Genomic DNA, 453201 nt, shown 5'->3' on the forward strand with positions numbered 1-453201 from the left:
CGTTCGCCCTATGTTGTTAGATGGAACGGTCGATGAACGTCGTGCGTCACTTTGTTCTCGCCGCCGGTGGCACCGGCGGCCATATGATTCCCGCCCATGCGCTCGCGGCCGAACTCATGGCGCGCGGGCACCGTGTCGCGTTGATCACGGATGAACGCGGCGCACGCATTCCCGGGCTGTTCGACGGTGTTCAAACGCATGTGCTTCCCGCTGGGCGGCTGACTGGCGGTCCGCTTGGCTGGTTGAAGGCGGGGCGCTCGATCATGGCCGGGCGTGCCATGGCGTTGCGGCTTTACGAAACCTTCGAGCCAAGCGCGGTGATCGGTTTCGGCGGCTATCCGGCACTGCCCGCGCTGCTCGGCGCGATGAAGGCGGGAATTCCGACCGCGATCCACGAACAGAATGCGGTACTCGGCCGGGTGAACCGGCTGCTCGCGCGCAAGGCCGATGCGATCGTCACCGCCTATCCCGATGTCCAGCGGCTGAAACCCGGCTGGATGGACAAGGTCCACGTCCTCGGCAATCCCGTGCGCGACGAGGTGCTTGCGCTGCGCGAACAGCCTTTCCCGCCGCTCACCGAAGACGGGATCTTCCGTCTGCTCGTCACCGGCGGCAGCCAGGGCGCCACCGTGCTCTCGGATATCGTGCCCGAAGGGCTGGGGCTCCTTCCGCTCAACTTCCGCCGTCGCCTGCAGGTGACGCAGCAATGCCGGATCGAGGATATCGACCGCGTGCGCGCAACCTATGCCGAGCTTGAAATCCCCGCCGATCTCGCCACCTATCTGCCGGATCTCCCCGAACGCCTCGGCTGGGCGCATCTGGTGATCGCGCGTGCGGGTGCATCGACCATCGCGGAATTGACCGCCGCGGGCCGGCCGGCCATTCTCGTTCCGCTGCCCTCGGCCACCGACAATCATCAGACGTTCAACGTCCGTGAGATGGTGGAGGCGGGCGGCGCACGTTCAATCCCGCAATCCAGCTTTACCTCCGTGGAACTTGCCAAACAGATGCAGAAACTTGCCCTTGAGCCGGGCGCACTCGCCAATGCCGCAAAGCGTGCCTGGAATTGCGGCCGTCCCAATGCCACGCGTGACCTTGCCGATCTGGTCGAAAGCTTCGGGCCCCAGCCCATTGGTGGCGAGACGATCCGCATGAGCAAGCCGCTGCCGCGCATGGGCGGGCAGGAGGCGCTGGCATGAAGGGCGTGCACACCGATATCGGCACCATCCATTTCGTGGGCATCGGCGGCATCGGCATGTCGGGCATCGCGCGGGTGATGAACAATCTGGGCTATAAGGTTCAGGGGTCGGACGTCGCCGAAAGCGCGGTGGTTCAGGCGCTGCGCGATCGCGGCATCAACGTGATGATCGGCCACAAGGCGGAAAACCTCGGCGATGCACGTGTGGTCGTCACCTCGACCGCTATCCGCCGCGGCAATCCCGAGGTCGATCTGGCGCTCGAACGCCGCGTCCCCGTGGTGCGCCGCGCCGAAATGCTCGCCGAACTGATGCGTCTCAAGTCGACCGTCGCGGTCGCGGGCACGCACGGCAAGACGACGACCACCTCGATGGTCGCCGCGCTGCTTGATGTTGGCGGGTTCGATCCCACGGTGATCAACGGCGGCATCATCAACGCCTATGGCTCGAACGCGCGCGTCGGTGCGGGCGAATGGATGGTGGTCGAGGCGGACGAGAGCGATGGCAGCTTCCTGCGGCTCGACGGCACGATCGCGGTCGTCACCAATATCGACCCCGAGCATCTCGATCATTATGGCAGCTTCGATGCGGTGAAGGATGCGTTTGTCGAGTTCGTCTCGAACGTGCCCTTTTACGGTGCGGCGCTGCTCTGCCTCGACCATCCCGAAGTGCAGGCGATCCTGCCGCGCGTCGCCGATCGCAAGATCGTCACTTACGGCTTCTCGGCGCAGGCCGATATCCGCGCTGAACAGGTCACCCCCATCCCGGGCGGCAACCGTTTCGACGCCGTGATCCGCGATTATGACGGCAATGTCCGCCGCATCGAGGGGATCGAGCTTCCGATGCCCGGTCGCCACAATGTCCAGAATGCGCTGGCCGCGATCGGTGTGGCGCTGGAAATGGGCATGGCGGACGAAACCATCGTCGGCGGCTTCCGCAAGTTCGGCGGGGTCAAGCGCCGCTTCACCCATGTCGGCGAAGTCGACGGCGTCACGGTGATCGACGATTACGGCCATCACCCCGTCGAGGTCCGCGCCGCATTGTCGGCCGCGCGCGAGGGGGTGAGCGGCCGCGTGATCGCGGTTGCGCAGCCGCACCGCTTTACCCGCCTGCGCGATCTGATGGATGATTTCCAGCAGGCGTTCAACGATGCCGATATCGTCTATGTCGCTCCCGTCTATCCGGCGGGCGAACAGCCGATCGAGGGGGTCGATGCGCAGGCGCTGGTCGACGGGCTCAAGCGTCGTGGCCACCGTGCGGCGGCCACCATTGCCGATGCCGATGCACTGGCGAAGACGCTGGCCGATGTCGTCCATCAAGGCGACATGGTCGTCTGCCTCGGCGCTGGCGACATTACCAAATGGGCCGCCGGGCTGGCCGATGCGATCGGCGCGGTGCGCAAGGGCCTTGCGGCATGATGCAAAAAGCTGCCCTGCCGGACGTTCGCGGCAGGCTGACACCGCATGCGCCGCTTGCTCCCCTTGTCTGGTTCAAATCGGGTGGTGCGGCCGAATGGCTGTTCGAGCCCAAGGATATCGATGATCTGCGCGCCTTTCTCGCCGATCTCGATCCCGCCGTGCCCGTCATGGGGCTTGGCCTTGGATCGAACATGATCGTGCGCGACGGCGGCGTTCCGGGTGTCGTCGTGCGTCTGGGCAAGCCCTTCGCCAAGGTCGAGGCGTTGGACGCGACGACGCTTTGCTGCGGTGGCGGGGCGAGCGGCATTCTCGTTTCCTCCACCGCGCGCGATGCAGGGGTGGGCGGGCTCGAATTCCTTCGCTCGATCCCCGGCACGGTCGGCGGTTTCGTGCGCATGAACGGCGGCGCTTATGGCCGCGAGGTGAAGGACGTTCTCGTCGAGTGCCAAGTCGTGCTGCGCACCGGCGAGCTGAAGACGCTCCCTGTCGCGGCGGTCGGCTACAGCTATCGTCACAGCGCCTTGCCCGAAGGCTGCATCGTCGTCGGCGCTACCTTTCGCGGACATGGCGAGGATCCCGAGGCGATCCAGCGCGAGATGGACCGGATCGCGGCCGAGCGCGAAGCCTCGCAGCCGCTCCGCTCGAAGACCGGCGGATCGACCTTCAAGAACCCCGATGGCGACAAGGCCTGGCGTCTTGTCGACGAGGCGGGGTGCCGCGGCCTGCGCATCGGCGATGCCCAGGTTTCGGAAAAACACTGCAATTTCCTGCTCAACCTTGGCGAGGCGCGTTCGGCCGAGATTGAGGCCCTGGGCGAGGAAGTCCGCCGCCGCGTCAAGGCGAAGTCGGGCGTGACACTGGAATGGGAAATCCAGCGCATCGGCGTCCCCGCCGCAGGCGCGGATGACAGCGTAGGAGTAGAAGCGTGAGCGAGACCTTGCACATTGTTGTTCTGATGGGCGGCTGGTCTTCCGAACGCGAAGTTTCACTGATGAGCGGCAACGGCGTGGCCGATGCGCTCGAAAGCCGTGGCCACAAGGTGACGCGCGTCGATATGGACCGCAATGTCGCGCAGGTGCTGGCCGAGCTGCGCCCCGATGTTGTCTTCAACGCGCTGCACGGCGCACCGGGTGAAGATGGCACGGTGCAGGGCATGCTCGATCTGATGCAGATCCCTTATACCCATTCGGGGCTGACGACCTCGGTCATCGCGATCGACAAGGAACTCACCAAGCAGGCGCTGGTGCCGCACGGTATCCGTATGCCCGAAGGCCGCATCGTCGAGAGCGAAACGCTGTATGCGGGCGATCCGATCGCGCGCCCCTATGTGCTGAAGCCCGTCAACGAAGGCTCGTCGGTCGGCGTCGCCATCGTGATGGACGGGGGCAATTACGGCAATCCCATCGGCCGCGAGGCCAAGGGGCCGTGGCAGGAATTTGAACGGCTTCTGGCCGAACCCTTCATCCGTGGCCGCGAACTCACCGTCGCCGTGATGGGGGACCGCGCACTCGCCGTCACCGAGCTCAAGCCCAAAAGCGGCTTTTACGATTACGACGCCAAATATACCGATGGCCTGACCACCCATGTCTGCCCCGCCGAAATCCCCGCGGATATCGCGGCGGTGGCGATGGACATGGCGCTGCGCGCACACCAACTGCTGGGCTGCCGTGGCACGTCGCGCTCGGATTTCCGCTGGGACGATGAACGCGGTGTTGAGGGGCTCTACCTGCTCGAGGTGAATACCCAGCCGGGCATGACTCCGCTCAGCCTCGTTCCCGAACAAGCGAAATATTGCGGCATTTCCTATGCCGAGCTGTGCGAGCAGATCGTGCGAGACGCCCTATGAGATCAGCCACGATCAAACGTGGCAAGAATGCGGGCGGGCGCCCCAATGTGGGCGCGCGCCGCAAGGTCGCGCCCAAGAAAAAGGGTCTGCTGGCCAAGGCGGTCGAGCATCTGCCCATCAGTGAAGAAGCGCTCGAGACATATTTGAAGCGCGGCACGATCGGGCTCGGCGCGGCACTGGTGATCGGTGTCGCCACCTTCGCGGGCCTGCCGCAAATGGCCTATGTCGAAGCGGCCGAGCTTGTCGGGCGCGCCGGTTTCGAGGTGAAGCGCGTCGAAGTGACGGGGATCGACCGGATGGACCGGCTCACCGTCTATGCCGTCGCGCTCGATCAGGAATCGATGGCGATGCCGCTCGTCGATCTCGAAAAGGTGCGCGGCGATCTCTTGGGCTATGGCTGGATTCGCGATGCGCGCGTTTCGCGCCGCCTGCCCGATACGCTGATGGTCGACATTATCGAGCGTCAGCCCGCCGCGATCTGGCAGAATGCCCGGCAACTGAGCCTCATCGACCGCGACGGCGTGGTGCTCGAGCCGGTAAAGCTCGACGCGATGCCCGATCTGCCGCTGGTGATCGGTCCCGAAGCCAACCGCCAGGCAACCGCGCTCGCCGCGCTGATGGAGGCCGCGCCCTCGCTCAAGCCGCTGATGGCGGGGGCAACCTGGGTCGGCAATCGGCGCTGGGATCTGCGCTTCCAGTCGGGCGAGACGCTGGCGCTGCCCGAAGGCGAAAAGGAATCGGCGGCCGCGCTGGTCAAATTCGCGCGGATGGACGGTATGGAAAGGCTGCTGGGGCGCGGCTTCCTGCGCTTCGACATGCGCCTGCCCGACAAGTTCGTGGTGCGCGTGCCGCCGCAGGGCACGGCGAAAAAGGATGTGCCGGGGGCTGCTCCCGGCACGGCAGCTACTGCAGGCGCGGCCGCAGCGACAGGCGCCGCACCGGCCAATGCGGTGGCGGCCAGCGATGGCGATGCGGGCGAGGTGAAGGGAGACGGGAATGGCACAAACACGGGGTGACGGGCTGATCACTGCGGTGGACATCGGCTCTTCCAAGGTTTCCGCCTTGATCGCGGAACGGACCGAGGGGGGCGAGCTTCAGGTGCTGGCCACCGGGCAGCGCGAGAGCCAGGGCGTCAAGCGCGGCTATATCGCCGACATGCCCGCCACCGAAAAGGCGGTGCGCGAGGCGGTGGAGCAGGCCGAACGGATCGCCGGCACCAATATCGAGGATGTCTGGGTCAGCTTTTCGGCCGGTGGGCTGGTGAGCGACATCGCCTCGGTCGAGGTGGAGCTTGGCGGCCACCGGATCGAGCAGGACGATATCAACGAACTGCTGGCGGCCGGCCGCAATTCGATCGATCCCGATGGCCGCATGGTGCTCCATGCCCAACCGACGCTCTACACGCTCGACGGGCTGCGCGGGGTCAAGAAGCCGCTGGGGCTGCATGCTGATCGTCTGGGTGTCGATATTCATGTCGTCGCCGCCGATGGCTCGCCCGTGCGCAATCTCGACCTATGCGTGCGCTCGGCGCACCTTGAAGTGAAGTCGATCGTCGCGGCGCCCGTGGCGACCGGGGCGGCCTGCTTGTCCGACGAGGAACGCGAACTGGGTGTCGCGCTGGTCGAACTCGGCGCGGGCGTCACCAACGTGTCGCTCTTTGCGGGCGGCATGCTTGTCGGCCTTGCCTCGATCCCGATCGGCGCGGCCGATATCACCGATGACATCGCCTCCGCCTTCGGCACGCGCCGCATGCATGCCGAGCGGATGAAGTGTTTCTATGGCTGCGCCACCGCCACCCCGCGCGACAATCACGACATGGTCGAGGTGGCGCCGATTTCAGCCGATGACGACAGCGGTGAGGCGGCGCGCATCACGCGGGCGCAGCTGATCGCGGTGATTCGCCAGCGGCTCGAGCATCTGATGGGCGAAATCGGCAAGGCGCTGAACGAACTGGGCTTCACCGGCCCGGTCGGTCGTCAGGTCGTGCTCACCGGCGGGGGCGCTGAACTCAAGGGAATTGCGGACTATGCACAGGGTGCGCTGGGCCGCGCTGTGCGTGTTGGTCGTCCTCGGGGGTTGATTGGTTTGCCGGATGCGCATAGCGGTCCTGCCTTCTGTACCCTTGCCGGGCTGGCCCAATATGCGGCGAGCAACCCCACCGATCTGCGGACTATCGTATTGAACCATCAGATGGTCCATCGTCCTGCCGGATCGGGGTTGATCCAAAGGCTGCTGACCGCTTTCAAGGCTGGGTACTGATGACAAAATCGATTCCAGAATTTTGTCGAGTCGCCGTTTTTTCTGGTGATTCGGCGAATCTATTAGTGCACAAGAGTCAAGTGACATTCGCTTCGCCCGTAACGGAGCTTGGGGAGATAGGTAAATGAGCATCGAATTCATGCCGCCCGAGGTCGATGAACTGCGCCCTCGCATCAGCGTTATTGGCGTAGGCGGCGCGGGCGGGAACGCCATCGCCAACATGATGGCAAGTCAGGTTCAGGGCGTCGATTTCATCGTCGCCAACACCGACGCGCAGGCGCTCAACGCGTCGGTCGCGGAACGTCGTATCCAGCTGGGTCTCAAGATCACCCAGGGTCTGGGCGCAGGCTCGCGTCCCGAAATCGGCCGTGCGGCCGCCGAAGAAACGCTCGAGCAGATCGAGCGCGCGCTTGACGGTGCACATATGTGCTTCGTTGCGGCGGGCATGGGCGGTGGTACCGGCACGGGGGCGGCGCCGGTGATCGCCAAGGCCGCGCGCGATCGCGGCATCCTGACCGTGGGCGTCGTTACCAAGCCGTTCAGCTTCGAAGGCGCGCGCCGCATGAAGTCGGCGGAAGCGGGCATTGCCGAGCTGCAAAAGCATGTCGACACGCTGATCGTCATCCCCAACCAGAATCTGTTCCTGATCGCCAATGCGAACACGACCTTCAAGGAAGCGTTCCAGATGGCGGACGAGGTTCTGCAACAGGGCGTGCGCGGGATCACCGACCTCATGGTCATGCCTGGCCTCATCAACCTCGACTTTGCCGACGTCCGTTCGGTGATGAGCGAGATGGGCAAGGCGATGATGGGCACCGGCGAAGCCGAAGGCGATGGCCGTGCGATCGAGGCCGCCGAAAAGGCGATTGCCAACCCGCTGCTCGACGGCGTGTCGATGAAGGGCGCCAAGGGCGTCATCATCTCGATCACCGGCGGCGAAGACATGCGCCTGATGGAAGTCGACGAAGCGGCGAACCACATCAAGGAACTCGTCGATCCCGATGCGAACATCATCTGGGGTTCGGCGTTCAACAACAATCTCGACGGCAAGATTCGCGTCTCGGTCGTGGCCACCGGTATCGAGGCCGAAACCTCGAACCAGCCCGAACCCGCTCGCGTCTTCGCCTTCCCCAACGCGCGCAGCACCGCGCAGCCCGAAAAGGCAGCACCTGCACCGGCACCCGAACCGACCCCCGTGGTCGAGGCGCCCGAGCCTGTTGCCAAGGCACCCGAGCCGGTGCTCGAAGCACCGCGCGTCGAGGAACCCGCAGCCGAGGCCGACGAGCTTCTGCTCGACAGCGCCCGGATCGTCGAGCCGGCCGAAGAACCGCTGGAACTTAAGGTCGAGGCGCCCGAACCCGCCGCCAAGCCCGGCTGGTCGCTCGGTGGCCAGCCCGAGGAACGCGCTCCGCGCGTGTCGACCGGTGGCGGCACGCTGTTCGAACGCATGTCGAACATCGCGCGCGGCGCGGCCAAGGCACCTGAAGATCAGGCCGCCGGTCGTACCGATCCGCTCGATATTCCGCGCTTCCTCAATCGCCAGAACAACCAGTAAGGTGTGATGCGATTTCGGGACGGTGCCGCCGGCTCAGCCCCGGTTGGCACCGTCTCGGCGTTTTCAGGGGGCGCCGTTCAGGTGCGGTTGCCTTGGTGAGGGGATATAGCTGCCCGCGATGACCTATTCCCGATTTTGCCGTTTGCGGGTGCTGCTTCCCGTTCTTCTGATCAGCGCTGCCCCCGTGGCGCTCCCGGCCCAGACCACGACGCCGGAGATGGCGGGGCGGGCGCTTTCCGATCATCTCAACACATTGTCGACCAGTCCGCAGAATCTGCGGGCGCTGCTGGGCGCGGGCGAGGCGGCGCTCGAGCTTGACGATCCCAATGGCGCGATCGGCTTTTTCGGCCGGGTCGAGGAAATCGATCCGCGCAATCCGCGCGCCAAGGCCGGGTTCGGCCGGGCGCTGCTGATGCTCGAAAAGCCGCGTGATGCGCTGCGCCTGTTCGATCTGGCGGTGGATTACGGCATGTCCGAAGCCAGGATCGCGGGCGATCGCGGGCTGGCCTATGATCTGCGCGGCGATCAGCGCCGCGCCCAGCGCGATTATGCGCTGGCGCTCAAGCAGGAAAACGACCCCGAAGTCGTCCGTCGGCTTGCGCTGTCGCACGCGATTTCGGGCGAGCGTGATCAGGCGCTCAAGCTGATCGAGCCGCTGCTCTACAAGCAGGACAAGGCCGCTTGGCGCGTCCGCGCGTTCATCCTCGCGCTGTCGGGCGATACCGAACAGGCGAACAACGTCGCGCGGCAGGTGATGCCCGGCAATCTCGCGCGTCCGATGGCGCCCTTCTTTGCCAAACTGCCCGGGCTCACCCCCGCGCAAAAGGCGGCGGCCGTGCATTTCGGCCATATGCCCTCCGATGGCCGCTCGGGCGGATTGCTCTACGCGCAGAACGATGCCGCGCCGACCTCGCCCGCGCCGCCGGCACGAACCACCGCACCCGCCGCCGCGCAGACGCGCGTCACCGGGCGCGAACGCACGTCGCGTGGCCGGGGCAGCCTCGCCTCGGTCACGGCGGCGCAGCAAAATGCACGGCTGGCGGCGTCGGAAACGCCGAGCGGCGCACCACCCGCGCCCGTGCTCAAGGCCGATACGCAGGGCGTGCTGATGGCACGTCCGGGTGCAAAGCCTTCGCCCGCCGCCACCGCCGCCGCGTCGAGCCGCCTTGCCGCGATCGTCGGCTCGCTGGAGCTGGAAACGCCGGTGATCGTCGCGCCGCCGCGCCCCGCTTCGGCGCGCGAGGCCAATGCCGTCGCCGCCGCGCAGGAAGCGCGGCCTGCCGCCGTCCCGCCCAAGCCGGTCGAGGCCAAGCCCGCGCCGAAACCGGCCGCCAAGCCGGCAGCCAAACCCACCGACCCCAAGCCCGACGCGAAGAAGCCACCGGTCAAGAAGGCGCCCGAAAAGCCTGCCGAGAAGAAACCCAAGGTCGACCCCAAAAAGGCCGAGCCTGCGCGCCTCTGGGCGCAGATCCTGACCGGGGCGGACAAGGCCGCGCTCGCGCGTGATTATGATCGGCTGGTGAAAAAGGCACCGGTCGCGTTCAAGGGCAAGGGCGTATGGACCGCCGATTATGGCAAGTCGAACCGCCTGCTGATCGGGCCGTTCGCCACCGCCAAGGCGGCGCGCGATTTCCTCGACAATGCCAAGGTCGACGGCTTCGTCTGGTCGAGTGCGGCGGGTGAGGCCGTGGAAAAGTTCCCGGCGAAATGACGCTTGCGCCCTATGCCTGTCATCCGGCGCAGAGCCGCGGCCGGTTGCATGCCGAACCGGGCGGCGCGGCCCGTGGACCGCGCGATGCGTTCCAGCGTGATCGTGATCGGATCATCCACTCGATCGCCTTTCGCCGACTGCGCCACAAGACGCAGGTCTTCCTCGCGCCCGATGGCGATCATTTCCGTGTCCGGCTGACGCACAGCCTTGAAGTGGCGCAGATCGGCCGCGCGATTGCGCGTGCGCTGGGCGTCAACGAGGATCTGACCGAGGCGCTGTGCCTGGCGCACGATATCGGTCATCCGCCCTTCGGTCATGCGGGCGAGGATGCGCTCGAAGCCGCGCTCGCGGGGGCGGGGGGCTTCGATCACAATGCGCAGACGCTGCGCACGCTGATGCGCCTCGAAATGCCCTATCCGCATTGGGATGGCCTCAATCTCAGCTGGGAAACGCTCGAAGGTCTCGCCAAGCATAACGGCCCGATCTACGAACCCGGCTGGGCGATGCGCGAGGCTGATGCCGAATTCCCGCTCGATCTCACCAGCCATGCCTCGATCGAGGCGCAGATCGCCGCGCTCGCCGACGATATCGCCTATGATAATCACGATATCGACGACGGGATACGCGCGGGGCTGTTGACGCTTGATCAACTGATGGCGGTGCCGATGGTGGCCGAGGGTTGGGCCGATGTGCAGGCGCGCTGCGGCGGCCGTGCGCCCGATCGGTTGCGGTCCGAGCTTGTCCGCTCGCAGATCGGCCGGATGGTCAATGATCTGCTCGACGAAACCCGGCGCTGCATCGCCGAATCGGCTGTCGAGACGGTCGAGGATGTGCGTGCCGCAGGGCGCGCGCTGGTGCGTTTTTCCGACGCGATGCGCGAGGCCGAACGCGGGCTGAAGGCGTTCATGTACGCCAATCTCTATCACCATCCCGCCCAACTGGCCGCCGCCGATTTCGCGCGCCGGATCGTCGCCGGGGTGTTCGCTGCCTATGCCGATGATCCCCGCCTGCTGCCCGAGGATTGGCGCGCGGCGCTGCCCGAGGCGGAGCCCGCGCGCAGCCGCCATATCGCCGATTTCATCGCGGGCATGACCGATCGTTATGCGGTCGCCCGCTACCGCGAACTGGTGGGCGAAGTGGCGCTGCCCGAGGGGTTCTGAGGCGCTGAAAATCTGAAAGCGCTAAAGCCAGATACAGGCAGGCCCATCCCGGCGTATGCCGGAATGGGCCTTTGAATGTTGGGGCGCCTGCTCGGGCGGCGGGCCTCAGGCCGTGCCGCCTGAAGGATCAGTCCGCAGCAACAACCTGCTTGTCGACGCCGACAAGGCGTTCGACCTGGGCGGTGCGGAACGAGACCGGCACGCCGTTCGAGGTGCCGCTGACCTTGTCGCCACGCACGACGAGGCGGAAGGGCGCGTTGCCGGGAAAGCGGCGGCCCGAAACAACCTGGCGATCGCCCTTGGCTTCGGCCTTGTAGACATAGGTGTAGCCGTCATGCTCGAAACGGGTTTCGGCGGCGGCGGGAGCAGAAGCCGCAACAGCGGCGGCGGCGGTGGCGATAAGCAGCGTGCGCATCGATAGTCTCCATTGCTGGAATGTCGATCCGCGAACCCGGCTGTCGACATCCTTCATCGACGTCATTTATGTTGCTCTGCACCATTATCTCGCAAACGCAAAAAATGCAGCGCCAGTTGCAAGATTCTCAATCGTTTTGCGTAGTGTTCCAACGCCTATTTTCCGAGATCATTGGGTGTTTCTAAATTTCCTTTGCCCTTTCATCGTCTTGTGTGCGGTGCAGCGACGCAGCGAGGCGTATGCGCAAGAGACAGGCGGCGCGGTGCCCCTTGGAGATAAAGCGACGCGCGCTCCTTCAAATCCCGCGAGCGATGCTCTAAAGCCGCAGCTTTCCCGATTTTGAAACCGGATAGCAGACGTGACCCTTTACGCCCGTTTCGCCGCGCACATCGACGCGGTGCTCGACACACTTGTTGCCGCAGGCGAACTGCCGGCCGGTCTCGATCGCAAGAATGTGACGGTTGAACCGCCGCGCGATGCCTCGCACGGCGATCTGGCGACCAACGCCGCGATGGTGCTGGCAAAGCCTGCCAAGACCAATCCGCGCGCGCTCGCCGAAAAGCTCGTTAAGGGCCTTGGCGCGCTTCCCGAAGTGGCCAGCGCCGAGATTGCCGGGCCGGGCTTCATCAACCTGCGTCTGACCGAAGACACCTGGCGCGACGAATTGCGCGCGATCGACAAGGACGGCGATGATTATGGCCGCTCGGCGTTGGGGCAGGGCGTTACCGTCAATGTCGAATATGTCTCGGCCAACCCCACCGGCCCGATGCACATGGGCCATTGCCGGGGTGCGGTGGTGGGCGATGCGCTGTCGTCGCTGCTCGAATATGCCGGCCACAAGGTCATCCGCGAATATTATGTCAACGATGCCGGCGGCCAGGTCGATGTGCTCGCGCGCTCGACCCATCTGCGCTACCGCGAGGCACTGGGCGAGGATGTCGGGGCGATCCCCGAGGGGCTTTATCCGGGCGAATATCTGGTGCCCGTTGGCAAGGCGCTCGCCGCGGAATTTGGCGATCGCTATGTAAGCGCGCCGGAGGCCGATTGGCTCGCGCTGTTCCGTACCCGCGCCGTTGCCGCGATGATCGTGATGATCAAGGACGATCTCGCGCTGCTTGGCATCCATCACGATCTCTTCTCGTCCGAGGCCGAGCTTCAGGCCGCAGGCAAGCCCGAGGCGGCCGAGGCGTGGCTGCGCGAACGCGGTCTTGTCTATGACGGCGTGCTCGAAGCGCCCAAGGGCGAAACGCCCGAGGATTGGGAGCCGGTCGAACTGCCGCTCTTCCGCTCGACCCAGTTTGGCGACGATCAGGATCGCCCGATCAAGAAGTCGACCGGCCAGTGGACCTATTTCGGCGCCGATCTCGCCTATCACTTCCAGAAGGCGCAGAACGCCGATCAGCTGATCGACATCTGGGGCGCCGATCATGCCGGCACCGTGAAGCGCATTCAGGCCGCTGTCGCCGCGCTTACCGAGGGCAAGACGCGCTTCGACGTGAAGCTCGTTCAGATGGTCCGCCTGCTGCGCGCGGGCGAACCGGTGAAGATGTCGAAGCGCTCGGGCAATTTTGTGACATTGGCCGATGTCGTGCGCGAAGTGGGCAAGGATGTGGTGCGCTTCACCATGCTCACCCGCAAGGCGGATGCGCAGATGGATTTCGACTTCGCCAAGGTGGTCGAGGCGTCGAAGGACAATCCCGTCTTCTACGTCCAATATGCGCATGCGCGTATCCGTTCGGTGAACCGCAAGGCCGCCGAGGCGGGGATCACCTGCACCAGCGCCGATCTCGATCTGCTCGACGCCGATGAACTCGCGGTGGTGAAGCTCGCGGCGCAGTTCCCGCGCATCGTGGAAAGCGCCGCGCTCGCTCGCGAACCGCACCGCGTCGCCTTCTACCTGTTCGATCTGGCGGCCGCATTCCACTCGCTGTGGAATATGGGCAATGATCGGCCCGAACGCCGCTTCCTCGTCGCAGACAATGCGCCGATCACCTGTGCGAGGCTTTTCCTCGCCAACGCGATCGGGCAGGTTATCCGCAACGGCCTGGCGATCATGGGGGTGGCCGCCGTCGAGGAGATGCAGTGATGGGCAATATGCAGCGGGGCGGGCTGGATCTCAGGGACGAGGACCGCTTGCCCTGGCTCGAGGCTGTTGGTGAATTCGAGGCCGATCGCGGTGGATCGACGATGAAGATGGCGGGCGGCGTAATTGCCGCCCTCGTCGCGCTGGGCGTCGTGATTGCCGGTGTCTGGTGGGTGAAGAATCGTGCCGTCGGCACCGGCGGCGATGGCTCGCTCATTCAGGCGCAGCCGGGCCCGTACAAAGTAAAGCCCGAGGAACCGGGCGGCATGGATGTCGAGGGGCGCGGCGATGCTGCCTTTGCCACCAGCGCCGGTGCCGAGGCAACCGGTCTGATCGACACCAGCGCGCTGCCCGAAGCGCCCGTGCAGGGCACTGTGATCAAGGGTGCGGTTGAAACGACCGAGGCTGCCCCGGTGGCAACCGCGCGCGTGGCCGAAGGGGGGCGTCTGCCCAAGCCTGCAAGCGCCTCGGCTGCTGCATCGATGCCCCGTCCGGTGGGCGCGCGTCAGGGCGGCTCGCTGATCCAGCTCGGCGCCTATGCCAATGAATCGAGCGCCAATGCCGCGTGGAACCGGATGATCAAGCGCTTCCAGTTCCTGGCCCCGCTCGAAAAGTCGATCGTCGCGGTAAAGCTTGAGGACAAGACGCTCTATCGCCTGCGCGCCAATGCCGGCACCGATGCGCAGGCTGCCGATCTGTGCGGCCGCTTGAAGGTGGCGGGCGAAAGCTGCCTGATCGCCACCAATTGACGGCGCGGCCTGATTCCGGCCCATGAATATGAAGGTTTAGGATTGCGATGAAGCCGGTTATCTACGGTCTTGAGGGCCTCGAACTCAGCGCCAATGAACGCAGCTTCTTCGCGGAAGCCCGGCCCGCCGGCTATATCCTGTTCAAACGCAACTGCGCCGATCGCGCACAGTTGCGCCGTCTCACCGATTCGCTGCGCGCCATCGACGGGCGCGCCGATCTGCCGATCCTGATCGATCAGGAAGGCGGCCGGGTCGCACGGATGCGCCCGCCCGAATGGCCCGAATTTCCTGCCGCCGGGGCGCCCTTCGGCGCGCTCTATGATGTGGCGCCCGTCTCCGCGATCGAGGCCGCCCGCGCCAATGCGCAGGCGCTTGCGCTGACGCTGGCGGAGGTCGGGGTCACCGTTGATTGCCTGCCATTGCTCGATGTCCGGCAGGAAGGCGCCTCGGACGTGATCGGGGATCGTTCCTTCGGCTCCGATCCGATGCGTGTCGCGGCGCTTGGCCGCGCCGTGCTTGACGGGTTGCGCCGCGGGGGCTGTGTCGGGGTGGTCAAGCACATGCCGGGCCATGGCCGCGCGCTGGTCGACAGCCATCTGAAGCTCCCGGTGGTGGATGCCGATGCCGAGGCGCTCGAGGCTGATCTTGCGCCCTTCATTGCGCTCAAGGACGCGCCGATGGCGATGAGCGCGCACATTATCTACAAGGCATGGGATCCGGATCGTCCCGCTACCATCTCGCCGATCGTGATCAACGACATTATCCGCGATCGGATCGGGTTCGATGGTCTGCTAATGACTGACGATATCGATATGAAGGCGCTGGCGGGCACCGCGGGCGAAAAGGCGGCCGCTGCGGTTGCGGCGGGCTGCGATCTTGCGCTCGATTGCTGGGCGCGGATGGACGAGATGATCGATATCGCCAACAGCCTTGACGATATCCGCCCCGAATCGCGCGCGCGGCTCGATCGGGCGATGGCCAGCCTCACTCCCGATCCGCAGGGCGATCTCGCCGCGCTGGTCGCCCGACGCGACGCGCTGCTGTCCTACGCATGAACGGCGAACTCTTTTCAGAAGAGGAACTGCCGCAAGCCGGGCCCGAACGGCTCAACCTGAGACTGCACAGCTGGGAAGGCCCGCTCGACCTTCTGCTCACGCTCGCGCGCGTTCAGAAGGTCGATCTGCGCGAAATCTCGATCCTCGCGCTCGTCGAACAATATCTCGATTTCCTGAACGAGGCGAAGGCGCTCAAGCTCGAGATCGCCGCCGATTATCTCGTGATGGCCGCCTGGCTCGCCTATCTCAAATCCTGCTTGCTCCTACCGCGCGATCCAACGGTCGATCCCAGCCCGGAAGAACTCGCGCTCCGCCTGCAATTGCGCCTCCAGCGGCTCAACGCGATGCGCGAGGCGGGCGCGCGGCTGGTCGGGCGCGATCGGCTGGGACGCGACGTCTTTGTCCGCGCCGCGCCCGAAGGGCTGCGCACGGTCCGCACCCATTTGTGGCAGGCGAACCTCTATGATCTGATTTCGGCCTATGGCGCGGTGAAGGCGCGTAGTGTGCCGGTGTTCCATCACGTCCAGCGCCGCGCGGTGATGACGCTGGAGGAAGCACTCGAGCGTGTCGAACGTCTGCTCGGCGAACGGATCGACTGGATCGCGATCGAACAGTTCCTGCCGGACGGGGCCGATCCGCAACTGCGGCGCTCGGCACTGGCATCGAGTTTTCTGGCGGCGCTTGAACTGGCCAAGCAAGGGCGGGTCGCGCTGCGGCAGGACGGGGTGTTCGCGCCCTTATATGTGAGGGGAACCGCATGAACCCGCCCGACGATATCCTGCGCGCGGTCGAAGCGGTGTTGTTCGCTTCGGAGCAGCCGCTCGCGCTTTCCGAGATTCAGCTCTTTGTCGGGCAGGGGAACGAGGTTAAGCGCGCGCTTGGTCGCCTGCAACAGGACTATGCCGGACGGGGCATTGAGCTGGTCGAACGCGGCGGGCGCTGGCATTTTCAGACCGCAGCCGACATGTCGCATTTGTTGCGGCGTTCGCGCGAGGAGCCGCGAAAGCTGAGCCGCGCGGCGATCGAGACACTGGCGATCATCGTTTATCACGAGCCGGTCAGCCGCGCCGAGATAGAGGCCATTCGCGGTGTCCAGATATCAAAAGGGACGCTTGATGTGCTGATGGAGGCGGGCTGGGTGAAGCCGGCGGGACGGCGCGAGGTGCCGGGCCGTCCGCTCATCTATGCCACGACCGCCGATTTTCTCAGCCATTTTGGGCTCGCCAGTCGGCGCGATCTGCCGGGAATCGATGATTTGCGTGCCGCAGGGTTGCTAGATCCCGTCGATCTCGCCATGGCTGAGCTTGATCTGGAAAGCTCGGACGATACCGATTAAATAGATGGTCTGTCATCAATTCTGCACGAAACCGTAGCAAAGGCGCACCTGAACAAGGTTTTGTGAATTGGGAGAAATTTTATGGGTGGTCTGAGCCTGTGGCATTGGCTCGTTGTCGGCATCGTCGTGCTGTTGCTCTTTGGAAAGGGCCGCTTCTCCGACATGATGGGCGACGTGGCAAAGGGCATTAAAAGCTTCAAGAAGGGCATGGCTGAGGAAGACGAGGCCGCTCGTCCGCAATCGCGGATTGAAAACCAGACGCCGATCGACGTCACGCCGGAACGCGAAAAGCGCCCTGCGGGTGATGATCGCCCTGCGAACTGATCGCCATTGCCTTTTAAAGCCTTGAACCATCAGGACTAGCAGTACGGCATGTTCGACATCGCTCCGACCGAATTGTTGTTGTGCGCGATCGTCGCGCTGCTGGTGATTGGCCCCAAGGATCTGCCCAAGGCGATGCGCACGGTGGGTTATTGGGTTGGCCGGGTGCGCGGTATGGCCCGCCATTTCCGAACCGGTTTCGACGCGATGGTGCGCGAAGCCGAGCTCGAGGAAATGGAAAAGAAATGGGCCAAGGAAAATGAGCGGATCATGCGCGAGCATCCCGTTCAGCCCGAAGGCCCGGTGGTGGAAGGCACTGCAGGCCAGTCCGCTGCTCCGAATGCATCGATATTGCCCGAGCCGGGACCGCGTCCCTCGACGTCGGGCACGGCGGCGGGCGAGGATACGCCTCCGCCTCCGACATTGACCGAGAAGCCGGAGATCAAGCCGGAACCTTCTTCGGCAGGGCAATTGGATTTCGGACTTGAACCGGATGCGCCCGGCAACGACCAGGAAAAGGCGCGATGAAGGATATCGACGACAGCCGCGCGCCCCTGCTCGAGCATCTGATCGAATTGCGTCAGCGCCTGCTCTGGTCGGTCGCGGCTCTGCTTCTCGGCTTTTTCGTCTGCTTCTATTTCGCGCGCGAGATATTTTCTTTCCTCGTCCAGCCGCTGGTGGCGGCGGGGCAGGGCAAGATCATCTACACGCAGGTGTTCGAGGCTTTCTTCGTCCAAGTGAAGGTCGCATTCTTTGCGGCTGCGATGCTCGCCTTTCCCGTGATCGCGTCGCAGCTTTGGCAGTTCGTTGCACCCGGTTTGTACCGTCAGGAAAAGCGGGCGTTGTTACCGTTCCTGCTGGCGACGCCGCTATTATTCTGTGCCGGTGCGGCGCTTGCCTATTATTTCGCGGTGCCGGTGGCGCTGCGTTTCCTGCTCGGCTTCCAGGGGGATCTGGGCGGTATCCAGCAAGAGGCCTTGCCTGCAGTCGGCAACTATCTGTCATTCATCATGCAGTTCGTGATGGCGTTCGGGATCGCCTTTCTCACGCCCGTTCTGCTGATGTTGATGGAGCGTGCCGGCGTCGTTACGCGCAGCCAGCTTGTTGGTGCCCGGCGTTACATGATCGTCGTGGCGTTCATTATCGCGGCGGTATTCACCCCGCCTGATGTCGTGTCGCAACTGATGCTCGCGATCCCGCTGATCCTGCTTTACGAAATGACGCTGGTCGCGATCTGGTTCACCGAAAAACGGCGAAAACGCGCGATCGTGGCCGTCGAGGACTGAGCAAAAAGAAAAGGGCGGGGTTCCCCCCGCCCTGTCGCGACCGTAGAAATACAGCCGATTGGTCAGTTGACAGCGCGTTCGCCCGCGCGACCCACCGACTTGATGTCGTCACCAACGCCCTGCACGGTATTGCAGGCCGAAACCATCAGCGTCCCTGCGATAAGCGCCAAGGCCAGGCATTTGCGAACCATGAATTATCTCCGGATCAAATATGTGCTGCGCAGCCTAGGACTGCGGGCATCGGCCACGCAAGTCCCCGGCGAAGGATGCGGACCGAAATGATCCACCTCCCCAGAATCAATGAGGCCCGAACATGCCACCGGGGGGGAGGGGGTTGGCATGTCCGGGCCCTTGTCTTGGATAGCGAGAGCGGGGGGGCAAAAGGTCACTATCCGAATAACAGAACACTGCGTGCAGGCCTTGGTTCCGCAACTCGTCGAAATTTTTTTGGAGAGTAGGAAACGCCCGCGCAGATGTGGAGAAATTGCTCAGTAAGCGGTGCTGAGTAGCTTCACGGGTAGCTCAATCGCGAACCGACCAATCTGTTGATCATGATCGAGCGGGGAACGCAGCTGCCGGGACAAACCTTGAAGAATCCGCCCGAACCTGCCGTTGAGCCGCGCTTCGAGCGCTTCGCACATAACAAACGCTTCTGATATGATGCCAAGCTGGGCGATCTCGCCTTCGCCGATCTGCAGATTGATTGTGATGGGCGCCCCGGGCATGCACTCCATCGCGATCTCGATCAATTCGGTAAGCAGGAAGGCGACAGGGACAGCGATGTCCTGTGACGCGTAGCACGGGATCACATCGATACTGATCGCGGGCACGATCTCGCCATCGGGCACCGATCCGCGCAAGTTCTGCGCCAGTTCGCCGATCAGCTTGCGTAGCTCGACGCCGTGATTTTCCTCGAGTTCGGCAAAGTGATTGCGGTGCACCACCGAAAGCGCATCGACACGCCGCTGGATGGATGCGTAAGCGCGCGATACAGCCATGCTCTCCGCGCTGCGTGCGTGCAGGTTGATAAGGCTGGCAATCACCTGAAGATTGTTCTTCACGCGGTGATGAACCTCGCGGGTCAGCTTGGTCTGCTTTTCCAGGCCGTCGGCAAGTGCAGCTTCGTGGCTGGCAATCATCTGGGTGATCGTATGAAAGGTCTCGCCGAGTTGGCGAAGCTCCTCTGCCGAATCGGCATCGCTGTGCGGGTCGAGGATGGTGCCGGGCTGATAGGCGGAAACCTGTCGTTCCAGATCCCGCAAAGGCCGGATCAGCACACGGTCCACCACCAGCCAGCCGATTGCGGCGGCTGCCGCCCACATCAGAACGGGAAGCAGGATCGCCACGAGTTCGGCGGTGCTGAACGGATCGCGCAACAGCGTCATTTCCAGCGACAAGCCGGTGATTCCCACGGGAGTTGCCAGTGTCTCATAACCTGACAGCGTCGGCCGATGACGCAGATCGGCGATCTCGAGCCTTCCCGTGTCCCCAATTAGCGTCAACGCGAAATCATGCCCAAAATCGCCAGGTGATGCGATGTTGGCGAGTGTGCGGCGGCTGTAGATCAGCTTGCCAACCTGAAGGCTGGTGCTGCCCGGCACGGTGACGTTCAGGTGGTCTTCGGTTAATTCGGTTTCTGGGGCGCTGCTTTCACGCAGGCCGAAGGCGCTCGGCCGGGTGCCCGAAAAATCCAGCGCCGCGCAGACAGGCTGGGTGCCCGATCCAAAGATCGCAAAGGGTGCGGCGGATCCCCCTTGTGCCGCCATGATGCTCGATAGCCGCATGCAGATCGAAGGATCTTCGGGGTCGACCTCGATCGCTTCCATCGCGACACGGATTGCCGAAATGTCCGAGGCGATTGTCGCCGATAATTTGCGGGAGCTTTCGTTGAGCGCAATGCGCATTTGCGCCTGTTTTTCGAGATCGGCGGTTCGGCTGGATTGCAGCGTTGCAAAAAAGGCAATCATTGCCAGCGGCAACAGCGCGAGGCTGAGTGCAGTGAACAGCTTGAACCCCGTCGAAAGGCGGGAAATTCTGAACAGGCGGAGGAAATTTATACGCGGCGTACGTCGCGTGCCGCTCGCTTTCGCTGCGGCCATGCGGGGTCAGCCAAGCTTGCTGAGAAGATCGAGCATTTCGGACGGAATCGCTTCGTCAACGGTCTTTTGATAAACCGTACGCAACGCCTTGCCGAGGTCGCGTTCACCGCCTGCGGCCGCATTTGTCGCGCCTTTTGCGGCCGCGCGCTGCGGCTTTTCATCACCCTGTGGTTTCTTCGTGGTTGACGGCACCGGCGGTGGATCCCCCTGAACGCGCAATTTGCTAAGCTTGGTCTGCACTGTCTCTCTGGCCGAAAAATGTCAGATGATCAAATATAAGACGGAAGCGGAACAAAATCCCGCTTGGGATGAAACCAAAAACTTGATGGTTGGTTCCATCGGGTAATCCATTGTCGGGTGCCATCATCGGTTATGGCAAGGCGGGGTTGCCAAGTCGCGGACGACCGCCCACACATATGTCATTTGAAGGAGCTTTTCATCGATGTCGCTTGGTCAGCAACTGGCGCCGCACCTTCCCTTTCTCCGTCGTTATGCGCGCGCCCTGACAGGCAGCCAGTCTCACGGGGATGCTTATGTACGCGCTGCGCTGGAAGCCATTGTCGGTGCGCCCGATCAGTTTCCCCGTGATGTTGATCCCCGTCTTGGGCTCTACCGAACTTTCCAGGCGATCTGGAATTCGGCGCAGGTCGAGGTGGATGATGCCGCTGCTGCTGCAGCCGGTGAGGCGGTTGCGCAGGCGCGTCTGGCGAAGATCCCGTCGATTGCGCGCCAGGCCCTGTTGCTGACAGCGATGGAAGGCTTCACGACCGAGGATGCAAGCTATCTGATCGGTGAGGCACCCGACCAGGTTGAGGCATTGGTGGCTGAGGCGCTGACCGAGATCGAACGGCAGACACGTACTGAGGTTTTGATCATCGAGGATGAACCCATCATCGCGATGGATATTGAGACGATCGTGCGCGATCTGGGGCATGAGGTAACCGGGGTTGCGGTGACCCGCGATGAAGCCGTGGCACAGGCAATGGCGCGCCGCCCCGGTCTTGTCCTTGCCGATATCCAGCTGGCTGACGACAGCAGTGGCATCGATGCGGTGAAGGATATTCTCGAAAAATTCTCGGTGCCGGTGATCTTCATCACTGCCTTCCCCGAGCGTCTGTTGACCGGCGAGCGGCCAGAGCCGACCTTCCTGATCACCAAGCCTTTCCAGCGTTCAACAGTAAAGGCAGCGATTGCCCAAGCCTTGTTCTTTGACGAGGCGACGGTTCCTGCCTGAATGGGTTCCATTCATGACAGGCGCGGAACTGTCTCGGAATTGCAGCGTTAATTTGCTGACATGCCTAAAACAGCACCGGGAATTTGTGTGAGGGGACCAAGCCAAAAACTTATGCTATCCTGCTGGGCAGCGGGATTTTGAGGCCACTAGGTGGACCCGTGTCGCGTGATGGCGCGGGCCCTGTTTATGGTAACGCGCGCAGTGCTTCCGGGCCGGGGACGCGCGCTGGGGACATGATGGAAAATACCTCGATGTCGTTGAATAAGTCGTCTGCCAAGGCCGATATGGACAATGACGGGGCGACCGAACCGGTGGCGCACGAGGCGCTGAGTGACGATGCGTTCAAGACCGAACTTGCAGGGGTCATCCCGCATCTGCGCGCCTTTGGGCGCTCGTTGTCTGGCAATGCCGATGTGGCGGACGATCTGGTTCAGGAAACGCTGATGAAAGCTTGGGCGGCGCGTCAGCGTTTTCAGGCCGGAACCAATATGCGTGCCTGGACCTTCATCATTCTGCGCAATCTCTATCTGTCCCAGATGCGGCGCGCCCGTTTCAAGGGCGAATGGGACGATCTGGCTGCGGACAAGATCCTTGCGGCTCCCGCCAGCCAGGATCGACATGTCGAACTCGCTGACCTTCAGCGGGCCCTGATGCTGCTGCCCCAACCCCAGCGCGAAGCCCTGATTCTCGTCGGCGCCGGTGGTTTCGCCTATGAGGAGGCGGCCGATATATGCGGCGTGGCGGTCGGCACGATCAAGAGCCGCGTCGCGCGTGGGCGCGTCGCGCTTGAGCAGATCATGACTGATAATGTGCTTCAACCACGCAGCACCGATGGTACCGATAATGGCGGGCGCAGCGCGCTTGAGACAATCATGGAGCAGGTGGACCAGTTAAGCCGCGACCGCTGATCCGCTTGTTGATAGCGGCCAGCGGTAAAATGCGGCTAGAGCAGTTTGTCTAAAAGCTTCTGCATGTCCTGCGGGGTGCCGTTAACGCCGCCCCGAAAAGCCTTACGCAACGCCTGGCCAATACCATCGGCCTTGTGCGGGCGTGCAACCAAGGTCTGGCCGCCCGTCATCATTGATCGTGATCCTTTTGTTTCTACCATGAAGGAATAACGTCGCGCGGGGCTGCGAGTTGCGTGGCGATTGTCTTTTGTGCGCGACTGCCTTTAAGGCAGAGGCATGGATGTCACAGCCGCCATCGACGATGCGCTGAAACGCGCCGAGGCCCATGCGCCTTTCCTCCGCCACTTGATGGAGCGGAACCCCGAATTGGTTGATTGCCTGCGCAGCGAAGGCGTCGGCGCTGCCATGGAGGTCGCGCGTCGAAGGGCCGCCGAGGAAGAGCAGGTTGGCCGCTCGCTCCGGCTTGAGCGGCAGGGGCTCGCGCTTGTGCTGGCGGTCGGCGATCTGGCCGGGCTGTTGCCGTTCGAGGAGGTCGTGCACGCCCTTTCCGACCTCGCAGACAGCGCGCTCGACCGTGCCATTCGGGCCGCCATTGCCGAGCGCACGCCGGATGCCGAACCGCGCGGCTTTGCCGTTCTGGCGCTGGGAAAACATGGCAGCCGCGAACTCAACTATTCGTCGGACATCGACCCCATCCTGATCTTCGATCCCGAAACGCTTCCGCGCCGGGGAAAAGAAGAGCCGGTGGAGGCGGCCGTCCGCATTGGTCGTCGCGTGGTGGAATTGTTGCAGACGCGCGATGCCGATGGTTATGTTTTCCGCGTAGACCTTCGTTTGCGCCCGTCGCCAGAGGCGACGCCCATCGCCCTGCCGCTGAATGCCGCGATTTCCTATTATGAATCGAGCGCATTACCCTGGGAGCGTGCGGCATTCATCCGCTCGCGTGCCTGTGCAGGTGATATCGCGCTTGGCACTGAATTCCTGGACGCCATTCGGCCCTTTGTGTGGCGGCGTGGGCTTGATTACGGTGCGATTGGTGAGATTCGCGGTATTTCGCGGCGTATCCGCGACCATCACGCGCAGGGACAGGCATTTGGCCCGGGGTTCGATCTGAAACGTGGTCGGGGCGGCATTCGGGAAATCGAGTTTTTCGCGCAAATTCATCAGCTTATTTATGGTGGCCGTGAAACGTCACTCCGCGTGCCGGCGACGCTCGATGCGCTGAAGGCACTGGCGGATGCCGGCCGGATCGAGGCTGACGTCGAGGACGTGCTCAGCCACAGTTATCGGCTCTACCGAACGATCGAACACCGGCTGCAGATGGTGGACGATCAGCAGACGCACAGCCTGCCGCGGGATCTGACGGCGCTGGATGGGGTCGCACGCTTGCATGGCCTTGCCGACGGCGCCGAACTCCAGACGCTTCTGGCCGGGCCGGTGGAAACCGTCGGGCGGATTTATGACAGCCTCGATGACGAGGCCGAAGATGGGCAGGCGCTGCCCGCCGATGCCGATCGGCTCGAAGCCCGGCTGGCGGAAGCTGGATTTCCTGATGCGAAAGCCGCGCTTGCACGCGTACAGCGCTGGCGGGATGGGTCGGTGCGGGCGCTGCGAACAGACGCCGCGCGCTCTGCGCTGGAAAGTGTATTGCCGCATCTGATCAACGCCATTGGCCAGTCGCCCGATCCGAATGGAGCCCTTAATCGGTTCGATGATGTCATCGGTCGTTTGCCGAGCGCGCTCAACCTGTTCCGCTTGCTTGAGGCACGACCGGCACTGGGCAGGCTTTTGGCCGACATTCTGAGCCACGCGCCGACGCTTGCCGAGCAACTGGGGCGCCGTCCCGAACTGCTCGATGGCCTGATCGATGCAAGCGCGCTTGATCCGGCGCCGTCGGTCGCCGCGTTGGAGGCGGAATTCATACGTTGCGAACGCGGTGCGGACTATCAGCAGATGCTAGATCTCGTTCGCCAGAAGGTGAACGAGCGCCGTTTTGCCCTGGGCGCCCAGATCATCGAGGGGGCGAGCGATCCGATCCAGGTTGCCGAAGGCTATGCGCGTGTCGCCGAAGCGGCGATCAATGTGCTTGCAGCGGCCGCCACGCGCGAATTCGAAAGCGCGCATGGCCGTGTGCCAGACAGTGAAATGGCAATCATCGGGCTTGGCCGTCTTGGCGGCGGAGCGCTCACCCATGCCTCAGATCTAGACCTCGTCTATGTCTTTACCGGCGGGCATGAGGCCGAATCGGACGGGCGCAAGCCGCTGGGCGCGGTGCAATATTACAACCGCCTCGGCCAGCGCATCACCGCTGCGCTGTCGGTGCCGACGGCGTCTGGCCCGCTTTACGAGGTGGATACCCGGTTGCGTCCTTCTGGCGCGCAAGGGCCGCTGGCGGTTTCGCAGTCCGGTTTCGAACGCTATCAGCGCGAAAGCGCGTGGACCTGGGAGCATATGGCGCTGTGCCGGGCACGCGTCGTCTTTGGCTCAGAAGCTGCACGCAGTTCGCTGTCGGCCAGCATTGCCGGGATTTTGTACGAGCCGCGCGACGTTCCCAAGCTGCTTGCCGATGCCGTGAAGATGCGGACGGATATGGCAGCGCACAAGCCGCCTGCCGGGCCGTTCGACGTCAAGCTGATCGAGGGCGGGCTCGTCGATCTTGAATTCTGTGTCCATGTTGCGCAATTGCGTCACCGCATGGCCTTCAACCCGCGCCTGGCCCGGGCCGTGGCTGAGCTTGTGGAAGCAGGGCATATGCCTGCCGGGGTGATCGGGGCGCATGCCTTGCTTGCACGCCTGCTCGTCACGCTCCGGCTCGTTTCGCCGGCATGCGAAGCACCGCCGCCCGCAACCCAGCGTCTCGTTGCACGCGCCTGTCGCACCGAAAATTGGGAAGAACTGGTCGCAGCGTATGACGCGGCGCGCATGGCGATCAAGCAATGCTGGCAACAGGTGGTTGCCGAAGTGGAGGAACTGCAATGACCCTGAACATCGGCGATAGCGCACCCGATCCGGTTGTGACGCTGCCTGATGGCAGCGAAAGCCCTATCTCCGCATGGCGGGGCAAACCGCTCGTGCTGTATTTCTACCCCAAGGATGACACGCCCGGCTGCACCACCGAGGCCAAGGACTTCACCGCGCTGGCGGACGAGTTTGCGGCGGCTGGCACGCAGATTTTGGGCATCTCCAAGGACACGCCCGCCAAGCACACCAAGTTCATTGCCAAGCATGAACTGAAGGTCGAACTCGCCAGCGATGTCGATGGCAGCGTGTGCGAAGCCTTCGGCACCTGGGTGGAAAAGAGCCTTTATGGCCGTAAATATATGGGCATAGACCGCGCCACCTTCCTGATCGACGCCGAGGGCAAGATCGCTCAGATCTGGCGCAAGGTGAAGGTGAAGGGGCATGCCGAGGCAGTGCTCAAGGAAGCGCAGGCGCTCGGCTGATCTGACCATGGTGGAATTGGGACAGGCGATCCGCGAGGCGCTACTCACGGCGTCTCCGGCGGAGAAGGTGCGTCGCGCGCGCGCATTGGCCCGGCATTGGCGCATGGGGATGCTCGATCACCGCTTTTCGGCGGTGATGCCCGATCGCCCGGCGCGCCCGGCTCGGCCCGAACTGTTGCCACCCAACCAGATGCCCAAGCGTGGCAAGGGCGGAAGCGAGCGGGGAAGGATCGCGCTCCTCCATGCGCTGGCCCATATCGAATTCGTCGCGATTGATCTGGCGCTCGACATTGTCGGTCGGTTCGGTCGTGATTTCCCGCAGAGTTTTGCCGATGACTGGCTGCGCGTGGCGGGCGACGAGGCCATACACTTCGCTCTGCTCGACCGGCGCCTCAAGGCGCTCGGCAGTCATTACGGGGCCTTGCCCGCGCATATCGGATTGTGGGAGTCGGCAACTGAAACCGCGTTCGATGCCCGTGCCCGGTTGGCGATCGTGCCGATGGTGCTGGAAGCGCGCGGACTGGATATCACCCCGATGACGATCGAGCGCTTCCGCAATGCCGGCGACGAGGCGTCGGCGCGCATATTAACACGTATTATGACGGACGAGATTCGCCATGTCGGCGCTGGGACGAAATGGTTCCTCTGGTCGTGCAGCCGCGACGATTCGAACGCCGTCGAAACGTGGAAAGTGCTGGTAAAGCGCCATTTTCGCGGCGAGCTTAAGCCTCCATTCAACGACTCAGCGCGGGCGTCAGCCGGTTTAACGCAGGAATTCTATAAATGACTTGTGGAAAGCCCCCGGCCTTTTCACAACGCTGACAGCACTAAGGGCGGGGCAAACAGCCCAGTGTAAATAAGTAATAGCACGCTGGTCGCGATCGGCGTTTTCGAATGGCCGAGCTGGGGGTCGTATGAGCGTGAACATGTATATCAATAACGTCCTTGCCCGATCCGGGTTCCGCACCAAGATCATGGCTGTGGCAATCGCCGCTGCACCGCTGCTGAGCGCGAATGCCGCGCACGCTGCTGGAAGCACCGATGGCACCGCGGTTGCGGCCGCCGCAGCTGCCGCGCCCGCCGCCGGTGGAATTTTCGAACGCGCTGCCCCGTCCAACGAAAACGCTGATCCTCAATATCGTTCGCTCTTCCTGTCGTGGAAGAAGCTTGACCAAGTTGGCGCGCAGGGCGGGGTATCGATCCCGTCGCAACGCCCCGTCTCGGATCTGAATTTCTCCAGCAATTTCGGTTTTCGTTCGGATCCGTTCCGTGGCAGCCGCGCAATGCACGCTGGCGTCGACATCCCCGGTCCGGTGGGCACTGCAATCTATGCCACCGCCGACGGTGTTGTCGGGCGCGCCCAGCGCCTGGGTGGCTATGGCAACTATATTGAAATCGAACATGGTCAGGGCATCCAGACCCGTTACGGTCACCTTTCCGCCATCCTCGTTGCGCCTAACACCCGCGTTAAGCGTGGTCAGCTGATCGGCCGCATGGGTTCGACCGGTCGTTCGACCGGCAGCCATCTTCATTACGAAGTCCGCCTGGACGGCCGTGCGGTCAATCCGCTGCCCTTCCTCCAGTCGTCGGACTATCTGCTGGCGCTGCAGCAGACGGAAACGGGCGCCACGCGCATCGCCATGGGCGGCCCGGACAAGGAATAAGGAGAGGAACGGGGCCGGTGCGGTTGTCGCCGGTCCCCAACCGCACTATCTCCTGCTCTATGAGCGAACCTCTTCCTATTGAACTGACCCAAGCCGCTGCAACCCGCGTTGCAGCCATTGCCGCACGCCAGGGCAAGCCCGCGATCCTGCGTCTCGCGGTCGACGGCGGCGGATGTTCCGGTTTCCAATATCGCTTTGAACTGGCTGAAGGTGTTGAGGAAGACGATGTCACCGTTTCGCGTGACGGCGTCAGCCTTATCGTCGATTCGATCAGCCTTGATCTCGTGCGTGGATCAGCCGTGGACTTTGTCGAATCACTGGGCGGTTCGGCCTTCCGCGTGACCAACCCCAATGCGGCCTCGGGCTGCGGTTGCGGGTCTAGCTTCGCAATCTGAGGGCATTCTGTCGGCGGCGGAATGAAAGCGCGGGCTGACAGGTGCCTGCGCTTACGCTACCCCGAGCGTCATGAAAATCGTCACCTACAATGTGAACGGGATCAAGGCCCGGCTGCCGCGTCTTCTTGAATGGCTGGAGGAAACCGGCCCGGACATCGTCTGCCTTCAGGAATTGAAGAGTTCCGACGAAACCTTCCCCGAAAAGGATATTCGATCCGCCGGCTACGGTGCTGTCTGGCACGGGCAAAAGGGCTTCAACGGCGTGGCGATCCTTGCGCGCGGCGTCGACCCGGTTGAGGTGCAGCGCGGGCTGGAGGGGGAGCCGGAGGACGAACATAGCCGTTATATCGAGGCCGATGTCATGGGGCTGCGCGTCGCCTCCATCTATCTCCCCAACGGCAATCCGCAGCCGGGGCCGAAATTCGATTACAAGCTGCGCTGGATGAAGCGGCTGCACGACCGGGCACGCCAGATACTCAGCGAAGAAGTGCCTGCCGTGTTGGCCGGTGATTACAACGTGATCCCCACCGATTCCGACGTGTTCTCCGTCCAGGCGATGCAGGATGATGCCCTGATGCAGCCGGAAAGTCGCGCAGCCTATCGTGCGTTGTGTTTCCAGGGCTGGACCGATGCACTACGGACGCGCCATCCCAATGGCGGCGTATGGACCTTCTGGGATTATCAGGCGGGCTGCTGGCAGCGTGATGCCGGGTTCCGCATCGACCATCTGCTGCTCAGCCCGCAGGTTGCCGACCGTCTGGTCGATGCCAATGTCGACCGGGAATATCGTGGGCGTGAAAAGGCGAGCGATCACGCACCGACCTGGGCAACACTGCGCGATTGATATATTACCCGGGTAATATTGACTCTATTTTACCCGGGTAATAATTCGGTGTCCGAGAGGATATGCCGATGGAATCGACCTGTACTGCCTTTGCCGGAGAACTTTGGATCGCGACGGGGCCTGCTGCCGATGTGCGTGAGGCGCTCCGCGTGTTCGACGATCCTGCCGCTGGCCCCGTGCTGGTCTTCGATGATCGTACGGGGCGCCAGATCGATCTCGACATGCGCGTGGACGAACCGGCACGCGGCAGGGGACGGCCGAAGCTCGGCGTCATCGCGGGGGAAGTCACGCTTCTCCCGGAACATTGGGAATGGTTACGCGCACAGCGGGGCGGCGCGTCGATCACGCTCAGGCGCCTGATTGATGAAGCTGCCAAGGCCCGGCCGCTGGATGCCGCCCGGCAGGCTCGTGACGCGACCTATCATTTCCTCACCGCCATCGCCGGTGACCGGCCGCATTTCGAGGACGCGATTCGTGCGCTTTATGCGGGCCAGAAGGATCGTTTTGATGCGTTGACGGCGGATTGGGCGGTGGGAATCCGTGATCATGCGACATCGCTCGCACAAGCTGCATGGGCCGCCGAATGATGCTTTTGAGAATCTCGTCCAGGGGCTAACAGGACCGCCATGACCTATGATCTGTTTGCGGACCTTCCGATCAGCGGGCGCAAGCTCGACCGTTTTGCGCTTGAACAACTGCACGCCGAAAAATCACCACGCAACCTGATCGAATGCGATCTGGAAGAGGTGGATCTTTCGCGGATCGAACTCGTTGGCTGGACGTTCGAGCGCTGCAATTTTCGACGCGCGACGTTGAAGGGGGCATCGCTGGAGCGGACGACCTGGCGTTCGTGTCGCCTTGCAGGCGCGGATCTGATGGGCGCCGATCTCGCCGAGGCGCGATTCATCGGAACGGATCTGAACAATGCGACGCTGCGTCGGTCGATCCTGCGCAGCGCGTCCTTTGCCGGTTGCAAGCTGACGGGCGCCGATCTGTCGGAAGCGGGCATGCTCGACGCGTGCTTCCTCGAAACATTGATGGTCGCCGCCAAGTTGCCCGGCGTGTCCTTCCGCAACCAGCGGCTCGAAAAGCTCGACCTTGAACAGGCCGATCTTCGCAAATGTGATTTCCGCGAGGCGGTTTTCAACCAGTGCAGCCTGCGCGATGCCAATCTTGATGGCGCGCGTTTCGAGGGCGCAGACCTGCGCGGTGCCGATCTCGGAGGTCTGCGGCTGATGCAGGCGACCGCGTTTCGCGGTGCCACGATCTCGGCGATGCAGGCTGAACAACTCCTGGGAGAGCTTGGTCTCAACGTCCGCTGAGGCCAGAGGTGCGGATATGAAAAGGGCGCTGTGGATGAAGTCCACCGCGCCTTTTTCTTTGGCTCTGACGCCGCGCTCAGAGCGGCTTTTCGTAGATCACATATTCGCGGTTCAAGCTGCTGTTGATCGTCTCGGCAATCGCGCGCATCCCCTGATTGTCATCGAGAACCCAGCCGATCTCGCCGCGCGTCGCGCCATATTTCGTGATCGCCTCGCGCCGGATATATTCGATCATCATGAAGGCCAACTGGCTGGCCAGGCGCGAGGCCTGCAACTTCTTCACCACGCCCATCAGGGGCACGCGCATCGTGCGCACCTTGGGCGCGCGCAGCCACCAGAGCAGCTTGGCCCAGCCGAACGGGAAGAGTGAGCCCTTCAGCGGCTTCAGCGGCTCGTTCAGGTCGGGCAGGGTGATCATGAAGGCCACGGGCTCGCCCTCGACTTCCGCGACCATGATCAGGTCTTCGAAGACGATGGGTTTCAGCTTCTTGCCGACATGCGCGATTTCGGAATCGCTGAGCGGAACGAACCCCCAATTGTCCGACCATGCGTCGTTCAGAATGTTGAGGATGAGCGCCGCTTCTTCGGCGAAGCGGCTCTTGTCGACCTTGCGGATGACGATGCGGCTGTTCTTTTCACCCGATTGGATGATGCGCTGTACGAGCGGCGGGAATTCGTGGGTGATGTCGAGATCATAGGTCAGCAGCGACTTGGCGGGCAGATAGCCGGCGCGCCCGATCCAGCCCGGATAGGCGGGGCTGTTATGGCCCATCATCACCGTCGGTGAATGATCGAAACCCTGCGTCAGAAGGCCGGGTTCGTCCCAGACCGACAGGCTGATCGGGCCAAGCGAACGGTGCATGCCCTTGCTGCGAAGCCATTCCTCGGCGTGTGCGATGAGCGCCTGAAAGACGGTTTCGTCCTCTGCTTCCATCAGGCCCCAATTGCCGGTACCCGGGCCCATGCCCTGTTCGACGGGCTGGGTGAGCGCCAGATGATCGAGATGCGCGGAGATTCTGCCCACCATGCGGCCACCGCGTTCGGCGAGGAAAAGCTGGGCCTCGCCATGCTCGAACCAGGGGTTCTTTCTTGGATCGAGAAGCGCCTTCACCTCGTCGCGCAGCGGCGCGACCCAGTTGGGGTCGGTCGCATTGAGGCGATAGCCGAGATCGATGAACGCCTTTTTGTCCGCGGCGGTTTCCACCGGCCTTACGGTTATGGTGTTGCTCATATTGTCAGAATTCCCGCGGCTTGTGATGGACGGCGATATTGCGTGGCTTGTACCCCGCAAGGAGGGCGCGTCCATAGTCCTTGCCAAAAAAATGCCCCGGCGAACCGGGGCATCTTTGATCACTTTTTCATGCTGGCCCGGATCCGGTCCACCGGGTGGCCGGTGGCGACGCCGCCGGAAAGATCGGCGACATAGGGATAGACCTTCGCCACTTCGGGCGTGTAGCCGAGGTTGAACACCGTCGGGCTTTTCTTGCGATCCGAAACCCGGTCGTAAAGCGTGTTGAACAGGCGATCCCAGAAATAGTTGGTGATCCCGAAATTGCCCGTTTCATCGTGGAAGTGATGCGCCATGTGGCGCGTCTTCATCATGACGATGAATTTCGCCTTGGGCTTGTACGCCAGGTGCTGGATGCAGTGGAAGAATTCATAGACGCAGGTGGTGATCAGCCCGGTTGCGGTGGCGATGGCTGCGCCGCCGAACCCGCCGATCAGCCAGCCGATCGGCGCGGTGGCGATCAGGATGGTGGGCAGCGTGGTGTGCAGCGCACCGAACAGGATGCCCAGATGATTGGGGTCCTGATGGTGATCATAATGGATGCGCTTCCAGGTGGCGGCGAGCCATTTGTGCTTCCACATCCACTGGCTGTGCAGGACCCAGCGGTGCAGGCAGTACCAGACAAGCGGATAGACGAGGATGGCGACGGCGATCGCCGCAAGCGATTGGGCAAGCGGCGCGGGGCGCCACATCCAGAGGCCGATCGAAACTATCGACAGCGCAATATAGGTCAGGATCGCGGGATACTGGAAATAGGCGATCCACAGATCCTTGAGGTTCATCCGATCGAGATGATGCGCCTTCTTCCAGATGCTCGTTGACGCTGCTGCAGCGGTTTTCACGTGCGTTTCCTTCAAGATTCAGGGGCTGGCCGATCCGCGCAGGGATACAGGCTCAGCAATACATTGTATGGCTTTGGGCTGGCAATGCGGCATAAATAGGGCCACCGGACGGCCTTATTCCTCCGTCCGGATCAGCACAGTCTCGCCAATCAGCAGGAACAGGAAGAAGGGGCCCCAAGCCGCCAGCAAGGGCGGATAGGCGCCTAGATTGCCCATGGCGAGGCCGAAATTGTCCGCAACGAAATAGGTGAAGCCCAGCGCCATGCCGATCACCGCGCGCAGGAAGAGCTGTCCCGACCGCGCAAGCCCGAACGCGGCAACCGCGCCCAGCAGCGGCATCAGCAGTGACGACATCGGACCGGAAATCTTGTGCCACAAATTGGCTTCAAGCGCGGATGTCGGGCGGCCGGCAGCCTTCAGGTCGGCAATGGCGCTACGCAGGTCCATGAACGACAGACCATCGGGATCGACGGTGGCAAGCGTGAATTGATCAGGGCGGACTTCGGGGCCAACCTTCAATGTACCAATGGGCGTGGTTCTTCCCGTGGCGACGTCGAAGCGCGTGGCGTTGTCCAGCGTCCAGCCATTGTCCTGAAAACGGCCCTCCGGCGATTTCAGGATCGTGAGCAGCGTATCATTTTCACGGTCATAGACGGTGATGTCGCGCAGTCGGATATTGGCGCCGCGGCCATGCACCTCGGCTGCGTGTATGAGGTTGTTCCCCTCTCGCACCCAGACATTGGTCTGTGTGGCGCGAACCTTGGGCAGCGGCCCATATTCGGCCTTTTGCCAGCGGTCGAGCGTGTCGGTGGCGCGGGCAACGACACGGTCGTTGAAAGCGAAGGACAGGCCGGCCACCAAAAGGCTTGCAAGGATCAGCGGTGCCAGAACCTGATGCGCCGATAGCCCTGCGGATTTCATCGCAATGACTTCGCTGTTCTGGTTGAGTGTCGCGAGCGTGATCAATGTGCCGAGCAGAACTGAAAAGGGCAGGAAGCGGGCGATGATCTGAGGCACGCGAAGCGAGATATAGGTCCACAGTTCGGCATTGCCGTTACCGGGATAGGCCATGATCTTGCCCGATTCCCCCAGCAGGTCGAGTGCCTGAAGCACGAGCACGAGTGCTGCCAGCACTGCAAAGCTGCGGAGCAGGAACATCTTGGCCATGTAGAACGACATGGTCCGCGACGGAAAAAACTGCGTCAGCATCAGGCGCGGACCTCCAGCTTGCGGCGTCCGAGCCGGAACATCGCCTTGATTTTCTTGCCGACCAGCGCTGCGCCGCGCTCCAGCACGCCGATCGGCTGGCCGCCGGGCACATAGGCCAGGGTATGGTACATCCACAGGATGATCCCACCAAAGATCAGGAAGGGCACCCAGAGTCCGATCAGCGGATCGAGTTTGCCCAGCGCGCCCAGCGCTTCGCCATATTCGTTCACCTTGTGATAGGTGACGACCATCACGATCGAAATGAACACGCCCAGCGCCGAGGCCGTGCGTTTCGGTGGAACTGCAAGGGCCAGCGCGAGCAGCGGCAGCAACATCATCATCGCCACTTCGACCAGACGGAAATGGAAATTGGCGCGGGTCTCGTTGCGGACCTCTGGCGGGGTCGAGCTATCACGGCCGACGCGCACAAGCTCGGGAATCGTCAGCTCGCGGTCCGCCCCGCCGCGTCCCCGAAACGCCTCGATCTTGGGCAGGTCGATCGGCAGGTCGTGGCTTGAGAAGCTGAGCACGCGCGGAGTCTGGAATTTAGGCGAATCGTGGATCAACACGCCGTTCGTAAGCCGCAGGATGATCGTGTCGGGATCATCGGTCGCCAGAAACTGCCCCGCCTTTGCGGTGGCCGCGACCGACTGGCCATCACGATTTTCGGCGCGAACGAAAATGCCCGTCAAATTGCGGCCTTCGTTGCGGCTTTGCTCGATCCGCAGCGTGATCTTCGAACCCAGATTGGTGAACTCACCAACCTTGATCGACGCGCCCAGCGCGCCCGAGCGTAGCTCGAAACGGAGCCCTTCATAGGCATAGCGGGCATAGGGCTGGACGAAGCCGACAATTGCGAGATTCACCAGCGCCAGCGCAATCGCGTACATATAGGGCACGCGCAAAAGACGGCCGTAGCTCAAGCCAACCGCCCGAAAAACATCGAGTTCCGAAGACATTGCCAGCTTGCGGAACGCCAGCAGGATGCCGAGCATCAACCCGATAGGGATGCCGAGCGACAGATATTCCGGGATGAGATTGGCGAGCATCCGCCACACCACGCTGACCGGCCCGCCTTCGGATGCGACGAAATCGAACAGCCGCAGCATCTTGTCGAGAACGAGGAGCATGGCCGCGATCACCAGCGTTCCGAACAGCGGAAGGGCGATCAGCCGGGCGAGGTATCGGTCGGTGGCAGTTAGCATTTTCAGAATTCAGACGCCCCATGACCATGATTTGGCCGCAAACGCAGCCGATCTTCAGGAGGACACGGGGGCTAACAGGGCCATCCATGTCCGGCAACGGGGATGGATATAGCGTCCAGGAGTAACGAGGTCATGTTGAAACTTACCGGTGTTGCAGCACTTTGCCTGACCGCAGCCGCGGTTTCGTTTGCTGCACCCGATCGTGCAGTGGCGGCCCCGATCGGCCCGCATGCCGAGTCGTGCGAAAATGGCGGTCCGGCTGTTATCGCGCGGGTAAGCGGCTTGAAGTCGCATGGTGGGACTGTGCGCGTCCAGCTTTATGCCGAGAATGAAAAGACGTTTCTGGAGAAGCGGCAATATCTTCAGCGAGTCGATGTGCCGGTGAAGGCAGGTGCGATGGATATCTGCGTTCCCGTGCCCAAGCCGGGGCGCTATGCGCTGTCGGTCCGCCATGATGTCGATGGCAACGGCAAGACCAGCCGCTCGGACGGCGGCGGCTTTTCCGGAAACCCCAAGGTGTCGCTGGGCGATCTGATCGCCAAGCGCAAACCCGATCTGCACGATGTTGCCTTTACCGTTGGGAGCCAGCCGCGCGTCGTCCCCGTGACGCTGCGTTACGTGCAGGGCCTCTCGTTCAAGCCAATCGGCGCCTAGGAGAATCATGAGCTGCGTCGCGCTTCTTTCCAATCCCCGGTCGACCGGCAACCGGTCGCTGCTCCCGCGCGTACGCAGTTTCTGCGCGGGGCGTCCGGATATCTTTCACTATGAGGTGGAAGAGGTCGGCCAGATTGGTGAGGCGCTGCGCACGATTGCGCGCGTAAAGCCCAAGATTCTCGTCATCAATGGTGGGGACGGTACGGTTCAGGCTTCGCTGACCGAACTCTATCATGGCGGCCATTTCGGCGATAACCCGCCGCCTGTTGCCGTGCTTCCCAACGGCAAGACCAATCTGATCGCGCTTGATCTGGGTGCGGTGGGCGACCCGCTCGTTGCGCTCGAGAAGATTATCGAACTCAGCAAGTCGGATCTGTCCGACCATATCGTCGCGCGCGAGCTGATCGCACTGTCCGATGGCGTGGCCGGTAGCCGGCCGACGCTCGGCATGTTCCTCGGCGGGGCCGGGCTGGCCGACACGATCCTTTATTGCCGCGACAAGATCTATCCGCTCGGCCTGCCGAACGGGATCAGCCATGTGCTCACGGCGTTCGCGCTGCTTTTCTCGATGCTGTTCGGCATTCGCAGCCGCTACCTGCCGCCGCGGCCCAATCCGGTGCGGGTTTCGCTTGTGCGCGACGGCCAGTTCAACGGCTATTTCTCGGTGCTCATCGTCACCACGCTCGACAAGTTGCTGCTTGCCAGCCGGACCGACGGCATGGTGCCCGGCCGGATGAAGTTCATGGCGGTCGAACTCGGCTTTCCGTCGCTGATCCGCGCCTTGTTCGCGGCGATCTTTGGCCGTCTTGGGCGCGATCAGGTGTCGGGCGTCCATTTTGAGCGCGGCGATGTCGTCCGGATCGAAGGTGAGGGCTCGAGCGTCATCCTCGATGGGGAAACTTTCCGTGCCGAGCGCAACCACCCGATCGTGCTGACCTCCACCCCGCCGGTACCGTTCTTGCGGCTCGCCGCCTGAGAGGGCGTTGATGCGGGTGCTTCTGGTGCCCTGAATAACGGATATGCACAGTGGTTAAGCCTGCCGATAATCTGGAAACGCTCGTTGCGGCGGAGTTGGCCATTCCGGTTGACCCGCGCATTGCGGCGATGGCGGAGGCGATTGCGGCACAATATGGCGCGGCGTCCCGTGCAGTGCTCTTCTACGGGTCGTGCCTTCGTACACGCGAGCTTGAAGGGCAGATGCTCGATTTCTACCTGATCGTGTCCGATTACCGTGCTGCTTACGGCAAAAAATGGCTGGCGACCGCCAACAGGCTGATCCCGCCCAATGTCTTTCCCTTCGCGCATGGCGGGCTTGCCGCAAAATATGCGGTGTTGAGCGAGGACGATCTCACCGCGCTCTGCGGGCCTGAGGCAAGCGCGGTATCGGTCTGGGCACGCTTTGCCCAACCGTCGCGACTGGTGTGGAGCAGGGATGCGCAGGCTGCCGCGCGTGTCGTAGCCTCGGTTGCCGAGGCTCCCCGCACGTTGGTGGCATTGACGCCTGCTCGGCCGGACGATGATGCGTTGGCCATATGGCACCGGGGCTTCGCGCTGACCTATTCGGCGGAACTTCGCGCGGAGCGGGCGGGGCGGTCGGGATCTATCGTCGATTTCGCTCCCGATTATTATGGCCGCCTGTCGGTCGCGATGGAGGCCGATCCGCCCCAGCGTTTGCCGGGGCTTGATCAACGCTGGCGCCGATTGCGTCGTAACGGCAAGGCATTGACGCTCGTGCGGCTCGCCAAGGCCAGCCTCACCTTTGCCGGCGGGATCGATTATCTGGCCTGGAAGATCAATCGCCACGCCGGAACCCAGTTGGTGATCCGCCCGTGGCAACGGCGCTTTCCGATATTGGGGGCGATTACTCTGCTGCCTCGGCTTTTCGCACGGGGGGCGGTTCGCTAGGCTTGGCGATCGCCGTGGTAACCGCATTTTCGAGCGCGGCGATCGTGAACGGCTTGCGCAAGACCGAATGACCGCAAAAGGCGTTGGCATCGTTCACATCGGCATAGCCGGTGACGAACAATATCGCGACATGAGGATAGAGCGGGCCGATCTGGGCGATGAACTCGGGCCCGGTCATGCCGGGCATCACGACATCGGTGACGATGATGTCGATCCTGCTATCGCGCGCGAGATGCTCGATCGCCGCTTCCGCCGAGGAGCAGCCGATCACCGTCATGCCCAGTTCGGTAAGCGCGCCTGTGGTTGATGCCAGCACGCGCGGATCATCCTCGACGACCAGTGCCACACGCGCCTTTATCAACTGTGCAGGAGCCGTCGCCATCGGGGTCGTCACGGGAGCGTCCGGTAGGGCGATGGGCTGGAGCTCGACTTCCTCATCGGCGTGATGGCGCGGTAGGAACAGCGAGACGGTGGTGCCGATACCTTCGGCGGATGTGATGCTGATCTCGCCGCCAGACTGGCGGACGAAACCGAAAATCTGGCTGAGCCCAAGCCCGGTGCCCTTGCCAACGGCCTTGGTCGTGAAAAAGGGTTCGAACACGCGGTCGAGAACCTGCTTGGACATGCCGCAACCAGTGTCTGAAACCTCGATGCGGACGTAATCTCCCCCGGCAGATTCGCCGATCTCGCCGGGCATCAGATGCGTCTGGGAGGTGCGGATGGTGAGCTTTCCGCCGCTTGCCTCCATCGCATCGCGGGCGTTGACGGCGAGGTTCAGGATCGCATTTTCCAGCTGATGGCGGTCGACCCAGATCCGCCACGGATCGGCGTCGCCCTCGATTGCCAGATGGATGCGTTCGCCAAGCGTTCGGTCCATCAGGTCCTTCATCCCGACCACCAGCTTGTCGGGCGCCGCCGCTTGGGGCAGCAGCGGTTCCGCGCGGGCAAAGGCCAGCAGGCGCCGGGTGAGTGCAGCGGCGCGGTTGGCCCCTTCCATCGCATTGTCGATATGGCGCTCGGCATCGGCGGATCCGCCTGGCAGCTTGAGCTTGGCAAGCTCGAGCCCGCCGACGACAACTGCCAGCATATTGTTGAAGTCGTGCGCGATCCCGCCTGTCAGCTGGCCAACTGCCTCCATCTTCTGGATCTGGCGCAATTGTGCCTCGGCGTGCGCGCGTTCGCTGGCTTCAGCGAGCAGGCGTTGGTTGGCCAGTTGAAGCTCGCTGGTGCGTTCGGTCACCGCCGTTTCGAGCAGTTCGGCGCGGTTGGTTTCGAACTCCGCCGCGCGGCGGGCGCGGTGGCGCTGCGCCATGGCGTCGATCGCGGTCCAGCCGAGCCCGATTGCGCCCATGACGAGCAGCAGGCCGAGCACCGAAAGCGTGGCTGCCAGTTTGTTGGTGCGGGAGATGAACCCCTTCACCTCGTCGCTATGTGATCGGATGCCGGCCTGTTCGTTGGTGATTATCTCGCGGAAAATCGCCTTGATCCGGCTCAGTGTTTCGGTCTTGCCCGCGCCGTAATAGGCGCTGATTGCCTTGACCTTCTGGTCGTAATTGAGGTGCAGCGCGGCTTCATTCAGTTCGTCGCTGCGCACCTGATAAAGGCGTTGCAGTTCTGTCAGGAGTGCTGCCTGGGTGGGGCTGGTATGCGTTAGCCGTTGGAGGCGGGTGATCAACTGTCCCGCCCGGCGCCACTCATCATAATATTGGATAGCCAGGCTCTTGTTCGACGCAACCACTGATCGGCCGAGCGTCGCTTCGGATTGCGCCATTTGGCCTTCGATCGCTCGAACGGCGATCATCACCTCGAAACTGCGCTGTTGCCATTCGAGCGCCTTGTCGCGCTGCCGCGATGAAAGCGACAGCATTACGACAAGTGAAATCAGGATTGCGAATAGCGCGCCTGCGCTGGCCCAACCGAGCCAACGTTGCCAACTGGGTCGTGGGCTCTCAATGCCCCCGAAGTCGCTGTCTTCGACCGCCATCATGAAGGACTAACAAATCGTGATGGCGGTGGGAAGACGGGCGTTTGGGTCAGGAAATGGCGCCTACTGCGCGGCCGGCCGCGGCGAACATGCCCAGAATCGTCTCGACCTGGTCGCTGCTGTGTTCGGCGCACAGCGAGCAGCGCAGCAGAGTCATGTTGGCGGGGGTCGCTGGCGGACGCGCAAGGTTCACATAGAGGCCTTCGCGCAGCAGCGCTTCCCACATCGCTGCACCGCGTTCGAGATCGGGCATGATGACCGCGATGATCGCTGATTGCGGTTCTTCGGTACCCAGCTGGAAGCCGAGATCCTGCAGCCCCTTGTGCAGACGCTTCGAATTTTCCCAGAGATGCGCGCGCTTGTCGCCGCCGCTCATCAGCTTGCGGATCGAGGTGGCGGCGGTGGCGACCACGCTCGGCGGTAGCGATGCGGTGAATACATAGGGACGGCAGACAAGGCGCATGATCTCGAACTTCGGGTGGTTCGAGACGCAGAAACCGCCGACCGTGCCGACACTTTTCGAGAAGGTGCCGATGACAAAGTCGACATCAGAAAGCACACCCTGTTCCTCGGCTACGCCGCGCCCATTGGGGCCGATAAAGCCCATCGAATGGGCTTCGTCGACCAGCACCATCGCGCCATATTTCTTGGCGACGGCGATCATTTCCTTGAGCGGTGCGATATCGCCGAGCATCGAATAGACGCCCTCGAGCACGACCAGCTTGCCCGCGTCTTCGGGCAGGCGCTTGAGGCGCTTTTCGAGCGCGTCGAGATCATTGTGGCGGAAGGGCACGATCTGCGCGTTGCCGAGCGAACAGCCGTCCCAGATGCTGGCATGGCTGTCGATATCGAGGATGATATAATCATCCTTGCCCGCGATGGTGGAGATGATGCCGAGATTGGCCTGATAGCCGGTCGAGAACACCATGGCATGATCCATGGCGTAAAATTCCTTCAGCGCGTCCTCGACTTCCTTGTGCCCCTGGAAGGTGCCGTTGAGCACGCGGCTGCCCGTGGTGCCAGCGCCGAATTCGTCGAGCGCCTTCTTGCCTGCGGCGATCACGTCCGGATCGAACGTCATGCCCATATAGTTGTACGTGCCGAGAAGGATGGTCTCTTTGCCGTTGCACACGGCAACGGTTGGTGACTTCACTTCATCCATGACGAGGGAGAAGGGGTCCTGCACGCCGGTGGCGAGCAGATCCTCGCGCTGCTTGATCAGCGGATCGAATTTGGAAAAAAGATCGGTCATCGGCTTACCCTGTCATGTCCGCACGTGCGGGCATATCGTGTCTGGAAACGGGGAGAGGGGTGGTCTCAGCCCTTGAGCTTGGCCACCGCGTCGACGAGCTGGCCGATATTTTCGATCTCGGCCTGCATGTTCATCGTGATGATGATGTCGAACTCGTCCTCGATCGCCGCGACGAAATCCATCACGGTGAGGCTGTCCCATTCGAGGTCGCCGGCAAAGGTCGTGGCTTCGCTGAGCGCGACGCCCTTCTTGTTGAAGGGCTCGATCTGCGCGGAGACGGTGTCGAAAATCTGCTGTCTGTCGGTCATGGCCCGTCCTTAATGCTGTGCATGCCCCATTGCCAAGCGATTGCGGCACAAACGCGGCACAACTTGTCGGCCGGCATTCGCATGTGCAATCTTTCAATAGAGGGGGAGTGCATGCATCAACCACCATCCATCGACGCGCAGCGCCCATATTCGGCCGATGCGATCCATCTTGTCCGCACCGTCGAACAGATCAATGTCCAGTTGAGCCAGATGGCCGATCAGAAGGCGAGCATCCTGATGGGGGCGACCTTTGTCGTTTTCACGATTTCGATCGGTCAGGCGCGCACGGGTGAGGTTTCGGTCGCGCTGCTGCTGCTCGCGATTTCATCGTTCATATCGGCATTGCTTGCAGTGATGGCGGTGCTGCCTTCGGTCCGCCCTTCGGGTAAGGCGCAGGCCAATTTGCTGTTCTTTGGCAACTTCACGCAGTTGAGTGAAGAAGAGTTCACCGATCAGGTGCTGGGTCTGCTGCACGACCAGAAGGCCATTTTTCGCGCGATGCTGCGCGACGTCTATCAGAACGGTCAGGTGCTCCAGAACAAGAAATACCGCTATCTGGCGCTGGCCTACCGCGTATTCCTGACCGGGCTGGTGCTGACCTTTATAAGCTTTGTGGCGGAATTCCTGATCTGAAAAAGAGCCGCGCGGCACGAGGCCGCGCGGCCAGCAGGATCAGTTGCTGCGATACTGGGCGACGAGCGCCTCGATCGCGCGCTTCACGTCATTCCGGCGATAGCCGAGCAGCGCAGTTTCCTGTGCGTCGGGTTCGTACGACACATAGTTGCCGCGACCGGTGAAGATCGCCACGTCGGGGAGCATCGGGTGTTCCTGATCGAGTTCCTCGACCTTCGCATCGCTGCCTGCAGCGGTGAAGAAGTGCGCGAAATATTCGGCAAAGCTGAGATTTTCGTCGCCGACGAGATAGGCCTTGCCGCCTTCGCCGCGCTGCACCGCGCCCCATACCGCTTCGGCGAGCGACAGGGTCGAGATGAAGTTGGTGCCGCCCTTGGGGCCGAATGCCGGCATCGGGGCGAACTTGCCCTCGGCATATTGGGTATAGGCTTCGAACATCGGGACGCTGAGGCCGCTGGGCGCGCCAACGACGAAGGGCGCATCGACGCTGCATACCGTGAAGCCGGCATCGTTGAGCGTGCAGAGCGCGGCGACCGTTTCATGGCGCGAACGGACATAGGCGTTGGTCTGGATCAGTTCGGGCGCGATGTGCGAATAGAAGCTGCCGACATTGACGAAACGGGGCACGCCGGCTTCCTTGGCAAGCGCCGCGAAGCGCGGGATCGCCTGCGTGTTGGCGCGTTCCCAATAGGCGTCGCCTTCGCCTTCGGGGATGTGGCGGACGTCATTGCCGGCGGCGAAGACAACCGCGTCGAACCCGACAAGATCGTCCTTCTTGTAGGTGCCGGCAACATAATCGCCCTGGATGAAGGGCATGTCGGCCATCGGGGTGCCGGTCTGGGGCGCCTTGCGCGCGCCGACGGTGACGGCGTTGCCCTGTTCGGCAAGATAGCTGGCGATATGACCACCGATCATGCCGGTGCCGCCTACGACGAGAATTTTCATAAAGATGGTCCTTGGGGTCAGAAGTTGAAGCCGTTGCCGGTGACGACCGGCACGTTGGTCCAGAATTGATTGGGATCGCGGTACCAGCCAGCGGCTGCCAGCGCGCCGCCATCGAGGTTGATGGTGGTGCCCGTCACCCAGCCGGAGAGATCCGACGCGAGGAACAGCGCGCAGCCAGCGGCGTCCTCAGGCTCACCGAAGCGGCCCAGCGGGATCCAGCGATCGACATGATGGCGGTGTTCTTCGGCGATCAGCACGCTTGGGCGGACCTGTTCGGTTTCGGTGGTTTCCGGGGCGATCGCGTTCACGCGGATGCCTTCGGGCCCGAGTTCGAGCGAAAGGCTGCGGGTGAAGCCGGTGATTGCGTGCTTGAACGCCGAATAGACGGTGCAGACCGGAATCGCGCGGAAGGCTTCGATCGACGAGATGTTGATGATGCTGCCGCCCGGGCCGCGCTTGCGGATGAGCGGGATCGCCGCACGGGTGACGAGGAACATCGAGCGCAGATTGGTGGCATAGAGCCCGTCAAGCTGTTCGTCGCTGTTGAATTCGAACGGGCCGTGAATGCCCAGCGAATCGCCGACATTGTTGACGAGGATGTCGAGCCCGCCAAAGCGTGCCTCGATCTTGGGCATCAGCGCATCGACGGCGGCGCGGTCGCGGACATCAGCCTCGATCACCAGCGCATCGACGCCCTTTTCTTTGAGCGCGGCATCGACCGCAGCGCAGCGATCGGCATCGATCTCGGCGATCGCAACCTTCGCGCCGTTTGCACCAAAGGCTTCGGCAATCGCCCGGCCGATCCCGGCGCCACCGCCGGTGACCAGTACGGTCTTGCCAGTGAAGTCCAGACTACGCATCATGACATCCTTTCCTGTCTCGCCTGCGGCTCCGCGCAGTTGAGGTGACTTGCAATATCGAACTATAGTATGGTTACGCTATCTGGTATCGTATCGCTACCAGGCACCTTTTCGATGCGAGGTTACTTTTGGGAAACCATGACCTGTCCGCGCTGCACGACGATGCGAACTCCCCCGCGGCACTGCTGAGCCGGGAGATCATCGCGCGTATCGGCGACAAATGGACGCTGCTCATTATCCACATCCTCGGCAATGGGCCGATGCGCTTTTCCGTGCTCAAGCGCAGCGTGGGCGGGATCAGCCAGAAGATGCTGTCGCAAACGCTGCGCGCGCTTGAGCGCGACGGCATTGTCCGCCGCACCGTGCTGCCCACCATGCCGCCCGCGGTGGAATATGCGCTCGAGCCGCTTGGCTACAGCCTGCAGAAAACCGTCTCGCAGATCTGCATCTGGGCTGATGCCAATGTAGCACAGGTGGCCGCCGCCCGCGCGGCGTTCGACAGCGAGGATCGCGAGGGCTGAGCTTGCCCCCGCCGGGCGGCCTGCCTAGCCTTTGGCGCTTAACGACCGGGAGAAGGCGTGATGCACAGCGGCGCGTGTCTTTGCGGGGCGGTGCGGTTTGCGGTGCAGGGCGATCTTGCCCCGCCCGATGCGTGCCATTGCAGCCAGTGCCGCAAAAGTGCGGGCCATTACTGGGTATCCACCGACCTGCCCGAATCGCGTGTCAGCATCGCTGGCGCCGACAAGGTCGGCTGGTACCAGTCGTCCGAAAAGGTGAAGCGCGGTTTTTGCAGTGTCTGCGGATCGACGCTGTTCTGGAAGCCGATCTTCAAGGACATGATCGCGATATCGATGGGCGCGTTCGATGCACCCACCGGCGTGCAGATCGAGAAACACATATTCGTGGCGGATAAGGGCGATTATTACACGATCGCCGATGGTGTGCCGCAGGAGTGATGGCCGCACCGGTCATGGCATGACGGCCTGCGCCAGATTCAGGAAACGCTGGCGCACATCGGCTGAAAAGGGATTGTCCCGCGCAATCGCCGCGCCAATTTCGGGGGCGTCGTGGCGCACCATATCGACGGCTTCCATCAGCAAGCTGAAGCTGCGGGTCGTGATCTCGCTGGGAAGCGGCCCCATGCCGAGGATCATTTGCGCGATGAGGTGTGTGAGCCCTTGGCTGAGCGCGGTTTCCCGGTCGTGCGCCTCCGGCGTGGTCAGGATCACCTCCAGCCCGAGATGATGACGCAGGAATGCGATTGTGCGGCGCGTCCGTTCGCCGCGCAGCGGACAGAGCACGATTTTCAGGCCAGCCAGCCCGTTTCTAGCGCTTTGCGGGCCAAAGAGCGGGTGGGTGGCGATGATGTCGACATGATCCGGCAGGCGCTGGGCGAGGATTTGGGCGGGCATCATTTTTACCGAGCCGACGTCGAAGATGAGGGCGCCGGGTTTGACGTGCGGTGCGATCCTATCGATGGCATCGGCCAGACGATCGACCGGAACCGCTAGGATTACGAACGGGCAGGCGGCGGCTTCGGCAATCCCGACCAAATCGACGCCGTCCATCGGCGGGCCATCCGCCGCCGGGTCATGCGCTAAAATCCTGAAGTGATGGCGCAAATGGCGGGCGATGAGCTGACCAAAGGCGCCGAACCCGATCAGGCCGAGGCGGGGAAGGCCGGAGGCGCAAATATGGTGTTCCACGAACGATAACTCCACAATGTGCTGCGGAGCCGTGCTGTTTGCTGTGGAATACAACCGCTGGGCCACGCAGCGGTTGAAAGGTGAACATAGTGCCCCGGCCGCTAATGACGCGGCGCGTAATACATCCCGGAAAGCGTGAGGGCGGTGTTCATGCGGCCGGGCTAGTCCTGGTGCAGGGCGCTGTCAACCGAGGGGTGGCCTCAGCGCAGCCAGCCGCTTTCGAGATACCAGTCGGCAGTGGCGCGGATGCCGCTTTCGGTTTCGATCTGCGGTTGCCAGAGGGTTGCCGGCGGGCGGTTGGCGGGATTGATCACCCAGTCGGGGTGGCAGAAATACCGAACCCGGTCGTCGGTCAGCTTGGCCTTGGAGCGGCGGACGGTGCGATCGAAGCGCGAGGCGATGTTGAGCAGCCGTTCGGGCGCGGCATAGGTGCGCACCCGGCGGTCGAACGCGGCGCCGAGTAGCTGGGCGAATTCCTGATGGCTCCAGCCGGCGTCGGTGCCGTCATCGGCCTCATAGATCGCGCAGGTCGACTGGCGATCGGGCACCAGCGCAAGGAGCAGCCGGGCAAGGTCGCTCACCTCGATCACCGACAGCCGCCCGCCGGGGGGCAGCAGCACCAGCCCGCGCCGCGCCATGCGGAACAGTTCGAACATCTCGGTATCTTCGGGGCCGTAAATGGCGGGGGGGCGGACCATCGTCCAATCGAGCCCGCTGGCCGCCACCACCTGTTCGGCGCGGCGTTTCGACCAGCCATAGTCGGACAGGCCAGGCTCGCGCGCGGAGAGCGAGGAGATGTGGACGAAGCGCGGGACGCCGGTTTTGAGCGCGGCTTCGACGACGGAAAGCGTGCCGCGCACATTGCCGTCCTCGAACCCGGCACGGTCGGGCGCGTTCACGACGCCCGCAATATGCATCACCGCCTCGCAGCCGTGCAGCAGGGTGCGGAGCGATTCGGGGCGATCGAGCGCGCCGTCGACCCAGGTGACGCCTGCGCGCGGCGGCTGGGGACGCCGGGTAAGCGCGCGGATTTCAAACCCCTGCGCCAGCGCCTGCGCGATCACCGTCTTGCCGACAAAGCCCGTCGCCCCGGTCAGCGCCAGAAGCGGGCGGCCGTTGGTCACAACAGCACCAGATGATCGCGGTGGATGAAGGCGGTGCGCGGCGCATAGCCGAGGATCGCAGCAAGCTCGTCCTTGCGGCGCCCGATGATCCGCGCGGCATCGCCATTGTCATATTCGGCGAGCCCACGCGCGACGCGCTGGCCTTCGGGGCCGACAATATCGATCACGTCGCCGCGCTCGAAAGCGCCCTCGATCGCGGTCGTGCCGGCGGCGAGCAGGCTTTTGCCCTGCGCGAGCGCGTCGGCGGCGCCGGCATCGATATGGACGCGGCCGGTGACGCGCATCCGGCCGGCGAGCCATGCCTTGCGCGCGCGACTGCCGCGTTCGGGCAGGAAGATCGTGCCGTGCGCGGTGTCCAGATAGTGCGCCAGCGGGTGGGGGCGCTTGCCCGATGCAATGACGAGCGCCGCGCCCGCGCTGTTCGCGATGCGCGCGGCCTCAAGCTTCGAAATCATGCCGCCCGATCCCATGCCCGATGCGGTGCGCCCATCGGCCATCGCCAGGATCGCGGGATCGAGCTTTTCGACGCGCGGAATGAGCGTGGCGGAGGGATCGTCCATCGGGTTGGCGGTATAGAGCCCGTCGACGTCGGAGAGCAGGATCACGCCCTGCGCGCCCGCTGCCTGGCCGACGCGCGCGCCCAGCCGGTCATTGTCGCCAAAGCGGATTTCGGCGGTGGCGACGCTGTCATTTTCGTTGATGATCGGGATGACGCCCAGCGTGAGCAGCCGATCGAGCGTGGCGCTGGCGTTGAGATAGCGGCGGCGATCCTCGAGATCGTCGAGCGTGAGCAGCATCTGCGCGGCGACGATGCCGTGCGCGGCGAGCAGATCGGCCCAGATTTGCGACAGCGCGATCTGGCCGGTGGCGGCGGCGGCCTGCGCATCTTCAAGGCTGGCGCGGCCGCCCTTGGGCAGTTTCAACCGACGCGCGCCGAGCGCGATCGCGCCCGACGAGACGATCGCGATCTGCTGGCCCGCCTTGTGCTGCGCGGCAATGTCGGCGACGAGCGTCGCCAGCCATTCGGCACGGATCGCGCCCGCCGGATCGACCAGCAATGACGATCCGACCTTGACGATCAACCTGGGGCAGTGTGGGGCCGCAAAGCGCGCGCCGTCATGCGTCAGATCGGCGACCATTCACCCGTTCCTGCCTCGTCATCATCCTCTACCTCGTCATCGGGGTCGGGAAGGTCGATGGCGGCGGCCAGCCTGTCGAGCACCGCATCCAGCCCCTGTCCGCTTACCCCCGAAAGCGGAAGCACCTCGGCGCCGCTTTCGGCTGCCAGTTCTTTCGAAAGCGCGGCGATCAGCTCGTCATCGAGCGTATCGACCTTGTTGAGCGCGACGATCTCGACCTTGTCGGTCAGCCCCGCGCCGTAATTTTCAAGCTCGCCGCGCACGGTGCGATAGGCCCCGGCCGGATCTTCGCCATTGGCGTCGACCAGATGGAGCAGCACCTTGCAGCGTTCGATATGGCCGAGGAACCGGTCGCCGATGCCGGCGCCCTCGGCTGCGCCCTCGATCAGGCCGGGAATGTCGGCCACCACGAATTCGCGGTCGCGGTGCCGCACGACGCCCAGCTGCGGGCGGACGGTGGTGAACGGATAATCGCCCACCTTCGCCTTGGCGTTGGTCACGGCGTTGATGAAGGTCGACTTGCCGGCATTGGGGAGGCCGACAAGGCCGGCATCGGCCAGCAGCTTGAGGCGCAGCCAGACCCATGCCTCATCGCCGGGCCAGCCGGTGCCGTGCTGGCGCGGCGCGCGGTTGGTGGAGGTCTTGTAGCTGGCGTTGCCGCGGCCACCATCGCCGCCGCGCAGGAAGACCACGCGCTCACCCGCCTTGGTGAAGTCGAGGAGCACCTGTTCCTTGTCTTCGGACAGCACCTGCGTACCGACGGGAACGCGGATGATGAGATCCTTGCCGCCCGCGCCCGTCTTGTTCGAACCCGCGCCGCCCTTGCCGCGCGGGGCCTTGAAGTGCTGGGTGTAGCGGAAGTCGATCAGCGTGTTCAGGCCGGGTACGGCCTCGAAGATGATATCGCCGCCCTTGCCGCCATAGCCGCCGTCGGGGCCGCCATATTCGATGAACTTTTCGCGGCGAAAGCTGACTGCACCGGGGCCACCGGTGCCGGACCGCACATAAATCTTGGCTTGATCGAGAAAATGCATGGGGCTGCCCTTAGAGCATCATTGCCGAAACGGCTATGCCTGTGTTCGCCGCAAAGCGGCTTATTCGGGGCCGGCGCCCGATAAATGGGGGTCAGCCCGCCGGATCGGCGCGATTCGCGATCGAATTGTGGAGCAGGGCGGTGGCCAGTTCGCGCGCCTTGTCGCGCGGAAGCCCCAGCGCATTGGCCATCGGCCCGCCGAGCAGCGCATCGCCCAGCGCCATCAGCACCAGCGTGAGCGTTTCCTGATGGAGCAGGCTGCTGTCGACCGTGCTGTCGTCGGCGAGTTCGTCGACCAGCCGGTGCACGGCTTCCAGAATCGGATCGAGAGCATCCTCGTTGCCCGACAGGATCATCCAGCTGGCGAGCGCGCCGGCGCCTTCCTTGTCGAAGGCGTCGAAGGTGAGGTCGACCACTTCGCGCGGGTCGCCGTCCTCGGCGCGGATCTTGAGCACCGCCGCGCCGATCTTGGCGGTGATGGTATCCGCCATCATCGCGGCCAGCGCCTTTTGCAGCCCGGCGGCCGACCCGAAATGATGGAGCAGGTTGGCGTGGGTACGCCCGATCCGGGTGGCGACGGCCTTCAGCGTCACCGCCTGCGGCCCGGCCTCGATCAACAGGTCGCGCGCGGCGGCGAGGGCAGCAGCGCGGCTATGTTCGGGGCTCAGTCTTCTCTTTGCTATTGACATAAGTGTAAGCAACGTGCATCCGGTCCATGGACGAGGAAGTTTGCCATGACCAACGAGAAGACGCCCGCTGATCTGACAATTACCCCGCGCGACCGCCGCTTTGGCAGGGGCAGTGCGCAAGATCGTTGGTGGCTTGGTGGGGATCCCATTGCAACGGCTTTTTACAATGCGCTGTCGATTACCTTTCCGCGCGGCGAGGCCTTTTTCATCGACAGCGTGCGCGCGCACCGCGACGGCGTTCCCCCCAAGCTGGAGAAGGAAATCAACGCCTTCATCAAGCAGGAGGTGATCCACAGCCGCGAGCATATTGCGTTCAACAAGCGGGTCGAGGAGGCGGGCTATGAAACCCGCGCGCTGGAGCAGAGCGTGATCGAATCGCTCGAGATGACGAAGGGGCGGCCGCAGATCCTGAACCTCATCGCGACCATGGCGCTGGAGCATTTCACCGCGATCATCGCGCACGAACTGCTGGCCAATCCGCGCCATCTGGAGCGTGCGGACGCGGAATCGCGGCATCTGTGGCGCTGGCATGCGACCGAGGAGATCGAGCATAAGGGCGTCGCCTATGACACCTGGCTGTATGTGACGCGCGACTGGGGGCGCTTTCGCCGCTGGCGCGCCAAGAGCCTGATGATGCTTGTCGTCACCAAGAATTTCATGCGCGAACGCACCCGGGCAATGCTCGAACTGCTGCGGCAGGACGGGCTTTCGGGCCCGCGCATCTGGTGGGGGATATTCGCCTTTGCCTTCGGCAATCCGGGTATGATCCGGCGGATCGCCGGGGCCTGGGCCACCTTCTTCCTGCCGGGGTTCCACCCCTGGAACCATGATGATCGCAAGCTCATCGCGCTTGCCGAAAGCGAATATGCGGCGGCGCTTCTGCCCAAGGCGGCCGCGGCCGTTTGATTTTTCCCGAAAAGGCGCTTTCCGCGCGGCGGTGGATGTGATCATCTGCCGCCATGAACACTGGCTTTGTCACCGCGCCTGTCCTCGATCTGGGGCGCGTCATCCTGCGGCCCGATGTGCTGACCGATTTCGAACATTTCGTCGAAATCTGGGCCGATCCCGGCGTCACCCGCTTTATTGGTGGGCGGCCGTTCACCCGTTCGGAAAGCTGGTCGCGCTTCCTGCGCAATGCGGGGCTGTGGCCGATGCTCGGCTATGGCTATTGGGCGGTGATCGATAAGGAGGGCGGCGCCTATTGGGGCAATGCCGGCTTTGCCGATTTCGAGCGGGGGATCGATGCGATCGCCGCGATTCCCGAGGCGGGCTGGGCCTTGGCGCCCGAGGCGCAGGGCAAGGGGCTGGCGTCGCTGATTGTCGGGGCGCTGGTGGGGTGGGCCGATGCCCATCTGCCGCATGCCGCAACCTGCTGCATCATCGATCCGGATAATGTGGCCTCGATCCGCGTGGCCGAGAAAAATGGCTTCCGGCCCGGCATGGTCGCCGATTATGCCGGAAGCCAGGTCAGGGTGTTCAACCGCCCGCGCACTCAGGCCGCAGCACTGGTGGGCTGAGCGCGGCCGGCACGGCGGCTGCCGCGGCTATTTCGCCACTGGACGCCCGCAGGCATGATCGGGCGGCCATCGTCTTCTTCACCCCGCGTGTAGAGCGCGGCAGGCGCGTCGGTGCCGCGCGCGGTGCTGTGGTGCTGGACGATGCGGCCGGTGGGACGGAAGCCAAGCTTGCGCAGCACGCGGCCCGATGCCGGGTTGTCGATGAAGTGGCTGGCCGCCAGTTCCCGGATGCCAAGCGCCTGCGCGACATCGAGCACGCCGCGCGCGGCCTCGGTCGCATAGCCCAGGCCCCAATGCGGACGGCTGATCCAATAGCCCAGTTCCACGGCGTCGCTGGCGGGCAGCCGTGCCAGGCCGCAGCCGCCGACCAGACGCGGCGCGCCCTGGGTGCGGGCGAAGATCAGGAAGCCGGGGAGGAACGGATCGCGTTCCATTTCCAGAAAGGCGCGGGCTTCGCGCTCGTCATAGGGCCAGGGGGCGGTTGCCAGGTTGCGCACGATCGCTTCCTCGCCGATCGCATGGGCGAGTGCGGGCGCATCCTCGGCCCAGCCGGGCCGCAGCAGCAATCTCGAAGTCCGCACAAACATTTATAGTCTCCTCTCTTGCCGCCCCCATCGCGCAAACAGGTTACGCGATGGAGACATTTGCTTCGAAAATCCGCGCCTTTGCGCCGCATCGCGGCGGGGTTGGGACGGATCGCGCATGAGGGAGACAATAAAAAAGGGAGCGGGGGTGGCCCGTCTCCCTCTTTTAACCTGTCGAAACAGGTTTCTGGGGCCACCCCGTGGGCGGCCCGTACTCGGAACGCCCGAAATTATTCGGCGGCTTGCGCCATCATGTCTACCGAGCAGAATTTGCGGCCGAGCTTGCCGTCGTGGAAGGTCACGCGACCGTCGACGAGTGCGAACAGGGTGTGATCCTTGCCGATGCCGACATTGCGGCCCGGGTAGAACTTGGTGCCGCGCTGACGCACGAGAATGTTGCCGGCGATCACTTCCTGACCACCGAACTTCTTAACACCAAGGCGGCGACCGGCTGAGTCGCGACCGTTGCGGGAGGAACCGCCAGCTTTTTTATGTGCCATTTCTCAAAACTCCTTTCGCGCGCTCAGGCTTACTTGGAAGCGCCGATCGCGGTGATCTTCAGGATCGTGTGCTGCTGACGGTGGCCGTTCTTGCGGCGATAGTTGTGCCGACGGCGCTTCTTGAAGACAATGACCTTTTCGCCCTTCGCCTGTGCGACGATTTCGGCCGAAACGGTGAGGCCCTTGGTGGCCTTGAGTTCGCTGCCCTCGCCGGCCAGCAGGACGTCGTCCAGCGCAATGCTGTCGCCGGCGTTGCCCGCCAGCTTTTCGACTACGATCTTGTCTCCTGCGGCAACGCGATACTGCTTGCCGCCCGTGCGCACGATAGCGAACATGGCTTGTCTCTTCATCTTCAAAGCGGTTCACACGAGTGATCGGCCACGGCCAAGCCCCCGCGCGGGAAAGTGGCGCTGTTAGCTTCCGATCAGGGTGCTGTCAACGCCGAATCCCGACGCATCACCGTCGGTTCCGTAGAGAATCACCTGCCGATCGGGGCCATCACCCCACGACTCGGGCAGGCTGATAAGCTGAAATCGCAGAGGAGTCAGCAGGCATTGCGACGATTATGTGAATTAAAGCGCTGGGGGGCGGGCTTGTGCAGGATTTGACAGCTTGTCCGGGGGGCTGGCGAAGACCCGCGCCCGAATTCGTAAATGAAATGGTAAGTTATTTAGGTTAACGCCGCAGTTTCCATAACGGCGCGCCTGTCTCGGGTGCGCGCGGGGGCAATAACAAACCGGTTTAGACGTAAAAGGGGTCGAAAATGCTCGGAAAACGGGCGCTGCTATGCGTATCCGCGGCGCTGGTGCCGCAAGCGGCTCTGGCTGCGGACGATATCCAGTCGGGCCTCGACGAGATCGTGGTCACTGCGCAAAAGCGCGAACAGAATCTGAACGACGTTCCGATTTCGATCAGCGTCGTCGGCAGCGCGGCGATTGAAGCGGCACGCGCGCAGGACCTGCGCGATATCTCGCGCCTCGTCTCGAACTTTTCGGTTCAGCGCCAGGGCGGGCTTGATACCGTATTCATTCGCGGTATTGGCGGCGGCGGGCGCAATATCGGCATGTCGGGCCGGGCGGGCGTTTATGTCGACGGCGTCTATGCGGGGCAGTTCGCGTCGATCAACCAGGATACGCTGTCGGTTGACCGGATCGAGGTGCTGCGCGGGCCGCAGGGCCAGCTTTTCGGGCGCAATACCGTGTCGGGCGCGGTCAACATCGTCACGCAAAAGCCGGGCGATGCGTTTTCCGGCCATGTCGAGGCCGGCTATGGCAATATGGACCTGTTCGAAATCAGCGGTGCGCTGAACCTGCCGCTGGCGGACGGTGTTGCCGTACGGATCGCCGGGGCGCACCGCGAACGCGACGGCTTTGTCCGCAACGACGTGACCGGCACCGATATCGACAATGTGAATCGCGACAGCCTGCGCGGCCAGTTGCATGCGCGGCTGGGCGATCGGCTGACCTTCGATCTTGCGGCGGACTATAGTCGCGACAAGGCCAACAAGTTGCTGGGCGAACCGCTCAACGATGTGTTCGGGCTCAACCCGCCCTCGCTGGGTACGGATTATGACGTGTCGTTCAACGACGATCCGTTCCAGGATATCAGGGTGGGTGGCGTTTCGGGAACGTTCACCCATGAACTGTCGGACAGCGCCGAACTGGTTTCGATCTCGGGCTATCGCGAGACGCGCTGGAAGCGGCGCAACGACCTCGATTACATCCCGCTCGACCTGTTCGTTTTCGACTTCAGCGATCGCTTCAGCCAGTTCAGCCAGGAAGTGCGCGTGAGCTTCGGCAAGGGCGGGCCGCTGAGCGGTGTGGCGGGTGTCTATTATTTCGACGAGACCGCGAAGACGCATCGCGGGGTGACCGCGGGCTCGCAGGTCGAGATTTTGCCTTACGGTTTCGTCCCCGGCGATCAGGCCTGGGTGAAGGCCGAGATTCATTCGCAGTCGATCGCCGGCTTTGCCTCGGTCGACTGGGCGGCCGCCGAGCGCCTGACGGTCAATCTCGGCGCGCGCTATACCCATGAGCGGCGCAAGCTTGTGGATTATTCCTCGCTGGGGCAGGCGGTGATCAACGTCGCGACCATCCCCGGCTATTCCGACAAGCGGTCGAGCGACAGCCTCGATCCGACGATCGGCATCACCTATGCCGTGTCGGATCAGGCCAATCTCTACGCCAAATATGCGCGCGGGTTCAAAACCGGCGGGTGGAATATCGATTTCATCAGCCCGCAGGTGTTCACCGATGCGCTGCGCTTCGGTGACGAGACGGTCAACGCCTTCGAAGCCGGGGTGAAGGGCGAAAGCGCGGACAAGCGCGTCCGTTATGCACTGGCGGGTTTCTACGCGATCTACGACGATTACCAGATCGATCAGTTCGTCGATCTGGGGGGCGGGCAGGTTTCGATCCAGCTGCGCAACGCAGCGAAGGTATCAAGCTGGGGCGCCGAGGCCAGCGTCGAGGCGGCGCCGGTGACCGGCCTGCTGCTGAATGCCGGGCTGGGCTATGCCAATGCCAGCTTCGATCGTTTCCGCAATGGCGGCGGGCCGGGCATCGATCTGGACGGCAACCGGGCACCCTATGCGCCCCGTCTCACCGCCACGGCCGGCGCGCGTTACGAGGTGCCCGCCGATTTCGTGGGCGGGACGCTCGGCTTCGGCCTGAATTGGAATTACCGGTCGAAAAGCTATCGCGGGCCCGAAAACACCGCCGACCAGCTGATCGATGCGCGCCATCTGGTCGATGCGCGGATCGAACTGGCGGGGCAGGATCGGCGCTGGTCGGTCGCGCTTTGGGGACGCAACCTGTTCAACGACCGCTATGTCGACAACCGCATCTTCGATTTCTTCGCGACCCAGGCGGTCGAATATGGCGAACCGCGAACCTATGGGGTGAGCGCGCGCATCGGCCTTTGATGCGCGGCGGGGCTGGTCGTGCAATCCCTGCGGTCAGCGGGGATTCACGATCGATCCGTAAACTGGCAGAATTGGTGCCGGGCAAAAGAAGGCAGAGCGGGATATGATGAATTGGGGTTTGGGCGGCGTTTCCACGGCATGGAAGCGGACAGCGGCGGCATTGACGACGCTTTCGGTGCTGTCGGCATGCAGCACGGTGGTGCCGCCATCGGCCAACGCCCCGTCGCGTTCGACGCGGACCGCCGAGCAGCCGCGTGTTCAGCCCCGCCCGCAGCCGCAACAACAGCAACAGGCGCGCACCCAGCCGCGCCCTCAGCCACAGCAGCGCCAGCCGCAGGCACGGCCTCAACCGCCGCGTCAGCAGCAGCAAGCACGCGTCCAGCCCCGCCCCGCGGCGCAGGGGGCGACGCCGCGCCCGCCGGTGAGCACGCCCGCCGCGCGGCCCGCCGAACGCGTGGCGCAGGCGCCCCAGTCGCTTCAGCAGGCGATCCGCATGCTCGGTTCGGGCTTTGACGGGCAGGTGGGCATTGCGGTGCGCGACGTGCATGCGGGCTGGGTGGTCGAGTGGAACGGCACGACGCCGATGCCCCAGCAGAGCGTGAGCAAGCTGTGGGTGGCCTCGACATTGCTTGATCAGGTCGATCAGGGGCGGCGTTCGCTGTCCGACACAACGCTCATCACGCCGGGGGATCTGACGCTCTTTCACCAGCCGATCCGCCAGTTTGTGGGCAAGGACGGCTATCGTGCCTCGCTCTCGTCACTGCTCGAACGCGCGATGACGCAAAGCGACAATACCGCCAACGACACGCTGCTGCGCACCGTTGGCGGGCCGACCGCGGTGCGCGATTTCTTCGCGCGCAAGCAGATCAACGGCATCCGTTTCGGCCCCGGCGAACGGCTGTTGCAGAGCGGGATTGCCGGGATGAGCTGGAAACAGGAATATTCGGTCGGCAACGCCTTTTACACCGCGCGCGCCAATCTGCCGATGACGACGCGTCAGGCCGCGCTCGACCGTTATCTGGCCGATCCGATGGACGGTGCCACTGCAATCGGGATGGTCGAGGCGCTCGCCAAGCTGAAGCGCGGCGAACTGCTTTCGCCCCGGTCCACCGATTATCTCATCACCACGATGCAAGCATCGCGCACCGGCCCGCGCCGCCTGCGCGGCGGCGTCGCGCCCGGCTGGATGTTCGGGCACAAGACGGGGACGGGGCAGGAGCTTTCGGGGCGCGCGACGGGCTATAACGATGTCGGTTTGCTCACCGCGCCCGATGGCCGCACCTATGCGGTGGCGGTGCTGATCGGCGCCACCCGCCGCCCGATCATCGAACGCATGCAACTGATGCAGGCGGTGAGCCGTGCGGTGGTTGCCAGCCATCAGGTGCCGGGCATGGTTGCCGACTGACCGCATAGTTTACTGAGGGAAAAAGAAACGCCCGGTCTTTGGAGTAAGGCCGGGCGTTTTTTCTTGGTCGCTCAGGCGGGTGCTCAGAGGATGGCGGGGAGGTCCAGCCCCTGTTCGCGGGCGCAGTCCTTCGCGATGTCGTAACCCGCATCGGCGTGGCGCATCACGCCGGTGGCGGGATCGTTCCACAGCACGCGTTCGAGGCGGCGATCGGCATCCTCGCTGCCGTCGCACACGATGACCATGCCGCTATGCTGCGAATAGCCCATGCCGACGCCGCCCCCATGATGCAGCGAGACCCAGGTCGCCCCGCTGGCGGTGTTGAGCAGCGCGTTGAGGAGCGGCCAGTCGGACACGGCGTCCGATCCGTCCATCATCGCTTCGGTTTCGCGATTGGGGCTGGCGACTGAACCGGAATCGAGATGGTCGCGGCCGATGACGATCGGCGCCTTCAGTTCGCCGTTGCGGACCATTTCGTTGAAGGCGAGGCCAAGCCGGTGGCGATCGCCGAGCCCGACCCAGCAGATGCGCGCGGGCAGGCCCTGGAAATGGATACGCTCGGCCGCCATGTCGAGCCAGTTGTGCAGATGCGCGTTATCGGGAAGCAGTTCCTTCACCTTGGCATCGGTCTTTGCGATGTCCTCGGGATCGCCCGACAGCGCCGCCCAGCGGAACGGACCGATGCCCCGGCAGAAGAGCGGGCGGATATAGGCGGGCACAAAACCGGGGAAATCGAAGGCGTTCTCGACGCCCTCGTCCTTGGCGACCTGACGGATATTATTGCCGTAATCGACGGTCGGGATGCCCTGATTCCAGAAATCGAGCATCGCGCGGACATGCACCGCCATCGAGGCACGCGCGGCCTTTTCCACCGAGGCGGGATCGTTTTCGCGCGCCGCCATCCACTGGTCGAGCGTCCAGCCGGCGGGGAGATAGCCGTTGATCGGATCATGCGCCGATGTCTGGTCGGTCACCGCATCGGGGCGCACGCCGCGCCGGACCAGTTCGGGATAAACCTCGGCCGCATTGCCGAGAAGACCGACCGAAACCGGGGTCTTTGCGTTCATCATGATGTCGAGCGCTTCGTCGAGGCTGTCGGTCTGGCGATCGAGATAGCCTGTGCGCAGGCGCATTTCGATGCGGCTGGGCTGGCATTCGACGGCAAGGCATGAGGCGCCCGCCATCGTTGCGGCCAGCGGCTGGGCCCCGCCCATGCCGCCAAGCCCGGCGGTGAGGATCCATTTGCCCGAAAGATCGCCGCCGAAATGCTGGCGCCCCATTTCGACAAAGGTTTCATAGGTACCCTGAACGATGCCCTGCGTGCCGATATAGATCCAGCTGCCCGCGGTCATCTGCCCGTACATCATCAACCCGGCGCGATCGAGTTCGTGGAAATGATCCCAGTTCGCCCATTGCGGGACGAGGTTGGAATTGGCGATTAGCACGCGCGGGGCATCCTTGTGGGTGCGGAACACGCCCACCGGCTTGCCCGACTGGACGAGCAGCGTCTGATCATCGTCCAGACGCTTCAGCGTCTCGACGATCTTGTCGAAGCTGGCCCAATCGCGCGCGGCGCGGCCGATGCCACCATAGACCACCAGTTCCTGCGGGTTTTCGGCCACATCGGGATCGAGATTGTTCATCAGCATCCGCAGCGGCGCTTCGGTGAGCCAGCTTTTGGCGCTGATCTCGGCGCCCTTGGGGCTGCGGATCACGCGGCTATTGTCGAGACGGTTCATGGATGGTCCTTCGCGAAGATGAGGCAGGCCGCCAGCGCGGCCTGAAGAATGGTCTGGAGAGGGGCGGCGCGCGCTGGATCCCAGGGCGCGGGGAAGGGACTGGCTTCATCGAGATAGCCGCGCATCGCGAGTTCCATCTGGATCGCGTGAACCCCCGTGTCCGGCGCGCCGTAATGGCGGGTGATCCAGCCGCCGCGAAAGCGACCATTGGTGACGCGGCCAAGCCCGGACGCGTCACAGGCGGCCTCAACGGCGCTTGTCAGCAAGGCGGCACAGCTGGTGCCGCCATTGGTGCCGATATTGAATTGCGGCAATTCGCCCGCGAACAGGCGCGGCACATGGCTGCGGATCGAATGGGCATCGTAGAGCACGATATGCGGGTGAAGCGCCCTGAGTCGCACGATCTCATTAGAAATCGCGTAGTGATAGGGAGCAAACCAGCGCGCGCGCCGCCGGGCGATCTCTTCGGCCCCCGGCTGGCGGCCGGGCGCATAGAGCGCGGTGCCGTCGAAGCTGGTGGTGGGGCAGAGTTCGGTGGTCGCCTGCCCCGGATAGAGGGAGGCGCCCGATGGATCGCGGTTCATGTCGATCGCGCTGCGCGAAATATCGGTGCGGATCACCGTTGCGCCCATGTCTGCGGCGAAAGCGTAGAGCCGCTCGACATGCAGGTCGGCATCGCCCTGCGCGAGGGCGGGCGAGACGAAATCGTCCGCGATCTCGGGCGGGATACGCGTCCCGGCATGGGGGATGCTCACGATGAGGGGCATCTCCCCCCGGCTGATGTGCAGCCAGTCGTTCATGCGCGGTCGGACACGGCGGGCAGCTGGGTGAGGTCGCTCAGCTTGCCGTCCGAAATCAGCGCGGTCGCGGCGAGGATATCGGGGTGGAAATGGCGATCATCCTCAAGATGCGGAACATCGGCGCGCAGCAGGCCGCGTGCAGCCTCGAGGCTGGTGCTCGAGGTCAGCGGTGCATGGAAATCGCAGCCCTGAACGGCCGCCAGATATTCGATCGCAAGCACACCGGCCAGATTGTCCGCCATGCCCATCAGGCGGCGCGCGCCGTGCGCGGCCATCGAGACATGATCTTCCTGATTGGCCGAGGTCGGGATCGAATCGACGCTTGCGGGATAGGCCTTTTGCTTGTTTTCCGAAACCAGCGCGGCGGCGGTTACCTGCGGGATCATGAAGCCCGAATTGAGGCCCGGCTTGGGGGTGAGGAAGGCAGGCAGGCCCGAAAGCGCGGGATCGACGAGCATCGCGATGCGGCGTTCGGAAATCGAGCCGATCTCGCACAGCGCCATCGCGATCATGTCTGCCGCAAAGGCCACCGGCTCGGCATGGAAATTGCCGCCCGAAAGCGCTTCGTCGGCCTCGGCGAAGATGAGAGGATTGTCCGACACGCCGTTCGCTTCGGTGCCGAGCGTGTCTGCCGCCTGGCGCAGCAGATCGAGCACCGCGCCCATCACCTGCGGCTGGCAGCGCAGGCAATAGGGATCCTGCACGCGCGGATCTTCGGTCTGGTGCGACGCGCGGATCGCGGAACCGGCCATCAGGGTGCGCAGCGCGGCTGCGGTTTCCATCTGCCCCTTGTGGCGGCGCACCTGATGGATGCGCGGATCGAACGGCGTGTCCGAACCCTTGGCGGCTTCGGTCGACAGCGCGCCGGTGATCAGCGCGGTACGGAACAGCTTTTCCGCCTCGAACAGCCCGGCCAGCGCATTGGCGCACGAGAATTGCGTGCCGTTCAGCAGCGCGAGGCCTTCCTTGGGGCCCAGCGTCAGCGGTGCAAGCCCGGCGTCTGCGAGCGCTTGAACCGCGTCCACGCGCGTATCGCCGACATAGATATCACCGACGCCGATCATGGCGGCGGCCATGTGCGACAGCGGCGCCAGATCGCCCGAGGCGCCGACCGAGCCTTGCGCCGGGATCACCGGGGTCAGGCCCTTGGCGAGCATTGCCTCAAGCAGCGCGATCGTTGCCGGGCGGACGCCCGATACACCCTGCGCGAGGCTGGCGAGCTTCAACGCCATCATCAGGCGCGCGACGGGAATGGGCATCGGCTCGCCCACGCCGGCGGCATGGCTCAGCACGATATTGCGCTGAAGCGTTTCGAGGTCGGCATCGCCGATCCGCACGCTTGCCAGCTTACCGAAACCGGTGTTGATCCCGTAAACGGGGGCGCCCTTGGCCAGAATGCGTTCCACCGCCGCTGCGCTTTCGGCGATCAGCGGATGCGCGGAGGCATCCAGCACCGGCGTTGCGCCGCGATAGATGGCGCGCCAGTCGGCAAGCGGCACATGGCCGGGGCGGATCGTGATGTTGCTCATAGTCCCTTCCACACACGTGCATGGAGCGGGTTCGCCCCCATGCGGTACACAAGTTCGGCGGGGCGCTCGACGTCCCAGATCGCAAGATCGCAGGACTTGCCGGGTTCGAGCGTCCCGATTTCGGAAGACAGCCCCAGCGCGCGCGCGGCTTCGCGCGTCACGCCGGCAAGGCATTCGTCCACGGTGAGGCGGAACAGCGTTGCGCCCATGTTCATCGCCAGCAGGATCGAAGTGAGCGGCGAGGTGCCTGGATTGCAATCGGTTGCGATCGCGATCGGCACGCCCGCCGCGCGCAGCGCCGCGACCGGGGGCAGTTGATGTTCGCGCGTGAAATAATAGGCGCCGGGCAGCAGCGTCGCGACAGTGCCCGAACGCGCCATCGCGGCGATCCCGTCGGCATCCAGATATTCGAGATGATCGGCCGACAAGGCATCATGGCGCGCGGCCAGCGCCGCGCCGCCAAGGTTCGACAACTGTTCGGCGTGCAGCTTTACCGCAAGGCCGTTTGCGCGGGCGGCCGCGAACACGCGCGCGATCTGCGCGGGCGAAAATCCGATCCCCTCGCAAAAGCCGTCCACGGCATCGGCGAGCCCCTCGGCGGCGGCGGCCGGGATCATCTCGCGACAGATCAGATCGATATAGCCATCGGCATCCCCTGCGAATTCGGGGGGAAGGGCATGCGCGCCGAGCAATGTCGTCACCACGCGGACACCGCGTTCCTGCCCCAGCCTGCGCGCGACGCGCAGCATCTTCAGCTCGCTTTCGGTCGACAGCCCGTAACCGGACTTGATCTCGATCGTCGTCAGCCCCTCGGCGATCAGCCGATCGAGCCGGATGCGTGCGCTGGCAAGAAGCGCGTCCTCCTCCGCCGCGCGCGTCGCCTTCATCGTCGAGACGATACCGCCGCCTGCGCGGGCGATCTCTTCATAGCTTGCGCCCGTCAGACGCAGCTCGAATTCGTGCGCGCGGTTGCCGCCATGGACGAGGTGGGTGTGGCAATCGATCAGCCCGGGGGTGATCCAGCGCCCCGCGCAATCGACGATCTCGGCCGCATCCAGCGCGGGATCATCGGCGCCGACATAGGCGATTCGGCCCGCGCGCGCGCCGATGGCACCGGTTTCGATAACGCCATCAGCGCTCATCGTGGCGATGCGCGCGTTGCGCCAGAGGCGATCGAACATGAGGTTTGCCGGAGAGGTCATGCACATAGACTTGAACATATTTTTTAATATGTCTAGTCATATTGAATGACTGATGCATCAACCGCTCTTTGGTTCGAAAACGCCCTGCTGCCTGACGGGTGGGCAAAAAATGTCCGCGTCGGGATGGCGGGTGGCTGTGTAACTTATGTCACCCTGGGCGATCCCCAGCCGGGCGACGAGCGCCATGCCATCGGCGTTCCGGGCATGTGCAACGTCCATAGCCACGGCTTTCAGCGGGCGATGGCGGGGCTCACCGAATATCGCGGCGAAGGCGGCGCGCGCGACGATTTCTGGAGCTGGCGCGCGCTGATGTACCGGTTTCTCGACCGGCTCGACCCCGACGATGTCGAGGCGATCACCGCGCAGGCCTATGTCGAGATGCTCGAGACCGGCTACACCCGTGTCGGCGAATTTCACTATCTTCACAATGACCCGGCGGGGGCCCGCTATGCCGATCCCGCCGAAATGGCGGGGCGGATCGTCGCGGCATCGGACCAGTCGGGCATCGGGCTGACCCTGCTTCCGGTCTTTTACGCGCATTCCAATTTCGGCGGCGTGGCGCCTACCCATGGGCAGCGGCGCTTCATCAGCGATGTCGAGGGCTTTGCCCTGCTCCGCGAAAAGAGCGCAGCGCTGCTTTCGGGCGACGCCAATATCGGGATTGCGCCGCACAGCCTGCGCGCGGTGACCGAAGGGGAACTGAGCGACCTGCTCGCACTCGCCCCCGATGGCCCCGTCCATATGCATGCTGCCGAGCAGGTCGGCGAGGTCGAGGCGAGCGTGGCGTTCAGCGGGCTGCGCCCGGTGGAATGGTTGCTGCGCCATGCCGGGCTCGACGCGCGCTGGTGCCTTGTCCATGCAACGCATCTGACCGAGGCCGAATGCGATGCGCTGGCCGCGAGCGGGGCGGTTGCGGGGCTGTGTCCGATCACCGAGGCCAATCTGGGCGACGGGATCTTTCCCGCCGCGCGCTATCTGGCCGCAGGCGGTGCGATCGGCACCGGCACGGATTCGAACATCCTGATCGACATGGCGGGCGAGGTGCGCATGATCGAATATGCGCAGCGCCTGCAACACCGCGCGCGCAATGTGCTGGCGACCGACGACCGGACGACGGGCACGCGCCTGTTCCTAGAAACGCTGGCGGGTGGCGCGCAGGCGCTGGGCGTGCGGCATGGAATCGCGCCCGGCGTTGCGGCGGATATCGTCTCGCTTGCCCCCGATCACCGCGCGCTGGTTGGCCGCGGGGCGGAGCAGTTGCTCGACAGCTGGCTGTTCGCCGCGCGGACGAGCCCCATTGACTGTGTTTGGCGTGCGGGCAAACGGGTGGTAACGGGCGGGCGACATCACGCCGCCGAAACGATCGGCGCGCGGTTCGAACGGATAATGAGGAAGCTGCTTGCCTGATGGCTGAAGAGATGACCCTCGACGCGCGCATCCGCGGCGATATCGAAAACGGTATCCGGCAGGGAACGCTGAAGCCGGGGGATCGGATTCCTTTCGAGCATGAACTGGCGGTTCAATATGGCTGCGCGCGCGCCACCGTCAGCAAGGCGCTGACCGCGCTGAGCCGGGCAGGGTTGATCGAGCGGCGCCGGCGGGCGGGATCATTCGTCGCCTATCCGCATGTGCAGTCGGCGGTGCTCGACGTGCCCGATATCGGATCGGTGATCGCGGCGCGCGGGGACAGCTATCATTATGCGCTTCTGGCGCGCGAGGAATTTTCGGGGCACGGCGAACAGCCCCTGGGTGTCAAAGGCCCGGTGATCCGGCTGGAGGGGGTGCATCACGCGGCGAGCCACCCCTTTGGCTATGAAGAGCGCCTGATCAATCTGTCGGCGGTGCCCGAAGCGCGTGAGTTGAGCTTTGCCGATGAAGCGCCCGGTTCCTGGCTGCTTGGCCATGTGCCGTGGAGCGACGCGCGCCACCGGATTGCGGCGGTGACGGCGGATGCGCGCATCGCCAGACTGCTCGGCATCGCGTCAGGCACGGCGTGCCTTCAGCTTGAACGCTGGACGTGGAAGATGGGGACGCCGATCACCTGGGTCCTGCAGGTTTTCCCCGGCGACCGTTACGATCTGGTCGCTGAATTTACGCCGCAATCGACGGGATAGCCGACAGTACGCCGCGTTCGGTGACGTACCCCGTCACCAGCCGTGCGGGGGTGATGTCGAACGCCGGGTTGAACGCGTTGGAATTGGTGACGCGCACCGTCTCGATGCCATTGGCTGTCGGCCCGGTCAGCAGTGTCACTTCTTCGGCCGCGCGCTCCTCGATCTCGACCGCATCGCCGCTGGGCGTGTTTGGATCGAAGGTGGTGTAGGGCAGCGCGACATAGAAGGGCACGCCATTATCATGCGCGGCCAGTGCTTTCAGATAGGTCCCGATCTTGTTGCAGACATCGCCATTGGCGGTGACGCGGTCGGTGCCGACGATCACGAGATCGACCTGCCCGCGCTGCATGAGCAGTCCGCCGGTATTGTCGGCGATCACGGTATGCGGCACGCCGTGCCCCGCCAGTTCGAACGCGGTCAGCAGCGCGCCCTGATTGCGCGGGCGCGTTTCATCGACCCAGACATGGACAGGAATGCCTTCGTCCTGCGCCAGATAAATGGGGGCGGTGGCGGTGCCGTAATCGACCGTCGCGAGCCAACCGGCGTTGCAATGGGTGAGGATGTTGACCGGCCGGCCGGGATTGCGGGCGTGGAGCGTGCGAAGCAGCGCCAGGCCATGTTCGCCGATCGCGCGGTTGAGCGCGACGTCTTCGTCACAGATCGCATCCGCGCGGGCAAAGGCGGCTTCGGCGCGCTCGGCCGGGGGCAGCGGGCCAACCGCATTGGCGATCACGTCGATCGCCCAGCGCAGGTTGATCGCGGTCGGGCGGGTGGCGACGAGCATGGCGTGATGCGCGTCGAGCGCGGCATCGGAGGGATCGCGCGCAAGCGCCATGGCAAGGCCATAAGCGGCGGTGGCGCCGATCAGCGGCGCGCCGCGTGTCCACATTTCGCGGATGGCGCGCGCTGCGTCTTCGGCGCTGCGCAGTTCGACCCAGACGATTTCCCAGGGCAGCCGACGCTGATCCATGATCCGGACGCCCGCGCCATCGGCGGTGCGTTCGATCGAGCGGCGGTGAACCCCCTCCAGCTTCACAGTTCGATACCTGCAAAGGACGCGATGTCGCCGCTGCCGCCATCGCGGTCGATATGCAGCACCTGCATCCCGGCCGCCCGCGCGGCGGCAATTTCCTGTGCATTGTCGGACAGGAACAGGATCTCGGCGGCGGGCAGGCCGATCTCGCCCGCGATATGGCGATAGGATTGCGCGTCGCGCTTGGGGCCGGAGCTGGTGTCGAAATAGCCCGAGAAAAGCGGCGTCAGATCGCCCGCATTGCTGTAGCCGAAAATGAGTTTCTGCGCGGCGATCGAGCCCGACGAATAGACATAGAGCGCCAGACCCTGGGCGTGCCAGCGGCGCAGCGCATCGACGGCATCGGGATAGACATGGCCTTTCAACGTGCCGTCGGCATAGCCTTCCGCCCAGATCAGGCCCTGCAGCGTCTTGAGCGGGGTGGCCTTGCGGTCCTCGTCGATCCAGCGGAGCAGCGTCTCGACGGGATCGCCGGCTTCCTCTGCCCGAACCGCATCCAGCAACGGGGCGGTTTCGGCCGGATGCGCGGCGACATAATCGGCCAGCCGCGTACGGGCATAGGGAAAGAGCGTATCGGTGACGAAGGCGATGCTGCTGGTCGTACCCTCGATATCGGTGAGGACGGCTTTTACCGGGCCGGGCATCATGCGGCTCCCTTTTCGAAACGCGGAAAGCGATCGGCAATCGCATCGCCGGTCATGTGCGCAACCCAGCCATCCGGGTTGACGAAGAGGCGGATGGCGGTGAAACGCGGCTCCGCCCCCATATCGAACCAGTGGCGCATATTGGCGGGCACGGCGATGAGATCGCCTCTGGTGCACAGCAGGTTGAAGACGCGGCCATCCTCGTGCAGCGTGAACAGCCCTTCGCCTTCGACGAAGAAGCGGACCTCATCCTCCGCGTGACGATGTTCGGAGAGGAATTTCTGGCGCAGGGCCGCACGATCGGGATGATCGGGCGCCATCGCAATGACGTCGACCGACTGATAGCCACCCGATTTCTTGAGGCGCGCGATCTCTTCGGCATAAACGCCAAGCGCATCGTCGGCTGCGCAATCCTGCACCGGCCAGCGTTCGAAGCGGACGCCGATGGGCGCGAGCGCGGCCGCGATCTGGAGGGGATCGTCGGTCGTCTCCAGCGGCGTGCCGGGATCGGCCTCATGATAGATGGCAAGCTGGCTCATGCGGGCAATTCCTGTCTGAAGAGGCGCTCGGCGCGCTCGGCTTCGATCAGCCATTCGGTCGCCTCGATCACGCGTTCGGCCTCGGCCATGTCGCGGCCCCAGCCATACAGCCCGTGGCTGCGGATAAGATAGGCCGGGGGAACTGCTGCCTCAATCAGGCGCGGGGCGATCGCATCTTCGATCACCTGCATGTCCTGACTGTTATCGACAATGGGAAGGGTGATCTCGGTGTCGTGCGTGGTGATGCCGGGATAGGCCTTGAGCAGTTCCTGACCACGGATCGTCCAGCCATCCCGGCCGCTGAGTGCGCGGGTTAGCCCTACGGCGGAGGGGGAGTGGCTGTGGAGCACCGCGCCGATATCGGGAAACAGGCGATAGATTTGCAGGTGCAGGGCGGTTTCGGCCGAGGGACGCTTGCCGTCGAGCGAGCGGCCATCGGCACCCACGACCATCACGTCCTCCTCGGTCAGCCTGCCCTTGTGCTTGCCCGACACGGTGACCGCGAAATTCCCGTCGTCGAGGCGCACCGAATAATTGCCCGCCGTGGCGGGCGCCCAGCCGCGACCGTCGAGCCAGCGGCCCACCGCGACGATGGCCGGACGGGCCGCCTGCAAGGAAATGCTTACCATGACAATGCCATAGCCACTGCGCGCCACATGTCCCAAGCCCTTTCATGCTATCTGGCTGACAAGAGAATATTTCATTCGCGGCGACGCGTAACCGGCGCGCTTTGTGGTAATCAGCCTTGCATGAACCCGCTTTATGCCCAGATGCCCGCCACGATCTTTGAGAAGATGTCGGCGCTTGCCCGTGAAACGGGCGCGATCAATCTGGGGCAGGGCTTTCCGGATTCGAACGGGCCCGAGGATGTGGTGGCGGCGGCCGCGCGCGCGCTGTCCGAACAGTCGAACCAATATCCGCCAATGGCGGGCTTGCCGGTGCTGCGCCAGGCGATTGCCGATCATTACCGTGTGCATCAGGCGATCGACCTCGACTGGCAGAGCGAGGTGACGGTGACCTCTGGCGCGACCGAGGCGCTGGCGGCGGCGATCTTCGCGCTTGTTTCGCCGGGCGATGAGGTGGTGCTGATCCAGCCGATGTATGACGCCTATCTGCCGCTGGTGCTGCGCGCGGGCGGCGTGCCCAAGCTGGTGAAGCTGCAACCGCCCGAATGGCGGCTGACCGAAGCGGCGCTGGCGGCGGCCTTTTCACCGCGTACGCGGCTGGCGATCCTCAACAACCCGCTCAACCCCACGGCGACGGTCTTTTCGCGCGCCGAGCTGGAGCTTTTGGCCCACTACATCGTCGCGCATGATGCGTTGCTGATCAGCGACGAGGTGTGGGAGCATATCGTTTTCGACGGGCAGGCACATATCCCGGTGATGGCGATGCCGGGCATGCGCGACCGGACGGTGAAGATCGGATCGGGCGGCAAGATATTCTCGCTGACCGGCTGGAAGGTGGGCTGGATGTGTGCGGCACCCGCGCTCACCCATGCGATTTCACGCGCGCACCAGTTCCTCACCTTCACCACGCCGCCCAATTTGCAGGCGGCGGTGGCGCATGGGCTGGGCAAGAACATGGATTATTTCGTGACCATGCGCGCAGAGTTTGCGCGGGCACGCGACCGGCTGTCGGCGGGCTTGAGCGCGGCGGGCTGGGCGGTGTTGCCGAGTGCGGGCACCTATTTCCTGTCGATCGACCTGGCGTCTTCGGGCGTGACGCTGCCCGATGATCAGTTCTGCGAGCAACTGGTGCGCGAAGCGGGCGTGGCCGCAATCCCGGTTTCGGCCTTTTATGCCGACGATCCGGTACGCTCGGTCGTGCGCCTGTGCTTTGCCAAGAAGGACGACACGCTGGACGGCGCGATCGAACGGCTGCGCGCGGTGCGCCAGCGCTGAACGTCTTTAGCGCGAGGTGCGGCTGACCACCGTTGCCAGACCGTTGGGGTTGACGGTGATCAGATGCCAGTTCCCGTCATCGCATTTGGCGCGCCATGTCGTGTCGCCGGCATGTTCGGATTCGACCACGTCCTGACAGGATAGCCCGGCATCGCGGATGGCGCGGAACAAAACGGCCTCGCGCGCGGACTTGGGCAGCTTGGCCACCTCGGCGGCGGCGTTGGGCGCGGTGGCATTTTGTGCGTTGGCCGCTTCCGCAGGCGCTTGCGCATTGTCTGCCGGTTTGCCGCAGGCGGCGAGCATGAGGGCGGGCAGCAGGGTCGGCAGGGCAACCAGAAAGACGTGCTTCATAATGCCTCCTTTTCCTGATGACGGAGGATCATGGTTTCGAGCGTCTTCGGCTATGCGTAAATTAACGCACGGGGTGCGGCCCTTGGGCGGCGGGGTTCGCGGCCACCGCCCAAGCATAGTGTCAGCGGAAAACGACCGTACGGTGGCCGTTCATCAGGACGCGGCGCTCGGCGTGCCAGCTGACCGCGCGGGCAAGCACGACATTTTCGACGTCGCGACCGGCGGCGACCATTTCATCGGCGCTGGTTGCGTGATCGACGCGGATCACTTCCTGTTCGATGATCGGGCCTTCGTCGAGATCAGGCGTAACATAATGCGCGGTGGCCCCGATCAGCTTGACGCCGCGGCGGTGCGCCTGGTGATAGGGCTTGGCGCCCTTGAAGCTGGGGAGGAAGCTGTGGTGGATGTTGATCGCCCGGCCGGCCAGCGCGCGGCACAGATCGTTCGACAGCACCTGCATGTAGCGCGCGAGCACCAGCAGTTCGCAGCCCTCGGCATCGAACAGCTCAAGCAGGCGCGCCTCGGCCGCGGGCTTGGTTTCGGGGGTTACCGGGATGAGGTGAAACGGGATGTTCCGCTGTGCGGCCACCGTTTCGAAATCATTGTGGTTCGACACGATCCCCGCAATCTCGATCGGCAGCGCGCCGATTTCGTGGCGATAGAGGAGATCGTTCAGGCAATGGCCGAAGCGCGAGACCATGAGGATGGTGCGCGGGCGGTGGCTGGCGTCGCTGATCTGCCAATCCATGTTGTAGCGCCGCGCGGTGGCCGCAAAACCGGCGCGCAGCGTATCGCCCGACACGCCCGTTTCGCTGGCGAACAACATGCGCAGGAAGAAGCGATTGCTTTCTAGATCGTCATACTGCGCCGATTCAAGGATGTTGCAATCCTGCGTCGCGAGGAAACCGGCGACGGCGGCGACGATGCCGCGCTCGTCGGGACAACTCAGGGTAAGGATATGACGCTCGGACACAAAATTTCCTGTCAGCTGAATGGATCTTTCCGGGAAATCGCGTAATGCGCCATGGCCATGGTGGTCAATTGCGCATTCACCCGAATGCAGCTTGGAAAGACGCTGGCGTCGGTGACGAGCACATTGGCGGTGCCGTGGACCCTGAACTCCATGTCGATCACGCTTGTGCTCGGATCGGTGCCGATCGCGTTGCCGCCCTGCGGGTGCGAACTCGACAAGGTGACGTCGTCGGCCTCCTGAATGCTGTCGCGGTAGAAGGCGTCGATTTCGGCGTCCGTCATCCCCGCCTGCAGCGTCTGGCCGCGCGCGAGCGCGGGATACACCTCCAGCGCGCCGGCGGCGAAGTGTACCTTGGTGAGCGTGGCGAGCGCATCGCGCATCAGGTCCATTTCGCGGGTGCCCAGCTTGAAGCTGAGCTTGCCGCCCTTCATCCGGCCGCAGCGGTCGGCGGGAAAGAGGATGCCCGCCGAGGCAAGACGGTTGTAATTGTGCATCCGGCCGAAATGTTCGCCGAACCAGCCGGGAACCAGCGTCGCCATGCTCATCGGCGGCTGAAAATGGGATTCGAGCAGAAAATCGCCGCGGTCGACATAGGTGGTCATCTGATCCTCGTCCCAGGCGCGCTGGGGGGCGTCTTTGGGCATCAGCGCCACGACCGGGCAGGCGATGTTGAGCGAGATGTTGTCGCCGGCATTGTCGATGCCGCTGTCACCAAGCAGCCGGCTGGAGGCGAGCGCGCCGCCCGCGACGACGACGCCCTTGCGCGCTTGGACAACCTTGCGTGCTCCCGATGGCGTACGGATCTCGACGCCCGAGGCGACGCGCTTGCCGTCGACCTTGTCCTTTTTCCACAGGATGCGGCGCGCCGTTGTGTTGCACAGGATGCGCGCACCACGTTCGCTCGCCTCGCGCAGGCGGGATTGGGGCATTGCATCCTTGCGGCCATAGGCGCAGCCGGTGTTGCAATAGCCGCAATAATTGCAGGCGCGCGGATCGTCCTTGGCGCCGCCCCAGTTCTTGCGGAACCAGCGGGCCGGGGAACGCTTGTCGCGCGCGCTGGTCGATCGTGCGGCAAAGGCGGCCCAGCCGCGCAGCATGTGCGGGCCGTTATGCCGCCCCGACAGGGGATCCGCCTCGATCACATGAAGCGCGGATTCAACCTGCTCATAGCTGGCGTCGAGCGCCGCGCGCGGGACCGGCGCGCCGAGCGCATGCCACTGGCCGAGCACGTCGTCCGCTTCGGGATGACTATAGCCGTCATGCCGGACACGCAGGCAGATGCCATTGTTGATGACGGTGGAGCCGCCGACGACGCGGCCCTGAAAGACGATGATGTCATTGTCGCGCGTCGTCTGGATGCCGCCGTCGACGAACATGCGCGCGGCCATGCGCTTTTCCTCATGCGTGATGGCCGAGGACGGAAAATTGGGCCCGGCTTCTAGGATGAGGACAGTGTGGCCATATCTGGTGAGTTCGGCAGCCGCAGTGGCGCCGCCCGCGCCCGACCCGATCACGATGACATCGGCTTCGTCAGGAATGGCGGCGGGATCGACAAAGGCCGATGCCGGCAGATCGCGGTTAGGATCGGGCGCGGTGACCGGCACGTCTTCGGATCCGCGCGTGCGGTGACCGGGCAGTTCGAAGCCGAGCGCGTTCAGCACGGGATTGGCGCGGTTGGCGTCCTCGCCCCCGTCCAGCCAGTGGCCGTAATAGCCCGCATAGATAAGCCCGCGAATGCGCGCGAGATCCTGCAGCAGATCGACCTTGGTGCGCTGCAGCCGTTTTTCGATGCGCCGGATGCGGAAGGCAGGGCTGCCCCAGATGAAGAACGGCCCGCCCAGCACGAGCGCAAGCACGAGGAGCGTCCAGCCGATTTCGCGCGGCTTCTTGCCCTCAATCTGGCCGAAAAGATCCTGCATGTTCTCGACGACCTGCGCCGGCGTGATCGCCATTGGCTGGCCATGGAACAGAGCCTCGGTCATCCTGCGCAGGATCAGCGCATGAAGCCGGTTGAACGGGCGGCGCCGCATCGAAATTTCCCCCCAATGTTTCGCTGCGACCCGAAACATAAGGGCTGCTTAGCAGAGCGGGGTCGCGGGCAAAAGCCGCAACCCCCTTCGGCAGTGGACCGGGCGTCAGCCCGCGCTTTGGCTGACGATGGCCGATGACGCGGCGAGCGTGTCGTCCGCCGGTTCGGCGCGGCCGCCAAGGCAGGTGGCCAGAAAATCCTCGGCAATCGCGTTGAAGGCGATGTTGTTTTCGGGGCGCGCAAAGCCGTGCCCTTCATCGGGGAAGAGGACATAGGTCACCGGAATGCCCTTTGCCCGCATCGCGCCGACGATCTGGTCCGATTCCGCCTGATTGACGCGCGGATCGTTCGCGCCCTGACCGATCAGCAGCGGGCGGATGATCCGATCCGCCTTGTAGAGCGGCGAGCGATCCTTGAGCATCTGAAGCCCCTCTGCATGGCGCGGATCGCCCATACGCTGGTGGAACTGCTCGCGCGCGGCTTCCCAATAAGGCGGGATGGTTTCGAGCAGCGTTTCGAGGTTGGACGGCCCGACGATGTCGACGCCGCAGGCAAAGAGCTCGGGCGTGAAGGTAAGGCCGACAAGCGTGGCGTAGCCGCCGTACGATCCACCCATAATCGCGACCTTTTCGGGCTGGGCGATGCCTTCATCCACTGCCCAGCGCACCGCATCGACAAGATCGTCGTGCATGGCGGCGCCCCATTGCAGATCGGCGGCCGAGATGAAGGCCTTGCCGAAGCCGGTCGAGCCCCGGAAATTGACCGAGAGCACGGCATAGCCGCGATTGGCGAGCCACTGGTGATAGGCGTTGAAGGCGAAATTGTCGCGCGCCCAGGGCCCGCCATGGACGAGCAACACCATCGGCAGCGTGTGATCGGGACGCGCAGCGCCTGCCGATGCGGTACCGTGGGGCAGGGTGAGGTAGGAGGGGAGGACGAGCCCGTCGCGCGCGGCGATTTCCACCGGGTGCATGGGGACCAGGGGCGCACCGGCCAGTTCAGGGCGCGTATCGTAAAGCCGGGTGAGCTGGCGGCCGCCGCGATCATAGAGCCAGGCGACGGGCGGGCCAGTGACCGGATCGTTCGAGATCGTCCATTTGTCGTCGGCATCGGTGCGCGAGGTGACGGTGACCGTTCCGTCCAGCTGATCGTGGAGAAAGGCGAGATCGTCGGCCACCGCAGGATCGACTGCGATCCATTCGGGGGTGAGATAGGTGGCCGAATAGGCCTCCACCCGGCCCGTTTTGGGGTTGGCGAGCACCGCGCCGATATCCGCGCGGTCATCTTGGGCGACGATGCTTGTTTCGCCGGTCGCCACGTCCTGCGCGATGAGCGCGGCGGTGTTCCGGCCGCGGCTGTCGATCCAGTAGAGCGTGGTGCCGTCGACCGTGAAGCCGGCGGGCTGGGTGGTGAGCGCGTCGTCGAGCGTGGTGGTGGCAAAGGCTTCGGGTTCGACCGCATTGTCAAGGATGCGGAAGAAATCATAGCCGCCCGCGACATTGGGGCTGAGCGCCATGCGCAGCGTGAGATTGTCGTCGGCGAGAAAGCCCGCAAACCCGTCGCCGCGCAGCACTTCGGTGAGCGCGCCGCTGTTCAGATCGAGGCTATGGATATCGTGCCAGTGCGGATCGCGGTTGTTGAGACCGACGAGAATACGGTCCTTGATCGCGACCGAGGTGCCGATGATCTGGACCACAGTGTTTTCGAACGGGGTGAGGCAGCGTTCGTGCCGCGTGGCGACATCGACGCCGTAGAGCAGGAAATTCTCGTCACCGCTCTTGTCCTGCACGAACAGGAGCGAGCGGCTGTCGGGTGCCCAGATATATTCGCGGATGGGACGGACGGTTTCATGGGTGACCGCGATGGCGTCGCTGAGCGCGTCGATGGGTGCGAGCCAGATGTTCATTACGCCCTGATGCGGTGCGATCCAGCTGAGCCAGCGGCCATCGGGGCTGATGCGTCCGCCCGAACGGCTGGGATTGCCGAAGAGCTTGGCGCGTTCGATCAGGGGCGGGGCAGGGCGGTCGGTGGCCGGGCCGGAGGCGATATCTGTCATAGACCTAGGGAGATAGGCGCAGGCGGCGGCACCGCAAGAGGAAAGCCATATGCGAAAACGCCGGCCACACAGAGTGACCGGCGTCGGCGCGCGCAGGCGGGACTTACGAGAAGTCGAGCGCGGGGCTGGTGGCGATCGTGCCGTTGATCTTGCAGTCGCCAAGGCCCGAGGTGCGGGGGAGCGTGGCATTGACGAACTGGATCTGGCCGCCGCCGAGATAGGTGCCCTCGAGATCGCCCTTGCAATTGCCGGTGATGCCGGTGACGCCGAGATTCTTGATCTTCACCTTTTTGGGCGAACCGGGAACACCTTCGACCGCCCAGGGACCGCCCGTGAAGGTGATCGAGGTGCAGGTGCTGTCGCCAGCGGTGAGCGCAAGGCTCGTCAGTGAGGCGTTGCCCGATCCTGCCGGGGTGGTGATGCTGCCGCTGACGCCGCAGTTGAACGGGCCGAGGAGCTTGGACACCTGCAGCGCGCCGGACAGGGATGAAGTGGTGCTGGCCGGGGTCCAGGTTTCGGCGGTGGCGGCGGTCGTCATACCCATGGTGGCGAATGCGCCCATGGCAATCATCGCGATCTTGTTCATGTCGATCCTCTTCCTTGCACCGGGTGTTGCCCCGGTCTGTCGCGGCGGAACGACTGTCCCGCCCGATTATGAGGACGCGCAGCCCTGTTGCCAGGGGGGAGGGTTTAAGCATTCATTTCGGATTGAAAGCGTACGACTTTATCCGTTTCGGGCGGACCAAGGCGACATGACGTCGCGATCGGTGTCGCGCGGTGCCCGCCGGTCAATAGGCCATCGCGCAGCCATCGGCGCGCATTTCGCTGGCCGCCGCATAGACCCGGCGATCGCCGTCCATCCGGTGTTCGATGCACTGATAGCGGCCAAAGCCGCCATCGGGCTCGCCGATCTTCCAGCCCATATCGGCGAGCGCGCGGCGCGTGGTGTCGGGCACCCCGCTTTCGAGCCGAAGCAGCCCGGTGGGGCCGAGGCCCTCGGCATCCTCGCCCATTGCTTCCGACGAGCCCTCATGGTGCCAGCGCGGGGCATCGCCCGCCGACTGGATATCGAGCCCGTAATCGACCGTGTTGATGATGATCTGCGCCTGTCCCTGAGGTTGCATGTCGCCGCCCATCACGCCGAAGGAGAGCCAGGGGGCGTCGCCCTTGGTCGCGAAGCCGGGAATGATCGTCTGGAAGGGGCGTTTGCCCGGCGCATAGATATTGGGGTGGCCTTGCTGGAGCGAGAAGAGCTGGCCGCGATCCTGGAACATGAAGCCCAGCCCGTCACCGATCAGCCCCGACCCAAGCCCGCGGAAATTGGACTGGATGAGCGAGACCATCATGCCGTCCTTGTCGGCGGCGGTGAGATAGGTGGTGTCGCCGTGGCTGGGCGCCTGGCCCGGCTGTACGCCCGGCATCATCCGATCCGGCCGGATCAGCCTTGCGCGCGCGGCGGCATAGTCCTTGGAGACGAGCCAATCCATCGGCACCTTGGCAAAGTGCGGATCGGCGTAATAGCGGGCGCGGTCTTCATAGGCGAGGCGCTTGGCCTCCGCCTGAAGATGGATCGAGCGCGCGGACTGGAAGCCTGCGCCGCGCATGTCGAAATGTTCGAGCATGTTGAGCATCTGGAGCGTGGCGAGCCCCTGAGTGTTCGCGCCGAGCGCATGGACGCGCACGCCGCGATAGTCGGCACTGTGCGGCGTGATCCATTCGCCCTTGTGCGCGGCCAGATCCTCGCGCCGGAGCCAGCCGCCGATGCGGCGGAAATAGGCGTCGATCCGCGCGGCGACCTCACCCGAATAAAAGACGTCGCGCCCGCCTTTGGCGATCAGCCGCAGCGTGGCGGCGAGATCGGGGTTGCGGAAGATCTGCCCCGCGCGCGGCGCCTCGCCGCCGGGTGCGAAGGTTTTGAAGGCGTTGTCGAGTTCCTCGATCTGGCCGGCATGGCGGCGGAAATTCTGGAGCCCGCGCCGCATATAATAAGCGATGATATCGGGAACAGGAGCGCCGTTTTGGGCAAGCTCGATCGCGGGCTGGAGGATCTCGGCCCATGTGAGCCTGCCATAGCGCTGGTGGAGCATCCACCACGCATCGACCGTGCCGGGGACCGATACGGTGATCGCACCATAAGGCGGCAGCGCGCCGTTCTTTGCGCGCTGGCGCACGGTTTCGAGGCTGAGCCCGCGCGGCGAGGCGCCCGATCCGGCGAGCCCCACCACCTTTTTCGCGGCCGGATCCCAGACCATTGCATAGCAATCGCCGCCAATGCCGTTGCCGGTGGGCTCGAGAAAGCCGAGACAAGCGTTGATCGCGATTGCGGCATCGACCGCCGAGCCGCCTTTTTTGAGGATGTCGAGCCCCACCATGGTGGCGAGCGGATGCGCGCTGCCCGCCGCGCCCGAGGTGCCGTAGACCGCGGTGCGCGAGGCGAAGCTGGCGCCCACCGGCCGATTACCGGCATGAACGTCGGGGCGCAGGAACCGGTCTTCCCCCGGCGCCCAATAGCCGCTGTCACCGGGCTGTGTGGCGGGGGCGGCGGCGGGCTTTTCTACCGGCGCGGCTGCCGGCTGGCGCGCGAGCAGCGGGGCGCTCACCGAAAGGGCGGGCAGGGCGGCGATGAAGGTTCTGCGGTCCATGGGCGATCCGTTGCTGGAGCTGTTGGCCAATGGCTAGACCAGCGTCGGCGGCGCTGTCCATCGGCACGGAAGAGGAGGCAGAAAAAGGCCGCCGGTCTGCAAGGAGCAAAGACCGGCGGCATGCGATCGAGAAGGGAAGATTTCCCGAATAGGCGAGGAGAGGTGAGGGAAGCCGCGCCTATGCGAACCTTAGACCATAAATGATAATGGTTCGCAAGAGCGTTTGTGCGCAGCCTGCCAAAAAGGGAACAGGCAGCAGCGCCGGGCGTTTCCTGTCAGTGCTACCCCTTTGATTTTGCTGGCGCGATATGACCGCATCGTGCCCGATGGAGAGAGATATGCTCTGGACGATCGCCATCATCCTGTTGGTGCTGTGGCTGCTGGGATTCGCCTTTAACGTCGCGGGTGGGATCATCCACATCCTGCTCGTGATCGCAGTGATCGTGGGGCTGGTCCAACTGTTCAGCGGGCGGCGCTGAGCCGGATAAACAAAAGGCCCGCACGCGCGGGTGCGCATGCGAGCCGTTCGTGAAATGCACTGTGGCGCCGGAGCGCATGGACGCGCGCCCCGGCCTGTCCGGCGGGTTCAGAGCATGTGGATGTTCGTGGGGCCCCAATAGGCGTCCATCGAGGTGATCAGCCCGTCATCGTTGAAGACCATGACGTCGAGCGTGTTGCTCTGGAACGGCGCGCTGTCGGCACCGGCCATGACGACGAAGGTGGCGGCGCCGTGGCGGCCAGCGATGCGGACTTCGCCTTCGACCTTCATGTCCATATGGCCGGCGGCGTCGAACGCGCCCTGATACCAGGCGCGGATCGCGGCGTGCCCCTGCACCGCCGGCGCGGTGACGGGATCGCGGACGATGGCGTCGGCGGCATAAAGCTGGGTGATGCCCTCGGCATCGGCGGCGGTGAACAGTTCGGCGTAACGGTGGAAAACCGCCGAGATATGGTCGGCGCCCGGGCCGCTCAGATCCTGCGCGTCGACCATCGACTGGGTGACATCGGGCAGGCTTTGGGTATCGCTCATCGCACTCTCTCCATGGTTCGGATCGGGGCGTTTTCGCCCCGCGCCGTCGATCGTTCTAATTGGCTATACATGATGTATGGTCAAATACGCAAGTATTTGCAATTCAATACGCAGGCGTGACGGTCGTCACGCGCGCTGCGCCGCCGGCGTGGTACAAAGCTGCCATGATGACCAGTTACTCCGATCACGCAGGCGCCGCCGCCGGCCATATGGCCGAGCCCGTACGCGTCGCCTGTCGTTATTGTCTGGGGGAGGGGCGTGTAACGCCACGCAGCTGGGGGCAAGGTCCGGAAATCTGCCCGTCCTGCCAGGGGACGGGCGAGGAATGGATCTATGCCGCCCAGCTGCAATCGGTGGACCGGCTGGTGCCGTTCCCCAAGGTCGAACGCCCGAGCTGAGGGGATTGCGGAGACTGGCGAGAGGCGGAGAAACGCAATCTTTCTAGTCTACCAATATTAGGCTAGAAGCTTAAAATCCAAGTTGAAATTCTGACAGACAGCTCCCCTTTCAAGACAAGGATACTGCTTTGGGCTTCCGCCATCTGGCCCTACTGATCGCTCTGTTTGCGCCTTTCGGATCCGCGAAGGCTCAGCACCCGTTGATCCTGAATAGACTTAACGGATGGAATCAAGCGGCACCTGCGCCGAGCGATTTGGTCCTGACGGCCGAGGTGCGGCGCAAAGCGAGCGAGATCTATGGCGCGAGTAGTGCTTGCACTAATTCAGATATCACACTTGCAAAGGTCGAGCCGGCAAGCGCCGATCGATACGCATTCAACGCCCTTGTGCGGGGGGCGATAAAGAATGCGTGGTTCGTAACCGCGCGAATGGTTGGCTGTGACCCAGCGCCGGTGCGTTACATGGTTACACAGAACCTGGACGACAGCTTGAAGACAATTCGCGTGAACCGTGGAGTATCCCACACTTGGGAATCGCTTTTGGGCGATACGCTGCCCTCTGTTCAGCTTGCCGCGAATGCTGCTCTTCAACGCAAAGGTTTGAGCTGCAGCGCTGACGATAAGTCTTCTTTGGGAGTGTTGCGAATAGCATTCGAGGAGCCTGATCTCGGTAGCAACACCTTCGGCATTCGGTACGCGGGCAGTTGGACGGAAGTCTGGCCGATTGAAGCCTGTAAGCAAACTGTTGAGGTGTCGATCAGGTTCACGGCTGATGGGGATGGCGGCGCCTATACGCACATTCCTGGAGATAAAACTCGAATTTTACCGTAGCAATACGGGGCTAATCAGGCTTGGCGGCTGTTGTGAAAACCCAGTCGGTAACTGACCCACGCTCGCCTGCAATCTGCAAAATATGCTCAATTCCCGCGCGCGAATTCATTTCGCGAAACATTGTCGTCCGATTCTGCCTATAGCGGTCTCCACAGGGTGAAGCCATCGGGCTGGAAACCATCACTTAAAGGAGCATGACCATGTTGGAGGCGATCCTCGGCAATCTCATCAATCTCGATGATCTGGCGGCGAAGACGGGGCTGCCCGCCGATCAGTTGCAGGGGCTGGTGACCGGGCTCAAGGACAAGGCAGCAGCGGGCGAGCTCAACCTGTCTTCGGTCATGGAAGCGGCGCAGGCCAGCGGGATTTCGATGGACCAGATCCAGTCGATGCTGGGCGCGGTTGGCGGCGCGGCGGGCGTGCAGGAAGCGCTTTCGGGCTTTCTCGACAAGGATGGCGACGGCAATCCGCTGAACGATCTGGGCGGGTTGGCGAAGGGCCTGTTCGGCTAAACACGGACCCCGTTTCAAAAACTTCGAGCGGGCGCGCGGTGATGTCTTTCGGGACATGGCCGGGCGCCCGCTGTTCGTTTGGACCCGTGCTGGGCCCTACGCATATTTGCGCATTGGCCGTGCGCGGGGCGGCTGGCTAGGCCGGGGGCATGGACAAAGCGACCGAAACCGCGCTGCGCGCGATCTTGAATGGCCTGCATCTGAGCGGCGGCCTTAGCGAGGATCAGATGGCGAGCGTGGTTCGGGAACTGGAAGACGCCGCCGCCACATGCGCGGCGGAGGATTATCCGGTGGAGGCGGCCGAACTGCGCCGCCTTGCGCGCGGGATCACGCAGGATGCGCTGGAAGCGCACTGACGGGGAGCTGCGATCCCTGGGCGCATCTGGCCAAGCGCCCAAAAATGCGTCACAAGAACAAAATGGGATTGTCTCAGGAACAGATCAGGGGCTCGCTCGACGCGTTGGTCGCGATCGAGCCCGGTTTTGCAGCGGCGCTGGAGCGGGTGGGCTATCCCGAACCGAGGATACGCCCGCGCGGGTACCAGACATTGCTGCGCACCATCGTCGGCCAGCAGGTGAGCGTTCATGCCGCCAATGCGGTGTGGACCCGGCTGGAGGCGCGGCTGGGTGCGGACTGCCCCGCCGAAGCGCTGCTCGCCGAGGAGGACGAGGCACTGCGCGCCTGCGGCCTCAGCCGCCAGAAAATGGGCTATGCGCGCAGCCTCGCCGATGAGGTGCTGTCCGGCCGGCTCGACCTTGCGGCGCTGTCGGGCGACGACGAGGAGGCGATCACCGCGCTCACGCGGATCAAGGGCATCGGCCGCTGGTCTGCCGAGATCTACCTGCTGTTCGCCGAGGGGCGGCCCGATATCTGGCCGGCGGGCGATCTGGCGGTGCAGATCGAGATCGGGCGGATCCTCGGCCTGCCCGAACGCCCGAGCGAGAAGGAAACCCGCGCACTGGCCGAGGGCTGGCGCCCGCACCGCGGCGCGGCGGCGATCATGACCTGGCACCATTACGGCGCAAACATGACGGTGATCTGATTCGGCAGATACAAAATGGCCATCTGCACCCCCCGTGCAGATGGCCAGTGGTCCACCGAGAGGCTGGTGGACGGGTTCCGGTCAGAAGCGCTTGGTGATGCTGAACCCGAAGATGCGCGGATCGAGCGTGAAGACGTTCGCGGTCAGCCCGGTATCGTCGCTGTTGGTGAACGCATCGGTGATCGGCGTGTCGTGGAACAGGTTCTTCACATAGAATTGGAAGGCGATATCGCGGTCGGCATTGTCGAGCGTGACCGCGAGATTGGCATTGTCCCACCCTTTTAGCCGATCGAACGTCGTGTTGTAGACGCGCGAGAAGCTTTTTGACTGGCGGTAATAATCGCCGCGGAAGGTGAGGTTCCAGTCGTTGAGGAAGAAGGTGTACTGCGCCCCGACATTGAAGGTGAAATGCGGGGAGTTGGGCAGTTCATTGCCTTCGAGATCGGCCTCGAACCCGCGCCCGCCATTGGGCGCTTCGGTCAGAGGATCATAGGTGAAGCCGTAGATCGCATACCAGGGCAGCGAGGTCGGGATATCGGGATTGAAGCTGCCCGTGCGCGCCGAGCCATTGCACAGCGAGGCGAGCGCAAGCTGGGTATAATCGCCGAACACGCTGGAAAGCCCGAGGATCGTCTCGACATGCTCGCGCGGGGCGACGCAGTTGGAGGGCACCTGCAGCCACGGGCGGAGCACGACCCAGTCTTCATTGCCCTGGGTGCGGTTCATCACGTCGATCGAGCGCGCGCCCTTTTTGAGGCGGGTGTCGAGATAGCCGAAATTGGCATCCATCCGGAAATTGCGGCTGGGCCGCCACGCGGCTTCAAGCTCGATCCCCCAGCTTTCGGCGTCGAAATTCTCGTTGAGCGAGATGCGGTCGACGATCTGCGAGACCTGATAATCCTTGTAGTCATAATAAAAGGCCGTCGCGTTGAGCGAGAATTTTCCGCCCGCGAAGCTGTTCTTCGTCCCGATCTCGAAGGCGTTCACATATTCGGGTTTGAACGTCTCGGCGAGCGGGAGATACTGGACGACAGCCGGGTTGATATCGACCCGGGGCGGATTGGCGCCGCCGCCCTTATAGCCATGGGCGAACGAGCCATAGACCAGCGTATCATCGGAAAAGCTGGTTTCCGGTTTCCAGTCCGCCACGATGCGGCCCGTGACGCGGCCCCATTTCTGCTTGATATCGGGAAGTGCCGGATAGCCCTGGTTCACATTGCCGCCCGAATTGGGCCCGTTGCCGAGCAGAAGCTGGCTGGGATAGGGCGTCGAGGTCTTGCGATCCTGCGTGAAGCGCAGACCGCCGGTCAGCTTGACCGTGTCGGACACCTGCCAATAGGTTTCGCCGAATAGCGCCCAGCTTTCGGTTTTCACCCGGTTCTTGCTGCGGAAATAATTATGGCCTTCGCCGTCGATGCGATCGATCGGATTGGGATCGACATAGACGCATTCGATGCGCGGATCGTTGGGGGCGCAGTTCAGCGTCTCGATATATTGGTTGCCGAGGCTCTGATCGCGATTGTAGAAATATTCGGCGAGCAGCGAGAACAGGTTGTTGAAGACGTAATAATCGTCTTTCGATTTGAAATTGAGATAATTGGCGCCGACGTTGAAGTTCAGCGGGCCGGAAAAATCCGATTGCAGGCGAAATTCCTGCGACCATTGCCGGTTGCGCGACTGGCTGAGATCGACCGCCGCCATCCGATCCGACGGGCCCAGCTGCGGATCGGTATAGACGCCGTTGGGCGTCGGGCCGACCGAGAGCATCGGCTGTCCGAGCACGTCGACCAGCCCCTGGTTCGAGGCGTTGAAGATCGGGTTCGAGACGAACCGGTTGTAATCCTGCGACGAATAATAGCGATCCCGCGCATAGGCGGTTTGCGAGACGAGCTGGAGATCGTCGCGCAGGCCGAGTTCCAGGTTGAGCTGGAAGACATCATTTTTCGCGCGAAAGACCGGATCATAGGCGGTCGCGATCTCGCGCAGGTTGCGCGACTGGGTGACGCCCGCGAACGGATCGACATGTTTGGTGATCGCGTTGACCGCCGAATTGATGTCGGGGAAAGGCCCGGTAAAGGGCGGGAAGCCATAGCCGATCTGGTTGGCCTGGCGGACAAAGGCGAAGATCAGGCCATTGGGCGTGCCATAGGCGGCATCGTCGTAGAGCGAGCCGGGCAAGCAGCCCTGGCTGAGCAGCGGGCGATCATGTTCGAGCACGGGCGTGTCGCCCACCATCGTCGGCCCGGGATCGCGCGTGCAGAGCTGCTTGCCGGTGCGCGAACGCTGATCGTCTTCCTCGAAATGCTGCCAGATGAAATTGGCCTTGAAAGTCTCGGTCGGCGTCCACTGGGCGGTGACGCGCGTCGACCAGAGATCGCGATCGTTGACATGGCGCTTGGTGAAGCTGTTGTAATCGAAGCCGTCGCGCTTGGTCATCGATCCCGCCGCGCGTAGCGCGAAGCTGTCGGTGATCGGGACGTTGACGATCGCGCTCAGCCGCTTTGTATCGAAGCTGCCGACCTCTCCCTTGATCTCACCCTCGAAAATGTCGGTGGGGAGCGCGGTGATGATGTTGACCACCCCGCCGGTGGCGTTGCGGCCATAAAGCGTGCCCTGCGGGCCGCGCAGCACCTCGACCCGCTCGACATCGAAGAATTCCTGTTCGAACAGGCGGTTGCGCAGCAGCGGCGTGTTGTTGAAGCTGACCGCCACCGCCGGATCGGTGGAGGCGGAAACCGCTTTGGTGCCGATGCCGCGGATCGAGAAGTTATAGCCCGAGAAATTCGCCTTGGAGAAGGTGACGTTGGGCACCGCGCGCAGCAGTTCGGCGCCGCTTTCGATCTTTTGATCGTTCAGGGACTGGGCGGAGAAGGCCGACACCGCGATCGGCACGTCGAGGATGCTTTCTTCGCGCTTCTGCGCGGTGACGATGATGTCCTCGACGGTGAGCGCGCCATCGGTCTGGAGCGGGCCGCCCTGCGCGATCGCGCCCGCCGTTACCACGAAGACGTTGCCGTCGCGCTTGAAGCCGAGACCCGTGCCATTGAGCAGCGCGCGCAATGCGGTTTCCGGATCGGCATTGGCGCTGAAACCGGGTGAGCGCTTGCCCCGCGTGATCGCGGCGTCGACCATGATCGTAATGCCGCTTTGCACGCCGAAATCGCGCAGCGCATTGGCCAGCGGCTGGGCGGGGATCCGGTAGCTGGCGGTGGCGGCTGCGCCCTGCGCCTGAGCGGGCACGACGAGCAGCGCGAGACAGGCAAGGCCGGCCCCGGAAAGAAGCGATTTGCGGACAGTAGCGACGCATGCACGCATCGTTGATCCTCCCCTATGTTGAGGGACTTAAGGCCCCTTCATTGGCGGGATCGGCAGATATCGATCCCGTTTGGATAAGACGCGCAAGTGCGGCGGCCGGGGGGATGCTGCGCAACAAGAATCCATCATGCTGCACAATGAACTGATCCCAGTGGCTGAAATAATGGTGGTAATCGACGATCAATAAAAGCGGTCTGGCCTGCAAGAAACATCCCTTTTGGAACGATCCGTTGACCGAGGTCGATTATGTGTCAGCTTTGCCGGAGTGTGGGAGCCGAAGTCGAAGATGTGGGCAAGATGACAGGGCGCCACATCATCAGGCGGGAGAAGGGGGCATGCGGAAAATTCTGACGGGGCATCCCCCCTGGTCCGGCTGCGGCGCGTCTGAAGAAAGGACAGCCGGAATCGTTGCCGGGCAGGATCATCCCGCCCGGTGGACGGCCGGCACGACGGAAACGGGGTGGAATTCGGCGCGATGGCCAGATCACCGGACCATTTCATGACGGAAAGAGCTCCCGACAGCGGGCGTGACCTTGCCGCATGGATGGCATCCTATGGTCCTGGCCTGCGCCGCTTTTTCAGCCGCCGGGCAAATGATGCCGATGTCGACGATCTGATCCAGGATGTTTTCATGCGGCTGCAATCGGCGCGGCACAATGCGCCGATCGACAATGTCGAGCGCTATCTCTTCACCGTCGCGCGCAATGTGCTCGTCAGCCGGCACCGCAGCCAGATGGCGCGCGGCGGCACGTTGCACGACCGGCTGGACGATGGGTTCGAGATTGCTGACGATATCTCGCCCGAACGCATCGCGATCGGGCGCGAGGAATATGGCCGCGCGATCCAGGCCATTTTGAACCTGCCGCCGCGTGCGCGGGCGGCGTTCCAGTTCCACCGTTTCGAGAATATGACATATCAGGCCATCGCAATCCGCATGGGGATTTCCAAGGAATCGGTGAAGGAACTGATGCACCGCGCCATCGTCCGGATTTCGCAAGAGATGGACGCATGCCCGTGAACGATCCCGATCCCTTGACCGGGGAGCTGCGCGAAATAGCGGCCTATTGGCTGAGCCTGCGCCGTTCGGGCGATATGACGACGCTCGATGAGGGCGCGTTTCGCGCCTGGCTGGAGGAAGATGCGGCGCACCTTGCGCTGTACCGCCATCTGGAGCGGCAATGGGCGTTTCTGGGGATGCTGGCCGAAGAGCCCGCGATCATGGCGGCGCGCGAGGAGGATGCCGCGCTGTTCGATCGCCCGCGCACGATCCGCCGCATGACGGCGGTGGCCGCCGCCTGCGTGCTGGCTGTCACGACAAGCTGGGCGCTTGTCGATTCCGGATTGGTGGGCGTTGGTGGCGTAGGGGCGGAAGCGGAGCTGCCCGTTTACCGGACGGCGCATGGCGAGCGCAGCGATTTCCGGCTGACCGATGGATCGCGCGTGATGCTCGATACCGACAGCGAGATCCGCGTGCGTGAGATGGATCGGTTGAGATCGGTTGAACTGGTGCGTGGCCGCGCCTTTTTCGACGTGGCGAAGGATGCTGCGCGCCCGTTCAGCGTGGCGGCAGGGGACAAGCGGGTCCGCGCGCTCGGCACCAGTTTCGATGTCCGGCTGGGCGGAGGCGATTCCGAGGATGTCGTGGTGACGCTGGTCGAAGGCCGGGTGCGGATCGATCAGCGCAGCCTCTTGCCGTGGAAACGACACAGCACCGAGATGCAGGCCGGGCGCCAGCTGGTGGCGGCCGACACCGCGCAATGGGCGCAAAAGCCCGTGGATATCGCCAAGGAAACGAGCTGGGTTTCGGGGCAGCTGACCTTTCTGGGCGATCCGCTGGCGCACGCGCTGGCGGAGGTGAACCGTTATGCCCCGCAAAAGGTGGTGTTTCGCGGCGGCGCCGTTCCGGAGCGCAATATCGTCGGGGTGTTTCGGGCAGGCGATGTCGACGGGTTTGTCACGGCGATCGAGCTCAACGGGCTGGGCCATGTCGTGTCGCGGACCGATCAGCAGATCGAGCTTGCCGCCGACTGAGCGGGCCTGAGAAAGCGTCTTCCATTATCCTTTCGCATCCGCGCCGAATTTTACGGATGATGCCCGAAGAAGCCGTTGAAAGACGGTTTTCTTTTGCGCGGAAACGGCGCACATCGGGGGGGTGAGTGCGAACAGGACCCAGCCCGGTGCCAAGAGGCGGAAACGCCGCCCCGACGAGGCGATGGAAGAAGCGCTGACGGCCGCGCGGCAATTGTTGCTGGCCCATGGCCCGGCGGCGGTGACGCTGGCCAATGTCGGCCGCGAAATCGGCATGTCGCACACCAATGTCATCCACCATTTCGGATCGGCGGCGGGGCTGCAATCGGCGCTGATGGGATCGATGATCCGCGACCTGACCGCCGCGCTCGATACCGCTGTCAGCCAGTTGCAGGACGATGCGGGCGCGATCCAGCCGGTGATCGAGCGGGTGTTCGCGGCGTTTGACGAGGGCGGGGCGGGGCAGCTGGCGGCGTGGATCGCGCTGTCGCGCGATTTCGAGCATCTGAACCCGGTGCGCCAGGCGGTGCTCGATCTGGTGGCTGCGGTGCAGGAAAAGATGGGCGACGCGGCGGCCGCGCGGATCCGCGCCGTCGTCTATCTGATCGCGATCTGCGCGTTCGGCGATGCGGTGATCGGGCCACCGCTGCGCGAGATGCTGGAGCAGCCCGGTGAAACGGGCCGCGCGCTGGTGGCGCAGCTCGTTCCCGCGCTCGTCATGCAGCCCGGCTGATCAGCGCGCGCGCGTCCATGTCTGGGTGCGGCAGAGCAGTGGCGCGATGCACCCCTTGATCCGCAGCGTGTTCGCATCGCTGAGCGTCAGAGTCGCGGTGCGCGCGCGGTCTCCGCTATTGGGATCATAGACCGGGCCGCCCGTCCAGCGATCGCCATCAAGTTCGAGATTCTCGAGCACGCGCAGATGCATCAGCCTGCGTGTGCGCAAGGCGGGATCGCCATTGCGGACATCGCGCTGGTCGGGATTGGCGCGGAGTGGTTGGCCGTCGACCACGCGCCCGCACAATTTTTGCCCGCAGCGATGGATTTCGACCACGCCGCCGCGCGTTCCGGTGTTCCACCGGCCAAGCGGGCCGGGATCGGGCGCGGTCGCAAGCGCAGGCGCTGCCAGACAGAGTGGCAGCGCGGCGAGAAGCAGCGCGGGGCGGATCACGCGGTTGCCGCCCCGAACTGGGCATGGACGGCGGGCAGAAGCGCGCGGTCGTCATGCTGCCAGGGGTGAAACCGGGGTTTGAAATAGGTGAGATAGGCGGGGAAGATCCGCCGCAGGCTGCCCGGATGGACGAACAGATATTTGAGGGTTCTGCCCCAGATGCGCCGGTTGGAAATGCCATCGGCGCGGTACAGATCGCGCATGTTCGCGCCGACCGTCGAATAGAGGATGAGCGTGGCGACGATCATCGCGCGGATGCGGATGCGGTACCGGCGCAAGGCCGACCAGCCACGCGTGACGTGGAGATAGGTGTCGAAGGCGACCGCCTTGTGCTCGATCTCTTCCATCGCGTGCCATGTCCACAGGCGGCGCGCTTCCTCGGGCGCGTCGTTCATGTCGAGCCCTTTGTTTGCGAGCAGCGCATGGGCGAGGATCGCGGTGAAATGTTCGAGCGCGCAGGTGGCGGCCAGTTGTTCTTCGGCGCTGCGCGTCCGCGCGAAATCGAGCCGCCTTTTAATCCGCGCCTCAAGCGCCGCGATGTCATAGCCCGCATCGGCCGCCGCCTTGTTGAAGGCCATATGCTCGCGGCTGTGCACCGCCTCCTGCGCCAGAAAGTCGCCGATCTGCGAGGCCAGCGGTTCGGGTGTTCGGCCGCGAAACGCGCGCACCGAATCCATGAAGAATTTCTCGCCAAGCGGGAAGGTGCATGACAGCGCGTTGAAGAAGGCCGTGGGCACCGGATCGCCGCCATGCCACCAGCGCGGATGCGTGGCGGCATCGTGGCTGAAACGAAGGTTGCGCACGGGGATCGGCATGTCGTTCGGGGTGCGGTGAAGCGTGGCCATGATTGCCTCCGACTCATATTGACATTGATGTTCATATTGGATTGTGAACATTGATGTCAATATTGCGATAACGATCATGCGAAAGGATCGTTGCATTCGTCACGAAGCAGGTTCATGGCATGGGCTATGCTATCGCAACGGACCCGCTATACGATCCGCGCTCTCCAGCATCTTGCCGATCATTACGGCAAAGGACCGATCCAGCTTTCGCAGATCGCCGAGGCGCAGAATATCCCGGCAAAGTTCCTGACGGTGATCCTTTCGGAAATGAGCCGGGCGGGGCTTGTGGCGACGATGCGTGGCAAGGATGGCGGCTATTGGCTGGCGCTGGCGCCCGTCGATATCAGCTATGGCGATATCGTGCGGCTGACGCGCGGGTCGCTGGCGCTGGTGCCGTGTGCCAGCCGCTATGCGCATGAAACCTGCAAGAATTGCCTCGACGAGGCGAAGTGCCGGCTGCGCCGCCTGATGCTGCGCGTGCGCGACGAAACCGCGCATGTGCTCGACGGCATCACGCTCGCCGACCCCGTTCCGCTGGCCGAGGAATGGGGAACGGACCCCATTGACAAGAATCGGGAATCCCACGATGAGGACGCCTCACGCGGGTATAGCTCAATGGTAGAGCACTAGCCTTCCAAGCTTGTGATACGGGTTCGATCCCCGTTACCCGCTCCAGCCTCCCAGAAATATCTTGAGTATAGCAGCGCGCGCCTTTGAGCCTTCTGGCGCAGCGAAGCTTGCGTTTGCGCCGATTTGCGCACAGATAAGCACGACGATGCACGCGCAAAACAGCTATGGTTGCGTGTTTTCGTTGTGCTTCAATTAGTTGGTCGCAAAATCAAAATAAGAGGGCCTCTCTGAAAAAGGGGGGAGCGGGCTTTGGAACCACGAATTGCTCTGGCGTGCGGTTTGATCGCGCTGATGATAATTGTTGCGGCAGTTGCCGGCTATCGCTGGCATGTCCGCACGAGCGACCGGAAATACCGCATGCGGACCGGTTACGATCGCAAGCGCTGATTGCGCGCGACAATTTGCGACAATTTTCCGAATATAAGACAAAGTTCCGCGACAGTTTTATTCGATAAGCTGGATCCAGACGGGCATCTGCCCTGACAGTGATGGAGTTCAGATGATGAAGAAGCTGATGATCGGTACGGGCCTGATGGCGATGCTGATGGCGGGTGGCGTTGCGATTGCCGCGCCCGGTGGCATGGCGCGCGGCCCGATGGGCGGCGACGCCAACCAGGACGGCACGTTGACCAAGGCGGAACTGACCGCGCATCTGGAACAGCGCTTTGCCGAGCGCGACGCCAACAAGGATGGCAAGATCACGCAGGAAGACCGTGCGCTGCAGCGTCAGGCGCGGCAGGACGCGCGCTTCAAGCAGCTCGACGCCGATGGCAATGGCCAGGTCAGCCGCGCCGAATTCGACGCCGCGAACGCCAAGCGTGAAGCCGCCCGCGAAGAGTTTCGCGGCAAGATGGCCGACCGCGCCGACGCACGGGCTGGCGAGCGCGGCGAACACCGGATGCACCGCAGGGGCGGCATGCACCGGGGCATGGGCCAGCACGGCGGCATGGGCCCGATGATGGATGCCGACAAGGACGGCACCATCACCAAGGCCGAGTTCATGGCGCCCGCGCTTGCCCGGTTCGAGCGGATGGACGCGAACAAGGACGGGCAGGTGACCAAGGAAGAACGCCAGGCCGCACGCGCCGAGATGCGGACCAAGCCGGCCCCGCAAAAGCCCTGATCTGCGATTTTGTGACCCGGAATGGGGGCGGGCGGTATTTGCATCCCGCCCGCCCCTTGTTCATGACGAGTATGCTATGACCGACCGCCCCCATTTGTTGCTCGTGGATGACGAGCGCTCGATCCGCGAACCGCTGGCCGCCTATCTCCAGAAGAACGGATTCCGCGTGACGGCGGTGGGCGATGCCGCCGCTGCGCGCCAGCGGCTGGCGGGTTATGCGATCGATCTTGTCGTGCTCGACATCATGATGCCGGGCGAGGATGGGCTGAGCCTGTGCCGCCATATTCGCGAGAATAGCGAGACGCCGGTCATCCTGCTCACCGCGCGCACCGAAGAGACCGACCGGATCGTCGGGCTTGAAATGGGCGCGGACGATTATGTGCTGAAACCTTTTTCACCGCGCGAACTGGTGGCGCGGATCAAGGTGATCCTGCGCCGTGCGGGGCGGGGCACCACGCATCAGAGCGCGCCCGAAAGCATGAGTTACGGCTTTGCCGACTGGGTGCTGAAGGCGGGCGAGCGTACGCTTGTCGACAAGGACGGCGTTTCGGTGCCGCTGTCGACGGGCGAATATAACCTTCTGCTCGCGCTCGTCTCGCGCCCCAATCAGGTGCTGAGCCGCGACCAGTTGCTCGATATCACGCAAGGGCGCGAGGCCAATGCATTCGACCGCGCGATCGACAATCAGGTGAGCCGCCTGCGTCGCAAGATCGAGGACGATCCGAAGAACCCGCTCCTGATCAAGACCGTCTGGGGCGGCGGCTATACGCTTGCGGCCGAGGTGACCCGGCTGTGAAGGCGCTGATCGGGCGGCTCTGGCCGCAAAGCTTGTCGGGACAGATCGCGCTGCTCGTCGCCATCGCGCTTTTGGTGGCGCAGTCGATCAATTTCGGGCTGATGCTGCGCGAACGCAACCGGCAGGATCTGATGCAGGTGAGCGCGCCCGCGATCGCGCGGCTGATCGATGCGGTGGAGCGCGAACGCGCCGGACGCCCGGGGCATCGTCACGGCCACGGCGATGCGTGGCGCGGCATTCGTGTGACGGCGCAGAGCCTGGTCAAAGCCGATATGAAACCACGCCCGGATGTGGTGCAGCGCGCCGCCGCCGCCTTTGCCGATGTCGGCCTGAAACCTGTCCGGATCGCAGCGGCGGAAACCGAGGTCAGCCGGCTCCGCCGGCTCAACCGCGTCGACGAATTGCGCAGTGCGCTGACCCCGCCCGATCGCCGCGCGCGCCCCGCGCTGGTGGTGACAGCGCAGGTGGGACCCGACCGCTGGATATCGTCATCGGCGCGGATGCCCCCGCGCGACAACCGCGTGATCGGCTGGCTGTTTGCGCAGACGATGATCCTGTACGGCGTCATCCTCATCCCCGTAATCTGGATCGGACGACGGATCGTGCGGCCTTTGCGCGAGTTGACCGGGGCGGTCGAATCCTTCCGCAGCGCCGAGAACAGCGTCGCGGTGCCCGAAAGCGGGCCGGGTGACGTCCGCCGGCTGATCGCCGCCTATAACGGGATGCGCGCGCGCATCACCGGGCTGCTCGATGAAAAGGACCGGATGCTGGGCGCGATCGGGCATGATCTGCGCACCCCGCTGGCCTCGCTGCGCGTGCGCGCCGAGGGGATGGACGATCCCGCCGAGCGCGACCGCATGGCCGCGACGATCGAGGAAATGAACCAGACGTTGGACGATATCTTGTCGCTGGCGCGGCTGGGGCGTCCGCATGAGGCCGAGACACGCGTCGATCTGGCGGCGCTGCTCGATTCGGTGGTCGATGATTTCGATGCGCTGGGTGCCGATGTTTCGCTGGAGGAGGCGCCGCGCACGACGGTGGTGATCCGCCCGACGCTGATCACCCGCGTGATGCGCAACCTGATCGACAATGCGATCAAATATGGCGGCAGCGCGCGCGTTTCGATCGAGACGGCGGCGGACGGCGTGACGACGATCATCGACGATGACGGGCCGGGCATTCCAGCGGACCGGGTGGAAGAGATGTTCCAGCCCTTTACCCGGATGGAGGAATCGCGCAGCCGGCAGACCGGCGGAACCGGGCTTGGCCTGGCGCTGGCGCGCGCGATCGTCGAGCAGCATGGCGGCCGGCTGACGCTGGCGAACCGGCGCGAAGGGGGCCTGCGCGCCTCGGTCTGGTTGCCCGCGCGGGCCGCCGGCTGATACCGGTGCCCGCGCGAGGCGGAGGTCAGAAGCTCATATCGGCATAGATGCGGCTGAGATCGCCGCCCCATTCGCCGTGATATTTGTCGAGCAGCCGCTGCGCGGGCACCTTGCCCGATGCCACGATCTCGCGCAGCGGATCGAGGAAGCCGCTTTCATTGTCGCCCGAGGCGTTAAGCCGCGCGCGCGCGGTGAGCCCGGCGGTGGCGATGTCGAGCACGGTGGGGGCGATGTCGCGCAGCGTGCGGCCATCGGGCAGCGGCGCATCGAGCGCGAGCCGGGGCACCGAATCGCGCAGCGTCTGGCGCGCATCCATCGACCAGTCCTTGACCAGATCCCACGCCGCGTCGAGCGCGGTCTGATCGTAGAGCAGCCCGACCCAGAATGCGGGGAGCGCGCAGATCTTGTTCCAGCGGCCGCCATCGGCGCCGCGCATTTCCAGAAAGCTCTTCAGTCGCACTTCGGGGAAGGCGGTGGAGAGATGATCGGTCCAGTCGGATTCGGTCGGCAGTTCGCCGGGCATTGCAGGCAGCTTGCCCTGTAGGAAGTCGCGGAAGCTCTGGCCGGCCGCATCGATATATTTGCCGTCGCGGTAGACGAAGTACATCGGCACATCGAGCGCATAGTCGGCATAGCGTTCATAGCCGAAGCCGTCTTCGAAGACGAAGGGCAGCATCCCCGTGCGCGCCGGATCGGTATCCGACCAGATATGGCTGCGATAGGAAAGGAAGCCATTGGGCTTGCCATCGGTGAAGGGCGAATTGGCGAACAGCGCGGTGGCAAGCGGCTGAAGCGCGAGGCCGACGCGGAACTTCTTCACCATGTCCGCCTCGGTCGCATAGTCGAGGTTCACCTGGATGGTGCAGGTGCGCAGCATCATGTCGAGCCCGAGGCTGCCGACGCGCGGCATGTGGCGCAGCATGATGCCGTAGCGCCCCTTGGGCATGATCGGCAGTTCTTCGCGGCTCTTGTCGGGCCACATGCCGACGCCGAGGAAGCCCTTGGCGGTTTCGGCACCGATCGCCTTGATCTGTTCGAGGTGGCGGCCGGTTTCGGCGCAGGTCTGGTGCAGGTTTTCGAGCGGCGCGCCCGACAATTCGAGCTGGCCCGCCGGTTCGAGGCTGACCGTGCCGTCGGGGCCGGAGAGCGCAATGACATGGCCGTTTTCTTCGATCGGTTGCCAGCCATAACGGGTGAGCGCCATCAAGAGATCGCGGATGCCGCCGGGTTCGTCATAGGACGGGGCATGGTGATCGCCGGTGCAATAGACGAACTTTTCATGCTCGGTGCCGATGCGCCATTTCTCGGAGGTTTTTTCGCCCTTGGCGAATGCCGCGATCAGCTGATCACGGCTTTCGATGACCGGGTCTGCCCCCTGTGAAACCGTCTTTGTGCTCATGTCCCGCCCTTAGTCACGCTTTCCCCGATTGGCAAAGCGCCATCGCACGGATTGAAGCGGGTGCAGAATTGGGAGTTGGCGGACGAATTTGCAAGCAGGCTTATATTACCAGTCGCCAGCCGCTGCCATCCACAGGCTGATCGCGGCGGCCGCCGCCGTCTCTGCGCGCAGGATACGGGGGCCGAGCGTGATGCCATGCGCCTGTGGCAGCGCGCGAATCTGTTCGCGCTCGTCGGAATCGAAACCGCCTTCGGGGCCGACAAGGATCGCGGCGGGCCCCTTGTGCGCGCGCATCGTCTCGAGCGCGGGCGCGCCGCCCTGTTCGTCGGCGAAGAAAAGCGCACGCTCTTTGGGCCAGTCGCGCAGCAGGGCGGGCAGCTTCACCGCGTCTGCCATGTGCGGCACGGCGGTGCGCCCGCATTGCTCGGATGCCTCGATCATGTGCGCGCGCAGCCGATCGGTGTTGACGCGGTCGATCACCGTGCGCCGGGTGATGACGGGAACCAGCCGGTCGACGCCCAGTTCGCACGCCTTTTCGGCCACCCAGTCGACCCGCCCCTTTTTGATGGGGGCCGCGCACAGCCACAGATCGGGCACGGATTCGCGTGGGCGAAGCAGGCCGGTGATCTTCACCGTCAGGTCGCGCTTGCCGACCGAGATCGCCTCGGCCAGCCATTCGCCGCTGATATCGTCGAACAGCTTGACCGGGCTGCCCGGTTTCATCCGCATCACCGCCACCAGATAATGCGCCTGCGGCCCATCGATCCGCAGTTCCTGCAGATTGCCGAGCGGCTGCTCGACATACAGGCGCGGCGTGCTTTCGGGCGGCCAGGCGGGCGTGGCGGGCATGGGGGAGTACCTTGTTGTTCGAACGACGTCCCTCCATTGGATGAGGGGCGGGCCGAAGGAAAGCCCTTCGACAAAAACCCCTTCGACACGGAGGAGCGAGGGGCTATGGCAACCGCATGGCTGGCACGACCCCTGACACCGAAATCGTCCCCGACAGCGAATATAAGGGCCTGATGGCGCATCTCCCGCCGCAGCTGCGCAACTTTGCGCTGGTGACGCGGCTGGACCGGCCGATCGGCTGGTGGCTGCTCTTTTGGCCTTGCGCCTGGGGCGTCGCGCTTGCGGGCGGGATGGCCGATCACTGGCACCTCATCTTCTGGATGCTGCTTGGTGCGATCGCGATGCGCGGCGCGGGCTGCGTGATCAACGACATTGTCGACCGCGATCTCGATCGGCAGGTGGAACGCACGCGCAACCGCCCGCTCGCCAGCGGTGCGGTGTCGCTGACGCGGGCCTGGATCTGGCTGGCGCTGCTGATGCTCGTCGGGCTGGTCGTGCTGTTGCAGCTCAATCTGACGGCGCAGATCGTGGCGCTGATCAGCATCGCGCCGGTGGCGGCCTATCCCTTTATGAAGCGCATCACCTGGTGGCCGCAGGCCTGGCTGGGCATGGTCTTTTCCTGGGGCGCGCTGGTTGGCTGGGCGGCGGTGCAGGGCGCGCTGAACCTGCCCATCCTTCTGGTCTATGCGGGCGCGATTAGCTGGGTGATCGGTTACGACACGCTTTATGCGTTGCAGGACCGCGAGGACGATGCGCTGGTCGGCATCAAATCATCGGCGCGGGCGATGGGCGCGCATGTGCGCGGCGGTGTGGCGCTCTGCTATGCGGTTGCGGTGGCGCTGTGGGGTGCCGGTTTCTGGATGGTGCGTCCCGATCCGCTGGCGCTTTTGGCGCTCGTTCCGGTGGCGCTGCATCTGTGCTGGCAGATCGCGACGCTCAAGCCCGATGACGGGCTGGACGGGCTGATCAAGTTCCGCGCGAACCGGTTTGCCGGGTTTTTGATGTTCCTCGCCTGCGCGGCGGTGGGGTCTGCGGGTTGAACCGGGGCGCATGTGCGCTTAAGCGCGGCTGATGCTCAGCACCGCACAAGCCGAAACCCATGTCGCCGATCTTGTCCAGCGCGCGCGCAAGGCAGGGGCCGACGCCGCTGACGCGCTTTATGCGGGGGGCGCTTCCACCAATGTCCAGGTGCGGCTTGGCGCGCTTGAGGATGTGGAGCGTTCCGAAGGCGAGGAGATTGGCCTGCGCGTGTTCGTGGGCCAGCGGTCTGCCTCGGCATCGACGTCGGACCTGTCGGGCGAGTCGTTCGATGCGCTGGTAGAACGCGTCGTCGCGATGGCGCGCGAGGCACCCGAAGATCCCTATGCCGGGCTGGCGCCGGAAGACCGGCTGATGACGGGCGATCTGCCCGCGCTCGACATCGACGATGGTGGCGATGCCGATCCCGCTGCGCTCAAGCTGCGCGCGCTGGCCGCCGAGGATGCCGCGCGCGCGGTGGCGGGCGTCACCAACAGCGAGGGCGCGGGTGCGGGCGCGAGCCGCAGCACCTTTGCGCTGGCGACCAGCACGGGCTTCACGCGCGGCTATGCGGGCACGGGGCACAGCCTTTCGGCGAGCGTGCTGGCGGGCACGGGCAGCGGGATGCAGCGCGATTACGGCTATCATTCGGTGCGGCACCTTTCCGATCTCGACGCGCCCGAGGCGCTTGGCCGGGTGGCGGGCGAACGCGCGGTGGCCAAGCTCGATCCGGTGCGTCCGGCCAGCGGGCCGATGCCCGTCGTGTTCGATCCGCGTGTGGGCAACGGGCTGCTCAGCCACCTGATCGGCGCGATCACCGGTGGGGCGATCGCGCGCAAGACGAGCTTCCTGCTCGACCGGCTGGGGGAGGAAGTTTTTGCACCCGGCATCACCGTGGTCGACGACCCGCTGCGGCTGCGCGGCCTGCGCTCGCGCCCGTTCGACGGCGAAGGGCTGCCCACTGCTGAAACGGTGATGATCGACAAGGGCGTGCTCACCAGCTGGATCATGGCGGTTGCCGCTGCCAACCAGCTGGGGCTGCAGCCCACCGGCCATGCTTCGCGCGGGACGGGCGGCGCCCCGGGGGCGAGTGCGACGAACCTTCATATGGAGCCGGGCAGCGTCACCCCCGCCGAGCTGATCGCCGACATCCGCGAGGGCATCTATGTCACCGAACTGATCGGCATGGGCGTGAACGGCGTGACGGGCGATTACAGCCGCGGCGCGGCAGGCTTCCTGATCGAAAATGGCGAGATCACGCGCCCGGTGGCGGAGGTGACGGTGGCCGGCAATCTCAAGGACATGTACCGCGCGCTCATCCCCGCCAACGACCTCGAATTCCGCTATGCGATCAACGTTCCCACGCTTAGGGTGGATGGCATGACGGTGGCCGGTGGCTGAAGCCCTGATCGACAAAGTGGCGGCTGCGGTACGCGAGGCCGCAGACATGGCGCATGGCCGCTGGCGCGGCGAATTTGCGCAGTGGGAAAAGGCGCCGGGCAATCCGGTGTGCGAGATTGATCTGGCCGCCAACGATATTTTGCGCCGCCGCCTTGGCGAAATCGATCCCGATGCGGGCTGGCTGTCCGAAGAAAATGCCGATCACCCCGATCGGCTGCTCGGCCCCCGCGTCTGGGTGGTCGACCCGATTGACGGGACGCGCGACTATATTCGCGGGCGGCCCGGCTGGTCGGTCTCGGTGGCGCTGGTCGAGGGCGGTCAGCCGATCTTGGGCGTACTCGATGCGCCAGCGCGCGGCGAACATTGGCGGGCAGAGGCAGGCAAGGGCGCATGGCGTAACGGCGTGCGCCTCAAATCCAGCCAGCGCATGGAATTTTCGGGCGCGCGCGTGCCCACCGATGCGCTGCCGCGGATCGACGGCGATCTCCAGATGGTGGAAAAGCCCAATTCGATCGCGCTGCGCATCGCGATGATCGCGGCGGACGAGGCCGATCTGGTCGCCACCATCCGTTGGGGTCATGAATGGGATATCGCCGCCGCCGTGCTGATCGCGCGCGAAGCCGGCGCGGTGGTGACCGACGCGCTGGGCGGCGCGTTGCGCTTCAACAGCACCAAGGGACGCGCCTTTGGCGTCATCGCGGCGGCGCCCGGCATCCATGATGCCGCCGTCGCCCGGCTGCGCGACCGCGCCGAAGCCGGCATCCAGCGGTAAGACCGGGCAGCGATCTTGGACCTTTCGCTTTCGGTTGAAGCCATTGCCTTTCTGGTCGCGGTTGCGGCGGCCGCCGGGTTCATCGACGCGATTGCCGGTGGTGGCGGGCTGCTGACCGTGCCTGCACTGCTGAGTGCGGGGATCCCGCCGGTGATGGCGCTGGGCACCAACAAGGTGCAATCCTGTTTCGGGACCGCGATCGCCACCTGGTCCTATGCCCGCGCCGGGCAGATCCGGTTCCGGCAGATGCTCATCCCGATCATTGGCGCCTTTATCGGATCTTTGGGTGGCGCGGCGGCGATGCAGCGGGTGGAGCCGAGCCTGCTCGCCGGGCTGGTGCCGGGGCTGCTGATCCTGATCGCGCTCTATTTCCTGTTTTCGCGCAGCATGGGGGATGTCGACAGCCATCAGCGCATGACGCCCTATGCGTACGGCACGGTGGCGCTGGCGCTGGGGTTTTACGACGGGTTTTTCGGGCCGGGGGCGGGGGCCTTTTACACCGCCGGGCTGATCTCGCTGCTCGGCTTCGGGATGCTGAAGGCGACCGCGAACACCAAGGCGATGAACCTTGCCAGCAATATCGGCTCGATCATCGTGCTTGGGACGGCGGGGCAGGTTTATTGGCAGGTCGGGCTGACCATGGCGGTGGCGGCGATGATTGGCGCGCGGATCGGCTCGAAAACCGCGATGCGCTTTGGCAGCCGGCTGATCCGCCCGCTGCTCGTTGTGATCTCGATCGCGATGACGATCCGGCTGTTGCTCGATCCGAACAACCCGGTGGCGCAGCTGCTCTGGGCGGGCTGAACGTCCTCAGCCGACCGGCGGCAGTCCGAGCCGCGGGATTTCCATCTTGGGGCAGCGATCCATCACCACCTTGAGCCCGGCGGCCTCGGCGCGCGCGGCGGCTTCCTCGTTGATCACGCCGATCTGCAGCCACACCGATTTGGCACCCGCGGCAATCGCCTGATCGACCGCATCGCCCGCCGCCTCGGAACGGCGGAAGATGTCGACCATGTCGATCGGCACGCCGATCTGCGACAGATCGCGCCAGATGAATTCGCCGTGGACATGCTCGCCGGTGATCTGCGGATTGACCGGAATGACGCGGTATCCGCGCGACTGGAGATAGGCCATCACCTCATAGCTCGGCCGGTCGGGCCGGTCCGACGCGCCGATCAGCGCGATGGTGCGGGTGCTGCCGAGCAGTTCTGCAATATCCTCGTCGCGCGTCAGCGGCATGGCTGTCTCCCGTTATGGCCCCTGAAAACGAACTATTCGGCGGCGCTTTGGTTCAACCAGTCCTTCAGCCGCGCCGCGATCTGGTGGAAGGCCACGCCTTCCTGCGCGTCGGTGGCCGCCGGCGGGGTGCCTGCGTCGGACGCGGTACGGATCGCGATGTCGAGCGGGATGCGCCCCAGAAAATCATGGCCCATGGTGCGCGCCGCCGCCTCGGCCCCGCCCGCGCCGAAGGGATCGGAAACCTCGCCGCAATGCGGGCAGGCATAGCCGGCCATGTTCTCGACCAGCCCGATCACCGGCACGCCCGCCTGATTGAACAGGTCGATCGCGCGGGTCGCGTCGATCAGCGCCAGATCCTGCGGGGTGGAGACGATGACTGCGCCTGCGGGCTTTTGCTTCTGGAGCATCGAAAGCTGGACGTCGCCCGTGCCCGGCGGCAGATCGGCGATCAGCACCTCGGCATCGGCCCAGTCGGCATCGATCAGCTGGCCCAGCGCATTGCCCGCCATCGGCCCGCGCCACGCGATCGCCTGACCCGGCTTTACGAGATGGCCGAGCGACAACATGGGGACGCCGTAGGGGCTTTGGATCGGGATCATCTTCTGATCCACGGCATGCGGCTTTTCATTTTCGGTGGCCATCAGGCGCGGCTGCGACGGACCGTAAATATCGGCGTCGATCAGCCCGACCTTCACGCCCAGTTTCGCCAGCGCAATGGCAAGGTTGGCCGAAACGGTCGACTTGCCGACGCCGCCCTTGCCGCTGCCGACCACAATGAGCTTGCGGCCGATCTTTTCGCTCGTCATCGCGATGCGCACTTCGGAAACGCCGGGAAGCGCGGTGAGCGCGGCCTTGATATCAGCCTCCATCGCGGCGCGCGCATCGCCCGAAAGGCCCGTCACGTCGAGGATCAGGCTGACGCGGCCATCGGCAATCCGCGGGCCGCTCGCGCGCTTTCCGGCAATGGGGGCAAGGGCGGCGATCACATGGTCGAGCTGGGTCATGCGCGTGGACATAAGCGTAGTTTCCGCCAATGCCACTGTTTTTCCGGCAACCGCTTCTTATAATGGTCGGCATGAAGCAAAAATCGGGGTGGTTCGCGTCCGGAATCGCGATGATGAGTGAAGGCGGCCCATGGGGCGGCAAAGGTGGCGGCGGCGCGGGCGGGGGCGGCGGCGACCGCCCACCCAGCCCGTGGAACCGTCCGCCCGAAGGGGATCGTCCCCGTGGGCGGGGCCAGCCCGGCCCGTCCGCCGCCGACCAGATATCCGCCAAGTTGCGCGAAATGTTCGGCACGGGCGGACCCGGCGGCAGTGGTGGCCTGTCGGGCCCCAATGGCAAGCCGATCTGGCCGTTTGTCGCGGTGGCCTTTGTGCTTGTGTGGATCGCGCTCACCAGCATCCACCGCATCGGCCCCGAACAGGCGGGGGTGATCACCCAGTTCGGCCGCTATTCGCGCACGATCCAGCCCGGTATCGGCTTCTCGCTGCCCGCGCCGATCGAAAGCGTCGAAAAGGTCGATATTCAGGCGATCCGCACGATCAATATCGGCCAGGCCGGCGGCAATCAGGACAATCTGGTGCTGACCGGCGACCAGAATCTGATCGACCTTGCCTATTCGGTGCGCTGGAACATCAAGCGCGGCGCGGCGGAACAGTTCCTGTTCCAGCTGGCCGATCCCGAACAGACGATCAGCGAAGTCGCCGAAAGCGCGATGCGTTCGGTGGTCGCCAATTTCACGCTGACCCAGGCGATTGGCCCCGGCCGTACCGATATGGAACAGCAGGTGGCGGCGACGATGCAGAACATCCTCGACGATTATAAGGCCGGCGTGCAGATCCAGGGTGTCTCGATCAGCCAGGCAGACCCGCCGGGCGCGGTGAACGAGGCGTTCAAGCGCGTCACCGCCGCGCAGCAGGAGGTGGAATCGAACCTCAACGGCGCGCGCGCCTATGCGCAGCAGATCACCGCCCGCGCCCAGGGTGAATCCGCCGCGTTCGAAAAGGTGTACGAGGAATATCGCCTCGCCCCCGACGTGACGCGTCGCCGCATGTATTACGAGACGATGGAAAAGGTTCTTTCCAAGGTGGACAAGACGGTAGTCGAAGCGCCGGGCGTGACGCCCTATCTGGCGCTCCCCGAAGTCAAGAAGCGTGCCGCGCAGTCGGCCGGGGAGGTGGCGCAGTGAGCCTGATCGAACGCATTTCTCGCTACCCGATCCACACGGCGCTCATCGTCATCGGGCTTCTGGTGCTGCTCACCAGCACCTTTTCGGTCGTCCCCGAAACCAAGCAGGGCGTGGTCCAGCGGTTCGGCAAGCCCGTCCGCATCATCAACCGCTATGATCCCAAGCAAAGCTTTGGCGGCGACGGCGCGGGCCTGATTGCGCAGATTCCGTTCGCGGAAAACATCACCTGGATCGACAAGCGCATCCTGTCGATCCCGATGGATCGACAGCAGGTTCTGTCGACCGATCAGCTGCGCCTGCAGGTTGACGCCTTTGCGCGGTTCCGCATCGTCGATCCGCTGCGCATGGTGATCACCGCGAAGAATACCGACAATGTCGCGGCGGCGCTGCGGCCGATCCTCGGTTCGGCGCTGCGCAACGAACTGGGCAAGCGGCCCTTTGCCGCACTGCTCAGCCCCGAGCGCGGGCAGGTGATGGACAATATCCAGGCCGGCCTCAACCGCGTTGCGCGCCAGTACGGCGCCGAGATTGTCGACGTGCGGATCAAGCGCGCCGACCTTCCCGAAGGCGCGCCGCTGGAAAGCGCGCTGGAACGCATGCGCACCGCGCGCCAGCAGGAAGCGCTGACCATCCAGGCACAGGGCTTGAAGCAGGCGCAGATCATCCGCGCTGAGGCCGATGCCGATGCCGCGCGCACCTATGCCGAGGCATTTGGCCGCGATCCGGGCTTTTATGATTTCTACCGCGCGATGCAGTCCTATGAGCGGACCTTCGGCACCGACGGCTCGAAGCCCGAGGGGCAGTCGACGATCATTCTGTCGCCCGACAATGAATATCTCAGGGAGTTCCGGGGTCGGCGTTGAACCCGACCCATTCAATCTGCGTTAAGCCGGACGACGACAGCCTCGCCCGCGACGCGTTAGCGCCCCGTGGGGGCCGTTGAGAAGGAATTGGAGGATTATGAAAGTGCGCTACGCCTATGCCATCACCACCGCCTTGCTGGTTGGCGGGGCGGCAATCACGATGGGGACGAATGCGCCCCTTGGTGCTCAGACCGCCCAGAATGATGCGCAGGCCATCGCAACCGTGCCGCGCGGTGGGGCGCCGGCAAGCTTTGCCGACCTGACCGCGCGCCTGCAGCCGGCCGTGGTCAACATCTCGACCAAGCAGACCGTCCAGGTTCAGAACGCCAACCCCTTTGCGGGCACGCCCTTTGCCGATTTCTTCGGCCAGTTCGGCGGCCAGCAGGGGCGCCCGGTTACCCGTCAGGCGCAGTCGCTGGGTTCGGGCTTCATCATTTCGGACGATGGCTATATCGTTACCAACAACCATGTGATCTCGCCCGGCCAGCGCAATGCGGTGGTGGATTCGATCACGGTGACGCTGCCCGACCGCAAGGAATATGAGGCCAAGCTGATCGGCCGCGATCCGGCATCGGACCTTGCGCTGCTCAAGATCACCGCCAAGGGCCTGCCCTTCGTCAAGTTCGGCGATTCGACGCAGACGCGCGTGGGCGACTGGGTGGTCGCGATCGGCAACCCCTTCGGGCTTGGCGGTACGGTGACTGCGGGGATCGTCTCGGCGCTCCACCGCAACACCGGCTCGGGCCCCTATGATCGCTATATCCAGACCGATGCGTCGATCAATTTCGGCAATTCGGGCGGCCCGATGTTCGACATGGCGGGCAATGTGATCGGGATCAATTCGGCGATCTTCTCGCCCACCGGCGGCAATGTCGGCATCGGCTTTGCGATTCCGGCCGAACAGGCCAAGCCGATCATCGACACGCTGAAATCGGGCGCGCAGGTGCAGCGCGGCTATCTGGGCGTCCAGATCCAGCCGATCGACGAGAATATCGCCGCATCGCTTGGCCTGCCCAAGAACACCGGCGAGCTGATCGCCCGCGTTGAACCCGGCGAAGGCGCCGCCAAGGCGGGCATCCAGCAGGGCGACGTGGTGACCAAGGTGAACGGGGTTCCCGTCACGCCCGACAACACGCTGTCCTATCTTGTCGCCAATCTGAAGCCCGGCGCGCGCGTGCCGGTCGAGCTGATCCGCAACAACAAGACGATGACCGTCACGGCCACCGTCGGCCAGCGTCCGCCCGAAGACCAGCTTGCCGGTTTTGCAACGGGTGAGGACGAGGATAGCGGCGCCGACAACCAGTCGACCGAACAGGCCAACCAGGCCTCGCTCGGGGTTTCGGTACAGGCGCTCACCCCGCAGATCGCGCGTCAGCTTGGGCTGGCGGCGACCGTCAAGGGCGTGGTGGTTGCGGCGGTTGATCCGTCGAGCGACGCGGCGCAGTCGAACATCCGTCGCGGCGATGTGATCGTCAGCGCCAACCAGCGTCCGGTTGCCACCCCGCAGGATCTGGCCGCCGCGGTGCGCGCCTCGCAGGCGAGCGATCGCCCGGTCCTGCTGCTCGTCCAGCGCGGCAACGGCCCGGCGCGCTATATCGGCGTGCGCGTCCGCCAAAAGTAAGCGCTTTTCCGCTTACGGCATTGCTTGTCGATCCATGTGCCGCAGCGCTAAGACGTTGTGGCACATGGAGACGGCGATGACGGATACTCAAGGGCTTTTCATCGGTTCGGGCGGGGGTAACCCGCTCTCTCTCAATTTCAAGCGCGCCAACCGCCACGGGCTGATCGCAGGCGCCACCGGCACCGGCAAGACGGTGACACTGCAGGGTATTGCCGAGGGCTTTTCGCAGGCCGGCGTCCCGGTGTTCGTCGCCGATGTGAAGGGCGATTTGTCGGGCCTTGCCATGGCTGGCTCTCCCACCGCCAAGATCCACGAAAGCTTCGCCGCGCGCGCCGCTGAGATCGGCATGGCGGACTGGAGCTATCACGACAATCCCGTCCAGTTCTGGGACCTGTTCGGCGAACAGGGCCATCCCATCCGCACCACCGTGTCGGAAATGGGGCCGCTTCTGCTCGGGCGCCTGCTCGATCTCAACGATGTTCAGGAAGGCGTGCTCAACATCGCCTTCCACGTTGCCGATAGCGAGGGGCTGCTCCTCCTCGACCTCGACGATCTTCAGTCGATGCTCGTCAATTGCGGCGAGCGGGCGGATGAACTGACCACCACCTATGGCAATGTGTCCAAGCAGAGCGTGGGCGCGATCCAGCGCGCGCTGCTCCAGCTGCGGTCGCAGGGCGGCGACAAGTTTTTCGGCGAACCCGCGCTCGACATCGACGATTTCCTGACGACCGACGATCAGGGCCGGGGGATCGTCAACATCCTCGCGGCGGACAAGCTGATGGCTGCGCCCAAGCTCTACGCCACCTTCCTGCTCTGGCTGTTGTCGGAAATGTTCGAGACGCTGCCCGAGGTGGGCGATCCCGACAAACCCAAGCTCGTCTTCTTCTTCGACGAGGCGCATCTGCTGTTCGACGACGCGCCCAAGGCGCTGCTCGACAAGATCGAACAGGTCGTCCGCCTGATCCGGTCGAAGGGCGTCGGCGTCTATTTCGTGACGCAGAACCCGATCGATATTCCCGAGGATGTCGCGGCGCAGCTGGGCAACCGCGTGCAGCACGCGCTGCGCGCCTTCACCCCGCGCGATGAAAAGGCGATCCGCGCGGCGGCCGAAACCTTCCGCGCCAATCCCGGTGTCGACGTGAAGACCGCGATCACCGAACTGAAGGTGGGCGAGGCGCTGGTGTCGCTGCTGCAGGCCGATGGCGCGCCCTCGCCCGTCGAACGGACGCTGATCAAGCCCGTGGCCTCGCGTGTTGGCCCGGTGACGCCGGTGGAGCGCGGCGTGCTGATCCAGACCGATGCGATCGGCAGCAAATATGATGCGCTGGTGAACCGCGACTCGGCGCATGAGATTCTGGCGTCCAAGACCCGCGAAGCGCAGGCCGCCGCCGCCGAAGCCAAGGCGCAGGCCGAGCAGGCCAAGCTCGATGCCGTTCAGGCAAAGGCGGATGAAAAGGCGCGTGTGGCCGCCGAACGCGAGGCGGCGCGCCAGGCCAAGGAAGCCGAACGCGCGCGCGTGGCGGCGGAACGCGAAGCCGCGCGTCAGGCGCGCGAGGCGGCCAAGCCGAGCTTTACCGACAAGATGGTGCAATCGGCCGCGCGCTCGGCGGCGACGTCGCTGGGCCGTCAGATGGCGGGCAGCTTTGGCCAGAAGCTGGTGCGTGGGCTGCTCGGCGGATTGTTCAAGGGACGCTGAGGGTCAGTCGGGACGACCGAGAAAGTGGTCGATGATCGCTTTCTCGATTCGTGCGGGACGCAGCGTTTTCGCGTCGACGCAGCACCAGCTGGATTTGACCTCGGCCAGCACCTCTTCGCCCCGGCGGATCAGCGTTGCGTAAAAGGCGCGCGCGCCCTGCACATTTTCGAGCACGACGCTGGCGACCACCGAATCGTTGAGAAAGGCGGGCTTGCGATAGGTGATCTCATGCCGGAGCGCGACCCAGAGGTGGCGCGCCACGGCATCGGGCGGGGCAAGCTGGCGCCAGTGCTCGAGCACGGCTTCCTGCACCCATTTCAGATAGTTGGCGTTGTTCACATGCCCCATGAAATCGATATCGTCGGGGACGATGGCGATCGGGTGCTGATGCCGGGGGGCGGCGGTGTCGGCCATGGGCTTACACTAATATATGCAAGCCCAACTGGCCAGCGCGAACGCGTGGTGGCGCGGGCTCAGCCGCGCCCGCGATAGGTGGGCACGCCCTGATCGGGCAGCCAGAGCCCTTCGGGCACCGGGCCCGATTGCCAGAACACGTCGATCGGAATGCCGCCGCGCGGATACCAATATCCGCCGATGCGCAGCCAGATCGGCTTCATCTCGGTGAACAGCCGTTCGCCGATGCCGACGGTGCAATCCTCGTGGAACCCCGCATGGTTGCGGAACGAGCCGAGGAAAAGCTTCAGCGCCTTGGATTCGACGATGGTTTCGTCCGGAACATAATCGATCACCAGATGCGCGAAATCGGGCTGGCCGGTGACCGGGCAGAGCGAGGTGAATTCGGGCGCGGTGAAGCGCACCAGATAGGGGCGGCCGCGGCGGGGGTTGGGGACATAATCGAGCACCGCCGCTTCGGGCGAATTGGGAAGGGCGGAGGTCTGTCCGAGATGGGTGGTCTGCATGGCGCCCCTTTACTGGAAAAAGCGCGGGCTGAGAACCTTTGCGAAAGGGGCGGGCGGGGGGAAGGGCGCTGCGCCCTTGTGGCCTTCGATTGGTTGCAATAGCACCCTAATTTGTCACGACTTTCGGGGAGGCAGATTTGAAACCGTGGAACAGGATGCTGCTGGGTGCGGCGGGCGCGGCGCTCGCCATCGCCGCGCCGGCAATCGCGCAGGACAAGGAAAAGGACGCGCCGGCCGTCGGGGCGGAGAAAAAGGCCGGCGAGATCGCCGCGCCGCAGCGTTCGGTGACGCGGCACAGCGGTCGTTTCGGCGGGCAGCAGGTCAGTTACACCGCGATTGCGGGGGAGACCCATCTGAAGGCGGAAGACGGCACGCCGCGTGCCGCGATCTTTTCGGTTTCCTATCTGAAGGACGGTAAGGACCCCAACCGTCCCGTCACCTTCCTGTTCAACGGCGGGCCGGGTTCGGGATCGGTGTGGCTGCACATGGGCGCCTTTGGCCCCAAGCGCGTCGCCATCCCGTCCGACGCGCGCGACGACGGCGCGCCGCCCTATCCGATCGTCGACAATCCCGACAGCCTTCTGGACGTGACCGACATCGTCTTCATCGATCCGGTGGGCACCGGCTTTAGCCATGCGCTGGGCAAGACCGATCCCAAGGATTTTTACGGCGTCACCGCCGACGCGAAGTCGGTGGCGGAGTTCATCCGTCTCTGGCTCAACGAACATGGCCGCTGGAACGCGCCCAAATATCTGGGCGGCGAAAGCTATGGCACAACGCGCGCGGCGGCCGTGCTCAACCAGCTCGAAGGCAGCTATAACGATGTTTCGCTGAACGGCGTTCTGCTCATCTCCACCGTGCTCGATTTCGGCGCCGGGGCCGATACGCCGGGCAACGAGATGACGCATGTGCTGAACATACCCACCATGGCGGCCACCGCGCTTTACCATGGCAAGGCGCAAGCCGCGTCGGTGGCGGGCTTTGTCGAGGAGGCGCGCCAGTTCGCGATCGGCCCCTATGCCGCAGCGCTGCTCAAGGGCAATCATCTGGGCACCGAGGAACGGGCGCAGGTGCGCGCGCAGCTGGCGCGGTTCACCGGCCTGTCCGAGGCGTTTCTGGACCGCGCGGACCTGCGCGTCGAACCGAGCCGTTTCTACAAGGAGCTGCTGCGTGATCGCGGGCTTACCGTCGGTCGGCTCGACAGCCGCTACACCGGGGTGGATTATGACAGCGCGGGCGAGCGCCCCGACAATGACCCCAGCTTCTACGGCATCGACGGCGGTTATACCGCCGCGATCAACAGCTATGCGCGCGAGACGCTGAAATATGCGACCGACCGGAAATATGTGACGATCGGCGGCGTCGGCCCCTGGGATTGGCGCATCGGCGGCGGCCGCGACAACGACGTCTATGTCAATGTCGCGCCCTATATCGGCAAAGGCTTACGTGAGAATAGCGGGCTGCGCATCTTTGTGGGGCAGGGCTATTATGATTTCGCCACGCCCTTTTTCGCGGCCGAATATGCGCTCAGCCGCACGGGCATGCCCAAGGACCGGATCGAATATCAATATTATGATTCCGGCCACATGATGTACGTGCGCGACGAGGATCGCGCCAAGCTCAGCCGCGATATCCGCAATTTTATCCGCAAGCGCTGACGCTACGTCTTGGCGATGCCGGGTGGGTGGAATGCGACAGCCCGCCCGGCTTACTCCGCCAAGCGTCTCGACGCGGAAAAATGCGGGGTCTAAGCATAGGAGGAATCGAGGAAGAAGGAGGCCTTCCATGGACATGCTCGTTTCAACCGAATGGCTTGCAGGGGAACTGGGCGCGACCGATCTTCGCGTGGTCGACGCCACATTGCTTGCCGCGGATAGCGGACGGAACGCATTGGCCGAATATGAGGCGGGGCATATTCCGGGTGCCGTGTTCATGGACTTGGAAAATCTGGTGGACAGCACCAGCAGCCTGCCCAACACCTTGCCCCAGCCGGAAAAATTCGCCAGCCGCATGCAATCGCTGGGGCTGGGCGATGGCAGCCGCATCGTGATCTATGACGATTCCCCGTGGAAGACCGCGGCGCGCGCCTGGTGGATGCTCCGCCTGTTCGGCGCGCACGACGTTGCGATCCTCGACGGTGGCATCGCCAAGTGGAAGGCGGAGGGGCGCGATCTCGCCACCGGCAAGGAAGTGTTGCGCCACCGCCATTTCACCGTGTGGAAGGATGACAGCTCGCTGCGCAGCTTCGATCAGATGCGCGCCAATGTGGACAGCGGCGCCGAGCAGGTGCTCGATGCGCGCAGCGCCGCGCGCTTCACCGGCGAAGAGGCTGATCCGCGCCCGCGCACCCACGCCGGCCATATTCCGGGGTCGAAGAACCTGCCTCACGGCATGGTCTTCAACGAGGATGGCACGTGGAAGCGCGGCGAGGCGCTGAAAAAGGCCTTTGCCGATGCGGGGATAGACCTTTCCCAGCCGCTCACCACCACCTGTGGTTCGGGCATCACCGCTGCGGTTCTGCTCTTCGGCGCCGAACTGGCGGGGGCGAAGAAAGTCGCGCTTTATGATGGTTCGTGGAGCGAATGGGGTGGCGATCCCGCCACGCCCAAGGCTATGGGAGCCGCATGAGTGATGATAGCGGTCGTATAAAGCGCGGAAATTCAACGCGCATCGTTCATGCCGGACGGCGCAAGGAGTGGACGGGCGCGCTCGTCAATCCGCCCGTCTGGCGTGGTTCCACCGTGCTGTACGACAGCGTGGCCGAAATGCGCGAGCGCCAGCGCGACACGCATCACCGCTTTTATTATGGCCGTCGCGGCACGCCGACCCAGTGGTCGCTCGCCGATGCGCTGACCGAGATGGAACCGGGGGCGGCGGGGACGCTGCTCTATCCGTCGGGCGTGGCGGCGGTCACCACCGCGCTGATGGCGGTGCTCAACCCGGGCGACGAGCTGTTGATGGTCGACAGCGCCTATGAGCCGACGCGCGCCTTTTGCGATGGAATCCTGAAGCGCTACGGCATCACCACGCGCTATTATGATCCGCTGATCGGCGCGGGCATTGCCGATATGCTGAGCGATCGCACCCGCGCGATCTTCCTTGAAAGCCCCGGCAGCCTGACCTTCGAGGTGCAGGATATCCCCGCGATCACCGCGATTGCGCGCGAACGCGGCATCGTGACGCTGCTCGACAATACCTGGGCGACCTCGTTGTTTTTCCCCGCGATCCCCAACGGGATCGACCTCACCATCCTGGCCTGCACCAAATATATCGTCGGCCATAGCGATGTGATGCTGGGTTCGGTGACCGCCAATGACGCGCATTGGGACGCGCTGCGCCGCGCCACCTATGCGCTTGGCCAGCATGTGTCGCCCGACGACGCCTGGCTCGGCAGCCGCGGCCTGCGCACGCTTTCGGTGCGGCTGAAGCAGCATGAGGCAAATGCGCTGGCGATCGCGCGCTGGCTGGAAACCCGGCCCGAGGTGGCGCGCGTGCTGCACCCGGCGCTCGAAAGCTGCCCGGGGCACGACTTGTGGAAGCGCGATTTCGCGGGGTCGAGCGGGCTCTTCGCCTTTGTGCTGAACGGCGGCGACGATGCCGCGCGCACCGCGCTGATCGACGGGCTCGAACTGTTCGGCATCGGTTTCAGCTGGGGTGGTTATGAAAGCCTCGTCATCCCCGCCGATCCGCCGCGCAGCGCGGTGAAGTGGGTGGCCGAGGGGTCGCTTGTGCGCCTGCAGATCGGCCTCGAAGACGCCGAAGACCTGATCGCCGATCTTGCCGCCGGGCTCGACCGGTTCGCCGAGGCCAGGGGATGACCGCCAAGCCGCGTGCGGGCATCGGCGCCGTCCTGCGCTGGACGGTGACCGCGCTTGTGCTGGCGGCGCTGTTCGTCCTCCTGTCCGACGAGATCGCGGCGCTCCGCCCGGTCACGGCGTTCATGGATCAGTTCGGCTTTCAGGCCGGGCGCTTCCGGATCTCGCTCTATTCGGTCTTGCAACTGCTCGTCACCGGGCTCGTGCTTTACGGCGGCGTGCGGCTGCTCAACCGGATCACGCGCCGCTATATCCGCCGCGTCGACGGGATCGATGCCACCCAGCGGCTGCTCGCGGAAAAGCTCGTCGGCATCGCGCTGGTGGTTGTCGCCTTCTTCATCGGCGTCGACCTGCTGGGGATCGATCTTACCGCGCTTGCCGTCTTTTCCGGCGCGCTGGGCCTTGCGGTCGGCTTCGGGCTGCAAAAGACCTTTGGCAACCTCATCGCCGGGATCATCCTGCTCATGGATCGCTCGATCAAGCCGGGCGATGTGATCGTCGTCGGCGACAGCTTCGGCTGGGTCAACAAGATCGGCATCCGCGCCGTTTCGGTCATCACGCGCGACGGCAAGGAACATCTGATTCCCAACGAGAATCTGATGACGCAGGAGGTGGAGAACTGGTCCTTTTCCAACCGCGACGTGCGCATCCATATCCCGGTGCGCGTGTCGTTCGATTCGGACCAGAAACGCGCCCAGGCGCTGATGCAGCAGGCCGCGCAGGAAACCGCGCGGGTGCTTGAGGAACCGGCGATTGCCGTCTGGCTGATGGCGTTTGGCGAAAATGGTCTGGAATATGAAATCCGCGCCTGGATCAGCGATCCCGAAAGCGGCGTGAACAATGTGAAGTCGGACGTGCTCAACCGCGTGTGGGAGCTGTTCGCCGAAAACGGCATTCGTGTGCCCTATCCGCAGCGCGATCTGCGCTTTCCAGCGGGGTTGCCACAGCTGGCGCAAGCGCCTGTGGCGGATGGCAACTGAGAGGTCGGCGCCGGAGATGCTCCGGCGCCGTTCCCTATCTTAGTCGAGCTTGGGCGCGCCGGGGACCGCCATGTAATAATGGCCGGCATTGAGCCCGCCATCGACCGAAAGCTCGGTGCCGATGCAGTAGCGCGCGTCGTCAGAGGCGAGGAACGCCGCCGCTGCGCCGATATCCGCCGGATCGCCCGCACGCTGCGCGGGATAGATGCGGAAGCCCTGATCGAACATTTCGCGCGTGACGCCCGCCTGGTTGGCAAGCGGGGTGTAGATGCCGCCGGGATGGATGGTGTTCACGCGAATGCCGCGCGGGCCGAGTTCCAGCGCAACCGACTGGCTGAAGCCGCGCACGCCGAACTTCGACGCGCAGTAAGGGCTGAGGCCGTTGGCGGCCGAGATGCCGTCTGCCGAGCTCATGTTGATGATCGTGCCGCCGCCGGCGCGCTCGATGGCGGGGACGATCGCCTGGGTGCCGATCATCGTGCCGAGCAGGTTGACCTCGATGATCCGGCGCATTTCGTCTTCGCTCAGATCGTCGAGCTTCTTGAAGATCAGGATGCCGGCATTGTTCACAAGGCTGTCGACCTTGCCGAAATGCGTTTCGGTGGCGGCGATCACGCGGTCCCATTCGGCGCGCGAGGTGACGTTCAGTCGTTCGAAGACGGTGACATTGCCCAGTTCGGCGGCCAGTGCGCGGCCTTCGGCTTCGAGCACATCGGCGATGACGACACGCGCGCCTTCTTCGACGAAGCGGCGGACGATGCCCTCGCCAATGCCGCGTGCGCCGCCGGTGACGATCGCCACCTTGTTTTCAAGACGCCGCATCTTTCTCTCCCTTTATGTACAAAAGCATAAGCCTAGCTTGAGCGGGCAGGGCTTGGCACGTCCATTTGGAGGAGAAGGCGCGATTTGCGCCGGGCTTAGCGCAGGATCCGTTCCATCGTGCCGATCGCGCGGTCCATTTCCTTCACCAGCAGCGAGGCCGCCGCGTGGCCGCCATGCCCGTGGCGCCGCCCGGCGATGAGCGCGGACAGCCCGGCGGCTGCGATGGCGGCGGTTTCGTTGGCGAGCGCGTCGAACCGGTCACGCACCAGCGGCGAGGCGGCGGTGTAGCGCGAATCGAGCGGTGCATGCGGGGCTTCGGAATCGAGCTCTGCGCTCAGCCCGCCCAGTTCTTGCACCAGCGAACGGATGGCGCGCAATTCGGTCATCTGCTGCTCGGGCAGGGCATGCGGCACATGGGCCGTCCGAATCGATATCTGGCTCATGCCGCCATTATGTCGATGGAATGGATAATAAAATCTTGCCGGAGGCAGTGTTGCGTCCGCGCAACAAATGCGGCCCTTCCGCTACGCATTTGCGCAAGGCTCTTGTGCGACGCAGCAATTCTCGTCATCTTTTCTGTGTTCGCGGTAATTCGGCCCGTCCGCCAGACGGATAAACAGAGGCTGAAGCTGCAACGCAGGTGGGACGAACGCATTGAACCAGAAAGGAAAATCATGCGCACGTCCATCAAGGGGTTCTCGGCCCTTTTTCTTGTCGCGCTTTCGACTCCGGCTTTTGCGCAGGAGGAAGCGGACAGCAGCGGCATTTCGGTCAGCGGCAGCGCAACCATCGTTTCCGATTATCGCTTTCGCGGCGTAAGCCAGAGCAGCGAAGAGGCGGCCATCCAGGGTGGCTTCACCGTCAATCACGACAGCGGGCTATATGCGGGGACGTGGGGCTCCAGCATCAGCTTTTCGGGCGGCACCGAAATCGACTTTTTCGGCGGTTATGCCACCGAGGTGACGCCGGGCGTCACGCTTGATGTCGGCGCGACCTATTACTGGTATCCCGGTGGCACCGGCGCGACCGACGTGATCGAACCCTATGTCGCGGTGTCGGGCGATCTTGGCCCGGTTTCGACCAAGGTCGGCTTTGCCTATGCGCCCGATCAGAAATCGCTGGGCGATGCCAGCGCGGTCTATCTCTACACCGATATGAGCACCGCGATCCCGAGCACCCCGCTCAAGCTCAACGGCCATATCGGCTTTGCCAAGAGCGACAGCTTCCTCGGCGGGCCCGACGGCAACGCGATCGACTATTCGATCGGCGTGTCGGCTTCGTACAAGGCGCTCACGCTCGGCGTGTCCTATGTCAACACCGACTACACCAACCGGGGCGGCGCGAAGGAAGCGCTGGGTGCGGACGGTGCGGTCTTGTTCAGCCTCGGCGCCAGTTTCTGAGCCCGAGGCGCGCGCCCGCTTCGGGGGAGGCGGGCGCGCCCTTCACCCCGGCATCGATACAAAAAAGGGGCCGGAAACGGCCCCTTTTTCATCTGTTCGGTTGCTCGGCTTATTGCGGCGTCGAGGTGCGCGCGTCCTGGCCGTCACCTTCGGGGGCCGACAGGATGTCGCGGGTGACCGCGCCCTTGTCGACGACGACGGTGTTCGGATCACCCACGCCCGAACGGATGCCGGGTTCGGCGGCGTTCGCGCCAGCCTGGCCGATCACCGTGCCTTCGCTCGCGCTGCGCTGTGCAGGGCCGCCGAACATCGCCTGAAGCGCCTGGGTGCTCGAATCGGCTTCCTGCGGGCGCGGGGCGCCGGGCTTGGGCGGAACGAGCGCGAAATCGGGGGGAATCACCAGCGGCGCCTTGCGCGACACGGCGAATTCGTCGGGGCGGCTGCGGTTTTCGAGACCGCCCGATGCACAGGCCGACAGGGTGATGGCGGCCAGCCCGAGGCTTCCGAAAATAACCGTCTTACGCATCCATGGTCTCCGTAACGTCCTTTCCGTCCTGCGGCGCATCCCGCACGAGCAGTGCGCGGGCCAGCAGGATCAGCACGCCGATGGTAATAGCAGCATCGGCGACATTGAATACCAAAAAGGGGCGGAAGCCGCCGAAATGGAGGTCCGCGAAATCGACGACATGGCCGAAGCGGACCCGGTCGACGATATTGCCGAGCGCGCCGCCGAGCACCAGCGCCAGCGCGGTGACATCCCAGCGGCGCTGTTCGCGCCACATCCAGATGAGCACGCCGATGCTGATCGCCGCCGTCATCGCGACAAGCGCCCAGCGCATCGCCTCGCTATCGGCGCGCAGAAACCCCATCGAGACGCCGTAATTCTCCACCCAGGTGAGGTTGAAGATCGGCAGGATGCGGATCTGGCCGATCGCCTCGAGGTTGAGCGGCACCGTCACCAGCCATTTGGTCAGCTGGTCTGCCACGAAAACCAGCCCGGCCAGCACAAGGCCGAGGCGGCGGTGATTGGCGATCGCTTTGCTCATCGCGCGCTCATGCCACCGCGGTTTCGCAGCGCCCGCACAGATCACCGTCCTCGGCAACGTCGGGCAAATGGCGCCAGCAGCGGCCGCACTTGGCGTGTTCGGTGCGGATCACCTCAACCGCTTCGCCCGCGCCATTGGTGGCGCTGGCGACGATGCAGACTTCGGCGAAATCATCCGGCGAAAGCCCGCCCAGATCGGGGGCAGCAATCTCGGCCTCAAGGCTGGAACGGATGATCTTTTCGCGGCGCAGCGGTTCGATCGCCTCGGTCACGCGGATGCGCGCGGCGCGCACCTGCTGCCACTTGGCGCCCAGCACGGCGTCCGTCCATGCGGCATTGACCTCGGGCCATTCGAGGAAATGGACCGAACCGTCTTCCGACGGATAGCGCGCCTGCCATACTTCCTCTGCGGTGAAGCAGAGCACGGGGGCGGCATAACGCACCAGCGCGTGGAACAGAATGTCGAGCACGGTGCGGTACGCGCGGCGCTTGATGCTGTCGGGCGCGTCGCAATAGAGGCAGTCCTTGCGGATATCGAAGAACAGCGCAGACAGATCCTCGTTCGCGAAATCGGCGAGCGCGCGGATATAGCGGTTGAATTCGAAATCACCCGCTGCGGTGCGCAGTTCGCGGTCGAGTTCGGCGAGCATGTGGAGGACATAGCGTTCGAGCTCGGGCATCTCGGCCACGGGCAGGCGCTCTTCCTCGGTAAAGCCGTCGAGCGCGCCGAGCATGTAGCGGAAGGTGTTGCGGAGCTTGCGATACTGGTCCGACGTGCCCGACAGGATTTCCTTGCCGATGCGGACGTCTTCGAAATAATCGACCGAGGCGACCCACATGCGCAGGATATCCGCGCCGCTTTCGCCGATGATCTTCAAGGGATCGACGACATTGCCGAGCGATTTCGACATTTTGCGGCCATTGCCGTCGAGCGCGAAGCCGTGGGTCAGCACCGCGTCATAGGGCGCACGCCCGCGCGTGCCCGAACTTTCGAGGAGCGAGGACTGGAACCAGCCGCGATGCTGGTCGGAACCTTCGAGATACAGATTGGCGCGAACGCCCGCGCCGTAACGCTGTTCGACCACAAAGGCATGGGTCGAGCCGCTGTCGAACCACACGTCGAGAATGTCGTTCACGACCTCATAATCGTCGAGCGCATAGGCGCTGCCCAGCAATTGCTGGTGATCGGCGGCGAACCATGCGTCGGCGCCGCCCTGCTTGAAGGCATCGACGATGCGCGCGTTGACCGCAGGGTCGTTCAGATATTCGGCGGTCTGGCGGTGGACATAGAGCGCGATCGGCACGCCCCAGGCACGCTGGCGGCTGATCACCCAGTCGGGGCGGCCCTCCACCATCGCGTGGATGCGGTTGCGCGCCTTTTCAGGCACCCAGCGCGTCTGCTCGACCGCATCGAGCGCCACCTGACGCAGCGTTGCGCCGTTGCTGTTTTCGCCCTGCGCCGCCGCGCTTTGCGCGCCGACCGCGCGGTCCATGGGAATGAACCATTGCGGCGTGCAGCGGAAGATGACCTTCGCCTTCGAACGCCAGCTGTGCGGATAGCTGTGCTGGAAGTCCGCCGAGGCCGCGAGCAGCGCGCCTGTTGCGCGCAGATCTTCGCAGATCGGGCCTTCGGGGGCGTTGAACTTGGGGTTGATCACCGAACCCTGGCCGGGGAGCCACAGCCAGTCTTCACGATATTTGCCGTCATCGGTGACCGCAAAGACCGGATCGATGCCGTTCGCCTTGCACAGCAGGAAGTCGTCCTCGCCGTGGTCGGGGGCCATGTGGACAAGCCCGGTACCCGCATCGGTGGTGACGAAATCGCCCGCAAGGAAGGGGCGCGGCTTGGCATAGAAACCGCCAAGCGCGTGCATCGGGTGGCGGGCGATGGTGCCGGCGAGTTCGGAGCCTTTGAACGTCTTGCCCGGCGTGACAGCGCCATGGCCCTGACGCGCCAGCGCTTGCGCGGGGAGGTCAGCGGCGAGCAGCAGCTTCTTTCCGCCAGCTTCGACGATCGCGTATTCGATGTCCGGCCCATAGGCGAGCGCCTGGTTGACCGGGATCGTCCACGGCGTGGTCGTCCAAATCACCGCATGCGCGCCGACCAGTTCGGCGATCGGGCTTTCGACGATCTCGAAGCCCACATCGATCTGGGTCGAGGTGATGTCCTCATATTCGACTTCGGCTTCGGCGAGCGCGGTCTTTTCGACCGGGCTCCACATCACGGGCTTGGCGCCGCGGTAAAGCTGGCCGCTTTCCGCGAACTTCAAAAGCTCGTTCACGATCGCGGCCTCGGCCTCGAACTTCATGGTGAGGTATGGGTCTTCCCAATCGCCCATCACGCCAAGGCGTTCGAACTGCTCGCGCTGCACGGCGACCCATTTTTCGGCATAGGCGCGGCATTCGGCGCGGAACTCGGCGGCGGGAACCTCGTCCTTGTTCAGCTTTTTCTTGCGATATTGTTCCTCGATCTTCCATTCGATCGGAAGGCCGTGGCAATCCCAGCCGGGCACATAGGGCGCGTCCTTGCCCATCAGGCTCTGGCTGCGGACGATGATGTCCTTCAGCACCTTGTTCATCGCATGGCCCATGTGAATGTCGCCATTCGCATAGGGCGGGCCATCGTGCAGGATGAAGCGCTCGCGACCCTTACGGTCGGTGCGCAGCTTGTCGTAAATCCCGATCTTCGCCCAGCGCGCAAGAATCGCGGGCTCCTTGGCAGCCAGTCCGGCCTTCATGGGGAAGTCAGTCTTCGGCAGGAAGACGGTGTCTTTATAGTCGGGTTTTTCGCTCATAGGTGGGGCGCACATAGCGCAGCTTGGGGGCCAAGTGAAACACCCCTCGTTACTGCCCTTTACGTTTTTCGCGCGGCAGCGCCCACAAGCGCGGCTCAGGCCGCCTGATCACCGGCCAGAACCCGGCGTGCATCGGCGCAATCCTGCGCGATCTGGGCGATGAGCGCGTCCAGCCCGTCGAACTTCGCCTCGGGGCGCAGGAAATGGATCAGCTCGACCTCGATCACCTGATCGTACAGGCTTTCGGACAGGTCGAAGAAATGCGGTTCGAGCAGTTCCTTGGGCGGATCGAAGCTCGGGCGGATGCCCAGATTCGCCGCACCGCCGACGATGCGCCCATCGGGCAGATGGCCGCGCACCGCATAGATGCCGTAGCGCGGGCGCAGATAGGGGCCCATCGCGATATTGGCGGTGGGAAAGCCGATGGTGCGGCCCACCTTGTCGCCGTGCTGGACCACACCCTGAATGGCGAAGGGGCGGGTGAGCAACCGCGCGGCGGTTGCGCAGTCGCCGTCCTCCAGCGCATCGCGAATCCGGCTGGAGGAAACGACCTCGCCATCGGCGGTAACCGGGGCGACCGCCTCGGTTTCAAAACCATGTTCGCGGCCGAGTGCGGCGAGCACATCGACATTGCCGCCGCGCATCTTGCCGAAGGTGAAATCCTCGCCGGTGACCACGCCCTTGGCACCGATCAGCCCGACCAGCCTTTCGGTCACGAATTCCTCGGCGGTGAGCGCGGCGAGCTGATCGTCGAAATCGAACACCAGCATCGCGTCAGCCCCCGCCTCGGCGAACAGCCGCTGGCGCTGATCGAGCGTCGTGAGGCGGAAGGGGGCGATATCGGGCTTGAAATGGCGCACCGGGTGCGGATCGAAGGTGGCGACAAGCGCGGGCACGCCCATGGCGCGGGCCATGGCGATCGCCCGGCCAACCACTGCCTGGTGGCCGATGTGAAATCCGTCGAAATTGCCCAGCGCGATCACGCCCCCGCGCAGATGATCGGGGACACGGACGCTACCCGAAAGCCGCTCCATGCGCGGCGCTATAGGGGGGGTGGGGGCAGGGGGCAATTGTCAATCTCGGCAGTCAATCGCCGCCCGGGTTAAGTCCGGTCGCCAGCAGGCGCAGCGCGTTGCCGCCCATCACGGCGCGAATTTCGGCGTGGCTCAGCCCCACATCCACCAGCGCCTGCGTGATTTCGGCGAGCTGCGCGGTATCGATCCGCGTCGTCACCGCGCCGTCGAAATCGCTGCCCAGCGCGACATGGCGGATGCCCACCAGATCGCGGGCATGGACGACGGCCCTGGCAAAGCTTTCGACCTGCGTATCGCACAAAGCGGCATCCCAATAGCCGATGCCGATCAGCCCGCCGGTGCGCGCGATGCCGCGTATCTCGGCATCGGTCAGGTTGCGGTTGACGTTGCACACCGCCTGTACGCCGCCATGGCTGGAGACGACGGGGCGTTCGGCCATGGCGAGTATCTCTGCCACCGCCTGATGGCTGGCATGGGCGATGTCGACGATCATGCCCTTGGCCTCCATCGCGCGGACGATCTCGCGGCCAAAGGGGGTGAGCCCGCCTTTCTTCTCGCCGTGCATCGACCCGGCCAGCTCATTGTCGAAGAAATGCGCAAGCCCCGCCATGCGGAACCCGGCCGCGTAGAGCGCGTCGAGATTTTCGCGCTTGCCCTCAAGATTTTGAAGCCCCTCGATCGTCAGCATCGCGCCGGTAACCGGGCGGCCGAGCGCGCGGTCGGACATCAACCGGCTGATATCCGCGCCTGTCCGCACGATCCGGAGCGTGCCTTGCGACGCGGCCTCCGCCGCGCGCAGCTTTTCGGCGTGCCAGAGCGAGCGTTCGAGCAGCGAACCCCAGGTGCGGATCGGCTGGGCCTGCGCGATGGCGAGCAGGGTGATATTGTCGCTGTCGGCGCCGTTGACGTCGTAATTCTGGTTACGCGGCGTCTTGGTGACCGACGAGAAAAGCTGGAGCGCGACATTGCCCGTCTGCAGCCGGGGCAGATCGACCTGCCCGCGCGTGCTGTCGTTCAACAGGCTGCGTTTCCACAACAGCGTATCGGCATGAAGATCGACGATGGCGAGCGCGCCGTGCAGCGCCCTTGTTTCGGCGGTCACCGCGGGCAGGGGCCCGGGCGCCACCTTGTTCATCGATCGTTCGATGATGCCGGGGGCCAGCGCGAAGAAGAAGATGGCGAGCAGGACGATTATGGCGGCGATGCCGATCAGCGTCCTGCGCATCCTCAATTCTCCCCTATTGCCGGATTGGGCGGTGCCGCGCGCGTGAGCGTCACGAAGCTATAGGCGGGCTTGCCATTGTCCGCCGGAAAATCCTCGCGCCGGGTTTCGCGCCAGTCGGGGCCGAAATCGTCGAGGTGCGCATCGCCCTCGGCATCCAGATGGACCTCGGTCAGCTCGATCCGGTGCGCGATGGGGAGGAACAGCCGATATATTTCCGCGCCGCCGATCACCGAGATATGCGGCGCATTGGCGCGGCGCACGGCGTCCTCGGGGGTCGTCACGGGCTCGGCGCCATCCTCATCCCAGCCGCTGTCGCGGGTCAGCACGATATGGCGGCGCCCGTCGAGCAGGCCGGGCAGGCTGTCGAACGTCTTGCGGCCCATGATCATCGGCGTGCCCATGGTCAGCGATTTGAAATGACGCAGATCGGCGGGCAGGTGCCAGGGCAGGCGGCCTTCGCGGCCGATCACGCCATTATCGGCGCGCGCAACGATCAGGACGATCTCACCCCGGGTCACGGATGGCACCCGGCGTCGGCGTCGAACTGGAATTGGCTGTGAATTGTAAACCCCCTCATCCATTCTGGCGCATAAGCGGTTGATACGCACAGTGCGCCGTCCTGTTCAATCCTTGTCGGAAAAGACAGATGGGCAGGATGAGGGGGCAGAAGGGTCAGGCGGTCAGGAACGCGCTGACCGCGCGGGCAAAGTCCTCGGGTTGCTCGACATTCGACAGATGCGCCGCATCCAGCGTGACGAGGCGGCCGTCCTGCACCGAATTGGCAAGGAAAGCGCCGTCCTCGACCGAGGTGGAGGGGTCCTGCTCGCCCGCGATCACCAGTACCGGCGCCGCGATGAGCGGGGCGGTTACCCGCTGGTCCATATCGCGGATCGCCGCGCAGCAGCCGGCATAGCCCTGCGGATTATTGGCAAGCAGCATGGTGCGGATGAACTCCACCGGCTCGGGCGCGCGGGCCGGGAAATCGGGCGTGAACCAGCGCGCGATCGAAGCCTCGGTCAGCGGCGCCATGCCATTGGCCAGCACGCCGTCGATCCGCCCCTGCCAGCCCGAGGGCGGGCCCATATAGGCGGCGGTGTTGGCGAGCACGATCCGGCGCATCCGTTCGGGTGCGCGGTGGCCAAGCCACTGGCCGACCATGCCGCCCTTGGAAAGCCCACAGAAATCGACCTGTTCGATCCCGAGCGCATCGAGCAGTTCGACGGCGTCGCGGCCCAGCCGGTCGATCGAATAGGCGCCGGCCGGCGAATCGGAATCGCCGTGGCCGCGGCTGTCATAGCGCAGCACGCGGTGATGCGCGGTCCAGGCGGCGATCTGCGGATCCCACATCCCCATATCGGTGCCGAGCGAGTTGGACAGGAGGAGGACGGGCGCGCCCTCGGGCCCCTCAAGGCGATAGGCGATGCGGCAGCCATCGCCTATGGTGACGAACTGCTTTTCCATCAGACGCGCTCCACCGCAACGGCGAGACCCTGGCCGACGCCGACGCACAGCGTGGCCAAGCCATAGCGCCCACCCGTTTTTTCAAGCTGATGCACCGCAGTCATCAGGATGCGCGCACCCGACATGCCGAGCGGATGGCCCAGCGCGATTGCGCCGCCATTGGGGTTCACCTGCGCCGCGTCATCGGCAAGGCCAAGCCCGCGCAGCACCGCCAGCCCCTGCGAGGCAAAGGCTTCGTTGAGCTCGATCACGTCGAACTGGCCGATCGCAAGGCCTAGCCGCGCCATCAGCTTTTCGGTGGCGGGCACCGGGCCGATGCCCATCACGCGCGGGGCCACCCCGGCGCTCGCCATGCCAAGGATGCGCGCGCGCGGGGTAAGCCCGTGGCGCCTGGCGGCCGCTTCGGAGGCGATGAACATCGCGGCGGCGCCGTCGTTCACGCCCGATGCGTTGCCCGCCGTCACCGTGCCATCGGCGCGGACCACGGGCTTCAGTTTCGCCAGCCCTTCGGCCGTGGTTTCGGGGCGGGGATGCTCGTCGGTGTCGACGATCGTCTCGCGGCCCTTCTTGTCGGTGATGGTGACGGGCACGATCTCTTCGGCGAAATAACCGACGGCCTGGGCGGCGGCGGCCTTGTGCTGGCTATGCAGCGCAAAGGCGTCCTGATCGGCGCGCGATACGCCGTAGTCGCCCGCCACATTCTCGCCGGTCTCGGGCATCGAATCGACGCCGTAGGCCGCCTTCATCGCGGGGTTGATGAAGCGCCAGCCGATCGTCGTGTCATACACGGCGTTGGCGCGGCTGAACGCGCTCGTCGCCTTGGGCATGACGAAGGGCGCACGGCTCATGCTTTCGACCCCGCCCGCGATCAGCAGATCGGCATCGCCCGCGCGGATGGCGCGCGCGGCGCTGCCCACCGCGTCGAGGCCCGAGGCGCAGAGCCGGTTGATCGTCGATCCGCCGACGCTGTCGGGCAGGCCCGCCAAAAGCGCCGCCATGCGCGCGACGTTGCGATTGTCTTCGCCCGCCTGATTGGCGCAGCCCAGGATGACATCGTCGATCGCGCTGGCATCGATGCCGCTCTGTTCGATCAGCGCGCGCATCGGGATCGCGGCCAGATCGTCGGCGCGCACCGGCGAAAGCCCGCCACCATAGCGGCCGATCGGGGTGCGGACGGCCTCGCAGACAAAGGCTTCGGTCATGCCGCGATCCTTTCGGCGAAGGGCGTGCCGGTCATCGCGCGGACATCCTCGACGGTCACGCCGGGGGCGATTTCGGTGAGCGTCAGCCCGCCCTTGTCCTTGTCCACCTCAAACACGGCGAGATCGGTCACGATCATGTCGACCACGCCCGCGCCGGTGAGCGGCAGCGTGCATTTTTCGAGGATCTTGGGCGTGCCGTTCTTCGACACATGCTCCATCACGACGACGACGCGCTTGACGCCCGCGACAAGATCCATCGCGCCGCCCATGCCCTTCACCATCTTGCCGGGGATCATCCAGTTGGCGATGTCGCCATTGGACGCCACTTCCATCGCGCCGAGCACGGTGAGGTCGATATGCCCGCCGCGGATCATCGCGAAGCTGTCGGCCGAGGAAAAGAAGCTCGACGTCGGCAGCGCGGTGATCGTCTGCTTGCCGGCGTTGATCAGGTCGGGATCGGCCTCGTCCTCATAGGGAAAGGGGCCCATGCCCAGCATCCCGTTTTCCGACTGCAACGTCACCTTCAGGCCGTCCGGGATATGGTTCGCCACCAGCGTCGGGATACCGATGCCGAGATTGACGTAGAAACCATCCTGCAACTCGCGTGCCGCGCGCGCCGCCATCTGGTCGCGGGTCCAGCCCTTGGTCGCTTCGGTCATCATGCGGTCTCCCTCGGGCGGGTGGTCAGTTTTTCGATGCGTTTCTCGTTGATCGTGGAAAGCACGATGCGGTCGACGAAAATGCCGGGGGTGTGGATGCAATCGGGATCGAAGGTGCCGGGTTCGACGATTTCCTCGACCTCGACGACGGTCACCTTGCCCGCGGTCGCCATGTTGGGGTTGAAGTTACGCGCGGTCTTGCGAAACATCAGATTGCCCTCGGGGTCCGCCCGCCAGGCCTTGATGATCGACACGTCCGCGCGCAGCCAGGTTTCGCGGACATATTTGCGGCCCTCGAATTCCTCGACCGGCTTGCCCTCGGCAACGACGGTGCCGACGCCCGTGGGGGTATAGAAAGCGGGAATGCCCGCGCCGCCCGCGCGGATGCGTTCGGCCAGCGTGCCCTGCGGGTTCAGTTCCAGCTCAAGCTCGCCCGAAAGATACTGGCTTTCAAACAGCTTGTTCTCGCCGACATAGGAAGAGATCATCTTCCTGATCTGGCGCGTCTCCAGCAGCATCCACAGGCCGAAGCCGTCGGCGCCGCAATTGTTGGAGATGACGGTCAGATCCTTGACGCCCGCCTTCTTGATTTCGGGGATCAGGCTTTCGGGGTTGCCCGACAGGCCGAAGCCGCCCGACATGATCGTCATGCCGTCGAACAACAGGCCATCGAGCGCGGCCGCGGGCGAGGGGTAGATCTTGTCTGCCATGATCCTGTCCTCAGTCGATTGCGGAAGGATGGCGCGCGAGCGGCGTCACCTTGATGTCCATGAAGGGGAACAGCGGCAGCGTGGACAGCAGTTCGTGCAGGCGATCATGGTCGGCGACATCGAAGATGCTGACATTGGCGTAGCGCCCGGCGACGCGCCAGATATGGCGCCATTCGCCCGAACGCTGCAGCTCCTGCGACCGCGCCTTCTCGACCGCCTTCAGATTGTCGATGTGAGCCGGATCGGCATCGGACGGGATGCGGACATCCATTTCGACGCAGTATAGCATTAGCGTGTCTCCGATTTGTCATGGAGCGCGACGAAGTCTTTCACGGTCGCGCGGAAGAGCGAAAGCACCGCGGCACGATTGTCGCGGCGATAGGCGATGCTGAGCCGGGTCGTCGGCACCGGCGGCTTCAACCGGCGATAGGCGATGCCCAGCCGGTGCGAATCCTCGACCGAGGCGGGCACCAGCGAAACGCCGGCGCCGGCCGCCACCAGCCCGAGCGCGGTCTGCAGCTCCATCGTCTCCTGCGCGACGGTGGGGGCAAAGCCCGCTTCGTGGCACAGGCGCAATATGGTGTCGGCAAAGCTGGGCCGGGGATGGCGCGGATAGAGGACGAAGGGGTGCCGGGCGAGGTCGGCGAGCGCGATCTCGGTGCCGTCGGCGACCGGATCGGCATCGGGCAAGGCGGCGACCAGCGGCTCTTCCAGAACCACCTCGTTCACGATCTCGGGATCGTCGATGCTGGGGCGGGCAAAGGCGACGTCGATCGCGCGTTCGATCAGCGCCACCTTCAGTTCCGCCGTGTTCATCGCATGGAGCAGCAGGTCGACATCGGGATTGTTGGTGCGAAAGCTATTGAGCACCTGCGGCAGCAGCGAATAGGTGGCCGATCCGACAAAGCCGACATTGAGCACGCCGGTGCGCCCCTCGGCCGCGCGGCGGACGATCCGGGCGGTCTCGACGATCCGCCCCAAAATGTCGCGGGCGCGGGGGAGGAGGGCTTCGCCCGCCGCGGTCAGGCGGATCTGGTTGCGGGTGCGGTCGAACAGCGTCGCGCCGATCGCGTTTTCCAGCTCGACCATCTGGCGGCTGAGCGCCGGTTGCGCGACATGCAGCCGCTCGGAGGCGCGGCCGAAATGCAGTTCTTCGGCAATGGCGACAAAATAGCGCAGGCGCCGGACATCGACGCCTGCGGCTTCCGCGAAATGATCGATCGCGTTCATCACCCTCGAGCGTAACGGGCGACCTTGTCTTCGTCGAGCGTGATGCCCAATCCCGGCCCCTGGGGCAGAAGGATGTGGAAATCCTCGAACCGCAGCGGCGCGGTGACAAGATCGTCCTTCAATATCTGAGGACCGAAATGTTCGCAGTGCCAGTCCAGCCTGGGCAGCGCCGCGAAAACCTGAAGATGCGCGGCGGCGCCGACCGAGCTTTCGAGCAGGCACCCGCCATACAGGCCGATACCGGCGGCTTCGGCCACCGCGGCCACGCGGCGCGTGCCGAGCAACCCGCCATGCTTTACCAGCTTCAACGAGACGACATCGGCGGCGGCCGCCTGGCCGACGACAAAGGCGTCATGTTCCGAAAAGATCGCCTCGTCGGCCATGATAGGCACGCGGGTACGGGCGCGCAGCCGGGCCATGCCGGCGACATCCCATGCGGGCAGCGGCTGTTCGACAAGCGCGATGCCCATCTCGTCCATCTCGTCGAAACAGCGGAGCGCGGTGGTTTCGCTCCACGCCTGATTGGCGTCGACGATCAGTTCGGCGCGGCCTTCGAGCGCGGCGGCGATCCGGCGCAGCCGGGCCATGTCCTCGGCGGCGGGCTTGGCGCCGATCTTTACCTTGAAGATATTGTGCTTGCGTTCGGCCAGCTTCTTTTCGGCCTCGGCCACTTCCTGTTCGGGGTCCCCCGACGCCAGCGTCCAGAGCACGCGGATGCGGTCGCGCACCGCGCCGCCCAAAAGCGCGCTGGCGGGAATGCCCAGCGTCTTGCCGACCGCGTCGAACAGCGCGCTTTCGATCGCGGCCTTGGCGGCGTTGTTGCGCTTCGCCGCCTCGGCAAGCGTGCGGCCGACGGCCTCGAAACCCGCCGCCTCCATGCCGATGATGGCGGGGGCGAGATAGGTGTCGATCGTCGCCTTGATGCCCTCGACGCTTTCCTCGCTCCAGCGCGGGCCGCCGAGCGTGGCGGCCTCGCCCACGCCCTCCACCCCGTCGGCCGTCCGCACGCGGACGAGAACATAGTTCTGCTGGGTGGTGGAGAGCGAGGAGAGCTTGTGCTGGCGTACGGTGGGGATGTCGACGATCTGCGTCTCGATCCGTTCGATCCGCGTTCCCGCCAGCGCGCCGCCCGAGAGGGGCGTGGCGTGCGGGCCGGCGCTGCTGGCGAGATCGAGCATGGTCAGGCTGCCTTCCGCTCTGCGCTGTCCGCGGCGGGCGCCAGCTGGATGTCGTAGCGGACCTTGGTGTCGTAATCCGCGCCTGCCTCGGCGGGCGTGAAGTCGACGAGCAGCGAGTCCTTCACCGCGAAGACCGAGTCGTCGGCGTTATACTTGTCGGTCCGGTCGAAGATCTGGGTGACGAGCGTGCGGCACCCCGGCGCACGGACGATATAATGGATATGCGCGGGGCGGTAGGGATGGCGCCCCATCAGCTGGAGCAGATCGCCGGCGGGGCCGTCGAACGGGATGGGGTAGCTGACCGGCTTCAGCGCCTTGTAGGCATAATAGCCATTGGCGTCGGAGAAGAGCTTGCCGCGCAGGTTCATCTCGGGCTGGTCGGGATCCTGCTGTTCATACAGGCCGTTGGGCGAGGTTTCCCACACGTCGATCTCGGCGCCTTCGATCGGCTTGCCTTCGGCGTCGGTGACATAGCCTTCGACGAATACGGTTTCGCCCGCCATGCCGCCGCGCACGATGCTTTCGCCGTTCGCGATGCGGGGGGCGTCTTCGCGGAAGAAGGGGCCAAGCACCGCGGATTCGGTCGCGCCGCCCTCGGCATGGTTGGTCAGCGCATCGACCAGGCTTTCAAGCCCGAGCACGTCGGAGACGAGGATGAATTCGTTGCGGCGTTCGTCGGTCATGTCGCCGGCGCGCTTGAGCAGGTCGCAGGCCGCCAGCCATTCGGGAATGGTCAGGTTCACGTCGCGTGCGAAGTCGTGCAGATGGGTGATGAGGCTGGTCATCACTTCGCGGGTGCGGGGGGGCGTGTCGGCGGAAATGGCATTGATTGCAGCGCGTGTGATCGCCTGGGTGCTGTCGGACATCAGGAAGCTCCTCTCGCTTCGGTTGGACGGTGCGGTTTCGACTGATCCGCTTGTGGAAAACCGTCCGCCCATTCGGCCGCCAATTCCAATAGCATTTGTCGAACATGTGATGCCGCGATGCGATCATGGCGTTTGCCTTGATACCAAGATTGCGTGTTCAGGCGCCGGGCGGCGCGATCATCTGCGGCCATGTCATGCCGACACGGCATCATGAATTACGGATTTGCTATTTGAGTCCCGATCGCTCCGGGCGCAGCCTTCCCACCAGAGCCGGACAACCGGCCATGTGGCGACACGCTGCGATTGGAGAGAGTGATGCACGAGGCCCAGTCAGGGACGGTGCGCCGCCTGGCGCCCCCCGCAAGAGAAATTTACCGCCGCGTCCGGGTGACCGGCATTCGCCGTGCGCGCTATGTCGAGTTCGACTATGTGCACGGCGACCCCGATCTCGCCGTCGAGCTGGTGATGCCGCTCGCCGCCTTCGACACATTCTGCACCGAACAGCATTGCGCAATCGCCGCCGCTTCGCCCGAAGCGCGCGCCGCGCTGTCGCGCCTTGATCACCCCCTGCACCCGCGTTCGAGCCGCTTCGCCTCGATCGCCATCTGGGAGAGCCCCGAATGAATATCGACATCCAGGCCGAGGCAATCACGCCGCGGCGCCACACCTTTTCGCATGTGGCCCGGCGCTTTGGCACCGACAAGCCGGCGACGCGCTATGAAGAGGCGACGTACGACATCCAGCCGACCACCAATTTCCATTATCGGCCGACCTACGCGCCCGAATTCGACCTCTACGATCCCAAGCGCACCCGCATCGTGATGGCGGACTGGTACAGCTTCAAGGATCCGCGCCAATTCTATTACGCGACCTACAATATCAGCCGCGCGGGGATGCAGCAGAGCTTCGACAGCGCGCTCGATTTCGTCGAAAAGCGCGACATGCTCACTGGGCTGGACGAGGCCGAGCGCGGCCGGCTCGCCTTCTACCTCATTCCGCTGCGCCATTTAGAATGGGCGGCAAACATGAACTGCCAGCTGATCGCCGATTGGGGTTATGGCACGCAGATCACGTCGGCGGCGGCGTTCTGCGGGGCGGACCGGCTGGGGCTTGCGCAGCTTCTCTCGCGCATCGGCCTTGCGATGGGCGGCGGCGGCGACAGCGTTCTGATGGCGAGCAAGACGCTGTGGACCGACGCGCCCGAATGGCAGCCGCTGCGCTGCCTGGCCGAGGATTCGCTCGTCATCCGCGACTGGTTCGAAACCTTCTTCGCGCAATATGTCTTCGACGGCCTTGTCTATCCGCTCACCTATGACGTGTTCGACAAGCACGCCCCCCCGGCGATCTCGCTCGTCACCGGCTTCATGCGCGACTGGTATGCCGACAATAGCCGCTGGACCGATGCGGTGATCAAGGCGGCGGCGGCCGAGAGCGATGCCAACCGCGCCGTGCTGCATCAATGGGCCGCGCGCTGGATGCTGCGCACAACCGAGGCGATGCGCCCGCTGGCCGAACATGTGCTGGGCGAGGACGCGCATCAGGCCGTCCATGATGTCGAACACGCGCTTTGGGCACGCCTTGCCAAGCTTGGCGTCGTCGCAACCGAGGAGGTCCCGGCATGAGCCAGCAGAACGTCTCGATCACGCTGCAGAACACGCAGGACGGTTTTGCGATCGCCGACGCGATCCTTGCCGATAACCCGCACGCCGTGCGCCGCGATTTTCCGGCGATGACCAAGATCGATTGCCCCGGGCGCATCGATATCCGTGCCGAAAGCGTCTCCGAACGTATCGGCCGCGACTGGGACCCGCAGGAAATCCACCTCACCGTGATCAGCCTCTCGGGCTCGATCGACGAAGAAGACGATGTCTTCACCATCTTCTGGAGATAACAGCATGACCGCCAAGAAGCTCAGCCTGAAGCAGAAATACGGCCATCTGACGCGCGGCCTCGATTGGGATTTCTCCTATCAGTCGCCCGATGCGGTTTTCCCGTACGCCAAATATGAAGGCATCAAGATCCACGACTGGGATGCGTGGGAAGATCCGTTCAAGCTCACCATGGACGCCTATTGGAAGTTCCAGGCGGAAAAGGAGCGCAAGCTCTATGCCGTCATCGACTCGATGGCGCAGAATAACGGCCAGCTCGGCATCACCGATGCGCGCTATCTCAATGCGGTGAAAATCTTCATCCAGGGCGTGACGCCGCTGGAATATCAGGCGCACCGCCATTTTGCGCACCTGGCGCGCCATTTGCCCGGCGCGGGCCTGCGCGTCGCCGCGCAGATGCAGTCGATCGACGAACTGCGTCATTGCCAGACGCAGATCCACACGATCAGCCACTACAACAAGTTCTTCGACGGCATGCATGACTTCCCGCACATGCATGATCGTCTCTGGTATCTTTCGGTGCCCAAGTCCTTCTTCGACGATGCGACGAGTGCGGGACCGTTCGAATTCCTGACCGCGATCAGCTTTGCGTTCGAATATGTGCTGACCAACCTGCTCTTCGTGCCCTTCATGTCGGGCGCGGCGTTCAACGGCGACATGGCGACCGTCACCTTCGGCTTCTCGGCCCAGTCCGACGAAAGCCGCCACATGACGCTTGGCCTCGAAGCCGTCCGTTTCCTTCTGGAGCAGGACGAGGCGAACGTGCCGATCGTCCAGGGTTGGATCGACAAGTGGTTCTGGCGCGGATACCGGCTGCTCAGCCTGGTCGGCATGATGATGGATTACATGCTCCCCAAGAAAATCATGTCGTGGGGCGAGGCATGGGAAATCTATTATGAGGAAGCCGGCGGCGCGCTCTTCGCCGATCTCGCCCGCTATGGCATCCGCGAACCCAAATATGCCGATATCGCCAAGGCCGAGAAGGATCACCTGACCCATCAGGTCTGGACGATCTTCTACAACTATACGCAGGCTGCCGCCGTCCACACCTGGGATGTCGACGATCAGCATATGGACTGGCTGGCCGAGAAATATCCGAACAGCTTCAACGAGGTGTACCGTCCCCGCTATCTCGCCTGGCGCGAGCAGGCGGCCGAGGGCAAGCGCTTCTACAATGACGGGCTGCCCCAACTCTGCCAGGTCTGCCAGATCCCGATGGCGTTCACCGAGGTCGGTCAGCCCGACGTCATCAGCTTCCGCGTGTCGGAATATAATGGTGACCGGTTCCACACCTGTTCGGACGGCTGCAAGGACATCTTCGACCACGAACCCGAAAAATATGTCCAGGCCTGGCTGCCGGTGAACCAGATCTTCCAGGGCAATTGCGGCGGCGCGACGCTGCCCGAGGTGCTCGACTGGTATCACATCCAGCAGGGCGCGGATAACATGGATTATGCCGGCTCGCCCGAACAGGCGATGTGGAACGAATGGATGGTCGGCCGCCGCGGCGCCGCCGAGCCCGCATCCGCCCCCATCACCGCGATCGCCGCCGAATAAGCGCGCAGAAAGGAAGATATCATGGCTGTTGTCAGTCTTGAGCCCGGCTATACCGGCGAGGTCCGCGACCGGGTGGAAAATTACCACGGCAACCACCTCGTCTATATCCACTGGGAAGGGCATCTCAATTTCTGTGCGGCGGTCACGTTGCCGCTGGCGCCCGACATGCCCTTCAGCGCGCTCACCGAAAATGCGCTTCCCGGCATTTATGGGCGCGATCCCGCCTGGGCCGCTGTCGATCTCGGCAAGGCCCGCTGGATGCTCGACGGGGCCGATTGGACCCCGCAGCCCGATCAATCCGTCTCGTCACAAGGTGTCGGCCACAAATCGCTGATCCGCTTCTGGACCGAAGAACCGGTCGGACGCGCCTGAGGAACTATCGTCATGTCCACGCTCACCATCGAACCCACCGGCGAAACCATTGAAGTGGCCGAAGGCCAGACGCTGCTCGATGCCTGCCTGCGCAACGGCATCTGGTTGCCCCATGCCTGCGGGCACGGCCTGTGCGGCACTTGCAAGGTAGAGGTGCTCGAAGGTGAGGTGGACCATGGCAGCGCATCGCCCTTCGCGCTGATGGATTTCGAACGCGACGAGGGCAAGACGCTCGCCTGCAGCGCCTTTGCCTGCGGCGATGTGACGATCGAGGCGGATATCGACGACGATCCGGATGCGCGCCGGATCGCGGTGGCCGACTATGTCGGCACGGTCTCGCGCCTCGAAATGCTCACGCCCGATATCCTCGGCATCTGGCTCGACCTGGGGGGCGCGGGAATCGATTTCCAGGCCGGGCAGTATGTCAACGTCTCGGTTCCGGGGATTGAAGGCAGCCGGCCTTTCTCGATCGCCAGCGCCTCGGCCGAACGCAACTGCATCGAACTCCATGTCCGCCTTGTCCCCGATGGCCGCGCCACGCCGTGGTTGCACCAGCATCTGAAGCTGGGGGACACGCTGCCCTTCACCGGGCCACTCGGGCGCTTCTATGTCCGCGCTTCGGCGGAAAAGCCGCTCATCTTCCTGGCAGGCGGATCGGGGCTGTCGAGCCCGAAGAGCATGATTCTCGATCTGCTCGAGGCGGGCTATGACCAGCCGATCACGCTTATCCATGGCGGGCGGCGGCCGCATGATCTGCACTTCATGGAGTTCTTCAACGAACTGGCCGAACGCCACGACAATCTGCGCTATGTGCCCGTCATCTCGCAGCCCGAGGAAGGCGATGTCTGGGACGGCGAGCGTGGCTATGTCCACGAAGTCGCCGAAAAGCTCTTCGACGGGCGGTTCTCAGGCCATCAGGCTTATCTGTGCGGCCCGCCGCCGATGATCGACGCGGCGATCACCGCGCTCATGAAGGGGCGTCTGTTCGAACGCGATATCTTCATGGAGAAGTTCCTGACCGCGGCGGACGGTGTCGCCACGAACAAATCGCCGCTGTTCAAGAAGATCTGACGCCAGCCGCCACCGGGCGGCCAGCAGCAAAGACGTAAAACGGGGTGCGGGGCCGCTGGCCTCCGCCGGTTGGAAAACCGCGCCCTCAACGGAAAAAATGAGAGGGAGAGGTTATGCGGAAATTGGCATGGGCGGCGGCACTGGCCGCGGCCATGATCCCGGGAACGGCGTTCGCCACCGAAAATGGCGGTGGGGCCTATCCCAATGGCGCCGAGGGGCTCGACATCGCGGCGCTGCCGCCGCCGGGCACCTATCTGCTCGATTACGCCAATTATTACGGCGCGGACCGGCTGAACGACGGCAATGGCGACAAGCTGGTGCCCGATTTCAGCGTCGACGCCTTCGCCAATGTCGCGCGCATCGTCCATGTCACCGACAAGAAGTTTTTGGGCGCGACCGTGGCGATGCAGGCCTTTGTCCCGATCGTCGACCTCAAGGTCAGCGCCGCCGGCGCGCGCGATCACAAATTCGGGTTGGGCGACGTGATCGTCAATCCGCTCGTCCTCGGCTGGAACAAGGGCAATTGGCATTATGTGCTGACGATGGACACCTATGTGCCCACCGGCCGCTACAACAAGAATGATCTCGCCAATATCGGACGCAATTACTGGACGTTCGAGCCGGTGGCCGCGGTTACCTACAAGAACCCCAAGGGCGGCCCCGAATTTTCGGCCAAGCTGATGTACGACTTCAATACCAAGAACAAGGCGACCGATTATCGTTCGGGCCAGGAATTCCACGCCGATTTCAGCGCGTCGTATAATTTCAATCCGCTGACGGTGGGCGTCACCGGCTATTATTACAAGCAGACGACCGCCGATAAGCAGAACGGGCTGCGTGTCGGGCCGGACGGGTTCAAGGGCGAAGCGTTCGCGCTGGGCCCCGTCGTCCGCACGGTGCTGGGCAAGATACCGGTCACGCTGCAATGGCAGCATGAATTCATGGCGCATAACCGCCCGCAGGGAGACAAGCTCTGGATCAAGACGGTTTTCCGCTTCTGATCCGGGGGCCGGTCGCGGGCGCCCTTCAGGTCGCGGGCGCCTGCGGCCGGCTCATGTGAAATTCATTCTCGGGCGAAATCTCGAAATAGCTGGTCGGCCCGCCCGCGCGCATGATCGGCCGCGCGCGCGCCGTCTGGTAGATGCCGTTTTCCAGCAGCTCCTCGGCGATATGCACCCCCACCACTTCGCCCAGCACCAGCCAGGCGTCGATCGCCGCGCCGTCATGCGCCTTTAGGCGCACGATCTCGCTCAACCGGCATTCGAACGAGACCGGGCTTTCGCCAACACGCGGCACGTCGATCACGGTGCTTGGCACCGGGGTAAGCCCGGTCAGCGCGAATTCGTCGACCTCTGCGGGCACCGGCGCGCTGCTCAAATTCACCTGTTCGGCGAGCGGCCGGGTGGCAAGGTTCCATACGAACGCGCCCGTCGCCTCGATATTGGCGACGCTGTCCTTCCAGCTGGTCGAGGAAAAGCCGATGATCGGCGGCCGATAGTTGAACGCGTTGAAAAAGCTGTAGGGCGCAAGATTGGGGACGCCCGCTAAAGAGAGGGTGGAAACCCAGCCGATCGGGCGCGGTGCCACGATCGCGTTGAACGGATCATGGGGCAGGCCGTGGCCCTTGGCGGGTTCGTAGAAATAGCTGTCGGACATGACCCTGCTGTGCCCCGCCTGTCAGACCGCGACGTCGCCGTGGATGGCGGGGTGGGGATCATAGCCCTCCACCACGAAATCCTCGATCCGGTAAGCGTCGATCGAATCCGGCTTGCGGGCGAGGCGCATGCGCGGGAAGGGCCGGGGCGTGCGCGCCATCTGCTCGCGCACCTGATCGACATGGTTGAGGTAGAGGTGCACGTCGCCGCCCACCCAGACGAGTTCGCCGGGGGTGAGCCCGGCTTGCTGCGCCAGCATGTGGAGCAGCGCCGCGCCGCCCGTGAAGTTGAACGGCGCGCCCAGGAACAGGTCGCACGACCGCTGGAAAATGAGGCAATTCAGTCGCCCGTCGGACGTGACATGGAACTGATAGACCATGTGGCAGGGCGGTAGCGCCATCTGGCCAAGCTCGCCGACATTCCACGCATGGAACAGCATACGGCGGCTGGCGGGATTGGTCTTCAGCGTGTCGATCAGCGTCGCGATCTGATCATGCTCGCGGCCCTCGGCATCGAGCCAGCGGCGCCACTGCTTGCCGTAAACCGGGCCAAGATTGCCCCATTGTTCGGCAAAGGCCTCGTCCGCCAGGATGCGGGCCTCGAAATCCTCCTGCGTCACAGCCTCTCCGGTGGCCTTGCGGAACCGGTCGAGCGGCCAGTCGGTCCAGATGCGGACATTGTTCTGCAGCAGTTCGCGGATATTGGTGCGTCCGGTCAGGAACCACAGCATCTCGCGCACCGAGGTTTTCCAATAGACGCGCTTGGTGGTCAGGATCGGCATGCTGCCGTCCGACAGGTCGAAACGCAGCAGTTCGCCGAACACCGATCTGGTGCCGACGCCGGTGCGGTCCATGCGTTCATCGCCCTTGTCGAGGATGCGGCGCATCAGGTTCAGATATTGATATTCGGGGTGCCCTGCGTCCACTGCCTGTTCCTCGGACCGCGCCATCACCAAACCCCTTATAATCTGCAGGCCCTGATCTTGGCCGGTGTGGGCCGGGGCCCCACCGCTTCGAACTGGGCGATATAGCCTTCGACGGAGGGGAGCGGCTGGCTTTCCACCAGCTTGTACCCCACCGCCGCAAATTCACAGCGCAGCAACGCAGAGGGCGTGCCGTGCTTTTCGGTCGGCCGGTCGGCATCGACCACGATCACCCGCCCGCCGGCCTTCAGCGACGGACGCATCCGCCACAGAAACTCATAGGGCTGCGCCACCTCATGATACATATGCACCATGAAGATCCGGTCGAAACTGTTTTCGGGCAGCTTCGGATCGGCGGGTTCGCCCAGCCGCACGCTCACATTGTCCAGCGCGTCGCGGTTGACGCGCTCGGCCAGTTTGTCGCGCACCTCGGGCACGATGTCCTCGGCCAGCACGCGGCCATGATCGCCCACCCGGCTGGCGAGGCGGATGGTGTAATACCCTTCGCCCGCGCCGATATCGGCAATGGTCATACCCGGCTTCACGCCCACCCGGTCCATCACCGTTTCGGCCTCGTTCACTCGGTCGCGGGCTTCCTCGGTCGACCAGCGGCTGGACACGATCTTCGCCACGGGCCGGTCGGGCGCGGGGAAGCTGGGGGCTTCCTCGGCCTTTTTGCATCCGGCCAGCGCGAGCGTGGCCAAGAGCAGGATCAGGGGGCGGGGCGTGCGGCGCATGGCCTTAGTCGACATCCTCCACATCGACCGTTTCACCCGTCACGCGCTGCGACAGCGCGGCGGCCATGAACGGATCGAGCGCGCCGTCGAGCACATCGTCGGGCGCGGTCGAGGTGACGCCGGTGCGCAGATCCTTCACCAGCTGATAGGGCTGAAGGACATAGGAACGGATCTGGTGGCCCCAGCCGATATCCGACTTCGATGCGTGGACGGCGTTGGCTTCGGCTTCGCGGCGTTGCAGTTCGGCTTCGTACAGGCGCGCGCGGAGCATGCTCATCGCCTCGGCCTTGTTCTTGTGCTGCGAGCGCTGGGTCTGCGACGCGACGATGATGCCCGAGGGAACGTGCGTGATGCGGACCGCCGAATCGGTCGTGTTGACGTGCTGCCCGCCCGCGCCCGATGCGCGGTAGGTATCGATCTTCAGGTCGCTTTCGACGATCTCGATATCTATATTGTCGTCGATCACCGGATAGACCCAGACCGACGAGAAGCTGGTGTGGCGGCGCGCCGAGCTGTCATAGGGGCTGATGCGGACGAGGCGGTGGACACCGCTTTCGGTCTTGGCATAGCCATAGGCGTTCTCGCCCTTGATCAGCAGCGTGGCCGACTTGATGCCCGCCTGTTCGCCCGCGTGATAGTCGATCAGCTCGACCTTCATGCCACGGCGTTCGGCCCAGCGCATGTACATGCGCTGCAGCATCGAGGCCCAGTCCTGGCTTTCGGTGCCGCCGGCGCCGGCATGGATTTCGAGATAGGTGTCGTTGCCGTCGGCTTCGCCCGCCAACAGCGCCTTCACCTTGTCCTGATCCGCGCGCTCGGCCAGCGCCTTGAGCGTGGCGACGCCTTCGTCGACCAGATCATTGTCGCCCTCGGCCTCGGCCATGTCCATCAGTTCGGCTGTGTCGGCCAGCTCGCGTTCGATCGCGCGCGTGGCAGAGATTGCTTCGTCCAGACGGCGGCGTTCGCGCATCACATCCTGCGCGGCCTTGGGGTCTTCCCACAAAGTGGGGTCTTCGACGCGCGCGTTCAGCTCGTCGAGCCGGCGCAGTGCGCGGTCCCAGTCAAGGAACCGGCGAAGCAGCGCGAGCGCATCGTTGATCTTGTCGGCATAGGCCTGCGCTTCCGCACGCATCGGTAACTCTCCAAACCAAATCGTCATGCCGGCGCGGGGCCGGCCCAAAATGCCATCAGGGCTTTGTCACGCGGCCCTAGTAAATACCGTCCTGACTTTGCAAGAACTCGCTGTCGCTCGACGGCCCGGTTTCAACGCGCCGTGCGGCGGCCTCGGCGGCCTTCGTCTTCTGATCGGTGCCGATTTCGTCGCGGCGGATAGACCGGCGCGGTTCGCTTTCAGGCTTGAACGCTTCCCAGATCACGGCGGCCTTGGGATCGTCGGTCGGCCAGGTGCCGAACACCTTGCGCCCCGAACGGCGGTCGATCCGCACCATGCGGATACCCGGCGGTGCGCGGAACGGCACGACGGCCATGTCCTTCATCGCCTTCTCGGCGAACTGCTTGAAGATCGGCGCGGCGAGCGTGCCGCCCTGCGCATAGCCGCCCATCGAGCGCGGCTGGTCGAAACCCATATAGACGCCCGCCACCATGTCCGCCGAACCGCCGACGAACCACACATTGGTCGGGCCCGACGAGGTGCCGGTCTTGCCGAACAGCGGGCGCTTGAGATCGCGCAGGACGGTGGCGGTGCCGCGCTGGACGACGCCCTCGAGGATGTGGACCATCTGATAGGCGGTCATCGCGTCGATCGCCTGTTTGCGGCGCATCGCGGGGCGGGGCATTGCCTTGCCGTCCCAGTTTTTGGCGTTGCAGCCTTCGCACGGCCGGCCATCGGCGCGCGCGATCACCTTGCCGTGGCGGTCCTGAACGTAATCGACCAGCGTCGGTTTCAGGTCCTTGCCGTTATTGGCAAGGATCGAATAGGCGTTGGTGAGGCGCAGCACCGTCGTGTCGCCCGCGCCCAGCGCGATCGCGAGCACGGCCGGATAAGGCTTGCCGGGCGCGTTCACGCCCATCGCCGCCGCCGTCTTCACCACCTTGTCCATGCCCGTTTGCGAGGCCGCGCGCACCGTCATCAGGTTGCGTGACTGCTCGACGCCCCAGCGCATCGTCTGGGGTCCCGCGCCGCGCATATTGCCGAAGTTGCGGAAGCATTTCTGGCCCAGCCGCGCGCCCTGATAGACGCAGAAGGGGGCATCGACGATGATCGAGGCGGGGGTCATGCCGCTGTCGAGTGCTGCGGCATAGGCGATGGGCTTGAAGGTCGAACCCGGCTGGCGTTCGGCCTGAGTGGCGCGGTTATAGCTCTGGATGCGCGAATCGAACCCGCCCTGCATCGCCAGCACCTGGCCGGTATGCGGGTTCTGGACGACCAGGCCTCCCGAAATTTCGGGAATGTTGCGCAGGCCCCAGTTGCCGCCCTGCGGCGCCACGGCGATCACATCGCCCGGCTTCATCGCCTGGAATGCGGTCTGCGCCGTGCCGCGCTTGGGCAGCGTCGCGAGCCCGGCGGGAAGTGTGCCGGTGCTGCCGTCTGCAAAGCCGATCGTCGCGCTGCCGCCTTCCTTCGACAGCACGGCGGCGATCCGCCATTCGTCATAATCGGTCGACAAATTGGCCGCCGCCAGATTGCCGCGCCAGCCTTCACCCGGCTCGATCGTGCGGATGGGGCCGTGCCAGCCCTTGCCGCGATCATAGCGGAGCAGCCCTGCGCGCAGCGCCTCGGTCGCATATTGCTGAACCGCAGGGTCGAGCGAGGTGCGCACCCACAGGCCGCCGGCATAGACGCTGTTGCGGTTCTGGCCGCCTTCGTCGCTTTCACCGAACTTGTCGATCAGCTCGCGGCGGACTTCCTCGATGAAATAACCGCCCACGGGGTCGAACTGGCGGCCGACCGTGGCCTTCAGCCCCAGCGGCGCGGCCTGCGCGGTGCGCATGTCGCTTTCGGAAATGAAGCCGTTGCGGTGCATTTCGCTCAGCACGAAATTGCGGCGGGCGACCGCCTTGTCGGCATTTTTGGCGCGGCCATAGGTTTCGGGCGCCTTGGGCAGGATCGCGAGGAACGCCATTTCGGGCAGCGCCAGCTGATCGACATCTTTGTCGAAATAGGCGCGCGATGCCGCCTGCACGCCAAAGCTGTTCCGGCCGAGCGGGATCTGGTTCAGATAAAGCTCGAGGATCTGTTCTTTGGTCAGCACGGATTCGATCCGCCGCGCGAGGATTGCTTCCTTGACCTTGCGCGTCACCGAATATTCGTTCGTCAGCAGCAGGTTCTTGGCGACCTGCTGGGTGATCGTCGACCCGCCCTTGGCGCGGCGGCCCGATCCGAATTTGGTGACGTAATCGAACACCGCGCCGGCAATGCCCGGATAGTCGAGGCCGCCATGATCGAAGAAGGTGCGGTCTTCGGCGGCCAGATAGGCGTTGATCAGCTGGCGCGGATAATCGTCGAAGCTCAGCTGGACGCGGCGTTCGCGCGCATAGCTGTGGATCGGGGTGCCGTCATAGGCGCGCACCGTTGTCGGCAGCGGCGGCTCATAGCTCAAAAGCGTCTGCGCCGATGGCAGATTATGCCCGAATATCAGCGTAATGAGCAAGATTCCGGCGGCGCCTGCGGCCGCCAGATAGGTGAGTATCCGGACCCAACGGCGTTCCCACCATGGCCGGATTGCGGCCAGCAGCCCGCTGGCCTCCCGTTTGATCTTGTAGCTGAAATTCTCGGGCGCCGCTTCGGTCATATCTTCCGGCTCTAGCAATTTTTAAGCGCTTTGCCAGCCGCAAGCCATCTGCCCATCGCAAAACGCAACGGGCCCGGCGTGCAGGCGACGTGGTCAGGGCGCGGTCAGGCTGCGGCGGGCGAAATAGGTTTCCACCGCGCGGGCGGTGCCGGCGGCAATCGTGCTGCGCCCGGTGGGCGAGTTGAGGAACTGCGCGTCGCGGCGGTTGCTGAGATAGCCCGTCTCGAACAGGATCGACGGCATATCCGGCGCCTTCAGCACGATCAGCGACGCGAAGCGGTGGAATATCGCGCGAAAGGGCAGGGTGGCGCTTGTTTCGCGGTGGAGCAGCTTTGCAAAGGCGGTCGAGGCTTCCATCGTTTCGCGCTGGCTGAGGTCGATCAGGATCGAATTCACCGCCTTGTTGTGCGTGCTGCCCAGGTTGACGCCGTTCAATATGTCGGCGCGGTTCTCGCGTTCGGCGAGCCTTGCGGCCTCGCGGTCCGACGCGGTTTCGGAAAGCGTATAGACGGTGGCGCCGCTGGCATCGGGGTTGCCTGCGCTGTCGGCGTGGATCGAAATGAACAGATCGGCCTTCAGCGTGCGGCCGAGTTCGTAGCGATCGGCGAGTGCGATGAAATGATCGTCGTCGCGGGTGAGCGCCACGCGCACGCGGCCGGTGCCCAGAAGCGCGTCGCGCATCGCCTGCGCGATCGCCAGCGTCACATCCTTTTCGCGCCGTCCGTCATGGCTCGATATCGCGCCGGGGTCGTGCCCGCCATGACCGGGGTCGATCATCACCAGCGGTTTGCCGGCGGGGCCGGTGATACGGGGCAGGGGGGTGCCCTTTTGCGTCGCGTCGAGCGGGATGGTGACGCTGTAGCGGCTGCGCGGCGGTGCGCTGCGCGCGTCGAGCATATGGGCCGGGATCGCCGCGGACAGCACCAGCCCGATCGCCCCTGCGGCAATGAATCTCATGATCGACACTGGAAGCTTCCCGCCCTGAACCCCATATGCGTGCATGGCAGCACCGCGCCGTCGAATCGAGCGCAAAATGCGTGATGTCGTTGTGCGATTGTCACAATTGTTGCCGGATGCCGTCGCCTCGCACGGCTTTTTGTTGCATCGCCCGCAGCTGCAATGCTAGCGGTACAAGTTGCCGATAGAGCCTGTGGGTGAAATCGGTTGATCAGTTCGCCCTGTCAGGGCGGTAAATTCAGGTTGTCGCTGCATGAAGCATTTCTCCCCCGCACTGTATCCCGCCCCAGCGGCCGGCGATGCGTGGGGCATGGGGGCGGCCCGGGCCCGAATGGCCCGGCGTGCACACGCAGCACCAGCACAAACAAGCGTTTCAACCCGGACGGTTGCTCAGTGGAGCTTTTATTCCCGGGAACCGTCCCACCAAATTGGCGCGCCGCCGGCCACAGAGCCCGGCGTTCGGCGCGCCCGGAGACTATTTAATGACCATGCGCATGCTGATCGACGCGCGCCACCGGGAGGAGACCCGGGTCGCCGTCGTCAAGGGAAACCGGATCGAGGAGTTTGATTTCGAATCCGCCGAGCACAAGCAGCTCAAGGGAAATATCTATCTAGCCAAGGTTACCCGCGTCGAGCCATCGCTGCAGGCGGCGTTCGTCGATTATGGCGGCAACCGCCATGGCTTCCTCGCTTTCAGCGAAATTCACCCCGATTATTACCAGATCCCCAAGGAAGATCGCGAAGCCCTGCTGCGCGAAGAGGCTGAGCATGCCGCTGAGGAAGAGGCATTGCGCGCCGCACAGGCCGAGGCGGATGAGGACGACGAAGAGGGCGATGACGGGGATGACGGCTTCGACAGCGATGGCGTCGAGGAAGTCGAAAATGGTGGCGAGCCGGTAGAAATCGGCGGCGGCACCGAGGACGATGTCGAAGCTGGCGAAGGCGGTGAGGCAGAGGCGGAAAGCCCGGCCGAAACGCGCCGCCGCAAGAAGCGCGCCCGCGCGCAGGCCGACGACCGTGCGGTCGAAGCGCTGCGTTCGAAGCGCATGGCGCTGCGCCGCCGCTACAAGATCCAGGACGTGATCCGCCGCCGTCAGGTGCTGCTCGTCCAGGTCGTGAAGGAAGAACGCGGCAACAAGGGCGCCGCGCTTACCACCTATTTGTCGCTTGCCGGCCGTTACTGCGTGCTCATGCCCAACACGTCGCATGGCGGCGGGATCAGCCGCAAGATTTCGAACTCGGCGGACCGCAAGCGCCTGAAGTCGATCATGGCGGAAATGAAGCTGCCCTCGTCGATGGGCTGCATCGTCCGCACCGCCGGGCTTTCGCGCACCAAGACCGAGATCAAGCGCGACTTCGATTATCTGGCCCGGCTGTGGGACGAGATTCGCGAAAATACGCTGCTATCGGCAGCGCCCGCGCTCGTTTACGGTGACAGCGATCTGATCAAGCGCGCGATCCGTGATATCTATAATCGCGATATCGAGGAAGTGATCGTCGAGGGCGAGGAAGGGTATCGCGCGGCGAAGAGCTTCATGAAGCTGCTGATGCCCAGCCATGCGCGGCGCGTGAAGCCCTATTCCGATCCGGTGCCGCTGTTCCAGCGCTCCAATGTCGAAGACCAGCTGGCGGCGATGTACAACCCGACCGTCCAGCTCAAATCGGGCGGCTATCTGGTCATCAACCCGACCGAGGCGCTCGTCTCGATCGACATTAACTCGGGCCGTTCGACGCGCGAACATGGCATCGAGCAGACCGCGGTCGCCACCAATCTCGAGGCGGCGCACGAAATCGCGCGCCAGTTGCGCCTGCGCGATATGGCCGGGCTTGTCGTCATCGACTTTATCGACATGGAGAACAGCTCCAACGTCCGTAAGGTCGAAAAGGCGATGAAGGCTGCGCTCGCGAACGATCGCGCACGCATCCAGGTGGGCCGCATCTCATCCTTCGGGCTGATGGAAATGAGCCGCCAGCGCCTGCGCACCGGCGTGCTTGAGGCATCGACCCGCGTCTGCCCGCATTGCGAAGGCACCGGGCTTGTCCGCACCGCATCGTCGGCAGGCCTGTCGGCGCTGCGCATGCTCGAGGACGAAGCTGCTCGTGGACGGGGCAGCAAGCTTACGCTGCGCGCCAGCCAGGAAGCGGCGGTTTATGTGCTCAACCGCAAGCGCGCCGAACTCGCCGAGATCGAGGATCGCTACGGCGTGTCGATCGACATCCTCCCCGATGGCGAAGCCGAAGGCGCGCGCATGACCGTTGAGGCGAGCGGCCCGCCGCCGCTCCACGCGCCGCGCTTCACCCCGGTGATCATCGAGGAAGACGAAGACGATTTCATCCCCGAGGATGAGTTCGACGAAGAAGAGGCTGAAGCCGAAGAACAGGCCGTGCGCGAAGAGCGTGAGCCGCGCGACGACCGCGAAGGCGGCCGCCGCCGCCGCCGCCGCCGCCGGGGTCGCCGCCGGGAAGAAGGCGAAGGCCGTGGCGCCGATGAGGCCCATGATGACGCCGAGGATGCCGAAGCTGACGAAGGCACCGTTGAAGACGGTGGCGAAGGTGAAGCTGCTGTGGATATCGAGGCAGATGGCGAAGCCGAAGCCGAGACTCCGGAACAGCGCGCCGAGGGTGAGGAAGGCGAGGGTGGCAAGCGCCGTCGCAACCGCCGTGGTCGTCGCGGTGGCCGCCGTCGGCGTGGCGAAAATGGCGATCATGCGCGCGAAGGCGAGGCTGCTACCGAGGGTGGCGAGGCTGCGGACAATGCTGCGGATGCCGAACCGGCACCGGTTGACGTTGCCGCCGAGGCACCCGTTGTCGCAGCGCCTGTCGCTGGCGCACCGGTGATCGCGCCCGCGCTTGAAGCCGTTGCCGAAGCCGCGCCTGCGGTCGAAGAAAAGCCCAAGCGCACGCGCCGCCGCCCCAAGGCCGAAGCCAAGGTGGAAGCCGAAGCCAAGGTAGAGACCGAAGTAGCCGCACCCGCGCCTGCAGAAGCCGAGGCCGCGCCCGAGACAGAAGCACCCGCCAAGCCCAAGCGCACGCGCAAAAAGGCGGCACCCAAGGCCGCTGAAGCGCCTGCCGAAGTCGCTGAGGACGCTGCCGCACCCGCCGAGGGCGACGCCGAAGCACCTGCCAAGCCCAAGCGTGCGCCGCGCAAAAAGGCCACGCCCAAGGCAGAGGCCGCCGATGCCGACGCCGCAGCGGAAAAGGCCCCGGCCAAGCCGAAGCGCGCGCCGCGCAAAAAGGCAGTGGCTGAGCCCGCACCCGCCGAGGCCGAAGTCGAAGCAGCGGTTGCCGCACCGGTAGCCGCCGCCGAGCCCGCGCCGGTCGAAACGCCTGCACCTGCCAATGAGGCAGGCTCTGCCGACGATGCGGCTGCGGAATCGAACGATCCGCCGCGCCGTGGCTGGTGGCAGCGCACCTTCGGCCAGGAATAAGCTGTAAAGGGGCAGGTTTTCGGGGATTTCCCACGAAGGCCTGCCCCGCTTTCATCCGTCGTTCAGGCGGGAGGGGAGAGGAAGCAACGCCATGGCCAGTCGACCTCGTTCCATCGCCGGCATGCTGCGCGCGGCCGTTGCGCTCATTTTGTCGCTCACGCTGCTCGTCCAGCCCGCGATGGCGCAATCGATCCTGCGCGATGCCGAAACCGAGGCGCTGCTCGATGAAATGTCCGCGCCGCTCATCCGGGCGGCGGGGCTCGATCCCAAAAATGTGAAGGTCGTCCTGGTCGGCGACAATTCGATCAACGCCTTCGTCGCGGGCGGGCAGATCGTCTATATGAACTCCGGCACGATCATGCAGGCGGATAACGCCAATGAAGTGCAGGGCGTCATCGCCCACGAACTCGGCCATATCACCGGCGGCCATATCGTCCGTTTTTCCGAAGGCGCCAAGGCCGCGACCGGGATCACGCTGCTCAGCCTCGTGCTCGGCATCGCTGCGGTGGCGGCGGGCGCGGGGGATGCGGGCATGGGCATCATGGCGGCAGGCCAGCAGGCGGCGCTGGGCAAGTTTCTGGCGTTCACGCGCACGCAGGAATCGAGCGCGGACGCCGCCGGGGCCGCCTTTCTCGAAAAGGCGGGGATCACCGGCAAGGGCTCGCTCGCCTTTTTCAAGCGCATCGAAAATCTCGAATATCGCCTCGCCATCCCGCAGGACGACAGCTACGGCCGCACCCACCCGCTCAGCCGCGAGCGTATCTCGGTGCTCGAGCATCAATATCAGGCGTCGGCGAATTGGGACAAGCCGAGCGATCCGGCGCTTGAGGAGCATTTCAAGCGCGTCCGCGCCAAGCTGAAGGGTTTTGCCTCCGAACCGGCGACGACGCTGCGCGAGTTTCCCGAACGCGACAAGACCGAACCCGCGCGCTACGCCCGCGCCTATGCCTGGCATAAGTCCGCCTATCCGGACAAGGCGCTGGAAGAGGCGAACGCGCTGCTCGCCAAGGCGCCGCACGATCCTTATTATCTTGAACTCAAGGGCCAGATCCTGCTGGAATCGGGCAAGCCCAACGACGCGCTTCCCTCGCTGCGCGAGGCGTTCGAGCGCACCCGCGCGCAGCCGCTGATCGCGGGGCTGTTTGGCCATGCGCTGATCGCGACCGAAAATCCCGCCAATTTCGCCGAGGCCCGCAATGTGCTGAAGGCGGCGGTGGCCAAGGACAATGACAATCCCTTCGCCTGGTATCAGCTCGGCGTCGTCTATGAGCGCGAGGGCGATCTGCCGCGCGCGATGCTGGCGACCGCCGAACGCTATAATCTCCAGGGCCAGTCCCAGCTCGCGCTTGCCAATGCACGGCAGGCCATGCAGGGGCTTAAGGAAGGAACGCCCGACTGGCTTCGCGCGCAGGATATCGCGATGGTGTCGGAGGCGGACGTACGCAAGGACCGCAAGAAGAAATGACCTTTACCGGGGGTAGAACCATCATGATCGCAGTTGCCGCCTTTTTGGCCGGAGCAGCCGGAACGGCCCTGGCCACGGGGGCCGTGTCGCCGTCGCCGCAAGTAAGCGCGGGGGAGCGGGCCAAGATCGAGGCGGTGGTGCGCGATTATATTCTCGCCAATCCCGAGATCATTCCCGAGGCGATCGAACGGCTTCAGAACCGCGAGGTGAGCAAGTCGATCGATGCGAACCGCAAGGCGCTGGAAACCCCCTATGCCTCGGCCTGGGCGGGCAATCCCAATGGCGATGCCACGCTCGTCGTCTTTTATGATTATGCCTGTGGCTTCTGCCGCCGTAGCCTGCCCGATATCGAACGGCTGCTGAAGGAAGACAAGAATCTGAAGGTCGTCTTCCGCGAACTGCCGATCCTGAGCGACGACAGCACCAAGGCGTCGCGCGCCGCGCTTGCCGCCGCCGAACAGGGCAAGTTCAAGGCGTTCCACGACGCGCTGTACGAAACCGGTCGCCCCAATGCGGCCAATGTCGAACGCGTGCAGAAACAGCTTGGTATCGATCCCGCCAAGAGCGCGGCGGCCATCGCCTCGCCCGCCGTCCAGAAGGAAATCGACGCCAATCTCGAAATCGCCCGCGCGCTCCGCTTCACCGGCACGCCCAGCTGGGTGGTCGGCGATCAGGTGCTGAACGGTGCGATCGGCTATGAGGCGCTGAAGGCTGCGATCGCTAAGGCTAGAACCCGCGCTGGCGGCTAAGCACGGTGCCGGGTGGGATTGGTTCGCATGCGATGCCGTCCCCATCCGCATCCAGCTGTGATCGATAGCCTGGCATGCCGCGATGAATTGGCGCGGCTCCCGCGGCACGCGCGAAATCGCAATAAGGATAATAGCGGTAACTGGCTACGCTCGAGGCGATCGGGCGTAGCGTGTCCCAGAAGAAGATTCCGCAAAATGTAAGGGTGCTGAGCGCCGCAACGGTCAGTGGAAAGCGCCAATCCTTTCGCGGTGGCCTTGCGTCGGGCCGCCAGTGCCATCGTTCCTGCGGTGCCTTGCGGAAAATCGGAAATTTCCTGATCATTTGTCCCATCCCCTGCCGGCCAGCGTAATCCGCTTTTCGCCTGCCGGGAATATCTGTGCGCGCCGGGGCAGAAGCGCTATGGCGGGAAGTCCGTGCCATCTTGGGATTATTCCATGACGATCGCCCAGTCGATAACCGCGTTCATCCTCGCCGCCGGGCTGCTCACCATCACGCCGGGGGTCGATACCGCGATGGTGCTGCGCACCGCGGCGGTGGAGGGTACGCGGCGGGCGGGCTTTGCGGTGATCGGCATCGCGATCGGCTGTCTCGTCTGGGGGGCTGCCGTGGCGACGGGGCTGGGCGTGCTCCTCGCGGCATCCGAATTCGCCTTCACCCTCGTCAAATGGGCGGGGGCGGCCTATCTGCTCTGGCTGGCTTATGGTCTGCTGCGCCATCCGCGTTCGGGGCTGGCGATGGACGGGGCGCCGGGCGGCGGCGATGTCTCCGTGCTCGGTTGGCTGCGGCGCGGGCTGACGACCAATTTGCTCAACCCCAAAATGGGTGTCTTCTATATTTCCTTCCTGCCGCAATTCGTGCCGCAGGGCATGCCGATGGGGCCGTACAGCTTCATGCTGGCGTCGATCCATGTCGTGCTCGGCATATTGTGGCTTGGCATCGTCATCGCCGCGACGGTGCCGCTCGGGCGTCTGCTCACGCGCCCGGCGGTCATTCGCGCGCTCGACCGGATCACGGGCGCGGTTTTCGTGATTTTCGGGGTAAGGCTGGTCTTCGCCCAGCGCTGAACGCTCAGCGCGGCGTGTCGTCCGACGCGGCAAAGCCGGGGTGATATTGGACTTCGCCGTAAGGCCGCGTGTCGGTGAAGGACAGCCATTGGAAATAGCCCGGAGGCACATCGCCATATCGTAGGTGATCGTCGCTCACGAAGCCGAAGCGGCGATAATAATCGGGATCGCCGAGCAGCACGCACCCCTTGGCGCCCTCCGCCCGAAGACGCGCCAGCCCCTCGTTGATCAGCGCCGCGCCAATGCCGCGTTGCTGCCGGTCGGGCCGCACCGCGACGGGGCCAAGGCCAAGCCAGCCGTCCTCGCGCCCGTCGATCTGCACCGGCGAGAAGGCGATATGGCCGATGACCTCGCCGTCGTCTTCGGCGATCAGCGACAGGCTGAGCGCGCCGGCGCTGCGCAGCGCCTCGACGATCGCCGCCTCGGTGCCGCTGCTGTGCGGCGCGGTGGCGAAGGCGGCGGTGACGACCTGCCGGATCTCGGCCGCGTCCCCGGCGGTTTCGGGACGGATGATCATTGGATCAGGCGTCTGCCTCAGCACGGCCCTTGAAACCCTGCGCCACGACATACCATTCGGACGAATCCTTGCGGCTGGCCGGTGGCTTGGCGTGCTTCACGGTGGTGAAGTTGCGCTTGAGGATGGTGAGCAGCGCGTGATCGGTGCCGCCTGCAAACACCTTGGCAATGAAGGTGCCACCGGGTTCGAGCGTGTGGATCGCGAAATCGACTGCGGTTTCGACCAGCGCCATGGTGCGCAGGTGATCGGTCTGCGCATGGCCCACGGTGTTCGCCGCCATGTCCGACATGACGAGATCGGCGGGGCCGCCCAGCGCGGCTTCCAGTTGCTCGGGTGCGCGGTCGTCCATGAAATCCATCTGGAAGATGGTGACGCCGTCGATCGGGTCGGTCGGCAGCAGATCGATGCCCACCACTTCCGAACGGGGCGATTTTTTGCGTGCCACCTGGCTCCACCCGCCGGGCGCAATGCCAAGGTCGACGATGCGCTTGGCGCCCTTCAGGATCCCGAACTTCTCGTCGAGCTCAATGAGCTTATACGCCGCTCGGCTGCGATAGCCCTCGGCCTTCGCCTTTTTGACATAGGGGTCGTTCAGCTGCCGTTCCAGCCAGCGCGTCGACGCCGCAGTGCGCCCCTTGGCCGTGCGCACGCGTTGCCGCGTACCCGATCCACCCCGGCTCATCTGAACGTCCTTTCACGCGCCATCAACAATCTCAAAATCCCTTCGCGAATCCCGCGGTCGGCGATCCCTAGCCGTTCGGCCGGCCAGATGTCGATGATCGCTTCAAGGATCGCGCAGCCCGCAACGACCAGATCGGCGCGCTCGGCGCCGATACAGGGCTGGCGCTGGCGATCGGGCATCGACATGCGCGACAGCCGGTCGCTGATGTCGCGCATCGCATGGGCGGGCACGATCAGCCCGTCGATCGCGTTGCGGTCATAGGAGGTGAGCTTGAGGTGGACGCTGGCCAGCGTCGTCACCGTGCCGCTTGTTCCCAGCAGGCGGATGTCGTTCCGGCCGGGCTGCGGCAGGCGCTTCGCGAATCCGGCAAAGCTTTGGGCGACGCGCGTCTTCATCCGCTGATAGGCGGCGATCCGCGCGCCTTCGTCATCGCTGCACGCCTCGGGCTCGCTCTCGGTCAGCGATACCACGCCCCAAGGCGCGCTCAGCCAGTCGACGATACGCGGCGCGCCGTGTTCGGTGTCGACAAGCACCAGCTCGGTCGATCCGCCGCCGATGTCGAAGATCAGCGCGGGGCCGTTGCCGGGCTCCAGCAGGACATGGCAGCCCATCACCGCCAGCCGTGCCTCTTCCTCGGCGCTGATGATGTCGAGCGCGATTCCCGTCTCGCGGTAGACGCGGTCGATAAAGGCCTGGCCGTTGGTCGCCTGCCGGCACGCCTCGGTCGCCACCGAGCGGGCAAGCGTGACATGGCGTCGCTTCAGCTTTTCGGCGCAGATCGAAAGGGCAGCGATCGCGCGTTCGATCGCGGCGTCGCTCAATTTCCCGGTTGCGGCCAGCCCTTCGCCCAATCGCACGATTCGCGAAAAGGCGTCGATCACGACAAAGCCTTCGCCCTCGGGCTTGGCGATTAACAATCGGCAATTGTTGGTGCCGAGATCCAGCGCCGCATAGGCGCCTTTTTGAGACCAGCGCGTCGGAACGGGCTGCCTCCTTGCCGCTTTGCCCGCAATACGTTCGGGCCGCCGCGGCGATGGCATGGAACGCTGCACCATGGCCGTGTGTCACTCTTATTTCTCATCCGGAACGGGAATACCGCCGGTACTTGGTGCCCAGACTATCGATTGGCAGAAAAACGTGCAAGGCGGCGTTGACAGGCGGGCAACTCCCCCGTATTCGGCCCCCCACACGCTGCCCCGTCGTCTAAAGGTAAGACTACGGACTCTGACTCCGTCAATCGAGGTTCGAATCCTCGCGGGGCATCCAACCTTCCGAAAAATCTATGAAATTTCCCTTCGGGGATCGCCGCGTGGCGCTGCGCTGCCGCGCCGTTGGCGCGCTCCCGCCTACGCACATCTACGCATATCGCGCGCCCGCTTCGGCCGGGTAGGGAAAGGACATCATTCCTCTCTACTTGCCCCGCTGGCCCACGGCGGGGCATTTTTTTGTCCGCTGCACGGCAAAAGGCGAGGGGAAGCGTTGCTTTCCCTCGCCTGCACTGGGGTCGTCATGTGTGCGGGGCCATCCCCGAAGCGCTTATTGACGCGATGCGAGCCGGTCGGTGCCGCTCACCGCCATGGCGATGATTCGGTCGCGTTCGGTCGAAACCCGTGCCAACGTCTCGGTCTGGCACTGGTGGACCTTGTTCTGCGCGGCCAGATCGGAACTCGATGCCATGCCGCAGGCATCTGCGACCGCCATCTCCAACCGGCGGTCAAGCGTCGCGCGGCCCTTGGCGGTGCTCAGGTCGAGATCGGCATAGTGCACCGTCCGGGTTTGCGGGCCATAGCCCAGGGTCTGGGCGATCGCGGGTGATACGCACAACGCACTGCCCAGCGCGAAAAGCGCAAGCATCGTCTTCATATGTCTCTCCATGAAATGCCCGAAAGCCGACAGCGCTGGCGTCGGCCTATTCCTAGCGCATCCCGCCGAGTCCCGACGAACAACGATGTTGCGCACCCGTTCTGCGAAAGTGCAGAATGCGGCATGCTCGACTGGAACGACCTGCGGTATTTCCTGGCGGTGGCGCGAACCGGCAGCACGCTCTCTGCGGGGCGCAGCCTGCGGGTGAGCCAGACGACGGTGGCGCGGCGCGTTTCTGCGCTCGAGCAGGCGCTGGATCTAGTCCTCTTCGATCGGCTGCAATCCGGCTATGTCCTCACCCCCGCAGGCGAGGCGCTGGTGCCGCAGGCCGAGCAGGTCGAAGGCGCGATTGCCGTCTTCGCCGATTCCGCCGCCGGGCAGGCGCGCGACCTGAAGGGCACGGTGCGGCTCACCACGCAGGAAATCTATGCGATCACGGTGCTCGCCCCGCTGCTGCGCGATCTCCACGAACTCCATCCCGATATCCGTATCGAGCTCGATACCTCGGACGAACTGCGCGATCTGGCATCGGGCGGGGCAGATATCGCGCTGCGCACCGAGATCCAGCCCAGCGGCGCCGGGCTGGTCGGGCGCAAGATCGCTGCCGATAGCTGGACGGTCTATTGCTCAAAATCCTACGCCGCCAAGCACGGCAAGCCGCGCCGCCCGCGCGATCTGCAGGGGCATACGCTGATCGGCGGGGGCGGGGAGGGGGTGTGGCGCATCTACGGCGCGTGGCTGCGGCAGCATGCGCTCGAGGAATCGGTGGTGATCCATCACGATTCGCCCACCGGGCTCTTGTCCGCCGTCCGTTCGGGCTTTGGCATCGCGGTGCTGCCCTGCTTCATCGCCGACGGCGAATCCGATCTCATCCGCTGCATGCCCCCCGTCCACGGCGAGGAACGCGGGCTGTGGCTGATGACGCACGAACGGCTGCGCCACACCCCGCGCGTGCGCGCGGTGCTCGATTTTCTGGGGGAGCGCCTCCAGCACGCCGCGCGCGCATCGCTTTCGGCGCTGGTGTGAAGCACTGGGCGGCGTGAGCATATTCGAAACAGGCAGCTGCCACGTGTCATAAAAAGCCGCCGTTCCGGATGCGCCGGCGAAGCGGCTATTGTTTGAAACGGCAGCTAACGACCACTTGTTGCCGTTTAAGCTATCCTCTGTAACACCACATAGCGGCCATAGGCATTTCCCCTTGATTATGGCGAAGGGGCGAGGCCGCAGAGGAAAGATATGTTTGCCGCGAGACTGAAATGATACTCATTCCTTACCTCCTATTGGCCGCCGCAAGTGCGCCCCCATCAACCATGCCGCCAATTACGCTGGTTTGCCGTCGTGACAACGCTGGGCATTGCTTGCCAGTCGGGCTTTCGCCGCCCGCCCAATTGCTCCGTGAAGAGCATGATCGGGCGGCAGCGATCTATGAGCCTTATTGGGTTTGCTATTGGCAAGCGCTGAAAACCCATAAAGATTTTGGAACGTCCGATGCTCAAAGGGCAAAGAAAACTATGTCTTCTGCTGTCGATGCATGCGCAAGTTCAAAAGCATCAGCTGACAGCAACATGGATACCTTTCTTCGTCCTCTAGAGATTTATGGAGACGATACACACAAACGTTTTATTCGTGATTACTTCCGTAGTTCAGCCGGAGATATATTTCTCGACAAAAGAGCTTTTGCGGCGGGACAGCATGACGCATATATTCGGACGCACGAAGCATACCAGAAATTCTTATTGGGGCAGATAGAAAACGCTCTAAATCAGACATCACGGCATAAAGCTGACAAAGACTAAGGCTTGTTTGCTGCGCCCAGTTCGAGGTCGCCACAACGGCCAAAGTCGGGCTGCGCTTTTCCCTAAGCGGCCGTTCTGCAAGCCACTCAAGCAAGACATCACGGAATGCGTTGGGAAAGTCCGCTTCCCCGACAAAGTTGCCGATCCGCCCCATAAGTCCGCCGCGTGAGCCCCCACACTTCGTCGGAATGTAGCCACGCCGCCTGACCTGAGCCGCCCCGCCTTGTGCGCGGTGCATCGGGTGTGCGCGACGACGCACTTGCATCTTGCGCGGGGTTGCACCACCACCCGCCACCATGTTTGCGGCACTTGGCGTGGTTCTTCCGGTATTTTCGCTCATCGCCATTGGTTGGGCGGTCGGGCGCAAGGGATTGCTCCCCGATAATGCCGTCGATGTCCTGAACGGTTTCGTCGTCCGCCTCGCGCTGCCCGTGCTGCTGTTCCAGTTCGTGGCCGAGGCCGATTGGAAAACGCTTTGGCATCCGGGCTTTGCCGCCGCCTTTGCGCTGGGCGTCGCATCGGTCTTCGGGCTTACCTATATCGGCTATGCGCGCGGCGGCTCGGTTGCCGATCGCAGCATCGCTTCGCTCGCCGCCGCCTATGCCAACACCGCCTTCATGGGCATCCCGATCAGCGTCGCCTTGTTCGGGCAGACGGGGATGGCGGCGGCGGTGGTTGCCTCGCTGCTCACGGTCGGCGCGATTTTCGCCATCGCGATCCTGCTCGTCGAGATCGACGTGCACCGCAGCAAGGGCTGGGCGCAGGCCAGCGCGGGGGTGGCGATCTCGCTTGCGCGCAACCCGCTGGTATCGGGCCCGATATTGGGGGGCGTCTGGGCGCTGGGCGGGCTGCCGCTGCCCGCCCCCGTCCATCAATTGCTGAGCCTTTTGGGCGCGGCGGCATCGCCCGTCGCGCTCGTCACCATCGGGCTGTTCCTGGCGGCGATGCCGCGCAGCGCGGACAAGGCGCCCGTCGCGCCGCTCGTCGTGATGAAGCTTTTTGTCCAGCCGCTGGTCACGGCATTCTTCGTCTGGCTGCTCGCGGTGCCAGCCCCCTGGGGCGGGCTCGCCATCCTCATCGCCGCGTTGCCGACGGGAACGGGGCCCTTCATGGTCGCCAAGCTCTATGAGCATGAGGCCGCGCTCACCGCGCGCGTGATCCTCATCACCACCATCCTCTCGGCGGTTACCATCTCGGTGCTGATCGCGCTGCTCGGCGTCTGATCCCCACGCGCGGCTTGCCTTTTGCGCCCGCAGACGCCACATCTGCGGCCGTACCAGTAGCGGGAGGATATCATGAACGACCGGAAGACCATCGCAACCTGCTGTGTCTCCCCTCGTTTCCTGGTGTCTTATGCCCGCCTTTCTCACACTGGATTCCATCACTGCCGCAACGCCTGATCGGCAGCCGCTTTTTACCGATCTGACGCTTTCCATCGGTCGCGAACGCGTCGGCCTGGTCGGCCGCAACGGTTCCGGAAAATCGACATTGCTGCGGATCGCGGCGGGAACTGCCGCGCCATTGTCCGGCCATGTCGTGCGTTCGGGCACGTTGGGCGTGCTCGAACAGCATTGGCCCGATGCGCTCTCCGTGGCGGATGCGCTGGGCGTCACCGCGCACCGCGACCGGCTTGCGCGGATCGAGGCGGGTACCGCCGACGAGGATGATTTTGCCGAGGCGGACTGGACGCTCGAAAGCCGGATCGACGCCGCGCTCGCCGAAACCGGGCTTGGCAGCACCGCGCTCGACCGGGTCATGGGCAGCCTCAGCGGCGGGGAGCGGGTGCGCGTCGCCACTGCGCGGCTGCTGCTCGACCGGCCCGATCTCCTCCTGCTCGATGAACCGACCAACAATCTCGATGTCGATGGCCGCGCGGCGGTTGCGCGGCTGATCGACGGGTGGCGCGGGGGCGTGCTGCTCGCTAGCCATGACCGCACACTGCTCGGGCGGGTGGACCGGATTGTCGAGCTTACCCCCATCGCGACCACCATCTTTGGTGGCGGCTGGGCGGAATTTGCCGAGGCGCGTCAGGCGCGCCGCGCCGCCGCCGAAGGCGAACTCGCCCGCGCCGATCAGGCATCGCGCGAGATGGGGCGTGCGGTCCAGAAACAGCGTGAGGCCAAGGCAAGGCGCGATTCCGCCGGCAAGGCTTTTGCCGCGCGCGGCTCCGAGCCCAAGATATTGCTCGGGCGGCAGGCCGAACGTGCGGAGAATAGCGGCGGGCGCAGCACGCGGATCGCGGATCGGCAGATGGCCGAGGCGTCCGAACGGCTGGATGTTGCGCGCGCGCAGGTCGAACGCATCGTTCCGCTCACCATCGCCGTGCCGCCCACCGGGCTTCCGTCGCAGCGCACGCTCATTCGGATGGAGGCGGCAACGCTCGTCATGGGTGCGCGCAAATTGGGGCCGTGGACGCTGTCGATTGACGGGCCCGAACGCATTGCGCTCGCCGGGCCAAATGGTGTCGGCAAGACCAGCCTGCTCCGCCTTGCCGCCGGGCTGGTGCAGCCGGCCAGCGGAACCGTCCAGCGCGCCGAAGGGCGGATCGCGATGCTCGATCAGCACGCGGGGGCGCTCGATCCCGCGGCCAGCGTGCTCGACAATCTGCGCGCGGCGTGCCCCATGCTCGATATGGAGGGCGCGCATGCGGCCTGCGCACGCTTTGCCTTTCGCAACCGCGATGCGCTGAAGCCCGCCGGGGTGCTTTCGGGTGGCGAGCGGCTGCGCGCGGCGCTCGCCTGCCTGCTCTCGGGCGATGCGCCACCCTGGCTGCTCCTGCTTGATGAGCCGAGCAATCATCTCGACATCGAATCGCTCGAGATTCTCGAACAGGCGCTGTGCGCGTTCGACGGTGCATTGCTCGTCACCAGCCATGACCGCGCCTTTCTGGACGCGATCGGGATCGAACGGACGCTGACACTCAGCGGCTGATCGCGGCGATCCCTTGTGCCAGCGTTGCGCGCGATATCTCGCCGACATGCGTGCGCACGATCTGCCCCTGCGCGTCGACGAAGATCGTCGTCGGCAGCGCGGGGCTTGCGACCGCGTGGCCGATCGCGCCCGCCGCGTCCAGCCGCACCGCGTCGATTGCAAGGCCTTCCTTGGCCATGAAGGCGCGCACCGTCGCGGCATCCTCGCCCTGATTGACGAGCAGGATCGGCACGTCGGGGCTTTGCCCGGCCATGTCGATCAGCATCGGCATTTCGCGGCGGCAGGGGCCGCACCAGCTGGCCCAGAGGTTGAGAACGAAGGGGCGTCCCGCCAGCGCGTCGATCGATACCGGCTGCCCGTCGAGCGTGGCGGCCACCAGATTGCGCGGCAGCGGCCGGACGCCCGCCTGTTTGGACAGCGCGGCCACCGCCAGCCAGCCGCCCGCGCACAGCGCAAGGCAGGCGAGCAGCGCTGCGCGCGCCTTGGCGCGTGCGCGCAGCGCAACGAGCAGCGCCGCCGCCATCACGCCCCATAAGGGGGCAAAGCCGCCCTGCCACAAATAAAGCGCGGTCAGCGGCTGTTCGGCAAAGCTGGCATGGTTTTCGACGACATGACCGATGCGGGCGCCCGCAATGCCCACCACCACCGCCCAGAAGGGCAGGTTGGCCGGCGCGCCTTGCCAGCGCCGCAGCGCCCAGCCGCCAAGCGCGATGAAAAGCCAGAGTGCGGCGATCGCGGTGAGGCGGTCGAGCGGCAGCACGAGCGGCCCGATCTGGATGATGTTGCTCATCGGGTCCTGGCTTATCAGAGAATGCGGGCGAAGCGCGCGGCGCCCCGGTCGGGCCCGGCCGCTTGCGCGGCGGCGGCGCGGGGCGCGCGCACCGCTTCGATCAGCGCGCGTTCGGGGTTGTCGCCGCTGCCGAACATCGCCTCGATGCTGCGCACGCACAGCAAGGTCGCGTCATCGGCGAGGCTGTAATAAACCTGCTTGGCCTCACGCCGCGTCTTCACCAGCTCGGCGCGGCGCAGGCCGGCAAGCTGCTGGCTCACCGTCGGCTGGCTCATTCCCGTCGCGCGTTCGATTTCGCTCACCGATCGCTCGCCTTCGAGCAGCAGCGACAGGATCATCAGCCGCTGCGGCTGGGCAAAGGCGCGCAGCTTTTCGGCCGCACTTTCGGCCTGCTCGCGTGAGGCGTGGAGCGCCTTCACGGCGCGGTCCGGCAGAACCAGTCCGCGCCCTCGGCGTCCGGGTCGGGGGGGAGCAGCATCGGCGCGCCCGGCGTCCATCCCGCGGGTGCCAGCCGTTCGCCCGAGGCGCTCGCCTGAAGCGCTGCCACCATGCGCAGCATCTCGTCCACCGAGCGGCCGATGGTCATCGGATAATGGGTGATCGCGCGGACGATCCCGTCGGGGTCGATGAAATAGGTCGCGCGCACCGCCGCGCTGTCGGCTGCATCGTCGTCGATCATGCCATAAGCACGGCCGATCTCCATCGACGGGTCCTCGATCACCGGAAAGCGTATCTCGACGTCGAACAGATCACGGATCGCGCGCGTCCAGGCGATGTGCGCGTACAGGCTGTCGACCGAAAGTCCCAGCAGCGTGCAGCCCAGCGCCTCGAACTGGGCATGCGCCCTGGCCAGCGCCACGAACTCGGTGGTGCAGACGGGGGTGAAATCGGCGGGGTGCGAAAAGAACACCAGCCAGCGTCCGCGCAGATCCGAAAGCCGCAGCAATCCGTGTGTCGTGCGTGCTTCGAAATCGGGCGCAAGGTCGCCCATGCGCAAGGGGCGCCGCCCGGTGGGCGCGAAGTCATTCTGTCCAATGCCAGTCATGCAACCTGCCATGCCACGCGCTCCGTGTTGACGCCAAACATATTCAAATATACATATATGTGAAATTGAATTGAAAGTGAAGCGCGATGACCGACCCGATTCTGCAACAGGCCGCCACCCAGATTGAAGAGAGCGGCACCGCAAGCCCCGTGATCCGCGCGTTTTTCGATGAAGACAGCTTCACCGCCAGCTATGTGGTGCATGATCCCGAAACGCGCCGCGCGGCGATCATCGACAGCGTGCTCGATTATGATCCGGCGGCGGGGCGCACGGCGACGGCATCCGCCGACGCGGTGATCGCCTATGTCGAGGCCGAGGGGCTGGGCGTCGACTGGATTCTCGAAACCCATGCGCATGCCGATCACCTGTCGGCCGCGCCCTATCTGCAGCAGCGCCTGGGCGGAAAGATCGCGATCGGTCGCCAGATCCTTCAGGTGCAGGCGGTGTTCGGCAAGCTGTTCAACGCAGGGACCGATTTCGCGCTCGACGGGTCGCAGTTCGACCGGTTGTTCGACGATGGGGAGATCTTTTCGATCGGCACTCTGCCCGCGATGGCGCTCCATGTTCCCGGTCACACCCCGGCCGATCTCGCTTATGTCATCGGCGACGTCGCCTTTGTCGGCGATACGCTGTTCATGCCCGATTATGGCACCGCACGCGCCGATTTTCCGGGCGGCGATGCGCGCATCCTCTACCGCTCGATCCGCCGGCTGCTTGGCCTGCCGGGGCAGGCGCGGCTGTTCCTCTGCCATGATTACAAGGCGCCGGGGCGCGACGAATATGTCTGGGAAACCACGGTCGCAGCACAGCGCGCGGGCAATATCCATGTCCATGACGGGGTGGATGAAGACGCTTTCGTCGCGATGCGCGAGGCGCGCGACGCCACGCTCTCCATGCCACGGCTGATCCTGCCTTCAGTGCAGATAAACATGCGCGCGGGTCAGCTGCCCGCCGCTGAGGATAACGGCGTCCGCTACCTCAAAATCCCGCTCAACGCGCTCTGACGCGCGGCCCCCTTCACATCCCCAAAGGAGCCACCCCAACATGGCTTTCACCGCACTTTCCCCCGATTTCTCGATTGCGCCCCAGCTTGGCCTTGCCGATGTGCAGGTGGCGGCCTCCGCCGGGTTCCGCACGCTCATCTGCACCCGCCCCGATGATGAGGAGCCGGGCCAGCCCGCCGCCGCCGAAATCCGCGCGGCCGCCGAGGCGCTCGGGCTTGCTTTCGTGCATATTCCGGTCACGCCCGGGCTGATGCTCGATGCCGATGCGCGCCAGTTGCGCGCGGTGCTCGATCGCACGCCGGGGCCGTTCCTGGGCTATTGCCGCTCGGGCGCGCGGGCTGCGCGGCTGCGGGATATGGCGCTGGCTTTGCCCGCGCCTTCGGGCACGCCGCGCACCTATGATGTGGTGATCGTGGGCGGCGGCAGCGCAGGCATCGCCACCGCCTCCAGCCTGCTCAAGCGCAACCGCCAGATCTCGATCGCGGTCATCGATCCGGCCGAGCTTCATTATTACCAGCCCGGCTGGACGATGGTGGGGGCAGGGGTGTTCCGCCCCGAATTTACCCGCCACACCATGGCCTCGGTCATGCCGCGCGGGGTCGACTGGATCCGCCAGTCCGTCACCGGCTTCGCGCCCGAGGACAATGAAGTGTTCCTCGCCGATGGCAGCCGCATCGCTTACCGTACGCTTGTCGCCGCCCCCGGGGTGAAGCTCGATTGGGGGGCGATCCCGGGCCTTGCCGAAACGCTTGGGCAGAACGGTGTCACCTCCAATTACCGCTATGATCTCGCGCCCTATACGCGCGATCTTGTCGGCGCGCTGAAAGGCGGCCGTGCGCTCTTCACCCAGCCGCCCATGCCGATCAAATGCGCGGGCGCGCCGCAAAAGGCGATGTATCTTTCGTGCGATCGCTGGGCGCGTGCGGGCGTGCTCGGGCAGGTCGGCGTTGAATTTCACAATGCCGGCGCGGTGCTGTTCGGTGTGGCCGATTATGTCCCTGCGCTGATGGATTATGTCCGCCGCTACGGCATCGACCTCAACCTTGAATCGCGGCTGGTCGGCATCGATGGCCCTGCGCGCGTCGCGCTGTTCGAACGCAAGAACGCGGCTGGCGCGGTCGAGCGTGTCGAGCGCCGGTTCGACATGCTCCATGCCGTCCCGCCACAGGTGGCGCCCGATTTCGTGCGGAACAGCCCGCTTGCCGATGCCAGCGGGTTCATCGCGGTCGATCCTGCCACGCTGCGCCATCCGGTTTACGCCAATGTCTTTGCGCTGGGCGATGCCTGCGCCACATCGAACGCCAAGACGGCGGCCGCCGCGCGCAAACAGGCGCCGGTCGTCGCGGTGAACGTGCTCGCCGCGCTCGACGGGCGCGATCCCGTGGTCGGCTATGACGGTTATGGCTCGTGCCCGCTCACGGTGGAACGCGGCAAGATCGTGCTCGCCGAGTTCGGCTATGGCGGCAAGCTGCTCCCCAGCTTCCCGCGCTGGATGCTCGATGGTCGCAAGCCCACGCGCCGCGCCTGGTTCCTCAAGGATCGCATGCTCCCGCCCATCTATTGGCAGGGCATGCTCAAGGGCCGCGAATGGATGGCGGCGCCCATTCCGCTGGATCAGCTCAAATGACGCTCGAACCGCTTCAATATCTGCTCGGCGCGGGATCGGGCGGGCTGGTCGGCTTTACATTGGGCCTGGTCGGCGGCGGCGGGTCGATCCTCGCCGTTCCGCTGATGCTCTATCTGGTCGGTGTCCAGAACCCGCATGTCGCGATCGGCACCAGCGCCTTTGCAGTGGCCGCCAACGCGGCGATCGGGCTGGTCAACCATGCCCGGCTGTCCAATGTCAAATGGCGCTGCGGCGGGATCTACGCCACGGCGGGCATCGCGGGCGCACTGGCAGGCTCCACCTTCGGCAAGATGGTCGACGGGCAGAAACTGCTCGCGCTCTTTGCGCTGGTGATGATCGTCGTCGGCGTGGTGATGCTGCGCGGGCGCGGCAATCCCGGCAATCCGGGCGCCGAGTGCAACCGTGAAAAGCTGCCCAAGGTTGTCGGCTACGGCCTCGGCTCGGGGCTCTTCTCGGGCTTTTTCGGGATTGGCGGCGGTTTCCTCATCGTCCCCGGGCTCGTCGCCTCCACCGGCATGCCGATCCTGATGGCGGTGGGCACCTCGCTCGTCGCGGTCACCGCCTTCGGGCTGACGACCGCGCTCAATTACGCGGCCTCGGGGCTGGTCGATTGGCCGCTCGCGCTGCTCTTCATCGGTGGCGGTATCGTCGGCAGCGCGGTCGGCGCCCGCGTCGCGCGGGGGCTGTCGGGCAAGACCGGGCGGCTGACGACCGTGTTCGCCGTGATCATCTTTGTGGTTGCCGCCTATATGCTCTGGCAGAGCGCATCGGCGCTCCTCTGAATGGGCAGGGGCGGGGCGGGTGCCCTCGCCCCGCCACCCTTAATCGCCGAGACCGTCGGTCCCGCGATATTTGAGTTCGAGAAACTTGTCCTGCGTCGCCAGCTTGTGCAAGTCGCCCGCCGCGATGTTGCGGGTCACCTCGTCCAGTTCGCTGTCGATCAGCTTCAGCCCGTCGGTCAGCTGTTCGTCGGGCGTCTTGCCGCTCGGCTGGCGCTCGCGGCGCAGCGTTTCGGGAACGCGGCGATAGCCCGATACCAGCTCGGTCAGATGTTCGGACAGGATCTTGCGCGCTTCCACCGCCACCGGTTCGCGCGGGTCGATCGTCTGCAGTTGCGGGCCCAGCGTCTCCAGCCTCAGCGCAATCGAATCAAAGGCATGCGCTGCGGGGGCGGGCAGCGCCTTGCGCTGCTGCGCCATCCAGATTTCGGTCTGGGCAGGCAGCAGGCGGATATCGGTTTGCGCCAGCGCGGCCTCGTTCGCCGCCGGATAGCGGGGGAAGTTCAGGAGGAACGCGGTGATCAGGATGAACAGCCCCGCCGCCAGCATCACCCCGGTGGCGCCGAGCGGCTGGACGAGCAGCCCGAACAGCGCAAGGCCGACGAGCAGCGCGCCGCCCGCCACCACCACGCGCCCCAGCTTTTTAAGCAAAAACTGGCGCCGGCGCTTGCGCTCGCGCACCATCAGCCGCTGCGCCTGGGGCGATAGTCTGCCAAGCAGCGCCCCGGCCCGTTCGATCGCGCGATCGACATCGGTGCCCATGTTTCTATGCCTCGATCGACGACAACAGCGATCCGCCGGCCGACGAACCCGCCTGTGCAGCCCCTTCGGCGCGGGCGATATAGCCCTTGGACTTTTCGACCTCGTTCGACAGCGTGTTCACCGTCGTCTTCATCGATTCCAGCGCCTTCAGCTTGAACGCGTCGATATTGTCCATCGTGTCGTAGATGTTCTGGAACGCGCGCTGCAGCGTTTCGAGCGGGATCGTGCTCGACGCCGCTTGTTCGTGGATTGCGGCGGTTTGCGTCTTCAGCATCTCGCCAGTGCTGTCGATGATCTTGGCGGTCGTGGTGTTGAGCGCGGTGATCTGTTCGAGCACCAGCTTCTGGTTGGTCAGCGCCTGTGCCACGGTTACCGCGGTGCGCAGCGCGCCCACCGTCGTGGTCGAGGCGCGGTCGACGCCTTTCACCAGCTCGACATTGTTCTTCTTGACGAGGTCGAGCGCCAGATAGCCCTGCACCGTCACCGCCATCTGGGTCAGCAGATCGGTGGTGCGCTGGCGGACATAGAAAAGCGCGGTTTCGCGGATCGCCTTCGACTTGGCCGGATCGGTCGATTCCAGCTCCATCGCCTTGGCTTCCAGCTTGGCGTCGAGCGTCTTGGAAACATGGATCATCTGTTCGAGCCGGCCCATCGCCGCCCAGAGGTTCTGGCGCTCCACCGCGATCGCTGCATTGTCCTTCAGCAGTTCGTCCTTGCCCGAGGCAAGCCGCGCGAGGATCGACGAGATATGGCCCTGTGCCGATTTATAGCCGTCGAAATAATTGCGCAGCTTCGATCCGAACGGGATGATCCCGAACAGCTTCTTGGGCGCCATCAGATTGCCCTGGCGGCCGGGATCGAGATCTTCGATCGTGCGGCGCAGTTCGGCCAGGTCGGTGCCGACGCCCGTTTCCTGATCCATCGCGCGCACGGGGCGGTCGAGAAAGCGGTTCGATTGGCCGGCCGCATCGGCGATTTCCTTGCGGCCCATATTGGTGATCTGGTCCACGCGCGCGCCGAATTCGGGGCTGTTCGCGTCCTGCGCCACCAGATCGTCGATAAACGCGTCGACCTTCAGGTCGAGCTTCGATTTCTGGCCCTCTTCCAGCGGCACGAGCCCGGCCGCCTTTTCGGCTGCAATCGGTGCAACGGGCTCGGGTGCGGAAAGCTTCAGTTCTTCCGCCACCAATGTTTCATTCGCCATCTACTTCCTCCTGCCCTTGCGCGGACCAAGATGGAGCGAAAGACTGTATGGTTCAAGTAGAACGCAGCGCGGCTTCAAGGCGTTGCAGCGGAAAAACGGCGTTTATCCCGCGCTTTTGCCGTCGTCCGCGTCGTCGTGCCGCGCCAGCCGGCCCGAGAGGACGGCCGACAGCATCAGCTGGAACTGGTGATAGAGGATGAGCGGAAGGAGGATCGCGCCCGCTTCGGGGCCAGTAAAGAGGATGCGGATCATCGGCGCGCCGGTGGCAAGGCTCTTGTGCGCGCCCGAATAAAGCAGCGTGATCCGATCGGGGCGCGATTTGCCGAGCAGACGGCCCAGCCCCCAGGCCGAGCCAAAGGCGAGCGCGAGGAAGATCAGCACCGCCGCCACCAAAATCCCCATTTCCGCCGCCGAAATTCGGCTCCAGATCCCGCCCGTCACCGCTTCGCTAAAGGCGACATAGACGGCGAGGACGATGGTCGCCTTGTCGAGAAAACCGACAAGCTTGCGGTGCCGCTCGACCCAGCCCTTCACCAAATTCTGCAGCAACTGGCCAAGGCAGAAGGGCAGGAGAAGCAGAAGCATGATCTTGCCGATCGCCGACAGCCCGGCATCGCCGCCCTGCGTGCTTGCCAGCGCAGTGAAGAGCAACGGGGTCAGGATCACGCCGAGCAGGTTCGACGCCGCCGAGGCGATCACCGCGCCCACGACATTGCCGCGCGAGATCGAGCTATAGGCGATCGACGATTGCACCGTCGTCGGCAGCACGGCGAGGAAGATGAGGCCGAGCACCAGCCCAGGGCTCAGCCATCCATCGAGCAGCTGGGAAAGCCCCAGCCCGAACAGCGGCATGATGCCATAGCCGAAAAGCAGGATCGTCAGTTGGAGCCGCCAGCGTTTCAGCCCGTCGATCACCGACTGATGGCTCAGCCGCGCGCCGTGCATGAAGAACAGCGTGAAGATCGCGATCGTCGAGACCGTGCCGATCCCCTCCAGCGCGATCCCGCGCGCCGGCAGCAGCGAGGCGATAATCACCGTCGCGATCAGGATTGTCAGGAAGCGGTCGGGCAACAGCCTTTTCAGAAGCGACATGGCCCAAGGCCTTAGAGCCAATCGAAAGCAGATGGAAACATCTGCTGACTCGGAAATCGTGTAGGGGAGAGCGAAGAGCAATGCGCCGTTGAAACATGCGCTGCACCGCGCCGATCGGCGCGATGCGGAAAAAACGCCGTGTCACTTTCTTGCTCATAATCGCAAGGCTCTTTCGTTCCTGACTATCCGTGGCCCCTGAAATCCGCTAAGGGCGCGCGCGATAAACCTACTCCTCTAAATCGTCAGGACTCCCTATGAGCCTCCGCAATATTGCCATTATCGCGCACGTCGATCATGGCAAGACTACACTGGTGGACCAGCTTTTCCGCCAGTCCGGTACCTTCCGTGAGAACCAGCGCGTCGAAGAACGCGCGATGGATTCGGGCGACCTCGAAAAGGAACGCGGGATCACGATTCTCGCGAAGCCGACCTCGGTCGAATGGAACGGCACGCGCATCAACATCATCGATACGCCCGGCCACGCCGACTTCGGCGGTGAAGTGGAACGCATCCTCTCGATGGTCGACGGTGTGATCCTGCTCGTCGATTCCGCCGAAGGCCCGATGCCGCAGACCAAGTTCGTCACCGGCAAGGCGCTCGCGCTCGGCCTGCGCCCGATCGTCGTCGTCAACAAGATCGACCGTAGCGACGCGCGTCCGCAGGAAGTGCTCGACGAAGTGTTCGATCTGTTCGTCAACCTCGACGCGAACGACGAACAGCTCGATTTCCCCGTGCTCTTCGCCTCGGGCCGCAACGGTTATGTCGGCCAGACCCCCGATGTGCGCGACGGCGATTTCACGCCTTTGTTCGAAAAGATCGTCGGCCATGTGCCCGAACCGGGCCTTGATGAAAACGGCCCCTTCAAGTTCCTCGTGACGCTGCTCGATCGCGACAACTTCCTCGGTCGTATCCTCACCGGCCGTGTCGATTCCGGTACGGTCAAGGTCAACCAGCCGATCCACGCGATCGACATGGACGGCAATGTGATCGAAGCTGGCCGCGCGTCGAAGATCTTCTCGTTCCGCGGGCTCGACCGCGTTCCCGTCGAAGAAGCCAAGGCAGGCGATATCATCTCGCTCGCCGGTCTCACCGTTGCCACCGTGGCCAACACCATTGCCGATACCTCGGTGACCGAAGCCATTCAGGCGCAGCCGATCGATCCGCCGACGCTGTCGATGCGTTTCGCCGTGAACGATTCGCCGATGGCAGGCCGCGAAGGCAGCAAGGTGACGAGCCGCATGATCCGCGACCGTCTGTTCCGCGAGGCGGAATCGAACGTCGCGATCAAGATCACCGAATCGGCCGACAAGGACAGCTTCGAAGTCGCCGGTCGCGGTGAACTTCAGCTCGGCGTTCTCATCGAAACGATGCGCCGCGAAGGTTTCGAACTCGGCATCTCGCGTCCGCGCGTGCTGTTCGGCACCGACGAGGCCGGCAACAAGACCGAACCTTATGAAACCGTCGTCATCGACGTGGACGACGAATTTGCCAGCACGGTCGTCGACAAGATGAACCAGCGCAAGGCGGAAATGACCGACATGCGCCCCTCGGGCGGTGGCAAGACCCGCATCACCTTCTCGGCACCGTCGCGCGGCCTGATCGGCTATCACGGCGAATTCCTGTCCGACACGCGCGGCACCGGCATCATGAACCGCCTGTTCGAGAAATATGGCCCCCACAAGGGCAATATCGAAGGCCGCAAGAACGGCGTGCTGATCTCGAACGGCGCGGGTGAAGCCGTGGCCTATGCGCTTGGCCCGCTCGAAGAGCGCGGCATCCTGATGGTCGGCGTGGGCGAAGCGCTCTACGAAGGCATGATCATCGGCCAGAACGCCAAGCCCGAAGACCTCGAAGTCAACCCGATGAAGTCGAAGGCGCTCACCAACTTCCGCGCCTCGGGCAAGGATGACAGCATCCGCCTGACCCCGCCGTGGAAGATGACGCTCGAACAGGCGATCGCCTATATCGACGACGATGAAATGGTCGAAGTGACGCCCAAGAACATCCGTCTGCGCAAGCGCTATCTCGATCCGAACGAGCGCAAGCGCATGTCGCGCGCCAAGGCTGCGGCCTGACGCTTTAAGCGCGATTTCCGACCCGGAAATCGCAGCGTTATAAAGACATGGAGCCGCAGGCCCGGAACAACCGGGTCGGCGGCTTCGGTCTATGAACCCCCGGTGAATTTCCGGTTCGCCGTGGGTTCAGTCGCCTGCCGTTACCGTCCTTTGCTTACCGGACGCCTGGCCGCGCCCACGAGTCGGCCGACGCCCTTTGCAAGGGGGACGGACGACAGGAGTGCAGGCGATGAATTCGATTCTGGACAAGGCCGCCGCGATGGCGGTTGTCGCCGCCACGCTGGCGGCCAGCGCCGCCCCCGCAGAGGCGCGGCGCTATTACCGGCACAGGGACAATGACGCAGGCGTCGCGATCGCGGCGGGCGTTGTCGGCCTCGCCATCGTGGCGGCGATAGCCTCCTCCTCGCGGCGCGACCGCTATTATGACGATCGCTATTATTATGATCGCGGCTATTCTCCCCGCTATCGCTACGATTATGACTATCGCGATTACCGCGATCGCTACCCACGCTACCGGTATCGTGGCGATCATTATGATTATAACCGGTCCTGGCGCGACGACCGTCGCTGCACGACGCGCAGGGTCTGGGATCCCTATGAACAACGCCGGGTCAGGGTGCGCTACTGCCGCTGAGGGCGCGTGGCGGCGGCGCTTTGGGCGGGCGGGCGACCATCGTCGCCCGCCCCTGTCCTATAATGGTTTCATCGCTGTGGTTTTGATGCCCGTGTGACTGCACCGGGGGAGGGTTTGCGTAATGCCGTTTCTGTCGGCCGAAAATATCGACAAGGCTCGTTCCTATTCGGTGCGGATTAGCCCGGAAGCCTCATTCGGCAAGCACATTGCCAAGCCGACGGTTATTGAAAGCAACGTCACTATCGGCCGGGGCATATACGAAATCGACTTTATCGGGGCGTATACGTTTTTCAGCGGCCGTAACACCGTGATGCAGAATGTGGCCTCGGTCGGCCGATTCTGTTCGATCGCAACCAACATCATCTCCGGCCAGGTCGAACATCCGACGGATTTTCTCTGCGCCGCGCCCATGTTCACCGGAACAAGTGTTCCAGGATCGGGCAGCCTCGATTTCTACAACGCCAATCGCGCAATGGCGGACAAGGCTGCGGCGGCGCTCGCGGAATCGATGGCCGGACGCATCGACAAGATCGTGATTGGAAACGATGTCTGGATTGGCGAGGGGGCCTTTATCCGCAGCGGCGTGCGCATTGGGGATGGTGCGATTGTCGCGGCGCGCGCGGTCGTCACGCGTGACGTTCCGCCCTATGCCATTGTCGGCGGATCACCCGCGCGTATCATTCGCTATCGCTTCGATCCGGACGTGATTGCCGATTTGCTGAACCTCGAATGGTGGAAATATGGCGTCAGCGCGGTGACGGGTGCCGATTTCACGGATATCCGGTCGGCGATCGATACCATAGCGGCGAACATTGCCTCGGGCCGGGCAACCTTGCGTGATGAGCCGCTTGTGCTGATCGACAAGGCGTTAGGGGTGAGCGCAAACTGGTATGATCCGCAAAGCCAGATGCTCTTTCCGATCGATGAGTTTCGCGTGGCGACGGGGAGCGCTCCCGACACCGCCGCTTATTGACGGCGCCCGCCCCGGTGCCACAGAAGGGCGCTGAACCAAGGGGGGCGTGATGGAACCGGTATTGCAGAGCCTTGTGTCGGGGCTGCCCATATTGCTGTTGCATCTGGGTGTCGCGTTGTCGGTCTTCCTGCTCGCGCTGTTCGCCTATTTGTGGCTCACCCCGCACAAGGAAATGGCACTTATTCGCGAGGGCAATCAGGCCGCCTCCATCTCTTTGGGCGGGGCGGCGATCGGGCTCGCCATCCCGCTGGCTTATTGCCTGCAATCATCGATCAACATCTGGGATCTGGTCGTCTGGGGCGCGGTGACGCTGCTCATCCAAATCATCGCCTTTCGCGGCGTCGATCTCATCCTCCACGATCTGCCCAAGCGGATCGAGCATGACGAGCGTTCGGCCGCGATCTTCCTCGCCACGGTCAAGATCGCCGTCGCGATGCTGAACGCCGCCGCCGTTTCGGGCTGATCGCGTGGCGCGGCACGGCAGGGAAGGGCGGCGCGGGGGCTGCACGCTTCCGATCCTGCTTGTCCTGTTCATCGCCGCCGCGCTCTGGCAGGGGCGCGACGAACAGGGCGTGCCGCGCCGTCCCGGCCTGTTCGACCGGCGCGACGAGGCGCTGCCCGAATTCGGCATCGCCGATGACGAACGGCGGCAGGACAGCCAGGGCACCGCCTTTGCGGTCGGCACCAACGGGCTGTGGCTCACCGCCGAACATGTCGTGCGCGGCTGCGCGCGCATCGGGCTCGCCACTGGGCCGGGGCAGGCGCAGCGCGTGGTGGAGGTGCATCAAAGCCCCTCGGCCGATGCCGCGCTGATCGCGGACGGCATGCCCGGCCCCATTGGGCTTGCGCTTGCCGCCACCGCGCCCGTTCCCGGTGCGCGCGGCTATCATATGGGCTATCCGGCGGGCGAGCCGGCGATCGTCGAGAGCGAGTTGATCGGCCCCGGCAATGCGGTGCGCGGATCGGGCCGGTCGGAAGCGGTGCTCGCCTGGGCGGAAATCGATCGCTTCCCCGATTTCGACCATACGCTGGGCGGCATCAGCGGCGGCCCCACGCTCGACAGCGCGGGGCAGGTCGTCGGCATCAACTCGGCCGCCAGCGAGCGGCGCGGGCGCGTGCTGACGACGCGGCCCGGGGCGGGAATGGAACTCGTCCGCGCGGTGCGCCACAGCTATCGCCCGGCCGCCGAGCCGCCCATTGCCGGGCTGCACGATGCGGTGCGCCGCTTTCGGCATCTGTCGGCGCTTGGCGCGATCCGCCCCGTCTACTGCGATGTCGCCGAATAAGCCGCATTGACGCTGGCGGCATGGGCTGGCTACTGCCCGCTATCATTCATTCCGGAAAGCAACGCCCATGACCGACACGCCTCCCGATCGTCTTGCGATCGATCCCGACAGCCCGTTCCACAATCCCGAACTGCTCGCGCGCGGGGTGGGGATCCGCTTCAAGGGCGTGCAGAAGCACAATGTCGAGGAATATTGCATTTCCGAAGGCTGGATCCGCGTTCAGGCGGGCAAGACGCTCGATCGCCGTGGCAAGCCGCTGACGCTCAAGCTGAGCGGCCCGGTCGAAGCCTGGTACGAAGACAATGAGCAGGCCGAAGGCGAAACCGAAGCCTGATATCGCGTTTCAGGGGTTCCCCGCTGCGGCGGGGGGCCACCGGCCGGCTCAGTTGGAGCGCAGGCCTTCGATGACGCCGGCGATTTCGGCCAGACGGTTGCCGACGAACTTCAGATCGTCGTTCGCGCGGCCGGGTTCGGCCTTTTCACCATAGATGAAGCCGTAAGCGGGGTACGAGGTCAGGCCCAGATCGCCCATCGGCGCGTACCAGACGCGCACCTTGCTCCAGTCGCCAGCCGCCGAGACGTCCATCGCGCGGACATTGCGCTCGATCTTGCCGCCATGCGACCAGTTGGCGTGGGTCAGCAGCACTTCGCGGTCCGAAATCACTTCCGAAACCATCGCGACATGGCCTGCGCGCATCTTGCCGTGCGACTTCATCGCCAGCACCGAACCGACCATCGGCACATTGCCACGGGCATATTTGCCGTCGGCCTGATCCCACCAGCCGCTGGCATTGCCGAACAGCTGGATGCCCGAAATTTCGCGCGCATAGGGGGCGCACTGCCAATATTGGGCCATTGCCGGGGCAACGCTCGAAACCATCATGCCGAAGAACAGGGCTGCGCCCATTGCTCCGCGTGCAAGCTTCGATGCCATTGAAAAACCCCCGTTTTGAACCCGTGCCAGTGTCTAGACAGGTCTATAGGAACGAGGGAAGGGGGCCGCGGCGGCTCAACTCATCCTATGCGGTGAGTTGTTGGCCGCCTGCGTTGAACGGCGGAACTGGCCGATTATCCTTGCCAATCCAGCGTTTTGTCGACCGCGCCAACCGTTACCGAATGGTAAAGCGGGCGCGCCTTGGCATAGATTCGCCGCGCGATCGGCAGGCCCCAATCGCCCTGCGCCTTCAGCGTCGCGAACAGCGGATCGACGAACTTGCGGCGGCCCATGCTCGTCAGGAACTGTTCGGCCGACGGCACCGCCGGGTCGAAGCGATTGCCCAGCGCCAGCATCAGCCAGGCAAAGCGCACCTCGCTATTGCCCGTGTCGGACAGTTTCCAGCGGACATCGAGCGCGGCGAGCTGATCCTGCGACAGCTTGCGCGGCAGCGCGTTGAGGAAGCGCACGCGTTCCTGCGTCGTCCAGCCATCGGCGCGAATGTCCGATGCCTTGCCGCCCGCCGCAAAGGCGCGCGCCGCCGCGTCCACCGCCGCAAACCGGCTCGACTGGACGTGGACCGCATTGTCGGGAAGCCCCGGCTGATAGATCCAGCGCATCACGCCGATCTTGTCCTCAAGCGCCTTGTCGTCCTTGAACAGATTGGCGCGCATATCCTCGATGAACCCCGCACTCGTCTGCGGCTTGAAGGCGAAGCGATCGAAATAGCTGCGCAGATAGGCGTCCCATGCCGGGCGGCCCACCGCGCGTTCGATCGTGCGCAGGAACACCGCGCCCTTTTCATAGGCGATGTCGCTCATCCCGTCATCGGGGTCGCGCCCGTCAAGGTTCAGGTGCAGCTGGCTGTCGGGCGCCTCGAGCCCGCCGGCTGCTGCAATCGCCTTTTCCATGTCGGACCAGCCCAGATCGGCGAGCATGGCGGCGCGTTCCTTGCCCTCCATCTCCTCCATGATCCGGTTTTCGAAATAGGTGGTGAAGCCCTCGTTCAGCCAGAAATCGTTCCAGTTGGCGTTGGTTACCAGATTGCCCGACCAGCTATGGGCCAGTTCATGCGCGATCAGGCTGACGAGCGAGCGGTCGCCGGCAATCGCGGTGGGGGTGACGAAGGTCAGGCGCGGATTTTCCATCCCGCCAAAGGGAAAGCTCGGGGGCAGAACAAGCAGGTCATAACGGCCCCAGCGATAGGGGCCGTACAGCTTTTCCGCCGCCGCCACGAATTTCTCGAGATCGGCGAACTCATAGGCGCTCTTGTCGAGCATCGCAGGTTCGCTCCACACGCCGGTGCGCGGGCCCAGCGGCTTGAAGGCCAGGTCGCCCACCGCGATCGCGATCAGATAGGGGGCAACGGGCTTGTCCATCCGGAAGCGGAAGGTGCGGCCGCCATCGCTTTCCTCGCCCTCGGGCGTCAGCATCTCGCCGCTCATCACCGCCTTCAACTCCTCGGGCACGGTGATGCTGGCTTCCCAGGTCTGGCGAATGCCGGGGCTGTCCTGCGTCGGGATCCAGCTGCGGTTGAGGATCGCCTGACCCTGGCTGAACAGATAGGGATATTGCTTGCCGGCCGTTTGCTCGGGCGACAGCCATTGCAGCGCGGGCGCGCCGGGCGAGGTGACGTAATGGACCACGATCCGCTTGGCGCCGTTCAGGATCACCGACAGCGGCTGGCCGTGCACGGGATCGCCCTTGCCCTGCGAATAGGCGAGCGTGTTGCCCGCGGCGTCGGTCACGCGGCGGATCGTCAGCCCCTTGCTGTCGAGGATCACGCGCTTGGCATCGGGGGCCAGTTCCAGATCGAGCGTCGCGGTGCCGCGCAGCACCTTTTCCTCGAAATCCACCGCCAGATCGAGCGCCACGTGCTTGACGCGCGCCTCCTCGGGCTTGGCAAAGCTGTGCGTGTCCACGCCCTGTTCCTTCATCGCCACGCTGCCATCCTGCGATGCTGCCATATTCTCGTTCTTCGCTGTGCCGCAGGCGGACAGCGCGGCAAGGGCGAGAATCGAGGCGGCAAGACGCAGTTTTTTCATCAATGGGGCTCTTATGGGCTGTGCCGGCGGCGCGGCGGTGGGGATGGGTGACGCTAGAACAGCTTTGGCCTTGAGAAAAGCGTTCGCGCGCGCTTTTTCTCAGCGCAACAGGCGCTGCGCACCCAGCGCGACAAAGCCGATCACCAGCCCCCAAAAGGCCGATCCGATGCCGAAGAGCGACATGCCCGATGCCGTCGCGATAAAGGTCAGCACGGCGGCTTCACGGTGCGTGTCCCCCGCCATCGTCGCGCCCAGCGCGTTGGTGAGCGGGCCAATGAGCGCGACGCCGGTGATGGCGGCAATGGCGCTGGGCGGCATCGCCATGAACAGGCTGACGAGCGGCGCCGAGAACAGCGCGAGGAGAATATAGAACCCGCCATAAGCGATGCCGACCAGCCAGCGCCGCGTTGGATCGGGATGCGCATCGGCATCGGTGCAGATCGCGGCGGTGATCGCCGCCAGATTGATGCCGTGCGCGCCAAAGGGCGCGAAGACCAGCGACAGCGCGCCGGTGCTGAGCAGCAGCGGCTGGACGGGGGGCGCATAGCCCGCCGAACGCAGCACGACGAGGCCGGGCAGGTTTTGCGAAACCAGCGTGACGAGGAAAAGCGGGATGCCAAGGCTCACCACCGCCTTCCAGTCGAAGCTGGCAAGCGTCGGGGTCAGTGATCCGAACAGCGCGCCCGAAACCCCGCCGCCCACATCGCCGCGTCCGGTGACGACGGCGATCGCCACCGCCAGCGTGATCAGCAGCGCATAGGCGGGAAAGCGCACGCGCGCGGTGATGAACGTCACCACGAGCACGCCCGCCATCAGCGCGTCGGACTGAAAGGTGCGGAACAGGCCGAGGCAGAAAGGCAGCATCACCCCCGCCAGCATCCCCGATGCCACCTGTGCCGGAATGCGCGCCGCCAGCCGCCCCAGCGCGGGGATCAGCCCCAGCACCACCATCATCGCGGCGGCCGCCACGAACACCCCCGTTGCCACGGGCCACCCGGCGGCGGTCGCGCTTGCCGCGATCAGCGCCGCGCCGGGGGTGGACCAGGCCAGCACCACGGGCATTTTCTGCCACCAGCTGAGGAGGATGCTGCCGATCGCGATGCCCGCGCACAGCGCGGTCACCATCGATCCGATCTGCCCGGCATTGCCGCCCAGCGCCTGCCCGGCCTGCACCACCAGCACCACCGTGCCGCCAAAGCCAATGAGCGCGGCGATCGCGGCGGCGGCCCAGCCGGAAAGGGGCAGGGCGGGGGTCAGGCGGGAATGGTTGGAAGGCGCATCATGCATCATGCCTCTCTAGGCACAGCGTGGCCCTTGCGCAAAGCGTCAGCTGCGCGCCTTCTGACCGAACAACACGGCGCGCTGGCGTGCAGCGTCCTCGGTATTCGCCTCGATCGGCTTGCGCAGCTCGGCGCCCACCGCCATCCCCTTTTCAAACGCCTCGCGCTGGCCGCAGCGTTCCAGCCACGCCGCGACATGCGGGAAATCGGCGATGTTCTGCCCCACGCGTTCATGGTGGATCGCCCAGGGGTAGATCGCGAAATCGGCGATCGACAGCGGGCCCGCCACATAGTCGCGGTCGGCCAGCCGCGTGTTCAGCACGCCGTACAGCCGGTTCATTTCGTTGGTATAGCGTTCCTGGCCGTACGCCAGCTTGGTGGGATCGGGTTCGATGCTCGGGGCATAGATGCGGAAATGATTGGCCTGCCCCGCCATCGGGCCGAACCCGCCCATCTGCCACATCAGCCAGCTTTCCACCTCGGCGCGCTCGCGCATATTGGCGCCGCCGAACAGCCCGGTCTTGCGCGCCAGATATTGCAGGATCGCCCCGCTTTCGAACAGCGCGATCGGCTGCCCGTCGGGGCCGTCGGGATCGGTGATCGCGGGCATGCGGTTATTGGGGCTGATCTTCAGGAAATCGGGCTTGAACTGGTCGCCCGCGCCGATGTCGACGGGATGGATCCGATAAGGCAGCCCCATTTCCTCCAGCGCGATGGTGATCTTGTGGCCGTTGGGCGTGGGCCAGTAATAGAGCGCGATCGACATGGTATCTCCCTGGGGCAAGCCGTGTTCCAGAACGATATAGGGGCGCCCCGGCATCGTGCCAGATGCGCCCCCCGGGTGCCTGTTCGCTTGGCGGTGATCCGGGCATTGCTGCCCGGACCCAGCCCGGATGGCTCAGCCGTTGAACCGGCCCTTGCTCGCGGCCTTTTCCTTCAGCAGCGGGGCAAGTTCGAAGCCGTGTTTTTCAAGCCCCTTGGCAATCTTCTCGGCGCCTTCCAGATCGGCCCAGAACATCGGGCCGCCGCGATACACCGGCCAGCCATAGCCATAGATCCAGACGACATCGATGTCCGATGCCCGCTGCGCCTTGCCTTCGGTCAGGATGCGCGCACCCTCGTTCACCATCGTGTAGAGCGTGCGCTCGATGATTTCTTCGTCGCTGATATCGCGCTTGGGCTTACCCGATTTGGCGGCGAAATCGTCGATGATCGCCTGCACGTCGGTCGAGGGGGTGGGGGTGCGCTTCTCGTCATAATCGTAAAAGCCCTTGCCCGTTTTCTGGCCCAACCGCCCGGCCGCGCACAGCGCGTCGCGCACGGTTTCGATCCGGCTCGGATCGCGGTGCCAGCCAATGTCCAGCCCGGCGAGGTCGCTCATCTGGAACGGCCCCATCGGCATGCCGAAATCGACATGCACCTTGTCGATCTGCTGCGGCGTCGCACCTTCCATAAGCAGCTTCTGCGCCTCCTGCTGGCGCGGGCGCAGCATGCGGTTGCCGATAAAGCCGTCGCATACCCCGGCCACCACGGCCACCTTCTTGATCTTCTTGGCGATCGCCATCGCGGTGGCCAGCACATCATCGGCGGTCTTTTCGCCGCGCACCACTTCGAGCAGCTTCATGACATTGGCGGGGGAGAAGAAGTGCATGCCCAGCACATCCTGCGGGCGGCTGGTGACGCCGGCGATTTCGTCGATATCGAGATAGCTGGTGTTCGATGCCAGGATCGCGCCGGGCTTGGCAATCTTGTCGAGCTTGGCGAAAACGTCCTTCTTCACCGCCATGTCCTCGAACACCGCCTCGATGATCAGGTCGCAATCGGCCAGCGCCGCGAGGTCCAGCGTCGGGGTGAGCAGCGCCATCGCCGCCTCCACCTGTTCGGGCTTCATCCGGCCCTTGGCGGCGGTCGCGTCGTAATTCTTGCGGATGATCCCGGTGCCGCGGTCGAGCGCCTCCTGCTTCATCTCGACGATGGTGACCGGAATGCCCGCCGACAGGAAGTTCATCGAAATCCCGCCGCCCATCGTGCCGGCGCCGATCACGCCCACTGTGCGCACCGGGCGCAGCGCCACATCGTCGGCGATGCCGTCGATCTTGGCGGCCTTGCGTTCGGCGAAGAAGATATGGCGCTGCGCGGCGGACTGGCTGCCCATCATCAGCTTCATGAACTGCTCGCGCTCGAATTTCTCGCCCTCGTCAAAGGGCAGCCGCGTCGCCGCCTCGACACAGGCGATATTGGCGGCGGGCGCGTCAAAGCCGCGGAACTTCCTGGCATTGGCCTTGGCAAAGGCCGCGATGCTGGCGGGATCGCCCTTGACCGGCATCTCGCTTGCCTTGCGCGGGCCCTTGGCAATGGCATTGCGGGCATAGGCGATGGCATCGGCGGCAAGGCTGTCCTCACCGGTCAGCTGGTCCACCAGCCCCAGGTCGAGCGCGCGTTTGGCGCTGATCGGATTGCCGATCGCGCACATTTCGACCGCCGCCTCGATCCCCGCCACGCGCGGCAGGCGCTGGGTGCCGCCGCCACCGGGCAGCAGGCCCAGCTTCACCTCGGGAACGCCTAGTTGCGCCGACGGAACGGCGACGCGGTAATGGCAGCACAAGGCGGTTTCCAGCCCGCCGCCAAGCGCGGTGCCGTGGATCGCGGCCACCACGGGCTTGGGGCAATCCTCGATCATCGCCAGAATCTCGTGCAGGCCCGGCTCCACCGGCCCCTTGCCGAATTCGGTGATGTCGGCGCCCGCGAAAAAGGTCCGCCCGTCGCAGCGGATGACGACCGCCTTCACCGCGTCATCGCCCAGCGCCTCTTCCAGCCCGGCCTTCAGGCCCTGGCGCACCGCTGCGCCCAGCGCGTTGACCGGGGGATTGTTGGAAATGATAACAAGCACTTCGCCATGGCGTTCGGTGGTGACGACGGACATTTTTCTCTCTCTCCTTGAATTTCGGGTGCGCGGCTAAGGCGGGTCAGTCGGCCAGCGCCGAATAGACCATCGTCTTCAGCTCGCGACGGACGGGATAGGTGCTGCTCGGCATCAGCTGGGTCATGAAGATCATGATGACCGCTTCGGTCGGGTCGACGAAAAAGGCGGTCGAAAACATCCCGCCCCAATAGAAATCACCGCGCGATCCGGGGATCATCGTCTGCGCGGGGTTGAGCGTGGTGGCAAAGCCAAGGCCAAAGCCCACGCCCGCATTTTCGGCCTCGCTGAACAGCGAACTGGACAGCTGGGTCAGGTCGCCGCCGCCGGGCAGGTGGTTGGCGGTCATCAGGTCAAGCGTCTTGCGACCGATGATGCGTTCGCCCTCCAGCTCGCCCTGATTGAGCAGCATGCGACAGAAACGGTGATAATCAGCAAGCGTCGATGCCAGCCCGCCGCCGCCCGAAAGCTGGTTGGGCTTGCGGCCCCAGGCGGTCTTTTCGCCCGCATCCCACAGCTTTTTCGTCTTTTCGCGGTGAAAGGCATAGCAATCGGGAACGCGGTCGATCTTCTCGGCCGGAATCTGGAAATGCGTATCGACCATCCCCAGCGGGCGGGTGATCCGGTCGGCGATCACCTCGTCCAGCGGCTTGTCGTCCATCCGCTGGAGGATTGCGCCCAATATGTCGGTCGAGATCGAATAGTTCCACGACGTGCCGGGATCGAACTGGAGCGGAATCTTCGCCAGCACCTTGATGAAGGTCTCAAGGTCGGGGCCGTTGAACGCCTCCAGCTTCTCGCGGCGATAGGCGGCGTCGATCGGGGTGCGTTCCTGAAAGCTGTAGGTCAGGCCCGATGTATGGCGCAGCAGGTCGATCATGCGCATTTCGGTGGTGGCGGGGCGCGAGACGAAGGGCACGTCGCCGCCGCCCGCCACGAACACGCCCAGATCCTTCCATTCGGGGATCACCTTGCTCACCGGGTCGGCGAGCGCGACGCGCCCTTCCTCCACGAGCTGCATGAACGCGACCGAGGTGATCGGTTTCGACATCGATGCGATACGAAAGATCGCATCCTCGCGCAGCGGCTGGCCGGGGCGCGCCTCGCCCTGCAACGCCAGATGCGCAACATCGTCGCCGCGCCCGATCAGCAGCGCGCTGTGCGGAAAGCGGCCGGTATCGATATAGGTGGATTTCAGAAAATCGTCGATCCGCTCCAGCCGCTCGGGAAGGAAACCCAGCTCTTCGGGATCGCTGATCGTCAGGGTCATGCCGCTGTCTTTCCCATTTCCTGTCGTGTTACCGGGTGGGACGAGGATAATCCGCCATCCACCGCAATCGCCTGTCCGTTGACATAGCTGGCTTCGTCGGAGGCGAGGAACAGCGCCATATGCGCGATCTCCTCGGGCTGGCCCGCGCGGCGTAGTGGATTGAGCCGGCCGATCCTGTCCTCCACGCCTTTTTCGCGCGCATATTCAAAGGCGCGCTCGGTCATCCCCGTTTCGATCAGCCCGGGGCAGATCGCGTTGACGCGCACGCCAGTTCCCGAAAGCTGCTGCGCGGCGGTCTGGACAAGGTTGATCACCCCCGCTTTCGACGCCGAATAGGCGGGGCAGCCCGCGCCCGATCGGATGCCCGCGACGCTTGCCGTGCAGATAATCGATCCCGATCCCTTTTTGATGATCTCGGGCGCGGCGTGCTTGATCAGCAGGAACGGGCCGATCAGGTTCACCTGCAAAATCTGCTGCCAGTCGTCGACGCTATGTTCGAACAGCCCGGTCAGCCCGCCCGAAATCCCAGCATTGGCATAGGCGATGTCGACGCCGCCGTGCATCATCCGCGCGCTTTCAACGAGCTTGCGGACATCGTCCTCAAGCCCCGCATTCATCTGCACCGCGCTCGCGGTGCCGGCATCGGCGGTGATGGCTTTGGCGGTGTCGTGGACGGCGGGGGTCAGGTCACCCAGCACCAGCCGCGCGCCTTCGCGGGCAAACAGCATGGCGGTCGCCCGGCCGATGCCCGATCCGGCGCCGGTGATGATCGCGCTCTTGCCCGCCAGCCTGCCGCTCATCCTTTGTCCCCCGTCATCGTTCCTGTCACCGGGCGCCTGCCAGTTGCGCGAAATGCCAGGCGGATCTGGCAAGGCTGGGCACGCGCGCGGCGGTGCGTTCGGCCTGCGCGCTCGATGCCGTGCCGTCGATCACGCGCTTCTTGATACCCTGGACGATGCCGGTCAGCCGGAACAGATTATAGCTGAAATACCAGTTGAGATCGGGCAGCCCGCTGCGCCCGGTGGCCGCGCAATAGCGGTCGACCGCTTCATCGAGCGAGGGGATGCCCAGCGCTTCGAGGTCCAGCCCGTAAATGCCCGATCGCCCCTCGGGCTCGGTTACCCAGTTCATCAGCAGATACGAAAAATCGGCCAGCGGATCGCCCAGTGTCGACAATTCCCAGTCGAGCACCGCCAGCACCTTGGGCGCGCCCTCAGCAAAGATCATGTTGTCGATGCGGAAATCGCCGTGGACGATCGATGTCCGCTCCTGCACCGGCACGGTGCGGGGCAGCCATTCGATCAGCTTTTCCATCTCCGGGATCGTCTCGGTTTCCGACGCGCGGTACTGCTTGGTCCAGCGGCCGACCTGCCGTTCGAAATAATTGCCGGGCTTGCCGTAATCACCCAGCCCAACCGCCTCGTGATCGATGCCATGGAGCGCCGCGAGCGTATCGATCATCGTGTGATAAATGCCGCGCCGCGCCTCGGGCGTCAGCCCGGGAAGCGATCCGTCCCACAGGTTCCGGCCTTCCACCAGCCCCATGACATAGAACATCGCACCCACCACGCCCTCATCGGTGCACAGGCCAAAGGGGCGGGCGACCGGAAAGCCTGTCGGGTAGAGCGCGGAGATCAGCCGGAATTCGCGGTCCACCGCATGGGCGGAGGGGAGGAGGGGGCCGAAGGGCTTGCGCCGAAGCACATAGGCGCCGCTCGGCGCATCGATGCGGTAGGTGGGGTTGGATTGCCCGCCCTTGAACTTGGACAGGCGAAGGGGGCCCTCAAACCCTTCCACATTCTGCGCCATCCATGCGGTCAGCGCGGCTTCGTCCAGCCGGTCCTTTTCGGGCACCGCGGTCGTGCCCACCATGGTCGTCTCGGCATCGGATAGTTGGCTCATGCTCTGCCCGTCCGTCATCAGTCAAAGGTGATCACGGATCGCGCGGCATCGCCCTTGCGCAATTCGTCAAAGGCGTGGTTGATCTTTTCCAGCGGCATCCGCTCGGCAATGATCGTGTCGAGGTCGAGCCGGCCCTGCAGGTAGAAATCGACGAGCCTTGGTATATCGACGGGGAAGCGGTTGCCGCCCATCAGCGCGCCCTGCAGCTTTTTCGAAGCCAGCAGGTCCATCGCGGACAGCCCCACCTTGTGCGTCAGCGGCATCATGCCAAGGATCGTCGCCGTCCCGCCCCGGCGCAGCAGCTGCACCGCCATGTCGCCGGTTTCGGGGCGGCCCACCGCCTCGATCGCGTGGTGGACGCCACCCTTGGTGCGTTCCACCACCTCGGCGGCGGCATTGTCTGCCTTGGCGTCGATCGTGTCGGTCGCGCCCAGCTTTTCGGCGAGCGCGCGCTTCTCAGGCACCGGGTCGATCGCGATGATCCGCCCCGCGCCCGCGATCTTCGCGGCGTTCACCGCCGCCAGCCCGATCCCGCCGCATCCGACCACGGCTACCGTCTCGCCCGGTGAGACATCGGCCGCGTGGAATATCGCACCAGCCCCCGTCGTCACCGCGCATCCGATCACGCACGCGCGGTCGAGCGGCATTTCGGGGTCGATGGCGACACAGGCATGTTCGTGCACCAGCATCTGTTCGGCATAGGCGGACAGGTTGAGCATCTGGTGGACGACGGTATCGCCCATCATCAGCCGGGGTGGCTCACCCTTGCCGCGTTTCAGGCTGGCGTCGGTGCACAGCGACAAATTGCCCGTGACGCAGTATTCGCAGTGCCCGCAAAAGGCGGACAGGCAGGTTACCACAGCATCACCAGGTTTCACGGTGGTCACCTGGTCACCCACCGCCTCGACAATCCCGGCGGCCTCATGCCCCGGAATGGTCGGCAGCGGATGCGGATAGGCGCCGTCCACGAAATGCAGATCGGATCGGCAGACCCCCACCGCCGCAGTGCGGATCAGCACCTCGCGCGAGCCGGGTTTGGAAATCTGGACATCCTCGATCGTCAATGCCTGACCGGGCATGTGGAGAATGGCTGCTTTCATGGCGTTTCCATGTCCTGATTATCCGGCATCCGGTGGGACACCCGTTGCAATGTCATGTCCACCTTGTTCCGGTTTTCGCGTGCCGGAACCAGGATGGGCATGGGCTTCTCCTCAGCGTGAAACGCCGATATCCCCGCTCGACAGGCCCGGCGCGGCGGCGGCGCCGTGCTTGCCGAATTCGATCCGCGCGATCGATCGGTTGTGCACCTCGTCGGGCCCATCGGCCAGCCTGAGCGTACGGATGCTCGCATAGGATTTGGCCAATCCGAAATCCTCGGAAACCCCGCCGCCGCCATGCGCCTGGATCGCGTCATCGATGATTTTCAGCGCCATGCGCGGCGCGGCAACCTTGATCATCGCGATCTCGGCCTGCGCGGCCTTGTTGCCCACCTTGTCCATCATGTCGGCGGCTTTGAGGCACAGCAGCCGGTTCATCTCGATATCGATCCGCGCTTCGGCGATGCGCTGTTCCCACACGCTCTGGTCGGCCACGCGCTTGCCAAAGGCGACGCGCGACAGCAGCCGCTTGGCCATTTTCTCGATCGCCTCCTCGGCCGCGCCGATCGTGCGCATGCAGTGATGGATGCGGCCCGGCCCAAGCCGGCCTTGCGCGATTTCGAACCCGCGGCCTTCGCCCAGCAGCATGTTATCCACAGGCACGCGCACGTCCTTCAGCTCGATCTCCATATGGCCGTGCGGCGCATCGTCATAGCCGAAGACGGGGAGGTGGCGGAGGATCGTCACGCCCGGCGTGTCGAGCGGCATCAGGATCATCGATTGCTGCTGGTGGCGCTTCGCCTCGAAATCGGTCTTGCCCATCACGATCGCGATGTCGCAGCGCGGATCGCCCGCACCGCTCGACCACCATTTGCGGCCGTTGATAACATAATGATCGCCGTCGCGCTCGATCCGGGTTTCGATATTGGTGGCGTCGGAAGAGGCGACGGCGGGTTCGGTCATCAGAAAGGCGGACCGCGTCTCACCCTCCATCAGCGGCTTCAGCCAGCGATCCTTCTGCGCGCGGGTGCCGTAACGATAAAGCACCTCCATATTGCCCGTGTCGGGCGCCGAGCAGTTGAAGACTTCGGATGCCCAGTTGATGCGTCCCATTTCCTCGGCGCACAGCGCATATTCGAGGTTGGTAAGCCCCGGGCCGTCAAAGGCGAAGCTGTCGTCGACATGCACGCGCCCCGACGATGGCGGCATGAACAGGTTCCAGATCCCGGCCTCGCGCGCCTTGGCCTTCGCCGTCTCGATCGTCTGGATCACCTTCCAGCGTTCGCCGGTCTTCTGCTCGGCATGGTAATCCTTGTCGTGCGGGCGAACATGGCGTTCGATGAAATCGCGGACGCGGTCGCGCCAATAGGTCTCACGGTCGTTCAGGCTGAAATCCATTGGCTCGTCTCTCTCCGTATCTTTTGCGCGATGATGTCAGGCACAATCCGATTCTGCCAGCGCCGTTCGCAGCGTAATTCCCTCATTTTCCCGCGCATTGCGCTCACGCCGTGCCGAAAGCTGGCGCAGCCTGTCTTCATGGTCGTTGCGCCCGAAGGGAAATTGCAGGAAGCACCAGGCGCCGCAGCAGCCGATGAAAAGCGTCAGCCCGCCATATACCAGCGCCAGCGCATCGACCGTGTCGATGGGCACCGCGCCGGGCTGCGCGCCTTCCGGAAAGCCGATCAGCGCCAGCATCGTGCCCGACAGGAAGATGCCGATCCCCGTCACGCATTTCTGGACGAAGAAATAGCCGGCAAAGAACAGCCCCTCTTCGCGCCGCGCGGTGCGCAGTTCGGCGGCGTCGGTCACATCGGCCATCATCGATGTGGTCAGAATCATCGAGCAGACGTTGAACATTGTCGCCAGACCAATCATCGTCAGGAACACCGGCATCAGCCAGGGGGATCCGGGTTCGGGAAAGGCCCCGACGGCGCGCAGCCAATAGGGCGTGGTGATGACGATGGCCGAAAGAAAAGCGGTGAGCGCCGCGCCGTGCTTCTTGCCCAGCCGGCCCGCCAGCCGGGGGACCGCCAGAAAGGCGAGGAAAACCCCGCCGAACAGCGCGATGGCATAGATGATCAGCGCGGTCTGCGGGAATTCCCAGATATAAAGAAGCAGATAGTTGGACAGCGCGAAGGTCATGCCCTGATTGGCAAAGGTGAAGATGCCTGCCGCCATAAGGATCAGGAACGGTCGGTCGTTGAGCGTGCCGAGGATCGCGCGCAGGCTATGGTCGGCCGCTGGCTGGTTGCGCTCGGCAACCGGGCGGGCAAGCCGCCGGTGCGTGCCAAGGGCCGATACCAGCACCGCGATGAGCATGGCGATCGATCCGACCAGCGCCAGTTTCTCATAGCCGCGCGGGTTGAGCTGGCCGACGGGATATTCGGCATCGGGCAGCAGAAAGACGCCGTAGGCCAGCGCCAGCATGACGAGCCCGGCGGCCCAGCCGAAGAGGAAGCGGTAACGGACGACCACTGTGCGCTCATGATAATCGCGCGTAATTTCGGGGACCAGCGCGATCGACGGCACTTCATAGCAGGAGACCGCTGCCCGCACGAGCACGGCGACGCCAAGCAGATACCAGAATTGCTGCGACACCGGCAGTTCGGGCGGGTTCCAGAGCAACAGCCAGACCAGCGCGATCGGCAGCGCGGATGCATAGAGCCAGGGATGGCGGCGTCCCCAGCGCGTGCGTGTCCGATCGGACAGGGCACCCACCAGCGGGTCGATACAGGCGTCGATCAACAGCGCGATCAGGATGGCGAGCCCAACCTCATGCGCGGGCAGGCCGATCACCTGATTGTAGAACAGCAGCAGGAAGACCGAAAAGCCGTTGTCCTTGATGCCATACGCTACCGCGCCGAACCCATAGGCAAGCTTGGTGCCGATCGGCACCGGCTGGCCGCTCATGCGCGCGCCGCCAGCATATCGATCAGCCCGGGTGTTGCCGGGTCCCAGCTTGCCCGCGTGCCGATCAGCATCCCGCCATCAACCAGCAGGTCGGTGCCGGTGACGAACGATGCCGCGTCCGAGGCAAGATAGGCGACCGCCTCGGCAATGTCTCGCGGTTGGCCGGCGCGTGCCACGGGCTGGGCATGGGCGGCGGCCCCCATCAGGATCTGCTTGGCCTGCAATGCGTCGATCGCGGGATCGAAGGCAGGGTTGAAGATGTTGGTGACGATGAAGCCAGGGCACACCGCGTTCACGCGGATGCCATATTGCGCCAGATCGGCGGCGGCGATGCGTGTCAGATGCAGCACGCCCGCCTTGGCGACCGAATAGGCGGTCGGCGCATAGCCGGATTGGAGCGCCGAGACCGAACTGGTGTTGACGATCGCGCCGCCGCCGCGCGCCTTGAGATGCGGTGTGGCATGGCGGATGCCGAGCGCGACCGAACGCAGCAACAGCGCCATCGTATCGTCCCACTCCTCGGCGGTGATCTCGTCGATCCCGCCACGCGCGCCGCCTGCACCGGCATTGTTGAAGACGATGTCGATGCCGCCGGTGGCCTCGGCGGCAAAATCCATAAGGGCTTTTATATCCCTGTCCGCGCGTACGTCGCAGCGTTTGAAATGCAGCGTGCCAGGATGGGCGGAGACCATTTTGGTGCCGGCCTCGGCGTCGAGATCGCCCATCACGACCTGCGCGCCTTCCGCCAGAAACAGTTCGACCGTTGACTTGCCGATACCGGAAGCGCCGCCGGTAACGACCGCCGTCTTGCCTGCGAATCTCATCGCCCGCATCCCTCCTGTTTATATGTCAAAGCATATTCGAGACTTCGGTATGGTCAATCACCGAGCCGCTGCCCCTACGGCATGCTGGTCGGCGGGGCGGGATATCCCGTCCGCCCGCAGGAAAACGCCCGCGCGCCAATAATGCCAGATCGCCCAGGGCGTGATGGCGCACATGGTGAGCAGTGCGTAGCGCAGCGATTCCGCGCCCAGCGCCGGTCGGTAGAGATCGCTCAACAGGCCGATTAGGGTGGGGCCGAACCCAAGCCCGATCAGGTTGATCGAAAGCAAGGTGATCGCTGCCCATAATGCGCGCATCTGAACTGGTGCGAGCCCCTGGATAAGCGCGAAGCTGGGGCCGAGATAGCTGTTCTGGAAAAGCAGCGCGATGCCATAGCAGATCAGCGCCAGTTCGACGTCGGGCACGATGTAGAGCGCGAGGGCAAAGGGAAAGGCAATCGCCTTGAGTAGCGCGACAAGCCAGCTCTGGCTGTGCAGGCCGTGGCGGCGTGCGCATCGGTCGGCAAGCTTGCCGCCCACCACGCCCGAAATACCGCCGATAATTGCAATGATCGGCGCAAGGATCAGGGCGATCTGGGGCAGGGTGAGGCCAAAGCTGCGCTGATAATAGCTCGGTGCCCAGGCGGTGAGCGCATAGCCAATGAGCGATGTCAGCGTGACAGCGAGAACGAGATGACGGGCCGCCGGAGACTGCCAGAGGCTTGCAAAGCCGGCGCCGATGCCTGGCGCCTTGCCCTCGGTCTGGGCGGGCGGATCGGAGAGGCCCCGACGGGGCTCGACGATCAGTGCGCGCACAAGAAGGGCGAGGAAAATGCCGGGAATGCCGACCGCGATGATCGCGATGCGCCAGCCATAAAGATGCGCCAGCGCGCCCCCGATCATCGTGCCAAAGCCGCCACCCAGAACAACGCCCAGCGCATAGATGCCCATGGCGCCCGCACGTTTTTCTGCCGGATAGAGATCGGCGATCATCGAATGGCTGGGCGGGCTGGATCCTGCTTCGCCGATGCCGACGCCGATGCGCGCCAAGAGCAATTGCACGAAATTTTGCGCCAGCCCGCACAAAGCGGTCATGAGGCTCCACAGCCCCAGCGAAATCGCGACGATGTTGCGTCGGTTGCCGCGATCGGCAAGCCGGGCAACCGGGATGCCGAGACCGGCATAGAAAATGGCAAAGGCCAGCCCGGAAAGCAGACCCAATTGCATGTCCGAAAGGCGGAGATCGGCTTTGATCAGTTCAAGCAGGATCGCCAGGATCTGCCGATCCATATAGGAAAAGAAATAGGTGAGCGTGAGGAGAAACAGGGTGATCCCACGGCGCTCGAGCGCGCGTTCGTCCGCTTCCCGCTGCCTCGTATCGACCGGAATCGTCACGCGCACCCTCTCTTTACCGGATTTCTCCGTCACCGACTTTTCGGCATGCGACAAGGCTGGACTTCGTTGACGTTTTCGTCAAGCATACTGGAAATTCGAAAATGGAATCGGGAGAGAGGAATGGCTGATCTTGAGCAGTTCCGCGCCGAAACGCGGGCATGGCTCGACGCCAATTGTCCGCCGGAAATGCGCGAGCCTGTGCGCGACGAAACCGATGCGTGCTGGGGCGGGCGCAATCCTGTTTTCAAGAACGATGCACAAAAGATCTGGCTGGAACGCATGGCCGAAAAGGGCTGGACCGTGCCCGACTGGCCCAAGCCCTATGGCGGCGCGGGGTTGTCGCCTGCCGAGACCAAGATATTGCGGCAGGAAATGGCCGCGCTTGGCTGTCGCAGCCCGCTTTCCTCCTTCGGAATCTGGATGCTCGGCCCCGCGCTCCTCAAATTCGGCAGCGAAGAACAGAAGCTCCATTATCTCAACCAGATCGCGCGCGGCGAAATCCGCTGGTGCCAGGGCTATTCCGAACCGGGTTCGGGGTCCGATCTTGTCTCGCTCCAGACCTACGGCGAGGACAAGGGCGATCACTGGGTGGTGAACGGCCAGAAGATCTGGACCTCCTATGCCGACAAGGCGGACTGGATCTTCTGCCTTGTTCGAACCGACAAGAACGACAAATATCGTGGTATCAGCTTCCTGCTGTTCGACATGACGACACAGGGGGTTTCGACCAAGCCGATCAAGCTGATTTCGGGCAATTCGCCCTTTTGCGAAACCTTTTTCGACAATGTCGTCGTTCCCAAGAACCAGATCGTCGGCGAACTCAACCGCGGCTGGGACGTCGCCAAATATCTGCTCGGGCATGAGCGTGAGATGATCTCGGGTGCGGGCAATGCGCCGATGGGATCGCTTGGTGCGATGCACCGTGAGCTGATGGCCGAGGAACCTTTGCTCCGGGCCGAAATGGCGCGGCTCGATGTCGACACGCTCGCCTTCCGTGCGATGGGCGAACGGTTCCTTGACGAGCTGAAGGCCGGCAAGGCGCATCCCGCGCAGCCGAACATGATGAAATATTACGGTACCGAGCTGAACAAGCGTCGCAACGAGTTGGTGATGGCGGCGGGCGGTGCCGATGCGCTGGAATGGGAAAGCGAGGCTTCAGGCGGTGGCGGCAAGGCGCGCGCCTGGCTGCGTACCAAGGCCAATTCGATCGAAGGCGGGACGAGCGAGATCATGCTCAACGTGATCGCCAAGCGCATCCTGGACCTGCCCGGCGGCTGACGCCCGGCATCCGACCAGCCCGCAACACCATTCAGGATTGAACCGATGCCGCTTTACCTAACCGACGATCAGGCACTGCTGCAGGACAGCGCACGCAGCTTCATGGCGAGCGAGGCACCGATCCCGCATTTCCGCAAGTTTCGCGACATGAACTGCAAGGACGGCTTTTCGCATGGGTTGTGGAAGCAGTTCGGCGAAATGGGCTTTACCGGCATCCTCGTGCCCGAGGCCGAAGGCGGCCTCGGCCTCGGGCATGTCGAGGCGGGGATCGTGCTTGAAGAGATCGGGCGCAACCTGTCGCCTTCGCCCTTTCTGACCACCGCCATCGCAGGCGTGACGGCGCTGAACGCGGCGGACAAGGCGCTGCGCGATCGCTGGCTGCCGGGCATATTGGCGGGTGAGACGGTGCTGGGGCTCGCGATCGACGAAGGCGCCAAGCACCGGCCCCAGGCGATTGCGACGCGCGCCGAGCGCTCGGGCAATGGGTTTCGCCTGACTGGCAAAAAGCAGTTCGTGGTGCAGGGCGCGTCTGCCGACATGCTGATCGTCGCCGCGCGGACCGCGGGCAGCCCCGGTGACACCGAGGGGCTGACGCTCTTCGCGGTGCCCAAGGATAGCGCGAACATGACATTGGAGGCTGCGCGATTGGTCGATAGCGCGATGGGCGCGCATGTCCGGCTCGACGGGGTCGAGGTGGACGGTGATGCGGTGATCGGCGAGGTCGATGGCGGCTGGGCGGTACTGACCCGCTTGCTCGATGCCGGGCGTGCCGGTGCGGCGGCCGAACTGGCGGGCGTCGGTGCGGGCGCGATGGACATGACGATCGGCTATCTCAAGCAGCGTAAGCAATTCGGTCAGCTGATCGGTGAGTTTCAGGCGCTCCAGCACCGTGCCGCGCATCTCTATGCCGAGATGGAAGTGGCACGCGCGGCGGTGCTCAAGGCGCAGCAGCTGCTTGATGAGGGCAGTGACAAGGCCGAATTGATGGTCGCGGTTGCCAAGGCCAAGGCGGGGCAGGCGACGAGCCTTGCGGTCAAGGAAGGTGTGCAGATGCACGGCGGCATCGGGATGACCGACGAATATGATGTCGGGCTGTTCATGAAGCGCGACCGCGCGTTGCAGGAATTTTTTGGAGACAGCAATTTCCAGGCGGACCGCGTGGCGCGGATGCACGGATATTGATCCCATGATCTGAGGTACAGGACGAAGGGGAAGCTGAGTGGCGCTGGATCCTGAAGTCTTTGAAGCATTGCTGGAGACCATTCGCCGCTTCGTCGCCGAACGGCTGCGCCCGCGCGAGGCGGAGGTGGCCGAAAGCGACGAGATTCCCGGTGATCTGATCGCCGAGATGAAGGCGCTCGGGCTGTTCGGCATGTCGATCCCCGAACAATATGGCGGCCTTGGCCTTAATATGGGGGAGGAACTGCGGATCGCGTTCGAACTGGGGCGGACGAGCCCGGCGATGCGTTCCACCTTCGGCACCAATGTGGGGATTGGCAGCCAGGGGCTGATCATGGCGGGCAGCGATGCGCAAAAGGCGCAGTGGCTGCCCCGCATCGCGAGCGGGCAGATCATCACCAGCTTTGCGCTGACCGAGCCCGATGTCGGGTCCGATAGCGCCGCCGTGAAAACCCGCGCGGTCCGCGACGGCGATGTGTACCGCGTCACCGGCACCAAGCGTTTCATCACCAATGCGGACAAGGCGTCGCTTTTCACCGTCATGGCGCGCACGGGCGGGGAAGGCGCGCACGGCGTATCCGCCTTTCTGGTGCCCGCAGATCTCGCGGGCGTGCGCATCGGGGCTCCGGAACGCAAGATGGGGCAGCAGGGCGCGCATGTGTGCGACGTGCATCTGGATGACGTGCCCGTGCCGGCGGCGAACATGCTGGGTGCGGAGGGGGACGGGTTCAAGGTGGCGATGCGCGTGCTCGATCGCGGGCGGCTGCATATTGCGGGCGTGTGCGTGGGCGTTGCGGATCGCCTTATCGCCGACTGCGTGGCCTATGCGACGACGCGCATCCAGTTCGGTAAGCCGATCGCCGAGCACCAGCTGATCCAGGCGATGATCGCGGATTCAAAAACCGAGGCGCTCGCTGCGCGGGCGCTGGTGCTCGATGTCGCGGCGCGCAAGGATGCGGGCGAGAATGTGACCATGGAATCGGCCGCCGCCAAATATTTCGCGAGCGAGATGGTGGGGCGCGTGGCCGACCGCGCGGTCCAGATCTTTGGCGGGGCGGGTTATATCGCGGATTACGGCATCGAACGGCTTTACCGCGATGTGCGCCTGTTCCGCATTTACGAAGGAACCAGCCAGATCCAGCAGATCGTGATCGCGCGTGAGACGATCCGCCGTGGGGGCTGAACAGCCGGGAAGGACAGGATGATGGACGTCAGCAAGCTGTTTTCGCTGGAGGGGCGGATTGCGCTCGTTACCGGCGGGTCGCGCAATATCGGCAAGTGGATTGCCGAGGGGTTCATCGCACAGGGCGCCAAGGTCTATATCTCGTCGCGCAAGGCCGAAGCGTGTCTGGCGACCGCGCAGGAGCTTGGCCCCAACTGCATCGCGCTGCCGCATGATATTTCGACGGTCGCCGGCTGCCGCGCGCTTGCGGAGGCGTTCGCCGAAAAGGAACAGCGGCTCGACATTCTCGTCAACAATGCCGGTGCCGCCTGGGGCGAACCGTTCGAGAAGTTTCCGGAAGCCGGCTGGGACAAGGTGATGGACCTTAACCTCAAATCGCCCTTCTTCCTTACACAGGCGCTACACGGCGCGCTGAAGGCGGCGGGCTCTGCGTCGAAGCCGGCCAAGGTGATCAACATCACCTCGATCGACGGGATGCGGCTCAATCCGTGGGACACATTCAGCTATCACGCGTCAAAGGCTGGGCTGATCTATCTCACCAAGCGGATGGCGGCGCGGCTGATCAGCGATCATATCAACGTCACCTCGATCGCGCCGGGGGCGTTCGCGTCGGAGATGAACCGCGCCGCACGCGACCATGGCAATGAGGTGGCAAAACGCATTCCGGCGGGGCGGATCGGGGCCGAGGAGGATCTGGCGGCGGCGGCGATCTATCTGGCCAGCCGCGCAGGCGACTATGTCGTTGGCGAGACGATCACGGTCGACGGTGGGTTGGTGAATGCGAGCCTGGGAACGAGCATCGACGCCTGATTGCGGCGCGCGGGTCTAATGCCCGCGCATCGCGTTGGTGAGGGTGTTGAGCGTATCGACGAGCGACAGCCCGAGCATCTGAAACGCGATGATCGCCGCTAGCGAGATGAGGGCGGCGATCAGCCCATATTCGATTGCGGTTGCCCCGCGCCTGTCTGTCCACAAGCGTTTTAGCATTTCAAACTGCACTGAAAAACCTCCCCTGCCCAATGCCGTCATGAATGTGGCAGGGGATCGTTATGAAGCACTTAAAGGCGATCAACGGGCGATGAGGATATTCATCCGCGCGGATGCGATCAGCTTTTCCCGGTCATCCTGCCAGGCGACGGCCTCGACATTGGCGATGCGCGTGCCGACGCGTGTTACCAGCCCGATCGCGAAGGTTTCCTTTTCGCGGCCGCCGCGCATGAAATCGACGGTGATGTTGATCGGTTTCAGCCGGGGCGTGTCTTCATCCCGGAACTCGGCATAAAGCGCGGCGATCGCCGCCATTTCGAGCATGCCGCCAAGCGCGCCGCCATGGACGAAGCCGGGGCGCCCCAGCACTTCGTTGGAAAAGGGCATCGACAGGATCGGCACGCCGCGCTCGTCGCCGCAGATCGAGAGGCCGAGCGTATCAGCATAAGGGGGAAGCGGTTTCATCGGGATATCGGCTTTCAGAGAAACATGAACGTGCCGGCGACATGCGCGACGGGATCTTCGGGATCGCCATCATGCGCCTGACCGCGGATGAAGGCGATGTTGCGCGTGATGCGATAGCATTCGCCGCGGCCGATAACCGAGCGGCCGGGCGCGGCCGGGCGGAGATAATCGACGCGCAGATCGAGCGTGGCCTGCGGCCGCAGCTTTCCGCCACGCACCCAGACCGAGGCGCTGGTTGCCATGTCCATCAGCGAGACGACGGGGCCGGAGGCGAGAATGCCGGTATCGGCATCGCCAACGAGCTTTTCGTTATAGGGCAGCTCAAGCTCGACCCAATCCTCGCCATGCGCGCGGTAGGTGAGCCCGAGCACGCCGCCATGCCCATAGTCGTTCATGGCGCGTAGCAAGCGCGCCGGATCGAATGGCATGTTGGTCAAGTCTTCCATCGTGAAACTGCCTGCATTTACTGATGCGCGCGGACTAGCGGCTGGAGCCTCTGTCTGCAACGTCGTCGAAATGGAAATGGGTGACTTGCCCCGGAAGCTGTGATTAGATGACGCTTACGGAAAGGAGAGGGGCTGGGGAAGCACCTTGCCACCGTGGCCAGAGGGAGAGCGATGCCGTGACTCATCCGCTGCACCATGCCCGGTCGATGCCGGAAAAGCCCGCAGTCATCATGGCCGGGTCTGGCGAGCGCATCGATTATGCGACGCTTGATGCCCGGTCGAACCAGGGCGCGCATCTGTTCCGACGGCTGGGACTGGCGCGCGGGGACACGGTGGCGTTCCTGTTCGACAATCATATCCGGTATTTCGAACTGGCCTGGGCGGCACAGCGCTCGGGGCTGCATTATGTGTGCATTTCGTGCCGGCTCGCGCTGCCGGAGATCGCGTATATCGTGCGCGACAGTGGCGCGCGGTTGCTGGTGACGTCCGAAGGCGTGGGGGGCGTTCTGGACGGATTGCCGGAGGCGATACCGGATGTGCCGCGTTACCTGATCGGCGTACCCCGCGCAGGGTGGGCGGACTGGGTGGCCGAAGCAGCGGCGATGCCAGTCACGCCGATTGCGGATGAAAGCGCGGGCGTGGACATGCTCTATTCCTCGGGTACGACCGGGCGGCCAAAGGGGGTGCGCATCGCGCTGCCCGAAGATCCGGCGATCGATGCGCCCCATGGGCTGGCGATGCTGGCGGCGGGGATGTTCGGCTTTGGTGCCGACAGCATCTATCTTTCGCCCGCGCCGCTTTACCACGCGGCGCCGCTGCGCTGGTGCATGAGCGTCCAGCGGCTGGGCGGCACGGTGGTGATGATGGAGCATTTCGAGCCCGAAGAGGCACTGCAGGCGATTGCGCGCTATCGGATCAACGCCAGCCAGTGGGTGCCCACGCATTTCATCCGGATGCTGAAGCTGCCTGAAGCGGTTCGCACGGGCTATGACATAACCTCGTTGCGCTCGGCCATCCACGCCGCCGCGCCCTGCCCGGTGCCGGTGAAACAGGCGATGATGGACTGGTGGGGGCCGATCATCGACGAATATTATGCGGGATCGGAAGGCAATGGGCTGACCGCGATCAAGGCGGCGGACTGGCTGACGCATAGGGGGTCGGTCGGCCGCGCGATGATCGGCAAGGTCCATATTTGCGACGAGCAAGGCAATGAACTGCCCGTGCGGACGCAGGGGATGGTCTATTTTTCCGACGGGCATCCGTTCGAATATCATAACGACCCGGAAAAGACCGCGCAGGGGCGTAACCGGCTCGGCTGGTCCACCCTTGGCGATATCGGGTGGGTGGATGAGGAGGGATTTCTGTACCTGACCGACCGGGCGAGCTTCATGATCATATCGGGGGGCGTGAATATCTATCCCCAGGAGATCGAGAACCTGATCGTGACCCATCCGCGCGTGGCCGATGTCGCGGTGATCGGTGCGCCCTGCGCCGACATGGGGGAGCGTGTGGTCGCGATCGTCCAGCCCGTGGACATGGCCGATGCCGGGGCCGGGCTGGCCGACGAACTGACGGCTTTGTGCCGGGCCAATCTATCCGGCGTGAAGCTGCCGCGCCAGATCGACTTTACCGATGAATTGCCGCGCCACCCGACCGGGAAGCTGTACAAGCGGGTGCTGCGCGACCGTTACTGGGGCACCGACAGCCCGGCGAATGGATGAAGGATGCGAGTATGAATGACCGGGTTTCCGTGGCGATCGATGCCGGTGTGGCGGAGGTGCGGCTGACGCGGGGCGACAAGATGAATGCGCTCGACCCCGCGATGATCGACGCGCTTGCCGGGACGATCGATAAGCTGCGGCGGACGCCGGGTTTGCGCGCGGTGGTGCTTTCGGGCGAGGGCCGCGCCTTTTGCGCCGGGCTGGACATGGCGAGCATGGCCGCGATCGGGGAGGGCGGCGGCCTTGGCGGTGCCTCGCTGACCGATCGGACGCACGGGCCCGCGAATATCTTTCAGCAGGTGGCATGGGGTTGGCGCACGCTTGAGGTACCGGTGATTGCGGCGGTTCATGGTGCTGCCTTTGGCGGCGGGTTTCAGATCATGTCAGGCGCGGACATCCGCATCGCGCACCCCGACACGCGCATGGCGATCATGGAAATGAAATGGGGGCTTGTGCCCGATATGGCGGGCGTTGCGCTGTGGCGGACGCTGGTGCGCGACGATGTGCTGCGCGAGCTGACCTATACCAACCGCGAATTTTCGGGGGCGGAGGCCGAGCGTTTCGGCTTTGTTACCCGCACCTCGGCTGCGCCCTATGACGAGGCACTGGCGCTGGCGCGCGATATTGCGGGGCGCAATCCGCATGCGGTGCGGGCATCCAAGCGGCTGTTCAACCTTGCCGCCGAAAGCGATGCGGCGACGATCCTGATGGCCGAGAGCGAGGAGCAGGTGCGGATCGTCCGCAGCCCCAATCAGGTGGAAGCGGTGACGGCGAATTTCGAGAAACGCGCGCCGCGCTTCGTCGATTGAGGCACGCGGCGGCGCACAGAGCGGGTCGGTTGCCTTTTCTTCGCCATCTTGTCGCGGCATAGCCGGCCCCATGAAACTCTTCGCATATGGTGCGCCGCTGATCCTGATCGCGGCCAGCCCGGCACAGGCCGAGGCCGCGCCGCGCCTCATCATCAGCGCAATCACCCCGGCCAAGGAAACCGGGCGGATGCAGGTGGAAGTAACCTTGCTGAACGGCGGGCCTGATAGCGCCAGCCTGCCCGACGAAATTCCCGCGACGCTGACGCTGAACGGGCAGCCCATGCCGGTGACGCTGGAGCGTGGTGGGGGCGTCCCCTCCGCCGCAGCAGCGGCGCAGGGCGGATTTGTGCAGGGCCTGTATCAATTCGCGCTGCCGGCCGGGGTGACGGCGGGCGAGGAGGCAAGCCTAGTGCTGGACACAGGCGATGCCGGTGCGCCGCGTTATGCCTTTGCCGCGCCAGCGAGCCAACCCGTTCGGATGGCGGAAAAGGAAGCAGTGCGCGAGCCGATGCCGATCGAGGCGACGCTCGACGCGCCAAGCGCCAAGCCCGATCTGGGCAATGCCTATCTTGGCAATCTTTCGAGCTATCAACCGATCTATGCGGTATATGGCCCGGGCACCAACAGCGACGGGCGGCTGCAGATCAGCTTCAAATATCAGCTGTTCGGCGATGCGGGCGAAGTGGGGCCGGGCGCCCCCTTCATAAACGGGCTGCATTTCGGATTTACCCAGAAGCTGTTCTGGGATCTAGGCGGGCATTCCTCGCCGTTCCGCAACATCGATTTCATGCCCGAGATCTTCTATCTCGCCCCCGCCGTCCCGGTTTCGGAGAAGCTGGCGCTGGGCGGCCAGATCGGGCTGCGGCACGAATCCAATGGCCGTGACGGGGATGCCTCGCGCAGCCTGAACAATGTTTATGTGCAGACCATGGCGACGATGCCGATCGGCGATTACAAGCTGACGATCGGGCCGAGGCTGTGGTTCTTCGTCGGCGATAAGGAGGATAATTCCGATATCGCCCATTATCGCGGCAATACCGGGCTGTTCGCCGAGATCGGCAAGGATGACGGCTTTCGCCTGACCACCGCGACGCGGTTGAATTTCGGATCGGGCAAGGGATCGTTCGACGCGGAGGTTTCCTATCCGCTCGACCGGATTATCTCGACCCCGCTCAACCTCTATCTCTTTGGCCAGGGCTTTGTCGGTTACGGTGAAAATCTGCTCGATTATAACCGGCGGACGACGCGGATCAGGTTCGGCATCGGCATCGTCCGCTAAAGGATCAAGCGGGCTGGCGGACCAGGCGTTCGCCAAAGACCGTGCGGATCGGATCGGGCAGCGGTTTGGGCCCGTTCGCATCGGTGAGGACGAGCACGGTGTCGCAGGTGGCGACGCAGACATCGCCCTGAAACGCGGCCGACAGGATCGTCCAACTGCTGGTGCCGACGCGGCCGATACCGCTGCAGACGTCGACCGCATCGGGAAAATGCGCTTCGGCGAGATAGGCGATCGATACCGAGGCGACGAGCCAGCGATCGCCTGCGCCCTGAGAGGCGTGCCGGTTGGTGAGTTCGATCGAACGATTGAAACGCACGCGGCTGTTTTCGAACAGCGCCGCCATCGCCACATTGTTCACATGGCCGAGCGGATCGAGATCCTGAAAGCGCGTTTCGGTGGAATTGGTGAAGGGGTAGGCGGCCCTTTCGAGCCGCCAGGAATCGGGTTTTGCCATGCGTTCAGCGTGGCGCCATGCGGATCGCCCCGTCAAGCCGGACGTCTTCTCCGTTGAAGTAGCCGGTTTCGATCATGGTGAGCGCCAGCTGGGCATATTCTTCGGGCTGACCCAGCCTTTTGGGGAAGGGGACGGCAGCAGCGAGCGCATCCTTCACATTTTGCGGCGAGGCCTGAAGCAGCGGCGTGTTGAAGATACCGGGCAGGATGGTGTTCACCCTGATGCCTTCGCTCATCAGATCGCGCGCGATGGGGAGCGTCATGCCGACTACGCCGCCCTTCGACGCCGAATAGGCGGCTTGCCCCATCTGGCCATCCTCGGCGGCGACGCTGGCGGTGTTCACGATCGCGCCGCGTTCGCCATATTCGTCGACGGGGCCGAGCGTGAGCATGCCCGCAGCCGATTTGGCGATGCAGCGGAAGGTGCCGATCAGGTTGATCTGGATGATCCAGTTGAACGCATCGAGCGGGAAATGCTTGATGCTGCCATCTTCCTTCGAACGGCTGGCGGTCTTGATCGCGTTGCCAACGCCCGCGCAGTTGACCAGCACCCGTTCCTGCCCATGCGCGGTGCGCGCCCTGTCAAAGCCGGCATCGACGCTTTCGTCCGACGTGACGTTCACTTCGCAAAAGGTGCCGCCAATCTCGTTGGCGATGGCCTCGCCCTTTTCACGCTGCAGGTCGAAGATCGCGACCTTGGCGCCCTTTGCCGCAAGTGCGCGCGCCGTGGCCGCGCCGAGGCCCGAGGCCCCGCCGGTGACGACCGCTGCAACCGATGAATCAATCTTCATGAGGCTTCCTCTCCCAATGCTGTATCAGAGCCGTTCGATGATGGTGACGTTGGCGAGCCCGCCGCCTTCGCACATCGTCTGCAGCCCATATTTCTTGCCGTGGCGGCCGAGCGCGTTGACGAGCGTGGCCATGAGCTTGGTGCCGCTGGCGCCGAGCGGATGGCCGAGCGCGATGGCGCCGCCATGGACGTTGAGCTTTGCCGGATCGGCGCCGAGATGTTTCAGCCAGGCGAGCGGAACCGGGGCGAAGGCTTCGTTCACCTCGTAAAGATCGATATCGTCGATCTTGAGCCCGGCGCGCGCCAGCGCCTTTTCGGTGGCGTAGAGCGGTTCTTCGAGCATGATAACCGGATCGCCGCCGGTGACCGTGAGATTGTGGATGCGCGCTAGCGGGGTAAGGTCGTGCTCCTTGAGCGCTTGTTCGGAGACGATCAGCACCGCGCTGGCACCGTCGCAGATCTGGCTGGCATTGGCGGCCGAGATCATCCCGCCTTCCTGCAGCAGCTTGACCGAGGCGATGCCTTCGAGCGTGGCGCCGAACCGGATGCCTTCATCCTGATCGTGGATGATCGGGCCATCGGGGGTGTCGACCGGAAGCCCGACAATTTCGTTTTTGAAGGCCCCGGCCTCGGCGGCGGCGGCGGCGCGGCGGTGGCTTTCAAGCGCGTAGCTATCGAGCTGCTCGCGCGTGAAGCCGTGCTTTTTTGCGATCATCTCGGCGCCCATGAACTGGGAGAAATGGATGCCGGGATAGCGTTCTTCCTGGTGCGGGCTTTTCGAGGTGCCGAGCCCGGCCTGCGCAAAGAGCATCGCTGTCGAGCCCATGGGAACGCGCGTCATGCTTTCGACGCCGGCGGCGATCACCACGTCCTGTGTGCCCGACATCACCGCCTGCGCGGCGAACTGCATGGCTTGCTGCGAAGAGCCGCATTGGCGATCGATCGAGACCGCGGGGACGCTTTCGGGCAGGCGCGAGGCGAGCACTGCACCGCGCCCGATCTGGAACCCCTGTTCGCCCGCCTGGCTGACGCAGCCCATGATGACATCGTCGATCGCGGTGGGATCGATCCCGGTGCGATCGACCACGGCGTTGAGCACCGCGCCCGCCATGTCGGCGGGATGCCACCCCGCAAGGCGACCGCCGCGTTTGCCACCGGCGGTGCGGACTGCTTCGACGATATAGGCCGTACCCATGGAAACTCCTTTGTGCTGAATTAGGACGATGGCCCGACGCCGGGGGATGTTCCGGGGCGTGACAGGCAAGATGGGAGCGGAATGTGAAACTGAGCGATGCGATTGCGGCCCGGCGTTCGGTGCGCGGCTTTCTGGACGATCCGGTAGCGCCGGACATGATCCGCGCATTGCTGGAAAAGGCGGCGCGGGCGCCGAGCGGCGGCAATGTCCAGCCCTGGCACATCGATGTCGTGACCGGGCCAGCGATGAGGCGCCTGAAGGCGCAGATGAGGAAAACGCTGGCGGCGGGCATCGTGGAGGAGCCCGCCTATGCCATCTATCCGCCCGCGCTGAGCGCGCCCTATCGCGACCGGCGCTTTGCGGTGGGTGAGGCGCTGTACGGCCATGTTGGCATCCCGCGCGAAGACAAGGGCGCGCGCCGCCAATGGTTCGCCCGCAATTTCCAGTTCTTCGGCGCGCCGGCTGCGATCTTCTGCACGGTCGACCGGCAGATGGGGCCGCCGCAATGGTCGGACCTTGGCATGTTCCTGCAAAGCTTCATGCTGCTGGCGGTGGAAGCGGGGCTTGCCACCTGCCCGCAGGAGTGCTGGGCGGTCTACCCAGAGACGATCACCCGCTTTCTGGATATCCCCGCCAACCGCATGCTCTTTTGCGGCGTGGCGATCGGCCATGAAGACCCGCACGCCCCCGCCAACCGGCTGGAGACGGGACGTGCGCCGCTGGAGGAATGGGCGGTGTTCCACGACGCCTGACCGGCGCAGGGGGCGCGGCGAGATCATCAGAGCGACCGGCCGATCAGTTCCTTCATGATTTCGCTGGTGCCGCCGTAAATCCTCGTGACGCGGGCGCCGCGCCAGGCCCGGGCGATGGGATATTCGTTCATATAGCCCGCGCCGCCGTGGAGCTGAAGGCACTTGTCCATCACCTCCCATTGCAGCTCGGTATGCCAGAGCTTGACGGCGGCGGCTTCCTCGGGCGTCAGTTCGTTCTTCACATGGCGCGCGACCGCCCAGTCGAGATGCGCCCAGCCGACCTGCAGCTTGGCCTTCAGATCGGCGAGGGTGAAGCGGGTGTTCTGGAAATCGAACACCGTTTTGCCGAACGCCTTGCGATCCTTGGTGAAGGCGACCGTATCGTCGAACGCGCGCTGCGCAGAGCCTTGCGCGGAGACCGCGACCGAAAGCCGTTCCTGTGGCAGTTCGCTCATCAGATAGATGAAGCCCTTGCCCTCTTCGCCGAGGCAGTTGGTGATCGGCACGCGGACATCGTTGAAGAAAAGTTCGGAGGTGTCGGCGGCGTCCTGCCCGATCTTGTCGAGATTGCGGCCGCGCTGGAAACCTTCGCTTTCGGCCTCGACCAGAATGATCGACACGCCCTTCCAGGCAGGTTGCACCTCGGTATCGGTCTTGGCGCAGACGAGGATGAGATCGGCATTCTGGCCATTGGTGATATAGGTCTTGGACCCGTTGATCACATAATGGTTGCCGTCCTTTTTCGCGGTGGTGCGGATGCTCTGGAGATCGGAGCCCGTGCCCGGTTCGGTCATCGCGATCGCGGAGACGACCTCGCCCGAGACGAGCTTGGGCAGCCAGTGGCGTTTCTGCTCTTCGGACCCGTAATGGATGAGATAGCTGACGACGATATCGGACTGGAGCTGGAAGCCGAAGGGTGCGCCCGAATAGGCGATTTCTTCGTTGATGATCGCGTTGTAGCGGAAATCGAGGCCGAGCCCGCCATAGCTTTCCGGCACGGTGGGGCAGAGCATGCCGATCTCGCCGGCCTTGGGCCAGATCGCCTTTTCGACGATGCCCGCCTCTTCCCAGCGCTGGATATTGGGGATGGCTTCCTTTTGCAGAAAGGCGCGCACCGTATCGCGAAAGGCCTCGTGGTTTTCATCGTAGATCGGGCGACCGGAAGACTCGATTGCCATACGCTTCCACTCCTGCATTATTCTTGTGCGCGCAAGGAAGCCTGTGTTGACGTTTCCGTCAAGGTGAATTCCGTTCACGTAAGATTTATCGACAAGTGGACAGTGGTGGTTGCGATTGTTACCAAATTCGCGATTGCCCGTTTCCTCTAATCAGTGCCGGGCGTTGACGAGTGAGAAAGGGAGAGGCGATGAAGCTGGCAAGCCTGAAACAGGGACGCGACGGAAAGCTGGTCGTGGTGTCGAACGATCTGGCCTGGTGTGCCGATGCCAGCCATATCGCGCCGACGCTGCAGGCGGCGCTTGATGACTGGGACCGGCTGGAGGCCGATCTGCGCAATCTGGCGACCGATCTGGAGCACGGCGTGATCCCCAAGGAGCGGTTTCACGAGCGCGAGGCGGCGGCGCCGTTGCCACGCGCCTATCAATGGGCGGATGGATCGGCCTATGTGAACCATGTCGCGCTGGTGCGGCAGGCGCGCGGCGCGGAGATGCCCGACAGCTTCTGGCACGACCCGCTGATGTATCAGGGCGGATCGGACGGGTTTCTGGGCCCGCGCGACGCCATTCCGCTGGCCGACGAGGCCTGGGGCTGCGACATGGAGGCCGAGATCGTCGTGGTGACGGGCGACGTGCCGCTGGGCGCGAGCCGCGAGGAGGCGCTGGCGGCGATCCGGCTGGTCGGGCTGACCAACGATGTCAGCTTGCGCAACCTCATTCCGGGCGAGCTGGCCAAGGGGTTCGGTTTCTTCCAGTCCAAGCCCGCAAGCGCGATGTCGCCGGTGTACGTGACCCCCGATGCGCTGGGCGACAGCTGGCAGGACGGCAAGCTTTCGGGGCAGCTGCATGTCGACCTGAACGGCCAGCCCTTTGGCCGCGCCGATGCGGGCGTCGACATGACGTTCGATTTCGGGACGCTGATCGCGCATGCCGCGAAGACCCGCGCGCTGGGGGCGGGGACGATCATCGGATCGGGCACGGTTTCGAACCGCGACGCGGATGGTGGGCCGGGCAAGCCGGTGGCGGACGGCGGCGTCGGCTATAGCTGCATCGCCGAGATCCGGATGATCGAGACGATCCAGACGGGCGGCGCGAAAACGCCTTTTCTGAAGTCGGGCGACAGCGTGCGGATCTGGATGGAGGATGCGCGCCACCACCCGATTTTCGGCGTGATCGAGCAGGTGGTGAACGGCTGAGCCGCTGAACCGCCGCGCCAAGCGGTTCGTACGACAGAATTAGGAAATGGATGACCGATGGCCGACTTTACCCCGTTCAAATGGGACGACCCGTTCAACCTCGACGCGCAGCTGACCGATGACGAGCGGATGATCCGCGATACGGCGGAAGGCTATGCACAGGGGCGGTTGCTGCCGCGCGTGCTGAGCGCGACGCGCGAGGAGCGGTTTGACCGCGAGATCATGAACGAGCTGGGCGAGCTGGGCCTGCTGGGCGCGACGATCGACGGCTATGGCTGCGCGGGCGTGAGCCATGTGGCCTACGGCCTGATCGCGCGCGCGGTGGAGCGGGTGGATTCGGGCTATCGTTCGGCGATGAGCGTGCAATCCTCGCTCGTGATGCACCCCATCCATGCCTATGGCAGCGAGGCGCAGCGCGAAAAATATCTGCCGCGGCTGGCGACGGGCGAGATTGTCGGCTGTTTCGGGCTGACCGAACCCGATGCGGGATCGGACCCCGGCAGCATGACGGCGCGCGCGGTGGCGGTGGACGGCGGATACCGGCTGACGGGCACCAAGATGTGGATCACCAACGCACCGATCGCCGATATCGCGGTGGTGTGGGCGAAGCTGGACGGGGTGATCCGCGGCTTCATCGTTGAGCGCGGCTGGGCGGGGCTGAGTTTCCCCAAGATCGAGGGCAAGATGAGCCTTCGCGCGTCGATTACCGGCGAGATCGTGATGGACGAAGTGTTCGTTCCCGCCGAGAACATGCTGCCCAATGCGCGCGGGCTGGGCGGGCCGTTCGGCTGCCTCAACAAGGCGCGGTACGGCATTGCCTGGGGATCGATGGGCGCGGCGGAGGACTGTTTCCACCGCGCGCGGACGTACATGCTGGAGCGCAAGCAGTTCGGCCGGCCGCTGGCGGCGAACCAGATCCCGCAGCTGAAGATGGCGAACATGCAGACCGAGATCGCGCTGGGGCTGAACGCCGCGCTGACCGTGGGGCGCGCGATCGACGCCGGCCACTGGGCGCCCGAGATGGTGAGCCTGATCAAGCGCAACAATTGCGGCAAGGCGCTGGATATCGCGCGGATGGCGCGCGACATGCACGGCGGCAATGGGATTTCGGACCAGTTCCATGTGATCCGCCACCTGGTGAACCTGGAAACGGTGAACACCTATGAAGGCACGCACGATGTGCACGCGCTGATCCTGGGCCGCGCGATCACAGGGATTCAGGCGTTTACCGGCTGAGGCGCGCCCGCCTGAACGCGACATGGGCGACATGACAATCGCCCATGTGTCGCGTTGTGCGCAGGGAGGCCGTGACACGCCATTGGCTGTGGATAAGTTGATTGTCCAATCAGTTTAGGGTGTTGCGCGCGCGCTTTGGCGTGGCGGAGACGCGGCCTGTTGGAAATCGGCGCGTGAGGATGCCGATGCGGGGAAAAGGGAGTGACGGCGCGAAGCCCGTGCGCGCGGACGATGCCGCTGGAGCGCCCGGATCGCCATGGCCGACCGGAGCGCCCGTGTGCCGGCAAAGATGCCGGAGCGATGATGTTTCGAAGCAAAGGCACGCACTATCCGCGCCGGGCTTCGCACCATACCGAGGAGGGCAGGCCGGTTGACGCCGCGCCTGCCGTCCGCAGCCCTGCTGCACCATGATCAGCGGTGCGCAGGAGTGATCATGTTAACCGATATGGTTCGTAGAGTCAATATATATGAGCCATTTGCGTTTGATAGGCGGCGAATGACCCGATCGATCATGTCGTTCGTCGTCAAAGCTTGTCGGTTTGTCGAAATTCGGGCTAGGTTCACGTCATGTGGGCAACACACGGGCCAGAGTGATGGTTTTCGGAGATATGAATTGCGTATCAACAATCTGCTTGTTGCCGGCGTGTCGCTGGCAGCGCTGGCGCTGCCGGTGAGCGCGTCTGCCAAAAAGGCGCCCGCCGGCGCCGAGACCGCGGTGACGACCGCTGCGGCGACCAACCCCATGCTGCAGAAATGGACCGGCCCTTATGAAGGTGTGCCGCCGTTCGACCAGATGAAGCCCGAGCTGTTCCCGGCCGCGTTCACCGCGGCGATGGAGGAACTGCGCCGCGAGGTTTACGCGGTGCGCGACAACAAGGCGCCCGCGACCTTCCAGAATGTCAACGAGGCGATGCAGCTGACCGGCGACACGATGGACCGCCTGTTCGCGCTGTGGGGCGTGCAGACGAGCAACCAGTCGAACGCCGATGTGCAGAAGATCGACCGCGAATGGAGCCCCAAAATCTCGGCATTTTATGACGAGATCCAGCTCGATCCCAAGCTGTTCGCGCGCTTCAAGGAAGTGTACGACAAGCGCGCGACGCTCAATCTGACGCCCGCGCAGCTGCGTATCGTCGAGCGCGATTACCGCAATTTCGTGCGCCAGGGCGCGCTGCTCGACCCCGCCACCAAGGCGAAGGTGAGCGAGATCAACCAGCAGCTTTCGGTGGCGTTCAGCGATTTCAGCGCCAAGGTGCTGGCCGATGAAGAAAAGTGGATCGTTGTTGAGGACAAGGCCGAACTGGCCGGGCTTCCCGACAGCTTTGTCGCGTCGCTGAAGGCGGCCGCCGACGAGCGCAACCTGGCGGGCAAATGGGTGATCGTGAACACCCGTTCGTCGGTGCAGCCGGTGCTGGCCAACGCGACCAACCGCGCGCTGCGCGAAAAGACATGGCGCGCCTTTATCGGCCGCGGCGACAATGGCGATGCGAACGACACCAATGCGACGATCGCCGAGATACTGAAGCTGCGCGCCGACCGCGCCAAGCTGCTCGGGTTCAAGAACCACGCCTGGTACCGCATGGATGACACCATGGCGAAGGACCCGGCGCGCGCGATGGACCTGATGATGCGCGTCTGGCCCGCCGCCGTGGCCCGCGTGAAGGAAGAAGTGGCCGATATGCAGGCGGTGGCCGATGCCGACGCGAAGAAGGCCAAGACCGCCAAGATCGCGATCGAGCCGTGGGATTACGGTTTCTATTCGGAAAAGGTGCGCAAGGCGAAGTACGACCTCGATGAAGCCGAGGTGAAGCCCTATTTCGAGCTGAACAACATGGTGAACGCGGCCTTCTATGCCGCCGGGCGCCTGTATGACCTCGATTTCAAGGAAAACACGGGCGAAGTGCCGGTGTTCAACCCCGATGTCCGCACCTTCATCGTCACCGACAAGCGTGATGGTTCGAATGTCGGGCTGTTCTACCTCGACAATTTCGCCCGCGCGGGCAAGCGTTCGGGCGCGTGGATGACCACCTATCGCAGCCAGCAGAAGCTGGGCGGCGAGCGCAATGTGCTGGCGTCGAACAACAACAATTTCGTCAAGGGTGCGCCCGGCGAGCCCGTGCTGATCAGCCTCGACGATGCGACGACGCTGTTCCACGAATTCGGCCACGCCATCCATTATTTCCTGCAGGACGTATATTACCCGTCGCTGGGCGGCACGCCGCGCGACTTTGTGGAATATCCGAGCCAGGTGAACGAGAACTGGCTGCTGACTCGCGACGTGCTTGACCGTTATGCCAAGCATTACAAGACGGGCGAGGCGATGCCGCAGGCGCTGGTCGACAAGATCGAGAAATCCTCGACCTTCAACCAGGGCTATAGCACGGTCGAATATCTGTCGTCGGCGATCGTCGACATGAAGCTGCACGACCGCGAGGCGCCGGTGACCGACCCCGACGCGTTCGAGCGCGAGACGCTGGCGGAACTGGGCATGCCCAAGGAACTGGTGATGCGGCACCGCCTGCCGCAGTTCAACCATCTGTTCTCGTCCGATGGCTATTCGGCGGGTTATTACAGCTATCTCTGGTCCGAGACGATGGATGCCGACACCTGGGCGGCGTTCACCGAGGCGGGCAGCCCATGGGATCGCGGCGTGGCCGACCGGTTCCGCAAGGTGCTGCTGTCGACCGGCAACGAAACCGATCGCGCCGAGGCGTACCGCGCGTTCCGCGGCCGCGACCCGGACGTGAAGGCGCTTTTGAAGAAGCGCGGTTTCCCGGCCGAATAAGCCTGAACAGCACAATCTGAACCGAAGCGGCCGGCTGCGTAAGAATACGCGGTCGGCCGTTTGGTTTAATGTGCCGTTCGCAATTCGTTAACGGCGAGAAATGGCGGCAAAGCGTGGTTTGGGCGCATAGGTGCGGCCTATCACGCTCTGCTATGGTGGTTTTTACTCCACAAGCCACGGCTATCCGACGCCAAATGCAGCGTTAATCTCGGGTTCATCTGGCGAGTCGCGCGCGACCGCCCGTTATCTGGGAGAGTTGAGATGGCTGCTCTGGTCGGTAGTTCTTCCGTAAAATCGATACTTCTGGGCGCGACCGCGCTGACCGCTGGACTGATGGCGCCCGAGGGCGCGCTGGCGCAGGATGGTGGCGGCGCCGTGCAGGTGCCCGACATCATCATCCGCAACGACCTGTCCCCCGATCTGCCGCCGGCGGCGGGGATACTCGACAGCGGCGTGACGGGCGTGGGGCAGATGGTGATCGATGCGGGCGGCGGCTTTGTCGGGCTGTGCACGGGCACGCTCATCAACCCGCGCATGGTGATCTTTGCCGCGCACTGCGTGAACGATCAGGCGGCCGATACCTATGGTTCGGCGAGCGGCGGCACCGCGATCAGCTTTGGCTTCGAGGCCAATAACCGCCCTGCGGTGCGCCAATGGCTGGGGCTGGACGGCGGCGTGCTGCACGCGACGAACAAGGCGCTTTCGCTCTATAATGTCGAGCAGGTCTGGTATGACGAACGCTCGCTGGCGACTGGATTTCTTGAGGCCGATGTCGCGATGGCGACGCTTGATACCCCCGCCTTCGACGTGCCGACCTGGACGATGCTGTTCACCCCGCTGACCGAGGAGACGCATGCGCAGATCATCGGATACGGCACCAAGGGGACGAGCGCCAACCCGGCAGGGGGCATCGATTTCCGCCGCCGCGCCGCCGAGAACATGCTTTCGGTGCTGGGATCGCTCGACGATATCGACAGCTTCCTTTTCGGCGCGCCGAGCGGGTTGCCGCAAAGCCTGTACATGATGGATTTCGACAGCCCGGCGGGCGAGGACGCGTTTGACGACACCACCGGCAATTTCGATTTCGATATTTTCGATGGGCCCGCGCTGCCCCGCGAAGGCACCACCGCCGGGGGCGATTCCGGTGGGCCGCTGGTGGTGGACCAGAAATTCGACAAATCGGTGGTGGTCGGCGTGCTTTCGGGCGGGACGCGCTATTTCGGTCCCCAGCTTTTTTCGACCTATGGCACCAATAATTTCTACCAGCCGCTGTTTCTATACTGGGACCAGATCGTCGCCAATAACAGCTATGTCTATGCCACCAATCGCAAGGCGAGCGGCAACTGGACCGATCCCAATTACTGGGTCCAGACGCTCGACCCGAGCTATGCGATCGAGGTGGAGGGCAAGCTGGTGAACGCGCTGCCCGGAACGCCCGCGCTGGGCATCAGCGGCGATACGGTGAAGTTCGGGAGCATCTGTTTCCTGTCCGATTGCGTGCCGCTGGAGGATTCGAGCGTGCCGCCGGGTGAGGGGGCGCCTAACAGCATCCAGATCCCCGGTGGACCGGGAAGCCGCAATTTCGTGCCGAACAACGTCGTCGCCAACCCGGCGACGGGGATCAAGGCGCGTTATTATGACGTGACGCTGAAGGGGCTGGGTGAAACCGTGCTGGGCGCATCGGTGACGATCGACCGGCTGACGCTCGACAAGGCGCACATGCTCAACGTCAAGCCGGGCGCGAACCTGAAGGTATGGGGCGATTATACCCAGTATAGCGGCTGGACGCAGGTGAACGGCACGATCGCGAGCGGCGAGGCGCTGATCGCGAGCGGCATATTGAGCGGGGCGGGGCGGTTCGACCCGACCTATCTCACCGTTGTTGCGGGCGCGGTGCTGCCCGGCAATATCGGCGGGGCGGGGACGCTGACCATTGCGGGCGATGTCATCCTGTCCTCGGGCGCGCTCACTGTGTTCGACGTGTCGCGCCCGCGCACCGACCGGATCGACGTGGTGGGCGATGCCGCCAATAGCGGCATCATCTCGCTGGGCGGGACGGCGGCGTTCCTGCGCACGCTGACGGGCGCGGCGCCGCGCCAGGGCGACAGCACGACGATCATCACCGCGACTGGCGGGGTGGACGGCACGTTCGACCATGTCGTTGGCGGGGTGGGTGTGCTCAAACCCGAGCTGACCTACGGCGCCAACGCGGTGACGCTGACGCTGAAGGCCGGCAAGTTCAGCGATTTCCTGAACGGCTATGGCGGGACCGTGATGGCCTTTGCCAATGCGCTCGATGCGATGCGTGCGGCGTCGTACACCAATTTGTACGGGCTGTACGGCGCGATCGACGTGATGGAGCCGCACATGCTGGCGGCGACGTTTGGCAATCTTGTCCCGCGAACGGTGGATGAGGCGCAGATGCTCGACCGCGAGCAGGGCGGCAAGGTGACCCGGCTGGTTGCGGACCGCCTGTCGATGCTCGGCACGCGCGCGGCGGGCTATGGCCGGCTGAGCGTGGTCGGTGCGCCCGAAATGCTGAGCATGGACGGCCAGGGGATATCGGGCAGTTCGGCGGCGCAGATGAGCTTTGCGCGCAGCCTTGCCCCCTCGGGCCGGAGCGTCGGGCGGTTGCCCGAAAATGTCAGCGGCTTTGTGTCGGGCGGGGTCGAGCGGGGCACCGCGCTGGCGGCGGCTGGCAACGGCTCGCGCGACAGCTGGCATATCGCGATGGGGCTTGAGTTTGCGCTGGGCGAGGCGCTGACCATAGGGTCGGCGTTCGGCCATGTGAACGGGCTGAGCCGCTTTGCCGGGAACGAGGCCAAGGCGGTGACCAACCAGGCGGCGCTTTATGGCAGCTACCGGCTGGGCGGCGGCTTTTATGCCGGCGGGCTGGCATCGATGGCGCACACGCGCATGGGGATGGAGCGCACGACCGGCGCGGGTGGCAGCCTGGTCGCCAGCATGGCGGGCGATACGCGCGCGATGGCGATCGACGTGCAGGCCGAACTGGGCGCCAATGTCGAGACCGGGCTGGGCGGGCTGATGCTCACCCCGCGCGCGGCGCTGGCGTACAAGTCGTATAATCTGAGCGGCTTCCGCGAGCAGGGCGGCGAGATGGCGATGATGATCGACGACATGCGCCTCAACCGGATCGAGAGCCGGCTGGGCGTGCGCCTGTCGGGCACGGCGCAGCCCGTGCGCGGTTGGCAGTTCACCCCCGAACTGCGCGCCGACTGGGTGACCACGCTGGCGGGCGGGCGCGACAGTTTCGACGTGCGCTTCGCCGCCGCGCCCGATGTTGCCATCGCGTTGCCGCTGATGAGCAACGACCGCAGCTGGGCCGAGCTGAAGGGCGGGTTCCGGCTGGTCAACGGGCCGCTGGCCTTTGGCGCAGGCGTTGAGCGCAGTTTCGCGCGCAGCGACCTGACCGACAACCGCGCCGTGATGGATGTCGCGTTCAGCTTCTGATCCGCTCAAGGCGCGGGACGGGCTGGGCCGGGGTTCAAAAATCTGCCGATATCGAACTCCGGCTTAACCCGTTGGAATGCATGATCGACGGGCCGTGAACCAATTGGGGCGCGGCCCGTTTTTCATGGACCCGATGCGCGGAACGCTTGTCGGACGCGTTGAAATTTTATAACACTGGTGAATAACAAAGATGTTGTAACGAATCCGAACCTTGCGAAGGGTTTGGAGCCAGAACCGAACGGAGAGACCATGGCCGGCGACACCCAGCGCCCCAATCTTCCCCCCTTGTCGCTCCACGTGCCCGAGCCGCGTTTCCGGCCGGGCGATGCAGCCGATTACAGCGATCTCGACATCCCCGCAGCGGGCGCCGCGCCGCGCCCGGCGGTGAACGGCAAGCCCGAGGATTTCCGCGAGCTTTCCTATTCGCTGGTCCGCGTGCTGGACGAGGACGGCCGCGCTGTTGGCCCGTGGGACCCCAAGCTTTCGCCCGACCGGCTGCGCGCGATGCTGCGATCGATGGCGCTGACCCGCGCGTTCGACGAGCGGATGTTCCGCGCGCAGCGGCAGGGCAAGACGAGCTTTTACATGAAGTCGACCGGCGAGGAGGCGGTGTCGATCGGCGCCGCGCACGCGCTGGACCGCGACGATATGTGCTTTCCCAGCTATCGCCAGCAGGGGCTGCTGATCGCGCGCGACTGGGATCTGGTGGACATGATGAACCAGATCTATTCGAACAAGGGCGACCGGCTGCAGGGCAAGCAGCTGCCGATCATGTATTCGGTGAAGGAAGCCGGTTTCTTCTCGATCTCGGGCAATCTGACGACGCAATATCCGCAGGCCGTGGGCTGGGCGATGGCGTCGGCATCGAAGGGCGACACGCGGATCGCCGCCGCCTGGTGCGGCGAGGGATCGACCGCCGAGGGCGATTTCCATTCGGCCTGCACCTTTGCCGCAGTGTACCGCGCGCCGGTGATCCTGAATGTGGTCAACAACCAATGGGCGATCTCGTCCTTTTCCGGCTTTGCCGGTGCGGAATCGACGACCTTTGCGGCGCGTGCGGTGGGCTATGGCATTGCCGGCCTGCGCGTCGACGGCAATGACGTGCTGGCGGTCTATGCCGCCACCGAATGGGCGGCCGAACGCGCGCGGACCAATCAAGGCCCGACGCTGATCGAGCATTTCACCTACCGCGCCGAGGGACATTCGACCTCGGACGACCCGAGCGCCTATCGTTCGGCCACCGAGCGCGCCGAATGGCCGCTGGGCGATCCGATCGCGCGGCTGAAGCAGCACCTGATTATGCTGGGCGAATGGGACGAGGAACGCCAGGCGGCGATGGACCTTGAACTGGCCGAAAAGGTGAAGGCTGCCGCCAAGGAAGCCGAGAAGAACGGCATTCTGGGCCACGGCATGCACCAGCCTTTCGAGACGATGTTCGAAGGCGTGTTCGAGGAAATGCCCTGGCATCTGAAGGAACAGCTGGCGCAGGCCGTGAACGAGAAGAAGGTGGCCGGGCTATGAGCGAGCAGGCAATGACCGATCAGGCAGAAGCTGGCAACGCCGTGGACGAAAGCGGCGCGGGCGCGCGGATGAACATGATCCAGGCGATCAATTCGGCCATGGACATCATGATGGAACGCGATCCCAATGTGATCGTGATGGGCGAGGATGTCGGCTATTTCGGCGGCGTGTTTCGTGCAACCGCAGGGTTGCAGAAGAAATATGGCAAGACCCGCGTGTTCGACACGCCGATCACCGAATGCGGCATCATCGGCGTGGCGGTGGGCATGGGCGCGTACGGCCTGCGCCCTGTGCCCGAGATCCAGTTCGCCGACTATATCTATCCCGCGCTCGACCAGCTTGTCTCCGAAGCTGCGCGCCTGCGGTACCGGTCGGCGGGCGAGTTCACCGCGCCGATGACGGTGCGATCGCCCTTTGGCGGCGGGATTTTCGGCGGGCAGACGCATTCGCAGTCGCCCGAGGGGATCTTCACCCATGTCGCGGGGCTGAAGACGGTGATCCCGTCCACGCCGTACGACGCCAAGGGGCTGCTGATCGCGGCGATCGAGGATAATGACCCGGTCATCTTCTTCGAGCCCAAGCGCATCTATAACGGCCCGTTCGACGGCCATTATGACCGCCCGGCGCGCAACTGGAACAACCATCCCGGCGGCGCGGTGCCCGAGGGTTATTACCGCATCCCGCTGGGCACCGCGAATGTGGTGCGCCCCGGCGAGGCGCTCACCATCCTGTGTTACGGAACGATGGTGCACGTGGTGCAGAACACGGTGGACGAGATGGGCGTCGACGCCGAGATTGTCGACCTGCGCACGCTGATCCCGCTCGACATCGCGACGATCGAGGCATCGGTGAAGAAGACCGGGCGGTGCCTGATCGTGCACGAAGCGACGCGCACATCGGGCTTTGGCGCCGAGCTGTCGGCGCAGGTGCAGGAACGCTGTTTCTATCATCTCGAAGCGCCGATCGAACGCGTGAGCGGTTTCGACACGCCTTATCCCCACAGCCTCGAATGGGCCTATTTCCCCGGCCCGATCCGCATCAGCGAGGCGATCAAGAAGATCATGAAGGACTGACGCACATGGCGCTTTTCAGTTTCAAGCTGCCCGATATCGGCGAAGGCATTTCCGAGGCGGAGATCGTCGCCTGGCATGTGAAGGTGGGCGACATGGTCGAAGAAGACCAGCAGATCGCCGACATGATGACCGACAAGGCGACCGTCGAGATGGAAAGCCCGGTTTCGGGCAAGGTCGTCGAACTGGCGGGCGAAGTGGGCGATCAGGTGTCGATCGGCGCGACGCTGATCGTGATCGAGACCGCGGGCGAAGCTGCCGCCGCACCGGCGGAGGCGCCTGCCGCGCCCGCCGCTGCCGTGGAACCTGCGCCCGAGACGGTGGCGGCGCCTGCGCCTGAACCCGCGCCGGTGGTTGTTGCTGAACCCGCTCCGGTAGCCCCGGACCCTGCTCCGGCTGCTCCGGCCGCGGCGGCGCAGGTGATGGCATCGCCTGCGGTGCGCGACCGCGCGCGTGCTCTGGGGATCGATCTTGCGCAGGTGCGCCCGGCGCAGGGCGACCGCATTCGCCATGCCGATCTCGACGCATACCTCACCTATAACGGCGCGCAGGGTTTCCGCGCGCCCGGCGCCTCGGCTGCACGCGCCGACGAGGCGGTGAAGGTGATCGGGATGCGCCGCCGCATCGCCGAGAATATGGCGGCGTCGAAGCGCGCCATCCCGCACTTCACCTATGTCGAGGAAATCGACGTGACCGCGCTGGAGGCGATGCGCGCCGACCTCAACGCCAATCGCGGCGAGCGGCCCAAGCTTACCATGCTGCCGCTCTTGATCGTCGCGATCTGCAAGGCGCTGCCCGCATTCCCGATGATCAACGCACGCTATGACGACGAGGCGGGCGTGGTGACGCGGCACGGCGCGGTGCATCTGGGCATGGCGACGCAGACCGATGCCGGGCTGATGGTGCCGGTGATCCGCGACGCGCAGGACAGGAATATCTGGCAGCTCGCCAGCGAGATCCGCCGGCTTTCCGACGCCGCGCGCAGCGGCAAGGCGAAATCGGCAGAGCTTTCGGGGTCGACACTCACCGTCACCTCGCTCGGGCCGCTCGGCGGGATCGCGACCACCCCGGTCATCAACCGCCCCGAAGTGGCGATCATCGGCCCCAACCGCGTGATCGAGCGCCCGGTGATCCGCGACGGCGAAATCGCGGTCGCCAAGCTGATGAACCTTTCCATCTCGTGCGACCACCGCGTCGTTGATGGCTGGGACGCGGCGAGCTATGTCCAGGCGGTCCGGAAGCTGCTCGAAACGCCCGTGCTGCTCTTCGCCGACTGATGCACACCCCCCGCGCGGCCAGGGCAGTGCCCGGATGCCGCGCGGGGGGGGGCTTCCGCTCCGGGTCAGGGGGTGTCCCGCGCGATCCGTCCGGCGAACGGCGAACCGATCCACAGATCATCCTCGACCTGAAGCCTGATCTCGGCGATGCGCCGGGCGCCGATCCAGTCGGAGCGGGGCGCCATCCGCGCAAAGGCCTCGCTTCGCGCCTGTTCGCTGGGCCACAGCGCGATGGCGAGGAAATCGCCATTCTCGTCGCGGGTCAGGCATGATCCGAGGGCGCCCAATGCGCGCCCCTCGATGGTGATTTCGCGCCATGTCGCCCTGAAATTGTCCTGATAGGTGGGCTCTACCTGCCATCGGTAGATGACGATGAAACCGGACGAGGGGTGATGATCGGGTTCAGCCATGGCGCCATGATGATGTTGGCCAAGGGGGTGTCAATGTCCCTCAGCGAAGGGTTTTCCAGCTGAACGAGCCGCAGAGCGATGCGATCCGGGGGCGGGGGCCTTGTATCGGCTGCTGACGGGCGTTCGCGGCGAACGGGCACCGGCCCGGCGTGCCGCGTACGGCAATGGCTTGTCTTGCCCCCGCCGTCCCCGTATCGCTGAGGGGTCTGCGCGTCGGGACGCTCTCACCCGCCCCGCACCTGTCGAGGTCGAGGTCCCGTGTTCCATCCGTTTCGCGTTTTGGTGACATCGCTGCCCGAACGGCTGCGCGACCGGCTGGGTGAGCGCGCGGCGGGGATTGCGCTGACCATCCTCGTCGAGATCCTGCTCGTCATGGCGCTGCTCACCATCGTGCCGCAGTTCAACCGCCAGCGCGAGGTGGAGATGAGCGTTTTCAGCATCGAGGCGCAGCCCGATCAGCCGCCGTCGCCCGAGCCCGAGGAAGCCGCCGCCGAGCCGCCCGCGCAACCCAAGGCCGAGGCTGAGAAGCCCGCCGAAAAGCCGCCGCAGCCAAAGCCCGTTCCCCCCGAGCCCGAGCCCGAGCCCGCGCCGGTGGCGGAGCCGCCGCCGCTTCCCATCATCCCGCTCAACCGCCAGCAAATGGCCACCGCCAATATTGCACGCCCGGCCCCGCAGGCGCCCGCAACCCCCGCCGCGCCCGCCGCGTCTGCGATGATGGGCCCGGTCAACAAGGGGCGTTCGGACGATACGCAGCGCGTGGGCACCGCGCCCAATGGCCAGCCGCTTTATGCCGCCGCCTGGTACCGCGAGCCTTTTGACGACGAACTGCGCGGCTATCTTTCCACCGCACGCGGCCCCGGCTGGGGGCTGATCGCGTGCCGCACCGTGGCGCAGTTCCGCGTCGAGGACTGCGTGGCGGTGGGCGAATATCCCGAAGGATCGAACATCGCGCGCGCGGTATTGGCCGCCGCCTGGCAATTCCGCGTCCGCCCGCCCCAGCGCGGCGGCCGGCCGATGACCGGCGAATGGGTGCGCATCCGCATCGATTACAATGTGCGCCGCGCGACCAATTAGGGCGCGGCGGCCTTGCGGAACGGGGTTCAGGGCGCCGGCGCGATCCTGATCCCGACGATCCGGCCGTCCCGGATCGTGTAACGGCCGGTCAGGTTCAGGGTGATCGTCTCGCCCTTTGCGAGCGCCTGCCCCATGAAGTCTGGCACGTCGTCCCGCGCGGTGAGCTTGTCGACGATGCGCACGGTCATGCAATCGCCGTCTTGCGCGATCTCGACCGGTTCCATCTGGTCGACGAACAGGCCGATCATATGCCGATAGGTCGCCAGATAGGCCGCCTTGCCTTCTTGCGTGCCCATGGCGGATTCCAGCACCACGGCATCGTCGATCAGCGCCCCGATCCGTTCGGCGTCTTGCGCATTATACGCCGCATAATAGGCGCGCATGATCTGTTCGGACATATCCCATCCCATTGCCTGATTTGGCGCGAGGATGGACGAGGGACCGGTTCCGGGCAAGCGGCCGTCGAATTTGATAATTGTCGCCGGATCTATTCCGGATTACGCAGCGGATAGGGGTAAAGGGGGGTATATGCTGGAGGTTCGGAATATTTGTGCCATTGCGCCGTTCGCGCTGGTTGCCGCATGCGGTGGCGGAAGTGGTGGAGGAGGCGGTGTTGCCGTTATTCCCACCCCGCCAAGTGCGCAGGCCAACACCACGCTGACCGATATCCAGTACAGCGACACATTTGGCGGGTCGGCAGCCGAAACCAATTACCGCGTTTCGCGCGCGACGGGCGGGGCGTCGCTGCGTGGGCAGGCCACCACGATCAGCACTGATGGCGGTGCTGTGCGTTATGACGCGGCATCGCGCAGCTACACGCTGTCGGGCACCCCGAGCATGTATTCGGCTAGATTTGGCCCGGCGCACAAGGATGATGACCAGTCCAGCAATGTGCTGACCGTCTATCAGAAGGGGGAAGGCGGCCAGCAGGAAACGATGGTGCTTTTCAATCCGGGGGACGCAAACACCGAGTTGGCGCTGACCTATACCAGCTACGGCGCCTTTCAGAAGATCAATGGCGGCGTTGACAGCGTTGACGTGGACACCGCATTTTTCAGCTATGGGATCCGGACGACGGCGGCCCAGATGCCGCGTACCGGGCAGGCTTCGTACACCACCCGGATTGACGGCCAGTTCGGCGATGCAACCGGCGTATATGCCTTGGGCGGGGATAGCCAGTTCACCGCAAATTTCTCTGCCGCCACATTCGCATTTTCAATGACGCCCATCGGGCAGCATGTGCAATCCGGCGCACGGAAATATTTCGGTAGGCAGGATATCAACGGCACGATCAAGTCGAGCATTGATGGCGGCCAGCTGTTCTTTGGCGATCACCGCACCGGCACCGGCTATGACAGTTCGGTCGATGGATATTTCTATGGCCCCGGAGCAGCGGAGATTGGCGGAGTATTCACGCTGACCGGCAAGGACGGGTTTGGCGTTGGCGCCGTTGTGGGCAAGAAAAACTAGCCGCCAAGGGCGCAGGGCCCTTGCGCTTCCGCACCGTCGCCCAGCTGGGTGACGGTGTCGAGGAGGCGCAGAAGGGTGGGGGTTGTGTCCCCTTCGCGCCAGATGATCCCGGTTTCGAGGCGGGGCGCGTCGCCCGAGAGGGCGGCATAGCGCACGCCGGTGCGCGCGAGGTTTTGCAGCGAGGCGGGGACGAGCGCGATCCCCATGCCCGCCGAGACGAGGCTGATGATCGTCTGCATCTGGATGGCCTGCTGCGCGATCACCGGGGTCCCGCCGTGGCGCGCGTGATAGCCGGTGACGATATCGTGAAAGGCGGGCGCGATGTGGCGCGGGAAGATGATGAGCGGGGCGACGATGGCGGCCGCCGCCGAAAGGATGCCAGTTGCCGGATCGAGCGCGAGCCGCCCGCTGTCGAGCCAGCTTTCGGGAAGTGCTGCGACGAGCGGTTCGCGCATCAGCCGGCGATAGGCGAGCCCGGCGGGGAGCGCACCCTCGGCCGGGGGTATGACGATGCCGGCATGGCCGCGCCCGGCCTGCAAGGCGCTGATCTGGATATCGCTTGTCGCCTCGGTGAGCGCGATTTCGACATCGGGGAAATGCGCGGCGTAACGCTGCACGAGCGTGGGGAGGATGTTGTAATCGGCGGTGCTGACGAAGGAGAGTTCGAGCCGGCCGGCCTTGCCCTCGGCCAGCTGGCGGACGAGCGCTGGAAGCGCATCGACCCTGGCGAGCGCCGAGCGGACCGCGCCGAGCCACTGTTCGCCCAGGGGGCTGAGCGCGACATGGCGCCGCGTGCGGAGGAAAAGCGGGGCGCCGATTTCGCGTTCGAGCGCAAGGATCGACTGGCTGAGCGGCGGCTGGGTCATCCCCAGACGTTCGGCGGCATGGCCGAAATGGAGCGTTTCGGCGACCGCGACGAAATGCCGGAACTGGCGAACGTCCATCAACTTATATCCTGTGCGACCCAATAACCGCTGAATAATATATTTCACCGAATGACGGAAGCGCGCTAGTCAGGCAAAAAACAGGCGGCCGGAAACCGGCCTTTCGAGCAGTGGGAAGACACAGAGACATGCCTAGCTATCGTTCCAGAACGACCACCCATGGCCGCAACATGGCGGGCGCGCGCGGCCTTTGGCGCGCCACCGGCATGAAGGACGAGGATTTCGGCAAGCCGATCATCGCGGTGGTCAACAGCTTTACCCAGTTCGTGCCCGGGCATGTCCATCTGAAGGATCTGGGCCAGCTGGTGGCGCGCGAGATCGAGGCGGCGGGCGGCGTTGCCAAGGAATTCAACACCATCGCGGTCGATGACGGGATCGCCATGGGGCATGACGGGATGCTCTATTCGCTGCCCAGCCGCGATCTGATTGCCGACAGCGTCGAATATATGGCGAACGCGCACTGCGCCGACGCGCTGGTGTGCATTTCGAACTGCGACAAGATCACCCCGGGCATGCTGATGGCCGCGATGCGCCTCAACATCCCCGCCATCTTCGTGTCGGGCGGCCCGATGGAAGCGGGCAAGGCCGATATCCAGGGCAAGACGATCGCGCTCGATCTGGTCGATGCGATGGTGGCCGCCGCCGACGACAGCTATAGCGACGAAGACGTGAAGGTGATCGAGCGTTCGGCTTGCCCGACCTGTGGCAGCTGTTCGGGCATGTTCACCGCCAATTCGATGAACTGCCTGACCGAAGCGCTGGGCCTGTCGTTGCCGGGCAATGGTTCGGTGCTGGCGACCCATGCCGACCGCAAGCAGCTGTTTCTGGAAGCGGGCCGCACGATCGTCAGCCTTGCCAAGCGCTGGTACGAGCAGGACGATGCCTCGGTTTTGCCGCGCTCGATCGCGAGCTTTGCCGCGTTCGAGAATGCGATGAGCCTCGATATCGCGATGGGCGGATCGACCAACACGGTGCTCCACCTGCTCGCCGCCGCGCATGAAGGCGGGGTGGAGTTTACCATGGGCGATATCGACCGCCTGTCGCGCCGCGTGCCGTGCCTGAGCAAGGTGGCCCCGGCCAAGCAGGACGTGCATATGGAAGACGTCCACCGCGCCGGCGGGATCATGGCGATCCTTGGCCAGCTGGACCGCGCCGGGCTGATCGACACCAGCCTGCCCACCGTGCACGCGCCGACGCTGGGCGATGCGCTGAACCATTGGGACATCAGCCGCACCGACAGCGCCGAAGTGCACGAATTCTTCAAGGCCGCCCCCGGCGGGGTGCGGACCACCGAAGCCTTCAGCACCGCCAATCGCTGGAAGGAACTGGACCTTGACCGCGAGGGCGGGGTGATCCGTTCGGCCGAGCACCCGTTTTCGAAGGATGGCGGGCTGGCCGTGCTGTCGGGCAATTTGGCGCCCGAAGGCTGCATCGTGAAGACCGCAGGCGTGGACGATTCCATCCTCGTCTTTCACGGCAAGGCGCGTGTTTATGAAAGCCAGGACGCCGCAGTGGCCGGTATCCTCGGCAACCAGGTGGAAGCGGGCGACGTTGTCGTCATCCGTTATGAAGGGCCGAAGGGCGGGCCGGGCATGCAGGAAATGCTCTACCCGACCAGCTATCTGAAATCGAAGGGGCTGGGCAAGGCGTGCGCGCTGATCACCGATGGCCGCTTTTCGGGTGGCACCTCGGGCCTGTCGATCGGCCATGTTTCCCCCGAAGCAGCCGAAGGCGGCCTGATTGCGCTGGTCGAGACGGGTGATCCGATCCTGATCGATATTCCCAACCGTTCGATCAAGCTCGACCTTAGCGACGACGTGCTGGCAGCGCGCCGCGCCGAGATGGAGGCGCGCGGCGCCAAGGCGTGGAAGCCGTTCGGCCGCAAGCGCAATGTTTCGCCCGCGCTGCGCGCTTATGCCGCGATGACCACCAACGCCGCGCGCGGCGCGGTGCGCGATGTGAGCCAGCTCGAAGGCTGAGCCGGACCGAATGGGGCGGGGCGCAGGGCCCCGCCGCCGGATAAAAGAAAACCCATCGGCGTAAGGGCGCGCCGATGGGTTTTCCATTGTGGCGCCAGGGGGACCGGCGCCGGGGGACGTGTTACTTTGCGGTGAAGCCGATCTGGCCCTGTGCGCGGCCCGAGGCGGCGGCCGCCGTCCACTTCACCTCATAGGTGCCCGCGGGGAGCGCGCGGGTGAAGGTGGCGATCAGCGTCTTGCCATCGGGCGAGACCGAGGTTTTGAAACCCGCCATCTTCATCGGCGCGTGATTGGCCATGCCGGGCATGCCGGTCATCACCACGCTCATCCCCGAACCCTGGGGCGTGATCTTTTCATTGAACGCCAGCGCGATGCGCGTCGTCTTGGCGGCCGGCGCGCCCGCTGCCGGCTGTGCCGAGACGAGCTTGGGCTGGGCGGCGGCCGGGGCGGCGAGCGCCGCGCCGCCGGCGAGCGCCGCGGCCACGAGGATATGCGCAAATTTCATCAGCTACTCCTTACACTATAGACGGGATACGCAGCGGGCGGGCGCTCCCCTCAATTTCATTCGGGGCGGATGAGGGATTTCGCCGGGGCTTGCGTATTGCAAATGATGCATGGGAAAAGGACGCATGACTGATATCGACGCCATGCTGGGCCGCCTGCGCGAACGCCCCGTTCATCCGGAGCTGGATGCGATCGACGCCGCCGTGATGGACACGCTGGCCGAACGCGCGCGCGAACGCTCGGAATCGCTGGGCGCACGCGGGCTGAGCATGGCCGCTATCGTTGCGCTGATCATCGGCGTGGCGGGATCGGCGGTGCCCGGAACCCCGGTGCGCGCGGCATCGATATCGCCCTTTGGCGCATCGCCCATATTGGCCCCCTCGACGCTGCTTGGCGAGAATTGATGCGCAGTTCGAAATATGTGCTTGTCGTTGCGCTGATTGCCTTTGTTGCGGCGATTGCGGGCGTGGTGGTGGGCCGCGCGGTGGTGGTGCCCGAACGCCCGGTCGAGAATGAACTGCACGAATTGCTGCACGACGAGCTGACGCTCGACCGCGCGCAGCAGGCGCAGATCGAGGAAATCGAGAAGCGGTTCGCCGTGCGCCGTCGCGCGCTGGAGCTGGAGCTGCGCGCCGATAATGCGCGGCTGGCCGAGGCGATCGAGGCCGAACATGGCTATGGCCCCAAGGTGGCCGCCGCGATCGACCGTTCGCACACCGCGATGGGCGCGCTGCAGAAGGAAACGCTGGAGCATATCTTTGCGATGCGCCAGGTGCTGCGCCCCGATCAGGCCGCGCGGTTCGACGCCGCCGTCGTGCGGGCGCTGACGGCCAAGGACAAGTGACCCCCGATACCGACGCGCACAGATATGGCGACTGCACCGACGGCGAACTGGCGGCGCTTGCGCTGGCGGGCAGGCAGGCGGCGTACCGCGAGCTGATGGAGCGGCACCGGGCGTTCGTTTACCGGCTGGTGCGCGGCAGCACGGGTGACGAGGACGAGGCGCTGGACGTGACGCAGACAAGCTTCATCGCCGCCTTTTCGGCGCTGGCGCGTTATGACGGCGAGCGCCCCTTTCGGCTGTGGATCGCGCGGATCGCGCTGAACAAATGCCATGACTGGGCCCGGCGGCGGATGGTGCGCCGGTTCCTGACCTTTGCTGCGCCGATGGGCGAGGCCGAACAGGTGGCCGACAGCGCGGTGCCGATCGACCGGGCGATGGCAGACCGGCAGGAACTGGCACGCGTGAACCGCGCGATCGCCGAGCTTTCGCCCGCGCTGAAGGAGCCGCTGTTGCTGCGCACGGTGGAGGGGCTGAGCCAGGCGGAAACCGCGCAGATCCTGGGGATCAGCGAAAAGGCGGTGGAGACGCGGCTGTACCGCGCGCGCAAGAAGCTGGAAGAAAAATTGAGGGATTGAGCGGCCTCGTCCGTATCCAATCGAGAGAAATCAGAAAACGCAGGGACGTTCGTACCTTTCATGGACATTTCCACACTCGATCGCCGGACGCTGTTGCGCGGCATGGGCGCGGCCGGCGGCACCGCCGCGCTGGCGGCCTGGTTCCCGGCCTGGGCGCAGCCCGTTTCGGCTGGCATCGTTCGCCCGCTCCCCACGCTGGAGGGCACCGACATAGCGCTGCGCGTCGGCCATCACATGATGATGATCGACGGGCGCAAGAGCCATGCGATCGGCATCAACGGCACCGTGCCCGCGCCGCTTGTCCGCCTGAAGGAAGGCACCAAGGTGCGCCTTTCGGTGACCAACGACCTCGACGAGGATACCTCGATCCACTGGCACGGGCTGCTCGTTCCGTTCGAGATGGACGGCGTGCCGGGCGTGAGCTTTCCGGGGATCAAGCCGCACACGACCTTCACCTATGAATTCGAGCTGCAGCAATCGGGCACCTATTGGTATCACAGCCATTCGGGCCTGCAGGAACAGATGGGGCATTATGGCCCGATCGTGATCGACCCGGCGGGGGTGGACCCGATCCAGTCCGACCGCGAGCATGTGATCGTGCTGTCCGATTACAGCTATCTCCACCCGCACACGCTGTACCGCAAGCTGAAGCAGCAGGGCGGCTATTTCAACTATCAGAAGCAGACGCTGGCCGGGCTGCTTGCAGGCCGCGACCAGACGCTGAAGGAACGGATCGAATGGGGCGCGATGCGCATGGACCCCACCGACCTCAGCGACGTGACGGGCAGCATCTATAGCTATCTGATCAACGGCCACGGCCCCGCCGACAACTGGACCGGGCTGTTCACTGCCGGGGAACGGGTGCGCCTGCGCTTTGTCAACGCAGCGGCGATGACGACGTTCAACGTGCGTATTCCGGGGCTGAAGCTGACCGTGGTGGCGACCGACGGGCTGAACGTCCGCCCGGTGCCCGTGGACGAATTCCAGATCGGCGTCGCGGAAACCTATGACGTGATCGTCGAGCCCGAGGACCGCGCCTATACGCTGGTGGCCGAGACGAGCGACCGTTCGGGCATGGGCCGCGCGACGCTGGCCCCGCGCGCCGGGATGGCGGCCGAGGTGCCCCCGCTGCGCAAGCGCGCCGTGCTGACCATGAAGGACATGGGCATGGGCGATATGGACCACGGCGCGTCGGGCGCGGGCGATGCGGGCTGCACCCCCGAACACGCTGCGATGGGGCATTGCACGCTGGGCGGCGAGATGAACCATTCGATGCGCGATTTCAACGTCGCGCCCAATGTGAAGAAAACCCCCACCGTCCAGATGATTTCGCCCATGCCGATGGACCGCACCGCCGAACCGGCGCTGGGGCTTGAGGATGTGAAGCACAAGGTGCTCGTTTACCGCGACCTGATGGCGGTGGAGCGCAACCCCGATGTGCGCGCGCCCGGGCGCGAGATGCAGATCCACCTGACCGGCAACATGGAACGCTATATGTGGGCGTTCGACGGCGAGAAGCTGAGCGAGGTGAAGGACGCGATCCCGTTCGTGAAGGACGAGCGCGTGCGCGTGACGCTGGTCAATGACACGATGATGGCGCACCCTATCCACCTGCACGGCCATTTCTTTGAACTGGTGACGGGCCACGGCGAATATGCGCCGCGCAAGCACACGATCCAGGTGGCGCCGGGCGGCAAGATGACCTTTGACGTGACGATGGATGCCGAGGGCGACTGGGCGTTCCACTGCCACCTTCTCTACCACATGCATGCCGGGATGATGCAGGTCGTCACGGTCCGCCCGAGCGAGGGAGAAGGCGCATGAAGATGATCCTTCTTGCCGGCGCGTCGCTGATCGCCGCCGCCAACCCCGCCTTTGCCCAGCATGCCGGCCATGCCGGACACGCCAGCCACGGGGCGCCCGCCGCACCGGCGGCAAGCTGTACGCCCGAGCATGCGGCGATGGGGCATTGCACGATGCCTGAAGCCGCGCCCAAGGCGGCGCCGGCCTGCACGCCTGAGCACGCCGCGATGGGGCATTGCACGATGCCCAAGGCCGACGCGGCCGGACATGAGGGGCATGGCGCCCATCATGGGCACGGCGCGCATGGCGGCCATGATGCGGCCAAGCCGGCGGCGGCGCCCGTAGCCGATCCGCATGCCGGACATGCCGGACACGGTGCTGCGACGCCCGCGCCGGTGACGGCGACCGGCCATGAGGCGCACGGTGCGGCACCCGTTGCCGCCGACCCGCATGCGGGACATGGCGCTGCACCGGCAGCACCCGCGGCCGACCCGCACGGCGCGCATGGCACCGGCGGCACCGCGCTGCCCGCGGGCGATGCGCCTGCACCGGCGGCTTCGCCCGCCACTTATGCCGACCGCGTCTGGGGTGCCGATGCGATGGCGGCATCGCGCAAGGCGCTGCGCAACGATCATGGCGGCGGGATGTTTTCGCAGGTGATCTTCGACCTGGCCGAATATCGCATGCAGAAGGGCCATGACGGCTATCATTGGGAAGCCGAGGCCTGGTACGGCGGCGACATCAACCGGCTGGTGGTGAAGACCGAGGGCGAGGGCGAAGTTGGCGAAGGGCTGGAAAGCGCCGAGGTGCAGATGCTCTACAGCCGCGCGGTCAGCCCCTATTTCGACCTGCAGGCGGGTGTGCGCTACGATATCGAGCCCAACCCCTCGCGCGTCTATGCGACCGTCGGCTTCGAAGGGCTGGCGCCTTACTGGTTCGAGACCGAAGGCGCGCTGTTCGTTTCGGACAAGGGCGATCTGCTGGCGCGGATCGGCGGATCATACGACCAGCGCGTGACCCAGCGCCTGATCCTGCAACCGCGCATCGAGGCGAATTTCGCCGCGCAGGACGTGCCCGAGCAGGGCATTGGTTCGGGGTTGAGCGACCTCGAACTGGGCCTGCGCTTGCGCTACGAGATCGTCCGCGAATTCGCGCCCTATATCGGCGTGTCGTGGGAGCGCAGCTTTGGCGACACCGCACGCTTTGCCCGCGCGGCGGGCGAGGGCGTTGAGGCGACCAGCTTTGTGATGGGCGTGCGCGCCTGGTTCTGAGCCATCGCCGGATGACAGGACGAATGCCGCCACGCGCAAATCAGCGCATGGCGGCATTTTTCGTTTTGATACAAATGGATAATTCGAATGGCGCGGACGGTGCCGGGGCTGTATAGACAGGGGCGATGACACGTCCCGCGACCCCGCCGCAACACCCTTCGGCCCATCTTTACGTCGCGATCAAGACGTCCATCACCGAGGCCGTGCGCGAGGGGCGGCTGAAGCCCGGCGACCGGGTTCCCTCCGAAGCCGAGCTGGTGGCGCGTTTCGGCGTATCGCGGATGACCGCCAACCGCGCGTTGCGCGAATTGCAGAGCGCCGGGCTGCTCGAACGCCGGGCGGGGGTGGGCTCCTTCGTCGCCGAGCCGCGCCCGATGGGGCATATGATCGAGATCCGCAACATCGCCGAGGAGGTGCGCGACCGGGGCCATGCCTACCGCGCGCGGGTGATCACCAACACCGCCGAAAAGGCGAACGCCGAGACCGCGCCGCTTCTGGAAGTGGCGCCCGGCACCCGGCTGTTCCGATCGGTGATCGTCCACCATGAAGAGGAATTCCCGATCCAGCTGGAGGAGCGGCTGGTGCTGGCGGCGATCGCGCCCGATTATGGCGAGGTCGATTTCACGCGCACCACGCCCAATGAATATCTGACCGGGATTGCCCCGATCGAGCGCGTCGAGCACCGCGTGCGCGCTGCCATGCCCGACGAACCGACCCGCGCGCTTTTGGGGCTGGACGCGGGGGAACCCGTGCTGCGGCTGACGCGCCAGACATGGAGCGGCGGGCGGCTGGTGTCGCATGCCTGGCTGACCCATCCGGCGAGCCGGTTCGAGCTTTCCGCCAGCTTTGCGATGGATTGAACGTCGTCTGTCGAAAATCTCCGCCCTTTTGAGGGGGGTGAGCCTTATCAAGCGCAAAAATTGGGCTACATACCAGTTCAAGGGGCCAGGGCATCTGCCGGGGCCGAGCACAAGGCACGACGGACGGATGCAGACAGGGACCCCGGCACGCGCGGACGACAAGGTATTCTATGCGCTGGTGATCGCGCTGACGGCGGGCTTTGCCTATGTGATGGGGCCGTTCTTTGCCGCCATTTTATGGGCGCTCATCGCCGCGATCCTGTTTTCGCCGATGGCGCGGCAGATCGAGCGGCGCTTTCCCAAGCGCAAGAACACCGCCGCGCTTTTGACGCTCCTATTCATCATCGCGATGGTGATCGTGCCGGCGATCATCCTTGCGCTCGCGCTGGCGCAGGAAGTCTCGTATTTCTACGAGCAGATCCAATCGGGCCATATCGATTTCCGCAAGATCTTCGAACAGATTCAGGGGGCACTTCCCGGCTGGGCGACAGCGATGCTGGAGCGCATCGGGCTCGGCAATTTCAGCGAGGCGCGCGAGATGCTGAGCGACTGGTTCGTCGCCAGCTTCCGCTCGGTCGCCACGCAGACGCTGCAATTCGGGCAGAGCGCGTTCAGCTTTGTCGTCGCCTTTGGCGTGATGCTCTATCTCACCTTTTTCCTGCTGCGCGACGGGCCGATGCTGGGCGACAAGTTCGCCGCCGCCGCCCCCATCCGCGCCACCCAGCGCGAGGCGCTGATCGCCCAGTTCGTCACCGTCATCCGCGCGACGATCAAGGGCAGCATCGTGGTGGCGATCGTGCAGGGGCTGATCGGCGGGGTCGTCTTCTCGCTCCTGGGCATTCAGGGCGCGCTGCTCTGGGGCGTGCTGATGGGCGTGTTTTCGTTGCTGCCCGCGATCGGTACCGGGCTGGTCTGGGTGCCGGTGGCGATCTATCTGCTCGCCACCGGTGCGCTGTGGCAGGGGCTGGCGCTGGTGTTTTGCGGGCTGTTCGTGATCGGCATGGTCGACAATGTGCTCCGCCCGATCCTCGTGGGCCGCGACACGCGCATTCCCGATTATGTCGTGCTGATCTCGACACTGGGCGGGATCGAGCTGTTCGGTTTCAGCGGGATCGTGATTGGCCCGGTGATCGCGGCGATGTTCATCGCGGTGTGGAAGCTGATGGCGGACATCCGCCAGGCCGAGGCGGCGGAAATCCCGGCCGCCTGAGCGCTGGCGTGGCCTAGCCGCCCATATGGGCGCGTACCGTAATTACCCAGGACTAACCGAGGGTTGTCACCGATGGTCGTGAACCATGGGGGGCGGATAGCCTCTCTGCCGTTGCGATATTGGGCATCGGTCTGCTGCAGGCGCTGAGGCTGAAGGAGGACGATGGTCGACTGACCAGCCAATTTTCCTTGCCGAAATTCTGGCCTGCTTGGAGAGTCCGGATGACCAAAACGATCCTTCCTTATCCCCAGACGGACACGCATTTTTCCGGACGGATCGGACGAACCTATAGCGATTCCGAGGCTGTCGTGCCGGAAGTGCCCCGTGCCCCCGAGGGCGCGCCCAACGTGCTTCTGGTGCTGCTCGACGATGTGGGTTTTGGCCATGCATCCACCTTTGGCGGGCCGGTGAACACGCCGACGCTGGAAAAGCTGGCAAGGGAGGGGATACGCTATAACCGGTTTCATACCACCGCGCTGTGCTCACCCACCCGTGCGGCGATCCTGTCGGGCCGCAATCACCATTCGATGCACACCGGCATCATCATGGAACTGGCGACCGGTTTCCCCGGATATGACGGGCGCTGGCCCGAAAATGCGGCCTGTGTCGCGCAGACGCTGCGGCTCAACAACTACAACACCGCCGCCTTCGGCAAATGGCATAATACGCCCGATTTCGAGACGAGCCCGGCCGGCCCGTTCGACCGTTGGCCGACCGGTCATGGCTTCGAATATTTCTACGGTTTCCAGGGGGGAGAAACCAATAACTGGGATCCGCCGCTGATCGAAAATACGCTACCGATCGAAAAGCCCGAGGGCGATGACAATTATCATTTGAGCGCGGCGATGGCCGACAAGGCGATCGCCTGGATCAGCAGCCAGAAGGCCAGCGCGCCCGACAAGCCCTTCTTTGCCTATTGGGCACCCGGCGCCGCCCATGCCCCGCATCATAGTCCCAAGGACTATGCCGATCGTTACAAAGGGCAGTTCGATCAGGGCTGGGACAAGGTGCGCGAGGAAACGCTGGCGCGCCAGATCAAGCTGGGGGTGGTGCCCGAGGGCACGCAATTGACCCCGCGTCCCGATTCAATGCCAGCCTGGGATTCGTGCAGTGCTGATGAGAAACGCCTTTATGCGCGGATGCAGGAGGTGTTTGCGGGCTTTCTGGAACATGTCGATGCCCAGCTTGGACGCGTCGTCGATGCCCTGGAAGCCATGGGCCTGCGCGAGAACACGCTGATCATCTATGTTGTCGGCGATAATGGCCCCAGCGCCGAAGGCACGCTGACTGGCACCGTCAACAATATGAAGAGCCAGCATGGCTATCCTGACGACGTTCAGGAAATGCTTAAAGTGATCGACGAGATCGGCAACACCGAACATGAAAATCACTATCCGGTATCCTGGTGCTGGGCCGGCTCCTCCCCCTTCCAATGGTGCAAGCAGGTCGCCTCGCACTTTGGCGGTACACGCAACGGCCTGGTGATGAGCTGGCCCAGCCGCATCTCTGATCAGGGTGGGCTGCGCAGCCAGTTCCATCATGCGATCGACATCGTGCCGACCATATTGGAAGCAGCCGGCGTGACCGAACCGGTCTCGATCAACGGCATCGCGCAAAAGCCGATCGAGGGCGTCAGCATGGCCTATAGCTGGGACGATGCGGCCGCCCCCTCGACCCGGCAGACCCAATATTTCGAGATGTTCGGCAACCGCGCGCTCTATCACAATGGCTGGGTGGCGGGCGCGCGCCATGGCAAGCTGCCCTGGCAGACCTCCGGTTCCTCCCCCGATTTCGACAGCGACGTCTGGGAACTCTACAATATCGAGGAGGATTTCAGCCAGGCCAATGATCTGGCCGAAAAGGAGCCGGCCAAGCTGCGAGAATTGCAGGACATGTTCTGGGCGGAGGCGGCAAAATACAACGTCCTGCCGCTCGACGACCGCTTCGTCGAACGTGCCGACGTCAACCTGAAACCCAGCTATCTGCGCGGCAAGAAGCAGTTCATCTATCTGCCCGGCACAACGCGCATCCCCGAGCCTGCATCGCCGGCCACCAAGAATGTCAACCACACCATCGCGGCCGAGGTGGAGATCCCGGAAAATGGCGGCGACGGTGTGCTCGCCTGCTGCGGAGGTGAAGCCGGTGGCTACAGCTTCTTCATGAAGGACGGCACCCTGTATTGGGAGCATAACTGGTTCAACACCGAGCGCTACCGCGTGGAATCGACCGACAAGATCCCGGCGGGGAAGCATATCCTGTCGGTTCAGATCGAGTGCGACAAGGAAGGCGAATTCGCCACCGGCGGCAAGGCGACGCTGCGCCTCGGTGAAACGGTGATCGGCGAGGGCCGCTTCGAGCAACAGGTGGGCGCGCGCTTTACCGTGGGCGAAAGTTTCGACATCGGCTGCGACCTGATCACCCCGGTATCGAAGCTCTACAAGAGCCCGGCGAAGTTCAACGGCACGATCAAGCGGGTGCTGGTCGATATCAGCGACGTCGAGTTCGACGACCTGGCCCATCAGGTGAAGATCGCGATCGCCACCCAGTAGTCCGCGCGCAAGGAGATTGTCGATGGCGAACCATGGCGCGGCGGAACCCAGGTGTCCGTCGCGCCGGTCTCCTCAGCCGCCCATATGGGCGCGTACCAGGGCGTCCATCTCCGCCACGGCGGCGCAGGCGGTGCTGGTGAATTCGCGCTCATAGACGTCCGAATATTCGGGATCGGGGTTCACCCGGAATTTGCGCCCCGGCAGATGGCGCAGATAATGGCCGAAGGGGACCACCGCGTCCGAGGTGCCGATGACGAAGATCAGATCGTCGTCCGCCAGATCCTCGAAGATCGTGTAGAGCCGCTGGTAGAGCGGCGCCTGTTCGCCGAAAAAGACGACCGAGGGCTTCAAGAGCGTGTGGTGTTCCGAGGCGTCGGGGCAGAGCGTGGTGTCGTGCCGGCGATAACCGATGTCCCAGCGCCGATCACATTCATAGCAGCGCATTTCGGTGAGGAAGCCGTGGAGGTGGATCACGTCGCGGCAGCCCGCGCGTTCGAACAGATCGTCGATATTCTGGGTGACGTTGATCACGGCGTAACGCCGTTCCCAATCGGCGATCAGCCGGTGCGCATCATTGGGGGCGACCGTGCCCAGCGCGACGCGGCGTTCGTCGTAGAAACGGTGGACCGCGTCGTAATTGCGCTGCCAGGTCTGATAGTTGCAGACCTCGTCGATATCATGGCCTTCCCACAAACCGTCCTTGTCACGGAAGGTCTGGACGCCGCTTTCGGCGCTGATCCCTGCGCCGCTGAAGATGATGATCCGTGCCATGGCGCAGCCATATCATCCGCGACGCGTGGAGCAATGATGACAGCGCTTATTGCGGTGCGGGTGCGGGCGGGGATGCAAGCGCGGGCGTGATCGCGGGCGCGGTGCGATCGAAGCTGCCCGCCGGGTTTTCGCGCATCATCTTGAGCAGCAGTTCCATCGCCACCTGCCGTTCGACAATGCCGCCTGCATTGGGCCGATCGATGTCGATCACGAGGATCAGCGAACCACCGAACAGCAGCAAAAGCAAGGCGGCCGTGGTGCGCCCGCGACGGCCGCCCAGAACATAGCCGAGCACACCGGCGGCGATGATCTGATAGAGGATCAGCACCAGGAACACCTCGACCGGGACATGCGAGCGGCGCGATTGCTGGCGCGCGGCATCCATGTCGATCATCTCGTTCATCGTGCTCAGATAGGCGCTTGAAAAGGGGCGGGTCTCGATTGTCGGGAAAGCCGCGACGGTGGCCTGCCACAGCTCGACGATCATCGAGTCGCTGGCCGCCAGCCGCTCTTCCTGTTCCTTGCCGACATGCTGGCGCGCCAGATCGATGCGGTTGGCGGTGTAATCGGTCAGCAGTTCGCTGATCCGGGTGCGATGGGGTTCTTCGAGCATCTGGGTGCGCAGATAGGTGGTTCCGATCGCATTGGCTTCGGCGAGCACGACGGCGCGCCGGGTGTCATAGCGATCGATCGCCAGCGCGAAGGTGAACCCCACCAAAAGCGCCAGCAACCCCATGACCGAAGAGACGATATAGCCTTCTTCGTTATGCGACCGCTCGCTATCCTCGCCGACATAGCGTTTGCGGAGTTGCCACCCGAGCATCGCGGCAACGAGCATGCCCAGATAGATGACGATGCCGATCAGCCAGATCGGCGCCACAAGAAGCCATTGCTCGATGCCCGACATGATAGTCTCCCCTCAACATGGTTTTTTGTTATTGAAATGGCTGGAAAGTCCCTATCAGGATTAACCCGCGCGTGGGGCAGGGGCGTTCCTTTGAGGGGCCAAAACAGCGCGCATAGTGGAAGGTCGGGCCCCCTTTGAGGGGGAACCCCGATGGGCTTTGGGCTGGGGGGATGGTTCATTACCCCGATACAAGGGCCATGGGTGGTCGCCGACAGGCTTGGGAGGCAGGGGATGAGCAGTCCGGTTCGTCGCATCGTATTGGCGGATGACCATGAGGCCATCAGGCTGGGGGTTCGATCCGTCCTGTCCGCGCATCCGGATTGGCGCGTTGTGGGAGAGGCATCGGACGGGCGCGAGGCGCTTGAAGTCATTCGATCCGTACGCCCCGATATTGCCATCCTCGATTATTCGCTGCCGATGATGAACGGGCCGGAACTGACCCGCGCGATCAAGAAGGAACTGCCGCGCACCGAAATCCTGATCTTCACCATGCATGATCGCGAGGATGTCTTGTCCGAACTGCTGACCGCAGGTGCGCGCGGTTACTTGCTGAAATCCGACGCGACCAAGCATCTGATTGCGGCGGTGGAGGCTTTGTCGGTGAAAAGGCCCTATTTTTCCGGCAATGTTTCGCAGACGCTGCTTGACCGGTTTATTGAGATGGCGGCGCGCGAGACCCCGGCGAACGCGCTGACGCCGCGCGAACGCGAGATTGTGCAACTGATCTCCGAAGGCCGCCTCAACAAGGAAATCGCGGCGATTCTGAACCTGTCGATCAAGACGGTGGAAACCCACCGGGCGGCGGCGATGCACAAACTTGATTTGAAAAGCACCGCCGAACTGGTGCGCTATGCCGTGCGCAACAATATCATTGAGGCGTGAGACGCCGACAGGCGGTGGGGCCCTGAACCTCAGGGCAAATCTCGACGGAATTGCGGACAACCGCCGATATCGCGACCCCCCTGTCGAGCAGGTTGATCCGGACCTTTCCGCCCAGCGTGGCCATGCGTTCGGCCATGCTGCGCAGACCAACGCCCAATCCTGAATCGATCGCCTTTTTGGCGCGCCGCCCGACCCCGAAATCGCGTACCCGCAAGCAGATCCAGTTGCACGTGCAATGCAGACGGACCTCGGCACGGTCCGATCCGCTGTGCTTGAACACGTTCATCAGCGCTTCTTGCGTGATCCGCAGGATGGCAAGCTCCATCTCGGGCGGAATGCCATCGCGATGCCCGCGGGCATTGAAGGAAATATCGATCCCGGTGCGGGCGGACATCCCCAGCGTCAGCGCCTCGAGCGCGCCGATCAGGCCGTATTTCTCCAGCTCTGGTGGGTGGAGCATATAGGTGAAGCAGCGCATCTGATTTTGCAGACGGGCGATGACCGACCGCGCGGGGCAGTCCGAAAGGCTGGTATTTTCCTGTTCCAGCGAATTTAGTGCGAATTCGAGTTCAAGAAGAAGCTGCGCCGTTGAGTCATGAAGATCGCGGGCAATTTGCCGGCGCTCATCATTGCGGGCCAGCAATACATCCAGCATGTTAATGTTGTTATTCAAGCCTTCCGATCCGATGACCGCTTTGAAATCATCCAAGCGTATCGAGTTCGGGTCAGGTGAATAATCCTTTTCCCAACGCATTGTCCTCCCTTTCATCTTTTGTGACTACTTACGGGATAGGGAATTATCATGTCAGAAATATATGTTTGTGGAAATGCCTGATTTAATAATTTTCTACTTAGAGGACTTCTTTAAAAAATGTAAAATACCATCATGAATGTTTCTGAATGTTGCTGGCGCCGTCGGACGTGCGGATGACGCAGCGGAAACCGACATGGCTGGTCGATGTGTCGACGGGCTGCGGATGCCGCGCCGCGGGGCGATAGCGGCGGCAATAATTGGGCGCGCACAGGTGCGATCCGCCTTTCAGCACCTTTCGGGCGATGCGGATGGCGGGCATGGCGGGATCGAAGCTTTCTTCGGCAACGGCGCCGCGCGGGTTGCGGGGGGCGCAGCATGTCTTGAGCGGGCCGGGCTGATGATCCGCATAATAATCGCCCGTCCATTCCCAGACATTCCCGATCATGTCGAAAATACCATAGCCATTGGGGGAATAGGCGCGGACCGGAGAAGTGCGAAGATACCCGTCGAGCAGGCTGTTTTCGCGCGGGAACGCGCCCTGCCAGGTATTTGCCTGCGGCACGCCGCCGGGCATGAGTTCGTCACCCCAGGCGAATTCGGCGCGGTCGAGCCCGCCGCGTGCCGCAAATTCCCATTCGGCCTCGCTGGGCAGTTCCTTGCCGGCCCAACGGGCATAGGCCAGCGCATCGTCATAGGCGATGTGCACGACCGGGTGATCGTCAAGGCCATCGAGCGAAGACCCGGGGCCGAGCGGATGGCGCCAATCTGCGCCGATGCGGTAATCCCACCACTGCGAAAATTCGCGGATGACGACATCGGGTTCGGGGGGCGTGAAAACGAGCGATGCCGGGCGCAGCATATCGGGGTGCGCACCCGGATAATCATCGGGATTGGGCGGCGTTTCGGCAGAGGTGACATGGCCGGTCGCGGCAATAAAGGCCTTGAACTGGCGGTTGGTGACCGGTGCCTCATCGATCCAGAACGGATCGACCGCCACGGGGTGACAGGGCGCTTCCTCGGGGTAATGGTCGTTCGATCCCATCCAGAAGATCCCACCCGTCAGATGGATCATTCCGGCCAGTTCTGGATGCGGATTTTCCCCCAAGGTCGATTCTCCCACCAATATGCAGGGTGCATTAAAGCTGGTTTACCCAATGCGTCTCTATCAGTGATGTCCCAAAATCGGCTCGGGGAAAACCCCGAGGTGTCCGGAGAATCAGAAACGGACGCCAGCGCTGGCGAGGATACGGGTGGATTCGGCGCCCGCCTGAATTTCCGCCTGAAACGAAAGATGGCGGTTTAATTCGACGTTGAACCCCGCGACCGCGGCCCAGGGATGGCTGGCCGACATATCGACCTTGTAGCGCAGATGGACGCTGTCCCCGTCTTCGAACACCGCCGGGCTTTCGACAAGGCCTTTGACGGTTGTATCGAGATCGAAATAATTCGCCCCCATATAGGGCGCAAAATAGGTGTTTTCGGCGAGCTGGAAACGGGGCCCCCCGCGCAATCCGATATTGGTCGATTCGACGTCGGAACGCTCTTTCGACGAAATGCTCACGGTCTTGGCGGCGGAACCCAGCACGAACCAGTGTTCATTGCCATAGACCAATATGGTGCCGAGCGTGACCGTGGTGTTGTTGACCCTGGTTTCGACCGGCAGCCGGATGGTGCCGCAGGGCTTGGCCGGGCGGCAGAATGGAAAGGGGATCACCGCGTCCAGATCGACATCGATATCGATCTGGTTCGTGCCTTTGACCTTGCCGATCGAGGCGAACAGGTTGACGCCGGGAAAAAGCCAGAGATCGCCCTTAAGCCCGAGCATGCGATTATCGCCTTCCAGCCGGTTGGTGGTAACCGCGGGCAGGGGGGCGAGGGGCGCATCGGCGGACGGCGCCCCGCCCTTGCGCACCGCGACAGATAGATCGCGCGAATTGAAGTTCGTGTTCGTCCAGACCATGAGCGCGCCGATCCCCCATGGTTCGGGGATGCGATATCCCCGCGCGATCGCGGCGCGCCCGCCCAGCGGGAAAAGGCGGTCGCGTTCCGGTGCGGGGGCTGTGCGCGGACAATCATTCGCCATTTCGGGCGGGCAGGCGCTGGCCTGTCGATCGTCGGCAGAGATTTCCGGGCCGGGCGTTTCCGGGCCGGGGGTGGCCGGCCCCTGAGCCTGTGCGGCCGGAGACGCCCAAAGGGCGATGCCGATGAGAGAAGCGAGCGCAAGGCGTTCCATCATGCCCTTAAACTGCCCGGCAGCCATTGGGGCGCGATATCGGGATAATTCCCCGGTCCATGGGCGGATAGACCCGTGCCGAACGGCGAACGGGGCCTTGCGAATTGGGTGGAACCCCCGATGGGCGGCCGCCGGCGCGCGCGGTATCGCTGGAGCGCGTTGGTTTGGGAGGTGGCGGATGCGCGCATGCGCAAGAATCATCACATATATCGGCCTTGGCGCAGCGGTGGCGGGGGCCCCCGGCGCGCTGGCCCAGACGATGCAATTGCCCGAGGAAATGGAGCGCCAAGCCGAGACGCTGGAACCCGACGCGGAAACACCCGAAACCAGCGCGAAGCCCGACCTGATCGTCGCGCCGCTGCCCGTGGCGAACCCCGCGCTTGGCACCGGCGCCGCGCTGGCCGGGGTTCTTTATTATAATCCCAATAACGCGCCGACGCCCTGGGTTACCGGCATCGCCGCGGGCTATACCAGCACCGATACCTGGGGCGGTGGGCTGTTTCATCAGATGTCGCTCGACGACGACCGTTTCCGGATCAGCGCGCTGCTTGGCTATGGCGATGCGCGCCTGAAATTCTATGGGATCGGCTCGAATGCGGGCGCTGCCGGGATATCGGTGGATCTGCGCGATCGGGGCTTGATGGCCTATGCCGACGGGCAGGTGCGCCTGTTCGATCATGGGCTGTTGTCGAACCTGCATGTCGGCGCGCGGATGCGCTATCTGCGGATAAGATCGTCGGTGAGCATCCCCGTGCCCGAGCGCCCCGACCTTGATCTTCCCGATATCGAGCTGCGCAGCCAGATATCGGCGATCGGCCCGTCCTTCACCTTCGATACGCGCAACCACCCCTTTACCCCGCGCAAGGGGGTGCTGGTGACGGGAACCTGGATGTTCGGCGCCGAGTTTCTGGGGAGCGATTTTGAGCATCGCCGGCTGGAACTGCTGTCCACCGGCTATTTCCCGCTGGGCAAGCAGACCGTGCTCGCGCTGCGCAAGACGCTGTGCGCGGTCAAGGGCCGGGCGCCCTTTTACGATCTGTGCATGTTCGGCCAGCATGCCGATCTGCGCGGCTATGAATCGGGGCGGTACCGCGATCGTGCGACATGGGCGCTTCAGGCCGAAATTCGCCAGAACATCACCAGCCGGCTGGGGGTTGTGGGGTTTGGCGGGGCGGGCGGCATTGCGCCGAGCAGCGGTGATATCTGGAAGAACAGCCATGTGCTTGCATCGGGCGGGGTGGGGCTGCGGTATCTGGCGTCGACCAAGAACCGCGTGAACCTGCGGTTCGATATTGCCTGGGGCAAGGATGGCAGCGCCATTTATTTCGGCATTGGCGAAGCGTTCTGACGCGCGGCCGGAGGCCGGCGGCAAAGGGCCGCCAAATATCGGCCGGCACACGACAAATGGTAACCATGGGCGCGGTTGTTCGGGGTAATTCCCGATTAGCCTTTGACGCGAGGGCAATAGGCTTGTCGCAAAGGCCACCTTGCGGAGAGTGGGAATGTACGACCTGGCAAATCGCAAAAGCATGGGCGCGGCGATCGGTGCGCTGGCGCTGGCGGCCGGTGCCCAGCCGGCACAGGCAACCGAAAGCGGCGCATCGCTCTATCTTCTCGGATCGGGTGGTCCGGGGACCGCGATCATGCCGCCGGTCGAGGGTGTTTATCTGGACAAGCTGATCTGGATTTATGACGGCAACGCAAAGGCCGAACGCACCTTTCCGATCAACGGCAATCTGGCCGCCGGGCTTGATACGGCGATTGTCGCCGATTTCCCGACCCTGTTGTTCGTGCCGACGACCAATGCGCTTGGCGGCACGTTCGCGTTCGGCGTCACCACGCCCTTTGGCGCGCCGATGGTGGATGTCGAGGCGCTGCTGACCTCGCCCGGCGGGCCATCGCTTTCCGGCGCCCGGCACGACAGCGCCTTGACCACGGGGGACCCGGTGGTCGCGGCGATGATGGGGTGGCAGGCGGACAAGCTGCACGTCCAGCTTTCCACCATGATCAATGTGCCGATCGGCAATTACCGCGAAGGCGCGCTTGCCAATCTGTCGCTGCATCGCTGGGCGGTCGACGGGGCGCTTGCGCTGAGCTGGCACGATCCCGATACGGGATGGGATGTCTCGGCCAAGGGCGGCTATACGTGGAACGGGCGCAACCGGACCACCGATTATGACAGCGGCGACGAGATCCATCTGGAAGCCGCGGTGGAAAAGGCCTTTTCGCCGGCATTCTCGTTCGGGCTGCAGACCTATTATCAAAAGCAGATAAGCGACGATGACGGTGTGCTTGGCCCGTTTCGCGGCGAAGTGTTCGCGGTTGGCGCGACCGCCGCGACGACCGTGACGATGGCGGGGACGCCGGCGACGTTCAGGGGCAGGGTGTTCCGCGAACTGGATGCGACCAACCGGCTGAAGGGCACGTCCTTCTGGATCGATTTTTCGATCCCGCTGCACATGAATCTCCCCGCGAACTGATTTTCCGAAAGGAAAGGCGATGGAAGAATTTCTGAATATCGCGGCCTCATGGGGCGCGCTTGCGCTTGAGGCCGTTGCCGCGATGCTGGTGGTCTATGGCGCGATGGAGGCCCTGGTGCGCATGGCCCGCCTGCCTTTCAACCAATCCGACCCGGTGATGCGGCGGCGGATCTGGATGAATTTCGCGCAGTGGATCATCCTGGCGCTCGAATTCGCGCTGGGGGCGGATATCATCCGCACCGCGATCGCGCCGACCTGGGATGATATCGGCAAGTTGGCGGCGATCGCGGCGATCCGTACCGGGCTCAGCTTTTTCCTGGAACGCGATATCGAAACATTCGGCCCGGGTGAAGAGAAGAAGGCAAAGGCACGCGGATCAGCCGAATAATGTGAGGCCGAACAGGATGTTGAGCGCGGCCATCAGCCCCACCGTGAACAGGCCGATCGCGACGATTAGGCTGACCGAAACCGGATAGCGGCTTTCCCCGTGGATCAGCCCTTCCGCGGTCAGATCGGCGCGCCGGCTGCGCAGTTCGTTGGCGAACTGGATGTGCCGCCAGATCCCGCCGAGCAGGATCAGCATGCCCAGGAGGATCAGCGACAGCCCGAAGTTGCGCGGCGCGTTTCCGCCGTTGAGCATGTCTGCATCGGCCAGGCTGCGAAATGTCTGGTAGATCGTGAAGCCGAAGCCGATCATCGACAGCGAGGTGCGCACTTCGGCCATCATCGTGCGATCGGCGGCCATGCGCGTACGCTGGATCGCCATGCCCGTGCGCCGCATCCCCAATTCGGTGCGGTGTTCCGACAGATCGGTGCGGAATTCGGACAGATCAGTGCGATGTTCGGACAGCCCCGTGCGCCGTTGCGAAAGCGTCGTGCGGAAACGGGAATAGATGGTGGAGGCGCTGGATTGTTGTTCGGCGCTGATTTCCGGCAGATCGGGGACAATTCTGGGGGGAACGCGCTCGGGGCGTGGGGCGGATCCTTGTTCCATGAATGCTCCAGCTTGTTGTTATCGGGAAGCGCCATGATTTCGGCAGACAGAGCGACCGGCAATCGGGGAAGCCCCCGGCGCGCAGGAGGGAGACCCCTGAGACGACCGGGTTGCGAACAGGGGGCTTATGCCGACAGCACCTTGGGCTTTCAGGGAAAAGCCGGATGGCCAGATGCCCCGGCGATCGTGGATCAGTCTGTCCTGACCAATTGAGGGGAAAATCGATGAAGCGTCTGGCCCTGATCCTCGCCTGTGCGGCGGCGTTGCCGGCCGCCCCGCTTCACGCACAGGATGCGCAGGATGCAGCGGATGCAGGCGCTTCGTCGGGGCAGGGGCTTGCCGATCAGCTGGCGAACCCGGTGGCCAATCTGATCTCGGTGCCGTTCCAGTTCAATTATGACTGCTGCTATGGCCCGGCGGATGGCGATCGCCTGACGGTCAACATCCAGCCTGTCATCCCGATCTCGGTGGGGCAGGACTGGAACCTGATCACCCGCACCATCCTGCCCATCATCAGCCAGGGCGAAACCGTCGAGGGGCAGGGGGGCGTCAGCGGCCTGGGCGATGTGGTGCAAAGCTTTTTCCTGTCGCCGAAACAGGCCGATAACGGCTTTGTATGGGGCGTTGGCCCGGTTTTCCTCTGGCCGACCGGAAAATCGGCGCTGTCCGCCGAGAAGTTCGGCGCGGGGCCGACGGCGGTCGCGCTCAAGCAGAGCGGCGGGGTGACGGTGGGCATGCTGGCGAACCATATCTGGTCGTTCGCGGGCGATGACGACCGATCGGGCGTGAGCACGACCTTCATTCAGCCTTTTGTCACCAAGACGCTTCCGGATTCGACATCGTTCGGCCTCAATCTCGAAACCAGCTATGACTGGAAGGCAAAGGCATGGACCGTTCCGATCAACGCAACGGTGAGCCATGTCTTCACCTTCGGAAAACAGCCCGTCAGCCTGGGCGGCGGGGTTCGATATTATGCCGAACGGCCGGGCGACGGGCCCAGCTGGGGCGGGCGCCTCATCCTGACCTTGCTGTTCCCGAAATAACCCGTCTGGCGACGCGGCCGGACCGACGGAGCCGGCCTAAAGGGTTCGAAACAGGCGTATTCAGCGTAATCCCCGATGGGGGGTGTTTGCCCGAATGGCGATAGTCGGGCTGTTCGCGAGGCTTGCTGCCGCGATCGTGCCGCAGGGGTCGAGCGACGGCCGGTATTGGAGGTAACGAACCGATGGCCAATGCGAAAATGCGAAATTTGCTGCTTGCCCTTGCCTGTATCGGCGCCGGGGCTTCTCAGGCAGCGAGCGCACAGGGGAGCGCGCAGGGCAGCGAACAGGGCGGCGCCGCAACCGCCAATGCCGCGATCGACGCCCAGGCGATGGCCGCGATGGACCGAATGAGCGCGGCGCTGCGATCGATCGCGAATTTTTCGGTGAAAACCGACGCCACGACCGAAGTCGTCCTGGAAGACGGGCAGAAGATCCAGTTCGGCGCGCGCGTCGACCTCAAGGTGCGCCGGCCCAATGCCTTTCGGGTGAGCACGGAGGCGGACACGCAAAGCCGCGAGATGTTCTATGACGGCAAGAACTTCACCGTCTATGCGCCGCGGCTGGGCTATTATGCCAGCTTCGCCGCGCCGCCGAGCATCGGCCAGACGCTTGAGGTTGCGCGCACCAAATATGGGCTGGAAGTGCCGCTGGCCGACCTGTTCGAATGGGGCACCGACCAGACCATCCGTTCGCGTATTCAGGAAGCGATGGTGATCCGCCCCGAACGGATCGATAAGCGCACCTGCATGCATTACGCCTTCCGCCAGGAAAAGGTGGACTGGCAGGTATGGGTGGAGGAGGGCGCGCAGCCCCTGCCGTGCAAGCTGGTGATCACCAGCCGCGACGATGCCTCCATGCCCCAATATACGGCGGTCCTGCATTGGGACCTGACCACCCCGGTCGAGGCATCGGCACTGGCGTTCACGCCCCCTGCCGATGCGCGCAAAATTCCGATCACTGAGGTGGCCGCACAGCAAGGAGGTGCACAATGAAACAGGTCTTCGGCAGGAGCCTCGCCGTGATCGGCGTTGGTGCGCTGGCGCTGGGCGGCGCGCCGCTCAACGCCTTTCCGATCGCATGGCCCGCGCCAACGGCGCCGCTTCCCGCGATCGGCGCAGGGCTGGGCGATGTCGCCTCCGCCGCCCAGCGGCCCAAGCGGCCTGCGGGCGGGGGCGGCCATGTGTCACGCCCGCCCGGTGGCGGCGGCGGGCATGCGCGTCCGCCCGGCGGGGGCCATGCATCGCGCCCCGGCGGCGGGCACCATGGTGGCGGGCCATCGCATGGCCGCCCGCCTGCACGCGGCAGCGCGAATATCAACATCAATCACAATTACAACGGCGATAGCCATTATCACGGCCGCCACGACCATTGGGATGATGATTGGGACGACCACTGGCATCCGGTGCGCACCGCCGCCACGGTGGCGGTGACCGCAGCGGTCGTGGGCAGCATCGTGCGCAGCATTCCCCCGAATTGCAGCAGCGTGATGGTCAACGGGATCAACTACTCGCAATGCGGCAATACCTGGTACCAGCCGCAATATGCGGGATCATCCGTCCAATATGTCGTCGTCAACCCACCACGCTGACAAAGCCCGGCCGCGGAGAGCTGCATGACCATCGTTCAGATATTGAGCCTGACGCTCACGGTGAGCATCATCCTGATGCTCTTTTCCCTGACGCTGCGTGCGCGCTTCGCGGACCTTGGCTATCTGTTTACCCATTGGAAACTGGGGCTGGGCGCGCTGATCGCGATGTTCGTCATCGTGCCGGGCGTGGCCATTTTCCTGGCCGGGATGCTCGATCTCGACCCGGCGGTGCAGGTGGCGCTGGTGGCGATCGCGCTGTCGCCCCTGCCGCCGATTTTGCCGGGCAAGCAGATCAAGGCCGGGGGCCATGCCTGTTATGTGACCGGGCTTCTGGTTCTGGCGACAATCGCGTCGGTCGTGATCGCGCCTTTCGGCGTATCCTTTGCGGCCCATCTGCTGGGTGCGGAGGGCAACATCACGCCGATGGATATCGTGCCGCCGGTGGCGATATCGATCCTGCTGCCGCTTGTGCTGGGGCTGGTGGGCGCGCGGGTTCTGGGGCGCCATATCGACATTGTCAGCCAGGTGACGAGCAAGGCCGGGTCGGTTTTGCTCGTCGTCGCGATGCTTGGGCTGCTGATCGTGCTCATGCCGGCGATGTGGCAGCTGATCAAGCAGGGCACGCCGATTGTGTTGACGGTTGCGATCCTGATCGGGCTGGCGGCAGGCTTTCTGCTTGGAGGCAAGGATCGTGGCGACCGGACCGCGCTGGCGCTGGCCGCCGCCACCCGCCATCCGGGCGTGGCGGTTGCGATTGCGAGCCATAGTTTTCCCGATGCGAAGATGGCGCCGGCGGCGATCCTGTTGTCGCTCGTGATTTCGACGATCATTTCCCTGCCGCTCCTCCACCTGCTGACGCGGGAAGAGGGCGGACAGGCGGCGCAATGAGGTCAGAATGATCCCTGAAGGATCAGCGCCGGGCCATTGAGCTTGTAGCGGACGCGCCCGTTCCAGCTGTCCTTGTCCACGCCAAGCCGATAATCGACATAACGATAGGCAAGGCCAAGGCTGACATGATCGAAAATCCGGTAGCTCAGGCCGCTCTGGATATTGATGAGCTTGCCGTCATAGTCATCGATCTTGAGCGACAGATAATCGATCCGCGCATTCGCCTCCAGCCGGGGCGCGATCTTCCAGGTGCCGAACAGGCCGAGCGTGGGCAACGGGGCGAACACCTTTTTCCGCCGGGTTGTGGTGGAGACACCGCCGCCGCCGGCTGCAGCCTCACCCGACAGCGAAACCCGGAAGTTCGTGGCATGAAGCCCCAGCGCCGCCCCGATCTCGATATTCGGCTCCTGCACAAAGGCATAGCCCGCAGTCAGCCGGTAAATGTCGCTGGAGAAGCTGCTTTCGACATTGGCGGACACCGGATAGGTGACGCCGTCGAAGGTAATATCGCGGAGCAGGCCAACCTCGCCGCTGCGTTTGACCTTGAAGAAATCCGCGCCGAGGATGACGCGGCCCAGACGGGCGCCGGCGGAAATAGCGGGCAGCACCTCTCGGTTGTCGAGATCGAGATCGCCTTCGAGATCGATGTTCGACCCGATGCTTTGCTGCGTTTCGGCGGTGACGCGCACATCCGTGTCGAGCGTGGGATAATAGGCCTGGACGTTGAGCCAGTAATTATCGTCAAGCGTCTGGGCCTGGCCCGCCGAAGGCCATAGCGCCGCCAGTGCGACGGCCCCCATGGCCGTGTGCAGGCGGCACCGACGGCCGTATGCAGGAAATGCGGTATTCGGGAATATGCGAAGGCGCGTCATGCTGCACTCCTCCTCTTGGCGCCCGGATCAGGCGGAAACGTGGAAGCAGGACAATGCAGCGACCATTTGGTCGCCCCGGCCCCCCTTCTCCTGTCGCACGCTATCTTGTGGATCGGGGATAAAGCATCGGGGTTTTCCCCATGAGGCACCGGGAAAATTCCTGTGGATATCCGCGTGGTTGATTAATCTCGCGGGGGCAGCCTTGTGACGGCATTCGGCGGCCGTCGCGGGCGTTTCGAACCATGGCGCATGTGCGTCCAAGGCGCCTGACCACCGATGCCGCGCAAGAGGATCCGCGATGATCCTTTGGCCGGCTTGCGGCGATCATGGGACGATCTCAGGGGTTATCCCGATGCAGCCACGCGGCGCCCCCGTTCAAGCTGACGATGACCGAAGGTGCAATGGAGTCTTTAAGGATGGCCAAGAAACCGAATATCCTCATCATCTGGGGCGACGATGTCGGAATGTGGAACCTCAGCTGCTATCATCGCGGGATGATGGGCGGTTCAACGCCGAACATCGACCGGATCGCGGAAAAGGGCATGATCTTCATGGATCACTATGCCCAGGCATCCTGCACGGCAGGGCGTGCGGCCTTCATCACCGGGCAATATCCGATCCGCGTCGGGCTCAGCACCGTTGGCCTGGCCGGCGCGCCGCAGGGCATGCAGAAGGAAGACCCGATGATCGCCGAACTGCTCAAGCCCCATGGCTATGCCACCGGCCAGTTCGGGAAGAACCATCTTGGCGACCGCGACGAGCATTTGCCGACGATGCACGGGTTCGATGAATTCTTCGGAATCCTCTATCACCTGAACGCCGGGCAATATAGCGAGGAATATGATTATCCGAAGGACCCGGAAGTCGCGAAGGCCTTTGCCTGGCGCGGCGTGACCCACAGCAAGGCCGATGGCAAGGGCGGCCAGACGATCGAGGACAAGGGACCGTTCGGTTCGGAGCGGCAGAAGACGCTCGACGATGAGTTCATGGTCGAATCCAAGCGCTTCATCCGGGACGCGGTGAAGGCCGACAAGCCGTTCTTCGTGTGGCACAACACGACCCGCATGCATTACCAGACCCATTTGCCGCCCTCCTATGACGGGGTGACCGGTTATGGGCTTTATGCTGACGGCGTGAAGCAGATGGACGACCATGTCGGCGAGCTGCTCGATCTGCTGGAAGAACTGGGCGTGGCCGATGATACCGTCGTCATGTTCTCGACCGACAATGGCGCGGCATCGAACAGCTGGCCCGATGGCGGCAACCAGCCGTTCCGGGGCGAAAAGGGCGTCGGTGGCTATGAAGGCGGTTTCCGCGTGCCGATGGTGGTGCGCTGGCCCGGCCGGATTCAGGAAGGGGTCGCCACCGGAGAGTTCATGGCGATGGAAGACTGGATGCCGACCATCCTCTCTGCGCTTGGCGAACCCGACCTCAAGGACGAACTGCTCAAGGGCAAGAAGGTCGGCGACATGACCTATAAGGTCCATCTCGACGGCTATGACCAGACCGATCTGCTGAGCGGAAAGGGCAAGTCAAAGCGGATGGATTTCTATTACTTCACCGAAACCACCTTGCACGGCCTGCGCTATGGCGACTGGAAGTTCCTGTTCAAGACGCAGGATAAATGGTTCAACGGCATACAGGAAAATCTGAACACGCCGCTTATCACCAATTTGAAGCTCGATCCTTTCGAACGCTTCCATGAGGCGCGCGGGTTTGACGAATGGCAGGAAAACCGATCCTGGACATTGGCGCCGGCGAACGCGCAGATCGCGAAATTCATGAAATCGCTTCAGGAATTCCCGCCGCGTATCAAGAGCCTCGATTTCGACCTTGATGCCATGGTGGCTGACGCCTCCGCATCGCAGACACGGTAAACTTTACGCCCCCGCCGGTACTAGGGTGCCGGCGGGGGCTTTGTTTTTTGCGTTCAGGCCATTCAGCGTTCAGGCCATTCAGCGCTCAGGCCAGCCGGCGTTCCGGTATCAGCCGGACAGGGAATTCCGGTATCAGCCGGACAGGGAAAGCGTTCCGGCGGCGACGCCAACCACGATGATCACCAGCACCGTGCCCATGCGCGCATAATCGGTGAACCGGTACCCGCCCGGGCCCATCACGAGCAGATTGTTCTGGTGCCCGATGGGGGTGAGAAAATCCGACGACGCGCCGATCAGCACCGCGAGCAGCGCGGCATCCGGATCGACCCCGAGGAGCCGCGCAACGCCGATAGCCATCGGCCCCATGATGATCGCGGTCGCCACATTGTTGAGGAAGATCGAGAGCAGCAGCGTGACCGAGCAGAGCGCGGCCAGAACCATGAACAATGGCTGGTCTGACAATATGCCGCCCAGCCACTGCGCGGCGATGGCGGCGGCGCCGCTATCTTCGAAGCTTTGCCCGACGGGGATCATCGCGCCGAGCAGCACCAGCACCGACCAGTCGATCGACCGATAGACATCCTCTGACGGAAGGAGGCGCGCGCCCGCCAAAACCGCCGCGGCACCGACAAAGGCGATGGCGGGCGAAAGCCGAAAGACGACGATCCCGACGATGGCGGCCGCGAAAATGGCGATGATCGCGGCGGCACGCATACGGTTGACGGGCATCGGATCGAGCCGGTCGATCTCGAGCAGGCGGGCGCTGGTCAGGAAGCGGGCGATATGGCCCTTGCGCCCGCGAATATAGAGCTGGTCGCCAGCCTTGATCCGCATGCGCACCAGCGGCTGGCGTTCGCGCGCGATGCGCGGCCCCACGGCGACAACCTCAAGCTGTTCCTGGCTGCGCGTGCGCACTTCGTCATAGCCGCTGCCGATCAACGGCGAGCCGTGCGCGACCACGACATGCGCGGTGACGGCGTCTTCGGCCTCGTTGCGCTGGGCAAGCGCCTCCAACTCGACCGCCTGTGCGATATCCCAGGGGCTTGAGCGCGACAGGATGAGCAGCCGATCCCCGGCCCGGCCGACCTGCGCGACCGCGATCCGGTCGATATGCCGGAATGCCGCCAACACCCGCGCGCCCGCGCTGCGCAGGGTTTCCGGCGAAGGCATGGTGCCGCCATGCGGCACCGCCATTTCGAAAATGCGCCACGGCGCGCGCACCCGCCGATCGGTCCGGTTGCGGATGGGCAATAGCCGCCAGCCAATAAGGACAAGGTAGATCAGGCCCGCGCAGGTGACCGCCGCGCCCACCGGCGTCATCGCGAAGAAGCCGAAGGGCGTGCCCAGTTCCTGTTCCCGAACCGACGACAGGATGAGATTGGCGGGGGTGCCGATCAGCGTGGTCATGCCGCCCAAGATGGTGGCGAAGGCAAGGGGCATCAGCGTTGCGGCGGGCGGCAGGCGCGCATCGCGCGCGACCTCGGTGGCGATCGGGATGGTGATGACCAGCGCCGCGATATTGTTCATGAACGCCGAAAGCAGCGCGCCGATCAGCAACAGGCCCGCCAGCCTGAGCGTGAAGCCCGCGCGCGGCGGAATGGTCAACCGCGCAATGGCGGAGGCCGCACCCGACAATTCGACCGCACGCCCGACCACAAGCACCCCGGCCACCGCCAGAACCGCCGGGTCCGCAAAGCCCTGAAAGGCGTCGCCCGGCTTGACTAGACCGGTGATGAGCGTTGCAAACAACGCGATCATCGCGACCAGATCGTGGCGCACGCGTTCCGATGCGAACAGCGTCAGCGTGGCCAGCAGGATGAGCGTGCTAAGGGTCGCCGGGCTAATTGCGGATCATCCTGCCATCAAAAGGTTGCATCGATTTCCCCTAGTATCGCACGAATTATGCGCACGGTGATAGTGCCGGCAAGCCGCTGACATGCCTGGTAACAGGAACAGTTCGCAGTGAAATGAAGTTCCGTGCGCGCGCGACCGATGGCGTTCGCGGACAAGGCCCAAAAGAGCGCAGAGGACCAAAAGAAAAGGGGGCCGAAGCCCCCTTTGTCGTATCAGGCCGCAGTGACCGGCCGGCTTTTGGGCGTCTTGCGACGGCGCAGCCATTTGAAGTCCGAGCGGTTGAAGCTCTTGAACAGCAGATAGAAGCCCGTGCCTGACAGCCAGAGCGTGCCGAAGGCGACGAAGATGATGAACGGATGGTTGAAGCTGGAGCGGTTCACATAATCCATGTTGTGCAGCATCCAGAAGAAATCCCAGGTGCGCCACATATCACCGCGCATGACGAGGAAGCGCCCGGTTTCGGCCGAGACATAGGCGCTGCTGTTTTCGGCATCGGCAAAGTTCACGCGCCACATGGGGCCGCTATGGTCGCGCGCCTCGAGATTGGCCTTGGGCATCATCGCGATGCTGGTGACCGGCGCCTCGTTCATCATCTGGGCGACCGCGCTGGCGGTTTCCCGATCGATGGTGACGGGGGAGCCATCGGTGGCGTCGGCGAGGCGGATGCCCTTTTCGGTGCGCACTTCATAGATCGGGCGGCCGGTGAGATCGATGAGCGTGATGCCCGTGACCTTACCCATATCCGGGTCCATGCCCTGCAGCCTGGCGGGATCGAAATAATCGCCGCCGGGGAGGACATGGCTGTGCTCCATATGGCCGCCATGCGCGCGGACCTTGTCCTTGTCGAGCAGCGCCATGACCGAGCCGCTGAGCGCCCAGAGGACGAATTGGAGGCCGAGGATCAACCCGACCCATTTGTGGACCCGCCGGAAGAAAAGCGGGGAGAAACGGATGGCTTTCATGCCGCGACCTTCTTTTTCTTCTTTTTGCGGGGAAAGGCCCAGAGCAGCAGCCAGGCGCCGCTGATGGCCATTGCGAACGCGCTCCAGGTGGCGACCCGAAGGAGCGGATTGTTCACATCGGAGCGTTCGTCATAATCCATGATGTGGAGCATCCAGGCGATGTCGAACACCCGCCATGCGGCATGGCGCCGCGAAAGCAGTTCACCGGTCTGCGCCGACAGATAGAGGGTGGGCCGGTTCCAGCCTTCGAATTCCACCTGCCAGAAAGGCGGCTTGCGCCCGCCCATTTCCTGGGGCGCCACGGTCAGCAGCCGGACCGAGGCGATTTCGGCATTGCCGGTATAGATGGCGCGGGCGAGCGCCCGCACCTCAACCTCGCGCGGGGGCGCGAGGCGGGTGCCGGTGCGTGCATCGAACAGGGCGGGCCCGTCGGGCGTTTCCGCACGCCAGACGGGCTGGTCCAAGCGGCGCTGGAGCCGGATTTCGGTTGCGCCGGGTGCCGCCGCCACAATCTGTGACGGCGACGAGAGACCGGCAAGGTCGAACGGCTCGGCTGCCGGGGTGCGGACGAGGTGATCGCCATGGATGTGGTCGATATGGACCGCAACCATGTAGAACCCCGTCAGCGACCAGAGCAGCACCTGCACGCCGACGACAAGGGCAAGCCATTTGTGCGTGCGGCGGGCGACGAGCGGCCAGCGTATCTTAGCCAAGACCCTGTTCCCTTGCCTTAGAAGCCGGTGCGCAGACCGACATAGAACCGGCGACCGAGAAGGTCATAGGTCATCGTGTCGGTGTTGCCATCGGTGAAGCTGCGGATATAGGGCGCCTTGCGATCGAACAGGTTGTCCACGCCGATCTGGAAGCGCGTCTTGTCGTTCACCTCGAACGCGATCTGCGCGTTGTGGTAGAAGACGTTGGGCGTCCGGTAGCCGATATGGGTGGGCTGCGCGTTGAAGTCGGTCGCCTTGCCGATCCACTGGGTGGACCAGGTGGCGATGACATTGTCCTTCTTCGCAGTGAGCGCGCCATAGCCGCGCCATTCCGGATAGCCGCCATTGCCGCCGCCGATATGGCCGTCGAACACGATCGGCGCCGCGCCGAGGAACGGCGTGATCTCGTACTTGTCGAGCCAGGTGACGTTCACGTCGAACGAGAGTTCGACATCGCCGACCGTGCGCGCATAGACGAGGCCGAGATCGAGGCCGCGCATCTGTTCACGACCGGTGTTGATCGTCTGCGCCGACAGGAAGTTGACTTCGCCGGTGAGCGTGCTGCGCGAGAAATCGTCGCAGAACGGGTGCGAGAGATTGGCGCTGGCGTAGCAGACGGCAAGCTTGGTCGACCCCGGGATCGCGCGGATCGCATCCTTGATCTTGATGTCGAACCAGTCCGCGGTGAGCGACAGGCCGGGCACGAGCGCGCTAGGCTGGAATACCGCACCGATCGTCCAGGTCGTCGAGCTTTCGGGCTTGAGGTCACGATTGCCGCCACTGGTGGTGAGGATCGTCGTGCCGATCTGGGTGTAGCCCGCGGGCACGCCCGAGGCCTGGCAGTTGGCGATCAGCGTCGCATTGCCGCTGGCGCTGAAGTTGCTGCACGGATCGGTGGTGGTGAGGTTGCCCTCGACGATGCCGCTGAACAGTTCAGGCACGTTGGGCACGCGGAAGCCGGTGCCATAGGTGCCGCGCAGGCGGAACGCGTTGTTGAGCTGCCAGTCGAGACCGAGCTTGTAGTTCCAGTCGCTGCCGAACAGCTTGTAATCCGAATAACGGACCGCGGCGTCGAGCGTCAGCGCCTTGAAGAAGGGCTTGTCGGCAAGCAGCGGGGCCGAGAGTTCGAGATAGGCTTCCTTGGTTTCGATCTTGCCCGAAACCGGATCCTGCTGGTTGTTGTTGGCGATGCCGGCAACGGTAAGCGGATCGGGGTTACGCCAGCCCTTTTCCTCGCGGTAGGCAAGGCCGGCGGCGAAGGAGAGGGGGCCAGCGGGAAGCTGGACGATCTGGCCGGTCAGGTCAGCGGTGAAGCTGGCGAGTTCGTTGCCGCCGCGATCGACCGAGGTGAAGTGGATATAATCCAGCACCGCCGGGGTAAGATCGCCGTAACCCAGATAGTCGCCGCACGGAATGGCCGCGCCGGGGGCGTTCGAGCACTTCGTCACGTCGAGCGTGTTGGCGACGTTCTGGAGGTTGGCGACGTTGGTCGAGCCGTCCTTCGCGGTGTTGCGGCCAAAGGCGGCCGAGACTTCCCACGACCAGTCATTGGCGAGCTTGCCGCGCAGACCGCCGGTGGCCTGCCAGGTGTTGGTCTTCTGGAAGAAGTGGCGCGGGCCGGCTTCGAGCAGCATGCGGCGCACGACGGTGAGGCTCTGCCCGGTCGGGTTGGTCGGGTGATCGGCCGCGATCGCAAGGTTGCGCAGCGTCCCCGGCGTCGCGAGCTGGTTGCTCTTGCGGTGCGTGTAGAGGAATTCGCCAAAGGCTTCGATATTGTCGGTGATATCGTAATCGGCGAAGACCGAGGTCGAGATACGCTCGATCGGGCTGACCGCGTTCAGCCACTGCCACGCGTTGATGTTGTGCTTGGCCGCGCTGTAGGGTTCGAAGAAATCGCCGTTGCCGCCGAGCACCTGGTTGAAGTTGATCTGCTGGCCATTGGCGAGCACCGCGCGGCCACCGGGGGTGTTGGCGCTGTTGACGCACGACAGCGAGCCGGGGGTGACTTCGGACAGCGAGCAGGCGGCGCGGCTCGTCATGCCGACGGCCTGCGTCTTCTGATAGGTGGCCGCCGCCATGATGCCGCCGCGATCGTTGCGCGCGCCCCAGATGATGTCGCCGGTGAAATCGCGGCCGTCACCCTTGCCGGTGATGCCGTAACGACCGCTGACGCCGAGACCCTCGAAATCGTTGCGGGTGATGAGGTTGACCACGCCGGCGACCGCATCGGCGCCGTAGATGGCCGAGGCGCCGTCCTTCAGCACGTCGGTGCGCGCGAGCGCGACCACGGGGATCATGTTGAGATCGGGGGACGAGTTGGCACCGGTGCCGCCCGCGACGAGGCGACGGCCGTTGAGCAGCACGAGCGTGCGCTTGATGCCGAGGCCGCGCAGGTTGACCTGGGCGGTGCCATAGCCGTTGCCGGTCCAATAGGCGTTGGTCTGGTTACCCGAGAAGCCGGCCACCGCGGGAATGCGCTGCAGCACGTTTTCGATGTTCACGACGCCCGAATTCTCGATCTGCTCGGCCGAGAGGACCGTTGCCGGACCGACCCCCGCCAGATCCGGACGCTTGATGCGCGAGCCGGTGACGACGATGTCGCCGCCCGTATTTGCTTCCGCGCCGTTCACCGCTTCCTGTGCGTGAACAGGCATGGCGATACCCGCCAGCATGGTTGCGCCGAGAAGCAGCGCGACCCCCTTCTTCATAACGATTGCTCCCTGATCATGATTTTTATCGGCGCTAATCAGCACCGGTTGTATATACAGGTCAAGGGATAAACATCGTTCAATATCAATATATTAAGTCGATGTGTCCGAGATGCGACCTGCATTGTTAATACGCAGGGGGAATCCATAGCCCTCACCATTTGTGAAATATTTTTCCGTGTGCGGAGGTGCGCCTGTAATTCTTTCCCCGCGCGGGGCGATACGCCGCATCTTTCTATCGCGCCATTGGGCAGAATGTCATGGCCGCGTGTCGGGTGGGCCGGGGGCAGGGGGGAAGGGCAACGCCGGCCATGCCACGCGGCCGTCAAAATAAGCGGCGATAGGGACGCGTGGGGCTGGAAGCGCCCCCACTGATCGATTATATATCTTTTGTGGCGGACAATGATCGGTTGGTTCGATCACTGAGAACAGGATTAGCAATTTGGGATCCGGGGTCCGATCACCTAGATCCTGATCATCAACCAAGCATGGAGATTTGCGAATGGGCATTATTGGTAGCTCGATCAAGCCGTTCACCGCGCAGGCGTTCAAGGAAGGCAAGTTCGTCGAAGTCAGCGACGCAGACGTGCGCGGCAAGTGGGCCGTTTTCTTCTTCTACCCGGCCGACTTCACCTTCGTGTGCCCGACCGAGCTCGAAGATCTCGCCGATGTGTATCCGACGCTCCAGAAGATGGGCGTGGAAGTCTATTCGGTTTCGACCGACACGCACTTCAGCCACAAGGCTTGGCATGACACCTCGCCGGCGATCGGCAAGATCAACTATTACATGCTGGGCGACCAGAACCACGACATCAGCAACAACTTCGGCGTTCTGCGCGAAGGCGTCGGCCTGGCCGACCGTGCAACCTTCGTCGTCGATCCCGAAGGCGTGATCCAGGTCATGGAAATCACCTCGGAAGGCGTCGGTCGCAACGCGACCGAACTCCTCCGCAAGATCAAGGCTGCGCAATATGTCGCAGCGCACCCCGGCGAAGTGTGCCCGGCGAAGTGGGAAGAGGGCGAACAGACCCTGGCCCCGTCGCTCGACCTCGTCGGCAAGATCTAATCCCCAGCGGGTTTGATCGGGAAGCGGGGGCGCCACAGGGCGTCCCCGCAACCCTCCCCCGCGCTCAGCAATCATTTGGAGTCAGATCATGTTGGACGCAAACCTCAAGCAGCAGCTTCAGGCCTATCTTCAGAACATCCGGGAACCGATCGAGCTGGTAGCCTCGCTCGACGACAGCCCGAAATCGGCCGAACTCAACACCCTGCTCGAGGACATCGCATCGCTTTCGGACAAGGTTTCGGTGGTTCGCGCCGATGATGATGCGCGCCGCCCGAGCTTCATGATCCGGCGTATCGGCACCGATATCGGCGTTCGCTTTGCGGGCCTGCCGATGGGCCATGAATTCACCTCTCTGGTGCTTGCCCTGCTGCAGGTTGGCGGTCATCCGTCCAAGGCCGCGCAGGATGTGATCGAGCAGGTGAAGAATCTCGACGGCGATTTCGCCTTCGAAACCTATTTCTCGCTGTCGTGCCAGAATTGCCCCGATGTGGTGCAGGCGCTCAACCTGATGGCGGTGCTCAACCCCCGGATCAGCCATGTCGCCATCGACGGCGCGCTGTTCCAGGACGAGGTGACCGATCGCAAGGTGATGGCGGTGCCCACCGTGTTCCTGAACGGCGAGCCTTTCGGCCAGGGCCGGATGGAGCTGGAGCAGATCGTCGCCAAGATCGACACCGGCGCCTCGGCGCGCGCGGCCGAAAAGATCAAGGCCAAGGATGCGTTCGACGTGCTCGTCGTTGGCGGTGGCCCCGCCGGCGCGGCGGCCGCAATCTATGCCGCGCGCAAGGGCATCCGCACCGGCGTTGCCGCCGAGCGGTTTGGCGGGCAGGTGCTCGACACGATGGCGATCGAGAATTTCATCTCGGTCCCGCACACCGAAGGCCCCAAGCTCGCCGCGCATCTCGAGCAGCATGTGAAGGAATATGATGTCGACATCATGAACCTGCAGCGTGCCGTGGAGCTGGTGCCCGCAGCGAGCGCAGGGGGCCTGCACGAAGTGAAACTGGAAAACGGCGCATCGCTGAAGGCGCGCACCGTGATCCTGTCGACCGGTGCCCGCTGGCGCCAGATGAACGTGCCGGGCGAGGACGAATATCGCAACAAGGGCGTGGCGTATTGCCCGCACTGCGACGGCCCGCTGTTCAAGGGCAAGCGCGTGGCGGTGATCGGCGGCGGCAATTCGGGCGTCGAAGCGGCGATCGACCTTGCCGGGATCGTGGCGCATGTCACGCTCATCGAGTTCGACAGCGAACTGCGCGCCGATGCGGTGCTCCAGCGCAAGCTGAAGAGCCTGCCCAATGTCGACATCCTCACCTCGGCGCTGACCACCGAAGTGAAGGGCGACGGCGAGAAGGTGGTTGGCCTGAGCTATAAGGACCGCACCACCGACGCGGTGCACGAGATCGCGCTCGAGGGCATTTTCGTCCAGATCGGCCTGGTGCCCAACACCGAATGGCTGAAGGGCACGATCGCGCTCAGCCCGCGCGGCGAGATCGAGATCGACGCACGCGGCGAAACCTCGTTGCCCGGCGTGTTCGCGGCGGGCGACGTCACGACCGTGCCGTACAAGCAGATCGTGATCGCGATGGGCGAAGGCTCGAAGGCGGCGCTTTCGGCATTCGACTATATGATCCGGCTGGCCCCGGCCGAAGAGGTGGCAGCCGCCGCCTGAAGCAGATCCCAAGCAGCCCGCAAGCGGGTCGCACTGCAGCGAACGCGCGTCCGGCACCATAGCCGGGCGCGCGTTTCTTCATGGGGGGAATAACCACATAGTTTCGAGGGGCTTGACCGGGGCAGGAGGATGCGAGAGCATCGCGCCTGACGGAACGCGCGGCGGGGTTTACCGCGCCGGTGGACTGGCGCTTGGCGATAAGGTGGCCGGATGAAGATATCGTCGATCCTCAACAGTTGCGCGGCGGCGGCTCTGCTTGTGCCCGTTTCCGCTTATGCCGCGACTCCGGCAGAGATTGCCGATCTGGTCGGCGCGCGCGCGGCGGGCGGCGAAAGCGCGATGGAAAGCCGGGGCTATGTCAACATCAAGACCGAAAAGGGCGATGACCGGTCGTGGGAATATTGGTGGCAACAGGCGCGCAAGCAATGCGTGACGATTGCGGTGGTGGACGGGCGGTTCGACGCGATCACCGCGACCAGCCCGGTCGACTGCAACCACAAGCCGAGCTCTGGCGGGTCGGGCGCGGCGGCGGCGATCATCGGCGCGATCGCGCTGAGCCACAAATCGCATCATCACGATACTGGCACCCATTATGACGATGCGGCGTCGGAAGCGGCCTATGAGCGCGGTTATCGCGACGGGCTGTATCATCAGAGCTATCATAATTACGATCGCTCCGACGCCTATTCGAGCGGTTATGCGGCGGGCGTGGAACAGCGCGGCCACGAAACCAGCTATCGCAACGATCATCGCGGCGGCGCGGGATACCGCCCCTCGGTGGATGTGAGCGACCTGGAAGGCGCGCGGGGATCGTCGGCGGACAGCGAGATGCGCCGGCGCGGCTTTAGCGATGTCGACGGATTGAAGAGCGGCAACACATCCTACACCATCTGGTATAATGGCCGGACGCGGCAATGCCTGCAAATGGGCGTGGCCGATGGCCGGGTGGTGAACCTGACCGATATCGGCAGCGCGCCGAAATGCCGCTGAACCGGGGGCGCGGGGTGGCGGCCGACTGACGAGATATAAGCAGCCCGCAAGCGGGTCGCACTGCAGCGAACGCGCGTCCGGCACCTGTGCCGGGCGCGCGTTTCGTTATGGGGTGGTTGGGCGGAGGTGGTCTGCCACGCCCCACAATCTGTGCCGTTTGAGGCTATCGATCCGCTCCCCGCCCCAAGACATTCTTTAGGACGACAACGCAAACAAGAACGACCATTGAAGACAAGAAAAATGACTGTCCTGCGTTTGGACCTCTACCAGAAAAAACCAATATATAAATTAAGACGGAAAGAAGGCCGACCGCCACATATATCCAGTTGGGTTTTATCGGCATAATATACCTCCATCCGTGGCAGTCGGCGCGTCGTACCATATCTCTGATGTGCTTCACCAGAACAGGTGGTTGCTGCACCAGCAGCACTTGGCCGGGCGTGCATTCGTTATGGGGCGTTTGGGCTCAGGCGCCGGGTGCGCGGGCGACCCAGCCGCGCCATGCCAGACCGGCATAGAATAGCTCGACCTCGTCAAAGCCGGCGGCGGCCAGAACGGCTTCATCCTGTTCGGGGGTCGTGCAGTTGAGCCCGGCGGCGACGGCGCTGCGCGAGGCGGCGACACTTTCGGGGGGCATGCCCGAGGACAGGGCATAGGCCGCGTAGCGATCGAGCCAGCGTTCCTTGGCGCCGGGCGCCTGCGGAAAGCTGAGATGCGCGGTGATGAGCGGCGCGCCGGGGCGCAGCCGTTCGCGGAGCGCGCGGAGTGTACGCTCGCGTTCACCGGCCACGAGGAAGTGGAGCGTGAGCAGGCAGATCGCCCCATCGTACGGACCGGCGGGCGCGGCATCGATCAGCCCCTCGACCAGTTCGACGCGGTTCATATCGGCACCGATCGTGCGTTCGGCGAGGCGCAGCATTTCGGCGGCGGGGTCAACGCCCACGAAGCGCCACCCCGGATAGGCGCGGGCGAGCGCACTGATTTCGCTGCCGCCGCCAGCGCCGAGCACAAGGATGCGCGCATCCGCGGGCGCATGTTCGGCGAGCAACAGCCCGGTCATCCGGTGCATCGCCTCCAGCCCGGGGACGAAATTGCGCGGCCCATCCGCGTAGCGGGCGACCGAAGCGGGATCGGAAAAGCTTTTCTGGAGGGCGGCTTCGTGCACGGTCATTGCAAGAGTCATGTCTTGTCCTTGGGAGAGTGGGCGGCGTGGTGATCGGCCAGCCGATCGTGAAAGCTGGCGCTGAGGCTGGCGAGCGTGACATCGCTGAAGGCGGCTAGGAGCAGGCTTTCAGCAGAGTCGAGGCTGCGTTCGAGCGCGGCGTTGACCGCCTGTTCGACAAGGCAGTCGGTTGCGTCGCGCCGGGGGCCGATGGCGAAGAGATTGGGCGCGCCGATGGCGTCGTACACGTCGCGCAGGCTGATTTCGGCGAGCGGACGATTGAGGCTCCACCCGCCATGATGGCCCTTTTCCGAACGGACATAGCCCTGTTCGCGCAGACCCGCCAGCGCGCGGCGGATCACGACCGGGTTGGTCTCGATCATGCGCGCCAGCGCCTCGGAGGTGACGGGGGCGTCATGCTCGGCAATGTGCAGCAGCACATGGAGGACGACCGACAATCGGCTATCTCGAATCATGAAACATTAAATGTTACATGATGGCGCCTGCGTCAACCGGCGCGCGCCAGAATGCGGCGGCGCTGCGGTGGGATCATCGGGGGTAAGGAGATAAGAAACGGGCCGCCAAAGGGATGGCGGCCCAGTTCAGGCCAGTTCAGGCCAATTCTGGCTGTGCAACCGGCTTATCTTTCGTGATCGTCTTCGCGGAGTTGACGATCCGAACGGCTTTGCTGGCCACCCATCTGGCCGGGTTGGCGGCTCTGCTGCTGCTGCTGCTGCTGCTGGCCGGGTTGTCGCTGGCCCTGCTGCTGTTGCTGCTGCCCGGGCTGGTTCTTCTGCCCCGGCTGCTGCTGTTGCTGTTGCTGCTGCTGTTTCTTCTGCTGCAGCTCGCGTTCCTTATCGCTGAGTTCGCGATCCTTCATCTGAACATCCTCCTTGCGGCCTGTTTTGCTGGCACGCGGAAGGGGAACGGGCCGGGGACCAAGGCCGTTCCCGATTATGCGACGAGGTGTTCGCCGCGCGCGTAATGAGTCGTTTACGCAGTGGTGGGAATGCCGGCGAAAACGCTTTTCAGGCGCGGGGTTGCGGGGGCGCGGAGAGGCTTTTCCACAGGCGGCGGAGCCAGAGCAGCACGGCGATGGTGAGCGCCACGAGAAGAAGCGCGATCAGCACCGCCGCCACCGGATTGGCGAGCGCAAGGAAGACGAGCCCGCCGGTGGCGATATCCTCCCCCGTCGAGACGGCGACATTGCTGAAGGGTTCGGGGCTGGCATTGACCGCCGCGCGCGTGCCCGCCTTGGCCCCGTGTGCGAGCAGCGCCGCGCCGCCGCCGAGCAGCAGGCTGGCGACCTGCCACGCCGGATCGGCGGGATCGACGATCGCCATGGCGAGGAGCGCGCCGCCCACGGGGCGGATGAGCGTGTGCACGCCATCCCACAGCGAATCCACCCAGGCGATCTTGTCGGCAAAGAATTCGGCGACGAGGCCGAGCCCCGCAATGCCGAGGATCCACGGATTGGCGAGCACGGAAAGACCGGCGAGATGCTGAGGCAGATCGATCCAGCCGGTGCGCATCGCAAGCCCGGTGGCGAACAGGCAGAGATAGAGCCGCCATCCGGCCAGCAGGCTGACGCTTGTCGCCACGCCGATAAGTTCGACAACGCCCATGCCAGCCCCTTTTGCCAGACCTTTTCGTCGATCCGACAGCCTAATCCCCAAAAGCGCGATCTGCCAAGCATGGGTGATATTGACCATACACAATGTATGGTCTAACGATAGGGACGGTCAGCCGGCAAGGATGGCGGGCGGCCCGGGAGAGGATGCATGATCATTGGGCGACGGGAATTGCTGGGCACGGCATCGCTGATCGGCGGCGGACTGGCGCTGGGCGCGGGATCGCCGGGCTGGGCGATCGATGCAGTCAGTTCGGGCGACCTGCGCGATGCGGTGGCGGGGCGGCGTGTATTCTATGCCGGAACCGCGCTGCACGTGCCGTTTCTCGAGCGGGTGGGCCATGCGCGCGCCGCCGGGATGGACGGCGTTTCGATCTTTACCGCCGAATGGCAGGCGCTGATCGACGGGGGAATGACCCCCGCCGAGGTCCGCCGTCGGCTGGACGATGCGGGGGTGCTGCTGACCGATTACGAAGGGATCATGAACTGGATCCCCGACCGCGCGCCCGCCGCCGACCCCAAAATGGCGGCGCAGATGGCGCGGCTGACCCCCGAGGCGATCCTGCCGATGGCCGCCGCCGCCGGTGCGCGCACCGTGCTGGTGGGGGATATGAACCCCGAGCCCGCCGATCTCGACCGCGCGGCCGAGGGCTTTTCGCGGCTGTGCGATCTGGCGGCCGAATATGGCCTGCGCGCCGAGCTGGAATTCATGCCCTTTGGCGGGATTCCCGATCTGGCCGCCGGGTGGGAAGTCGTGCGCCGCGCGGGGCAGCCCAATGGCGGGCTGCTGATCGACAGCTGGCATTTCTTCCGATCGAAGAGCAGCCTTGAGTTGCTGGCCGAGATCCCCGGCGAGAAGATCATCGCGGTACAGCTGAACGACGGCCCGGCAACCGCCGAGCCCGATCTGCTCACTGAAACCATGCACCGCCGCCGCCTTCCGGGTGCTGGGGATTTCGCGCTCGACGCGCTGCTGGCGGTGCTCGACCGCATCGATTTCCGCGGGCCCGTGGGGATCGAAACCTATTCCGACGATTTCGCCGCGCTTGGCGGCGCCGAGATCGCGCAGCGGAGCGCAGAGGCGCTCGACCGCGCGATCCGTTCACACCAGACCGGCGCGGGCAAACCGCGCGCATGACAGGAGTATCCGTTTGACCGAGAATGCAAAACGCCCCGGCGCCGTTGTCGTTGGCACCGGCTTTGGCCTGTTCACCCATGTCCGCGCGCTGCGCGATGCCGGTTTCGAGGTGCGCGCGCTGGTGGGCCGCAACGCCGAAAAGACCGCCGAGCGCGCCGCACGGCTTGAGATCCCGGCGGCGGTGACGACGCTGGCCGAGGCGCTGCAGGACCCCGAGATCGTGCTCGTGACCGTGGCGACCCCGCCGCACGCGCATTATCCGTTCGTGATGGAAGCGATCGCTGCGGGCCGCCATGTGATGTGCGAAAAACCCTTTGCGCGCGACCTGACCGAAGCGCGCGAGATGCGCGATGCCGCCGAAAAGGCGGGGGTTATCCACATGCTGGGCGCCGAATTCCGTTTCGACACCGCCGAAGCGCTGATGCGCCGCATCGTCAAGGCGGACGATATCGGCGAACCGCGCCATTTCCTGCGCATCTATCATATGCCAGGCCTGCAGGACCCGACCGCCGAGCTGACGCCCTGGTGGGAAGACGCCTCGCAGGGCGGCGGTTTCCTGGGCGCGTTCGGTGCGCACATGATCGATCAGGTGCAGCATATGATGGGGCCGATCACGCGTGTGTGCGGGATTTTGCAGACGCTGGCGCGCGGCCGCCCCAATATGACGGCGGACGATTGCTATAGCGTGCTGTTCGAAACCGAAAGCGGCGCCAAGGGCACGATCATGGCCGCGCTGGCGGCGACCGGTGACCTTGTGATCGCCAACAAGCTGACCGGCACCAAGGGCGGCGTTTCGATCCGTGGACGCGACGTCTATGTGATGGACGAGAATGGCGAGCGCCAGGTGGCGGCCCCCGCCGACCTCCTTCACCCCGAGCCGACGCCGTTCCCGCTGGCTGACATGATCACCACCGAGAATGATCGCTGGCACACTTCGGGCGACGATGTCGGCCCCTATACGCGCCTGTTCACCGAGATGAAGCTGCGCATCGCGGGCGAGACGCCCGATTGGCCCGAACTGGCTGCCACCTTCCACGACGCGGCGTCGGGGCAGGCGGTGCTGGACGCCATCCGGCTTTCGGCGGCCGAGGGGCGCTGGGTGGACGTCGAACAAAAGTGATCCGGACGGCGACGGGGGCCAACCCCGCGCCAGCGGCAGAAGGGTTCCTTGGCGGGCGGAAGCGGGCGCTTCCGTCCGCATTTTTACATCCCCCTTTGCGCTGGGCGACTAGCCATTTTGCCCCGGTTTCCACGGGAAAATTCGGTTAGCCTGAGGCATGGGCGCATGGCGATAAGACGGCCGTAAAAACAGGCCGTCGCGGAGAGGATGCCCCCCGACCGAACAGCAATGGCCGGGGCGCGCAGGGAAGGATTTGTCGTGGAGCAGCCCGCGGCCCTGATGGCCAACGAACCGGCGGTGGGATCGCTGCTTCGGCTTGTGACCGGCCATCTGGCGAGCCCGATGGGGACGCTGACGCTGCATGAAAGCGCGCGTGGCGAGGCCGACCTTCTGGCGGCGTTCAACATGCCCGCGCTTATGGCGTCGCAACTGGCCGCGCAGGTGCATGACGATCTGGGCCGCGATGCGCAGATGCATGACGGCGTCCGCGCGAGCAGCCCCGAAAAGGACGCTGCCAGCCCCGAGCATATGGCGCGCGTGACCTTTGTCTGCCGGGTTGAGCCGACGATTTCGCTCGCGCTGTCCGCATGCCGCGAAGCGAATGGCTGGGACGCGCAGGAGCCGCGCGCGATCGAAAGCTGGGTGGACCTGCACCTGCGGCTATTGTGGCAGATGCAGCGCGAGCAGCTGCGATCGCGCGTCTTTTCCCAATCGCTGGACCTGTTCGATTTCGGCATGGTGCTGCTCGACCGGCACGGCGCGGTGCATTTCGCCAATAGCCGCGCGACCGCGCTGCTCGATCATGGCGACGGGCTGCGCCGCGCGGGCAATTCGATCACGGTGCCCGATTTCGACGCAGCGGTGCGGATGCAGGCGGCGATCCAGCATCTGGGCCAGTGCATCGAGACGGGCGCGCAGCCCGATTTCGGCCGCGCCTGCGTGATCCTGATCCGCCGCCCCGATGGCCGCGCGCTGATCGCGACGCTGACGCATATCGCGGCTACGCAACAGGGGCAGGATGACGGCGCGATCCTGCTGTTCCTGCTCGACCCCGATATCGATGCGCAGCCGATGGTGGCGGCGCTGTGCCGCGCTTACGGCCTCACCGCGACCGAGGCGAGCCTGGTCCAGCATCTGGTGCACGGATCGACGATCGAGAAGGCGGCCAAGCTGATGCGGATCCAGCCGCTTACCGCGCGCGCCTATCTGAAACAGATCTTCATCAAGACGGGCACGCACCGGCAGGTGGATCTGGTGCGTACCATTTTGAAAAGCGTGGTGCGGATGGGGTGATCCCATAAGATTGGCCCGCGCGGTTCGGCGCGGAGGGCGTCGCCGTTAATTTTCCTAGCCAGATGAAGGGTAGAGATCACCCCGGTTCAGGGGGAGCGCCAATGCGCAAATGGGTCTGAGCCGCCGAAAACGAATGCGCTATCCCATATATTCTCCGCATCTCGGGCACGGCGGGGAACAGACAAATGCCGGTCTAGGGGGCGGTCGCAATACCGCATCTCGATCAAGTTCTAGGAGAGGACCAGACCATGAGAACGATCCTGCTTTTGACAGCATCCTGCGGCGCGATCGCGCTGTCGGGCGGCGCAGCTTTGGCGCAAGATGCCACCGGCTCGAGCGATGGCAACACGGCCACGGCATCGCAGCTGTCTGTTGCCACGGCGACGACGACAACCTCGACAACCAATGCCAGCGCAGCCAGCAATGGCTCGGCAAACAACAACAGCACCGCTGATAATTCGGACAATTCCGACAATTCGGACAATTCGGACAATTCGAACAACAGCACCAACACCTATGATCTTAGCGATGCCAGCGGTGATGGTGCGGCCAATAATGGCGGCACATCGAACTATGCCTATAACTATACCAGCATGAGCACACCGGCCTCGCTCAACGCGACGGTTTCGGGCGGCGAAGTCAATTTCAACGCCTGGGCTGACGGCGGCAATGGCGGCCGTTCGGACAATAACGCCTCCAATGGCTCGTCCAATGGCGGTAGCGGTTCCGGCGGCAGCGGTTCCGGCGGCGGCGGCGGCGGCAGCGGCGGTTCGGGCGGCGACGCTTCGGGCGGCAATGGCTCGGGCGGCGGTGCAGGCGGCGGCGCAGGCGGCGGCGGTGCGGTCACGGGCGGCAATGGTTCGGGCACGCTGGGTTCGGGCACCGGTGGTGACGGCGCAGGCGGCGACGGTTCGGGCGGTGACGGCACGGGTGGCAGTGGCACGGGTGCCAGCGGCACCGGCGGCAATGGCGGCGACGGCACCGGCACGGGCGGCAGCGGCAGCGCTGGCGACGGCACGGGTGGCGCAGGCGGCAGCGGCAGCGCGAGCGCAGGCGGTTCCGGCGGTTCGGGCGGCAATGGCGGCGCACCGGCATTTGCATGGGGCGCGACGTTCGACAATGGCGCCTTCTCGAACTTTGCCGGGTTGAACGCGATGAACGTGAACACGGGCTTCTTTGCTTCGCAAAACGCCAGTGTGAACGTCAGCGCCCATATCGGTACGCTTACGCTCACCCGCTAGGGTGCGACAACGGAAAGGGCCGGCTGTTTCCAGTGCGGGGCAGCCGGCCCGTTCCTGCCGATCTGACCCGAGCGGATGGGGAGTAGCGAGATGACCCAAGCAAAATGGCTGGCGGCGGGCGCCGCGTTGATACTGTTGCCCGCAGCACCCGGCCTGGCACAAGCGACCGTCGCCGACCCGGTGGCATCGGCTGCGATCCAGCCCATGGCCCCGGCGGACATGCCCCAAACCCAGCTGGAAAATCATGACGCGGAAGGCCTGTTCGGGGCGGGTGTCGCCGTGCTCGACGCCGGGATACTTGGCAAGGTGGCGGGGCGCGAGGATGTCTGGATCAACGATCAGGTGATCAACGTCCAGAATACGAGCACCGTTTCCGGCAACACGATCACCGGCGATTTCCAGACCGGGACGATCGGGATCGACGGCAGCGCTTTCGACAATTTCAACGGCCTGGCGCTGTTCAACCTCAACACGGGCAACAATGTCGCCATCAACTCGTCGATGAGCGTGAATGTCTCGTTCCAGAAATAGCCGGTGGCGCGCGGCGCTGGCGGCGGGCCTGTGCCTGCTGGCGGCGGCGTGCGGCAACCGCGCGATCACGTCGGCGGGCAGCCATTTGACGCTGGGCGCGGGCGAATACCGCGTGCCGGTGCGCAACATGGTGGAGCGGCGCTACCTGACCGTGGTGCGCCAGCAATATGATTTCAGCTGCGGATCGGCCGCGCTCGCGACGCTGCTGCGGTATCATTATGGCGACATGCAGACCGAGCAATCGGTGTTCATGGGGATGTGGCAGCAGGGCGACCGCGAGCAGATCCGGCGGCTGGGCTTTTCGCTACTCGACATGAAACGCTATCTCAACGCGCGCAACATCCGCGCCGACGGGTTTCTGGTGAACCTGGCGCAGATCGAGAAGACGCGCGTGCCGGGAATCGCGCTGGTCGACCTCAAGGGCTACAAGCATTTCGTCGTGGTGAAGGGCGTCGAGAATGGCCGCGTCCTGCTGGGCGATCCTTCGCGCGGGATCCGGACGATCGACGCGCGCGAATTTTCCAAGAGCTGGAACGGGATATTGTTCGCGCTGGGCACCGATGTCGAGCGCGCCAAAGAGAGTTTCGGAACCGACAGGGAATGGGGGCTGGTGGCCCGTGCGCGGTTTGACGGGATCATCGAACCCGCCGGGCTTCAGGCGCTCGCGATCACGCGCGCGCCGCCCTATCCGGTCGAGATGTAGGAGAGGGCGATGCCATACGCAGCGCAGAGACGGTGGCGATGGCGGTGGCGTGCAGGCGCATGGGCGCTGATGGCTATCGCAAGCGCAGGCGCAAGCGGCACCGCCGCGCACGCCGAAGAGGCCGGAGCGGAGGATAGGGGCCCCTTTGCGGGCGCGGCGCGGCTGGATGAGGCCGAACTGGACCGGATGCGTGGTGGCTTTCTGCTTCCCAACGGGCTCGACATCGCGCTGGGGCTGGAGATCGCGACGCTGGTGAACGGCGAGGTGGCGCTGCGCACCGTGCTGACGCTTGATCAGGGATCGGCGATCAATGTCTATACTGGCGGCAGCGCCCCGGCGAGCGGCGATGGACCGCAGGTCAATCTGGGCAGCGCCGAAGGGCCGGGATCGGGATTGGGCGCGGGCGTGCCCGTTACCCCCAATGGCGCGAGCATAAACACCCCGATGGGGCAGATTTCGCTCGAGCAAGGGGATCGCGGCTCAGTGGTGGTATTGGCGGGAAATGCGCTTGAGCTCAGACACATGATCGGTAGCATCACCGGCGCGGTCGTTGCCAATACCGGCAATGACCGGGTGATCGACACGGTGGTGACGGTGAACCTCGATATGCGCAACAGCGATATTCCGACGACGACATCGCTGGTGCAGCTGGAAACGATGCTGGTGAATGCCGTGGGGCCGGGCGTGCGCTGACGCACGACCGAACCCAAAGGGGCGGGAACGGTCGGGCCGCCACGAGACAGACCCTGACCGGGGGAGCCGATGCGATGAAACGCGCCTTGCCCAAGGCAACGCTGTTCCTGACCGTGGCGATGATGCCCGGCACGCTGCTGGCCGCCGGGCCGGCGCCGGGCCCGGCAAGCCTGCCGCCTGGCAATCCGCCGGCAGACGCCGACATCACCGAGCTGCAGCGCCAGATTGCCGCCGAACGCGCGACGATCGCGGCGCAGCGCGTGCAGCTGGATGCACAGATGGAGCGGCTGGATGCGCTTGAGGATGCCTTGTTGGGCAAGATGCGCGCGATGGGCCTGCCGCCCGCGATGATGGCGCAGACACCCGTCCAGTTTGTCCAGCAGCAGCAACCGCCTGCGCAGGATAATGTGACGAGCGTGGGGCAGAAGCCCGAGGCGGTGCGCCCGGCCGATGTGGCGGTGCTCGCCGATCAGGGCGGGATCATTTCGAGCGCGGGGCGGCTGACGCTGGAACCCGGCTTTGAATATGCGCGGATTGATCGCAACCGTTTCGTCTTTCGCGGGATCGAGATCCCCCAATCGGTGCTGGTCGGGGTGTTCGACATCAACGAGACGCGGCAGGATATCCTCACCGCCTCCGCCACGGTGCGCTATGGGCTGAGCAGCCGGTTCGAACTGAGCGCGCGTGTGCCCTGGGTGTACCGCAAGGATACCGCGGTGCTTGTGCCGCTGGTCCAGAACCCGCCGCAATCGGGCGCAGGCACCGTCAATGTCTCGGCCGATGGCACGGGGCTGGGCGATATCGAATTGCAGGGGCGTTATCAGGTGACCAACGGCACCGGGGGCTGGCCCTATCTGGTGGCGGGGGTTCAGGTGATCGTACCGACGGGCAGCAGCCCCTTCGGCCTGCCGCGCGACCCGCTGGGCAATGCGCGCAAGGCCGCGACGGGCGCGGGGTTCTGGGGCGTGCAGCCGAGCGTGACGCTGCTTTTGCCCTCGGACCCCGCGACGCTGTTCGGCGTGCTCGGCTATACCTTCAACTTCGGGCGCAGCGTGGATACGCGGATCAGCGACGCGCAGATCGACCATGTAAAGCCCGGTGGCGCGCCCAATGCGGCGTTCGGGCTGGGGCTGGGCCTTAATGAAAGGCTGTCGCTCAGCCTTGGCTATGCGCACACCTGGCAGATGGCGACCAAGAGCACGGTACGCCCGATCCTGATCCGCAACGGCATCACCGAGATTGGCGACCCGATCACCACCAAGACGCGCGACCTGCAGATCGGGCGGCTGCTCTTCGGTCTCAGCTACCGCGCGACCGACCGCACCACGATCAACTGGAGCGTCGAAGTGGGCGCCACCGACGACGCCGCCGATCTGCGCACGTCGCTGCGGGTGCCGATCTCGCTGAATTGAGCGGCCATAACCCTCTCAACCTTTTGGAATAACGACTTCCACCCGGCGGTTTTTGGCGCGGCCATCGGGATCGTCTTTCCCATCGGGGGTCATGTTGGGGGCAATGGGGGCATTTTCCCCCTGACCTTCGGTTTCGAACGACCGCTGGCGCACGCCCACCTGTTCCTTGAACCACTGCGCCACGCGCTCGGCACGGGCGACTGAGAGTTTCTGGTTATAGACCGCGTCGCCCTTGCTGTCGGTGTGACCGATGACCCTGATTGTGCCTTCGGGTGCGCCGCGGATCAGCTCTGCGACTTTCAGGAGCTGTTCGGTTGCGGACGAGGTGAGTTCGGCCTTGTCAAACTGAAACAGCGCATCGGCAGGTAGATCAACGATTGTTCCCATATCGGTCACGCGAATGGCGAGGCCGCTGACCTTGCTTGTTAGGGTGCTGACTTTTCCCGTGAGGACCGGACCGTTATTGTCCCGCTGGGCGGGCGCAACCGGGGCGGCGGGTGCTGTCGAGATGTCATTGCCATGTTCGGGCGCGGGCGGCGCGCTCTGTTCGTTCGAGCACGCCGCGACAATGACAAGCCCGACGATCAGGCTGGCGGAGCGCATCAACGCGTGACGGGCACGCCGTCGAACGGCGCAACTTCGGGCAGGTTGATCGAGACGGTTTTTGTTCCGGCGGACGGCGCCGCGAACTTCGCCCAGAAGATACCGGGCTTTACGGTGCAGCTTGTCATGATGTTGTTGCCCACAACCCTGCCTGCCAGCCAGTTGCCATCATTGTCCTTGAGGACGGAAATGCGTTGCGACGTGGCATCGTCGATCACGCTGATCTCCTTGATCGCGAAGGTTTGCGATTTAATGTGTTCGGGGCTGGAGCAGCGCAGCGTGACTGTGAGGATATCCCCGGTGACCGCAACCTTCAGAAGATCGAGTTGCGAACCGTCGGAGCCGGGCTGGCTCTGGATGACGGTTTGTTCGGGCATGGCCGGAACCGGCGCCGTGTCCATGGGCTCGCTCGCCTCGCGCTGGACCGTGGCGGGGGCAGGCGCGGGGGAAACCGCATTGTCGGCCACATTATTGGTAGCCGCGTCTTCGGGGGTGGCGGCTGTGTCACAGCCGGCAAGTTGCGTTGCACCGAGCAAGACGGCCAGACAGGCCAAGGATCGCATCTTCACGTAATTCTCCGCTTAAGCACGCACATGATACGGTTATGCAACGGATAAGGTTCCGCCGTTGATAGCTTTTTGGGTGATGGACGCGAGGCGTGTCATTGCCTTCCGCCGCAGTGCCATATAGGGGGAGGGGGTATGTCTCATCTTTCCACCGACGATGCGCTGGTCAAGCGCGTGCGGCGTATTGCCGGGCAGGTTGCCGCGCTGGAGCGCGCGCTGGCGGAGCATCAGGATTGCGCGACGACGCTGCATCTGGCGGCGGCGGTGCGCGGGGCGGTGAACGGGTTGCTCGACCAGATCATCGAATCGCACCTGCGCGAGCATGTGGCGAAGCCGGGGCTGAGCGATGCCGAACGCGCCGAGGGCACCGAGGAACTGATCGCGGCGATCCGCCGCTATGCGAAATAGGAATTCGGGCGATGGCCTCCCTATCCGAACACCACCGATTTGCGCCCGAGCACGACCATGTGTTTCTGGGCGCCAGGCATGATGAAAATGCGCGGCGCACCTTGTGGGTGGTGGCGCTCACTGCCGCGATGATGGTGGTGGAGATCGTCGCCGGCTATGCCACCGGATCGATGGCGCTTTTGGCCGACGGATTTCACATGGCGACCCATGCGGGCGCACTGGGCGTTGCGGCGGCGGCCTATGCCTATGCCAAGCGGCACATGACCAACCGCGCGTTCAGCTTCGGCACCGGCAAGGTGGGCGATCTTGCGGGATTTGCATCGGCGCTGGTGCTGGGCCTTGTTGCGCTGGGGATCGGCGTGGAATCGATCCTGCGCCTGCTCCAACCCGCGACGGTGGCCTTTGGCGAGGCGGCACTGATCGCGACGATCGGCCTTGTGGTGAACATCGTGAGCGCGCTGCTGCTGAGCGGAGGGCATCATGGCCATGTTCACGCACACGGGCACGGGCACGGGCACGGGCACGGGCACTGGCATGATCATCACCATCATCACGGGCACCATCATGGCCATGGCCGGGACAATAATCTGCGATCGGCCTATGCGCATGTGCTGGCCGATGCGCTGACCTCGGTGCTGGCGATCGCGGCGCTGCTGGCGGGGCGCTATCTTGGCTGGACGGTCATGGACCCATTGATGGGGATCGTGGGCGCGGTGGTGATCGCGCGCTGGTCGTGGACGCTGATGCGCGATACCGCCGCGGTGCTGCTCGACACCACCGATGCGCATGTGGCGAACGAAGTGCGCGACCTGATCGAACAGCCGGGCGACGCGCGGCTGGCCGACCTGCATGTCTGGCGGATCGGTCCCGAGGCGCATGCCGCGATTATAAGCGTGATCGGCGAGACGATCGACATGGCGACCATTCGCGAGCGGCTGGGCCCGGTGCACGAGATACTCCATCTGACGGTGGAAATTCAGCGCCCCTGACGTAATTTTTTCAGCCAAGGCGGAAGCGGGCCGGCGGGGGGACCGCCGGCCCGTCATACGTGAGGGCCCCTGGGGGATGGGGGTTGGCCATCACGTACGGAACCCCAGTCGCATTATCGGGCGCTGCGAACGGGGCCTTCGCGGCCAGGGCGGCAAAGGCCGCCCTAGTGGATCCGCAGGTTCGGCGCGGGCGTGGTGCCTGGCGCGGACTGGAGGACCGCCTGACGCAACTGGGCAGCGAAACGCAGATTGGCGGTGCGATTGGGGTGCGCATCGGTGGGCGATACCCAGAGCGTTTCGGGCTTGAGCGCCTCTACCCCCGGCCGCAGATCGACGAACGGAACATTGTTAGCAGCGGCCATCTGGGCCACGGCATCGGTGACCGGCTGGAAGGGATAGGGCTTTAGCGCGTGAAGCTCGGGATAATTGGCGATGAGCAGCCGGACATTATTTTCGCGGCACCAGCGCGCGAGCCGGCCCACCGCCTGCTGCGCGGCGCGCCAGCCGGGCGCGTCGACGCGGTAAAGATCGCCATAATAGCGTTTCCAGTCGGCCTTGCCGAAATATTGCCGGTCGACCTTGTCGATCGCCGAATAGAACATCACCGCAGCATAGCTGTGCTGGCGCCAGCCGGCTTCCTTGCGCCGGGGGGTGGGCTCTGCATCGTTGATGAAATAGTTGAGCACGACGATGTCGGGTTTGAGCTGGGGGCCGTGATCGAAGAACCAGGCGACCTCCATCGCGGTGTTGTAATTGCCGACCCCGGTGTTCATCACTTCCCAGGCCGGGCGAGCAAGGCCGGTGTTGAGCGCGGATTCCAGAAGCTTGGAGGGGGTATCCGCATCGCGCACGCCCCAGCCAAAGGTGACCGAATCCCCCAGCATGACGACGCGGGTGACGCCGGCGGGGGGGGCGGGGGCGAATTCGCGATCGCGCAGCCCTTGCGAATTGATGCGGACGGGGACGCCCATATAGGTGCCGCTGGTGCCCGGCTGGTGTTCGTGGCCGATGGCGGGATTGGCGCTGACGCGTTTCAGGTCGCGCGCATATTTCCACATCTCCAGATCGAAATCCATGCCGCGATCGAGCACCCAGCGCGCCGTCGCCTCGACCGCGAAGCCGCCGAGCAGCAGGCCGAACACGACCGTGGACAGCGCCGCACGCCAACCCGCGCGGGCGGGTTTCTTGTCGGCGGGATCGGTGTGCGCTGCGGTCATGCGGTGGCTCCTACGGCAAGCGGCGGGGCAGGCGCCCCGAGCGGTGCGGGGGATGGCGGGGTGCGCGGCATGGCCCGCGGCAGATCGGTAAAGGGGCGCTGATATTCGGGCGCGAGATCGCAGCGCGGCGTGACCGTCATCGGCGGCGGGAAAGGATGCGCGACCGGGGCCATCTGCGGGCCGCGCGGCCAATCGCGGCTGAGCCAGCGATCGAGCGCGCGCGCGACGAGATAATGGCCATAGGGCGTGAGATGCTTGTCGATCCGGCCATAGGTGCGGTTGGGATCCTCGCGCCGGAGAATGGGGGTCATGTCGAGCAGGAAGACGCCCGGATTGTCGGTGACAAAGCGCTGCAACATCGCGCGCTGCGCTTCGGGGGCCATCCCGTCGTCGCGCCCCGCCATTTCCGCCCAGGAGGGGAGGACGAGGACGAGGAGATCGGCGCCATTGGCCTGCACATCTTCTTCCAGCCGGACCATCAGCCGGCGGGTGACGTCGAGCGCGCCCGCCATGTCGCGCCGCGCATCCCAGTTGGAGACGAAGGGACGGACAGTGGCGTTGTAGATCCACGGATAGAGCTTGCTGTTCTGCCACAGGAACAGGTGCACGCGCGCGACGAACTTCTTTTCGGTGCGCGGGGTGCCGACGGCGGGCGCGATATCGATGCGGACGCCCGGACCCGAGGGCTGGGCGCGTTCGACATTGTCGTCGATATCGGTGCTGAGCGAATATTGCGCGATGACGAGCCGGTGCGGCGCGGCCTTGCCCTTTTCGTCATAGAGCCGGATCTCGTTCGCCTGACCATAGCCGCCGGTGCCAAAGGTGCGGAAGGAGAAATCCTGCCGCCAGCGTTCGAGCAGCCCTGAAAAGGTTTCGGGTTCGTTGACCAGCGTGCCGCGCGTCAGGCTGTCGCCCAGCACGAAGACGGGCTCGCCGCCATTGTCCATATTGTCGCGGAACCCCTCCGCGTTGATATGGACATAGGCCCAGGGATCGAGCGCGCTATAGCGTTCGAAATAGCTGTTGCCGGGATATTCGGTGTAGCCAAAGGCGGCGTGCGGCTGGTGGCGTTTCTGGACCGCGCCGCAAAAGCGATATTCGCCGTCGCCCGTTTGCAATTGCAGCGCGGGGGCAAGCCGCATCGCGCCTTCGAGCGCGAGCAGCGCGAACAGCGCCGAGGCCGAGACGAGCGCGACATTGGCGAGCCAGCGCCGCCGGCGGGGCGGGGTGCCCTGCGCCGCCCCGGGCAAGGACGCCGCCGGCGGCGGCTGGGGGGACAAGCCGTCCAGATCCGGGCCGCTGCCGCCGATTGCGATGCTGTCGTCGCTGTTCATCGCCTCCCGCTCCTGCTCCCGCTCGCGTTTGCGTTGCTCCCCGATAGGGGGGTGTCAGTCCGCCTCGAACCGGGCGGTGTAGTCCTGCGCCAGCCGTTCATCCTGATCCTCCTTGCGGAGCAGGCAGTTGCCGACGACCAGCTGTTCGATCCCGGTGCCCATGAAACAGTGAAAGGCATCCTCGGGCGTGCAGACCACGGGTTCGCCGCGGACGTTGAAGCTGGTGTTGACGAGGATCGGGCAACCGGTGCGTTGCTTGAACGCCGAAATGAGCCGCCAGTAGCGATCATTGGTTTCGCGGTGGACCGTCTGCACCCGCGCCGAATAATCGACATGGGTGATGGCCGGGACATCGGACCGGCAAATATTGAGCTTGTCGATCCCGAACAGCGCCTGTTCATCGGCCGTCATCTCGCGCCGACGGCCCTGCGCGACATCGGCGACGAGCAGCATATATTGGCTGTCGGAATCGAGATCGAACCAGTCGGCGACATCCTCGCGCAGGATCGACGGCGCGAAGGGACGGAAGCTTTCGCGGTATTTGACCTTGAGGTTGAGCAGTTTTTGCATGGTGGGCGAGCGCGGATCGCCGAGGATCGAGCGGTTGCCGAGCGCGCGCGGGCCGAATTCCATCCGCCCCTGCATCCAGCCCACGGCCTTTTCCTCGGCCAGCGCATCGGCGGTGCGGGCGATGACATCGTCATTTTCCAGTACCTCGAACCGCGCGCCGGCGCCTTGCAGCCGCTGGACGATTTCGGGGGTTTCGAAGGCGGGGCCGAGATAAGCGCCGCGCATCATATCCCCCCCCGCCGGATCGACCACGCGGCCCTGATCCAGATATTGGTGCCAGACCGAGAGCGCCGCCCCCAGCGCGCCGCCGGCATCGCCCGCTGCGGGCTGGATCCAGATATCGTCGAAAATGCCCGCGCGCAGCAGCTTGCCATTGGCGACGCAGTTGAGCGCGACGCCGCCCGCGAGGCACAAATGGCGTTCGCCGGTTTCGGTGCGCGCGGCGCGCGCGAGGCGGAGCACCGCCTCTTCGGTGACGAGCTGGATCGAGGCGGCGAGATCCATTTCGCGCTGGGTGAGATCATCCTCGGGCCGGCGCGGCGGACCGCCGAACAACGCGTTGAAACGCGGCGAGGTCATGGTGAGCCCGGTGGCGTAATCGAAATAATCCTGGTTGAGCCAGAAGCTGCCATCGGGCTTGAGATCAATGAGATTGTCGAGGATCGTCTGCGCGAAGCGCGGCTGGCCGTACGGCGCGAGCCCCATCAGCTTATATTCGCCCGAATTGACCTTGAACCCGGTATAATAGGTGAAGGCCGAATAGAGCAGCCCGAGCGAATGGGGGAAATGGATTTCCTTGATGAGTTCGAGCTGGTTGTCGCGCCCCAGCCCGAGCGAGGTGGTGCACCATTCGCCCACCCCGTCCATCGTGAGCACCGCCGCGCTGCGATAGGGTGAGGGGAAGAAGGCGCTGGCGGCGTGCGACTGGTGATGCTCGGTAAAGAGCAGCGAGCCGTTCCAGCCGCTGCCGCCGGGAAGCTCGGCCAGCGCCTTGCGCAGCATCGATTTCTGGAAAAGCTTTTCCTTGATCCACAGCGGCATTGCCATGCGGAACGAGGAAAAGCCGCGCGGCGCGGTGGCGAGATAGGTTTCGAGCAGCCGTTCGAATTTGAGGAACGGCTTTTCATAGAAGACGACATGATCGATGCCGTCGAGCCCGCACCCCGCCTCTTCCAGGCAATAGGCGATGGCCCGCGCGGGGAATCCGGGATCGTGCTTGCGGCGCGTGAAGCGTTCTTCTTGTGCCGCTGCCACGATCCGCCCGTTTTCGACCAGCGCCGCGGCGCTGTCGTGATAATAGGCCGAAAGCCCGAGGATGCGCATCGCCCCGATCCCGATCAGAAGATGGTGTAGATGAACGGGGCGACGGCCGAGCCATGCGTGAGCACGAGCAGCCCGCCAAAGACCAGCATCACCAAAAGGATGGGCAGCAACCAGAATTTCTTGCGCGCGCCCATAAAGGCCCAGAGTTCGCGGATCATTTCCATAATGGCTTCCCTTCGAACATGCGTTCCCGAACAGGGATGGATTTCAGTACGGTCAGAACTGGTTGACGGCGCTTTCGGGCGCGGGGCCCGGCGGCAGGCGATCCACCCAGGTGGAGGCATGGCGCCGATCGGCGCGCAGCCGAAGCGCATCGCGCCCCTTGAGGCGCATGCCGATGGCGACCGGGGTGAAGATCAGCAGGAACATCAGCCCCATGATCAGCGGATTGACGATCATGGCGAGGAGCAGCCCGAGCTTCATCCACAGCCGGTTGGGCAGCGCGAGCGTTTTGGGCGCGCTCGCGGCGAGCAGCACAAGGAGCCCACCGATCGCCGCCATGGTGAGCGTGACCGGCCCCTGATGGATGAACCAGAACCAGCGGACCGCCGCGATGGCGATGAGGATCAGCCCGACCGTGAAGCCGAAATTGCGTTCAGAGGGGAGCTTGACCTCTTCATGGCCGTCATAGCCCTCGTGCGTGCCGTGCCCACCGCGCATTGCCGTCTCCCGAAATGACGGGCGACCGGTTCCGTGCCGTGCCGCCGATAGTGCCGGGGCGAGGCGTCGTCGCGATCCTCCCATCCCCGTTGCGCACCATATTGCGCACCCGGGCGGGCTGGCGAGATTACATAAAGGATTAGCACGACTTGGCCGAACGGGACGATGACGGCCCGAAATGGCCGATGCGGCGCGCAGGCCGAAAAAGCCCGAAAATGCGTGCATATGCGTTGGGCAGGGCGCCGCGTAGCCGATGATGGGGCGATGGAAACCACCCGTGCGAGCGGGATGCTTGCATGCAAGTAGATGAAATCATGTGAAAAATTGAGAGGAGCATGACATTTGTTATATTTCCCCCTCCTGCCGGGTTAGGGGAATAGCCCGGAGTGGTCGATGAAATCGCCCGGCGATGGGATATGTTCGGCGGGCCGCAAGCGCGGTTTTCCGGGCCTCAGCAGGACGCACAGCCATGGGACAGCAGCATTGCCCGAGCCGATCCGGCGAGATCGCGCCCCACGGACTGGCGCGGCGCGGCGCGGCCTGCGCGGTGGTGGAGATCGTGGCCGGGGCGGACGGCGTGCTGCCCACCGAGTTGGTGCGCACCGTCTACCGCGCGAGCGCCGAGGGCCTTTATGTGCTCGCGCTCCACGGCATCGATCCCGTTGCGATCGACCATGCGCTCGATGCGCTGGTGGGGACGCTGCCGCTCAATATTCCGGGGGTGATCTATGTCGATGCGGGGGACGAGGCGTCGCTGCGCTGCGCACTGGGGATGACCGAGTGCATATTGGCGACGAGCTTTGCCTTCAAGACCTGGGTGGCGGCGCTGGGTTTCGATTGCCACGCCGATGCCGAACGCGCGCGCGGGCTGAACGGGCTGGCGGCGCCGGGGATCGAGCCGCTGTTCGTCGACGGCGAGGCGGGGGCGCTGCGGCTTGGCGGGCTGGCCGCCTATCCGGCGCAAGAGGAGGCAGCGGCGATCAGGACGGAGTTTCATTGAGCACCAGCGCGGTGAGCGCGGTGCGGTTGCGGACATTGAGCTTGGTATAGATATTGTGGAGGTGGATGCGCACCGTGCCCGCCGACAGGCCGAGCAGGGTGGCGACCTCGGTATTCGGGCGGCCTTCGCACACCAGCGCCACGATTTCGCGTTCGCGCGTGGTGAGCGTTTCTTCGAGCAGGCGATCGCGCTGGGTGCTGCGCGTGCGCCGCGCCATGGCGCGCTCGACAATGTCAGGGGGAAGCTGACGCCGCCCATCGGCCACGGCGTGGAGGCAATCGACAAGCGCCTCGGGCGCGCTTTCCTTGAGCAATATGCCCCAGACGCCGAGGTTAAGCGCTTCGAGCACCTGATTGTCGCTGATCAGCGCGGTGAGCAGCACGACGCGCGTGCGATCGGCTTCTTCGCCGATGCGGCGGAGCAGATCGAGCCCGCTGAGCTGGGGCATGGCGAGATCGAGCACCGCGATCTCGGGCCGGAAGGCGCGGATGAGCGCGAGCGCGGTATCGCCGTCGGCGGCGGTGGCGACGACATCGAAGCGGGTGTCGCTGGCTACGATGTCGCGCAAGCCCTTTAGCAGCAGCGGATGATCGTCGGCGAGGAGCACGCGGACGGGATGGGTGGCGCGGTTCATAGCGGCAATCTTACCTGCATCGTCAGCCCTGCGTTGGTTTCGAGAAGACGGAACTGGCCACCGAGATCGGCGACGCGCGCGCGGATCGACTGGGGCCGGGTTTCGCCGATCGGCTCGACATCGGCCAGGCCGTGGCCATCGTCGATGATCCGCATGTCGAGCCCCGGATCGGCGCGGCGGACGAGCACATGGACCGACCCCGCGCCGCCGTGGCGCGCGGCGTTGGCGGTGGCTTCGGACACGATCTGGCGCATTTCGGTGGCCAGCCGCGCGGGAACGAGGATGTCGGCCGGGAACACATCGATATGGACCGCGCAGTGCCATTGGCGGCTGAGCGGATCGGCGAGCACATCGAGCTGATCGCGCAGCGGCAGGAGCGGCTGGGCCGCGGCGCGGGGGCGGGCGCCCTCGACAAACTGGCGGATGCGGCGTTGCTGGGTCTGGAGCAGCCCGCCGACCAGGCTGAGCGTATCGCGCAGCGCCTCGGGCTGGTGCTGGCGTTCGGCGAGGCGGATCTGGAGGCTGGCGGCGGTGAGATCCTGCAGCACGCTATCGTGCAGATCGCGCGCGAGCCGGCCGCGCGCGCGCCAGCTGGCGGTGGCCGACAATTCGCGCATCACCGCGAATTGTTCGAGCTCGAAGGCGATCCGATCGGCGACGATCTCGACCAGCGAGAGCATTTCCTCGGTCGGATAGCCGGGATCGATCACGAAGACGCAACCGCGATAGCGCTGGCTGGCAAAGCCCGCGCGGCAAAAGGCGGGCCGGTGCGGGGGGATGACCATGCGGTTGAGCCCGAGCTGCTGGACGATGGGTTCGGGCAGGCCGATCGTGCGCGCAATGGGGCCATAATGATGCCCGGCGCGCCCGGCCTCGCCCGCCAGCGCCTGTTCGCACTGCGCGCGGGTGATGTCGAAGAAGAGGCGGTGGACGCCGTCCCACCAGGCGAGCCGCGCGCCGGGTTCGTCATTTTCGAGCCAGAGCACGAGCAGCGGGCACCCGCCGAGCACCGCTGAGGCATGGCGCAGCGATCCTTCGAGCGAGGGTTCCTCGCGCTCACCAGGGGCGGCCATGCCCGCTTCCACCGGCCAGGCCGCCAGCTGGGTGAGGCGGCGCTGGCTGCGATCGCGGTAGGAGGCGAAATAGCCGAGCATCGCGGCGGCGACAAAGGCATAGGCCGAACGCATGATGAAGCCGTTGAGATCGGACTTGGTGGGATCGTCATAGGGCCAGCCGACGAAGAGCAGCAGCAGATTGAGGATGAGCGCGGTGATGAGCGCGCCGCGCACGCCCCAGCGCATCGCCGAGGTGATGAGCGCGAAGCTGACAAAGGCGAGAAACGGGCTGGCGAGTTCGCCGGTGAGGAAGGAGAGCAGCCCGAACACCGCGATGTCGATGGCATGGGTGACGGTATGCCGCGCCGCGCCCGGCGGCGCGCGTGAGCGCATCAGCGTGAGGATCAGCGAGTAGAGGACGTAGCTGCCGAGCACGAGATAGGTTTCGGACACGTTGCGCTGCGGCTGGATGGGGTCGAGCAGCACCGCAAGCAGCGCGAAGCCCGACGAGATGAGCCGGCCGAGCCGGATGAGCAGTTCGGGCTGGGCGAGGAAACGATCCGCAAAGCCGTTCCAGCCGGAATGGCGCGCGCGGGCGAAAGGGGGGGATGCGGCGCGTACCGCGGGGGAACGCGCGGCGGCGGGCCTGGCCGTCGCGGCAGGGTTCGCGCCCGGAGGCGCGGTTGCGCTGAGTGCTGGACCGAACCCCTTGCTCAATATGGACCCCCGTCCACCGGCAATGTTTCCGTGCGCCCCGCCGCGCAGGAGGCGGCGGGACGACGCCTGCATGGTAGCAGCAATGATCGGCCGGGCAATATGCCCGTGCGGGCGCGAAGGAGGGTCAGTCCGTCCCGATGGGATAGCCGGTAAAAACCTTCGGCTTTTTCATGAGGACATGGGTGACGATCTTGTCGACCGCGAGGTCGCGGCGCGACAGTTCCTCGGTCAGCGCGGTCCAGGCGGGCATGTCGGGGACGACGACCTTGAGCAGATAATCGAACGCGCCGCTGACCTGGCTCACCTCCACCACCTCGGGCATCTGGACGATTTCCGCCTCGAACCGCGCGAGGACGCGGGCATTGTGATCGCCCAGCGTCACCTCGGCAAAGAGGATGAGCGTGGGGCCGAGCGCATAGGGCGACAGCCGGGCATGATAGCCCTCGATCACGCCGAGCGCCTCAAGCCGGCGCGTGCGCGCGAGACAGGCGCTGGCGGACAGCCCGACCCGGTCGGCCAAACCATGGTTGGTGATTCTGCCTTCTGCCTGAAGAAGCGCGAGAATCTTGCGATCCATGCGGTCGAGCGGGGGAGATGCGGTCATGCCCCCTCATAGCCGCAGAAAATGCAGAAAGCATCCGGATATTCCGTCAGCACTGCGCATGAATATCCCGTAAAGGCTGCGCCATCGCCGCCGAAGATCCTGCGGCAATTATTTCATTTTGATGACGGCAAAGGAATGGTGCGATGTTGCGGAACGAGACGCTGGCGAGTGTGGTGTTTGCGATGGCGGTGGCGGTGATCCTGCCCGCATGCTTGGTGATCGCCCAGTCGCTGGCGGCCTGAGCCTGGCGTTGATGGCGTGATGTTGGGCGCGGATAGATCGCGCGCTATCGGATGGCAGGGATGGGTGGTTTGCGGACTGGCGGCTTTGGCGAAATTTCACCGGGTAGCAGACGATCCATCCTGTTGATCGCACCCTCCGCAGTTAGTTATTGAGCCCATTGCGATTTTCGGCAGCCGCACCGGATATAAGGGCTGTGGCGAGAGCACGATAGAAGCGGCATATTGCTGTGACAGCATGAGATTCAAGCCGAAGCCATTTGTCAGAATGGCCCGTATCGTCCCACAATTTTCGTCCTGTTATCAGGGCAACGTCCCCATTAAGCCTCGGGTCGTACATCACGCCACTACAATAAGTCAGACAAGCCGAAATGCGGCCAATGGCAAGCAGGTGCGCATGCGCCGCGCAATCCACATCGATCATCCGCTCCACTACCAGCAACTTCCGAGCGACATTACGCTGACGTAAAAAATATCGATGGTCGTGATGAGGCCCGCCATGATGCAGCGCAATATCATCTAAAACCACGGCCATAAATCGATTCAGTTCCCGCAGCCGATTGGCATTTGTCCGTGTCTGGACAGCGAAAGCCCATTCATTGTGGGGCTGGACCTTGGACGAGGCATGACGTTCCCAGAAGGCGCAACCTGATAATAGGGTTCTGTAAGCGTTATCCCATGGCTCGATTTTTCGCAGTGCGTCCGGGGCGGCCTCGGTTGAAATATCTATCACGAGCTCATCCCCCCTTACCGTGAATGTAGCAAATATTGTCGGATAGGCCGCTACAGGATGTATGGAGACGTTTATCAGCGTTCGTTATCGGAACTCTCTACCGCTGCGCTTTCAACGATTGCTGGTGCGGGCTTCTTGCCCTCGCGCTGCTCAGCTGCAAGGGCTTCTCTAGCCCAGATTTTAGCAGCTTTTTCTTCAATGGCTTTAACATTGGGGAGGGAGGTCGCGGAGGCCCGTTGCAGGTGGTAGGCTTCTCGCTCTCGGCATATTTCTGAGCTGGCTATCGTAATTTCCTTTCCGCTTGGCAGGGACGCGCACATGCGGGCGGCGTGGATGCCACCCGCATGTGGTCGAGGCGTTAGGCCGACTGAAGATTGACAGCCGAAACCTTTCCGCGACGATCGGTCTCAAGTTCAAACGAGACGCGTTGATCTTTGTGGAGTGTTTGCATGCCGGCCCGCTCAACCGCAGAGATGTGAACGAACGAATCTCCGCTGCCATCCTCGGCTGCGATGAAGCCGTAACCTTTGTCGGCGTTAAAAAATTTCACGGTTCCGGTGATCATTTGGGTATCCTTTTTCCCATGCGTGGCGGACATGCGCCAAGAATGGCTCATCCCTGCTTCAGTAAAGCTAGAAAAGGACAGAGGCGCCGTAGCCGCCCAATATCCGTCGCATGCGGCGTCAGCATTTACGGGATACACGATTCAGGTGCGTGTGCCAAATTTCTGTCGGATATCACTGTGCGGGACGAAAGTTTGAACCAAGCGATTTGGCGGCAACGGGAAGCGGAGCATGGCAAAAACCAGTCGATGTCCATCACGGGTCACAAAACGACGACAGCCGCTGTCACTGCAATGCCACGCCAACCCATTGCAGTCCTCCTTTGGGCTAACAAGCTGAATGAATGTCCGCTTCCGGGCAAGGTCACTACCACGGCGAACGGCAATTTCCGGTCGTTTTCGGAACGGCGGAATGCCTCCCCGCAGCCTGACGACCTAATCCCCAATCCTGCCCTAAAGGGTAGCCGGGAACCCGCGTGCCGCGCGCCGCGTTCAGGGACGGGGGGCGCAGGCAGGGCATGCCCGGCGCCGCCGGGGGTGTGCTTGCCGGGCAGGTGAGGAACGGCGCATGGCAGCGCGCGCATATTGGCAGGGCCAGATCAGGCTGGCGCTGGTTTCGATCCCCGTCGAAATCTATTCCGCGACGCGGACCGGCGCCGGGGTGACATTCCGCCAGATCCACGAGCCTTCGGGCAAGCCGATCAAATATGAAAAGGTGGTGCCCGGCATCGGCGCGGTCGAGCCCGACGAGATCCTCAAAGGGTTCGAATATGAAAAGGGCCATTTCGTGCTGCTGGACCCCGACGAGATCGACGCGGTGAAGCTGGAAAGCCGCAAGACGCTGGAGCTGACCCAGTTCGTCGATGCGAGCGAGATCGACATCATCTATTATGAAAAGCCCTATTATGTCGTGCCCGCCGACGAGCTGGCCGAGGAGGCCTATATCGTCCTGCGCGAGGCGCTGCGGCGGACCAAGACCGTGGGGCTGGGGCAACTGGCGATGCGCGGGCGCGAATATATCGTCAGCCTGAAACCGTGCGGGCGCGGGATGGTGATCGAGACGCTGCGCTATGCCGATGAACTCAACCGCGCCAATGGCTATTTCCGCGATATCGCCGATGCCAAGCCCGATGCCGAGCTGCTCGAACTGGCCGAGACGCTGATCGCCAAGAAGACCGCGCGCTTCGACGCGGGTGTGTTTCACGACCGCTATGTCGATGCGCTGCAGGATCTGGTGAAGCGCAAGCTGAAGGCGAAGGGGCGCAAGATCGCGACCGCCGAGGAAGACGCGCCGCGCCCGAGCGGGGCCAATGTGATCGACCTGATGGCGGCGCTGAAACAGTCGCTGGAAAAGCCCGGAAAGGCCAAGGCCGCGCCCAAGGCTGCGACCAAGGAGGCGTCTGGCAAGACGGGCCGGGCACCCGCCAAGAAGGGCGCGAGCGCGGCACATGGCGGCAAGCACGCCTGAACGCGCGGGGATGGCCGCCGTGCCCCGGCGCAGGCGCGCGCGGCTGCTGCGTGATAATGGGCTGACGACCGCGCTCCTTCTGTTGTTCGCGGGCAGCCTGCTGGGCCAATGGGCGAGCGGCTGGCATGTGCGCAATGCGATGCTGGCCGAGGAGGGGCAGGCGCCCATTGGCATGATCGCCTATCTTGCCGACCCGGCCTTTCTGTCGGCGCTGTTCGAGAATTGGGAGAGCGAGTTCCTGCAAATGTCGGCCTATGTCGTGCTGACCGCGATGCTGATCCAGCGCGGATCGGCGGAATCGCGCGACCCCGATGCGCCGCCGCGCGACCGCAACCTGGCGGTGCAGGCGCTGAAGCCCGGCGCGCCCGCGATCCTTAGCTGGGGGCGGGCATGGCGCTGGTTCTATGCTCGGTCGCTGGGGATCGTGCTGTTCACGCTGTTCATCGCGTCGTTCGTGCTGCACGCATATTACAGCGCGGCCGCCGCCGCGCAGGAGGCGGCCGAAAAGGGCGCGGCGGTGCGCCCGCTGATTGCCTATCTCGGCGCGGCCGAGCTGTGGTTCGAATCCTTTCAGAACTGGCAGAGCGAATTTCTGTCCACCGCGGTTCTGGCGGTGCTTTCGATCTTTCTGCGCCAGCGCGAATCCCCGGAATCGAAACCCGTGGCCGCGCCGCATGCGCAGACGGGGGCGTGAGTGCGGCGCGGGCGCAACGCCTCGTCGCAAATTGCGGAACGGCGCGGGCGGGCCGCCGTTGATGCGGCATGCCCCGGCGATCGGGGGATGCATCAGGAGACAGGACATGCCTGATCAGAAACGGCAGCCGCAGAAAAAGACCGGCAACCACCAGACGCAGCAGCAACAGCAACAACAGCAGCAACTGAAGCAGAAGCAGGCGGCGACCAGGCAGATGGGCGCCGATCCGGGACGCCGCCAGCATGGGAGCGATATTCCGAAACATTGATCCGCAAAGGAGCGGGATCACAAAAAGGGCCGCGTAAGCGGCCCTGTTTTTTTGCGCGGTGTGCGGTGTTCAGGCGGTGTCAGGCGGTGTCAGGCGGTGCCGGGCGAGAAGGATGGCGGATCGCTGGCGGGGAAGGATTCGTCGGAGGCCTCGTCCACCTCTTCCCAAGCGCGGCTGGCGGGATCGCGCATCGAGGCGGGCCCCGAATTGCGGACCTGATGGTGCGTGCCCGCATCGGTTTCGCCCGCGCGGAAGGCGCCGGCATGCGCGGATGGATCGCCCGCATCGCCCGATCCGAACAGCGGCTTTCCGGACAGCGCGCGTTCGAGGAAATAGCCCGCCGCGATCCCGACACCCAGACCCAGGAGCGTTCCCGCAGCCCCGATCAGACCTGTTTTCTTGCCCGATTTGTCAGCCGCGCCCGAATCATGGCGCGGCCAGTCAGTGGTGTTTGGCATTCCAGTCTCCTTAAGGTCATGCCCCTCGCGTCAGCGTGGTGGCGCGAGGGCCGGCCGGTTTCTTGAAATCATGCCGGTCCGTTAGCAGGGTGGTGCGACGGACCGGCCATCTCCTCCTCGAAATAACGCCCGGTCCGTCAGCGGGGTGGTGCGACGGACCGGGCGGGCGCAGGGGCGCGTTTAGCGCACACGACCGCGCCGGATGAGGTTGACGATCGCGAGCAGCACGACGGCGCCGATGAACGATGCGATCAGCGAGCGCGCATCGATGCCCGCATTGTTGATCGACCCGCCCGAGATGAACAGGCCGGCCAGAAAAGCGCCGACGATGCCGACGATGATGTTGAGGAAAATGCCCTGTTGCGCGTCGGTGCGCATCACGATGCTGGCGAGCCAGCCGATGATGCCGCCGATGATGAGCCAGATGATGAAACCTACCATATTATCCTCCTCCTGCGCCGGATGGCTTACATGGTGTTGCGGATGTCGTCGGCCGCCTGTTGGGCGGCCTCACCCACGTCGCGCGCGCCTTGTTCGACGCCTTGCGCCGCGCCGGTGATGGCGTCGGTCTGCCGGGTTTCCTCGCGCTGCATGGCGAAGACGAAGAAACCGGCGACGATGATCAGCAGCAGGATGAGGATGGCGGCAAGCCCGCCACCCTTGCGCCGCGTGCGCACGATGGTGCGTTCGACCACGCGGCCCTGACTGTCCGTTTTCTCGGTTATGCGTTCCTCGGTCATGAGCTTCTCCCGTTCATGATCCGGAATAAACAACGTGGATTGTTGCGCATGGGTTCCGGATCAGACATCGGGAAGACCCTGATCGGCCTTTCCCCAATGTTTTAGCGCGCGCGAAACCACGCGTTTACGCAAGGTTTCGAGATCGCCGACCGAAAAGGGCGCGCCGCTTTTGAGCGTGTGGACTTCATCCCAGCTGAGCGGGGCGGCGACGGGCGCGCCGGTGCGGGCCCGCACGCTATAGGGCATGATCGCGGTGGCACCGCGCTGGTTGCGCAGATAATCGATGAAGATCCGCCCTTTGCGCTGTGCCTTGGGCAGCGCATCGGTGAAGCGCCGGGGTTCGGACTGGGCGAGCGCGGTGGCAAAGCGCCGGGCGAAATCCTTGACCATGGGCCAGTGCGCGTGCGGCGTGAGCGGTGCGATGACGTGCAGCCCCTTGCCGCCGGTGGCCATCGCGAAGCTTTCCAGCCCCATATCGGCGAGCAGATCGCGCAGGTGAAGCGCGGCGGAGACGGTGTTTGGAAAACCGAGCCCTTCGTCGGGATCGAGGTCGAAGACGAGGCGATCGGGCTGTTCGAGCGTATCGACATGCGATCCCCAGCCGTGAAATTCGATCGTGCCCATCTGGACGCAGGTGAGCAGCCCGTCGGCGGTGTCGAGATAGAGATACTCGTCCTTTTCACCGTCGCTATCGGCAATCGCGATGTGGCGGACAGACCCTTTCAGGCCGCCATGATCGTGTTTCTGGAAGAAGCATTTGCCGCTGGGCCCCTGCGGGCAGCGCACCAGACTGACCGGGCGACCGGCGACCCACGGCAGCATGACGGGGGCGATCGCGGCATAATAATCGGCGAGATCGCCTTTTGTGAGCTTGGCTTCGGGAAAGAGCATCCGGCTGCGGTTGCTGATCCGGATCGCCGGGGCGGTGGGTTTGGAGAGTTTCGCGGGTTTGGAGATGGGCATGGCGGGTTCCATCGACACCGATTGCGCGGGCTTGTCTGCGCGCAGGCCGAGATAGCGGGGGTGGCGAAGCACGCCTTCGGCGGTGACCTCGGCAAAGCCGATTTCGACGACGAGTTCGGGGCGTATCCAGTGCGCGCCGCGCGTGGCGGCGGCGGGAGCATTCACGGGCGGATCGGCGGTTTCGAGCGGGTGCATGAGCGCTGCGAGCCGGTCCATCTCGGCCTGATCGAACCCGGTGCCCGCCTTTCCGGCATAGACGAGCTGACCGTCCTTGCGCGTCCCGAGCAGGAGCGAACGAAAGCCGCGCGACGCCTTGGCCGAGGGAAGCCAGCCAAGGATGATGAATTCCTGCCGGTTGGTGCATTTGATCTTGCGCCAGTTATCCGAGCGGCCCGAACGGTAGCGCGCATCGGCGCGCTTGGAGACGACGCCTTCGAGCCCGGCGGCGCAGAAGCGCGCGAGCAGCGTTTCGCCCTGGCCTTGGATATGATCCGAATAGCGCAGCCATTCGCCGCCGGGGCCGATGAGCGTGGCGAGGCGCGCCTTGCGGTCGGTGAGCGGCAGCGGGGTGAGATCCGTGCCGTCGAGCGCGAGCAGATCGAAGGCGAAATACTGGATGGGGCCGCCGTCGCGCAGCGCGGCCTGAAGCGCCTGAAAATGGGAGCGCCCCTGTTCGTCGAGCACCACCGCCTCGCCATCGACCAGCGCGGTTTCGCAGGGCAGCGCCGCAGCCTCGGCGACGAGACCGGGAAAACGATCCGACCAGTCGAGCCCGGTGCGCGTATAGGCGCGCGCCGCGCCGCCGCCGACCGCGAGGAGGATACGGTAGCCGTCATATTTGATTTCGTGGAGCCAGCGATCGCCCGTAGGAACGGCATCAGCGAGGCTGGCGAGCGCGGGGGCGCGAAAGGCCGGGGGTGATGGCTTGGCGGCCTTGCGCGTAAGGGCCGGGGCCTTGCGTACAGGCGGATCGCCCGAAGCGATCTGCGCCATGGTGCGCCCGGTCGCAACGCTGGTGAGCGCGGAGGCGACAAGATCGTCGGACCCGGCGGCATGGCGATCACCGACCTTGCGGAGCAGCCAGCTTTCCTGTTTTTCACCGGCGCGCGGTTTCAGCCGGATGAGCATCCATTCGCCCTTCATCCGTTCGCCCGAAAGCGTGAAATGGAGCGCGCCCCTGGCCAGCCCGTCCTGCGGGTCCTTGCCGTCCACCATCGTCCAGTCGCCGCGGTCCCAGAGCATGACCGTGCCGCCGCCATATTCGCCGCGCGGGATGGTGCCTTCGAAACCGGCATAATCGAGCGGATGATCCTCGGTCCGTACCGCGAGCCTTTTGTCGTCGGGATCGGGGCTGGGGCCGCGCGTGACCGCCCAGCTTTTGAGCACGCCGTCCAGTTCGAGCCGGAAATCATAATGGAGCCGCGTGGCGGCGTGTTTCTGGACGACGAAGCGGCCGGTGGCGGCGCGCGTTTTTCGGGAGCGCGCGGTGCCGCTGGGTTCGGCGGTGCGCGTGAAATCGCGCTTGGCGCGGTAGCGTTCCAGCTTTGCATCTGCACCCGCTTTGGGCGGGGCAGGGGATGGCCGTGCCATGTTCGCACCCTTTCAGACGGCACGCGCCAAAGGGGTGCCAGCGAAACCAACGCGGCAGATGGCCGCAAGGTTCAGTGGCGGGGGTTCAGCGGTGGGGATCAGCCGTGCAGCCGTTCGTTGGAAACGGTGAGGCGGATCGACAGCCCGTCGGGCCCCCAGATGCGCGCGATGCTGCCCGCCAACTGGCCCTCAACCGTGGCGCGGCCGAGCAGCGTGCCGAAGCCCTCTCCATCGGGCGGGGCCGACGCGGGCGCGCCCTTTTCGTCCCAGATGAGGAGCGTGTGTTCGGGGCCGACCGTGCAATGGACCGCGATCCGCCCTTCGGGGAGCGAGAGCGCGCCATATTTGGCGGCGTTGGTGGCAAATTCATGGAGCAGCAGCGCGAAGCTGGTGACCGCACTGCCGCCGAGCGCGATATCGTCGCCGGTGACCGCAAAGCGCGGCGCCGTGCTGTCGTCCGCGCCGGAATAGGGCGAGAGGATGACGTCGATCAGCGTGTGGAGCGAGGTTGACTGGGCCTGTGTATCCGCCGTGCCCGAGGGCAAGGTGAGCGCATGCGCGCGGGCGAGCGCGCCGAGACGGCTTTGCACCGACCGGGCGAGATCCTGTGCGCTGTCTGCCCCGCGCGCGCTGAGCGAGACGACGCCGCTGGCGAGCGCGAAGAGGTTCTTCACGCGGTGGTTCATTTCCTGAAGGAGCAGGCGCTGTTGTTCGGCGGCGCGGCGTTCGACGGTGATGTCGCGCGCGATTTTCGAGGCGCCGATGACCATGCCCTCGGAATCGCGGACCGGCGAGACCGAGAGCGAGATTTCGACGAGCGAGCCATCCTTGCGGCGGCGCAGCGTTTCGAAGTGGCGGATGAATTCGCCGCGCCGGATGCGCGCGAGGATATCACTTTCCTCATCATGGCGATCATCGGGAATGAGGCGGAGCACCGGCTGGCCGATCATTTCGGCGGCGGTGTAGCCGAACAGGCGGGTCGCGCTGTCGTTCCAGCTGATGATCCGGCCCTGAAGATCCTTGGCCAGAATGGCATCCTGCGAGGAATCGATGATCGCCTTGCCATGCTGCGCCGCGTTGAACAGCTGCGCGCTTTCGATGGCGATCGCCGCGCGCGCCGCGAGCGAGGCGACGATATCCTCGCTTGCCGCGTCAAAGACGTCCGGATCGCGGTGGCCGAGCAGAAGCGCGCCGTGGACGGTGCCCGAGCGCCCAAGGACCGGCACGGCGAGATAGCTGGCGATCGGGAAGGGCGGTTCGGGCAGGCTGTCATCGGGATGCACGGTAAAGCGCGGATCGGTGCGGATATCCGCCGCGCGGACGATTTTCCCCTGTTCCAGCGTCGGGCCCAGCACGGGGCTTTCCCCCGAAATGTGGAGATGCGCGAATTGCGCATGCTGCGCGCCCGACAGCGCAAACAGCGTGTACCGCGTTTCGCCTTCGCTGACGGCGTTATAGAAAAAGCCGCCCAGTTGCGCGCCGCTATGCTCGGTTGCGGCGTCGGTAACCGCCTGAACCACGCTGTGCAGATCGAGGTCGGTCGACAGGGCGCTCGAGATGCGATCGAGCGCCATCAGCCGGCGTAGCTGGTGCTGGAGCGCACGCTCGGTGTGCTTGCGCGCCGAAATGTCGACAAAGGTGATGAGGCAGGGGGCGCCCGGATTGGCGGGAATTGCGCCGCAATAGTACAGATCGCGGCGACCGCCCCCGGCGATGCGCACGCTTGCCTCCCCCTCCACGCGGTTGGCGCCCGACCAGAGCATGTCGAAGAAATGCAGCAATGCCTGCCGATCCGGCGGGACGACGACGGGATTGAGCGCGCTGACGATGGCGTCGTGCGTGGCAACCCCGAACAATTGCTGCGCGGCATCGTTGGACCCGACCATGACGAGCTGGCGCCGCAATTCGATGACGCAATCAGGATGCGCGGCGCAATGCGCCCGCAGATCGCGTACGCCGCGCGCGCGCAGCGTATCGAACAGCGCATGGACTGCCGCCAGATCATATTGGATCGCGGCGATGGGGAGTGCGTCGAGGATATCGAGGCGATCAGGGGGTGTTTCGGAAGGGGCAGCGCGGCTCGACATTTCGTTCACGGCCCATCCCCTTGAGGAAAACAATTCCGGCGCGCCGAAGCGCCGCCGCGTGGCCATGTGCCCGCTGGCCGTTTTCCCAAGCCCGGCCAAGCGTTCATTGTGGGGCCAAAGCAGATGCGGAATCAATCGTTAACTTTGCGGAGGTGCAAGGCGGGGGAACCTGTGGCTGGAGTGGCTGGTTTGCAAATGGTCTGATATAATTTCGAGAGGCAGGAGGATGTTATGTTGCGCTGGGCGCTGATCTTTCTTGTGGCAGGGCTGATCTTTGGCTTGCTGGGGTTTGGCGGGATTGGCGGCGCCTTTGTCGGTATTGCCAAGATATTGTTCTTCCTCGCGATCGCTGGATTCGTTCTGTTGCTGATCCTAGGCATCGTGGCGGGCCGCGCGGTTGCCGGGAAATAGCCGCAAGCTTCAGCAAAGGGTGCGACGATGACGATCGATGAGCTTTCCCCCGAAATGGCCGAGCGGATCGCTTCTGGCACCAACTGGCTGGAGCTGTGGCTGGAGGTGCGCGGCATCACGCTGGCGCAACTGGCGAGCATCGCCGATATCACGATCGGCGATCTGCGACGGATAGGCGATGGCGACCAGCAACCGACCCCCGGGCAGATCGAGCGGATCGCCCATGCGCTCAACCTGTCGCCTGCGGTGATCGAGGCCAGCATCGCGGCGTGACCGCCGAGGAGCTGATCGTCCCGATCGCCGGGAGCCTTTTGGCCGGCGCGCTGATCGGGCTGGAGCGCGAGACCCATTCGCGCCCGGCGGGGATGCGCACGCATACGCTTGTCTGCCTGGCGTCTGCGCTGGTGATGCTGGGCGCGGTGCATCAATCCGAATGGAACCTGTCGCTGGTGCCCGGCGGCACGGTGGTGGCCGATCCCACACGCATGGCGCACGGGGTGCTGACCGGGGTTGGCTTTTTGTGTGCGGGCGTGATCTTTCGGCAGGGATTCGGCGTGCGCGGGCTTGCGACCGCCACCTCGCTATGGATGACGGCGACGCTGGGGTTGCTGTTCGGCGTCGGGCTGACCGCGCTGGCGGCGGTGGGAACGATCGTGACGCTGGCGGTGCTGACGCTGTTTCGGGTCATGTATCGGTGGCTGCCGCGCAGAATCGAGTGCGACCTGGTTGTGCGGACCACGCCGCCCTGGCCGGCCGAGGGCTTTGCGGCGATTCTGAGCGCGAACAGGCTGCGTTTGCTGCATGCCGAGCGCAGGCAGGATCCGGACGGCACGGTCGAGCAGCGCGCGCGCGTGTCTGCGCTGGCGCCGATTGATCTGGACAAGCTGCACGCGCGGCTGGCGTCGCTGCCTGGCATATGCGGGTTTGAAATCCTGCCGCACGACTTTCGCGGCTGAGCCTCCGCACTATCGCAAAGCGCTGAATTGGCTTGATTCCGAGCAGCATGCGCGGCGACCTATTGGCAATTTATGTTGTTAATCGGCCATTCAACTTCGCATTATCCATGCCTTGTTGCAGCGCGAAAGCACCTTCTAAATGCATATTCAGTTCGCGATGCGCATTTGAAGGCGCGAAAATATTTGCAAAACGCGACGATTGCTGACACTAGCAGCGCCAAGAACATACAAATAATCGGGCGAGGAGGCTTAGCTATGGGTGAACAACTCTTTCCATCGGGCGCTGCGCTGATTTTTGGCGCCACCGGAGGAATCGGCCAGGCAGTTGCGCGGGAATTCGCGCGCGCTGGCAGCGACGTCGCCATCATCTGGCGCTCCAAGCAGGACAAGGCCGAGGCGCTTTCCAAGGACATTGCAGCGCTGGGCCAGAAGGCCAGCATCCATAATTGCGACGTCACCGACGCCGAATCGCTTGCCGCCGCCATCGCCGCCGCCACCGCAACGCATGGCCGCATCCACACCATTGTGTGGGGTGCAGGCCCGCTCGTCGACCAGGTCCATCTGTCGCAGACCACCACCGAGCAATGGCGCCGCGCCATCGATGTGGAGGTTCATGGTTTCTTCAACGCCGTCCAGGGTGTGCTGCCGCATATGCGCGCACAGGGCGGCGGCTCGATCGTTCATCTGGGTTCCGCCGGCGATCTGCGCTGGCCGGACAAGGACGGTCTTTCGGTCGCCCCCAAGGCGGCCAACGAATCTCTCGTCAAGGGCTTTGCCCGCGAGGAGGGCAAGCACGGGATTAGGGCAAATTCCGTGCTCGTCGGCGTGATCGAGGCAGGCATGTTCCTCGAACTCAGCAGACAGGGCGTGTTCGACGATGTCTGGACGACCGAGGTCCAGAAGAATCTGTCGATCAAGCGCTGGGGACAGCCCGAGGAAATCGGCCATGCGGCGGTTTTCCTTGCGTCGTCCAAGGCAGCCTATGTCACCGGCCAGCAGATCGCCGTGGCCGGGGGATATGGCAACTGATCCCGTTGCCACCCAGTCCTATAAATGCAGTGCAATAATCGGAAGTTTGAAGGGGAAGTTAATTGGGTAAGATGAGTAAATCCGTACGTGTCGCAAGGCACGCCGCCTATTTCGGCGCCTCCATCCTCGCACTCGCAGCCGTTTCGGCGCAGGCGCAGGAAGCCGATACCTCGGCACCCGAAGGCATCAGCGACATCGTCGTGACCGCGCAGAAGCGCGCGCAGAACCTGCAGGAAGTGCCGATCGCCATTTCGGCCGTCAGCAGCGAATTCCTCGAGCAGCGCAACGTCACCTCGATCGAACAGCTCGGCGCGATCGCACCGAACGTGAAGATCGAACGTGGTTCGTCGAACTCGACCGTTTCGTCGCTGTCGATCCGCGGTTCGACCACGCTGAACCCGGCGCTGACCTGGGAACCGGCCGTTGGCCTGTACATGGACGGCGTTTACCTCGGCAAGGCGCAGGGCGGCTTCTTTGACGTTGCCGACATCGAGCGCGTCGAAGTGCTTCGTGGTCCGCAGGGCACGCTTTATGGCCGCAACACGCTGGCCGGCGCGGTCAACATCATCCCCAAGAAGCCGTCCGGCGAATGGGGCGGTTCGGCCCAGGCGACCTATGGTAACTATGACTATTGGCAGCTGCGCTCGTCGATCGACCTGCCCGCCTTCGGTCCCTTCTCGGTCAAGCTTTCGGGCCAGATCGCCAAGCGTGACGGTTTCGTGAAGCTGACCCCGGTTGGCGATTCGAACGACACCGAAGCCGGCAACCTCGACAGCAAGAGCGGCATGGTTCAGGTGCGCTTCGAGCCCACCAGCAACCTGACGTTCGATTATGCTTTCGACTACAGCAAGATCGATCAGAACCCGTATTACACGCAGCCCTACAGCTATTACCCGAACAACATCTTCGATCCGAATTCGCCGGCCTATTCGGGAATTCCCTATGATCAGATGGTGAACACTTCGTCGCAGAAGCGTGGTAGCTACAACACCGACGTTTACGAACGTGCGAAGGTGATGGGCCACAGCCTGACCGGTCTGCTCGACCTTGGCGCCATCGGCGAACTGAAGTCGATCACCGCACACCGTGAAGTCGATTTCGACGACCAGCTGGACCTTGACGGTTCGCCGCTGCCGCTCGCGCAGAGCGCTCGCGATTCGAACTACAAGTTCTTCAGCCAGGAACTGCAGCTTGCCGGCACGAGCGGCGGCCTGAACTATGTGTTCGGCCTGTTCTATTCGAAGGACAAGGGCCGCGTTCTGAACCCGCAGAAGTTCTTCTTCTTCGATCCCGCGACGCCGATCGTCGACTCGCGCTATGGCTTCGACACGAAGACCTTCGCAGCCTATGGTCAGGTCGACTATGAAGTCACCGATCGCCTGACGCTGACCGGTGGTCTGCGCTATACCCATGAAACCAAGGGTATCACGCGCTATGTCGCCGAAGGCGGCGTGGTCACCATCGATGTGGGCAAGAACGACCCGCGCGTTCCGGACGCCAAGTTCAGCAACGTGACGCCGACCTTCGTCATCGGTTACAAGGCAACCGACAACGTCAACGTGTACGGTAAGTATGCGAAGGGCTTCAAGTCGGGCGGCCATAACGGTGAAACGCTGGTCCTCTCGGAACTGCAGAACCCGTACAAGGCGGAAACCGTCGACTCGTTCGAAATCGGCCTGAAGTCGCGTCTGCTCGACAACCGCCTCCAGCTGAACCTCGCCGGTTTCTGGGACGAGAAGAAGGACATGCAGATTTCGGTGTTCACCGGAACGAGCGCGACCGAATCCTTCGTTCTGAACGCAGGCAAGGCCCGCATCCGCGGTATCGAGCTTGAAGCCGTTGCACAGCCGAGCGACGATCTGACCATCACCGGTTCGTTCGCGCTGCTCGACACCAAGTACAAGGAGTTCATCGAAGGCGGTCGTGACGAAGCCAAGAACCGCGCCTTCATCCACGCACCCAAGTATCAGATCAACCTGAGCACCGACTGGACCGCATGGCGCGGTGGCAGCTGGGGCAAGCTGAACATGATCGCGGACGTGAAGTTCCAGGACAGCTACTACAACTTCCCGTACGCACTGGTCGGCACCTCGCCGGGTGGCCAGAACGCCAACAACACCATCTCGCCCGACCGCACCGTGGTCGACGGGCGCCTGGTGCTGAGCGATCTGCCGATCGCCGGTGGCGACTGGAGCGTTTCGCTCTGGGGCAAGAACCTGTTCAACATCCAGAAGCCGCTCACCTATATCGACTTCGGTGGAAACTTCGGTGGTCTGACCACCACCAACTTCATCGATCCGCGCACCTATGGCGTCACGCTTGGCGTGAAGTTCTAAGGTCGGCGACAGTCGAAGACAAAACGGGGGCGGCCAGCAATGGCCGCCCCTTTTTTGTGGGCGCAGATGTTGTGGCGGCAATGATAGGTCAGCTGGCCACAAAAAACGGGAGGAACCCTGCGGTTCCCCCCGTTCTTCGTTCTGGTGGCCGGGTGCCCCGGCGCATGGGTCAGAAGCGGTAGCCGATGGCGCCCAGAAACTGATGGCGGCTGAGGCCGAGGCTGACGCTGTCGGCGCCGTCGCTCAGTTTCCAGTTCTTATAGTCGGTGTAGCGATATTCGGCCTTGGCATAGACATTGCTGCTGACCTTGGCTTCGACACCGGCGCCGACGCGGATGCCATCGCGGTCGAAGCTGTACGAGTAGTCGTCGAGGATTTCTTCGAAATCGACATAGCTTATGTTGGTGCGGCCATTGGCATAGCCGAGCTTGGCGTAGAGCAGGACGTTCTTGGCAACGACCGTGCCGAAGCGTGCGGCGATTTCGATATCGCGCTTCGACTTGATGCACTGACGATCCTCGCCGTACAGCTCGGCGCATTCCTTGACGTTGGAAAGGTCGAAATTGGCTTCGAGGCCAATGATCTGGTTTTCCGTGACGGCGTAGTCATAGCCGATGCCAATGCCGTAGAGCAGGCCGGAATCATTGTCCTTCAGCGTATCCCGATCACCGCCTTCGACGATGGTGAGCTTGGTGCGCTGGGCATCATAACCCAGATGCGCCTCGATGCGCGGACCGGCAAAATCATTGGCAAGCGCCGGCGATGCGAACGCGACCGTGGCGACAATTGCCGCACCCAATACAGATTTCATCATTATTCCCCTGTTGAAATATTTATTCTTTTTTCTGGGCGACCGTGGAGCGCCCGATAGGCAGGGCGGGGGATGGGTGCAATATTGATGCGTGCTTCGCTGTGACTTGGCGGCCGGTTGTTGCGTATCTGCAACATTAAGATTTTCGGGCAAGCTGTCGTTCGTCGAAAAATTCGGGCGGTTGCTCGAAAAATGTCTTTCGCACGCGCGGCTTTGGCAGGGAGGGTCCGCGCAGTTCGGCCGGCAGCCTGCTGACAATGGGACCAAAAACCAAATCTGGGGGAACAAGGATGGATCGCAGAAGCTTTCTGGCAACCACGGGTGCGGCGACCGCCGCGATGCTGGCAGGGGGCGCGATGCCCGCCTTTGCCGCCGCGACCGGCGAGGACACGCGGCTGGCGACGCTGCTCGACGAGATATTCTATGCGATGATGGACGCATCGCCCGAATATGCGACGATGCTGGGCATCGACACCGGCGCGCGCGCGGGGCTGCGTTCGAAGCTGAGCGATTATTCGGCGAACAGCCGCACGACCGGGCTGGCGCGCGACAGGGCGTTTCAGAAGCGGCTGGCCGCGATCGACGCAAAGCAGCTGTCGCCCGCGCACGCGCTATACCGCGACTGTGTCGACTATCTTGTCACCTCGCAGGTGGAAGGCGCCGCGCAGTTCGATTTCGGCGACAACAGCTATTCCTACACGCCCTATGTGATCAGCCAGCAGAACGGCGCCTTTTCGGACATTCCCGATTTTCTCGATTCACACCACCCGGTGAAGGACAAGGCCGATGCCGAGGCCTATCTGGTACGGCTGGCGGGCTTTGCCACCGCGCTTGACCAGAATAGCGAGCGCCAGCGCGCCGATGCCGCGCGCGGCGTGTTTGCGCCGGGCTTTGCACTCGACACCACGCTGGCGCAATTGAACGCGCTGCGCGGCAAGCCGGCGGCGCAGAGCGTGCTCGTGACCTCGGTTGCACGCCGCGCCAAGGAAGCAGGCCTGACCGGCGATTACGGCGCGCGCGCGACCGAGATCGTCAACAAGGCCGTCTATCCCGCGCTCGACCGCCAGATCGCGATGTTGAAGGATCTACGCGCCAAGGCCACCGATGAAGCGGGGGTGTGGCGGCTGCCGAACGGTGCGGACTATTATGCCGCCGCGGTGCGGACATCGACAACCACCAACATGACCCCCGAAGAGGTCCACAAAATGGGCCTGGAGCAGGTGGCGGACATTAGCGCCAGGCTCGATGCGGTGCTGCGCGCCGAAGGGCTGACCACGGGCACGGTGGGCGAACGGCTGAACGCGCTGAACAAGGATCCCGCGCAGCTGTTCGACAATGACGATGCCGGGCGCAAGGCGCTGCTCGACAGCCTCAACGGCCAGATGGCGCATCTCGACACGCTGCTGCCCAAGGTGTTCGAGACGCTGCCGCGCGCCAAGGTGCAGGTGGTGCGCGTGCCCGAGCTGATTCAGGACGGCGCGCCCAATGGCTATTATAATAGCCCGCCGCTCGACAATTCGCGCCCCGGCCTGTTCTACATCAACCTGAAGGACACGCATGACTGGCCGAAATATGGCCTGCCCTCGCTGACCTATCACGAGGCATCGCCGGGCCACCATTTCCAGATCAGCCTGTCGCAGGAGAGCAAGGATACGCCCCGCCTGCTGAAGCTCAGCCCGTTCGGCGCCTATGTCGAGGGCTGGGGGCTCTATGCAGAACAGCTGGCGGACGAAATGGGCGCCTATGACGAATATCGCATCGGGCGCGCGGGTTTCCTCCAGTCGTTGCTGTTCCGCGCGGCGCGCCTCGTCGTCGACACGGGCATCCATCACAAACGCTGGAGCCGCGAACAGGCGACCACCTATATGATCGAGACGACGGGGTTCCCGCGCCCGCGCACCCAGCGCGAGATCGATCGTTACTGCGTCGCGCCGGGGCAGGCGTGCAGCTACAAGGTGGGGCACACGATGTGGGACCGCGTGCGCAGCGATGCCAAGGCGAAGCTGGGCGACCGGTTCGATCTGCGCGCCTTCCACCAGATTTTGCTGAAGGGCGCGATGCCGCTCACCATCCTCGAACGCGAGGTGCAGAGCTGGGTGGCGACGCAGACGGCGTGATGCGCTGCGCCCTGCGCGCGGTGAAAAAGGGGGTGGTGCGGATGGTTCGCACCGCCCCTTTTTCATGGGCGCTGTAGCACGAGTGCGGGATCGCGATTGAGCGCGCGCGCGGGGCCGTGTAACCAGCGGCAAACGACTAATCAGGTGATCAAGACATGGCATATACCGCCAAGCTTCTGCTGCTCGGTTCGGGCGAACTGGGCAAGGAATTCGTGATTTCGGCAAAGCGGCTGGGATGCCAGGTCATCGCCTGCGACAGCTATGCCGATGCGCCGGCGATGCAGGTGGCCGATGGCTGCGAGATCTTCTCGATGCTGGACGCCGATCGGCTGCGCGCGGCGATCGAGACGCACAAGCCCGATTATATCGTGCCCGAGGTCGAGGCGATCCGTACCGAGGTGTTGCAGGAGGTGGAAGCACAGGGGTTCACCGTCGTTCCTTCGGCGCGAGCCGCCTATATGACGATGAACCGCGACCGTATCCGCGAAGTCGCGGCGACCGAGCTTGGGCTGCGCACCTCGCGCTATCGCTATGCCGAAAGCCTTGAGGAAGTGCGCGCGGGGGCGGCGCATACGGGCTTTCCCTGCGTGATCAAGCCGGTCATGTCGTCTTCTGGCAAGGGACAGATGACCGTGGCCGACGAGGCCGGACTTGAGACAGCATGGAACTATGCGGTTGCCAATATGCGCGGCGACCGGCGCAAGGTGATCGTCGAGGAATTTGTGTCCTTCGATTACGAGATCACGCTGCTCACCGTGCGGACGCGCCAGGGCGTGCTGTTCTGCCCGCCGATCGGCCACCGGCAGGAACGCGGCGATTATCAGGAAAGCTGGCAGCCGACGCAGATGAGCGATGCGTTTCTGGCGGATGCGCAGGCGATGGCCGAGAAGGTTGTGGATAACCTTGGCGGCTACGGCATTTTCGGGATCGAGTTTTTCGTGACCAAGGACGAGGTGATCTTTTCCGAATTGTCGCCGCGCCCGCACGATACCGGGATGGTGACGCTGATGTCGCAGAACCTGACCGAGTTCGACCTGCATATCCGCGCGATCTTGGGCCTGCCGATCACCGATATCCGGCTGACCGGCCCGACCGCATCCGCCGTGGTGCTGGCCGACCGCGAGGCCGAGGCCTTCACGATCGAGGGCGTGGCCGAGGCGATGGCGCTGGGCACGTCGGGCCGGGACGTCGATGTGCGCGTGTTCGGCAAGCCGGTAACGCGCCCCAATCGCCGAATGGCGGTGGCGCTGGCCGCTGGCGAGACGACCGACGAGGCGCGCCGCATCGCGGCAGAAGCGGCGGCGCGGGTGACGATCCGCTACGCATGAGGCGCCGTTCCCGCCGCGCGCGGGTGGTGGGATAGACCGACGCGATTTGGACGATGGCTGAACCCCTTTTCCCCTGTTAACAGGGGTAAAAGGGTTGCGGAGCGATTGGACCAGATGGCCGTGGGGGCGGACACACAGGCGGATTATGCCGCCTTTATCAGTTATAATCACAAGGATGTGGCCGCCGCCCGGCGGCTGCAGCGGCGGCTTGAATCCTATCGCCTGCCCAAGGGGCTGGCGGGGCCGGATGGCGCACGCCGGCTGGGAAGCGTGTTTCGCGACCGTGATGAGCTGCCGGCGGCGGCCGATCTGTCCGAGGCGGTGCGCGAAGGCCTGTCGCGGTCGCGCGCGCTGGTGGTGCTGTGTTCGCCCAATGCGGCGACATCGCCCTGGGTGGACAAGGAGGTACGCCTTTTCCGCGAGCTTCATCCCGATCGTCCGATATTCGCCGCGATCGTCGATGGCGAACCCGAAGAGGCGTTTCCGCCCGCGCTGCGAAACGGCCCCGAGCCGCTGGCCGCCGATCTGCGCCCGCAGGGCGACGGCGTTCGGCTGGGGACGCTCAAGCTGGTGGCGGGGCTCGCCTCGGTCGGGCTCGACCGGCTGATCCAGCGCGACGCGCAGCGCCGCATCCGGCGCGTGACGAGCATCACGGTTGCCGCGCTCATCGTCATGCTAGGCTTCATCGCATTGTCGGTTTTTGCGTGGCGGGCACAGCGCGAAGCGGAGCGCCAGCGCGCAGAGGCGGAGGGGATCGTCGAATTCATGCTGACCGATTTGCGGCAACGCTTGCGCAGTGTGGGAAGGCTGGATGCGCTGACGGTCGTCAACGACCGGGCGATGAACTATTACCGCAGCCAGGGCGATCTGGCGCGCCTGCCCGAGGACAGCCTGGAGCGGCGCGCGCGCGTGCTCCATGCGATGGGTGAGGATGATATCACGCGCGGCGACCTGAAGGGCGCGGCGCGCAAGTTCACCGAGGCGCACCGGACGACCGAGGCGATCCTGGTCGCCAGTCCCGAAGACCCCGAGCGGATCTTCGCGCATTCGCAGAGCGAATTCTGGGTGGGCTATGCGGCGCAACTCAACGAGCGTGTCGACGACGCGCTGAAACATTATCGCGGCTATCTGCACTGGGCGCACCGGTTGTCCCAGATCGAGCCGGGCAAATCGCGCAGCTTCGTCGAGATGGGCTATGCGCTGAGCAATATCGCGGCGGTGCAGAGCGAACTGCAGCACAAGAATGACGATGCCATCGTCAATTATCAGAAGTCGCTTTACTGGTTCGAGCAGGCGCAGAAGATCGACCCAAAATCGGTGATGATCCGGATGGAAGTGGCCGAGCGCCATGCGCGGATTTCCGATGTCCAGCTGTACCGCGGCGACCTTGCCGCGGCGCGCTGGCACCGGACGCGCCAGCTGGAACTTTTGATACCTTTGCGTAACGAAGACCCCGAGAACGGCGATATCGCCTATGATACGCTTGTGGCGACACGGGCCTTGGCCCGGATCGCTTCCGAAGGGGGGGAACTGGCCAGAGCGGACCAGTTGCTGCAGGATGCCAAGGCGCAGTCGACCATGTTGCGCGCGCGCGATCCGGAGAACCAGAATTGGTTCGAGCAACATCTGCGCATCCTGATGGATGCGGCCGAACTGGCGCGTGCGCGCCACCGCGAGGCTGAAATGGCCAGGTTGGTGGGGCAGGCGCGGCGTTTTATCCGGGAATCGAGCCCCAAAACGGCTGCAGATCCCGCCTTTCGTGCTGAATCGATCAAGCGGCTCGACGCGATGGCCTTGGCCGGAGCGGAAAGCCCCGGGAAAGGAAAAGACGATGGCATTTGGTGACAGCATCAAAACGGTGGGGCCTGGCGACAAGATCAGCCATGTCATGCTGCTGTATATCGGCGTGAAGGACGGGGTGTGGAACGTCAATCGCTGGTTCTCGGAAATCGACGCCGCCGGGCTGGACCAGACGCAGGAGCGGCTGTTGACGCTGGCGCAGGGGCCGAACCCCGAAAAGCAGCCCGGATTTGATGGCTTTGGTTTCGAGAACATCCAGTTCGACAAATATATGAGCTATTTCACCATCGTGCTCGATGCCGTGGGCTATGATTTCCACGATGGCGACAACACCGATCCGATCTGGTTTCTTGAAACCAAGGACAATTCGTCGTTGCCCCCGCCGTGCGAACCGGTGACGCCCAATAAGAGCTTTTACGATCTGGAAAAGCTGACCGTGGGTGGTTTCCCGGCGGTGCGGTGCCGCAACTATATGCGCAGCGGGATCGACGGCAAGCCGCTGAAGGAAGGCCAGTGCGAGGGCTTTATCTTCAACATCTATATCCACGCCAAATATGCCCAGGGTGGCAATGATCTGGGCGTGATCCTGGCCATCGACCCCGATGGCAGCAACAAGGGGCCGCGCGTCTGACCACTTTTCATACAGTGCCTTCCGTGGGAAAAGGCGCCCGATGATCAGATCGCAGCTCAACAGCATTACGCGACTGGCGCGGGCCGGAGCATTGGAGCAGGCATGGGCGCAGTTCCATGCCGCGGGGTTTGGCCCCGATGCGGACAATCCCGATGTGCTGACGGTGTATGGCCGTTTGCTCAAGGACCGCGCGGCGCGCGAAAGCGGCGCCGCGCGGACGGCGCTGCTCAATGACGCGATTGCCGCCTATGCGCGCGCCTCGGCGCTGTCGCGCGCGACCTATCCGCTGATCAACGCCGCGACATTGGCCTTTCTGACGGGACGCCGCGACGAGGCGACGGCGCTGGCGCAGCAAACCCTGTCGCTGCTCGACAGCGAGGATTGCGCCCCCGACACCCCCTATTGGCTCGACGCCACCCGCGCCGAGGCGTTGCTGCTGCTGGGCCGCGAGAGCGAAGCCGACGCGATATTGGGGCAGGCCATCCGCCACCACCCCGTCGCATGGGAGGACCATGCCTCGACGCTGCGCCAATTCGGGCTGATCGCTGAGGAAGCGGGGCGTTCGGCGGCGTGGATCGATCGGTTCCGGCCGCCGCCGACATTGCATTTCGACGGCATAATGGGCGTGGCCGCAGATGATAGGAATGCGCGACAGGCGATTTCCGAACGGATCGACGTAATCAAGCCCGGCACGGTGATCGGGGCGCTTGCGGCGGGGGCGGATATTCTGGTGGCGGAGGCCGCGACCGCGTGCGGCGGGCAGTTGCACGCCGCGCTGCCATGCCCGCCGGAATTATTCTGCGAGGCATCGGTCGCGCCCTTTGGCGGGGATTGGGTGTCGCGTTTCGAACGGCTGATGGACGAGGCGGTTTCCGTAACCGTGTTGGGCGATTGGGAGCCGTTGAGCAATGCAGCGGTGCAGGTGGCGCGCGAGGCGGCGATGGGGCTGACGATCCGCGAAGGGCGCCGGTTGCAGACCTTTTCAAGCGCATTGCGGGTGTGGGCGCGCGGCGAGGAAAGCGCGCAGGCCGGGACCGATCAATGGAGCGCGCAAGGGCTGCCGCTCCACCGTATATTGGTCGACCGCAGCGACAGCCGCAAGATGGCGCTGCCCGGCAGCGGGCCTGCGGCGGCGCTGCTCTGCCTGCCCAATGCGCTGGCCAGTGCAATGCCCGATGCGGGCGTGGCGGTGCCGCAAGGCAAGGAAGCGGGCGGTGCGGTGCGCCGCTTTGCGACGCTGGCCGAGGCCGTCGACGCGGCCGAGCGGCTGAAGGCGCTGGCCCCCGATGCGCGGCTGGGCCTTGATTACCGCGCCTTGCCCGATGGTCTGCCGACAACGCAGAGCTTTGATCAGGTGCAGGCACTGGCTTCGGCGAATTTGTCCGGATCGGTGGCGCTGAGCGAGGCGGCGGCGCTGGCGCTGATGCTCCACCGGGCGGAGGCGAATGTGCAGCCAATGGGGACGATGCGTGCGCGGCTGGGCGAGCTTTCGATCTATGGCCTGTTCGTCGATCCGCCCTCAGGCGACCAGATCGGCGAGTAGGCGCGGCGAGACGATTTCGAACAGCGTATCGCTGCGGCGCACGATGCCGCGGCGCACGAGATTGGCGATCGCGCGCGACGCGGTTTCGCGCGTGGTGTGGACGGTGAGCGCGAGCGCGGCGAGAATGGGCGGTGGATCGATGCGATTATCCGGCCCCGCCAGACGCAGCAATTCGGCATAGATGCGCCCTGCGGCGCTGAGCGTCGTGCGCGCGGCCATGCGATCGAGCGTGACGTCGAGCTGGCGCGCGAGCAGCAGCGACAGCCCGAAACCGACATCGGCATGGTCGCGGGCGAGGGCAACGAGCGTGGCGGTTTCGATCCCGAACAGCGTGAGCGCACCCTGTGCTACGATATCGGCGCGCAGCGTTGCGGGTTCCGGATAATTGCCGAGAATTTCACCGGGGCCATAGGAGGCGAGCAGGGTGGTCTGCCCGTCTGCCGAGACGATCTGCGCCTGGGCCATCCCCTCTACCACCAGCCAGCACTGACCGACCATGTCGCCCTGCCGGACGACGATTGCCTTATTTGCGAAGGAATACAGGCGCATGGCGGAAACGAGCGCAGCCGCACCCGTGTCTCCACAGGAGAACACGGTCTTGATGACGGCGTGCCGTTCGGCCTCGAGCAAATTTCCCCCCGCACCCATAAGGAAGCAATCGACTGAAACAGCGGGCTTGCAAAACTGTCAACCATGTTTCGTGGGGGAAAATGCGTATAAACAAAGACCCAGCAACCTTGCGGTTGCTGGGTCAGTTGTTGGGAGCTCAGATAGCTCTGATTCCCTTCGGGTCGCAAAGAGACCCTAGATGATTCCCGCGATTCGGCGCGTGATCTGCATCACGCTTATTCGAAAATCGGAAATGGCCGTGGATCAGCCATGGCTGGGCTCGTTGCGCGTCTTCCACAGCGACCAGCCGACGCCGGTGGCGATCAGGCCGAAGGTGACGCCGAGGCTGAGCACCGGCGGAAACTTGCCGCCATCCAGCACGAAATCGGAGATGAAGATCTTCGCACCGATGAATACCAGAACCGCCGCCAGCGCATATTTCAGATAGTGGAAGCGGTGGATCATCGCGGCGAGCGCGAAATAGAGCGCGCGCAGGCCGAGAATGGCCATGATGTTCGAGGTGTAGATGACGAAGGTGTCGGTCGTGATCGCGAAGATCGCGGGGACGCTGTCCATCGCGAAGACGAGATCGGCGAGGTTGATCACCACCAGTGCGAGAAAGAGCGGGGTGGCGGCGTTCACCATCTTGCCGGTCTTTGTATCCGCCGTGCGCACGAAAAAGTGGTGCCCGTGCAGATCGGGCGTCACGCGCATGTGCGAGGAGATGAAGCGGATCGCGCGGTTGTTCGCGATGTCGATCGAATCGTCACCCGAAAAGAGCATCTTGATGCCGGTGAACACAAGGAACGCGGCGAAGATATAGAGCACCCAATACGCCTCTGCGATCAGCGCGGCGCCGCCCGCGATCATCAGACCGCGCAGCACGATCACCGCGAGAATGCCCCAGAGCAGGGCGCGATACTGGTATTTCGCGGGGATGGCGAAATAGGTGAAGATGAGGCTGATGACGAAGACATTGTCGATCGACAGCGCCTTTTCGATGAAATAGCCGGTGAAATACTGCATCCCCGGCTCGGCGCCGCGCGCGATCCACACCCACGCGCCGAACGCCATTGCGACGGCGATGTAGAAGATCGACAGCTTGAGGCTTTCGGCAATGCCGAGCTCGCGGTCTTCCTTGTGGAGGACACCGAGGTCGAACGCGGTCAGCGCCGCGACGATGGCGAGAAAGGCAAGCCAGAACCAGGCCGGGGTGCCCAGCCAGTCTGCAAAAAGAAACTCCATGAACATGGCTCCTCGAAATGGAAATCCATTTCGGAGAATCCGGTGCGAGGAGAGGGCACAAGGCCAGACCAGCGTTCGCATCGGATACTCCGATGCGGTCCGACATCACGCGCCTGCCCGTAGGCGAGGCCGCGCCAGAGGGGCCCGGTCCGCAAGGCCGTTTATAGGGAAAATGCGTGGGGATTTCAACCGGGGCGGCGGCGTTGGGGCACCGGTTGCGGAGGAAATTTGCGGTGGGTGGTGGCGGATGAGACGGGACTGAACCCGGAGGATCAGCCCCGGTGGACCGGCTGGTTTATTTCATCAGGCCTTCGAGCTTGCCGCCCGGTGTTACCTTCAGGAGCAGGACGGAGGGGCGCGAGGGCTTGGCCGCCATCGGCTCGTCCTTGGCGCGGCCCAGGAAGGTCACCTCGAGCCGGTTGGCCGTGATACGGAGCGATTGCGGTTCGATCCGGTCGCCGACCAGAAAGGCATTGGTCGTCTTGTAGCCGGTCGCGCTGTTGATCGCGACGACGACATAATAGAAGACGCCGCTGCCGCCGCCATCATGGGTGATGAAATAGGCGCGGTCATCCTTGCCATCGTTCGTCAGATCGCCGTGAGCGTCCTTGCCGAGATAGCGTGTCGTGACGAGGCTCGCCGAACCGGGGGCGGCGGGCGCCTGAAAGAGGCCGTCCTTGAGGACAATCTTCTGCCCGTCGATGATGATGGTTGCGTTTTTGGGATCGAAGGCGGTTTCGACAACGGGCGATTTGGGGGGCTGTGTTTCGCTGGGGACGACAGGCGCAGCCGCCGCAGCGTCGTTTTCAGGTTCTTTAGCGTACGTGTCGTTCGTTTCCGCCGCCGCAGCTTCGGGCACTTCGGAAGACGCTGCCAGATTGTCCGTGGTGCCCGGTTTTCCACAGGCGGCCAGGGCGGTGAGCGCCAGCAGGGCGGACAGTGTGGAGAGGTGCTTCTTCATGCGCATTGGATTCCGGTTCAGTTGGACAAGGTTGGAGCGGCGGATAGCCGCATGGCGCATCAACGCCGCGAGCGCGTGCAAGGTCCAGAATTCAGGATGATATTTCTGGTAACCGATGTGCGCCCTTAGATCACCCGGCTGTCATAGGCCCATTGCAGCAGAGCCTGGCGTTGGCGGGGGCGGCAGAAGGGATCGCCGGGGTCGCAATATTTGCGCACCTGCGCGGCGTGGCGGGCAAAGGCCTTCCAGCGCTTGATCTGGCGGTGATCCTCGCCGGGGAGGCGGCGGCCCAGATAATAGCGGCAATACCATTGGAACCAGCCGCGCGGGTCATCAGGGTGGATCCAGCCCTTGGCGCGCCATTCGGACAGCGGCGCGCTGGCGAGTACGCCGAAATAATTGATCGCGGGATCGGCGCGCTGCGGCGATAGCCGGGCGCCGTCGAACCAGTCATCGGGAAATTCGGCGCGGCAATCGGTCATGTAGCGCCCGCCGAAGACACCGAGCGCGAGCATTTCGGCCGGGGTGAGGCCGGGCTGGAATTCGGGATCGAAATCGGCGCCCATCGGTGCTGCGAGCACATAGCGATAGCCGTGCTGCATCCGATCATCGACGGTGACGATATCCCCGATTGCGGGCGCGCGGCGCGGCATGGCATTTCCCTTTATGTGTCTGGCGGCAGGCGCCGCGCCCGGCATAGCAGGATGTGCCGGGTGGAGGGAGCGCCCGCGCGGGAATGGATGCCCTTCAAACGGTTGGCGGCAGGAGTAATAGAAATTATAGGATTTAAATATAGGTAAATATGCGAAATTGATCACGAAGGCCTGGTGGTGGACGGGATCGTTTCAGTTTGCTGTGCAATCATATGCGAGACGGTCCATTTGTATTTCCCCCTTTTTCGAGCAGCTTGATCGGTTTCGTTCCGGGATCCTCGCCGATGTTTCGCGCCATGAGGCACGGGTGGGCCGGATGGCCGAAGTGCTGGCGCTGGGCATGGGATTCGAAGCCGGGCATGCCGCCGCGCTGGGGCGGGCAGGCGCGCTTCATGATGTTGGCAAGGCGTTGGTTCCAGCAGAGATATTGGCGAAACCCGGACGCCTGACCGCGGAGGAAATGGCAGAGATGCGCGAGCATCCGAGGCGTGGGCACGCGTTGCTGAAAGGCGTGGGCGACCCCGAGCTGGATCTGGCGGCGACGATTGCGCTGGAGCATCACGAATCCTGGGATGGCAGCGGTTACCCCTATGGATTGGTAGGCGATGCCATTAACAAAGAGGCGCGGATCGTGACGGTGTGCGATGCCTATGACGCAGTGAGGACCAAGCGATCCTATAAGGCGGCGCTGGACCATGAGGCGGCGGTGGCGCTGATCCTTGGCGGAGATGGGCGGACCTGGCCCGACAAGTTCGACCCTGCGATCCTGCAATTGCTCGAGCGCGAGCCCGCGCTTTTGCGCGAGGAATATGCACGCATAAGTTGAATATGCGATCAGCCGGGCGTGCCGCGCCGTCGTTTCCAGACACGCAGCCGCTGGAGCAGGGCGGGCTGGGTGCGTTCGAGCATCAGGATCGCCTTGCGGCGCCAGGCATCCGCCGGCGTCATCCGCGCGCGGGTGAAGACGAGCTGGCGATAGGCGCCGAGCATCGCGGGAAGCGGGAAAGGCGTGCCGTTGGTATCGCGCTTTTCGCCGAACCAGGTGTTGCGTTCGACGTCCCCCTCGCTCAGGAAGCCGGCATCGCGCAGCGCGTTCACGAGCAGGAAGGTGAGCCGCATCTTTGAATCGATATGGAAGCGATAATCGCTGGCCCGGCTGATGCGCACCTTGTCGGCATAATCATCGATGATGATGGGTGCGCCAGTTTCGATGCGATCGCCCAGCGCGATCAAATCGCGGTCGATCCGGCCATCGGCATCGAGCATCAGCACCGAAACCGGCGCGCTCGCAGGCAGCGCGCCGAGCGCGTCGGGCAGCGCGGAGGGGACGATATCGACGAGATGATCGACCCCGAAATGCGCGAGATTGGCGTGGATGCGATCGGTGCGCGCGTCGGCCCCCGAAAAGGCTTGCTGGCGTGGCCCGCCGGCCATGGGATCGAAGCTGAATACCCGCCCCGCGCGGCCGGAATCGCGCAAGCCCAGCGCCAGCGCCACCGTGCCGGCACCCAGCGCGGTGCCGACCTCGACAATCGTGCCGCCGCGCCGGGCCGCTTCGTAAATGCGGGCATAAACGGTCGGCGAGAGCATCCCGTCGCAGCGCAGGACGATCGCTTCGAAGTCCACTGACATCCCCGCCCCCTTTGTTCCACAGGCGGAAAACCGCCGCACAGGCGGCAATTCCGGTGTTTGAGGAGGCATATTAACCATGCGGTGACGGGGCGGGAGAAGGCATCGGGGCAGGGCGCGCCGTCTTACGGGGAGCGGGCGCATCCATTGGGAGAAGCGGCCCGGCAAAATCGGGAGGGCGAAAGGGGGAAGCGCTTTGGCCCACCGTATCAACGGACGATGATATGACCCGACATGCCCAGCATCTTGTGGAAGCTGTGGCTGCATTTCAGCGGATATTCACCGGCGCGGGGAACGAGGGCCACGGTACGGCTTTCCTTTCCCGGCACCTCGATCCGGCCGCGATCAATCTGTGCCCGGTCTTCCGCGCGGATTTCGGACGCGGCGAAAAAGGCGGGGGCGGTGAAATCATGGCCGCCCGAACTGGTGTTGACGAGGTGAAGGACCACCGCCTCGCCCGCGCGCAGGCGGATCGTATCGGGCGCATAAGCAAAGCTGGAGAGCGAGACCGCGACGCGCGCGGCGTGATCCCAATCGGGCGCGGCCGTGCCCGGCGTGGCAGTGGCAAGAACAACGGCAAGGACGATCGGACGGTGCGTCATGGACATGCCTGCGCGTTTCGGCGTGGCGGCATCATAGCATGCAGGCCGTGCGACCAAAAGCGGCGCCATGCGTTGGCAACAGACCATATCCCAAAAGGAGAAGGCCCATGGCGGATCTGTCGCATGTAAAGGAACATTATGAAGTGATCGGCGCGGACGGCGTGCATATCGGCACGGTCGACCATGTCGAGGGCAACCGGATCAAGCTGACCAAGCGTGACAGCGGCGAGGGATCGCACAAGGGGCACCACCATTATATTCCCGGCGGGCTGGTGGCCGAGGTGGAAGGCAATCAGGTGCGCCTTTCGGCCAATGGCGATGTGGCGGTGACGTTCGAAGAGGAACGCTGAGCGCGCGCCATGCAAAAAAAGGGCGACGGACCCGGTGGTCCGCCGCCCTTTTCGCGCAATCAGCGGGGTCGCTTAGAAGCGAACGCCGAGGCCGAGCACCATCTGGTGGAGCTCAAGGCCGTACTGATAGTTGGTGTAGCGATATTCGAACTGGCCATAGACGTTCTTGGCAACGGCCACTTCAGCGCCTGCACCGAAGCGCGCGCCGTCGATTTCGATGCCGGTGCCGTCGATGGCGAGGTTGCTGTAGCCGGCGAGGCCGTACAGCAGCGCGTTGTTCGAGATCTTGCCGCCGACGCGTGCGACAGCCGAGAGATCGCGGCCGAAGCCGTCTTCGCTGCTGTCCTGATATTCGACGGTGCCGCCGACGATCGCGCCGCCGATCTTGAAATCATAACCGGCGTTCACGCCATAGGTGAACACTTCGGTGCCGGCGAAATCGTCGTCCGCGAGACCGATCGTCGCGCCGACGCGCGGACCGGTGAAATCCTGGGCGAACGCAGGCGTCGAAACGGCCAGCGCCGCAACCGACGCCAGAATCATCTTCTTCATTATTACCCCTATTCGGAAAATTGGGCCTGGCGCGGCAGGACGCTGCGCTACGGCCGCGGGTTCTCTAGCCGGATGAAGGGGTTATGCAACCCCGGCAAAAACGATTCGTTGCGGGGGTGTGGCGAGTTTGCAACAATGCGGGTCGTGGCTGAAAAGGCATGGATGCCGTAGCGGAAAGGGAAGGGCCTATGCGTCGTCCGGTGATCATGCTTGTCACGATGTTCGGCCTGACCGGGGGACTGACGACGACGCCGGCGCGCGCGGAGCTAGACCAGTCTGTAGGCATTTTCCGCAACCCCAAGAACAGCGTCCATATCCGCATCCACCCCTGCGGGCAGAGCATGTGCGGCACGGTGGTGTGGGCGAATGAAAAGGCGCAGCGCGATGCGCGCGAGGGGGGCACCCCCAGGCTGATCGGCACCGAGCTGTTCAAGGGGTTCAAGCGGATCGACGCCAAAAGATGGAAGGGGCGCGTGTTCGTGCCCGATATCAACAAGACCTTTTCGGGAACCGTGACCGTGGAAGACCAGAACACGCTGACCGGGCGTGGGTGCCTGTTTGCCGGTATCGGATGCAAATCGCAGAGCTGGACGCGGGTGGGGTGAAGGCCGGATGGGCCATTGACGGGCCTGATTGCGGGCTTTGCGCGTTGGGGCGTTCAGGCGGGCGTCAGCCGCGTCCGTGCAGGGGGACGGGGAAAGGAAGATTGATGAAAAAGGGCCTTATTCTCATTCCGATGCTGGCGATCCTGGGCGCGTGCGCGGCCGGCGGATCGGCGGCACCCGATACGCCGAGCACCAAGCCGGCACCCCAGATGGTGAGCCTGAGCGGCAATGCCTTCTACCGCGAGCGCATCGCGCTGCCGCCCACCGCCGAACTGATCGTGCAGATCCGCGATGTCAGCCTGATGGATGCGCCCGCGCCGCTGATCGCCGAAACGCGCGTGAAGACCGAAGGGCGGCAGGTGCCGCTTGCCTTCACGATCGATTATGACCGCGCCAAGCTCGACCCGCGCCACCGCTACGCCGTGTCGGCGCGGATCGAGGATGGTGGCACGCTGCGCTGGATCACCGACACGCACCATCCGCTTCCCGAACCGGGCAGCGGCCCGCTCTCGATGATGCTGGTCAGCACCGCGCGCTGACCGATTCCGGTGCCGGCGCGGGGAACCGTTTCGCCGGCACCGACATTCTTCCTTCGGCCCGACGAAGGAGAAGACCCATGCGCGTGCGCGAGATGATGACGGCCGACGTCCGCACGATCGATGCCGAGGAAACGCTGCAGGACGCCGCCACGCTGATGGCCGAGATCGATGCGGGCATCTTGCCGGTGGCGCATCACGAAAAGCTGGTGGGGATGATCACCGACCGCGACATCGCGATCCGCGGCGTGGCGCGGGGGCGCGGCGCCGACACGCTGGTGCAGGACGTGATGAGCCAGGAGGTGAAATATTGCTTCGACGATGACGAGGTGGACCTGGTGCTCGCCCATATGGCGGAAAGCCAGATCCGCCGCCTCCCCGTGCTCGACCGCGACAAGCGGCTGGTGGGGGTGATCTCGATCGGCGACATAGCGCTGGGCGGCGAACCCCGCCGCGTCGGCAAGGTGCTGGGCGATATCGCGAGACCGAGCGCGCTGCATTCGCAGTCTTGAGGGGGTGGGGGCAGCCGCTACTGAGGCGTCGCTGGCTAATGGCAGCGCTTGGCCGATAGTGGAATGTCGGGTTCGGAATCTGAGCGTAGCGAGAGCTGCCGCTCGCGCAGCGTTCCCTACCGACCAGCATACGCGGTCGCGATAACGCGCCGAGAATGTCAGCCAAAGCCAGAAGAGTCCGTTCGCAACGCTGTTAGTTTCCGGCTACCTACTGACGGCAGCATAGTATGCGGCAAGCCCAGTAGCCCTGCCTCGGCCCACGCCCCCTTTCCTCCGCGCCCCTCCGGCACTCATAACGAAACTGCTGTGGTACGGTCATTTTCTACTTTCTAGTGCGCGCCGGTCTGAGCACCGCTCTTAATGCACCTGAAAATTAATGGGGTTAAGCAAGACCCACCTGCGTCCACGCCGCTCCAAAGTCCCACTGACCTCGACCGCGCGACCGGCTGCGTGGGCCTCAACGGCTTTGAGATACTCTGCCGGGTTAAGTGAGGCGCGAACCGCTATGTCCCCGGTCGCTTCACTGGACCACAAGATCGCAACCTCTCGGTCCCCCATCATATCCATAAGGTCCGATGGGTCAGCCTGAGAGGCAAGCCGAATGACACGGCCAAATACCGTCTCCTCCCATGATGAAACACGGGAACGCAGCACCTTTGCAGCTTCTCGCACAGCCTCGACCTGGCGCGGACCAACCATAAAATGCTCGGGACCGGCGTGGATTGCCTCTGCGCCCTTCCATTCGGGACTAAAAGAGAAATCGAAAACGATGCCGCTCGGAGAAGTGCCATCGACCAAGGTAGCCAACTGCTCGCACACATTTGCACTAAAGCCAGTCTTGATGGTGTCCGTGATCGGATCGGTACTGTCAATCAAAACAGCTTTCGATACCGCTTCAAGGCCGCGGGCAAAGCGCTTGATTACCCTACGCTCGAAAGGGGGCGCGGGGTCGATTCCAGGTAAGGCGGATTGAATTGCCGGTTCAATCGGGGATTCTACAGTGAAACCAAAACTGCCCCTGAAAGTGTGACCAAACCGGCACCGATTAGCGTAATCTGACGCCTCCTTTTTCGTCCGCAGGAAGTAGGGCAGGGGTTCTAGCTCGGTGTGCGCCGTAGCTGCCAGAATACTACGGATGCCGAGCACGAAGTTCTGCGCCATTTCTAAGCGGATTGAGTCATCGACCACCAAAGCATCAGGGATGCGAGACCGCAACACGTCGAACGCGACCTCCCGTATGGAGCGCGCAACGTCTAACTCGGCCCGGTCCTCGATAGCTGAGAGGGCGTCTATAACACGCGATACCTGCGAAGCATATTCAGAGGAACTGACGCTGTTTGGGACAACCAGCTCTATCCCACTCAAATCCGATGTTCCTGAGACGAATACCTCAAAGTTTCGGTTCCCTCCGGTTCGGTTTCCCAAGAGCGCATGGGCAACTGACTTCTCTGAGGAGGCTGAGACTGCGGACGACGCACGGACATGCCAGCCCGTCGCCACCAGGTATCGCCGGAGCATGTCCAACGGGACTGAACCGGGGCCAGTTTCGCGGAAATCCATCATGCCGCTTGCTCCTCTCGCCGCGACTTCTCCGCTGCCAGTAGATCAATGAGACTATCCGGCGTCAAAAGCTGACCCAAAGGGATTTTGATGCGCTTGGTGGAGTTCTCATTGCCGACCACTGAGCCTTGGAACGTGTGATAGAAGCAGCAATTGCGCAGAGTCGTAAGTTCGTTCGTTACGGAGTGCCAGTGAGTGGTATCCTTGGGGAGACAGAGGAGCACGAGAATTAGCGTCGTTTCAGCTGGAGTTCTCGAAACGATGTCGTTGTAAGCTTTGGACTCAAGATCGTAGATAACTTCGTCGTCTTTAATCTCCCAATTGACCGTCGATTTCGCTTGAAAGTCGAGGCCAAAGCCGGAAACGACGCGCCTAGTGCCGCGATGGACAACGGTGTTAAAGCTGCCATCGACGCCGTAGTCGTGGACATGGGCTTTACCCAGCAATACCCCGGCCGACGCGCAAATGGCGTAGACGTGCGCTGCGCACAGGTTCTCCTTGGTATGTTCGACAGTTATCGGCACCTAACGCTTTCACCCCCTGCATAGCGCGGACCTTTTTTGCTGGATAGCCAAAGCTTTGGACAAGTCAAACAGCTCTAGGCGCACAGCAACCCTCGCACACGTCTGAACGACTGGCTGCTTGTAGGACAAGTGCCAAACCGCTGGCGCGGGGATGGTCCTTGTGTGAATGTCCGGTTTGGAGCGCCGTGATCGAAACATTAAGCGACCGGGATGGGCGCAATTTGGACTAACGCTTGGTTGCGTTAGACCTCAGTACTGCTCTCCAACCTCCGAATTTATCCACAAACCCAAAACCACCAAAAATCCTCCGCCCCGTGCAACCATTTGCACGGCCGGATGTTTTCCTTGTGGATGCCGAGACCCGAGCAAACTGCCCCGCTACGGCGGGGCGTCTTTTATCCGGCGTAGATGAGGCGCGGGGGCGGGGACTCAGGAGAATTACCCGCGGTTTTTCCGTGTGCGGCAATCCCCGTAAAGACCGATAATATCGCGGGCGTGGCTCCTCCCCTCAGCCACGGAAGCTGGCCCCGTTCCACCCCTCTTGAACGGGGCCGTTTTTCGGCCCGTCAGGCGGGGACGGCGACGAGCAGGTGATCGCTCAGATCGCCCTTCAGATCGAGCATCGAATAGTCGCGAAAGGCGAAGCGCCAGCTGCCGTCCACGCGTTCGAACCGATCATGATAGCGCCCGGCGGCGATGACCTGGAGCGGGACGACATCGGTTGCCTGCAGCACGGTGTAATAGGAGCGGCAGGTGGCGGTGTCGGCGGCCTCGTTGACCTCGACGATCGGGTTGGTGACGACATGCTTGGTGCGCGGCGTGCCGCAGGGGTGGATCTTCACGAAACGGTGCCACTGATCGAGCATCTCTTCATGGCCGAGCAGCCCGTCGGCCGCGCCCGATTTCATCTTGGCGTGGCGGAACATGGCGGCGACCGCCGTCAGGTCGCCGGCGTCCATCAGTTCGGCATAGCGGTAGAGCAGGTTGGTGATCTGGGTGGCGCTGTGGGTCATGGGCTAACGCTTTCTGTTGCGGCCCGACGCATAAGGCCGGGCCTGTGATGGCGGATATCAGGCGAGGAGTTCGGCGACCTTGTCGGTGGCGCCGCGCATGGCCCCCTCGATATAGCCGACGCCGGTGCCGTCGCCGATTTCATGGACGGTGAGACCGGCGGCGCGCAGCGCATCGGCGAGGCTGGAATCGCCGTGCGCGCCCGCCGCGACGATGACATGATCGGCGGCCGCCGAGCGGGCCGTCCCCTCGCCATCGGTGAACTGGACCGCGCCCTCGACGATGCGGATGTCCTTGGCGGCGGGGAAAAGTTCGACCCCGTGTTCGCGCAGTTCGACGAGCATCCGCATGCGGCGGACCAGCTGAAGCCCGCCGCCAAAGCGCGGAGCCTCCCCCACCACGGTGACGCGGCGATCGCGCTCGACGAGGAATTCGGCGAGTTCGAGCCCGACGAGTTCGCCGCCGATGATGACGATGTTCTTGCCGAGCGGCATCCAGGTCTTGGTGGCCTTGCGGACGAAATCGAGATTGGCGGTGGCGCCGGTGGCGGCGCCCACCTTGGTCGCGATGCGCGTTGCCCAGCTCGTTTTCGACTTCAGCGCATCCGAGCTTTCGCCGAGCATCATGCGGCGCATATCGTCGCCGCTGAACACGTGCGAGAGGTTGCCGCCCGGAATGGGGGGCATATCGCGCCGCGCGCCGGTGGCGACGATCACGGTATCGGCGCCGAGCGCGGCGATCAGCTCGGGCGTCGCCTCGGTCTTGAGGCGGACATCGACCTTCGAGCCCTCGATCTGGCGGCGCAGCCAGTGCATCAGCCGCTCATTGGGTTCATAGGCGAGGCCCGCAAAGCGCAGCGTGCCGCCCAGACGATCCGATTTCTCGATCAGCGTGACGCGCTGGCCCGCGCGGTCGAGCCGGCGCGCCGCCTCCATCCCGGCGGGGCCGCCGCCGATGACGACGAAATGGCCGCCCGGCGCCGCACGCGGGGCCACGACCTGAAATTCGCGGCCCAGCTCGCTGTTCACCGCGCAGCGCACCGGCTCGCGGATATAGGCGGTGCTGACGCAGGTGTAGCAATAGATGCAGGGGCGGATATCGGCTTCGCTGTCGGCGGCGAGCTTGTTGGGAAGATGCGGATCGGCAAGGACCTTGCGGCCCATGGCGAGGAAGTCGAAATCGCCCTTGGCGAGCCCGTGCTCGGCCGAGGGCGGCTCGACCCGGCCCGAGGCGATGATCGGCAGCTTCACCACTTCGCGGATCCTGGCGGCGGCGGGCAGGTTGAAATCGGGTTCGTGCGGGATGTTCGATCCCGAATGGAGCTTGCCCTGGCCGACATTGTGATAGGCGGTGACGGTGATCGCATCGGCGCCGGCGGCCTCCACCCAGGGCGCGACGATGCGCGCATCGTCGATCGTGATGCCATCGGGCTTGCCGAGTTCGCGGGAATCGAGCTTCAGCCACACCGCCATGTCGGGGCCGGCGGCCTCGCGCACCGCGCGGACAACCTCCAGCGTCAGCCGCGCGCGGTTTTCGAGCGGGCCGCCATAGCCATCGGTGCGGCGGTTCGAGGCGGGCGACATGAAGGATGAGAGCAGATAGCCGTGCCCGCCGTGGATTTCGACGCCGTCGAAACCGGCCTGCCGCGCGCGCGCCGCGCCCTCGGCAAACCAGCGGACGACCTGCTGGATGTCGGCTTCCTCGAGCACCTTGATCTGCGGCACGGGGCCACCGGCAAAGGCGGCCAGTTCTTCGGGCAGAAACGCCTCGACGAAATCGCCCGCCACGGGCTTGGGCAGCGAAGGCGCCCAGAGCGGATGGCCCTCGGTGGCCGAATAGCCGGCGACGAGCCCGCCATGATGGAGCTGCGCCGCGATCTTGGCGCCGTGCGCATGGACCGCATCGGTGAGCTTGCGCAGCCCCGGAATGAAGCGATCGTCGGAAATCGCGGTCTGGTTGGGCATCACCGCGCCCACCGGCCAGGCGACGCCGCTGACCCCCATGATGATGAGGCCCGCGCCGCCCTTTGCCTGTTCCTCGTGATAGGCGATCAGGCGATCGCTGACCGTGCCGTCCGCGTTGGACAGGCTGACGCCCATTGCGGTCACGATGATGCGATTGCGCACGCTGATCGGCCCGATTTTTCCTTCGGACAGAAGATGGGGATAGGCGGATGGCATTGGGGTATTTTCCTCTCGGTTCTCGATCACGGCGCGGCTTTGAGTCGGCGCCTTTTGCCCCAAGGGACCATACGGAATGTATGGTGTCCAGAGCGCAAATCGGCGATGATCGCGCGACAACAGCAAAAGACAAAGGGAGTGGAAAATGCCCGACAGGCAGAAGGGTTTGCGGCGCGTTGCGATGGGAGCGGTGGCCGGATTGGCGGCGATGACGGCCTTGGTGGCACCGGCTGGCGCGGCACCGGACAAGGGGGCGGACAAGGCGGCGAACATCGCGCTGTGGCGGCTGGAATGCGGGCATGTGCGCAATGCCGATCTCGACATGTTTTCCGATGCGGGCGCGCTGCAAGGCAAGCGCAAGGACCTTGTCATCAGTTGTTACCTGATCCGCCACGGCGCGGATTACATGCTGTGGGATGCGGGCTTTGGCGCCGAGCTGGCGGGACGCGCGGTGGAATCGCCGCCGGGGATTGTTTCCAGCATGAAACGCACGCTGGTGGATCAGCTGGCCGAGATCGGGGTGAAACCCGAACAGGTCCGCTATCTGGGTATCAGCCACATGCATTACGACCATATCAGCCAGGCGCCGAGCTTTGCGGGCGCGACGCTGCTTTTGGGCGCCGAGGACATGAAGACGATGGCGGCGGACCCCAAGGGCATTCCGCTGCTGGAGCCCGAACGGCTTGCCCCCTGGCTGAAGGGCGGCGCGCCCAAGATCGCGGTCGAGGGCGATCATGACGTGTTCGGCGACGGCAGCGTGACGATGATGGCGCTGCCCGGCCATACGCACGGCCATCATGGCTTGCTGGTGAAGCTGGCGGAGAAGGGCCCGGTGCTGTTGACTGGCGACCTCTATCATGTCGCAGATCAGGTGCCGCTCCAAGCGGTGCCGCGTTTCAACGCCGATGCGGCGAAGACGACCGAAAGTCAGAAGCGCTTTGCCCAGATTGCCAGGGACAAGGGCGCGACCGTGATCATCCAGCACGAACCCGGCGACGTCGCCAAGCTGCCGGTATTTCCCGAAGCGGCGAAATAATAGCGAGAGAGCGAAGAGTGACCGGGCCTGCAAGGGAACAGGCCCGGTCCAAGTTCGGGAGCTGAGAGGGGGATTTCAGCTGCGCCGCCTCTAGGCCGGCTATGTGACAGGCGGATGACTCAATTGCTCGGCGGCCCAAAAAGGGTTCGGGCCGGGGGCGTTACAATTTGCGACAATAGAATTATGCGCTGCGATAATATTGCGACAATTCGCCGCTATTCGGTGTGTCGTTGGTTTTGCGTAACAGGAATTCGAATGTCTCCCGTCTCTTCCCGCCTGTCTGTCCTCATGCTCGGCCTGATGCTGGGCGCCGCCCCATCCGCGCTGATGGCGCAGCAGCGCCCCGATACCGAGCCCAGCGAAGCAACGGGCGGGATGGCCGATGTGATCGACGACGAGATCGTCGTGACCGCCGAGAGCCAGCGCGGCGCGGTGATCGGCAATATCGCGCCCGAGCAGCAACTGAACGCCGGCGACATCCGCGCTTACGGCGTCAGCTCGATTTCAGAGCTGGTCGATGCGCTGGCACCGCAGACCAATGCGGCGAGCGGACCGCCCGTCATGCTGCTCAACGGCAAGCGCATCTCGGGCTTTGCCGAAATTCGCGACATTCCGACCGAGGCGATCGAGCGCGTCGATATTTTGCCCGAGGATGTGTCGCTGAGCTATGGCTATTCGCCCAACCAGAAGGTGGTGAACATCGTCCTGCGCGAGCGTTTCCGCGCGCTGACGGGTGCGGTGTACGGTAGCACGACCACCGATGGCGGACGCGAGAGCGGTCAGGTGAGCGCCAATTTCCTGCGCATTCGCGGCGACAATCGAATGAGCCTCGACGTCAAGTACGTCCGGGCCGACGATTTGCTGGAAAGCGAGCGCGACATTGTTTCGACGCCGCCGTCGCGCCCTTATGCGCTGGGGGGCAATATCACCGCCGTCCCGGGCGCGGCATCGGATGAGATCGATCCGGCGCTGTCAGCGCTTGCCGGTGGCACGGTGACCGTGGCGGCGGTGCCCGGGAGCGCGGCGGGCGGGCGCCCGAGCCTCAATGATTTCGTGGTCGGCGCGAACGCTGCCGCGACCAGCGACCTTGGCAAATACCGCACGTTGAGCCCGGCGACCGAGAATCTGACGGTGAATGCCGGCATCGCACGGATGCTGCCCGGCGATATTTCAAGCTCGCTCAATATCCTGATCGAGACGAACGACAGCGATTCCCTACAGGGGCTTCCCTCCGCCAGCCTGACCTTGCCCGGCGGTTCGCCCTTTTCGCCCTTTGCGGGGCCGGTGCAGTTGCACCGCTATTTCGATCAGGCGGGGGCGCTGGGCCAGAGCGTCAATTCGCGCAATGTCGAGGTGGGGCTGACGCTGAGCGGCGCGATCAAGCCGTGGAACTGGACCTTTACCGGCAAGTACGACAATGCGCTGACGCGCACCGCGACCGACCGGGGCTTCGATATCGGCGCGCTGCAGGCGGCGCTGCTCGGTGGCGATGCGACGGTGAACCCATATGGCGCGCTGGCGCCGGGATTGCTTTCCAGCCGGTTGACCGACCGCGCGCGCGCGCAATCTTCGGGCTTTGCGGGCGACCTGCTGGTGAGCGGGCCGCTGTTCGCGCTGCCCGCGGGCCGGGCGACGACTAGCCTCACTGCCAACATCGAGACGCGCGATTTCGAAAGCCGGTCCTGGCGCGGCGGCGTGCCGAGCGAAACCGGCTTTTCGCGCGACATTGCGGGGATACAGGGCAATATCGACCTGCCGATTGCCAGCCGCCGCGCGGGCGTGCTGAGCGCGATCGGTGATCTGTCGCTCAATGCCAATGGCGCGGTGCAATATCTGTCCGATTTCGGGACGCTGACGACCTATGGTTATGGCCTGCGCTGGACGCCGATTGAGGCGGTGCGGTTCATCGGCTCGGTTTCCGAAAGCCGGAGCGCGCCGACGGGGGCGCAGATCAACAACCCGACGGTGCTGACCCCCAATGTGCCCGTGTTCGATTACCGGACGGGCGAGACGGTGTATGTTTCGCAGGTGACCGGTGGCAATCTGACGCTGGATGAAAGCAAGAAGCAACTGATCCGGCTGGGGCTGATGGTGAAGCCGTTTTCTAAGCCCGATCTGCGGTTCAGCGCCAATTACACGCGCACGAACACCGACAATCCGGTGATGAGCTTTCCCGACCCCACGCCGCAGATCGAGGCGGCGTTTGGCGACCGTTTCCTGCGCGATGCGGATGGCCGGCTGATCCAGATCGACGCGCGGCCGATCAATTTCGCCGAGGCGCGCACCGAGCAGCTGCGCTGGGGTGTCGATTTTTCGATGCCGCTCAAATCGCGGATGCAAAAGCAGTTCGAAGCCTGGCGCGCGGCGGGGAGCAAGCCCGAGGACCGGCCAGAAGGTATGCGCGGTTCCGGCGAGCGCCCGCCGCGCGGTGAGGGTGGTGGCGAGGGGCGGCCGCCTTCGGGTGAGATGCGCGGTGGCGACGGCCCCCGCGGCTTTGGCGGCCCCGGCGGTGGCGGGCGCGGCCCGCGCGGGTTTGGGCGTGGTGGCGGCGGCGGACGCCTGCAATTCGCGCTGTACCATAACTGGACGCTTGAGGATTCGATCCTGATCGCGCCGGGGCTGCCCAAGCTCGACCTGCTCGACGGCGATGCGATCGGATCGAGCGGCGGCTCTTCGCGCCACAAGATAGAGGCGCAGGCGGGGTATATGAACAACGGCATCGGCGTGCGGATGGAGGGCAATTGGCAGAGCGCGACGCATGTCGACGGCGCGCTGGGATCAGCAAACAGCCGGTTGCGCTTTTCGGACCTGGCCACCATCGACCTGCGCATTTTCGCCAATCTGGGGCAGATGCCCAAGCTGGCGCGCGAGCATCCGTTCCTGCGCGGCGCGCGGGTGATGCTGTCGGTGGAGAATCTGTTCAATGCGCGCCAGAACGTGACCGACGAAACCGGCGCGACGCCGCTGCGCTATCAGGCGGATTATCTCGATCCGCAGGGGCGACGGATCACGCTGAGCTTCCGCAAGCTGTTGTTCTGATTTCGGGACCCGGCGCATCCGATGCGCCGGGCCTTTTCCATTCTATTGCAAATAGCGCGCGCGCAGCGCGGCGCGATCGACCGGGGTGAGCCCCAGTTCCTGCGCGAAATAGCCGTCGAGCCCGCCGGGGCGGTCCTCGATCGCGGCGAAGCTGGCTTCGATAAAGCTGCGGTCGACGCTGACCAGCGCCTTGACCGCTTCGGGCGGGAGCGTGCGGAAAAACACGGTCTGCGCGCTGTCTTCGCCGCCCGCCGATGGTTTGTAATAGCGGTTGGAGAGCAGATAATCCTCGATCACCGTTTCGCGTGGCACGCCGAGCGCGGTGAGCAGGAGCGCGGCCGCGACGCCGGTGCGATCCTTGCCCGCCGAACAGTTGAAGGCGAGGGGCGCCCCGCCGTCGAGGAGCGAACGGAACATCCGCTTATATTGATCGGCAAAGACAAAGGGGGTGTCGCGGTAGAAATGCGCCATCGCCGCGCGCGCCTTTTCCCCATCGATATCGGGCGCCATGAACGCCTTGAGCACGGGCGTCATGTCCATCGCATAATCATTGGTGAGGACGGTCGGCGCGCTCGATGCGGGCCAGTTTATCGGCTGCTTCGCGCGTTCGTCGTTCGAGCGGAAATCGACCACGGTGCGCAGGCCAAGGCGGCCGAGATAGGCGAAATCGGCGGGGGTGAGATCGGCCATAGCGCCCGAGCGGAAAAGCATGTTCCAGCGCACCGTCTTGCCGTCTGCGGTGCGATAGCCGCCGAGATCGCGGAAGTTCTGCCCGCCCTGAAGCGGCAACAGGCGCGGATGCGCGTCGGTTGCCTGATCGGCGGTGACAGGCTTTTCCGCGAGCGCCGTCGCGGGCGGCAAGAGCGTCAGCGCGGCGAGCACCGCGCCGGTGCGGCGCAGGGCTGAAAATCTGGTCATGAAAATCCTCTCCCTCAACCGGCGCGGCGATGCCCTGTTATCGGGCGATGCGGTTGCGCGCCGCGGACCAAGGTGCGGGATGGCGGGGGGCGCGTCAATTGCCGCGCCCCCGCCAGGCCTCAGAGTTCGGCCAGCGCCTTCAGCACCGTCGAATAATAGTCCATGGCGCCGTTCTGCGGGCAGGCAACCGCGCCATCGGCGAGCACGCGCTGGACGACGGCGCAGCCGCCCTCGGAAATGGCATAGGGCGCGGTCTCGCCGGTCTGCACATCGACCCAGGCGGGGATGGGCGCCTTGCGATCGGCATAGCCGCGCCAGAAGCGCGTGATGGTGTCTGCACCCTGTTGTCGCCGGCCCAGCGAGAGATAGAGCGGGATGCGGATCGCATCAAAGCCGAAACGGGCCGGGCGTTCGCGCGCGGGGGTTACGCGGCCCTCCGCATCGATATCGCTCCAGTCGGTGGGGAGCGCGAGCGGACCGGCGCGGCCGTCGATCAGCAGTTGCTCGCCATCCGTAATGAGCTTGCCCCATTGATCGGCACCGTCCGCCTTGCGGAACGCATCGAGCGCGGGCCAGACATAATAGGACAGGTTGATCGTCACCCGATCGGCATGTTCGAACCCGACAAGGCCGGGGAGGAGGATCTGGCGCTTGCCCTGTTCGTGGACAAGGTGGCGGCGGATGTCCCGACGGATCTCGGCGGCGCGGCGCGTATAGGCGGGCTGCCGCCAGCGCGCGCCCGCGCGCATCAGCGCCCAGGCGATGAGGATATCGCCATCGGTTGCGTTGTTGGGATCGGTCACGCCCTTGCCGGGTTCGTAGCGCCACGAAAACAGCGCCTCATGCGGGCGGGCGAGATTGGCCTCAGTCCATTTGAGCAGACGATCAAAGCTCTGCCGATCGCCTACCGCCTCGGCAAGCAGCAGGCCATAACCCTGGCCCTCGCTATGGCTGATCGCGCTGTTGCCGCTATCCACCACCCGGCCTTCGGGCAGGATGAAGCGGGCCTTGAAATCATTCCACACGCTCACGCCCCGCGGCTTGCCCTGCGAGGCGCGCGCGCAGCCCGCCATGAACGCGACGCCCGCGAGCAGAAACGTCCGGCGTTCAAAGACCATGGCGCAGTTCGATCACCTCGGGCGAGGCGCGGAGCAGGCGGGTCTTCAGCGTATCGGCGCTGCCCATCGCGCGGAACCAGCGATCATAGGCGCCTTCAAGAATGGCGGGCGCGACCTTCATCCACAGGCCGGCATCGTCGCCGTCGAGCGAGCCGGGCAGGCCGCGATGAAAGATATCCACGCCCTCATCATCGAGTTCGAGCGTGGCGGTGCCCCAGCCAAGCGCTTCCCACAGCCCGTTCACCTGATCGACGAACAAGTCGACATCGTCGACCTCGGCCATCGGCAGCAGCGCGGCGATCCGCCCGCCGATCGCGTTGAAGAAGCCGCGCGACTGATCTTCGGAGGCGTTTTCATCAATCTCTCCGATAATCGCCGCGAGCAGCGCCGGATAGGAGCGCAGCAGCGGGTAATCTGAAAGGATCGCGATCTCTTTCATGTCGGATTTAATACGTTCAACGAACATCAATCGTTCCCTCCGAGCTGCTGGCGGATGCCCAGCAGGCTCTTGAATTCGTTATAATCGCCGAAGGTGTTGAGATTCAGTTCACCGCCGATCCGGGTGCGTTCGGTGACGCGGTAATAGGCGGAGGCGCCCGCCGCCATGCCGAAGCCGGTCTTGCTGGCGCTGTCGTAGCGCGCGCGCACATCGCTGTTCACGCTTTTGAGATAATCGAGCAGGTCCTGGGCATCGGAGTCCATGGGGAAGAGCGCGGCCGCGCTCTGATCATAGCTCTGATAGCCCGGGGTCAGGCTGGCCGCGATATCGAGCCGGTCGTCCCGCCGCGCATAGCGCAGCGGGAAGCTGACCGAGAGGAAGCTTTGCGGGCTGAAATAGCCGCCATGCCCCAGCGAGAAGAAGTTCTGGTTGTTGGCATAATCCTGATAATTCACGTTGACGCCGAACGAAAGGCTCTGGCGCATATCGCGGTAGAGATTGAGATAGCCGCCGATATTGACCTGATAGCTTTCATTGTCGCGGACATGGGTTCCGTCATAGCGATAATAGGACCCATCGGCGTAAACGCCGCTGCCGTCCTTGTCATAGGACAAGGAAATGCCGCCGCCGCTCTTCATCACTGCGCCCCAGAACACGCCCGGCGTCTGGGTGACGGCAGCGGTTAGCGGATCGCGCGTGCCGGCATAGGAAACCACGCTGTCGGTGACCGGGCGGCGTTCGGCCCAGATCCGCGCGGTGGCGTAGCGCGAGAGACGCGGGGTGACGGTGATCCCCGCCGAAATATCGGTCTTCTCGAACCCGAGCGGGGTCGTGCCGACATCGGCCTGGACGAGCTTGCTGTCATAGCCGACCGAGACCGCGACGCCCGAGGCGTGCTGGGTATCGGCCTGGGCGAGCTCGGAGGGCTGCTGGAGCACGATGCCCGCCGCCTCGGCGAGCCCATTGGTGCCGAACCGCGCCAGCCCCGACCCCGTCGGACGACCGGCGTCGAGCACGACGGCCTTGGCGCGCGCAGAGACGCGGCCCCCGGCGAAATCGGTCGAAACCTGCGCCTCCCCCCCCAGTTCGCGCAACTGGCTGAGCCCGGTTTCGCCCGAACGATCGCGGTAATGGGTGGTGACATCGACGCGCGTGCCGGTGTCTGCGGCGAGCGACTGGACGTCGCGCTCGATCGACTGGAGCACGGGATCGGTGATCGCCTGCCGCGCCGTGGGCGCGAAGCCCGAAGGGGGCTGTGGATAACTTTCCATCGCCATCGTCATCGGCTGCGCGGGGATTGCCACCGTGCCGGGCATGGTGGTTCCCGGAAGGACCGGGAAGGGCGCTGCGGGCTGGCGCTGGCCGAGCGCGAAGGGATTGACGGGCTGCGCCGGGACAAAGGGGTTGGGCGTTGCGCCCCCCGCCATCGAGGCAAAGGGATTGGTGCCGGTAAAGCCGCCGCGCGCGGGGCCGCCCGTTTGCCCGACATAAAGCGCGCGGGCGCGTTTCATGTAGCGGAGTGCTGCGCGTTCATCGCCGCGCGCCTGTTCCATCCGGGCGGCGGCCATATAGACGCTGTAGTCGGTGGGGTGCGCGGAAAGGAGGCGTTCGGCGGCCTGCCGCGCGCGGACATGATCGCCCGCGGCGCTGGCGGCGTCGATGAAGCCGATCATCGCGTCCTTGTCCGCCGGGGACTGGTTGAGCACCATCTGCCAGGTCTGCGCGGCCTGTGGATAAAGTCCGCCCGCCTGATAGAGCCGGCCGAGCGCGGACAATATCTCGATATTGCCCGGCGCGGCGTTCCACTGCGCCTGAAGCACGTCGAAGGCCTGCGCATAATTGCCGCCAAGGCGCAGGCGATCGGCCTGGGTGACGGCAAGAATGGCATTGAGCCGCGCGACGCTGCGCTGCGCCTCGGCCCCGTCGCCCGCGCGTTCGGCCGCGCGCTGGACGGCGGCGGCGGCAAAGGCATCCTGCCCGCTTTTGGCGAGGACGCGGACCAGCGGTTCATAGGCCTCGGGATCGCCGCCGCCTTCGGACAGCGCCTGTTGCGCGATGAACGAAGCGCTGGCGCTATCGCCGAGATCGAACAGCGCATCGGCGAGCGCGCCGCGATTGGCGAGGGTGAGGCCGGGGGTGTCGGCCAACTGGCGGAGCGCGGCCATCGCCTGCCCGCCCTGGCCCTGCGCGGTGAGCGCGCGGGCGCGGGCGATCGCGGCATCGGCCTTGATGCCGAGCGCAAGGCTGCGCATTTCCCCGGTCCGTGCGGATGCGGGAATCCGGTCGAGCAGCGCCTCGGCATCGGTGGGCCGGTTGGTCTGGCTCAGCAGCAATGCGGCGGCATAGAGCGCATCGGGTTCGGACGAACTGCGCAGCGCGCCCATGATCGCATCGGCATCGGCGCGGCGCCCCTGTTTTTCAAGGAAGCGCGCAAATTCGTAGCGGATCCACGGATCCTTTGGATCGGCGAGCATGCCGCGCTGGAACAGCTGTTCGGCGGCGGCACCATTGCCGACCGAGGCCGCCTCAAGCGCCTGCGCGCGGATGGCCCGGGCGCGGACCGAACCCTGCGCCGTGCCAGCACCGCTGCCCGCAGCCTGCGTGTAGAGCCGGGCGGCGTCGGCATAGCGGCCCTGCCGTTCGTAAATCCCGCCGAGCAGATCAAAGGCGGGCGCCTTGTCGGCGAAATCGGAGGCGACGAGCGTTTCGGCGATTTCCTGCGCCTCGGTCAGACGCCCCGCATCGGCGGCGCTTTCCGCCTCGGCCATGCCCGCGAAGAAGCGCGCCGATGCCAGCGCCTCGGCCCATTTGGCGGCGGAGCCGGTGCGCGATGCACGCTGGAGCAGATCGTGCGCCTCGATGAAATTCTGGCTGCGCAGCCGGACGATGCCGAGCCCGCCCAGCGCATCGGCATCATTGGGGTTGCGGGCCAGCGCGGCCTGGAAATGCTGGCCGGCGGCCTTGAGATTGCCCGCATCGAGCGCGCGGAACCCGGCGGCGCGCGCATCGCCACCGCGATCGGGCCGCGCGGGCGTGGGGCGGCTGGCCTGCGTGGCGGGCCGGGGGGCAGTGGGTGTCGGCTGGGCAGTGGAAGCGGGGGCGTTGGGCTTTGCTGCCGGGGTTGGCGCGGGCGCAGGCGCGCGGCTGGGGGCGGCGAGCGCTCGCCTGGCCACGGCATTGGCGGGATCGATCGCGAGCACGCGGCGATAGGCCTGGCTGGCGAGATCGGGGCGCCCCTTGCCCTGCCAGTAACGTGCCTGTTCGAGCAGCGCGTTGACGGCGGGGGTTTGCGCCTGAACGATTGCGGGCAGGGCGGTGGTGCCGAGCAGCACCAGCGCCGCCAGCGTGAGGGATTTACGCATTGTCACTCTCCACAGCGGCCAGGCGTTTGCGTTCCTGACGCTTGAGGACCATGTAGATGGGGCCGGAGACGAGCACCGCGACGATCAGGCCGGACAGCGCCATCAGCAGCGGATGGCGGCTGAACCAATAGGCCATGCGCACCCAGATCGGCAGGTCGCCGACCCAGTAGCTGTCACCCACGGCGAAGCTGGACATGCCGTCGCCGTTGACCACCGAAAGATCGCCCTGCACCTGTGCGTTGATCTTCACATCGGCAAGCCCGTCGACCATCAGCGGCAGGCTGACCGGATCGGAGGCGAGCAGCGCGATCACCGTGCGCTTGGCGGTATAGGGCGACTGGAAGCTGGCGATGCCCGCGAAATTGTCGGTGGCGTAGAGGAACGCGTCCGCCTCGGCCGGCTTGCGGCGGAAGGGGGAGAAGAGATCGAACACGCGGGCAACCGGCGTGCGTTCGGCCACGCGCAGGCGGCCATCCTCGAAGCGGACCGGGCCGTTGCCGAAGAGATCGCCCAGCTGGGCGAGCTGGGTGCCGCCGATGACCAGAATATCCTTGCCCGCAAGCTGACCTTCATTGGCATGGCGGGTGACGGTTATGGAGGTTGTCGGCGCGCCGGTGGAATCGCCGAAGCGCCCCATCAGGCCGAGAAACGCCTCGACCGTGGCGGGGCTGGGATTTTGCGCCATCACCACCGCTGTTTCGCCAAGATCGGGCTTCACGGTGAAGGGGTAGCCCGCATTGGCGAAGGTTGCGAGGTCGGGCATCATCAGCGCGTGATAGGCGTGCGTCAGATCGATCGTGCTTTCGGGCAGGATGCTGGTGCGAACATTATCGGGCAGCGTGCCTTCGCACTTCTTCTTGTCGGCGATGATCAGATTATAGTCGAAGACCAGCTGGTTCTGGCCGAACAGGTTGTAGCGCGGGAGGACGACCGAGGCCTTGGAGGTTTCCGAGGTTGCGGCCTGACCGCCGGTCATCCGGCTCCACCAGCTGTCACCCGAGAGCTTGAGCGTGCGCAGATAATTGGCGTTGATCGAGACATCGAGCCGCGAGGCGCGGCGATCGAGCCAGGGCGCGGTGGGATAGCGATAGGCGAGGTTGAGCGTGGCGCCCTGACGCGGCCAGAAGAAGAGATCGGGCGCGACGCGGAAACCGGCCGAAAGCGGCCCCGGCGGCAGGCCCATGCCCTGAAGCGAATAGCCGTCGACGATTTCGCCCAGACGCACGGCGCGATCGGTGCGCAGCCAGCGCGGCGCGCTGTAGCGCGGATAGCTGGGGATGCGGACTCCGTCGACCGAGACCTGCGCCCCGGCATAGACGCCCTTGCCCGAGGCGAGCGCGGCGGCGGCGAGCTTCAGTTCGCGGTCGTTGCGGCCCATGACGAGCAGCAGCTCGTTCATCGGATCGGCGGGGTTCTTGATCACCGCGATCGACGCGCCGGTGATGTTGGCGCTGACGCCTGCGACCGGGCGACGCGGGGTGAGGAAGACCACCGCATTGCCGCGCGGCAGCTGCGCATAGGCGGGCTTGAACGAGAAGCCGCGATAGCTGGCCATGCCGCCGAACCATGAGGCAAGGCTGGCGGCGGCCTCAAGCTCGCCATTGCTGGGCGCGCCGGCGAAGACGAAGGGCAGTTTCAGCGGAAGGCTGTCGAACCGATCGAAAAAAGGCGCGGGCAGGCGGGCGAGATTGGGGGCGAGGCCTAGCGTCTGGACCGAGAGATCGAGATAGGAGCGGACATTGCTGATGTTCGCCCAGAGCGAGCTATGGAAGGGATCCTCGCAATCGCGCGCATAATGGCCGAGGAAACGCAGGTTGAGCTGGTTGTCGCCGGGCAGGAAGAGCGCGGGGTTGATCGGGATGGTGACGATCTGGCCCTCAGCGGCGGCGGGATCGAGCTGGATGATGCGGGCGACCTCGCCGTTTAGCATCACGACGAGCTGACTGAGATCGCCGAGCAGCGCGGGCGAATGCGCGAAGTTGAGCGTCAGGCTGGCATTGGTGACGACCTGATCGTTGCGGACGCCGAAGGGAATGCCGACCTCGCCGCGCGTGCCGGCGAGGCGGATGGCGTTGTTGACGCGCAAATCCTTGAAGGTGATCCGCTGGCGCGAGGCGCCGGGTGCCGTTGACGCGGGGATCGCGGCCACGGCGTCGCCCGCGGGCGCGGCCGCCTTGGCCTGGGCCTGTGCCGGATCGGCGGTGAGGCCGAGCGCGCAGAGGAGGAGCGCCCCTGCGCCCGCGATCGAGGACAGGCGCCGCTTGCGCCGCCGCGTGGCGGGGGCGGTGACGATGCGGCCGATGGTGCTGCTGTCGACCGCAACGATGTCGCGGATCGAGCGGACGCCCGACACGCTTTTTTCGATGCGCGTGCTTTCCCATGCATCGGCGCGGCCCATGACCGCGCGGACGAGCAGGCGCGCGCGGGCACGGTCGAGCGCCTGGAAGCGGACCTGCGCCATGCCGCGTTCCATGCGCAGCGTATCGACCGGGATGGTGAGCGTGTCGCTGCCCATCGGAATGGCGATGTCGGTTACGGTGCGGCCCTGCAGCGCAAAGCCTTCAGGCATGCGGGCGGCGAGACCGCCCATCGAGATATTCTGCGATTTGCCTTCGACGACATAACCATCCTCGAAATAGAGGGTCACCGGCATCTCCACATTGATTCTGATATGCTGGCGCGTCTGGCGGCGTTCGCGCGCGACCGACACGGCGGCAAGAAGGATGAGCAGGCTGAAGCTGGCCCAGGCGGTGTTGAGCAGCAGCGTATCGCCCTGGATGTTGAACAGGTGCGGGAAGAACAGATATTTCACGACGCCGAAGGCGACGCCCAGCGCAAGCAGCGCGATCGTGATCAGGTGCGGCTTCACGATCGAGAAATCGAAATAGGTGCGATCGAGCAGCCCCCCCTTGTCGGTGACGTTGAACTTGCCCTTGCGCGGCTGGAATAGCGTCAGCACCGTCGGCCGCACGAGATGGAAGGCGAGCAGCGTTTCGTAGATCTCCCCCCAAAAGGGGCGCCGGTCGCCACCCTGGATCCGCTCGCTCGACTGCATCGAGACGAAGAGATGGGGCAGCGCATAGGCGAAGATCAGCGAGGCCGAGGCGTTGATGATGTTCTGCCCCGCGATCAGATAGGCGAGCGGCGAGGTAAGGAACACGATGCGCGGCAGCGGAAACTGGAAATGGAGCATCGCGTTCAGATAGCAAAGCCGCTGTTGCCAGCTGAGCCCGCGCCCGAGCAGTGGATTGTCGATCCGGAAGATCTGCGTCATCCCGCGCGCCCAGCGGATGCGCTGGCCGACATGGAGGACGAGCCTTTCGGTGGCGAGCCCCGCCGACAGCCGGACGCCGATATAGGCGGTGTTCCACCCCATGCGCTGGAGCTTGAGCGCGGTGTGCGCGTCCTCGGTAACCGTTTCGCCGGCAAAGCCGTTGGTTTCTTCCAAAGCGTCGCGGCGGATGACCGCGCACGACCCGCAGAAGAAGGTGGCGTTCCACAGATCGTTGCCCTTCTGGACCGCGCCGTAGAACAGATCGCCTTCGCCGGGCATGTCCTTGTCGATCGACAGGTTTCGCTGCACCGGATCGGGCGAATAGAAATGGTGCGGCGTCTGCATCAGCGCCAGTTTGGGATCGCGCTGGAACCAGCCCACGGTGAGCTGGAGAAAGGCGCGGGTGGGGACGTGATCGCAGTCGAACACCGCGATCAGTTCGCCGTCGGTCTTGCGCATCGCGGCGTTGAGATTGCCCGCCTTGGCATGAAGATTGTCGGCGCGGGTGAGATAGCCGCAGCCCGCCGATCGCGCGAAAGCCTGAAATTCGGGGCGGCGTCCGTCATCGAGGATGAAGACACGGAACCGGCCCTCGGGATAGTCCATGTCCATCGCCGCAAAGACCGTGTTCTGAACGATCTCGAGGCTTTCGTTATAGGTCGGGATATAGACGTCGACCGTAGGCCATTGATCGGGATCGCCCGACACCTCGACCACCGGGCGGTCGAGCGGCCAGCTCGTTTGCAGGAAGCCGAGGGCGAGGATGACCCATGCGTAAAGTTCGGCGAGATAGAGCCCGCTGCCGAGCAGCGCGGCGGGCACGCTGTCGAATTCGAGCGTCGTCGTCGTGCGCCAGAAGATATAGCGCGTCGAGACGAGCAGCGAGAGCGCGGCGATGGTGAGCGTCGTGCGGCGGCTCTTCACCCGGCCGATCAGCATCGCGCCGACGATCGAGGCGATCGCGAAACTCCACTGCGAGCGTTCGTCGAGCGGGACGGTGACGACCACCAGGGCGAGCGCAAGAACGGTGAGGGCGGCAAGCGCAAGCAGCGCGGCACGCAGGCGGGACGGTATCTGCATGGCGATCAGGCCGGGGTGACCGCGTTGATATCGGCAGGTGCCGACGCCCGACCGATGCCCAGCCGCGTTTCGACGGTGTCGGTCAGCCGGTCGAGATCGACGCGGACGATGCTGGACGGCGCGAACTTGGCGATCGGTTCGAACATGGCGAGCGCTTCGTTCACCGCCTCGTCGCGGTGGACCGTGCCGAGCAGCGCATCACCCATCAGCTGGCGGATGAAGCTGTGGCTGTGGCGTGAGAGGCGGCGCGTATCGTCGAGCTGGTTGAGGACGAAACCGGTCTTTTCAAGCTGGGCCGTGGGCACGCCGGGTTCGACCTGGGTGAGCGTGGCGAGCGAGGCGGGGAAGGGCAGCAGCGAACAGATATGCAGATCGCAGCGCGCGAGCAGCAGCGATTTGAGCTGGAGCGCGCCCGAGGGCACATCGACGAGGGTGATGCGCAGAGGATCGAACACCAGCTTGTCCGGGCGGGCGAGCATGTCGAGAAATTCGCCCTCCTGCGCGATTGCAAAACCGTTCATCACCTCGACGCCGTGGACGACCATGGTGTCGTCCGCGCCGAAATGCATGCCCGTGAGTTGCTGGCTCGGCAGCATGTTGAAATGGAGCTTGAGCGAATCCTGATGGGTGAAATCGATCGCGGTAACCTGATGCCCGCGCTCGGCCAGGCGCATCGCGAGGTGCGCGGTGAGGAAGGTCGTGCCGACCCCGCCCTTGGGCGAATGCATGAGGATGAGGGGCATCAGTTCTTTCCGGACAGGCGATCGAGATATTTGCGCATGTTGGTGCCGCCCGAACGATCGGGCTGTTGCGGCTTTTCGGCATATTTGCTGAACAGCCCGGCGCCGGTGGCGGCGGGGCGTTCGGGCGCGCGCTCGGCCCGGTTGGCGCGCGAGCGGACCTGCACTTCGGCCGCGCGCAGCGTGGGCGCGCGTTCGCCGGTGACGCGTTCGTCGGTCAACAGCGCCTCGAACATCGGCCACAATTCCATATCCGCGAACGGATCGGCAAATTCGTGGTATTTGAAATCACGGCGGCTGAGCCGCTCGAGTAGGCTTTTGGCGTCCTGACGCATACGACCGTTCCTGGTTGATCAAATGGCAAGTTCGGCCGTTAAGTTTAAAAATTCATTATTTTCGGCTCGGTTCGTCGCATTTTGCGACGTGTTTTAACCATTGGCTGTGTTCGCCCCTTTCAGCACATCTGGGCGATCGCTGGCAAGTTAATGGTGTTAATTAGAACAATGCACTCTGACCCGGCGGGAACTGGAGCGGCTGGTGCGGGGTTAGTCGCAGAGCGGATCGGTAGAACTACGCATTGTTAATCGGCGTGGGACACCGCATCGCTGCGACACCGGGTCTTATGACAAGCAGAGGTTTTCCGACATGTCGACAACGCCGCACGATCCCGCCCCGCACGCCCATGCCGGCCGACCCGAGGTTACGCTTTCGACGCGGTCGGGGATCGCCATTCGCGTGCGGCCGGTGCGCCCGACCGACGAGGCGGATCTGCGCGCGCTGCTCGAACATATCACCAGCGACGATCTGCGTTTTCGCTTCCTCTCTGCGGTCCCCCATGTGGGCGATGCGCAGATTGCGGCGATGCTGAGCGTTGATCATGTGACGAGCGAGAATTTCCTTGCCTTTGAAAGCGATAGCGGCAAGCTGGTGGCGACCGCGATGATCGCCGCCGATGCCGAGCTGTCCACCGCCGAGGTCGCGATCTCGATCCACCGCGATTACAAGGGCAAGGGGATTGGCTGGTCGCTGCTCGACTATACCGCCAAATGCGCGCGCGAGCGCGGGATCGGCAAGCTCCAGTCGATCGAAAGCCATGACAACCGCGCTGCGATCGAGCTGGAACGCGAAATGGGCTTCACGACGCGCCCCTATCCGGGCGACCCCACGCTGACACTCGTCGAGATCTCGCTGAAATAGGGCCGGGCCTGCCGCACTGGCTGTATTGTCGATGCCACCTTTCGCGGAGGGATCGCGCTCGCCGGGCTGCTGCCCGCGCCGCTCGTCATCTTCGCGACATTTGTCGGCTATGTCGTGGGTGGGCCGCTCGGCGCGGTCGCGGCGGGGATGTTCCTGCCCGCCTTCGCCTTTTCGCTCATATTGTTCGAACGCCTGGAGGCGATCGTCGCCGCCGGGGCGCTCATTGGGGCTGTGATGGCGCTGTAGGAGGCGGGCGGTGGCACTTACTCTTGCCTATTCAGCCGTTGATTTATTCCCAACCCGTCCGCTCTCTTTCATTTTGAGCGCTTCTTGTAGGCGCTGACTGCAATGTCAACAATGGCGAAGAGCGGCAAAATAATTATAGCCGAAATCAACATGGACCGACTTGAAGTTGTTTGTCCAAAAATGATCGGAAAATTATAAATTGCTATCGCTAAAAATACTGTTGTCAATAGTATAGTTAAAGATCGTCCTTGTGTAATTTTGTCAGTTCTCTTTTAAGATGGTTGCTATCGTAAGATGATTTCATGTCATTTTCTAGGGTGGTTCAGTTTTGTCGTTTTTATGAATTCTGCGATCAGCCGCAGCACGTCGTCCGGCTTTTCGCGGTGGGGCATGTGGTGGCAGTTTTCGAGCAGCACGGCGCGCGCCGGGCCGGTGGCGAGCGCGGCGATGCGGTCGGGATGGGCGCGTGAGCCATATTCGTCGTGGTCGCCGTGGAGGGCGAGCAGCGGGCAGGCGAGGCGGCGCAGGCTTTCGTCGAGCGTCCAGTTGGCAAAGGCGGGGGAAAGCCAGGTCTCGGTCCATGCGTCGAGCACCCAGCGGGCCTTGTCGCCGTGATAGCGGGCGAGGCGATCGAACTGGCCTTCGTGCTGGAAGGCGGCCTTGGCGGCTTCGATCCCCGCGATCGTCCTGTCCTCGACAAATGCCTGGGCGGCGAGCGTGATCACCGCCTCGGTGGCGGCGGGGAAGGCCGCGCCGCTGGCGACCGCCATGCCGCCGCCCACGCTGTGGCCGAGCAGGATCATGCGGTCGATCGCGAACTTGTCGCGGATATGGGCAAGCGCGCGCAGCGCTTCGGCGCCGACAAAATCGGGCTTCAGGATATCGGGGTTGGGATCGGACCTGCCAAATCCGAGACGGTCATAGGCGAGGACCGAGCGGCCCGTCGCCTTGACCAGTTGCGCCGGAAAATCGCGCCATTGCTCGACCGAGCCGAGGCTGTCGTGAAACAGGATGATGGGCGCGGCCTGATCGGTCCTTGCGCCCTGCCAGCGGCGAACGAAGAGGCGTCCGTACGGAGTTTTGACATGGGTGTCGTCATGCGCGGGGGCCGTCATGGCCATGGTCTATCAAAACCAGCCGATGATGGAAGTATGTGATCAAACCAAATGGTCGCGGTGGCGTGCCTGCCACCGCGACCAATGGCGATCAGGCGGCGTCGATGAGCGCGCGGGTCTGTTCGCTCAACTGCGGCGCGCGGCGGCTTTGCAGGAAGGCGATGCGGCCGGCGATCATGTCATCGGTCATCTCGGGCTGGGTGGAGACGAAGAACTCGCCCGCCGCCACCTGTTCGAGCATCACGCGCGAGGCCTCCGCCAGATCCATGCCGTCATGCGCCATATAGTCGCGCATCGTGCGGCGATGCGCGGCGGCGGCATCGTTCTGGCTGTCCGCGCCCGCGCCGGCCTCGAAGATGCTGGTGCGGACCATGCCGGGCAGGATCGAGGCGACATGGATGGGCTTGCCGGTGAGTGACACTTCAAGCGCGAGGCATTCGGTGAACGACTGCACCGCGTGCTTGGTCATGATATACGCGGTTTGCAGCGGCATCTGGCCGAAGGCGCCGATCGAGGCGAGGTTGGCCACCCAGGCTTCCTTGCCGGAAGCGAGCATGCGCGGCATGAAGGCGCGCACGCCGTGCACGATGCCGTGGATGTTGATGTTGAGCGTGCGTTCCCACCCCTCGGTGGGGATTTCCCAGGTATAGCCGATGGTTTCGATACCGGCATTGTTGATGAGCAGCCGCACCTCGCCCCAATGGTCATAGACCGTGTCGGCCAGCGCATCGAGCGCGGCGGGGCGCGAGACATCGGTGAGCACGGGCAGCGTCTCGGCCCCCGCCGCGCGCAGTTCGCGGTCGACCGCGTCGAGCCGCTGTTCGTTCACCTCGGCCAGCGCCACCTTCATGCCGAGTTCGGCCGCGCGGCGGGCCAGCCCGAGGCCGATCCCTGCGCCCGCGCCGGTGATCACGGCCACGCCGCCTTCGAATTTTTCCCGATCGATGCTCATCTGTTCAATCCTGCTCCGTTGTTCGTCGTTCTCATTATGCCAGTTGCTGCTTCAGCCAGAAGGTGGCCTCGGCCATGGCGCGGTCGGCACAGTCGATCACGCCGAGCCACGACACGAATCCGTGGACCATGCCGGGGTAGCGGCGAATGTCTGCTGAAACCCCTGCTTCCTGCAAGCGTGCGCCGTAGCGTTCGGATGCATCGCGTGTCGGGTCCATCTCCGCCGTCACGATGAAGGCGGGGGGCAGGCCGACATGGCTTTCGGCGCGGTAGGGCGATGCCCAGGGGTGGTGCTGGTCGGTTTCGGGCACGCGCAGATAATGGTGCCAGAAGAAGAACGAATCGTCGCGCGACAGCAGTGCCGCATCGGCGAATTCGATCGAGGACGGGGTGTCTTCCGACGGATAGTTACACGCGCCGTAGATGAGCAATTGTGCGGCGATGGCGGGGCCGTTTTCGTCGCGCGCGCGCAGCGCAATGCCGGCGGCAAGGCTGCCGCCCGCGCTGTCGCCGGCCACCGCGATGCGCGCGGGATCGGCGTTGAGCTCTGCGGCGTTTGCGGCGACCCAGAGCGTGGCGGCCCAGCAATCGTCAACCGCAGCGGGGAAGGGGTGTTCGGGCGCCAGCCGGTAATCGACCGAGACGGTGACGGCCTGCGCACCATGGGCAAGCCCGCGCGCAATCATGTCCTGCGTGTCGAGATCGCCGACGACCCAGCCGCCGCCGTGGAAATAGACGATGATCGGAAAGGGGCCGGGGCCCTCGGGCGTATAGATGCGTACCGGCAAGGCGCCGCCGGGCCCGGCGATGGTGCGATCGGCAACCGAGGCGAGCGGAACGGCGAGCGGGGGAAAGGCGGTGGAGGAGGTGCGGACATAATCGCGCAGTTCGGCAAGGGTGACGTTGCGGACGCCGGCAAAGGCGGGCGCATGCGCGAAAAACTGTTCGAGCTGGGGGTCCAGGGGCATTTTCTCTCCTCTCATCTGCGATGCATGGGCACCGTCTGTCGTTGTCGTGAATAAGTATGTGGGCAAATACTTACAAGTGGGAAATGGCCGAAATCCCTTGAGGTGCGGCGGTTTCCATGTAAGTAAGTGTGCGACCATTTAGGAGTGGATAGTCATGAAAAATGATCTTGCCGCAGCGATGCGGCCCGTTGCCGACCCGCGCATCCTTGATGAGGTTTACAAGGGCGATCAGTTCGACCGGCTGGTTGGTGTGCTGCGCCGCGAGGGCCCGTGGAAGATGATCATCGCGCAGCATTTCGCCTCGGCCGAGGAAGTGGTGGCGACGATGTCGGGCGGGCTGCCCGAGGGGACCGAATTGTCGTTCGATTCGTTCCTGACGCCCAATTTCCGTGGTTACCTCGCCAAGGGCGGCACCTGCCTTTACCCCGAGCTGGACGACTGTTTTTTCAACAGCGCGTTTCTGGAGCAGGTGCGCCAATATTGGGGCGCGCAATATGCGCGTCCGGAACAGCTTTTGTTCAATCTCCAGGGGCCGTCGGGCAGCCATGATCCGGCGCATCTGGATGCGACCTCGTTTCGCGGGATCACGCACCAGAACACGCCCATTTGGCTGATGAACACCATGGCGAAATCGGGCCTGTTCAAGCGGTGGCTGCACAAAAAGGCGCAGATCATCAGCTGGTTCTACAAGGGAGCAATCGGCGGGGGCTTCACCTATTGGCCCGAAGGTCCGCAGGCCGCGCCCAAGCGCTTGGCCGCGCCGATGTGGAATCGCGGTGTCGTCGTCCAGAACGAGATGATGTTCCACCGGGGCGAGGCCAATGGCCCTGAGCATCTGCGTTTCCCCAAGGGGCTGGCGTTCGAATCGGTGATGCGCGCCGACCCGGGCGTGGCCGATGGCTGGCAGATCCTGACCGGCGATCGGGTGATCCAGTCGCTCCCCGCTGAGGAAATGCGCTTCCTGTTCCACTGGGGCGCCGAAATCTTTGCCGATCTGGACGAACTGCGCATGGTGCTCGACCATAGCGACGACCTGAGCCACGATCAGGTGTTCGACATGTTCATTGCGGATATGCGCGCGCGGGGGCTGACCTTCGAAGTGCCGACCGATCCGCTCCATGATGTAGGCTTCATCCGTCTGCTCAACGCGACCTATGATCTGGGCCGCCCGGCCCAATATCCGGCGGAAGCCCCCGGCCCGCAGATGATGGCGGCTTGACGAACGCGGCGCCGGACGCTCCAAGGGCGCCGGCGCCTTGCGTCCAACGATATTATTAAAAACTGAGAGGAATTCGAATTGGAACAGGCCCCTGATATTTCGGGCAAGGTGGCGCTCGTCACCGGCAGCAGCCGTGGGATTGGCCGCGCGATCGCGCAGCGACTGGCATCCGCCGGCGCAACGGTGATCGTGACCGCACGCTCGATGAGCCAGCCCGTCGCGATGCGGCGATCGGGCGCCGAGGCGGTTCCCGGCACGCTGGACGAAACGGTGGAACTGATCCGCGCCGCGGGCGGCAAGGCGATTGCGCTGGCCGCCGATCTGGAAAACCCGGCCGACCTCGAAACTCTGGTGGCGCGCGCGCGCGATGCGGGCGGGCGGCTCGACATCCTCGTCAACAATGCGGGTTACGCCGCCTATGCGCCGGTTGCCGAGATGACGCTGGATGCGTTCGACCGCAACATCACCCATTATCTGCGCGTGCCCTTTGCGCTGTCGTCCGCCGCGATCCCGATTTTCAAGGGGCAGGGCGGCGGCTGGATCGTCAATATCGGGTCGTGCACCGCGCTGCCGATCCTGCGTCCCTATCAGGATTATGCGAAGGCGGGGGTCGACACGGTCTATGCCTCGGTCAAGGCGGCGCTCCACCGTTTCACCCAGGGGCTCGCGGCCGAACTGGTGGACCATAATATCGCGGTGAACGCGGTCGGCCCGTCGACCGCGATCCGCACCGAAGGGGCAGCCGAGCTGATCCCCGAAGAATATCCGACCGAAGATGTCGCCTATCTGGCGGAAACCGTGCTGGCGATGAGCCACAAGCCCGCCGCCGAGCGGACCGGGCTGGTGGCGTTCAGCATGCACTTCCCCTACGCGCAGGACATCGAGGTTCGTAGTCTTGATGGAAAGACGGCGCTGCCGCGTGCCGAGCCGCCGGCATGGTCGCACCCTGGTATCAATGCGGCGGGAGAGTGAGTTGATGACCGATCGGATGAATGCGCTCGTCCAGAACGAATTCGGTGGACCCGATGTGCTCCATATCGAGCAGATCGAGCGGCCGAAGGCGGGCCCGGGCGAAGTGCTCATCGAGATTGCCTATGCCAGTGTGAACCCGGCCGACTGGAAGACGCGGCAGGGCATGCTTTCGAAATACATCACCTATCACTTCCCCTTCGTCCTCGGTTTCGACCTTGCCGGACGCGTGGCGGAGGTTGGCCCCGGCGTGCAGCATTATGCGGTGGGCGATCTGGTGTACGGCACCTCGCAGCAGGGCATGGGCCGCAACGGTTCCTATGCGGAATATACGACCGCCTATGAAGCGACGCTCCAGCCGCTGCCCAAGAGCGGATCGCTGAAGGAAGCGGCGGCGCTGCCGACCGCGGGGATCACCGCTTATGGCGGGCTGGTCGATGTGGGCGAGCTGAAGGCCGGGCAGACCGTGCTGATCAATGGCGGTGCTGGCGGTGTCGGCACGATCGCGATCCAGATCGCCGTGGCGCTGGGCGCACGCGTGGCCGTGACCTGCAGCGCGGGCAATGCCGATTATGTCGCCAAGCTGGGCGCGGAAAAGGCGATCGATTACCGCCAGGAAGACGTTGTCGCGGCGGTGAATGCCTGGGCGCCGGGCGGGGTTGACCTTGTTCTCGACGCGGTCGGGCAGGGCTCGCTCCTCCCGCGTGCGGGTGAGATCGTCCGCAAGGGTGGCCGCTATGTCGAGATCGAGACGCTGATTTCCGAGGCGAGCGAAGGCGAACGCGCCGCCGCGCGCGATCAGGGGTTCGAGATCCTGTCCAACATGCAGGCGATTGCGCGGCTGCCGCAGCAGTTCGAAGGGCTGGCCAAGCTCTATGCCGAGGGCAAGGTGCACGTCGCCGAACTGACCGAAGTGCCGCTGGCCGAGGTGCCCGAGGCGCACCGCAAGGTTGAACAGGGGCATGTGCGCGGCAAGATCGCGATTGCCGTCAACCCCGCACTGGAGCCGGGCGCATGACCGAGACGACGCTCTTTGTGATCGACGAGTTCGACGTTCTGCCCGGACAGGGCGAAGCGTTTCTCGATCACTATATGACGCACTATGCGCCGGGCGCCGAAAAGCGCGGCATGACGCTGGAACGCGTGCTGGTGAGCCCGCCAATGTGGCTGGACGACCAGTCGAACACGCTGGTCATCACCTGGACGCTGCCCAATGTGGGCGCCTGGTGGCAGATGAGCTTCATGGGCCGATATGACCCGACGGTGGCCGACTGGTGGGAGGGCGCCGACAAGATGGTGTCGCGCCGCACGCGCAAATTCGCCTCGGCAAGCAATGACGTAAAGGGACTGTCCAATGTTTAGGGTTACGCATCTCGTCCACCTGAACGAGGGGGCGGCCGATGCCGACAAGGCGGCGGTTGCCGAGGCGCTGCGCGCTGTGGCCCCGACGACGGCGCAAGCCCATGCCGCACCGACCCTGCCGGGCGTGTTCAACGGCGGCGACGTGATGGCGCACCATGCCTTTGCCGACAAGGCGGCATGGGACGCGGCCAAGCCGGCGTTCGATGCACTGCTGGCGGGCGGCAATATCCGCCATTTCGACCGCGCGGGCTGTGCCGCGTCGCTGGTCGACGAGCGGACCGAGGAACTGGGCAATGGTGTGTACCGGGCGCTGTTCCTTGCGGTGAAGCCGGGTGTCGATCCTGCGCGGCAGGAAACGCTCGAATATGAGCTGAGCCAGATGCCGCACTATATCAAGTCGATCCGCAACTGGCGGCTCAGCCGGGTGGATGAAGCCGCCGGCGCGCGCGGCTGGACGCATGTCTGGGAACAGGAATATGCGGACATAGACGGGCTGAACGGCCCCTATATGATCCACCCCTATCACTGGGCGCGGGTGGACCGTTGGTTCGATCCCGAATGCGAGGACTGGATCGTCGATACGTTGCTGTGCCACAGCTTCGGCCCGTTCGAGCAGCGGGTCGTCTAAGGCGCACCGCCGCACATGCCGAGAAGGGAAGCCGCCGCGAGGCGGCTTCTTTTTTGCGCGATAAAAAAAGGCCGGCGGGGCATGCCCGCCGGCCATCAAGGGGGTGGGAGAGGATTTCCCGTTTAACGTCGATGCGACGATACCGGCGCTTCCGCCGGATAGTGGCGCGGCGGGCCGCAATCATAGGCGGCGTTCAGCGTCTTGATGAACTGCGCGTCGCGCAGCGGATCGGTGGGCGTTTCGATCGCGATGCCGCGCGCGCGGACATCCTTGATCAGCGTGTCGAAGACGCGGTCATAGGTAAGATCGTCCGAGTGATCCATGTTGCGCTTGAGCTCGGCAAAATCCTCGAACACCTCGGCCGACCAGTGAACGAGGAAGCGTAGCGCCCCGGTGGGGTGACGCGCGATGACCTGGCCGTTGGTGGTGATCTGCCACATGCCGGGATCGGAGGGATCGCCGCCGAAGACGGAGTTGAAGGCGAGCCCTTCGGGATAGCGTTCGGCCACCGGGCCATTGGCTTCGCCGCGGTGGACCATCATCTCGTTCTGGACGACGACGCCGCGGTTGTAGATCGGTGGCAACAGGCGCTGGGGCGCGTTTGCCGGGCCATCCGGCCAATAGGTGAAACCGCTTTCGGGGCAGTTGGACCACCAGGTGATCACCTGCGCCATCTTGATCAGATAATCGGTGAACAGACCCGATTTGCCCATGACGCTGCACAGCCAGGTGGGCGCGTTTTCATAGCGGATGCCGCGAAAGCTGGGGGAATCGAGATGCCCCGGATCATAGTTCGCGCAGGGGCCGTTGATGTTGAACAGCATCATCTGCGGCTTGGCATAGGGGGCGTTCCAATAGGCCTTGGCGTGATCGATGAACTGCTGGTTGTAGAAGATGTCGGCGATCTCGGGATAAAGCGCCGTCGAATGATTGGCGTAGAAGCCCCGAAAGGTGGGGGAGAGGAACATGTCGAGCGAGGGTTCGACGCCTGCGGGCATTGATCCCATGGCGGTGGCGATCAGTTCCTCGGCCGAATTGAAATGCTGCGCGATGATCAGTTGCCACGGCCCCTGATCGCGCACCACGCCGAGCAGCCGCTGGCGCTGATCCTCGGTATAGACATTGTCGAGCACGCGTGGCGGCGCGACCGGGCGCAGGATGTTGGAAAGATGCAGCGCGCGCTGTTCCATGTTCATGATGTCGTTCCTGCAAGCAGTTAAGGAGCGGGAAGGCGATCTGCCCTCCCGCCCCGATGGTGTGTCAGTTGCCGAAGCGGTAGCGCAGCGAGGCGCCGTACATGCGCGGTTCGCCGTACATCGACGAGGTGGTGCCCATCGCCTGCGAATAGCCCGAGGTGATGCTGGTTTTGTACACCTTGTCCGTCAGGTTGTTGACGAAGAAGCGCGCGTCGAAGTTCGACCCCAGCACGCTGTTCCATTCGACGGCGAGATTGAGCAGCCCGTAGGACGAGGTCCAGGCATAGGGATCGTCATTGGGCGTAGTGCTGGCCGAATGGTAGCGCTTGCCGAGCCACGCATAGTTCAGGATGTAAACGATGCTGCCCTTGTCGTCGTTCATCGGCATTTCGAAACGGCCGCCGATGTTGAACTGGTGCTTGGGCGTATAGGCATAGGGGATGCAGCTGAGGTCGATGCTGATCGACTGGCCTGGCAGGAACGGCACCGCCTGTGGCCCATCGCAGCTGTCGATCGTGCGGATCAGCGGGTCGGCCTGAACATCCATGTGGAAGTCCTTGTACTTGCCGTCGGTGTACGAATAGTTCGCCGTCAGCTGAACATAGCGCGACGGCTGGACCATCGTTTCCACCTCGATCCCCTGCACCCGCGCCTTGCGCGCGTTAAAGGTGATCGCGCCCTGATCGAGCCCCGAAGCGTTGAGCCCGCCATTGGGATAATTGTCCGCCGCGGCGCGCTGCAGATCGGTATAGTCGAGATGATAGGCCGACGCGTTGAAGCGCACGGGCACATCGGCGATGCGCAGATCCGACTTGATGCCGATTTCGTAGCTGGTGACGAATTCGGGCTTGTAGGTGAAGGCGGTGGGGCGCGGCGCCGCATAGTTGAAGCCACCCGCCTTGTATCCGCGCGCGACCTTGCTGAAGAGCAACAGATCCTGCGACACCTTGTAATCGAGCCCGAGCGTCCAGGTGATCGGATCATATTTGTTCTGCGCGGCGGCATTGGGGTAGGCGAGGAAGTTCGCCGAGATGCGGCTGCCCGTCACCTTTTCCCAGGTCTTGCGGATGCCGCCGGTGAAGCGCACGCCTTCGAGTGCGGGGGAGACCGCGCCGAAGTTGAACGTGCCCTGCGCATAGAGCGCGGTGCTGCGCGTCTTGATGTTATAGGTGGTGATCGGGCTGTATTGCAGCACGTTGAACGAGGCCATGCCCTGAAGCCCTTCGGGCTTCTGATCCGAATAGAAGGCGCCGACCACGGTTTCGAGATCGCCGTTCAGGAAATTGCCGTGCAGTTGCGGTTCTTCGGTGAACTGGCTGAGATTGGTGACGAGCGAATGTGCGCCGACCGGCCCGGCTTCGGGCAGCGAGGGCGGGACGACACCCGGCAGCTGCGAGATGAGCGCGAGGATCGAGCCATCGAGATCCCACGCATATTGCTGCTTCATCCGCTGATAGGCGATGACGTTGCGGAAGGTGAGCGTGTCGCTGAGATCGGCGCTGAAGGTATCGGCGATGCTCCACACGCGCAGCTTGCTGAACTGATCGACGTCAAGCGCGGTGCGGCGCGGGCCGAGGCTGCGCGCATAATTGGCAATCGCCTGCGCGGTCGTGGGATCGAAGATGTTGGGATTGGTTGGCGCGAAGGTGAGGTTCGCCGCCAGCGTCGCCACGTTCAGCGTGTTCGGATTGATGTGATCGAGCATCAGCGAACTGCCATTGTCGTGCGACTTGGTATGGTACGCGACGAGATAGTTCTCGATGCCGTCCGCGGGTTGCCAGAGCACGCCGATCCGGCCGGTCCAGTAGTTCAGATCGTCATAATCCTTGCCCGCATGGCCTGCGCTGGCGCCGGTGGGGGTGACGATATAGCCGAAGGGGCCGGGACCGGCATCCTTGGTGAAGCCGTCGCGCTTCACATATTTGCCGGCGACGCGGACGGCGAGCTTGTCCTGCACGACCGGGATGCTGAGCGCGCCTTCGACCTCGCGATTGCCGTAATTGCCCATCTGCACCTGGGCATAGCCTTCGAAGCGGTGTTCGGGACGGCGCGGGCCGACCAGCAGCGCGCCGCCCGTGGTGTTGCGCCCGAACAGCGTGCCCTGCGGACCGCGCAGAACCTGCAGCGAGCCGACATCGAAGAAATTGCCCGGACCGCCCTGGTTCGCGATGATCGCGCCCTGGATCAGCGGCACTTCGGAGAAATAGGTGACCACGCCGACGGGCGCGAGATAGGTCTGGCCCTGACCGCGGATGGTGATGCTTTCGGCGTTGCGCTGTGTGCCGTTGGGGCCAACGACGAGCGAGGGGACGCGGCCGAGAAGATCCTGCGCGGTGCTGATATTCTGTTCGCGCAACTGTTCGTTGCTGAACGCCGAGATCGAGACGGCGACGTCCTGAATCGCTTCCTCGCGGCGGTTGGCCGTCACGATGATGTCGCTGAATTCAACGCGCTCGCCTGCCTGTTCGGTGGTTGCGGCGCCATCTTGTGCGTGGGCCTGAACCGGCACCAGCGCAAGCGCCGTCGATAGCGCGACAAGACTGCAATTTCTGATGTGAAACGCCACTCGGCTTCCTCCCTGCTCCATCCGCGGCATCATGGCCGCGATTTTTGTTTGCATGTATGTGGGCGGCAACTTACAAAACTTTCTGCCATGTGCAAGAGGAATGGTGTGGTGAAATTTTCGGGCAGGGGCGATCCTGCCGAATCTCGCCTGACGTTTGCGCATGGTGGTCTGTGAAGGCACGGCAATAGCCTGTAATGCATGACCATTTTGGCCATTGATAAAATTGAGGGGAGTTCTGGATGGCGGATAAATTCGGGTTCACGAAGTTGCTTGTGGCGGATCTGGAAAAGAGCGCGATCTTTTATAAAACGGTTTTCGAACTGACCGAATTGGCGCGCGTGCAATCGTCGATCACGGGTCGCGAGATCAGCGAGATCATGTTCAATCCGACGGGTGAGGGTGCGGCGACGTTCGTGCTGCTGACCTATGTCGGGACCGAAAAGCCATCATCGGAGGAAGTGATTCTCGGCTTTATCACCGAGGACCTCGAGGCGCTGCTTGGGCGCGTGACGGCGGCGGGCGGTGCGGTGACGCAGCCGATCAAGGCGATGCCCGAACATGGCATCAAGGTGGCCTTTGCCACGGATCCCGAAGGGCATCTTCTGGAACTGGTGGAAATGCTCGGCGCGCATGGCTGAGCAGGAAGGGTGGGGGCTGTGGCCCCCGCCTCGACGCGGCGCGGATCAGGCCGCGGGCCGGGACGCCTGATATTCGTCGAAGAAACGGTTGATGCAGTCTTCACGGATGCCGAAGCCGCGCGCGCAGAAGGTGACCGCCTGACGCAGCAGTTCTGCGTCATTGCCTTCATGAGTGTGCGCGGTGCGCGCGGTGAACCGATAGGCGGCGATCATCGAGCCGATATGGTCGACGAACAATGTACCGTTGGTGGCGGAAATCGGATCGCCGACCAAGTCTCCCGCCGCACGTGCGGCGGCCAGAGCCTCGTCGAGAAACGGCACGGTGAGGCGGATGGCGCGGCGATAGATGAGCTGCGCATATTTGCCGTCGCCCGCGAGGCTGGCGAAGAGGATGCGTACGCTTTCCATCTGGCGCGTATTTTGCGGGGTGAGACAGGCCTCGATAAAGGCGGCGAGCGTCGTCAGCACCCCGTTTGTGTTGCGTTCGAGCAGCGCGAGATCTGCGAAATTGGCGTTCTGTTCGCGGATCATCAGGCGAAGTACCGCGCGGTACAGCCCCTGCTTGGTCGGAAAGTGGCGATAGATGAGCGCTTCCGAAATCTTCGCGGCCTTGGCGATTTCCTGCAGGGTGGCGGCGTCAAATCCCTTGGCCGCAAAGATCGACTTTGCCTCAGCGAGGATCAGGACGCGGCGATCCGCGCTCGGAATTTTCTTTCTTGCCATGCGGCTACCTAGCCTTGCGCCGGGTTGCACGGCAAGCGTTTGCCGCAAGCTTTTATCATGATCCGTCCCGCATGGCAGGGAGCCGCGCAAGCTGGGATCAGCATGGTTGACGCCGCCCCCTCGAAAAAGTAAGTGGTCACCCACATAATATAGGAGGCGGAAATGGACTGTGCGATCGAGCTTTCCCGGGAAACCGGAAAGGCTGTTCCCCTGGAGGGCGCTGCGCTGCGTGCGGCGCTGGCGGATGCGAATGTGCCGACGCTGCTGATGGTGTATGTCCAGCTGTCGCGCGATACCGGCATGCTCGATCGTTTCGCCCCGCATATCCGCCCCGCCTTTTCCCCCGAGCCAAGTGCCGTTCCCGATGCGCTGGCCGATGAACTGCGCGAAAAGCTGGCGCAGTTGCTGGCCAACCCCGATCAATGGGACGAAACGCCTCTGCCGCGCGCACTGATGCAGCGGATGATGACGGTGAGCGTGGGCGAGCCGGTGGACGACGAATTCGTGCCGTTGCTGCTTGAACAAATGGGTTTTGAACGCCCGCTGCCGCGCAGCACGCTGGCCGGGCGGCAAGCGCCGGACCCTGATTTCAAGGTGCTCGTCATCGGCGCGGGGCTGACCGGGATCGTGGCCGGCATCAAGCTGGGCGAGGCGGGATATAATTACCGGATCATCGAGAAAAACGCCGATATCGGTGGCACCTGGCTCGAGAATATCTATCCGGGCGTTGGCGTCGACACCCCCAGCCATTTCTATTCCTATTCGTTCGAACTGAACCCCGAATGGAATCACTATCACCCGCAGGGCAGCGACATGCAGGATTACCTGCTGCGCGTGACCGACAAATATCGCCTGCGCGACAATATCAGCTTCGAAACCCGCGTGACGACATGCGTCTATGACGACAAGGCCAATCTGTGGCGGGTGACGCTGGAAAAGGCCGATGGCAGCGTCGAGGAGGTGACCGCCAATGCGGTGATCAACGCGCATGGCCCGCTCAACCGCTGGGCATGGCCGGCGATTGCGGGGCTGGAGAATTTCGCGGGCACGCTGCTCCACACCGCTGGCTGGGACCCGAACCTTGATCTGCGCGGCAAGAAGGTGGCGGTGATTGGCACCGGCGCCAGCGCGGCGCAATTGGTGCCCGCGATCGCGCCCTTGGCCGAGCACCTCACCGTGTTCCAGCGATCAAAGCACTGGGTGATCTACAATCCCGAGATCGACACCCCGGTGACGCCCGCGAAGAAATGGGCGCTGCGCCATATTCCGCATTATTTCGAATGGTTCCGCTTTCGCATCTACTGGGCGTCGGGCGACGGGCTGTACGCCAATGTGGTGCGCGATCCGGCCTGGCCCGAGGATTCGCCCTCGGTTTCCGCGCATAACGAGGCGATCCGCCAGTATGCGCTGCAATATATGCAGTCGAAATTCGCCGATCGCCCCGACCTGATCGCGAAACTGACGCCCGATTATCCGGTGTTCGGCAAACGCATCACGCTCGACAATGGCTGGTTCGACGCGCTTGGCCGCGACAATGTGAGCCTCGAATCCGACGCGATCGCCGAAGTGCTGCCCCATGCCATTCGCATGGCCGACGGGCGCGAGATCGCGGTCGACATCATCGTTTGCGCGACCGGGTTCAACGTATCCGACATGGTGGGCGGAAAGACCTTTATCGGGCGCGGCGGGCGCAGCCTTGCCGACGAATGGGGCACCGATGACGCGCGGTCCTATATGGGTATCACCATGCCGGGCTATCCCAACCTGTTCTACACGGTGGGGCCGAACAGCGCACCCAATCACGCGGCCGGACAGAATCTGATTTCCGAGACGCAGATCCATTACATCATCGAATGCCTCGACGCGCTGCAAAGCCGCAAGGCCGCGAGCCTTGAACCCTCGCAAGCCGCGTTCGACGCGTGGAACGCCAAGATCGACGGGCAATTGGCGAAGATGATCTGGAGCCACCCCAAGGCCAATGGCTATTACAAGAATAGCCGGGGCCGGAATTTCATGTCCTTCCCATTCCGTCTGGTCGACTACTGGACCTGGACGCGCGCGCCCGAGCTGGACCAGTTCGAATTCCATAGCTGATGGGGTGGCGGCGGCCGGTGCCAGCCGGCCGCCGCCACACGAATCATTGCCTCTACATTGTGTTTAGTGAATGTCTGGCGCGCGCGGCGCGATCGATGCGCTGCCGGAGGAATCTGTGATGCGCCGAAAATTTTGTCCGGTTTTCGCCGTTGCCGCGTCTGAAGGGGCAAGGGGGCGCAGGCACGGGTGACGATCGAAAGGATCATGGCAAAGGCAAAGCGCGTCCTGTTGCGTCGCGGCGTTCCGGCTGATGACGTCGACGATCTGGTGCACGATGCCTTTGTGCGGATCACCCAATATGAAAAGGGACATGAAGTGCGGACGCCAGAGGCGCTGTTTGTGACGGCTGCCGTCAACCTGTCGATCGATCGTCAGCGCAGCAATGGACGCTCCCCCTTTTCGCACCGCGCGGTGGACCTTGAAGCGATCATCGACACCCAGCCCACGCCCGAGGATATCGCGGCGGCACGTGCGCGGCTGACGCATCTGCGCGCGGGGCTTGACCGCCTCAATGAGAAGACCCGCCGGATCGTCATCGCGCGGCGGCTGGATGGATTGAGCGTGGCCGAGATTGCTGCGCGCGAGGGGCTGTCGATCGCGGCGGTGGAAAAGCAGATCGCGCGCGCCACGCTGAAGCTGATGCACTGGATGGACGGATGGTAGGTCCGGCCATGCGCGCGCAGAGCGCGATCGATGCCGAAGCCGCAATGTGGCTGGCGCGGGTGCAGCGGGGGCTGGGCAGCCCCGAACAGGAACGCGCGCTGGCTGACTGGCTGGAGGAGGACGGGCGGCACCGTGCGGCATTTGGCCGCGCGTGCGAGATCTGGGACCTGATTCCGGGAAGCCTTGAGCCGGCGCTTCTTGATCGCGGGCCCGAGCCGCTGGGCGTTATTGCGCCGCCCAAGGCGCGGGTGGCCAGGCGCTTGGCCGCGATGGCGATGCTCGCTCTGCTGTTCCTGACGGCGGCGCCCATTTCGGGGCTGCGCGGGGACCGGTACGAGACGGGCACCGGCGAGCAGCGCATGGTGCGGTTGGCCGATGGCACGCGCGTGACGCTGAATACCAACAGCGCGATCGCGGTGGATTATGATTCAGGGCAGCGCAGCGTACGGCTTGAGCGTGGCGAGGCGCTGTTCGAGGTGAGCAAGGATCCGGCGCGCCCCTTTGTGGTGCAGCACCGGCAAGAGCGGGTGCGCGCGCTGGGTACGACCTTCGTGGTGCGCGACGGCCGCGAACAGACAGCGGTGACGCTGATCGAAGGGCGGGTGGAGGTGTCGCACAAGCCGAGGGGCGGGACGGGCGCTGCGCGCCGGATCGCCATCCTCACGCCTGGCGAGCGGATCACGCTGACCGCCAAGGCGGGGGCGGTGGTCGATCATCCGGCGCTCAACATCGTCACGGCATGGCAAAAGGGCGAGGTGATGTTCGATGACACGCGGCTGATCGACGCAGCCGCCGAATTCAATCGCTATGTCGATGACCGGGAAATCGTGATGGACCCATCGGTGGCCTCGGTTCGGCTATCGGGGGTGTTTGCCACGCGCGATCCGATGCAGTTCGCCGAGACGGTGGCTTTGCTCCATCAATTGAATGTCGAGATCAGGGGCAATGAAATACACTTAAGCCGATAAAAAATAATGAAATAATAAAAATGTCCGAAATCCTCGGATCAGCCGTCTTCATAAATACAAGGCGAAGCTTCGATAATCGCTGAATTTTTATGGAGAGGGCGTCCATGATCTTTTCGAATGTTGTTCGGTTGTCTTTGGGTGTTTCTGTGCTTGCATCGGCAGCGATCTATTCCGCGCCGGTTCATGCGCAGGCGAGCTATACGGTCAACCTTCCTGCGCAGTCGCTTGGGACGTCGCTCCGCGCGCTGGGGAGCGCGATGGGGGTTTCAATCGCCTTCGATCCCAAGACCGTGCGCAACCGCCCGGCCCCCGCGCTGCGCGGCGCGTTCACGGCGCGCGAGGGCCTGGACAAGCTGTTGCGCGGCAGTGGCCTGGCGGCGCGACCGACAGCGAACGGATCCTATCTCATCCTCGCCGAACCCGAGGAGCGCCCGCGCGTCCATGCGATTGCGCAGCGCACCATGCCGGTACCGGTAGCGGCGGCTGCTGCCGCCGCACCGGCGCAGGCCGCCGCGCCCGTTGAAGCGCGGGCGGCCGTGTCGGATGCGCCGGTGATCGAGGACATCGTGGTTACCGCGCAGAAGCGCGAGGAGAATCTGCAGGATACGCCGATTTCGATCGCGGTCATGACATCGGATTCGCTGGAACAGCGGGGCATCAAGGGCGTGACCGACCTGATGGGCGGCGCGGTGCCGTCGCTGCGGATGATGCCGATTTCGGGGCGTGCTTCGGCCTTTGCGATCGGGATACGCGGCATGGGCTCGCTCGATGCCGGGTCTATCAGCCGTGATGCGTCGGTCGGCCTTTATGTCGACGGCGTCTATCTGGGCCGCGCGCAGGGGCTGGGTTCGGAATTGTTCGAGGTTGAACGGATCGAGGTGGCGCGCGGGCCGCAGGGCACCTTGTTCGGGCGCAACGCGGTGGGCGGCGCGGTGAGCATCACCTCGAAGAAGCCGACCGGTGAATGGGGCGGCACGCTGGATGCAGGCGTGCGCAATTTCGACGGCCATAATCTGGGCGCGCATGTGAACCTGCCCGAATTCGCGAACATCAAGGTGAAGCTGGAGGGGGTCTGGTCCGAGCGCGGCGGCTGGATCGACAACACGCTTGCGGGCGCGTGGGACTGGTATGCCTATGATCGCTACGGCGCGCGCGCGACCGCGCTTTGGGAGCCGACGAGCGACATTTCGGTGCAATATTCGTTCGACAAGTCTCGCGACAAATCGACCGCGGGCTATTCGCACCTGACTTCCGCCGCGCCGGGCGCGCTGGCGCCGTTCATCACGCTGGACGAAGGGCGCCAGCGTGTCGGGCGGATGGGCGTTCCGCTCGATCCCAGCGTCGGCAAGACCGAGGGGCACAGCCTGCATGTGACCTGGGATATCAACAATGCACTGACGCTGCGTTCGATCTCGGCGTACCGCGAACTGAGCCAGTCGCAGTTCGACAATGATACCGGCTTCACGCTCGCTTACCGCCCCGGCGGCATGACCGCCCGCTACAGCATCGCGAATGTCAATCAGGACCAGTTCAGTCAGGAAATCCAGCTGCTCGGGACGCATGAGCACCTGACCTATGTTCTTGGCGGCTTCTATTTCGAGGAAGACGCGAATGACCTTGCGCATGTTCTCTATTCGGCGCGGTATAACGCGACCGGGACGGGCATCGAACTGCTCGATCCGATGACGGGCGGCGCCTTTCCTGATCGGGCGAGCGTCAACCATGTCAAGTCGACCGCAGTGTTCGGCCAGGCGACATGGACGCCCGCGATATTGGACGAGCGTCTGCACCTGACGGGCGGGTTGCGCTGGACGCACGATCGCAAGGAAGGCTCCATGGTCAAGGTGGCCGGCCAGCCGTCATCGCTTGGCTATCAGTTCGAATCCAAGCGGCTCGATCCTGCGGCGACGATCGCGTTCGACTGGACGCCGGATGTGAACACCTATCTGCGCTGGGGTACCGCCTATCGTTCGGGAGGCGCCAATTCGCGCTCACCCACCTATCGCAGCTTTGGCGAGGAAGAAGTCGAGAGCTGGGAACTTGGCCTGAAGAGCGAGTTGTTCGACCGGCGCGCGCGATTCAACCTCGCCGCCTATCATGCCCGCTTGCGCGACATGCAGATCCTGTTCAACAATCCGGCGGCAGGTTCGGTTACCGAAACCATCAACACCAACCAGCCCGCGACAATCAAGGGCGTGGAAGCGGATCTGACCGTGGTGCCGGCGCGGGGCGTGACGCTTACCGGAAGCTATGCCTATACCGATTGGAAGGTCCCGCCCCAGCTCAACCCGTTTACCGGTAATGTCGATCGGGTGGTGCTGATCATCGCGCCCACCCACGCCGCCTCGCTGTCGGCCGATTACCGGCTTGAGCCCTGGTCCTTCGGCGCGCTGTCGTTCCATGTCGACGCCAATTATTCGAGCGGATTCTACGCCCATCCGACCGACGATACGAAGACCAGTCCCTACTGGCTCCTCAACGGGCGGGTGACGCTGGGCGATCTCGATCTGGGCGGGGCGGATGCCTCGGTCTCGCTCTGGGCCAAGAACCTGACCAACACCGCCTATGAGGTCTTCGATATCGGGATCACCGGGCGTGGCACGATCAACGGAGCGATGCGCTATTACAACGAGCCGCGAACCTATGGCGTCGATCTGAAGGTGAAGTTCTGATGCGTAGATTATGTGTGCGTGCCGCCCTGTCGGCTTCGCTGATATCCGTCGCCGCGATGGCGGGCGCTGCGCCGGGGGTGCGCGAGGCCAGCGTCTTCCGCAAGGAAACCGGCGATTATCTGGTCAACTGGAAAGCCGATGACCCCAAGGCACCGGTGGCGATATTCGTGGCCAGCGCGCCCGATCATGCGGCGCCCCGAAAAATGCTTGTCGAACGCGGCAAGGGGGGCAGCGTCGTCATTCCGGCAAGCGCGGTTACGGGGCGCGGTTATTTCCACGTCGTCGTGAATGGCGGCCGGAAAGACCCGATGCAGGACGGGATCTGGGCTGGCGAACGGGTGCTGCGTTTCGAGCGCGCATCGAACTTTCGCGATCTGGGCGGCTATGAAACGGCGGACGGGCGGCATGTCCGCTGGGGGATGATCTACCGTTCCGGCGCGCCCGCGATGCTGAGTGCGCAGGATCTGGAGCAGGTCGGCCGACTCAACATCACCACCACCATCGATCTGCGCTCGAACGAGGAGCGGCGGATGACGCCGAGCCTGTTGGCAGATGACGCCAAGCGCCGCACCATCGCCCGCGATTATTCGATGCAGAGCCTGATCCCCGAAAGCTCGCGCGGAGCGATCGGCCTGCCCAAGATCGGTGGCTATGGCAGCGTGGCCAGCACACTGGCGCCGCTGTTCCGCCAGGTGTTCGACGTGCTCGAAACCGAGCAGGGCGCGGTGCATTACCACTGCACCGCCGGGCAGGACCGCGCGGGGATGACCAGCGCGCTGATCCTCGCCGCACTGGGTGTCCCGCGCGAGACGATCCTGCGCGATTACCATCTGTCGACAACCGCGCGGCGCCCGCAATTCGAGATGCCGCCCATCGACCTTTCCAAATTTCCCAACGATCCCATCGCTGCCTTTTTCGCGAAGGCAAAGGCGGACGGCAGCGACGCCGCGCAGCCGCTATACGGGGAGGACGGGCAGTCGATCCTTGCTGCGACATTCGACATGATCGATGCACGCTGGGGATCGGTCGACAATTATCTGCGCGAGGTCATCGGCCTGACCGATGGTGATCTAGAAAAATTGCGCGCCAAATATCTCGAATAGGTTCGTTATTCCCAACGCCCGGTTTCTGGCGCCGGGTTCCCCTGAAAACTTCAAGACCATATGGCTCAGGCCATATGGTCTTATTTTTTTGCGGGCGGCGTGGAGGCGGGGCGTGGAGGGCTTCTGTGTCAAAAAGCCACCGTTCGGGATGCGCCGTCGTTGCTGTCTGTAGCGGCTCACGACCAAAGCCGGACTGTTCGGATACGCCGACAAAGCGGCGATTGTTCGAAACGGCAGGTCACGACCATTGCGGACATTAGCAACTGCTGCAAAGTTGCTGCCATGGCCACTCATGCGATTGCGAAAATAGGACTGGGGGTTCTGGCCTGTGTGGTCGCAGGTAGCGCTGCTGCGGTTCTACATTACGAGGCGCATGCTCCGCAGTTCGTGGTCATCTGCGCGATAGCATTGCCTGCAATCGCGGTGGCGCTTGCATTTTGGAAGAAAGCGCTCGTCCGTTTGTTTGCGAGTATCGGTCTGGCTGGGGTTGCATATTTTTCGGCACTTTGGGTAGCGATAGGCGTCTTCCACGATGGTCCTTAAGCTAATGTCCGCTTTTCACCCAAACCGGACCTCGTGGAGGCCGATGGCAACGTCCGCTCCCCCGGTAGCGTTGCCGATCGGGCGCATCTCTCCGTATCCGGCACCTGACGGGCGTTCACGGCCGGAATTCGTCAACGCGGTCGATGCACCCGGCATGAGAGATGTGCGCTCAGATTTTTGGAAAATTTCTGCTGCAATTCCCTGATACAGTCGTTCGGGATATTCGCCGGCACCTAAAGAACAGCCGCTCCGACCATATGACGCGGCGCGTTTGAACGTCCGCGATGACGCCCATGCCGTGTGGCTGCCTCGCCGCAGGCTGTTCGATCGGGCGCTCTTGCTCCAGTCCCGACTATCGAGCAATTGTAGCATTTTGCTGGCCATGGTTGGTCAGCGTCACCGGGCTCGGCGATGCGCGCGCCCAACCAGCGAGGCGCTCCTGCCGACGAAGACCATGATGAAGGATGTGCCGGGCGCGAGGATGGTGGAGGCGGGTGCGGCAGACTGGCCCGCGCTGGCCACCGCCGCGCGTAATCTTGTGGCCGAGCGTGGGCTTCGTGGGCTCAGTCTGCGCGCCGTGGCGGGTGCCAGCGGTTGGACGATGGGCGAGATCGGCTATCGTGTCGGCAAGAAGGAGCAGTTGATCGCATTGTTGCTGGAGGCCGAGCGGGCGGCCAGCGATGCGGCCGATCACCGATGGATCGACCGGCTTTCATCTGTGCCCAGCTTCAGCGGCGCGACACTGGCTGCTGTTGTGTCCGGCTACCTCGACGATACCGCGATCAACCGGCGAGAGGCGGCGATCTTCTGGGAGGAACTGTTGCTGGAGGCGGGCATTGATCCCAGCCTGCATGCGCTCGTGACGCCATGGATTGAAGAGCGTGAGCGCTTTTGGCGGCAACTGCTGATCAACCGTCATCCGAAGGCCGAAGCTCTCGCCCGGGTGATCATGAAATATGTGGTGGGCGAACAGCTCTACAGTGTCGTGCTTGGCGCTGACCCGTCTTATCGGTTGATGCGCGATATGGGCATCCGACGACTCTGTGGCGGCATTCTGGCGGACGCGCAGGCCATGGAGAGCGATCTGTTCGATCATCTTATCGATATGCTTGCACCTACAGAGCCGATTGCGAACTTTACCAAATCGAGTGCGTGGCCGGTTGCGCAAACGACCGCAGCGCTCATGCGCGATCGTGGGCTTTCGGCAGTTACGCATCGATCGGTCGCTGCCGCCCTGGGTGTTTCGCCATCGGCTGTCGCCCACCATTTTCGAACGCATATGGACCTTGTCCGCGCCGGCAACGAAGCGCTCTATGAAGGGTTTCGCGAAAACCTTGATCTTGACGGCGTTCGACGCCGCTTGCTGCCTGATCCCAAGGAACATGGTGGCGCGATAGGCCACCAGAATGCCGCTGTAGGGTTGTCGCGGGCGACGCATATGATTGCGCTGGCCGGGGCTCGCGACCCGGCATTCGCGCCGCTTGTCGCGCGGCGACGCAAGGATCGCGGCCAATCCACAAGCCTGTGGGGCGCTGCGCTTTTTGCGCATCCCGAGCGTTATGACCGCTGCGCCGCGCAAGTGACTTCCATGGTTCTCGGCGGCGATCTTTTCCTCGCAATGGCCCGCGGTATTGCCAGTACCGGTCGCCTTTCGGCCGTAATGAACGATTTCGTCGAACTCGCCAGCTGATCCCGTTCATCGCGGCCGCGCTTGATACGTCTCGTAGTGCTGCGACGTGAAAGGTCATTTGCATGTCGTATAAGAAACAGTACATTCGTCATGTTTGTTGACCAGTGACCCAAGATTCGCTGGCGCAACCGAGAGAGGGGACATGATGGCAAGTTCAAAGCTCGCACACGAATCAACCTATGGAACGCAGGTCGTACGTAAATTTCGTATAGGTTTGATGCTCAGATCGGCGGTTTCTGTTATCATTGCTGCTGGAGGGGGTGCTGCGGCGATCGCCGCACCAAATGCAAATGAGACAGTACAACCGTTATCTCAGGGCGGGATTGAGGACATCATCGTCACCGCTCAGAAGCGAGAGGAATCGCTTCAGAACACCCCAATTTCCATCGATGTTCTTGGGGAACGTGCGCTGGAGGCGCGTGGTATTGCCAACATCACCGATTTCGTTAACGGCGCCGCGCCATCGCTGCGCATCGCCCCATTCGGCGGTCGCGCGTCTGCTGTAACGATCGGCATGCGCGGCCTGGTGCCGACCGATGCCACGCAGATCAGCCGTGATACGACCGTCGGCATCTATATCGACGGCGTCTATCTCGGCCGCGTGCAGGGGCTTGGCACCGAATTGGTCGATGTCGAACGAATCGAGGTGCTCCGCGGTCCGCAGGGTACCTTGTTCGGTCGCAACGCGGTCGGCGGGGCTGTCAGTATCATCACCAAAAAGCCGACCGGGGAATTCGGCGTCGATGTGACCGGGGGTGTGCGCAACTGGAACGGCCGCAACATCGCCGCCCATGTCAATCTGCCCAAAGTGGCGGGCATTAGCATCAAGCTGGACGGCATTTACAACAAGCGCGATGGTTGGGTGGAGAATCCGCTTCCCGGAGCATCCGACTGGAGCGCGGTCAAGCGCTACGGCTTCCGGGTCGCGGCATTGTGGGAACCCACGGACAATGTCAGTGTCCAATACGCCTATGACAATTCGACCGACAAGAGCACCGGCGGCTATCCCCATATCGAATATCTGCTGCCAGGCGCTCCGCCGCTTGCGCCGATATTCTCGGTTGATGGCGGGCGGACGCGCGACGCGCGCGCTGGCTTCGTGCTCGATCCCAGCGTCGGCAAGGTCAAAGGGCATATGCTGCAGGCCGAATGGGATATCAGCGATACGCTGACGCTGCGGTCGATCACCGCCTATCGGAAGATCAACCAGACCCAGTATGACAATTCATCCGGACTTTTTCTCGCATATCGCCCGAACGGCCTTGAAGGGCGGCTGAGCTTCGCGGAAATTGATCAGGACCAGTTCAGTCAAGAATTCCAGCTTGTCGGGACGACCGATCGCCTCAACTATGTCCTCGGCGCCTTTTATTTCGACGAAGATGCGACAGACATCGCCTACGCCCCGTACACGGCACGGTTCAACGCCGATGGCACGGCACTGAATACGCTGGCTACGCCCTTTTCAAGCACCCCTTTCCCCGATCGCGCCAGCGAAGCCCATGCCAAGTCCAAGGCGCTTTACGGGCAGGCGACATGGACCCCTCCGATCCTTGACGATCGTCTCCATCTGACCGGCGGCCTTCGTTATACGGATGACAGCAAGCATGGCCGATTGCTCAAGCTGCGTGGTGTGGATGCATCCCCGACGCTGCGCTTCGAGTTCGGATCGAAACGTGTCGATCCCGCGGCGACGATCGCGTTCGACATCAGTGATGAGGTGAACACCTATCTGCGCTGGGCCAATGCCTACCGGGCCGGCGGCGCCAATTCGCGATCGGCGATCTTCCGGCCTTATGCCGAAGAGACCGTGGAATCGTGGGAAATTGGCCTGAAATCGGACCTGTTCAACCGCCATGTTCGGCTGAACCTCGCCGCCTATGCCAGCCGGTTGAAGGACAAGCAGACCGATTTCACCTCGCCAGCCACCGCTTCGTCGACCGAGACGATCAACGGGACCAGCGACGCCAAGTTCAAGGGTATCGAGGCCGACCTGACGATCGCGCCCGGCGCCGGCTTCTCGCTCACCGGCAACTATGTCTTCACCGATACCGATGTGCCGCCCGAAACCAACCCGTTCACCAATGTGGTGCAGCGGATCAAAGTCTCGCAAACGCCGCGCCATGCGGCGACGATGGCGCTCGATTATCGCTTCCCGGCCCTCGCGATCGGCACGCTTTCGGCACATGTCGACGGCAACTGGTCGAGCGGAGTTTATTCGAGTTCGACCGATCCGACGCTCTCCAACAAGGTCGTACAACTCAATGCACGGCTGACGCTCGGCGATGTGGAGGTTGGATCGGGCAAGGTCGATGTTTCGATCTGGGGCAAGAACCTGACCAACGCCGAAACACAATTGTTCGATTTCGAGGTCGCGGCGCCCGGCCAGGTGAGAGTGAACCAAGTCTTTTTCAACGAGCCGCGCACCTATGGCGTGGACGTCCGGTTCCAGTTCTGAGGTCGATCATGAAATACATCCTTGCGATGACGCTGGCGACGATGATCGCCGGCACCGGTGTATTCGCCAAAGGCCTCCCGGTGACAGACACCGGGTCCGATGTCAGCGTCGAGCGATCCCCGAACGGCGGCTATCGGGTGAGTTGGCCGCAATGGCGCGACACACCTGTCGATCTGTTTGTCGCGGATCGGCCCGATGCGCCGGTTTCGGAACGGCGCCAGCTTGCCGATGACGATCGTGACGGCACGGCGGACGTGACGGTGCACGATACGCGCCGGCCCTATTTTTTTGTCCAACCCGCCAAGGGCAATGGCCACTGGGTGGCGGAGCGGCTGCTGCCCCTTGAAGGCGGTCGCAATTTCCGTGACCTTGGCGGTTATCGAGCAAGCGACGGGCGGACGGTGCGCTGGGGCAAGATCTATCGTTCGGGCTCGATGAGCGGCCTGACCGCGCAGGATTTCGATTATCTCGGCGGCCTCGGCATCCGTTCTGTGTACGATCTTCGCACGGAGCGCGAGCGGCAGGGCGAGCCGAACCGATGGGCGACGGCGGCGCAGGTCGGCTATTGGGCGAGGGATTACGCGATGAGCGGCGGCGATCTTAGCCGCCTGGCTGATCCCAAGGTGACGGCGGCCGAGGCGCGCCAATTGATGGCCGAGAGTTATCGCGCGATCCCTTATGAGCAGGCACCAGCCTATCGCGAGATGTTCCGACAACTTGCCGCTGGTCAAACGCCGCTCGCCTTCAACTGCACCATCGGCAAGGATCGCGCGGGGATCGCCGCGGCGTTGGTGCTGACCGCACTCGGCGTGCCACGCGAGACTGTGGTCGCCGACTACGGCCTTACCAACCGCTATCTGCCCATGGCGCTTGAGCGGGACAAGGCCATCAACCCGAAGATGGCAGCGCTGCCCCGGCATGTCGGGGAAGTGCTGCTCGCCGCCGACCCCGCCTATCTGGAGATGGCTTTTGAAGAAATGAGCAAGCGCAACGGTTCACCTGAGGGCTATCTGCGCGAGGTGATCGGCCTGAGTGCTGCGGATCAGGACCGCCTGAAGACGTTTTTGCTCGAATAATATGCTGTGCCTGCGCCGCCGTCCTCCCCGGTGGCGCAGGCGTACGCCTTAGCGCTTGCGGATCGATCGGTTGCTAGCCAATCTCACGCTGACTGGGGGGAGGCGCGTGTTGAACGAAAAAGCGCTCGTGCGCGGTTATCTCTGCGTTCATTTCGGCAAGACATTGTTGTGCCGGGGCGCGAGCTTCCTCTCGCTTTTCGTGATGATCCGTTATCTGGATCTGCCCGCGAGCCTCGCTGGCGTGATCTTCCTGCTGGGTGCGCTGGCCAATGCGTTGGCGGATACCGCCGTCGGCTATATCCGCTCCAAAATGGTGGCAACGCGGCCGGCGATGGATCACGGCATCCTCGCGCTCGCCGCCATCGCCTTTGCCGCCTTGCCACTATTTGCGCCGGGAACGCCGGACATGGTGCTGGCGGCGATCATCCTCTTTCGCATCGCCTTTGCGTGGATCGATGTTCCGCACAATGCGCTGACCAGCCGCATCGCGGCGACGCCCGATAAGGCGTTGCCGCTATCTCGCGCGCGTACATTGTGGTCGAGTGCCGCTACGCTTCTGATCGGTGCCATCGCTTTCCCGGTCATGGCGCAGGATGCCTTGTCGATGGCGGACCTGGCTGCGCTTTTTGTTGCCATCGCATTGATCGGATGGCTGTTTATGCTGCCACTGCCCGGCCTGTTTGCGCGGGTGGCGACATCCGGCGTGCCGGCGCTCGCGAGCCCCGGCCGGCGCGGCCGCAAATATGCCTGGGCGGATCGGCGGCTAGTGGGGCTGGTCTTGACGTCAAGCGTGGTCGGCGTCGGCCTGTCCGCCCTTACCAAGGTGCTACCGCATCTTGATGCCGGTCTTTATGCCTGGGGCGCGGCCTCGATCATGCTGATCAATGCCGGCCGCTTGCTGGTCAGCGCCTGCTGGGGCCATATCGCGGCCTGGTTCGGCGCATCGGGATTGTCCGCGTCGCTCCTGCTGACGGCATTTTTCGTCGCTGTGCTGCCATGGGCGTTGGCCTTTCAACCGCTCGCGCTGCTATGCTTGGTTTTGATAGGCTGCGGCACCGGGGGGATCGGTATCGTCATCTGGTACGCTTTCACCCGCACCGTGCAGGAACGGGCCCAGCCGCAGGATCATGCATTGGCGTTCGGCCTGTTCACGACCTGCATCAAACTGGCGACGGGACTTGGCGGCATGACCGCGGGCCTGTGGATCGATGCAGCAGGACGCGATCGGCTGCACGTTACCACGCTGACGACCGGGCTGGTGATGATTTCTGTATCGTTGGTCGCAGTCGCGCTTCTGCACATGGCACGCTCAGCGCTCGGCAACCGCCTCAAGCAGCCCATCCGGGCGCCTGCATAACTGATTTCCGGCGCGCGCATAGGATCATCGGGGGCAAACCTGCGTTCGTGGCGCCGGTTTCCGGGAGGTCATCACATATCGTGCCTTCCCATCTCTGAACGAAAATGGTGCGCCCGGCAGGATTCGAACCTGCGACCCCAAGCTTAGAAGGCTCGTGCTCTATCCAACTGAGCTACGGGCGCGCATGCCGGCTCCGTTATCCGATTGGTGCGGAGAGGCGAACAGATTTTTGCGCATAGCGTGGATTGCGCGCGGAGGAAACCGCGATAGTTTGTTCGCATGAATGCGGGGGAAGTTCAGCCTGAGGGCGCGCCATCGGCGCAGGCGCCGGTTGCGGTGGATGCCAATCTGCTGCGCGATCGGCCGATGCGCTATTTCGATTTCGTGATGGCGGCGTTCGTGGCCATCCTGTTGCTGTCCAACGTGCTGGGCGCGGGCAAGGTGGCGACGGTCGATCTGCCGTTGATCGGCGACTGGCCGTTCGGCGCGGGCATATTGTTCTTCCCCGTCGGCTATGTGATCGGTGATGTGCTGACCGAGGTTTACGGCTATGCGCGTGCGCGCCGGTGCATCTGGGTGGGTTTTTCCGCGCTCATTTTCATGGCGTTCATGTCGTGGGTGGTCGTGGCGCTGCCACCGGCGGCGGACTGGACGGGGCAGGCCGCCTATGAGGCGGTTTTCGGGCAGGTGCCGCGCATCGTCTTTGCCAGCATCATTGCCTTTTGGGCGGGCGAACTCGCCAACAGCTTTGTGCTCGCCAAGATGAAGATCTGGACGCGCGGCAAGCATTTATGGAGTCGCACCATCGGCTCGACCGTGGTGGGGCAGGGGGTCGACAGCCTGATCTTCTACCCGCTCGCCTTCATGGGCGCGGCGGGCTGGACGGGCGGGCTGGTGCTCAAGGTGCTGTTGACGCAATGGGTGCTGAAGGTGAGCTGGGAAGTGCTGCTGACGCCCGTCACCTATCTGGTCGTCAATTTCCTCAAGCGGCGCGAGGGCGTCGACGTCTATGACGAGGGAACCAACTTCACGCCGTTCAAGACGGGTGTGTGACCTGCATCTGCAGTCAACGGCCCTCCCCAATCGCTTGCCGTCTATAATGGACGGGTAAGCAAGGATCGGGGTGCAAAGACATGGGGCAGGCGGAGATGGGATTGCAGGCGGATACGGGCGCGCGGCAGGTGCCCTTGGCCGGCGAAATCGCCCTGCTGCTGGTCAATGACCTGTGCGACAATAATGATCATCCCGAGATATGGGAGGCGTTTCCGCAATTTCTCGCGATGGTTCCTGATCTGCCGGAACTGATCGCGGATCGCCTTGAGATTGCGGCGTCAATGCCCCGCAATATGGGCCATGCGCTCGAAGTTTTGCATGCGATGTGCCTGGCCTATGGCGGCGATCTGGCTGCAGCGGCGAGCAGCCTGGGCGCCCTGTCGGTGCGGGTCAGCCAGTCCCCATTGGTGCAGGGCGCGCTTTTTCACGTGCTGGGGCGCATGGATCCGGACAATCCACGTTATGCGCTCAAAGGGAAATTCTGCCCCGACCCCTTTGAACGGCTCGAGGTGCTCGAGAGCACGAGCAATTTGTGCTGCGCCAGTTATCTGCCGTTATCGGCCGGAGACCTGAATCGGAAAACATGGCGGGAAGTCTGGAATTCCGAAAATGCGCAGCGCATCCGGGCGAGCATGCATGATGGCAGTTTCCGCCATTGCAACAAGATGGATTGCCCCGTGATTCAGCGTGACCTGCTGCAATCCAAGGCGGAGGTCGCTGCAAAATCGCCTTATTGGCGGGCATTGATCGATGCCGGTGAGACCGAGCTGGATCATGGCCCGGTGACCGTCAATCTTGCCTATGACAAGACGTGCAACCTGAGTTGCCCGAGTTGCCGGACCGAAAAAATCGCGGCCGATAGCGAGACGCGCGCGCGCTATGCGCGGTTGCAGGAAAATGCGATTTTGCCATTGCTCGCCAATACCCAGACGGTGTTCATCACCGGATCGGGTGATCCCTTTGCGTCGAAGAATTTTCGTCAACTGCTCGAACGCCTCGTTCCCGAGGATTATCCCGATCTGCGCTTCATTGTGATGACCAACGGGATGCTGTTCACCCCGCGCGAGTGGGCGCGCTTTCCCGCACTGCACGGCCGGGTCAAGAGCCTGCAGATCAGCCTCGACGCGGCGACCGGGCCGACGCATGAATTGCTGCGCCGGGGCGCGCGCTGGGAAACCATGGAGCGGAATTTGGCTTTTGCCGCAGAGCTGCGCCGCCAAGGTCTGGTCGACAGGCTCAATCTCCGCTTCACCGTGCAGCGCGAAAATTATCGCGAGATGGGGGAAGCGGTGGATCTGTGTGAGCGCATTGGCGCGGATAGCATCGATTTCAGCCGGGTGACCAATTGGGGGACGTTTTCGGTTGCAGAATATGCCGACAAGGCCGTGTTCGTTGAGAGCCACCCGGAATATCACCAGTTTTGCGAGGCAATGCGTGATCAGCGCTTGCGCCGCCCATGTGCGATTATGGGCAACCTCACGGGGTTTCTGTCGGCCGCGTGAGGCGGTTTGGGCGCATGATGCGTCGCAATTTGACTGCGGTTTGAGGCGGGGCGCCGGGGGCGCCTCGTCCTTTGGCGTGACCGTGCGCCGTACCTTTGATCCAGCCTGGCCTACCCAAAGCAGAGCGTGCTTGCGCGCCAAGAAAATCTATGTTCCCTTTATCTCTAGTTAAATAGTAGAGAATTCCTCGCATGATGGGGGACTATCCGATGACCAGAGATAAGTTATTGTTTTCGAGCGTTGCCTTGTTCGCGCTGGCGGTTCCGGGAATCGTTCAAGCCGCTGAACCGGCATCTGAAACCACGGCAGAGGAGAGCGCGGACAGCGCCGCCGTGCTGGACGATGGCGGCATTGTGGTGACTGCGCGCCGACGGACCGAATCGCTGCAGGACGTTCCGCTTGCGGTGTCGGTGGTCGATGCCAAGGCGATCGAGGCGACGGGGACGTTCAACGTGTCGAAGCTGACCCAGTTGCAGCCGTCGCTGCAATTTTATTCGACCAACCCGCGCAACTCGGCGGCCAATATCCGCGGGCTGGGTGCGCCCTTCGGGCTGACAAATGACGGCATCGAACAGGGCGTCGGCGTCTATATCGATCAGGTCTATAACAGCCGGATCGCGGCGGCGACGTTCGACTTTCTCGATGTCGAGCAGGTGGAGGTGCTGCGCGGCCCGCAGGGCACGCTGTACGGCAAGAACACGACGGCGGGCGCGATCAACATCACCACGCGCCAGCCCAGCTTCACGCCTGAGGCGCGCGCGGAGGTGACCATCGGCAATCTCGGCCTGGTCCAAGCCAAGGCGTCGATTTCGGGCCCGATTGTCGACGACAAGCTGGCGGTGCGGCTGGCGGCATCGTCGGGCAAGCGGCGCGGGACGATCTATAATGTCGCCACCGATCGCTGGGTGAACGAGCAGGACAATCTGGGCATTCGGGGCCAGCTATTGTGGCGCGCGACCGACAATCTCGATCTCACCTTGTCGGGCGATTACAACCGGCAGGACCCCGAATGCTGCGCGCAGATCTATGTCCGCACCGGCGCGACGCAGCGGTCACTCAACCGCCAGTTCGCCGAGCTTGCCGCCGCGTTCAACTATGCGCCGCCCAGCACCAACGCCTTTGACCGGCTGACCGATCTCGATAGCCCGCTCGATGCGTTTCAGGAAATCGGCGGCGTCTCGCTGCGCGCCGAATGGGATATCGGCCCGGGCACGCTCACTTCGGTCAGTGCATGGCGCTTCTGGAACTGGGGGCCGTCGAACGACCGCGACTTTATCGGGCTGCCGATCACCACGGTTTCGGCCAACCCGTCAAAGCAGAACCAGTATTCGCAGGAAATCCGCTATGCGGTGTCGGGCAACCGGTTCGATTATGTCGTCGGCCTGTTCGCCTATCACCAGAAACAGCACACCACCGGCGCGCAGGAACAGGGGCCGGCCGCCAGCCGCTGGCTGCTCAACCCCACAAGCCCGAGCGCGAACGATCCGTCGGTGCTGAACGGGCTGCGTTCGGAAAACGACATCGTGCTGAAGAGCACCAGCCTTGCCGCCTTCGGGCAGCTGAGCTGGAAGGTCACCGATCGCCTGCGCATCCAGCCGGGGCTGCGGCTCAACTATGACAAGAAACAGGGTTCCTATGTCGCGGTGGTCACCACGGGCAGCGGCAGCACCCAGCTGACCAGCGAGCAGCGCGGCGTGCTGGCACCGCAGAGCTACAATCCTGAGTTCAGCGACTGGAACGTATCGGGCGACCTTACCGTTTCCTATGACGTGGCCGATGATGTCATGGCCTATGCCACCTATGCCAAGAGCTTCAAATCGGGGGGGATCAACCTGTCGGGCCTGCCGCTCGATGCGAACAACAACCCGATCCTGGCGGTCGGTGCGGTCAAGCCGGAAAAGGTCGACCATTATGAAGTGGGCGTGAAGACCCAGTTCTGGGATCGCCGGGCGACCTTCAACCTTTCGGGCTTCTGGACCGAGATCCGCGATTATCAGGCAACGGTGACCAATGGCCAGCTGGGCGTTCTGCGCGGTTATCTTGCCAATGCCGAAAAGGTGCGCGTGCGCGGGATCGAGGCCGATTTCTCGGTGCGCCCGAGCGAGCGGTTGAGCCTTTATGCGAGCGGCGCCTTCACCGACCATGAATATGTAAAGTTCGTCGATGCGCCGTGCCCGCCCGAGCTTTCGGGCGGCCGTGCCGCGTCGGCGGCCAACCCGCCCAGCGCGCCGGGGACGCCCAATGGGTTCAGCCCCGCTAATTGCGACATTTCGGGCCAGTGGCTGCCCGGCATTTCGAAATGGGCGTTTTCCTATGGCGGCGAATATAATCTGCCGGCCAAGCTGCTCGGGCAGGATGGTCAGGTCTATCTGGGGTTCGACGGCAATTACCGCTCGAAATTCTCGTCCAACCCGTCGCGCTCGGCCTATACCGATATCAACGGATATTCGCTCGCGAACTTCCGTCTGGGCTTCCGCACAGAGGACCGCTGGAACATTTTTGGCTGGGTGAAGAACGCGTTCAACGAGAAATATTACGAGGTTCTGGCCACCCAATCGGGCAGCACCGGGCTTGTCGTGGGGCAGCCGGGCGACCAGCGGACTTACGGCGTGACGCTGAAGGCCGATTTCTGAACCATAGGGCGGGGGCGGCTTTGGCCGTCCCTTTCCGCGCATCGGCGGACAAACAAAAAGGGGCGCCGGTGGCGCCCCTTTTCATGTTCGGTTGCGTTCGCGATCAGGCCGCGACGGTTTCGAGCAGGCTTTCGAACAGCCGGCGACCGTCGATACCGCCATGGGCGGGTTCGACCATGCGTTCGGGGTGCGGCATCATGCCCAGCACATTGCCGCGTTCGTTGAGGATGCCGGCGATGTTGCGCGCGGCACCGTTCACCTGTTCGGCGTAGCGGAAGGCCACCTGGCCTTCGCCCTCAATACGGTCGAGCGTTTCGTCGTCGGCAAAGAAATTGCCGTCGTGATGTGCGACCGGAACGGTGATCTGCTCACCCTGCTTGTAGAGCTTGGTGAACATCGAGCTGTCGTTTTCCACCGTCAGCGCGACGTTGCGGCAGACGAAGTTCAGCCCGGCATTGCGCATCAGCGCGCCTGGAAGCAGGCCGGCTTCGGTCAGGATCTGGAAGCCGTTGCACACGCCGAACACCGGAACGCCGCGATTGGCCTGTTCCACCACCGCGCGCATCACCGCGCTGCGGGCCGACATCGCGCCCGAGCGCAGATAATCGCCATAGGAAAAGCCGCCGGGGACGCCGATCAGGCCGAGATTGGCGGGCAGTTCGGTTTCGGTGTGCCACACCATGTGCGGCTTCTTGCCGGTGACCTGTTCCAGCGCCACCGCCAGGTCGCGGTCGCAATTGGACCCGGGAAAGACAAGGACGGCGGTCTGCATGGGATTAGGCTCCCCGTTCGATGCGGTAGTTTTCGATAACCGTGTTGGCGAGCAGCTTGCGGCACATCTCGTCGATCTGTGCATCGGTAACGCTTGCGTCGAGATCGAGTTCAATCAGCTTGCCGGCGCGCACGTCGTTGACGCCGTTAAAGCCAAGGCCTTCCAGCGCGTGGTGGATGGCCTTGCCCTGCGGGTCGAGCACGCCGCCCTTCAGGGTCACGAAAATGCGGGTCTTCATCGTTCGAGTCTCGCTGGCTGGATAGGGAAATCTGCCGGCTCTATGGCCTCGCAAGCCGCGCGGTTCAAGGTTTCATCGCTGCGGGCGTGTTTTCGGGCACGATCCGGATGGTGAGCGGGGTGGCCGGATCGAGCCAGCGCCGCGCCGCGGCCTGCAGTTCGGCCGCCGTGATCGCGCCGAAAACCGCGGGCGCGGTGCGATAGCGGTCAAGCCTTTCGGGCGCGGACTGCGCCTCGCTGGCGAGCCCGATCCAGCTGCCATTTTCACGCGGGGCCTTGGCCAGCCGCTCCAGAATCGGGCGCCGCGCGCGGTTGAGCATGTCGTCGTCCACGAGCTTATCGCGCAGCCGGGCGGCGATGGCGGTGATCTCGGCCTCGACACGCGCGATATCCTCGATGTCAAGATTGGTGCTGGCGACCAGCTGGCCAAAGCCGGGATAGACCGAGGAAGTGTTCGACGCGGCCGAGGGCGAATAGGTGGCGCCCAGCGTTTCGCGCAGTTCCTCTGTCAGCATCAGGCGCATCACGGCGGCGAGCAGCGAAAGCGTGGCATCCTGCTTGAAATCGCTGTCGTCGGTCGTCGGCCAATAGACCATCAGCATCGCTTCATCGGCCTTGCCCTGATGGTAGAGCGTGACGGGGGCCGGGACGTGCGGAAAGGCGATGCGGCGCGCCTCCGCGAAACGGCCCGGTTCGGCATCGCGCACGGGTAGGGCGCCAAAGGTGCGCGCGATCATGTCGATGGCCGCTTGCTGGTCGACATCGCCGACAATGCCGATCTCGATCGCGCCCTTGGCAAAGGCGCGCGCGGTCGCCTCGCGCAGTTCGCCCATATTGCGTGTGAGGAGTTGGGGGAGCTCGGGCACGCCGAAACGCGGATCGCCGCCTGCGACGATGCGCGCGACATCGCGCGAGGCGATGGCGGCGGGGGAGGCATCGAACGTATCATAGGCAACGGGCACGCGGTTCTGCCACTGCATCTGCCCCTCTGCACGAAAGCCCGGCGCGGTGAGATAGGCGGTAAGGAGCTGAAGCTGAAACTCCAGATCCTCGGGCGTGGTGATGGTGGAGGTGCCGAAGCTTTCGTCGCTGGCGGCAAGGCCGAGTGAAACCGAACGCCCGGCCGACAGGCTCTGCAGGTCATCAAGGCTGTGCGCGTTTGTGCCGCCGGCGGCAAAGGCGCTGTTCATGAACATGCGCAAGCCCGGCTTGTCCTTGTCGAATTCCAGCGCGCCGCTTGCGACTTTGAGCGTGAGGCGGATGCGACCGCGTTCGAAATCGGTGGTCTTCAGGTTTAGCCGGACATTATTGGCGAAGCGCAGCGTGCGGATGCCGAGATCGGGGATCACCGTATCGGCCACGATCGTGCCGGGCGCGCCGAAATCCTTGTGCGCGAATTCGGTCAGGCCCTGATCACCAACGGCGGAAACCGGTGTGGCGGCGCTCTTGTGCCACGCGGCCAATATCGTGTCGGCGGCATCCGGCAGCGCGGCCTTGCCCGATATATGGATGAGCGGCTCTACGCCCTGCCATTGCTTGCGGAACGCCGCGTTGACGGCGTCGGGCGTGATATCCCCCTCGCGCGCCTTGAAGCGTTCGAGCCGGTGCGCGGGGCTCGTCACCACCAGCCGGGATTCGAGCGCCCCGGCCAACGTATCGGCCAGTGCCGCAGACCGGCGCGTTTCGGCCTGGTTCGCGCCGATTTCGAAGCTGCGGCGCATATTGGTGCGCTGTTCGGCGAGTTCGCTGGCCGTAAAGCCGTGTTCGAGCGCGCGGCGCAGTTCCTGTTCGCCGATGGTAAGCGCGCGCTGCCAGTCATCGCCCTTGGCCGAAATGTCGATCGTCGCCATATTCGCCGTGCGCGCGAGCCGGCTCTTGCTGGCCCCGCCCGAGATGATCGGCGCATCTTCGGCACGCGCGAGCTTGGCCAGCCGGCGCGAGAGGATGGCATTGCCCAGCGTTTCGAGCATCGACTGAAACCGGCTCTGTTCGGTGTCCGGCGCGCTATCCATGGGCTGCGGCGCCAGGATCGATACGCTCACGGGCACATCGGGATGCTGGAAATAGGCGGCGGCCATGGGGCGGGCGGGATCGACCGTGCCGAGCGGCGCATCGGGCGCGGAGGGCGCCGGTTTCCAGCTGGCAAAACGCGCACGGATGCGCCGTTCCATCGCGGCGGGATCGATATCGCCGGAGACGATGAGCGTCGCGCGCTGCGGCGCATAATAGCGGGCGTAGAGATCGCGGATGCGCTCGGGCGGCGCGGTGCGGATCACTTCTGGATCGCCGATCGGCATGCGGCGCGAAATCGTCGCATCAGGAAGTGCGAAGGCGAAGAGATGTTCCAGCCGGCGCAGGCCATATTGGTCGCGTGCGCGGCGTTCGGCAAGGATGATACCGCGTTCGCGGCTCACGGCCTCGGGCGCGATTGTCAGGTTACGCGCGGTTTCATCGAGCAGCATCAGCGCGGTGTCGACCGTTTCGTCGTCCACGCGTGGCAGATCGAGCTTATAGACCGTCTCGGTGAACGAGGTGCTGGCGTTGGTGTCTGCGCCAAAGGCCAGGCCGTGGCGCTCGAGGATCTTCACCATCTCGCCTTCGGGGACGTTCTTCGATCCGTTGAACGCCATGTGCTCGAGGAAATGGGCAAGCCCGCGCTGGTCGTCGGCCTCGGCAGTCGATCCGACATCGAAGCGCAGGCGCAGCGATGCGGCCTCGCGCGGGGTAGCATTGGCGCGGATCGCATAGCGCATGCCGTTGGGCAGAACGCCGTATCGCCATTCGCGGTCGGGCGGAACATCACCCTGATCGAACCCCCAGGCGGCTGCCACGGGCGCGGGGATGGGGGCGGTAAGCGCCGGGCGTTCGGGCGCGGCCTGACAGGCGCCCAGCGCGAGCGGCGCGGTGCTGGCGAGGAACAAGGTGAGGATCGAGGGGAAGCGTGGGCCGAAGCGGCGGGAAATTGTCATGGTGCCTCAGCACCATCGCGGCCAGCGCTTGTCAATGCCGCAGGGAATCGCGCTGGGCGGAGACGGCGGCGCGCGCCGGGCATTGTCGCCCGCGCGCGCCGCGACGTCACTTACTTGCCGCGCTTCTTGCGGTGGGTTTCGAGATCGAGGATCGCGTTCTCGGCGCCTTCGGGCAGCAGGCCGAGACGGCGCGCCACTTCCTGATAGGCTTCGACTTCGCCACCAAGATCGCGACGGAACCGGTCCTTGTCGAGCTTTTCGCCCGAGGCCATGTCCCACAGACGGCAGCCATCGGGGCTGATCTCGTCGGCGAGGATGATGCGCGAATAGTCGTTGTCGTAGATGCGACCGAATTCGAGCTTGAAATCGACCAGACGGATGCCGATGCCCGCGAACAGGCCCGACATGAAGTCGTTCACGCGGATCGCCATGTCGGCGATGTCGTGCATTTCTTCCTGGCTGGCCCAGCCGAAACAGGCGATATGCTCATCGGCGATCATCGGATCGCCAAGGGCATCGTCCTTGTAATAATATTCGACGATCGTGCGCGGCAGCTGGGTGCCTTCCTCGATGCCGAGGCGCTTGGTCAGCGAGCCTGCGGCGACGTTGCGCACGACGACCTCGATGGGAACGATCTCGCACTGGCGGATCAGCTGTTCGCGCATGTTGAGGCGACGGATGAAGTGCGTCGGTACACCGATATTGCCGAGCAGCGTGAAGATATGCTCGGAAATACGGTTGTTGAGCACACCCTTGCCGTTGATCGTGCCCTTTTTCTGGGCATTGAACGCGGTGGCGTCATCCTTGAAATACTGGATCAGCGTGCCGGGTTCGGGACCTTCGTAAAGGATCTTGGCCTTGCCCTCATAGATCTGGCGGCGGCGTGCCATTGGCTTTTACCCCTGAAAACATATGCCCCGGCCGCACCTTAAATAGGAAGCGCTGGCCGGGGCGGGAAGGGCTGCGCCTATAGACGATTGTCATGCGCAACGCAATTATGTCGCTGGCCGTTTCAGGCGGCTGTCCGGTCCTGCCATTCGAGCACCGTCAGGTAGTTGGCCAGCCGGTTGCGCTCCAGCGAGGCAATCAGAGGATTACGGTGATAGGGCAGGACAAGCTCTGCGATGGCGGCACTCCACGGCGCGTCCATCGAGAACAATATGCCGAGCCCGAAAATCGCCGGAATTTCGGCCAATGCAATTTCGCGCCCGTCTGCGGCTATGTCCTTGATGAAATCCTCGACAGCGGTGCGCACGCCATTGCGCGGCCCCCCTTCATGCTTGGCCCAGGCAAAATGCCCCATCCCGCGAAATCCGCGTCCGGGATGCAGATAAGGGTCTGTGGGGACGGCCCCGCCCTCGAAATCATGGTCGTGGCGGAATTCGAGCGGGATTTGTTCGGGCGCATAATACATGTCGCGTCGCCCGGAGGGCCAGTCGATATCGTGCAAGATCGCCAGAAAGGGCTTGTTGTCGCGCCGGCAAAGCGCGTCGATCTGCTTCAGTTCGTTATAGACGGTGTACCAGTTATGATCGCCGTCGATCAGCCAGGCGTCGATGCCGGAAAGCGTGCCGATGGCTTTGAGGCTGGGCTCGGCAATATGCCGCACCGTTGGGTTTTGCGCGGCCCATTGCACGAATTCCGGCTTGGGCGCCGGGTCGATACTGGTGAGGCTGCCGTCATGCATCGCTGCAAATTCGGCGAGCCGTGCCGACATGCCGCCATATTCGGCGCCGATCTCGGCAATGTTCTGCGCTTCGGCGCGGTCAAGGATCCCGAGAATGATCTCGGAGAATTCGGACATGCTGTGGATAAGGAGATCAGTCACAACTCAAGCTGCTTGTGCTAGGGGCGGGGCGGTACGAGCGACCACCGGTCGGAATACGATGCTGAGCGCCATGGCGTCGCTGTGACGGCCGATGGGGGGCTGGACGAGCATGATGCCATCGGCGGCGGTGCAGCGGAAAAGGCCCGGTGCGGTCTGCTCCATCGAATCATAGACGGGAATGGCGGGTAGCGAGCGGCCATTTTCCATGACATTTTCGACATGGACGAAACGGACTTCCTCGATCTGCACCCATTCATACAGGCGGCAGAGCTGCAGGCCGATCGTCAACTGCGCGACACCGATCGGGATGAGCGCGTGATAATAGCCATCGGCGGTGGGATAGGCTTCGATGCTGGCGTTGCTGACCGATTTGCCGTCGGCGATCAGGATCGGCAGGTCGATCTGGCCAGCGTCGAAATCGTGCTTGCGCAGATCAAGGCCGTAACGGCGTGATCCGAATAGGCTGAGATTGACGTGAATGCCCCGTTGCTGAAGCTCGCCGGGGAGGAACATGCTGTCGGAATTCTTGACGTAGAACAGTCCGCGACGGCGCATGCCTTCCTGCGCGGCGTCCAGATCGACAAGCGGCTGAGTGGCCTTGGTACCAAGGTTCACGTCGTGGCGGAAATGCTGGATCGCGCGGACTTCTTCGTCGGTAGGCAGCGAAAGGAAGCGCGACAGGATGGCGGCGCTGGCGCGACGACGGCTGGTGAAATCGTCCGACAGCGGCGGGCGCTTCATGCCCGGTGTTTCGCGGCGCGCGCGGATGAAGGACAGGCAGGCCTGCTGCACGACATCGCGGCAGGCGCTTTGGGCGCCCTTGATATCGGCGGCCTTGCGCACAGGTTTGCCGTCCTCGCGGTAATCGATCACCGATCCGTCGGCCACGGTGCAGAATTGCTCGACGATCGCGATCGATTCGCACAGCGCGCGCAGCGCGCGGTTGTCATAATCCGCCACGCTGAGGAAGCCGCGTTTGTTGAGACCCGATGGGGTGGATTCACGCAGGATCAGATAACGACCGGCGACCGTCAGGTTCATCGCGCTTGTCAGCCGCGGTTCAACCCAGTTCTGGACCGAGCCGTTATAGCCGAGATCGACGAGCATCACCGCATCGCCCTGCGCCACGCCCTTGGTTGCGAGATAGGCGGCGAGCCTTTTGCCGAAACGCTCGGAGCGTGCCAAAATCTTGGCCTGCCAATCGTCCTGACGCATCCGTGCAAAAAACTTGCGGGCCCCGTCGCGTGACAGCTTGTCTGCTTCTTTGTCGGACAGGAGCATCTGGTGCGCCATCACCGAGGTCGGGATGTCGTGGATATTGGCTTCCAGATATTTGGCGATCGCATCGGCATCGACAAACCCCGCCGCTGTCGAGGTGAAGCGGCTGAGTTCGATCGCCGCGCAGCGTTCGGCGCGTTCGGGATAGCGCGTCAAAAAAGCCTGATGCGGCAAATATCCGTCACGCAGTAGGAACAGCAGCTTTACGGGCTTGCCGAGCGAAGCTTCGAGCGCATCGGCCTCTGCCGCGATCCATTCGGCGAAATCATTCATCACCGGCCCGAATACGTCATGGCCGAGCACATGATCGGGCGCGCTTTCCTCGCGCATGGCGATCTGGGCGCGGTGCGGTTGAAAGGCCGGGATCGAAACACGCGTGTCCGGATCCATCACGGTGGCGGCGACCGCTTCGAGACGCAGGCGGTTCTGGGTGCTGTCATCGAACTGGCGGATATGGACGGTGTTGATGCCGAGCGCTGACGGTGCGGTCTGATCCGCTGCCTTGTTATCGCCGACATGGAGGATCGCCTCGGGTGAAATCCCCAGTTCCGCCAAAACGGGTGCGAAAAGGCCGGCCGCCTTGGGCTTGCCGAACGCACTTGAACAGAAGATCCGGTCGATCATCGCGGCAAGATCCTCTCCCCCGGCGCGTGCGATGAGCGTGCGGAGCTGGGATTCCGGCAAATAGGTGTCCGACACGATCACGACCTGAAGCCCGCGAGCCTTGGCGTCGGCGATCAGCGCGCAGGTCGGTGCGAAGGCGTAGCAGTGGCGCGCTTCGGCCTCGAGTTCGCGCTCGATGGCCGCTGCACGTTCGGAGTCGTTCGCGTGCGGCATAAGCTGGGCATAGATTTCGTCGATCGTCACCTCGTCGCGCGCGTGGCGTACGGCGGCGAGCTTGCGCGCCTTGGCTTCGGCAAACTGACGTTCGGGAATGGCGCCCCCGGCAATGGGCAGATCGGCAAACACATCCACCGGGGCATTCACATTGCGCCAGATCAGCGTGTCGAAACAGTCGAGCGACAGGATCTCGATGCCCGGCGCGGCATCCACCAGCAGGCTGGCCAGCGCATGCGGGCGAACGACATAATCCATGATCCTGATCTCCATCCGATCGACATTGTCAAAGGACGGCATTCCTGTCGGACCATGCCGTCAGGCTTAATTTAGGATGAAAACCGGGGCGCAGGGCGATGCGGCGGAGATTTTTGGCAGGCCGTAGCGGCCGGGGATAGGATGGTCCGTTGCCCTTGCAAGGGAGCGGGCAACGGACCGGTGCGGGCGGCCCAGAGGGAGTGGGGGGAGGCCGCCCGTTTGGGTGTTGGCGTCAGTTGCAGCGCTTGCGCTGCGCGGCGTCGCGCCAGGGGGCTTCGTATAGATGCGCCACAAGCCGGTCGAAGGTGAACAGGACATCCTTCGTAAATGCCGAAAAACCTGTGGCAAGGTCATGCTGATGCTCGGCCCAGATGCGGCCTTCCAATTCATCGCGGGTCATGGCTTGGTTCCGGTCGTTCAGGGGGTGAAGCAAGGTCTTGGCTTGCCGCGTCGATATGCGCCGTGGGGCGCACCGATACCAACTAATCATTGGACGACATTCATAAGTAGAGCTTATGATAAGGGCATGCGTCGTATCCCGCCCCTTGCCGCCATTCGGGTTTTCGAAGCCGCCGCGCGTCATGAAAATTTCACAAAGGCGGCGGACGAGCTGGGGATGACGCAGGCGGCCGTCAGTTATCAGGTGAAATTATTGGAAGAGCGGCTGGGGGCCGCGCTGTTCCACCGTGTCGGCCGGCAGGTGCAGCTGAGCGAAACCGGACGGCGGATCGCGCCGATGGTGTCGGGGGCGTTCGATACGCTCGACGATGCGTTCGGCATTGCGCGCACCGATAGTGAGGCGGTGCTGACGATCAGTTGTTCGAACACCTTTGCCTCGAACTGGCTGGCGCTTCGGCTGGGCGGGTTTCAGATGCAGCGGCCGGGGCTTGCCGTGCGGCTCCACACCGCCGACCATATCGTCGACTTTGCGCGCGAGGAGGTCGATGTCGCCATCCGCAACAGCCCCGATCCCTGGCCGGGGCTGGTGTCGCATTTCCTGATGCGTGTGCCGATCCTGCCGCTTGCCAGCCCGGCCTTCCTCGCAAAGCATCCCCCCGTCGCGACGCCCGCGGATGTGATGGCGCTGCCGCGCCTGTCGCCCGACGACGTGTGGTGGGATCAATGGCTCGATGCCGTGGGCGGAGGCGCGCGGCGACAGCGAACAGCCACGGGGCTGCGTCTCGATTCGCAGATTCTGGAGGGCAATGCCGCGATTGCCGGGCAGGGGGTGGCGGTGATCAATCCCGCAATGTGGCTGCCCGAACTGCGCTCGGGCCGGCTGGTCGCGCCGATCGATGCGGTCGCTTATGGCCGCCGGCATTTCTGGCTGGTCTATCCCGAATATCGTCGCCACGCGCCCAAGGTGCGGGCGTTTCGCGATTGGTTGCTTGGCGAAATGGAAAAGGATGCGGCGACCGACGAATATGGGTGTTTTACAGGGCCGGTGGAAACGGCCGCATCGCCGCGCAGTTGAGAGGATCGCGCAGCGATGCGACCACGCTGATCAACTTGTGTGCTATTGAAATAGTACGCCCCGGTCAAGCGCCGAAGCGACGGCCCGAGCCATCCCGTGAAACGAATCGGAAACGGCCCCTCGCCACCGGAAATCCGCCCTGCTACTGATAGGGAATGGCAACAGATTTTACCGATCCCTTCGACCAGATCATCGATGCCCCGTTCGATAGCGCCCTGTCCGAGCGCTATCTTGTCTATGCATTGTCGACGATCACGGCACGCTCGCTTCCGGATGTGCGCGACGGTCTGAAGCCGGTGCATCGGCGGCTGCTCTGGGCGATGCGGTTGCTGAAGCTCGATCCCAGTGCCGGGTACAAGAAATGCGCGCGCGTCGTCGGCGATGTGATCGGCAAATACCACCCGCATGGCGACCAGTCGGTCTATGACGCGATGGTCCGCCTCGCGCAGACATTCTCGTTGCGCTACCCGCTGGTCGACGGGCAGGGCAATTTCGGCAATGTCGACGGCGATAACGCCGCGGCCATGCGCTATACCGAGGCGCGGCTGACGGCGGCGGCGAACGACCTGATGGCCGGACTCGACGAAGGCACGGTCGATTTCCGGCTGACCTATAATGGTGAGGAGGAAGAGCCCGAGATCTTCCCCGGTCTGTTCCCCAATCTGCTCGCCAATGGCGCCAGCGGCATTGCGGTGGGCATGGCAACCTCGATCCCGCCGCACAATGTGGCCGAGCTGATCGATGCATCGATGCTGCTGGTCGACCAGCCCGAGGTCGATGACGCGCAATTGCTGCAATTTGTGCAGGGCCCCGATTTCCCGACCGGCGGCGTGGTGGTGGACAGCGCATCTGCGATTGCCGAGGCCTATGCCACGGGGCGCGGTGGTTTCCGCGTCCGCTCGCGCTGGGAAAAGCAGGATGAGGGGCGCGGCACCTGGGTCGCGGTGATCACCGAAATTCCCTATCAGGTCCAGAAATCGAAGCTGATCGAGCAGATCGCGCATCTGATCTCGGAAAAGAAGCTGCCGATCCTCGCCGATATTCGCGACGAATCCGACGAACAGATCCGCATCGTCCTCGAACCGCGCAGCCGCACGGTCGAACCCGACATGCTGATGGAAAGCCTGTTCCGGCTGACCGACCTCGAAACGCGCGTGTCGCTCAACCTCAACGTGCTCGACGCCAACCGCACGCCGCGCGTGATGAGCCTGAAGGAAGTGCTCGTCGCGTGGCTGCAGCACCAGATCGAGGTGCTGGTGCGCCGCTCGCAGCACCGGCTTGCGCGGATCGACGACCGGATCGAGCTGCTCGATGGCTATCTGGTCGCCTATCTCAACCTCGACCGGGTGATCGAGATCATCCGCACCGAGGATGAACCCAAGCAAGTGATGATGGCCGAATTTGGGCTGACCGACCGACAGGCCGAGGCGATCCTCAACATGCGGCTGCGCTCTCTGCGCCGGCTTGAGGAAATGGAAATTCGCAAGGAGCGCGATACGCTCGACGCCGAACGCAAGACGCTGGCGGCGCTGATCGACAGCCCGGCGCGTCAGCGCACCCAGCTGAAGCGCGATCTGGCCAAGGTGCGCGAACGCTATGGCCCCGAAACCGCGATCGGGCGCCGCCGCACGCTGATCGAGGAAGCCGCGCCCGCGCGTGAAATCCCGTTGGAAGCCATGGTCGAGCGCGAGCCGATCACCGTCATCATGTCGCAACGCGGCTGGATCCGCGCGATGAAGGGGCATAACGACCTTGCCTCGGCGGATGCCGCCAAGTTCAAGGAAGGCGACGGCCCGGCCTTTGCCTTCCACGCGCAGACGACCGACAAGATCCTGCTCGCCGCCGACAATGGCCGTTTCTATACGCTCGCGGCGGACAAGCTGCCCGGCGGGCGCGGTTTTGGTGAGCCGGTGCGCCTGATGATCGATATCGATGCCGAAACCGGGATCATCGCACTGATGCCCGCCACCCAGGGCAAGCTGCTGCTCGCTTCGTCGGACGGGCGTGGGTTTGTGGCGGCGATGAGCGACGCGATTGCCGAAACCCGCAAGGGCAAGCAACTTGTCAATGTGCGCCCCGGTGCGCGGCTCAAGATCATCCGCGAAATTCCGGCAGAGGCCGATTATGTCGCGGTGATCGGCGATAACCGCAAGCTCGTCGTCTTCCCGATCGGCGAGCTGCCCGAAATGGCGCGCGGGCAGGGCGTCACGCTGCAGCGTTACCGCGATGGCGGGCTTTCCGACGCGATTGCCTTCCGGTTCGAGGAGGGGCTTAGCTGGACGATGGGCGGTGAAACCGGCCGGACGCGCACCGAAGCGGACCTGACGCCGTGGCGCGTGGCGCGCGGTGCTGCGGGCCGCATGCCGCCTACGGGTTTCCCGAGAAACAATCGTTTCGGCTGAACGGATCGTTTCACGGATCGTTAACCAGCCCCCCTTAACCCGGGTGCATGCCTTCCGTAGCCGATCCGCAATTGCCCGAAGACGCGCGCACGCAGGATCATCCGATTCTGGAGCATCTGCCGCACTTCATCGCGGCGCGGCAGCATTATCTTGATGCGCTTCCCATCGCCGCCGCCGTCATTCGCAGCGGTGTCGCGGGGCGCTCGATCGAATGCAGCAATACGGTTTTCAAGCATTTCGAAAAGCCGCTCCAGCCGCGTGCGCGCAAGCCGCTGCTGATCCTTGACCGCAACGGGCTTGGCGCGCGCGTTGACGCATTCCTGCAAGGCGCGGCCCCCGATGCCGAGTTTCAGTGGCGCGACGGGGACGAGATTGGCGGGCGCCATTTCACGGTGCGTCTCGCCCGGTTGATGGACCGCGACGGACAGGGGCCGCGCTGCATGATGTCGCTCATCGACCGCACCGCCGAGATGCTAACCCAGCAGAGCCTGCGCCGCGAAATGCTGTCGGACAGCCTGACGGGGCTGAGGAACCGTGCGGGCTTTACCGAGATGGTCGAGCAGATGGCGGGCGAGGATGAGCGCAATTTCGCGGTTCTGATCGTCGATCTCGTCCGGTTCAGCCGGATCAACGAATATATCGGCCCAATGGCGGGCGATGAACTGATCATCACGGTGGCCCGGCGGCTGACCCAGGCGCTGCGTGCGGGCGACGGACTCGCCCGGCTGGGCGGCGACGAGTTCGGCATGCTGATCCGCCTGCACGACGGCAAGGACGATGCGGTGCAGGTGGCGCAGCGTATCCAGAGCGTGCTGGGCGCGCCCTTTCGCCTGTCGGAACTGGAAATCAGTGTCGAATGCTCGATCGGCTGCGCGGTGATGGAGGACACGGGCGATGTCGAAAAGCTCGTTCGCAGCGCCCAGTTCGCACTGAAGCGCGCAAAGGAAACCGGCGAGATAGAGGTGTATCAGCCGACCACCTTCAACATGGCGCGCAGGCGTTTCAGCCTTGAAACCGCACTGCGCCGCGCGGTGGACAATGGCGAGCTCCATCTCGCCTTCCAGCCGCTCGTTGACCTTGCGACCGACCGTGTTTCGGGGTTCGAGGCGCTGGCGCGGTGGGAGCATCCCGAACAGGGCGAGATCACACCGGCTGACTTTATTCCCGTGGCCGAGGAATCGGGGCTGATCGTTCCGCTCGGCCGCTGGGCGCTGGGCGAGGCGGCGCGCACGCTTGCCGCATGGGATGTCCGTGCGAATGCCCCGGTGCCGGTGAAGATGAGCGTCAACCTCTCCGCCATTCAGCTTTCGCGCGACGATATCGCGCAGGTGGTGGGGCAGGAACTTGGCAGGGCCGGGATCGAGGGACGGCGCTTCACGCTCGAACTCACCGAAAGCGCGGTGATTGCCGATCCCGAACGCGCGGTCGCGGTGCTCGATTCGCTGAAGGAACTCAACACCACGCTGGCGATGGACGATTTCGGCACCGGCTATTCAAGCCTGGCCTATCTCCAGCGCCTGCCGATCGACATATTGAAGATCGACCGCAGCTTCATCACCGGCATGCTGGAAGATCGCAACAAGGTTGCCATCGTCCGCGCGGTGCTGTCGTTGGCCGACGCGCTCGGCATGAAGACGACGGCGGAGGGGATCGAGACGGTCGAACTCTCGCGCACGCTGGCGGCGCTTGGCTGCGCGATGGGGCAGGGCTTTTACTATTCCTGCCCGCTCGATGCCGACGCCGCCTATGCCTATTGGCGCGCGTCCAACAGCTGACCGACCACTTCGTCGGCAATCGCGTTCACCCGTTCGGGGCCCGGAAAATCCTCGTCGATCCAGCGGCGTTCCACCGTTTGCAGCGCCTTGGCGACGACGGGGCCGGCGCTGAGCCCGCGTTCCACCAGCGAACCGCCGCCCAGCGGCAGCTTGGGCCGTTCGCTGGCGCGAATGCGCGTCAGCGCGGCGGCGATCACGTCGCCTTCGGCGTCGGAAAGGAGTAACCGGTCGGCGCTCGATTCCGGCCCCCAACGATAGAGCATTTCCATCGGCCCGGCAGTGTTGGGCGTCAGCGCGGTGCCGATCCGCTTGCGCTGGGCATTGGAAAGGCGCAGCCGCGCGGCGATGTCGTCGGCGGGGCCGGTATCCTGCGGGGCGAGCGCGATCAGCCGACGCAGTGGATCGGGCGCGGTGGTGGTGCGCGCCTCGTTGGCGAGCAGCTGTTCGAGCCGGACCAGTGATGTCGCATCGATTTCGGGAATGACCGCCGAGAAAATGCCGAGTTCGAGCATCAGCGCGATGGTGGGCGCCGGATTGGGCAGCGCGAGCAGCTTCAGCAGTTCGTCGGCGATCCGTTCGCGCGAAAGCGCCATCAGGTCGCGCGAACGCGCGCGGCAGGCGTCGACCGCCTCGGCGTCGGCGCTGCCCTTGCCGAAGCGGGCATGGAAGCGGAAGAAGCGCAGGATGCGCAGATGATCCTCGGCGATCCGTGTCAGCGCGTCGCCGATGAAGCGGACATGGTGCGCCGCCAGATCGTCCATGCCGCCGAAAAAGTCGTGGATCTCGCCGGTCAGCGGATCGGCATAGAGCGCGTTGATCGTGAAATCGCGGCGGGCGGCATCCTCGCGCCAGTCGTCGGAAAAGGCGACCGTGGCGCGGCGGCCATCGGTTGAGACGTCGCGGCGCAGCGTCGTCACCTCGACCGGGCCATCCTTCAGGATCGCCGTCACCGTGCCGTGTTCGATGCCGGTGGGGATCGCCTTGATCCCCGCCTTGCGCAGCCTTTTCATCACGTCGTCGGGCATCAGCCGGGTGGCGATGTCGACATCCTGCACATCGAGCCCCAGCAGCGTATCGCGCACCGCGCCGCCGACGAAGCGCGACAGCCCTTCGCCTGCGCCGAGCGCGCCGAGCAACGCATCCATGCCCTCGCGCGTGCGCCATCCCGCCTCCGGCAAAATCAAGCCGCCCAAATGATCCTCCGACCCAGATTGACAATCATGGCCGCCGTCGCACCCCAGATGCGGCGGCCTCCATAGGTGATTTCGTAATAATGGCGCTCGCGGCCCTGCCATTCGACCGCCTGTTCGATATGGTTGCCCGGTTCCAGCAGGAACGACAAGGGCACCTCGAACCAGTCGGAAACCTCGGCGGCATTGGCGCGCAGCGGCAGATCGGGCTGGACCACGCCGACAACGGGCGTGACGTGATAGCCGGTGATCGTACGATACCGGTCTATCGTGCCGATGACGGTCACCGCATCGCGCGGCATGGCGATTTCCTCTTCGGCCTCGCGCAGCGCGGTGTGGACCAGATCGACGTCTTCCGGATCGACCCGCCCGCCCGGAAAGGCGATCTGCCCGGCATGGTGCCGCATTGTCTTGGGCCGCTGGGTCAGGATCACGCCCGGATCGGGCCGGTCGGTGATCGCGATCAGCACGGCGGCGGGCACATAGACCTCGCGCGCGTCGAGGATATCGTCGGCATTGTCGCCGGTCAGCAGGATCGGTTCCTGATCATGGCCGCGTTCCAGCGCGCGGCGGACCTGTTCGACAAGTGTCGTCATGCTTCGGGCTCCAACGCGAAAAAGCTGCCTGCGCTCCAGATCCCCGGCGGGTCCGATCCATTGTCGAGCGCGATGTTCACAAGCTCATAATATACGCTGCGCACGATCAGCGCCTCCAGCCCCCCGCGCACATGAAGATAGGGGTGCGGGCCATTTTCCACCATGGTGAAGCGGATCGGATTGTCCGGGCCGGCCATGACCATGTCGCCCGTGTTCAGTCGGAAGGCGAGGCAGGCGGTGCTGCCCTCGCCGTCCACCTTCACCTCGACCGCGAGGAACGGCGCATCGTCCACTGCGATGTCGAGCTTTTCGACGGGGGTGACGAGCACGTGCCGCCCGTCCGCCTCACGGCGGAGGATCGTCGAGAACAGCCGGACCATCGCCGGGCGGCCGATGGGCGATCCCTGATGATACCAGGTGCCGTCGCGCGCGATGCGCATCTCGCTGTCGCCGCAATGGGGCGGGTTCCAGCTTTCGACGGGCGGCAACCGGCGTTCCTCGACCAGTTTCGCGATCTCGGGCAGCGACAGTTCGGCGAGGTTGTCGGGGAGGGGAGGCATTGGCATGGCATGTCGATTAGGCGAACATCGCCCCAAGCGCAAAGCCGGATCAGTCGGTGCGCGGCAGGATTTCGCCACTATGCGGAATGGTTACGCCCGGATGCGCGCGTGCCAGCAGGCGGCGGCGCTCCACCGGCCCGTCGATCACCCACGCCCCCGTATCCTCGGCGGTGAAGTCGAAGAAGCGGCCATAATATTCCGGGTCGCCGATCATCATCAGCGTGGGCAGATTCAGTTTCTCCCAGGCGTCGAGCGTCGCGCGCATCATCGCGCGGCCGATGCCGCCCTGTTGCAGCGCGGGTTCGACCGCGACGGGGCCGAGCATCACCATCGGCGTTTGGTTGCCCGCATCGTCCACCAGCTTGACCGGCCAGCACTGGATCGTGCCGATCAGCGCGCCGGTCTCGTCGATCGTCGCAAAGCTCAGTTCGGGAATGGGGCGGGTGCCCTTGCGCAGCCGATAGGCGGTTCGGCCGAAACGGTCCGTCCCGAACGCGGTGTCGAGCAATTTTTCCACATCCTGTACGGGGATGCGCGCCAGCGGCACAATGTCTGCCACAGGCATATCCTTTCTGTTGGGTGTGATGGACCTTCGGCGCGAGGCGCTTTAGCGGTTTCCGCACTGAATGAAAGCGCGAATCGAAGGCGGGCCGCACCGGCCCGCGGCGCGCCCGGAAAGAAAGATCGATGGAAGACAGGTTGCAGCTGCAGGTTCTGGATCTGGAAGTGCCCGTGTTGACGGGCATTTATTCGGAGGAGACGCATCTTCCTCAACCGCTGCGCATTTCGGTGCGCGTCGATCTCGATTGTTCGCCGCGTTTCGATCCCGATACGCCGCTGGCGGCGTCGAAGAACTATATGGATCTGAAGCACGCCATGTCGTCCTTCCCCGAAGGGCTGCATTTCACGCTGGTCGAGGCGGTTGCCGACCATATCTGCGAAACGCTCTTCCTGCAGGACAAGCGCGTGCAGAAGGTACAGGTCGATATCATCAAGGTCGCAATTGCCGAGGCCGATGAATCGATCGGCATTTCGCTGACGAGGCATCGCCGGTGACGGCTGCGCCGCACAGGCTGGCGCTGGTTACCGGCGGGTGCCACCGCGTGGGCGCCGCGATTGCCGCGCGGCTGGCGGGGGCGGGCTGGGCGCTTGCGCTGCACGGCCGTACGTCATCGGAACCCGATGCCTGGCTGCGCGCCGAGCTCGATCGGCTGGGGGCGGTCTGGCACGGCTTTGCGGCCGATCTTTCCGATGCTGCGGCGGTTGGCACCCTGATCGGGCGGGTGACCGCGCATTTCGGTGCGGCGCCGACACTGCTCGTCAATAACGCCTCGGTGTTCGGGGCGGATGATCCCGAGACGATGACCTTCGATGCGCTCACGCGCTATTTCGCGGTCAACACCGCCGCGCCGGTGCTGCTGGCGCGCGATGTCGCGGCGGCGGCCTCGACCGAACAACCCGCCGTGATCGTCAATATTCTAGATCAGCGGATCCGCCATCCGGGGCGCGATCAGGCGAGCTACACGATTTCCAAACTGGCGCTGGCGGGCGCGACTGAAATGCTCGCCCGCGCTTTTGCTCCGCGCGCGCGCGTCTGCGCGGTTGCGCCGGGGCTGACGCTGCCAACGGGGGAGTATCAGCCCGATCAGATGGCGCGGCTTGCCGGCACCATGCCCCTGGAGCGGCTCCCCGAGCCGGCGGATATCGCCGATGCGGTGCTCTTTCTCGCGGGCGCCCGCGCCACCACCGGACAGGTCATCTATGTCGATGGTGGCGCGAACCTAACCAATTTTGAACGCGACTTTCTTTACATGGAGCGCGAGGGCGCCTGAGCCGCGTCGGGGGTGGCGGGAATGCGGGTGCGCGTGCACGCGCCAAGCCCGCGCCGGATGATGCTGTAATCGGCACGCGCGGTCTGCGCCTGTGCAGGGTCGGTGCCCTCAAGGCTCGAATCCGGCAGGCGCGCGGGCAGCGAGCAGGCGAGGCGGTACCAGAGCAGCGTATCGGCCGCGGGCGGGCGCGCCGCTTCATCGACAATCTCGCCCATCGCCACCGCCCAGCGCGGCGCCTGGCCCGGCCGGCGGAGCACGAGCAGCGACACGGGATCGCCGGTTTCGGTGTTCAGGAAGATCTGCGTTTCGCCTTCGCCCGGAATTGCGCCGGGGGTATGAAAGGCGTTGCCGACGCCGGTGATGCGCGGCGGTGCGCCGCGTGCCGTCGCCTCGCTCAAGATCCCGCGAATCCGGTCGCTGGCCGATTCGCTCCACGGAATCTGCGCGTCAGGCGCCATTAACTGTACGGCGTCGGCCTTGCCGGGGACCCGGCGCGCGAGAAGAATGACCCGCATCTTCTTCAATTTAGGGGCTTTGCCGCGGGCATCCAGGGGCACATCGGCGATATAGTTGATTCTCGGCGGGAGCCCGCCCGTGCCGCGAATCAATGCCAGTACATCGGCCTCCACAAAGAAGCGCGCAACCCCGGCTGTGCTGCCACCGGCATCTTTCAGCCGGACCGCCGAGCGCACTTCCGCTTCGACTGCGATCGGCGCATTTACGGCGAGGTCGGCAAGGTCAGCATAACTGAATTCAGAATTTGTCCGGACAATCTGAGCCCCTGATTCCGTGGCGAAAAATGCGGCAACTGCCATCGCGGGGAATAGAAATTTTCCGATTGTCATAAAGGCTCCATAGAGTGCGGGTAGCGGCTTTGGCACTTTGTACATGAACCGAGCATGGAGCCCATATCCGACCTGCACGGATGGGGGTGAAACAAAGCAATTGCGTCTGCAGAAGTGTGGCGATAGAGACACAGTTCTGCCTTAAGATACAATAAATCGTGGCAGAGCGGGTCATTGACGTTTTTCCGGCGCAGGAGGCCGGGGAGCGCGCTCCGCTCGATACAGTGAATTAGAGGGAGTATCGTTTCTGAATGGCTTACGCTGATCAATCGATGAGTTCGAGCCGTGTGGTAGCGATCGTAGTGGTCGCGTTGCTCCACGCCGTACTCGGATACGCCTTCGTCACCGGACTGGCCTATAACGTGGTCAAGAAGGCGGCTGAGGATCTGAACGTCTTTGACGTCCAAGATGAGCCTCCTCCGCCCGAGGAAGAACCGCCGCCGCCGCCGCCGGATAAGCCGATTGAGCCGCCGCCAGTTGTTGCGCCGCCGCCAATCGTGCAGACGAATGTCGCACCGCCGCCGCCGATTGCCGTTGTGAACACACCGCCGCCGGTCTTTACGCCGACGCCGGTTGCCGCACCGCCTCCGCCGCCTCCGCCGCCGGCTCCGCCGCGCGTCGCGAAGAAGGCAGAGCTTCGATCGGGCTCAATTTCCAACGACGACTATCCGCCGTCCGCACAGCGTGCAGGCGAATCGGGCACGACGACCGCTAGCTATACTATCGGTCCCGATGGCCGCGTTACCGATTGTAACGTGACCGGCTCGAGCGGTTCGTCGATCCTGGATGCCGAAACCTGCAAGCTGATCATCCGTCGTTTCCGCTTCCGCGCTGCGGAAGATGCAAGCGGCGGCAAGGTATCGGAAACCCGCAGCCAGCGCGTCACCTGGCGCCTGCCGGACTGATCCCGACGATTTGATGCATTCGCCAATCGGCATACATATTTGAGAGGAAACTTATCCAGATGTTGATTCAATTCGCAGCAGCCGCGGCCGCCCATGGCGGCGAAAACCCCTATGGCCTGATGGCCGCCCTTGAGCAGGGTGGTACCATCGCTTGGGCGGTCTTCCTCATCCTCTGCGGCATGTCGGTCTTCTCGTTCTACATCATGTTCACCAAGCTGTTCGAACAGCAGAAGATCATCAACCAGTCGAAGCGCGTGCGCACGAGCTTCTGGAACAATCCCAGCCTCAAGGAAGGCGCCGCCAAGCTCGAAAAGAACTCGGCCTACAAGCAGATCGTCGACGATGGTCTGGTTGCCATGGAACAGCACAGCAAGCTGACCGATCCGGTCGAAGCACATGACTGGCTGCACGGTTCGCTCGATCGCAGCCAGGCTGCAATCAACTCGAAGCTCGGCACCGGCCTCGCTTTCCTCGCGACCGTTGGTGCAACCGCACCGTTCATCGGTCTGTTCGGTACCGTTATCGGTATCTACCGCGCACTCATCAAGATCGGTTCGTCGGGTCAGGCGTCGATCGACGTCGTCGCCGGTCCGGTTGGTGAAGCACTCATCATGACCGCGCTTGGTCTCGCCGTGGCAGTTCCGGCCGTGCTCGCCTACAACTGGCTGCAGCGCCGTAACAAGGGCATCGCCGAAGACCTCAACGCCTTCTCGAACGACATCCATGGCTACATGGTTTCGAACGGCGCCGTGAAGCCCAAGGTTGCTGGTCGTCCGGCTCCGGCTGCAGCTGCAAAGCCTGCAACCCCCGCCGCCACCAAGGCCTGATTGTGGCCGGGTGCCGGCCCGTCCGGCGCCCGCCCGCAAGGCGTTTTCGGTGGGAATTCTCGAATTCCCGCCGGAACCTAAGCAGATAGGATCCGAATAGATGGCAATGAGTGCAGGAGGGGGTGGCGGCGACGATACCCCTATGTCCGACATCAACACGACGCCCCTCGTGGACGTTATGCTGGTGCTCCTCATCATCTTCTTGATCGCGGTCCCGGTTGTGATCCAGACGGTTGACGTGAAGCTCCCCGAGGTCATTCATGACCCGACGACCACGAAGCCGGAAAACGTTTCGCTTACCGTGCGCTCCGGCGCGAACGGTGAATGCGAAGTGTTTTGGAATCTGACCAAGGTCAGCTCTGAAGAACTGCTCAACCGGGCAGTCGACAAGCTGAAGGCTGAGATCGAGAAGAAGGGCGGTATCGAGAACTTTACGGCCGAAGATATGCCTGAAGCGCATATCCGTGGTGACGTGAGCACTCCGTATCGCTGCATCGGCGGCACGATCTTCACGATGCAGATGGCAGGTTACTCGCGCGTTGGCTTCATTTCGCAGCCTCCCGCAGGTAGCTTCGTCCAGAAGCGTCTGTGACGGTCAGAGTTTGAGGAGTAAGCCGATATGGCAATGAGCGGTGGCCGCGACGACGGCGAACCGATGATGGAAATGAACACGACGCCGCTTATCGACGTCATGCTCGTTCTCCTCATCATGTTCATCATCACCATTCCGATTCAGACGCACGCTGTGAAGATCGACCTTCCGGTCGACGATCCCAACGCGCGGCAGAATCCTCCCCCGATCCAGCCGGACAAGAACAAGATCACCATCGACGCCGCTGGCACCATCAGCTGGAACGGCAGCCCGATCGACCGGGTTACGCTGCGCCAGTACCTTGATCGCACCAAGGTGATGGAACCCGAGCCCGAGCTGCACTTCCAGCCCGACGCTCAGGCGCGCTACGATGTGGTCGACCAGGTTCTGGCGATCATCAAGAAGTCCGAAGTTACCAAGATGGGCTTCGTCGGCAACGAACAGTACCGCACCTGGTAATCTGTTCAGCCGCAGGTAACGAAAAAGGGCGGTCCCTCGGGACCGCCCTTTTTTATTGTCGTGATGGCTTTTAGCCGCTGCTCGGTCCGCGTGCCCCGGGCGGTGCGGCGTCAGCCCTCGAACAGCTTGTAGGCGACGATCCAGAGGCCATAGACAAGAGCCCCGACCACCACCGTGGCCAGGATCATGATGTCAGGCTGGAACAGGTCGGAACGCTTCATAGTTTCTCGTATAAATGGGGCGGGTTAACGGGGAGGCTGGAACCCCCCGGCACCAGTTCAGGGCACAGCATAACCCTTTTGCCCGACTAATGTGTTTCGCCAAGTTAACCAAAGATTATCGCGTGGCGATTTTTGCCCGGTCCATCGCATTATATCGTGGAACGAGGCGCAATCAGGCACAAAAAGAGGCGGCCGAGCCTTGCGCCCAGCCGCCTGTGCGGATCGGTGATGGGGCGGCGCTTAGGCCACCATGTCGCTGAACTGAAGCCGGGCAAGGCGCGCATAAAGCCCGCCCTGCGCCGCGAGCGTTTCGTGATTGCCCTGTTCGACGATGCGCCCCTCGTTCATCACGATGATGCGATCGGCCGCGCGCACCGTAGCGAGCCGGTGCGCGATGACGATCGTCGTGCGATCGCGCATCAGCCGTTCGAGCGCGTCCTGAACAAGACGCTCGGACTCTGCATCGAGCGCCGATGTCGCCTCGTCGAGCAGCAGCACGGGCGCATCGCGCAAGATGGCACGGGCAATCGCCAGGCGCTGGCGCTGGCCGCCTGAAAGCCGCGCGCCGCCTTCGCCCATGAAGGTGTCGAGCCCTTGCGGCAGCTTGCGCAGGAACTCGGCGGCATTGGCCGCCTCGGCGGCGGCCCAAAGCGCTTCATCATCGGCATCCCAGCGGCCGTAGCGCAGATTGTCGCGGGCGGAGGCGGCGAAGATCACGGTTTCCTGCGGCACCATCGCCATGCGGCTGCGCACCTCGGCAGGGTCGGCCTCGGGCAGCGCCACGCCGTCGACGCGCACAACTCCGCCCGCGGGGTCGTAGAAGCGCTGGATCATCTGGAACAGCGTCGACTTGCCGGCGCCCGAGGGGCCGACAACGGCGACGGTTTCGCCCGGCGCGATGGTCAGTGAGAAATCCTCAAGCGCGCTCACATCGGGGCGCGTCGGATAATGGAAGGTGACGTGATCGAACTCGATCAGCCCAAGCGGAGGCTGGGGCAGGGGGCGCGGATGCGCAGGCGCTGCGATCTCGGGCTGTTCGGCGAGCAGTTCGGCCAGCCGCCCGGCGGCACCCGCACCGCGCACCAGATCGCCGTAGACTTCGGTGAGCGCGCCGAGCGCCCCGGCGACGAGCGCGCCGGTCAGGACGAAGGCGGCGATCGTGCCGCTCGACAAGGTGCCCGATGCGACGTCGAGCGCGCCCTTCCACATCACCATGGTGATCGATCCGAACACCAGCGAGATGACGATGGCGGTCAGGATCGACCGCAGGCGGATGCGGCGGCGTGCGGCGGCGAACGCCTCTTCCACCGTGCTGCCAAAGCGTTCGGCCTCGCGGGGTTCCTGCCCAAAGGCCTGGACGATCTTCATCGCGCCCAATGTTTCGGAGACGGTGGCGCCGACATCGGCGATGCGGTCCTGGCTCTTGCGCGAAATATCGCGCAGGCGGCGGCCGATGAAGAAGATCGGCAGGATGATCGCGGGAATGCCGAGCAGCAGCAGCGCGGTGAGCGTCGGCGCGAGCGTGAAGAGATAGATGATCCCGCCAACCGCCATCACGGCGTTGCGCAGTGCGACCGAAACCGTTGTCCCGACGATCTGTTCGATCACCGTCGTGTCGGAGGTGAGGCGCGAGGCGATTTCGGAGGGGCGATTTTCCTCGAAGAAGCGGGGAGCAAGGCGCAGCAAATTGCGCTGGACCATGATGCGGATATCCGCGACCACGCGTTCACCAAGCCAGGACACGAAATAGAAACGCAGCGCGGTTGCGATGGCGAGCACCGCCACGATCAGCAGCAAATAGCGGAAATGCAGGCTGACATCGCCACCGCCGCTGGCCGAAAAACCGTTGTCGACGACGCGCTTGAACCCCGCCGGGATCGCAAGCGTCGCGCTTGCCGCCGTCAGCAGCGCAAGCGCCGCCGCCGCGATCTTGCCGGGGTAGCGTGCCGCCACCCGCCAAATCATTGACAGATTGCCGAGTTTCCGTCCGGCGGTGTTCTTTTCGTCTGCGCTGGTCGCCATGGGGTGCGCCTAGCCGATTTTGCCGGGACGTTAAATCTCCTGAATGATCGAAATGCGCTGATTGCCAGCTTTCCGTTACGGCATCTGTGAGTTTTGGCAGGGTGATGCCAATTTCGATTACGCAGTTGCGAAATTGGCATGCAATCCTCTTTTGCAATGCGGAAAAATTGGGTTAGTCTGACGCCGATAATGAGGGATGCCCGGCGGCAGATCGGGAACAATTATGGGTTGTCATGCTCTATAACGCCTATGAACTGCAGCGTTCGCTGCTCGCCGGTGCCAGTGCCTTCGCCAATATCGGGGCGGAGTTCTTCCAGAACCCGGCCAACCCCTTTGCCTATTTCGGCGGTGGTCCGGTGCTTGCGTCCGCGCTCGATGTGTTCGCACATGCAGCAGCGCCGCGTGGCAAGCCCGGCTTTGGCCTGCTCGAAACCGAGGTGGATGGAAAGGCCGTCACGGTTTTCGAGGAAATCGTTCTGCAAAAGCCCTTCGGCCAATTGAAGCGCTTCACGCGCGAGGGGATTGAGGGGTCGCCCAAGCTGCTGATCGTGGCGCCGATGTCGGGCCATTATGCCACGCTGCTGCGCGGCACGGTCGAACGCATGCTGCCCAAGCATGAAGTGTATATTACCGACTGGCGCGACGCGAAGCTGGTTCCCCGGTCGGAAGGGCGGTTCGATCTCGACGATTATATCGATTACATCATCGCCTTTCTCGAAGAGATCGGCCCCGGCGCGCATATGCTCGCCGTCTGCCAGCCTTCGGTGCCCGCTTATGCTGCGGCGGCGATCATGGCGAAGCAGAACCATCCCTGCCGCCCGAAAACGCTGACCATGATGGGCGGCCCGGTCGACACGCGCGAGGCGCCGACGGCGGTGAACACGCTGGCCACCGAACGGCCTTTCTCGTGGTTCGAACAGAATGTGATCGCGACCGTCCCGATGCATTATCCGGGCGGTGGGCGTCAGGTATATCCCGGCTTCCTGCAGCTTGCCGGTTTCATGTCGATGAACCTCGGCAACCATCTGATGAGCCATTGGGAGATGTTCAAGCATCTGGTGCAAGGCGACGATGAAAGCGCGGAGGCGACCAAGGCCTTTTACGAGGAATATCGCTCGGTCTGCGACATGACGGCGGAATTCTATCTGCAGACGATCGACGCAGTGTTCCAGCGTCATCTGCTGCCGCAGGGCCAGTTCTATCATCGCGGCGTGCGGGTCGATCCTGCCGATATGAAGGATATCGGCCTGCTCGCGGTCGAGGGCGAGCGCGACGATATTTCGGGGATCGGGCAGACCAAGGCCGCGCTCACGCTCGCGACCAAGCTGCCCGCCAAGCACAAGAAATATCATCTTGCCCCCGATGTTGGCCATTACGGCATCTTCAACGGCAGCAAATGGCGCAACAAGATCGCGCCGATTGTCGAAGACTGGATCGCCACGCACAATTGAACGGCGCGGGGAGCGCGGCTTCCCGCCCTTTCGTCTTTGTATCGCTCAGGTGACGATGCCGCTTGAGCCGGGCTCAGGGGGCGTCTATCGCGCCGTCATGAGCGCATCCGATACACCCGCCCATGCTTCCGCCGAGGACGCCGATACCGCCCGCGCCATTCGCGAAATCGCGGAACGCCTGACGGCCCCCGGGGGCAATCCGGTTGCCCGCGCGCGCGCCTGGGTGGAAAAGGTGATCCCCGAGGCGCAGCGCGGGCCGGGCTGGGACCGGCACTGGCGCGAGCTTGAGGCCTATGCCGAATCCGCGGCGATCTGGGCGCCCGAGGACGGCGCGGCACCGCACGTGGACGCGTTTGAAGATGAAGATGAGGACGGCGACGAGGATTGATCCTGTCGCCTGTTTTCCGGGTTCAGTGGAGCATCAGTCAATGACCCCCGTCGAACGCGCTGCGCGCGCCATGTATGATGTCGTCTCCCCCGACTGGGCGTGGGACGATCCCGATGCAGAGTTGCTGCGGCGGATGTACCGCGCCAATGCCCGTGCGGCGCTCGGTGCGCTGCGCGAGGCAAGCGCCGGGATGCGGCAGGCGGGCGGCGATCATCTCGAAGGCGCCCAGGCCTCGGCCGAAAGCCTGTGGATCGTCATGCTCGACGCGGCGCTGGCCGAGGGCGACTAAGCCCCCGGCTTCGCGGCCAAGATCAGGCCAGCACCCCGCCGTCGAGCGCCCTGGCGCGCACGCCCAGCCGGTCGAGCAGGGGGAGGCTGCGGACAACCTCGCCGCTGAGGTCCGCCGCGGGGCGGTGGCAGAGCTGCAACGCGGCCTCGACCATCGTCTCCACGGGCTCGACATGATCGCGGTCATCCCAGCCGCCAACCGCCAGCGCGCCCTCGCTGGCAACCGCGCCGACCGGGGCCAGCACGTTGACCGCGATTCCGCTGCCGGCAAGCTCGACCGCCCAGCCGGCCGTCAGCCGGTTCATCGCGGCCTTCGACGCGCCGTAAAGGGTGGCGTATCCATTTTTGTTGAACTGGAATGCGCGGTCTTCGGCGTCGTACGGCGCGGTGGGGGGCAGGTCGGATGCGCCGCTGCCGATGTTGAGGATCCAGCCTTGCCCCCGCGCCTTCATATGGGGGAGCGCCTGTTGCGACAGGTCCTGCGGCGCGAAGAGGTTCATCTGGAACGCGAGGTGCATCTGCTTGGGTGTCGCCTCGGTGATCGGCACGAACCGCGCCCAGGCGGCGTTGTTGACCAGAATGTCGAGCCCGCCGAAATGCGCGACCGTTTCGGCGACGATATTGGCGCGGTCTTCCGGATCGGCGATATTGGCCTGGATCATCAGGCAGCGGCCGCCCTGCGCCTCGATCTGCTCGGCGGTCTGCCGCAGGCTGCCCTCGATCTTGTCGCTCGGCTCAATGGTGCGCGCGACGATCGCGACATCGGCACCCTCCGCCGAAAAGCGCCGCGAGATGGCCGCCCCGATACCCCGGCTCGCGCCGGTGATGATGGCGACCTTGCCTGTCAAAAGACCCATGAGTGCATCCCTCTCCATAGATGAATTTTGTTCTGTGAGAGTAAAATTGCACTGAGGTCCAAATTTGTAAATTGGCAAAATGTGGGGCGGGCGCTGGAAGAATGTGGGGCGGGCGCTGGAAGGATGTGCGTCTGGTGCGCGCAATCCGGACGGAAACAGTCCATTAATAGGCGCTATGTGAGGCAGGGGAGCAAGGGGGAGAACTGGTAGCTTACAACTCGTACGAAGATGTTCATTCCCATCGAGGTTTTAGCTCAAACAACAAAAATGGCCGTGGAGGTGATAATGGAGGATGCGTTTTGGAAGGAGTTGAAAAACAGACCTGGCTTCGACTGGCTCATCGAAGCTAGGCGCTACTTGCACGCCGCTGAAATTCTGCGCGCCAGCGCAGAGTACCGGCGGGGCGTGATAATGACGCCACCGCTCCACCTTCTCGCCCATGGCACCGAATTGCTCCTCAAAGCTAACCTAATCACAGCCGACCCTACTGCAACTGACGTCCGATCATTCGGGCATGACATTTGGAAACTCTGGAACGACATAAGAAGCGCGCAACTTCGGGTTGATCTTCTGAAAGCCGCTGATGAGGAATGGGAGGCAGCAAAAATGAGTGAGGAATGGCAGGGCGCTTTCAATGAAGACAGCGGAGTTCTTTTTAAGGAATACCTCAAACGCCTGAGCGAGCTTCATACCAAAGAGATAGACTACGCTCTCCGTTATGTCCGCCCAGAGGAAACAGAAGCGCCTAAACCACACATGCTTGGACCGGCCATGTATCGCGTCGCGGATCAATATGTTCGCGCTATGGCGCAGGCGCGCCGTCTATAGGCGCGAATTTACATGGAGTTTTAGAAAAATTACGTAGATCAGATATGGCAGCGATCTGTCGTTCACGCACATCAACGAAGGCATGGCCGCTGCCCGGCCGCCTAGAATATCTCGAACAAGCCCGCAGCGCCCTGGCCACCGCCGATGCACATGGTGACGACGGCATATTTCGCGCCGCGTCGCTTGCCTTCGATCAGCGCGTGGCCGGTCATCCGCGCGCCCGACATGCCATAGGGGTGCCCGATCGAGATCGCGCCGCCGTTCACGTTCATCAGGTCATTGGGGATGCCCAGCGTGTCGCGGCAGTAAATAACCTGCACGGCAAAGGCCTCGTTGAGTTCCCACAGGCCGATATCGTCCATCTTGAGGCGAAAACGCTGGAGCAGCTTGGGGATGGCGAAGACCGGGCCGATCCCCATTTCGTCGGGCTCGGTGCCCGCAACCGCCATGCCGACATAGCGGCCAAGCGGGGTGAGCCCGCGCTTTTCGGCGGTGCGCGCTTCCATCACGACACAGGCGGCCGATCCGTCGGACAACTGGCTGGCATTGCCCGCGGTGATCGTCATGCCGGGGCCCATGACGGGCGGCAGCGCGGCAAGCCCCTCCGCCGTCGTGTCCGGGCGGTTGCCCTCGTCCTTCGCAAGCGTCACCTGCTGGTGGCTGACTTGCTTGGTCGCCTTGTCGACCACCGCCATCGTCGCGGTGACGGGGATGATCTCGTCGTCGAACTTGCCTGCGGCTTGTGCGGCGGCGGTGCGCTGTTGCGACTGGAGGGCATAGATATCCTGTGCCTCGCGCCCGATATTGTAGCGCTTCGCCACCACCTCGGCGGTGCCGAGCATCGGCATGTAGATGTCCTTGTGCATCGCCACTAGCTCGGGGTCGGGCGCAAGGCGCATCTCGGGCGTCTGGACGAGCGAGATCGATTCCACCCCGCCGCCGACGACGATGTCCATATTGTCGGTGATCACCTGCTTGGCGGCGGTGGCGATCGCCATCAGCCCCGAGGCGCATTGCCGGTCGACCGACATTCCCGCCACGCTGACCGGCAGCCCGGCGCGCAGCAGCGACGTGCGCGCGATATTGCCCGCCTGATGCCCCTGTTGCAGCGCGGCGCCGAAGATCACATCGTCCACCTCGGCCGGATCTAGCCCTGCGCGCTCCACCGCCGCGCGGATCGCATGCGCGGCAAGCGTGGGGGCAGGCAACGCGTTGAACGCGCCGCGATAGGCGCGGCCGATCGGCGTGCGGGCGGTGGAGACGATGACGGCGTCGCGCATGTTCAATTCCTTCCAGGCGTCAGATTCAGATGAAGAACTGGACGATCCATTCGGCGACGAGCGCGGGCTTGTCCTCGCCCTCGATCTCGACGGTGAATTCGAGCGTCTGCTGAAACTGGCCGGGGCGCTTTTCGGCGAGTTCGATCAGCGTGAATACGCCGCGCACGCGCTTGCCCGAGCGCACCGGGGTGAGGAACCGTACCTTGTTGCCGCCATAATTCACGCCCATGCGAATGCCGCCGCACTGCGGCGCATCCGACATTTCGTAAAGCCGGGGGAACAGCGAAAGCGTCAGGAAGCCATGTGCGATCGTGCCGCGAAACGGCGTCTGCGCCGCGCGTTCGGGATCGACATGGATGAACTGGTGATCGCCCGTGGCATCGGCAAAGGCGTTGATCATCGGCTGATCGATGGTCAGCCAGTCCGACGTGCCGATCACCTGGCCCGCCATTGCCTTCATGTCCTCCACCGACACGGTTTTCATGCGCGATGTTCCTCCCTGGGCTGGGCGCTTTCGGCCCGTTCCCCGGCAGGTTATCCCTTTGGAAAAGCGAAAGTCAAAAGCCCCGGATTCCGCAGCGTCGGGCCTTGCCGGGCCCATTCGTGGCGCTGGACGTGGCGCCCCAAGCGGATAGAAGGCGGAGCATGCACCTGAGGACGGAAGCGATCATCTGCGCGGTCCGCGCGCACGGCGAAAGCGGGGCCATTGTGCGCGGGCTCACGCCGCAGAACGGGCTGCTCGCGGGCTATGTGCGCGGCGGGCATTCGCGCCGGCTGCGCCCCGTGCTGATGCCCTCGAACATCGTCGCCGCCGAATATCGCGCCCGGACCGAGGAGCAGTTGGCGAGCCTTTCGGTCGAACTTATCCACAGCCGCGCGCCGCTGATGGGGGAGCCGCTGGCGGCTGCCGCGCTCGACTGGACGACCGCGCTCACCGCCGCCTCGCTGCCCGAAGGGCAGCCCTTTCCCGAGCTTCACGACGCGCTCGACGGCGTGCTCGGCGCGATCGAGGCGGCCCCGGCCGCGCGGGGATGGGCGGTGGCGCTGGTGCGCTTTGAACTGCTGCTCTTGTCCGAACTGGGTTTCGGGCTCGATCTCGAACGCTGCGCGGTGACCGACAGCGCCGACGATCTGGTCTGGGTCAGCCCCAAGACGGGGCGGGCGGTGAGCGCGGAGGCGGGCGCGCCCTATGCCGACAGGCTGCTGCGCTTTCCGGCCTTTTTGCGGCTCGGTGGCGCTGCCGACTGGCCCGACATCATCGACGGATTGAGGCTGACCGGCCATTTTCTGACCCGCGATATATTGGCCGAGCGGCGGATCGATATCGGTGCCGCCCGTGAAAGACTGGTCGAAAGGCTCAAAAGGGCGGTTGCGTGACGGGGCCGGGCGGGGCATGTGCCGCTACGTCAATTGTCCATTGCTCGCCCCATGCTTGTTGACGGGCAAGCCTTTCTTCCTTGCATCGATTGCAAGAGGCGGCTTTTCGGCAGGCATGGCCCGGTTTCTGGCGGGCGCAAGTCAGTGAAGGAAAGCTATGCTCGTCGCGTTATTGCCCGGAGACGGTATCGGTCCTGAAATCATCGCGCAGACGATGCGTGTGCTCGACGCGGCGGGCGTGACCGGGCTTGAATTCGAAGAAGCGCCCGTGGGCGGCGCGGCGTACAAGCAGCTTGGCCATCCGCTGCCGGAATCGACGCTCGCGCTCGCCAAGCGTGCCGATGCGATCCTGTTTGGCGCGGTGGGCGATCCCGATTGCGATTCGCTGGAACGTCATCTGCGCCCCGAACAGGCGATCCTCGGCCTGCGCAAGCATCTTGGCCTGTTCGCCAATCTGCGCCCCGCCAAGCTCTTCCCCGAACTGGCCGATGCCTCGGCGCTGCGCCCTGAAGTGGCGAAGGCGATCGATCTTGTCATCGTCCGCGAAACCAATGGCGACGTCTATTTCGGCGAAAAGGGCCACCGCACGACGCCCGAAGGCCTGCGTCAGGGCTATGATGTGATGGCGTATAACGAAGCCGAAATCGCACGCATCGCCAAGGTCGGCTTCGAAACCGCGCGCGCGCGCCGCGGCAAGCTCTGCTCGGTCGACAAGGCGAACGTGCTCGAAACCTCGCAGCTCTGGCGCGACGTGGTGATCGAGGTTTCGGCCGACTATCAGGACGTCGAACTCAGCCACATGTATGTCGACAACGCCGCGATGCAGTTGGTGCGCAACCCCGGCCAGTTCGATGTGATCGTCACCGGCAATCTGTTCGGCGATATCCTGTCGGATCAGGCGTCGATGTGCGCGGGCTCGATCGGCATGCTCCCCTCGGCCACGCTCGATGGCTCGAACAAGGGCCTGTACGAGCCGATCCACGGCAGCGCGCCCGACATTGCCGGCCAGGGCAAGGCCAATCCGCTGGCCACCATCCTTTCGGCGGCGATGATGCTGCGGTATTCGTTCGACCGGTCGGCCGAAGCCGATCGCCTGGAAGCCGCGGTTGCCAAGGCGCTGGCGAACGGTGCGCGCAGCGCCGATCTCGGCGGAAGCATGTCGACGCAGGAAATGGGCGACGCCGTTGTCGCAGCCCTTGCCTGAACAGACCGAGCACGAGAAGAAGAGACGATGAAAAGACATACCGGTCAGGATCGATCGATCACGCAGAACTGGCGCCCCGCAACCCAGGCGGTTCGGGGTGGCACCGCGCGGACCGAATATGGCGAAACTTCCGAGGCGCTGTTCCTTACCTCGGGCTATACCTATGACCGCGCCGGCGATGCCGCCGCGCGGTTTGCGGGCGAACAGGACGGCATGACCTATAGCCGCCTGCAAAACCCGACGGTCGAGATGCTCGAACAGCGCATCGCGCTGCTCGAAGGGGCGGAGGCGGTGCGCTGCCAGGCCTCGGGCATGGCGGCGATGACCGCGGCGCTGCTCTGCCAGCTCAGCCAGGGCGATCATCTTGTCGCCGGGCGTGCGGCCTTCGGCTCGTGCCGCTGGCTCACCGATACGCTGCTGCCGCGCTTCGGCATCACCTCGACGATCATCGACGGGCGCGATCCCGATCAGTGGAAGGCGGCGATCCGCCCGAACACCAAGCTCTTCTTCTTCGAAACCCCGGCGAACCCGACGATGGACATCGTCGACCTCAAGGCGGTGTGCGATGTTGCGCGCAATGCCGGCATCACCACCGTGGTCGACAATGCCTTTGCCACCCCCGTGCTCCAGCGCCCGCTGGATTTCGGTGCCGACGTCGTCGCCTATTCGGCGACGAAGATGATGGACGGGCAGGGCCGCGTGCTCGCCGGGGCGGTCGCTGGCAGCAATGATTTCATCAACAATGTGCTGCTGCCCTTCCAGCGCAACACCGGGCCGACGCTTTCGGCGTTCAACGCCTGGGTGGTGCTGAAGGGGCTCGAAACGCTCGACCTGCGCATCACGCGCCAGAGCGAGAACGCACTCAAGGTGGCCGAATTCCTCGAAACCCGGGTCCCGCGCGTGCTGTACCCGGCGCTCAAGAGCCATCCGCAGCACGAACTGGCGATGCGCCAGATGACGGCTGCGGGGCCGATCTTCTCCATCTATCTCGACGGCGGGCGCAAACAGGCGCATGCTCTGCTCGACGCGCTTCGGCTCGTCGACATCTCGAACAATATCGGGGACAGCCGTTCGCTGATGACGCACCCATGTTCCACCACCCATGCCGGCCTGTCCGAGGAAGTGCGCCAGGAAATGGGCGTGACCGAGGGCATGCTGCGCCTCAATGTCGGGCTTGAAGACCCGCAGGACCTGATCGAGGATTTCGATCAGGCGCTGCGCGCGGCGGGCCTGTAAGGCAGGGGTAGGGTGAAGGCGCTCTTCCCCTATGCGGAAACCACCCGGGGCATCACGGTCCGGGTTTCGGTGAGCTATCTGGCCGAGCAGTCGGAGCCCGATCAGGGGCGCTGGTTCTGGGCCTATCATATCCGCATAGAGAATGACGCGCCGATGGCGGTCCAGCTTCTCACCCGCCACTGGGTCATCACCGATGGGCGCGGCGCGCGCCATTCGGTGGAGGGCGAGGGCGTTGTCGGCGAACAGCCGATGATCGCCCCCGGCGCCTCTTACGACTATGTGTCCGGCTGTCCGCTCGGCACGCCCACCGGGGTGATGCAGGGCAGCTATCACATGATTGGCGAGGATGGCTCGACCTTCGATGTGAAGATTCCGCGTTTCCCTCTGGTCGCGCCCGTGACCGCGCAATGAGGGCTGGCAACAGGTTGACGATATGAAGCGTACCCATCTTCCGCTGAACGGCCTGCGCGTGCTCGATGCCGCTGCCCGGCATCTGAGCTTCACCCGCGCGGCGGATGAGCTGGCGGTGACGCCGGCGGCCGTGGGGCAGCAGATCCGCGCGCTCGAAGACACGTTGGGCGTCGTCCTGTTCCGCCGCACCGCCAAGGGGCTGGAATTGACGCCCGAGGGGGAAGCAGGGCTCGATGCGCTGCGCGCGGGTTTCCTCCAGTTCGAGGAATCGGTGCGCGCCATGCAGGCGGGCCAGTCGTCCAAGTCGCTCACCATCGCCGCGCCGCGCGATTTCACCGCCAAATGGCTCGCCGCGCGACTGGCCGATTATGGCCGCAGCGACCCCGAAATCCGCTTCACGCTGATCGCCAGCGAAGGCGATCTCGATTTCACCGAGGCCAATCTCGATCTCGCCATCCGCCTTGCCGAAGGGCCGGGCGAAAATGAAGGCGCCAAGCTGCTCGACGGCCGTTTCGTCACCGTCGCCGCGCCCAGGGACGCCGCCGATGGCCGGATCGCCTGGCCGGGATGCCCCGCCGATGAGGATAGCCCCGCGCTGCGCGTGGGCGATGCCGGGCTGGCCATCGATGCCGCCGCCAACGGCTTTGGGCGCACCTGCGTGCCCGAACTGCTCGCGAACGCGGACATCGCCTCGGGGCGCGTCGTGGCGCTGGGCGAGACGCGGCCGTCGCCGCTTGCGTACTGGCTCATCGCGCCGCTGCCGCAATGGCGCCAGAAAAAGGTGAAGGCGCTGGTCGAGGCGCTGACCAACTGATGCTGCCGACATTGCGGACGGAACGGCTCGTCCTGCGTCCGCTGGTCACGGCCGATGCCGAGGCGATGCATGTCGCGCTTTCGGATGTCGACCTGATGCGCTGGTGGTCCAGCGCGCCGCACCGCGATCTGGAAGAGACGCGCGCCTATGTCGCGGCCAATGCCGAGCAGGCCGACTGGCTGACCTGGGCGATCACCAAAGATGGCGGCGAGGCGCTGGGCTGGGTGGTGCTTGGCGACTGCCGCCCCGGCGTGCGCGAGCTGGGCTATATCCTGCGCCGCGCGGCATGGGGGCAGGGGCTGGCGCGCGAGGCGGTGTCCGCCGTGCTCTCCCACGGCTTTGGCGAAATGGCGCTGCGCCGCATCTGTGCCGATGTCGATCCCGACAACCATGCCTCGGTCGCGCTGCTCAAGACGCTCGGATTTCGGCAGGAAGGCCATTTGCGCGCCGAATGGGAAACGCATATCGGTGTACGCGACAGCCTGATCTTCGGGTTGCTGGCAGGAGAATGGCGATGACGCCGCAGGATATGACCATCCACGCAATCGTGGGCCGGGCGCGGCGGCTCGGGCTGATCCTGCTGCTTGCGGGCGCCGCGCTGGCGCTGGCGGCCAAGCGCCAGCCCGACATGCCCTATCTCAAATGGATCGCGCTGTTCGTGCTCTTGATCGGCGCCACGCTGATGCTGGCGGCGATCACCCACCGCATGCTGTTCCGCAAGATCGAGATCGTCGCCAGCCGCGAGCCGCCGGAAACCCCCGACAAGCCCGACTGAGCCTTTTTACTTCAGCGTTTCGAGATAATCGACGATCGCCTCGCGCCGCGCGGGGTCTTTCTCGCCGCGAAATACCATGCGCGTTCCGGGAACAACGACGGCAGGGTTCTCGATAAAGGCATCCATCTTTGCGCGGTCCCAGGTGAAGCCCGCCTTTTTCATGCCGTCCGAAAAGGCGAAGTCGGCGGGGACGGTGCCCGCCTTGCTGCCCATCACGCCGTGCAGATTGGGGCCGCTCCTGCGCGGTGCGCCCGGCGTGTCGGCATGGCAGACCGCGCATTGCTGGAAGGCCGGCGGGCGTTGTGCCGTGGCCGTCTGCGATGCGCTGGGCGCGGTGTCAGGTTGCTCGGCAGCCGGCTGGGGCTGGCCGCAGGCGGTGAGGAACAGGGCGCCGGCAAGCCCGGAAACGATACGCATGGCAGCAAAACCTTTCGCGGACGCGCTCAGGCGTCGATAACCTCTTCGTCCACGCGCGCCGCATTTTCCTGGATGAAATGGAAGCGGTGCTCGGGATTCTTGCCCATCAGCCGGTTGACGAGATCGCGCACGCCCGCGCGCTCCTCATATTCCTGCGGCAGCGTGATGCGGATCATCGTGCGCGTCTGGGGATCCATGGTGGTTTCGCGCAGCTGTTGCGGGTTCATCTCACCAAGGCCCTTGAAGCGGCTGACCTCGATCTTCTTGCCCTTGAACATCGTCTTTTCGAGCTCGGCGCGGTGCTCGTCGTCGCGCGCATAGGCGCTCTTGCCGCCCGCCACGAGCCGGTAGAGCGGCGGCTGGGCGAGATAGAGGTGTCCGCGCCGGACGAGTTCGGCCATTTCCTGGAAGAAAAAGGTCATCAGCAGCGTGGCGATATGCGCGCCGTCGACATCCGCGTCGGTCATGATGACGATGCGTTCGTAGCGCAGATTTTCAGGATTGCACTTGTCGCGCGTGCCACAGCCGATCGCCTGGATGAGGTCGGCGATTTCCTGATTGGCGAGGATCTTGGCCGAATTGGCTGAAGCGACGTTCAGGATTTTGCCGCGAATGGGCAGGATCGCCTGTGTCTTGCGGTCACGCGCCTGCTTGGCCGAGCCGCCGGCGCTGTCGCCTTCGACGATGAAGATTTCGGTGCCCGCCGGATCGTCGGCCGAGCAATCGGTCAGCTTGCCGGGCAGGCGCAGCTTGCGGCCTGAGGTCGCGGTCTTGCGCTTCACCTCGCGCTCGGCCTTGCGGCGCATGCGTTCGTCCATCCGGTCGAGGATCAGGCCGAGGAGCGCCTTGCCGCGCTCCATGTTCGCCGACAGATAATGATCGAAATGATCGCGCACCGCAGCTTCGACCAAACGCGCGGCCTCGGGGCTCGTCAGCCGGTCCTTGGTCTGGCTCTGGAACTGCGGATCGCGGATGAAGACGGACAGCATGAGCTCGGCGCCCGTCGCCACGTCCTCGGCGGTGATGTCCTTGGCCTTTTTCTGGCCGACGAGATCGCCGAAGGCGCGGATGCCCTTGACCAGCGCGGCGCGCATCCCGGTTTCGTGCGTGCCGCCATCGGGGGTGGGGATGGTGTTGCAATACCAGCTATAGCTGCCCTCGGACCAGAGCGGCCACGCCACCGCCCATTCGACGCGGCCCTGTTCGTCGGGAAAATCCTGATTGCCCGTAAAGAACTCGGTCGTCGCGCATTCGCGGTCGCCGATCTGCTCACGCAGATGGTCGCCAAGCCCGCCGGGGAACTGGAACACGGCTTCGACCGGGGTGTCGTCCGAAATCAGCTCGGGCGCGCATTTCCAGCGAATCTCGACGCCTGCGAACAGATAGGCCTTGGACCGGACCAGCTTGTGCAGCCGCGCGGGCTTGAACTGCATTTCGCCAAAGATCTGCGTGTCGGGGACAAAGGATACGCTGGTGCCGCGCCGGTTCTGCGTCTGCCCCACGCGTTCGAGCGGGCCGAGCACCGCGCCGCGCGAAAAGCACTGGCGGTAGACTTCCTTGTTGCGCGCAACCTCGATCACCGTGTCCGACGACAGCGCGTTGACCACGCTCACGCCCACGCCGTGCAGGCCGCCCGAGGTGGCATAGGCCTTGCCCGCGAACTTGCCGCCCGAATGGAGCGTCGTCATGATCACTTCAAGCGCCGACTTGTCGGGGAATTTGGGGTGCGGATCGACCGGGATGCCGCGGCCATTATCGGTGATCGTCAGCCGGTTTCCGGGCTCAAGCGTCACCTCGATTCGGTTGGCATGGCCCGCCACCGCTTCGTCCATCGCATTGTCGAGCACCTCGGCCGCCAGATGATGGAGCGCGCGCTCGTCGGTGCCGCCGATATACATGCCCGGGCGCCGACGCACCGGCTCAAGCCCCTCAAGCACTTCGATGGCCGAGGCATCATAGGTTGCAGTGGTTTGCGGGACGGATGCGAACAGGTCGTCTGACATGCGCAAGCTATAGGGGGCGGGCGGGGGCGCTGACAAGTTGGCAACGTGTCATCGTTTGAAACCAACATGCGGGCTTATGGCCGGGATAGGGATCAATATCGGCGCGTTCAGGCCAAGGTTGCGATGTAATGCAACCGTGTAGCGTATGCGTTTTTCAGCCGGCCGCTGCGAAAGTATCGCGGCGGCCGGCCTGTTATTGGGGTGGATATGGTTGGATGATCAGCGAACGCGCGGCGCGCCGAAGGGCATTGGCGGCGGCGGACGACGATCGCGGCGCGGCAGCTGCGCCTGATACGCATGGCCGCAATGTTCGACGCAGTAAGGGAAACCAGCGTTCACCTTGTCGCCGCAGAAATGGAAATCGGGCTCACCCGGATGGCCGATCGGCCATTTGCAGATGCGGTCGTTGAGGTCGAGCAGGCTGGTCTTGCCTGCAATCTCGGCGCTCGGCTTGGCCGGAACCAGGCGGCGCGGCGGGGCAGGCGGAATCGGGGCCTGCTGGTCGCCGGGGCCCTGACGCAAAAAGCCACCGGGGCCAACCGAACGCAGCACGGGCGAACCGTCGCTGACGACGGCGGGCTGCGGTGCCGTGCCCGCCGGGGCTGCGGGCGCGGGGCGCGGGGCCGGAGCGGCTGCCTGCGGTGCGGGCTGCGGGGCCGGCTTGGGCGCTGCCACCGGGGCCGGCGCGGGCGGCGGCGGAGGTGGTGGAGGCGCGGCCTCTACCTTCTTTGCAGGCGCGGCCTTTTTCGCAGGCGCCTTGCCGTCCTTGTCCTTCACGGGCGACGGGCGTGACTGCAGGCCAAGGCGGTGCGCCTTGCCGATCACGGCGTTGCGGCTCACACCGCCGAGTTCCTCGGCGATCTGGCTCGCGGTCATGCCTTTTTCCCACATCGCCTTCAATTGATCGATGCGTTCGTCGGTCCAGGCCATTTAAGCTCCCTTGGCTTCAGAATCTCGCGCCGCAAACTCATTGCTTGCGGCCTAAGCCGACTGCCGATAGGCGAGTTGGCGATGATGAGCCAGCCTGAATCAGCGATCCGCAGCGAACCGGGCGTTCCGGTGATCCGCAATGTCAACTGGGGCGGGCTCCGCGCCCTTTATATCAAGGAGGTGCGGCGTTTCTTCAAGGTCCAGCTCCAGACAATCTGGGCGCCGGCGATTACCACGCTGCTTTTCCTTGTCATTTTTACGGTTGCGCTGGGCGGAAGCGGGCGCACCGTGCTGGGCGTGCCCTTTGCCGATTTCATCGCGCCGGGGCTGATCGTCATGGGCATGATGCAGAACGCCTTCGCCAATTCCAGCTTTTCGCTGCTCGTCGGCAAGATCCAGGGCACGATCGTCGATTATCTGATGCCGCCGCTCTCTACCTCCGAACTGCTCGCCGCGCTCACCGGTGGCGCGGTGACGCGCGCCGTGCTCGTCGGGCTTGCCGTCTGGGTGGCGATGGCCTTTTGGCCGGGCGTGCATGTGACGCCCAAACACCCCTGGGCGATTATCTGGTTCGGGCTGATGGGCGCGCTGTTCCTCAGCTTTCTGGGTGTTCTCACCTCGATCTGGGCGGAAAAGTTCGATCATGCGGCCGCCGTCACCAATTTCGTTGTCGCGCCCCTCTCGCTTCTGTCGGGCACCTTCTACTCGGTCGACAAGCTGGCGCCGGTTTTCCAGACGATCAGCCATGCCAATCCCTTTTTCTACATCATCTCGGGCTTTCGCTACGGTTTTCTGAGCGAGGCGGATTCGCCCGTGCTGTTCGGCGCGCTGCTGCTGCTCGGCATCAACATGGCGATGGGTCTGCTCTGTTACGCGCTGCTGCGTCGGGGCTGGAAGATCCGCAACTGATCGGCCGCGCCGCAGTCTCATGATCCGGTATCGCAATGATTGACCCCCCGGCCCCCCGGGCTGTATAGGGATCGGCGTCAGGCGACCAATGGGGGTCGCCTTTTTGCTTTTTGCAACCGTGAAGGAGCCACTCCGATGACGATTACCCCCCTCATGCCCGTTTACCCGCGGTGTGATGTGCGGCCGGTCCGAGGGGAGGGGTGCTACCTTATCGGGGAACGAGGCGAACGCTATCTCGACTTCGCGAGCGGTATCGCGGTCAACCTTCTCGGCCATGGCCATCCGCACCTGACCAAGGCGCTGCAGGATCAGGCGGCGACGCTCATGCACGTGTCGAACCTGTATGGCAGCCCGCAGGGTGAGGCCTTTGCGCAGCGTCTTGTCGACAACACCTTTGCCGACACCGTCTTCTTCACCAATTCGGGTGCCGAAGCGGTCGAGTGCGCGATCAAGACCGCGCGGCGGTATCATTACGCCAAGGGCAATCCGCACAAGCATGATCTGATCACGTTCAACAATGCGTTTCACGGCCGTACGCTCGGCACGATCAGCGCGACCAACCAGGAAAAGATGCGCGACGGTTTCGAACCGCTGCTCCCCGGCTTCTCCTATGCGCCTTTCGACGATCTCGACGCGGTAAAGGCGCTGATCAACGAGAATACGGCGGGCTTCCTGCTCGAACCGATTCAGGGCGAAGGCGGTATCCGCCCGGCCAGCGACGAATTCATGCAGGGCCTGCGCGCGCTGGCGGACGAGCATGATCTGATGCTGATCCTCGATGAGGTTCAGTGCGGCGTCGCGCGGACGGGCACGCTCTATGCCTATGAACAATACGGCATCACGCCCGATATTCTGGCGACCGCCAAGGGCATTGGCGGCGGGTTCCCGATGGGCGCCTGCCTGGCCACCGAAAAGGCGGCGGCCGGCATGGTGTTCGGCACCCATGGTTCCACCTATGGCGGCAATCCGTTCGCCATGGCGGCGGGCCAGGCGGTGTTCGACGTGATCCTCGAACCCGGCTTCCTCGATCATGTGAAGAAGACCGGCGAACGCCTTGTCCAGGCGCTGGAACAGTTCATTCCGAACCATCCCGAACTGTTCGAGGGCGTGCGCGGCCGCGGCCTGATGCTCGGCGTCAAGATGAAGAGCGACAGTCGCGCCTTTGTGGCGCATCTGCGCAAGCACGGCCTGCTCACCGTCGCCGGCGGTGACAATATCGTGCGCGTCCTGCCGCCGCTCGTCATTGGCGAGGAACATATCAACGAATTCATCGAAAAGCTTTCGGCTGGCGCCGCAAGCTATGGGGCACCTGTCGAATGACCCGGCATTTCATCGATCTTTCCGACGCGGGCGGCGATGCGATCGCCGCGATGCTGAACGATGCGCTTGAACGCAAGGCGGCCCGTGCGGGCCGCCCCAAGGGCGCGGCCGATCCCGATGCACCGCTCGCCGGCCATGTGCTCGCGATGGTCTTCGAAAAGAATTCGACGCGTACGCGCGTGTCGTTCGACATGGCGATCCGCCAGCTCGGCGGCACCTCGGTCGTCATGCACGCCGGTTCGATGCAGCTGGGGCGCGGCGAAACCATTGCCGATACCGCACGCGTGCTTTCGCGGTACTGCGACGCGATCATGATCCGCACCGACGATCACGCCAAGATCCGCGAAATGGCCGAACACGCCACCGTTCCGGTCATCAACGGGCTCACCGATGCCTCGCACCCGTGCCAGATCATGGCCGATCTGCTGACCGTGATCGAAGATGGCAAGGCGCTGCCGGGCAGCAAATGGGCGTGGCTGGGCGATGGCAACAACGTCCTCCATTCGATCGTCGAAGCGGCCGGGCTAATGAAGTTCGACGTAATGATCGGTTGCCCCGAGGGTTATGATCCCGACGAAAGCTATGTCGCTGAAGCGCGCGCGCGCGGCGCGAACATCACCATCACGCGCGACGCCGCCGAGGCCGCGCGCGGCGCCGATGTCGTCGTGACCGATACCTGGATCTCGATGGGGCAGGAGCATGCCGAGGCCAAACTGGCCGCGATGATGCCCTATCAGGTGAGCGAGGCGCTGATGGCCGAGGCCAAGCCCGACGCCGCCTTCCTCCACTGTCTGCCCGCGCACCGCGGCGAGGAAGTGGTGGAGGCCGTGATCGACGGTCCGCGCTCGCTGATCTGGGACGAGGCGGAGAACCGCCTGCATGCGCAGAAATCGGTTCTGCTCTGGTCGCTGGGCAAGCTCGGTTGAGAATCCGCGCAGCGTAACTATCTAAGCATCCGTTCATGGCCGCTGTCCGGGGCGTATCTGCCCCGGACATGCCATTTCCGCTACTATATCACGCCTTCCGGCATAAGCGGGGGGCGAACGGAGCATCAGTTTGTCGCAAGAGTCGCATTTTCAGGCCGATATCGATCGGGTTCTCGGCTTCGCCATCCCCAGCCGCAATGCGCGTGGCCGTGTGGCCCGCGTCGGCGGTGTGCTCGATCAGGTCCTCTCGGCGCATGGCTATCCGCCCGCGATCGAAAAGGTGCTGGCCGAGGCGCTGGCGCTCACCGCGCTGCTCGGCTCGACGCTGAAGGACGAAGGCGGCCAGATGACGCTGCAGGCGCAGACCGAAGACGGCGTGATCGATCTCCTCGTCTGCGATTACCGCGCCGGCGAACTGCGCGGCTATGTGAAGTTCGACGAGGAACGCGTCGCCAGCGTTCCGGCCGACCCCATCCTCGCCGATCTGTTCGGCAAGGGCTATCTTGCTGTTACCTTCGATCAGGCGGTTTCGGGCGAACGCTATCAGGGCATCGTCCCGCTTGAAGGCGCATCGCTGGCCGAAGCGGCGCAGAATTATTTCTGCCAGTCCGAACAGATCCCGACGGTCATCCGTCTCGGCACCGTGCAGAGCGGCGCCGAAGGCTGCCGTGCGGGCGGGCTGATGCTGCAATATCTTCCCGAAGGCGAAGAGGGGCGCGAACGCCTGAGCATCCGGCAGGAGCATCCCGAATGGGATCATGTCCGCATGCTGGGTGAGACGACCAGTGTCGAGGAAATGACCGATCCGGCGCTGCCGCTTGAAACGCTGATCTGGCGGCTGTTCAACGAGGAAGAGGAAGTGCGCGTGCTGGGTGGCCCGGTGCTGACGCGCGGCTGCCGCTGCGATCCGGTCTATATCGGCAATGTGCTGGCCAAGTTCCCCGAGGAAGAACGCGTCGAAATGGCCGATGCGGATGGTTTTATCCGTGTGGATTGCGCGTTCTGCGCGCGCAATTTCCCGATTCCGGCGCGCAGCGTCGCGGCCTGAACGTGCTGCCCATCGCCCGGCCTTGCCGGGCGGGGCGGAAGATGAGGAGTTGATCATGCGGGGTTGGCGTTGGATCTGCGGGATCGCTGGCCTGGCCGTGCTGGCCGGGCTTGCACCGGCGGCGATCGCCCCGATTGCCGCACGGAGCACGACGCTCCCCGCGCTGACGCGCCTTATGGAGGGCAGCTGGGAGTTGCGTGAGCGTGGCGGCAAGGCCGCGCCGCAGCGCATCTGCGCGGCCGATCCGCTGGCATTGATGCAGGTGCGCCACGCCGGGCGGGCCTGTTCGCGCTTCGTGATCGACAGCCAGTCCGACCGCGCCACCGTCCATTATACCTGCCCCGGCGTCGGCCATGGCCGGACCACGCTGCGTGTCGAGACCAACCGGCTGGTCCAGATCGAAACCCAGGGTTTTGTCGAGGGGGCGCCCTTCCAGACGCGTTATGAGGGGCGCTTCGTCGGCCCGTGCCGATAAAGCGCCGCGCGGGGCGCTTCGTTCAGACTGGGTTTATCTGGCGCGCCTAATCTGGTGCATGTGTCGGGATCGACACGCATTTGCTCCCAAAGTGGCCGCTAGGCCGTAACTGGGTCGCGGTCCGAACAGGACCGCGGCCCAATCTTTAGGGGGCGCCACGGGGCGTCAGGGGCGGGCTGGGGCTTGCCACCGGCGGCGTGAGGGCGTAGCGGGCCAGCCATCATGGACATTACCGAAAACAAGGGCGCACGGCGCGCCGTGGTGCTGCTCTCGGGCGGGCTGGACTCGATGGTCTGCGCCGGGCTGGCCAAGGAAGCGGGCTTCAATGTGCTCGCGCTCACGATCGACTATAATCAGCGGCACCGTGTCGAGCTGGACGCTGCTGCGCGTATCGCCAGGCATATCGGCGTCGAACGCCATATCGTTCTCCCGCTCGATCTGCGCGGCTTTGGCGGGTCGGCGCTGACCGACGATATCGATGTGCCCAAGAGCGGGGTCGAGGAAGACGATATTCCCGTCACCTATGTGCCCGCGCGCAACACGATCTTCCTGTCGGTCGCGCTGGGCTGGGCCGAGGCGGCGGGCGCGCGCGACATCTATGTCGGCGTCAACGCGCTCGATTATTCGGGCTATCCCGATTGCCGTCCCGAATTCATCGCGGGCTTTGAAAAGCTGGCGGAACTGGCCACCAAGGCCGGTGTGAACGGAGAGCCGTTCAAGTTCCGCGCGCCGCTGCAATATATGGGCAAGGCCGAGATCGCGAAGGAAGCCGCGCGGCTGGGGCTGGATAGCGGCATGAGCTGGTCCTGCTACGATCCCACGCCCGAGGGCAAGCCCTGTGGCGGGTGCGACAGCTGTCGCCTGCGCGCCAAGGGGTTCGAGGAAGCCGGGCTGGTGGACGGCGCCGTCGCATGACCTATGCCGTCAAGGAAATGTTCCTGACGCTGCAGGGGGAAGGGCGGCAGGCCGGTCGCCGCGCCGTCTTCCTGCGCTTTGCCGGGTGCAACCTCTGGTCGGGGCGCGAGCAGGACCGCGCCACGGCCGATTGTCGCTTCTGCGATACCGATTTCGTCGGCACCGATGGCACGGGGGGCGGCAAGTTTCCCGAGGCCGCCGATCTGGCGCGCGCGGTGGCGGCACTGTGGGGCGAGGACCGTAGCTTGGCCTATATCGTCTGCACGGGGGGCGAACCGCTGTTGCAGGTCGATGCGCCCCTTATCGATGCGCTGCACGCCGAAGGCTTTACCATCGCGGTTGAAACCAATGGCACGCTGCCCGCGCCCGCAGGGATCGACTGGATCTGCGTCAGCCCCAAGGCGGAGACGGACATCGTCCAGCGCCAGGGCAATGAACTGAAGCTCGTCTGGCCGCAGCCGGGCAGCGATGTCGATGCGATGGAGGGCTGGGCCTTCGACCATTTCCTCGTCCAGCCGATGGACGATGTGCGCGGTCAGGCCAATGTCGAGGCCGCGATCGATTTCGCGATGACGCGGCCCAAATGGCATTTGTCGCTTCAGGCGCACAAGGCGCTTGGCCTGCGCTGAGCAGGCCGAGCGTTCATTTCCGTTCGACCAGCGCGGTGATCAGACCGCGCACTGCTTCTTCAGGCTGTTCTTCTTGTCCCAGCAACGCGATTCCAGCGGAACAACGCGCCCGGCATAGCTCGGCATCACGAAGCGCGGGAATTGCTGTTCGCCTGCCGGCAGCAGGCTGTTGCGGAATTCCTTGAGGCGCGTCGAAGCCAGTTCGCCCAGCTTGCCGGTGGGCGTGAACAAGGCCGCGCGGCCGATACGGCTTGCCGTGAGGCAGAAGCCCAGCTGGCCCCGGACCGTCGAAAAGCCCGAATAGGTGCGCGTGCCATATTGGTCGAGCGCGGTCATCGCGGCCTTGGGGTTCTTGTTCTTGCGCTTGAAATAGTTTTCCAGCGCCTTGTACGCGCGGGCCAGCTCATCGTCATGATCGTTGAGCAGATAATTATACTGGTTGAGCGTCAGCAGCGTCGGTTCGAACTGGCACTGTAGCGCCGCGACGTTCAGCCCGGCGCGCATGCTCCACAGCATGGCTGCGCGCAATTCCTCGGGCTTGGCGTCAGGCAGCGGCAACAGCACACCGGGTTCGCTGCCCGTCACCGGCACGTCGGTGAAATTGGGTGATTTCAAGAAAAGCTGTGCCGACGCCGGAGTTGCGACCGCACCGATGACGCCAATTGCCAGCGCCACTGCGTACCTGATCCCCGCCATGATAAATTCCCGCCTTAATGCTGATACGCCTACCAAAGTCCTTGCCTAGATTCTTTGGGACTCCGGCTCAAGGCCTAAGTCGGCTTTCGGGCGTGGGCGCGACACGGGCGGGCGAAAACCCCGTATTTTCACCGGCGCAGACGCAAAAAAGGGGCGCCCGGAAAGGCCCGGACGCCCCTTTTCAACCGATCGCCTGCGATCAGTTTGCGTTGGTTGCGTTCGCCGTCGCATTGGCGGCTTCGACCGCGTTGGCGGCGTTCGCGTCGGCGGTCAGGTTGGCGTCGGCCACATTGCCGTCAACGCCGGTTGCCGCGTCGGTGTTGGTCATCATGTCGTTGGTCGAACCTTCCATCATCGAATCTTCGACGTTCAGTTCGGTGACATTGGCGGTGTCGTTCGAGGCGACGGGCTCGCTCTTGCCGCATGCCGAAACGGCAAGCGCTGCGGCTGCGATCACGGTGCCGGTTGCCAGCTTGGAGAAAAGGTCACGCATTTCAAATTCCCTTATTTTGCAGGACCTGGCCGACCCACGTCGGCCGCCCAAATCGCGGCGGACAATAAACTTAAAGGCTTAGCGGCTCAACCCGCCCCGGCCCTGCAGGCAAATCCGGACAGAAAATCGGGCAGGCTCTGCCGCAACGCGGCATCGACATCGGCCATGCTGGCGGCCTTGCCCAGCGCTTCGAGGCTGGTCACTGGAAACTCGGCCAGCCCGCACGGAACGATCCCGCCGAAATTGCCAAGATCAGGATTCACGTTGAGCGAAAAGCCGTGGAGCGTCACCCAGCGGCGCACGCGTACGCCGATCGCGCCGATCTTCGCCTCGCGGCCATGATCGTCGGTCCAGATGCCGATCCGGCCCGGCGCGCGCCACGCCTCGACACCGAGGAGCGCGAGCGCATCGATCACCCAGCCTTCGAGCGCGCTGACATAACAGCGCACGTCGCGGCCGCGTTCGGCGAGGTTCAACTGGACATAGCCGACCCGCTGGCCGGGGCCATGATAGGTGTATTTGCCGCCGCGCCCCGCCGGGTAGACGGGAAAACGCGGATCGAGCAGTTCGGCGGGGTCGGCGCTTGTACCGGCGGTGTAGAGCGGCGGGTGTTCGAGCAGCCAGATCCGCTCGCCGGCGGTTCCTGCATGGATGGCGGCGGCGCGCTCCTCCATGTCGGTCAGCGCTTCGGGATAGGAAACCTGTCCGGTGCTGACCTGCCATTCGATCGTCGATTCGGGGCTTTCGGTCATGGACATAGCCCTGAACCAGCGCGCCGCGCGGATCAATTGCGAATGCCGAAGGGGGATTGCGAAAGACAGTGGCTTTTCCGTCTCGAGGCGTTACCACGGCGCGCACGCTTGCGTATCGATCCAGAGGATTGGGTGATGAAGATGTCATATGGCCGGATATGGGACGACATGGTGGCCATGTTCCGTGGACATTCCGAACTGCTGCTGGCGGTTGCCGGGGTGTTTCTGTTCCTGCCCAGCCTGCTCAGCCATCTGCTCATCCCCGAACCGATGATCAGCGAACGGGGCGTTGCTGCGCTTGAACAGTTCGTCGCGCATTACCGCGCCAATTTCCGCACCATCTTCCTGCTCTCGCTGCCGACCGCGCTGGGGCAGGCGGCAATCCTTGCGCTGCTGCTCGACGCGGCGCGCCCCACCGTGGCGATGGCGCTTCGCAAGGGGTTGATGCTGCTGCCCGGTTTCGTGTTGCTCAACATCCTCGTGAACTTCACCGTCGCGTTCGGCTTGCTGCTCTTCATCCTCCCCGGTCTGTACCTGATCGGGCGGACCTATGCGGCCGCGGCCGCGCTGGTCGCCGAAAACCAGCCCAATCCGCTGCGCGCCTATGGGCGCGGTATCGCGATCACGCGCGGCAATGGCTGGCGGGTACTGGGGATGCTTGCGATCATGGTGGTCATCGGCATCATTCTGTCGGCGGCGATTACCTCGGTCGTCGGGGTGGTGTTCGCGCTGCTGGCCTCTCCCGAGGCGAGCGGGGTTGCGACGGCGATCGCTGCCGCCGCAACCGATATGCTCATCGCGCTCGCGCTCACGCTGTTCGCCGCCGCGCTCTACCGCGCGCTTGCACCGGCCACGCACTGACGCCCGATCAGCCGATCTCGACGGTCAGCGCCTCCACCGTCATGCGGCCGCCCGCGCCGCTCAGGCGGATATCGGCGACGATATGGCCGGGCAGGTCGAACTCGGTTTCGGCGATTTCGCCCTGCAGCCGCCGGGCAAGCCGTTCATCCCCGGTGTGATAGACGAACTGGTGCCGCGCGCCGTTGAAAGTGACGCTGGCCCAGGGCTGGCTGCGGCTGGTGAGCCGCGCAGCGCATTCGGGCTGGCGCGCCAGATAGCGGTCGAGCCGCTGGCCCAGTGCATCATGCGCGTCCTTTCTGTAGCGCGCGCTCATTGACCGATCCTCGCTTCGCTTTCGTCGATGAAACGGTGCACGCGCGCCGAAAGCCGTGCGCCGGGTTCGCGCCCGTTGCGCATGTCGAGCACCAGCCGGGGGTCGCGCACCGCCTCTCGGCCGAAACGGGTGGGGGGAATGGCATAACGGCGCAGATGCTTTTCGATGCGCCGCAGCAGGTGCGTTTCCATGACTTCTCCTCGTCCTTTCCTGGAATCGCCCTATTCAAATAGGGAAAATCCTATCTTCTCGTCCATTTCCTACTTGTCTAGGAAAAATCCTATCGATATGGTGATAAAATGACCGGGGTCGATGTCAGGGCTGCGCTCGACGCGCTGATCAGGGAGCGGGGGGATGACTATGCCTCCTTGTCCCGCCTGATCGGCCGCAATGCCGCCTATATTCAGCAGTTCATCCGTCGCGGCGTGCCCCGCAAGCTCGATGAAGAGGATCGCCGCGTGCTTTCCGCCTATTTCGGGGTGGATGAGGCGGTGCTTGGTGGTCCGGGGCGAGCGACCGCATCGGTGCCGCGCGGCGGTGGTCCGGCGCTACGCGCGCCGGGCGATCTCGTCCTTGTTCCCCGGCTGGACATTGGTGCGTCGGCGGGGTCCGGGGCATTGGGCGGGGATGAAAGCATCAGCGCGCGGCTCGGTTTTCAGGCGGGGTGGTTGCGCAATTTGGTCGGCGGCAATCCGGATCAGCTGTCGATCATCCAGGTGCGCGGCGATTCCATGGCGCCCACGCTGTCGGACGGGGATGATATCCTCATCAATCGCGGCGATGCGGGGGAACGGCTGCGCGACGGTATCTATGTGCTGCGGATCGAGGAGGCGCTGCTCGTCAAGCGGCTGGCGCTCAACCCCTCAGGTAAAAGCCTCACGATCCGGAGCGACAATCCCAGCTATCCCGACTGGTCGGATTGCCGGACAGAGGATGTGCATGTCATCGGCCGGGTGGTTTGGGCCGGGCGCCGGATTTCCTGACGCAGCGGCAGCGCGTCCTCAGTGGCGCGCCTTGTCCCAGAGCCAGATGGCGGTGGCGCCCAGCGCGCCCAGCACCACGCCCGCAATAAGGCCGAGGGACGGCTGGCCCATGACCGTGCCGACGATGGCGCCACCGATCGAGCCGATCGCCAGCAGGATGCCGCCGCCGAGCGGCGAGGAGGAGGGGGTGTCGTTCATGCGGGCCGAGCCTTGCCACGAAGCGCCGTGTTTTTCCAGTGGAATACAGGCACTCCTGCGGTGTTGAGATCAACCGCCGCGTGGGCGGGGCAGAGCCGATTTAGCGGCTGGCGGGGTTGAAAAACTCCCGCTAACACATGCCAATGCTCGTCCGTCCCCTGCCACAGCGCATCGGCGTTCCCATCATGGTCGCACTGTTGCTGTCAGGTACGGCAGGGGCTGCCCATGCGCAGGATCAGGCGGTCGAAACACCCGCGCCGCCGCCTGCGACGCAGGGCGACCCCGATGCGCCGATGAGCGATATTCCGGATTTCGGGGTCGACTGGCCCGATCTGGGCGCGGGCGATGCGATCGATCCGAATGCCTCCGCCGAGCCCGATCTGCCGACCGAGCATCGTTACAGCGTGCGGCTCGACGGGCTCGACGAGATCGACGCCGATGTGATCCGCAGCCGCTTCAACATCCTCTCCGCGCTGGCGCAGGGCAAGGGCAAGTCCGCCAATGCGGCGCAGATCGATCGCCGCGCCAAAGAGGATGAGGAACTGCTTGCCACGCTGATGCGCGCGGCGGGCTATTATGACGCACGGATCGATACGCGCAGCGAGGCGGACGCCGAGGGGCGGGTGCTGGTGATCCTCGACGTGCGCCCGGGCAATATCTACCGCTTCACCGAAGTCGAACTGCGCGGTCTGGACGAGGCGGGCGACAAGGCGCCGCTCTTGGAAAAGACGTTCGATGTGAAGCGGAACGACGTGGTCGATGCCGACAAGGTCGTGGCGGGGGAGGCCGCGCTCGTCGAACAACTGGGGGAACAGGGCTTTCCCTTCGCCAAGGTTCAGGAGCCGGGCGTCGTCGTCGATCACGAGGATCGCAGCGCGACGCTCGTGATCAATGTCGATACCGGCGGTGCGCGCAATTTCGGGCGCATCATCAAGGACGATCCCGCCGTGTTCAGCGCGCGTCATGTCCAGACGATCGCGCGCTTCGATCCCGGCGATCCCTATGACTCGCGCGATATCGACGATCTGCGCCGCGCGCTTGTCGCCACCGGGCTGGTCTCGACCGCCAAGGTCGAAACCGTGCCGGGCAGCACGCCCGATACCGTTGATGTCAAGGTCGCGATCGAGCCCGCGCCGCCGCGCACCATTGCTGGCGAAATCGGTTATGGCACGGGCGAAGGCGCGCGGCTGGAGGCGAGCTGGCAGCACCGCAACCTGCTGCCGCCCGAAGGCGCGGTCACCGTGCGCGGGGTCATCGGCACGCAGGAACAATTGCTCAGCACCACGCTCCGCCGCAGCAATTTCGGCAAGCGCGATCGCACGCTCAATGCGCAGATCGCCGCGCAGCATGTCGACCGCAAGGCGTATGAAGCGCGCACCTTTTCTGTCTCGGGTAGCCTGGAGCGGCAGAGCAATCTCATTTTCCAGAAAAAATGGACATGGTCGGTGGGCGCCGAAATGCTCGCCTCGGACGAACGCGATGTCGTCGGCGCCACCGATATTCCGCGCCGTCGTACCTTCTTCATCGCGGCGCTCCCATCCAATGTGCTCTACGATGCGTCGGACGATCTGCTCGATCCCACGCGCGGCTTCCGTCTCGGTGCGCGGGTGTCGCCCGAAGCTTCGTTCCAGAATGGCTCTTTCGGCTATGTGAAGGCGCAGATCGACGCGGTCGGCTATTTCCCGGCGGCCGATAACATCACCATCGCCGCGCGCACGCGGCTGGGAACGATCTACGGCGCCGATCGCGATCGGATTGCCCCCTCGCGGCGCTTCTATGCGGGCGGCGGCGGTTCGGTGCGCGGCTATGGCTATCAGTCGATCGGCCCGCGCGATCTGGATAATGATCCGGTGGGCGGCAAGAGCCTGGCCGAATTCTCGCTGGAAGGGCGTATCCGCTTCGGCAATTTCGGCGTGGCGCCCTTTGTCGATGCGGGCAATATCAGCACCGACGCGCTGCCCAATTTCAGCAAGCTGCGCTTCGGCGCGGGCATTGGCGCACGCTATTACACCAATTTCGGCCCGATCCGCATCGATGTCGGCACCCCGATCAACCCGCAGCCCGGCGATCCGCGTGTCGCGGTCTATGTTTCGCTGGGGCAGGCCTTTTGATGGACGGCGAAACCACGGCACCCGAGCAGGACCTGCCCGAACGCAAGCCTCGTCGGCGTTGGTTCGGCAAGGGAGTGGCCGGGCTGGGCGGCATCGCGCTGTCGGTCGTGCTCGCCATTCTCGGGCTGCTGCTGGTGCTCGACACCGGGCCGGGCCACCGGCTGATCGTCAACCGGATAGAGAGCATGGCACCCGAATCCGGGCTCAGCATCCGGATCGGGCGGATCGACGGATCGATCTACAACAAGGCGCGGATCGTCGATCTGCGGATCTACGACGCCGAAGGGCTGTTGTTCGATTCCCCCGAAGTGCGGCTCGACTGGCAACCGCTCGCCTGGCTGGGCAACACGCTGGCGATCAAGCAGGCCACCGCCGAACTCGCGACGCTGCACAAGAAACCCAAGTTCAACCCGAGCGAGAAACCGGGGCCGATCCTGCCCGGTTTCGATATCCGTATCGGCACGCTGCGGATAGATCGGCTCCGGATCGAGCCCGCACTGACCGGCAAAAGGCAGACAGGGCGTCTGGCGGGCAATGCCATTGTCCGTGATGGCCGCGCGCGGATCGATCTGGCCGCGCGGGTCGAGGGCGGCGGCGACGCGCTCAAATTCTTCCTCGATGCCGAACCCGATCGCGACCGCTTCGATCTCGATTTCGATCTGTCCGCCCCCGCAGGCGGCGTGTTCGCGCGGCTGCTCGATAGCAAGAGCCCGGTCGCAGCGCGCATCGCGGGCGATGGTCGCTGGTCGAACTGGAAGGGGATCGGCAGCTTCGATGTCGGCCGCAACCGCGTGATCGATCTGCGGCTGGGTGTGCAAAAGGGCACTTATGCGTTGTCGGGCGCGCTCGCCCCCTCGCTTGTCAGCAAGGGGATGATCGCTCGGCTCACCGAACCGCGCATCGGGGTTGAGGGGCGCGGCACGCTTGAAAAGCGCCGTCTCGATCTGGTGCTCAAGCTGCGCTCGCGCTCGGTTTCGGTCGATGCCAAGGGGATTGTCGATCTTGGCCGTTCGGCGTTCGACGATTTCCGCGTCACCACCGATCTCAGCCGGCCCGCCGCGCTCTTTCCCAATCTGGGCGGGCAGCCGGCGCGGTTGCAAACTGTGTTCGACGGGCCGTTCAAGACCGCACGGTTCGAATATCTGCTCACCGCGCCGCGCGTGACCGTCGACAAGACCGGGTTCGAACAACTGCGCGCCACGGGCAAGGGGCGGCTGTCCAAGGCGCCCGTCGTGGTTCCACTAAAGTTGACCGCGCGGCGCGTGACCGGGGTGGGCGATGTGGCGGGCGGCATTCTCGCCAATCTCAGCGTCGACGGTAATCTGAACGTCACCACCGCCGCCATCACCGGCAACGGCCTGCGCATCCGATCGGACAAGCTGTCGAGCAAGGCGACGCTGTTCGTCGATCTGAAGACGGGGCGGTACGACATCACGCTCGCTGGTCAGCTCAACCGCTATTTCATCCCCGGCATCGGCATTGTCGACGTGAAGGCCGATTTCAGCGTCGTCCCCGGTTCGGGGGGCAAGGGCACGCGCATCGTGGGCACGGCGCAGGCCTGGGTTCGCCGCTTCGACAATGATTTCCTGCGTAATCTGGCGGGCGGGTTGCCGGTGATCACCACCGGGCTCGAACGCGGGGCGGACGGCGTTATCTATCTGCGCGGGCTCAAGATCACCGCACCGGGCATCCGGCTTTCGGGCAATGGCCTGCGCCGACGCGATGGCACCTTCCATTTCGAGGGGGAGGGCGTTCAGCACCAATATGGTCCTGTGCGCCTCGTGCTCGACGGCGATATTGCACGGCCCAAGCTCGATCTGTTCCTGAAGCGCCCGATGGATGCGCTCGGCCTTGCCGATGTCCAGCTCCATCTCGATCCCAATGCTGAAGGTTTCGCCTTCAACGCTGAGGGGGGATCGACGCTCGGCCCATTCCGCGGCAATGGCACGATCCGGATACCGTCGGGCCGCCCGGTCGAGATCGCGGTTGCGGGCCTCAATGTCTCGGGCACCACGGCGCGCGGACTGCTGCGGAGCGTACCCGGCGGGTTCGACGGCCGGCTCGATCTGTCGGGCGGGGGGCTGACGGGCAAGCTCGCCTTTGCGCCTGTCGGCGGCATCCAGCAGATCGTCGCCGATCTCGATGCCCGCCGTGTCAGTTTCACCGGGCCGCCGCCCATTTCGGTGCGGCGCGGCACGGTGAAGGCGACGCTGCTGCTCGATCCAGCGGGGCTGGGCGTCAGCGGCAGTTTCGATCTGCGCGGGTTCCGGCGCGGCAATCTCGCGCTGTCGAGCGCGGTGGGCACGGCTGAGCTGCGTGGGGGGCGTGGCCAGATCAAGGCCGATGTCGAGGGCGCGCGCGGCCGGGCGTTCGATCTCCAGCTCGCCGCTGATGTTTCGCCTGAACGCATCCGGATCGAGGGGAACGGCACGCTCGATCGGCGCCCGATCAAGCTCGATAGCCCCGCCGTGCTCACCCCGATCGAGGGCGGCTGGGCGCTCGAACAGACCAGCCTCAGCTTCAGCGGCGGCGCGATGACGCTGGCGGGCCAACTGAGCGACCGCGCGACGCTGCTCAACGCCAGCGTGGAAAAACTGCCGCTTGCAGTGCTGGACATCGCCTGGCCTGATCTTGGCATGGGCGGCGTCGTCTCGGGCCAGCTTTCCTTCCGGCGTGAGGGCGCCGCGCGTCCCACGGGCAGCGCCAGCCTGAAGGTGAAGGGGCTGAGCCGGGCTGGGCTGGTGCTCAGCTCGACCCCGGTCGACATGGCGGTGAACGCGGTGCTCGACGGGGAAAAGGCCGCCGCGCGCGCGGTGATCGCCAATCGCGGAGCGGTTGTCGGCCGCGCGCAGGCGCGGCTCGCGCCGCTGGGCGGTGGCGATCTCGTCACCGAACTGATGAACGCGCCGCTCTTTGCGCAGATACGCTATGCCGGGCCGGGCGAAACGCTGTGGCGGATGACGGGCGTCGAAATCTTCGATCTTTCCGGGCCGGTCTCGATCGGGGCGGATGTTACCGGCCGTCTCGCCGCGCCGGTCATTCGCGGCAATGTGCGCACCAGCAAGGCGCGTCTCGAAAGCGCGATTACCGGCACCTTGCTCACCGATCTCGACGCACGCGGCCGTTTCGATGGTTCGCGCCTCTTCGTCGATGAAATGACCGCGAATGCGGGGCAGGGCGGCACCGTATCGGCGCGTGGCAGCTTCAACCTCGCCGCCGCAGAAGGGTTTGGCATCGATCTCGCGGTCGACGCGCAAAAGGCGGTGCTCCTCAACCGCGACGATCTCGGCGCCACCGTCACCGGGCCGCTCACCATCCGCACCGATGGGCGCGGCGGGGTGATCGGCGGCGAGGTAACGCTCGATCGCAGCCGTTTCGTGCTTGGCCGCGCCACCGCCGCACAGGCGATCCCGCGCCTCAACGTGATCGAACTCAACCGTCGCGGCGAAGTGGTCGAGCGGAAAAAGGCCGCCGTGCCCTGGCGGCTCGACATCAAGGCCAAGGCGCGCAACCGGCTGATGGTGACGGGGCTGGGCCTCGACAGCGAATGGAGCGCCGATCTCGACATCGGCGGCACGGTCGAAGGCCCCAGCATCGTCGGCCGCGCCGATCTGGTGCGCGGCGGCTATGAATTTGCGGGCAAGCGCTTCGATCTCGAACGCGGGACGATCCGTTTCTCCGGCGCGGTGCCCGCCGATCCCACGCTCGATATCGTCGCTGAATCCGATGTTCAGGGCTTGAGCGCGACGATCCGGGTAACGGGCACGGGGCAGAAACCCGATATCGCCTTTACCAGCGTACCGGCCATGCCCGAGGACGAGCTATTGTCGCGCCTGCTCTTTGGCACCTCGATCACCAACCTGTCCGCGCCCGAAGCGCTTCAGCTGGCCGCCGCTGTTGCCGCGCTTCAGGGCGGCGATACCGGGCTCAACCCGATCAACGCGGTGCGCCGTGCCGCCGGGCTCGACCGTCTGCGCGTGCTGCCGGCGGATACGACGACGGGACAGGGCACCTCGGTTGCCGCCGGAAAATATCTCACCCGGCGCGCCTATGTTGAGCTGATCACCGATGGGCAGGGCTATTCCGCCACGCGTGCGGAATATCAGATCACGCGCTGGCTCTCGATCCTCGGCAGCATTTCCACCCTTGGACGCGAAAGCGTAAACATACGCGTATCCAAGGATTATTGATCCCTTTCACGACAAGGATGTTGAAGATGCGTTCTCCAGATACCGTTGCCGCCATGCAGTGCCCCGTCTGCCGGGTCGGGTTGGCGATGACCGACCGTCAGGGGATCGAGATCGATTATTGCCCGCAATGCCGGGGTGTCTGGCTCGATCGCGGCGAACTCGACAAGATCATCGAGCGCAGCATGGCGGGGCCCCCGGCCGCGCAGCCGCAAGCGCGCCCGCAACAACCGCCGCGCCAGCAGGCCTGGGGGATGGGCGACGTCTTCTCGGGCGATCGCTATCATGGCGGTTACGATCCGCGCTATGTGAAGCACAAGAAGCGCAAATCCTGGCTCGAAGAAATCTTCGACTGAGCCGGGCACAAAAAAGGGGCGGCACCGATGGTGTCGCCCCCTTTGTTTTAAGGATCAGAAGGATCAGCCGGGAATGCCGCTGATCGCCTTCACTTCCATAAAGTCCTTGAGACCGAACAGCCCGCCTTCGCGGCCATTGCCCGATTGCTTATAGCCGCCAAAGGGGGCGCCCGGTGCGGGGCCCCAGGCGTTGACCGCGATCATGCCCGCGCGCAGGCGCGGGGCCACTTCTGCGGCCTTGGCGGGATCGCCCGTCACCACGGCCGACAGGCCATATTCGGTGTCGTTGGCGATCGCGACGGCTTCGTCGAGGTCGCTATAGCTCATCACGGTTGCGACGGGGCCGAAGATTTCCTCGCGCGCGATCCGCATGTCGGGCGTCACGCCCGAAAACACCGTGGGCTTCACATAATAGCCGCGGTTGACGTTGCTCGGCAGCCCGGTGCCGCCGGTTTCCAGCACCGCGCCCTCGTCGATCGCCGACTGGATCAGCCCCTGGATCTTGTCGAATTGCGTCTTGTTGACGACCGGGCCCATATGCGCGCCCTCAACCAGCGGATCGCCCGCCTCGGCCTTGTCGAACAGCGCCTTCACCACGCTGGCGGCTTCGGTCGCCTGATCCTTCTGGACAAGGATGCGGGTGGGGGAGATGCAGCTCTGGCCCGAATTGACGAGCACGCCCGATGCCGTTGCCGGCAGCATTTCGGGCAGGTTCGAACCCGGCAGGACGATGTTGGGCGATTTGCCGCCCAGTTCCTGGTGGACGCGCTTCACCGTGTCCGCCGCCGCCTTGGCGACAAGAATACCCGCGCGCGTCGATCCGGTGAAGCTCACCATCTCGATGCCCGGATGCGCGGAGATCGCCGCGCCCACGCCCACGCCGTCGCCCTGGACGAGGTTGAACACGCCCGGCGGCACGCCTGCGGCATCCATGATCTCGGCAAAGATCGCTGCGTTGCCGGGGCATTCTTCCGAAGGCTTCAGCACCATGGTGTTGCCGGCGGCCAGCGCGGGCGCAACCTTGAGCGCGATCTGGTTGAGCGGCCAGTTCCACGGCGTGATCATGCCGACAACGCCGATCGGTTCATAGACGACCGTGTTGGCGCCGTGCTTCTCGCTGAACTGGAAATCGCGCAGCGCGGGGATGGTGTTGGTGAAGCCGCCCATGGCCGATCCCACCTGCGCGGTGCCGGCAAAGCTCACCGGCGCGCCCATTTCCATCGCCATCGACCGGGCAAGGTCGGGAATGCGCTTCTTGAATTCCTCAACGACGCGCTCGAGCAGCGCAAGGCGCTCTTCGCGCGTCGTTTGGCTGAAGGTTTCGAACGCCTTGCGCGCGGCCTTCACGGCGGCGTCGACATCGGCCTGGGTGCCCAGCGTGATTTCGGTGCACGCCTCTTCGGTCGACGGGCTGATCACTTCATGGCGCTTGCCCCCGATGCTTTCGACCCATTTTCCATCGATATAATGCTTCAGGTAGCTGTCCATTGTTGCTCTCCGCTGATTGGCCCTGAAAGGCCCTGTGTGGCCAGCAATCTGAGAGCTTGCCTCGGGAAATCAACCCCCGAATTGGAACCGTTCTGTTTCCGTGACGAACCGATGAAACAGAAAAGGGCCCGGCGGTTTCCCGTCGAGCCCTTGTTTGCTGCAATGCCGCCCGGCCTGAGCCGGGCGAACCTGCATCAGCCCGAATAATACATGTCGTATTCGACCGGGCTGGGGGTCATTTCCCAGCGTGCGTTTTCGGCCCACTTGATATCGATATAGGCTTCGATCTGGTCGCGGGTGAACACGTCGCCCTTGAGGAGGAAGTCCATATCGGCCTGGAGCGATTCCAGCGCTTCGCGGAGCGAGGCGCAAACCGTGGGAACCTGTTCCAGCTCCGCCGGCGGCAGATCATACAGGTTCTTGTCCATGGCTTCGCCGGGGTGGATCTTGTTCTGGATGCCGTCGAGGCCGGCCATCAGCAGCGCCGCATAGCAGAGATACGGGTTGGCGAGGGCGTCGGGGAAGCGGAACTCGACGCGTTTCGCCTTGCTGCCCGTGCCGTACGGAATGCGGCACGATGCCGAACGGTTGCGGCTCGAATAGGCGAGCAGAACGGGGGCTTCATAACCCGGAACCAGGCGCTTGTAGCTGTTGGTGGTCGGGTTGGTGAAGGCGTTCAGAGCCTTGGCGTGCTTGATGACGCCGCCGATGAAGTACAGGCACATGTCCGAAAGGCCGGCATAGCCTTCGCCCGCGAAGAGCGGCTTGCCCTTTTCCCAGATCGACATGTGGGTGTGCATGCCCGAGCCGTTATCTTCCTTGATCGGCTTCGGCATGAAGGTTGCGGTCTTGCCATAAGCATGGGCAACCTGGTGCACGACATACTTGTAGATCTGCATGCGGTCGGCGGTTTCGACCAGCGTGCCGAACATCACGCCCAGTTCGTGCTGTGCGGCGGCCACTTCATGGTGGTGCTTGTCGCAGGGTAGGCCCATTTCGAGCATGGTGGTGACCATTTCGGCGCGGATGTCGACGGCGCTGTCGACCGGTGCGCAGGGGAAATAGCCGCCCTTGGCGCGCGGACGGTGGCCGAGGTTGCCGGTTTCATACTTGGTGCCGGTGTTGGTCGGCAGCTCGATGTCGTCGATCTTGTAATAGCTGGTGTTGTAGCCATTTTCGAAACGGACGTCGTCGAACATGAAGAATTCGGCTTCGGGGCCGACATAGATGGTATCGCCGATGCCGGTTGCCTGCAGATAGGCTTCAGCGCGCTTCGCGGTCGAGCGCGGATCGCGGGCATAGAGTTCACCGGTGCCGGGTTCCACAACGTCGCAGAACACGATCAGCATCGGGGTCGCCGAGAACGGATCGGTGTAGACCGCGTCAAGGTCGGGCTTCAGGATCATGTCGGATTCGTTGATCGCCTTCCAACCTTCGATCGACGAACCGTCGAACATCAGGCCTTCGGTCAGCTCGTCTTCACCCAGTACGCCAGCGCACATGGTCAGGTGCTGCCACTTGCCCTTCGGGTCGGTGAAACGCAGATCGACCCACTCGATCGCTTCGTCCTTGATCTTCTTCAGAATGGTTGCGGCGTCATTGGCCATGTCACTAATGCCTTCCTGCAAGCGGTTCTGTCCGGGCGGCGGATTTGCCGTCTCGGCCTGGGGTGTTCAGCGGTAAATCAGATCGCGTCGGCGTCCCGTTCGCCGGTCCGGATGCGGAGCGCGGTCTCAACGGGAATGACGAAAATTTTGCCGTCGCCGATGCGCCCGGTCTGCGCGGCGGAGGCGATCGCCTCCACGACGCGCTCGGCCAGGCCGTCTTCAACAACGACTTCAAGCTTCACCTTGGGGAGGAAGTCGACGACATATTCGGCACCGCGATACAGTTCGGTATGGCCCTTCTGGCGCCCGAACCCTTTTGCTTCCGTCACGGTGATACCGGATACGCCGACTTCGTGGAGCGCCTCCTTTACCTCATCGAGCTTGAACGGCTTGATGATTGCTTCGATTTTCTTCATCGGCGCTCTTCGACCTCCACATGCTGAACGCAAACGCGCGTCTTTCAATAAGCGTGCCAAATGGCGAATCGCAAGCTCTGCTGGCGAATTCATTTTGCAATGCACAATGACTGCTTCAATTTTAGGCAAAACAATTTGATTTGCCTAAAAAATGGGCATCTTTTGTGCCCAATCTTGATGCACGGCCACAAAAAGCCGTGACTGCGCAAAGCGCGGTCCTTTCGCGCCTGCACACGCTCTTCGGTGAAAACGGGGCCTTCTCTTCTCTGCAAATTTATGCACTATGGGTCTAAAGTTTGCAAAAAGCGGACATTGGACAAGGTGGAGGATGCGCATGCTGGTTTCGGCAGTTGACGGTCGTTTTGTGTCGTGCGGAGGGTTGGCATGATGTCCCGCCGCGAAGTCATGGCGGGAACGGCCGCTGCCGCCGCGCTGGCGGCAACCAGCGGTGCCAATGCCGCACGCACCAGCGCCAAGGCCGGGCTGATGCAAAGCCACGATGCGCTGGGCCTTGCCGAACTGGTACGCCAGAAAAAGGTGTCGCCCACCGAATTGCTCGATACCGCGATCGCCGCGACCGAAGCGCTCAACCCCAAGCTCAATTTCATGGCGCAGAAGCATTATGATTATGCCAAGGCCGCGATTGCTCGGGGCCTGCCGCAGGGGCCGTTCACCGGGGTTCCCTGGCTGCTCAAGGATCTGAACACCTATATCGCGGGCCTCCAGACCGGGCAGGGCAGCCGTTATTATACGAACAATCCGGGCAAGGAGACCTCGGAACTCGTCAAGCGCTATGAGCGCGCGGGGCTGGTGATCTTCGGCAAGACGACGACGCCTGAATTCGGGCTGACCCCCACCACCGAATCCAAGGCGATGGGCGCGACGCGCAACCCGTGGGATCCCGAGCGGACGACCGGCGGGTCGAGCGGCGGCGCCGGGGCTGCGGTGGCAGCAGGTGTGATCCCCGCCGCGCACGCCACCGATGGCGGCGGGTCGATCCGTATCCCGGCATCCTGCTGCGGCCTGTTCGGCATGAAGCCCAGCCGTGGGCGCGTGCCGATGGGGCCGCCGCGTACCGAGGGCTGGGGCGGCATGTCGGTGCATCACGTCGTCACGCGCAGCGTGCGCGACAGCGCGGCATTGCTCGACGCCACGCACGGAATTGAACCCGGCTCGCGCTACGGCGCGCCGACGCCCGAGCGCCCCTATCTCGAAGAAGTGATGCGCGAACCCGGCAAGCTGCGGATCGCGCTCAACGTCACGCCGATGGCGGGCACCCCGGTCGATCCCGAGGTGATTGAGGCGACGCGCGCGGCGGCAAAGCTGTGCGAAAGCCTTGGCCATCATGTCGAGGAAGCCGCGCCCAAGCTCGATCTCGCCGCGATCTCGCAGGCGGCCTATGCGATCATCTCGTCCTCGGTCGCCGCAGACCTGATCGCGCGTGAGGCGGCAACGGGCATCAAGCCCAGCCTCGACGTCGTCGAAAAGGCGACGCTCGCTTATTATGAAATGGGGCAGAAGATGACCGGCGTCGCCTTTGCCAAGGCGAATGGTGATCTTCAGGCGGCGGCGATCACGGTTTCGCGCTTCATGGACGATTACGACATCATCCTGACCCCGACGCTGGCCGCACCGCCCGAAAAGCTGGGCGTCCTTGGCCTCTCGCCCGAAGACGTGAATACCTATTATCAGGCGGTCGGTCAGTTCACGCCCTTTACCGGAATCCAGAACCAGACCGGCCAACCAAGCATGTCGGTGCCGCTCGGCATGACGAAATCGGGCTTGCCGATCGGGATCATGTTCTCGGCGCGCTACGGCGATGAGGCGACCTTGTACCGGCTCGCGGGGCAGCTCGAACGCGCGGCGCCCTGGGCAGGCCGCGTCGCGCCGATCCACGCCTGACAACAACTGAAGGGGGCTTCGGGCGCCGAGACGGCGTCCGGGGCCCTGTGACCCTTGGGGGAGGGGATAGATGGGGAAGAAGCTTTGGGTCGGGCTGGGTGCGCTGGCCGCGATCATCGCCACGCCATTCGGGGTGCTGGCATTCGCCAATCGTGAAAAAGTCGCCGCCCGGCCGATAGAGGGGCAGTCGACCGCCGCGATCCAGTGGGATGCGTCGTTCGCGCCGTCAGCAGTGCCGGGCCATGTCCCGCCGCTCTTCGGCCTGCCTGCGCAGGGCAATGCGCCAATGCACGGCGATGGGTATCAGTCCGATACGCATCCCGCCGCCGGGCCCTTTGGCCCCGGCCTTCAGGTCCGCACGCGCGCGGCGGGCAACGGGATGCCGCGGCTTTGCGCCACCTTCGTCTTCCGCTCGGATGGCCTGCCTGTCGCGATGTGCGGCGGGCTCACGGGGTTCCGCATCGTGCTGCTCGATCCCGAGACGCTCGAAGCGCTTGCCGTCCATGATCTGCCGATGCGCCCTTCGGCGTTTCAGGCGATGGTGCAGCGCGATATCGAGGTGGTATTCGGCGATTCCTCGGGCGGCGCCTATCTCTATCTCGACGACAAGGACCGCATCGTCCTTGCCGACAGCCGCCAGACGATCCAGCGCATCGCGGCGGTGCGTGAGGGTGGCAGCTGGCGCTTCGTCGTCGACAAGGCATGGGACATGCGGCCCCATGTTCCGCACGATTGCCAGAATTACGACAATTGGTTCCCCTCGGGCGCGTGCGACATGATCACCACGGTCATGCCCGGCCCCGACAAGCGGCTCTGGTGGGTAACGCGCAAGGGACGGGTGGGGACGCTCGATCCCGAAAGCGGCAAGGTGGCGCAGGTCCGCCTCGGGAATGAAGAGATTCAGAACGCGGTCGCGGTCGATGCCGGCGCGGTCTATGTGCTCAGCGATCACGCCCAATATGCGTTTTCGTCGGATGCGTCCGGAAAGCCGGTCGTGCTCTGGCGCCACGGCTATGACCGCGGCGGCGCGCGCAAGGTCGGCAGCATCAACCAGGGCAGCGGGACGACGCCGACGCTGATAGGCAACCGCTGGCTTACCTTTGCCGACAATGCCGATCCGCGCATCAACATCGTCGTACTGCGGCGCGCGGCGCTTGGTGCAGGCGAAAAGCGTGAAATTTGCCGTGTGCCGGTATTCGATGCGGGCGCCAGCGCCACCGACAATTCGATGATCGGCTGGGGGCGTTCGATCATCCTCGAAAATAATGCGGGCTTCACCAACGGTTATACCCAGGAGGATTGGGGCGCAATCCGTGGCGGGGTGGTGCGGGTCGATATCCGCGAGGATGAAAGCGGCTGCGATGTCGTCTGGACCTCGCCGCTCGTGTCGCCTTCGGTCGTCCCCAAGCTCGCGGCGGGCAATGGCATCGCCTATTTCTACAGCTTCGAAAAGGCGCCGGGCGGGGGGCAGGACTGGTCGATCGTCGGGCTCGATTTCAAGACGGGCAAGGAAGTGGTCCGTATCCCGACCGGCCGGGGCGCGCCGTTCAACAATAATTGGGGGTCGATCGCGATTGCGCCCAACGGCACGCTCTATGTCGCGGCAACGCAGGGGCTGATCCAGGTCCGCAAACGCCCGGCGGGCTGAGCCTCAAACCTTGCCCATCGCCTTTTGCCGATGGAATCGGCGCAGTCGTGATGCATCCCATCTGGGCCGCTTGGGCTGCGCCACATCGGCGGGGTAGGACGCCTGATCCGGATGCGATGGCGGATCGGCGGCCAGCGACAGCCATGTCGTCGCGCGCGCGATGAAGGGCAGGCGCAATTGCGCAAGCCGCCGACGATATTGCAGGGCGGGCCAAAGGCCGCGCGTCAGGTCGTGCGGAACCGCCGTGTCCGTGAGCCGGGTCAGCGTGCGCAACTGGGTGTGCAGCGCGCGTGCGGGATGCCCCTTGGGGAACAGCGTGGCAAGCCGCTGCCAGTCGATGCCACCGGGTCCATGCGCCAGCGCGGCGAGATCGAGCAAATGGCGCAGGTCGATGAGGCCGCGCCAATAATCGCGGTCCTGCAACTGGTCGTGGAGGATCAGCACAAAGGCCTGCGCCGCCGGGGTCGGCAGCCAGGCCATGTTCCCCTGCACCCGGTGCGGCACACATATTTTGCGCAATTGCCGGTAATCGCAGGTGGGCCATGGGCTTTTCAGCCGGGCATGCAGGTCGATCGACCCGACATCACTGTCGCGGGCGAGGACGATGGGGTTGGGTGGTTCGGCAAAAGGCGGGATGACCGCATATCCGGCGCGTTCGAGACATCGAATGGCGGCGGGCATCTGGCTTTCCGGCACCATCAGGTCGATGTCGGACAAGATGCGGCCATGCGGTGCGGGTTGGCCGGCGAGCGATGCCGCCCCTTTCAGAAGGATCGGCCTGATCCCCGAACGGTCGAGCCAGCCCACGGCCTCTTCCAGTTGAAGCCGCAGCCGCGCATTACGCTTTTCGACGCGCTCGAGCACTTCGCCCAGAAAGCCGCGCACATCATCGGGCATGGCGGTGCCGTGCGCCCATAATGCCTGCGCCAGCGTTCCGGTGGTGAGCGTTCGGTTGGCGAGCGATAGCATCGCATCCCAGTCCGGCCGTCTCGGCACATGCCCGGCCAGCGCGGCCATCAACTGGCGCAGCGCGCGCAGATCATTCATGGCGCGGCAGCCCGGCGAGCAGCGCGGCCGCCTCGTCGGCATCGGAATAATGCAGCGTCAGGCACCGGGCGCCGGCCGCGATGGCACGCAGGGGCGCGAAGATGGCGGGGGTCATGACGCCCGAAGGCGATCGTCCCTCGCGCACCAGCGTCTGCAGCGCCGCCACGGGATCGCGCGCCGTGATCCGCGCGCGCCCTTGGCTGGATCGGCGCAGTTCGACGATCCAGCCAACCGGCAGGGGCATGTTCTGAATGGGCGCGGCGGGAGGCAGATAGCGCACCGCGCGGTCGTCCAGTCGCATATGTTTCTCTGTATCGGCATAATCTGCCCGGTCGCGCACGCGCCGCCAGGCGCCCGCCTTGGCGGTGATCGCAAAGGGCAGCCCCGAAACCTCGCCACTCGGGTGGATGGTCACGATATCGTCGCCGCCATAGCCGAGCCCCTGGTCGATGAGCGCCAGCGTCAGCACGCTCTTGCCGGTGCCCGGCGGACCGCACAGCAGCATCGCGGTATCGCCCCGGATCAGGCACGCGGCGTGCAGCGCGGCAAGGCAGTGCGGCCCCGCAATCGCGCTTTCGACGATAAGCGATTTGAGTAGCGGCCCGGCCTGATCGGCGCGCGCGATCTTCATCGGCGCATCGGGGCGGCCCACGAGCGCCATCCCGGCAAATTCGTGGATATGGTATGGCGGCGATGCATCCTGCCCGCCCTCGAGATGCCGGAACATCGGGGCGACCCGCATCGCCAGCCCCCGGTTGCCATAGGCGATGGTGGCATCAACGCCGGGCAGGGCGATGCGTTGACAATGCGCGGGCGGCGGCAGGCTATCGGGCCGCGCCTCGGCCAGCCCGTCGCGGCTCCATGCGACAAGCACCGGGCGCAAGAAATCCGCTGCGGCCGCGCGCGCGATGCCGCAAGCGACAAGATCGTCCACCAATGTGTCGAAGCTGGCCGGATGCGCCAATATCCGCGCCAAGATTGCAGCATCGGCATTGAGCGCCATCAGCTTTTGCGTGGCTTCGCTGAACAGTAGATGCCGGTCGGCGAGCTCGGTCAGGTGGCAATCAACGGCAAGGCCAAAACGCGGCTGGAAGCCAGTGCGCGTTCCGGCCATTGTTCGCACTCTATTCCCCCCGTTGCCGCGCGAAGTGACTCAATAACCGTTCAGATATTCTTCTTCCCGCCGCGTCCCGGATTGCCGGGGCCGGTACCGGGGCCATCGTTGATCGGCGGATTGCCCGGCGGTTGCGGGTCGGGGCCATTGCCCACACCATTATTGCCCTTGCCGCCGCCATTACCGCCGCCGCCGCCGCCGCCGCCTCCGCCCGTTGATTTCGCGATGGCGGGGGAGGACAGCGAGGTCGACAGCAGGATCGTCATTGCGGGCGGCACCGTCAGTGCAAAGCGCCCGCAATTCTTCAGGAAATTGCGGCGATCATCGCCGTCGGGGGGCGGGGTTTGCACGGATTGAGGGTCGCTTGGCATGATGCGCTCCGGATTCGGGTGCCGGCGTCGTCAGCGGCGCCGTCGCATCAGATTCAGGCGCACGGGGCGCCAAGTCAACGCGGCTAGCCTTAATAGCCGGGCGCCGGAATGGCCGACGCCCGGGGGTTATATCATCTGGTATAAGCTCAACGGGCGGCGCGCGCGGCGGCCTTTTGGGCGTTTGGCATCTTCGCCTTTCCTTCCAGTGCGATGCTGTGCGCCTTCGCCCAATTGGCCTGATCGATCACGAAGTGGCGGATCGCCTCGGCCTGCGCCGCATCCATCGCCGGGGCAAAGCTTACCATCCCGCGTTCGCGCAGCATGCCGTCGATCACCACGCCCTTCCAGCTATCGGCATCGGCCAGCGTGGCCGAATGGCGCAGGTCGGGCGTCACCCCGCCGCTCACCGCGCTTTCGCCGTGGCAGACGCTGCAGAACCGGCCGAACAACGCCTTGCCGCTGGCGATCTGCGCGGGCGTGCCGGTGGCGGGCGGGGGGCTGAGCGGTGCTGCGGCCTGCGCGGTGATTGCGGGCAGTTGCGCCGTGCCACCGATCTTGAGCACGATCAGCCGCGAGATGGTGGGAACCGGGCCATAGGCGCCCCCGGCATAGCCCGCGCTCAGCGCCCAGGCGCCGCCCTTGCCCGTGGTGAAGGCGATATATTGTTCGCCCTTCACGGTGAAGGTGGAGGGCGCGGCCATCACGCCCGACTGGACGGGCAGGCTCCATAGCGGCTTGCCGCTGTCGGCGGCATAGGCGCGGAATTCGCCCAGCGCGGTGCCCTGAAACACCAGATTGCCGGCGGTTGCCATCGTACCGCCATTCCACGGCGTCGTATATTCAGCGCGCCATTTCACCGTGCCGCTAACGGGATCGATGGCGACCAGGGCGCCCTTGGTCGCCGCGATAGCCGCCTTGATCGCGGCGGGGTCGCGCGGCATCCCGTTCTCGCTCATATTGGTGCCGACGTTGAACCCGATCTTCTGCGCCCTGGCATCGTCGGGGCTGAGCGGCGGCAGATAGGCATAGCTGATATCGTTCGCGGGGATATAGACGAGCCCGGTCTTCGGGCTGAAGCTCATCGGCTGCCAGCTATGCGCGCCGATCGGGCCGGGGGCGGCGAGAAAGGGTTTGCCGGTGCGATAGAAACGCGCCTCGGGGGCTTCATTGGGACGCCCGGTCGCAAGGTCATATCCGCTCGCCCAGTTGATGTTCTTCACGAACGGGCTGGCGGAGATCAGCTTGCCGGTCTGCCGGTCCACGACGAAGAAGAAGCCGTTCTTGGGCGCCTGCATCAGCACCTTGCGCGGCTGCCCGCCGATTGCGAGATCGGCGAGGATGATCGGCTGGGTGGCGGTATAGTCCCAGCTTTCGCCCGGGGTCTGCTGGTAATGCCACAGATATTCGCCGGTATCGGGTTTGAGCGCGACGATCGAGGACAGGAACAGATTGTCGCCCGTGCCGTCCGATCGAATGCCGTGGTTCCACGGATTGCCATTGCCGACGCCCAGATAAAGCTGGTCGAGTTCGGGGTCATAGACGATCGCGTCCCACACGGTGCCGCCGCCCCCCGAGCTTTTCCATGCCCCGCCCGCAGACCATGTCTTGCCCGCGCTCTGCAACACCGTGTCCGATATCTCGCCATCGGCCGCGCCGGTGGCGTTGGGCACGGTGTAGAACCGCCATTTCTTGGCGCCGCTGTTCGCGTCATAGGCGGTCACGTACCCGCGCACGCCGAACTCGGCGCCGCCATTGCCGATCAGCACCATGCCCTTCACCACGCGCGGTGCGCCGGTGATCGTATAGGGCTTGGTCTTGTCGGTGGTCTGGACGCTCCACAGCTGCGCGCCGGTGATCGCATCGAGCGCGATCAGCCGTCCGTCGAGCGTGGCGAGATAGAGCCTGCCCTTCCACGCCGCGACACCGCGGTTGACGACGTCGCAACAGGCGTCGACGCCCTTTTCGGGCGGCACCTTGGGATCAAAGCTCCAGAGCGGCCGTCCGCTCGCCGCGTCATAGGCGAAGACCTTTGACCATGGTCCGGTGACATAGAGCACCCCGTCGATCACGATCGGGGTGGCTTCCTGCCCGCGCTGATCGGGCAGGTCGGCAAACCAGGCGATGCCAAGCTGGCCGACATTGCCGTCGTTGATCGTGGTCAGCGGGCTGAAACGCTGTTCGTTGTAATTATAGCCAACGGCCGGCCAGTCGCTGCCATCGCCCCCGCTCGTCAGATAGGCGGCGTCGATCTTGGAAACGCCCGTGGCGCCCTTGGGCGGTTGGTCGGGTGGATTGCCATTGCCTTGCGAACAGGCCGCGAAAACAAGCCCCATGCCAAGGGCAAGCCACTGACGCATCTGCTTCCTCCCCGATCCGGTATCCGGTTTCGGGGGCAGTCTGCGTCAAACTGACAGCGCTGTCATCAGCGATTTGCCCCTTCAGGGCACGGGCTCAGTAAGGCGGCTGGTCCAACCCGGCGGGGCTCTTGGTAAAGATCTCGCAACCGTCCTCGGTGATCCCGATCGAATGTTCGAACTGCGCCGAAAGCGTCCGGTCGCGCGTCACCGCGGTCCAGCCATCGTCGAGCATCTTCACCGCGGGCTTGCCGATGTTGATCATCGGCTCGATCGTGAAGAACATGCCGGGCTTCAGCTCGGGGCCGGTGCCGGGGCGGCCGGCATGGACGACTTCGGGGGCGTCGTGGAACATCTGGCCCAGCCCGTGGCCGCAGAAATCGCGCACCACGCCGTAACGATGCTTTTCGGCATGGCTCTGGATCGCGTGCGCCACATCGCCCATGCGGTTGCCCGGTTTGGCCTGTTCGATGCCCAGCATCAGGCATTCATAGGTCACATCGACAAGGCGCTTGGCCTTGATGCCGACATCGCCGACCAGATACATGCGGCTGGTGTCGCCGTGCCAGCCATCGACGATGGGGGTCACGTCGATGTTCAGAATGTCGCCGTCCTTCAGCACGCGGTCGCCCGGAATGCCGTGGCACACGACATGGTTCAGCGAGATGCAGCAGCTATGGGTATAACCACGATAGCCGAGCGTCGCCGGAATGCCGCCGCCGCGCAGCGTGTGTTCGCGCACCATATCGTCCAGCTCGCCGGTCGTGACGCCGGGCACGACATGCGGCACCAGCGCGTCGAGGATCTCGGCGGCCAGCCGGCCGGCCTTGCGCATGCCTTCGAACCCCTCGGGGCCGTGAAGCTTGATCGCATGGGTACGCGCGCGGGGGCTGGTTTCGCTGGCAAGGACATATTCGGTCATGCGCGCGATATAGTTGCGGCGCGCCCTTTTTGCGAGCCTTCAATTTGCCATTCGGCGCAACTTTGGGCGCCGATGCGCGAATACCGCCATCGTTGCCGCTTCATATCGCCTCCGCGCGATGTTAGGGGAGGGGGCATGAGCGCAGAACGCATTTGGACCGCCGGCATCGTCATCATCGGGGACGAGATTCTTTCGGGGCGCATCGCCGACAAGAATGTCGCGCAGATCGCCGTCTGGCTCAACATTCAGGGTATCCGGCTGGCCGAGGTGCGGATCGTCGCCGATCGTACCGAGGCGATTGTCGAGGCAGTGAACGAACTGCGCGCGCGCAACGATTATCTCTTCACCACGGGCGGCATCGGGCCGACGCATGACGACATCACGGTCGACGCGATCGCGCAGGCGCTGGGCGTTTCGGTGGTCATCCACCCCAAGGCGCGCGCCGCGCTCGAAAGCTATTATGAACATCGCGGCGGGCTGACCGATGCGCGGCTGCGCATGGCGCGCGTGCCCGATGGCGCGACGCTCATCGAAAACCGCATGTCGGGCGCGCCGGGCATCCGCCACGGCAATATCTTCATCATGGCGGGGGTGCCGCATATCACTGCGATGATGCTCGACGCGCTGTCGGGCGTGCTCGAAGGCGGCAAGCCGCTCCTGTCCGAAACCATCGGCTGCTGGGTGCCCGAAAGCGAGGTCGCCGATCTTCTCAGTGCAACCGAGCGGGCGCACCCGCAAACCCAGATCGGCAGCTATCCCTTTTTCCGCGAAGGCCGCGTCGGCGCCAACTTCGTGATCCGCTCCACCGAAAGCGATGCGCTTGCCGCGTGCACCACCGCGCTCGCCGACGCGCTGGACGCGGACGGGCGCGAGGCGGTTCTGGGTGGAATCTGATTCGATCTCGTAACGACTTTCGTGCAGCCGCGCCCGGTCAGTCCCGCGCGACTCGTCTGACCGCTGTGACAAGTTCGTTACGGATCAGTATCTTGCCATTTCGTGCTTGGTGTGCCCGAATTTTGCTGGCATGCGGCTGAAATATTCAGAATGAACATAATTGTTCATCGCTGAAAAATGGCTGTTTTGGGGCGTTTCAACTATCAACCGGACGTGTGCGCACGCCGGGCTGTCTTGGGGGTGGGGACAAGACTGTACCGTACGGCTAGGTTTGGCTGACGGCTCGAATAGGTGAGGCAGCGCCGTAACGAAAATCGCCGATTATACAGGTCGGGGGACAATAGGGTCGTGGACGAAATCATATTGAAAGGGCTGCTCTATCGCAGGGCGGCGGTGCTTCAGGACATCTGGCGCGGGGCCGGCGTGGTCACCCGCCTGCGCGAGGATCTGGTGCATCTTGAGGCGGTGATCCTCATGATCGATCCCGAGCACAAGTTTGATGATAGCGTGATCGAAGACGAGATTTTCGAGGAAGAGCTGCATAGCGACCTTTTCCCGATCGAGAATCTGGATCTGCTGCCGCGCACCCGTTTTCACTGAAAATTCGGGCGAATTCTACCACTTCTGAATGGTTGAGTAATTCTTAATAGGCCCGCGCGCTTTGCCGCCGGCTTGCCTAGCCTTGCCTGCTATAAGTGGTGAGGTAGTTTGCGTGAAAATCATAAGGGTGAGGATGTCCGAAAGCCGGGGCGCCGAAGGCGTGCGGCGGACGGCGCGGTTCGATGACGACGAGATCTGGTGGGATATTGCAGGGCCGCCCGCCGCGCTGCCCGGCCCGCTTGCGGTACACGACATGGCGGCCACAGCGCTCATCTTCCATGCCATGGGCAGCGGGCGCGATCTGCACGTCGATGGCCCGGTGTCGCGCGGGCTGCTCGCCCGGCTAGAGGAATTCGTCACCTCCTGGTCGCTCTGGCGTCCCGATCTTTACGCCCCCATTCAACTCAGCGCGGCCGAGGAAATCGACGTGCCGGTCGCCCCTGCGCAACGGGGCACGGCGGTCGCCGCCTGCTCGGGCGGGGTCGATAGTGGTTTCACCATATGGCGTCACCACCGGGAGTTGGCCGGGCGCAATACCCGGCGGCTGAAGGCGGCGGTTTTCGTCCACGGCCTCGATATCCCGCTCAACCGCTCGCGCGAATATGAAAGCGCCGCGCGCAGCGCCGAGGCGGCGATGGCCTCGATCGGGCTGCCCTTTGCGCGGGTGCGCACCAACTGGCGCGAACGCGCGTCGCGCGTCTGGACGATGGAATTCGGGGCGGGGCTCACCGCCTGCCTGCGCAACTGGCAGGGCGATGTCGACAGCGCGCTGATGGGCTCGGATGAGGATTATGCGCATCTCGTCATCCCCTGGGGCACCAATCCGATCACCTGTGCGCTTTTGTCCTCGCCCGATTTCGAGGTGGTGTGGGACGGCGGCGGCTATGGCCGCACGGCCAAGGTCGAAGGGATCAGCGACTGGCCCGAGGCACTCGATAATCTGCGCGTCTGCTGGCAGAACGCGTCGGAAACCGCCAATTGCGGCCGGTGTGAAAAGTGCATTCGCACCAAGCTCAATTTCCGCGCGCTCGGGCTGCCGCTGCCATCGTCGCTTCCCGGTGAACCCGGAACCGGGCGTATCATGACGCTGCGCGCCACCAATGCGGTGCAGGTCGCGCAGTTGCAGGACATCGCGCATCACGCGCGGCAACGGGGCGTGGCCGATGGCTGGCTCCGCGCGCTCCGCGTCTCGATCCTGTGGAACAGCGCATGGAACGGGGCAAAGCGTGCGCGACGCGCGGTCTTCCCGCGCCGGCGGGGCAAGACGTTCTGAGCGCTCAGCCGCGCGCCAGCTTTGCGCGTGCCTTGCCCAGCATCGTCACGATCTCGCGTTCGGGGCCGCTGGGGCGCCCCGCGATCAGCCAGAGCAGCATGCTCGTGCCGATATAGGCGAGCGCCCCGGTGGATACCGACAGCGCGATTTCGATCAGCAGTGCGGGCAGCTTGCCGGTCTGCTCGAAGCCGTGCCCCACCGCCCACACCGCCGCGCTCATCACCAGCACGGCGGCAAAGCAGCGCAGATTGGCCGCCAGTTGCTCGCGCACCGGCAGGTCGATCAGCTTGCGTACCATCAGCAGGTTCACACCCGTCGAAATCAGCCCCGAAATCACCCGCGCCCAGATCACGCCCTGCAGCCCGTCGAGATACATGCCCGCAATGATCATCGGCAGGCGGATGCAGAAAAGCTGCGTGTCGCGGACGAACAAGGTACGCGTCGCGCCCAGCGCCATGCCGAGCGGGGCGACCTGCGATCCCACCGTCTGGATGGCGACGATCACCGCCATCGCCTGGATCACCGCGGTCGCCGGCAGCCATTTCGCGCCCATCGTCGCCAGCACCAGCGGTTCGGCCACCAGCGCCATGCCCACCCCCAGCGGCAGCGCGATCGCGGTCACCAGCGCCTGCGCGCGCTGATAGGCGCGGCGCAGCCGTTCGGGATCGCCGCGCAACTGCGAAAAGGCGGGAAACAGCGTCTGCGTCAGCGGCAGCGTGGTCTCGCGCGTGGGCATGACCGACAGGTTGTTGCCGACGGTGTAGAAGCCGAGGTCGGATCGGCCAAGGAACTTGCCGATCAACAACTGATCGATCCGCCAGTTGATCGTGTTGATCATCTGGCTCAGCGTCAGCCACACCGAAAACGACCAGAGTTCGCGCGCATGTTTCAGTGTCGGGCGCGGGCGAAAGGGCAGCACGGTATAGGAAATGATCACCTGCACGATCTGCCCGGCCAGCACGCTCGCGATGAGCGCCCAATAGCTTCGAAAGATCACCGCGACGACGATGCCGACGATCACCCCGGCCAGCTTTTGTGACACCTGCAGCATGAAATCCTGCCAGAAGATCAGCTTTTTCTGGAGCATGATCCGGCGCGGATTGGCGAGCCCGCCCAGAAACAGGCTGATCGCAAAGGCATACATCACGGTCGCCATGCGCGGGTCGCCGTAGAATTTCGCGGTCATCGGCCCGGCCGCCGCGAACAGCGCGGCGAGCACCAGCCCGCGCAGCGTGTTGAGCGTCCAGGCCGTGTTGAAATGCGCGGGGCCAGGATCCTTGTGGTGGACCAGCGCCTGCGCCAGCGATAGATCGGTGATCGACTGGACGATGAGGAACATCGTCGTGCCCAGCGCCACCAGCCCGAAATCCTCGGGCAGCAGCAACCGCGCAAGCACGATCGTGGACAGCAGACCCAATAGGTTGACGATCCCGCGCGATGCGCTGATCCACATGCTGCCACGCGCCAGCCGCGCCGTCAGATTCTGCACGCTCGCTCCGGAATTGCCCACGCTATGCCCTGATCTACCGCGTTCAGGGCTGCGCCGCTATGGCGGCATTTTCCGTATGCGCGCAATCGTCTGGGTGCACCGAAGATCGTGCCTGCCCAACGGCTTGTCGTCTTCGCTGCCGAAACGGCGCGCGATATGGGCGCCTAGCCGGTAACCGACTGGTTTCGCCCGGCGGCCTTGGCGCGGTAGAGCGCCTGATCGGCCTTGCGGACGAGATAGTCGTAATCGGGGTGGCCGTCGAAGCTCGTCACGCCGACCGAAATCGTCGCGTGGATATGCTCGCCGTCAGTCAGTCGGATGGGCTGGGTTTCGAACTGGGTGCGGATGCGCTCGGCGATACGCAGGGCGTCGTCCAGCGGGGTTTCGACCAGCGCGATCAGGAATTCCTCGCCGCCATAGCGGAACAGGAAATCGCTCAGCCGGATATGTTCGACGATGACGCCCGCCATTTCGCGCAGAACCATGTCGCCCGCAGCATGGCCGTAACGGTCGTTCACATCCTTGAAATGATCGATGTCGAGCATCAGCAGCGAAAACTGGGTGTCGTTCTCGCGCGCCAGCCCGATCTCGCGGCCGAGGATCGAGGGCATGAAGCGGCGGTTGAGCGCGCGGGTCAGCGGGTCGATCCCGGCTTCCATGCCGGTCACGCTCTGGAACAGGTCGCTCAGCAGATATTTCACATCGCCGATCGCATCCTGCAAATGGGCAAGAGGCCCCTCAAGCCCATTGCCGCGCGCCTTGGCGTCGGCCAGCGCGGGCAGGATCTTGCCGTCAATCTGGTGCATTCGCGCCTCGATCTTGTCGAGCCCGGCCGCGCCGTGAAAGATCACCCCCGCGCGGTGGCGGAACCATAGCCCGAACCCCGATTTCTGCAGCGTCACGACATCGCGGCCATCGCCTTCGCCAACCAGCCCGAACAGCACCGCCTGGCTCCATTCCATCAGCGAGGCGCGCTGGCTCTCGCGCTCCAGGTTCATGTCCTGCCCGATGGAAAACAGGCGGTACGCCTCGTCCACGCGCACCTTGCGCGTCGTCCAGGTCATATAGGCGGCGCCCATCATGCGCATCGCGCGGTCGATCCGCTGGTTGAGCAGGATCAGCGCGTCGCGTGTCGTCTCGGCATCGAACGCGCGGTCGATCAGCATCTCGGTCATCCCCGCCTTCAGATGCTCGGCACCCTCCATCACCAGATGGATGGGGATACGGATACGGGCATGGACCTCGCCGATCTTCTTCTGGTGCTCGGCCACCTTGTCGGCATTCTCGATGCCGTCATGCGGGAAAAGCTCGGCCAGCCATGTGCACAGCGATCGGCCCAGCCGGTCGTGCACCACGCCGTGGTCCAGAAAGGCCGATGCTTCGTCATGGGTCAGGAAGGCGTCATAGAAACGGCCGACGAGCATCTGGGCATGGTCTGTCACGATATCCGCCAGCACCGGGCCGATGCGCGCCTCGTCCAACGCCGCCGCCATCGGGGCGGCCACGATGCTGTTGCTCTCAATACCCGAATTCTGTTCCAACGCCGACAAGACTACGCCCTTTTATTTTTCTTTTATGATGTGCACCGCAATCGCGGCCGGTGCTGCCGCATGCGGATCGTTCGCACAGAGTTTGCCCCGGTGCGACCGAAATTCCCCATGACGGCTTAGAGGTTTGCGAGCAAGGGTGGCCGGGTGGCCATGGGTCGCCCTTGCTCGCGAACCCGAGTCTATCCCGAGTTTGTGAAACGAGTATTAACAGGGGCGGCGGGCCCATCTTTGCGTCAGGCCGCTTCTTCTTCGGACAGGTCAACCTGCTGCTATCTTGGGACGATTTCGTTTTGAAGCCATAACGAATTGATCATGTTTTTGATTTTCCTAACGTCCCGCGCATTGGGGATGGCACCGGAAAATCTGCATGCGGGGGCGCAGGGCAAGGGTTCTCACGATATTCGGCACGCGTCCGGAGGCCATCAAGATGGCGCCGGTCGTCCGCGCGCTTGAACATGAGGATGCACGATTCGACAGCCGGATCTGCGTGACCGGGCAGCACCGGCAGATGCTCGATCAGGTGCTCGGCTTGTTCGGGATGGTCCCCGATTTCGATCTCGATCTGATGCGCCCGGGCCAGGATCTGTGCGATGTCACGACTGGCATCCTCTCGGGAATGCGTGCCGTATTGCGCGATTGGCGGCCGGATGTGATCCTTGTCCACGGCGATACGACCACCAGTTTTGCGGGCGCGCTTTCGGGCTTTTATGAAAGAATACCCGTCGGCCATGTCGAGGCGGGGTTGCGCACCGGCAACATCCATTCGCCCTGGCCGGAGGAGATGAACCGGCGCCTTTCGGCGGCGCTCGCCACCTGGCATTTCGCGCCCACCAGCGGCGCCCGGCAGAATTTGATGGAGGAAGCGGTGCCCGCCGCGCGCATCCATGTGACAGGCAACACCGTGATCGATGCGCTGCACGCGATCACCGATAGGGTCGAGGGCGATCATGGCCTTGCCGCAGGGGCTGCATCGGCCTTTCCCTTTCTTGATCCGGCACGCAAGCTCCTGCTCGTCACCGGCCATCGCCGTGAGAATTTCGGCCGGGGGTTCGAAAATATCTGCCTTGCGCTGCGCCGGCTGGCGTCGCGGGGCGATGTCCAGATCGTCTATCCCGCGCATCTCAACCCCGGCGTCCGTGAACCCGTGATGCGCCTGCTGGCGGGGGCGCCGAACATCCATGTGATCGCGCCGGTGGACTATCTGCCTTTCGTCTATCTGATGCGCCGCGCGCACATCATCCTCACCGATTCCGGCGGGATACAGGAAGAAGCGCCGTCGCTCGGCATTCCGGTTCTGGTCCTGCGCGATACGACCGAGCGGCCCGAGGCGGTTGCCGCCGGTACCGTCCGGCTGGTGGGCACCGATGTTGGCAGGATCGTGAAGGAAGCAGCGCGCCTGCTCGATGATCCCGCTGCCCATGCGGCGATGGCGCGGGCGCATAACCCCTATGGTGATGGGCGGGCGGCCGCGCGCATCGTCGCGGTGCTCGCCAATGCCTGGCAACCCGAAACGCATGCCGCAGATGGGCGGCAGGGCGCATCGGGGGGTGATTTGATCACAGATCGACAGAAAAAGGCGGTGGCACACGCGGATGGGTGGGGCAGTTAGTCCAATTGAACGAGGGGAAACGTCGCTGCGGCGTGTTACAGGCCGTGCGATATTGGGAGAGGTTTCTTTGAAGATCACACAGTTGATAAAACTGGGGTCGGCCTGTGCGTTGGGTGCGCTGGCCCTGTCGTCGTGCAACAAGCCCGCCGGGCCGATCAATAATGACGGCCCCGTCGCCGGTTGGGGCGCCTGGGGCGGTGAGGGGTCGGGCCGCCGTTATTCGCCGGTCAATCAGATCACGCCCGAAAATGTCGGATCGCTCAAAAAGGTCTGGACCTACCGGATCGGGATGCTCGACGCGCCGGAAAACACCTCGCCCACCTTCCAGGCGACGCCGATCACCGGTGACGGGCGTCTCTATGTCTGCTCGGGCCGCAACCGGATCGTTGCGCTCGATCCCGAAACCGGGCGCGAAATCTGGGCGCATGATGCCAAGGCCAGCGCCGACGGCACCTATCTGCTCAACTGCCGCGGCGTTTCGCACTTCAGCGATCCCGGCCCGTCGCCCACGGGCGTCTGCCCCAGCCGCATCCTGGCGGGCACGCTCGATGGTCGCCTGATCGCGCTCGATGCCGCCACCGGTAAATTCTGCTCGGATTTCGGTGAAAAGGGCAGCATCGATCTCACCACCGATCTCGGCAAGGTGCAGGCGGGCGATTTCGGCATCACTTCGCCCCCCGCGATCATCGGCAACATGGTCGTCGTTGGCGGCCGTATTCCCGACAATATGCGCACCGATACCCCTGCGGGCGTCGTGCGCGCCTATGACGTTCACACCGGCAAGCAGCTCTGGTCGTGGAACCCGCTGCCGCCGGGGCAGGAAGATGCCGCGCTGGCGCCCAAGGGCGAACATTATGTGCGCGCCACGCCCAATGCCTGGGCACCGCTCTCGGTCGATCCGGCGCTGGGGCTCGTCTATGTCCCCACCGGCAACGCCGCGCCCGATCATTATGCCGCCGATCGCAACGGCCGCGATTATTATGCCAGCTCGGTCGTTGCGCTCGATGCCAAGACCGGCACGGTGAAATGGCATTTCCAGACCGTCCATCACGATGTCTGGGATTATGACGTGCCCGCGCAGCCGGTGCTGTTCGATCTGCCGACGCCGAACGGCGCGACGATCCCTGCGCTCGCCCAGGCAACCAAACAGGGGCATATCTTCATCCTCAACCGCGCCACCGGCCAGCCGGTCTTTCCGGTCGAGGAACGTCCCGTGCCGCAGGATGCGCTGCCCGGTGAACGCCTGTCGCCCACCCAGCCTTTCCCCGCCAACCCCGCGTTCATCGTCCGCCGTGATCTCACTGAGGATGACATGTGGGGCTTCACGCCCTGGGATCGCGGCAAATGCGTCGATCAGTTCCGCAGCGCGCGCTGGCAGGGCGTGTTCACCCCGCCGTCGACCAAGGGTACGATCTTCTACCCCAGCTTCATGGGCACCTCGAACTGGGGCAGCGTTTCGATCGATCAGGAAAATGGTGTCCTGATCGCCAACACGACGCATGTTCCGGCGATCGCAACCGAGGTTCCGCGCAAGGAAGCCGATGCGCGCATGGCCAAGGGCGATTTCCTGCTGCCCGTCACCGGCGCCCCCTATGCCCATACGATGAAGCCGATGCTCTCGCCGCTCGGCGCGCCCTGCGTCAAGCCGCCATGGGGCACGCTGCTCGCCATCGATCTCAAACAGGGCAAGCGCCTGTGGGAAGTGCCGCTCGGCACCACGCGCGACGTCGCGCCTTTCCCGATCTGGCGCAAGATGGGCGTTCCCAATCTGGGCGGCTCGATCATCACCGGCTCGGGGCTGGTCTTCATCGGCGCCGCCACCGACAATTTCCTGCGCGCCTTCGATGTGAAGACGGGCGAGGAATTGTGGAAGGGGCGCCTGCCCGCAGGCGGCCAGGCCACGCCGATGACCTACCGGCTCACCAAGAATGGGCGCCAATATGTGGTGATCGCCGCAGGCGGCCACAAATATCTGGGCACCACGCTGGGCGATCATCTCGTCGCCTTCGCACTGCCCGAATAAGCGCGGGAAGTGGGGGAGGATGGCCAAGGCCATCTTCCCCGTTCCGCATCAGCGGATCTGCCGCTTCTCCAGCTTGCGGGCAAGGGTGCGGCGGTGCATCCCCAGCCGCCTTGCGGCTTCCGAAATGTTGAAATCGGCATCGACCAGCACCTGGTGGATATGCTCCCATTCGAGCGTCTTGATCGATGTCTGGCGGGTTTCGACCGGGGTCTCGTCGTCGCCCTGCGTGCGCGCAAAGGCCAGCTCGATATCGTCGGTGTTCGACGGCTTGGCCAGATAGTGCGATGCGCCCAGCTTGATCGCCTCGACCGCGGTCGCAATGCTCGCAAAACCGGTCAGCACGACGATGCGCATATCGCCGTCATGCGCGTGCAGCGTCTTCACGCACGCCAGCCCCGATGCGCCACCCAGCTTCAGGTCGACCACGGCATAGCCGGGGCGATGCGTCTTGAGCAGCGCCTCCACCTCATCATGGCTCGCGGCGTGCAGCACGGCATAGCCGCGCCGTTCGAACGATCGCTTCAGCGTCCGGGCAAAGGCCTCGTCGTCCTCGACGATCATCAGCAGCTTCTGGTCTTCGCTCATGCTTCTTCCACCGGATAGGCGATCGCCGTCAGCGGCAGCGTGATGGTGACGCTCGCGCCGCCCTCGCGGCGGTTGCGCGCCTCGGCGCGGCCGCCCAGCTTGCGCAGCACATTGACGAGCAGGAACAGGCCCAGCCCGCCGCCGGGGCGCCCCTTGCTCGAATTATAGGGTTGGCCGAACGCGGCAAGCGTCTCGGCGGTGAAGCCCGGCCCGCGGTCGTCCACCTCGATCATCAGCGCGTCATTCTCGCGCCGGGCGGTGATCCCGATCCAGTGGGGGGATGCCTCCACCGCATTGTCGATGACATTGCCGATCACCTGTTTGAGCGCGGGGTCGGAGACGATGCTCACATCCTCGCCGAACCGGTTTTCATAGTCGAGCGTGCCCGAAAGCCGCGCGCGCCAGTCGCACACCACGTCGTCCAGAAACCGGTGGATGGTGGTCACCTCGGGTGCCTCGCCGCGCGCCTCGCCGGCCGACATCAAAATGCCGCTCAGGATATTCTTGCAGCGCGCCAGCTCGCCCTGCATGTCAGCAATGTCTTGCGCCAGTTCCTTGTTCTTGGCGAGCTGCGGCATACGCTGCCAGTCGCCCAGGATCACCGAGATCGAGGCGAGGGGGGTGCCCAGCTCATGCGCCGCGCCAGACGCGAGCAGCCCCATGCGCACGATATGGTTTTCCTCGGCCGCCTGCTGGCGGACATGGGCAAGCGCGCCGTCGCTCTCGCGCAGGTTCTTGGTGATGCGGGTGAGGAACTGGACCATCAGCACCGCGATCAGCGCAAAGCACAGGATGCGCCCCATGATGAAGATCGGGATGGCGATATTGTCATAGCTCGTCGGGATTTCGAGCGGGCGATAGTCGAACGCCAGCGCAATCAGCAGCACGTTCGTGATCGCCACGACGATCCACGCGGTCCATGGTTTGAGCAGCATCGCCGCCAGCACGACCTGGAGAAGGAATAGCAGCGCGAACGGATTGGTGATCCCGCCGCTCAGATGCAGCTGCCACGTCAACGCGCCGACATCGAGGAGGAGCGCTGCGAACAGCTCGGTATTGGCCACCGCGCTGCGGCGGTGGCGCAGCACCGGCAGGCTGGCAAGGTTGAGCGCGATCAGCAGCGCGGGGACAATGAGCAGTTCGGGGATCGGCAGGCGAATGCCCATCAGCAGATGGACGACCGCGATCGTGACCAGTTGCCCGAACACCGCGATCCAGCGCAGCTGGATCAGCAGGTGCATGTTGCGCCGGCCGATATCGGCGATCGGGGGCGCCGCCGCCGGCTGGTCGGTCATGCCGGGCGCCGCCGTCGTTCATAGCGCGCGACGAAGATCGCGGCGCCCGCGACAAGCGCGGCCAGCGCAAACCAGGTCAGCGCATAGCTCATGTGATTATTGGGAAAGCTGAGCACGGTCAGCCCGCCGATCGGGTAGTCACCCGGATTGGGCGTCGCATCGGCGTCGATGAAATAGGGGGCCGTGCGCGGCAACTGGCGCGCGGCGGCAATGGCGGGCACATCGCGGGAAAACCACCGGTCGGCCGCAGCATCGTTGGTGCGCAGGAATCCGCCCTTGGGTTCGCTCATCCGCATCAGCCCGGTCACGCTGGCCGGGCCGGAAATCTGGCCTGCCGGGCGCGACGCAGGCGCGCGCTTCTCGGCGGGCACGAAACCCCGGTTGATCAGCACGGTGAAGCCGGCATCGGTGGTCATGGGCGTCATCACCCAGAAACCGCTGCCACGCGTCGTCACCGCCTGAACCAGCGTCTCGCGATCATGTTGAAAGGTGCCGGTTACGATAACCCGGCGATATCCGTCGCGCGCGGCGCTGACGGCGGGCCATTCGGCGGGCCCGGGCGCGGCTATGGGGGGGGCATGAACGCGGGTTTCGATCTGTTCGATCAGCGCCAGTTTCCAGGCACGTCGTTCAAGCTGCCACACCCCAAGCGCAATCAGGGCTGCAAAGGCGCCGAGGGCCAGATGGCCGAGCAGCGCCAGTGCAAGTGGCGAGCGCGGAGAGCGCGCAGGATCGCCCGTCTCCGCGCCGCGCATCACGGCATTTGGCTCATGTCGTGCATGGGCATCATGTTCGTGTTCAGATGGTACATGACCCAAAGCGATCCGGCGAGCGCGATAACCACGATCACGATCGTAAAGATCAGAGCCATCATCGTCCAGCCGCCTTCCGAACGACCGTTCATGTGCAGGAAGTAGACCATGTGGACGATCATCTGAACCGCGGCCAGGCCCATGATGATGAAACCGGTCAGCTGGTTGTCGCCCAGCGTGCCCGTCATCACCAGCCAGAAGGGGATGGCTGTCAGGATAACCGACAGCCCGAACCCGATCATGTAGCTGCCCATGGTGCCATGGGAATGGCCATCGTCGTGATGATGGTCGTCATGACCATGACCGTGATGGTCGGTGTGGGTGGCATTGCTCATCGCAGCATCCCCATCAGATAGACAAAGGTGAAGACGCCGATCCAGATGACGTCGAGGAAGTGCCAGAACAGGCTGAGGCACATCAGGCGACGCTTATTGGCCTGGATCAGGCCGCGGCGCGACACCTGCACCATCAGCGTCACCAGCCAGATGGTGCCGAAGGTGACGTGCAGGCCGTGCGTGGCGACCAGCGTGAAGAAGGACGACAGGAACGCCGAACGCTGCGGGGTCGCGCCGATATGGATCAGGTGCGCGAACTCGTAGAGTTCGATGGCGAGGAACGCGAGGCCGAACAGGCCGGTAATGGCCAGCCAGCCCTGCGTCGCGCCGACCTTGTTCTTCTCCATCGCCAGCATGGCAAAGCCATAGGTGATCGACGAGAAGAGCAGCATCGCGGTGTTGAGCGCGATGAGGTTGAGGTCGAACAGGTCCTTCGGGGCGGGCCCGCCGGCATAATTGCCGCCGAGCACCGCATAGGTGGCGAAGAGGATCGCGAAGATGAGACAGTCGCTCATCAGGTACATCCAGAAGCCCAGCATGGTGCTGTGGCCCTCGGGAAGGTGCGGTTCCTCTTCGAGGTGGTAGACCGGCGATCCCGCCGGCGCGGTCATGGTTGCACTGCTCATGGGGTCAGCCCTTCGCTGCGAGCAGCTTGGTCCGCTCGTCCTCTGCGCGCGTCACATCCTCGACAGGAATGTAGAAATCGCGCTTGTAGTTGAAGGTATGGGCGATCGCGACGGCGATCACGCCAGCGAAGCTGAGCGCTGCAAGCCACCAGATGTACCAGATCAGGGCAAAGCCGCAGACCGTCGACAGACCGGCCAGGATGATCCCCGCGCCCGTGTTGCTGGGCATGTGGATCGCCTTGAAGCCGCTGGTGGGCCGCTTGTAACCGTTCTTCTTCATGTCGGCATAGGCGTCGTTGTCGTACACCACCGGCGTGAAGGCGAAGTTGTAATCAGGCGGCGGCGACGAGGTTGCCCATTCGAGCGTGCGGCCGTTCCAGGGATCGCCGGTCTCGTCACGCAGCTCGTCGCGCTTCAGATAGCTGACGACGAACTGGACGAGCATTGCCGCGATGCCGACGGCGATGATCGCCGCGCCAACCGCTGCAACGACGAACCAGATCTGGAGCGACGGATCGTCGAACACGCGCATACGGCGCGTCACGCCCATCAGGCCGAGGATGTAGAGCGGCATGAACGCCATCCAGAAGCCGACAACCCAGCACCAGAACGACACCTTGCCCCAGAACACGTCGAGCTTGAAGCCGAACGCCTTGGGCCACCAATAGTTGATTGCGGCGAAGAGGCCGAAGAGCACGCCGCCGATGATCACGTTGTGGAAGTGCGCGATCAGGAACAGCGAGTTGTGGAGGACGAAGTCCGCCGGCGGAACCGCGAGCAGAACGCCGGTCATGCCGCCGACGACGAAGGTGAGCATGAATGCCACCGTCCACATCATGGGCAGGTCGAAGCGGACACGGCCGCGGTACATGGTGAAGAGCCAGTTGAACAGTTTCGCACCCGTCGGGATCGAGATGATCATCGTCGTGATGCCGAAGAAGCTGTTGACGCTGGCGCCAGAGCCCATGGTGAAGAAGTGGTGGAGCCAGACGAGGTACGACAGCACCATGATGCAGACGGTCGCGTAGACCATCGAGGTGTAGCCGAACAGGCGCTTGCCCGAGAAGGTGGACGCGACTTCGGAGAAGACGCCAAACAGCGGCAGGATCAGGATGTACACCTCGGGGTGACCCCAGATCCAGATCAGGTTGACGTACATCATGGCGTTGCCGCCAAAGTCGTTGGTGAAGAAGTTGGTGCCGACATAGCGGTCAAGCGACAGCAGGGCCAGCGTGGCGGTGAGGATGGGGAAGGAGGCGACGATCAGGATGTTCGCGCACAGCGACGTCCAGGTGAAAACGGGCATCTTCATGAAGGACATGCCCGGCGCGCGCATCTTGACGATGGTTGCGATCAGGTTGATGCCCGACAATGTCGTGCCGACGCCGGCTATCTGTAGCGCCCAGATATAATAGTCCACACCGGTGGCCGGGCTGTAATCGATCCCCGACAGCGGCGGATAGGCAAGCCAGCCGGTCTGGGCGAATTCGCCCACGAACAGCGAGACCATCACCAGCACTGCGCCGGCGGCCGTCATCCAGAAGCTGAAGTTGTTGAGGAACGGGAACGAAACGTCGCGCGCGCCGATCTGGAGCGGGACGACATAGTTCATCAGGCCGGTAATGAACGGCATCGCCACGAAGAAGATCATGATCACGCCGTGGGCGGTGAAGATCTGGTCGTAGTGATGGGCGTTCAGATAGCCTTCCGAACCGCCAAAGGCCATCGCCTGCTGGAGGCGCATCATGATTGCGTCGGCAAAGCCGCGCAGGAACATCACAAGCCCCAGCACCATGTACATGATGCCGATCTTCTTGTGATCGACGCTCGTGAACCACTCTTTCCAGAGATAGCCCCAGAGCCGGAACTTGGTCAGCGTCGCGACGAGCGCGAGGCCGCCCAGCACCACCGCGCAGAATGTCGCGACGACGATGGGTTCGTGAAGTGGGAGCGCGTCCCACGACAGACGACCAAAGATCATCTGTGTTGTGGATAGGTCAGACATATCTCTTACCGATGCTGCGCCGGCGCATGCGCGCCCGCGTGAGAGCTGTGGTCAGGTGCCGGAGCGGCGGCCTGATCACCCTGTGCCTTTTCCGGGGCTGCGCCGTGCTCGGCATGGTCCAGCTTGTGACCCGCCGGCGTGTCGTAGCTCAGGCCGTCAATGTCATGGATGGCGTCCTTGCCGCCGCCGCCCATGGCGTCGACGTGCATGACGTCCTTCATGCAGCGCTGGCCGGGGCGGGCGCACAGGTTGACGATGGCGTCGAACAGGGTGGGGTCCACATTCGCGTAACGCTGTACGGGCACCTTCTCGCTCGGCTTTTCCAGCACGACATAGGTCGGGCGATCGAGCGCGGACTTGCCAGTTTTCACGTCGCTCACCCACTTGTCGAAGCCGGCGGCGTCGAGCGAGTGGAAGCGGAAGCGCATGTGAGAGAAGCCAGCGCCGCTATAGTTGGCCGAGAAGCCAGCGAAATCGCCGGTTTTGTTCGCCACTGCGTGCAGCTTGGTCTGCATGCCGGGCATGGCATAGATCTGGCCTGCAAGCGCGGGCACGTAGAACGAGTTCATGACCGTCGATGCGGTCAGCTTGAATTCGATGGGGGTGTTCACCGGCGCGGCCAGTTCATTGACCGTCGCGATGCCCAGATCGGGATAGATGAACAGCCATTTCCAGTCCATGGCGACCACCTCGACCCGGAAGGGCTTGGTGTTGGGATCGACCTTGGTCTGCGCGTCGATGCGATCGAGCGGGCGGTAGGGGTCCAGTCGGTGCGTGCTCACCCAGGTAAGCGCGCCGAGGACGATGATGATGAGGAGCGGTACGGACCAGATGACCAGCTCAAGCTTGGTCGAATGATCCCAATCGGGATCATAGTCCTTTTCGGCCGCCTTGTTCGCCGCGCGATAACGCCAGGCGAACAGGACGGTCAGCACCATGACAGGGACGATGACGAGCAGCATCAACGCGGTCGAGATCAAAATCAGATCGCGTTGCTGCACCGCAATATCGCCCGACGGGTTCATCACGACCCAATCGCAGCCAGCGAGCGGCAGCAACAGGGCCGGTGCAGACCAACGGAAAATCCGCGTCTGCAAGGGGGTGATACACTTAGCCATGACGCGCGCCCTAGGACGCTGGCAAGCAAGTTGCCATTGGACACTTTGTCCAACTTGCTGCACCTGCAAAAAATGCTAGAGGCGTGGGATACTGCTTAGATTCTGCGCATTTTGGGTTATGATGCCCGAGTCTGGCCGCCTGCAGATAAAGATATCGCTTCGGCGGCTCGTACTAAGGAGTGGAGCCTATGAATGCGCAGGCCAATGCCTTCACTTCCACGCAGATGGAAGGGGACGCGCGCAAGATCAATACGCGAGATCACAACCCGATCTCGCCCGGTGATATTTCCGTCGGCGTCATAATCGGCCGGACGTCGGAATTTTTCGATTTCTTCGTTTATGCCATTGCGTCGGTGCTCGTCTTTCCGAGCCTTGTCTTTCCCTATGTCGATGCCCTGACGGGCACGCTCTATTCCTTCGCAATTTTCGCCGTTGCCTTCATCACGCGGCCGCTCGGATCGTTCATCTTCATGGCGGTCGACCGGAATTATGGCCGCGGCACCAAGCTCACCATCGCGATGTTCCTGCTCGGCGGATCGACCGCGGCGATCGCGTTTCTGCCCGGGTATGAAACCGTTGGCCATGCCTCGGCGGTGATGCTCATCCTGCTGCGCGCGGGGCAGGGGCTGGCGCTTGGCGGGGCATGGGACGGGCTCGCCTCGCTGCTCGCGCTCAACGCGCCCGAAAACCGCCGTGGCTGGTATGCGATGATCCCGCAATTGGGCGCGCCGCTCGGCCTGCTCGTCGCCTCGGGGCTCTTCGCCTATTTCGTCGCCGCGCTCTCGACCGAGGATTTCCTCAGCTGGGGCTGGCGCTACCCGTTCTTCGTGGCCTTTGCGATCAACGTCGTCGCGCTCTTCGCGCGGCTGCGTATCGTCGTCACCAAGGAATTCGAAACGCTGTTCGACAGCCGCGATCTCCAGCCCACGCGCATCGGCGAAACGCTGAAGAACGAGGGGCAGAACGTCGTGCTCGGCGCCTTTGCGCCGCTGGCCAGCTTTGCGCTGTTCCACATGGTCACGGTGTTCCCGCTGTCCTGGGTCTATCTCTTCACCCCGGAAAATCCCGCGCGTTTCCTGCTGATCGAGATGGTCGGCGCGTGCTTCGGCATCCTCGCCATCGCGGCCTCGGGCCAGCTCGCGGATCGCCTTGGCCGCCGCACGCTGCTCGCCTTTTCGGCGGCCGGCATCGCGGTGTTCAGCGGGTTCGCGCCGCAGCTGCTTGACGGCGGCTATGTGGGCGAGGCGCTGTTCATGATCCTCGGCTTCACGCTGCTGGGGCTTGCCTTTGGCCAATCCTCGGGCGCGGTCGCGTCGAATTTCTCGACCACCTACCGCTATACCGGGGCGGCGCTCACCTCCGATCTTGCCTGGCTATTCGGGGCGGGCTTCGCGCCGCTGGTGGCGCTCCTGCTTTCCACCCAGTTCGGGCTGGTTTCGGCGGGGGCCTATCTGCTCTCGGGCGCGATCGCCACGCTGATCGCGCTCTGGGTCAACAAGGGTCTTGCCCAGCGCATGACCTGATTGTCCCTGGCTGTCTTTGTGCATGCCCGTCGCCTCCCGGCGGCGGGCATGTTGCTGTCACGCGCCGCCGAACCTCCAGGGGGGGGGCGCTCGCCACGGCTGCCTGTGACGCCAGGCCGCCCCATTGGCGTCGATGCCAAGCCTTCGGCCCGGGAGTTTGCTTCCTGCAGGCCATGTTGGGCAACTTTCGGAACCCTCTTCTCGCTTTTTTTTGAGCGTGCCTTGTCTCGTATCCCGAAAGAATACATATAAAGTTATATGTACGGTATCGTACGTATATACATAATAAGTACAAAGTCGGGGACGTATGAAAACCTGTGGCCTTGTCGATGGGGAAAAAGACAGGATTACCAGCCCTATAGTCGTCAATGATGACGATTATGCGGCCGATCAGGCTGGCGAGCTGACGGCCTATAAGGCCGCACTCGAGGAACTGGCAATCGTCGCGATCTGCGACAGGAATGGCCGGATCAGCCACGTAAACGACCAGTTCTGCAAGATCAGCCAATATGAACGATCCGAACTAATCGGGCAGAAACACAGCCTGATCAATTCGGGCTATCACCCCCGCGATTTCTTCGCCGCGATGTGGAAGACGATCACCAGCGGCCAGCGCTGGCGCGGCGAAATCTGCAATCTTGCCAAGAATGGCGAATATTATTGGGTCGATACCACGATCGCGCCGATACTTACCGCATCGGGGCGGATAGATGGTTTTATTTCCATCCGGTTCGACATCACCAAGCGCAAGCTTGCCGAATCCGCGCTGATGATCGAAGTCAATCGCCGCGGCCGTGCCGAGGCGATGCTCCGCGAAATCGTCGAGACGATCCCCGACGGCATCGCCGCCTATGATTCCGACGACAAGCTGCTGCTCAGCAACCGCGCTTTTCGCGAATTCTATGCCGAGGCGGCCCCCGCGATCACCGAGGGGGCAAGCCGCGACAGCATCGAGCAATATGCCGCCCAGCACGGCCAGTTCCGCCCCCAGCCGCGCCTGCCCGCATGGGATCGCCCACGCCGCCGCAAGGGCGATGCAGCCAGGGCCAATATCCGCCAGTTGCGCGATGGCCGCTGGCTCCAGTTGCAGGAACGCCATTCGCAGGCCGGGCGCCTCATCACCATCTGCACCGATGTCAGCGGCATCAAGAATGCCGAGTTGCTGATCAAGCATCAGGCCGAACGCGATAGCCTGACCGGGCTCGCCAACCGCGCGACCTTCCAGAATGCGCTGCTGCGCGTGCTCGCGGGCACCGAACGCGTCAAGCCGCGGGGCGCGCTGCTGCTCATCGATCTTGATCAGTTCAAGACGGTCAATGACCGGCTCGGCCATGACGCGGGCGATGATCTGTTGATCGAGATCGGCCAGCGGCTTGAACGCGCGGTCCGGGGGCAGGATGTCGTCGCGCGGCTGGGGGGCGATGAGTTCGCGGTCATCCTTGGCGGGCTATCGACCCGTGCCGAAATGCTGGCGGCGGTCGAACGCATCCAGGCGGGGTTTCAAACGCCGGTCAAGCTTGGTCGCCGCGAGGTCTCGATCAGTTGCAGCATCGGGATCGCGACCTTCCCGCGCGATGGGCGCAGCCCCAAGGCGCTGCTCAAAAATGCCGATATGGCGCTTTATGACGCCAAGGCGCATGGCCGCAACACGCACAGTTTCTTCCGGCCCGCGCTGCGCGCACGCCTCATCCGCCGCGACGACATGGCCGATGCGCTGCGCAAGGCGTTGGACGATGGGCAGATCGACGTCGCGCTCCAGCCCCAGGTCAGCATGGCGAGCGGCGACATTGTCGGGTTCGAGGCGCTCGCCCGCTGGACGCACAAGGGGCGCGATATTTCACCCGCCGAATTCATCCCCGTCAGCGAGGAAAGCGGACTGGTCGGGCTGCTCGGCGATATGGTGCTCGACCGCGCGATGGCGCGGCTGATGGAACTGCGCGCCAAGGGGCTGGCGGGGCGCTGGCTCTCGGTCAATTTCGCGGCCGCGCAACTCAAGGCAGAGGGCTTTGTCGAACGCCTGTCGGAAAAGCTTGCACGCCAGGGGCTCACCCCGTCGGATCTTGATATCGAGGTGACCGAAAAGGTGCTGTTCGACAGCGCCACCGGCCGCATCCGGCAGACGCTGACCGATCTGCACGGGCAGGGGTTCAAGATCACGCTTGACGATTTCGGCACGGGCTATGCCTCGCTCTCGCATCTCCAGCAATTTCCGGTCAGCCGGTTGAAGATCGACCAGAGCTTCGTCCGCAACCTGACCGCCAATCCGATGAACGCCGCCATCCCGATCGCGATCGTCAATCTCGCGCATAATCTGGGGATGGATGTGGTGGCGGAGGGGATCGAGACGCGCGCGCAGTTCGACATTCTGAAGCAGCATGGCTGCGATTTGGGGCAGGGCTATCTGCTCGGGCGGCCCCTGCGCGGGGCGGAACTGACGGGGTTCGCGACGGCCAATATCGGTGGGGACGCGGCTGGCTAGATTTTGAACCAGCAGCATCGATCGGACATTTTTGGGGGAAGTGACGATGAGTAAATTTGTATTTGATCTGGACCGTAGATTGGATTTCTTTGCGCTGCAGCAGCACGGCGAAGATTTTCCGGCGATCCTGCAGGCGGTGAAGCGGCATGCGCCCGCTGCGCTCGACCGTTTTTACGCCAAGGTCGCCGAGACGCCCGAGGCCGCGGCGTTCTTCACCTCGCCCGAGATCATGGCCCATGCGCGCCAGAAGCAACTGGCCCATTGGCTCGGCCTTTTCTCGCAGGAAATCGGCGAGGACTATCTCGCCAGCGCAGAGACGATCGGGCGTGTACACAGCCGGATCGGGCTCGATGCCAGCCTGTATTTCGGCGCCTATGCCCAGATTCTGGGGGATCTGATCGAAGCGGTCGTTGCGGGCTCGGCGGTCGGGCGGATGCCCGGCGCGCGCAAGCTCTCACGCACCATCGCGACCTTGGTCAAGGCATCGCTGATGGACATGGACATCGCCGTCACCGCGATCTTCCAGGCACGCGCCGACGCGCAAAAGGATGTCATCACCCAGCTGGGGCACACGCTCAACAGCCTGTCACGCGGTGATTTTTCGGTCGATGTCCCGCGCCTGCCCGAAGATTATGCGCATCTCCAGCATGATTTCGAGACGATGACCGATGCACTGCGCGCAACGCTCCAGTCGGTGGCGCAGGCGACCGACCGGATCGACGCCGCCGGGCGCGAGATGAGCGGCGCCTCGGCCAATTTGTCCTTGCGCACCGAGCATCAGGCCGCCTCGATCGAGGAAACTGCGGCTGCGATCCGCGAGGTTACCCAGTCGGTGCGCCAGACGGCGGACGATGTCGTGCGCGCCAGCCGCGCGGTCGACGAGGCGCGCTCGGATGCACTGCAGGGCGGCTGCATCGTGCGCGAGGCGGTGACCGCAATGGCCGCGCTCGACGAATCTGCCGCGCGCATGGTGGAAATCGTCGGCGCCATCGAAAGCATCGCCTTCCAGACCAACCTGCTTTCCTTCAACGCCAGTATCGAGGCGGCGCACGGCGATGAACATGGCAAGGGCTTTGCCGTCGTCGCCGATCAGGTGCGCGGGCTGGCGACGCGGTCGGACGACGCCGCCAAGCGGATCAAGCTGCTGATTTCCGAAAGCGGGCGCCACATCGCAGCAGGTTCGCGACTGGTGGCGCAGGCGGGCGAGGCGCTTGACCGGATCATGGAACGCGTGGGGGACGTGTCGACACTGGTCGGCCAGGTGGCGCATAATTCCGAGGAACAGGCGGGCAGCATCCAGCAGGTGAACATCGCGGTCGCGGGGCTCGATACGCTTACGCAGCAGAACGCGGCCATGGCCGAACAGGCCAGCGCGCTCACCCGCGGGCTGGCCGACGAGGCGCATCAACTGTCGGCGCTTGTCGAACAGTTCGAGTTCGGCGACGCGATCCTGCGCGACCGCGCGCACGAGGCCTTTGCCCCGAACGCCCTCAACCCGGTTCAGAAGATCGCGGCGTCACCGCTTCTGGCGAGGAACGACGCATCGTGAACCGCGCGGTAGCAGCTGCAGGCATGGTCCTGCAGCGCTGCCCGGTCGACAATTTCCAGCGATCCGCGCGAATAATGGATGGTGTTTGCGCGCGACAGCGCCGAACAGGCCTCGCTCACCGTCGCGCGGCGCAGGCCCAGCGTATCGGCCAGCGCTTCCTGCGTCAGGTGGAAATGATCGCCCGACATCCGGTCGCGCGCGTGCAACAGCCAGCGCGCGACCCGCTGTTCGGCCCCGTGCAGGCTGGAACACGCCACCGAATGCATCAGCTGGACGATCAGCGATTGCGAATAGCTGAGCATGATCTTGCGCAGGCATTCGAAGCGTTCAAACCCCTCATTGAGGTCGGCGATCGACAGCCACGACGCATAGCCCGAAATCTGCACGACCGTTCGCCCGATCGCGTTGCTGCCGCCCATGATGAGCGGAAAGCCGACAAAACCCTCGCGGCCGATGGACGCTTCCTCCACCGAGCGTTCGTCGATCGTTTCGGACATCAGCGAGATCACGCCGTCATGCGGAAAGATGACATGGGTAAACGGCGCGCCGGCTTCGTGGATCAGCTCCCCCGCCACGATCTTGCGCGTATCGAGGCGCGGCCACAGGAAATCTCTGGCCCGGGGGCGCGCAAAGGCGAGGATCCGATTGGGAATGGCGTCTATCGAAAGGGAAAGGAGGAGCGAATCCACGGAGCCTCGTCGTCTTTTTACATTCTTTATATATCACGATGCCGGAACCAGCTGGCATCGCAATAGCATTTGATTTGCCGCTGCCCGCACCGCCCGAAAATGTCATCAAAAAAAAAGGGCCGGCGGTGAAGCCGGCCCCAGTTAAGCCATCAGGCGCGAAGGGGTGCGCCAAACAGCGTTGATCGGGCAAGGATCAATATTGGAACGTCAGTTCGAGCCCGTAGGTACGGGGTTCGCCGAAGATCGCGCCGGGCAGGCCGGTCGCGAAGTGAGCGACATAATATTCCTTGTCGGTCAGGTTCTTGGCGAAGGCCGACACGCGCCAGTTGCCGAAACCAACCGGGATGTCGGACAGCGTCAGACGGGCGTTGAGCAGGCCGTAGCTGCCGATCACGTAGCGCGCATCGCCGGTCGCCGTCGATTTCTTGCTCTGCAGGAAGTAATCGATATTGGCCGTCAGCGAACCGATCGACATTTCGGGGAAGGCATATTCCGCGCTGGTCGTCAGGGTGTGCTTCGGGGCTTCGACGAAGGTGAAGTCGGACGTGATGTTGGCGCCGGTCAGCGGATCGATGATGCGCTGGAACTTGGCATCGAGATACGCATAGTTGGCCGAAACGGTAAGCGCCGAGGACGGCTTGGCGGTCAGATCCAGTTCAAAGCCCTGGATGCGTGCCTTGCCGGCGTTGAAGATGTCGGTGTCCTGCGGACGGCTCGGGTTGGTCTGAACGTTGGTCTGGATATCCTTATACTGCGAACGGAACACCGCGAGGTTCGCGCGCAGACGATTGTCCAGCCAGCTCGACTTCACGCCGAATTCGAGCGAGTCGAGCGTTTCGGGGCCGAAACCGGCGTTGAAACGCTGGGTCGTGGTTGCCCGCAGGTTATACCCGCCGGTCTTATAGCCCATCGCATATTTGGCGTAGACGTTGACGTCGGGGTTGACGTTGTAACCGAGCGTGAGGCTCGGGCTGACATCCGAGAAGTTGTTCTTGCCAACGCCGGGGACATCCGCCGTCGCGGTGCCCGTGGCGAGGATGGTGTTGATCGAGGCGCGCGTCGCTTCGCGTTCGTCGCGCGACCAGCGCAGGCCACCCGTCAGGTACAGACCTTCCAGCGACGACGGACGCAGCGTCACCTGACCATAAGCCGCATAAGCGCGGTTGTGGATCGTGGCGGCGCGGTCGTTGCGATAGGTGTTCGGGACGAGCGTGTAATCGGCGCTGTCGCCCTTTTCGTCGAAATAATAGCCGCCGACGACATATTCGACCTGGTTGTCGAACAGTGAGCCGACGACCTGGAGTTCTTCGCTGAACTGCTTTTGCGACTGGTCGAAACCGGTCAGGAAGAAGGGGTTCACGTTGCCGACGGCACCGGTCAGATAGTTCTGGTTGGTCTCGTTCGACAGCTTGCGATAGCCGGTGAGCGACTTGATCGTGATGTCGTCCGAAACATCCCAGGTGGCGGTGAAGTTATGGCCCTGCGACGTAACGTCATTGGCCGCCAGGCCGCGCACGTCCGGCGAACCGGCGGTCGGGCGATCGACGGTGTTCGGGTAGAACGGCGTCATCGTGATGAACGGCGGCGTATCGTTGATGTCCGAGCGGTCATAGCTGTAGCGCAGGTCGAGATTGTCGGTCGCCTGCCAGCGGATGGCGGCGCGATAGGCGTCACGACGCTGATCGCCCCAGCGCTTCACGCCAGTACCCGGATTCTTGATGAAGCCGTCCTTCTCGCTGTGGAGATAGGCGAGTTCGACGGCCACGGTGTCGCCGATCGGCACGTTGATGCTGGTGCGCGTGCGGAACTGGTTATAGTTGCCGACGGTCAGCACCTGCTTGGCGCCGAATTCGCCAAGGCGCGGGGCCTTGGTGATGTAGTTGATCGCGCCGCCGGTGGCGTTGCGGCCATAGAGCGAGCCCTGCGGGCCGCGCAGCACTTCGATCCGCTCGATTTCGGCGATTTCGGCCGAAAGGCCCTGGCCGCGTGCGATGTAGATGCCATCGAGATAGACGGCGACGCTGGGGTCGACCGTGATCTGATCGTCATTGTTGCCGACGCCGCGGATGAAGACGCGCGCGGTGGTCGCGCTGTTGGGGTGCGGGGTTACCTGAAGGCTGGGCACCTGCGAACGCAGGTCGCTGATGTCGACAATGCCCTTCTTCTCAAGCTCGAGGCTGCCCATGGCAACGATCGAGATCGGGGTCTGCTGCAGCGATTCCGAGCGCTTCTGCGCGGTAACCACGATTTCTTCCAGCCCGGTATCCGCCGGGGCTGCGTCCTGCGCCAGCGCGGGCGACGAAACCGCCGCCGCCAGGCTCAGCGCGATGACATAACGCGAAACTGATCCGTTCATTCCTAACTTCCTCCCTGTCCGGCGCTGGTCGCGCCGTAAGTGCCGCCGCTCCCGTACGAGGCGGCTTCGTATCTACCCTGTGGGTGGATCGGCCGGTTTGTCCGGCCGTTATTGTTGCTTTTGTGGTCGATGGGCGCCGCTTTCGCGGCGCCCGGTTTTACCGAACGACCAGGCTGATCGGTGCGGACGTCAGGTCCACGCCGTCGAAGATCTGCTCAAATGCCTTGATGCCATTGCCCTTGATGCTGCCGGCCTTGGCCAGCGCGGGCACGGTGTCGGCACCCGCCACCAGTGCGCCGAGTGCCGCGCGGTCGAGCGCGACGACGGGCAGGTCGCCGGCGGGGCCGGGGCGGTACTTCATCGTGCTGTTGCGCAGTTCGAGCAGCCAGGGCTGTGCCTCGCCGGGCAGCGTCAGCGCCACGCGAAGATCCTGCTTGCCCGCACGCTTGGGGTCGACGCGGTAGCGCAGCTGTTCCAGCATCAGGCCGACCGGCATCTTGCGGATATTGTCGGCGTTCATGTAGCGCGCGGTCAGCCCTTCGGTCTTCAGCTTGCCCTCAAGCTCCAGCGCACCCATCAGATAGAAACCGCGGCGGCTGGAATTATAGGTGGCATAGCCAAGCTTGCGGAAGGCGGCGGCCTTCAGGCGGCGGGCATCCATGTCCTCGCGGTTCATCGCGATCAACATGGTGGTCAGCTCGGCCGCCCACTGCGCGTCATTCGTCTCGAATGCCTTGGCCGCGGTTGCCAGAACCTTGTCGCGGCCACCCATCATCGCCACTTCGCGGCGGGCGCGTTCGGCGCGGGGCGTCGGGGTAAAGTCGGTCGCATCGCCCGAGAACCAGCTGATATAGCCGACATAATAGCTGCGCGCCGCATCGGCGGCGGTGCCGTAATATTCGGTCGTATAGGGTTCGGACCGCAGATAATCGGGCAGGGGCCCAAGCGCATCGGGCAGCTCGTTTTCGGGGATGCCCTTGTTGATCAGCCGGATCGTCTGGTCATGGGTGTACTGGATCGCATCTTCATATTGCGCCAGCATCGAACGGATCTTGGTCGCGCCTTCCACCACGGGGCCGTGCAGCGGCACCATGAAGTTCGCGTCGAACGCCTGCATCCGGCGCAGCGCGCCCACCCAGCGATTGGCGTCGCGCATCTTGGTGCCGCGCAGCGAATGCAGGTTGGGGAAGGTCGGGCCCTGTACTTCGTCGCCCGAAATCAGGATCTTGTGCTCGGGCAGCCAGACCGCGATGTGCGATGCCGCCTCGCCGCCGGTGTGGAACATGTGCAGCTTCACGCCCGCGATTTCCTCATCGCGCGCACCGTCCATCTCCACGAACTGCGACGGGGGGATATAGCCGGATTCGTTCTTGCCCGCTTCCTGCAGCGCGCCGCAGCAGCCGACATGGAAGTCCGCACCTTCGGCGCCGCTCAGGCTGAAACCGTACATATAGGCCGCGCGCGTCGCCACGATCGGCAGCGTCGCAATGCCCTCGTCGGACAGTTCCTTCAGGAAATTCGATGCCGCATAGATCGGCACCTTGCCGCTCTTCACGTCCTCGACCGAAACGAACACCGAGGCGCCGTTCACATGATCGGGGTGGTGGTGGGTAAAGATCACCGCAACCACGGGCTTGGTGGATACCTCGGCGCGGATCTTGGCCAGCGCGGCGGTGGCGATGTCCTTGTTCATGCCCGTGTCGACGACGATCAGGCCGTCACGGCCTTCGATCACGACGACGTTCATGCCCTGGAATTCGATCTGCCAGACCGGGCCGTTCGCCACGCGCGTGACGCGTTCCTGGAACATCTTGGCATGCGCCGTGAAATTGGCCGGCGCGGAAAAGGGAACGTCAAGGTTGCCCATATGGTGATCGCCATGCGCGGCAACAGGAACGCCTGCGCTTGCCAGCATAGCGGCTACCGCACCGCGATAAAGCCACTGCGCAGCCCCCTTGGGCGCTACTGCGCTACGACCGGCCAATTGATTGGGCATCCAACTCTCCTTGATTTGCGGCGCTTGTATCGTACGAAACCGCATCGTACAATATGGCGATGAAGGATTTGTCGCAAACATCTTTGGGTCTCGGAAAAAGCGGGAAAACCGGGGCTTCTGGGGCGGAGGGGCGGCCAAATGGCTAAGCTTGTGATCGCCCAATGATTTCTATAGGACTGCCATCCGGTAATGGCGCATCGCGCGGGGGCGCGGCCAACGGGCGCGGATCACGGACGACACCAATGTGTGGTTGTCCGTCTCGCACGATTCTCATAACGGCGTGCGCGCAGTGGATAGTGGTGGCTGAAATGGGGAAGGCAGGGTGAGCAAGACCGATCGTCGGCCCGCCGAAACGCGCCCCGATGGCCGCACGCAGATTCTGAACGCTGCTGGCGAAGTCTTTTTTCGCGAAGGCTTTGCGCGTTCCAGCATCGATCTGATCGCGGCCACGGCGCATATGAGTAAGCAAAGCATCTACGAGCATTTTGCCAACAAGATGGAATTGTTCGAAGCCGCTGTGCGGCGCACGCTCGATACACGGGGCGGCGCACTTGCCGAGGTTGTCGCCCATGACGATGTCGAACGCACTTTATGCGATTACGGCACGGCGATGTTTCAGAGCTTTGCGCATCCCCGGGGTTTTGGCCTGTTTCGCGCCAATATCGTCGCGGCCAATCATTTTCCTGAACTGGCCGATGAGTTGCACGAACACCGTCTCGCCTCGGCCGGCATTCTTGGCGACTATTTCGCCGAGCTTGTGGCATCGGGGCGTTTTCCCGCAGTCGATCCGATGGCGACGGCGATCCGTTTCGGTGGCGGCGCGGTTGAGGGGACGCGCTATTTTCTGGGCGCGCCGATTCCTGATGACGCGGCGATCGAGCGGCTTGCTGCGGAATCGACGCATCTGTTCCTGCACGGCTATCGCGAATTGCCGGCGAATGAGGGCATGGCGGAACTCGAGGATATTCTGGCATCCGTCGAAGAGCCGGTGCTTGGCGCCAATGTCGCGCTCCGGCTGTCGGACGACAAGCTTTCTCGCCTGATCGAGGCGGCGACCGACGAGTTTCTCGAAAATGCCTATACCGGCACCAGCGTGCAAAAGATCGCCGCACAGGTGCGTTCCAGCAAGGCGACCGTCTATCGCCAGTTCGGCAACAAGGAAGGGTTGTTCCGCTATCTGATCGAGCGTGAGATATTCCTCTCCAGCCAGGCGGACTTCACCGTGCCGGAACGGACCGATGCCGTACAGGCGGTCACCGATCTGGCGCGCCAGGTCCTCGACTGGCATCTTACTACCGCCAATATCCGCACGCACCGGCTGCTCATTCAGGAAGCCGATTTCGTGCCCGATCTGGCCCGCAAATTCTATGATGTCCGCGCTGCGGTCGTCGCGCGGGCGCTGGATCGGCTGCTTCAG

Annotated in this window: 427 protein-coding genes, 3 tRNA genes and 1 pseudogene (2 of these 431 cut by a window edge); 226 read left to right on the top strand and 205 right to left on the bottom strand. The window is 64.2% G+C overall.

All coding sequences use genetic code 11. The features are described 5' to 3' along the window. The 10 genes from QYC26_RS11830 to QYC26_RS11875 form a co-directional block, all read left to right on the top strand. Positions 1-36, top strand: partial view of an FtsW/RodA/SpoVE family cell cycle protein gene (locus QYC26_RS11830; protein ID WP_411197594.1) — the 3' portion only. It extends 1188 nt beyond the left edge of the window; the window shows 36 of its 1224 coding nt (coding positions 1189-1224); the start codon falls outside the window, past its left edge; it ends in the stop codon at positions 34-36. Next, complete coding sequence (gene murG / locus QYC26_RS11835; protein ID WP_317512428.1) at positions 33-1199, top strand: undecaprenyldiphospho-muramoylpentapeptide beta-N-acetylglucosaminyltransferase; 1167 nt, start codon at positions 33-35, stop codon at positions 1197-1199. The genes QYC26_RS11830 and murG overlap by 4 nt, the downstream gene beginning before the upstream one ends. Continuing rightward, positions 1196-2614, top strand: coding sequence for a UDP-N-acetylmuramate--L-alanine ligase (murC, locus tag QYC26_RS11840; protein ID WP_317512429.1), 1419 nt, complete (start codon positions 1196-1198; stop codon positions 2612-2614). Before murG ends, murC begins: the two co-directional genes overlap by 4 nt. After that, positions 2611-3543 (top strand): UDP-N-acetylmuramate dehydrogenase, encoded by a 933-nt coding sequence (gene murB, locus QYC26_RS11845; protein WP_317512430.1) that lies wholly within the window; start codon positions 2611-2613, stop codon positions 3541-3543. Before murC ends, murB begins: the two co-directional genes overlap by 4 nt. Next, positions 3540-4460 (top strand): D-alanine--D-alanine ligase, encoded by a 921-nt coding sequence (locus QYC26_RS11850; RefSeq protein ID WP_317512431.1) that lies wholly within the window; start codon positions 3540-3542, stop codon positions 4458-4460. Before murB ends, QYC26_RS11850 begins: the two co-directional genes overlap by 4 nt. Beyond that, entirely contained in the window at positions 4457-5476 is a 1020-nt protein-coding gene (locus tag QYC26_RS11855) for a cell division protein FtsQ/DivIB (protein WP_317512432.1), read from the top strand. The genes QYC26_RS11850 and QYC26_RS11855 overlap by 4 nt, the downstream gene beginning before the upstream one ends. Continuing rightward, positions 5457-6719 carry a cell division protein FtsA gene (ftsA, locus tag QYC26_RS11860; RefSeq protein WP_317512433.1) on the top strand — a complete coding sequence of 421 codons (1263 nt, stop codon included), beginning with the start codon at positions 5457-5459 and terminating at the stop codon, positions 6717-6719. The genes QYC26_RS11855 and ftsA overlap by 20 nt, the downstream gene beginning before the upstream one ends. Positions 6720-6843: 124 nt before the next feature. Further along, positions 6844-8274 (top strand): cell division protein FtsZ, encoded by a 1431-nt coding sequence (gene ftsZ, locus QYC26_RS11865; protein WP_317512434.1) that lies wholly within the window; start codon positions 6844-6846, stop codon positions 8272-8274. A 118-nt stretch (positions 8275-8392) separates the two neighbouring features. Beyond that, positions 8393-9985, top strand: a complete 1593-nt coding sequence (locus QYC26_RS11870) for a tetratricopeptide repeat protein (protein ID WP_317512435.1) — start codon at positions 8393-8395, stop codon at positions 9983-9985. Continuing rightward, positions 9982-11145, top strand: coding sequence for a deoxyguanosinetriphosphate triphosphohydrolase (locus QYC26_RS11875; protein ID WP_317512436.1), 1164 nt, complete (start codon positions 9982-9984; stop codon positions 11143-11145). Before QYC26_RS11870 ends, QYC26_RS11875 begins: the two co-directional genes overlap by 4 nt. A 127-nt stretch (positions 11146-11272) precedes the next feature. On the opposite strand, the gene QYC26_RS11880 is transcribed toward QYC26_RS11875, so the two are convergent. Further along, positions 11273-11626 (bottom strand): hypothetical protein, encoded by a 354-nt coding sequence (locus QYC26_RS11880; RefSeq protein ID WP_317512437.1) that lies wholly within the window; start codon positions 11624-11626, stop codon positions 11273-11275. A gap of 292 nt (positions 11627-11918) precedes the next feature. Here QYC26_RS11880 and argS point away from each other — a divergent pair, with 292 nt between their 5' ends. The 8 genes from argS to tatC all read left to right on the top strand — a co-directional run bounded on the left by argS (position 11919) and on the right by tatC (position 18390). Then, positions 11919-13646, top strand: a complete 1728-nt coding sequence (gene argS, locus QYC26_RS11885; protein ID WP_317512438.1) for an arginine--tRNA ligase — start codon at positions 11919-11921, stop codon at positions 13644-13646. After that, the gene (locus tag QYC26_RS11890; protein WP_317512439.1) at positions 13646-14392 is read left to right on the top strand and encodes an SPOR domain-containing protein; all 747 of its coding nucleotides are present in this window, start codon (positions 13646-13648) and stop codon (positions 14390-14392) included. The genes argS and QYC26_RS11890 overlap by 1 nt, the downstream gene beginning before the upstream one ends. Positions 14393-14439: 47 nt before the next feature. Next, the gene (gene nagZ, locus QYC26_RS11895) at positions 14440-15447 is read left to right on the top strand and encodes a beta-N-acetylhexosaminidase (RefSeq protein ID WP_317512440.1); all 1008 of its coding nucleotides are present in this window, start codon (positions 14440-14442) and stop codon (positions 15445-15447) included. Continuing rightward, on the top strand, positions 15444-16208 hold the full coding sequence (locus QYC26_RS11900; protein WP_317512441.1) for a ScpA family protein: 765 nt from the start codon (positions 15444-15446) through the stop codon (positions 16206-16208). Before nagZ ends, QYC26_RS11900 begins: the two co-directional genes overlap by 4 nt. Continuing rightward, on the top strand, positions 16205-16783 hold the full coding sequence (gene scpB, locus QYC26_RS11905; protein WP_317512442.1) for an SMC-Scp complex subunit ScpB: 579 nt from the start codon (positions 16205-16207) through the stop codon (positions 16781-16783). The genes QYC26_RS11900 and scpB overlap by 4 nt, the downstream gene beginning before the upstream one ends. Before the next feature lie 81 nt (positions 16784-16864). Then, positions 16865-17107, top strand: a complete 243-nt coding sequence (locus tag QYC26_RS11910) for a twin-arginine translocase TatA/TatE family subunit (RefSeq protein ID WP_317512443.1) — start codon at positions 16865-16867, stop codon at positions 17105-17107. A 48-nt stretch (positions 17108-17155) separates the two neighbouring features. Further along, entirely contained in the window at positions 17156-17632 is a 477-nt protein-coding gene (gene tatB / locus QYC26_RS11915) for a Sec-independent protein translocase protein TatB (protein ID WP_317512444.1), read from the top strand. Then, complete coding sequence (tatC, locus tag QYC26_RS11920; protein WP_317512445.1) at positions 17629-18390, top strand: twin-arginine translocase subunit TatC; 762 nt, start codon at positions 17629-17631, stop codon at positions 18388-18390. Before tatB ends, tatC begins: the two co-directional genes overlap by 4 nt. Positions 18391-18452: 62 nt before the next feature. Here the strand turns inward: tatC and QYC26_RS11925 are convergent, their stop codons facing one another. The 3 genes from QYC26_RS11925 to QYC26_RS11935 all read right to left on the bottom strand — a co-directional run bounded on the left by QYC26_RS11925 (position 18453) and on the right by QYC26_RS11935 (position 20729). Then, positions 18453-18581: an Entericidin EcnA/B family protein gene (locus tag QYC26_RS11925; protein ID WP_317512446.1), complete on the bottom strand. Its 129-nt coding sequence runs from the start codon at positions 18579-18581 to the stop codon at positions 18453-18455. A gap of 297 nt (positions 18582-18878) precedes the next feature. Next, positions 18879-20294, bottom strand: a complete 1416-nt coding sequence (locus QYC26_RS11930) for a sensor histidine kinase (protein WP_317512447.1) — start codon at positions 20292-20294, stop codon at positions 18879-18881. A 201-nt stretch (positions 20295-20495) separates the two neighbouring features. Continuing rightward, a complete protein-coding gene (locus tag QYC26_RS11935; RefSeq protein ID WP_317512448.1) occupies positions 20496-20729 on the bottom strand; it encodes a NepR family anti-sigma factor in 234 nt (77 codons plus the stop codon). Between the two features lie 202 nt (positions 20730-20931). On the opposite strand from QYC26_RS11935, the gene QYC26_RS11940 reads away from it, so the two are divergent. Continuing rightward, positions 20932-21723: a response regulator gene (locus QYC26_RS11940; protein ID WP_317512449.1), complete on the top strand. Its 792-nt coding sequence runs from the start codon at positions 20932-20934 to the stop codon at positions 21721-21723. A 251-nt stretch (positions 21724-21974) separates the two neighbouring features. Continuing rightward, positions 21975-22631 carry a sigma-70 family RNA polymerase sigma factor gene (locus QYC26_RS11945; protein ID WP_411197595.1) on the top strand — a complete coding sequence of 219 codons (657 nt, stop codon included), beginning with the start codon at positions 21975-21977 and terminating at the stop codon, positions 22629-22631. A 35-nt stretch (positions 22632-22666) separates the two neighbouring features. On the opposite strand, the gene QYC26_RS11950 is transcribed toward QYC26_RS11945, so the two are convergent. Beyond that, positions 22667-22804 carry a hypothetical protein gene (locus tag QYC26_RS11950; protein WP_317512450.1) on the bottom strand — a complete coding sequence of 46 codons (138 nt, stop codon included), beginning with the start codon at positions 22802-22804 and terminating at the stop codon, positions 22667-22669. Positions 22805-22907: 103 nt separating this feature from the next. On the opposite strand from QYC26_RS11950, the gene QYC26_RS11955 reads away from it, so the two are divergent. From QYC26_RS11955 to QYC26_RS11990, 8 genes are all read left to right on the top strand, one after another. Beyond that, positions 22908-25610, top strand: a complete 2703-nt coding sequence (locus tag QYC26_RS11955; RefSeq protein WP_317512451.1) for a bifunctional [glutamine synthetase] adenylyltransferase/[glutamine synthetase]-adenylyl-L-tyrosine phosphorylase — start codon at positions 22908-22910, stop codon at positions 25608-25610. After that, complete coding sequence (locus QYC26_RS11960) at positions 25607-26074, top strand: peroxiredoxin (protein WP_317512452.1); 468 nt, start codon at positions 25607-25609, stop codon at positions 26072-26074. Before QYC26_RS11955 ends, QYC26_RS11960 begins: the two co-directional genes overlap by 4 nt. A 7-nt stretch (positions 26075-26081) precedes the next feature. Further along, positions 26082-26861, top strand: a complete 780-nt coding sequence (locus tag QYC26_RS11965) for a ferritin-like domain-containing protein (protein WP_317512453.1) — start codon at positions 26082-26084, stop codon at positions 26859-26861. Between the two features lie 139 nt (positions 26862-27000). Further along, positions 27001-27738 carry a M23 family metallopeptidase gene (locus QYC26_RS11970; RefSeq protein ID WP_317512454.1) on the top strand — a complete coding sequence of 246 codons (738 nt, stop codon included), beginning with the start codon at positions 27001-27003 and terminating at the stop codon, positions 27736-27738. 59 nt (positions 27739-27797) lie between these two features. Further along, positions 27798-28133, top strand: coding sequence for an iron-sulfur cluster insertion protein ErpA (gene erpA / locus QYC26_RS11975; RefSeq protein WP_317512455.1), 336 nt, complete (start codon positions 27798-27800; stop codon positions 28131-28133). A gap of 70 nt (positions 28134-28203) precedes the next feature. After that, a complete protein-coding gene (gene xth, locus QYC26_RS11980) occupies positions 28204-28977 on the top strand; it encodes an exodeoxyribonuclease III (RefSeq protein WP_317512456.1) in 774 nt (257 codons plus the stop codon). A gap of 68 nt (positions 28978-29045) precedes the next feature. Next, entirely contained in the window at positions 29046-29564 is a 519-nt protein-coding gene (locus tag QYC26_RS11985; RefSeq protein WP_317512457.1) for a DUF2239 family protein, read from the top strand. Positions 29565-29603: 39 nt separating this feature from the next. Next, positions 29604-30299, top strand: coding sequence for a pentapeptide repeat-containing protein (locus QYC26_RS11990; RefSeq protein WP_317512458.1), 696 nt, complete (start codon positions 29604-29606; stop codon positions 30297-30299). Between the two features lie 76 nt (positions 30300-30375). Here QYC26_RS11990 and QYC26_RS11995 read toward each other — a convergent pair whose 3' ends face one another. The 4 genes from QYC26_RS11995 to lptF form a co-directional block, all read right to left on the bottom strand. Beyond that, the gene (locus tag QYC26_RS11995; protein WP_317512459.1) at positions 30376-31530 is read right to left on the bottom strand and encodes an N-acetyltransferase; all 1155 of its coding nucleotides are present in this window, start codon (positions 31528-31530) and stop codon (positions 30376-30378) included. A 119-nt stretch (positions 31531-31649) separates the two neighbouring features. Then, positions 31650-32444, bottom strand: a complete 795-nt coding sequence (locus QYC26_RS12000) for a sterol desaturase family protein (protein ID WP_411197596.1) — start codon at positions 32442-32444, stop codon at positions 31650-31652. A 99-nt stretch (positions 32445-32543) separates the two neighbouring features. Continuing rightward, positions 32544-33638: an LPS export ABC transporter permease LptG gene (gene lptG, locus QYC26_RS12005; protein ID WP_317512460.1), complete on the bottom strand. Its 1095-nt coding sequence runs from the start codon at positions 33636-33638 to the stop codon at positions 32544-32546. Then, positions 33638-34843, bottom strand: coding sequence for an LPS export ABC transporter permease LptF (lptF, locus tag QYC26_RS12010; RefSeq protein WP_317512461.1), 1206 nt, complete (start codon positions 34841-34843; stop codon positions 33638-33640). Before lptF ends, lptG begins: the two co-directional genes overlap by 1 nt. A 132-nt stretch (positions 34844-34975) precedes the next feature. On the opposite strand from lptF, the gene QYC26_RS12015 reads away from it, so the two are divergent. From QYC26_RS12015 to QYC26_RS12025, 3 genes are read left to right on the top strand one after another with little or no spacing between them, the layout of a single operon-like run. Then, positions 34976-35497 carry a DUF2141 domain-containing protein gene (locus QYC26_RS12015; RefSeq protein WP_317512462.1) on the top strand — a complete coding sequence of 174 codons (522 nt, stop codon included), beginning with the start codon at positions 34976-34978 and terminating at the stop codon, positions 35495-35497. Positions 35498-35504: 7 nt separating this feature from the next. Beyond that, positions 35505-36473: a diacylglycerol/lipid kinase family protein gene (locus QYC26_RS12020; protein WP_317512463.1), complete on the top strand. Its 969-nt coding sequence runs from the start codon at positions 35505-35507 to the stop codon at positions 36471-36473. Positions 36474-36523: 50 nt separating this feature from the next. After that, complete coding sequence (locus tag QYC26_RS12025) at positions 36524-37402, top strand: hypothetical protein (protein WP_317512464.1); 879 nt, start codon at positions 36524-36526, stop codon at positions 37400-37402. Here the strand turns inward: QYC26_RS12025 and QYC26_RS12030 are convergent. The 3 genes from QYC26_RS12030 to QYC26_RS12040 form a co-directional block, all read right to left on the bottom strand. Next, the gene (locus QYC26_RS12030) at positions 37359-39269 is read right to left on the bottom strand and encodes an ATP-binding protein (protein WP_317512465.1); all 1911 of its coding nucleotides are present in this window, start codon (positions 39267-39269) and stop codon (positions 37359-37361) included. The two genes, QYC26_RS12025 and QYC26_RS12030, sit on opposite strands and share 44 nt — an antisense overlap. Positions 39270-39435: 166 nt before the next feature. Then, the gene (gene spt / locus QYC26_RS12035; RefSeq protein ID WP_317512466.1) at positions 39436-40638 is read right to left on the bottom strand and encodes a serine palmitoyltransferase; all 1203 of its coding nucleotides are present in this window, start codon (positions 40636-40638) and stop codon (positions 39436-39438) included. Between the two features lie 65 nt (positions 40639-40703). After that, entirely contained in the window at positions 40704-40946 is a 243-nt protein-coding gene (locus tag QYC26_RS12040) for an acyl carrier protein (protein ID WP_317512467.1), read from the bottom strand. A gap of 111 nt (positions 40947-41057) precedes the next feature. Here QYC26_RS12040 and QYC26_RS12045 point away from each other — a divergent pair, with 111 nt between their 5' ends. Continuing rightward, a complete protein-coding gene (locus QYC26_RS12045) occupies positions 41058-41579 on the top strand; it encodes a Pycsar system effector family protein (RefSeq protein ID WP_317512468.1) in 522 nt (173 codons plus the stop codon). A gap of 39 nt (positions 41580-41618) precedes the next feature. On the opposite strand, the gene QYC26_RS12050 is transcribed toward QYC26_RS12045, so the two are convergent. Together QYC26_RS12050 and QYC26_RS12055 are read right to left on the bottom strand one after the other, a co-directional pair. Beyond that, positions 41619-42524 (bottom strand): NAD(P)-dependent oxidoreductase, encoded by a 906-nt coding sequence (locus QYC26_RS12050; RefSeq protein WP_317512469.1) that lies wholly within the window; start codon positions 42522-42524, stop codon positions 41619-41621. Positions 42525-42541: 17 nt separating this feature from the next. Next, complete coding sequence (locus QYC26_RS12055; RefSeq protein WP_317512470.1) at positions 42542-43387, bottom strand: SDR family NAD(P)-dependent oxidoreductase; 846 nt, start codon at positions 43385-43387, stop codon at positions 42542-42544. Between the two features lie 125 nt (positions 43388-43512). Between QYC26_RS12055 and QYC26_RS12060 the strand changes: the two genes are divergently transcribed. Both QYC26_RS12060 and QYC26_RS12065 read left to right on the top strand, forming a co-directional pair. Further along, positions 43513-43905: a helix-turn-helix domain-containing protein gene (locus tag QYC26_RS12060; protein ID WP_317512471.1), complete on the top strand. Its 393-nt coding sequence runs from the start codon at positions 43513-43515 to the stop codon at positions 43903-43905. A gap of 60 nt (positions 43906-43965) precedes the next feature. Next, positions 43966-44340, top strand: coding sequence for a GFA family protein (locus tag QYC26_RS12065; protein ID WP_317515057.1), 375 nt, complete (start codon positions 43966-43968; stop codon positions 44338-44340). A 12-nt stretch (positions 44341-44352) separates the two neighbouring features. On the opposite strand, the gene QYC26_RS12070 is transcribed toward QYC26_RS12065, so the two are convergent. The 5 genes from QYC26_RS12070 to QYC26_RS12090 form a co-directional block, all read right to left on the bottom strand. Then, on the bottom strand, positions 44353-45090 hold the full coding sequence (locus tag QYC26_RS12070) for a prephenate dehydrogenase (RefSeq protein WP_317512472.1): 738 nt from the start codon (positions 45088-45090) through the stop codon (positions 44353-44355). A gap of 200 nt (positions 45091-45290) precedes the next feature. Then, positions 45291-46187, bottom strand: a complete 897-nt coding sequence (locus QYC26_RS12075; protein ID WP_317515058.1) for an NAD-dependent epimerase/dehydratase family protein — start codon at positions 46185-46187, stop codon at positions 45291-45293. 23 nt (positions 46188-46210) lie between these two features. Then, entirely contained in the window at positions 46211-47353 is a 1143-nt protein-coding gene (proB, locus tag QYC26_RS12080) for a glutamate 5-kinase (protein ID WP_317512473.1), read from the bottom strand. After that, positions 47338-48387, bottom strand: a complete 1050-nt coding sequence (obgE, locus tag QYC26_RS12085; protein WP_317512474.1) for a GTPase ObgE — start codon at positions 48385-48387, stop codon at positions 47338-47340. Before obgE ends, proB begins: the two co-directional genes overlap by 16 nt. Positions 48388-48478: 91 nt before the next feature. Continuing rightward, complete coding sequence (locus QYC26_RS12090; protein WP_317512475.1) at positions 48479-49075, bottom strand: TetR family transcriptional regulator; 597 nt, start codon at positions 49073-49075, stop codon at positions 48479-48481. 45 nt (positions 49076-49120) lie between these two features. Here QYC26_RS12090 and QYC26_RS12095 point away from each other — a divergent pair, with 45 nt between their 5' ends. After that, positions 49121-49981 (top strand): metal-dependent hydrolase, encoded by an 861-nt coding sequence (locus QYC26_RS12095; RefSeq protein WP_317512476.1) that lies wholly within the window; start codon positions 49121-49123, stop codon positions 49979-49981. Positions 49982-50034: 53 nt separating this feature from the next. After that, entirely contained in the window at positions 50035-50592 is a 558-nt protein-coding gene (locus tag QYC26_RS12100; RefSeq protein WP_317512477.1) for a GNAT family N-acetyltransferase, read from the top strand. Here the strand turns inward: QYC26_RS12100 and QYC26_RS12105 are convergent. From QYC26_RS12105 to rplU, 3 genes are all read right to left on the bottom strand, one after another. Continuing rightward, positions 50568-51179, bottom strand: coding sequence for a GNAT family N-acetyltransferase (locus QYC26_RS12105; RefSeq protein ID WP_317512478.1), 612 nt, complete (start codon positions 51177-51179; stop codon positions 50568-50570). The two genes, QYC26_RS12100 and QYC26_RS12105, sit on opposite strands and share 25 nt — an antisense overlap. Positions 51180-51406: 227 nt before the next feature. Continuing rightward, entirely contained in the window at positions 51407-51676 is a 270-nt protein-coding gene (gene rpmA, locus QYC26_RS12110) for a 50S ribosomal protein L27 (RefSeq protein ID WP_317512479.1), read from the bottom strand. Positions 51677-51705: 29 nt separating this feature from the next. Beyond that, positions 51706-52011 (bottom strand): 50S ribosomal protein L21, encoded by a 306-nt coding sequence (gene rplU / locus QYC26_RS12115; protein WP_317512480.1) that lies wholly within the window; start codon positions 52009-52011, stop codon positions 51706-51708. A gap of 428 nt (positions 52012-52439) precedes the next feature. On the opposite strand from rplU, the gene QYC26_RS12120 reads away from it, so the two are divergent. Together QYC26_RS12120 and QYC26_RS12125 are read left to right on the top strand one after the other, a co-directional pair. Beyond that, entirely contained in the window at positions 52440-54599 is a 2160-nt protein-coding gene (locus tag QYC26_RS12120) for a TonB-dependent receptor (RefSeq protein WP_317512481.1), read from the top strand. 103 nt (positions 54600-54702) lie between these two features. Then, a complete protein-coding gene (locus QYC26_RS12125; RefSeq protein WP_317512482.1) occupies positions 54703-56004 on the top strand; it encodes a serine hydrolase in 1302 nt (433 codons plus the stop codon). Positions 56005-56087: 83 nt separating this feature from the next. On the opposite strand, the gene hutU is transcribed toward QYC26_RS12125, so the two are convergent. Genes hutU through hutI form a run of 4 tightly spaced genes read right to left on the bottom strand, consistent with a single transcriptional unit; the run spans position 56088 to position 61274 of the window. After that, complete coding sequence (hutU, locus tag QYC26_RS12130) at positions 56088-57743, bottom strand: urocanate hydratase (RefSeq protein ID WP_317512483.1); 1656 nt, start codon at positions 57741-57743, stop codon at positions 56088-56090. Further along, complete coding sequence (gene hutG, locus QYC26_RS12135) at positions 57740-58543, bottom strand: N-formylglutamate deformylase (RefSeq protein ID WP_317512484.1); 804 nt, start codon at positions 58541-58543, stop codon at positions 57740-57742. The genes hutU and hutG overlap by 4 nt, the downstream gene beginning before the upstream one ends. After that, a complete protein-coding gene (hutH, locus tag QYC26_RS12140; protein ID WP_317512485.1) occupies positions 58540-60072 on the bottom strand; it encodes a histidine ammonia-lyase in 1533 nt (510 codons plus the stop codon). The genes hutG and hutH overlap by 4 nt, the downstream gene beginning before the upstream one ends. Beyond that, entirely contained in the window at positions 60069-61274 is a 1206-nt protein-coding gene (gene hutI, locus QYC26_RS12145) for an imidazolonepropionase (RefSeq protein ID WP_317512486.1), read from the bottom strand. The genes hutH and hutI overlap by 4 nt, the downstream gene beginning before the upstream one ends. Positions 61275-61319: 45 nt before the next feature. Between hutI and QYC26_RS12150 the strand changes: the two genes are divergently transcribed. Beyond that, positions 61320-62681 carry a formimidoylglutamate deiminase gene (locus tag QYC26_RS12150; RefSeq protein ID WP_317512487.1) on the top strand — a complete coding sequence of 454 codons (1362 nt, stop codon included), beginning with the start codon at positions 61320-61322 and terminating at the stop codon, positions 62679-62681. After that, positions 62681-63388 carry a UTRA domain-containing protein gene (locus QYC26_RS12155; RefSeq protein ID WP_317512488.1) on the top strand — a complete coding sequence of 236 codons (708 nt, stop codon included), beginning with the start codon at positions 62681-62683 and terminating at the stop codon, positions 63386-63388. The genes QYC26_RS12150 and QYC26_RS12155 overlap by 1 nt, the downstream gene beginning before the upstream one ends. Here the strand turns inward: QYC26_RS12155 and mtnA are convergent. From mtnA to QYC26_RS12175, 4 genes are read right to left on the bottom strand one after another with little or no spacing between them, the layout of a single operon-like run. Further along, positions 63366-64424: an S-methyl-5-thioribose-1-phosphate isomerase gene (gene mtnA, locus QYC26_RS12160; RefSeq protein ID WP_317512489.1), complete on the bottom strand. Its 1059-nt coding sequence runs from the start codon at positions 64422-64424 to the stop codon at positions 63366-63368. The two genes, QYC26_RS12155 and mtnA, sit on opposite strands and share 23 nt — an antisense overlap. Beyond that, positions 64421-65065 carry an acireductone synthase gene (gene mtnC / locus QYC26_RS12165; RefSeq protein WP_411197651.1) on the bottom strand — a complete coding sequence of 215 codons (645 nt, stop codon included), beginning with the start codon at positions 65063-65065 and terminating at the stop codon, positions 64421-64423. The genes mtnA and mtnC overlap by 4 nt, the downstream gene beginning before the upstream one ends. Next, a complete protein-coding gene (locus tag QYC26_RS12170; protein WP_317512491.1) occupies positions 65065-65604 on the bottom strand; it encodes a cupin domain-containing protein in 540 nt (179 codons plus the stop codon). Before QYC26_RS12170 ends, mtnC begins: the two co-directional genes overlap by 1 nt. Then, entirely contained in the window at positions 65601-66233 is a 633-nt protein-coding gene (locus tag QYC26_RS12175; protein WP_317512492.1) for a methylthioribulose 1-phosphate dehydratase, read from the bottom strand. The genes QYC26_RS12170 and QYC26_RS12175 overlap by 4 nt, the downstream gene beginning before the upstream one ends. Positions 66234-66353: 120 nt before the next feature. On the opposite strand from QYC26_RS12175, the gene QYC26_RS12180 reads away from it, so the two are divergent. Beyond that, entirely contained in the window at positions 66354-67505 is a 1152-nt protein-coding gene (locus QYC26_RS12180) for an aminotransferase (protein WP_317512493.1), read from the top strand. Between the two features lie 6 nt (positions 67506-67511). Here QYC26_RS12180 and QYC26_RS12185 read toward each other — a convergent pair whose 3' ends face one another. From QYC26_RS12185 to QYC26_RS12210, 6 genes are all read right to left on the bottom strand, one after another. Further along, on the bottom strand, positions 67512-67856 hold the full coding sequence (locus tag QYC26_RS12185; protein WP_317512494.1) for a hypothetical protein: 345 nt from the start codon (positions 67854-67856) through the stop codon (positions 67512-67514). Positions 67857-67977: 121 nt separating this feature from the next. Continuing rightward, positions 67978-68829, bottom strand: a complete 852-nt coding sequence (gene purU / locus QYC26_RS12190; protein ID WP_317512495.1) for a formyltetrahydrofolate deformylase — start codon at positions 68827-68829, stop codon at positions 67978-67980. 11 nt (positions 68830-68840) lie between these two features. Beyond that, positions 68841-70859, bottom strand: a complete 2019-nt coding sequence (locus QYC26_RS12195; protein ID WP_317512496.1) for a GMC family oxidoreductase — start codon at positions 70857-70859, stop codon at positions 68841-68843. Positions 70860-70964: 105 nt separating this feature from the next. After that, positions 70965-72914 (bottom strand): S9 family peptidase, encoded by a 1950-nt coding sequence (locus tag QYC26_RS12200; protein WP_317512497.1) that lies wholly within the window; start codon positions 72912-72914, stop codon positions 70965-70967. A 103-nt stretch (positions 72915-73017) separates the two neighbouring features. Beyond that, positions 73018-73500 carry a hypothetical protein gene (locus tag QYC26_RS12205; RefSeq protein WP_317512498.1) on the bottom strand — a complete coding sequence of 161 codons (483 nt, stop codon included), beginning with the start codon at positions 73498-73500 and terminating at the stop codon, positions 73018-73020. Between the two features lie 202 nt (positions 73501-73702). Beyond that, complete coding sequence (locus QYC26_RS12210) at positions 73703-75556, bottom strand: gamma-glutamyltransferase family protein (RefSeq protein WP_317512499.1); 1854 nt, start codon at positions 75554-75556, stop codon at positions 73703-73705. Between the two features lie 338 nt (positions 75557-75894). Here QYC26_RS12210 and QYC26_RS12215 point away from each other — a divergent pair, with 338 nt between their 5' ends. Next, positions 75895-76035: a lmo0937 family membrane protein gene (locus QYC26_RS12215; protein ID WP_317512500.1), complete on the top strand. Its 141-nt coding sequence runs from the start codon at positions 75895-75897 to the stop codon at positions 76033-76035. A 107-nt stretch (positions 76036-76142) separates the two neighbouring features. Here QYC26_RS12215 and QYC26_RS12220 read toward each other — a convergent pair whose 3' ends face one another. Continuing rightward, entirely contained in the window at positions 76143-76586 is a 444-nt protein-coding gene (locus QYC26_RS12220) for a nuclear transport factor 2 family protein (protein ID WP_317512501.1), read from the bottom strand. 164 nt (positions 76587-76750) lie between these two features. Between QYC26_RS12220 and QYC26_RS12225 the strand changes: the two genes are divergently transcribed. The 5 genes from QYC26_RS12225 (at position 76751) to QYC26_RS12245 (ending at position 79368) form a co-directional block, all read left to right on the top strand. After that, positions 76751-76984, top strand: coding sequence for a hypothetical protein (locus tag QYC26_RS12225; RefSeq protein WP_317512502.1), 234 nt, complete (start codon positions 76751-76753; stop codon positions 76982-76984). A gap of 128 nt (positions 76985-77112) precedes the next feature. Continuing rightward, on the top strand, positions 77113-77814 hold the full coding sequence (locus QYC26_RS12230; protein ID WP_317512503.1) for a hypothetical protein: 702 nt from the start codon (positions 77113-77115) through the stop codon (positions 77812-77814). Between the two features lie 200 nt (positions 77815-78014). Next, positions 78015-78326 carry a hypothetical protein gene (locus tag QYC26_RS12235; protein ID WP_317512504.1) on the top strand — a complete coding sequence of 104 codons (312 nt, stop codon included), beginning with the start codon at positions 78015-78017 and terminating at the stop codon, positions 78324-78326. Between the two features lie 149 nt (positions 78327-78475). Further along, positions 78476-78682 (top strand): hypothetical protein, encoded by a 207-nt coding sequence (locus tag QYC26_RS12240; protein WP_317512505.1) that lies wholly within the window; start codon positions 78476-78478, stop codon positions 78680-78682. A gap of 62 nt (positions 78683-78744) precedes the next feature. Further along, entirely contained in the window at positions 78745-79368 is a 624-nt protein-coding gene (locus QYC26_RS12245) for a DNA-3-methyladenine glycosylase 2 family protein (protein ID WP_317515059.1), read from the top strand. Between the two features lie 81 nt (positions 79369-79449). Here the strand turns inward: QYC26_RS12245 and QYC26_RS12250 are convergent, their stop codons facing one another. Further along, positions 79450-82683, bottom strand: coding sequence for a TonB-dependent receptor domain-containing protein (locus QYC26_RS12250; protein WP_317512506.1), 3234 nt, complete (start codon positions 82681-82683; stop codon positions 79450-79452). Positions 82684-83182: 499 nt separating this feature from the next. Between QYC26_RS12250 and QYC26_RS12255 the strand changes: the two genes are divergently transcribed. The 3 genes from QYC26_RS12255 (at position 83183) to QYC26_RS12265 (ending at position 85444) form a co-directional block, all read left to right on the top strand. Then, a complete protein-coding gene (locus QYC26_RS12255) occupies positions 83183-83701 on the top strand; it encodes a sigma-70 family RNA polymerase sigma factor (protein ID WP_317512507.1) in 519 nt (172 codons plus the stop codon). Next, positions 83692-84714: a FecR family protein gene (locus tag QYC26_RS12260; protein ID WP_317512508.1), complete on the top strand. Its 1023-nt coding sequence runs from the start codon at positions 83692-83694 to the stop codon at positions 84712-84714. The genes QYC26_RS12255 and QYC26_RS12260 overlap by 10 nt, the downstream gene beginning before the upstream one ends. 121 nt (positions 84715-84835) lie before the next feature. Continuing rightward, on the top strand, positions 84836-85444 hold the full coding sequence (locus QYC26_RS12265; protein ID WP_317512509.1) for a TetR/AcrR family transcriptional regulator: 609 nt from the start codon (positions 84836-84838) through the stop codon (positions 85442-85444). Here QYC26_RS12265 and QYC26_RS12270 read toward each other — a convergent pair whose 3' ends face one another. Both QYC26_RS12270 and QYC26_RS12275 read right to left on the bottom strand, forming a co-directional pair. Next, positions 85445-85879: a DUF2147 domain-containing protein gene (locus QYC26_RS12270; RefSeq protein ID WP_317512510.1), complete on the bottom strand. Its 435-nt coding sequence runs from the start codon at positions 85877-85879 to the stop codon at positions 85445-85447. After that, positions 85876-86724 (bottom strand): metal-dependent hydrolase, encoded by an 849-nt coding sequence (locus QYC26_RS12275; protein WP_317512511.1) that lies wholly within the window; start codon positions 86722-86724, stop codon positions 85876-85878. The genes QYC26_RS12270 and QYC26_RS12275 overlap by 4 nt, the downstream gene beginning before the upstream one ends. A 126-nt stretch (positions 86725-86850) precedes the next feature. On the opposite strand from QYC26_RS12275, the pseudogene QYC26_RS12280 reads away from it, so the two are divergent. From QYC26_RS12280 to QYC26_RS12300, 5 genes and pseudogenes are all read left to right on the top strand, one after another. Next, positions 86851-87252, top strand: a pseudogene (locus tag QYC26_RS12280) (RrF2 family transcriptional regulator); the annotation flags it as partial. A gap of 73 nt (positions 87253-87325) precedes the next feature. Beyond that, a tRNA-Gly gene (locus QYC26_RS12285) sits at positions 87326-87399 on the top strand. A 454-nt stretch (positions 87400-87853) separates the two neighbouring features. After that, on the top strand, positions 87854-88477 hold the full coding sequence (locus QYC26_RS12290; RefSeq protein WP_317512512.1) for a hypothetical protein: 624 nt from the start codon (positions 87854-87856) through the stop codon (positions 88475-88477). A gap of 76 nt (positions 88478-88553) precedes the next feature. Next, entirely contained in the window at positions 88554-89273 is a 720-nt protein-coding gene (locus QYC26_RS12295; protein WP_317512513.1) for a response regulator, read from the top strand. After that, positions 89270-90655 (top strand): sensor histidine kinase, encoded by a 1386-nt coding sequence (locus QYC26_RS12300; RefSeq protein WP_317512514.1) that lies wholly within the window; start codon positions 89270-89272, stop codon positions 90653-90655. Before QYC26_RS12295 ends, QYC26_RS12300 begins: the two co-directional genes overlap by 4 nt. A 25-nt stretch (positions 90656-90680) precedes the next feature. On the opposite strand, the gene QYC26_RS12305 is transcribed toward QYC26_RS12300, so the two are convergent. Both QYC26_RS12305 and QYC26_RS12310 read right to left on the bottom strand, forming a co-directional pair. Next, the gene (locus tag QYC26_RS12305; protein ID WP_317512515.1) at positions 90681-92054 is read right to left on the bottom strand and encodes a glutamate--cysteine ligase; all 1374 of its coding nucleotides are present in this window, start codon (positions 92052-92054) and stop codon (positions 90681-90683) included. Between the two features lie 105 nt (positions 92055-92159). Continuing rightward, a complete protein-coding gene (locus tag QYC26_RS12310) occupies positions 92160-92903 on the bottom strand; it encodes a 16S rRNA (uracil(1498)-N(3))-methyltransferase (RefSeq protein WP_317512516.1) in 744 nt (247 codons plus the stop codon). A gap of 116 nt (positions 92904-93019) precedes the next feature. Here QYC26_RS12310 and ubiA point away from each other — a divergent pair, with 116 nt between their 5' ends. Genes ubiA through QYC26_RS12330 form a run of 4 tightly spaced genes read left to right on the top strand, consistent with a single transcriptional unit; the run spans position 93020 to position 96897 of the window. Next, positions 93020-93943 carry a 4-hydroxybenzoate octaprenyltransferase gene (ubiA, locus tag QYC26_RS12315; RefSeq protein ID WP_317512517.1) on the top strand — a complete coding sequence of 308 codons (924 nt, stop codon included), beginning with the start codon at positions 93020-93022 and terminating at the stop codon, positions 93941-93943. Between the two features lie 31 nt (positions 93944-93974). Then, on the top strand, positions 93975-95321 hold the full coding sequence (locus tag QYC26_RS12320) for a TldD/PmbA family protein (RefSeq protein ID WP_317512518.1): 1347 nt from the start codon (positions 93975-93977) through the stop codon (positions 95319-95321). Beyond that, positions 95314-96093, top strand: coding sequence for a 3'(2'),5'-bisphosphate nucleotidase CysQ (locus tag QYC26_RS12325; RefSeq protein ID WP_317512519.1), 780 nt, complete (start codon positions 95314-95316; stop codon positions 96091-96093). Before QYC26_RS12320 ends, QYC26_RS12325 begins: the two co-directional genes overlap by 8 nt. Positions 96094-96108: 15 nt before the next feature. Then, positions 96109-96897, top strand: a complete 789-nt coding sequence (locus QYC26_RS12330; protein WP_317512520.1) for a TSUP family transporter — start codon at positions 96109-96111, stop codon at positions 96895-96897. Positions 96898-96903: 6 nt separating this feature from the next. On the opposite strand, the gene QYC26_RS12335 is transcribed toward QYC26_RS12330, so the two are convergent. Then, the gene (locus tag QYC26_RS12335) at positions 96904-97332 is read right to left on the bottom strand and encodes a CoA-binding protein (protein ID WP_317512521.1); all 429 of its coding nucleotides are present in this window, start codon (positions 97330-97332) and stop codon (positions 96904-96906) included. Between the two features lie 32 nt (positions 97333-97364). Further along, positions 97365-98138 carry an Mrp/NBP35 family ATP-binding protein gene (locus tag QYC26_RS12340; RefSeq protein ID WP_317515060.1) on the bottom strand — a complete coding sequence of 258 codons (774 nt, stop codon included), beginning with the start codon at positions 98136-98138 and terminating at the stop codon, positions 97365-97367. 269 nt (positions 98139-98407) lie between these two features. Here QYC26_RS12340 and QYC26_RS12345 point away from each other — a divergent pair, with 269 nt between their 5' ends. The 4 genes from QYC26_RS12345 (at position 98408) to QYC26_RS12360 (ending at position 103700) form a co-directional block, all read left to right on the top strand. Then, positions 98408-99520 (top strand): protease modulator HflK, encoded by a 1113-nt coding sequence (locus QYC26_RS12345; RefSeq protein ID WP_317512522.1) that lies wholly within the window; start codon positions 98408-98410, stop codon positions 99518-99520. A 5-nt stretch (positions 99521-99525) separates the two neighbouring features. After that, the gene (locus tag QYC26_RS12350; RefSeq protein WP_317515061.1) at positions 99526-100383 is read left to right on the top strand and encodes a protease modulator HflC; all 858 of its coding nucleotides are present in this window, start codon (positions 99526-99528) and stop codon (positions 100381-100383) included. Between the two features lie 103 nt (positions 100384-100486). Next, on the top strand, positions 100487-102004 hold the full coding sequence (locus tag QYC26_RS12355) for a Do family serine endopeptidase (RefSeq protein ID WP_317515062.1): 1518 nt from the start codon (positions 100487-100489) through the stop codon (positions 102002-102004). Positions 102005-102080: 76 nt separating this feature from the next. Continuing rightward, positions 102081-103700: a helicase HerA-like domain-containing protein gene (locus QYC26_RS12360; protein WP_317512523.1), complete on the top strand. Its 1620-nt coding sequence runs from the start codon at positions 102081-102083 to the stop codon at positions 103698-103700. A gap of 3 nt (positions 103701-103703) precedes the next feature. Here QYC26_RS12360 and QYC26_RS12365 read toward each other — a convergent pair whose 3' ends face one another. Next, positions 103704-104114 (bottom strand): thioesterase family protein, encoded by a 411-nt coding sequence (locus QYC26_RS12365; RefSeq protein ID WP_317512524.1) that lies wholly within the window; start codon positions 104112-104114, stop codon positions 103704-103706. 59 nt (positions 104115-104173) lie between these two features. After that, positions 104174-104620, bottom strand: coding sequence for a preQ(1) synthase (queF, locus tag QYC26_RS12370; protein ID WP_317512525.1), 447 nt, complete (start codon positions 104618-104620; stop codon positions 104174-104176). A gap of 155 nt (positions 104621-104775) precedes the next feature. On the opposite strand from queF, the gene QYC26_RS12375 reads away from it, so the two are divergent. The 4 genes from QYC26_RS12375 (at position 104776) to QYC26_RS12390 (ending at position 109415) form a co-directional block, all read left to right on the top strand. After that, complete coding sequence (locus QYC26_RS12375) at positions 104776-106278, top strand: S10 family serine carboxypeptidase-like protein (RefSeq protein WP_317515063.1); 1503 nt, start codon at positions 104776-104778, stop codon at positions 106276-106278. A gap of 127 nt (positions 106279-106405) precedes the next feature. Then, complete coding sequence (gene sseA, locus QYC26_RS12380) at positions 106406-107248, top strand: 3-mercaptopyruvate sulfurtransferase (RefSeq protein WP_317512526.1); 843 nt, start codon at positions 106406-106408, stop codon at positions 107246-107248. Further along, the gene (metC, locus tag QYC26_RS12385) at positions 107245-108438 is read left to right on the top strand and encodes a cystathionine beta-lyase (protein ID WP_317512527.1); all 1194 of its coding nucleotides are present in this window, start codon (positions 107245-107247) and stop codon (positions 108436-108438) included. Before sseA ends, metC begins: the two co-directional genes overlap by 4 nt. Further along, positions 108435-109415 carry a mechanosensitive ion channel family protein gene (locus QYC26_RS12390; protein WP_317512528.1) on the top strand — a complete coding sequence of 327 codons (981 nt, stop codon included), beginning with the start codon at positions 108435-108437 and terminating at the stop codon, positions 109413-109415. The genes metC and QYC26_RS12390 overlap by 4 nt, the downstream gene beginning before the upstream one ends. 39 nt (positions 109416-109454) lie before the next feature. Here the strand turns inward: QYC26_RS12390 and QYC26_RS12395 are convergent, their stop codons facing one another. Next, positions 109455-110237, bottom strand: coding sequence for a glucose 1-dehydrogenase (locus tag QYC26_RS12395; RefSeq protein ID WP_317512529.1), 783 nt, complete (start codon positions 110235-110237; stop codon positions 109455-109457). Between the two features lie 95 nt (positions 110238-110332). After that, on the bottom strand, positions 110333-110680 hold the full coding sequence (locus QYC26_RS12400; protein ID WP_317512530.1) for a hypothetical protein: 348 nt from the start codon (positions 110678-110680) through the stop codon (positions 110333-110335). Between the two features lie 231 nt (positions 110681-110911). On the opposite strand from QYC26_RS12400, the gene QYC26_RS12405 reads away from it, so the two are divergent. Beyond that, positions 110912-111637, top strand: a complete 726-nt coding sequence (locus QYC26_RS12405; RefSeq protein WP_317512531.1) for a TorF family putative porin — start codon at positions 110912-110914, stop codon at positions 111635-111637. 109 nt (positions 111638-111746) lie between these two features. On the opposite strand, the gene QYC26_RS12410 is transcribed toward QYC26_RS12405, so the two are convergent. The 14 genes from QYC26_RS12410 to QYC26_RS12475 all read right to left on the bottom strand — a co-directional run bounded on the left by QYC26_RS12410 (position 111747) and on the right by QYC26_RS12475 (position 125042). After that, positions 111747-112163 carry a DUF3035 domain-containing protein gene (locus tag QYC26_RS12410; RefSeq protein WP_317512532.1) on the bottom strand — a complete coding sequence of 139 codons (417 nt, stop codon included), beginning with the start codon at positions 112161-112163 and terminating at the stop codon, positions 111747-111749. After that, positions 112156-112683 (bottom strand): signal peptidase II, encoded by a 528-nt coding sequence (gene lspA / locus QYC26_RS12415; protein WP_317512533.1) that lies wholly within the window; start codon positions 112681-112683, stop codon positions 112156-112158. The genes QYC26_RS12410 and lspA overlap by 8 nt, the downstream gene beginning before the upstream one ends. 7 nt (positions 112684-112690) lie before the next feature. Continuing rightward, a complete protein-coding gene (gene ileS, locus QYC26_RS12420; protein ID WP_317512534.1) occupies positions 112691-115477 on the bottom strand; it encodes an isoleucine--tRNA ligase in 2787 nt (928 codons plus the stop codon). Between the two features lie 95 nt (positions 115478-115572). Continuing rightward, positions 115573-116511 (bottom strand): bifunctional riboflavin kinase/FAD synthetase, encoded by a 939-nt coding sequence (locus QYC26_RS12425; RefSeq protein ID WP_317512535.1) that lies wholly within the window; start codon positions 116509-116511, stop codon positions 115573-115575. Between the two features lie 52 nt (positions 116512-116563). Then, on the bottom strand, positions 116564-117736 hold the full coding sequence (locus QYC26_RS12430; protein ID WP_317512536.1) for a dipeptidase: 1173 nt from the start codon (positions 117734-117736) through the stop codon (positions 116564-116566). A gap of 2 nt (positions 117737-117738) precedes the next feature. Further along, complete coding sequence (locus tag QYC26_RS12435; protein ID WP_317512537.1) at positions 117739-118254, bottom strand: dihydrofolate reductase; 516 nt, start codon at positions 118252-118254, stop codon at positions 117739-117741. 154 nt (positions 118255-118408) lie between these two features. Beyond that, complete coding sequence (pcaD, locus tag QYC26_RS12440) at positions 118409-119197, bottom strand: 3-oxoadipate enol-lactonase (protein WP_317512538.1); 789 nt, start codon at positions 119195-119197, stop codon at positions 118409-118411. Then, positions 119197-120399, bottom strand: coding sequence for a 3-oxoadipyl-CoA thiolase (gene pcaF, locus QYC26_RS12445; protein ID WP_317512539.1), 1203 nt, complete (start codon positions 120397-120399; stop codon positions 119197-119199). The genes pcaD and pcaF overlap by 1 nt, the downstream gene beginning before the upstream one ends. Then, positions 120396-121061 (bottom strand): 3-oxoacid CoA-transferase subunit B, encoded by a 666-nt coding sequence (locus tag QYC26_RS12450; protein WP_317512540.1) that lies wholly within the window; start codon positions 121059-121061, stop codon positions 120396-120398. Before QYC26_RS12450 ends, pcaF begins: the two co-directional genes overlap by 4 nt. After that, the gene (locus QYC26_RS12455; protein WP_317512541.1) at positions 121058-121768 is read right to left on the bottom strand and encodes a CoA transferase subunit A; all 711 of its coding nucleotides are present in this window, start codon (positions 121766-121768) and stop codon (positions 121058-121060) included. Before QYC26_RS12455 ends, QYC26_RS12450 begins: the two co-directional genes overlap by 4 nt. A gap of 10 nt (positions 121769-121778) precedes the next feature. Beyond that, positions 121779-122057, bottom strand: coding sequence for a muconolactone Delta-isomerase (gene catC / locus QYC26_RS12460; protein ID WP_317512542.1), 279 nt, complete (start codon positions 122055-122057; stop codon positions 121779-121781). After that, the gene (locus QYC26_RS12465; protein WP_317512543.1) at positions 122057-122998 is read right to left on the bottom strand and encodes a LysR family transcriptional regulator; all 942 of its coding nucleotides are present in this window, start codon (positions 122996-122998) and stop codon (positions 122057-122059) included. The genes catC and QYC26_RS12465 overlap by 1 nt, the downstream gene beginning before the upstream one ends. Further along, a complete protein-coding gene (locus QYC26_RS12470) occupies positions 122998-124176 on the bottom strand; it encodes a muconate/chloromuconate family cycloisomerase (RefSeq protein WP_317512544.1) in 1179 nt (392 codons plus the stop codon). Before QYC26_RS12470 ends, QYC26_RS12465 begins: the two co-directional genes overlap by 1 nt. A gap of 2 nt (positions 124177-124178) precedes the next feature. After that, positions 124179-125042, bottom strand: a complete 864-nt coding sequence (locus QYC26_RS12475) for an intradiol ring-cleavage dioxygenase (protein ID WP_317512545.1) — start codon at positions 125040-125042, stop codon at positions 124179-124181. Positions 125043-125357: 315 nt separating this feature from the next. Between QYC26_RS12475 and QYC26_RS12480 the strand changes: the two genes are divergently transcribed. The 7 genes from QYC26_RS12480 to QYC26_RS12510 all read left to right on the top strand — a co-directional run bounded on the left by QYC26_RS12480 (position 125358) and on the right by QYC26_RS12510 (position 130932). Beyond that, positions 125358-125666 carry a phenol hydroxylase subunit gene (locus QYC26_RS12480; RefSeq protein WP_317512546.1) on the top strand — a complete coding sequence of 103 codons (309 nt, stop codon included), beginning with the start codon at positions 125358-125360 and terminating at the stop codon, positions 125664-125666. Then, complete coding sequence (locus QYC26_RS12485; RefSeq protein WP_317512547.1) at positions 125663-126664, top strand: phenol hydroxylase; 1002 nt, start codon at positions 125663-125665, stop codon at positions 126662-126664. The genes QYC26_RS12480 and QYC26_RS12485 overlap by 4 nt, the downstream gene beginning before the upstream one ends. Continuing rightward, positions 126661-126933 (top strand): MmoB/DmpM family protein, encoded by a 273-nt coding sequence (locus QYC26_RS12490; protein ID WP_317512548.1) that lies wholly within the window; start codon positions 126661-126663, stop codon positions 126931-126933. The genes QYC26_RS12485 and QYC26_RS12490 overlap by 4 nt, the downstream gene beginning before the upstream one ends. Before the next feature lie 4 nt (positions 126934-126937). After that, positions 126938-128488 carry an aromatic/alkene/methane monooxygenase hydroxylase/oxygenase subunit alpha gene (locus QYC26_RS12495; protein WP_317512549.1) on the top strand — a complete coding sequence of 517 codons (1551 nt, stop codon included), beginning with the start codon at positions 126938-126940 and terminating at the stop codon, positions 128486-128488. Positions 128489-128509: 21 nt separating this feature from the next. After that, positions 128510-128860, top strand: coding sequence for a phenol hydroxylase subunit P4 (locus QYC26_RS12500; protein ID WP_317512550.1), 351 nt, complete (start codon positions 128510-128512; stop codon positions 128858-128860). A 12-nt stretch (positions 128861-128872) separates the two neighbouring features. After that, positions 128873-129931, top strand: coding sequence for a 2Fe-2S iron-sulfur cluster binding domain-containing protein (locus tag QYC26_RS12505; RefSeq protein ID WP_317512551.1), 1059 nt, complete (start codon positions 128873-128875; stop codon positions 129929-129931). Positions 129932-130044: 113 nt separating this feature from the next. Then, positions 130045-130932 carry a transporter gene (locus QYC26_RS12510; RefSeq protein ID WP_317512552.1) on the top strand — a complete coding sequence of 296 codons (888 nt, stop codon included), beginning with the start codon at positions 130045-130047 and terminating at the stop codon, positions 130930-130932. A 25-nt stretch (positions 130933-130957) separates the two neighbouring features. Here QYC26_RS12510 and QYC26_RS12515 read toward each other — a convergent pair whose 3' ends face one another. The 6 genes from QYC26_RS12515 to QYC26_RS12540 form a co-directional block, all read right to left on the bottom strand. Then, positions 130958-131587 carry a flavin reductase family protein gene (locus tag QYC26_RS12515; RefSeq protein ID WP_317512553.1) on the bottom strand — a complete coding sequence of 210 codons (630 nt, stop codon included), beginning with the start codon at positions 131585-131587 and terminating at the stop codon, positions 130958-130960. Between the two features lie 21 nt (positions 131588-131608). Beyond that, entirely contained in the window at positions 131609-132535 is a 927-nt protein-coding gene (locus QYC26_RS12520) for a thymidylate synthase (protein ID WP_317512554.1), read from the bottom strand. A gap of 11 nt (positions 132536-132546) precedes the next feature. Further along, positions 132547-133260 carry a class I SAM-dependent methyltransferase gene (locus tag QYC26_RS12525; protein ID WP_317512555.1) on the bottom strand — a complete coding sequence of 238 codons (714 nt, stop codon included), beginning with the start codon at positions 133258-133260 and terminating at the stop codon, positions 132547-132549. Further along, the gene (prfB, locus tag QYC26_RS12530) at positions 133250-134377 is read right to left on the bottom strand and encodes a peptide chain release factor 2 (protein WP_317512556.1); all 1128 of its coding nucleotides are present in this window, start codon (positions 134375-134377) and stop codon (positions 133250-133252) included. The genes QYC26_RS12525 and prfB overlap by 11 nt, the downstream gene beginning before the upstream one ends. A 76-nt stretch (positions 134378-134453) precedes the next feature. Further along, positions 134454-136997, bottom strand: a complete 2544-nt coding sequence (locus QYC26_RS12535; RefSeq protein WP_317512557.1) for a penicillin-binding protein 1A — start codon at positions 136995-136997, stop codon at positions 134454-134456. A 93-nt stretch (positions 136998-137090) separates the two neighbouring features. Continuing rightward, positions 137091-137954 carry an N-acetylmuramoyl-L-alanine amidase family protein gene (locus tag QYC26_RS12540; RefSeq protein ID WP_411197652.1) on the bottom strand — a complete coding sequence of 288 codons (864 nt, stop codon included), beginning with the start codon at positions 137952-137954 and terminating at the stop codon, positions 137091-137093. Between the two features lie 482 nt (positions 137955-138436). On the opposite strand from QYC26_RS12540, the gene QYC26_RS12545 reads away from it, so the two are divergent. From QYC26_RS12545 to QYC26_RS12555, 3 genes are all read left to right on the top strand, one after another. Then, the gene (locus QYC26_RS12545) at positions 138437-141382 is read left to right on the top strand and encodes a ribonuclease E/G (RefSeq protein WP_317512558.1); all 2946 of its coding nucleotides are present in this window, start codon (positions 138437-138439) and stop codon (positions 141380-141382) included. A 91-nt stretch (positions 141383-141473) separates the two neighbouring features. After that, complete coding sequence (locus QYC26_RS12550) at positions 141474-142847, top strand: M48 family metalloprotease (RefSeq protein WP_317512559.1); 1374 nt, start codon at positions 141474-141476, stop codon at positions 142845-142847. Positions 142848-142870: 23 nt separating this feature from the next. Further along, entirely contained in the window at positions 142871-143596 is a 726-nt protein-coding gene (locus QYC26_RS12555) for a DsbA family protein (protein WP_317512560.1), read from the top strand. Here QYC26_RS12555 and QYC26_RS12560 read toward each other — a convergent pair. Further along, the gene (locus tag QYC26_RS12560; protein WP_317512562.1) at positions 143574-144017 is read right to left on the bottom strand and encodes an excalibur calcium-binding domain-containing protein; all 444 of its coding nucleotides are present in this window, start codon (positions 144015-144017) and stop codon (positions 143574-143576) included. The genes QYC26_RS12555 and QYC26_RS12560 overlap by 23 nt on opposite strands. A gap of 14 nt (positions 144018-144031) precedes the next feature. Here QYC26_RS12560 and QYC26_RS12565 point away from each other — a divergent pair, with 14 nt between their 5' ends. Beyond that, positions 144032-144661: a LysE family translocator gene (locus tag QYC26_RS12565; RefSeq protein WP_317512563.1), complete on the top strand. Its 630-nt coding sequence runs from the start codon at positions 144032-144034 to the stop codon at positions 144659-144661. A gap of 4 nt (positions 144662-144665) precedes the next feature. Here QYC26_RS12565 and QYC26_RS12570 read toward each other — a convergent pair whose 3' ends face one another. From QYC26_RS12570 to QYC26_RS12580, 3 genes are read right to left on the bottom strand one after another with little or no spacing between them, the layout of a single operon-like run. Beyond that, complete coding sequence (locus tag QYC26_RS12570) at positions 144666-145178, bottom strand: N-acetyltransferase (protein WP_317512564.1); 513 nt, start codon at positions 145176-145178, stop codon at positions 144666-144668. A 4-nt stretch (positions 145179-145182) separates the two neighbouring features. After that, positions 145183-145860, bottom strand: a complete 678-nt coding sequence (locus tag QYC26_RS12575) for an RlmE family RNA methyltransferase (protein WP_317512565.1) — start codon at positions 145858-145860, stop codon at positions 145183-145185. Continuing rightward, positions 145857-146915 carry a Ppx/GppA phosphatase family protein gene (locus QYC26_RS12580; protein WP_317512566.1) on the bottom strand — a complete coding sequence of 353 codons (1059 nt, stop codon included), beginning with the start codon at positions 146913-146915 and terminating at the stop codon, positions 145857-145859. Before QYC26_RS12580 ends, QYC26_RS12575 begins: the two co-directional genes overlap by 4 nt. Positions 146916-147052: 137 nt before the next feature. Between QYC26_RS12580 and QYC26_RS12585 the strand changes: the two genes are divergently transcribed. Next, positions 147053-147126: transfer RNA gene (locus QYC26_RS12585), tRNA-Gln, on the top strand. A 270-nt stretch (positions 147127-147396) separates the two neighbouring features. On the opposite strand, the gene QYC26_RS12590 is transcribed toward QYC26_RS12585, so the two are convergent. Then, positions 147397-147723 carry a UrcA family protein gene (locus tag QYC26_RS12590; protein WP_317512567.1) on the bottom strand — a complete coding sequence of 109 codons (327 nt, stop codon included), beginning with the start codon at positions 147721-147723 and terminating at the stop codon, positions 147397-147399. Between the two features lie 123 nt (positions 147724-147846). Here QYC26_RS12590 and QYC26_RS12595 point away from each other — a divergent pair, with 123 nt between their 5' ends. The 4 genes from QYC26_RS12595 (at position 147847) to QYC26_RS12610 (ending at position 152450) form a co-directional block, all read left to right on the top strand. Then, a complete protein-coding gene (locus QYC26_RS12595) occupies positions 147847-148749 on the top strand; it encodes a LysR family transcriptional regulator (RefSeq protein ID WP_317512568.1) in 903 nt (300 codons plus the stop codon). 230 nt (positions 148750-148979) lie between these two features. Beyond that, positions 148980-149519: a hypothetical protein gene (locus QYC26_RS12600; RefSeq protein WP_317512570.1), complete on the top strand. Its 540-nt coding sequence runs from the start codon at positions 148980-148982 to the stop codon at positions 149517-149519. 314 nt (positions 149520-149833) lie between these two features. After that, a complete protein-coding gene (locus QYC26_RS12605; protein ID WP_317512571.1) occupies positions 149834-150742 on the top strand; it encodes an AEC family transporter in 909 nt (302 codons plus the stop codon). A 130-nt stretch (positions 150743-150872) separates the two neighbouring features. Further along, positions 150873-152450 carry an ABC-F family ATP-binding cassette domain-containing protein gene (locus QYC26_RS12610; protein WP_317512572.1) on the top strand — a complete coding sequence of 526 codons (1578 nt, stop codon included), beginning with the start codon at positions 150873-150875 and terminating at the stop codon, positions 152448-152450. Here QYC26_RS12610 and QYC26_RS12615 read toward each other — a convergent pair. The 3 genes from QYC26_RS12615 to QYC26_RS12625 are packed head-to-tail and all read right to left on the bottom strand — an operon-like array spanning position 152440 to position 154285. Further along, entirely contained in the window at positions 152440-153240 is an 801-nt protein-coding gene (locus QYC26_RS12615) for a TlpA disulfide reductase family protein (RefSeq protein WP_317512573.1), read from the bottom strand. The two genes, QYC26_RS12610 and QYC26_RS12615, sit on opposite strands and share 11 nt — an antisense overlap. 14 nt (positions 153241-153254) lie before the next feature. Beyond that, complete coding sequence (locus QYC26_RS12620; protein WP_317512574.1) at positions 153255-153659, bottom strand: metalloregulator ArsR/SmtB family transcription factor; 405 nt, start codon at positions 153657-153659, stop codon at positions 153255-153257. Beyond that, complete coding sequence (locus QYC26_RS12625) at positions 153656-154285, bottom strand: peroxiredoxin (RefSeq protein WP_317512575.1); 630 nt, start codon at positions 154283-154285, stop codon at positions 153656-153658. Before QYC26_RS12625 ends, QYC26_RS12620 begins: the two co-directional genes overlap by 4 nt. An 86-nt stretch (positions 154286-154371) precedes the next feature. Here QYC26_RS12625 and QYC26_RS12630 point away from each other — a divergent pair, with 86 nt between their 5' ends. From QYC26_RS12630 to QYC26_RS12640, 3 genes are read left to right on the top strand one after another with little or no spacing between them, the layout of a single operon-like run. Next, the gene (locus tag QYC26_RS12630) at positions 154372-155289 is read left to right on the top strand and encodes an MBL fold metallo-hydrolase (RefSeq protein ID WP_317512576.1); all 918 of its coding nucleotides are present in this window, start codon (positions 154372-154374) and stop codon (positions 155287-155289) included. Between the two features lie 40 nt (positions 155290-155329). After that, positions 155330-156916 (top strand): TIGR01244 family sulfur transferase, encoded by a 1587-nt coding sequence (locus QYC26_RS12635; RefSeq protein ID WP_317512577.1) that lies wholly within the window; start codon positions 155330-155332, stop codon positions 156914-156916. Further along, positions 156913-157698: a sulfite exporter TauE/SafE family protein gene (locus tag QYC26_RS12640; protein ID WP_317512578.1), complete on the top strand. Its 786-nt coding sequence runs from the start codon at positions 156913-156915 to the stop codon at positions 157696-157698. The genes QYC26_RS12635 and QYC26_RS12640 overlap by 4 nt, the downstream gene beginning before the upstream one ends. A 39-nt stretch (positions 157699-157737) precedes the next feature. Here QYC26_RS12640 and QYC26_RS12645 read toward each other — a convergent pair whose 3' ends face one another. The 3 genes from QYC26_RS12645 to QYC26_RS12655 all read right to left on the bottom strand — a co-directional run bounded on the left by QYC26_RS12645 (position 157738) and on the right by QYC26_RS12655 (position 160753). Continuing rightward, positions 157738-158457, bottom strand: coding sequence for a hypothetical protein (locus tag QYC26_RS12645; protein ID WP_317512579.1), 720 nt, complete (start codon positions 158455-158457; stop codon positions 157738-157740). Between the two features lie 4 nt (positions 158458-158461). Beyond that, entirely contained in the window at positions 158462-159661 is a 1200-nt protein-coding gene (locus tag QYC26_RS12650; RefSeq protein WP_317512580.1) for a toxic anion resistance protein, read from the bottom strand. Between the two features lie 102 nt (positions 159662-159763). Further along, positions 159764-160753 carry a bile acid:sodium symporter family protein gene (locus QYC26_RS12655; RefSeq protein WP_317512581.1) on the bottom strand — a complete coding sequence of 330 codons (990 nt, stop codon included), beginning with the start codon at positions 160751-160753 and terminating at the stop codon, positions 159764-159766. Positions 160754-161007: 254 nt separating this feature from the next. Between QYC26_RS12655 and typA the strand changes: the two genes are divergently transcribed. From typA to QYC26_RS12685, 6 genes are all read left to right on the top strand, one after another. Further along, on the top strand, positions 161008-162828 hold the full coding sequence (gene typA, locus QYC26_RS12660) for a translational GTPase TypA (RefSeq protein WP_317512582.1): 1821 nt from the start codon (positions 161008-161010) through the stop codon (positions 162826-162828). A 229-nt stretch (positions 162829-163057) separates the two neighbouring features. Then, positions 163058-163462 carry a hypothetical protein gene (locus tag QYC26_RS12665; RefSeq protein ID WP_317512583.1) on the top strand — a complete coding sequence of 135 codons (405 nt, stop codon included), beginning with the start codon at positions 163058-163060 and terminating at the stop codon, positions 163460-163462. 121 nt (positions 163463-163583) lie between these two features. Beyond that, entirely contained in the window at positions 163584-164435 is an 852-nt protein-coding gene (locus QYC26_RS12670; RefSeq protein ID WP_317512584.1) for a CatB-related O-acetyltransferase, read from the top strand. 49 nt (positions 164436-164484) lie between these two features. Beyond that, a complete protein-coding gene (locus QYC26_RS12675) occupies positions 164485-164898 on the top strand; it encodes a DUF350 domain-containing protein (RefSeq protein ID WP_317512585.1) in 414 nt (137 codons plus the stop codon). Positions 164899-164902: 4 nt separating this feature from the next. Next, the gene (locus tag QYC26_RS12680) at positions 164903-165721 is read left to right on the top strand and encodes a serine protease (RefSeq protein ID WP_317512586.1); all 819 of its coding nucleotides are present in this window, start codon (positions 164903-164905) and stop codon (positions 165719-165721) included. Between the two features lie 67 nt (positions 165722-165788). Then, positions 165789-166055, top strand: a complete 267-nt coding sequence (locus tag QYC26_RS12685; RefSeq protein WP_317512587.1) for a DUF3297 family protein — start codon at positions 165789-165791, stop codon at positions 166053-166055. Positions 166056-166103: 48 nt separating this feature from the next. Here QYC26_RS12685 and QYC26_RS12690 read toward each other — a convergent pair whose 3' ends face one another. The 13 genes from QYC26_RS12690 to QYC26_RS12750 all read right to left on the bottom strand — a co-directional run bounded on the left by QYC26_RS12690 (position 166104) and on the right by QYC26_RS12750 (position 182295). Beyond that, positions 166104-166655 (bottom strand): CHAP domain-containing protein, encoded by a 552-nt coding sequence (locus QYC26_RS12690; protein ID WP_411197597.1) that lies wholly within the window; start codon positions 166653-166655, stop codon positions 166104-166106. A 134-nt stretch (positions 166656-166789) separates the two neighbouring features. Continuing rightward, the gene (locus QYC26_RS12695; protein WP_317512588.1) at positions 166790-168700 is read right to left on the bottom strand and encodes a M1 family metallopeptidase; all 1911 of its coding nucleotides are present in this window, start codon (positions 168698-168700) and stop codon (positions 166790-166792) included. Between the two features lie 99 nt (positions 168701-168799). Continuing rightward, entirely contained in the window at positions 168800-169990 is a 1191-nt protein-coding gene (locus tag QYC26_RS12700) for a benzoate/H(+) symporter BenE family transporter (protein ID WP_317512589.1), read from the bottom strand. Between the two features lie 36 nt (positions 169991-170026). Then, positions 170027-170746 (bottom strand): glutathione S-transferase family protein, encoded by a 720-nt coding sequence (locus QYC26_RS12705; protein WP_317512590.1) that lies wholly within the window; start codon positions 170744-170746, stop codon positions 170027-170029. Between the two features lie 132 nt (positions 170747-170878). Beyond that, positions 170879-172903, bottom strand: a complete 2025-nt coding sequence (locus QYC26_RS12710) for a 3-hydroxyacyl-CoA dehydrogenase NAD-binding domain-containing protein (protein WP_317512591.1) — start codon at positions 172901-172903, stop codon at positions 170879-170881. 43 nt (positions 172904-172946) lie between these two features. After that, positions 172947-174170, bottom strand: coding sequence for a serine hydrolase domain-containing protein (locus QYC26_RS12715; RefSeq protein WP_317512592.1), 1224 nt, complete (start codon positions 174168-174170; stop codon positions 172947-172949). Beyond that, positions 174167-174970: an SDR family oxidoreductase gene (locus QYC26_RS12720; RefSeq protein ID WP_317512593.1), complete on the bottom strand. Its 804-nt coding sequence runs from the start codon at positions 174968-174970 to the stop codon at positions 174167-174169. Before QYC26_RS12720 ends, QYC26_RS12715 begins: the two co-directional genes overlap by 4 nt. A 25-nt stretch (positions 174971-174995) precedes the next feature. Continuing rightward, positions 174996-176072, bottom strand: coding sequence for a phosphotransferase family protein (locus tag QYC26_RS12725; RefSeq protein ID WP_317512594.1), 1077 nt, complete (start codon positions 176070-176072; stop codon positions 174996-174998). Positions 176073-176089: 17 nt separating this feature from the next. After that, complete coding sequence (locus QYC26_RS12730) at positions 176090-177172, bottom strand: Zn-dependent alcohol dehydrogenase (protein WP_317512595.1); 1083 nt, start codon at positions 177170-177172, stop codon at positions 176090-176092. 111 nt (positions 177173-177283) lie between these two features. Continuing rightward, complete coding sequence (locus QYC26_RS12735) at positions 177284-178567, bottom strand: acyl-CoA dehydrogenase family protein (RefSeq protein ID WP_317512596.1); 1284 nt, start codon at positions 178565-178567, stop codon at positions 177284-177286. Between the two features lie 36 nt (positions 178568-178603). Beyond that, positions 178604-180079: an MFS transporter gene (locus tag QYC26_RS12740; RefSeq protein ID WP_317512597.1), complete on the bottom strand. Its 1476-nt coding sequence runs from the start codon at positions 180077-180079 to the stop codon at positions 178604-178606. Then, complete coding sequence (locus QYC26_RS12745) at positions 180076-180903, bottom strand: SDR family NAD(P)-dependent oxidoreductase (protein ID WP_317512598.1); 828 nt, start codon at positions 180901-180903, stop codon at positions 180076-180078. Before QYC26_RS12745 ends, QYC26_RS12740 begins: the two co-directional genes overlap by 4 nt. A 57-nt stretch (positions 180904-180960) precedes the next feature. Beyond that, positions 180961-182295 carry an MFS transporter gene (locus QYC26_RS12750; RefSeq protein ID WP_317512599.1) on the bottom strand — a complete coding sequence of 445 codons (1335 nt, stop codon included), beginning with the start codon at positions 182293-182295 and terminating at the stop codon, positions 180961-180963. A 120-nt stretch (positions 182296-182415) separates the two neighbouring features. Here QYC26_RS12750 and QYC26_RS12755 point away from each other — a divergent pair, with 120 nt between their 5' ends. Genes QYC26_RS12755 through QYC26_RS12770 form a run of 4 tightly spaced genes read left to right on the top strand, consistent with a single transcriptional unit; the run spans position 182416 to position 186745 of the window. Beyond that, positions 182416-183573: an acyl-CoA dehydrogenase family protein gene (locus QYC26_RS12755; RefSeq protein WP_317512600.1), complete on the top strand. Its 1158-nt coding sequence runs from the start codon at positions 182416-182418 to the stop codon at positions 183571-183573. 45 nt (positions 183574-183618) lie between these two features. Continuing rightward, entirely contained in the window at positions 183619-184755 is a 1137-nt protein-coding gene (locus QYC26_RS12760; RefSeq protein WP_317512601.1) for an acyl-CoA dehydrogenase family protein, read from the top strand. A gap of 37 nt (positions 184756-184792) precedes the next feature. Then, complete coding sequence (locus QYC26_RS12765; protein ID WP_317512602.1) at positions 184793-185935, top strand: acyl-CoA dehydrogenase family protein; 1143 nt, start codon at positions 184793-184795, stop codon at positions 185933-185935. Between the two features lie 21 nt (positions 185936-185956). Then, positions 185957-186745 carry an SDR family oxidoreductase gene (locus QYC26_RS12770; RefSeq protein WP_317515065.1) on the top strand — a complete coding sequence of 263 codons (789 nt, stop codon included), beginning with the start codon at positions 185957-185959 and terminating at the stop codon, positions 186743-186745. Positions 186746-186760: 15 nt separating this feature from the next. Here the strand turns inward: QYC26_RS12770 and QYC26_RS12775 are convergent, their stop codons facing one another. The 3 genes from QYC26_RS12775 to QYC26_RS12785 form a co-directional block, all read right to left on the bottom strand. Further along, entirely contained in the window at positions 186761-186922 is a 162-nt protein-coding gene (locus QYC26_RS12775; protein ID WP_317512603.1) for a Flp family type IVb pilin, read from the bottom strand. A gap of 81 nt (positions 186923-187003) precedes the next feature. Then, on the bottom strand, positions 187004-187387 hold the full coding sequence (locus QYC26_RS12780; RefSeq protein WP_317512604.1) for a PaaI family thioesterase: 384 nt from the start codon (positions 187385-187387) through the stop codon (positions 187004-187006). A 14-nt stretch (positions 187388-187401) separates the two neighbouring features. Further along, positions 187402-187833, bottom strand: coding sequence for a PaaI family thioesterase (locus QYC26_RS12785; RefSeq protein ID WP_411197598.1), 432 nt, complete (start codon positions 187831-187833; stop codon positions 187402-187404). A 176-nt stretch (positions 187834-188009) separates the two neighbouring features. Here QYC26_RS12785 and QYC26_RS12790 point away from each other — a divergent pair, with 176 nt between their 5' ends. The 3 genes from QYC26_RS12790 to QYC26_RS12800 all read left to right on the top strand — a co-directional run bounded on the left by QYC26_RS12790 (position 188010) and on the right by QYC26_RS12800 (position 191642). Beyond that, positions 188010-189554, top strand: a complete 1545-nt coding sequence (locus tag QYC26_RS12790) for an acyl-CoA synthetase (RefSeq protein WP_411197599.1) — start codon at positions 188010-188012, stop codon at positions 189552-189554. Positions 189555-189565: 11 nt separating this feature from the next. Beyond that, entirely contained in the window at positions 189566-190363 is a 798-nt protein-coding gene (locus QYC26_RS12795; RefSeq protein ID WP_317512605.1) for a crotonase/enoyl-CoA hydratase family protein, read from the top strand. A 70-nt stretch (positions 190364-190433) separates the two neighbouring features. After that, positions 190434-191642: a phospholipase A gene (locus QYC26_RS12800; RefSeq protein ID WP_317512606.1), complete on the top strand. Its 1209-nt coding sequence runs from the start codon at positions 190434-190436 to the stop codon at positions 191640-191642. Positions 191643-191646: 4 nt separating this feature from the next. Here the strand turns inward: QYC26_RS12800 and QYC26_RS12805 are convergent, their stop codons facing one another. From QYC26_RS12805 to QYC26_RS12815, 3 genes are read right to left on the bottom strand one after another with little or no spacing between them, the layout of a single operon-like run. Next, a complete protein-coding gene (locus QYC26_RS12805; protein ID WP_317512607.1) occupies positions 191647-192096 on the bottom strand; it encodes an acyl-CoA thioesterase in 450 nt (149 codons plus the stop codon). 4 nt (positions 192097-192100) lie between these two features. Then, the gene (locus tag QYC26_RS12810) at positions 192101-192886 is read right to left on the bottom strand and encodes an SDR family NAD(P)-dependent oxidoreductase (protein ID WP_317512608.1); all 786 of its coding nucleotides are present in this window, start codon (positions 192884-192886) and stop codon (positions 192101-192103) included. A 24-nt stretch (positions 192887-192910) separates the two neighbouring features. Next, positions 192911-194080 carry an acetyl-CoA C-acetyltransferase gene (locus tag QYC26_RS12815; RefSeq protein ID WP_317512609.1) on the bottom strand — a complete coding sequence of 390 codons (1170 nt, stop codon included), beginning with the start codon at positions 194078-194080 and terminating at the stop codon, positions 192911-192913. Positions 194081-194163: 83 nt separating this feature from the next. On the opposite strand from QYC26_RS12815, the gene QYC26_RS12820 reads away from it, so the two are divergent. Next, entirely contained in the window at positions 194164-194832 is a 669-nt protein-coding gene (locus QYC26_RS12820) for a nitroreductase (protein WP_317512610.1), read from the top strand. 26 nt (positions 194833-194858) lie between these two features. Here QYC26_RS12820 and QYC26_RS12825 read toward each other — a convergent pair whose 3' ends face one another. Further along, positions 194859-196010 (bottom strand): acyl-CoA dehydrogenase family protein, encoded by a 1152-nt coding sequence (locus QYC26_RS12825; protein WP_317512611.1) that lies wholly within the window; start codon positions 196008-196010, stop codon positions 194859-194861. 188 nt (positions 196011-196198) lie between these two features. Here QYC26_RS12825 and QYC26_RS12830 point away from each other — a divergent pair, with 188 nt between their 5' ends. From QYC26_RS12830 to QYC26_RS12860, 7 genes are all read left to right on the top strand, one after another. Then, complete coding sequence (locus QYC26_RS12830; protein ID WP_317512612.1) at positions 196199-197203, top strand: fumarylacetoacetate hydrolase family protein; 1005 nt, start codon at positions 196199-196201, stop codon at positions 197201-197203. Positions 197204-197260: 57 nt separating this feature from the next. Continuing rightward, on the top strand, positions 197261-198439 hold the full coding sequence (locus tag QYC26_RS12835; RefSeq protein ID WP_317512613.1) for an acyl-CoA dehydrogenase: 1179 nt from the start codon (positions 197261-197263) through the stop codon (positions 198437-198439). Positions 198440-199052: 613 nt separating this feature from the next. Then, a complete protein-coding gene (locus tag QYC26_RS12840; RefSeq protein ID WP_317512614.1) occupies positions 199053-201224 on the top strand; it encodes a M3 family metallopeptidase in 2172 nt (723 codons plus the stop codon). 261 nt (positions 201225-201485) lie between these two features. Further along, positions 201486-204695, top strand: coding sequence for an autotransporter domain-containing protein (locus tag QYC26_RS12845; RefSeq protein WP_317512615.1), 3210 nt, complete (start codon positions 201486-201488; stop codon positions 204693-204695). Between the two features lie 249 nt (positions 204696-204944). Further along, positions 204945-206216, top strand: a complete 1272-nt coding sequence (locus QYC26_RS12850; protein WP_317512616.1) for a thiamine pyrophosphate-dependent enzyme — start codon at positions 204945-204947, stop codon at positions 206214-206216. A 68-nt stretch (positions 206217-206284) separates the two neighbouring features. Beyond that, positions 206285-207289, top strand: a complete 1005-nt coding sequence (locus tag QYC26_RS12855; protein WP_317515068.1) for an alpha-ketoacid dehydrogenase subunit beta — start codon at positions 206285-206287, stop codon at positions 207287-207289. Between the two features lie 5 nt (positions 207290-207294). Further along, on the top strand, positions 207295-208563 hold the full coding sequence (locus QYC26_RS12860) for a dihydrolipoamide acetyltransferase family protein (protein ID WP_317512617.1): 1269 nt from the start codon (positions 207295-207297) through the stop codon (positions 208561-208563). Between the two features lie 65 nt (positions 208564-208628). On the opposite strand, the gene QYC26_RS12865 is transcribed toward QYC26_RS12860, so the two are convergent. Continuing rightward, positions 208629-208973 carry a hypothetical protein gene (locus QYC26_RS12865; protein ID WP_317512618.1) on the bottom strand — a complete coding sequence of 115 codons (345 nt, stop codon included), beginning with the start codon at positions 208971-208973 and terminating at the stop codon, positions 208629-208631. Between the two features lie 282 nt (positions 208974-209255). Between QYC26_RS12865 and QYC26_RS12870 the strand changes: the two genes are divergently transcribed. Then, entirely contained in the window at positions 209256-210047 is a 792-nt protein-coding gene (locus QYC26_RS12870; RefSeq protein ID WP_317512619.1) for a hypothetical protein, read from the top strand. A 26-nt stretch (positions 210048-210073) separates the two neighbouring features. On the opposite strand, the gene QYC26_RS12875 is transcribed toward QYC26_RS12870, so the two are convergent. Then, on the bottom strand, positions 210074-210445 hold the full coding sequence (locus QYC26_RS12875; RefSeq protein WP_317512620.1) for a nuclear transport factor 2 family protein: 372 nt from the start codon (positions 210443-210445) through the stop codon (positions 210074-210076). A 130-nt stretch (positions 210446-210575) separates the two neighbouring features. Between QYC26_RS12875 and QYC26_RS12880 the strand changes: the two genes are divergently transcribed. Then, on the top strand, positions 210576-211517 hold the full coding sequence (locus QYC26_RS12880; protein ID WP_317512621.1) for a transferrin-binding protein-like solute binding protein: 942 nt from the start codon (positions 210576-210578) through the stop codon (positions 211515-211517). On the opposite strand, the gene QYC26_RS12885 is transcribed toward QYC26_RS12880, so the two are convergent. Then, complete coding sequence (locus tag QYC26_RS12885; RefSeq protein ID WP_317512622.1) at positions 211514-212461, bottom strand: LysR family transcriptional regulator; 948 nt, start codon at positions 212459-212461, stop codon at positions 211514-211516. The two genes, QYC26_RS12880 and QYC26_RS12885, sit on opposite strands and share 4 nt — an antisense overlap. A gap of 128 nt (positions 212462-212589) precedes the next feature. Between QYC26_RS12885 and ilvD the strand changes: the two genes are divergently transcribed. After that, complete coding sequence (gene ilvD, locus QYC26_RS12890; protein ID WP_317512623.1) at positions 212590-214440, top strand: dihydroxy-acid dehydratase; 1851 nt, start codon at positions 212590-212592, stop codon at positions 214438-214440. A 121-nt stretch (positions 214441-214561) separates the two neighbouring features. Here ilvD and QYC26_RS12895 read toward each other — a convergent pair whose 3' ends face one another. Beyond that, on the bottom strand, positions 214562-214945 hold the full coding sequence (locus QYC26_RS12895) for a copper resistance protein CopC (RefSeq protein ID WP_317512624.1): 384 nt from the start codon (positions 214943-214945) through the stop codon (positions 214562-214564). A gap of 124 nt (positions 214946-215069) precedes the next feature. Here QYC26_RS12895 and QYC26_RS12900 point away from each other — a divergent pair, with 124 nt between their 5' ends. From QYC26_RS12900 to QYC26_RS12935, 8 genes are all read left to right on the top strand, one after another. Continuing rightward, positions 215070-215348 carry a hypothetical protein gene (locus QYC26_RS12900; protein ID WP_317512625.1) on the top strand — a complete coding sequence of 93 codons (279 nt, stop codon included), beginning with the start codon at positions 215070-215072 and terminating at the stop codon, positions 215346-215348. Then, on the top strand, positions 215348-215788 hold the full coding sequence (locus QYC26_RS12905; RefSeq protein WP_317512626.1) for a periplasmic heavy metal sensor: 441 nt from the start codon (positions 215348-215350) through the stop codon (positions 215786-215788). The genes QYC26_RS12900 and QYC26_RS12905 overlap by 1 nt, the downstream gene beginning before the upstream one ends. After that, positions 215785-216363, top strand: a complete 579-nt coding sequence (locus QYC26_RS12910; RefSeq protein ID WP_317512627.1) for an RNA polymerase sigma factor — start codon at positions 215785-215787, stop codon at positions 216361-216363. The genes QYC26_RS12905 and QYC26_RS12910 overlap by 4 nt, the downstream gene beginning before the upstream one ends. Positions 216364-216423: 60 nt before the next feature. Beyond that, entirely contained in the window at positions 216424-218187 is a 1764-nt protein-coding gene (locus QYC26_RS12915) for a copper resistance system multicopper oxidase (protein WP_317512628.1), read from the top strand. Continuing rightward, positions 218184-219437 (top strand): copper resistance protein B, encoded by a 1254-nt coding sequence (locus QYC26_RS12920; protein WP_317512629.1) that lies wholly within the window; start codon positions 218184-218186, stop codon positions 219435-219437. The genes QYC26_RS12915 and QYC26_RS12920 overlap by 4 nt, the downstream gene beginning before the upstream one ends. Positions 219438-219562: 125 nt before the next feature. Beyond that, the gene (gene hutC, locus QYC26_RS12925; protein WP_317512630.1) at positions 219563-220297 is read left to right on the top strand and encodes a histidine utilization repressor; all 735 of its coding nucleotides are present in this window, start codon (positions 219563-219565) and stop codon (positions 220295-220297) included. A 127-nt stretch (positions 220298-220424) separates the two neighbouring features. Then, a complete protein-coding gene (locus QYC26_RS12930; RefSeq protein ID WP_317512632.1) occupies positions 220425-221507 on the top strand; it encodes an AI-2E family transporter in 1083 nt (360 codons plus the stop codon). A 221-nt stretch (positions 221508-221728) separates the two neighbouring features. Next, entirely contained in the window at positions 221729-224056 is a 2328-nt protein-coding gene (locus QYC26_RS12935; protein WP_317512633.1) for an arylsulfatase, read from the top strand. A 72-nt stretch (positions 224057-224128) separates the two neighbouring features. Here the strand turns inward: QYC26_RS12935 and QYC26_RS12940 are convergent, their stop codons facing one another. Beyond that, entirely contained in the window at positions 224129-224827 is a 699-nt protein-coding gene (locus tag QYC26_RS12940; RefSeq protein ID WP_317512634.1) for an SIR2 family NAD-dependent protein deacylase, read from the bottom strand. 46 nt (positions 224828-224873) lie between these two features. Then, the gene (locus QYC26_RS12945; protein WP_317512635.1) at positions 224874-225734 is read right to left on the bottom strand and encodes a hypothetical protein; all 861 of its coding nucleotides are present in this window, start codon (positions 225732-225734) and stop codon (positions 224874-224876) included. Positions 225735-225965: 231 nt separating this feature from the next. Between QYC26_RS12945 and QYC26_RS12950 the strand changes: the two genes are divergently transcribed. Next, positions 225966-226616, top strand: a complete 651-nt coding sequence (locus QYC26_RS12950; protein WP_317512636.1) for a response regulator transcription factor — start codon at positions 225966-225968, stop codon at positions 226614-226616. Here QYC26_RS12950 and QYC26_RS12955 read toward each other — a convergent pair. The 3 genes from QYC26_RS12955 to QYC26_RS12965 all read right to left on the bottom strand — a co-directional run bounded on the left by QYC26_RS12955 (position 226603) and on the right by QYC26_RS12965 (position 229606). Further along, a complete protein-coding gene (locus QYC26_RS12955; RefSeq protein WP_317512637.1) occupies positions 226603-227370 on the bottom strand; it encodes a sensor histidine kinase in 768 nt (255 codons plus the stop codon). The two genes, QYC26_RS12950 and QYC26_RS12955, sit on opposite strands and share 14 nt — an antisense overlap. Positions 227371-227500: 130 nt before the next feature. Then, positions 227501-228442, bottom strand: a complete 942-nt coding sequence (locus QYC26_RS12960; protein WP_317515069.1) for a formylglycine-generating enzyme family protein — start codon at positions 228440-228442, stop codon at positions 227501-227503. 144 nt (positions 228443-228586) lie between these two features. Then, entirely contained in the window at positions 228587-229606 is a 1020-nt protein-coding gene (locus QYC26_RS12965) for a porin family protein (RefSeq protein ID WP_317512638.1), read from the bottom strand. Between the two features lie 175 nt (positions 229607-229781). Here QYC26_RS12965 and QYC26_RS12970 point away from each other — a divergent pair, with 175 nt between their 5' ends. From QYC26_RS12970 to QYC26_RS12980, 3 genes are all read left to right on the top strand, one after another. Continuing rightward, positions 229782-230951: a BamA/TamA family outer membrane protein gene (locus QYC26_RS12970; protein ID WP_317512640.1), complete on the top strand. Its 1170-nt coding sequence runs from the start codon at positions 229782-229784 to the stop codon at positions 230949-230951. 154 nt (positions 230952-231105) lie between these two features. Further along, on the top strand, positions 231106-232083 hold the full coding sequence (locus QYC26_RS12975) for a transporter (protein ID WP_317512641.1): 978 nt from the start codon (positions 231106-231108) through the stop codon (positions 232081-232083). A 19-nt stretch (positions 232084-232102) separates the two neighbouring features. Beyond that, positions 232103-232471 (top strand): DUF1622 domain-containing protein, encoded by a 369-nt coding sequence (locus tag QYC26_RS12980; RefSeq protein ID WP_317512642.1) that lies wholly within the window; start codon positions 232103-232105, stop codon positions 232469-232471. Here the strand turns inward: QYC26_RS12980 and QYC26_RS12985 are convergent. Further along, the gene (locus QYC26_RS12985) at positions 232460-233077 is read right to left on the bottom strand and encodes a DUF202 domain-containing protein (RefSeq protein WP_317512643.1); all 618 of its coding nucleotides are present in this window, start codon (positions 233075-233077) and stop codon (positions 232460-232462) included. The two genes, QYC26_RS12980 and QYC26_RS12985, sit on opposite strands and share 12 nt — an antisense overlap. A gap of 224 nt (positions 233078-233301) precedes the next feature. On the opposite strand from QYC26_RS12985, the gene QYC26_RS12990 reads away from it, so the two are divergent. The 4 genes from QYC26_RS12990 to QYC26_RS13005 all read left to right on the top strand — a co-directional run bounded on the left by QYC26_RS12990 (position 233302) and on the right by QYC26_RS13005 (position 236596). Next, positions 233302-234120 (top strand): hypothetical protein, encoded by an 819-nt coding sequence (locus QYC26_RS12990; protein WP_317512644.1) that lies wholly within the window; start codon positions 233302-233304, stop codon positions 234118-234120. Positions 234121-234317: 197 nt separating this feature from the next. Next, a complete protein-coding gene (locus QYC26_RS12995) occupies positions 234318-235112 on the top strand; it encodes a DUF2092 domain-containing protein (protein ID WP_411197600.1) in 795 nt (264 codons plus the stop codon). Continuing rightward, positions 235109-235708, top strand: a complete 600-nt coding sequence (locus QYC26_RS13000; RefSeq protein WP_317512646.1) for a hypothetical protein — start codon at positions 235109-235111, stop codon at positions 235706-235708. The genes QYC26_RS12995 and QYC26_RS13000 overlap by 4 nt, the downstream gene beginning before the upstream one ends. A 24-nt stretch (positions 235709-235732) precedes the next feature. Then, the gene (locus QYC26_RS13005; protein ID WP_317512647.1) at positions 235733-236596 is read left to right on the top strand and encodes a hypothetical protein; all 864 of its coding nucleotides are present in this window, start codon (positions 235733-235735) and stop codon (positions 236594-236596) included. A 2-nt stretch (positions 236597-236598) separates the two neighbouring features. Here QYC26_RS13005 and QYC26_RS13010 read toward each other — a convergent pair whose 3' ends face one another. Beyond that, on the bottom strand, positions 236599-237468 hold the full coding sequence (locus tag QYC26_RS13010; protein ID WP_317512648.1) for a hypothetical protein: 870 nt from the start codon (positions 237466-237468) through the stop codon (positions 236599-236601). Between the two features lie 416 nt (positions 237469-237884). Between QYC26_RS13010 and QYC26_RS13015 the strand changes: the two genes are divergently transcribed. Further along, the gene (locus QYC26_RS13015; RefSeq protein ID WP_317512649.1) at positions 237885-239345 is read left to right on the top strand and encodes an arylsulfatase; all 1461 of its coding nucleotides are present in this window, start codon (positions 237885-237887) and stop codon (positions 239343-239345) included. Between the two features lie 132 nt (positions 239346-239477). Here QYC26_RS13015 and QYC26_RS13020 read toward each other — a convergent pair whose 3' ends face one another. The 4 genes from QYC26_RS13020 to QYC26_RS13035 all read right to left on the bottom strand — a co-directional run bounded on the left by QYC26_RS13020 (position 239478) and on the right by QYC26_RS13035 (position 245582). Continuing rightward, positions 239478-241190 carry an SLC13 family permease gene (locus tag QYC26_RS13020; RefSeq protein WP_317515070.1) on the bottom strand — a complete coding sequence of 571 codons (1713 nt, stop codon included), beginning with the start codon at positions 241188-241190 and terminating at the stop codon, positions 239478-239480. 221 nt (positions 241191-241411) lie between these two features. Next, a complete protein-coding gene (locus tag QYC26_RS13025) occupies positions 241412-242161 on the bottom strand; it encodes a PepSY domain-containing protein (protein ID WP_317512650.1) in 750 nt (249 codons plus the stop codon). Beyond that, positions 242158-242874, bottom strand: coding sequence for a PepSY domain-containing protein (locus tag QYC26_RS13030; protein WP_317512651.1), 717 nt, complete (start codon positions 242872-242874; stop codon positions 242158-242160). The genes QYC26_RS13025 and QYC26_RS13030 overlap by 4 nt, the downstream gene beginning before the upstream one ends. Before the next feature lie 17 nt (positions 242875-242891). After that, the gene (locus QYC26_RS13035; protein ID WP_317512652.1) at positions 242892-245582 is read right to left on the bottom strand and encodes a TonB-dependent receptor plug domain-containing protein; all 2691 of its coding nucleotides are present in this window, start codon (positions 245580-245582) and stop codon (positions 242892-242894) included. A 502-nt stretch (positions 245583-246084) separates the two neighbouring features. Here QYC26_RS13035 and ahpC point away from each other — a divergent pair. The 3 genes from ahpC to QYC26_RS13050 all read left to right on the top strand — a co-directional run bounded on the left by ahpC (position 246085) and on the right by QYC26_RS13050 (position 249310). Beyond that, on the top strand, positions 246085-246648 hold the full coding sequence (ahpC, locus tag QYC26_RS13040) for an alkyl hydroperoxide reductase subunit C (RefSeq protein WP_317512653.1): 564 nt from the start codon (positions 246085-246087) through the stop codon (positions 246646-246648). 88 nt (positions 246649-246736) lie between these two features. Continuing rightward, a complete protein-coding gene (gene ahpF / locus QYC26_RS13045) occupies positions 246737-248320 on the top strand; it encodes an alkyl hydroperoxide reductase subunit F (RefSeq protein ID WP_317512654.1) in 1584 nt (527 codons plus the stop codon). Positions 248321-248530: 210 nt separating this feature from the next. After that, positions 248531-249310 carry a hypothetical protein gene (locus tag QYC26_RS13050; protein WP_317512655.1) on the top strand — a complete coding sequence of 260 codons (780 nt, stop codon included), beginning with the start codon at positions 248531-248533 and terminating at the stop codon, positions 249308-249310. 466 nt (positions 249311-249776) lie between these two features. On the opposite strand, the gene QYC26_RS13055 is transcribed toward QYC26_RS13050, so the two are convergent. Both QYC26_RS13055 and QYC26_RS13060 read right to left on the bottom strand, forming a co-directional pair. Then, positions 249777-250493 (bottom strand): class I SAM-dependent methyltransferase, encoded by a 717-nt coding sequence (locus QYC26_RS13055; RefSeq protein ID WP_317512656.1) that lies wholly within the window; start codon positions 250491-250493, stop codon positions 249777-249779. Continuing rightward, positions 250490-250948 (bottom strand): Rrf2 family transcriptional regulator, encoded by a 459-nt coding sequence (locus tag QYC26_RS13060; RefSeq protein WP_317512657.1) that lies wholly within the window; start codon positions 250946-250948, stop codon positions 250490-250492. Before QYC26_RS13060 ends, QYC26_RS13055 begins: the two co-directional genes overlap by 4 nt. Before the next feature lie 113 nt (positions 250949-251061). Between QYC26_RS13060 and QYC26_RS13065 the strand changes: the two genes are divergently transcribed. Beyond that, entirely contained in the window at positions 251062-251457 is a 396-nt protein-coding gene (locus tag QYC26_RS13065) for a hypothetical protein (RefSeq protein ID WP_317512658.1), read from the top strand. Positions 251458-251500: 43 nt separating this feature from the next. Here the strand turns inward: QYC26_RS13065 and QYC26_RS13070 are convergent, their stop codons facing one another. Next, positions 251501-252097 (bottom strand): DUF4126 domain-containing protein, encoded by a 597-nt coding sequence (locus tag QYC26_RS13070; protein ID WP_317512659.1) that lies wholly within the window; start codon positions 252095-252097, stop codon positions 251501-251503. 156 nt (positions 252098-252253) lie between these two features. Between QYC26_RS13070 and QYC26_RS13075 the strand changes: the two genes are divergently transcribed. The 8 genes from QYC26_RS13075 (at position 252254) to QYC26_RS13110 (ending at position 260233) form a co-directional block, all read left to right on the top strand. Next, on the top strand, positions 252254-253240 hold the full coding sequence (locus QYC26_RS13075) for a sugar phosphate isomerase/epimerase family protein (RefSeq protein ID WP_317512660.1): 987 nt from the start codon (positions 252254-252256) through the stop codon (positions 253238-253240). A gap of 13 nt (positions 253241-253253) precedes the next feature. Then, entirely contained in the window at positions 253254-254360 is a 1107-nt protein-coding gene (locus QYC26_RS13080) for a Gfo/Idh/MocA family oxidoreductase (protein ID WP_317512661.1), read from the top strand. 258 nt (positions 254361-254618) lie between these two features. Further along, positions 254619-255653 carry a hypothetical protein gene (locus QYC26_RS13085; RefSeq protein ID WP_317512662.1) on the top strand — a complete coding sequence of 345 codons (1035 nt, stop codon included), beginning with the start codon at positions 254619-254621 and terminating at the stop codon, positions 255651-255653. A 248-nt stretch (positions 255654-255901) separates the two neighbouring features. Beyond that, on the top strand, positions 255902-256894 hold the full coding sequence (locus tag QYC26_RS13090; RefSeq protein WP_317512663.1) for a hypothetical protein: 993 nt from the start codon (positions 255902-255904) through the stop codon (positions 256892-256894). Between the two features lie 90 nt (positions 256895-256984). After that, positions 256985-257425: a hypothetical protein gene (locus QYC26_RS13095; protein WP_317512664.1), complete on the top strand. Its 441-nt coding sequence runs from the start codon at positions 256985-256987 to the stop codon at positions 257423-257425. Next, a complete protein-coding gene (locus QYC26_RS13100; protein ID WP_317512665.1) occupies positions 257406-258128 on the top strand; it encodes a C39 family peptidase in 723 nt (240 codons plus the stop codon). Before QYC26_RS13095 ends, QYC26_RS13100 begins: the two co-directional genes overlap by 20 nt. A gap of 69 nt (positions 258129-258197) precedes the next feature. Continuing rightward, the gene (locus tag QYC26_RS13105; protein WP_317512666.1) at positions 258198-258821 is read left to right on the top strand and encodes a hypothetical protein; all 624 of its coding nucleotides are present in this window, start codon (positions 258198-258200) and stop codon (positions 258819-258821) included. Positions 258822-258895: 74 nt separating this feature from the next. Beyond that, the gene (locus QYC26_RS13110) at positions 258896-260233 is read left to right on the top strand and encodes a transporter (RefSeq protein WP_317512667.1); all 1338 of its coding nucleotides are present in this window, start codon (positions 258896-258898) and stop codon (positions 260231-260233) included. Positions 260234-260248: 15 nt separating this feature from the next. Here the strand turns inward: QYC26_RS13110 and QYC26_RS13115 are convergent, their stop codons facing one another. Beyond that, positions 260249-260836, bottom strand: a complete 588-nt coding sequence (locus QYC26_RS13115) for an OmpA family protein (RefSeq protein ID WP_317512668.1) — start codon at positions 260834-260836, stop codon at positions 260249-260251. Continuing rightward, on the bottom strand, positions 260836-261405 hold the full coding sequence (locus QYC26_RS13120) for a hypothetical protein (protein ID WP_317512669.1): 570 nt from the start codon (positions 261403-261405) through the stop codon (positions 260836-260838). Before QYC26_RS13120 ends, QYC26_RS13115 begins: the two co-directional genes overlap by 1 nt. Before the next feature lie 132 nt (positions 261406-261537). Here QYC26_RS13120 and QYC26_RS13125 point away from each other — a divergent pair, with 132 nt between their 5' ends. Together QYC26_RS13125 and dmeF are read left to right on the top strand one after the other, a co-directional pair. Further along, positions 261538-261810, top strand: a complete 273-nt coding sequence (locus QYC26_RS13125) for a metal/formaldehyde-sensitive transcriptional repressor (RefSeq protein WP_317512670.1) — start codon at positions 261538-261540, stop codon at positions 261808-261810. 11 nt (positions 261811-261821) lie between these two features. After that, entirely contained in the window at positions 261822-262799 is a 978-nt protein-coding gene (dmeF, locus tag QYC26_RS13130; RefSeq protein ID WP_317512671.1) for a CDF family Co(II)/Ni(II) efflux transporter DmeF, read from the top strand. 164 nt (positions 262800-262963) lie between these two features. On the opposite strand, the gene QYC26_RS13135 is transcribed toward dmeF, so the two are convergent. Genes QYC26_RS13135 through QYC26_RS13155 form a run of 5 tightly spaced genes read right to left on the bottom strand, consistent with a single transcriptional unit; the run spans position 262964 to position 267903 of the window. Then, positions 262964-264016, bottom strand: coding sequence for an SGNH/GDSL hydrolase family protein (locus tag QYC26_RS13135; RefSeq protein WP_317512672.1), 1053 nt, complete (start codon positions 264014-264016; stop codon positions 262964-262966). Continuing rightward, positions 264013-265350 carry an alginate O-acetyltransferase AlgX-related protein gene (locus QYC26_RS13140; protein ID WP_317512673.1) on the bottom strand — a complete coding sequence of 446 codons (1338 nt, stop codon included), beginning with the start codon at positions 265348-265350 and terminating at the stop codon, positions 264013-264015. The genes QYC26_RS13135 and QYC26_RS13140 overlap by 4 nt, the downstream gene beginning before the upstream one ends. Positions 265351-265404: 54 nt before the next feature. Then, positions 265405-267243 (bottom strand): carbamoyltransferase, encoded by a 1839-nt coding sequence (locus QYC26_RS13145; RefSeq protein WP_317512674.1) that lies wholly within the window; start codon positions 267241-267243, stop codon positions 265405-265407. 14 nt (positions 267244-267257) lie between these two features. After that, positions 267258-267407: a DUF5989 family protein gene (locus tag QYC26_RS13150; protein ID WP_317512675.1), complete on the bottom strand. Its 150-nt coding sequence runs from the start codon at positions 267405-267407 to the stop codon at positions 267258-267260. 52 nt (positions 267408-267459) lie between these two features. Further along, positions 267460-267903, bottom strand: coding sequence for an SxtJ family membrane protein (locus QYC26_RS13155; protein WP_317512676.1), 444 nt, complete (start codon positions 267901-267903; stop codon positions 267460-267462). Positions 267904-268372: 469 nt separating this feature from the next. Between QYC26_RS13155 and QYC26_RS13160 the strand changes: the two genes are divergently transcribed. Then, positions 268373-268903 carry a hypothetical protein gene (locus QYC26_RS13160; protein ID WP_317512677.1) on the top strand — a complete coding sequence of 177 codons (531 nt, stop codon included), beginning with the start codon at positions 268373-268375 and terminating at the stop codon, positions 268901-268903. Here the strand turns inward: QYC26_RS13160 and QYC26_RS13165 are convergent. The 5 genes from QYC26_RS13165 to QYC26_RS13185 all read right to left on the bottom strand — a co-directional run bounded on the left by QYC26_RS13165 (position 268884) and on the right by QYC26_RS13185 (position 273450). After that, complete coding sequence (locus QYC26_RS13165) at positions 268884-269537, bottom strand: response regulator transcription factor (protein WP_317512678.1); 654 nt, start codon at positions 269535-269537, stop codon at positions 268884-268886. The two genes, QYC26_RS13160 and QYC26_RS13165, sit on opposite strands and share 20 nt — an antisense overlap. Continuing rightward, positions 269534-271309 (bottom strand): sensor histidine kinase, encoded by a 1776-nt coding sequence (locus tag QYC26_RS13170; protein WP_317512679.1) that lies wholly within the window; start codon positions 271307-271309, stop codon positions 269534-269536. The genes QYC26_RS13165 and QYC26_RS13170 overlap by 4 nt, the downstream gene beginning before the upstream one ends. Before the next feature lie 124 nt (positions 271310-271433). Then, entirely contained in the window at positions 271434-271913 is a 480-nt protein-coding gene (locus QYC26_RS13175) for an Lrp/AsnC family transcriptional regulator (protein WP_317512680.1), read from the bottom strand. A 384-nt stretch (positions 271914-272297) separates the two neighbouring features. Continuing rightward, a complete protein-coding gene (locus QYC26_RS13180; RefSeq protein ID WP_317512681.1) occupies positions 272298-272885 on the bottom strand; it encodes a hypothetical protein in 588 nt (195 codons plus the stop codon). 358 nt (positions 272886-273243) lie between these two features. Continuing rightward, on the bottom strand, positions 273244-273450 hold the full coding sequence (locus QYC26_RS13185) for a cold-shock protein (protein WP_317512682.1): 207 nt from the start codon (positions 273448-273450) through the stop codon (positions 273244-273246). Between the two features lie 565 nt (positions 273451-274015). Here QYC26_RS13185 and QYC26_RS13190 point away from each other — a divergent pair. From QYC26_RS13190 to QYC26_RS13200, 3 genes are all read left to right on the top strand, one after another. Then, positions 274016-274915: a Ku protein gene (locus QYC26_RS13190; RefSeq protein WP_317512683.1), complete on the top strand. Its 900-nt coding sequence runs from the start codon at positions 274016-274018 to the stop codon at positions 274913-274915. Then, entirely contained in the window at positions 274896-275609 is a 714-nt protein-coding gene (locus QYC26_RS13195) for a DUF6766 family protein (protein WP_317512684.1), read from the top strand. Before QYC26_RS13190 ends, QYC26_RS13195 begins: the two co-directional genes overlap by 20 nt. 106 nt (positions 275610-275715) lie before the next feature. After that, positions 275716-275877 carry a hypothetical protein gene (locus QYC26_RS13200; RefSeq protein ID WP_317512685.1) on the top strand — a complete coding sequence of 54 codons (162 nt, stop codon included), beginning with the start codon at positions 275716-275718 and terminating at the stop codon, positions 275875-275877. 89 nt (positions 275878-275966) lie between these two features. Here the strand turns inward: QYC26_RS13200 and QYC26_RS13205 are convergent, their stop codons facing one another. From QYC26_RS13205 to QYC26_RS13225, 5 genes are all read right to left on the bottom strand, one after another. Next, positions 275967-276335 carry a hypothetical protein gene (locus tag QYC26_RS13205; protein ID WP_317512686.1) on the bottom strand — a complete coding sequence of 123 codons (369 nt, stop codon included), beginning with the start codon at positions 276333-276335 and terminating at the stop codon, positions 275967-275969. Between the two features lie 180 nt (positions 276336-276515). After that, positions 276516-276776, bottom strand: coding sequence for a GlsB/YeaQ/YmgE family stress response membrane protein (locus QYC26_RS13210; RefSeq protein ID WP_317512687.1), 261 nt, complete (start codon positions 276774-276776; stop codon positions 276516-276518). 26 nt (positions 276777-276802) lie between these two features. Beyond that, the gene (locus tag QYC26_RS13215) at positions 276803-277075 is read right to left on the bottom strand and encodes a hypothetical protein (protein WP_317512688.1); all 273 of its coding nucleotides are present in this window, start codon (positions 277073-277075) and stop codon (positions 276803-276805) included. Between the two features lie 60 nt (positions 277076-277135). Beyond that, positions 277136-279628 (bottom strand): DNA ligase D, encoded by a 2493-nt coding sequence (gene ligD / locus QYC26_RS13220; RefSeq protein ID WP_317512689.1) that lies wholly within the window; start codon positions 279626-279628, stop codon positions 277136-277138. Positions 279629-279726: 98 nt separating this feature from the next. Continuing rightward, entirely contained in the window at positions 279727-281715 is a 1989-nt protein-coding gene (locus QYC26_RS13225) for a PAS domain S-box protein (protein WP_317515071.1), read from the bottom strand. 231 nt (positions 281716-281946) lie between these two features. On the opposite strand from QYC26_RS13225, the gene QYC26_RS13230 reads away from it, so the two are divergent. From QYC26_RS13230 to QYC26_RS13250, 5 genes are all read left to right on the top strand, one after another. Next, positions 281947-282126 carry a DUF1328 family protein gene (locus QYC26_RS13230; RefSeq protein WP_317512690.1) on the top strand — a complete coding sequence of 60 codons (180 nt, stop codon included), beginning with the start codon at positions 281947-281949 and terminating at the stop codon, positions 282124-282126. Between the two features lie 27 nt (positions 282127-282153). Next, the gene (locus QYC26_RS13235; RefSeq protein ID WP_317512691.1) at positions 282154-282399 is read left to right on the top strand and encodes a helix-turn-helix transcriptional regulator; all 246 of its coding nucleotides are present in this window, start codon (positions 282154-282156) and stop codon (positions 282397-282399) included. Further along, positions 282396-283082, top strand: coding sequence for an MgtC/SapB family protein (locus QYC26_RS13240; protein ID WP_317512692.1), 687 nt, complete (start codon positions 282396-282398; stop codon positions 283080-283082). Before QYC26_RS13235 ends, QYC26_RS13240 begins: the two co-directional genes overlap by 4 nt. A gap of 255 nt (positions 283083-283337) precedes the next feature. Then, positions 283338-284111 (top strand): SDR family NAD(P)-dependent oxidoreductase, encoded by a 774-nt coding sequence (locus tag QYC26_RS13245; protein WP_317512693.1) that lies wholly within the window; start codon positions 283338-283340, stop codon positions 284109-284111. 71 nt (positions 284112-284182) lie between these two features. Then, the gene (locus QYC26_RS13250; protein WP_317512694.1) at positions 284183-286447 is read left to right on the top strand and encodes a TonB-dependent receptor; all 2265 of its coding nucleotides are present in this window, start codon (positions 284183-284185) and stop codon (positions 286445-286447) included. Positions 286448-286616: 169 nt separating this feature from the next. Here the strand turns inward: QYC26_RS13250 and QYC26_RS13255 are convergent, their stop codons facing one another. Further along, positions 286617-287261 carry a porin family protein gene (locus QYC26_RS13255; protein WP_317512695.1) on the bottom strand — a complete coding sequence of 215 codons (645 nt, stop codon included), beginning with the start codon at positions 287259-287261 and terminating at the stop codon, positions 286617-286619. A gap of 287 nt (positions 287262-287548) precedes the next feature. Between QYC26_RS13255 and QYC26_RS13260 the strand changes: the two genes are divergently transcribed. The 5 genes from QYC26_RS13260 (at position 287549) to QYC26_RS13280 (ending at position 294677) form a co-directional block, all read left to right on the top strand. Continuing rightward, entirely contained in the window at positions 287549-289375 is a 1827-nt protein-coding gene (locus QYC26_RS13260) for a DUF885 domain-containing protein (RefSeq protein ID WP_317512696.1), read from the top strand. 155 nt (positions 289376-289530) lie between these two features. Then, entirely contained in the window at positions 289531-290703 is a 1173-nt protein-coding gene (gene purT, locus QYC26_RS13265) for a formate-dependent phosphoribosylglycinamide formyltransferase (RefSeq protein ID WP_317512697.1), read from the top strand. Positions 290704-290817: 114 nt separating this feature from the next. Further along, positions 290818-292548: a toll/interleukin-1 receptor domain-containing protein gene (locus QYC26_RS13270; RefSeq protein WP_317515072.1), complete on the top strand. Its 1731-nt coding sequence runs from the start codon at positions 290818-290820 to the stop codon at positions 292546-292548. After that, the gene (locus QYC26_RS13275) at positions 292535-293134 is read left to right on the top strand and encodes a hypothetical protein (protein WP_317512698.1); all 600 of its coding nucleotides are present in this window, start codon (positions 292535-292537) and stop codon (positions 293132-293134) included. Before QYC26_RS13270 ends, QYC26_RS13275 begins: the two co-directional genes overlap by 14 nt. Before the next feature lie 40 nt (positions 293135-293174). Next, on the top strand, positions 293175-294677 hold the full coding sequence (locus tag QYC26_RS13280; protein WP_317512699.1) for a TRAFs-binding domain-containing protein: 1503 nt from the start codon (positions 293175-293177) through the stop codon (positions 294675-294677). Here the strand turns inward: QYC26_RS13280 and QYC26_RS13285 are convergent. The 4 genes from QYC26_RS13285 to QYC26_RS13300 all read right to left on the bottom strand — a co-directional run bounded on the left by QYC26_RS13285 (position 294654) and on the right by QYC26_RS13300 (position 298145). Then, positions 294654-295307, bottom strand: a complete 654-nt coding sequence (locus QYC26_RS13285; RefSeq protein ID WP_317512700.1) for a Crp/Fnr family transcriptional regulator — start codon at positions 295305-295307, stop codon at positions 294654-294656. The two genes, QYC26_RS13280 and QYC26_RS13285, sit on opposite strands and share 24 nt — an antisense overlap. Positions 295308-295550: 243 nt before the next feature. Further along, on the bottom strand, positions 295551-296531 hold the full coding sequence (locus QYC26_RS13290) for a TerC family protein (protein ID WP_317512701.1): 981 nt from the start codon (positions 296529-296531) through the stop codon (positions 295551-295553). 295 nt (positions 296532-296826) lie between these two features. Continuing rightward, positions 296827-297492 (bottom strand): hypothetical protein, encoded by a 666-nt coding sequence (locus QYC26_RS13295; protein WP_317512702.1) that lies wholly within the window; start codon positions 297490-297492, stop codon positions 296827-296829. Between the two features lie 125 nt (positions 297493-297617). Then, on the bottom strand, positions 297618-298145 hold the full coding sequence (locus tag QYC26_RS13300; RefSeq protein WP_317512703.1) for a hypothetical protein: 528 nt from the start codon (positions 298143-298145) through the stop codon (positions 297618-297620). Positions 298146-298347: 202 nt separating this feature from the next. Between QYC26_RS13300 and QYC26_RS13305 the strand changes: the two genes are divergently transcribed. Further along, a complete protein-coding gene (locus QYC26_RS13305; RefSeq protein WP_411197601.1) occupies positions 298348-298971 on the top strand; it encodes an HD-GYP domain-containing protein in 624 nt (207 codons plus the stop codon). An 8-nt stretch (positions 298972-298979) separates the two neighbouring features. On the opposite strand, the gene QYC26_RS13310 is transcribed toward QYC26_RS13305, so the two are convergent. Further along, positions 298980-299777 carry a class I SAM-dependent methyltransferase gene (locus QYC26_RS13310; protein ID WP_317512705.1) on the bottom strand — a complete coding sequence of 266 codons (798 nt, stop codon included), beginning with the start codon at positions 299775-299777 and terminating at the stop codon, positions 298980-298982. A gap of 206 nt (positions 299778-299983) precedes the next feature. Beyond that, positions 299984-300382: a cupredoxin domain-containing protein gene (locus tag QYC26_RS13315; protein WP_317512706.1), complete on the bottom strand. Its 399-nt coding sequence runs from the start codon at positions 300380-300382 to the stop codon at positions 299984-299986. Positions 300383-300483: 101 nt separating this feature from the next. Between QYC26_RS13315 and QYC26_RS13320 the strand changes: the two genes are divergently transcribed. Further along, a complete protein-coding gene (locus QYC26_RS13320) occupies positions 300484-300726 on the top strand; it encodes a DUF2171 domain-containing protein (RefSeq protein ID WP_317512707.1) in 243 nt (80 codons plus the stop codon). A gap of 72 nt (positions 300727-300798) precedes the next feature. Here the strand turns inward: QYC26_RS13320 and QYC26_RS13325 are convergent, their stop codons facing one another. Continuing rightward, positions 300799-301278, bottom strand: coding sequence for an outer membrane beta-barrel protein (locus tag QYC26_RS13325; RefSeq protein ID WP_317512708.1), 480 nt, complete (start codon positions 301276-301278; stop codon positions 300799-300801). 188 nt (positions 301279-301466) lie between these two features. Here QYC26_RS13325 and QYC26_RS13330 point away from each other — a divergent pair, with 188 nt between their 5' ends. From QYC26_RS13330 to QYC26_RS13340, 3 genes are all read left to right on the top strand, one after another. After that, positions 301467-301883, top strand: coding sequence for a DUF2147 domain-containing protein (locus tag QYC26_RS13330; RefSeq protein WP_317512709.1), 417 nt, complete (start codon positions 301467-301469; stop codon positions 301881-301883). Between the two features lie 104 nt (positions 301884-301987). Beyond that, positions 301988-302422: a YbaY family lipoprotein gene (locus QYC26_RS13335; RefSeq protein ID WP_317512710.1), complete on the top strand. Its 435-nt coding sequence runs from the start codon at positions 301988-301990 to the stop codon at positions 302420-302422. 77 nt (positions 302423-302499) lie between these two features. Beyond that, complete coding sequence (locus QYC26_RS13340; RefSeq protein WP_317512711.1) at positions 302500-302931, top strand: CBS domain-containing protein; 432 nt, start codon at positions 302500-302502, stop codon at positions 302929-302931. Positions 302932-303288: 357 nt separating this feature from the next. Here QYC26_RS13340 and QYC26_RS13345 read toward each other — a convergent pair whose 3' ends face one another. The 4 genes from QYC26_RS13345 to QYC26_RS13360 form a co-directional block, all read right to left on the bottom strand. Beyond that, positions 303289-304494 (bottom strand): hypothetical protein, encoded by a 1206-nt coding sequence (locus QYC26_RS13345; protein WP_317512712.1) that lies wholly within the window; start codon positions 304492-304494, stop codon positions 303289-303291. Then, complete coding sequence (locus tag QYC26_RS13350) at positions 304491-305015, bottom strand: DUF4365 domain-containing protein (RefSeq protein WP_317512713.1); 525 nt, start codon at positions 305013-305015, stop codon at positions 304491-304493. The genes QYC26_RS13345 and QYC26_RS13350 overlap by 4 nt, the downstream gene beginning before the upstream one ends. A 566-nt stretch (positions 305016-305581) precedes the next feature. After that, positions 305582-306028: a nuclear transport factor 2 family protein gene (locus QYC26_RS13355; RefSeq protein WP_317512714.1), complete on the bottom strand. Its 447-nt coding sequence runs from the start codon at positions 306026-306028 to the stop codon at positions 305582-305584. 57 nt (positions 306029-306085) lie between these two features. Then, a complete protein-coding gene (locus tag QYC26_RS13360; protein WP_317512715.1) occupies positions 306086-308206 on the bottom strand; it encodes an FAD-dependent oxidoreductase in 2121 nt (706 codons plus the stop codon). Between the two features lie 145 nt (positions 308207-308351). Here QYC26_RS13360 and QYC26_RS13365 point away from each other — a divergent pair, with 145 nt between their 5' ends. Next, positions 308352-309242 (top strand): N-acyl homoserine lactonase family protein, encoded by an 891-nt coding sequence (locus QYC26_RS13365; protein WP_317512716.1) that lies wholly within the window; start codon positions 308352-308354, stop codon positions 309240-309242. Positions 309243-309497: 255 nt separating this feature from the next. After that, positions 309498-312281 carry a TonB-dependent receptor domain-containing protein gene (locus tag QYC26_RS13370; protein ID WP_317512717.1) on the top strand — a complete coding sequence of 928 codons (2784 nt, stop codon included), beginning with the start codon at positions 309498-309500 and terminating at the stop codon, positions 312279-312281. Between the two features lie 42 nt (positions 312282-312323). Here the strand turns inward: QYC26_RS13370 and QYC26_RS13375 are convergent, their stop codons facing one another. The 7 genes from QYC26_RS13375 to QYC26_RS13405 all read right to left on the bottom strand — a co-directional run bounded on the left by QYC26_RS13375 (position 312324) and on the right by QYC26_RS13405 (position 323547). Then, complete coding sequence (locus QYC26_RS13375; protein ID WP_317512718.1) at positions 312324-313199, bottom strand: tyrosine-protein phosphatase; 876 nt, start codon at positions 313197-313199, stop codon at positions 312324-312326. 119 nt (positions 313200-313318) lie between these two features. Then, complete coding sequence (locus QYC26_RS13380; protein WP_317512719.1) at positions 313319-314317, bottom strand: glycosyl hydrolase family 8; 999 nt, start codon at positions 314315-314317, stop codon at positions 313319-313321. Beyond that, on the bottom strand, positions 314307-314783 hold the full coding sequence (gene bcsD, locus QYC26_RS13385) for a cellulose biosynthesis protein BcsD (protein WP_317512720.1): 477 nt from the start codon (positions 314781-314783) through the stop codon (positions 314307-314309). The genes QYC26_RS13380 and bcsD overlap by 11 nt, the downstream gene beginning before the upstream one ends. After that, positions 314783-318118, bottom strand: a complete 3336-nt coding sequence (locus QYC26_RS13390) for a cellulose biosynthesis protein BcsC (RefSeq protein WP_317512721.1) — start codon at positions 318116-318118, stop codon at positions 314783-314785. Before QYC26_RS13390 ends, bcsD begins: the two co-directional genes overlap by 1 nt. Beyond that, the gene (bcsA, locus tag QYC26_RS13395) at positions 318111-322472 is read right to left on the bottom strand and encodes a UDP-forming cellulose synthase catalytic subunit (RefSeq protein ID WP_317512722.1); all 4362 of its coding nucleotides are present in this window, start codon (positions 322470-322472) and stop codon (positions 318111-318113) included. The genes QYC26_RS13390 and bcsA overlap by 8 nt, the downstream gene beginning before the upstream one ends. 5 nt (positions 322473-322477) lie before the next feature. Then, entirely contained in the window at positions 322478-323215 is a 738-nt protein-coding gene (locus QYC26_RS13400) for a cellulose synthase operon protein YhjQ/BcsQ (protein WP_317512723.1), read from the bottom strand. Beyond that, positions 323215-323547: a hypothetical protein gene (locus QYC26_RS13405; protein WP_317512724.1), complete on the bottom strand. Its 333-nt coding sequence runs from the start codon at positions 323545-323547 to the stop codon at positions 323215-323217. The genes QYC26_RS13400 and QYC26_RS13405 overlap by 1 nt, the downstream gene beginning before the upstream one ends. A gap of 310 nt (positions 323548-323857) precedes the next feature. Between QYC26_RS13405 and QYC26_RS13410 the strand changes: the two genes are divergently transcribed. Together QYC26_RS13410 and QYC26_RS13415 are read left to right on the top strand one after the other, a co-directional pair. Further along, positions 323858-324409: a GNAT family N-acetyltransferase gene (locus QYC26_RS13410; protein WP_317512725.1), complete on the top strand. Its 552-nt coding sequence runs from the start codon at positions 323858-323860 to the stop codon at positions 324407-324409. A 24-nt stretch (positions 324410-324433) separates the two neighbouring features. After that, on the top strand, positions 324434-324655 hold the full coding sequence (locus QYC26_RS13415) for a chromate transporter (protein ID WP_317515073.1): 222 nt from the start codon (positions 324434-324436) through the stop codon (positions 324653-324655). Between the two features lie 305 nt (positions 324656-324960). On the opposite strand, the gene QYC26_RS13420 is transcribed toward QYC26_RS13415, so the two are convergent. The 3 genes from QYC26_RS13420 to QYC26_RS13430 all read right to left on the bottom strand — a co-directional run bounded on the left by QYC26_RS13420 (position 324961) and on the right by QYC26_RS13430 (position 327689). Beyond that, the gene (locus QYC26_RS13420) at positions 324961-325776 is read right to left on the bottom strand and encodes an alpha/beta hydrolase (protein WP_317512726.1); all 816 of its coding nucleotides are present in this window, start codon (positions 325774-325776) and stop codon (positions 324961-324963) included. Positions 325777-325861: 85 nt separating this feature from the next. After that, positions 325862-326722: an SDR family NAD(P)-dependent oxidoreductase gene (locus QYC26_RS13425; protein WP_317512727.1), complete on the bottom strand. Its 861-nt coding sequence runs from the start codon at positions 326720-326722 to the stop codon at positions 325862-325864. A 34-nt stretch (positions 326723-326756) separates the two neighbouring features. Then, entirely contained in the window at positions 326757-327689 is a 933-nt protein-coding gene (locus QYC26_RS13430) for an alpha/beta hydrolase (RefSeq protein WP_317512728.1), read from the bottom strand. A gap of 154 nt (positions 327690-327843) precedes the next feature. Here QYC26_RS13430 and QYC26_RS13435 point away from each other — a divergent pair, with 154 nt between their 5' ends. The 5 genes from QYC26_RS13435 (at position 327844) to QYC26_RS13455 (ending at position 331867) form a co-directional block, all read left to right on the top strand. Further along, positions 327844-328908: a hypothetical protein gene (locus tag QYC26_RS13435; RefSeq protein WP_317512729.1), complete on the top strand. Its 1065-nt coding sequence runs from the start codon at positions 327844-327846 to the stop codon at positions 328906-328908. Positions 328909-328986: 78 nt separating this feature from the next. Further along, a complete protein-coding gene (locus QYC26_RS13440; RefSeq protein WP_317512730.1) occupies positions 328987-329880 on the top strand; it encodes an SDR family NAD(P)-dependent oxidoreductase in 894 nt (297 codons plus the stop codon). 4 nt (positions 329881-329884) lie between these two features. Next, on the top strand, positions 329885-330895 hold the full coding sequence (locus QYC26_RS13445; RefSeq protein ID WP_317512731.1) for an NADP-dependent oxidoreductase: 1011 nt from the start codon (positions 329885-329887) through the stop codon (positions 330893-330895). Next, positions 330892-331239, top strand: coding sequence for a hypothetical protein (locus QYC26_RS13450; RefSeq protein ID WP_317512732.1), 348 nt, complete (start codon positions 330892-330894; stop codon positions 331237-331239). Before QYC26_RS13445 ends, QYC26_RS13450 begins: the two co-directional genes overlap by 4 nt. Continuing rightward, a complete protein-coding gene (locus QYC26_RS13455) occupies positions 331232-331867 on the top strand; it encodes a Dabb family protein (protein ID WP_317512733.1) in 636 nt (211 codons plus the stop codon). The genes QYC26_RS13450 and QYC26_RS13455 overlap by 8 nt, the downstream gene beginning before the upstream one ends. A gap of 122 nt (positions 331868-331989) precedes the next feature. Here QYC26_RS13455 and QYC26_RS13460 read toward each other — a convergent pair whose 3' ends face one another. Together QYC26_RS13460 and QYC26_RS13465 are read right to left on the bottom strand one after the other, a co-directional pair. Further along, positions 331990-333063, bottom strand: coding sequence for a hypothetical protein (locus QYC26_RS13460; RefSeq protein ID WP_317512734.1), 1074 nt, complete (start codon positions 333061-333063; stop codon positions 331990-331992). A 64-nt stretch (positions 333064-333127) separates the two neighbouring features. Further along, positions 333128-335629 (bottom strand): TonB-dependent receptor, encoded by a 2502-nt coding sequence (locus QYC26_RS13465; RefSeq protein WP_317512735.1) that lies wholly within the window; start codon positions 335627-335629, stop codon positions 333128-333130. Between the two features lie 239 nt (positions 335630-335868). Here QYC26_RS13465 and QYC26_RS13470 point away from each other — a divergent pair, with 239 nt between their 5' ends. After that, positions 335869-336267: a VOC family protein gene (locus tag QYC26_RS13470; protein ID WP_317512736.1), complete on the top strand. Its 399-nt coding sequence runs from the start codon at positions 335869-335871 to the stop codon at positions 336265-336267. A 45-nt stretch (positions 336268-336312) separates the two neighbouring features. Here QYC26_RS13470 and QYC26_RS13475 read toward each other — a convergent pair whose 3' ends face one another. Further along, entirely contained in the window at positions 336313-336990 is a 678-nt protein-coding gene (locus QYC26_RS13475) for a helix-turn-helix domain-containing protein (protein ID WP_317512737.1), read from the bottom strand. Positions 336991-337152: 162 nt separating this feature from the next. Between QYC26_RS13475 and QYC26_RS13480 the strand changes: the two genes are divergently transcribed. The 9 genes from QYC26_RS13480 (at position 337153) to QYC26_RS13520 (ending at position 351611) form a co-directional block, all read left to right on the top strand. Next, positions 337153-339084 carry an NAD(P)/FAD-dependent oxidoreductase gene (locus tag QYC26_RS13480; RefSeq protein ID WP_317512738.1) on the top strand — a complete coding sequence of 644 codons (1932 nt, stop codon included), beginning with the start codon at positions 337153-337155 and terminating at the stop codon, positions 339082-339084. Between the two features lie 204 nt (positions 339085-339288). Beyond that, positions 339289-339747, top strand: coding sequence for an RNA polymerase sigma factor (locus QYC26_RS13485; RefSeq protein WP_317512739.1), 459 nt, complete (start codon positions 339289-339291; stop codon positions 339745-339747). Next, entirely contained in the window at positions 339741-340715 is a 975-nt protein-coding gene (locus tag QYC26_RS13490) for a FecR family protein (RefSeq protein ID WP_317512740.1), read from the top strand. The genes QYC26_RS13485 and QYC26_RS13490 overlap by 7 nt, the downstream gene beginning before the upstream one ends. 146 nt (positions 340716-340861) lie before the next feature. Next, positions 340862-343387 (top strand): TonB-dependent receptor domain-containing protein, encoded by a 2526-nt coding sequence (locus tag QYC26_RS13495; RefSeq protein WP_317512741.1) that lies wholly within the window; start codon positions 340862-340864, stop codon positions 343385-343387. Beyond that, on the top strand, positions 343387-344490 hold the full coding sequence (locus QYC26_RS13500; protein WP_317512742.1) for a tyrosine-protein phosphatase: 1104 nt from the start codon (positions 343387-343389) through the stop codon (positions 344488-344490). Before QYC26_RS13495 ends, QYC26_RS13500 begins: the two co-directional genes overlap by 1 nt. Before the next feature lie 997 nt (positions 344491-345487). Beyond that, entirely contained in the window at positions 345488-346723 is a 1236-nt protein-coding gene (locus QYC26_RS13505) for a TetR family transcriptional regulator (protein WP_317512743.1), read from the top strand. Positions 346724-346940: 217 nt separating this feature from the next. Continuing rightward, entirely contained in the window at positions 346941-349178 is a 2238-nt protein-coding gene (locus QYC26_RS13510; RefSeq protein ID WP_317512744.1) for a TonB-dependent receptor, read from the top strand. A gap of 26 nt (positions 349179-349204) precedes the next feature. After that, positions 349205-350254 carry a tyrosine-protein phosphatase gene (locus QYC26_RS13515; protein ID WP_317512745.1) on the top strand — a complete coding sequence of 350 codons (1050 nt, stop codon included), beginning with the start codon at positions 349205-349207 and terminating at the stop codon, positions 350252-350254. A 55-nt stretch (positions 350255-350309) separates the two neighbouring features. Then, the gene (locus QYC26_RS13520) at positions 350310-351611 is read left to right on the top strand and encodes an MFS transporter (RefSeq protein ID WP_317512746.1); all 1302 of its coding nucleotides are present in this window, start codon (positions 350310-350312) and stop codon (positions 351609-351611) included. 105 nt (positions 351612-351716) lie between these two features. Here the strand turns inward: QYC26_RS13520 and QYC26_RS13525 are convergent. Next, a tRNA-Arg gene (locus tag QYC26_RS13525) sits at positions 351717-351793 on the bottom strand. A gap of 97 nt (positions 351794-351890) precedes the next feature. Here QYC26_RS13525 and QYC26_RS13530 point away from each other — a divergent pair. From QYC26_RS13530 to QYC26_RS13540, 3 genes are all read left to right on the top strand, one after another. Continuing rightward, entirely contained in the window at positions 351891-352664 is a 774-nt protein-coding gene (locus QYC26_RS13530; protein WP_317512747.1) for a queuosine precursor transporter, read from the top strand. A 95-nt stretch (positions 352665-352759) separates the two neighbouring features. Next, entirely contained in the window at positions 352760-354166 is a 1407-nt protein-coding gene (locus QYC26_RS13535) for a radical SAM protein (RefSeq protein ID WP_317512748.1), read from the top strand. A 209-nt stretch (positions 354167-354375) separates the two neighbouring features. Next, the gene (locus QYC26_RS13540; RefSeq protein ID WP_317512749.1) at positions 354376-356799 is read left to right on the top strand and encodes a TonB-dependent receptor; all 2424 of its coding nucleotides are present in this window, start codon (positions 354376-354378) and stop codon (positions 356797-356799) included. 103 nt (positions 356800-356902) lie between these two features. Here the strand turns inward: QYC26_RS13540 and purQ are convergent, their stop codons facing one another. The 7 genes from purQ to QYC26_RS13575 all read right to left on the bottom strand — a co-directional run bounded on the left by purQ (position 356903) and on the right by QYC26_RS13575 (position 365378). After that, on the bottom strand, positions 356903-357571 hold the full coding sequence (purQ, locus tag QYC26_RS13545; RefSeq protein ID WP_317512750.1) for a phosphoribosylformylglycinamidine synthase subunit PurQ: 669 nt from the start codon (positions 357569-357571) through the stop codon (positions 356903-356905). A 4-nt stretch (positions 357572-357575) separates the two neighbouring features. Then, complete coding sequence (purS, locus tag QYC26_RS13550) at positions 357576-357809, bottom strand: phosphoribosylformylglycinamidine synthase subunit PurS (RefSeq protein ID WP_317512751.1); 234 nt, start codon at positions 357807-357809, stop codon at positions 357576-357578. Between the two features lie 64 nt (positions 357810-357873). Beyond that, positions 357874-360777 (bottom strand): M16 family metallopeptidase, encoded by a 2904-nt coding sequence (locus QYC26_RS13555; RefSeq protein ID WP_317512752.1) that lies wholly within the window; start codon positions 360775-360777, stop codon positions 357874-357876. Positions 360778-360887: 110 nt separating this feature from the next. Further along, positions 360888-361667 (bottom strand): phosphoribosylaminoimidazolesuccinocarboxamide synthase, encoded by a 780-nt coding sequence (gene purC / locus QYC26_RS13560; RefSeq protein ID WP_317512753.1) that lies wholly within the window; start codon positions 361665-361667, stop codon positions 360888-360890. Positions 361668-361789: 122 nt separating this feature from the next. Then, complete coding sequence (locus QYC26_RS13565; RefSeq protein WP_317512754.1) at positions 361790-362605, bottom strand: class I SAM-dependent methyltransferase; 816 nt, start codon at positions 362603-362605, stop codon at positions 361790-361792. Between the two features lie 3 nt (positions 362606-362608). Then, positions 362609-364978, bottom strand: coding sequence for an HAD family hydrolase (locus tag QYC26_RS13570; protein ID WP_317512755.1), 2370 nt, complete (start codon positions 364976-364978; stop codon positions 362609-362611). A gap of 232 nt (positions 364979-365210) precedes the next feature. Then, positions 365211-365378: a hypothetical protein gene (locus QYC26_RS13575; RefSeq protein WP_317512756.1), complete on the bottom strand. Its 168-nt coding sequence runs from the start codon at positions 365376-365378 to the stop codon at positions 365211-365213. A gap of 126 nt (positions 365379-365504) precedes the next feature. On the opposite strand from QYC26_RS13575, the gene QYC26_RS13580 reads away from it, so the two are divergent. From QYC26_RS13580 to QYC26_RS13590, 3 genes are all read left to right on the top strand, one after another. Continuing rightward, positions 365505-366452, top strand: coding sequence for a LysR substrate-binding domain-containing protein (locus QYC26_RS13580; protein WP_317512757.1), 948 nt, complete (start codon positions 365505-365507; stop codon positions 366450-366452). A 155-nt stretch (positions 366453-366607) separates the two neighbouring features. After that, on the top strand, positions 366608-368854 hold the full coding sequence (parC, locus tag QYC26_RS13585; RefSeq protein ID WP_317512758.1) for a DNA topoisomerase IV subunit A: 2247 nt from the start codon (positions 366608-366610) through the stop codon (positions 368852-368854). A gap of 47 nt (positions 368855-368901) precedes the next feature. Then, positions 368902-370629: a bifunctional diguanylate cyclase/phosphodiesterase gene (locus QYC26_RS13590; RefSeq protein WP_317512759.1), complete on the top strand. Its 1728-nt coding sequence runs from the start codon at positions 368902-368904 to the stop codon at positions 370627-370629. Here the strand turns inward: QYC26_RS13590 and QYC26_RS13595 are convergent. The 4 genes from QYC26_RS13595 to QYC26_RS13610 are packed head-to-tail and all read right to left on the bottom strand — an operon-like array spanning position 370605 to position 373540. After that, a complete protein-coding gene (locus QYC26_RS13595; RefSeq protein ID WP_317515074.1) occupies positions 370605-371774 on the bottom strand; it encodes a CCA tRNA nucleotidyltransferase in 1170 nt (389 codons plus the stop codon). The genes QYC26_RS13590 and QYC26_RS13595 overlap by 25 nt on opposite strands. A gap of 35 nt (positions 371775-371809) precedes the next feature. Then, positions 371810-372415, bottom strand: a complete 606-nt coding sequence (locus tag QYC26_RS13600; RefSeq protein WP_317512760.1) for a CoA pyrophosphatase — start codon at positions 372413-372415, stop codon at positions 371810-371812. Then, positions 372412-372981, bottom strand: a complete 570-nt coding sequence (locus QYC26_RS13605; protein WP_317512761.1) for a DUF1285 domain-containing protein — start codon at positions 372979-372981, stop codon at positions 372412-372414. The genes QYC26_RS13600 and QYC26_RS13605 overlap by 4 nt, the downstream gene beginning before the upstream one ends. 43 nt (positions 372982-373024) lie before the next feature. Then, entirely contained in the window at positions 373025-373540 is a 516-nt protein-coding gene (locus QYC26_RS13610) for a GNAT family N-acetyltransferase (RefSeq protein ID WP_411197602.1), read from the bottom strand. Positions 373541-373662: 122 nt separating this feature from the next. On the opposite strand from QYC26_RS13610, the gene QYC26_RS13615 reads away from it, so the two are divergent. Further along, entirely contained in the window at positions 373663-374031 is a 369-nt protein-coding gene (locus QYC26_RS13615; protein ID WP_317512763.1) for a dihydroneopterin aldolase, read from the top strand. Beyond that, complete coding sequence (locus QYC26_RS13620; protein ID WP_317512764.1) at positions 374028-374807, top strand: SDR family oxidoreductase; 780 nt, start codon at positions 374028-374030, stop codon at positions 374805-374807. The genes QYC26_RS13615 and QYC26_RS13620 overlap by 4 nt, the downstream gene beginning before the upstream one ends. Here the strand turns inward: QYC26_RS13620 and QYC26_RS13625 are convergent. Then, entirely contained in the window at positions 374783-375322 is a 540-nt protein-coding gene (locus QYC26_RS13625; RefSeq protein ID WP_317512765.1) for a hypothetical protein, read from the bottom strand. The genes QYC26_RS13620 and QYC26_RS13625 overlap by 25 nt on opposite strands. A gap of 581 nt (positions 375323-375903) precedes the next feature. Here QYC26_RS13625 and QYC26_RS13630 point away from each other — a divergent pair. The 4 genes from QYC26_RS13630 (at position 375904) to QYC26_RS13645 (ending at position 378435) form a co-directional block, all read left to right on the top strand. Beyond that, the gene (locus QYC26_RS13630; protein ID WP_317512766.1) at positions 375904-376557 is read left to right on the top strand and encodes an energy transducer TonB; all 654 of its coding nucleotides are present in this window, start codon (positions 375904-375906) and stop codon (positions 376555-376557) included. Positions 376558-376616: 59 nt separating this feature from the next. After that, on the top strand, positions 376617-377384 hold the full coding sequence (locus QYC26_RS13635; protein ID WP_317512767.1) for a MotA/TolQ/ExbB proton channel family protein: 768 nt from the start codon (positions 376617-376619) through the stop codon (positions 377382-377384). Positions 377385-377484: 100 nt separating this feature from the next. Then, on the top strand, positions 377485-377976 hold the full coding sequence (locus QYC26_RS13640) for a biopolymer transporter ExbD (RefSeq protein ID WP_317512768.1): 492 nt from the start codon (positions 377485-377487) through the stop codon (positions 377974-377976). Positions 377977-378003: 27 nt separating this feature from the next. After that, the gene (locus QYC26_RS13645) at positions 378004-378435 is read left to right on the top strand and encodes a biopolymer transporter ExbD (RefSeq protein ID WP_317512769.1); all 432 of its coding nucleotides are present in this window, start codon (positions 378004-378006) and stop codon (positions 378433-378435) included. Positions 378436-378896: 461 nt separating this feature from the next. Here the strand turns inward: QYC26_RS13645 and QYC26_RS13650 are convergent, their stop codons facing one another. Next, a complete protein-coding gene (locus tag QYC26_RS13650; RefSeq protein ID WP_317512770.1) occupies positions 378897-380678 on the bottom strand; it encodes an ABC transporter transmembrane domain-containing protein in 1782 nt (593 codons plus the stop codon). A gap of 233 nt (positions 380679-380911) precedes the next feature. Between QYC26_RS13650 and QYC26_RS13655 the strand changes: the two genes are divergently transcribed. The 3 genes from QYC26_RS13655 (at position 380912) to QYC26_RS13665 (ending at position 382806) form a co-directional block, all read left to right on the top strand. Then, entirely contained in the window at positions 380912-382129 is a 1218-nt protein-coding gene (locus QYC26_RS13655) for a polyhydroxyalkanoate depolymerase (protein WP_317512771.1), read from the top strand. Between the two features lie 97 nt (positions 382130-382226). Further along, complete coding sequence (locus tag QYC26_RS13660; RefSeq protein WP_317512772.1) at positions 382227-382517, top strand: hypothetical protein; 291 nt, start codon at positions 382227-382229, stop codon at positions 382515-382517. A gap of 40 nt (positions 382518-382557) precedes the next feature. Further along, on the top strand, positions 382558-382806 hold the full coding sequence (locus QYC26_RS13665) for a hypothetical protein (protein ID WP_317512773.1): 249 nt from the start codon (positions 382558-382560) through the stop codon (positions 382804-382806). A 22-nt stretch (positions 382807-382828) separates the two neighbouring features. Here QYC26_RS13665 and QYC26_RS13670 read toward each other — a convergent pair whose 3' ends face one another. Continuing rightward, the gene (locus tag QYC26_RS13670) at positions 382829-383662 is read right to left on the bottom strand and encodes an SDR family NAD(P)-dependent oxidoreductase (protein ID WP_317512774.1); all 834 of its coding nucleotides are present in this window, start codon (positions 383660-383662) and stop codon (positions 382829-382831) included. Between the two features lie 228 nt (positions 383663-383890). Here QYC26_RS13670 and QYC26_RS13675 point away from each other — a divergent pair, with 228 nt between their 5' ends. Continuing rightward, positions 383891-384490 (top strand): hypothetical protein, encoded by a 600-nt coding sequence (locus QYC26_RS13675; protein WP_317512775.1) that lies wholly within the window; start codon positions 383891-383893, stop codon positions 384488-384490. A 101-nt stretch (positions 384491-384591) separates the two neighbouring features. On the opposite strand, the gene QYC26_RS13680 is transcribed toward QYC26_RS13675, so the two are convergent. After that, positions 384592-385770 carry an acetyl-CoA C-acyltransferase gene (locus tag QYC26_RS13680; RefSeq protein WP_317512776.1) on the bottom strand — a complete coding sequence of 393 codons (1179 nt, stop codon included), beginning with the start codon at positions 385768-385770 and terminating at the stop codon, positions 384592-384594. A 25-nt stretch (positions 385771-385795) separates the two neighbouring features. Beyond that, the gene (locus QYC26_RS13685) at positions 385796-386254 is read right to left on the bottom strand and encodes a MaoC family dehydratase (RefSeq protein ID WP_317512777.1); all 459 of its coding nucleotides are present in this window, start codon (positions 386252-386254) and stop codon (positions 385796-385798) included. A gap of 161 nt (positions 386255-386415) precedes the next feature. On the opposite strand from QYC26_RS13685, the gene recO reads away from it, so the two are divergent. The 7 genes from recO to QYC26_RS13720 all read left to right on the top strand — a co-directional run bounded on the left by recO (position 386416) and on the right by QYC26_RS13720 (position 391587). Continuing rightward, on the top strand, positions 386416-387147 hold the full coding sequence (gene recO, locus QYC26_RS13690; RefSeq protein ID WP_317512778.1) for a DNA repair protein RecO: 732 nt from the start codon (positions 386416-386418) through the stop codon (positions 387145-387147). Between the two features lie 157 nt (positions 387148-387304). Next, positions 387305-388351, top strand: a complete 1047-nt coding sequence (gene leuB / locus QYC26_RS13695) for a 3-isopropylmalate dehydrogenase (RefSeq protein ID WP_317512779.1) — start codon at positions 387305-387307, stop codon at positions 388349-388351. Positions 388352-388378: 27 nt separating this feature from the next. Next, positions 388379-389587 (top strand): trans-sulfuration enzyme family protein, encoded by a 1209-nt coding sequence (locus QYC26_RS13700; protein ID WP_317512780.1) that lies wholly within the window; start codon positions 388379-388381, stop codon positions 389585-389587. 12 nt (positions 389588-389599) lie between these two features. After that, positions 389600-389998: a Co2+/Mg2+ efflux protein ApaG gene (apaG, locus tag QYC26_RS13705; protein WP_317512781.1), complete on the top strand. Its 399-nt coding sequence runs from the start codon at positions 389600-389602 to the stop codon at positions 389996-389998. A 22-nt stretch (positions 389999-390020) separates the two neighbouring features. Beyond that, positions 390021-390812: a LysR family transcriptional regulator gene (locus tag QYC26_RS13710; RefSeq protein ID WP_317512782.1), complete on the top strand. Its 792-nt coding sequence runs from the start codon at positions 390021-390023 to the stop codon at positions 390810-390812. Then, positions 390812-391330 carry a GNAT family N-acetyltransferase gene (locus tag QYC26_RS13715; protein WP_317512783.1) on the top strand — a complete coding sequence of 173 codons (519 nt, stop codon included), beginning with the start codon at positions 390812-390814 and terminating at the stop codon, positions 391328-391330. The genes QYC26_RS13710 and QYC26_RS13715 overlap by 1 nt, the downstream gene beginning before the upstream one ends. Next, complete coding sequence (locus tag QYC26_RS13720; protein ID WP_317512784.1) at positions 391327-391587, top strand: hypothetical protein; 261 nt, start codon at positions 391327-391329, stop codon at positions 391585-391587. The genes QYC26_RS13715 and QYC26_RS13720 overlap by 4 nt, the downstream gene beginning before the upstream one ends. A 6-nt stretch (positions 391588-391593) precedes the next feature. Here QYC26_RS13720 and QYC26_RS13725 read toward each other — a convergent pair whose 3' ends face one another. The 3 genes from QYC26_RS13725 to QYC26_RS13735 all read right to left on the bottom strand — a co-directional run bounded on the left by QYC26_RS13725 (position 391594) and on the right by QYC26_RS13735 (position 394937). Further along, positions 391594-392004 (bottom strand): c-type cytochrome, encoded by a 411-nt coding sequence (locus tag QYC26_RS13725; protein ID WP_317512785.1) that lies wholly within the window; start codon positions 392002-392004, stop codon positions 391594-391596. A gap of 26 nt (positions 392005-392030) precedes the next feature. Beyond that, on the bottom strand, positions 392031-394007 hold the full coding sequence (parE, locus tag QYC26_RS13730; protein ID WP_317512786.1) for a DNA topoisomerase IV subunit B: 1977 nt from the start codon (positions 394005-394007) through the stop codon (positions 392031-392033). A 219-nt stretch (positions 394008-394226) separates the two neighbouring features. Continuing rightward, entirely contained in the window at positions 394227-394937 is a 711-nt protein-coding gene (locus QYC26_RS13735) for a GcrA family cell cycle regulator (RefSeq protein WP_317512787.1), read from the bottom strand. A gap of 81 nt (positions 394938-395018) precedes the next feature. On the opposite strand from QYC26_RS13735, the gene QYC26_RS13740 reads away from it, so the two are divergent. The 7 genes from QYC26_RS13740 to queE all read left to right on the top strand — a co-directional run bounded on the left by QYC26_RS13740 (position 395019) and on the right by queE (position 401159). Next, a complete protein-coding gene (locus QYC26_RS13740; RefSeq protein WP_317512788.1) occupies positions 395019-395846 on the top strand; it encodes an ABC transporter permease in 828 nt (275 codons plus the stop codon). A 135-nt stretch (positions 395847-395981) separates the two neighbouring features. Beyond that, the gene (locus QYC26_RS13745) at positions 395982-397166 is read left to right on the top strand and encodes an aspartate aminotransferase family protein (protein WP_317512789.1); all 1185 of its coding nucleotides are present in this window, start codon (positions 395982-395984) and stop codon (positions 397164-397166) included. Further along, positions 397163-398092, top strand: a complete 930-nt coding sequence (gene argF / locus QYC26_RS13750; RefSeq protein ID WP_317512790.1) for an ornithine carbamoyltransferase — start codon at positions 397163-397165, stop codon at positions 398090-398092. Before QYC26_RS13745 ends, argF begins: the two co-directional genes overlap by 4 nt. 130 nt (positions 398093-398222) lie before the next feature. Further along, positions 398223-399140, top strand: coding sequence for an Hsp33 family molecular chaperone HslO (locus QYC26_RS13755; protein WP_317512791.1), 918 nt, complete (start codon positions 398223-398225; stop codon positions 399138-399140). A gap of 55 nt (positions 399141-399195) precedes the next feature. Next, positions 399196-399615 (top strand): hypothetical protein, encoded by a 420-nt coding sequence (locus QYC26_RS13760; RefSeq protein WP_317512792.1) that lies wholly within the window; start codon positions 399196-399198, stop codon positions 399613-399615. Positions 399616-399837: 222 nt separating this feature from the next. Next, the gene (gene queC, locus QYC26_RS13765) at positions 399838-400530 is read left to right on the top strand and encodes a 7-cyano-7-deazaguanine synthase QueC (protein WP_317512793.1); all 693 of its coding nucleotides are present in this window, start codon (positions 399838-399840) and stop codon (positions 400528-400530) included. Further along, positions 400527-401159, top strand: coding sequence for a 7-carboxy-7-deazaguanine synthase (gene queE, locus QYC26_RS13770; RefSeq protein ID WP_317512794.1), 633 nt, complete (start codon positions 400527-400529; stop codon positions 401157-401159). The genes queC and queE overlap by 4 nt, the downstream gene beginning before the upstream one ends. Before the next feature lie 39 nt (positions 401160-401198). Here the strand turns inward: queE and QYC26_RS13775 are convergent, their stop codons facing one another. The 3 genes from QYC26_RS13775 to lipB all read right to left on the bottom strand — a co-directional run bounded on the left by QYC26_RS13775 (position 401199) and on the right by lipB (position 403100). Next, the gene (locus tag QYC26_RS13775; RefSeq protein WP_317512795.1) at positions 401199-401855 is read right to left on the bottom strand and encodes a hypothetical protein; all 657 of its coding nucleotides are present in this window, start codon (positions 401853-401855) and stop codon (positions 401199-401201) included. A gap of 199 nt (positions 401856-402054) precedes the next feature. Beyond that, a complete protein-coding gene (locus tag QYC26_RS13780; RefSeq protein WP_317512796.1) occupies positions 402055-402348 on the bottom strand; it encodes a hypothetical protein in 294 nt (97 codons plus the stop codon). 86 nt (positions 402349-402434) lie between these two features. Next, positions 402435-403100, bottom strand: coding sequence for a lipoyl(octanoyl) transferase LipB (gene lipB / locus QYC26_RS13785; protein WP_317512797.1), 666 nt, complete (start codon positions 403098-403100; stop codon positions 402435-402437). 108 nt (positions 403101-403208) lie between these two features. Between lipB and QYC26_RS13790 the strand changes: the two genes are divergently transcribed. Then, the gene (locus tag QYC26_RS13790; protein WP_317512798.1) at positions 403209-403961 is read left to right on the top strand and encodes a hypothetical protein; all 753 of its coding nucleotides are present in this window, start codon (positions 403209-403211) and stop codon (positions 403959-403961) included. A 7-nt stretch (positions 403962-403968) separates the two neighbouring features. Here the strand turns inward: QYC26_RS13790 and QYC26_RS13795 are convergent, their stop codons facing one another. Both QYC26_RS13795 and QYC26_RS13800 read right to left on the bottom strand, forming a co-directional pair. Further along, a complete protein-coding gene (locus QYC26_RS13795; RefSeq protein WP_317512799.1) occupies positions 403969-404274 on the bottom strand; it encodes a hypothetical protein in 306 nt (101 codons plus the stop codon). Further along, the gene (locus QYC26_RS13800; protein WP_317512800.1) at positions 404271-404465 is read right to left on the bottom strand and encodes a hypothetical protein; all 195 of its coding nucleotides are present in this window, start codon (positions 404463-404465) and stop codon (positions 404271-404273) included. The genes QYC26_RS13795 and QYC26_RS13800 overlap by 4 nt, the downstream gene beginning before the upstream one ends. Before the next feature lie 108 nt (positions 404466-404573). Between QYC26_RS13800 and QYC26_RS13805 the strand changes: the two genes are divergently transcribed. After that, complete coding sequence (locus QYC26_RS13805; RefSeq protein ID WP_317512801.1) at positions 404574-405257, top strand: helix-turn-helix transcriptional regulator; 684 nt, start codon at positions 404574-404576, stop codon at positions 405255-405257. A gap of 18 nt (positions 405258-405275) precedes the next feature. Here the strand turns inward: QYC26_RS13805 and QYC26_RS13810 are convergent, their stop codons facing one another. Continuing rightward, positions 405276-405455 (bottom strand): hypothetical protein, encoded by a 180-nt coding sequence (locus tag QYC26_RS13810; protein ID WP_317512802.1) that lies wholly within the window; start codon positions 405453-405455, stop codon positions 405276-405278. Positions 405456-405592: 137 nt separating this feature from the next. On the opposite strand from QYC26_RS13810, the gene QYC26_RS13815 reads away from it, so the two are divergent. The 3 genes from QYC26_RS13815 to QYC26_RS13825 are packed head-to-tail and all read left to right on the top strand — an operon-like array spanning position 405593 to position 412109. Continuing rightward, complete coding sequence (locus QYC26_RS13815) at positions 405593-407566, top strand: autotransporter assembly complex protein TamA (RefSeq protein WP_411197603.1); 1974 nt, start codon at positions 405593-405595, stop codon at positions 407564-407566. Continuing rightward, positions 407566-411756, top strand: coding sequence for a translocation/assembly module TamB domain-containing protein (locus QYC26_RS13820; protein WP_317512804.1), 4191 nt, complete (start codon positions 407566-407568; stop codon positions 411754-411756). Before QYC26_RS13815 ends, QYC26_RS13820 begins: the two co-directional genes overlap by 1 nt. 26 nt (positions 411757-411782) lie before the next feature. After that, positions 411783-412109 (top strand): zf-TFIIB domain-containing protein, encoded by a 327-nt coding sequence (locus tag QYC26_RS13825; RefSeq protein ID WP_317512805.1) that lies wholly within the window; start codon positions 411783-411785, stop codon positions 412107-412109. Positions 412110-412172: 63 nt separating this feature from the next. Here QYC26_RS13825 and QYC26_RS13830 read toward each other — a convergent pair whose 3' ends face one another. The 3 genes from QYC26_RS13830 to QYC26_RS13840 all read right to left on the bottom strand — a co-directional run bounded on the left by QYC26_RS13830 (position 412173) and on the right by QYC26_RS13840 (position 415620). Next, positions 412173-413597, bottom strand: coding sequence for an aldehyde dehydrogenase family protein (locus QYC26_RS13830; protein ID WP_317512806.1), 1425 nt, complete (start codon positions 413595-413597; stop codon positions 412173-412175). A 194-nt stretch (positions 413598-413791) separates the two neighbouring features. Continuing rightward, positions 413792-415204 carry a type I glutamate--ammonia ligase gene (gene glnA / locus QYC26_RS13835; protein ID WP_317512807.1) on the bottom strand — a complete coding sequence of 471 codons (1413 nt, stop codon included), beginning with the start codon at positions 415202-415204 and terminating at the stop codon, positions 413792-413794. A 77-nt stretch (positions 415205-415281) separates the two neighbouring features. After that, positions 415282-415620, bottom strand: coding sequence for a P-II family nitrogen regulator (locus QYC26_RS13840; RefSeq protein WP_317512808.1), 339 nt, complete (start codon positions 415618-415620; stop codon positions 415282-415284). 384 nt (positions 415621-416004) lie between these two features. Between QYC26_RS13840 and QYC26_RS13845 the strand changes: the two genes are divergently transcribed. Next, the gene (locus tag QYC26_RS13845) at positions 416005-417522 is read left to right on the top strand and encodes an amidase (protein ID WP_317512809.1); all 1518 of its coding nucleotides are present in this window, start codon (positions 416005-416007) and stop codon (positions 417520-417522) included. A gap of 70 nt (positions 417523-417592) precedes the next feature. Continuing rightward, the gene (locus tag QYC26_RS13850) at positions 417593-419170 is read left to right on the top strand and encodes a hypothetical protein (protein ID WP_317512810.1); all 1578 of its coding nucleotides are present in this window, start codon (positions 417593-417595) and stop codon (positions 419168-419170) included. A gap of 3 nt (positions 419171-419173) precedes the next feature. Here QYC26_RS13850 and QYC26_RS13855 read toward each other — a convergent pair whose 3' ends face one another. The 5 genes from QYC26_RS13855 to map form a co-directional block, all read right to left on the bottom strand. Beyond that, on the bottom strand, positions 419174-420217 hold the full coding sequence (locus QYC26_RS13855) for a nucleotidyltransferase family protein (RefSeq protein WP_317512811.1): 1044 nt from the start codon (positions 420215-420217) through the stop codon (positions 419174-419176). Next, positions 420210-421331 carry a hypothetical protein gene (locus tag QYC26_RS13860; protein ID WP_317512812.1) on the bottom strand — a complete coding sequence of 374 codons (1122 nt, stop codon included), beginning with the start codon at positions 421329-421331 and terminating at the stop codon, positions 420210-420212. The genes QYC26_RS13855 and QYC26_RS13860 overlap by 8 nt, the downstream gene beginning before the upstream one ends. Positions 421332-421381: 50 nt before the next feature. Next, the gene (locus QYC26_RS13865) at positions 421382-421702 is read right to left on the bottom strand and encodes a hypothetical protein (protein ID WP_317512813.1); all 321 of its coding nucleotides are present in this window, start codon (positions 421700-421702) and stop codon (positions 421382-421384) included. Positions 421703-421848: 146 nt separating this feature from the next. Further along, positions 421849-424059 carry a PQQ-dependent dehydrogenase, methanol/ethanol family gene (locus tag QYC26_RS13870; RefSeq protein ID WP_317512814.1) on the bottom strand — a complete coding sequence of 737 codons (2211 nt, stop codon included), beginning with the start codon at positions 424057-424059 and terminating at the stop codon, positions 421849-421851. Positions 424060-424153: 94 nt separating this feature from the next. Further along, positions 424154-424978 (bottom strand): type I methionyl aminopeptidase, encoded by an 825-nt coding sequence (gene map, locus QYC26_RS13875; protein ID WP_317512815.1) that lies wholly within the window; start codon positions 424976-424978, stop codon positions 424154-424156. Positions 424979-425113: 135 nt separating this feature from the next. Here map and QYC26_RS13880 point away from each other — a divergent pair, with 135 nt between their 5' ends. The 3 genes from QYC26_RS13880 (at position 425114) to QYC26_RS13890 (ending at position 427745) form a co-directional block, all read left to right on the top strand. Further along, positions 425114-425872 (top strand): competence/damage-inducible protein A, encoded by a 759-nt coding sequence (locus tag QYC26_RS13880; protein WP_317512816.1) that lies wholly within the window; start codon positions 425114-425116, stop codon positions 425870-425872. Between the two features lie 348 nt (positions 425873-426220). Continuing rightward, positions 426221-426472 (top strand): hypothetical protein, encoded by a 252-nt coding sequence (locus tag QYC26_RS13885; RefSeq protein ID WP_317512817.1) that lies wholly within the window; start codon positions 426221-426223, stop codon positions 426470-426472. Between the two features lie 133 nt (positions 426473-426605). Continuing rightward, a complete protein-coding gene (locus tag QYC26_RS13890; protein ID WP_317512818.1) occupies positions 426606-427745 on the top strand; it encodes a hypothetical protein in 1140 nt (379 codons plus the stop codon). A 4-nt stretch (positions 427746-427749) separates the two neighbouring features. On the opposite strand, the gene QYC26_RS13895 is transcribed toward QYC26_RS13890, so the two are convergent. Together QYC26_RS13895 and QYC26_RS13900 are read right to left on the bottom strand one after the other, a co-directional pair. Then, positions 427750-429234: a lipopolysaccharide biosynthesis protein gene (locus QYC26_RS13895; protein WP_317512819.1), complete on the bottom strand. Its 1485-nt coding sequence runs from the start codon at positions 429232-429234 to the stop codon at positions 427750-427752. A gap of 164 nt (positions 429235-429398) precedes the next feature. Further along, positions 429399-430784 (bottom strand): GGDEF domain-containing protein, encoded by a 1386-nt coding sequence (locus QYC26_RS13900; protein ID WP_317512820.1) that lies wholly within the window; start codon positions 430782-430784, stop codon positions 429399-429401. Positions 430785-431151: 367 nt separating this feature from the next. On the opposite strand from QYC26_RS13900, the gene wecB reads away from it, so the two are divergent. Both wecB and QYC26_RS13910 read left to right on the top strand, forming a co-directional pair. Further along, entirely contained in the window at positions 431152-432393 is a 1242-nt protein-coding gene (gene wecB, locus QYC26_RS13905; protein WP_317512821.1) for a non-hydrolyzing UDP-N-acetylglucosamine 2-epimerase, read from the top strand. A gap of 67 nt (positions 432394-432460) precedes the next feature. After that, complete coding sequence (locus QYC26_RS13910) at positions 432461-434416, top strand: pyrroloquinoline quinone-dependent dehydrogenase (RefSeq protein WP_317512822.1); 1956 nt, start codon at positions 432461-432463, stop codon at positions 434414-434416. A 48-nt stretch (positions 434417-434464) separates the two neighbouring features. Here QYC26_RS13910 and QYC26_RS13915 read toward each other — a convergent pair whose 3' ends face one another. The 7 genes from QYC26_RS13915 to cyoA are packed head-to-tail and all read right to left on the bottom strand — an operon-like array spanning position 434465 to position 441192. Then, on the bottom strand, positions 434465-435001 hold the full coding sequence (locus QYC26_RS13915) for a response regulator transcription factor (protein ID WP_317512823.1): 537 nt from the start codon (positions 434999-435001) through the stop codon (positions 434465-434467). Beyond that, positions 434998-436296, bottom strand: a complete 1299-nt coding sequence (locus QYC26_RS13920) for an ATP-binding protein (RefSeq protein WP_317512824.1) — start codon at positions 436294-436296, stop codon at positions 434998-435000. Before QYC26_RS13920 ends, QYC26_RS13915 begins: the two co-directional genes overlap by 4 nt. Continuing rightward, positions 436293-437051 (bottom strand): SURF1 family protein, encoded by a 759-nt coding sequence (locus QYC26_RS13925; RefSeq protein ID WP_317515075.1) that lies wholly within the window; start codon positions 437049-437051, stop codon positions 436293-436295. Before QYC26_RS13925 ends, QYC26_RS13920 begins: the two co-directional genes overlap by 4 nt. After that, positions 437051-437443, bottom strand: coding sequence for a cytochrome o ubiquinol oxidase subunit IV (gene cyoD, locus QYC26_RS13930; protein ID WP_317512825.1), 393 nt, complete (start codon positions 437441-437443; stop codon positions 437051-437053). The genes QYC26_RS13925 and cyoD overlap by 1 nt, the downstream gene beginning before the upstream one ends. After that, positions 437440-438069 carry a cytochrome o ubiquinol oxidase subunit III gene (cyoC, locus tag QYC26_RS13935; protein WP_317512826.1) on the bottom strand — a complete coding sequence of 210 codons (630 nt, stop codon included), beginning with the start codon at positions 438067-438069 and terminating at the stop codon, positions 437440-437442. Before cyoC ends, cyoD begins: the two co-directional genes overlap by 4 nt. Positions 438070-438073: 4 nt before the next feature. Continuing rightward, positions 438074-440050: a cytochrome o ubiquinol oxidase subunit I gene (cyoB, locus tag QYC26_RS13940; protein ID WP_317515076.1), complete on the bottom strand. Its 1977-nt coding sequence runs from the start codon at positions 440048-440050 to the stop codon at positions 438074-438076. Positions 440051-440079: 29 nt separating this feature from the next. Beyond that, positions 440080-441192, bottom strand: coding sequence for a ubiquinol oxidase subunit II (gene cyoA / locus QYC26_RS13945; RefSeq protein ID WP_317512827.1), 1113 nt, complete (start codon positions 441190-441192; stop codon positions 440080-440082). A 188-nt stretch (positions 441193-441380) separates the two neighbouring features. On the opposite strand from cyoA, the gene QYC26_RS13950 reads away from it, so the two are divergent. The 3 genes from QYC26_RS13950 (at position 441381) to QYC26_RS13960 (ending at position 446743) form a co-directional block, all read left to right on the top strand. After that, positions 441381-442715, top strand: coding sequence for an MFS transporter (locus QYC26_RS13950; RefSeq protein ID WP_317512828.1), 1335 nt, complete (start codon positions 441381-441383; stop codon positions 442713-442715). A 307-nt stretch (positions 442716-443022) separates the two neighbouring features. Continuing rightward, positions 443023-445194, top strand: a complete 2172-nt coding sequence (locus QYC26_RS13955) for an EAL domain-containing protein (RefSeq protein ID WP_317512829.1) — start codon at positions 443023-443025, stop codon at positions 445192-445194. Positions 445195-445240: 46 nt separating this feature from the next. Next, positions 445241-446743, top strand: coding sequence for a globin-coupled sensor protein (locus tag QYC26_RS13960; protein WP_317512830.1), 1503 nt, complete (start codon positions 445241-445243; stop codon positions 446741-446743). Here QYC26_RS13960 and QYC26_RS13965 read toward each other — a convergent pair. The 3 genes from QYC26_RS13965 to QYC26_RS13975 form a co-directional block, all read right to left on the bottom strand. After that, entirely contained in the window at positions 446695-447432 is a 738-nt protein-coding gene (locus QYC26_RS13965) for a Crp/Fnr family transcriptional regulator (protein ID WP_317512831.1), read from the bottom strand. The genes QYC26_RS13960 and QYC26_RS13965 overlap by 49 nt on opposite strands. A 193-nt stretch (positions 447433-447625) precedes the next feature. After that, positions 447626-449788 (bottom strand): TonB-dependent receptor, encoded by a 2163-nt coding sequence (locus tag QYC26_RS13970; protein WP_317512832.1) that lies wholly within the window; start codon positions 449786-449788, stop codon positions 447626-447628. 157 nt (positions 449789-449945) lie between these two features. Next, on the bottom strand, positions 449946-451784 hold the full coding sequence (locus QYC26_RS13975; protein ID WP_317512833.1) for an alkyl sulfatase dimerization domain-containing protein: 1839 nt from the start codon (positions 451782-451784) through the stop codon (positions 449946-449948). A gap of 322 nt (positions 451785-452106) precedes the next feature. Here QYC26_RS13975 and QYC26_RS13980 point away from each other — a divergent pair, with 322 nt between their 5' ends. Then, positions 452107-453201 carry the 5' portion of a TetR/AcrR family transcriptional regulator gene (locus QYC26_RS13980; protein WP_317512834.1) on the top strand. It continues 174 nt past the right edge of the window, so only the first 1095 of its 1269 coding nucleotides appear in the window; the start codon lies at positions 452107-452109; its stop codon lies off the right edge, out of view.

It is taken from the genome of Sphingomonas sp. C3-2 (assembly GCF_033025475.1).
Taxonomy (GTDB): Bacteria; Pseudomonadota; Alphaproteobacteria; order Sphingomonadales; family Sphingomonadaceae; genus Sphingobium_A.

Excerpts from the sequence above, each read along its gene's own strand:
- murG (WP_317512428.1), top strand. The coding sequence starts at position 33 with ATGAACGTCGTGCGTCACTTTGTTCTCGCCGCCGGTGGCACCGGCGGC.
- murC (WP_317512429.1), top strand. The coding sequence starts at position 1,196 with ATGAAGGGCGTGCACACCGATATCGGCACCATCCATTTCGTGGGCATC.
- murB (WP_317512430.1), top strand. The coding sequence starts at position 2,611 with ATGATGCAAAAAGCTGCCCTGCCGGACGTTCGCGGCAGGCTGACACCG.
- QYC26_RS11855 (WP_317512432.1), top strand. The coding sequence starts at position 4,457 with ATGAGATCAGCCACGATCAAACGTGGCAAGAATGCGGGCGGGCGCCCC.
- ftsA (WP_317512433.1), top strand. The coding sequence starts at position 5,457 with ATGGCACAAACACGGGGTGACGGGCTGATCACTGCGGTGGACATCGGC.
- ftsZ (WP_317512434.1), top strand. The coding sequence starts at position 6,844 with ATGAGCATCGAATTCATGCCGCCCGAGGTCGATGAACTGCGCCCTCGC.
- QYC26_RS11870 (WP_317512435.1), top strand. The coding sequence starts at position 8,393 with ATGACCTATTCCCGATTTTGCCGTTTGCGGGTGCTGCTTCCCGTTCTT.
- QYC26_RS11875 (WP_317512436.1), top strand. The coding sequence starts at position 9,982 with ATGACGCTTGCGCCCTATGCCTGTCATCCGGCGCAGAGCCGCGGCCGG.
- QYC26_RS11880 (WP_317512437.1), bottom strand. The coding sequence starts at position 11,626 with ATGACGTCGATGAAGGATGTCGACAGCCGGGTTCGCGGATCGACATTC.
- QYC26_RS11890 (WP_317512439.1), top strand. The coding sequence starts at position 13,646 with ATGGGCAATATGCAGCGGGGCGGGCTGGATCTCAGGGACGAGGACCGC.
- nagZ (WP_317512440.1), top strand. The coding sequence starts at position 14,440 with ATGAAGCCGGTTATCTACGGTCTTGAGGGCCTCGAACTCAGCGCCAAT.
- QYC26_RS11900 (WP_317512441.1), top strand. The coding sequence starts at position 15,444 with ATGAACGGCGAACTCTTTTCAGAAGAGGAACTGCCGCAAGCCGGGCCC.
- scpB (WP_317512442.1), top strand. The coding sequence starts at position 16,205 with ATGAACCCGCCCGACGATATCCTGCGCGCGGTCGAAGCGGTGTTGTTC.
- QYC26_RS11910 (WP_317512443.1), top strand. The coding sequence starts at position 16,865 with ATGGGTGGTCTGAGCCTGTGGCATTGGCTCGTTGTCGGCATCGTCGTG.
- tatB (WP_317512444.1), top strand. The coding sequence starts at position 17,156 with ATGTTCGACATCGCTCCGACCGAATTGTTGTTGTGCGCGATCGTCGCG.
- tatC (WP_317512445.1), top strand. The coding sequence starts at position 17,629 with ATGAAGGATATCGACGACAGCCGCGCGCCCCTGCTCGAGCATCTGATC.
- QYC26_RS11925 (WP_317512446.1), bottom strand. The coding sequence starts at position 18,581 with ATGGTTCGCAAATGCCTGGCCTTGGCGCTTATCGCAGGGACGCTGATG.
- QYC26_RS11930 (WP_317512447.1), bottom strand. The coding sequence starts at position 20,294 with ATGCGCATTGCGCTCAACGAAAGCTCCCGCAAATTATCGGCGACAATC.
- QYC26_RS11940 (WP_317512449.1), top strand. The coding sequence starts at position 20,932 with ATGTCGCTTGGTCAGCAACTGGCGCCGCACCTTCCCTTTCTCCGTCGT.
- QYC26_RS11945 (WP_411197595.1), top strand. The coding sequence starts at position 21,975 with ATGTCGTTGAATAAGTCGTCTGCCAAGGCCGATATGGACAATGACGGG.
- QYC26_RS11950 (WP_317512450.1), bottom strand. The coding sequence starts at position 22,804 with ATGATGACGGGCGGCCAGACCTTGGTTGCACGCCCGCACAAGGCCGAT.
- QYC26_RS11955 (WP_317512451.1), top strand. The coding sequence starts at position 22,908 with ATGGATGTCACAGCCGCCATCGACGATGCGCTGAAACGCGCCGAGGCC.
- QYC26_RS11960 (WP_317512452.1), top strand. The coding sequence starts at position 25,607 with ATGACCCTGAACATCGGCGATAGCGCACCCGATCCGGTTGTGACGCTG.
- QYC26_RS11965 (WP_317512453.1), top strand. The coding sequence starts at position 26,082 with ATGGTGGAATTGGGACAGGCGATCCGCGAGGCGCTACTCACGGCGTCT.
- QYC26_RS11970 (WP_317512454.1), top strand. The coding sequence starts at position 27,001 with ATGTATATCAATAACGTCCTTGCCCGATCCGGGTTCCGCACCAAGATC.
- erpA (WP_317512455.1), top strand. The coding sequence starts at position 27,798 with ATGAGCGAACCTCTTCCTATTGAACTGACCCAAGCCGCTGCAACCCGC.
- xth (WP_317512456.1), top strand. The coding sequence starts at position 28,204 with ATGAAAATCGTCACCTACAATGTGAACGGGATCAAGGCCCGGCTGCCG.
- QYC26_RS11985 (WP_317512457.1), top strand. The coding sequence starts at position 29,046 with ATGGAATCGACCTGTACTGCCTTTGCCGGAGAACTTTGGATCGCGACG.
- QYC26_RS11990 (WP_317512458.1), top strand. The coding sequence starts at position 29,604 with ATGACCTATGATCTGTTTGCGGACCTTCCGATCAGCGGGCGCAAGCTC.
- QYC26_RS11995 (WP_317512459.1), bottom strand. The coding sequence starts at position 31,530 with ATGAGCAACACCATAACCGTAAGGCCGGTGGAAACCGCCGCGGACAAA.
- lptG (WP_317512460.1), bottom strand. The coding sequence starts at position 33,638 with ATGCTGACGCAGTTTTTTCCGTCGCGGACCATGTCGTTCTACATGGCC.
- lptF (WP_317512461.1), bottom strand. The coding sequence starts at position 34,843 with ATGCTAACTGCCACCGACCGATACCTCGCCCGGCTGATCGCCCTTCCG.
- QYC26_RS12015 (WP_317512462.1), top strand. The coding sequence starts at position 34,976 with ATGTTGAAACTTACCGGTGTTGCAGCACTTTGCCTGACCGCAGCCGCG.
- QYC26_RS12020 (WP_317512463.1), top strand. The coding sequence starts at position 35,505 with ATGAGCTGCGTCGCGCTTCTTTCCAATCCCCGGTCGACCGGCAACCGG.
- QYC26_RS12030 (WP_317512465.1), bottom strand. The coding sequence starts at position 39,269 with ATGCTGTCGCTTTCATCGCGGCAGCGCGACAAGGCGCTCGAATGGCAA.
- spt (WP_317512466.1), bottom strand. The coding sequence starts at position 40,638 with ATGACCGATCTTTTTTCCAAATTCGATCCGCTGATCAAGCAGCGCGAG.
- QYC26_RS12040 (WP_317512467.1), bottom strand. The coding sequence starts at position 40,946 with ATGACCGACAGACAGCAGATTTTCGACACCGTCTCCGCGCAGATCGAG.
- QYC26_RS12045 (WP_317512468.1), top strand. The coding sequence starts at position 41,058 with ATGCATCAACCACCATCCATCGACGCGCAGCGCCCATATTCGGCCGAT.
- QYC26_RS12050 (WP_317512469.1), bottom strand. The coding sequence starts at position 42,524 with ATGAAAATTCTCGTCGTAGGCGGCACCGGCATGATCGGTGGTCATATC.
- QYC26_RS12055 (WP_317512470.1), bottom strand. The coding sequence starts at position 43,387 with ATGATGCGTAGTCTGGACTTCACTGGCAAGACCGTACTGGTCACCGGC.
- QYC26_RS12065 (WP_317515057.1), top strand. The coding sequence starts at position 43,966 with ATGCACAGCGGCGCGTGTCTTTGCGGGGCGGTGCGGTTTGCGGTGCAG.
- proB (WP_317512473.1), bottom strand. The coding sequence starts at position 47,353 with ATGGTCGCCGATCTGACGCATGACGGCGCGCGCTTTGCGGCCCCACAC.
- obgE (WP_317512474.1), bottom strand. The coding sequence starts at position 48,387 with ATGCATTTTCTCGATCAAGCCAAGATTTATGTGCGGTCCGGCACCGGT.
- QYC26_RS12090 (WP_317512475.1), bottom strand. The coding sequence starts at position 49,075 with ATGTCAATAGCAAAGAGAAGACTGAGCCCCGAACATAGCCGCGCTGCT.
- QYC26_RS12095 (WP_317512476.1), top strand. The coding sequence starts at position 49,121 with ATGACCAACGAGAAGACGCCCGCTGATCTGACAATTACCCCGCGCGAC.
- QYC26_RS12100 (WP_317512477.1), top strand. The coding sequence starts at position 50,035 with ATGAACACTGGCTTTGTCACCGCGCCTGTCCTCGATCTGGGGCGCGTC.
- QYC26_RS12105 (WP_317512478.1), bottom strand. The coding sequence starts at position 51,179 with ATGTTTGTGCGGACTTCGAGATTGCTGCTGCGGCCCGGCTGGGCCGAG.
- rpmA (WP_317512479.1), bottom strand. The coding sequence starts at position 51,676 with ATGGCACATAAAAAAGCTGGCGGTTCCTCCCGCAACGGTCGCGACTCA.
- rplU (WP_317512480.1), bottom strand. The coding sequence starts at position 52,011 with ATGTTCGCTATCGTGCGCACGGGCGGCAAGCAGTATCGCGTTGCCGCA.
- QYC26_RS12120 (WP_317512481.1), top strand. The coding sequence starts at position 52,440 with ATGCTCGGAAAACGGGCGCTGCTATGCGTATCCGCGGCGCTGGTGCCG.
- QYC26_RS12125 (WP_317512482.1), top strand. The coding sequence starts at position 54,703 with ATGATGAATTGGGGTTTGGGCGGCGTTTCCACGGCATGGAAGCGGACA.
- hutU (WP_317512483.1), bottom strand. The coding sequence starts at position 57,743 with ATGAACCGTCTCGACAATAGCCGCGTGATCCGCAGCCCCAAGGGCGCC.
- hutG (WP_317512484.1), bottom strand. The coding sequence starts at position 58,543 with ATGAACGACTGGCTGCACATCAGCCGGGGGGAGATGCCCCTCATCGTG.
- hutH (WP_317512485.1), bottom strand. The coding sequence starts at position 60,072 with ATGAGCAACATCACGATCCGCCCCGGCCATGTGCCGCTTGCCGACTGG.
- hutI (WP_317512486.1), bottom strand. The coding sequence starts at position 61,274 with ATGACCTCTCCGGCAAACCTCATGTTCGATCGCCTCTGGCGCAACGCG.
- QYC26_RS12150 (WP_317512487.1), top strand. The coding sequence starts at position 61,320 with ATGACTGATGCATCAACCGCTCTTTGGTTCGAAAACGCCCTGCTGCCT.
- QYC26_RS12155 (WP_317512488.1), top strand. The coding sequence starts at position 62,681 with ATGGCTGAAGAGATGACCCTCGACGCGCGCATCCGCGGCGATATCGAA.
- mtnC (WP_411197651.1), bottom strand. The coding sequence starts at position 65,065 with ATGCCCGGCCCGGTAAAAGCCGTCCTCACCGATATCGAGGGTACGACC.
- QYC26_RS12170 (WP_317512491.1), bottom strand. The coding sequence starts at position 65,604 with ATGAGCCAGCTTGCCATCTATCATGAGGCCGATCCCGGCACGCCGCTG.
- QYC26_RS12175 (WP_317512492.1), bottom strand. The coding sequence starts at position 66,233 with ATGGTAAGCATTTCCTTGCAGGCGGCCCGTCCGGCCATCGTCGCGGTG.
- QYC26_RS12180 (WP_317512493.1), top strand. The coding sequence starts at position 66,354 with ATGAACCCGCTTTATGCCCAGATGCCCGCCACGATCTTTGAGAAGATG.
- QYC26_RS12185 (WP_317512494.1), bottom strand. The coding sequence starts at position 67,856 with ATGAAGCACGTCTTTCTGGTTGCCCTGCCGACCCTGCTGCCCGCCCTC.
- QYC26_RS12195 (WP_317512496.1), bottom strand. The coding sequence starts at position 70,859 with ATGCGGCGCCGCCCGTTCAACCGGCTTCATGCGCTGATCCTGCGCAGG.
- QYC26_RS12200 (WP_317512497.1), bottom strand. The coding sequence starts at position 72,914 with ATGACAGATATCGCCTCCGGCCCGGCCACCGACCGCCCTGCCCCGCCC.
- QYC26_RS12205 (WP_317512498.1), bottom strand. The coding sequence starts at position 73,500 with ATGAACAAGATCGCGATGATTGCCATGGGCGCATTCGCCACCATGGGT.
- QYC26_RS12210 (WP_317512499.1), bottom strand. The coding sequence starts at position 75,556 with ATGGACCGCAGAACCTTCATCGCCGCCCTGCCCGCCCTTTCGGTGAGC.
- QYC26_RS12215 (WP_317512500.1), top strand. The coding sequence starts at position 75,895 with ATGCTCTGGACGATCGCCATCATCCTGTTGGTGCTGTGGCTGCTGGGA.
- QYC26_RS12220 (WP_317512501.1), bottom strand. The coding sequence starts at position 76,586 with ATGAGCGATACCCAAAGCCTGCCCGATGTCACCCAGTCGATGGTCGAC.
- QYC26_RS12225 (WP_317512502.1), top strand. The coding sequence starts at position 76,751 with ATGATGACCAGTTACTCCGATCACGCAGGCGCCGCCGCCGGCCATATG.
- QYC26_RS12235 (WP_317512504.1), top strand. The coding sequence starts at position 78,015 with ATGTTGGAGGCGATCCTCGGCAATCTCATCAATCTCGATGATCTGGCG.
- QYC26_RS12240 (WP_317512505.1), top strand. The coding sequence starts at position 78,476 with ATGGACAAAGCGACCGAAACCGCGCTGCGCGCGATCTTGAATGGCCTG.
- QYC26_RS12245 (WP_317515059.1), top strand. The coding sequence starts at position 78,745 with ATGGGATTGTCTCAGGAACAGATCAGGGGCTCGCTCGACGCGTTGGTC.
- QYC26_RS12250 (WP_317512506.1), bottom strand. The coding sequence starts at position 82,683 with ATGCGTGCATGCGTCGCTACTGTCCGCAAATCGCTTCTTTCCGGGGCC.
- QYC26_RS12255 (WP_317512507.1), top strand. The coding sequence starts at position 83,183 with ATGACGGAAAGAGCTCCCGACAGCGGGCGTGACCTTGCCGCATGGATG.
- QYC26_RS12260 (WP_317512508.1), top strand. The coding sequence starts at position 83,692 with ATGCCCGTGAACGATCCCGATCCCTTGACCGGGGAGCTGCGCGAAATA.
- QYC26_RS12275 (WP_317512511.1), bottom strand. The coding sequence starts at position 86,724 with ATGGCCACGCTTCACCGCACCCCGAACGACATGCCGATCCCCGTGCGC.
- QYC26_RS12290 (WP_317512512.1), top strand. The coding sequence starts at position 87,854 with ATGATGAAGAAGCTGATGATCGGTACGGGCCTGATGGCGATGCTGATG.
- QYC26_RS12295 (WP_317512513.1), top strand. The coding sequence starts at position 88,554 with ATGACCGACCGCCCCCATTTGTTGCTCGTGGATGACGAGCGCTCGATC.
- QYC26_RS12305 (WP_317512515.1), bottom strand. The coding sequence starts at position 92,054 with ATGAGCACAAAGACGGTTTCACAGGGGGCAGACCCGGTCATCGAAAGC.
- QYC26_RS12310 (WP_317512516.1), bottom strand. The coding sequence starts at position 92,903 with ATGCCCGCCACGCCCGCCTGGCCGCCCGAAAGCACGCCGCGCCTGTAT.
- ubiA (WP_317512517.1), top strand. The coding sequence starts at position 93,020 with ATGGCTGGCACGACCCCTGACACCGAAATCGTCCCCGACAGCGAATAT.
- QYC26_RS12320 (WP_317512518.1), top strand. The coding sequence starts at position 93,975 with ATGCTCAGCACCGCACAAGCCGAAACCCATGTCGCCGATCTTGTCCAG.
- QYC26_RS12335 (WP_317512521.1), bottom strand. The coding sequence starts at position 97,332 with ATGCCGCTGACGCGCGACGAGGATATTGCAGAACTGCTCGGCAGCACC.
- QYC26_RS12340 (WP_317515060.1), bottom strand. The coding sequence starts at position 98,138 with ATGACGAGCGAAAAGATCGGCCGCAAGCTCATTGTGGTCGGCAGCGGC.
- QYC26_RS12345 (WP_317512522.1), top strand. The coding sequence starts at position 98,408 with ATGAAGCAAAAATCGGGGTGGTTCGCGTCCGGAATCGCGATGATGAGT.
- QYC26_RS12360 (WP_317512523.1), top strand. The coding sequence starts at position 102,081 with ATGACGGATACTCAAGGGCTTTTCATCGGTTCGGGCGGGGGTAACCCG.
- QYC26_RS12365 (WP_317512524.1), bottom strand. The coding sequence starts at position 104,114 with ATGGCCGACACCGCCGCCCCCCGGCATCAGCACCCGATCGCCATCGTC.
- queF (WP_317512525.1), bottom strand. The coding sequence starts at position 104,620 with ATGCAGACCACCCATCTCGGACAGACCTCCGCCCTTCCCAATTCGCCC.
- QYC26_RS12375 (WP_317515063.1), top strand. The coding sequence starts at position 104,776 with ATGCTGCTGGGTGCGGCGGGCGCGGCGCTCGCCATCGCCGCGCCGGCA.
- sseA (WP_317512526.1), top strand. The coding sequence starts at position 106,406 with ATGGACATGCTCGTTTCAACCGAATGGCTTGCAGGGGAACTGGGCGCG.
- metC (WP_317512527.1), top strand. The coding sequence starts at position 107,245 with ATGAGTGATGATAGCGGTCGTATAAAGCGCGGAAATTCAACGCGCATC.
- QYC26_RS12390 (WP_317512528.1), top strand. The coding sequence starts at position 108,435 with ATGACCGCCAAGCCGCGTGCGGGCATCGGCGCCGTCCTGCGCTGGACG.
- QYC26_RS12395 (WP_317512529.1), bottom strand. The coding sequence starts at position 110,237 with ATGCGGCGTCTTGAAAACAAGGTGGCGATCGTCACCGGCGGCGCACGC.
- QYC26_RS12400 (WP_317512530.1), bottom strand. The coding sequence starts at position 110,680 with ATGAGCCAGATATCGATTCGGACGGCCCATGTGCCGCATGCCCTGCCC.
- QYC26_RS12405 (WP_317512531.1), top strand. The coding sequence starts at position 110,912 with ATGCGCACGTCCATCAAGGGGTTCTCGGCCCTTTTTCTTGTCGCGCTT.
- QYC26_RS12410 (WP_317512532.1), bottom strand. The coding sequence starts at position 112,163 with ATGCGTAAGACGGTTATTTTCGGAAGCCTCGGGCTGGCCGCCATCACC.
- lspA (WP_317512533.1), bottom strand. The coding sequence starts at position 112,683 with ATGAGCAAAGCGATCGCCAATCACCGCCGCCTCGGCCTTGTGCTGGCC.
- ileS (WP_317512534.1), bottom strand. The coding sequence starts at position 115,477 with ATGAGCGAAAAACCCGACTATAAAGACACCGTCTTCCTGCCGAAGACT.
- QYC26_RS12425 (WP_317512535.1), bottom strand. The coding sequence starts at position 116,511 with ATGGAGCGGCTTTCGGGTAGCGTCCGTGTCCCCGATCATCTGCGCGGG.
- QYC26_RS12430 (WP_317512536.1), bottom strand. The coding sequence starts at position 117,736 with ATGCGCAGGACGCTGATCGGCATCGCCGCCATAATCGTCCTGCTCGCC.
- pcaD (WP_317512538.1), bottom strand. The coding sequence starts at position 119,197 with ATGGAAAAGCAGTTCGTCACCATAGGCGATGGCTGCCGCATCGCCTAT.
- pcaF (WP_317512539.1), bottom strand. The coding sequence starts at position 120,399 with ATGACCGAAGCCTTTGTCTGCGAGGCCGTCCGCACCCCGATCGGCCGC.
- QYC26_RS12450 (WP_317512540.1), bottom strand. The coding sequence starts at position 121,061 with ATGATGACCGAAGCGACCAAGGGCTGGACCCGCGACCAGATGGCGGCG.
- QYC26_RS12455 (WP_317512541.1), bottom strand. The coding sequence starts at position 121,768 with ATGGCAGACAAGATCTACCCCTCGCCCGCGGCCGCGCTCGATGGCCTG.
- catC (WP_317512542.1), bottom strand. The coding sequence starts at position 122,057 with ATGCTATACTGCGTCGAAATGGATGTCCGCATCCCGTCCGATGCCGAT.
- QYC26_RS12465 (WP_317512543.1), bottom strand. The coding sequence starts at position 122,998 with ATGAACGCGATCGATCATTTCGCGGAAGCCGCAGGCGTCGATGTCCGG.
- QYC26_RS12470 (WP_317512544.1), bottom strand. The coding sequence starts at position 124,176 with ATGCTCGATCTCGCCAGCAGCGCCGGCCCGCACGCCACGCCCCTCTCG.
- QYC26_RS12475 (WP_317512545.1), bottom strand. The coding sequence starts at position 125,042 with ATGTCCGACAGCACCCAGGCGATCACACGCGCTGCAATCAATGCCATT.
- QYC26_RS12480 (WP_317512546.1), top strand. The coding sequence starts at position 125,358 with ATGCACGAGGCCCAGTCAGGGACGGTGCGCCGCCTGGCGCCCCCCGCA.
- QYC26_RS12485 (WP_317512547.1), top strand. The coding sequence starts at position 125,663 with ATGAATATCGACATCCAGGCCGAGGCAATCACGCCGCGGCGCCACACC.
- QYC26_RS12490 (WP_317512548.1), top strand. The coding sequence starts at position 126,661 with ATGAGCCAGCAGAACGTCTCGATCACGCTGCAGAACACGCAGGACGGT.
- QYC26_RS12495 (WP_317512549.1), top strand. The coding sequence starts at position 126,938 with ATGACCGCCAAGAAGCTCAGCCTGAAGCAGAAATACGGCCATCTGACG.
- QYC26_RS12500 (WP_317512550.1), top strand. The coding sequence starts at position 128,510 with ATGGCTGTTGTCAGTCTTGAGCCCGGCTATACCGGCGAGGTCCGCGAC.
- QYC26_RS12505 (WP_317512551.1), top strand. The coding sequence starts at position 128,873 with ATGTCCACGCTCACCATCGAACCCACCGGCGAAACCATTGAAGTGGCC.
- QYC26_RS12510 (WP_317512552.1), top strand. The coding sequence starts at position 130,045 with ATGCGGAAATTGGCATGGGCGGCGGCACTGGCCGCGGCCATGATCCCG.
- QYC26_RS12515 (WP_317512553.1), bottom strand. The coding sequence starts at position 131,587 with ATGTCCGACAGCTATTTCTACGAACCCGCCAAGGGCCACGGCCTGCCC.
- QYC26_RS12520 (WP_317512554.1), bottom strand. The coding sequence starts at position 132,535 with ATGGCGCGGTCCGAGGAACAGGCAGTGGACGCAGGGCACCCCGAATAT.
- QYC26_RS12525 (WP_317512555.1), bottom strand. The coding sequence starts at position 133,260 with ATGTCGACTAAGGCCATGCGCCGCACGCCCCGCCCCCTGATCCTGCTC.
- prfB (WP_317512556.1), bottom strand. The coding sequence starts at position 134,377 with ATGCGTGCGGAAGCGCAGGCCTATGCCGACAAGATCAACGATGCGCTC.
- QYC26_RS12535 (WP_317512557.1), bottom strand. The coding sequence starts at position 136,997 with ATGACCGAAGCGGCGCCCGAGAATTTCAGCTACAAGATCAAACGGGAG.
- QYC26_RS12540 (WP_411197652.1), bottom strand. The coding sequence starts at position 137,954 with ATGAGATTCATTGCCGCAGGGGCGATCGGGCTGGTGCTGTCCGCGGCG.
- QYC26_RS12545 (WP_317512558.1), top strand. The coding sequence starts at position 138,437 with ATGACCATGCGCATGCTGATCGACGCGCGCCACCGGGAGGAGACCCGG.
- QYC26_RS12550 (WP_317512559.1), top strand. The coding sequence starts at position 141,474 with ATGGCCAGTCGACCTCGTTCCATCGCCGGCATGCTGCGCGCGGCCGTT.
- QYC26_RS12555 (WP_317512560.1), top strand. The coding sequence starts at position 142,871 with ATGATCGCAGTTGCCGCCTTTTTGGCCGGAGCAGCCGGAACGGCCCTG.
- QYC26_RS12560 (WP_317512562.1), bottom strand. The coding sequence starts at position 144,017 with ATGGCACGGACTTCCCGCCATAGCGCTTCTGCCCCGGCGCGCACAGAT.
- QYC26_RS12565 (WP_317512563.1), top strand. The coding sequence starts at position 144,032 with ATGACGATCGCCCAGTCGATAACCGCGTTCATCCTCGCCGCCGGGCTG.
- QYC26_RS12570 (WP_317512564.1), bottom strand. The coding sequence starts at position 145,178 with ATGATCATCCGTCCCGAAACCGCCGGGGACGCGGCCGAGATCCGGCAG.
- QYC26_RS12575 (WP_317512565.1), bottom strand. The coding sequence starts at position 145,860 with ATGAGCCGGGGTGGATCGGGTACGCGGCAACGCGTGCGCACGGCCAAG.
- QYC26_RS12580 (WP_317512566.1), bottom strand. The coding sequence starts at position 146,915 with ATGGTGCAGCGTTCCATGCCATCGCCGCGGCGGCCCGAACGTATTGCG.
- QYC26_RS12590 (WP_317512567.1), bottom strand. The coding sequence starts at position 147,723 with ATGAAGACGATGCTTGCGCTTTTCGCGCTGGGCAGTGCGTTGTGCGTA.
- QYC26_RS12595 (WP_317512568.1), top strand. The coding sequence starts at position 147,847 with ATGCTCGACTGGAACGACCTGCGGTATTTCCTGGCGGTGGCGCGAACC.
- QYC26_RS12600 (WP_317512570.1), top strand. The coding sequence starts at position 148,980 with ATGATACTCATTCCTTACCTCCTATTGGCCGCCGCAAGTGCGCCCCCA.
- QYC26_RS12610 (WP_317512572.1), top strand. The coding sequence starts at position 150,873 with ATGCCCGCCTTTCTCACACTGGATTCCATCACTGCCGCAACGCCTGAT.
- QYC26_RS12615 (WP_317512573.1), bottom strand. The coding sequence starts at position 153,240 with ATGAGCAACATCATCCAGATCGGGCCGCTCGTGCTGCCGCTCGACCGC.
- QYC26_RS12625 (WP_317512575.1), bottom strand. The coding sequence starts at position 154,285 with ATGACTGGCATTGGACAGAATGACTTCGCGCCCACCGGGCGGCGCCCC.
- QYC26_RS12630 (WP_317512576.1), top strand. The coding sequence starts at position 154,372 with ATGACCGACCCGATTCTGCAACAGGCCGCCACCCAGATTGAAGAGAGC.
- QYC26_RS12635 (WP_317512577.1), top strand. The coding sequence starts at position 155,330 with ATGGCTTTCACCGCACTTTCCCCCGATTTCTCGATTGCGCCCCAGCTT.
- QYC26_RS12640 (WP_317512578.1), top strand. The coding sequence starts at position 156,913 with ATGACGCTCGAACCGCTTCAATATCTGCTCGGCGCGGGATCGGGCGGG.
- QYC26_RS12645 (WP_317512579.1), bottom strand. The coding sequence starts at position 158,457 with ATGGGCACCGATGTCGATCGCGCGATCGAACGGGCCGGGGCGCTGCTT.
- QYC26_RS12650 (WP_317512580.1), bottom strand. The coding sequence starts at position 159,661 with ATGGCGAATGAAACATTGGTGGCGGAAGAACTGAAGCTTTCCGCACCC.
- QYC26_RS12655 (WP_317512581.1), bottom strand. The coding sequence starts at position 160,753 with ATGTCGCTTCTGAAAAGGCTGTTGCCCGACCGCTTCCTGACAATCCTG.
- typA (WP_317512582.1), top strand. The coding sequence starts at position 161,008 with ATGAGCCTCCGCAATATTGCCATTATCGCGCACGTCGATCATGGCAAG.
- QYC26_RS12665 (WP_317512583.1), top strand. The coding sequence starts at position 163,058 with ATGAATTCGATTCTGGACAAGGCCGCCGCGATGGCGGTTGTCGCCGCC.
- QYC26_RS12670 (WP_317512584.1), top strand. The coding sequence starts at position 163,584 with ATGCCGTTTCTGTCGGCCGAAAATATCGACAAGGCTCGTTCCTATTCG.
- QYC26_RS12675 (WP_317512585.1), top strand. The coding sequence starts at position 164,485 with ATGGAACCGGTATTGCAGAGCCTTGTGTCGGGGCTGCCCATATTGCTG.
- QYC26_RS12685 (WP_317512587.1), top strand. The coding sequence starts at position 165,789 with ATGACCGACACGCCTCCCGATCGTCTTGCGATCGATCCCGACAGCCCG.
- QYC26_RS12690 (WP_411197597.1), bottom strand. The coding sequence starts at position 166,655 with ATGGCATCGAAGCTTGCACGCGGAGCAATGGGCGCAGCCCTGTTCTTC.
- QYC26_RS12695 (WP_317512588.1), bottom strand. The coding sequence starts at position 168,700 with ATGAAAAAACTGCGTCTTGCCGCCTCGATTCTCGCCCTTGCCGCGCTG.
- QYC26_RS12700 (WP_317512589.1), bottom strand. The coding sequence starts at position 169,990 with ATGATGCATGATGCGCCTTCCAACCATTCCCGCCTGACCCCCGCCCTG.
- QYC26_RS12705 (WP_317512590.1), bottom strand. The coding sequence starts at position 170,746 with ATGTCGATCGCGCTCTATTACTGGCCCACGCCCAACGGCCACAAGATC.
- QYC26_RS12710 (WP_317512591.1), bottom strand. The coding sequence starts at position 172,903 with ATGTCCGTCGTCACCACCGAACGCCATGGCGAAGTGCTTGTTATCATT.
- QYC26_RS12715 (WP_317512592.1), bottom strand. The coding sequence starts at position 174,170 with ATGACCCTGACGATCAGCGATCCCGAAGAGCTGGGTTTCCTTCCCGAG.
- QYC26_RS12720 (WP_317512593.1), bottom strand. The coding sequence starts at position 174,970 with ATGAGCGGCAGGCTGGCGGGCAAGAGCGCGATCATCACCGGCGCCGGA.
- QYC26_RS12725 (WP_317512594.1), bottom strand. The coding sequence starts at position 176,072 with ATGAGCCAACTATCCGATGCCGAGACGACCATGGTGGGCACGACCGCG.
- QYC26_RS12730 (WP_317512595.1), bottom strand. The coding sequence starts at position 177,172 with ATGAAAGCAGCCATTCTCCACATGCCCGGTCAGGCATTGACGATCGAG.
- QYC26_RS12735 (WP_317512596.1), bottom strand. The coding sequence starts at position 178,567 with ATGGATTTCAGCCTGAACGACCGTGAGACCTATTGGCGCGACCGCGTC.
- QYC26_RS12740 (WP_317512597.1), bottom strand. The coding sequence starts at position 180,079 with ATGAGCGGCCAGCCGGTGCCGATCGGCACCAAGCTTGCCTATGGGTTC.
- QYC26_RS12745 (WP_317512598.1), bottom strand. The coding sequence starts at position 180,903 with ATGAGATTCGCAGGCAAGACGGCGGTCGTTACCGGCGGCGCTTCCGGT.
- QYC26_RS12755 (WP_317512600.1), top strand. The coding sequence starts at position 182,416 with ATGGCTGATCTTGAGCAGTTCCGCGCCGAAACGCGGGCATGGCTCGAC.
- QYC26_RS12760 (WP_317512601.1), top strand. The coding sequence starts at position 183,619 with ATGCCGCTTTACCTAACCGACGATCAGGCACTGCTGCAGGACAGCGCA.
- QYC26_RS12770 (WP_317515065.1), top strand. The coding sequence starts at position 185,957 with ATGGACGTCAGCAAGCTGTTTTCGCTGGAGGGGCGGATTGCGCTCGTT.
- QYC26_RS12775 (WP_317512603.1), bottom strand. The coding sequence starts at position 186,922 with ATGCTAAAACGCTTGTGGACAGACAGGCGCGGGGCAACCGCAATCGAA.
- QYC26_RS12780 (WP_317512604.1), bottom strand. The coding sequence starts at position 187,387 with ATGAAACCGCTTCCCCCTTATGCTGATACGCTCGGCCTCTCGATCTGC.
- QYC26_RS12785 (WP_411197598.1), bottom strand. The coding sequence starts at position 187,833 with ATGGAAGACTTGACCAACATGCCATTCGATCCGGCGCGCTTGCTACGC.
- QYC26_RS12795 (WP_317512605.1), top strand. The coding sequence starts at position 189,566 with ATGAATGACCGGGTTTCCGTGGCGATCGATGCCGGTGTGGCGGAGGTG.
- QYC26_RS12800 (WP_317512606.1), top strand. The coding sequence starts at position 190,434 with ATGAAACTCTTCGCATATGGTGCGCCGCTGATCCTGATCGCGGCCAGC.
- QYC26_RS12805 (WP_317512607.1), bottom strand. The coding sequence starts at position 192,096 with ATGGCAAAACCCGATTCCTGGCGGCTCGAAAGGGCCGCCTACCCCTTC.
- QYC26_RS12810 (WP_317512608.1), bottom strand. The coding sequence starts at position 192,886 with ATGAAGATTGATTCATCGGTTGCAGCGGTCGTCACCGGCGGGGCCTCG.
- QYC26_RS12815 (WP_317512609.1), bottom strand. The coding sequence starts at position 194,080 with ATGGGTACGGCCTATATCGTCGAAGCAGTCCGCACCGCCGGTGGCAAA.
- QYC26_RS12825 (WP_317512611.1), bottom strand. The coding sequence starts at position 196,010 with ATGGCAATCGAGTCTTCCGGTCGCCCGATCTACGATGAAAACCACGAG.
- QYC26_RS12830 (WP_317512612.1), top strand. The coding sequence starts at position 196,199 with ATGAAGCTGGCAAGCCTGAAACAGGGACGCGACGGAAAGCTGGTCGTG.
- QYC26_RS12835 (WP_317512613.1), top strand. The coding sequence starts at position 197,261 with ATGGCCGACTTTACCCCGTTCAAATGGGACGACCCGTTCAACCTCGAC.
- QYC26_RS12845 (WP_317512615.1), top strand. The coding sequence starts at position 201,486 with ATGGCTGCTCTGGTCGGTAGTTCTTCCGTAAAATCGATACTTCTGGGC.
- QYC26_RS12850 (WP_317512616.1), top strand. The coding sequence starts at position 204,945 with ATGGCCGGCGACACCCAGCGCCCCAATCTTCCCCCCTTGTCGCTCCAC.
- QYC26_RS12855 (WP_317515068.1), top strand. The coding sequence starts at position 206,285 with ATGAACATGATCCAGGCGATCAATTCGGCCATGGACATCATGATGGAA.
- QYC26_RS12860 (WP_317512617.1), top strand. The coding sequence starts at position 207,295 with ATGGCGCTTTTCAGTTTCAAGCTGCCCGATATCGGCGAAGGCATTTCC.
- QYC26_RS12865 (WP_317512618.1), bottom strand. The coding sequence starts at position 208,973 with ATGGCTGAACCCGATCATCACCCCTCGTCCGGTTTCATCGTCATCTAC.
- QYC26_RS12875 (WP_317512620.1), bottom strand. The coding sequence starts at position 210,445 with ATGTCCGAACAGATCATGCGCGCCTATTATGCGGCGTATAATGCGCAA.
- QYC26_RS12880 (WP_317512621.1), top strand. The coding sequence starts at position 210,576 with ATGCTGGAGGTTCGGAATATTTGTGCCATTGCGCCGTTCGCGCTGGTT.
- QYC26_RS12885 (WP_317512622.1), bottom strand. The coding sequence starts at position 212,461 with ATGGACGTTCGCCAGTTCCGGCATTTCGTCGCGGTCGCCGAAACGCTC.
- ilvD (WP_317512623.1), top strand. The coding sequence starts at position 212,590 with ATGCCTAGCTATCGTTCCAGAACGACCACCCATGGCCGCAACATGGCG.
- QYC26_RS12895 (WP_317512624.1), bottom strand. The coding sequence starts at position 214,945 with ATGAAATTTGCGCATATCCTCGTGGCCGCGGCGCTCGCCGGCGGCGCG.
- QYC26_RS12900 (WP_317512625.1), top strand. The coding sequence starts at position 215,070 with ATGACTGATATCGACGCCATGCTGGGCCGCCTGCGCGAACGCCCCGTT.
- QYC26_RS12905 (WP_317512626.1), top strand. The coding sequence starts at position 215,348 with ATGCGCAGTTCGAAATATGTGCTTGTCGTTGCGCTGATTGCCTTTGTT.
- QYC26_RS12915 (WP_317512628.1), top strand. The coding sequence starts at position 216,424 with ATGGACATTTCCACACTCGATCGCCGGACGCTGTTGCGCGGCATGGGC.
- QYC26_RS12920 (WP_317512629.1), top strand. The coding sequence starts at position 218,184 with ATGAAGATGATCCTTCTTGCCGGCGCGTCGCTGATCGCCGCCGCCAAC.
- hutC (WP_317512630.1), top strand. The coding sequence starts at position 219,563 with ATGACACGTCCCGCGACCCCGCCGCAACACCCTTCGGCCCATCTTTAC.
- QYC26_RS12930 (WP_317512632.1), top strand. The coding sequence starts at position 220,425 with ATGCAGACAGGGACCCCGGCACGCGCGGACGACAAGGTATTCTATGCG.
- QYC26_RS12935 (WP_317512633.1), top strand. The coding sequence starts at position 221,729 with ATGACCAAAACGATCCTTCCTTATCCCCAGACGGACACGCATTTTTCC.
- QYC26_RS12940 (WP_317512634.1), bottom strand. The coding sequence starts at position 224,827 with ATGGCACGGATCATCATCTTCAGCGGCGCAGGGATCAGCGCCGAAAGC.
- QYC26_RS12945 (WP_317512635.1), bottom strand. The coding sequence starts at position 225,734 with ATGTCGGGCATCGAGCAATGGCTTCTTGTGGCGCCGATCTGGCTGATC.
- QYC26_RS12950 (WP_317512636.1), top strand. The coding sequence starts at position 225,966 with ATGAGCAGTCCGGTTCGTCGCATCGTATTGGCGGATGACCATGAGGCC.
- QYC26_RS12955 (WP_317512637.1), bottom strand. The coding sequence starts at position 227,370 with ATGCGTTGGGAAAAGGATTATTCACCTGACCCGAACTCGATACGCTTG.
- QYC26_RS12960 (WP_317515069.1), bottom strand. The coding sequence starts at position 228,442 with ATGATCCATCTGACGGGTGGGATCTTCTGGATGGGATCGAACGACCAT.
- QYC26_RS12965 (WP_317512638.1), bottom strand. The coding sequence starts at position 229,606 with ATGATGGAACGCCTTGCGCTCGCTTCTCTCATCGGCATCGCCCTTTGG.
- QYC26_RS12970 (WP_317512640.1), top strand. The coding sequence starts at position 229,782 with ATGCGCGCATGCGCAAGAATCATCACATATATCGGCCTTGGCGCAGCG.
- QYC26_RS12975 (WP_317512641.1), top strand. The coding sequence starts at position 231,106 with ATGTACGACCTGGCAAATCGCAAAAGCATGGGCGCGGCGATCGGTGCG.
- QYC26_RS12980 (WP_317512642.1), top strand. The coding sequence starts at position 232,103 with ATGGAAGAATTTCTGAATATCGCGGCCTCATGGGGCGCGCTTGCGCTT.
- QYC26_RS12985 (WP_317512643.1), bottom strand. The coding sequence starts at position 233,077 with ATGGAACAAGGATCCGCCCCACGCCCCGAGCGCGTTCCCCCCAGAATT.
- QYC26_RS12990 (WP_317512644.1), top strand. The coding sequence starts at position 233,302 with ATGAAGCGTCTGGCCCTGATCCTCGCCTGTGCGGCGGCGTTGCCGGCC.
- QYC26_RS12995 (WP_411197600.1), top strand. The coding sequence starts at position 234,318 with ATGCGAAATTTGCTGCTTGCCCTTGCCTGTATCGGCGCCGGGGCTTCT.
- QYC26_RS13000 (WP_317512646.1), top strand. The coding sequence starts at position 235,109 with ATGAAACAGGTCTTCGGCAGGAGCCTCGCCGTGATCGGCGTTGGTGCG.
- QYC26_RS13005 (WP_317512647.1), top strand. The coding sequence starts at position 235,733 with ATGACCATCGTTCAGATATTGAGCCTGACGCTCACGGTGAGCATCATC.
- QYC26_RS13010 (WP_317512648.1), bottom strand. The coding sequence starts at position 237,468 with ATGACGCGCCTTCGCATATTCCCGAATACCGCATTTCCTGCATACGGC.
- QYC26_RS13015 (WP_317512649.1), top strand. The coding sequence starts at position 237,885 with ATGGCCAAGAAACCGAATATCCTCATCATCTGGGGCGACGATGTCGGA.
- QYC26_RS13025 (WP_317512650.1), bottom strand. The coding sequence starts at position 242,161 with ATGAAAGCCATCCGTTTCTCCCCGCTTTTCTTCCGGCGGGTCCACAAA.
- QYC26_RS13035 (WP_317512652.1), bottom strand. The coding sequence starts at position 245,582 with ATGAAGAAGGGGGTCGCGCTGCTTCTCGGCGCAACCATGCTGGCGGGT.
- ahpC (WP_317512653.1), top strand. The coding sequence starts at position 246,085 with ATGGGCATTATTGGTAGCTCGATCAAGCCGTTCACCGCGCAGGCGTTC.
- ahpF (WP_317512654.1), top strand. The coding sequence starts at position 246,737 with ATGTTGGACGCAAACCTCAAGCAGCAGCTTCAGGCCTATCTTCAGAAC.
- QYC26_RS13050 (WP_317512655.1), top strand. The coding sequence starts at position 248,531 with ATGAAGATATCGTCGATCCTCAACAGTTGCGCGGCGGCGGCTCTGCTT.
- QYC26_RS13055 (WP_317512656.1), bottom strand. The coding sequence starts at position 250,493 with ATGACTCTTGCAATGACCGTGCACGAAGCCGCCCTCCAGAAAAGCTTT.
- QYC26_RS13060 (WP_317512657.1), bottom strand. The coding sequence starts at position 250,948 with ATGATTCGAGATAGCCGATTGTCGGTCGTCCTCCATGTGCTGCTGCAC.
- QYC26_RS13065 (WP_317512658.1), top strand. The coding sequence starts at position 251,062 with ATGGCGGCCCAGTTCAGGCCAGTTCAGGCCAATTCTGGCTGTGCAACC.
- QYC26_RS13070 (WP_317512659.1), bottom strand. The coding sequence starts at position 252,097 with ATGGGCGTTGTCGAACTTATCGGCGTGGCGACAAGCGTCAGCCTGCTG.
- QYC26_RS13075 (WP_317512660.1), top strand. The coding sequence starts at position 252,254 with ATGATCATTGGGCGACGGGAATTGCTGGGCACGGCATCGCTGATCGGC.
- QYC26_RS13090 (WP_317512663.1), top strand. The coding sequence starts at position 255,902 with ATGAGAACGATCCTGCTTTTGACAGCATCCTGCGGCGCGATCGCGCTG.
- QYC26_RS13095 (WP_317512664.1), top strand. The coding sequence starts at position 256,985 with ATGACCCAAGCAAAATGGCTGGCGGCGGGCGCCGCGTTGATACTGTTG.
- QYC26_RS13100 (WP_317512665.1), top strand. The coding sequence starts at position 257,406 with ATGTCTCGTTCCAGAAATAGCCGGTGGCGCGCGGCGCTGGCGGCGGGC.
- QYC26_RS13105 (WP_317512666.1), top strand. The coding sequence starts at position 258,198 with ATGGCTATCGCAAGCGCAGGCGCAAGCGGCACCGCCGCGCACGCCGAA.
- QYC26_RS13110 (WP_317512667.1), top strand. The coding sequence starts at position 258,896 with ATGAAACGCGCCTTGCCCAAGGCAACGCTGTTCCTGACCGTGGCGATG.
- QYC26_RS13115 (WP_317512668.1), bottom strand. The coding sequence starts at position 260,836 with ATGCGCTCCGCCAGCCTGATCGTCGGGCTTGTCATTGTCGCGGCGTGC.
- QYC26_RS13125 (WP_317512670.1), top strand. The coding sequence starts at position 261,538 with ATGTCTCATCTTTCCACCGACGATGCGCTGGTCAAGCGCGTGCGGCGT.
- dmeF (WP_317512671.1), top strand. The coding sequence starts at position 261,822 with ATGGCCTCCCTATCCGAACACCACCGATTTGCGCCCGAGCACGACCAT.
- QYC26_RS13135 (WP_317512672.1), bottom strand. The coding sequence starts at position 264,016 with ATGACCGCAGCGCACACCGATCCCGCCGACAAGAAACCCGCCCGCGCG.
- QYC26_RS13140 (WP_317512673.1), bottom strand. The coding sequence starts at position 265,350 with ATGAACAGCGACGACAGCATCGCAATCGGCGGCAGCGGCCCGGATCTG.
- QYC26_RS13145 (WP_317512674.1), bottom strand. The coding sequence starts at position 267,243 with ATGCGCATCCTCGGGCTTTCGGCCTATTATCACGACAGCGCCGCGGCG.
- QYC26_RS13150 (WP_317512675.1), bottom strand. The coding sequence starts at position 267,407 with ATGGAAATGATCCGCGAACTCTGGGCCTTTATGGGCGCGCGCAAGAAA.
- QYC26_RS13155 (WP_317512676.1), bottom strand. The coding sequence starts at position 267,903 with ATGCGCGGTGGGCACGGCACGCACGAGGGCTATGACGGCCATGAAGAG.
- QYC26_RS13160 (WP_317512677.1), top strand. The coding sequence starts at position 268,373 with ATGGGACAGCAGCATTGCCCGAGCCGATCCGGCGAGATCGCGCCCCAC.
- QYC26_RS13165 (WP_317512678.1), bottom strand. The coding sequence starts at position 269,537 with ATGAACCGCGCCACCCATCCCGTCCGCGTGCTCCTCGCCGACGATCAT.
- QYC26_RS13175 (WP_317512680.1), bottom strand. The coding sequence starts at position 271,913 with ATGACCGCATCTCCCCCGCTCGACCGCATGGATCGCAAGATTCTCGCG.
- QYC26_RS13185 (WP_317512682.1), bottom strand. The coding sequence starts at position 273,450 with ATGATCACCGGAACCGTGAAATTTTTTAACGCCGACAAAGGTTACGGC.
- QYC26_RS13190 (WP_317512683.1), top strand. The coding sequence starts at position 274,016 with ATGGCAGCGCGCGCATATTGGCAGGGCCAGATCAGGCTGGCGCTGGTT.
- QYC26_RS13195 (WP_317512684.1), top strand. The coding sequence starts at position 274,896 with ATGGCGGCAAGCACGCCTGAACGCGCGGGGATGGCCGCCGTGCCCCGG.
- QYC26_RS13200 (WP_317512685.1), top strand. The coding sequence starts at position 275,716 with ATGCCTGATCAGAAACGGCAGCCGCAGAAAAAGACCGGCAACCACCAG.
- QYC26_RS13205 (WP_317512686.1), bottom strand. The coding sequence starts at position 276,335 with ATGCCAAACACCACTGACTGGCCGCGCCATGATTCGGGCGCGGCTGAC.
- QYC26_RS13210 (WP_317512687.1), bottom strand. The coding sequence starts at position 276,776 with ATGGTAGGTTTCATCATCTGGCTCATCATCGGCGGCATCATCGGCTGG.
- QYC26_RS13215 (WP_317512688.1), bottom strand. The coding sequence starts at position 277,075 with ATGACCGAGGAACGCATAACCGAGAAAACGGACAGTCAGGGCCGCGTG.
- ligD (WP_317512689.1), bottom strand. The coding sequence starts at position 279,628 with ATGGCACGGCCATCCCCTGCCCCGCCCAAAGCGGGTGCAGATGCAAAG.
- QYC26_RS13225 (WP_317515071.1), bottom strand. The coding sequence starts at position 281,715 with ATGTCGAGCCGCGCTGCCCCTTCCGAAACACCCCCTGATCGCCTCGAT.
- QYC26_RS13230 (WP_317512690.1), top strand. The coding sequence starts at position 281,947 with ATGTTGCGCTGGGCGCTGATCTTTCTTGTGGCAGGGCTGATCTTTGGC.
- QYC26_RS13235 (WP_317512691.1), top strand. The coding sequence starts at position 282,154 with ATGACGATCGATGAGCTTTCCCCCGAAATGGCCGAGCGGATCGCTTCT.
- QYC26_RS13245 (WP_317512693.1), top strand. The coding sequence starts at position 283,338 with ATGGGTGAACAACTCTTTCCATCGGGCGCTGCGCTGATTTTTGGCGCC.
- QYC26_RS13250 (WP_317512694.1), top strand. The coding sequence starts at position 284,183 with ATGAGTAAATCCGTACGTGTCGCAAGGCACGCCGCCTATTTCGGCGCC.
- QYC26_RS13255 (WP_317512695.1), bottom strand. The coding sequence starts at position 287,261 with ATGATGAAATCTGTATTGGGTGCGGCAATTGTCGCCACGGTCGCGTTC.
- QYC26_RS13260 (WP_317512696.1), top strand. The coding sequence starts at position 287,549 with ATGGATCGCAGAAGCTTTCTGGCAACCACGGGTGCGGCGACCGCCGCG.
- purT (WP_317512697.1), top strand. The coding sequence starts at position 289,531 with ATGGCATATACCGCCAAGCTTCTGCTGCTCGGTTCGGGCGAACTGGGC.
- QYC26_RS13270 (WP_317515072.1), top strand. The coding sequence starts at position 290,818 with ATGGCCGTGGGGGCGGACACACAGGCGGATTATGCCGCCTTTATCAGT.
- QYC26_RS13275 (WP_317512698.1), top strand. The coding sequence starts at position 292,535 with ATGGCATTTGGTGACAGCATCAAAACGGTGGGGCCTGGCGACAAGATC.
- QYC26_RS13280 (WP_317512699.1), top strand. The coding sequence starts at position 293,175 with ATGATCAGATCGCAGCTCAACAGCATTACGCGACTGGCGCGGGCCGGA.
- QYC26_RS13290 (WP_317512701.1), bottom strand. The coding sequence starts at position 296,531 with ATGGAGTTTCTTTTTGCAGACTGGCTGGGCACCCCGGCCTGGTTCTGG.
- QYC26_RS13295 (WP_317512702.1), bottom strand. The coding sequence starts at position 297,492 with ATGAAGAAGCACCTCTCCACACTGTCCGCCCTGCTGGCGCTCACCGCC.
- QYC26_RS13300 (WP_317512703.1), bottom strand. The coding sequence starts at position 298,145 with ATGCCGCGCCGCGCGCCCGCAATCGGGGATATCGTCACCGTCGATGAT.
- QYC26_RS13310 (WP_317512705.1), bottom strand. The coding sequence starts at position 299,777 with ATGTCAGTGGACTTCGAAGCGATCGTCCTGCGCTGCGACGGGATGCTC.
- QYC26_RS13315 (WP_317512706.1), bottom strand. The coding sequence starts at position 300,382 with ATGTCCATGACGCACCGTCCGATCGTCCTTGCCGTTGTTCTTGCCACT.
- QYC26_RS13320 (WP_317512707.1), top strand. The coding sequence starts at position 300,484 with ATGGCGGATCTGTCGCATGTAAAGGAACATTATGAAGTGATCGGCGCG.
- QYC26_RS13325 (WP_317512708.1), bottom strand. The coding sequence starts at position 301,278 with ATGAAGAAGATGATTCTGGCGTCGGTTGCGGCGCTGGCCGTTTCGACG.
- QYC26_RS13330 (WP_317512709.1), top strand. The coding sequence starts at position 301,467 with ATGCGTCGTCCGGTGATCATGCTTGTCACGATGTTCGGCCTGACCGGG.
- QYC26_RS13335 (WP_317512710.1), top strand. The coding sequence starts at position 301,988 with ATGAAAAAGGGCCTTATTCTCATTCCGATGCTGGCGATCCTGGGCGCG.
- QYC26_RS13340 (WP_317512711.1), top strand. The coding sequence starts at position 302,500 with ATGCGCGTGCGCGAGATGATGACGGCCGACGTCCGCACGATCGATGCC.
- QYC26_RS13345 (WP_317512712.1), bottom strand. The coding sequence starts at position 304,494 with ATGATGGATTTCCGCGAAACTGGCCCCGGTTCAGTCCCGTTGGACATG.
- QYC26_RS13355 (WP_317512714.1), bottom strand. The coding sequence starts at position 306,028 with ATGACCCACAGCGCCACCCAGATCACCAACCTGCTCTACCGCTATGCC.
- QYC26_RS13360 (WP_317512715.1), bottom strand. The coding sequence starts at position 308,206 with ATGCCATCCGCCTATCCCCATCTTCTGTCCGAAGGAAAAATCGGGCCG.
- QYC26_RS13365 (WP_317512716.1), top strand. The coding sequence starts at position 308,352 with ATGCCCGACAGGCAGAAGGGTTTGCGGCGCGTTGCGATGGGAGCGGTG.
- QYC26_RS13370 (WP_317512717.1), top strand. The coding sequence starts at position 309,498 with ATGTCTCCCGTCTCTTCCCGCCTGTCTGTCCTCATGCTCGGCCTGATG.
- QYC26_RS13375 (WP_317512718.1), bottom strand. The coding sequence starts at position 313,199 with ATGACCAGATTTTCAGCCCTGCGCCGCACCGGCGCGGTGCTCGCCGCG.
- QYC26_RS13380 (WP_317512719.1), bottom strand. The coding sequence starts at position 314,317 with ATGGTCTTTGAACGCCGGACGTTTCTGCTCGCGGGCGTCGCGTTCATG.
- bcsD (WP_317512720.1), bottom strand. The coding sequence starts at position 314,783 with ATGTTCGTTGAACGTATTAAATCCGACATGAAAGAGATCGCGATCCTT.
- QYC26_RS13390 (WP_317512721.1), bottom strand. The coding sequence starts at position 318,118 with ATGCGTAAATCCCTCACGCTGGCGGCGCTGGTGCTGCTCGGCACCACC.
- bcsA (WP_317512722.1), bottom strand. The coding sequence starts at position 322,472 with ATGCAGATACCGTCCCGCCTGCGTGCCGCGCTGCTTGCGCTTGCCGCC.
- QYC26_RS13400 (WP_317512723.1), bottom strand. The coding sequence starts at position 323,215 with ATGCCCCTCATCCTCATGCATTCGCCCAAGGGCGGGGTCGGCACGACC.
- QYC26_RS13405 (WP_317512724.1), bottom strand. The coding sequence starts at position 323,547 with ATGCGTCAGGACGCCAAAAGCCTACTCGAGCGGCTCAGCCGCCGTGAT.
- QYC26_RS13410 (WP_317512725.1), top strand. The coding sequence starts at position 323,858 with ATGTCGACAACGCCGCACGATCCCGCCCCGCACGCCCATGCCGGCCGA.
- QYC26_RS13420 (WP_317512726.1), bottom strand. The coding sequence starts at position 325,776 with ATGGCCATGACGGCCCCCGCGCATGACGACACCCATGTCAAAACTCCG.
- QYC26_RS13425 (WP_317512727.1), bottom strand. The coding sequence starts at position 326,722 with ATGAGCATCGATCGGGAAAAATTCGAAGGCGGCGTGGCCGTGATCACC.
- QYC26_RS13430 (WP_317512728.1), bottom strand. The coding sequence starts at position 327,689 with ATGCCCCTGGACCCCCAGCTCGAACAGTTTTTCGCGCATGCGCCCGCC.
- QYC26_RS13435 (WP_317512729.1), top strand. The coding sequence starts at position 327,844 with ATGAAAAATGATCTTGCCGCAGCGATGCGGCCCGTTGCCGACCCGCGC.
- QYC26_RS13445 (WP_317512731.1), top strand. The coding sequence starts at position 329,885 with ATGACCGATCGGATGAATGCGCTCGTCCAGAACGAATTCGGTGGACCC.
- QYC26_RS13450 (WP_317512732.1), top strand. The coding sequence starts at position 330,892 with ATGACCGAGACGACGCTCTTTGTGATCGACGAGTTCGACGTTCTGCCC.
- QYC26_RS13455 (WP_317512733.1), top strand. The coding sequence starts at position 331,232 with ATGTTTAGGGTTACGCATCTCGTCCACCTGAACGAGGGGGCGGCCGAT.
- QYC26_RS13460 (WP_317512734.1), bottom strand. The coding sequence starts at position 333,063 with ATGAACATGGAACAGCGCGCGCTGCATCTTTCCAACATCCTGCGCCCG.
- QYC26_RS13470 (WP_317512736.1), top strand. The coding sequence starts at position 335,869 with ATGGCGGATAAATTCGGGTTCACGAAGTTGCTTGTGGCGGATCTGGAA.
- QYC26_RS13475 (WP_317512737.1), bottom strand. The coding sequence starts at position 336,990 with ATGGCAAGAAAGAAAATTCCGAGCGCGGATCGCCGCGTCCTGATCCTC.
- QYC26_RS13480 (WP_317512738.1), top strand. The coding sequence starts at position 337,153 with ATGGACTGTGCGATCGAGCTTTCCCGGGAAACCGGAAAGGCTGTTCCC.
- QYC26_RS13485 (WP_317512739.1), top strand. The coding sequence starts at position 339,289 with ATGGCAAAGGCAAAGCGCGTCCTGTTGCGTCGCGGCGTTCCGGCTGAT.
- QYC26_RS13490 (WP_317512740.1), top strand. The coding sequence starts at position 339,741 with ATGGTAGGTCCGGCCATGCGCGCGCAGAGCGCGATCGATGCCGAAGCC.
- QYC26_RS13500 (WP_317512742.1), top strand. The coding sequence starts at position 343,387 with ATGCGTAGATTATGTGTGCGTGCCGCCCTGTCGGCTTCGCTGATATCC.
- QYC26_RS13505 (WP_317512743.1), top strand. The coding sequence starts at position 345,488 with ATGATGAAGGATGTGCCGGGCGCGAGGATGGTGGAGGCGGGTGCGGCA.
- QYC26_RS13510 (WP_317512744.1), top strand. The coding sequence starts at position 346,941 with ATGCTCAGATCGGCGGTTTCTGTTATCATTGCTGCTGGAGGGGGTGCT.
- QYC26_RS13515 (WP_317512745.1), top strand. The coding sequence starts at position 349,205 with ATGACGCTGGCGACGATGATCGCCGGCACCGGTGTATTCGCCAAAGGC.
- QYC26_RS13530 (WP_317512747.1), top strand. The coding sequence starts at position 351,891 with ATGAATGCGGGGGAAGTTCAGCCTGAGGGCGCGCCATCGGCGCAGGCG.
- QYC26_RS13535 (WP_317512748.1), top strand. The coding sequence starts at position 352,760 with ATGGGATTGCAGGCGGATACGGGCGCGCGGCAGGTGCCCTTGGCCGGC.
- QYC26_RS13540 (WP_317512749.1), top strand. The coding sequence starts at position 354,376 with ATGACCAGAGATAAGTTATTGTTTTCGAGCGTTGCCTTGTTCGCGCTG.
- purQ (WP_317512750.1), bottom strand. The coding sequence starts at position 357,571 with ATGCAGACCGCCGTCCTTGTCTTTCCCGGGTCCAATTGCGACCGCGAC.
- purS (WP_317512751.1), bottom strand. The coding sequence starts at position 357,809 with ATGAAGACCCGCATTTTCGTGACCCTGAAGGGCGGCGTGCTCGACCCG.
- QYC26_RS13555 (WP_317512752.1), bottom strand. The coding sequence starts at position 360,777 with ATGACAATTTCCCGCCGCTTCGGCCCACGCTTCCCCTCGATCCTCACC.
- purC (WP_317512753.1), bottom strand. The coding sequence starts at position 361,667 with ATGGCACGCCGCCGCCAGATCTATGAGGGCAAGGCCAAGATCCTTTAC.
- QYC26_RS13570 (WP_317512755.1), bottom strand. The coding sequence starts at position 364,978 with ATGGATTATGTCGTTCGCCCGCATGCGCTGGCCAGCCTGCTGGTGGAT.
- QYC26_RS13575 (WP_317512756.1), bottom strand. The coding sequence starts at position 365,378 with ATGACCCGCGATGAATTGGAAGGCCGCATCTGGGCCGAGCATCAGCAT.
- QYC26_RS13580 (WP_317512757.1), top strand. The coding sequence starts at position 365,505 with ATGCGTCGTATCCCGCCCCTTGCCGCCATTCGGGTTTTCGAAGCCGCC.
- parC (WP_317512758.1), top strand. The coding sequence starts at position 366,608 with ATGGCAACAGATTTTACCGATCCCTTCGACCAGATCATCGATGCCCCG.
- QYC26_RS13590 (WP_317512759.1), top strand. The coding sequence starts at position 368,902 with ATGCCTTCCGTAGCCGATCCGCAATTGCCCGAAGACGCGCGCACGCAG.
- QYC26_RS13595 (WP_317515074.1), bottom strand. The coding sequence starts at position 371,774 with ATGGATGCGTTGCTCGGCGCGCTCGGCGCAGGCGAAGGGCTGTCGCGC.
- QYC26_RS13600 (WP_317512760.1), bottom strand. The coding sequence starts at position 372,415 with ATGACGACACTTGTCGAACAGGTCCGCCGCGCGCTGGAACGCGGCCAT.
- QYC26_RS13605 (WP_317512761.1), bottom strand. The coding sequence starts at position 372,981 with ATGCCAATGCCTCCCCTCCCCGACAACCTCGCCGAACTGTCGCTGCCC.
- QYC26_RS13610 (WP_411197602.1), bottom strand. The coding sequence starts at position 373,540 with ATGCCTGTGGCAGACATTGTGCCGCTGGCGCGCATCCCCGTACAGGAT.
- QYC26_RS13615 (WP_317512763.1), top strand. The coding sequence starts at position 373,663 with ATGGAAGACAGGTTGCAGCTGCAGGTTCTGGATCTGGAAGTGCCCGTG.
- QYC26_RS13625 (WP_317512765.1), bottom strand. The coding sequence starts at position 375,322 with ATGCGGGTCATTCTTCTCGCGCGCCGGGTCCCCGGCAAGGCCGACGCC.
- QYC26_RS13630 (WP_317512766.1), top strand. The coding sequence starts at position 375,904 with ATGGCTTACGCTGATCAATCGATGAGTTCGAGCCGTGTGGTAGCGATC.
- QYC26_RS13635 (WP_317512767.1), top strand. The coding sequence starts at position 376,617 with ATGTTGATTCAATTCGCAGCAGCCGCGGCCGCCCATGGCGGCGAAAAC.
- QYC26_RS13640 (WP_317512768.1), top strand. The coding sequence starts at position 377,485 with ATGGCAATGAGTGCAGGAGGGGGTGGCGGCGACGATACCCCTATGTCC.
- QYC26_RS13645 (WP_317512769.1), top strand. The coding sequence starts at position 378,004 with ATGGCAATGAGCGGTGGCCGCGACGACGGCGAACCGATGATGGAAATG.
- QYC26_RS13650 (WP_317512770.1), bottom strand. The coding sequence starts at position 380,678 with ATGGCGACCAGCGCAGACGAAAAGAACACCGCCGGACGGAAACTCGGC.
- QYC26_RS13655 (WP_317512771.1), top strand. The coding sequence starts at position 380,912 with ATGCTCTATAACGCCTATGAACTGCAGCGTTCGCTGCTCGCCGGTGCC.
- QYC26_RS13660 (WP_317512772.1), top strand. The coding sequence starts at position 382,227 with ATGAGCGCATCCGATACACCCGCCCATGCTTCCGCCGAGGACGCCGAT.
- QYC26_RS13665 (WP_317512773.1), top strand. The coding sequence starts at position 382,558 with ATGACCCCCGTCGAACGCGCTGCGCGCGCCATGTATGATGTCGTCTCC.
- QYC26_RS13670 (WP_317512774.1), bottom strand. The coding sequence starts at position 383,662 with ATGGGTCTTTTGACAGGCAAGGTCGCCATCATCACCGGCGCGAGCCGG.
- QYC26_RS13675 (WP_317512775.1), top strand. The coding sequence starts at position 383,891 with ATGTTCATTCCCATCGAGGTTTTAGCTCAAACAACAAAAATGGCCGTG.
- QYC26_RS13680 (WP_317512776.1), bottom strand. The coding sequence starts at position 385,770 with ATGCGCGACGCCGTCATCGTCTCCACCGCCCGCACGCCGATCGGCCGC.
- QYC26_RS13685 (WP_317512777.1), bottom strand. The coding sequence starts at position 386,254 with ATGAAAACCGTGTCGGTGGAGGACATGAAGGCAATGGCGGGCCAGGTG.
- recO (WP_317512778.1), top strand. The coding sequence starts at position 386,416 with ATGCACCTGAGGACGGAAGCGATCATCTGCGCGGTCCGCGCGCACGGC.
- leuB (WP_317512779.1), top strand. The coding sequence starts at position 387,305 with ATGCTCGTCGCGTTATTGCCCGGAGACGGTATCGGTCCTGAAATCATC.
- QYC26_RS13700 (WP_317512780.1), top strand. The coding sequence starts at position 388,379 with ATGAAAAGACATACCGGTCAGGATCGATCGATCACGCAGAACTGGCGC.
- QYC26_RS13710 (WP_317512782.1), top strand. The coding sequence starts at position 390,021 with ATGAAGCGTACCCATCTTCCGCTGAACGGCCTGCGCGTGCTCGATGCC.
- QYC26_RS13715 (WP_317512783.1), top strand. The coding sequence starts at position 390,812 with ATGCTGCCGACATTGCGGACGGAACGGCTCGTCCTGCGTCCGCTGGTC.
- QYC26_RS13720 (WP_317512784.1), top strand. The coding sequence starts at position 391,327 with ATGACGCCGCAGGATATGACCATCCACGCAATCGTGGGCCGGGCGCGG.
- QYC26_RS13725 (WP_317512785.1), bottom strand. The coding sequence starts at position 392,004 with ATGCGTATCGTTTCCGGGCTTGCCGGCGCCCTGTTCCTCACCGCCTGC.
- parE (WP_317512786.1), bottom strand. The coding sequence starts at position 394,007 with ATGTCAGACGACCTGTTCGCATCCGTCCCGCAAACCACTGCAACCTAT.
- QYC26_RS13735 (WP_317512787.1), bottom strand. The coding sequence starts at position 394,937 with ATGGCCTGGACCGACGAACGCATCGATCAATTGAAGGCGATGTGGGAA.
- QYC26_RS13740 (WP_317512788.1), top strand. The coding sequence starts at position 395,019 with ATGATGAGCCAGCCTGAATCAGCGATCCGCAGCGAACCGGGCGTTCCG.
- QYC26_RS13745 (WP_317512789.1), top strand. The coding sequence starts at position 395,982 with ATGACGATTACCCCCCTCATGCCCGTTTACCCGCGGTGTGATGTGCGG.
- argF (WP_317512790.1), top strand. The coding sequence starts at position 397,163 with ATGACCCGGCATTTCATCGATCTTTCCGACGCGGGCGGCGATGCGATC.
- QYC26_RS13760 (WP_317512792.1), top strand. The coding sequence starts at position 399,196 with ATGCGGGGTTGGCGTTGGATCTGCGGGATCGCTGGCCTGGCCGTGCTG.
- queC (WP_317512793.1), top strand. The coding sequence starts at position 399,838 with ATGGACATTACCGAAAACAAGGGCGCACGGCGCGCCGTGGTGCTGCTC.
- queE (WP_317512794.1), top strand. The coding sequence starts at position 400,527 with ATGACCTATGCCGTCAAGGAAATGTTCCTGACGCTGCAGGGGGAAGGG.
- QYC26_RS13775 (WP_317512795.1), bottom strand. The coding sequence starts at position 401,855 with ATGGCGGGGATCAGGTACGCAGTGGCGCTGGCAATTGGCGTCATCGGT.
- QYC26_RS13780 (WP_317512796.1), bottom strand. The coding sequence starts at position 402,348 with ATGCGTGACCTTTTCTCCAAGCTGGCAACCGGCACCGTGATCGCAGCC.
- lipB (WP_317512797.1), bottom strand. The coding sequence starts at position 403,100 with ATGACCGAAAGCCCCGAATCGACGATCGAATGGCAGGTCAGCACCGGA.
- QYC26_RS13795 (WP_317512799.1), bottom strand. The coding sequence starts at position 404,274 with ATGAGCGCGCGCTACAGAAAGGACGCGCATGATGCACTGGGCCAGCGG.
- QYC26_RS13800 (WP_317512800.1), bottom strand. The coding sequence starts at position 404,465 with ATGGAAACGCACCTGCTGCGGCGCATCGAAAAGCATCTGCGCCGTTAT.
- QYC26_RS13805 (WP_317512801.1), top strand. The coding sequence starts at position 404,574 with ATGACCGGGGTCGATGTCAGGGCTGCGCTCGACGCGCTGATCAGGGAG.
- QYC26_RS13810 (WP_317512802.1), bottom strand. The coding sequence starts at position 405,455 with ATGAACGACACCCCCTCCTCCTCGCCGCTCGGCGGCGGCATCCTGCTG.
- QYC26_RS13815 (WP_411197603.1), top strand. The coding sequence starts at position 405,593 with ATGCCAATGCTCGTCCGTCCCCTGCCACAGCGCATCGGCGTTCCCATC.
- QYC26_RS13820 (WP_317512804.1), top strand. The coding sequence starts at position 407,566 with ATGGACGGCGAAACCACGGCACCCGAGCAGGACCTGCCCGAACGCAAG.
- QYC26_RS13825 (WP_317512805.1), top strand. The coding sequence starts at position 411,783 with ATGCGTTCTCCAGATACCGTTGCCGCCATGCAGTGCCCCGTCTGCCGG.
- QYC26_RS13830 (WP_317512806.1), bottom strand. The coding sequence starts at position 413,597 with ATGGACAGCTACCTGAAGCATTATATCGATGGAAAATGGGTCGAAAGC.
- glnA (WP_317512807.1), bottom strand. The coding sequence starts at position 415,204 with ATGGCCAATGACGCCGCAACCATTCTGAAGAAGATCAAGGACGAAGCG.
- QYC26_RS13840 (WP_317512808.1), bottom strand. The coding sequence starts at position 415,620 with ATGAAGAAAATCGAAGCAATCATCAAGCCGTTCAAGCTCGATGAGGTA.
- QYC26_RS13845 (WP_317512809.1), top strand. The coding sequence starts at position 416,005 with ATGATGTCCCGCCGCGAAGTCATGGCGGGAACGGCCGCTGCCGCCGCG.
- QYC26_RS13850 (WP_317512810.1), top strand. The coding sequence starts at position 417,593 with ATGGGGAAGAAGCTTTGGGTCGGGCTGGGTGCGCTGGCCGCGATCATC.
- QYC26_RS13855 (WP_317512811.1), bottom strand. The coding sequence starts at position 420,217 with ATGAATGATCTGCGCGCGCTGCGCCAGTTGATGGCCGCGCTGGCCGGG.
- QYC26_RS13860 (WP_317512812.1), bottom strand. The coding sequence starts at position 421,331 with ATGGCCGGAACGCGCACTGGCTTCCAGCCGCGTTTTGGCCTTGCCGTT.
- QYC26_RS13865 (WP_317512813.1), bottom strand. The coding sequence starts at position 421,702 with ATGCCAAGCGACCCTCAATCCGTGCAAACCCCGCCCCCCGACGGCGAT.
- QYC26_RS13870 (WP_317512814.1), bottom strand. The coding sequence starts at position 424,059 with ATGCGTCAGTGGCTTGCCCTTGGCATGGGGCTTGTTTTCGCGGCCTGT.
- map (WP_317512815.1), bottom strand. The coding sequence starts at position 424,978 with ATGACCGAATATGTCCTTGCCAGCGAAACCAGCCCCCGCGCGCGTACC.
- QYC26_RS13880 (WP_317512816.1), top strand. The coding sequence starts at position 425,114 with ATGAGCGCAGAACGCATTTGGACCGCCGGCATCGTCATCATCGGGGAC.
- QYC26_RS13890 (WP_317512818.1), top strand. The coding sequence starts at position 426,606 with ATGTCCGAAAGCCGGGGCGCCGAAGGCGTGCGGCGGACGGCGCGGTTC.
- wecB (WP_317512821.1), top strand. The coding sequence starts at position 431,152 with ATGCGGGGGCGCAGGGCAAGGGTTCTCACGATATTCGGCACGCGTCCG.
- QYC26_RS13915 (WP_317512823.1), bottom strand. The coding sequence starts at position 435,001 with ATGAGCGAAGACCAGAAGCTGCTGATGATCGTCGAGGACGACGAGGCC.
- QYC26_RS13920 (WP_317512824.1), bottom strand. The coding sequence starts at position 436,296 with ATGACCGACCAGCCGGCGGCGGCGCCCCCGATCGCCGATATCGGCCGG.
- QYC26_RS13925 (WP_317515075.1), bottom strand. The coding sequence starts at position 437,051 with ATGCGCGGCGCGGAGACGGGCGATCCTGCGCGCTCTCCGCGCTCGCCA.
- cyoD (WP_317512825.1), bottom strand. The coding sequence starts at position 437,443 with ATGAGCAATGCCACCCACACCGACCATCACGGTCATGGTCATGACGAC.
- cyoC (WP_317512826.1), bottom strand. The coding sequence starts at position 438,069 with ATGAGCAGTGCAACCATGACCGCGCCGGCGGGATCGCCGGTCTACCAC.
- cyoB (WP_317515076.1), bottom strand. The coding sequence starts at position 440,050 with ATGATCTTTGGTCGTCTGTCGTGGGACGCGCTCCCACTTCACGAACCC.
- cyoA (WP_317512827.1), bottom strand. The coding sequence starts at position 441,192 with ATGGCTAAGTGTATCACCCCCTTGCAGACGCGGATTTTCCGTTGGTCT.
- QYC26_RS13950 (WP_317512828.1), top strand. The coding sequence starts at position 441,381 with ATGAATGCGCAGGCCAATGCCTTCACTTCCACGCAGATGGAAGGGGAC.
- QYC26_RS13955 (WP_317512829.1), top strand. The coding sequence starts at position 443,023 with ATGAAAACCTGTGGCCTTGTCGATGGGGAAAAAGACAGGATTACCAGC.
- QYC26_RS13960 (WP_317512830.1), top strand. The coding sequence starts at position 445,241 with ATGAGTAAATTTGTATTTGATCTGGACCGTAGATTGGATTTCTTTGCG.
- QYC26_RS13970 (WP_317512832.1), bottom strand. The coding sequence starts at position 449,788 with ATGAACGGATCAGTTTCGCGTTATGTCATCGCGCTGAGCCTGGCGGCG.
- QYC26_RS13975 (WP_317512833.1), bottom strand. The coding sequence starts at position 451,784 with ATGCCCAATCAATTGGCCGGTCGTAGCGCAGTAGCGCCCAAGGGGGCT.